This window comes from Mesorhizobium sp. B2-8-5 (assembly GCF_006440675.2).
In the GTDB taxonomy this organism is placed as follows: Bacteria; Pseudomonadota; Alphaproteobacteria; order Rhizobiales; family Rhizobiaceae; genus Mesorhizobium.
In genome coordinates this window covers 3,858,046-4,300,626 of record NZ_CP083951.1, presented here as the reverse complement: position 1 = coordinate 4,300,626, position 442,581 = coordinate 3,858,046, and the positions used below count along the sequence as shown (strand labels likewise).

General features: G+C 62.7%; 456 protein-coding genes, 6 tRNA genes and 7 pseudogenes (2 of these 469 cut by a window edge). 213 read left to right on the top strand and 256 right to left on the bottom strand.

The features are described from left to right. Positions 1-737: the 3' portion of a UbiH/UbiF family hydroxylase gene (locus tag FJ430_RS20895; protein ID WP_140708953.1), read on the top strand. 475 nt of this gene lie to the left of the window's left edge; 737 of the gene's 1,212 nt are visible here — the last part of the coding sequence; its start codon lies beyond the left edge, outside the window; it ends in the stop codon at positions 735-737. Here FJ430_RS20895 and FJ430_RS20890 read toward each other — a convergent pair. Then, entirely contained in the window at positions 714-1,676 is a 963-nt protein-coding gene (locus FJ430_RS20890; RefSeq protein WP_140708955.1) for an AEC family transporter, read from the bottom strand. The genes FJ430_RS20895 and FJ430_RS20890 overlap by 24 nt on opposite strands. Positions 1,677-1,889: 213 nt before the next feature. On the opposite strand from FJ430_RS20890, the gene hspQ reads away from it, so the two are divergent. Beyond that, positions 1,890-2,213, top strand: a complete 324-nt coding sequence (hspQ, locus tag FJ430_RS20885; protein ID WP_181167067.1) for a heat shock protein HspQ — start codon at positions 1,890-1,892, stop codon at positions 2,211-2,213. Between the two features lie 92 nt (positions 2,214-2,305). Here hspQ and FJ430_RS20880 read toward each other — a convergent pair whose 3' ends face one another. Continuing rightward, positions 2,306-2,926, bottom strand: coding sequence for an invasion associated locus B family protein (locus tag FJ430_RS20880; protein WP_095765425.1), 621 nt, complete (start codon positions 2,924-2,926; stop codon positions 2,306-2,308). A gap of 295 nt (positions 2,927-3,221) precedes the next feature. Between FJ430_RS20880 and FJ430_RS20875 the strand changes: the two genes are divergently transcribed. The 5 genes from FJ430_RS20875 to mgtE all read left to right on the top strand — a co-directional run bounded on the left by FJ430_RS20875 (position 3,222) and on the right by mgtE (position 10,666). Then, a complete protein-coding gene (locus tag FJ430_RS20875; protein ID WP_140708957.1) occupies positions 3,222-5,042 on the top strand; it encodes an extracellular solute-binding protein in 1,821 nt (606 codons plus the stop codon). A 41-nt stretch (positions 5,043-5,083) separates the two neighbouring features. Beyond that, positions 5,084-5,764 (top strand): DsbA family oxidoreductase, encoded by a 681-nt coding sequence (locus FJ430_RS20870; protein WP_140708959.1) that lies wholly within the window; start codon positions 5,084-5,086, stop codon positions 5,762-5,764. Positions 5,765-6,371: 607 nt separating this feature from the next. After that, entirely contained in the window at positions 6,372-6,773 is a 402-nt protein-coding gene (locus tag FJ430_RS20865) for a DUF6252 family protein (RefSeq protein WP_140708961.1), read from the top strand. Positions 6,774-7,129: 356 nt separating this feature from the next. Next, complete coding sequence (locus tag FJ430_RS20860; RefSeq protein WP_181166857.1) at positions 7,130-9,022, top strand: ABC transporter ATP-binding protein/permease; 1,893 nt, start codon at positions 7,130-7,132, stop codon at positions 9,020-9,022. Between the two features lie 279 nt (positions 9,023-9,301). Then, the gene (gene mgtE / locus FJ430_RS20855; RefSeq protein ID WP_140657823.1) at positions 9,302-10,666 is read left to right on the top strand and encodes a magnesium transporter; all 1,365 of its coding nucleotides are present in this window, start codon (positions 9,302-9,304) and stop codon (positions 10,664-10,666) included. 152 nt (positions 10,667-10,818) lie between these two features. Here mgtE and FJ430_RS20850 read toward each other — a convergent pair whose 3' ends face one another. The 4 genes from FJ430_RS20850 to rpiA all read right to left on the bottom strand — a co-directional run bounded on the left by FJ430_RS20850 (position 10,819) and on the right by rpiA (position 14,828). Beyond that, entirely contained in the window at positions 10,819-11,979 is a 1,161-nt protein-coding gene (locus FJ430_RS20850) for a serine hydrolase domain-containing protein (RefSeq protein WP_140708963.1), read from the bottom strand. 26 nt (positions 11,980-12,005) lie between these two features. Continuing rightward, positions 12,006-13,394 (bottom strand): glutathione-disulfide reductase, encoded by a 1,389-nt coding sequence (gene gor / locus FJ430_RS20845; protein WP_140708966.1) that lies wholly within the window; start codon positions 13,392-13,394, stop codon positions 12,006-12,008. 117 nt (positions 13,395-13,511) lie between these two features. Next, positions 13,512-14,111: a DUF2059 domain-containing protein gene (locus tag FJ430_RS20840; protein ID WP_140708968.1), complete on the bottom strand. Its 600-nt coding sequence runs from the start codon at positions 14,109-14,111 to the stop codon at positions 13,512-13,514. Between the two features lie 21 nt (positions 14,112-14,132). Next, positions 14,133-14,828 carry a ribose-5-phosphate isomerase RpiA gene (gene rpiA, locus FJ430_RS20835; RefSeq protein ID WP_140642559.1) on the bottom strand — a complete coding sequence of 232 codons (696 nt, stop codon included), beginning with the start codon at positions 14,826-14,828 and terminating at the stop codon, positions 14,133-14,135. 160 nt (positions 14,829-14,988) lie between these two features. On the opposite strand from rpiA, the gene FJ430_RS20830 reads away from it, so the two are divergent. Further along, on the top strand, positions 14,989-15,669 hold the full coding sequence (locus tag FJ430_RS20830; protein ID WP_140708970.1) for a phosphoglycolate phosphatase: 681 nt from the start codon (positions 14,989-14,991) through the stop codon (positions 15,667-15,669). Positions 15,670-15,737: 68 nt separating this feature from the next. Here the strand turns inward: FJ430_RS20830 and FJ430_RS20825 are convergent. From FJ430_RS20825 to FJ430_RS20810, 4 genes are all read right to left on the bottom strand, one after another. Continuing rightward, positions 15,738-15,812: transfer RNA gene (locus FJ430_RS20825), tRNA-Val, on the bottom strand. Positions 15,813-15,923: 111 nt separating this feature from the next. After that, on the bottom strand, positions 15,924-16,094 hold the full coding sequence (locus FJ430_RS20820; protein ID WP_181164840.1) for a hypothetical protein: 171 nt from the start codon (positions 16,092-16,094) through the stop codon (positions 15,924-15,926). 135 nt (positions 16,095-16,229) lie between these two features. Then, positions 16,230-17,753 carry an MBL fold metallo-hydrolase gene (locus tag FJ430_RS20815; protein WP_140708972.1) on the bottom strand — a complete coding sequence of 508 codons (1,524 nt, stop codon included), beginning with the start codon at positions 17,751-17,753 and terminating at the stop codon, positions 16,230-16,232. Then, positions 17,746-21,246, bottom strand: coding sequence for a S8 family serine peptidase (locus FJ430_RS20810; RefSeq protein WP_226891813.1), 3,501 nt, complete (start codon positions 21,244-21,246; stop codon positions 17,746-17,748). The genes FJ430_RS20815 and FJ430_RS20810 overlap by 8 nt, the downstream gene beginning before the upstream one ends. A gap of 766 nt (positions 21,247-22,012) precedes the next feature. Between FJ430_RS20810 and FJ430_RS20805 the strand changes: the two genes are divergently transcribed. Continuing rightward, positions 22,013-22,696, top strand: coding sequence for a Crp/Fnr family transcriptional regulator (locus FJ430_RS20805; RefSeq protein ID WP_140642978.1), 684 nt, complete (start codon positions 22,013-22,015; stop codon positions 22,694-22,696). A gap of 103 nt (positions 22,697-22,799) precedes the next feature. Here FJ430_RS20805 and FJ430_RS20800 read toward each other — a convergent pair whose 3' ends face one another. Beyond that, positions 22,800-27,026, bottom strand: a complete 4,227-nt coding sequence (locus FJ430_RS20800; protein WP_140708976.1) for a cytochrome P450 — start codon at positions 27,024-27,026, stop codon at positions 22,800-22,802. 117 nt (positions 27,027-27,143) lie between these two features. After that, positions 27,144-28,925 (bottom strand): adenylate/guanylate cyclase domain-containing protein, encoded by a 1,782-nt coding sequence (locus tag FJ430_RS20795; protein ID WP_140657843.1) that lies wholly within the window; start codon positions 28,923-28,925, stop codon positions 27,144-27,146. Between the two features lie 416 nt (positions 28,926-29,341). Here FJ430_RS20795 and FJ430_RS20790 point away from each other — a divergent pair, with 416 nt between their 5' ends. The 3 genes from FJ430_RS20790 to FJ430_RS20780 all read left to right on the top strand — a co-directional run bounded on the left by FJ430_RS20790 (position 29,342) and on the right by FJ430_RS20780 (position 31,002). Next, positions 29,342-29,599 (top strand): PepSY domain-containing protein, encoded by a 258-nt coding sequence (locus tag FJ430_RS20790; RefSeq protein WP_140657845.1) that lies wholly within the window; start codon positions 29,342-29,344, stop codon positions 29,597-29,599. Positions 29,600-29,833: 234 nt separating this feature from the next. Beyond that, positions 29,834-30,418: a hypothetical protein gene (locus FJ430_RS20785; RefSeq protein ID WP_226891812.1), complete on the top strand. Its 585-nt coding sequence runs from the start codon at positions 29,834-29,836 to the stop codon at positions 30,416-30,418. 104 nt (positions 30,419-30,522) lie between these two features. Next, positions 30,523-31,002: a hypothetical protein gene (locus FJ430_RS20780; RefSeq protein ID WP_413467794.1), complete on the top strand. Its 480-nt coding sequence runs from the start codon at positions 30,523-30,525 to the stop codon at positions 31,000-31,002. 64 nt (positions 31,003-31,066) lie between these two features. On the opposite strand, the gene FJ430_RS20775 is transcribed toward FJ430_RS20780, so the two are convergent. Continuing rightward, positions 31,067-32,947: a L,D-transpeptidase family protein gene (locus FJ430_RS20775; protein ID WP_140657847.1), complete on the bottom strand. Its 1,881-nt coding sequence runs from the start codon at positions 32,945-32,947 to the stop codon at positions 31,067-31,069. A 297-nt stretch (positions 32,948-33,244) separates the two neighbouring features. Between FJ430_RS20775 and FJ430_RS20770 the strand changes: the two genes are divergently transcribed. The 3 genes from FJ430_RS20770 to FJ430_RS20760 all read left to right on the top strand — a co-directional run bounded on the left by FJ430_RS20770 (position 33,245) and on the right by FJ430_RS20760 (position 35,280). Beyond that, on the top strand, positions 33,245-33,646 hold the full coding sequence (locus tag FJ430_RS20770; protein WP_140657848.1) for a rhodanese-like domain-containing protein: 402 nt from the start codon (positions 33,245-33,247) through the stop codon (positions 33,644-33,646). 37 nt (positions 33,647-33,683) lie between these two features. Further along, a complete protein-coding gene (gene plsY, locus FJ430_RS20765) occupies positions 33,684-34,373 on the top strand; it encodes a glycerol-3-phosphate 1-O-acyltransferase PlsY (protein WP_140708980.1) in 690 nt (229 codons plus the stop codon). 155 nt (positions 34,374-34,528) lie between these two features. Further along, a protein-coding gene (locus FJ430_RS20760) for an IS5 family transposase (protein WP_226891807.1) occupies positions 34,529-35,280 on the top strand; the annotation gives its coding sequence in 2 pieces (ribosomal slippage) (positions 34,529-34,859 and positions 34,859-35,280; 753 coding nt in all). A 13-nt stretch (positions 35,281-35,293) separates the two neighbouring features. On the opposite strand, the gene FJ430_RS20755 is transcribed toward FJ430_RS20760, so the two are convergent. Further along, the gene (locus FJ430_RS20755; protein WP_140709919.1) at positions 35,294-36,202 is read right to left on the bottom strand and encodes an alpha/beta hydrolase; all 909 of its coding nucleotides are present in this window, start codon (positions 36,200-36,202) and stop codon (positions 35,294-35,296) included. Between the two features lie 47 nt (positions 36,203-36,249). Here FJ430_RS20755 and FJ430_RS20750 point away from each other — a divergent pair, with 47 nt between their 5' ends. Beyond that, the gene (locus tag FJ430_RS20750) at positions 36,250-36,702 is read left to right on the top strand and encodes a MarR family winged helix-turn-helix transcriptional regulator (RefSeq protein ID WP_140709917.1); all 453 of its coding nucleotides are present in this window, start codon (positions 36,250-36,252) and stop codon (positions 36,700-36,702) included. Between the two features lie 12 nt (positions 36,703-36,714). Here the strand turns inward: FJ430_RS20750 and FJ430_RS20745 are convergent, their stop codons facing one another. Beyond that, positions 36,715-37,326, bottom strand: coding sequence for a pyridoxamine 5'-phosphate oxidase family protein (locus tag FJ430_RS20745; RefSeq protein ID WP_140657856.1), 612 nt, complete (start codon positions 37,324-37,326; stop codon positions 36,715-36,717). A gap of 92 nt (positions 37,327-37,418) precedes the next feature. Then, entirely contained in the window at positions 37,419-37,772 is a 354-nt protein-coding gene (locus FJ430_RS20740; protein ID WP_140642588.1) for a gamma-butyrobetaine hydroxylase-like domain-containing protein, read from the bottom strand. Positions 37,773-37,968: 196 nt separating this feature from the next. On the opposite strand from FJ430_RS20740, the gene moaA reads away from it, so the two are divergent. From moaA to FJ430_RS20675, 13 genes are all read left to right on the top strand, one after another. Then, positions 37,969-38,964: a GTP 3',8-cyclase MoaA gene (gene moaA / locus FJ430_RS20735; protein WP_140657860.1), complete on the top strand. Its 996-nt coding sequence runs from the start codon at positions 37,969-37,971 to the stop codon at positions 38,962-38,964. A gap of 55 nt (positions 38,965-39,019) precedes the next feature. Beyond that, positions 39,020-39,514: a hypothetical protein gene (locus FJ430_RS20730; protein ID WP_181175551.1), complete on the top strand. Its 495-nt coding sequence runs from the start codon at positions 39,020-39,022 to the stop codon at positions 39,512-39,514. A gap of 113 nt (positions 39,515-39,627) precedes the next feature. After that, positions 39,628-39,984, top strand: coding sequence for a hypothetical protein (locus tag FJ430_RS20725; RefSeq protein ID WP_140709915.1), 357 nt, complete (start codon positions 39,628-39,630; stop codon positions 39,982-39,984). A 153-nt stretch (positions 39,985-40,137) separates the two neighbouring features. Beyond that, the gene (locus tag FJ430_RS20720; protein WP_140709913.1) at positions 40,138-41,058 is read left to right on the top strand and encodes a DMT family transporter; all 921 of its coding nucleotides are present in this window, start codon (positions 40,138-40,140) and stop codon (positions 41,056-41,058) included. Between the two features lie 4 nt (positions 41,059-41,062). Next, positions 41,063-41,695 (top strand): molybdenum cofactor guanylyltransferase MobA, encoded by a 633-nt coding sequence (gene mobA / locus FJ430_RS20715; RefSeq protein ID WP_140709911.1) that lies wholly within the window; start codon positions 41,063-41,065, stop codon positions 41,693-41,695. Further along, positions 41,692-42,207 (top strand): molybdopterin-guanine dinucleotide biosynthesis protein B, encoded by a 516-nt coding sequence (gene mobB / locus FJ430_RS20710; RefSeq protein ID WP_140709909.1) that lies wholly within the window; start codon positions 41,692-41,694, stop codon positions 42,205-42,207. Before mobA ends, mobB begins: the two co-directional genes overlap by 4 nt. Positions 42,208-42,358: 151 nt before the next feature. Then, the gene (locus tag FJ430_RS20705; RefSeq protein WP_140657866.1) at positions 42,359-43,144 is read left to right on the top strand and encodes an ABC transporter substrate-binding protein; all 786 of its coding nucleotides are present in this window, start codon (positions 42,359-42,361) and stop codon (positions 43,142-43,144) included. A 78-nt stretch (positions 43,145-43,222) separates the two neighbouring features. Then, positions 43,223-43,939 carry an ABC transporter permease gene (locus FJ430_RS20700; protein ID WP_140709908.1) on the top strand — a complete coding sequence of 239 codons (717 nt, stop codon included), beginning with the start codon at positions 43,223-43,225 and terminating at the stop codon, positions 43,937-43,939. After that, positions 43,936-44,760 (top strand): ABC transporter permease, encoded by an 825-nt coding sequence (locus tag FJ430_RS20695; RefSeq protein ID WP_140657870.1) that lies wholly within the window; start codon positions 43,936-43,938, stop codon positions 44,758-44,760. Before FJ430_RS20700 ends, FJ430_RS20695 begins: the two co-directional genes overlap by 4 nt. Before the next feature lie 110 nt (positions 44,761-44,870). Next, the gene (locus tag FJ430_RS20690; RefSeq protein WP_140709906.1) at positions 44,871-45,740 is read left to right on the top strand and encodes an NAD(P)-dependent oxidoreductase; all 870 of its coding nucleotides are present in this window, start codon (positions 44,871-44,873) and stop codon (positions 45,738-45,740) included. Positions 45,741-45,748: 8 nt separating this feature from the next. Then, positions 45,749-46,453 (top strand): DNA alkylation repair protein, encoded by a 705-nt coding sequence (locus tag FJ430_RS20685; RefSeq protein WP_140709904.1) that lies wholly within the window; start codon positions 45,749-45,751, stop codon positions 46,451-46,453. Further along, positions 46,413-46,991: a GNAT family N-acetyltransferase gene (locus FJ430_RS20680; RefSeq protein ID WP_140709902.1), complete on the top strand. Its 579-nt coding sequence runs from the start codon at positions 46,413-46,415 to the stop codon at positions 46,989-46,991. Before FJ430_RS20685 ends, FJ430_RS20680 begins: the two co-directional genes overlap by 41 nt. Positions 46,992-47,055: 64 nt before the next feature. Then, complete coding sequence (locus FJ430_RS20675; RefSeq protein WP_140709900.1) at positions 47,056-47,628, top strand: DUF3299 domain-containing protein; 573 nt, start codon at positions 47,056-47,058, stop codon at positions 47,626-47,628. Between the two features lie 45 nt (positions 47,629-47,673). On the opposite strand, the gene FJ430_RS20670 is transcribed toward FJ430_RS20675, so the two are convergent. The 4 genes from FJ430_RS20670 to FJ430_RS20655 form a co-directional block, all read right to left on the bottom strand. Further along, on the bottom strand, positions 47,674-48,165 hold the full coding sequence (locus FJ430_RS20670) for an Lrp/AsnC family transcriptional regulator (RefSeq protein WP_140642616.1): 492 nt from the start codon (positions 48,163-48,165) through the stop codon (positions 47,674-47,676). A gap of 107 nt (positions 48,166-48,272) precedes the next feature. Beyond that, entirely contained in the window at positions 48,273-48,890 is a 618-nt protein-coding gene (locus FJ430_RS20665) for a uracil-DNA glycosylase family protein (protein WP_140709898.1), read from the bottom strand. A 28-nt stretch (positions 48,891-48,918) separates the two neighbouring features. Continuing rightward, on the bottom strand, positions 48,919-49,530 hold the full coding sequence (locus FJ430_RS20660) for a glutathione S-transferase (RefSeq protein ID WP_140642620.1): 612 nt from the start codon (positions 49,528-49,530) through the stop codon (positions 48,919-48,921). Positions 49,531-49,574: 44 nt separating this feature from the next. Next, positions 49,575-50,198, bottom strand: coding sequence for a thermonuclease family protein (locus tag FJ430_RS20655; protein WP_140709896.1), 624 nt, complete (start codon positions 50,196-50,198; stop codon positions 49,575-49,577). A gap of 76 nt (positions 50,199-50,274) precedes the next feature. Here FJ430_RS20655 and FJ430_RS20650 point away from each other — a divergent pair, with 76 nt between their 5' ends. Next, a complete protein-coding gene (locus FJ430_RS20650; protein WP_140709894.1) occupies positions 50,275-51,798 on the top strand; it encodes a sensor histidine kinase in 1,524 nt (507 codons plus the stop codon). A 17-nt stretch (positions 51,799-51,815) separates the two neighbouring features. Here the strand turns inward: FJ430_RS20650 and FJ430_RS20645 are convergent, their stop codons facing one another. Then, the gene (locus FJ430_RS20645) at positions 51,816-52,811 is read right to left on the bottom strand and encodes a nicotinate-nucleotide--dimethylbenzimidazole phosphoribosyltransferase (protein ID WP_140709892.1); all 996 of its coding nucleotides are present in this window, start codon (positions 52,809-52,811) and stop codon (positions 51,816-51,818) included. A 165-nt stretch (positions 52,812-52,976) separates the two neighbouring features. Here FJ430_RS20645 and FJ430_RS20640 point away from each other — a divergent pair, with 165 nt between their 5' ends. Beyond that, positions 52,977-53,207 (top strand): DUF1289 domain-containing protein, encoded by a 231-nt coding sequence (locus FJ430_RS20640; RefSeq protein ID WP_140642628.1) that lies wholly within the window; start codon positions 52,977-52,979, stop codon positions 53,205-53,207. Positions 53,208-53,217: 10 nt separating this feature from the next. Then, positions 53,218-53,922: a TIGR02281 family clan AA aspartic protease gene (locus FJ430_RS20635; RefSeq protein WP_140709890.1), complete on the top strand. Its 705-nt coding sequence runs from the start codon at positions 53,218-53,220 to the stop codon at positions 53,920-53,922. 87 nt (positions 53,923-54,009) lie between these two features. Here the strand turns inward: FJ430_RS20635 and dusA are convergent, their stop codons facing one another. Continuing rightward, complete coding sequence (gene dusA, locus FJ430_RS20630) at positions 54,010-55,008, bottom strand: tRNA dihydrouridine(20/20a) synthase DusA (protein ID WP_140709888.1); 999 nt, start codon at positions 55,006-55,008, stop codon at positions 54,010-54,012. Positions 55,009-55,123: 115 nt separating this feature from the next. On the opposite strand from dusA, the gene FJ430_RS20625 reads away from it, so the two are divergent. Together FJ430_RS20625 and FJ430_RS20620 are read left to right on the top strand one after the other, a co-directional pair. Further along, the gene (locus FJ430_RS20625) at positions 55,124-56,185 is read left to right on the top strand and encodes a site-specific integrase (RefSeq protein ID WP_140709886.1); all 1,062 of its coding nucleotides are present in this window, start codon (positions 55,124-55,126) and stop codon (positions 56,183-56,185) included. A 180-nt stretch (positions 56,186-56,365) separates the two neighbouring features. Further along, positions 56,366-56,441: transfer RNA gene (locus tag FJ430_RS20620), tRNA-Thr, on the top strand. A 42-nt stretch (positions 56,442-56,483) separates the two neighbouring features. Here FJ430_RS20620 and FJ430_RS20615 read toward each other — a convergent pair. The 6 genes from FJ430_RS20615 to FJ430_RS20595 form a co-directional block, all read right to left on the bottom strand. Next, entirely contained in the window at positions 56,484-56,945 is a 462-nt protein-coding gene (locus tag FJ430_RS20615; protein ID WP_140709884.1) for a hypothetical protein, read from the bottom strand. 84 nt (positions 56,946-57,029) lie between these two features. Then, positions 57,030-57,170 (bottom strand): hypothetical protein, encoded by a 141-nt coding sequence (locus FJ430_RS31765; RefSeq protein WP_413467793.1) that lies wholly within the window; start codon positions 57,168-57,170, stop codon positions 57,030-57,032. Positions 57,171-57,190: 20 nt separating this feature from the next. Then, the gene (locus FJ430_RS31760) at positions 57,191-57,322 is read right to left on the bottom strand and encodes a hypothetical protein (protein WP_413467792.1); all 132 of its coding nucleotides are present in this window, start codon (positions 57,320-57,322) and stop codon (positions 57,191-57,193) included. Positions 57,323-57,346: 24 nt separating this feature from the next. Beyond that, a complete protein-coding gene (locus FJ430_RS20605) occupies positions 57,347-57,526 on the bottom strand; it encodes a hypothetical protein (protein ID WP_140709882.1) in 180 nt (59 codons plus the stop codon). A 15-nt stretch (positions 57,527-57,541) separates the two neighbouring features. Then, the gene (locus FJ430_RS20600; protein ID WP_140709880.1) at positions 57,542-57,766 is read right to left on the bottom strand and encodes a hypothetical protein; all 225 of its coding nucleotides are present in this window, start codon (positions 57,764-57,766) and stop codon (positions 57,542-57,544) included. A gap of 31 nt (positions 57,767-57,797) precedes the next feature. Next, the gene (locus FJ430_RS20595) at positions 57,798-57,974 is read right to left on the bottom strand and encodes a hypothetical protein (protein ID WP_181175550.1); all 177 of its coding nucleotides are present in this window, start codon (positions 57,972-57,974) and stop codon (positions 57,798-57,800) included. Positions 57,975-58,052: 78 nt separating this feature from the next. Here FJ430_RS20595 and FJ430_RS20590 point away from each other — a divergent pair, with 78 nt between their 5' ends. Both FJ430_RS20590 and FJ430_RS20585 read left to right on the top strand, forming a co-directional pair. Then, complete coding sequence (locus tag FJ430_RS20590) at positions 58,053-58,514, top strand: hypothetical protein (protein WP_140709878.1); 462 nt, start codon at positions 58,053-58,055, stop codon at positions 58,512-58,514. A gap of 99 nt (positions 58,515-58,613) precedes the next feature. Further along, positions 58,614-59,783, top strand: a complete 1,170-nt coding sequence (locus FJ430_RS20585) for a TIR domain-containing protein (RefSeq protein ID WP_140709875.1) — start codon at positions 58,614-58,616, stop codon at positions 59,781-59,783. A 117-nt stretch (positions 59,784-59,900) separates the two neighbouring features. Here the strand turns inward: FJ430_RS20585 and FJ430_RS20580 are convergent, their stop codons facing one another. Next, positions 59,901-60,104, bottom strand: a complete 204-nt coding sequence (locus FJ430_RS20580; protein ID WP_140709872.1) for a hypothetical protein — start codon at positions 60,102-60,104, stop codon at positions 59,901-59,903. A gap of 184 nt (positions 60,105-60,288) precedes the next feature. Here FJ430_RS20580 and FJ430_RS20575 point away from each other — a divergent pair, with 184 nt between their 5' ends. After that, entirely contained in the window at positions 60,289-60,900 is a 612-nt protein-coding gene (locus FJ430_RS20575) for a hypothetical protein (RefSeq protein WP_140709870.1), read from the top strand. After that, the gene (locus FJ430_RS20570; RefSeq protein WP_140709868.1) at positions 60,875-61,426 is read left to right on the top strand and encodes a hypothetical protein; all 552 of its coding nucleotides are present in this window, start codon (positions 60,875-60,877) and stop codon (positions 61,424-61,426) included. The genes FJ430_RS20575 and FJ430_RS20570 overlap by 26 nt, the downstream gene beginning before the upstream one ends. A 195-nt stretch (positions 61,427-61,621) precedes the next feature. On the opposite strand, the gene FJ430_RS20565 is transcribed toward FJ430_RS20570, so the two are convergent. Beyond that, complete coding sequence (locus FJ430_RS20565) at positions 61,622-61,822, bottom strand: helix-turn-helix transcriptional regulator (protein ID WP_140709858.1); 201 nt, start codon at positions 61,820-61,822, stop codon at positions 61,622-61,624. Positions 61,823-61,949: 127 nt separating this feature from the next. Continuing rightward, on the bottom strand, positions 61,950-65,003 hold the full coding sequence (gene traA, locus FJ430_RS20560; protein WP_140709853.1) for a Ti-type conjugative transfer relaxase TraA: 3,054 nt from the start codon (positions 65,001-65,003) through the stop codon (positions 61,950-61,952). 171 nt (positions 65,004-65,174) lie between these two features. Between traA and FJ430_RS20555 the strand changes: the two genes are divergently transcribed. The 6 genes from FJ430_RS20555 to FJ430_RS20530 all read left to right on the top strand — a co-directional run bounded on the left by FJ430_RS20555 (position 65,175) and on the right by FJ430_RS20530 (position 71,834). Continuing rightward, positions 65,175-65,501, top strand: coding sequence for a conjugal transfer protein TraD (locus FJ430_RS20555; RefSeq protein ID WP_140709929.1), 327 nt, complete (start codon positions 65,175-65,177; stop codon positions 65,499-65,501). A gap of 1 nt (position 65,502) precedes the next feature. Next, entirely contained in the window at positions 65,503-65,751 is a 249-nt protein-coding gene (locus FJ430_RS20550; protein WP_140709848.1) for a conjugal transfer protein TraD, read from the top strand. Positions 65,752-65,933: 182 nt separating this feature from the next. Further along, positions 65,934-67,847, top strand: coding sequence for a hypothetical protein (locus FJ430_RS20545; protein ID WP_140709846.1), 1,914 nt, complete (start codon positions 65,934-65,936; stop codon positions 67,845-67,847). Continuing rightward, positions 67,816-68,085, top strand: coding sequence for an RES domain-containing protein (locus FJ430_RS20540; RefSeq protein ID WP_181175549.1), 270 nt, complete (start codon positions 67,816-67,818; stop codon positions 68,083-68,085). Before FJ430_RS20545 ends, FJ430_RS20540 begins: the two co-directional genes overlap by 32 nt. Positions 68,086-68,334: 249 nt before the next feature. After that, positions 68,335-68,958 (top strand): hypothetical protein, encoded by a 624-nt coding sequence (locus FJ430_RS20535; protein ID WP_140709839.1) that lies wholly within the window; start codon positions 68,335-68,337, stop codon positions 68,956-68,958. Between the two features lie 428 nt (positions 68,959-69,386). Next, a complete protein-coding gene (locus FJ430_RS20530) occupies positions 69,387-71,834 on the top strand; it encodes an NACHT domain-containing protein (protein WP_140709836.1) in 2,448 nt (815 codons plus the stop codon). A gap of 244 nt (positions 71,835-72,078) precedes the next feature. Here the strand turns inward: FJ430_RS20530 and FJ430_RS20525 are convergent, their stop codons facing one another. Further along, the gene (locus tag FJ430_RS20525; RefSeq protein ID WP_226891806.1) at positions 72,079-74,505 is read right to left on the bottom strand and encodes a DUF4238 domain-containing protein; all 2,427 of its coding nucleotides are present in this window, start codon (positions 74,503-74,505) and stop codon (positions 72,079-72,081) included. Positions 74,506-74,659: 154 nt separating this feature from the next. Between FJ430_RS20525 and FJ430_RS20520 the strand changes: the two genes are divergently transcribed. Then, positions 74,660-76,003 carry a DUF5677 domain-containing protein gene (locus FJ430_RS20520; protein WP_140709834.1) on the top strand — a complete coding sequence of 448 codons (1,344 nt, stop codon included), beginning with the start codon at positions 74,660-74,662 and terminating at the stop codon, positions 76,001-76,003. A 12-nt stretch (positions 76,004-76,015) separates the two neighbouring features. Beyond that, positions 76,016-77,026, top strand: a complete 1,011-nt coding sequence (locus FJ430_RS20515) for an HNH endonuclease (protein ID WP_210242114.1) — start codon at positions 76,016-76,018, stop codon at positions 77,024-77,026. Between the two features lie 529 nt (positions 77,027-77,555). Here FJ430_RS20515 and FJ430_RS20510 read toward each other — a convergent pair. From FJ430_RS20510 to FJ430_RS20440, 15 genes are all read right to left on the bottom strand, one after another. Next, the gene (locus FJ430_RS20510) at positions 77,556-77,708 is read right to left on the bottom strand and encodes a hypothetical protein (protein WP_181175548.1); all 153 of its coding nucleotides are present in this window, start codon (positions 77,706-77,708) and stop codon (positions 77,556-77,558) included. 47 nt (positions 77,709-77,755) lie between these two features. After that, positions 77,756-78,625: a hypothetical protein gene (locus FJ430_RS20505; RefSeq protein WP_140709832.1), complete on the bottom strand. Its 870-nt coding sequence runs from the start codon at positions 78,623-78,625 to the stop codon at positions 77,756-77,758. Continuing rightward, positions 78,622-79,455: a Shedu immune nuclease family protein gene (locus FJ430_RS20500; RefSeq protein WP_140709828.1), complete on the bottom strand. Its 834-nt coding sequence runs from the start codon at positions 79,453-79,455 to the stop codon at positions 78,622-78,624. Before FJ430_RS20500 ends, FJ430_RS20505 begins: the two co-directional genes overlap by 4 nt. A 149-nt stretch (positions 79,456-79,604) precedes the next feature. Further along, the gene (locus FJ430_RS20495) at positions 79,605-81,665 is read right to left on the bottom strand and encodes an AAA family ATPase (RefSeq protein WP_140709826.1); all 2,061 of its coding nucleotides are present in this window, start codon (positions 81,663-81,665) and stop codon (positions 79,605-79,607) included. Next, positions 81,662-82,192 (bottom strand): hypothetical protein, encoded by a 531-nt coding sequence (locus tag FJ430_RS20490; protein WP_140709810.1) that lies wholly within the window; start codon positions 82,190-82,192, stop codon positions 81,662-81,664. Before FJ430_RS20490 ends, FJ430_RS20495 begins: the two co-directional genes overlap by 4 nt. After that, complete coding sequence (locus tag FJ430_RS20485; protein ID WP_210242113.1) at positions 82,192-83,430, bottom strand: SIR2 family protein; 1,239 nt, start codon at positions 83,428-83,430, stop codon at positions 82,192-82,194. The genes FJ430_RS20490 and FJ430_RS20485 overlap by 1 nt, the downstream gene beginning before the upstream one ends. A gap of 1,093 nt (positions 83,431-84,523) precedes the next feature. Beyond that, positions 84,524-85,396, bottom strand: coding sequence for a molybdopterin dinucleotide binding domain-containing protein (locus FJ430_RS20480; RefSeq protein ID WP_210242112.1), 873 nt, complete (start codon positions 85,394-85,396; stop codon positions 84,524-84,526). Between the two features lie 227 nt (positions 85,397-85,623). Continuing rightward, complete coding sequence (locus tag FJ430_RS20475; RefSeq protein WP_140709804.1) at positions 85,624-86,451, bottom strand: DUF4157 domain-containing protein; 828 nt, start codon at positions 86,449-86,451, stop codon at positions 85,624-85,626. 322 nt (positions 86,452-86,773) lie between these two features. Next, positions 86,774-87,448 carry a hypothetical protein gene (locus FJ430_RS20470; protein ID WP_181175547.1) on the bottom strand — a complete coding sequence of 225 codons (675 nt, stop codon included), beginning with the start codon at positions 87,446-87,448 and terminating at the stop codon, positions 86,774-86,776. A gap of 110 nt (positions 87,449-87,558) precedes the next feature. Continuing rightward, positions 87,559-89,568 (bottom strand): hypothetical protein, encoded by a 2,010-nt coding sequence (locus FJ430_RS20465; protein ID WP_140709796.1) that lies wholly within the window; start codon positions 89,566-89,568, stop codon positions 87,559-87,561. 120 nt (positions 89,569-89,688) lie between these two features. Continuing rightward, positions 89,689-90,336, bottom strand: coding sequence for a recombinase zinc beta ribbon domain-containing protein (locus FJ430_RS20460; RefSeq protein WP_140709791.1), 648 nt, complete (start codon positions 90,334-90,336; stop codon positions 89,689-89,691). Between the two features lie 35 nt (positions 90,337-90,371). After that, positions 90,372-90,902, bottom strand: coding sequence for a hypothetical protein (locus tag FJ430_RS20455; RefSeq protein WP_140709786.1), 531 nt, complete (start codon positions 90,900-90,902; stop codon positions 90,372-90,374). A 302-nt stretch (positions 90,903-91,204) separates the two neighbouring features. Continuing rightward, positions 91,205-92,428, bottom strand: coding sequence for a hypothetical protein (locus FJ430_RS20450; protein ID WP_140709784.1), 1,224 nt, complete (start codon positions 92,426-92,428; stop codon positions 91,205-91,207). Between the two features lies 1 nt (position 92,429). Continuing rightward, positions 92,430-93,788 carry a hypothetical protein gene (locus FJ430_RS20445; protein WP_140709782.1) on the bottom strand — a complete coding sequence of 453 codons (1,359 nt, stop codon included), beginning with the start codon at positions 93,786-93,788 and terminating at the stop codon, positions 92,430-92,432. A 62-nt stretch (positions 93,789-93,850) separates the two neighbouring features. Further along, positions 93,851-95,017 carry a hypothetical protein gene (locus tag FJ430_RS20440; protein ID WP_140709780.1) on the bottom strand — a complete coding sequence of 389 codons (1,167 nt, stop codon included), beginning with the start codon at positions 95,015-95,017 and terminating at the stop codon, positions 93,851-93,853. A 560-nt stretch (positions 95,018-95,577) separates the two neighbouring features. On the opposite strand from FJ430_RS20440, the pseudogene FJ430_RS20435 reads away from it, so the two are divergent. Next, positions 95,578-95,896: pseudogene (locus FJ430_RS20435) on the top strand (SOS response-associated peptidase); the annotation flags it as partial. On the opposite strand, the pseudogene FJ430_RS20430 reads toward FJ430_RS20435, so the two are convergent. From FJ430_RS20430 to FJ430_RS20375, 12 genes and pseudogenes are all read right to left on the bottom strand, one after another. Further along, a pseudogene (locus tag FJ430_RS20430) lies at positions 95,876-96,181 on the bottom strand (IS1 family transposase); the annotation flags it as partial. The pseudogenes FJ430_RS20435 and FJ430_RS20430 overlap by 21 nt on opposite strands. 18 nt (positions 96,182-96,199) lie before the next feature. After that, positions 96,200-96,385 (bottom strand): hypothetical protein, encoded by a 186-nt coding sequence (locus tag FJ430_RS20425; protein ID WP_226891805.1) that lies wholly within the window; start codon positions 96,383-96,385, stop codon positions 96,200-96,202. A gap of 72 nt (positions 96,386-96,457) precedes the next feature. After that, positions 96,458-96,982, bottom strand: a complete 525-nt coding sequence (locus tag FJ430_RS20420; protein ID WP_226891803.1) for a hypothetical protein — start codon at positions 96,980-96,982, stop codon at positions 96,458-96,460. After that, positions 96,979-97,836, bottom strand: a complete 858-nt coding sequence (locus tag FJ430_RS20415) for a GIY-YIG nuclease family protein (RefSeq protein ID WP_226891801.1) — start codon at positions 97,834-97,836, stop codon at positions 96,979-96,981. The genes FJ430_RS20420 and FJ430_RS20415 overlap by 4 nt, the downstream gene beginning before the upstream one ends. Positions 97,837-98,230: 394 nt before the next feature. After that, positions 98,231-99,025 (bottom strand): ABC transporter ATP-binding protein, encoded by a 795-nt coding sequence (locus tag FJ430_RS20410; RefSeq protein WP_140709778.1) that lies wholly within the window; start codon positions 99,023-99,025, stop codon positions 98,231-98,233. Continuing rightward, positions 99,022-99,744 (bottom strand): ABC transporter permease, encoded by a 723-nt coding sequence (locus tag FJ430_RS20405; RefSeq protein WP_140709776.1) that lies wholly within the window; start codon positions 99,742-99,744, stop codon positions 99,022-99,024. Before FJ430_RS20405 ends, FJ430_RS20410 begins: the two co-directional genes overlap by 4 nt. Further along, positions 99,744-100,463 carry an ABC transporter permease gene (locus tag FJ430_RS20400; RefSeq protein WP_140709774.1) on the bottom strand — a complete coding sequence of 240 codons (720 nt, stop codon included), beginning with the start codon at positions 100,461-100,463 and terminating at the stop codon, positions 99,744-99,746. Before FJ430_RS20400 ends, FJ430_RS20405 begins: the two co-directional genes overlap by 1 nt. Then, on the bottom strand, positions 100,456-101,643 hold the full coding sequence (locus FJ430_RS20395; RefSeq protein ID WP_140709772.1) for an NAD(P)/FAD-dependent oxidoreductase: 1,188 nt from the start codon (positions 101,641-101,643) through the stop codon (positions 100,456-100,458). Before FJ430_RS20395 ends, FJ430_RS20400 begins: the two co-directional genes overlap by 8 nt. 47 nt (positions 101,644-101,690) lie before the next feature. Then, the gene (locus FJ430_RS20390) at positions 101,691-103,148 is read right to left on the bottom strand and encodes an NAD(P)/FAD-dependent oxidoreductase (RefSeq protein WP_140709770.1); all 1,458 of its coding nucleotides are present in this window, start codon (positions 103,146-103,148) and stop codon (positions 101,691-101,693) included. Next, positions 103,145-103,441: a (2Fe-2S)-binding protein gene (locus FJ430_RS20385; protein WP_140709768.1), complete on the bottom strand. Its 297-nt coding sequence runs from the start codon at positions 103,439-103,441 to the stop codon at positions 103,145-103,147. The genes FJ430_RS20390 and FJ430_RS20385 overlap by 4 nt, the downstream gene beginning before the upstream one ends. Beyond that, complete coding sequence (locus FJ430_RS20380; protein WP_140709766.1) at positions 103,416-104,582, bottom strand: NAD(P)/FAD-dependent oxidoreductase; 1,167 nt, start codon at positions 104,580-104,582, stop codon at positions 103,416-103,418. The genes FJ430_RS20385 and FJ430_RS20380 overlap by 26 nt, the downstream gene beginning before the upstream one ends. Before the next feature lie 61 nt (positions 104,583-104,643). Beyond that, positions 104,644-105,540 carry a transporter substrate-binding domain-containing protein gene (locus FJ430_RS20375; RefSeq protein WP_226891799.1) on the bottom strand — a complete coding sequence of 299 codons (897 nt, stop codon included), beginning with the start codon at positions 105,538-105,540 and terminating at the stop codon, positions 104,644-104,646. Between the two features lie 211 nt (positions 105,541-105,751). Here FJ430_RS20375 and FJ430_RS20370 point away from each other — a divergent pair, with 211 nt between their 5' ends. After that, on the top strand, positions 105,752-106,639 hold the full coding sequence (locus tag FJ430_RS20370) for a LysR substrate-binding domain-containing protein (protein ID WP_140709764.1): 888 nt from the start codon (positions 105,752-105,754) through the stop codon (positions 106,637-106,639). 119 nt (positions 106,640-106,758) lie between these two features. Beyond that, positions 106,759-107,208, top strand: a complete 450-nt coding sequence (locus FJ430_RS20365; RefSeq protein ID WP_140709762.1) for a hypothetical protein — start codon at positions 106,759-106,761, stop codon at positions 107,206-107,208. A 153-nt stretch (positions 107,209-107,361) separates the two neighbouring features. Here FJ430_RS20365 and FJ430_RS20360 read toward each other — a convergent pair whose 3' ends face one another. Further along, positions 107,362-107,664: a DUF982 domain-containing protein gene (locus tag FJ430_RS20360; RefSeq protein WP_073986813.1), complete on the bottom strand. Its 303-nt coding sequence runs from the start codon at positions 107,662-107,664 to the stop codon at positions 107,362-107,364. 297 nt (positions 107,665-107,961) lie between these two features. On the opposite strand from FJ430_RS20360, the gene FJ430_RS20355 reads away from it, so the two are divergent. Further along, positions 107,962-109,419, top strand: a complete 1,458-nt coding sequence (locus FJ430_RS20355) for an NCS1 family nucleobase:cation symporter-1 (protein ID WP_140653134.1) — start codon at positions 107,962-107,964, stop codon at positions 109,417-109,419. Between the two features lie 96 nt (positions 109,420-109,515). Here the strand turns inward: FJ430_RS20355 and FJ430_RS20350 are convergent, their stop codons facing one another. From FJ430_RS20350 to tpiA, 5 genes are all read right to left on the bottom strand, one after another. Continuing rightward, positions 109,516-110,061: a DUF1697 domain-containing protein gene (locus FJ430_RS20350; RefSeq protein WP_140709760.1), complete on the bottom strand. Its 546-nt coding sequence runs from the start codon at positions 110,059-110,061 to the stop codon at positions 109,516-109,518. A gap of 23 nt (positions 110,062-110,084) precedes the next feature. Further along, a complete protein-coding gene (locus FJ430_RS20345; RefSeq protein WP_140642644.1) occupies positions 110,085-111,722 on the bottom strand; it encodes a CTP synthase in 1,638 nt (545 codons plus the stop codon). A 206-nt stretch (positions 111,723-111,928) separates the two neighbouring features. Then, positions 111,929-113,056, bottom strand: coding sequence for a L,D-transpeptidase (locus tag FJ430_RS20340; RefSeq protein WP_140709758.1), 1,128 nt, complete (start codon positions 113,054-113,056; stop codon positions 111,929-111,931). A gap of 212 nt (positions 113,057-113,268) precedes the next feature. After that, on the bottom strand, positions 113,269-113,781 hold the full coding sequence (gene secG / locus FJ430_RS20335; protein WP_140709756.1) for a preprotein translocase subunit SecG: 513 nt from the start codon (positions 113,779-113,781) through the stop codon (positions 113,269-113,271). 147 nt (positions 113,782-113,928) lie between these two features. Next, positions 113,929-114,696, bottom strand: coding sequence for a triose-phosphate isomerase (gene tpiA, locus FJ430_RS20330; protein WP_140709754.1), 768 nt, complete (start codon positions 114,694-114,696; stop codon positions 113,929-113,931). A gap of 143 nt (positions 114,697-114,839) precedes the next feature. Between tpiA and FJ430_RS20325 the strand changes: the two genes are divergently transcribed. From FJ430_RS20325 to glp, 5 genes are read left to right on the top strand one after another with little or no spacing between them, the layout of a single operon-like run. Beyond that, positions 114,840-116,735, top strand: a complete 1,896-nt coding sequence (locus FJ430_RS20325) for a peptidyl-prolyl cis-trans isomerase (protein ID WP_140709752.1) — start codon at positions 114,840-114,842, stop codon at positions 116,733-116,735. Then, the gene (trpD, locus tag FJ430_RS20320; RefSeq protein WP_140709750.1) at positions 116,732-117,742 is read left to right on the top strand and encodes an anthranilate phosphoribosyltransferase; all 1,011 of its coding nucleotides are present in this window, start codon (positions 116,732-116,734) and stop codon (positions 117,740-117,742) included. Before FJ430_RS20325 ends, trpD begins: the two co-directional genes overlap by 4 nt. A gap of 4 nt (positions 117,743-117,746) precedes the next feature. Beyond that, a complete protein-coding gene (gene trpC / locus FJ430_RS20315) occupies positions 117,747-118,559 on the top strand; it encodes an indole-3-glycerol phosphate synthase TrpC (RefSeq protein ID WP_140642657.1) in 813 nt (270 codons plus the stop codon). Position 118,560: 1 nt separating this feature from the next. Continuing rightward, the gene (moaC, locus tag FJ430_RS20310) at positions 118,561-119,037 is read left to right on the top strand and encodes a cyclic pyranopterin monophosphate synthase MoaC (protein ID WP_140709748.1); all 477 of its coding nucleotides are present in this window, start codon (positions 118,561-118,563) and stop codon (positions 119,035-119,037) included. Then, positions 119,037-120,242 (top strand): gephyrin-like molybdotransferase Glp, encoded by a 1,206-nt coding sequence (gene glp / locus FJ430_RS20305; protein WP_140709746.1) that lies wholly within the window; start codon positions 119,037-119,039, stop codon positions 120,240-120,242. Before moaC ends, glp begins: the two co-directional genes overlap by 1 nt. 63 nt (positions 120,243-120,305) lie before the next feature. On the opposite strand, the gene FJ430_RS20300 is transcribed toward glp, so the two are convergent. Together FJ430_RS20300 and kynU are read right to left on the bottom strand one after the other, a co-directional pair. After that, positions 120,306-121,136, bottom strand: coding sequence for an alpha/beta hydrolase (locus tag FJ430_RS20300; protein ID WP_140709744.1), 831 nt, complete (start codon positions 121,134-121,136; stop codon positions 120,306-120,308). Positions 121,137-121,190: 54 nt separating this feature from the next. Continuing rightward, positions 121,191-122,438 (bottom strand): kynureninase, encoded by a 1,248-nt coding sequence (gene kynU, locus FJ430_RS20295; protein WP_140709921.1) that lies wholly within the window; start codon positions 122,436-122,438, stop codon positions 121,191-121,193. 450 nt (positions 122,439-122,888) lie between these two features. Between kynU and lexA the strand changes: the two genes are divergently transcribed. Continuing rightward, entirely contained in the window at positions 122,889-123,623 is a 735-nt protein-coding gene (gene lexA, locus FJ430_RS20290) for a transcriptional repressor LexA (RefSeq protein ID WP_140709742.1), read from the top strand. A 40-nt stretch (positions 123,624-123,663) separates the two neighbouring features. On the opposite strand, the gene FJ430_RS20285 is transcribed toward lexA, so the two are convergent. Continuing rightward, positions 123,664-126,120: a ComEC/Rec2 family competence protein gene (locus tag FJ430_RS20285; protein ID WP_140709740.1), complete on the bottom strand. Its 2,457-nt coding sequence runs from the start codon at positions 126,118-126,120 to the stop codon at positions 123,664-123,666. A gap of 103 nt (positions 126,121-126,223) precedes the next feature. Here FJ430_RS20285 and gltX (FJ430_RS20280) point away from each other — a divergent pair, with 103 nt between their 5' ends. Both gltX (FJ430_RS20280) and gltA read left to right on the top strand, forming a co-directional pair. Then, positions 126,224-127,648, top strand: coding sequence for a glutamate--tRNA ligase (gltX, locus tag FJ430_RS20280; protein WP_140709738.1), 1,425 nt, complete (start codon positions 126,224-126,226; stop codon positions 127,646-127,648). 179 nt (positions 127,649-127,827) lie between these two features. Next, positions 127,828-129,156 carry a citrate synthase gene (gene gltA, locus FJ430_RS20275; RefSeq protein WP_095818701.1) on the top strand — a complete coding sequence of 443 codons (1,329 nt, stop codon included), beginning with the start codon at positions 127,828-127,830 and terminating at the stop codon, positions 129,154-129,156. Between the two features lie 109 nt (positions 129,157-129,265). Here gltA and lpxB read toward each other — a convergent pair whose 3' ends face one another. The 13 genes from lpxB to FJ430_RS20210 form a co-directional block, all read right to left on the bottom strand. Beyond that, the gene (gene lpxB, locus FJ430_RS20270; RefSeq protein WP_140708815.1) at positions 129,266-130,453 is read right to left on the bottom strand and encodes a lipid-A-disaccharide synthase; all 1,188 of its coding nucleotides are present in this window, start codon (positions 130,451-130,453) and stop codon (positions 129,266-129,268) included. Next, positions 130,443-131,360 carry an LpxI family protein gene (locus FJ430_RS20265; protein ID WP_140708813.1) on the bottom strand — a complete coding sequence of 306 codons (918 nt, stop codon included), beginning with the start codon at positions 131,358-131,360 and terminating at the stop codon, positions 130,443-130,445. Before FJ430_RS20265 ends, lpxB begins: the two co-directional genes overlap by 11 nt. After that, positions 131,347-132,183: an acyl-ACP--UDP-N-acetylglucosamine O-acyltransferase gene (gene lpxA / locus FJ430_RS20260; RefSeq protein ID WP_140708811.1), complete on the bottom strand. Its 837-nt coding sequence runs from the start codon at positions 132,181-132,183 to the stop codon at positions 131,347-131,349. The genes FJ430_RS20265 and lpxA overlap by 14 nt, the downstream gene beginning before the upstream one ends. A 15-nt stretch (positions 132,184-132,198) precedes the next feature. Then, positions 132,199-132,660 (bottom strand): 3-hydroxyacyl-ACP dehydratase FabZ, encoded by a 462-nt coding sequence (gene fabZ / locus FJ430_RS20255; RefSeq protein WP_140642679.1) that lies wholly within the window; start codon positions 132,658-132,660, stop codon positions 132,199-132,201. After that, positions 132,653-133,708 carry a UDP-3-O-(3-hydroxymyristoyl)glucosamine N-acyltransferase gene (gene lpxD, locus FJ430_RS20250; RefSeq protein WP_140708809.1) on the bottom strand — a complete coding sequence of 352 codons (1,056 nt, stop codon included), beginning with the start codon at positions 133,706-133,708 and terminating at the stop codon, positions 132,653-132,655. Before lpxD ends, fabZ begins: the two co-directional genes overlap by 8 nt. Positions 133,709-133,786: 78 nt before the next feature. After that, a complete protein-coding gene (gene bamA, locus FJ430_RS20245; RefSeq protein WP_140708807.1) occupies positions 133,787-136,150 on the bottom strand; it encodes an outer membrane protein assembly factor BamA in 2,364 nt (787 codons plus the stop codon). A gap of 218 nt (positions 136,151-136,368) precedes the next feature. Then, complete coding sequence (gene rseP / locus FJ430_RS20240; RefSeq protein ID WP_140708805.1) at positions 136,369-137,511, bottom strand: RIP metalloprotease RseP; 1,143 nt, start codon at positions 137,509-137,511, stop codon at positions 136,369-136,371. A gap of 104 nt (positions 137,512-137,615) precedes the next feature. Continuing rightward, on the bottom strand, positions 137,616-138,431 hold the full coding sequence (locus FJ430_RS20235; protein ID WP_140653099.1) for a phosphatidate cytidylyltransferase: 816 nt from the start codon (positions 138,429-138,431) through the stop codon (positions 137,616-137,618). A 12-nt stretch (positions 138,432-138,443) separates the two neighbouring features. Then, positions 138,444-139,163, bottom strand: coding sequence for an isoprenyl transferase (locus tag FJ430_RS20230; RefSeq protein ID WP_140653097.1), 720 nt, complete (start codon positions 139,161-139,163; stop codon positions 138,444-138,446). Between the two features lie 30 nt (positions 139,164-139,193). Then, a complete protein-coding gene (gene frr / locus FJ430_RS20225; protein WP_140642694.1) occupies positions 139,194-139,748 on the bottom strand; it encodes a ribosome recycling factor in 555 nt (184 codons plus the stop codon). A gap of 84 nt (positions 139,749-139,832) precedes the next feature. Continuing rightward, positions 139,833-140,555, bottom strand: coding sequence for a UMP kinase (gene pyrH, locus FJ430_RS20220; protein ID WP_095765617.1), 723 nt, complete (start codon positions 140,553-140,555; stop codon positions 139,833-139,835). Between the two features lie 182 nt (positions 140,556-140,737). Beyond that, positions 140,738-141,847, bottom strand: a complete 1,110-nt coding sequence (locus FJ430_RS20215) for an aldo/keto reductase (RefSeq protein ID WP_140708802.1) — start codon at positions 141,845-141,847, stop codon at positions 140,738-140,740. A 19-nt stretch (positions 141,848-141,866) separates the two neighbouring features. Beyond that, positions 141,867-142,394 carry a nuclear transport factor 2 family protein gene (locus FJ430_RS20210; protein ID WP_140708800.1) on the bottom strand — a complete coding sequence of 176 codons (528 nt, stop codon included), beginning with the start codon at positions 142,392-142,394 and terminating at the stop codon, positions 141,867-141,869. A 114-nt stretch (positions 142,395-142,508) separates the two neighbouring features. Between FJ430_RS20210 and FJ430_RS20205 the strand changes: the two genes are divergently transcribed. Then, positions 142,509-143,435: a LysR family transcriptional regulator gene (locus tag FJ430_RS20205; RefSeq protein WP_140708798.1), complete on the top strand. Its 927-nt coding sequence runs from the start codon at positions 142,509-142,511 to the stop codon at positions 143,433-143,435. 54 nt (positions 143,436-143,489) lie between these two features. Here the strand turns inward: FJ430_RS20205 and tsf are convergent, their stop codons facing one another. The 4 genes from tsf to FJ430_RS20185 form a co-directional block, all read right to left on the bottom strand. Continuing rightward, positions 143,490-144,410, bottom strand: coding sequence for a translation elongation factor Ts (gene tsf, locus FJ430_RS20200; protein ID WP_140708796.1), 921 nt, complete (start codon positions 144,408-144,410; stop codon positions 143,490-143,492). Between the two features lie 119 nt (positions 144,411-144,529). Next, a complete protein-coding gene (gene rpsB / locus FJ430_RS20195) occupies positions 144,530-145,309 on the bottom strand; it encodes a 30S ribosomal protein S2 (protein WP_140653092.1) in 780 nt (259 codons plus the stop codon). A gap of 201 nt (positions 145,310-145,510) precedes the next feature. Continuing rightward, positions 145,511-145,789: a DUF4031 domain-containing protein gene (locus tag FJ430_RS20190; RefSeq protein WP_140708794.1), complete on the bottom strand. Its 279-nt coding sequence runs from the start codon at positions 145,787-145,789 to the stop codon at positions 145,511-145,513. A gap of 82 nt (positions 145,790-145,871) precedes the next feature. Beyond that, positions 145,872-146,702 carry a cell envelope integrity EipB family protein gene (locus FJ430_RS20185; protein ID WP_140642714.1) on the bottom strand — a complete coding sequence of 277 codons (831 nt, stop codon included), beginning with the start codon at positions 146,700-146,702 and terminating at the stop codon, positions 145,872-145,874. Between the two features lie 139 nt (positions 146,703-146,841). On the opposite strand from FJ430_RS20185, the gene FJ430_RS20180 reads away from it, so the two are divergent. The 3 genes from FJ430_RS20180 to FJ430_RS20170 all read left to right on the top strand — a co-directional run bounded on the left by FJ430_RS20180 (position 146,842) and on the right by FJ430_RS20170 (position 149,424). Further along, entirely contained in the window at positions 146,842-147,306 is a 465-nt protein-coding gene (locus FJ430_RS20180) for a RidA family protein (protein ID WP_140653090.1), read from the top strand. An 8-nt stretch (positions 147,307-147,314) separates the two neighbouring features. Next, positions 147,315-148,043, top strand: coding sequence for a glycerophosphodiester phosphodiesterase (locus FJ430_RS20175; protein ID WP_140708792.1), 729 nt, complete (start codon positions 147,315-147,317; stop codon positions 148,041-148,043). 166 nt (positions 148,044-148,209) lie between these two features. Next, the gene (locus FJ430_RS20170) at positions 148,210-149,424 is read left to right on the top strand and encodes a GNAT family N-acetyltransferase (RefSeq protein WP_140708790.1); all 1,215 of its coding nucleotides are present in this window, start codon (positions 148,210-148,212) and stop codon (positions 149,422-149,424) included. A 10-nt stretch (positions 149,425-149,434) separates the two neighbouring features. Here FJ430_RS20170 and FJ430_RS20165 read toward each other — a convergent pair whose 3' ends face one another. Beyond that, the gene (locus FJ430_RS20165) at positions 149,435-149,599 is read right to left on the bottom strand and encodes a cytochrome oxidase subunit III (RefSeq protein WP_140708788.1); all 165 of its coding nucleotides are present in this window, start codon (positions 149,597-149,599) and stop codon (positions 149,435-149,437) included. 293 nt (positions 149,600-149,892) lie between these two features. Here FJ430_RS20165 and FJ430_RS20160 point away from each other — a divergent pair, with 293 nt between their 5' ends. Together FJ430_RS20160 and FJ430_RS20155 are read left to right on the top strand one after the other, a co-directional pair. Next, positions 149,893-151,590 carry a sulfatase-like hydrolase/transferase gene (locus FJ430_RS20160; RefSeq protein WP_140708786.1) on the top strand — a complete coding sequence of 566 codons (1,698 nt, stop codon included), beginning with the start codon at positions 149,893-149,895 and terminating at the stop codon, positions 151,588-151,590. A 65-nt stretch (positions 151,591-151,655) separates the two neighbouring features. After that, positions 151,656-152,084: an HIT family protein gene (locus FJ430_RS20155; RefSeq protein WP_140708784.1), complete on the top strand. Its 429-nt coding sequence runs from the start codon at positions 151,656-151,658 to the stop codon at positions 152,082-152,084. 12 nt (positions 152,085-152,096) lie between these two features. Here the strand turns inward: FJ430_RS20155 and FJ430_RS20150 are convergent, their stop codons facing one another. From FJ430_RS20150 to FJ430_RS20135, 4 genes are all read right to left on the bottom strand, one after another. Further along, complete coding sequence (locus tag FJ430_RS20150) at positions 152,097-152,723, bottom strand: chloramphenicol phosphotransferase CPT family protein (protein WP_140708782.1); 627 nt, start codon at positions 152,721-152,723, stop codon at positions 152,097-152,099. 65 nt (positions 152,724-152,788) lie between these two features. After that, positions 152,789-155,254, bottom strand: a complete 2,466-nt coding sequence (gene clpA, locus FJ430_RS20145) for an ATP-dependent Clp protease ATP-binding subunit ClpA (protein WP_140653080.1) — start codon at positions 155,252-155,254, stop codon at positions 152,789-152,791. 6 nt (positions 155,255-155,260) lie between these two features. Continuing rightward, positions 155,261-155,587, bottom strand: a complete 327-nt coding sequence (gene clpS / locus FJ430_RS20140; RefSeq protein WP_041000825.1) for an ATP-dependent Clp protease adapter ClpS — start codon at positions 155,585-155,587, stop codon at positions 155,261-155,263. A gap of 278 nt (positions 155,588-155,865) precedes the next feature. Then, entirely contained in the window at positions 155,866-156,195 is a 330-nt protein-coding gene (locus FJ430_RS20135; protein ID WP_140642744.1) for a phasin family protein, read from the bottom strand. A gap of 289 nt (positions 156,196-156,484) precedes the next feature. Between FJ430_RS20135 and FJ430_RS20130 the strand changes: the two genes are divergently transcribed. Continuing rightward, entirely contained in the window at positions 156,485-157,915 is a 1,431-nt protein-coding gene (locus FJ430_RS20130; RefSeq protein ID WP_140708780.1) for a D-alanyl-D-alanine carboxypeptidase, read from the top strand. Between the two features lie 42 nt (positions 157,916-157,957). On the opposite strand, the gene FJ430_RS20125 is transcribed toward FJ430_RS20130, so the two are convergent. The 3 genes from FJ430_RS20125 to FJ430_RS20115 form a co-directional block, all read right to left on the bottom strand. Continuing rightward, the gene (locus tag FJ430_RS20125) at positions 157,958-158,656 is read right to left on the bottom strand and encodes a molecular chaperone DnaJ (protein ID WP_140708778.1); all 699 of its coding nucleotides are present in this window, start codon (positions 158,654-158,656) and stop codon (positions 157,958-157,960) included. A gap of 123 nt (positions 158,657-158,779) precedes the next feature. Further along, the gene (locus tag FJ430_RS20120) at positions 158,780-159,217 is read right to left on the bottom strand and encodes a DUF1489 family protein (RefSeq protein ID WP_140708776.1); all 438 of its coding nucleotides are present in this window, start codon (positions 159,215-159,217) and stop codon (positions 158,780-158,782) included. A gap of 84 nt (positions 159,218-159,301) precedes the next feature. Beyond that, entirely contained in the window at positions 159,302-160,705 is a 1,404-nt protein-coding gene (locus FJ430_RS20115) for an L-serine ammonia-lyase (RefSeq protein ID WP_140708774.1), read from the bottom strand. A 118-nt stretch (positions 160,706-160,823) separates the two neighbouring features. On the opposite strand from FJ430_RS20115, the pseudogene FJ430_RS20110 reads away from it, so the two are divergent. Next, positions 160,824-161,003: pseudogene (locus tag FJ430_RS20110) on the top strand (DUF599 family protein); the annotation flags it as partial. Here the strand turns inward: FJ430_RS20110 and FJ430_RS20105 are convergent. The 7 genes and pseudogenes from FJ430_RS20105 to FJ430_RS20075 all read right to left on the bottom strand — a co-directional run bounded on the left by FJ430_RS20105 (position 160,976) and on the right by FJ430_RS20075 (position 165,889). After that, a complete protein-coding gene (locus FJ430_RS20105; protein ID WP_140708772.1) occupies positions 160,976-161,773 on the bottom strand; it encodes a YdcF family protein in 798 nt (265 codons plus the stop codon). The pseudogene FJ430_RS20110 and the gene FJ430_RS20105 sit on opposite strands and share 28 nt — an antisense overlap. A 9-nt stretch (positions 161,774-161,782) precedes the next feature. Next, entirely contained in the window at positions 161,783-162,148 is a 366-nt protein-coding gene (locus FJ430_RS20100; protein WP_226891797.1) for a hypothetical protein, read from the bottom strand. A gap of 169 nt (positions 162,149-162,317) precedes the next feature. Further along, positions 162,318-163,883, bottom strand: a complete 1,566-nt coding sequence (locus FJ430_RS20095) for an amidase (RefSeq protein WP_140708768.1) — start codon at positions 163,881-163,883, stop codon at positions 162,318-162,320. Continuing rightward, the gene (locus FJ430_RS20090) at positions 163,883-164,341 is read right to left on the bottom strand and encodes a GNAT family N-acetyltransferase (RefSeq protein ID WP_140708766.1); all 459 of its coding nucleotides are present in this window, start codon (positions 164,339-164,341) and stop codon (positions 163,883-163,885) included. Before FJ430_RS20090 ends, FJ430_RS20095 begins: the two co-directional genes overlap by 1 nt. 3 nt (positions 164,342-164,344) lie before the next feature. Beyond that, a complete protein-coding gene (gene gatC, locus FJ430_RS20085; protein WP_140642765.1) occupies positions 164,345-164,632 on the bottom strand; it encodes an Asp-tRNA(Asn)/Glu-tRNA(Gln) amidotransferase subunit GatC in 288 nt (95 codons plus the stop codon). Between the two features lie 102 nt (positions 164,633-164,734). Beyond that, positions 164,735-165,121: pseudogene (locus FJ430_RS20080) on the bottom strand (hypothetical protein). Between the two features lie 60 nt (positions 165,122-165,181). Continuing rightward, positions 165,182-165,889 carry a metal-dependent hydrolase gene (locus tag FJ430_RS20075; RefSeq protein ID WP_140708764.1) on the bottom strand — a complete coding sequence of 236 codons (708 nt, stop codon included), beginning with the start codon at positions 165,887-165,889 and terminating at the stop codon, positions 165,182-165,184. Between the two features lie 117 nt (positions 165,890-166,006). Between FJ430_RS20075 and ruvX the strand changes: the two genes are divergently transcribed. Then, a complete protein-coding gene (gene ruvX, locus FJ430_RS20070; RefSeq protein WP_140642770.1) occupies positions 166,007-166,489 on the top strand; it encodes a Holliday junction resolvase RuvX in 483 nt (160 codons plus the stop codon). Here ruvX and FJ430_RS20065 read toward each other — a convergent pair. From FJ430_RS20065 to FJ430_RS20055, 3 genes are all read right to left on the bottom strand, one after another. Then, positions 166,431-166,772 carry a DUF6105 family protein gene (locus tag FJ430_RS20065; protein ID WP_140708762.1) on the bottom strand — a complete coding sequence of 114 codons (342 nt, stop codon included), beginning with the start codon at positions 166,770-166,772 and terminating at the stop codon, positions 166,431-166,433. The genes ruvX and FJ430_RS20065 overlap by 59 nt on opposite strands. Continuing rightward, the gene (locus FJ430_RS20060) at positions 166,772-167,329 is read right to left on the bottom strand and encodes a hypothetical protein (protein ID WP_140708760.1); all 558 of its coding nucleotides are present in this window, start codon (positions 167,327-167,329) and stop codon (positions 166,772-166,774) included. The genes FJ430_RS20065 and FJ430_RS20060 overlap by 1 nt, the downstream gene beginning before the upstream one ends. Positions 167,330-167,496: 167 nt before the next feature. Beyond that, positions 167,497-169,125, bottom strand: a complete 1,629-nt coding sequence (locus FJ430_RS20055; RefSeq protein ID WP_140708758.1) for a DNA alkylation response protein — start codon at positions 169,123-169,125, stop codon at positions 167,497-167,499. Between the two features lie 183 nt (positions 169,126-169,308). On the opposite strand from FJ430_RS20055, the gene FJ430_RS20050 reads away from it, so the two are divergent. The 4 genes from FJ430_RS20050 to dprA all read left to right on the top strand — a co-directional run bounded on the left by FJ430_RS20050 (position 169,309) and on the right by dprA (position 173,451). After that, positions 169,309-170,274 carry an aspartate carbamoyltransferase catalytic subunit gene (locus FJ430_RS20050; protein WP_140708756.1) on the top strand — a complete coding sequence of 322 codons (966 nt, stop codon included), beginning with the start codon at positions 169,309-169,311 and terminating at the stop codon, positions 170,272-170,274. Then, positions 170,271-171,557: a dihydroorotase gene (locus FJ430_RS20045; protein WP_140708754.1), complete on the top strand. Its 1,287-nt coding sequence runs from the start codon at positions 170,271-170,273 to the stop codon at positions 171,555-171,557. Before FJ430_RS20050 ends, FJ430_RS20045 begins: the two co-directional genes overlap by 4 nt. 188 nt (positions 171,558-171,745) lie before the next feature. Continuing rightward, the gene (plsY, locus tag FJ430_RS20040) at positions 171,746-172,327 is read left to right on the top strand and encodes a glycerol-3-phosphate 1-O-acyltransferase PlsY (protein ID WP_140708752.1); all 582 of its coding nucleotides are present in this window, start codon (positions 171,746-171,748) and stop codon (positions 172,325-172,327) included. Continuing rightward, entirely contained in the window at positions 172,324-173,451 is a 1,128-nt protein-coding gene (dprA, locus tag FJ430_RS20035) for a DNA-processing protein DprA (protein ID WP_140708750.1), read from the top strand. Before plsY (FJ430_RS20040) ends, dprA begins: the two co-directional genes overlap by 4 nt. 19 nt (positions 173,452-173,470) lie before the next feature. On the opposite strand, the gene FJ430_RS20030 is transcribed toward dprA, so the two are convergent. The 3 genes from FJ430_RS20030 to FJ430_RS20020 all read right to left on the bottom strand — a co-directional run bounded on the left by FJ430_RS20030 (position 173,471) and on the right by FJ430_RS20020 (position 175,152). Continuing rightward, complete coding sequence (locus FJ430_RS20030; protein ID WP_140708748.1) at positions 173,471-174,616, bottom strand: hypothetical protein; 1,146 nt, start codon at positions 174,614-174,616, stop codon at positions 173,471-173,473. Positions 174,617-174,708: 92 nt separating this feature from the next. Beyond that, a complete protein-coding gene (locus FJ430_RS20025; protein WP_140708746.1) occupies positions 174,709-174,915 on the bottom strand; it encodes a hypothetical protein in 207 nt (68 codons plus the stop codon). A 161-nt stretch (positions 174,916-175,076) separates the two neighbouring features. Then, a tRNA-Lys gene (locus FJ430_RS20020) sits at positions 175,077-175,152 on the bottom strand. 291 nt (positions 175,153-175,443) lie between these two features. Between FJ430_RS20020 and FJ430_RS20015 the strand changes: the two genes are divergently transcribed. Beyond that, complete coding sequence (locus tag FJ430_RS20015; protein WP_140708744.1) at positions 175,444-175,908, top strand: BA14K family protein; 465 nt, start codon at positions 175,444-175,446, stop codon at positions 175,906-175,908. Between the two features lie 107 nt (positions 175,909-176,015). On the opposite strand, the gene FJ430_RS20010 is transcribed toward FJ430_RS20015, so the two are convergent. The 16 genes from FJ430_RS20010 to FJ430_RS19935 all read right to left on the bottom strand — a co-directional run bounded on the left by FJ430_RS20010 (position 176,016) and on the right by FJ430_RS19935 (position 192,798). Further along, the gene (locus tag FJ430_RS20010) at positions 176,016-176,486 is read right to left on the bottom strand and encodes a DUF6882 domain-containing protein (RefSeq protein ID WP_140708742.1); all 471 of its coding nucleotides are present in this window, start codon (positions 176,484-176,486) and stop codon (positions 176,016-176,018) included. Between the two features lie 32 nt (positions 176,487-176,518). Next, positions 176,519-178,012: a glycerol kinase GlpK gene (gene glpK / locus FJ430_RS20005; protein ID WP_140708740.1), complete on the bottom strand. Its 1,494-nt coding sequence runs from the start codon at positions 178,010-178,012 to the stop codon at positions 176,519-176,521. A 92-nt stretch (positions 178,013-178,104) separates the two neighbouring features. Beyond that, positions 178,105-179,835, bottom strand: coding sequence for an ABC transporter substrate-binding protein (locus tag FJ430_RS20000; RefSeq protein ID WP_140708738.1), 1,731 nt, complete (start codon positions 179,833-179,835; stop codon positions 178,105-178,107). A 76-nt stretch (positions 179,836-179,911) separates the two neighbouring features. Further along, a complete protein-coding gene (locus FJ430_RS19995; protein ID WP_140642816.1) occupies positions 179,912-180,199 on the bottom strand; it encodes a DUF2160 domain-containing protein in 288 nt (95 codons plus the stop codon). A 3-nt stretch (positions 180,200-180,202) separates the two neighbouring features. Then, the gene (locus tag FJ430_RS19990; RefSeq protein WP_140642818.1) at positions 180,203-181,111 is read right to left on the bottom strand and encodes a carbohydrate ABC transporter permease; all 909 of its coding nucleotides are present in this window, start codon (positions 181,109-181,111) and stop codon (positions 180,203-180,205) included. A 1-nt stretch (position 181,112) separates the two neighbouring features. After that, a complete protein-coding gene (locus FJ430_RS19985) occupies positions 181,113-181,979 on the bottom strand; it encodes a carbohydrate ABC transporter permease (RefSeq protein ID WP_140653038.1) in 867 nt (288 codons plus the stop codon). Then, the gene (locus tag FJ430_RS19980; RefSeq protein WP_140708736.1) at positions 181,980-183,047 is read right to left on the bottom strand and encodes an ABC transporter ATP-binding protein; all 1,068 of its coding nucleotides are present in this window, start codon (positions 183,045-183,047) and stop codon (positions 181,980-181,982) included. A 10-nt stretch (positions 183,048-183,057) separates the two neighbouring features. Next, entirely contained in the window at positions 183,058-184,137 is a 1,080-nt protein-coding gene (locus FJ430_RS19975; RefSeq protein ID WP_140708734.1) for an ABC transporter ATP-binding protein, read from the bottom strand. A gap of 39 nt (positions 184,138-184,176) precedes the next feature. Beyond that, positions 184,177-185,703, bottom strand: coding sequence for a glycerol-3-phosphate dehydrogenase (glpD, locus tag FJ430_RS19970; RefSeq protein WP_140708732.1), 1,527 nt, complete (start codon positions 185,701-185,703; stop codon positions 184,177-184,179). A 126-nt stretch (positions 185,704-185,829) separates the two neighbouring features. Next, positions 185,830-186,597 carry a DeoR/GlpR family DNA-binding transcription regulator gene (locus FJ430_RS19965; protein WP_140642832.1) on the bottom strand — a complete coding sequence of 256 codons (768 nt, stop codon included), beginning with the start codon at positions 186,595-186,597 and terminating at the stop codon, positions 185,830-185,832. A 125-nt stretch (positions 186,598-186,722) separates the two neighbouring features. Then, on the bottom strand, positions 186,723-188,135 hold the full coding sequence (locus FJ430_RS19960; protein WP_140708730.1) for a pyridoxal phosphate-dependent decarboxylase family protein: 1,413 nt from the start codon (positions 188,133-188,135) through the stop codon (positions 186,723-186,725). A 99-nt stretch (positions 188,136-188,234) separates the two neighbouring features. After that, complete coding sequence (locus FJ430_RS19955; RefSeq protein WP_140642836.1) at positions 188,235-188,966, bottom strand: peptidase; 732 nt, start codon at positions 188,964-188,966, stop codon at positions 188,235-188,237. A 134-nt stretch (positions 188,967-189,100) separates the two neighbouring features. Next, complete coding sequence (locus FJ430_RS19950) at positions 189,101-189,895, bottom strand: transglutaminase family protein (protein ID WP_140708728.1); 795 nt, start codon at positions 189,893-189,895, stop codon at positions 189,101-189,103. Between the two features lie 21 nt (positions 189,896-189,916). Beyond that, the gene (locus FJ430_RS19945; RefSeq protein WP_140642842.1) at positions 189,917-190,858 is read right to left on the bottom strand and encodes an alpha-E domain-containing protein; all 942 of its coding nucleotides are present in this window, start codon (positions 190,856-190,858) and stop codon (positions 189,917-189,919) included. Positions 190,859-190,981: 123 nt separating this feature from the next. Beyond that, positions 190,982-192,394 (bottom strand): circularly permuted type 2 ATP-grasp protein, encoded by a 1,413-nt coding sequence (locus FJ430_RS19940; protein ID WP_181175521.1) that lies wholly within the window; start codon positions 192,392-192,394, stop codon positions 190,982-190,984. Between the two features lie 167 nt (positions 192,395-192,561). Beyond that, a complete protein-coding gene (locus FJ430_RS19935; protein ID WP_040995065.1) occupies positions 192,562-192,798 on the bottom strand; it encodes an Lrp/AsnC ligand binding domain-containing protein in 237 nt (78 codons plus the stop codon). A 216-nt stretch (positions 192,799-193,014) separates the two neighbouring features. Here FJ430_RS19935 and FJ430_RS19930 point away from each other — a divergent pair, with 216 nt between their 5' ends. After that, entirely contained in the window at positions 193,015-193,434 is a 420-nt protein-coding gene (locus tag FJ430_RS19930; protein WP_140708726.1) for a DUF4864 domain-containing protein, read from the top strand. A gap of 84 nt (positions 193,435-193,518) precedes the next feature. Here FJ430_RS19930 and tgt read toward each other — a convergent pair whose 3' ends face one another. From tgt to coaD, 7 genes are all read right to left on the bottom strand, one after another. Then, on the bottom strand, positions 193,519-194,649 hold the full coding sequence (gene tgt / locus FJ430_RS19925; RefSeq protein ID WP_140708724.1) for a tRNA guanosine(34) transglycosylase Tgt: 1,131 nt from the start codon (positions 194,647-194,649) through the stop codon (positions 193,519-193,521). Beyond that, positions 194,646-195,272, bottom strand: coding sequence for a hypothetical protein (locus FJ430_RS19920; protein WP_140708722.1), 627 nt, complete (start codon positions 195,270-195,272; stop codon positions 194,646-194,648). Before FJ430_RS19920 ends, tgt begins: the two co-directional genes overlap by 4 nt. Continuing rightward, positions 195,265-196,347 (bottom strand): tRNA preQ1(34) S-adenosylmethionine ribosyltransferase-isomerase QueA, encoded by a 1,083-nt coding sequence (queA, locus tag FJ430_RS19915; RefSeq protein WP_140708720.1) that lies wholly within the window; start codon positions 196,345-196,347, stop codon positions 195,265-195,267. Before queA ends, FJ430_RS19920 begins: the two co-directional genes overlap by 8 nt. After that, positions 196,347-196,793 (bottom strand): DMT family transporter, encoded by a 447-nt coding sequence (locus tag FJ430_RS19910; RefSeq protein WP_140708718.1) that lies wholly within the window; start codon positions 196,791-196,793, stop codon positions 196,347-196,349. Before FJ430_RS19910 ends, queA begins: the two co-directional genes overlap by 1 nt. 10 nt (positions 196,794-196,803) lie before the next feature. Beyond that, on the bottom strand, positions 196,804-197,316 hold the full coding sequence (locus FJ430_RS19905; RefSeq protein WP_040987166.1) for a peptidylprolyl isomerase: 513 nt from the start codon (positions 197,314-197,316) through the stop codon (positions 196,804-196,806). Between the two features lie 31 nt (positions 197,317-197,347). Continuing rightward, the gene (locus FJ430_RS19900) at positions 197,348-197,878 is read right to left on the bottom strand and encodes a peptidylprolyl isomerase (protein WP_226892244.1); all 531 of its coding nucleotides are present in this window, start codon (positions 197,876-197,878) and stop codon (positions 197,348-197,350) included. Between the two features lie 77 nt (positions 197,879-197,955). Continuing rightward, positions 197,956-198,456 carry a pantetheine-phosphate adenylyltransferase gene (coaD, locus tag FJ430_RS19895; RefSeq protein ID WP_140642862.1) on the bottom strand — a complete coding sequence of 167 codons (501 nt, stop codon included), beginning with the start codon at positions 198,454-198,456 and terminating at the stop codon, positions 197,956-197,958. Positions 198,457-198,647: 191 nt separating this feature from the next. Between coaD and FJ430_RS19890 the strand changes: the two genes are divergently transcribed. Further along, on the top strand, positions 198,648-198,800 hold the full coding sequence (locus tag FJ430_RS19890) for a hypothetical protein (protein ID WP_140708714.1): 153 nt from the start codon (positions 198,648-198,650) through the stop codon (positions 198,798-198,800). 51 nt (positions 198,801-198,851) lie between these two features. On the opposite strand, the gene gyrA is transcribed toward FJ430_RS19890, so the two are convergent. Together gyrA and FJ430_RS19875 are read right to left on the bottom strand one after the other, a co-directional pair. Continuing rightward, positions 198,852-201,641, bottom strand: coding sequence for a DNA gyrase subunit A (gene gyrA, locus FJ430_RS19885; RefSeq protein WP_140708712.1), 2,790 nt, complete (start codon positions 201,639-201,641; stop codon positions 198,852-198,854). 385 nt (positions 201,642-202,026) lie between these two features. After that, entirely contained in the window at positions 202,027-202,854 is an 828-nt protein-coding gene (locus tag FJ430_RS19875; protein WP_140708710.1) for a helix-turn-helix domain-containing protein, read from the bottom strand. Positions 202,855-202,939: 85 nt separating this feature from the next. Between FJ430_RS19875 and FJ430_RS19870 the strand changes: the two genes are divergently transcribed. From FJ430_RS19870 to FJ430_RS19860, 3 genes are all read left to right on the top strand, one after another. After that, positions 202,940-203,470, top strand: coding sequence for a hypothetical protein (locus FJ430_RS19870; RefSeq protein WP_140708707.1), 531 nt, complete (start codon positions 202,940-202,942; stop codon positions 203,468-203,470). Positions 203,471-203,503: 33 nt separating this feature from the next. Further along, a complete protein-coding gene (locus tag FJ430_RS19865) occupies positions 203,504-203,881 on the top strand; it encodes a VOC family protein (RefSeq protein WP_140708705.1) in 378 nt (125 codons plus the stop codon). A gap of 94 nt (positions 203,882-203,975) precedes the next feature. Next, positions 203,976-204,605 (top strand): MarC family protein, encoded by a 630-nt coding sequence (locus tag FJ430_RS19860; RefSeq protein ID WP_140642873.1) that lies wholly within the window; start codon positions 203,976-203,978, stop codon positions 204,603-204,605. Positions 204,606-204,627: 22 nt separating this feature from the next. Here FJ430_RS19860 and FJ430_RS19855 read toward each other — a convergent pair whose 3' ends face one another. From FJ430_RS19855 to FJ430_RS19845, 3 genes are read right to left on the bottom strand one after another with little or no spacing between them, the layout of a single operon-like run. Then, complete coding sequence (locus tag FJ430_RS19855) at positions 204,628-205,065, bottom strand: OsmC family protein (protein WP_140708703.1); 438 nt, start codon at positions 205,063-205,065, stop codon at positions 204,628-204,630. Positions 205,066-205,095: 30 nt separating this feature from the next. Further along, positions 205,096-205,494 carry a DUF2306 domain-containing protein gene (locus tag FJ430_RS19850; RefSeq protein ID WP_140708701.1) on the bottom strand — a complete coding sequence of 133 codons (399 nt, stop codon included), beginning with the start codon at positions 205,492-205,494 and terminating at the stop codon, positions 205,096-205,098. Between the two features lie 34 nt (positions 205,495-205,528). After that, positions 205,529-206,047 carry a single-stranded DNA-binding protein gene (locus FJ430_RS19845; protein WP_140642880.1) on the bottom strand — a complete coding sequence of 173 codons (519 nt, stop codon included), beginning with the start codon at positions 206,045-206,047 and terminating at the stop codon, positions 205,529-205,531. A 194-nt stretch (positions 206,048-206,241) separates the two neighbouring features. Here FJ430_RS19845 and FJ430_RS19840 point away from each other — a divergent pair, with 194 nt between their 5' ends. The 11 genes from FJ430_RS19840 to FJ430_RS19790 all read left to right on the top strand — a co-directional run bounded on the left by FJ430_RS19840 (position 206,242) and on the right by FJ430_RS19790 (position 216,200). After that, positions 206,242-206,622, top strand: a complete 381-nt coding sequence (locus FJ430_RS19840; protein WP_226891794.1) for a cupin domain-containing protein — start codon at positions 206,242-206,244, stop codon at positions 206,620-206,622. Positions 206,623-206,666: 44 nt separating this feature from the next. Further along, positions 206,667-206,981, top strand: coding sequence for an ArsR/SmtB family transcription factor (locus tag FJ430_RS19835; RefSeq protein ID WP_140708699.1), 315 nt, complete (start codon positions 206,667-206,669; stop codon positions 206,979-206,981). Then, positions 206,978-207,451: an SRPBCC family protein gene (locus FJ430_RS19830; protein WP_140653001.1), complete on the top strand. Its 474-nt coding sequence runs from the start codon at positions 206,978-206,980 to the stop codon at positions 207,449-207,451. Before FJ430_RS19835 ends, FJ430_RS19830 begins: the two co-directional genes overlap by 4 nt. A 20-nt stretch (positions 207,452-207,471) precedes the next feature. After that, complete coding sequence (locus FJ430_RS19825) at positions 207,472-208,074, top strand: ATP-dependent Clp protease proteolytic subunit (RefSeq protein WP_140708697.1); 603 nt, start codon at positions 207,472-207,474, stop codon at positions 208,072-208,074. A gap of 25 nt (positions 208,075-208,099) precedes the next feature. Next, the gene (locus tag FJ430_RS19820; RefSeq protein ID WP_319022985.1) at positions 208,100-208,432 is read left to right on the top strand and encodes a hypothetical protein; all 333 of its coding nucleotides are present in this window, start codon (positions 208,100-208,102) and stop codon (positions 208,430-208,432) included. Positions 208,433-209,232: 800 nt separating this feature from the next. Beyond that, positions 209,233-212,154: an excinuclease ABC subunit UvrA gene (gene uvrA, locus FJ430_RS19815; protein WP_140708695.1), complete on the top strand. Its 2,922-nt coding sequence runs from the start codon at positions 209,233-209,235 to the stop codon at positions 212,152-212,154. A gap of 4 nt (positions 212,155-212,158) precedes the next feature. Then, the gene (locus tag FJ430_RS19810; RefSeq protein WP_140708693.1) at positions 212,159-213,148 is read left to right on the top strand and encodes a hypothetical protein; all 990 of its coding nucleotides are present in this window, start codon (positions 212,159-212,161) and stop codon (positions 213,146-213,148) included. Between the two features lie 18 nt (positions 213,149-213,166). Then, positions 213,167-213,637, top strand: coding sequence for a GNAT family N-acetyltransferase (locus FJ430_RS19805; RefSeq protein ID WP_140708691.1), 471 nt, complete (start codon positions 213,167-213,169; stop codon positions 213,635-213,637). Positions 213,638-213,666: 29 nt separating this feature from the next. Beyond that, positions 213,667-214,470: a DUF72 domain-containing protein gene (locus tag FJ430_RS19800; protein WP_140708689.1), complete on the top strand. Its 804-nt coding sequence runs from the start codon at positions 213,667-213,669 to the stop codon at positions 214,468-214,470. Between the two features lie 216 nt (positions 214,471-214,686). Further along, positions 214,687-214,944: a hypothetical protein gene (locus FJ430_RS19795; RefSeq protein WP_140708687.1), complete on the top strand. Its 258-nt coding sequence runs from the start codon at positions 214,687-214,689 to the stop codon at positions 214,942-214,944. A gap of 104 nt (positions 214,945-215,048) precedes the next feature. Next, positions 215,049-216,200 carry a sensor domain-containing diguanylate cyclase gene (locus FJ430_RS19790; RefSeq protein ID WP_140708821.1) on the top strand — a complete coding sequence of 384 codons (1,152 nt, stop codon included), beginning with the start codon at positions 215,049-215,051 and terminating at the stop codon, positions 216,198-216,200. A gap of 20 nt (positions 216,201-216,220) precedes the next feature. Here the strand turns inward: FJ430_RS19790 and FJ430_RS19785 are convergent, their stop codons facing one another. Continuing rightward, positions 216,221-217,120 carry a LysR family transcriptional regulator gene (locus FJ430_RS19785; RefSeq protein ID WP_140708685.1) on the bottom strand — a complete coding sequence of 300 codons (900 nt, stop codon included), beginning with the start codon at positions 217,118-217,120 and terminating at the stop codon, positions 216,221-216,223. A 111-nt stretch (positions 217,121-217,231) separates the two neighbouring features. Here FJ430_RS19785 and FJ430_RS19780 point away from each other — a divergent pair, with 111 nt between their 5' ends. After that, positions 217,232-218,269, top strand: a complete 1,038-nt coding sequence (locus FJ430_RS19780; RefSeq protein ID WP_140708683.1) for a DUF1254 domain-containing protein — start codon at positions 217,232-217,234, stop codon at positions 218,267-218,269. Positions 218,270-218,313: 44 nt separating this feature from the next. Here the strand turns inward: FJ430_RS19780 and FJ430_RS19775 are convergent, their stop codons facing one another. The 6 genes from FJ430_RS19775 to urtA all read right to left on the bottom strand — a co-directional run bounded on the left by FJ430_RS19775 (position 218,314) and on the right by urtA (position 224,672). Beyond that, positions 218,314-218,490: a hypothetical protein gene (locus FJ430_RS19775; protein ID WP_095765283.1), complete on the bottom strand. Its 177-nt coding sequence runs from the start codon at positions 218,488-218,490 to the stop codon at positions 218,314-218,316. Positions 218,491-218,885: 395 nt separating this feature from the next. After that, a complete protein-coding gene (urtE, locus tag FJ430_RS19770) occupies positions 218,886-219,581 on the bottom strand; it encodes an urea ABC transporter ATP-binding subunit UrtE (protein WP_140708681.1) in 696 nt (231 codons plus the stop codon). 71 nt (positions 219,582-219,652) lie between these two features. After that, entirely contained in the window at positions 219,653-220,399 is a 747-nt protein-coding gene (gene urtD, locus FJ430_RS19765) for an urea ABC transporter ATP-binding protein UrtD (RefSeq protein WP_140642910.1), read from the bottom strand. Positions 220,400-220,406: 7 nt separating this feature from the next. After that, a complete protein-coding gene (urtC, locus tag FJ430_RS19760) occupies positions 220,407-221,630 on the bottom strand; it encodes an urea ABC transporter permease subunit UrtC (RefSeq protein WP_140708679.1) in 1,224 nt (407 codons plus the stop codon). Beyond that, entirely contained in the window at positions 221,627-223,243 is a 1,617-nt protein-coding gene (gene urtB / locus FJ430_RS19755) for an urea ABC transporter permease subunit UrtB (protein ID WP_140708819.1), read from the bottom strand. The genes urtC and urtB overlap by 4 nt, the downstream gene beginning before the upstream one ends. A 118-nt stretch (positions 223,244-223,361) precedes the next feature. Further along, a complete protein-coding gene (gene urtA / locus FJ430_RS19750; RefSeq protein ID WP_140708677.1) occupies positions 223,362-224,672 on the bottom strand; it encodes an urea ABC transporter substrate-binding protein in 1,311 nt (436 codons plus the stop codon). Positions 224,673-224,978: 306 nt separating this feature from the next. Between urtA and FJ430_RS19745 the strand changes: the two genes are divergently transcribed. Next, positions 224,979-225,362: a hypothetical protein gene (locus FJ430_RS19745; protein WP_140642919.1), complete on the top strand. Its 384-nt coding sequence runs from the start codon at positions 224,979-224,981 to the stop codon at positions 225,360-225,362. Between the two features lie 58 nt (positions 225,363-225,420). Here the strand turns inward: FJ430_RS19745 and FJ430_RS19740 are convergent, their stop codons facing one another. From FJ430_RS19740 to FJ430_RS19730, 3 genes are all read right to left on the bottom strand, one after another. Further along, the gene (locus FJ430_RS19740; RefSeq protein ID WP_140708675.1) at positions 225,421-226,992 is read right to left on the bottom strand and encodes a GMC family oxidoreductase; all 1,572 of its coding nucleotides are present in this window, start codon (positions 226,990-226,992) and stop codon (positions 225,421-225,423) included. Between the two features lie 48 nt (positions 226,993-227,040). Beyond that, positions 227,041-227,589 (bottom strand): gluconate 2-dehydrogenase subunit 3 family protein, encoded by a 549-nt coding sequence (locus tag FJ430_RS19735; protein WP_140708673.1) that lies wholly within the window; start codon positions 227,587-227,589, stop codon positions 227,041-227,043. An 80-nt stretch (positions 227,590-227,669) separates the two neighbouring features. Further along, the gene (locus FJ430_RS19730; RefSeq protein WP_140642927.1) at positions 227,670-228,065 is read right to left on the bottom strand and encodes a VOC family protein; all 396 of its coding nucleotides are present in this window, start codon (positions 228,063-228,065) and stop codon (positions 227,670-227,672) included. A gap of 341 nt (positions 228,066-228,406) precedes the next feature. On the opposite strand from FJ430_RS19730, the gene FJ430_RS19725 reads away from it, so the two are divergent. Continuing rightward, entirely contained in the window at positions 228,407-228,712 is a 306-nt protein-coding gene (locus FJ430_RS19725; RefSeq protein ID WP_140652977.1) for a ribbon-helix-helix domain-containing protein, read from the top strand. Here the strand turns inward: FJ430_RS19725 and FJ430_RS19720 are convergent. Continuing rightward, positions 228,709-229,416: a DeoD-type purine-nucleoside phosphorylase gene (locus FJ430_RS19720; protein ID WP_140708671.1), complete on the bottom strand. Its 708-nt coding sequence runs from the start codon at positions 229,414-229,416 to the stop codon at positions 228,709-228,711. The genes FJ430_RS19725 and FJ430_RS19720 overlap by 4 nt on opposite strands. Before the next feature lie 77 nt (positions 229,417-229,493). After that, the gene (gene cckA / locus FJ430_RS19715; RefSeq protein WP_140708669.1) at positions 229,494-232,076 is read right to left on the bottom strand and encodes a cell cycle histidine kinase CckA; all 2,583 of its coding nucleotides are present in this window, start codon (positions 232,074-232,076) and stop codon (positions 229,494-229,496) included. A gap of 211 nt (positions 232,077-232,287) precedes the next feature. Between cckA and FJ430_RS19710 the strand changes: the two genes are divergently transcribed. After that, complete coding sequence (locus tag FJ430_RS19710) at positions 232,288-232,998, top strand: flagellar biosynthetic protein FliO (RefSeq protein ID WP_140642935.1); 711 nt, start codon at positions 232,288-232,290, stop codon at positions 232,996-232,998. A 120-nt stretch (positions 232,999-233,118) separates the two neighbouring features. Here FJ430_RS19710 and dksA read toward each other — a convergent pair whose 3' ends face one another. Next, positions 233,119-233,535 carry an RNA polymerase-binding protein DksA gene (gene dksA / locus FJ430_RS19705; RefSeq protein ID WP_095765270.1) on the bottom strand — a complete coding sequence of 139 codons (417 nt, stop codon included), beginning with the start codon at positions 233,533-233,535 and terminating at the stop codon, positions 233,119-233,121. Between the two features lie 248 nt (positions 233,536-233,783). On the opposite strand from dksA, the gene FJ430_RS19700 reads away from it, so the two are divergent. The 4 genes from FJ430_RS19700 (at position 233,784) to FJ430_RS19685 (ending at position 237,555) form a co-directional block, all read left to right on the top strand. Beyond that, complete coding sequence (locus FJ430_RS19700) at positions 233,784-234,287, top strand: SixA phosphatase family protein (RefSeq protein ID WP_140642937.1); 504 nt, start codon at positions 233,784-233,786, stop codon at positions 234,285-234,287. 63 nt (positions 234,288-234,350) lie between these two features. After that, positions 234,351-235,823 (top strand): YcjX family protein, encoded by a 1,473-nt coding sequence (locus tag FJ430_RS19695; RefSeq protein WP_140708667.1) that lies wholly within the window; start codon positions 234,351-234,353, stop codon positions 235,821-235,823. Beyond that, positions 235,820-236,914 (top strand): YcjF family protein, encoded by a 1,095-nt coding sequence (locus FJ430_RS19690; RefSeq protein ID WP_140708665.1) that lies wholly within the window; start codon positions 235,820-235,822, stop codon positions 236,912-236,914. Before FJ430_RS19695 ends, FJ430_RS19690 begins: the two co-directional genes overlap by 4 nt. Before the next feature lie 86 nt (positions 236,915-237,000). Then, positions 237,001-237,555 (top strand): hypothetical protein, encoded by a 555-nt coding sequence (locus FJ430_RS19685; protein ID WP_181175520.1) that lies wholly within the window; start codon positions 237,001-237,003, stop codon positions 237,553-237,555. 74 nt (positions 237,556-237,629) lie between these two features. Here the strand turns inward: FJ430_RS19685 and FJ430_RS19680 are convergent, their stop codons facing one another. After that, positions 237,630-237,896 (bottom strand): hypothetical protein, encoded by a 267-nt coding sequence (locus FJ430_RS19680; protein WP_040982305.1) that lies wholly within the window; start codon positions 237,894-237,896, stop codon positions 237,630-237,632. Positions 237,897-238,263: 367 nt separating this feature from the next. On the opposite strand from FJ430_RS19680, the gene FJ430_RS19675 reads away from it, so the two are divergent. Then, complete coding sequence (locus FJ430_RS19675; protein ID WP_140708663.1) at positions 238,264-240,099, top strand: monovalent cation:proton antiporter-2 (CPA2) family protein; 1,836 nt, start codon at positions 238,264-238,266, stop codon at positions 240,097-240,099. A gap of 10 nt (positions 240,100-240,109) precedes the next feature. Beyond that, positions 240,110-240,658: a DUF924 family protein gene (locus tag FJ430_RS19670; RefSeq protein WP_140708661.1), complete on the top strand. Its 549-nt coding sequence runs from the start codon at positions 240,110-240,112 to the stop codon at positions 240,656-240,658. A 10-nt stretch (positions 240,659-240,668) separates the two neighbouring features. On the opposite strand, the gene folK is transcribed toward FJ430_RS19670, so the two are convergent. The 3 genes from folK to folP are packed head-to-tail and all read right to left on the bottom strand — an operon-like array spanning position 240,669 to position 242,381. Beyond that, a complete protein-coding gene (folK, locus tag FJ430_RS19665; RefSeq protein ID WP_140708659.1) occupies positions 240,669-241,181 on the bottom strand; it encodes a 2-amino-4-hydroxy-6-hydroxymethyldihydropteridine diphosphokinase in 513 nt (170 codons plus the stop codon). Then, the gene (gene folB, locus FJ430_RS19660; RefSeq protein WP_140642958.1) at positions 241,165-241,524 is read right to left on the bottom strand and encodes a dihydroneopterin aldolase; all 360 of its coding nucleotides are present in this window, start codon (positions 241,522-241,524) and stop codon (positions 241,165-241,167) included. The genes folK and folB overlap by 17 nt, the downstream gene beginning before the upstream one ends. 2 nt (positions 241,525-241,526) lie before the next feature. After that, positions 241,527-242,381 carry a dihydropteroate synthase gene (folP, locus tag FJ430_RS19655; RefSeq protein WP_140708657.1) on the bottom strand — a complete coding sequence of 285 codons (855 nt, stop codon included), beginning with the start codon at positions 242,379-242,381 and terminating at the stop codon, positions 241,527-241,529. An 84-nt stretch (positions 242,382-242,465) separates the two neighbouring features. On the opposite strand from folP, the gene FJ430_RS19650 reads away from it, so the two are divergent. Next, positions 242,466-243,086 carry a DUF922 domain-containing Zn-dependent protease gene (locus FJ430_RS19650; RefSeq protein WP_181175519.1) on the top strand — a complete coding sequence of 207 codons (621 nt, stop codon included), beginning with the start codon at positions 242,466-242,468 and terminating at the stop codon, positions 243,084-243,086. A 224-nt stretch (positions 243,087-243,310) separates the two neighbouring features. Beyond that, complete coding sequence (locus FJ430_RS19645) at positions 243,311-244,795, top strand: MDR family MFS transporter (protein ID WP_140708653.1); 1,485 nt, start codon at positions 243,311-243,313, stop codon at positions 244,793-244,795. A 60-nt stretch (positions 244,796-244,855) separates the two neighbouring features. On the opposite strand, the gene FJ430_RS19640 is transcribed toward FJ430_RS19645, so the two are convergent. From FJ430_RS19640 to FJ430_RS19630, 3 genes are all read right to left on the bottom strand, one after another. Further along, positions 244,856-245,887 (bottom strand): NAD(P)/FAD-dependent oxidoreductase, encoded by a 1,032-nt coding sequence (locus tag FJ430_RS19640; protein WP_140708651.1) that lies wholly within the window; start codon positions 245,885-245,887, stop codon positions 244,856-244,858. Between the two features lie 90 nt (positions 245,888-245,977). After that, a complete protein-coding gene (locus FJ430_RS19635) occupies positions 245,978-246,298 on the bottom strand; it encodes a 2Fe-2S iron-sulfur cluster-binding protein (RefSeq protein WP_140642970.1) in 321 nt (106 codons plus the stop codon). A gap of 192 nt (positions 246,299-246,490) precedes the next feature. Then, a complete protein-coding gene (locus FJ430_RS19630; RefSeq protein WP_140708649.1) occupies positions 246,491-246,859 on the bottom strand; it encodes an Hpt domain-containing protein in 369 nt (122 codons plus the stop codon). Between the two features lie 301 nt (positions 246,860-247,160). On the opposite strand from FJ430_RS19630, the gene FJ430_RS19625 reads away from it, so the two are divergent. Beyond that, on the top strand, positions 247,161-253,463 hold the full coding sequence (locus FJ430_RS19625; protein ID WP_140708647.1) for a kinesin: 6,303 nt from the start codon (positions 247,161-247,163) through the stop codon (positions 253,461-253,463). A gap of 79 nt (positions 253,464-253,542) precedes the next feature. Here the strand turns inward: FJ430_RS19625 and FJ430_RS19620 are convergent, their stop codons facing one another. Genes FJ430_RS19620 through FJ430_RS19605 form a run of 4 tightly spaced genes read right to left on the bottom strand, consistent with a single transcriptional unit; the run spans position 253,543 to position 257,620 of the window. Beyond that, complete coding sequence (locus FJ430_RS19620) at positions 253,543-254,196, bottom strand: ABC-type transport auxiliary lipoprotein family protein (RefSeq protein ID WP_413467791.1); 654 nt, start codon at positions 254,194-254,196, stop codon at positions 253,543-253,545. Between the two features lie 37 nt (positions 254,197-254,233). Then, the gene (locus tag FJ430_RS19615) at positions 254,234-255,607 is read right to left on the bottom strand and encodes an MlaD family protein (protein ID WP_140648092.1); all 1,374 of its coding nucleotides are present in this window, start codon (positions 255,605-255,607) and stop codon (positions 254,234-254,236) included. 14 nt (positions 255,608-255,621) lie between these two features. Further along, on the bottom strand, positions 255,622-256,434 hold the full coding sequence (locus FJ430_RS19610; RefSeq protein ID WP_140708645.1) for an ABC transporter ATP-binding protein: 813 nt from the start codon (positions 256,432-256,434) through the stop codon (positions 255,622-255,624). 1 nt (position 256,435) lies between these two features. Then, a complete protein-coding gene (locus tag FJ430_RS19605) occupies positions 256,436-257,620 on the bottom strand; it encodes an ABC transporter permease (RefSeq protein ID WP_140648090.1) in 1,185 nt (394 codons plus the stop codon). A 77-nt stretch (positions 257,621-257,697) separates the two neighbouring features. On the opposite strand from FJ430_RS19605, the gene dgcA reads away from it, so the two are divergent. Then, entirely contained in the window at positions 257,698-258,681 is a 984-nt protein-coding gene (dgcA, locus tag FJ430_RS19600; RefSeq protein ID WP_140708643.1) for an N-acetyl-D-Glu racemase DgcA, read from the top strand. Here the strand turns inward: dgcA and FJ430_RS19595 are convergent. Continuing rightward, the gene (locus FJ430_RS19595; protein ID WP_140708641.1) at positions 258,652-259,866 is read right to left on the bottom strand and encodes an MFS transporter; all 1,215 of its coding nucleotides are present in this window, start codon (positions 259,864-259,866) and stop codon (positions 258,652-258,654) included. The genes dgcA and FJ430_RS19595 overlap by 30 nt on opposite strands. Positions 259,867-260,064: 198 nt before the next feature. After that, positions 260,065-260,895 (bottom strand): UDP-2,3-diacylglucosamine diphosphatase, encoded by an 831-nt coding sequence (locus FJ430_RS19590; RefSeq protein WP_140648087.1) that lies wholly within the window; start codon positions 260,893-260,895, stop codon positions 260,065-260,067. Between the two features lie 120 nt (positions 260,896-261,015). Here FJ430_RS19590 and FJ430_RS19585 point away from each other — a divergent pair, with 120 nt between their 5' ends. Together FJ430_RS19585 and FJ430_RS19580 are read left to right on the top strand one after the other, a co-directional pair. After that, positions 261,016-261,795, top strand: a complete 780-nt coding sequence (locus tag FJ430_RS19585) for an SDR family oxidoreductase (RefSeq protein ID WP_140708639.1) — start codon at positions 261,016-261,018, stop codon at positions 261,793-261,795. A 162-nt stretch (positions 261,796-261,957) separates the two neighbouring features. After that, positions 261,958-264,282, top strand: coding sequence for an NADP-dependent malic enzyme (locus FJ430_RS19580; RefSeq protein WP_140708637.1), 2,325 nt, complete (start codon positions 261,958-261,960; stop codon positions 264,280-264,282). Positions 264,283-264,299: 17 nt separating this feature from the next. On the opposite strand, the gene FJ430_RS19575 is transcribed toward FJ430_RS19580, so the two are convergent. Next, positions 264,300-264,941, bottom strand: coding sequence for a DUF1287 domain-containing protein (locus FJ430_RS19575; protein ID WP_226891792.1), 642 nt, complete (start codon positions 264,939-264,941; stop codon positions 264,300-264,302). 218 nt (positions 264,942-265,159) lie between these two features. On the opposite strand from FJ430_RS19575, the gene FJ430_RS19570 reads away from it, so the two are divergent. Further along, positions 265,160-266,386: a DUF2865 domain-containing protein gene (locus tag FJ430_RS19570; protein WP_140708635.1), complete on the top strand. Its 1,227-nt coding sequence runs from the start codon at positions 265,160-265,162 to the stop codon at positions 266,384-266,386. On the opposite strand, the gene gltX (FJ430_RS19565) is transcribed toward FJ430_RS19570, so the two are convergent. Further along, on the bottom strand, positions 266,304-267,677 hold the full coding sequence (gltX, locus tag FJ430_RS19565; RefSeq protein WP_140708633.1) for a glutamate--tRNA ligase: 1,374 nt from the start codon (positions 267,675-267,677) through the stop codon (positions 266,304-266,306). The two genes, FJ430_RS19570 and gltX (FJ430_RS19565), sit on opposite strands and share 83 nt — an antisense overlap. A 712-nt stretch (positions 267,678-268,389) precedes the next feature. Between gltX (FJ430_RS19565) and FJ430_RS19560 the strand changes: the two genes are divergently transcribed. The 4 genes and pseudogenes from FJ430_RS19560 (at position 268,390) to FJ430_RS19545 (ending at position 273,696) form a co-directional block, all read left to right on the top strand. After that, a complete protein-coding gene (locus FJ430_RS19560; RefSeq protein ID WP_140708631.1) occupies positions 268,390-272,166 on the top strand; it encodes a vitamin B12-dependent ribonucleotide reductase in 3,777 nt (1,258 codons plus the stop codon). Positions 272,167-272,234: 68 nt separating this feature from the next. Further along, on the top strand, positions 272,235-272,456 hold the full coding sequence (locus FJ430_RS19555) for a DUF2188 domain-containing protein (protein ID WP_140708629.1): 222 nt from the start codon (positions 272,235-272,237) through the stop codon (positions 272,454-272,456). Positions 272,457-272,530: 74 nt separating this feature from the next. Beyond that, positions 272,531-273,301 carry an HAD family hydrolase gene (locus FJ430_RS19550; RefSeq protein ID WP_413467790.1) on the top strand — a complete coding sequence of 257 codons (771 nt, stop codon included), beginning with the start codon at positions 272,531-272,533 and terminating at the stop codon, positions 273,299-273,301. Between the two features lie 24 nt (positions 273,302-273,325). After that, a pseudogene (locus FJ430_RS19545) lies at positions 273,326-273,696 on the top strand (VOC family protein). 159 nt (positions 273,697-273,855) lie between these two features. On the opposite strand, the gene FJ430_RS19540 reads toward FJ430_RS19545, so the two are convergent. From FJ430_RS19540 to FJ430_RS19525, 5 genes and pseudogenes are all read right to left on the bottom strand, one after another. Beyond that, entirely contained in the window at positions 273,856-274,782 is a 927-nt protein-coding gene (locus tag FJ430_RS19540; protein ID WP_226892214.1) for an IS110 family transposase, read from the bottom strand. A 306-nt stretch (positions 274,783-275,088) separates the two neighbouring features. Beyond that, a pseudogene (locus tag FJ430_RS19535) lies at positions 275,089-275,949 on the bottom strand (GH25 family lysozyme); the annotation flags it as partial. A gap of 119 nt (positions 275,950-276,068) precedes the next feature. After that, positions 276,069-276,207 (bottom strand): annotated as a pseudogene (locus FJ430_RS31755) (muramidase); the annotation flags it as partial. Between the two features lie 152 nt (positions 276,208-276,359). Beyond that, positions 276,360-277,145: a phosphodiester glycosidase family protein gene (locus FJ430_RS19530; protein ID WP_140710384.1), complete on the bottom strand. Its 786-nt coding sequence runs from the start codon at positions 277,143-277,145 to the stop codon at positions 276,360-276,362. Between the two features lie 148 nt (positions 277,146-277,293). Beyond that, positions 277,294-278,166 (bottom strand): undecaprenyl-diphosphate phosphatase, encoded by an 873-nt coding sequence (locus FJ430_RS19525; protein WP_140647473.1) that lies wholly within the window; start codon positions 278,164-278,166, stop codon positions 277,294-277,296. Between the two features lie 203 nt (positions 278,167-278,369). On the opposite strand from FJ430_RS19525, the gene FJ430_RS19520 reads away from it, so the two are divergent. Then, on the top strand, positions 278,370-279,299 hold the full coding sequence (locus tag FJ430_RS19520) for a hypothetical protein (protein ID WP_140710382.1): 930 nt from the start codon (positions 278,370-278,372) through the stop codon (positions 279,297-279,299). Between the two features lie 19 nt (positions 279,300-279,318). On the opposite strand, the gene FJ430_RS19515 is transcribed toward FJ430_RS19520, so the two are convergent. From FJ430_RS19515 to FJ430_RS19505, 3 genes are all read right to left on the bottom strand, one after another. Next, a complete protein-coding gene (locus FJ430_RS19515) occupies positions 279,319-279,531 on the bottom strand; it encodes a hypothetical protein (protein ID WP_140647475.1) in 213 nt (70 codons plus the stop codon). A gap of 129 nt (positions 279,532-279,660) precedes the next feature. Beyond that, entirely contained in the window at positions 279,661-280,056 is a 396-nt protein-coding gene (locus FJ430_RS19510) for a GFA family protein (RefSeq protein ID WP_140710380.1), read from the bottom strand. Between the two features lie 117 nt (positions 280,057-280,173). After that, complete coding sequence (locus FJ430_RS19505) at positions 280,174-280,422, bottom strand: ParB N-terminal domain-containing protein (RefSeq protein WP_140542817.1); 249 nt, start codon at positions 280,420-280,422, stop codon at positions 280,174-280,176. Between the two features lie 294 nt (positions 280,423-280,716). Here FJ430_RS19505 and FJ430_RS19500 point away from each other — a divergent pair, with 294 nt between their 5' ends. From FJ430_RS19500 to FJ430_RS19485, 4 genes are all read left to right on the top strand, one after another. After that, positions 280,717-282,357 carry a N,N-dimethylformamidase beta subunit family domain-containing protein gene (locus FJ430_RS19500; RefSeq protein WP_140710378.1) on the top strand — a complete coding sequence of 547 codons (1,641 nt, stop codon included), beginning with the start codon at positions 280,717-280,719 and terminating at the stop codon, positions 282,355-282,357. A 1-nt stretch (position 282,358) separates the two neighbouring features. After that, on the top strand, positions 282,359-283,741 hold the full coding sequence (locus tag FJ430_RS19495) for an aspartate aminotransferase family protein (RefSeq protein ID WP_140710376.1): 1,383 nt from the start codon (positions 282,359-282,361) through the stop codon (positions 283,739-283,741). Positions 283,742-283,963: 222 nt separating this feature from the next. Then, positions 283,964-284,455: a GNAT family N-acetyltransferase gene (locus FJ430_RS19490; RefSeq protein WP_226891789.1), complete on the top strand. Its 492-nt coding sequence runs from the start codon at positions 283,964-283,966 to the stop codon at positions 284,453-284,455. A 2-nt stretch (positions 284,456-284,457) separates the two neighbouring features. Further along, positions 284,458-285,486, top strand: coding sequence for a histone deacetylase family protein (locus FJ430_RS19485; protein ID WP_140710373.1), 1,029 nt, complete (start codon positions 284,458-284,460; stop codon positions 285,484-285,486). 6 nt (positions 285,487-285,492) lie between these two features. Here the strand turns inward: FJ430_RS19485 and FJ430_RS19480 are convergent, their stop codons facing one another. The 4 genes from FJ430_RS19480 to FJ430_RS19465 all read right to left on the bottom strand — a co-directional run bounded on the left by FJ430_RS19480 (position 285,493) and on the right by FJ430_RS19465 (position 288,672). Then, positions 285,493-286,761: a cysteine desulfurase-like protein gene (locus tag FJ430_RS19480; RefSeq protein ID WP_140710372.1), complete on the bottom strand. Its 1,269-nt coding sequence runs from the start codon at positions 286,759-286,761 to the stop codon at positions 285,493-285,495. Between the two features lie 34 nt (positions 286,762-286,795). Continuing rightward, entirely contained in the window at positions 286,796-287,863 is a 1,068-nt protein-coding gene (locus FJ430_RS19475) for an aldo/keto reductase (protein ID WP_140710371.1), read from the bottom strand. Positions 287,864-287,979: 116 nt separating this feature from the next. After that, positions 287,980-288,516 carry a hypothetical protein gene (locus FJ430_RS19470; RefSeq protein WP_413467789.1) on the bottom strand — a complete coding sequence of 179 codons (537 nt, stop codon included), beginning with the start codon at positions 288,514-288,516 and terminating at the stop codon, positions 287,980-287,982. Between the two features lie 12 nt (positions 288,517-288,528). After that, positions 288,529-288,672 carry a hypothetical protein gene (locus FJ430_RS19465; protein WP_181175569.1) on the bottom strand — a complete coding sequence of 48 codons (144 nt, stop codon included), beginning with the start codon at positions 288,670-288,672 and terminating at the stop codon, positions 288,529-288,531. 158 nt (positions 288,673-288,830) lie between these two features. On the opposite strand from FJ430_RS19465, the gene FJ430_RS19460 reads away from it, so the two are divergent. Then, complete coding sequence (locus FJ430_RS19460) at positions 288,831-288,995, top strand: DUF1127 domain-containing protein (protein ID WP_095765222.1); 165 nt, start codon at positions 288,831-288,833, stop codon at positions 288,993-288,995. A 55-nt stretch (positions 288,996-289,050) separates the two neighbouring features. Here the strand turns inward: FJ430_RS19460 and FJ430_RS19455 are convergent, their stop codons facing one another. Further along, on the bottom strand, positions 289,051-289,557 hold the full coding sequence (locus FJ430_RS19455) for a DUF1993 family protein (protein WP_140710370.1): 507 nt from the start codon (positions 289,555-289,557) through the stop codon (positions 289,051-289,053). A gap of 141 nt (positions 289,558-289,698) precedes the next feature. Here FJ430_RS19455 and FJ430_RS19450 point away from each other — a divergent pair, with 141 nt between their 5' ends. Next, entirely contained in the window at positions 289,699-290,748 is a 1,050-nt protein-coding gene (locus tag FJ430_RS19450; protein ID WP_140710369.1) for a DUF1176 domain-containing protein, read from the top strand. 15 nt (positions 290,749-290,763) lie between these two features. Here FJ430_RS19450 and FJ430_RS19445 read toward each other — a convergent pair whose 3' ends face one another. The 7 genes from FJ430_RS19445 to FJ430_RS19415 form a co-directional block, all read right to left on the bottom strand. Then, positions 290,764-291,651 carry an alpha/beta hydrolase gene (locus tag FJ430_RS19445; RefSeq protein WP_140710390.1) on the bottom strand — a complete coding sequence of 296 codons (888 nt, stop codon included), beginning with the start codon at positions 291,649-291,651 and terminating at the stop codon, positions 290,764-290,766. A 33-nt stretch (positions 291,652-291,684) separates the two neighbouring features. Beyond that, positions 291,685-293,301 (bottom strand): NTP transferase domain-containing protein, encoded by a 1,617-nt coding sequence (locus tag FJ430_RS19440; protein ID WP_140710368.1) that lies wholly within the window; start codon positions 293,299-293,301, stop codon positions 291,685-291,687. Next, positions 293,298-294,002, bottom strand: coding sequence for an XdhC family protein (locus FJ430_RS19435; protein WP_140710367.1), 705 nt, complete (start codon positions 294,000-294,002; stop codon positions 293,298-293,300). Before FJ430_RS19435 ends, FJ430_RS19440 begins: the two co-directional genes overlap by 4 nt. Positions 294,003-294,007: 5 nt before the next feature. Further along, positions 294,008-294,346, bottom strand: coding sequence for an XdhC family protein (locus tag FJ430_RS19430; RefSeq protein ID WP_140647488.1), 339 nt, complete (start codon positions 294,344-294,346; stop codon positions 294,008-294,010). A gap of 63 nt (positions 294,347-294,409) precedes the next feature. Further along, a complete protein-coding gene (locus tag FJ430_RS19425) occupies positions 294,410-295,660 on the bottom strand; it encodes a vWA domain-containing protein (RefSeq protein WP_140710366.1) in 1,251 nt (416 codons plus the stop codon). A 5-nt stretch (positions 295,661-295,665) separates the two neighbouring features. Next, positions 295,666-296,589 carry an AAA family ATPase gene (locus FJ430_RS19420; RefSeq protein WP_041008673.1) on the bottom strand — a complete coding sequence of 308 codons (924 nt, stop codon included), beginning with the start codon at positions 296,587-296,589 and terminating at the stop codon, positions 295,666-295,668. A gap of 29 nt (positions 296,590-296,618) precedes the next feature. Then, complete coding sequence (locus tag FJ430_RS19415) at positions 296,619-297,113, bottom strand: flavin reductase (RefSeq protein ID WP_140647490.1); 495 nt, start codon at positions 297,111-297,113, stop codon at positions 296,619-296,621. A 192-nt stretch (positions 297,114-297,305) separates the two neighbouring features. On the opposite strand from FJ430_RS19415, the gene FJ430_RS19410 reads away from it, so the two are divergent. Then, on the top strand, positions 297,306-298,391 hold the full coding sequence (locus tag FJ430_RS19410; protein WP_140710364.1) for a branched-chain amino acid ABC transporter substrate-binding protein: 1,086 nt from the start codon (positions 297,306-297,308) through the stop codon (positions 298,389-298,391). Further along, positions 298,391-299,407: a P1 family peptidase gene (locus tag FJ430_RS19405; RefSeq protein WP_140710362.1), complete on the top strand. Its 1,017-nt coding sequence runs from the start codon at positions 298,391-298,393 to the stop codon at positions 299,405-299,407. The genes FJ430_RS19410 and FJ430_RS19405 overlap by 1 nt, the downstream gene beginning before the upstream one ends. 7 nt (positions 299,408-299,414) lie before the next feature. Here the strand turns inward: FJ430_RS19405 and FJ430_RS19400 are convergent, their stop codons facing one another. After that, positions 299,415-299,672, bottom strand: a complete 258-nt coding sequence (locus FJ430_RS19400; protein WP_140647493.1) for a DUF2171 domain-containing protein — start codon at positions 299,670-299,672, stop codon at positions 299,415-299,417. Positions 299,673-299,980: 308 nt separating this feature from the next. Between FJ430_RS19400 and FJ430_RS19395 the strand changes: the two genes are divergently transcribed. Both FJ430_RS19395 and purB read left to right on the top strand, forming a co-directional pair. Beyond that, the gene (locus tag FJ430_RS19395; RefSeq protein ID WP_140659852.1) at positions 299,981-300,394 is read left to right on the top strand and encodes a hypothetical protein; all 414 of its coding nucleotides are present in this window, start codon (positions 299,981-299,983) and stop codon (positions 300,392-300,394) included. A 62-nt stretch (positions 300,395-300,456) separates the two neighbouring features. After that, positions 300,457-301,764 carry an adenylosuccinate lyase gene (purB, locus tag FJ430_RS19390; RefSeq protein ID WP_140710360.1) on the top strand — a complete coding sequence of 436 codons (1,308 nt, stop codon included), beginning with the start codon at positions 300,457-300,459 and terminating at the stop codon, positions 301,762-301,764. Positions 301,765-301,964: 200 nt separating this feature from the next. Here purB and FJ430_RS19385 read toward each other — a convergent pair whose 3' ends face one another. After that, positions 301,965-302,777, bottom strand: coding sequence for a VOC family protein (locus FJ430_RS19385; RefSeq protein WP_140710358.1), 813 nt, complete (start codon positions 302,775-302,777; stop codon positions 301,965-301,967). Positions 302,778-302,969: 192 nt separating this feature from the next. Here FJ430_RS19385 and FJ430_RS19380 point away from each other — a divergent pair, with 192 nt between their 5' ends. After that, a complete protein-coding gene (locus FJ430_RS19380; protein WP_140710356.1) occupies positions 302,970-303,527 on the top strand; it encodes an RBBP9/YdeN family alpha/beta hydrolase in 558 nt (185 codons plus the stop codon). A 7-nt stretch (positions 303,528-303,534) separates the two neighbouring features. On the opposite strand, the gene FJ430_RS19375 is transcribed toward FJ430_RS19380, so the two are convergent. Next, entirely contained in the window at positions 303,535-304,308 is a 774-nt protein-coding gene (locus FJ430_RS19375; RefSeq protein WP_040981238.1) for an HpcH/HpaI aldolase family protein, read from the bottom strand. Here FJ430_RS19375 and FJ430_RS19370 point away from each other — a divergent pair. Continuing rightward, entirely contained in the window at positions 304,298-304,525 is a 228-nt protein-coding gene (locus FJ430_RS19370) for a hypothetical protein (protein WP_140710354.1), read from the top strand. The two genes, FJ430_RS19375 and FJ430_RS19370, sit on opposite strands and share 11 nt — an antisense overlap. A gap of 2 nt (positions 304,526-304,527) precedes the next feature. Here FJ430_RS19370 and FJ430_RS19365 read toward each other — a convergent pair whose 3' ends face one another. Next, positions 304,528-304,848, bottom strand: a complete 321-nt coding sequence (locus FJ430_RS19365) for a DUF1476 domain-containing protein (protein WP_140647499.1) — start codon at positions 304,846-304,848, stop codon at positions 304,528-304,530. A 274-nt stretch (positions 304,849-305,122) separates the two neighbouring features. Here FJ430_RS19365 and purC point away from each other — a divergent pair, with 274 nt between their 5' ends. The 5 genes from purC to FJ430_RS19340 all read left to right on the top strand — a co-directional run bounded on the left by purC (position 305,123) and on the right by FJ430_RS19340 (position 308,018). Next, a complete protein-coding gene (gene purC / locus FJ430_RS19360; protein ID WP_040995384.1) occupies positions 305,123-305,917 on the top strand; it encodes a phosphoribosylaminoimidazolesuccinocarboxamide synthase in 795 nt (264 codons plus the stop codon). Positions 305,918-305,984: 67 nt separating this feature from the next. Next, positions 305,985-306,224 (top strand): phosphoribosylformylglycinamidine synthase subunit PurS, encoded by a 240-nt coding sequence (gene purS, locus FJ430_RS19355; RefSeq protein WP_040995386.1) that lies wholly within the window; start codon positions 305,985-305,987, stop codon positions 306,222-306,224. Position 306,225: 1 nt separating this feature from the next. After that, entirely contained in the window at positions 306,226-306,894 is a 669-nt protein-coding gene (purQ, locus tag FJ430_RS19350) for a phosphoribosylformylglycinamidine synthase subunit PurQ (RefSeq protein ID WP_140710352.1), read from the top strand. Between the two features lie 43 nt (positions 306,895-306,937). Further along, complete coding sequence (locus FJ430_RS19345) at positions 306,938-307,348, top strand: hypothetical protein (RefSeq protein ID WP_140710350.1); 411 nt, start codon at positions 306,938-306,940, stop codon at positions 307,346-307,348. Between the two features lie 7 nt (positions 307,349-307,355). Continuing rightward, positions 307,356-308,018, top strand: a complete 663-nt coding sequence (locus FJ430_RS19340) for a Pr6Pr family membrane protein (RefSeq protein ID WP_140710348.1) — start codon at positions 307,356-307,358, stop codon at positions 308,016-308,018. A 4-nt stretch (positions 308,019-308,022) separates the two neighbouring features. On the opposite strand, the gene FJ430_RS19335 is transcribed toward FJ430_RS19340, so the two are convergent. After that, positions 308,023-308,271: a DUF1127 domain-containing protein gene (locus tag FJ430_RS19335; protein WP_140710388.1), complete on the bottom strand. Its 249-nt coding sequence runs from the start codon at positions 308,269-308,271 to the stop codon at positions 308,023-308,025. Positions 308,272-308,362: 91 nt separating this feature from the next. On the opposite strand from FJ430_RS19335, the gene FJ430_RS19330 reads away from it, so the two are divergent. From FJ430_RS19330 to FJ430_RS19305, 6 genes are all read left to right on the top strand, one after another. Then, the gene (locus FJ430_RS19330) at positions 308,363-309,772 is read left to right on the top strand and encodes a PLP-dependent aminotransferase family protein (protein ID WP_140710346.1); all 1,410 of its coding nucleotides are present in this window, start codon (positions 308,363-308,365) and stop codon (positions 309,770-309,772) included. Positions 309,773-309,921: 149 nt separating this feature from the next. Then, positions 309,922-312,153, top strand: coding sequence for a phosphoribosylformylglycinamidine synthase subunit PurL (gene purL, locus FJ430_RS19325; protein ID WP_140710344.1), 2,232 nt, complete (start codon positions 309,922-309,924; stop codon positions 312,151-312,153). 24 nt (positions 312,154-312,177) lie between these two features. Beyond that, positions 312,178-312,705, top strand: coding sequence for a hypothetical protein (locus tag FJ430_RS19320; RefSeq protein WP_140710342.1), 528 nt, complete (start codon positions 312,178-312,180; stop codon positions 312,703-312,705). A 101-nt stretch (positions 312,706-312,806) separates the two neighbouring features. After that, a complete protein-coding gene (locus FJ430_RS19315) occupies positions 312,807-313,040 on the top strand; it encodes a BolA/IbaG family iron-sulfur metabolism protein (RefSeq protein WP_140647507.1) in 234 nt (77 codons plus the stop codon). 151 nt (positions 313,041-313,191) lie between these two features. After that, entirely contained in the window at positions 313,192-313,527 is a 336-nt protein-coding gene (gene grxD, locus FJ430_RS19310) for a Grx4 family monothiol glutaredoxin (RefSeq protein WP_140710340.1), read from the top strand. 203 nt (positions 313,528-313,730) lie between these two features. Next, entirely contained in the window at positions 313,731-314,954 is a 1,224-nt protein-coding gene (locus FJ430_RS19305) for a multidrug effflux MFS transporter (RefSeq protein ID WP_181175571.1), read from the top strand. 147 nt (positions 314,955-315,101) lie between these two features. On the opposite strand, the gene FJ430_RS19300 is transcribed toward FJ430_RS19305, so the two are convergent. The 4 genes from FJ430_RS19300 to FJ430_RS19285 all read right to left on the bottom strand — a co-directional run bounded on the left by FJ430_RS19300 (position 315,102) and on the right by FJ430_RS19285 (position 318,350). Then, entirely contained in the window at positions 315,102-315,929 is an 828-nt protein-coding gene (locus FJ430_RS19300) for an inositol monophosphatase family protein (RefSeq protein ID WP_140710336.1), read from the bottom strand. Then, the gene (ttcA, locus tag FJ430_RS19295) at positions 315,919-316,809 is read right to left on the bottom strand and encodes a tRNA 2-thiocytidine(32) synthetase TtcA (RefSeq protein WP_140710334.1); all 891 of its coding nucleotides are present in this window, start codon (positions 316,807-316,809) and stop codon (positions 315,919-315,921) included. The genes FJ430_RS19300 and ttcA overlap by 11 nt, the downstream gene beginning before the upstream one ends. Before the next feature lie 105 nt (positions 316,810-316,914). Further along, on the bottom strand, positions 316,915-317,532 hold the full coding sequence (gene rpsD / locus FJ430_RS19290; protein WP_140710332.1) for a 30S ribosomal protein S4: 618 nt from the start codon (positions 317,530-317,532) through the stop codon (positions 316,915-316,917). Positions 317,533-318,167: 635 nt separating this feature from the next. Beyond that, positions 318,168-318,350, bottom strand: a complete 183-nt coding sequence (locus tag FJ430_RS19285; protein WP_140647513.1) for a DUF3008 family protein — start codon at positions 318,348-318,350, stop codon at positions 318,168-318,170. 174 nt (positions 318,351-318,524) lie between these two features. Between FJ430_RS19285 and FJ430_RS19280 the strand changes: the two genes are divergently transcribed. Then, positions 318,525-319,907, top strand: coding sequence for an RNB domain-containing ribonuclease (locus FJ430_RS19280; protein WP_140710328.1), 1,383 nt, complete (start codon positions 318,525-318,527; stop codon positions 319,905-319,907). A 152-nt stretch (positions 319,908-320,059) separates the two neighbouring features. On the opposite strand, the gene murI is transcribed toward FJ430_RS19280, so the two are convergent. The 3 genes from murI to FJ430_RS19265 all read right to left on the bottom strand — a co-directional run bounded on the left by murI (position 320,060) and on the right by FJ430_RS19265 (position 322,575). Beyond that, positions 320,060-320,860 (bottom strand): glutamate racemase, encoded by an 801-nt coding sequence (gene murI, locus FJ430_RS19275; protein ID WP_140710326.1) that lies wholly within the window; start codon positions 320,858-320,860, stop codon positions 320,060-320,062. A 176-nt stretch (positions 320,861-321,036) separates the two neighbouring features. Then, on the bottom strand, positions 321,037-321,645 hold the full coding sequence (locus FJ430_RS19270) for a hypothetical protein (RefSeq protein WP_140710324.1): 609 nt from the start codon (positions 321,643-321,645) through the stop codon (positions 321,037-321,039). Between the two features lie 81 nt (positions 321,646-321,726). Further along, the gene (locus FJ430_RS19265; protein WP_140710322.1) at positions 321,727-322,575 is read right to left on the bottom strand and encodes an RNA methyltransferase; all 849 of its coding nucleotides are present in this window, start codon (positions 322,573-322,575) and stop codon (positions 321,727-321,729) included. Positions 322,576-322,783: 208 nt separating this feature from the next. Between FJ430_RS19265 and FJ430_RS19260 the strand changes: the two genes are divergently transcribed. Both FJ430_RS19260 and FJ430_RS19255 read left to right on the top strand, forming a co-directional pair. Further along, positions 322,784-323,995, top strand: a complete 1,212-nt coding sequence (locus FJ430_RS19260) for an NADP-dependent isocitrate dehydrogenase (RefSeq protein WP_140647518.1) — start codon at positions 322,784-322,786, stop codon at positions 323,993-323,995. Positions 323,996-324,077: 82 nt separating this feature from the next. Continuing rightward, entirely contained in the window at positions 324,078-324,704 is a 627-nt protein-coding gene (locus FJ430_RS19255) for a glutathione S-transferase family protein (protein ID WP_140710320.1), read from the top strand. A gap of 240 nt (positions 324,705-324,944) precedes the next feature. On the opposite strand, the gene alaS is transcribed toward FJ430_RS19255, so the two are convergent. Continuing rightward, the gene (alaS, locus tag FJ430_RS19250; protein ID WP_140710318.1) at positions 324,945-327,614 is read right to left on the bottom strand and encodes an alanine--tRNA ligase; all 2,670 of its coding nucleotides are present in this window, start codon (positions 327,612-327,614) and stop codon (positions 324,945-324,947) included. 442 nt (positions 327,615-328,056) lie between these two features. Continuing rightward, complete coding sequence (gene recA / locus FJ430_RS19245; RefSeq protein ID WP_095765184.1) at positions 328,057-329,154, bottom strand: recombinase RecA; 1,098 nt, start codon at positions 329,152-329,154, stop codon at positions 328,057-328,059. Positions 329,155-329,435: 281 nt separating this feature from the next. Between recA and FJ430_RS19240 the strand changes: the two genes are divergently transcribed. Then, positions 329,436-330,374: a carbohydrate kinase family protein gene (locus FJ430_RS19240; protein WP_140710316.1), complete on the top strand. Its 939-nt coding sequence runs from the start codon at positions 329,436-329,438 to the stop codon at positions 330,372-330,374. Positions 330,375-330,413: 39 nt separating this feature from the next. After that, on the top strand, positions 330,414-331,331 hold the full coding sequence (locus FJ430_RS19235) for a pseudouridine-5'-phosphate glycosidase (protein WP_140710314.1): 918 nt from the start codon (positions 330,414-330,416) through the stop codon (positions 331,329-331,331). A gap of 259 nt (positions 331,332-331,590) precedes the next feature. Here FJ430_RS19235 and FJ430_RS19230 read toward each other — a convergent pair whose 3' ends face one another. Then, positions 331,591-331,914 carry a TfoX/Sxy family protein gene (locus FJ430_RS19230; RefSeq protein WP_140710312.1) on the bottom strand — a complete coding sequence of 108 codons (324 nt, stop codon included), beginning with the start codon at positions 331,912-331,914 and terminating at the stop codon, positions 331,591-331,593. 89 nt (positions 331,915-332,003) lie between these two features. Between FJ430_RS19230 and FJ430_RS19225 the strand changes: the two genes are divergently transcribed. After that, positions 332,004-332,501, top strand: coding sequence for a GFA family protein (locus tag FJ430_RS19225; protein ID WP_140710310.1), 498 nt, complete (start codon positions 332,004-332,006; stop codon positions 332,499-332,501). A gap of 15 nt (positions 332,502-332,516) precedes the next feature. Continuing rightward, positions 332,517-332,975, top strand: a complete 459-nt coding sequence (locus FJ430_RS19220) for a RidA family protein (RefSeq protein WP_140647786.1) — start codon at positions 332,517-332,519, stop codon at positions 332,973-332,975. Positions 332,976-332,997: 22 nt separating this feature from the next. On the opposite strand, the gene sufA is transcribed toward FJ430_RS19220, so the two are convergent. The 9 genes from sufA to FJ430_RS19175 form a co-directional block, all read right to left on the bottom strand. Beyond that, complete coding sequence (gene sufA, locus FJ430_RS19215) at positions 332,998-333,378, bottom strand: Fe-S cluster assembly scaffold SufA (RefSeq protein WP_140647787.1); 381 nt, start codon at positions 333,376-333,378, stop codon at positions 332,998-333,000. An 88-nt stretch (positions 333,379-333,466) separates the two neighbouring features. Beyond that, complete coding sequence (locus tag FJ430_RS19210; protein WP_140710308.1) at positions 333,467-333,859, bottom strand: SUF system Fe-S cluster assembly protein; 393 nt, start codon at positions 333,857-333,859, stop codon at positions 333,467-333,469. A 5-nt stretch (positions 333,860-333,864) separates the two neighbouring features. Continuing rightward, positions 333,865-335,106 carry a cysteine desulfurase gene (locus FJ430_RS19205; protein ID WP_140710306.1) on the bottom strand — a complete coding sequence of 414 codons (1,242 nt, stop codon included), beginning with the start codon at positions 335,104-335,106 and terminating at the stop codon, positions 333,865-333,867. Between the two features lie 99 nt (positions 335,107-335,205). Next, positions 335,206-336,477, bottom strand: coding sequence for a Fe-S cluster assembly protein SufD (gene sufD, locus FJ430_RS19200; protein WP_140710304.1), 1,272 nt, complete (start codon positions 336,475-336,477; stop codon positions 335,206-335,208). Positions 336,478-336,499: 22 nt separating this feature from the next. After that, entirely contained in the window at positions 336,500-337,255 is a 756-nt protein-coding gene (sufC, locus tag FJ430_RS19195) for a Fe-S cluster assembly ATPase SufC (RefSeq protein WP_140710302.1), read from the bottom strand. A 33-nt stretch (positions 337,256-337,288) separates the two neighbouring features. Further along, on the bottom strand, positions 337,289-337,528 hold the full coding sequence (locus FJ430_RS19190; protein WP_140710300.1) for a hypothetical protein: 240 nt from the start codon (positions 337,526-337,528) through the stop codon (positions 337,289-337,291). Then, positions 337,525-337,761, bottom strand: coding sequence for a hypothetical protein (locus tag FJ430_RS19185; protein WP_140710298.1), 237 nt, complete (start codon positions 337,759-337,761; stop codon positions 337,525-337,527). The genes FJ430_RS19190 and FJ430_RS19185 overlap by 4 nt, the downstream gene beginning before the upstream one ends. A gap of 8 nt (positions 337,762-337,769) precedes the next feature. After that, positions 337,770-339,293 (bottom strand): Fe-S cluster assembly protein SufB, encoded by a 1,524-nt coding sequence (gene sufB / locus FJ430_RS19180; RefSeq protein ID WP_140647793.1) that lies wholly within the window; start codon positions 339,291-339,293, stop codon positions 337,770-337,772. A 239-nt stretch (positions 339,294-339,532) separates the two neighbouring features. After that, positions 339,533-340,693, bottom strand: coding sequence for a cysteine desulfurase family protein (locus FJ430_RS19175; RefSeq protein ID WP_140710296.1), 1,161 nt, complete (start codon positions 340,691-340,693; stop codon positions 339,533-339,535). Positions 340,694-340,960: 267 nt separating this feature from the next. On the opposite strand from FJ430_RS19175, the gene FJ430_RS19170 reads away from it, so the two are divergent. Then, a complete protein-coding gene (locus FJ430_RS19170; RefSeq protein ID WP_140647795.1) occupies positions 340,961-341,635 on the top strand; it encodes an alpha/beta hydrolase in 675 nt (224 codons plus the stop codon). 26 nt (positions 341,636-341,661) lie between these two features. Here the strand turns inward: FJ430_RS19170 and FJ430_RS19165 are convergent, their stop codons facing one another. After that, positions 341,662-342,531 (bottom strand): phosphatase PAP2 family protein, encoded by an 870-nt coding sequence (locus FJ430_RS19165; protein WP_140710294.1) that lies wholly within the window; start codon positions 342,529-342,531, stop codon positions 341,662-341,664. 47 nt (positions 342,532-342,578) lie between these two features. Continuing rightward, positions 342,579-344,222 carry an ArnT family glycosyltransferase gene (locus FJ430_RS19160; RefSeq protein WP_140710292.1) on the bottom strand — a complete coding sequence of 548 codons (1,644 nt, stop codon included), beginning with the start codon at positions 344,220-344,222 and terminating at the stop codon, positions 342,579-342,581. Between the two features lie 222 nt (positions 344,223-344,444). On the opposite strand from FJ430_RS19160, the gene tyrS reads away from it, so the two are divergent. Further along, the gene (gene tyrS / locus FJ430_RS19155; RefSeq protein ID WP_140710290.1) at positions 344,445-345,698 is read left to right on the top strand and encodes a tyrosine--tRNA ligase; all 1,254 of its coding nucleotides are present in this window, start codon (positions 344,445-344,447) and stop codon (positions 345,696-345,698) included. 32 nt (positions 345,699-345,730) lie between these two features. Here tyrS and FJ430_RS19150 read toward each other — a convergent pair whose 3' ends face one another. After that, a complete protein-coding gene (locus FJ430_RS19150; RefSeq protein ID WP_140710288.1) occupies positions 345,731-346,675 on the bottom strand; it encodes a LysR substrate-binding domain-containing protein in 945 nt (314 codons plus the stop codon). Between the two features lie 292 nt (positions 346,676-346,967). Between FJ430_RS19150 and FJ430_RS19145 the strand changes: the two genes are divergently transcribed. After that, positions 346,968-348,251 carry a pyridoxal phosphate-dependent decarboxylase family protein gene (locus FJ430_RS19145; protein WP_226891788.1) on the top strand — a complete coding sequence of 428 codons (1,284 nt, stop codon included), beginning with the start codon at positions 346,968-346,970 and terminating at the stop codon, positions 348,249-348,251. Between the two features lie 80 nt (positions 348,252-348,331). Here FJ430_RS19145 and FJ430_RS19140 read toward each other — a convergent pair whose 3' ends face one another. After that, complete coding sequence (locus FJ430_RS19140) at positions 348,332-351,733, bottom strand: DUF3971 domain-containing protein (RefSeq protein WP_140710284.1); 3,402 nt, start codon at positions 351,731-351,733, stop codon at positions 348,332-348,334. A gap of 95 nt (positions 351,734-351,828) precedes the next feature. Between FJ430_RS19140 and FJ430_RS19135 the strand changes: the two genes are divergently transcribed. Both FJ430_RS19135 and FJ430_RS19130 read left to right on the top strand, forming a co-directional pair. Further along, positions 351,829-352,296, top strand: a complete 468-nt coding sequence (locus FJ430_RS19135; protein ID WP_140647802.1) for a peroxiredoxin — start codon at positions 351,829-351,831, stop codon at positions 352,294-352,296. A 140-nt stretch (positions 352,297-352,436) separates the two neighbouring features. After that, positions 352,437-353,717 carry a M23 family metallopeptidase gene (locus FJ430_RS19130; RefSeq protein WP_140647803.1) on the top strand — a complete coding sequence of 427 codons (1,281 nt, stop codon included), beginning with the start codon at positions 352,437-352,439 and terminating at the stop codon, positions 353,715-353,717. A 17-nt stretch (positions 353,718-353,734) separates the two neighbouring features. On the opposite strand, the gene FJ430_RS19125 is transcribed toward FJ430_RS19130, so the two are convergent. Continuing rightward, positions 353,735-354,961: a M20 metallopeptidase family protein gene (locus FJ430_RS19125; protein WP_140647804.1), complete on the bottom strand. Its 1,227-nt coding sequence runs from the start codon at positions 354,959-354,961 to the stop codon at positions 353,735-353,737. Next, positions 354,948-356,126, bottom strand: coding sequence for a M24 family metallopeptidase (locus FJ430_RS19120; protein WP_140647805.1), 1,179 nt, complete (start codon positions 356,124-356,126; stop codon positions 354,948-354,950). Before FJ430_RS19120 ends, FJ430_RS19125 begins: the two co-directional genes overlap by 14 nt. A 379-nt stretch (positions 356,127-356,505) precedes the next feature. Between FJ430_RS19120 and FJ430_RS19115 the strand changes: the two genes are divergently transcribed. Next, complete coding sequence (locus FJ430_RS19115; RefSeq protein ID WP_319022984.1) at positions 356,506-357,045, top strand: hypothetical protein; 540 nt, start codon at positions 356,506-356,508, stop codon at positions 357,043-357,045. A gap of 80 nt (positions 357,046-357,125) precedes the next feature. Here FJ430_RS19115 and FJ430_RS19110 read toward each other — a convergent pair. Continuing rightward, a tRNA-Val gene (locus tag FJ430_RS19110) sits at positions 357,126-357,201 on the bottom strand. A 218-nt stretch (positions 357,202-357,419) separates the two neighbouring features. Between FJ430_RS19110 and FJ430_RS19105 the strand changes: the two genes are divergently transcribed. Next, positions 357,420-357,496 (top strand) — tRNA-Asp (locus tag FJ430_RS19105). A 14-nt stretch (positions 357,497-357,510) separates the two neighbouring features. Here the strand turns inward: FJ430_RS19105 and FJ430_RS19100 are convergent. From FJ430_RS19100 to FJ430_RS19040, 13 genes are all read right to left on the bottom strand, one after another. Next, on the bottom strand, positions 357,511-358,086 hold the full coding sequence (locus FJ430_RS19100) for a GIY-YIG nuclease family protein (protein WP_140711136.1): 576 nt from the start codon (positions 358,084-358,086) through the stop codon (positions 357,511-357,513). Continuing rightward, positions 358,083-359,285 carry a hypothetical protein gene (locus tag FJ430_RS19095; protein WP_140711135.1) on the bottom strand — a complete coding sequence of 401 codons (1,203 nt, stop codon included), beginning with the start codon at positions 359,283-359,285 and terminating at the stop codon, positions 358,083-358,085. Before FJ430_RS19095 ends, FJ430_RS19100 begins: the two co-directional genes overlap by 4 nt. Continuing rightward, a complete protein-coding gene (locus FJ430_RS19090) occupies positions 359,278-359,568 on the bottom strand; it encodes a hypothetical protein (protein ID WP_140711134.1) in 291 nt (96 codons plus the stop codon). Before FJ430_RS19090 ends, FJ430_RS19095 begins: the two co-directional genes overlap by 8 nt. Next, entirely contained in the window at positions 359,565-360,284 is a 720-nt protein-coding gene (locus FJ430_RS19085; protein ID WP_210242127.1) for a hypothetical protein, read from the bottom strand. Before FJ430_RS19085 ends, FJ430_RS19090 begins: the two co-directional genes overlap by 4 nt. Next, on the bottom strand, positions 360,281-360,652 hold the full coding sequence (locus FJ430_RS19080; protein ID WP_140711133.1) for a DUF4031 domain-containing protein: 372 nt from the start codon (positions 360,650-360,652) through the stop codon (positions 360,281-360,283). The genes FJ430_RS19085 and FJ430_RS19080 overlap by 4 nt, the downstream gene beginning before the upstream one ends. Continuing rightward, the gene (locus FJ430_RS19075) at positions 360,649-360,948 is read right to left on the bottom strand and encodes a hypothetical protein (RefSeq protein ID WP_140711132.1); all 300 of its coding nucleotides are present in this window, start codon (positions 360,946-360,948) and stop codon (positions 360,649-360,651) included. The genes FJ430_RS19080 and FJ430_RS19075 overlap by 4 nt, the downstream gene beginning before the upstream one ends. Further along, the gene (locus FJ430_RS19070; protein ID WP_140711131.1) at positions 360,945-362,072 is read right to left on the bottom strand and encodes a phage Gp37/Gp68 family protein; all 1,128 of its coding nucleotides are present in this window, start codon (positions 362,070-362,072) and stop codon (positions 360,945-360,947) included. Before FJ430_RS19070 ends, FJ430_RS19075 begins: the two co-directional genes overlap by 4 nt. Continuing rightward, positions 362,065-362,214, bottom strand: a complete 150-nt coding sequence (locus FJ430_RS19065) for a hypothetical protein (protein WP_181175612.1) — start codon at positions 362,212-362,214, stop codon at positions 362,065-362,067. The genes FJ430_RS19070 and FJ430_RS19065 overlap by 8 nt, the downstream gene beginning before the upstream one ends. Further along, positions 362,214-362,513 (bottom strand): hypothetical protein, encoded by a 300-nt coding sequence (locus FJ430_RS19060; RefSeq protein ID WP_140711130.1) that lies wholly within the window; start codon positions 362,511-362,513, stop codon positions 362,214-362,216. The genes FJ430_RS19065 and FJ430_RS19060 overlap by 1 nt, the downstream gene beginning before the upstream one ends. Further along, on the bottom strand, positions 362,510-362,749 hold the full coding sequence (locus FJ430_RS19055; protein ID WP_140711129.1) for a hypothetical protein: 240 nt from the start codon (positions 362,747-362,749) through the stop codon (positions 362,510-362,512). The genes FJ430_RS19060 and FJ430_RS19055 overlap by 4 nt, the downstream gene beginning before the upstream one ends. 5 nt (positions 362,750-362,754) lie before the next feature. After that, positions 362,755-362,988, bottom strand: coding sequence for a hypothetical protein (locus FJ430_RS19050; RefSeq protein WP_140711128.1), 234 nt, complete (start codon positions 362,986-362,988; stop codon positions 362,755-362,757). A gap of 83 nt (positions 362,989-363,071) precedes the next feature. Continuing rightward, complete coding sequence (locus FJ430_RS19045) at positions 363,072-363,353, bottom strand: hypothetical protein (protein ID WP_140711127.1); 282 nt, start codon at positions 363,351-363,353, stop codon at positions 363,072-363,074. 352 nt (positions 363,354-363,705) lie between these two features. Further along, a complete protein-coding gene (locus FJ430_RS19040) occupies positions 363,706-364,161 on the bottom strand; it encodes a helix-turn-helix domain-containing protein (RefSeq protein WP_210242126.1) in 456 nt (151 codons plus the stop codon). A 77-nt stretch (positions 364,162-364,238) separates the two neighbouring features. Here FJ430_RS19040 and FJ430_RS19035 point away from each other — a divergent pair, with 77 nt between their 5' ends. The 19 genes from FJ430_RS19035 (at position 364,239) to FJ430_RS18945 (ending at position 377,409) form a co-directional block, all read left to right on the top strand. Beyond that, the gene (locus FJ430_RS19035; RefSeq protein ID WP_140711126.1) at positions 364,239-364,430 is read left to right on the top strand and encodes a Cro/CI family transcriptional regulator; all 192 of its coding nucleotides are present in this window, start codon (positions 364,239-364,241) and stop codon (positions 364,428-364,430) included. Further along, positions 364,427-364,873: a hypothetical protein gene (locus tag FJ430_RS19030; RefSeq protein ID WP_140711125.1), complete on the top strand. Its 447-nt coding sequence runs from the start codon at positions 364,427-364,429 to the stop codon at positions 364,871-364,873. Before FJ430_RS19035 ends, FJ430_RS19030 begins: the two co-directional genes overlap by 4 nt. A 128-nt stretch (positions 364,874-365,001) precedes the next feature. Next, positions 365,002-365,487: a phage regulatory CII family protein gene (locus FJ430_RS19025; protein WP_140711124.1), complete on the top strand. Its 486-nt coding sequence runs from the start codon at positions 365,002-365,004 to the stop codon at positions 365,485-365,487. After that, on the top strand, positions 365,487-365,927 hold the full coding sequence (locus tag FJ430_RS19020) for a hypothetical protein (RefSeq protein WP_181175611.1): 441 nt from the start codon (positions 365,487-365,489) through the stop codon (positions 365,925-365,927). Before FJ430_RS19025 ends, FJ430_RS19020 begins: the two co-directional genes overlap by 1 nt. 92 nt (positions 365,928-366,019) lie before the next feature. After that, complete coding sequence (locus FJ430_RS19015; protein ID WP_226892242.1) at positions 366,020-366,283, top strand: DUF2312 domain-containing protein; 264 nt, start codon at positions 366,020-366,022, stop codon at positions 366,281-366,283. Then, positions 366,283-367,503 (top strand): MT-A70 family methyltransferase, encoded by a 1,221-nt coding sequence (locus FJ430_RS19010; RefSeq protein ID WP_140711120.1) that lies wholly within the window; start codon positions 366,283-366,285, stop codon positions 367,501-367,503. Before FJ430_RS19015 ends, FJ430_RS19010 begins: the two co-directional genes overlap by 1 nt. Then, positions 367,500-367,877, top strand: coding sequence for a hypothetical protein (locus FJ430_RS19005; RefSeq protein ID WP_140711119.1), 378 nt, complete (start codon positions 367,500-367,502; stop codon positions 367,875-367,877). Before FJ430_RS19010 ends, FJ430_RS19005 begins: the two co-directional genes overlap by 4 nt. Beyond that, positions 367,874-368,266, top strand: a complete 393-nt coding sequence (locus FJ430_RS19000; RefSeq protein WP_140711118.1) for an HNH endonuclease signature motif containing protein — start codon at positions 367,874-367,876, stop codon at positions 368,264-368,266. The genes FJ430_RS19005 and FJ430_RS19000 overlap by 4 nt, the downstream gene beginning before the upstream one ends. Further along, positions 368,263-371,133: a DNA methyltransferase gene (locus FJ430_RS18995; RefSeq protein ID WP_140711117.1), complete on the top strand. Its 2,871-nt coding sequence runs from the start codon at positions 368,263-368,265 to the stop codon at positions 371,131-371,133. The genes FJ430_RS19000 and FJ430_RS18995 overlap by 4 nt, the downstream gene beginning before the upstream one ends. Beyond that, complete coding sequence (locus FJ430_RS18990) at positions 371,133-371,327, top strand: hypothetical protein (RefSeq protein WP_140711116.1); 195 nt, start codon at positions 371,133-371,135, stop codon at positions 371,325-371,327. Before FJ430_RS18995 ends, FJ430_RS18990 begins: the two co-directional genes overlap by 1 nt. Then, the gene (locus FJ430_RS18985; protein WP_140711115.1) at positions 371,320-371,616 is read left to right on the top strand and encodes a hypothetical protein; all 297 of its coding nucleotides are present in this window, start codon (positions 371,320-371,322) and stop codon (positions 371,614-371,616) included. The genes FJ430_RS18990 and FJ430_RS18985 overlap by 8 nt, the downstream gene beginning before the upstream one ends. Beyond that, the gene (locus FJ430_RS18980; RefSeq protein WP_140711114.1) at positions 371,613-371,906 is read left to right on the top strand and encodes a hypothetical protein; all 294 of its coding nucleotides are present in this window, start codon (positions 371,613-371,615) and stop codon (positions 371,904-371,906) included. Before FJ430_RS18985 ends, FJ430_RS18980 begins: the two co-directional genes overlap by 4 nt. Next, the gene (locus FJ430_RS18975; protein WP_140711113.1) at positions 371,903-372,199 is read left to right on the top strand and encodes a hypothetical protein; all 297 of its coding nucleotides are present in this window, start codon (positions 371,903-371,905) and stop codon (positions 372,197-372,199) included. The genes FJ430_RS18980 and FJ430_RS18975 overlap by 4 nt, the downstream gene beginning before the upstream one ends. Further along, positions 372,196-372,747 (top strand): hypothetical protein, encoded by a 552-nt coding sequence (locus FJ430_RS18970; RefSeq protein ID WP_140711112.1) that lies wholly within the window; start codon positions 372,196-372,198, stop codon positions 372,745-372,747. Before FJ430_RS18975 ends, FJ430_RS18970 begins: the two co-directional genes overlap by 4 nt. After that, positions 372,744-374,690 (top strand): DNA cytosine methyltransferase, encoded by a 1,947-nt coding sequence (locus tag FJ430_RS18965; RefSeq protein ID WP_140711111.1) that lies wholly within the window; start codon positions 372,744-372,746, stop codon positions 374,688-374,690. Before FJ430_RS18970 ends, FJ430_RS18965 begins: the two co-directional genes overlap by 4 nt. Then, on the top strand, positions 374,687-375,232 hold the full coding sequence (locus tag FJ430_RS18960; RefSeq protein WP_140711110.1) for a hypothetical protein: 546 nt from the start codon (positions 374,687-374,689) through the stop codon (positions 375,230-375,232). Before FJ430_RS18965 ends, FJ430_RS18960 begins: the two co-directional genes overlap by 4 nt. Next, positions 375,229-376,350: a helix-turn-helix domain-containing protein gene (locus FJ430_RS18955; RefSeq protein ID WP_140711109.1), complete on the top strand. Its 1,122-nt coding sequence runs from the start codon at positions 375,229-375,231 to the stop codon at positions 376,348-376,350. The genes FJ430_RS18960 and FJ430_RS18955 overlap by 4 nt, the downstream gene beginning before the upstream one ends. Next, complete coding sequence (nusG, locus tag FJ430_RS18950; protein WP_226891787.1) at positions 376,319-377,002, top strand: transcription termination/antitermination protein NusG; 684 nt, start codon at positions 376,319-376,321, stop codon at positions 377,000-377,002. The genes FJ430_RS18955 and nusG overlap by 32 nt, the downstream gene beginning before the upstream one ends. A 113-nt stretch (positions 377,003-377,115) precedes the next feature. Further along, positions 377,116-377,409: an HNH endonuclease gene (locus FJ430_RS18945; RefSeq protein WP_140711108.1), complete on the top strand. Its 294-nt coding sequence runs from the start codon at positions 377,116-377,118 to the stop codon at positions 377,407-377,409. Here FJ430_RS18945 and FJ430_RS18940 read toward each other — a convergent pair. Further along, complete coding sequence (locus FJ430_RS18940) at positions 377,406-377,597, bottom strand: hypothetical protein (RefSeq protein ID WP_140711107.1); 192 nt, start codon at positions 377,595-377,597, stop codon at positions 377,406-377,408. The genes FJ430_RS18945 and FJ430_RS18940 overlap by 4 nt on opposite strands. A gap of 140 nt (positions 377,598-377,737) precedes the next feature. Between FJ430_RS18940 and FJ430_RS18935 the strand changes: the two genes are divergently transcribed. The 19 genes from FJ430_RS18935 to FJ430_RS18845 all read left to right on the top strand — a co-directional run bounded on the left by FJ430_RS18935 (position 377,738) and on the right by FJ430_RS18845 (position 394,475). Continuing rightward, positions 377,738-378,217 carry an AraC family transcriptional regulator gene (locus FJ430_RS18935; protein ID WP_140711106.1) on the top strand — a complete coding sequence of 160 codons (480 nt, stop codon included), beginning with the start codon at positions 377,738-377,740 and terminating at the stop codon, positions 378,215-378,217. Between the two features lie 61 nt (positions 378,218-378,278). Beyond that, a complete protein-coding gene (locus tag FJ430_RS18930) occupies positions 378,279-379,904 on the top strand; it encodes a terminase TerL endonuclease subunit (RefSeq protein ID WP_226891785.1) in 1,626 nt (541 codons plus the stop codon). After that, the gene (locus FJ430_RS18925) at positions 379,823-381,193 is read left to right on the top strand and encodes a phage portal protein (RefSeq protein ID WP_226891783.1); all 1,371 of its coding nucleotides are present in this window, start codon (positions 379,823-379,825) and stop codon (positions 381,191-381,193) included. Before FJ430_RS18930 ends, FJ430_RS18925 begins: the two co-directional genes overlap by 82 nt. Then, a complete protein-coding gene (locus FJ430_RS18920) occupies positions 381,171-382,025 on the top strand; it encodes a head maturation protease, ClpP-related (protein ID WP_140711103.1) in 855 nt (284 codons plus the stop codon). Before FJ430_RS18925 ends, FJ430_RS18920 begins: the two co-directional genes overlap by 23 nt. 11 nt (positions 382,026-382,036) lie before the next feature. Beyond that, the gene (locus FJ430_RS18915; RefSeq protein WP_181175610.1) at positions 382,037-383,452 is read left to right on the top strand and encodes a phage major capsid protein; all 1,416 of its coding nucleotides are present in this window, start codon (positions 382,037-382,039) and stop codon (positions 383,450-383,452) included. Between the two features lie 78 nt (positions 383,453-383,530). Next, entirely contained in the window at positions 383,531-383,968 is a 438-nt protein-coding gene (locus FJ430_RS18910; RefSeq protein ID WP_140711102.1) for a hypothetical protein, read from the top strand. Between the two features lie 67 nt (positions 383,969-384,035). Beyond that, positions 384,036-384,227, top strand: coding sequence for a hypothetical protein (locus FJ430_RS18905; RefSeq protein ID WP_140711101.1), 192 nt, complete (start codon positions 384,036-384,038; stop codon positions 384,225-384,227). Between the two features lie 80 nt (positions 384,228-384,307). Then, entirely contained in the window at positions 384,308-384,829 is a 522-nt protein-coding gene (locus FJ430_RS18900; RefSeq protein ID WP_413467788.1) for a head-tail connector protein, read from the top strand. 34 nt (positions 384,830-384,863) lie between these two features. Further along, positions 384,864-385,274 carry a hypothetical protein gene (locus FJ430_RS18895; RefSeq protein ID WP_140711099.1) on the top strand — a complete coding sequence of 137 codons (411 nt, stop codon included), beginning with the start codon at positions 384,864-384,866 and terminating at the stop codon, positions 385,272-385,274. Position 385,275: 1 nt separating this feature from the next. Further along, positions 385,276-385,452: a hypothetical protein gene (locus FJ430_RS18890; RefSeq protein WP_181175609.1), complete on the top strand. Its 177-nt coding sequence runs from the start codon at positions 385,276-385,278 to the stop codon at positions 385,450-385,452. Beyond that, on the top strand, positions 385,439-385,786 hold the full coding sequence (locus FJ430_RS18885) for a head-tail adaptor protein (protein WP_140711098.1): 348 nt from the start codon (positions 385,439-385,441) through the stop codon (positions 385,784-385,786). Before FJ430_RS18890 ends, FJ430_RS18885 begins: the two co-directional genes overlap by 14 nt. Next, positions 385,783-386,196, top strand: a complete 414-nt coding sequence (locus tag FJ430_RS18880) for an HK97-gp10 family putative phage morphogenesis protein (RefSeq protein WP_140711097.1) — start codon at positions 385,783-385,785, stop codon at positions 386,194-386,196. Before FJ430_RS18885 ends, FJ430_RS18880 begins: the two co-directional genes overlap by 4 nt. Next, positions 386,197-386,601, top strand: a complete 405-nt coding sequence (locus FJ430_RS18875) for a DUF3168 domain-containing protein (RefSeq protein WP_140711096.1) — start codon at positions 386,197-386,199, stop codon at positions 386,599-386,601. 78 nt (positions 386,602-386,679) lie between these two features. Continuing rightward, positions 386,680-387,117 carry a phage tail tube protein gene (locus FJ430_RS18870; RefSeq protein ID WP_140711095.1) on the top strand — a complete coding sequence of 146 codons (438 nt, stop codon included), beginning with the start codon at positions 386,680-386,682 and terminating at the stop codon, positions 387,115-387,117. Continuing rightward, on the top strand, positions 387,114-387,560 hold the full coding sequence (locus tag FJ430_RS18865) for a gene transfer agent family protein (RefSeq protein ID WP_140711094.1): 447 nt from the start codon (positions 387,114-387,116) through the stop codon (positions 387,558-387,560). The genes FJ430_RS18870 and FJ430_RS18865 overlap by 4 nt, the downstream gene beginning before the upstream one ends. A gap of 122 nt (positions 387,561-387,682) precedes the next feature. Next, on the top strand, positions 387,683-388,615 hold the full coding sequence (locus tag FJ430_RS18860; protein WP_226891781.1) for a phage tail length tape measure family protein: 933 nt from the start codon (positions 387,683-387,685) through the stop codon (positions 388,613-388,615). Between the two features lie 319 nt (positions 388,616-388,934). Continuing rightward, a complete protein-coding gene (locus FJ430_RS18855; RefSeq protein ID WP_226891779.1) occupies positions 388,935-390,008 on the top strand; it encodes a hypothetical protein in 1,074 nt (357 codons plus the stop codon). Beyond that, a complete protein-coding gene (locus FJ430_RS18850) occupies positions 389,951-391,846 on the top strand; it encodes a fibronectin type III domain-containing protein (RefSeq protein ID WP_140711092.1) in 1,896 nt (631 codons plus the stop codon). Before FJ430_RS18855 ends, FJ430_RS18850 begins: the two co-directional genes overlap by 58 nt. A gap of 55 nt (positions 391,847-391,901) precedes the next feature. Next, positions 391,902-394,475: a hypothetical protein gene (locus FJ430_RS18845; RefSeq protein WP_140711091.1), complete on the top strand. Its 2,574-nt coding sequence runs from the start codon at positions 391,902-391,904 to the stop codon at positions 394,473-394,475. Here FJ430_RS18845 and FJ430_RS18840 read toward each other — a convergent pair. Then, positions 394,472-395,566, bottom strand: coding sequence for an acyltransferase family protein (locus FJ430_RS18840; protein WP_181175608.1), 1,095 nt, complete (start codon positions 395,564-395,566; stop codon positions 394,472-394,474). The two genes, FJ430_RS18845 and FJ430_RS18840, sit on opposite strands and share 4 nt — an antisense overlap. A gap of 109 nt (positions 395,567-395,675) precedes the next feature. Between FJ430_RS18840 and FJ430_RS18835 the strand changes: the two genes are divergently transcribed. From FJ430_RS18835 to FJ430_RS18825, 3 genes are all read left to right on the top strand, one after another. Next, the gene (locus FJ430_RS18835) at positions 395,676-396,872 is read left to right on the top strand and encodes an N-acetylmuramidase domain-containing protein (protein ID WP_140711089.1); all 1,197 of its coding nucleotides are present in this window, start codon (positions 395,676-395,678) and stop codon (positions 396,870-396,872) included. Positions 396,873-396,975: 103 nt separating this feature from the next. Continuing rightward, positions 396,976-397,269 (top strand): hypothetical protein, encoded by a 294-nt coding sequence (locus tag FJ430_RS18830; protein WP_140711088.1) that lies wholly within the window; start codon positions 396,976-396,978, stop codon positions 397,267-397,269. 179 nt (positions 397,270-397,448) lie between these two features. Beyond that, positions 397,449-397,709, top strand: coding sequence for a hypothetical protein (locus FJ430_RS18825; RefSeq protein WP_140711086.1), 261 nt, complete (start codon positions 397,449-397,451; stop codon positions 397,707-397,709). 77 nt (positions 397,710-397,786) lie between these two features. On the opposite strand, the gene FJ430_RS18820 is transcribed toward FJ430_RS18825, so the two are convergent. Then, a complete protein-coding gene (locus tag FJ430_RS18820) occupies positions 397,787-398,053 on the bottom strand; it encodes a hypothetical protein (protein WP_226891778.1) in 267 nt (88 codons plus the stop codon). Between FJ430_RS18820 and FJ430_RS18815 the strand changes: the two genes are divergently transcribed. Continuing rightward, positions 398,052-398,921 (top strand): RNA ligase family protein, encoded by an 870-nt coding sequence (locus FJ430_RS18815; protein WP_140711085.1) that lies wholly within the window; start codon positions 398,052-398,054, stop codon positions 398,919-398,921. The two genes, FJ430_RS18820 and FJ430_RS18815, sit on opposite strands and share 2 nt — an antisense overlap. Here the strand turns inward: FJ430_RS18815 and FJ430_RS18810 are convergent. After that, entirely contained in the window at positions 398,918-399,097 is a 180-nt protein-coding gene (locus tag FJ430_RS18810; RefSeq protein ID WP_140711084.1) for a hypothetical protein, read from the bottom strand. The two genes, FJ430_RS18815 and FJ430_RS18810, sit on opposite strands and share 4 nt — an antisense overlap. A 79-nt stretch (positions 399,098-399,176) precedes the next feature. On the opposite strand from FJ430_RS18810, the gene FJ430_RS18805 reads away from it, so the two are divergent. Together FJ430_RS18805 and FJ430_RS18800 are read left to right on the top strand one after the other, a co-directional pair. After that, positions 399,177-399,440 carry a hypothetical protein gene (locus tag FJ430_RS18805; RefSeq protein ID WP_140711083.1) on the top strand — a complete coding sequence of 88 codons (264 nt, stop codon included), beginning with the start codon at positions 399,177-399,179 and terminating at the stop codon, positions 399,438-399,440. Positions 399,441-399,457: 17 nt separating this feature from the next. Next, positions 399,458-399,736: a hypothetical protein gene (locus FJ430_RS18800; RefSeq protein ID WP_140711082.1), complete on the top strand. Its 279-nt coding sequence runs from the start codon at positions 399,458-399,460 to the stop codon at positions 399,734-399,736. Positions 399,737-399,743: 7 nt separating this feature from the next. On the opposite strand, the gene FJ430_RS18795 is transcribed toward FJ430_RS18800, so the two are convergent. Next, positions 399,744-400,718, bottom strand: coding sequence for a phytanoyl-CoA dioxygenase family protein (locus FJ430_RS18795; protein WP_226891776.1), 975 nt, complete (start codon positions 400,716-400,718; stop codon positions 399,744-399,746). A 147-nt stretch (positions 400,719-400,865) separates the two neighbouring features. Between FJ430_RS18795 and FJ430_RS18790 the strand changes: the two genes are divergently transcribed. Both FJ430_RS18790 and FJ430_RS18785 read left to right on the top strand, forming a co-directional pair. Beyond that, entirely contained in the window at positions 400,866-401,726 is an 861-nt protein-coding gene (locus tag FJ430_RS18790) for a helix-turn-helix domain-containing protein (protein ID WP_140709732.1), read from the top strand. Positions 401,727-401,792: 66 nt separating this feature from the next. After that, positions 401,793-401,996 (top strand): hypothetical protein, encoded by a 204-nt coding sequence (locus FJ430_RS18785; protein WP_140709730.1) that lies wholly within the window; start codon positions 401,793-401,795, stop codon positions 401,994-401,996. A 16-nt stretch (positions 401,997-402,012) separates the two neighbouring features. On the opposite strand, the gene FJ430_RS18780 is transcribed toward FJ430_RS18785, so the two are convergent. The 4 genes from FJ430_RS18780 to FJ430_RS18765 form a co-directional block, all read right to left on the bottom strand. Then, a complete protein-coding gene (locus tag FJ430_RS18780) occupies positions 402,013-402,111 on the bottom strand; it encodes a putative RiPP precursor (RefSeq protein ID WP_210239401.1) in 99 nt (32 codons plus the stop codon). A gap of 111 nt (positions 402,112-402,222) precedes the next feature. After that, positions 402,223-403,167 carry a ribokinase gene (gene rbsK / locus FJ430_RS18775; RefSeq protein WP_140709728.1) on the bottom strand — a complete coding sequence of 315 codons (945 nt, stop codon included), beginning with the start codon at positions 403,165-403,167 and terminating at the stop codon, positions 402,223-402,225. Between the two features lie 4 nt (positions 403,168-403,171). After that, positions 403,172-403,624, bottom strand: coding sequence for an RbsD/FucU family protein (locus tag FJ430_RS18770; RefSeq protein ID WP_140709726.1), 453 nt, complete (start codon positions 403,622-403,624; stop codon positions 403,172-403,174). Between the two features lie 27 nt (positions 403,625-403,651). Beyond that, on the bottom strand, positions 403,652-404,710 hold the full coding sequence (locus FJ430_RS18765; RefSeq protein ID WP_140709724.1) for an ABC transporter ATP-binding protein: 1,059 nt from the start codon (positions 404,708-404,710) through the stop codon (positions 403,652-403,654). 280 nt (positions 404,711-404,990) lie between these two features. Here FJ430_RS18765 and FJ430_RS18760 point away from each other — a divergent pair, with 280 nt between their 5' ends. The 3 genes from FJ430_RS18760 (at position 404,991) to FJ430_RS18750 (ending at position 408,893) form a co-directional block, all read left to right on the top strand. Continuing rightward, the gene (locus FJ430_RS18760; RefSeq protein ID WP_140709722.1) at positions 404,991-406,655 is read left to right on the top strand and encodes an ABC transporter substrate-binding protein; all 1,665 of its coding nucleotides are present in this window, start codon (positions 404,991-404,993) and stop codon (positions 406,653-406,655) included. Positions 406,656-406,850: 195 nt separating this feature from the next. Next, a complete protein-coding gene (locus FJ430_RS18755; protein ID WP_140646116.1) occupies positions 406,851-407,966 on the top strand; it encodes a carbohydrate ABC transporter permease in 1,116 nt (371 codons plus the stop codon). A 9-nt stretch (positions 407,967-407,975) separates the two neighbouring features. Beyond that, entirely contained in the window at positions 407,976-408,893 is a 918-nt protein-coding gene (locus FJ430_RS18750) for a carbohydrate ABC transporter permease (protein ID WP_140646117.1), read from the top strand. Positions 408,894-408,940: 47 nt separating this feature from the next. On the opposite strand, the gene FJ430_RS18745 is transcribed toward FJ430_RS18750, so the two are convergent. Continuing rightward, positions 408,941-409,684, bottom strand: coding sequence for a creatininase family protein (locus FJ430_RS18745; protein WP_140709720.1), 744 nt, complete (start codon positions 409,682-409,684; stop codon positions 408,941-408,943). Positions 409,685-409,687: 3 nt separating this feature from the next. Continuing rightward, a complete protein-coding gene (gene hxlB / locus FJ430_RS18740) occupies positions 409,688-410,254 on the bottom strand; it encodes a 6-phospho-3-hexuloisomerase (RefSeq protein WP_140709718.1) in 567 nt (188 codons plus the stop codon). A gap of 176 nt (positions 410,255-410,430) precedes the next feature. On the opposite strand from hxlB, the gene FJ430_RS18735 reads away from it, so the two are divergent. Next, positions 410,431-411,453: an aldo/keto reductase gene (locus FJ430_RS18735; protein WP_140709716.1), complete on the top strand. Its 1,023-nt coding sequence runs from the start codon at positions 410,431-410,433 to the stop codon at positions 411,451-411,453. Between the two features lie 69 nt (positions 411,454-411,522). Here the strand turns inward: FJ430_RS18735 and hupB are convergent, their stop codons facing one another. The 4 genes from hupB to clpP form a co-directional block, all read right to left on the bottom strand. Next, positions 411,523-411,795: a DNA-binding protein HupB gene (hupB, locus tag FJ430_RS18730; protein WP_027166452.1), complete on the bottom strand. Its 273-nt coding sequence runs from the start codon at positions 411,793-411,795 to the stop codon at positions 411,523-411,525. 195 nt (positions 411,796-411,990) lie between these two features. Beyond that, entirely contained in the window at positions 411,991-414,402 is a 2,412-nt protein-coding gene (gene lon / locus FJ430_RS18725; protein ID WP_140646121.1) for an endopeptidase La, read from the bottom strand. Positions 414,403-414,677: 275 nt separating this feature from the next. After that, entirely contained in the window at positions 414,678-415,952 is a 1,275-nt protein-coding gene (clpX, locus tag FJ430_RS18720) for an ATP-dependent Clp protease ATP-binding subunit ClpX (RefSeq protein WP_140646122.1), read from the bottom strand. A 291-nt stretch (positions 415,953-416,243) separates the two neighbouring features. Continuing rightward, positions 416,244-416,879, bottom strand: a complete 636-nt coding sequence (gene clpP, locus FJ430_RS18715) for an ATP-dependent Clp endopeptidase proteolytic subunit ClpP (protein ID WP_140646123.1) — start codon at positions 416,877-416,879, stop codon at positions 416,244-416,246. 344 nt (positions 416,880-417,223) lie between these two features. On the opposite strand from clpP, the gene FJ430_RS18710 reads away from it, so the two are divergent. Next, positions 417,224-417,811, top strand: coding sequence for a hypothetical protein (locus FJ430_RS18710; RefSeq protein WP_140709714.1), 588 nt, complete (start codon positions 417,224-417,226; stop codon positions 417,809-417,811). 134 nt (positions 417,812-417,945) lie between these two features. Here FJ430_RS18710 and FJ430_RS18705 read toward each other — a convergent pair whose 3' ends face one another. After that, on the bottom strand, positions 417,946-418,149 hold the full coding sequence (locus FJ430_RS18705; protein ID WP_027166457.1) for a DUF3126 family protein: 204 nt from the start codon (positions 418,147-418,149) through the stop codon (positions 417,946-417,948). A 150-nt stretch (positions 418,150-418,299) separates the two neighbouring features. After that, positions 418,300-419,148, bottom strand: coding sequence for a serine O-acetyltransferase (gene cysE, locus FJ430_RS18700; protein ID WP_140709712.1), 849 nt, complete (start codon positions 419,146-419,148; stop codon positions 418,300-418,302). Positions 419,149-419,269: 121 nt separating this feature from the next. On the opposite strand from cysE, the gene FJ430_RS18695 reads away from it, so the two are divergent. Further along, positions 419,270-419,875 (top strand): hypothetical protein, encoded by a 606-nt coding sequence (locus FJ430_RS18695; RefSeq protein WP_140709710.1) that lies wholly within the window; start codon positions 419,270-419,272, stop codon positions 419,873-419,875. Between the two features lie 94 nt (positions 419,876-419,969). Next, complete coding sequence (speB, locus tag FJ430_RS18690) at positions 419,970-420,935, top strand: agmatinase (RefSeq protein ID WP_140709708.1); 966 nt, start codon at positions 419,970-419,972, stop codon at positions 420,933-420,935. A gap of 34 nt (positions 420,936-420,969) precedes the next feature. Here the strand turns inward: speB and FJ430_RS18685 are convergent, their stop codons facing one another. The 4 genes from FJ430_RS18685 to FJ430_RS18670 all read right to left on the bottom strand — a co-directional run bounded on the left by FJ430_RS18685 (position 420,970) and on the right by FJ430_RS18670 (position 423,481). Beyond that, positions 420,970-421,470, bottom strand: coding sequence for a GNAT family N-acetyltransferase (locus FJ430_RS18685; RefSeq protein WP_140709705.1), 501 nt, complete (start codon positions 421,468-421,470; stop codon positions 420,970-420,972). A 24-nt stretch (positions 421,471-421,494) separates the two neighbouring features. Beyond that, a complete protein-coding gene (locus FJ430_RS18680) occupies positions 421,495-422,262 on the bottom strand; it encodes an alpha/beta fold hydrolase (RefSeq protein WP_140709703.1) in 768 nt (255 codons plus the stop codon). 16 nt (positions 422,263-422,278) lie between these two features. Continuing rightward, positions 422,279-422,773 carry a DUF192 domain-containing protein gene (locus FJ430_RS18675; RefSeq protein WP_140709701.1) on the bottom strand — a complete coding sequence of 165 codons (495 nt, stop codon included), beginning with the start codon at positions 422,771-422,773 and terminating at the stop codon, positions 422,279-422,281. 114 nt (positions 422,774-422,887) lie between these two features. After that, on the bottom strand, positions 422,888-423,481 hold the full coding sequence (locus FJ430_RS18670; RefSeq protein WP_140646193.1) for a cold-shock protein: 594 nt from the start codon (positions 423,479-423,481) through the stop codon (positions 422,888-422,890). Positions 423,482-423,740: 259 nt separating this feature from the next. Between FJ430_RS18670 and gloA the strand changes: the two genes are divergently transcribed. Next, complete coding sequence (gene gloA / locus FJ430_RS18665; RefSeq protein ID WP_140650969.1) at positions 423,741-424,181, top strand: lactoylglutathione lyase; 441 nt, start codon at positions 423,741-423,743, stop codon at positions 424,179-424,181. A gap of 224 nt (positions 424,182-424,405) precedes the next feature. Further along, positions 424,406-424,693, top strand: a complete 288-nt coding sequence (locus tag FJ430_RS18660; RefSeq protein ID WP_140646131.1) for a DUF2218 domain-containing protein — start codon at positions 424,406-424,408, stop codon at positions 424,691-424,693. Between the two features lie 91 nt (positions 424,694-424,784). Here the strand turns inward: FJ430_RS18660 and FJ430_RS18655 are convergent, their stop codons facing one another. Together FJ430_RS18655 and ilvA are read right to left on the bottom strand one after the other, a co-directional pair. Then, positions 424,785-425,345 carry a DUF1697 domain-containing protein gene (locus FJ430_RS18655; protein WP_140709699.1) on the bottom strand — a complete coding sequence of 187 codons (561 nt, stop codon included), beginning with the start codon at positions 425,343-425,345 and terminating at the stop codon, positions 424,785-424,787. After that, on the bottom strand, positions 425,342-426,598 hold the full coding sequence (gene ilvA / locus FJ430_RS18650) for a threonine ammonia-lyase IlvA (RefSeq protein ID WP_140709697.1): 1,257 nt from the start codon (positions 426,596-426,598) through the stop codon (positions 425,342-425,344). Before ilvA ends, FJ430_RS18655 begins: the two co-directional genes overlap by 4 nt. 233 nt (positions 426,599-426,831) lie before the next feature. Here ilvA and FJ430_RS18645 point away from each other — a divergent pair, with 233 nt between their 5' ends. Together FJ430_RS18645 and FJ430_RS18640 are read left to right on the top strand one after the other, a co-directional pair. Then, positions 426,832-427,908, top strand: coding sequence for an alpha/beta hydrolase (locus FJ430_RS18645; protein ID WP_140709694.1), 1,077 nt, complete (start codon positions 426,832-426,834; stop codon positions 427,906-427,908). Between the two features lie 106 nt (positions 427,909-428,014). Further along, positions 428,015-429,178 carry an alpha/beta hydrolase gene (locus FJ430_RS18640; RefSeq protein WP_140709692.1) on the top strand — a complete coding sequence of 388 codons (1,164 nt, stop codon included), beginning with the start codon at positions 428,015-428,017 and terminating at the stop codon, positions 429,176-429,178. 6 nt (positions 429,179-429,184) lie between these two features. Here the strand turns inward: FJ430_RS18640 and ade are convergent, their stop codons facing one another. Next, entirely contained in the window at positions 429,185-431,002 is a 1,818-nt protein-coding gene (ade, locus tag FJ430_RS18635) for an adenine deaminase (protein ID WP_140709690.1), read from the bottom strand. 158 nt (positions 431,003-431,160) lie between these two features. Between ade and FJ430_RS18630 the strand changes: the two genes are divergently transcribed. Further along, positions 431,161-431,826 carry an outer membrane protein gene (locus FJ430_RS18630; RefSeq protein ID WP_140709687.1) on the top strand — a complete coding sequence of 222 codons (666 nt, stop codon included), beginning with the start codon at positions 431,161-431,163 and terminating at the stop codon, positions 431,824-431,826. 244 nt (positions 431,827-432,070) lie between these two features. Here the strand turns inward: FJ430_RS18630 and FJ430_RS18625 are convergent, their stop codons facing one another. Further along, complete coding sequence (locus FJ430_RS18625) at positions 432,071-432,298, bottom strand: hypothetical protein (protein ID WP_140709685.1); 228 nt, start codon at positions 432,296-432,298, stop codon at positions 432,071-432,073. A 179-nt stretch (positions 432,299-432,477) separates the two neighbouring features. Between FJ430_RS18625 and FJ430_RS18620 the strand changes: the two genes are divergently transcribed. Then, a tRNA-Leu gene (locus FJ430_RS18620) sits at positions 432,478-432,563 on the top strand. 65 nt (positions 432,564-432,628) lie between these two features. Here FJ430_RS18620 and FJ430_RS18615 read toward each other — a convergent pair. Further along, the gene (locus tag FJ430_RS18615) at positions 432,629-433,207 is read right to left on the bottom strand and encodes an NUDIX domain-containing protein (protein ID WP_140709683.1); all 579 of its coding nucleotides are present in this window, start codon (positions 433,205-433,207) and stop codon (positions 432,629-432,631) included. Positions 433,208-433,376: 169 nt separating this feature from the next. Between FJ430_RS18615 and FJ430_RS18610 the strand changes: the two genes are divergently transcribed. From FJ430_RS18610 to FJ430_RS18600, 3 genes are all read left to right on the top strand, one after another. Beyond that, the gene (locus FJ430_RS18610) at positions 433,377-434,480 is read left to right on the top strand and encodes an NADH:flavin oxidoreductase/NADH oxidase (RefSeq protein WP_140709681.1); all 1,104 of its coding nucleotides are present in this window, start codon (positions 433,377-433,379) and stop codon (positions 434,478-434,480) included. Positions 434,481-434,646: 166 nt separating this feature from the next. Next, on the top strand, positions 434,647-434,925 hold the full coding sequence (locus FJ430_RS18605) for a DUF982 domain-containing protein (protein ID WP_140646141.1): 279 nt from the start codon (positions 434,647-434,649) through the stop codon (positions 434,923-434,925). Between the two features lie 25 nt (positions 434,926-434,950). Then, a complete protein-coding gene (locus FJ430_RS18600) occupies positions 434,951-435,190 on the top strand; it encodes a DUF2188 domain-containing protein (protein WP_095765137.1) in 240 nt (79 codons plus the stop codon). A 68-nt stretch (positions 435,191-435,258) separates the two neighbouring features. Here the strand turns inward: FJ430_RS18600 and FJ430_RS18595 are convergent, their stop codons facing one another. Both FJ430_RS18595 and FJ430_RS18590 read right to left on the bottom strand, forming a co-directional pair. Further along, entirely contained in the window at positions 435,259-435,531 is a 273-nt protein-coding gene (locus FJ430_RS18595) for a hypothetical protein (RefSeq protein WP_140651124.1), read from the bottom strand. A 181-nt stretch (positions 435,532-435,712) separates the two neighbouring features. Continuing rightward, on the bottom strand, positions 435,713-436,687 hold the full coding sequence (locus FJ430_RS18590) for an alpha/beta fold hydrolase (RefSeq protein ID WP_140709679.1): 975 nt from the start codon (positions 436,685-436,687) through the stop codon (positions 435,713-435,715). Positions 436,688-436,817: 130 nt separating this feature from the next. Here FJ430_RS18590 and FJ430_RS18585 point away from each other — a divergent pair, with 130 nt between their 5' ends. The 4 genes from FJ430_RS18585 to FJ430_RS18570 all read left to right on the top strand — a co-directional run bounded on the left by FJ430_RS18585 (position 436,818) and on the right by FJ430_RS18570 (position 439,790). Next, a complete protein-coding gene (locus FJ430_RS18585) occupies positions 436,818-437,558 on the top strand; it encodes a competence/damage-inducible protein A (RefSeq protein WP_140709677.1) in 741 nt (246 codons plus the stop codon). Positions 437,559-437,644: 86 nt separating this feature from the next. Continuing rightward, positions 437,645-438,478: a universal stress protein gene (locus tag FJ430_RS18580; protein WP_140646145.1), complete on the top strand. Its 834-nt coding sequence runs from the start codon at positions 437,645-437,647 to the stop codon at positions 438,476-438,478. A gap of 124 nt (positions 438,479-438,602) precedes the next feature. Next, positions 438,603-439,103: a xanthine phosphoribosyltransferase gene (gpt, locus tag FJ430_RS18575; RefSeq protein ID WP_095765134.1), complete on the top strand. Its 501-nt coding sequence runs from the start codon at positions 438,603-438,605 to the stop codon at positions 439,101-439,103. Between the two features lie 198 nt (positions 439,104-439,301). Further along, positions 439,302-439,790, top strand: a complete 489-nt coding sequence (locus FJ430_RS18570) for an NUDIX hydrolase (RefSeq protein ID WP_140646146.1) — start codon at positions 439,302-439,304, stop codon at positions 439,788-439,790. A 320-nt stretch (positions 439,791-440,110) separates the two neighbouring features. Here FJ430_RS18570 and FJ430_RS18565 read toward each other — a convergent pair whose 3' ends face one another. Further along, positions 440,111-441,262 carry a hypothetical protein gene (locus tag FJ430_RS18565; RefSeq protein WP_140709736.1) on the bottom strand — a complete coding sequence of 384 codons (1,152 nt, stop codon included), beginning with the start codon at positions 441,260-441,262 and terminating at the stop codon, positions 440,111-440,113. A 311-nt stretch (positions 441,263-441,573) separates the two neighbouring features. Next, positions 441,574-442,581 carry the 3' portion of an ABC transporter ATP-binding protein gene (locus tag FJ430_RS18560; RefSeq protein ID WP_140709675.1) on the bottom strand. Its footprint extends 798 nt past the window's final position, so only the last 1,008 of its 1,806 coding nucleotides appear in the window; its start codon lies beyond the right edge, outside the window; the stop codon is at positions 441,574-441,576.

Sequence of the window (442,581 nt, the reverse complement as noted above, 5' to 3'; positions counted from 1 at the left end):
TCGCCGCCGACGGCCGCCTGTCCCCGGCGCGGGAAGCCGCCGGCATTCGCGCTTCTGCGCGGCCCTATCCGCAATCGGCGCTCGTGCTCAATTTCAGCCACCGCAGCGAGCACGGCTTCGTTTCGACCGAGTTCCACACCGAAACAGGGCCGTTCACGCAGGTCCCGCTGCCCGGCAGGCGCTCGAGCCTTGTTTGGGTGGTGAAGCCGGAGATGGCGCAGGAGCTTGCCGCGCTCGACGATACAACCTTGTCGGGGCGTGTCGAGGAACAGATGCAATCGATGCTTGGCCGGGTCTCGGTCGAGCCGGGCCGCCAAGTCTATCCTTTGTCGGCGGCCTCGTCCGGTCGCTTCGCGCAAAACCGCGTGGCGCTGGTCGGCGAGGCAGCGCATGTGTTTCCACCGATCGGCGCCCAAGGCCTCAACCTCGGCATCAGGGATATCGACGATCTGGTTGGAATCGCGAGTGAAAACAGCAGCGATCCCGGATCACGCCGAAGCCTAGCCTCCTATGACACGAGGCGCCGGCCCGACATATGGGCGCGCAGCGGCGCGGTGAACCTGCTCAACATGTCGCTCTTGTCCGACATGCTGCCGGCGCAGCTGGCGCGCAGCGCCGGCCTCAACGCGCTGGGCGGCTTCGCCCCCCTGCGCGCCTTCTTCATGCGCGAGGGACTGCGACCCGGCAGCGGTTTTCGCGCGATTGCGGGCGGCTTAAGGAAAGAGGTCGGCCGGTAGGATTCCGTGCCGGATCGCGTAGAGCAGCGCGGTCACCGTCACCACCGATAGGCATGTCGTGATCAGCACGCTGGCCGAAGCCCGCTGCACCCACACGTCGTATTGCTGCGCGATCACGAAGACGTTGGTCGCCGTCGGCAGCGCCGCCAGCAGCATGGCGGAAAAGACCCAGCTCGGCGAGAAATTGCCGATCCAGCTCAGCACGACATAGCAAAGCAGCGGGTGGACGACCAGCTTCAGCCTGGCGATCAATGCAAGCTCGTGCGGCACGCGGTTGAGCGGCCTGAGCGCCAGCGTCACCCCCATCGCAAACAAGGCGCAAGGCGCGGCCGCGCGGGCAAGATAGTCGAGGAAGCGATCGACAGGCAGCGGCGGCCGGAATTCCACATAGGCGGCGGCGACGCCAAGGGCCGTCGCGATGATGAAGGGATGCAGCGCGATCTTCTTCACGACGCCGAACGCCAGTTGCAGCGGCGGCGCTTTCTCCTTGCCCGACAACGCCATCATCATCGGCGCGACGGTGAAATGCACGATGTTCTCGAAGCAGAAGATCAGCGCCACCGGCACCGCCGCCTGCTCGCCGAATGCGAGCAAAGCAAGGCCCGGTCCCATATAGCCGATATTGCCGTAAGCGGCTGCAAGGGCGGTGATCGTCGCCGGCGCGATCCCGCCACGGGAAACGAAGACCGACCAGGCGAACATCAGCGTGAAGATCGCGTAGGTGGCGACCAGCGAGCCGAGGATGAAGCTCCACTCCGTCAACTGCTCGAACGGCGTCTTGGCGAGCAACTGGAAGAACAAAGCCGGCAGCGCGACATAGACGATGAAAATGTTCATCCAGCCGAGCGCCTCCAGCGGCTGCCTGGTGATGCGCGCCACCAGGAAACCGACAAAGATCATGCCGAAGAATGGAAGAACGAGACCGATGATGTCAGACATTTTCGCTCGGGCGGGAAAACTCCCGTGCGGGCTAACCCGTTGCTTCGGCTAAGGTCAAGGAGTTCGGTTATTGAATTGCCGCAGCGTCTGCGCCAAATAGGCACCAAGCCGAAAGTCGGGGTCGATTTTTGGCCGGGTGACGTGTAAATTCAAGGTCTTAGGCGCCTTGCGCGCAGCCACGACAGGCGCCTCGGAACCTAAGTGGTGAACGTGATGAAAACGGCCAAATTCTCGATCGGACAAGTGGTTCGCCATAGGCTGTTTCCGTTCCGCGGCGTGATCTTCGACGTCGATCCCGAATTCGCCAATACCGAGGAATGGTACGAGGCCATTCCCGCCGACGCGCGTCCGCGCAAGGACCAGCCTTTCTACCATCTTCTGGCGGAAAATTCGGAGACCGAATACATCGCCTATGTGTCCGAGCAGAACCTGCTCGAGGACCGGTCGGGCGAGCCGGTGCGGCATCCGCAGATCGGCGAGATGTTCGACAAGCTGCCGGACGGCCGCTACGAGCCAAAGCGCCAGTCGAGGCACTGACGAATGTTGCTCAACGCGTGCCGCGCGGCGACAACAAAAAAAGCGGGGCATTTGCCCCGCTTTTTTGTTTTCCGAGAAACACGCTTCCGCGATCAGTTCGCGGTCTTGGCCTTGTCCTGCTCGTCCTTGAGCTTCTTGGCGAAGTCCTGATTGTTCTTGGCGACGAAGTCCTGCAGCTTCTTCTGCCGGTCCTCGATGTCCGACTGCTGCAGCGGCGGGCCGTCATAGGCGCCGCTGAAGCCGGTGAGCGCGATCTTGATCGGGTTCGGCTGGTTCTGGAAGTTGATCGACGTGAGCGTGATCCCCTGCCCCTTCTTGAAGGAAGCGACGAGCTGGTCGCTCAGCGGCACTTCCGCGACGCAGCGATCCGGGAAGCAGATCACATAGTCGAGCTTCTGCGCCTTGCCGGCATCGATCTGTAGCGCAATGCCCGGAGGCACAAGGCGGCCGGTCGGGACCGTGACCTGGAAGACCTTGCGGTTCACCTTGCCCTTGAGCTCGATCAGGCTGACGCCGGTGACGAGCTGGCCGTTGCCGGCGGTGACGATGTTCTGCACATTGCAGATGTCGACGTCTTCCTGCTTGGTGCAGGCCTTGAACCAGCCCTGCGGGATTTGCGGCTGTTGTTGAGCCGAGGCGGTGAAAAGCCCGGCGCCCAGAACGCCGACCACGCCTGCGGCCAGCACCGAAAGGCGGTACGCGTTGATCGTCATATGGTGCACTTTCCTCTCAAATGATCCCGGGGACCGGCTTCTTGGTGCCGTGTGGTCCAGCTACCTGTTGCCCAAATGAGGCAACAGGATGACTTCGGAGCGCGTGTTACACTGCCGGCGGCGTCGAATCCAGCTCGGTTTCCGCGATTTCTTCGCGGTTTCCTCTTCCGGAGGCGAGCGTCGATCGGCGCTCGAGCCGCCGAACCCGATTCCCAATCGGGCACCGATTCAATCGGGTGGCGAAATGCTCTACGGTGCATGGCGAATCACAAAGCCGCCCGGCAAGGAGACGGTCATGGACCGCGTTCTCGTTCGGCTGATCGCCGCGACCTCGTTTCTGGCTCTTTCGCTCCTTCCGGCACAGTCGGAGCCGAAGCACGGCATTGCCATGCAAGGCGAGCCGGCGCTGCCGCCCGACTACCAGCATTTCGACTATGTCAATCCGAACGCGCCGAAAGGCGGAAGCGTCACCTATTGCGTCGTCGGCTCCTTCGACAACCTCAACCCCTTCATCCTGAAAAGCCTGCGCACGACGGCGCGCGGCATGATCGATACCGTTTACGGCAATCTCGTCTTCGAGCCGCTGATGCAGCGCAACTATGACGAGCCCTTCAGTCTTTACGGACTGCTTGCCGACAGCGCCGACATGGATCCGGAGCGCAAGAGCATCGAGTTCCATCTCAACCCCAACGCAAAATGGTCGGACGGACAGCCGGTGACTCCGGAGGACGTGCTGTTCACCTATGACGTCTTCACCGACAAGGGCCGCCCGCCCTACAGCGACCGCATGAGCATGATCGCCAAGCTGGAAAAGACCGGCGACCACAGCGTGAAATTCACCTTCAACGACAAGGCCAACCGCGAATTCCCGATGATCGTCGCGCTGACACCGATCGTCCCTAAGCACGCCTTCCACAAGGACACGTTCGACAGAACCACGCTGAAGCCATTGATCGGCAGCGGGCCCTACACCGTCGATAAGGTGCTGCCGGGACAGCGCATCGTCTTCAAGCGCAACCCGGACTATTGGGGCAAGGACATTCCGTCGAAACGCGGCTTCGACAATTTCGACCGGATCACCATCGAGTATTTTCTCAACGCCAACGCCAAGACGGAAGCGTTCAAGAAAGGCATCTGCGCCCTCGATGACGAGACCGATCCGGTCAAGCGTGAGCGCGACATCGACTTTCCGGCCTTCCGAAAGGGCGATGTCAAGGAAGAATATTTCAATACCGGCATTCCCCCGGTGGTGACCGGCTTCCTGTTCAACACCCGGCTACCGAAGTTCGAGAATCCCGTTGTCCGCCGCGCGCTCGGCATGCTCTACGACTTCGAATGGACGAACAAGAACCTGTTCGGCGGCAAGTTCAACCGCACCATGAGCTACTGGCAGAATTCAGAATTGTCCGCGCTCGGCCATCCGGCTGACGATCGCGAAAAGGCGCTGCTTGCCCCCTACCCCGGCCGCGTGCCGCCAGATGTGATGGACGGCACCTGGCGCCCGCCAGTGACGGATGGTTCGGGCCAGGATCGCAAGGTGCTCAAAGCGGCCTTCGAATTGTTGAAGAGCGCCGGCTTCCACGTGCAGGACGGCAAGATGCTCGACGCGCAAGGAAACCCGTTCGGCTTCGAGGTCCTGACCTCATCGCAGGACGAAGAGCGGCTGGCGGCCGTCTACCAGCGCACGCTGGAGAAGATCGGTATCGACGTCGGCATCCGCACCCTCGACGGCGACCAGATCCAGTCGCGCAAGCAGCGTTTCGACTTCGAGGTTCTGATCGGGACGAGCGGCTTCAGCAATTCGCTGTCGCCCGGCAGCGAGCAGCTCGGCCGTTGGGGATCGATCGCCGCGAAGACAGAAGGATCGTTCAATCTCGCCGGCGTCGCCGATCCGGCGATCGACGCCGCGATCGACGCCATGCTGAACGGCCGCACCAAGGAAGACTATGTCGCGGCGGTGCGCGTGCTCGACCGGCTGCTGATCTCGGGCAACTACCTGGTGCCGATGCAATACAACACGCAGCAATGGCTCGCTTACTGGAGTTATCTGGAACATCCGCAAAAGACCCCCATATTCGGCTATCAGCTGCCGACCTGGTGGCGAAAGCCCAACTGAGGCAAAGTCCAGCCATAATCGGGACCAAAAAGGAAACGAGCATGAGCGCCGAGAACTCCATCACCGTCGATGTCGTGTCCGATGTTGTCTGCCCCTGGTGCTTCATCGGCCAAAAGCGGCTGGACAAGGCCATTGCTGCTGCAAGCGATGTCGACGTGCATGTCAGCTGGCGGCCGTTCCAGCTCGATCCGACCATCCCGCCGGCGGGCATGGATCGCCGTCAATACATGCTCGGCAAGTTCGGCAGCGAGGAACGCATCCAACAGATCCATGCGCGCATCGAGCCGCTCGGCGAGGCCGAGGGCATCCATTTTGCATTTGGCGCCATCAAGATCGCGGCCAATACGCTCGACGCCCATCGCGTCATCCGCTGGGCGGGCGCCGCGGGTGAAGATGTGCAGAACCGGCTGGTGCGCCGCCTCTTCCAGCTGAATTTCGAGGAAGGCGTGAACATCGGCGACCACGCGGTGCTGGTAAAGGCTGCCGGCGAGGCCGGCATGGATGCCTCGGTGGTCGAAACGCTGCTGCCGACCGACGCCGACGTCGAGGCCGTCCGCAACGAGATCGCCACAGCTTCGCGCATGGGCATCACCGGCGTGCCCTGCTTCCTGCTCGAAGGCAAATATGCGGTGATGGGCGCGCAGGATGCCGACACGCTTGCCGACGCGATCCGCCAGGTGGCCCAGGCCAAGGCGCGCGGCGAGCTCGAAACCGCGAACTGAATGCTCCTTCCGCGCAATCGGGGCGGAAGCCTGCGGCGAGGCCGCCCTACCTGACGCCGCGCGCTTTTCCTGGAATCGTGCTCCTACTTCGCGGTCGCTTTGGCCTTGCTCAGGAAGAAGCCATGGCCATTGCTGCCCGTGCAGCTTAAGCCCTTCGTCGACGACTGGTAGGAAAACGGCCCCCTGCTCCAGCTGTTGCCGTAGCCAAGCTTGGTCACGTCGCTGCAACAGCCCTGCTCGCCGGGATTCTTGATCAGTGTCGCCGGCCCTTTCGGCCCCAGGATTACGGTGACGTAGCTGGGCTCGACGCGTAAGCAGGAAAGCTCCGGCCGCCATCCTACGGCTGGCAGGTGCTGGTGCCGCCCTTCGGCGTATAAATGCAACCGATGTTGCCGCACGGCGGTGTTGTCAAATCATGCCCGTCCTGGCCGAACACGATCTGGTGAATCGCCTCGGACACGGCGCTGGGCTAGGATTGAGAGGGGGTTTGGCTGATTTGAGGGCGACATAAATGGCAGTCAGGCATGGCGCATGGTTGCTGCTCTCTTTGCCTTTCGCCCTGGGGCTCCCATTGTCGTTACAGCGCGTATCGGCCGAGGAAGCCGTTATGTCGGCGACCTTCGAAGGCAAACCCTGGACGGCGTCCTTTACCCTGGCCCAGACGATGCAGATGGGCGGCAAGCCGGTTTTGAACCTGTCGGGAACAGAACAGGGCTCGCCGACCATGACCTTCAATTCGATGCTGGTTTTGAAAGATCCGAACGACTTTGCCGGCACCTATCCGCTCAAGACCGGGTCGTCCGCGAATAGCGCCAGCTTCAACATTCTCGATTCCGGCGCCATGGTCGGCCATGTCCGCTTCGCCAGCGGCGAGATCGTCGTCGACAAATACGATCCCGCCGCAAAGACGGTTTCCGGTCGTTTCAGCGCGTCGGGAAAAGACGAATCGGGCAAGCCTGAAGATCTCATTGACGGTAGATTTTCGGGCATTCCGGTCACCGCCCAGTAGCCATCCCGGCTCGCGGATACCTCTTTTTTATTCACAAACCCGTGTTTTCCGCTTCCCCAGGGGAAGGTTGCCGCCGGCTGGCGCAATCGTCTTTAACGCGCTGGAATAAAAGACGAAATCGGCGCGATTAGCGACCGCCCGGTACGGCCTTTCTGTTGCCTTCGGGCCACGGCGGGTAACCCTGTTCACATTCGCCGGCAGAAAATTAATGGAAAATGATCAATTGGTGTTACCATGTGTAACAAAACTAGAAAGGTTTGGGCGGGATCGTGACTTGGGTCGGTAGACCGCAACGTACAGTACCGGAGCAAACATCCAGCGAGGCAAAGACCTCGTCCCTCACGCCGGTATCGTCGATGCGTACATTCTGGGGGCTGATGCGAGCCTACTGGTTCTCCAACCGGTGGAAGGAAGCTTGGACCCTCACCGTCGTCATTGCGCTGCTGACGGCATTGTCCAGCAAGGCTGGCGTCTGGTTTGCCGTGGCGTTGGGCGAATTGGGCAATTCGATCGCCTTTCTCCACGACGCCGCCAACACCCATCCGTTGCAGACCATCCTGACCAATGCCGGCATATTGGTGCTGCTGGTCGTGCTGAAGGATGCCGGCTTCACCGGCGTGCGCAATCTCGTTTCAACGACCTTGCATCGCAAATGGCGGGGTTGGCTGAACAACCAGTTCAACCAGGCCCTGCTCGACGGCAACCATACCCATTTCCACGCCCAGCACGGTTCGGCGGCCGGCGGCATCGTCGCTCCGGACAACATCGACCAGCGTATCCAGGAATCGATCAAGGACATGACCGGCGGCGCCATCGGGCTTGCCATGGGCGTGCTGGGTGTCGCGACTTCGCTCTATTTCATCGGTGAAAACCTGATTGGGTCCTCGGTCGAGGTCAAGGGCTTGGAATTCCTGGGCAGCTACGGCACCGCGGTGCTGGCATTCCTTGCCGTCGCCATCTATGTGCCGCTGAACACCTGGATCGCGGTCAAGCTCGGGCGCCTGCTCGAGCGGCTCAATGTGCGCATGCAGCAGGCCGAGGGCAGCTACCGCAGCGAACTGACGACATTCCTGCGCCGCAGCTTCCACGTCGCCGCCTCGCATGGCGAGGGCGTGCAGAAGTCGATGCATGACCGGCTCTATGTCGATATCGACAAGACATGGGGGCGGCTCAACATCGTCAACACCAGCTACACGTCGTTCGAGCTGATCTACAATTTCGTCGGCGCCCGCATCGTTGCCTACTCGCCCGGCCTCGTGTCGTTCATCCACAACCGCCTCGACTACAAGGGCTACATCACCGGCTCCGAAATGGTCGCCCAATTGATCAGCCAGTGTTCGTGGTTCATCCATGTGATGCCGGCGATTGCCACGCTGCGGGCCAACAGCCAGCGCGTCACCGAACTCGCCAACGCCATCGAGAACGTCCAGCACCCGCAGGAATTCTATCAGCAGACCGGCCGCTCCGACTTCAGCTACGCCACCCAGAACCCCGTGTTCGGCCTCACCATTCAGAAGCTCGAGCTGGCGCATCAGGGCGAAGATGCGACGCCCTTCCTCAGCGCCGCCAATCTGCGTTTCCGTCGCGGCGAATGGACCTTCCTCAAGGGTGAGTCCGGCTGCGGCAAGACTTCGCTCATCAAGGCGATCAATGGCTTGTGGCCATATGGCCGCGGCACCATCGTTTTCCCGGAAGGCGTGACGAGCTTCTACGCCGCCCAGGAGGTCAAGCTGCAGCAGGTCTCGCTAAAGCAGCTCGTCTGCCTGCCGGGTTCCGAGAACGACCATAGCGACACGCAGGTCGCCGCAGCCCTGCATAAAGCCGGTCTCGGCGACTTCATCGGGCACCTGGCCGACGAGAGCCGTGAGGGCAAGGTCTGGGACCAGGTGCTTTCGGGCGGCCAGAAGCAGAAGCTGGTGGTCGCCCGCATCATCCTGCGGCAGCCCGGACTTCTGTTCCTCGACGAGGCGACCGGCGCGCTCGATCCCGAAGGCAAGATCGCCTTCCACCAGGCGATCAAGGACAATTGCGCGAACGTCACCGTCATCAGCGTCATGCATGAGGCAGTGCCACCGCGCTCGCTTACGGGCGAGGATTTCTACCACAGCGTGGTCGCGATCGCTGACGGCGTCGCCACCAAGAAGCCGCTCGCTCCCAGCCTGCCGCGCGAGCTCACCACCATCCTCACCCAGCCGCCGCGGCCGGCCGAGGACAAATGGCTGCGGTTCCGCCGGCTGAAGCAGAAATAGCAGTCAGGCCAAGCTTTTACCTGCTTCCATGGCTTGGCTGCTGCGGCTGCCGATCACAGTCTCGCGATCCGACCTCCCCTCACCCGATTTCCGAGCTTTTGACAATTGACTCGGCAAAAAGCGCTCCTATGTTGCGCCCGCTCGCCAAATTCAAACTCGAACCCGGCGAGCAGAAAGGTCAACGCGCCATGCCTGGCGACAGTCACAGTCGAACGCAACCGCCGTCCGCCCTGACGTGACCTGATGGCTCACGTCCTGCCGGACGGCAAGGAGTGAGCCATGAACGAATTCGCCCCCGTATTGGACGACGAAGCAACCGCCGTCGCCCGTGTTCTTGCCAACGATCACGTCGCCGACGTCGTCGAAGCCCTCAACCACGAACCCCGCGAGACGGCCATCGAGCTGCTTTGCGCCGTGCCGTTCGAGCGGCTGGTCGAGATTTTCGACCAGCCGGAGCTCGAAGCAGCGCCCGAGCTCGCCGAAGCCCTGCCCCGTCCCAAGGCAAGCAAGCTTTTGACCGCCATGTCAGTCGACCGCGCGGCCGACATTCTGCGCGAGTTGGATGAGCCGGCCCGCTCGGAGCTGCTCGGCGCCTTGGCCACGCCGCTGCGCGCGACGCTGCTATCCATCCTTGGCTATCCGGAAGGCAGTGCTGCCTCGATCATGACGACGGAATTCGTCAGCGTGCCCTCGGACTGGACCGTTGGGCGCACGCTCGACTACATCCGCAAGGTCGAGCGCACCCGCGAAACCATCTACGCCATCTACATCGTCGATCCGGAGACGCAGCTCCTGCTGCGTTCGACCGGACTGCGCCGGCTGATCACCGGCAACCCGGAGGATCCGATCCTGTCGGTAGCGCCCGATCGCGTGCCGGTGACGGTGACGCCGCTCACCGATCGCGAGAACCTGGCGCAGACGATCTCGAAATACGACCTGCTCGCCTTGCCGGTGGTCGACCATGGCAGGATCCTCGGCATCGTCACCGTCGACGACATCATCGACACGATGATCGAGGAGACGACCGAGGACGTGCATCGTTTCGGCGGCATGGAGGCGCTCGACGAGCCCTATATGAAGATGAGCTTCCTCGCCATGATCCAGAAGCGGGCCGGCTGGCTCTGCGCGCTGTTCCTCAGCGAGATGCTTACGGCCAACGCCATGCAAAGCTACGAGAGCGAGCTGGAAAAGGCGATCGTGTTGACGCTGTTCATCCCGCTTATCATGAGCTCCGGCGGCAATTCCGGCTCGCAGGCGACGTCGCTCGTCATCCGCGCTCTGGCGCTGCGCGAGATCGGGCTGCGCGACTGGTGGCGGGTGGCGCTGCGCGAGCTGCCGACCGGGGTGGTGCTCGGCTCGATCCTCGGCATTGTCGGCATCTGCCGCATCGCGCTCTGGCAGTATTTCGGCTTCTACGACTACGGCCCGCACTGGATGCTGATCGCGGCAACGGTGGGCGCGGCGCTGGTCGGCATCGTCACCTTTGGCTCGCTGTCGGGATCGATGCTGCCCTTCGCGCTGAAGCGCATCGGCTTCGACCCGGCAAGCGCCTCGGCGCCGTTCGTCGCCACGCTGGTCGATGTCACCGGGCTGGTCATCTACTTCTCGGTGGCGCTGGTGATCCTGCGCGGCACGCTGCTTTAATGCATGTCGCGCAAAAGTGACCTCGGTTTTGCGACAACGACATGCATCAAGCAACGGCCTAAAGCGCGTCGCGTGAATCCGTTTCGACGCGACGCGCTTTAGGCCTGAAAACTTTACCGCCGCCGGTATTTATCGGCGGCGGGTTGTCTCCGTCATCCGGCCTGGCGGCCGTAGATCGCGTCACGCATCGCGTCCGGGAAGGCGCCCATCATGCCGGCGATCGCCGTGTTGGTGAGCGCCACCACCGTCAGCTCGAGCGCCGGGTCGACGAACCAGGAATGGCCGTAGACGCCGCCCCATCGCCAGGTGCCCGGAGTCTGCGGCGTTGCGGCCGCGACCGGGTCGCGCAACACGCCAAATCCCAGACCCCAGCCCCAGCCTGGCATGGTCGTCTCCAGACCTGCGATCGCATCCCTGGTCATTGCCGCCGCCGTCTCGGGGCGGATGACCGTCCCGTCTCCGCGCCGCAGCGCTTCGAGCAGCTTCAGGACATCGCCGGCCGTTCCGTTCATGCCGGTGCCGCCGGATGCGAAGGAGGCAGGATCGAAAATGCGCCCGGGCGTGAACGAGATGGCGCCATCGCCGAAAGGCACGAGATGATGCTCGCCCATGGCGACTGCCCCGCCGGGGCCGTCCGCGTAAGGCGTCACTAGCCGGGCCCGGTCACGGACGGCAAAAGCCGTGTCGCTCATACCGAGAGGCCTGGCGACCAGACGCTCGGCAAGGTCCGGCAAGGTCTCGCCCGTGGCTCTCGCCATCGCCTCGCCCAGGACGTCCATCGCCACCGAATAGCCCCAGCCCGCGCCCGGCGCGAAGGACAGCGGCACCGACGCGATGCGGCGGAGGTTCTCGGTCATGGAAAGGCCCGGCTGGTCGAGGCCATCCGAGATACCGGCCCGTTGATAGGGACCGCCGGCGGGCTGGCGAAAGCCGTAATCGAGGCCGGCCGTGTGGGTGAGCAAATGCCGGATGGTCAAGGCGGGTTCGCTGCCGTCGGCAAGCTTCGGTCGGAACTCGGGTATGAATTTCGTCACCGGATCGGCAAGATCGATCACGCCGGCCTCGACCAAGGCAAGCGCCGCGGTGGCGACGACCGGCTTGGTCACCGAGGCCAGGCGGAAGATCGCGTCCTGTCGCATCGGTTTGTTCGCCTCGCGGTCGGCGACGCCGGCTGCGCGGCCATAAAGGATCTCGCCGCGCCGGGCGACGAGAACGACCGCGCCGACGATACGGCGCTCCTCGATCGCGCCATCCACGACCTGATCGACGCGCCGGGCGAAATTGCGGTCCAGCGGCGCGGCGGTGGCGGACATCGCAGGCTCCCTGAAACCCTGAAATGTCAGACGCGTTCGCCGTTCTTCACGCGATAGGTCGGCTTGTACATCGTCACCAGTTCCTCGGCCGCCGTCGGATGCACGGCCATGGTGCGGTCGAAATCGTCCTTGGTCAGGCCTGCCTTCAGCGGAATGCCGAGAAGCTGCGCCATCTCGCCGGCATCGGGGCCTAGAATATGGGCGCCGATCACCTTCCTTGACGCGCCGTCGACCACCAGCTTCATCAGCATCTTCTCGTCGCGGCCGGACAGCGTGTGCCGCATCGGACGGAACGATGCGCGATAAATCTCGACATCGGGATAGCGCTTGATCGCGTCGTCCTCCGACAGGCCGACGGTGCCGATCTCCGGCTGCGAGAACACCGCGGTCGGTATGGTGTCGTGATCCGGCGCGGTCGGGTTGTCCTTGAAGGCCGTCTCGACGAAGCACATCGCCTCGTGGATGGCGACCGGCGTCAGTTGCACGCGATGAGTGACGTCGCCGATCGCCCAGATGTTGTCGACATTGGTGCGCGAATATTGGTCGACCACGATCGCGCCCGTCTTGCTGAGTTCGATACCGACGCCCTCCAGGCCCATATTCTCGGTATTGGGAATACGCCCGATCGCCAGCATGACCTGATCAACCGTCAGGGTTTGGCCAGAAGACAGCAGCACGTCGAGCCGGCCCTCCGAGGTCTTGCGCACCCATTCCGAAACGGTGGGGCAGAGGATCCTGATGCCTTTTTTCTCCATTGTCTCATGCAGCGAGCGGCGCAAATCCATGTCGAAGCGGCTCAGGATCTCCTGGCCGCGATAGACCAGCGTGGTGTCGACGCCCAGGCCATGGAAGATGTTGGCGAATTCGACGGCGATGTAGCCGCCGCCCTCGATCATGATCGTCTTCGGCAGCTCCTTGAGATCGAAGGCCTCGTTGGAGAAGATGCAGTATTCGTGGCCTGACAGCGCCGGATGCGGTGCAGGCCGGCCGCCGGTCGCGATCAGGATCTGGTCGGCGCTGACCGTGCGGTCCTCGGCAACCAGATAAATGCTGTGCTGGTCGACGAGCACTGCACGCGAATGAAAGGTCTCGCCGCCGGAGCCCTCGACATTCCTCTTGTAGATCGCCTCGAGCCGCGCGATCTCCTTGTCCTTGTTGGCGACCAGCGTCTGCCAGTCGAAGCTTGCCTCGGGCACCGTCCAGCCATAGCCGGCGGCGTCGGCGAAATGCTCGGGAAATTGTGAGGCATAGACATAGAGCTTCTTCGGCACGCAGCCGCGGATGACGCAGGTGCCGCCGAAGCGGTACTCCTCCGCGACGGCGACGCGCTTGCCGAGAGCCGCCGCCACCCGGGCCGCCCTCACCCCGCCGGAGCCGCCGCCGATGACGAACAGATCATAGTCATAACCGGCCATCGCCTGGGCTCCTGCGGATGAGAAAGACGGGTCACAGGTAGGCCGCAAAGCGGCAAAAGAAAAGCCCGGGCAAACCCGGGCTTTGTGGTCCAGCCGCCGTCGGCGGATTGACTGGGATCAGTTCTGCGAGTCGTCCGCCGGGGCCGAATTGTCCGCCGGAGCGGAACCGTCGGCGGGCACGGTGGCGTCCGGAGCCGGTGCTGCCGGCGCCGCGGCCTTGGCGGCGGCGGCGATCGTTTCGCCGACCTGCTGGGCGAGGTCGCGGGCGACGCCATTCTGCCAAATGTCGGCGGCCTTCACGAGGTCGCGCGTCACCGCGGGACCGCTGTCCAGCAGCTTCTTGCCGGCTTCCGAGCTGTAGAAGGTGGCGATGTCGTTGAGCTCCTGCTCGGAAAACACCTTGGCATAGGCAAGTGCTGCTTCTTTTTCGAGATCGGCGCGGCGCGAAGCGAGGCTGAGCGCTTTCTCGGCCACGGTCTTGCCGATCAGCTCCTGCATGTCGGGGTTCTTCTGGATGAGCTGCGCCTCGAGCGCGCCGGCCGCCTGCGGCAGGATGTTGTCGAACGTGTCCGTGGCATGGATCGCCGCGACGGCCGCGCGCGCCGCCTTCAGATGCGATTCGCTGACATCCTGCGCAAACACCGGCGAAGACAGCGCAAGGGCGGCCGAGGCCGCCAGAAGCATCGAAAAGCGGCGAACTCGTTTAGGCAACATCATGGTCGATAGAACTCCCTGGTTTCAGGCTGCATGGACGGTTTCGATACCGTCGCCGCCGGCGATGATGGCCGTTGACGCCAGCCCGATGAATAGACCGTGCTCGACAACGCCTGGAATGGCGAAGAGAGCATTCGACAGCGCTCTTGTATCCGGAATGCGGCCAAAAGATGCATCGAGGATAAAGTGGCCGCCGTCTGTAACAAATGGCTGGCCCCCCGTCATCCTCAATGTAACCGGGCCGGAAAGGCCGAGCTCTGCCGCGGCGGCTCGAACCGCGATCTCGGTGGCGCGCAGGCCGAATTTGTTGACCTCGATCGGCAGCGGGAACCGGCCGAGCGTCCCGACCATCTTGGATTTGTCGGCGATGACGATCATGCGATCGGACGCCGCCGCGACGATTTTCTCGCGCAGTAGTGCGCCGCCGCCACCCTTGATCAGGGTCAGGTCCGGATCGACCTCGTCGGCGCCGTCGATGGTGAGGTCGAGTTCCGGCGTTTCTTCCAGTGTAGACAGCGGCACGCCGAGTTCGCGGCAGAGCGCCGCGGTGCGCTCGGAAGTCGGCACGCCAATGACCTTGAGGCCGGTCGCAACCTTCTCGGCCAGCAGCCGCACGAATTCTTCCGCCGTGGTGCCGGTGCCGATGCCGAGGCGCATGCCGTCGCCGACATGGGCGAGCGCGGCCCGCGCGGCTTCGACCTTCAACTGCCTTGCATCCATGGGGAGCCCCGATTTCGCCGGTTTCGCGCGCCTCCTAGCATTTTTGCCTGTCCCGTCAAAGGGCCGCTCTCAAAGGCTCTGTGGACCGATCGAGGCTTCTTGCTTGAACCAGGCCCAACCTGTATCGGCTGCGGCAATTCAATCGCTACAGGAACGCGCCATGCCGAGCCCGATCATCGTCTTCGACCTGGATGGAACGCTGGTCGATACGGCGCCGGACCTGCTCGACAGCCTCAATCACAGCCTGGCGGCAAGCGACCTCGCCGCTGTCGACGAAGCCGGTTTCCGGCGCTTCGTCGGCCATGGCGGGCGCGTCATGATCGAACGCGCGCATGCCGCGCAGAACAAGGCGCTGGTGGCGGAAGAGCACGACCGGCTGCTGAACCTGTTCCTCGACCATTACACGCTGAACATTCCCGGCAAATCCCGCCCCTATCCTGGCGTCGTTGCCGCGCTCGATCGTTTCCAGGCCGCCGGCTATCTGATGGCGGTCTGCACCAACAAATACGAGGCCAATTCCGTGGCGCTGATCGGCGCGCTCGGGCTTGCCAAGTATTTTGCCGCGATCTGCGGCCAGGACACTTTCGCCTTCCGCAAGCCTGACCCGCGCCATCTCACCGAGACGATCCGGCTGGCCGGCGGCGATGTGGAGAACGCCTTGATGATCGGCGATTCGCAAACCGACATCGACACCGCCAAGGCGGCCGGCATTCCGGTGGTCGCGGTCGATTTCGGCTACACCGACCGCCATGTGCGCGAATTCGAGCCCACACTGGTGATCTCGCATTTCGACACGCTGACGCCGGACCTGGCCGAGCGGCTGATCGCGGCAGCGCGCTGAGCTGGCTCCCCAGTGCAATTGTCGAAGAATTCGTCGGGCCATTCATCCAACATTATCAAGCTGTTGGATGGTGGGCGATGCAGGGATTGAACCTGCGACCCCACCCGTGTGAAGGGTGTGCTCTCCCGCTGAGCTAATCGCCCGCTCTTTGCCCGAAGGCCGAAGCGAGCCGCGATATAAGGTAGGCAAGCTCTCGAAGTCAAGGCGATGTGCCGACGATCTTCGAACGACTGTCGAGCCGAACCGGTTAGGCTCTAAATCAACCCTCTGCGCACATTCATGCGCGTCACGGCCGTCACCAGAATGGCGCCGGTCATGAAATAGAGCGTGGCGATGATGTGGCCTTGGTGGAAATGCAGCCCGGCAAACAAAAGGGCCGTGACCACGGCAAGGAAGGCGATGACGCGTGAGAATGCATCGGGCATGGGGCGACCTTGTGCAATGTGTTGAGTGGCCGCCCTCACTCAGCCGTTCGCTCCATAGAGCGGTTTTTGATTTTTCGCAATCGGCCTTGAAGCCGGACTGATCGGCGCCTGCCGCGCGGCGGCGCTCCGGTGGTCCTAGACCAGTTCCACCTCGACCCACAGTCCGCCTGGTCCGCGTGCCGCATCGCGCGGCAGACTGCGCACCGCCTGGATCGAGCCGGACGGCGCGGCAAAAGCCGGCTTTCCGTTCTTGTCGGCCAGCCATGGATCGTCGGCGCGGATGACGCGGCCCTTTGTCTTTGTCTCGAGCGCGGTCAGGATGCCGTCATAGGGCATCTCGCCCCAATGCACTTTCAAGGCATCGTTCTTGTTGGTGGGGATGAAAGCCGACAGGTCGCTGCTCGTCAGAAGGTCAAAACCCTGTTTCTGGGGCGTGGCGTTCTGGCTTCCGTGATGCGCGACCTTGAGATAGACGGTGTGCGCCAGAAGATCGGCTGATGTGACGGTGCCCTGCCCCACTGGCCATTTCAGATCCTTCCAGCTCAGCCAGTTGCCGATCTGGGCGTCGCCGGGGAACAGGAGAACCCGGCCGCTGTCGATGAACTCGAAGGCCAGCACCAGGCTGGTGTTGTTGACGCCGCGGTCGAGCTGCAGGGCAAGGTCGGCGGCGATCCCCATCCAGTCGGCGTCGATGCGCCGCCAGGACTGGTCGCGGTCTTCCATGGATGCAGCAGCCGAAACCGGCCCGGAATAATGCTTGCGGACGAAGGTGGCGACATCGACGGCCGGGTCGCTGCCCTTGTCGCCGTTGAGCGCCGCGGAAAGCGGCGCGCCGACATTGCGCTCGAACGGACTGAGCTCGTCGACATAATTAGCGTCTGCCGCCTCGTTCATCTTGAGGCCGCTGGCCAGCGCTCGCGCAAACGGGCCGCCGCTGGCCAGCGGGAACATCTCGCTCGCCTTCTCCTCCAGACGCAGGGCCGCCTTGTCGCGCGGCGGGCCCAACACATAGACGCGAAGGTTGGGCAATGCGTCGATCGATACCGGCGACCCGCCGGGCTCGAAATAGGTCGGCGACGGTTTCTGCGACAGCTTTGCCGCCGCGTCGCGGGCCGAACGCACCCGCTCCCCGGCGGCGCCGAACTGGAAGCCAAGCACGGACTGCAGGCCGTCGCGAACGCCGGCCATGTAGGAACTGAGCCCTTGCATCCCATCGAGCTTCTGGCCCACGCCCTGCAGCGCGGCGATTGCCTGGCCCTTGAACTTATCGAGCTCCGCGGCCTCCGCGTCGGTAGGATTTTCGGTCCAGGCCATCCAGACGTCGCCGACGACAAAATCCTTGAAGAGGTCCTTGGCGGTCAGGAAGCCGGAAACATGGTCCCAGTGTTCGTGCGTGACGACGAGGATGTCGATCTTGCCGCCGGTCTCCTTCCTGATGTCGGCGACGATGTCGGCGACCAGCGCCGAGCCACTCTTGATCGAGACATGAATGCCGCAATCGATGAGAATGCGGAACGGCCTACCGTCCGGCTTCTTGAACGTCAGCAAGTGGCAGTCGCCGATGCCCTGGCAGTAATGCCTGACGGTGATGCCCGATGCCGGCGTCGCCGCGGGAGCCGATTTTGCCGGCCTTGTCCTCGTCACCGGCTTTCTAGACATGGTCGTCGTCTCCGTCACTGGCATGCAGCAAGGCAAAGGGCTCTGACACTTCGCCGCCGAAATAGAGCGCTCTGAGCGGCGACAGATAATTGGCGGCCATCGTCCCGGCCTGGCGCTTCTGCCGGTCCGCGCTGCCGGTGTTCTTGATGATCGAGTAGCGGATTTCCTCGAAGCCATCGCGCGGATCAATGATGATGGTGGCGCCGCCGCGGAACCAGAAGAAGCCTTCGCCCATGGCCATGCCTTGCGGCATCGCCGTACCGTCGAGCGCGACCGGAATCCGCTGCTGGATGACCGCCACGACCTCGACGCGGAACGAGCCGTCCGGCTCGACGCGGCGCGTCGGGCGCACGCTGTAGATGTCGAAGGTCGTCTCGCCTTTCTTCGGCGCGTGCATGACCGTCCCGTCCTCATTGTAGCGCGGCAGATCTGGCAGCAGGCCGAACTGCTTGTAGAGGTCTGGGTTGGAGGCGAAGGTCTCGCGCATCGCCTTCCACAGCGTGTAGCGGTTCTTGTCGTTGAGCGCGAAGATCTCAGCCCGCTTCAATTTCTGGTTCCAGCCGAGGTCGATCCTGCTGAGCAACCCCTTGAGCCAGGCCGGCGACGGATCCTCCGGCGCGCTCCAGGCGAGCGTCTCTTCCGAGATGGTGCGCACGTCGCGCGGCAAGAGCTTCCATTTGCGGAACGATTCCAGGAAAGCCAGACGGTAGTGCAGCGGATCGTCCGGATAGGCGTCGCGGTCGGCGGTGATCAGCGCGCGCAGATATTCGCCGAAGGTGATGTCGACCGAAGGGCAATAGTCGAGCGCGCGGATGCACATGGTCAGCATCTGCCTGGCGGTCTTGGCGACCTCGTCGGTCAGGCGTTCGACCAGGCTCGGATGCAAGGTTCCGGCCGGCAGGATGCCGGAGCCGCCGGTGGCAAGCTGGATCAGGTCGTCCGTCCGCCGGTCGGCGATCGCCAGGAAGGCCTGGTAGACGGCGAAGACCAGGATCGAGCCGCGGTCGTGCGCCTCGAAGGTCTTGTCGTAGTCGAGATCGGCCATGCCGGCGCCGCCATACTCGCGCAACGGCCCGGCCCGGCCGCTGCCCTCGCCGAACTGCTTGGCGATACCGGAAAGCAGCGAGGCGGCCGACAATTCGCCCCTCGCCTTGCCGATCTCGAAGCTGACCAGTTCCTTCAGCGTGAAATGCTGGAACAGCGCGACGATGTCGGCGAAGGCCTCGTGGAAGGCCGGCACGTCCGGGTTGGACGCTTCCTGGAAGCGGCGGTGCAGCCCGTCGAGCAGCGCATGCGACATCTCATGCGCGACGATGTCGCTGGACAGGCACGAAAACACCGTCGTTCCGGGCGTGGTGACGTCGCCCTCGTTGCTGATCGCCGGGAAATAGCCGAACAGCAGCGCCTTCTTTTCCGGGCTGTAATAGGCATTCTCGGCGCGCAACGCATGCGGATAGATGCGCAGGCGCGGCACGTAATGCGCCTTCACAGTCATGTCGCCGGTCCGGCCGGGAGCCTCGGCATAATGCGGCGCCCACAACGCCCGCCGGCCAAGCGCGCGCTCGAAATGGCCGATCGTGGTCATGGCGACGGCGTAGACCATCTGCTGGTGGAATTTCGGATTGCCCTCCGAAGGCGGCAGGCCGTCCTGCGCCAGAAGCACCTTGTCGTTGAGGTCTACCGGATCGTAGACGCGGTCGGACGCGGGGTCGACATCGACCACCTCGAGATATTCGCCGATCGGCCCCGGCAGCAAAGGCCTGTCCGTCGCCGGTTCGTCGTCCCACGGCACGGAAAGCATCGCCTGATAGACCGAAACCGAATCCAGCCGTTTCGCCACCGAAGGATCGAGCGCGTAGATGCGCAGGCGCCGTTGCGGCGGCGGCAGCGGCCGCGGCTTTCGCTTGATGGCCGGCGCGGGGCCCATGACCGGCGCCGGAACCGCCGCGCTGGCGCCCGGCCGTCCGAGCAAACCTTCCAGAAACGCCTTCAGCGGCTTCGACGGGTTGCCCTGGTCGAGCGCCGCTTCGAGATATCGGTTGCGCGCCGCGGCCGAAATATTGCCCGGATCGCCGTCCGGGTCGGCGATCGCCTGTTCGATTGTCGCCGCAGCTTGCGCCATCTGCGTCAGTTCCAGCGCAAACATCATTCGCTGCCGAAGCGTCGCCGGCGGTGGCGCCGCCAACGAATTCCCGCCGGTCAAAAGGTCGAGCCAGCTCCATGTGTAGGTGGCTCGAGCGAGCTTCGTCAGGCTGTTCGCCGCCGGCGGCGGGAAGCCCAGCGCGTCGAAGGCCCGCAAGACACCCTGCCCGATCTTCTCCTTCGTCTCCGCCGCATTCATCTTGGCCGTCGATTTCAAGGCCTTCGCGAACAACGCCTTGCGGACCGCCTCGATCCGCATCCATGGCTGGGGATAATTCTTCACCACGTCCCAATGCTCGGCCAGCCACAGAGCGGCTGCGGCAGCGACCTGGGGGGTGGCGGCCGAGGTGCCGTTGCCGTCCATGTCGACCACCTTGCGGCAATCGATTTCGGCCCAGGGCACGTTCGGCGTGTAGGCTCCCAGCGCCGTGCTCATCTTCGAAGGCGGCCCGTAATTGCCTTGCATGGTGCCGAAGGCGAGCCCGGCATAGGCGCGTCCGTCGCTCATCACGCCGCAGGCCGCAAGCACCCGGTTGTAGCGCGCGGGATAGACGATGCTGCGTGGCGTGATGGTGAAATTGTTGCCGGCCGCCGTGACCATGACCACGCCGTGGTCGTAGGCAAGGTTGACGGCATCCACCAGAGCCTGCGAGGCGAGGCCACCCATGCTCATCGACAATACTTGCGCGCCCTGCTGGCGCGCATAGTCGATGCCTGCCACCATGGTGCCGGTGGTCAGCCGCACCACCCAGTCTGCGATGCGCACCGGCAGGATCTTCGCCAGTGGCGCGCCGCCGACGAAGTCGGTGAAGCCCGGCCAGTGCGGCGACGTGCCGTCGAGCTTGTTGCCGGCCAGCAGGCTGAGTGTGCCGGTTCCATGGCCGCGATTGCTGGTCAGCGTGCCGGCCGGAGCGTGGTCCGTCGCGTTGTTCGGGCCGTTCCCGTCGTCGACGAAATTGCGCTGCTGGGCTGTAAGAAGTCCTGCTGGAAGGGTTTCGTGACCGGGATCGAAACCGGTATCGAGATGGGCGATGGTGATGTTGGCCTGCTTGGCGCCGACGCTTTCGCGCGCGGCCTTGAACTGGCTGAAGTCCGGCGCGGCATTCCATGCGACCCGGCCTGACACCGTCGCTTGTCCACCGCTCGGATCCTGATCGTCGAAAGTACATGTCGGAGCCGCGCTTGCCGCCATGCCGCGATCGCCGGCGCTGTTCCTGTAATCCCATTGCTGCATGATATCGGGCTCGACCGCGAGCACCTCGCTCCCTGCGGCGGCCAGCGCCGGAGTCCGGGCGACAAGATCGTGAGCGTGGTCCCAGGGATTGTCTGCTTCGGCGGCATCCGTGGCCAAGCGGAGCCAGGTGGCGCCGCGGTCCGCGGCCGCGGCCGTACCGGCGCTTACAGCGCCAGGCGGGAGAGTAAGGATCGGCTCGGCTTCGATCCCGCCAATCCGCGGCGGCCCGCCTCGCACCGAGAGCCCCGCGCCGTCGCCACGAACCTTTACAAGGAGTCCCTTCGCGGCTGCCACGGCGTCCCTCCCCCAAGATGAACCATGGCGCCGACCGTCCGCTACAGTCAAGCCAAGATTCCAGCCACGCTTCGACTGATCTCTTTGCCGACTAGGCAATCATGCCGGCTGCAAGGCAAAGATTGATCCAAGCGTGAACCATGGATTCCAAAATAACCATCGGTCCGCCCGGCGCGCATATCTGTGAGCACCTTCACATACTTCGGACAGGGCTTGCGCTCGGATGTTGCAACGGCGGCATCGACGGCGCTAGCTGACTGCGGCGTCCGAAGCTGCTGCCGGATTGCGATTTGGATGCGGTTATCGAGGAAATTTCGAGCACCTAGCCATTTTCAGGTTTGCTGTCTGCGCGCATGGGCACCTCCCACCCAAGCGCGCGGACGGCGTTTCCAAGGATCGGCCCGCAACCGCCAGTGCGCCCGGTCTCCTTACAGTTTGCCGGCTTATCCGATTTCGGCGCGTCAGGCGTGACTTTGGTCTTCCGTCCGTCACCCCGAGAATGCGGCAAGCCACCACAGAAGGAGACGACGCTTTGATCGAGCACGCACTTATCCTACAATTTCCGTCTAACGAGAGGCGGAAGCGTATGATGGCTACAAATGGCGCGGACGACAGGAACCTGCCGCGCCTGGCGCGCATCGACCCGCGCCAGTTCGACCTGCTGTTCGGCGGCTGCAAGCTGGAGCGCTATGCGGCCGGCCAGCATTTGTTCGTCCAGGAGGATGCGTCCGACCGCATCTATGGCGTGATGAGCGGCACCGTCGAGATTTCGATCTATTCGCCCGGCGGGCAAAAGCTGGTGGCCAATATCGAGCTGTCGCGCAGCCTCGTAGGAGAGATCGGGGCGCTGGACGGGCGCCCGCGCACGGCAACCGCCATCTGCCTCACCCCCTGCGAGCTGGTTTCGCTGAGCCGGACACAACTCTTTGACCGCATTGAGAAAAACCCGCCCCTTGCCCGCGCGATGATCGAATTGCTGTGCACGCGGCTGCGCTGGGTGAGCGGCGAGCTGGGCGACCAGGCTTTTTTCGGCATCGAGGCCAGGCTGGCAAAGCGGCTGGTGTTCCTGAGCGGCGTCATGGCGGACAGCGCCGGCTGGATTCCGATTTCGCAGTCGGAGCTCGGCGAATTCCTCGGCGCGACGCGCGAATCCGTCAACAAGACGCTGAACGACTGGCGCAGCCGGCAGATGATCGCCATCAAGCGCGGTGGCTTGCGCATCACCAACGCCGCCGCGCTGAACCACATCGCCGATTCGCAGGACGACGACTGAGCAGTCTGGCTCGGCGGTTTCGCCGTAGCTGGCTCGGCGGTTTCGCCATGGCTCCGTCGATTCGTCGCATCCGAGAAACGACGAACAGCTTTCAGCGCACCGGTCAGAGCCGCGAGACCAGATAGCGCAGCGCCGACCGGCTCGGCATGAAGAAATAGCCGCCGCCCTTTGTCGTGACGAACTGCGGCACCTCCTTGAGCACGGTGACCTTTTCCCAGGAAGGGATCGAGAACCGGCCGCCGCCGCCCCGTGCGCCGATCGTCGGATCCGTCTCGCCGACAAGGCCCTGGAACGAGTTCGACGAGACCCAGGTCTGCTGGATGAACTCGTATTGACGTTCGATATCCGCGTTGAGGCACATGAAGAGCAGGCCCTTCTCGGTCTTTCCGCCCCTGTCCTTCTTCTCGTAGGTGCGGCCGACGCGCAGGATGCGGTGGCGCTTGCCGATCCTGATCTGCGTCTCGCGGTCCTCGCCGAGCGAATCGCGCGGGTTGGACCGGCGTATGTGCGAGCCGAGCGGACAGGCATGTCCTTGCGGGTCCTCGGCGCCGAGCGCGAAATCATTGTCGATGCCGCGGCCCGGGCGACCATTCGGATTGCGCACCAGCGAGCTGCCGTCCTGCCAGCGGCCGAGCATCTTTGCCGCCACCCAGCGCTGATCGATGGCGGGGTCGCCGGTCTCATCGGCAGCCTGCGTCGCGGCTTTCCTGCAATAATCGTCAAACAATTCGACATGCTGCTCGAATTGGCGCACGACGAGGAAGGTGCCGTTGCGGCCGAAATCGCGCGGCGGAGGTGGTTGCCCCGGTATCTGACGGTTGCGCCGCACCTGCGACAGGATGCCGGTGCGATCCAGCGCCGCCTCCACCGACGGCGAAGCCGGATAGAAGCCATGCTCGTCGCGATAGCCGAACAGGAACTCGCCGGGCGCCAGCAGATGCATGGGCGCCGCTCCTTTGGCAGCGCGCTGCGTGCCCCGGACGATCGGTTGCGAGACGCCATCGACGAAGCCGAAATGTTCGACCGCCCGCTTGCCATCGCGTCGCACCATCAGCGGCAGTTCGGCGGCCACGGACATCCCTGCGCCTGTCGTCTGTCGCTTCATGGCCGCGATTTCCGCCTTCAACGCGGCCGGCGTCCCGGCATAGCAGACGATGACGACGTCGACGGGCTTGGCGGACGACCCCCACTGCCATTTGTCGGGTGCGTCGGGACCGGTGTCGTTGAGAATGCGGCTGCGCTCGGGCGTTCCCATGCCTTGCCGGAAGGCGACAGGAAACGTGTCCAGCGGCTCGTCGTCGACGCCACCTTCCAGTCCGAGCCGGCGCAGCCCGTTGGGGCCGAACGCCACGGTCATGGCGCGGCCGGCCGGCACGCCGTCGCCGAAACTGGTTCTGTCGATGACGGAATCGAGCCACGCCTTGCGCTTCGGTGCTGGCAATCCTTCCGGCACCTGGATCGCAAGCATATGCGCGTGGCCGAGCGCGCCGAAGGGTCCGAAGAAGATGGATTGGATTTCCCCGGATTCCAGCTCTTCGAGCGGCGCGGATGCCGGTTCAGGCAGGCTGGTCGCGTCCGCCGGCCGTGCTTGCGGGCGCGGCAGCGAACCGAACAGGCTCAGCCAGTCGCGCGCCTCGTTGCCGGTGGCCGATGCGATGCCGCGCCTGATCCTGGAGTTGATGCGGATGCGCGGTGTGTTGAGGTGCGGATAGGCGCTGTACCAGAACAGCGTCGGCACCTGCTGGCGCCGCGCCCAGCGCTTGAAACGATCGCCGTCGCGCGCGCCGTCCAGGAACAGCCAGCGCGTGCGCGGATAGCCTTCGGTGTTGCTCCAAACGCCGGTCAGACCGGCTGAGGCCTTGGCAATGAAATCCTCCAGATAACTTTCCCAGCTGCCACCGTAATTGGAGAAGAACACCAGCCTGTCGGTGCCGGGCAGCAGCACCCAGCGGGCGAAATGAATGGTGTTGATGGTGGCGAGGAAGCCCGGCCGGAACACTTTCTGCGCCGATATCGAGATCAGATAGAAGGAGAGCCGCAGCGCCAGCCGCCGCAAGATGCCCGGCTTCATCGTCGAGATCGCCGTCAGGTTGTTCTGCGCGCAGTGGTCCTCATTGGCGAGGATCTTTTCCAGCGCGCCGATGTCGACGGGCGTGTTCGCCGGCCGGTCCTTGTCCTCCAGCCGCCGCAACGCCAGGAAGCAAAGGACCACGAACAGAGCCAGAATAGCCAGCAGACCGAGCACCGTAAGCAGAAGCGCGGCGCCGGCGATCGCGATGTTGGCAAAGGTGACGCCATGCGGGTTTCCGAACACCAGCACATAGGTCATGCGCCAAAAGGCTAGAACGACGATCGCGATAGTGACGAACATCGCCGGCGTCAGCAGCGTCGTCGTCAGCGCGCACGCCCAGTGACCCGGCGGTCTTTCCAGCAGGCTTTCGGCGGGCTCGAACGCCCAGCCGAATTGCCCGAGGCAGCGGACATGCCGGCGCGCTTCGGCGAGCACATCCATCGCATTGCCGGCGCCCGCGCGCGGCTTTTCGGCGATCTCGCGCACGCTGTCGGCGAGCCGCGCCTCGGCAAGGATGCGGCGCACGGAATGGCCGGGCGTGCCGGAGAAAACGAGCCCCGCGGCGCTGCCGAACGACGGCGATATCTCTATGTGGTTCCCCTTCAGGAAATCCTCCAGCGAGCCGCCGTCCGGCAGGCCGCAGACATCCCTGAAGATCGGCCGCAGCCGGTGCCCGATCGATTGCGCGATGGCGGTTATGACATCGTCGGTGCTGCCGTCGCCGGAGATTTCGAACACCAGCGCGCCGGCCTCCATCCCCGTCTTTTCATCCTTGCCGGTGGGAGCGACGGCCAGGCTGGTGAAATGTATGGTGCCGACCTTGTCGAGCGCGTCGCGCAGCTCGCCGATCGCGGGATTGCCAAGGTCGGCGACCTTGTCGCGCACCGCATCGAGCGGCATGGAGCGGGTGATCGGGCAGACAACCGTCACCATCGACTGGTCGGCGGTGCGGCAAAGCGGCGAGCGCTCGAAGTCGACCTTGAGGCTTGCCGGATAGGCGCCGACATTGGCCATCTTGCCGGCCCTGCCCCGCGCGCGGGCGAGCTTCGGTTTGCTGAACAGGGCGCGGATGCATTCGCCGATCTGGATGCGGGCGATTTCGGCGCCGATGCACAGATGGATGCCGTAACCGAAAACCATGTAATCGCGATGCGGGCGCGACGTATCGAACTCGTTCGGCCGCTGCACGATCTCCGGATCGAACATCGCCGAAAGCGTCGCCGGCATCACCACCGTTCCGGCCTTGACCAGCCGCTCGCGGCGCGTGCCCTTGCCGATGATTGCGTCACGTCTTGTATAGCGCCATGGCCCGATCCAGATCGGTTTGAACCGCATGGCTTCCATGATCGCCCGGTCGAGTTTGCCGGTATCGCCGGCGGCAATTGCCTGATCGACGGCTTGCCGTGCGTCCGTTCGCGACAGGATCACATCCAGGCAATTGCTGCCGGCAAGCACGTTCGTCGGCACGAAGCCTGCGACCATGCCGAGCATGATGGAATGAATGTCGGGCAATGACAGGCGCCCTTGGTCCATCAGCGCGACGAGGCGGGCAAGCGGCCGGTCGTCCTTGCCCGCTCTTTCCCTGACCACGGCAATCGAGCGGTCTATGATTTTGATCAGCCGATCGCCGCCGACCACAGCAAGCTGGCGCGTGGCGGGATTTGCCGTCGGGTCCGAAAAGAACAGCGCGCTGAGCGCGATCGACCAGTCGGCGAACTCGGTTTCGTCGTCGATCTCAAGGCCGAAATAATCGCGACAGATACGCACCGGCAAGATCTTCATCAATCCGGCGATGGCATCGAAGCCGGGACTGGCGCGGGTCATGATGTCGCGCGGATGGCGCTCGGCGATCGGCCTGACGGCGGCTTCGACCTCCGCCGGCGGGAAAGCGCTCAGCACCGCCGATTTCATCTGCCGGTACGCGGCGCCGTCCTGCATGCCTAGAATGAAATTCGAGCCGCGGGCGAGTTCGGCCATTTCCGGGCCGTAAGGCGTTTCGAACTCGTCGCCCCGCTCCAATATGTCGCGAACATCCGCGCCCTTGGTAACGAGCAGGAAATTGCCGAAGCCGAGATTCGGCCAGAAACGGCGCAGCAGCGCCAGCAGCCAGCGCGGATCGCCAAGAAGAAAACCGACGATGCGGGAAGCAAAGCCGCTCTTGGAACGCAGCCGATTGATGTCGAACGGTGGCATTTCGGCGAGCGGACGCTGGCTCTTCTGAGCGGCGCGGACGGCGGCGAAGTACTTCAAAGTGATCATCGCGTTCAAGCCCCCCGGCCATCCACGTCAATGCGATGCCGGCATTGTCTGGCCTAGGTTTGCATCGGTCCGGCGTATGTGAATTCGATCACAGTCATTTGTTGTCGGCCCCGGCGATCATGCGGCGGACTTGGCCCGATCGAAATTGCCGATCAGGAAATTGTTCTTGGCCGGGTCCACGAACGGTATCCAGCGTATCCTCTGCTCGGAAAAATCGGGATGCCTGGTCATGAAAATCGCAAGCTCATGCGCCGCCTCGTCGCGCCGCCCGCTTCTCATCAGGGCGCCTATCTTCAGGAACCTCGCGTAGAAGTAACTTGGCGACAGGTTGAGCGAGCGCTCGGCGTTGGCGATCGCGGCCTCCCAGTCCTCGACGAAGCAATAGGCCGCGGCCAGTTCTCCCAGATTGTGGAAGCGATAGAGGTCGAACGGGCTCAACCGCTCGGTATCGAGGAAGAACGGTATCGCGCCGGTCGCATCGCCAAGCAGAAGGTATGCGCTGCCCATGGCCGAGCGGGCGAAGGCGAAGCTCGGATTGATGTGGATCGCTTCGGCAAGATGCTCGGCCGCCAACGCCGGAAGGCCGCGCATGATGTCGGCCGCGCCGAGATAGGCATGCGGACGCGCGTCGAGGCTGTCCATCAGAAGCGCCTTGCGCGCAAGCGTCTCGACTTTCTCCAGATCGTCGCTGTCGCCGAAACGCAGCCAGGCCCGCCAGAAATACCACCATGCGAGCTCATTGAGCACGGCGCTCGAGTTCGGATCTTCCTGGTAGGCCTTGTCGAAGAAGTCGAGCGCGATTTCGGTATCGCGACGTGTCCGCCTGTTCATGTGCCAACGGCCGCGCCTGACCAGTTGCCAGGTTTCGAGGCTTTCCCACGGCACCTGGAACGTGCGTGCCTGCTCGGCGCGGTCGACCTCCTTGTCGAGGATGGAAACGATCTCGCTGCCGATCTGGTCGCGCAGGCTGAAGATATCGACGAGGTCGCGGTCGAAGCGTTGCGACCAGACCAGGCGCCCGTTCGAGGTGTCGGTGAGCGACGCGTTGAGACGAATCTGCCTGTCGGAGCGCGCCAGCGTACCGCTGACGATGTAGCGGGCGCCCAGCGCGTTGCCGATGAGCCTCGTGCCGAGGCTGTCGTCGCGAAACTGGAAGCTCGAGCCCTTGGCGATGACAGAGAGCCAGCGCGTGTTGGAAAGACCGTAGATGATGTCCTCGGCGATACCGTCGGCCATATAGCCGACATCGGGTTCGCTTCCGTTGCCCTGGAACGGCAGCACGGCGATTGCCGGGGGCCCCTTGGCGATCGGCCTGGAATGACTGGGCGTGGTGGGAATGGAAGCGAAGGACGCCGTCGCGACAGGGCCGTTGCCGCCGCGACCGGCGATCAGGACCTGCACCGGCAGGGCAATGTTCTTCAGGCTGAACTCGCCGAGATCGGTGAAGACCGCCGCCGTCTTGTCCTTCACGTGATGCCACGTCGTCGCCGAGATGGCGACGCCGTCATGCGGCGCGAATTCCTGAAGGCGGGCTGCGATATTGACGTCGTCGCCGTAAAGACGGCCCTCCCGGACGATGACGTCGCCGGTGTTGATCCCGGCGCGAAACGGCATGCGCATGTCCTCGGCGACTGCCGTATTCAGCGCCACGATCCGGGCCTGGAAATCGAAGGCCGCGCGCAACGCTTCGATCGGGTTGCCGAATTCGGCCATGATGCTGTCGCCGGCATCGCCGAACGTGCGCCCGCCAAATGCGCCGCAACTGCCAGCGATGATGTCGCGCCTTTCCTCGAAGGCGGCGACAGCCGACTCGTCGTCGATGCCCATAAGCCTCGAGAATCCCACGGCGTCGATCGAAATGATTGTCGCAAGCTGACGGGTATAATTCCGTTCAGCCATGATCGAGCCCCCAGTCCCCGTTTCAGTCCAGAACAGGTGACCTGCGCTCAAAAAAACGCGTCGCCGTCTGCCGACGGAAATCCTCGGCAGGCCCGGCGCACTGTTGCCACCCTGTTATGACCGGAATTCTATCAGGATCTTGCCGAAAGCTCTACCACGAACGGCTAATATGACGAATTCACCGTCCGGGGCATGGTTAGTCGTTCGTTACGTCAGGAGACACATCCGAACCGCGACTTTACCATTTGAAATTATTATATTTTCTCCGCCGAACAATACTGACCCTGTTTCCGCCGGCAAGGATCGGTCACATCGAGGCATGCGCTGCAAAAACCCGCTATTGCGGCGCTGCGGAACCAACCCGCCTGCGTGCGAGTTTCTGACGGCACTTACGCCGACGAGATTTGAGGGCTCTCATGCGCACTGTTGTTTTAGCAACCTGTATCGCTTTCCTGCTTGTCAGTGGACAAGCCTTCGCAGCAGACGACCAGCCGCTGCCGCCGCAAAATGCAAAGAAATTGTCCGAGATTGTCGCCAAGGTCGAGCACCGCACCGACTTCCGCTATGTGAAGGAGGTCGATTGGGATAGCGACGGCTACACCGTCACCTACTACACCACCGACAAGGCCAAGGTCCAAATCACCTACGATCCTGTGACCGGCGAACCCAAATAGGCCTCGTTCGGTTGCCTGCCTCCGCCATTTCGCGGTGCTTGCGTTCGGCATAGACTTGATCGTCGAAACAAGCCGGACCGGGGGACAGACATGCGGCTTCACATCTGCGCTAACGCCCTGCTGGTAGCCGCATCGATGCTTGGGACATCGGGCCAGGCGCTCGCGGATGGCCCCTCTTTCGACTGCCGAAAGGCGCAGTTGCCAGCCGAGAAGGCGATCTGCGCCGACCCGCAAATGTCAGCCATCGATGCTTTGGTCACCAAGGCCTATGCCGGTTTCGAGCCCGCCTTCGGCGGCGACAAACGCGGGATCGCCAGGAAACTGGTCGCCGATCGGAATGCCTGCAAGACGGACGCAGCCTGCATCGTCAGCGCGCAGAACAATGCGCTGCAGACTTACGGCAATGCGCCGCAATGGGTGCAGGACTACAACATCGCGCTCATCGGCAAGAAGGCGCTCGACCTTGCGGCGAGGACGCTGAAGCCAACCGATCAGCTCTTGCCCGTATCGATCGGCAAATGCGGCTTCACCCATATCACGGCGCTGACGACGAGGCTGGGTGACGACCCGCTGGAAGCCGCCAGCCCGGAAGCCGGCAGCGCGGCGAGATTTACCAACGGCGGCACGGCGGTCTCCTATGACCGCGAACCGGGACTGGCGAGTTCCAAGGTCGGCGATCCGGTCGTCATATGCCTGATCGCTATCCCGCGCGACTGCCCGAAAGACGACCTGCGCGGCATGGTCTACTACGCCGTCGACCTCGCCGCCAAAGGCGCATGGGCCCTGCCCGATTCCCAGCATCTGTGTGGTGGCGCTTGAAGACCTTGGCGCCGCGCGGAGCCAGCGCGACAAACCGCCCTTGCATCGTCACAACTTTGGTGGCTGACTGCCCGCCATGATTGCGGGCACGGGGGTGCATGGCAATGATCGGCTACGTCCTGAAGCGCATCCTGATGGTGCTTGTCGGCTATCTGGTCGCGGTGCTTGTCGGGTTGATCGCAGTGGTGGTGATCTACGCGATACTGAGCTCGCTGCCCAACGCGCCGGGCTACTTCGAGCTCATGGAGTTCACCCCAGTCGCCGTGTTGGTGGTGCCGCCTCTCGGCATGTTCGTCTACTTCCTGGCGATCATCCTGACCGGAATGCAGACGCTGGTTTTCGCCCTGATCGCCGAGTTCCTTTCGTTGCGAAGCTTTTGGCTGCACATGCTGTTCGGCGCTGCCGCCGCGGCTGCCGGTTTCATGTTGATCTGGCCGGACGCCGCCGATGATCCGGAACGCTGGGCCGACATGGGCATCATCGCCGCCGCCGGCCTCGTGGCCGGGCTGGTCTACTGGCTTATCGCCGGGCGCGACGCCGGCTTCCGCCGGCCGCTCATCAAGGCACTTCCAAGAAACGTGTGAAGCGGTCGGGTTCGGTGGCTTCGCCGTGGCCTTCCGTCCGGAATTGCTTGAAAGTAGACAGCGCTCAGCTTGACGGCGTGCGCACCGCTTCGGTCGCGTCGAGCGCCTGCATCAGCTTGGAATCGCGGTCATAGACGTCGTCGAAATACTCGACCTTGCCGGACATGTCTGGCCATGCGGTGAAATAGGCGACATAGACCGGGATGACACGCGTGACATTCTCGGTCGAATGCCCATGCTTCAGCTTCTCGGCGATATCGTCGACGGAGGTGCCGAGCACGGCGGCGGCCATGCCGCGCGGATCCTGCAACCGCACGCAGCCATGGCTGAGCGCGCGCATGTCGCGTGCGAAGAACGACTTCTGCGGCGTGTCGTGCATGTAGATGGCATGCTTGTTGGGGAACAGGATCTTCAATTCGCCCAAGGCATTCGCTTCGCTCGGCTGCTGCCGCACGCTGAAGGGGATGTTGGCGCCATAGGCACCCCAATTGACCGCCGAGGACGGGATGCGCTTGCCGCGCGAATCCGTCACCTCATAGCCGGCGCGGTCGAGATAGCCCGGGTCGCTGCGCAGCCTCGGCAGCATCTCGTTGACGATGATCGACTGCGGCACACCCCAATAGGGGTGGAAGTCGACCTGCTTGATCTGGTTGTAGAAGAAGGCGGTCTGGTTGGTGACCCGGCCGATGACCGCGCGGGTCTTCAGCTTCTCCTCGCCATTGTCGATATAGCTGGCGGTAAAGGCCGGCTGGTTGATGAAGACGCGCGGGCTGCCGAGATCCGACGGCATCCAGCGCAGTTCCTCGAGCGCCACCTTGACCTTCTCGATCTTGTCGGCCTTCGAGGCGCCGGCCAGTGAGGCCACGGTGCGCGGGCCGATGACGCCGTCGCCCTTCATGCCGGCGCGCTGCTGCACGGCCTTGATCACCGGCACCAGTTCGGGATCGTAGAGCTCGCTCTTGCCCAGCCTGGCGAGCACCTCGCCATAGTTGCCACCCATCTCATCATCGAGATTGCGGGAAATAAGCGTCAGCAACTTCGGCAGTTCCGGGCTGCTCTCGCCGGGCTTGAGCAACAGCTTCGGATCGACGACGATCTCGTTTTCCTCGCTCGCCTCGAGCGCTTCCAATTCGACGCGCAGCGCCTGGTACTCGGCATTCTGCGGGTGGCGCGATTCGAGATAGGTGCGGACCTCCTGGGTATGCGCCAGCGTCTTCAGCGCGCCTTCGAGATCGAACGGCTTGGCCGGGAAATCGTAGTAACCGGTCATCCGGTTGGGGTAGACGCGGCCACTCTGGGCATCTTGCGCATAGCGCAGCACGCGCGCCGACAGCGCCATCTCGAAGCGGACCAGTTCCTTGGTTCGCTCTTCGGGCGTAGCGGCAGTCGCGGCAGCCGGAACGTCGACGGAATAGTCGGCCGGCGTCAGGCCGTAGCTTGCCGCCTCGCCCAGGACGCGCACCGCATCCTGAGCTCGGCTGTTGGGGACGTTGTCGCTCACCCAGATGAAATCCGGGTTGGCCGAATAATAGGCGATCAGTGCCTTGGCGATATCCGGCTCGGCAAACAGCTCGTAATCACTCAAGCCTGCGACGGCGTCGCGGAAGCTGTTGCCCGTCACGGACGGCACAAAGGCGGCATCCTGCGCGGTCGCCGGCTGCGGTGCCGGCAGCAGCGACTTGAAATCGACGCGAACGAGCTTGTCGGCCCTGTAGGTGTTGTAGGTCGGGCTGCTGATCCTGACACCACCGCCTCCGTCGGGCTCTGCCGGCCGTATCTTGCGTGGCTTCGGCGGCGGCGGAAATTCACCTTGCGGATTATGCCGGATACCGCCGCCGAACAGCATGTCGAACAGCCCTTGCGCGCTTGCCGGCTGTTGTCCGAAGGCGAGCGTTGCTGCGATTGCGATCGGCAGGAGGGTTTTCTTGTTCCTGAGGACTTTCATGCTTCACCCGCACCGGTTGCAACCGGTTCCCGTTCCGCGCCGCTGGACGGTCCCGCCCTCCGCATGGCGGATGTATGACGTGACTATACCGATTCATACCGATTTCGTTAAGCTTTCATAAATTTTCGCAGCCGTGTTGCAGAACAGTTTCACATCATTGTGAGACGGTGTGACCTGCCTCGGTTCGCGCCATGCTTGCGGCGTTGCGCCAGACATCGGCGGAAACTGGCCCGGACGTGATAAGCTCCGGCCGTTATGCTGGAAATCCGGGCAATTTGAGCAGTCGGAGGATTTGCCGTGAAGAAAGGTTATCGCCAGCTGCTCGACGAGGCGAATGCCGAGATCGAGGTTGTGTCGCCCGAGGAAGCGGCCGGATTGCTGGAGGACGAAGACACCATCTTCGTCGATCTGCGCGATCCGCGCGAGGTCGAGCGCGATGGCAATATCCCCGGTGCCAAGCACGTGACGCGCGGCATGCTGGAATTCTGGATCGATCCCGAAAGCCCCTATCACAAGCCGTTCTTCGCCAGCGGAAAGACCTTCGTCTTCTTCTGCGCCGGCGGCTGGCGCTCGGCTTTGGCCACCAAGACGGCGCAGGACATGGGACTGACGCCGGTCAAGCACATCCTCGGCGGCTACACCGCCTGGAAGGCAGCTGGCCTGCCGGTCGAGCCGGGGCGGAAAAAGAAGGCCGACTGATCACAGTTTCCCTCAACGTCTGGGATCAATCGACCCAATGGTTTTTTGGATAGCAAGTGCGGTTGGATTGACGGTCGCCTATCTGCTCGGCTCCACGCCCACCGGTTATCTGGCCGGCAAACTTCTCAAGGGCATCGACATACGCGAGCACGGCTCCAGATCCACCGGCGCGACCAACGTGCTCAGAACCTTGGGCAAATGGCCGGCATTGGCGGTTCTGCTTGTCGACGTGCTGAAAGGCGTGGCGGCGGTCGTCTTTGTTCGCTGGTTCTATCCCTGGTGCTACGCGATATCGTCCGCCACGCCACCGATGGCGCTAGAACTGCAGACCTTGGCTCCCTGGCTCGTTTGCCTGGCCGGACTTGCCGTGCTGCTGGGGCACGGCCGGTCGATCTGGCTGAATTTCACCGGCGGAAAATCCGCCGCGACGGGACTTGGCGTGCTGCTGGCGATGTCATGGCCTGTAGGATTGGGTGCCGCCACGGCATTTGCGGCCACACTCGCTCTTTTCCGGATCGTTTCCCTGAGCTCGATGCTGGCGGCGCTGACGGCGGTCGCGCTTGTCTGCGGCTTGGAGCAACCATTGCCATATCGGTTGCTGGTGATCGCGGGCAGCCTCTACGTGATCTTGCGCCACCGCGCCAACATTCAGCGGCTGCTGGCGGGAACAGAGCCACGCCTTGGCGGCGGCGGCCCAGGACCGAACGCAGGCTCGCAAATCTCCTAGAGCATGATCCCGAAAAGTGGGAACCGGTTTCGGGGAAAGATCATGCTCCAACAAAAAGTTAGATCGTGACGGCGATTCAACGAAACGCCATCACGATCTAAGGTTTGTTGATATTCAGGATTCCCATCTTGGCTTGGTCGTGATTCAAGCTTTTGATGGAACGATTCGTGCTGACGGACGCCCAGTGGGCGAGGATGGAACCGCATTGTCTGGGTAAGGCGATAGACCCTGGACGAAGCGGAGGTGACAATCGCCTGTTTGTTGAAGCGGTTCTTTGGATCGTGCGCACTGGAAGCCCATGGCGCGATCTGCCAGCCTTCTTCGGCAAGTGGAACAGCGTCTTCACGCGATACCGCGGTTGGGTCAAAGCCGATGTTTTCATTCGGCTTTTCGAGGCCTGCTCGGACGAACCGGACATGGAATACGCCATGGTCGACGCAACCATCGTCAAAGTCCATCGCCACGGCCAGGGCGCAAAAGGGGGACTCAGAGCCAGGCCATTGGTCGCTCCAAAGGCGGCATGACGACCAAGATCTTGGCGCTTACCGACGCGCTTGGCAATCTCGTGCGCTTTGTCCTGCTGCCGGGCCAGCGGTTCGATACGGTCGGTGTTGAACCGCTCATCGCGGGCCTCTGCTTCGACGCTCTGATCGCCGATAAGGCCTTCGACAGCAACGTCATCATCACCGATCTGAACGAGCGCGGCGCCAAGGTCGTCATTTCTCAGCACCCGCGCCGTGCAAAGCCGCTGCCGCTCGATGCCGAGATGTACAAATGGCGTCATCTGATCGAAAACTTCTTCTGCAAACTCAAGGAATTCAAACGTATCGCCATGCGCGCCGACAAAACCGACCAGAGTTTCAGTGCCATCATCCATCTCGCTGCCGCCGTCATAAACTCACGATGAATCTCAACAAGCCCTAGTGCAGTGTCGTTTCGCGTTGCCCGGTCACGAAACCGACCGCGCGCGCAACGACCTCCCTGTCGGCGAGGATGCGGCGATGGCCAAGCCCATTGGCCCAATGCAGGTGGACATGCTCTCCGGCGCCCGCGTAACGCTTCGCATGGTCGGCATGGACTTCGCGATCGTCCGGCGCGTGGATGATCAGCGTCGGCACCGGCGCCTCCGCAAGTTGGCGGTCGCCGGTGAATTCGCTGAGCGACCGGCCCGACAGATATTTTACCCGATCCGCCATGGCGACGCGGGAGCGCGGCCCGACATTCATCATGTCGCTGAAATCGTCGAAGATTGCAGGCAGCGAGCTCGGCGCGGCAATCAGCACCAGTTTCTGCGCCTTAAGCGGCGGCATGCCCTTGACCGATGCCGCGACGGCATTGGCGGCAATCGCGCCGCCGAAGGAATGGCCGACGACCGCGGCAAAGGGCCCGAACCATTCGCCGGCGACCCGCGCCGCGTCCACGGCGGTCACCATGTTGAGATGGCGGCCGAGCGAATGGCCATGCCCGGGCAGGTCGAGCGAGACGACCTTGTAGCCGGCGCCGCGAAACCCTTCGATCAGGGCGCGCATATATTCGGTGCGCGAACGCCAGCCATGGATGACGAGCACCGTTCCGCGAGACTCCCTGCCCGGCTCCGGGCGGAATTCATGCACCGCCACGCAGTCCGTCCTGGTCTTCAGCCGGTGGTGGCGCGCCTCGGCCATGAAGTCCGAGGCGCGGTCGACAGCACGACGCTCACCGTCGCTCAAGGATCTGGCATTGGGTGTGCGGCAAAACAATTCGAATGCGGCGCGGCCGCCAAGACGTGGCATGACATGCTCGGCCGCGCCAAAGACGCCGCGGATGACCTTCAATCCAAATGATGCCATATTGGCGATCCATCCATTCGTTCAAGCATGAACATAATAGTTCAAACATGAACATTAAACAAGAGCTGCCCTGGGACAATCCTCGCTTTCGCAACTGGGTTGCGGTGGCGCGCGCCTGCCATGTGCTGGAGCGCACGCTGGCGGTGAAGCTCGCCCCGCTCGACCTCAAGCCGGCGCAGCTCGACGTGCTGATGAACCTCTATCGCCACCCAGGCATGTCGCAGCACGATCTTGCCCGCAAGCTGCTGGTCGGCCGCTCCAACATCACCATGCTGTTGCCGCAGCTCGAGGCGCGCGGCCTGCTTCGCCGCGAGGGCGACGAGAAGGACAAGCGGGTGCTGCGGCTGAACCTGACCGAGGTGGGCGAAGCCCTGCTGATGAAGGCGCTGAAGGTTCACATGGCGCTGATCGAGAAGGCGATGAGCCAATCGACGCCGGAGCAGTGCGACATGATCGGCGAGCAGATGCGCAAGATCGCCGACGTGCTGAAGGAAGCCTGAGCCGGCTTCCGATTACCACATGGTTTTCTTCGCCCGCTCCGGCCATTCCCTGTCATAGGCCGCGGCGTCGATGTTCTTGCGGCTGGTGACCTCGAGGATCTGGCCGGGCGTCGGCAGCGACTTCGGATCGACATGCCTAGCCGGGTTCCACAGTTCGGAGCGCACGATAGCGCGGGCGCATTGGAAATAGACCGTGTCGACATCGATGACGGTGACCGAGCGAGCCGGCTTGCCGTCGACCATGAAGGACGCGCAAAGCCCGGCATCGGTTGTGATATGAGCGCGGCCGTTGACGCGCAGCGTAGTGCCCGAGCCCGGCACCAGAAAGAGCAGCCCGACGCGCGGATCGCGAATGATGTTCTTCAGCGAATCGGCGCGGTTGTTGCCGCGCCTGTCCGGCATCATCAGTGTCTTGTCGTCGACGATGCGTACGAAGCCCCCGAGATCGCCACGCGGCGAACAATCGAGTCCCTCCGGCCCGCTGGTCGCCAGCGCCACGAAGGGCGACGCCTCGATGAAGGCGGCATATTCGGGAATCACATGGTCGAGCTCCTTGACGACCGAAGCCTCGCTCGGCAACCCGTAAAGGGCCTCGAGCTGTTCGACGGATGTGATGAGCGACATCTTTTTCGCCTCCTGACCTTTTGCCGGCGCTACTCCATGTCCATGACGCCTTGACGACAGCCGGCTGCCGAAATTGGATGCCATGCGCCAGGCTAGCGATCTCGGCTCAGTCCCTTCTCGGCCAGCTCGGCAAGATAAGCGTTCCAGCGCTCGTCCTTTTCGTGGCCGAGCGTATGCAGATAGCTCCAGGTGAAGATGCCGGTGTCGTGGAAATCGTCGAAGGTGATGCGCACAGCATAATTGCCGACCGGGTCGATCTTGAGGATCGCGACATTGCGCTTGCCGGGCACCGTCACCCGCTGCTCCGGCGAATGGCCCTGCACCTCCGCCGATGGCGAGGCCACGCGCAGGAACTCCGCCGGCAATTCGAACGGTTGGTGGCCGGGGAAGGTCACGGTCAAGAGCTTGCGGTCCTTCGAGACCCTGAGTTCCTTTGGCGCGGTCATGGCTGTCCTGTCTGGGTTGCGCCCTTCCCTACGCCGCTTCGCGCGATCCGAAAAGGATCATTAGAAAGCAGCCGACACGCGATGTCGGTCGGGGAATGTTACCAAAGATCGAGACATTCTATCTTGAATGCGGCATTGGATCGTATCACATAGCTATATATAACGACGCCGCTCAGGCCATGGGAAACGCTTGCAAATGGACATGATCGACCCCTTCGGTCGCACGATCAGCTATCTGCGCGTGTCGGTCACCGACCGCTGCGATTTCCGCTGCACCTATTGCATGGCCGAGGACATGACCTTCCTGCCGAAGAAGGATCTGCTGTCGTTGGAAGAGCTTGACCGGCTCTGCACCGTTTTCATCGAAAAGGGCGTGAAGAAGCTGCGGCTGACCGGCGGCGAGCCGCTGGTGCGCAAGAACATCATGCATCTGGTGCGCCAGCTGTCGCGGCATCTCGCGAGCGGCGCCCTGGAAGAGCTGACGCTGACCACCAATGGCTCGCAGCTTTCGCGCTTCGCCGCAGAGCTCGCCGATTGCGGTGTCAAGCGCATCAACGTCTCGCTCGATACGCTCGATGCCGGGAAGTTCCACCAGATCACGCGCTGGGGCAATCTCGGCAAGGTGATGGAAGGCATCGACGCCGCGCAGAAGGCCGGGCTGAAGATCAAGCTCAACGCGGTTGCGCTGCGCGACTTCAACAACGCCGAGATCCCCGAACTGATGCGCTGGGCGCATGGCCGCGGCATGGACCTCACCCTCATCGAGACGATGCCGATGGGCGAGATCGAGGCCGACCGCACCGATCAGTATTTGCCGCTGTCGATACTGCGCGCGTCGCTGGAACGCCAGTTCACGCTTTCCGATATTCCTTTCAAGACCGGCGGCCCCGCCCGCTATGTCCATGTCGCCGAGACCGGCGGCCGGCTCGGCTTCATCACGCCGATGACGCACAATTTCTGCGAAAGTTGCAACCGCGTGCGGCTGACCTGCACCGGCACGCTCTATATGTGCCTCGGCCAGGAGGACGCCGCCGATCTCAGGGCGCCGCTGCGCGCCTCCGAAGGCAACGAACTGCTCGGCGAGGCCATCGACGAGGCCATCGGCCGCAAGCCCAAGGGCCATGATTTCATCATCGACCGCCGCACCAGCCGCCCTTCGGTGTCGCGGCATATGAGCGTCACCGGCGGCTGATTTTTTCCACTGATTGATGCATGATCTCTTCTGGTCATCGACCGAAGGGGGGATCATGCAACGTCCGCAGCGCTTCGGCTTGTCGTCACTGGCGGCTGTCGTATCCCTATCGATAATCACGACGACCGAGGCGACGGCCAAGCCGTTCACCTACGTGAATGCGCGATTCGGCCAGTCATGCACATTCCCCGACGAGATCTTCGACAAGCCGATGCCCGAGCCGGAAAATGGCGACGGGCAGCAATGGCTTAGCGCCGACCGCGCCAGCCTGACCTGTTCCGGCATCTACAATGTCGACAACGACACGCCGCAAGGTTTCGTCGCTCAGGAGAAAGCCAGCACCGAACCGGGTTACAAGGTCACCTACAGCAAGACCAGCAAGGATTGGGCGGTGCTTTCCGGCACCAGGGATGGCAAGATCTTCTACGAGCGGCGCCTCTTCGGGAAGGACGACGTCATACGTACCGTCTGGATCGAGTATCCCGCCGCGCTCAAGGCTAAATACGACCCGCTGGTCGGCGCCATCGCCAACAGCCTGCGCGGCCCCTGAGGCCAGCCGGCTCTCCGGAAAATAAAGCGCCCGCGTTACCTTCCCGCCGATTTACCGCCAAGCTTTTCCGGCCTAGCCTTCGCGGCGCGTTTTTCGCGCTAGGGGGAGTGCACATGCGCACATTCATGCTTTCACTTGCAATGCTCGGGATTGCTTCCGTATCGGCCGCGGCTCAGTCGATCGGCGGCACCTACAACGTTGCCGGCACCAATTTCGACGGCTCGAAATATGGCGGCGAGGCAACCATCACGCTGACCAGCGACACGACCTGCACGATCCACTGGGAAACCGGCGGCTCGACCTCGGACGGCATCTGCATGCGCAACGACAATGCATTTTCCGCCGGCTATGCGATGGGCAAGGAGATCGGTCTCGTCGTTTACAAGATCGAGAAGGACGGCTCCCTGCACGGGCTGTGGACCATTGCCGGCCAGAACGGCAACGGCACCGAAGTTCTGACGCCGAAGTAAGCCTTCCAAAGCTCGGCAGATCGATCTCATGGGCCACGCAGAAATTCGTGGCCCATTTCTTTGCCGTTGCTGTTTTCCGGCTGCCTGCTAGACGGCTGAATTAAACCGGCTGCCTGCTAGACGGCTGAATTAAAATAGAATCCGGAAACGCCTTTGCCTCTCTCGCCAAATCTGCGCGGCGCGCTGTTCATGATCGTGGCCATGGTCGGCTTCACCTTGAACGACGCGATCACCAAATTCTCTTCCGAATCGATGAACATGGCGCAGGTCATGCTGGTGCGCGGCGCCTTCGCATCCTTCCTCGTCGGTCTGCTGGCCTGGCGGCGCGGCGCGCTTGCCAATCCGGCCGCCATGCTGCAGCCGATGGTGGCCATGCGCGTCGCCGGCGAAGCGGGCGCCACCGTGTCGTTCCTCATCGCGCTTGCGCATCTGCCGATCGGCAATGTCTCGGCCGTCATGCAGGCTCTGCCGCTGGCGGTCACCATGGGCGCGGCATTGGTCTTCGGCGAAAGCGTCGGCTGGCGACGTTGGACCGCCATTGCCGCCGGTCTCGTCGGCGTGCTCATCATCGTGCGGCCGGGTTTCGAAGGGTTCAGTGTCTATTCGCTGGTGGCATTGGCCAGCGTCGCCTGCTGCGCCGTGCGCGACCTCTCCACCAAGCGCATCCCCGAGGCGATCCCGACCATGCTGGTGTCGACGGCGACCGCGCTTGCCATGACGGTCCTTGGTGCGCTGCTTTTGTCACCGATGGGCGGCTGGACGCCGATGAGCGGCAAGGCGACAGCTCTGTTGGCATTGGCGGCGGTGCTGGTGCTCATCGGCTATCAGTTCATCATCATGGCGATGCGCTCGGGCGACATCTCCTTCATCGCACCCTACCGCTACACCGCCCTGCTCTGGTCGATCCTGCTCGGCCTCGTCATCTTCGGCGACGTCCCAGACCTGCCCATGATCGTCGGCGCAGTCATCATCATCGGCTCCGGCCTCTATGCGCTCTACCGCGAGCGCGTCGTCGGCAGGCGGCAACCCGCCGCTGAAAGCGCTGGACCCGACATGGCGCCGGACGGCATATAGGCCGATGGACCGACATGTCGCAGGGATCATTCTGGCGGGAGGCCAGGCGCGCCGGATGGGCGGCGGCGACAAGCCGTTGCTTTCGCTTGGTGATGACAGACTGATCGATCATGTCGCCCGCCGATTGAAGTCGCAGGTCGCGATCCTTGGGCTCAACGCGAACGGCGATCCGGCGCGGTTTGCCGCCCTGGACCTGCCGGTGCTGGAGGATACGGTGCCGGGCCATGCCGGGCCGCTGGCTGGCATTCTCACTGGCCTCGAATGGGCGGCGACGCAAACGAGCTGCCGGTGGCTGATGAGCGCCGCCGGCGACACGCCGTTCTTCCCCGACGACCTCGTCGAGCGCCTGGTCGCGGCAGTTCACGACCGGCCTGGCGCGATCGCCGTCGCCAGTTCGGGCGGCAGATGGCACCCGACCTTCGCGCTTTGGCCGCTCGGCCTGCGCGACGCCTTGCGTCATTTCATGGTCGACGAGGACAACCGGCGGGTTTCGGCCTTCATGGAGCGGCAAGGCTATGTCGAGGTCGAATTCCCCATGATCGAGGCCGGCAACCAGAAGATCGATCCGTTCTTCAACGTCAATACGCCGGACGACCTTGCGGCGGCGGAGCGTCTGTTGCAAAGCCTCGGGCCATGAGACGCGTATTCGGCATCACCGGCTGGAAGAACTCCGGCAAGACGACCCTGACGGAAAAGCTGGTCACCGAACTGGTGGCGCGCGGCTGGACGGTTTCGACGGTGAAGCACGCCCACCATGACTTCGACATCGACAAGCCGGGCGCCGACAGCTTCCGCCATCGGCAGGCGGGCGCCACCGAGGTCGCGATCGTCTCCGGCCGGCGCTGGGCGCTGATGCACGAATTGCGCGGAGAGAACGAACCGACGCTGGACGACATCCTGGCGCGCCTGGCGCCTTCGGATATCGTGCTGGTCGAAGGCTATAAGCGCCAAGCGCATAAGAAGATCGAGGCAAGGCGACTCGAGGCCAAGGACCGGACGCCGCTTTCGGCCAACGATCCCAACATTGTCGCCATTGCGGCCGACTTTACAATCGAAGGCGAAACGTTGCCGGTTTTCGATCTCGATGACACGAAATCGATAGCCGACTTTGTCGAGCGCAGCACAGGTCTCGTGGCTCAAACCAAGTAACGCAGCGGCACATCCTGATTGTCGTTTGGCGTTGATTTGCAGTTGCTTTTTTCTTGGAAAGAGTGGGAGTATCCGCCTCAGCGGGCGGTAAAGAAGCTCCGCCCACAAGAGCCGCACGGGACAGCGGCCATGACAATATGAGAGGATTACCATGCGTATTGCACTGCGTATCGCGCTTGCCGCTTCGGCCGCGCTGCTGACACTTGGCGTCGCCCAGGCTCAGGAAAAGACCCTGAGGATCGGCACCGAAGGCGCGTATCCGCCCTTCAACAACCTGACCTCGGACGGCCAGTTGGTCGGCTTCGACATCGATATCGCCAAGGCGCTCTGCGACGAGATGAAGGTGAAGTGCACCTTCGTCGCGCAGGATTGGGACGGCATCATCCCGGCGCTCCAGGCCGGCAAGTTCGACGCCATCGTCGCCTCGATGTCGATCACGCCCGAGCGCGCCGAGAAGGTCGACTTCACCCACAAATACTACAACACCCCGTCGGCCATCGCCGTGCCGAAGGATTCGCCGCTCAAGGGCGTGACCAAGGAAGACCTCGCCGGCAAGAACATCGGCGTCGCCACCACGACCACGCATTACAACTATGCTTCGAAGACCTACACCGACAGCACCATCAAGGGCTATCCGAGCAGCCCCGAGGAACAGGCCGACCTCGCCAATGGCCGTCTCGACGCCATCGAGGACGACATCGTCGTGTTGCAGCAGTGGCTGGATTCGCCGGACGGCGCCTGCTGCAAGATCCTCGGTCAGCCTTCGCCGCAGCCGGTCGATATCTTCGGACCGGGCGCCGGCATCGCCGTGCGCAAGGGCGAGACCGATCTGGTCAACAAACTGAATGCCGCGATCGACGCCATCCGCAAGAACGGAAAGTACAAGGAAATCAACGACAAGTACTTCAAGTTCGACGTCTACGGCGCCGAATCCTGATCGACAAGCCAAGGGCGGTGAGGCATCCCTTGCCGCCCTTAAATCCTTTCGGGATCGCCACGGAGACACGACCCGTCAATGCCGGCCCAAAGCATTTGGACACTTCTCAGCTGGGGACCGGATGGCTGGAGTGACGACATTGCGTCTGGCGTTCTGGTCACCATTGCGCTGGCGCTTGCCACACTGCCGATTGGCCTGGTGATCGGCTTTTTCGTCGCCTTCGCCAAGCAGCATGAAGAGCCGTCGCTGCGCCTGGCCGGCAATATCTACACCACCGTCTTTCGCGGTCTGCCCGAACTGGTGACGCTGTTCCTGTTCTTCTTTGGCATGCCGCTTCTCCTGCAATATGTCGTGCGGCTGTTCAATCCCGACGCGACGATCGACGTCAACAGCTTCATCGCCGGCATGATCGTGCTGTCGTTGATCTTCTCCTCCTACGCCAGCGAGGTCTTTCTCTCCGCGTTTCGTGCCATTCCGAAAGGCCAGTATGAGGGCGGTTACGCCATTGGCCTGTCGAAATGGCAGACGATGCGGCTCATCGTCCTGCCGCAGCTGATACGCATCGCTTTTCCGGGCCTGGAGAATTGCTGGCTGAGCCTGCTCAAGGACACCTCGCTGGTCTCGGTGGTCAATCTGGCCGAAACCTTGCGCCAATCCGGCGTCGCGGCGCGCGTCACCAAGCATTCCTTCCTGTTCTACAGCGTTGCGGCGCTGATCTTCCTGGCGCTGGCCGTCCTGTCGTCGATCGCCACGAGCTACATCCTGCGCCACCTCGGACGGAGGGAGGCGCGATGAGCGTCAGCCAGGCTATCGCCATCGACAAGCCGCCGCCGCAAGCGCGCGGCTGGCCGCGAGCCCGCATCCTTGGCTCCGCGCTGGTCGGCATCTGGATTCTGTTCGGCGTCGGCATCGTTGCCTATCTGGTCTATGCATGGAACGCCGCGTTCTTCGCCAGATACGCGCCAGCCTATCTTCAAGGCTTGGGCACCACGCTGTCGCTGGTCGCCATCTCGATGGTCCTTGGTGCCATCCTGTCGTTTCCCGTCGCCTACGGCCGCATGTCGAAGAACAGGATCCTGTCCGGGCTTGCCTATTGCTATGTCTACTTCTTCCGCGGCACGCCGCTGCTCGTGCAGACCTACCTGGTCTATTACGGCGTAGGCTCGTTCCGGCCGGAGCTTGAGACGGTCGGGCTGTGGTGGTTCTTCCGCGAAGCTTTCTATTGCGGCGTCTTTGCGTTCTCGCTCAACACCGCCGCCTATCAGGCCGAAATCCTGCGCGGCGCTATCGAAAGCGTGCCGCGCGGCCAATGGGAAGGTGCGGCCTCGCTTGGCCTGCACAAATTGCAGACGTTGCGCAAAGTCGTCCTGCCACAGGCGATCATCGTCGCGCTCAGGCCCTACGGCAACGAACTCATTCTGATGATCAAGGCTTCGGCGATCGTCGCCATCATCACGGTCTACGACCTGATGGGCAACGCCAAGCTCGCCTACGCAAAATCCTTCGACATCCAGGCCTATATCTGGGTGGCGATCGTCTATCTGGTGATGGTCGAGATCCTGCGCCACGGCGTCGAATGGATCGAGCGGCGCATCACTGTCCACCTGCACCGCTAGGCCGAAACCGCGTGGGCCTGGGCCAGTCGATGCGGCTCCCCGCGCCTTGACGAATTCGCCGCAAGGCCTAGAGCTTCCGCAACTGAAATTTCGTTTGCGAAAGGTAGCTCATGGCATCGGTGGCATTTCTCGGTCTTGGCGTCATGGGCTATCCGATGGCCGGGCACCTCAGGAACAAGGGTGGCCATGACGTCACCGTCTACAACCGCACCAAGGCAAAAGCCGAGCAGTGGGTGGCCCAGCATGGCGGCAAACTGGCGCTGACGCCGGCCGAAGCGGCCGAAGGCAAGGACTTCGTCTTCTCCTGCGTCGGCAATGACGATGATCTGCGTTCGGTCACCACCGGTGCGAACGGCGCCTTCGCCGCGATGAAGAAGGGCGCCATCTTCATCGACAACACCACTGCCTCGGCCGAGGTCGCGCGTGAGCTTGACGAAGCCGCGCGCAAGGCGGGTTTCTCCTTCCTCGACGCGCCGGTGTCCGGCGGCCAGGCCGGCGCCGAGAACGGCGTGCTGACCGTCATGGTCGGCGGCGATGAGGCCGCCTTCGACAAGGCGCGGCCCGTCATCGACGCCTACGCCCGCATGGTCGGCCTGATGGGATCGGCGGGTGCCGGCCAGCTGACGAAAATGATCAACCAGATCGCCATTGCCGGCCTCGTCCAGGGGCTGGCCGAAGGCATCCATTTCGGCAAGAAGGCGGGGCTCGACATCGAGAAGGTGATCGAGGTGATCTCCAAGGGAGCGGCCGGCTCCTGGCAGATGGAGAACCGCCACAAGACGATGAATGCCGGCAAATATGATTTCGGCTTCGCCGTCGACTGGATGCGCAAGGATCTCGGCATCTGCCTGGCGGAGGCCAACCGCAACGGCGCCAAGCTGCCGGTGACGGCGCTTGTCGACCAGTTCTACAAGGATGTGCAGGACATGGGCGGCAAGCGCTGGGACACGTCGTCGCTGCTGGCGCGCCTCGAAAAATAGGCGACGCAATGGCCCTGCCCGGTCCGAGCTGGAGCGCCGACGACATCGTCGCTCATTTGCGCGCGATCGGCACCGAGGCGAACCGGGCAGGCATGGCGCGCTTCGGCATCAACACCACGAGCGCGCTCGGCGTCGGCAATTCCGAATTGCGGCCGCTGGCGCGCAAACTGAAGAAGAACCACGAGCGATCGCTTCTGCTGTGGGACAGCGGTGTCCGCGAAGCGCGGCTGATGGCGGCCTTCACCGGCGAGCCGAACAAGGTCGGCATCGATCAATGCCGGCGCTGGGCGGCGGATTTCGACAGCTGGGAAATCGTCGACACCGTCGCGGACCTGTTCGCCGAAACGCCATTCTGGCGCGAACTGATCGACGAGTTTGCCGAAGACGAGCGCGAATTCGTCCGCCGCACCGCCTTCGCCATGCTGGCCTGGAGCGCGGTGCATCTCAAGAAAGAGCCGGACGCGACTTTTCTTGCCTATCTGCCGCTGATCGAGAAACATGCCGGCGACCCGCGCAATTTCGTCCGCAAGGCGGTCAATTGGGCGTTGCGGCAGATCGGCAAGCGGTCGATGAGCCTGCACGCCCCTGCCCTTGCGCTGGCGAAAAAACTGGCGGCATCGCCCGACAAGACGGCACGCTGGATCGGCAAGGATGCAGTGAAGGAACTGACCGATGCCAGACAGATCGAAAGGCTCGCAGCCGCAAAAGCCTGACCTTGCCGGGATTCGCTTCGTCGAGGTGACGCCGGAGACGCGGGCCGGCTTCGAGAACCTGTTCGAGCAGCCGGGCGCGCCGAAATATTGCTGGTGCATGGCCTGGCGCCATTCCAGCCGCGAGCACAGTGAGAACGATGAGAAGAAGCGCATGATGATGGCGCTCATCGATGCCGGCGCCCCGGTCGGCATCGTCGCCGAGTTGGGCGGCGGACCAGTCGGCTGGTGCTCGGTCGCGCCGCGCGAAACCTACCGGAAACTTTCGAAGCAGCAGAACGACACCGAAACCGGCATATGGTCGATCGTCTGCTTCTATGTGCCGAGGGCTTTGCGCGGCGGCGGGCTGGCTTCCGCCCTGCTCGATGCGGCGATCGACCATGCCTTCCGCAAAGGCGCACGCATCATCGAGGCCTATCCCGTCGACGAGGCGGCGCCGAGCTATCGCTTCATGGGTTTTCGCGACATGTTCGTCGCGCGAGGCTTCCATGAAATCGGCACCGCCGGCACGCGTCGGCATCTGATGCGGCTGAACCGTTGAGCCCGGACCGGTCACGACGCTTTTACTCGATTCCGCCAATCGACTGGCGGAGGATGGAGCGGCCATGAACAAGCGTTTCAGATCGTGCGCGACGCTGGTCGCCGGGCTGCTTTTCGCTGCCTCGGGAGCCGATGCCGCGGCCGATGTCGCGCATATCCTGTGGAAGGACCTGCGCCCAGCCACGCAAGCCGTTGCCGAGGATGCGAACCTGCCGATGATCGCGGCAAAACTGCCAGACCACGGTGAGACCTTGTCGCTCAATCTGCAGGACAAGACGATACAATTAGCCGGCTATGCATTGCCAGTCGATCGCGATGGCGACCTCGTCTACCAATTCCTGCTGGTGCCGTGGACGGGCGCCTGCAGCCACATGCCGACGCCGCCGCCGAACCAGATCGTGCTGGTGACGCCGGCGCATCCCTACAAGATGAAAGAGACCTACGAGCCGGTCGCCGTCACCGGTGTGCTGAAGCCCGGCATGGAGAAGAGCCAGCTCTTCATCCTCGACGGCGTCTCGATCGTCCAGTCGGGCTACACGGTGCGCAGGGCCGAGGTGGCAAGCGTCGACAGCGTGCCGGACACGGTCACGCTGCCGGTCAACTCGCCGTGGAATTTCCTCAACAAAAGGAAGAACTAAGCTCGCCGCCCCACTCGAGTGCGGGAATCGGCGAGCACCCTTTGATCACGCCGCGTTCGCGCCCGATTCCTTGTCCAGCACCATGTAGTCGAGCGGGATCTCGGTCGTGTATTTGATCTGCTCCATGGCGAAGGACGAGGAGACGTCGCGGATCTCGATCTTGGCAATCAACCGCTTATAGAAAGCGTCATAGGCGGCGATATCCGGAACCACCACGCGCAGCAGGTAATCGACATCGCCGCTCATGCGGTAGAACTCGACCACTTCCGGGAATTCCTGGATGACCTCGGAGAAGCGCCGCAGCCATTCATGGCTGTGCGAATTGGTGCGGATCGACACGAAGACGGTGACGCGCACATTGACCTTCACATGGTCGAGAATGGCAACGCGCCGCTGGATGACGCCCTCCTCCTCGAGTTTCTGGATGCGCCGCCAGCACGGCGTGGTCGACAGGCCGACTTTCTTGGCGACATCGGCGACCGCGAGCGTCGCGTCCTCCTGCAGGAGGCGGAGAATTTTTCTGTCGAGACGATCCATGGGAAGCTCCAGGGGAATAGTTTGGCTATAATCCCTTTTATCCAAGCCTTTCACAAGAAAGAAATTCTGCCGATGGCGGCAAAAGCGAGTGATTTCTTGCAAGATGCCTAATCGATGCGATAGCGGATTTCCGACCTCAGGAAGGGCAGCAAATCCATTTCAAACCAGGGATTCTTCTTCAGCCAGCCGATGTTTCGCCAGGATGGATGCGGCAGCGGCAGCACTTTCGGGACGGCCGGTCCATCCCATATGGCGCGCCAGTTCCTGACTGTCTCGGTCAGCGACGGCAGGCGTGTCGTGCCCATATGCCAGGCCTGCGCATAGCCGCCGATGGTCAGAACCAGGTCGATCTGCGGCATCAGCGCCATCAATTGAGCGCGCCAGGCTGGCGCGCATTCGCGGCGCGGCGGCAAGTCGCCACCCTTGGCGTCCTGTCCGGGAAAGCAAAAGCCCATCGGAACGATGGCGAATTTTTCGGTGTCGTAGAACTCATCGCCGCTCACACCGAGCCAGCTTCTGAGCCGGTCTCCGGAGGCGTCGGTGAATGGCACGCCCGACAAATGCACTTTTGTGCCCGGCGCCTGGCCGGCAAGCAGGACCCGCGCGGTGGAGGACGGCTGCAGCACCGGCCGCGGCTCATGCGGTAAAGGCCGCCCAAGCGGCTCCTCGACGCAGATGCGGCAGGTCCGCACCCTGGCGGTGAGGCGCTCCAGCGCTTCTCTCATATCAGGCGGATTGTCCAATTGTTGTCGCTCAGGCCGCTGCGCTCGGCCGGCTTGTAAGCGCTGCATACCAGCGCAGCACGTTCGTGCACTCCTCCGGCACCCTGATGCGTGCCGGCTTCATGAAATCGATGGCGATCATGCCGGTGATGTCGGCGACCGAGTAGCTATCGCCGGCGGCGAATTCGCGCTCGGCCAATTCGTGGTCGAGGAGATGCAGGAATTCGATCGCCTTCGGTTTGTTGGCCTCGCCCCATTCCGGGATTTGCGGCACTTCCCATTCCTTCATCGCAGGATGGATGTGCCGGAACGCGGCGGCGACACTGGCCATCAGGTTCAGTTCCATGCGCCTTTGCCACATCTCGACCATGGCCTTGCCGAGCGCGCCCGTGCCGAACAGCGCGGGCTTGGGATGCAACTCCTCGAAATAGCGGCAAATGGCGATCGATTCGGTGATGATGGTGCCGTCGTCGAGCTCGAGCACAGGCAGGCGCCGCAGCGGATTGCGCTGAGCCACCTGCTCGCCGCGATGCTCCAGCGCGCCCATGTCGACGGGCACCAGCGGCACCGTAAGTCCCTTCTCGGCAAGGAAGACGCGCACGCGCCGGGGGTTGGGCGCTCGGCCGCCATCGAACAACTTCATTCCATCCTCCAGCTTCTCCATCGGATCATAGGCGGCTCCGCCCATCACCAGAAGTGAACAAATTCGCGCAGCACGTCGCCGAACGAGGCCAGCATGCCGTGCTTTCTCTCGACCGGCGCACTGTGATGGCTGTCACGCCATTGCTGCGGCTCCTCGAAGGCGCCTGCCCAGATGCCGACCTTGGCCGCTCTCGCCACCGCTTCCTCGGTCTCGAAGTCGCCGAAGGCAACCGCCCATCCGGCCTGCACCTGGCTCCGGTTCAGGTCGGTGTCACCTGCCCTGCAGTCGCCGAGCAGCCGGCCGTAACGGTCGCGCTGCCAGCCGCTGCAGGAAACCGGCCTGCCGGAGATCAGCCGTACCAGCGATTGCCGCGCCAGCTTGCCGCAGGGATAGTCGGCGCCGGCCTTCTGGCAGGTCTGCTGATACTCCGGAGCGTCGATGCCGCGCATGCGAATGCGCTCGGTCCCGAGCGTGATCGAATCGCCGTCATTGACGATCGCCGTGCCTTGCTCCCTGCGTGTTTCGAAGCGGTCGAGGCGGGCCGCCACCAGGATAAGCAATCCGAGCAAGAGGAAGGCCAGCCCATAGTCCAGCAGCTTGCGCCAGAGGCTTCGCGGCGAGCTTGCCGCGTAGCGTCGGCGCGGTCCTCGCGGCCCGAAACGGCTCATATGGCAAACAGTCTCTTAATCATTCGAACGTAGCTTAACGAACTGACAGTCGCTGCGCGCAGAAATTGAAGTCTGTATGCCTTTGCAACGCTCGAACACAGCGGATAAATTTATTGTGGACCGCCGTAAACCGCACCGCAACAGCGATGTGGCGCGCGCGGTGCGCAAGACGCGCGACCGCCTCTCGCAGCAGGCTGGCAGCCTCGACTTCGACCGTGAACTGCTGAAACTGCATGCGCGCGCCATGGTGGTCGGCGCGGTCGCGATCCCGCTGCTCGTGCTCGCCGTGGCGGCCGTTGGTCGGCTGGCGGGCCTGGACAGCCAAGTCACCATCTGGGCCTTGTCGATGCTGCTTTGCTACGCGATCGTCGCTTTCATGGCGCGTCGCGTGGAGCGAACCGAGGCAGCCGAACTCGACCCGGCGCAGACGCGCCGCGACTTCTTGATCGGCCACTTCCTGTGCGGCCTTGGCTGGGCGTGGTTCGCCTGGATCGGCTGCGACACCTGCCAGATCGACCAGTTCCATGTGGCCAAGGCCATGGTGCTGCTGGTCGCCATGGCGACGACCGCCGTGATGGCCTCCTCGCTTGGCGGTGCGCTGTTGGCCACCTTTACAATTCCCGTTGCCGTTTACGTCTACACCATCCTGCGCCTGTGGACGCCGATCGAAGCCACGATGGCGGCGTTGCTTATCGCCGCGCTTCCCTTCTTCGGCTACGTCGCGCGTCATCTCAACCGGGCGTCGTTGATGCTGCTCTCCTTCCGCTCGGAGAAGGACGCGCTGATCGCCGAGGTGGAGACGGCCAAATCGATGTCGGACGAGGCAAGGCGGCGCGCCGAGGACGCCAATCTGGCGAAATCGCGTTTTCTCGCCTCCATGAGCCACGAACTCAGGACGCCGCTCAACGCCATCCTTGGCTTCTCCGAAGTGATGGCCAATGAAGTGCTGGGGCCGATGAACAATCCGACCTACCGCGACTATGCCCATGACGTGCACGAGTCCGGACAGCACCTGCTCGACCTGATCAACGAGATCCTCGATTTGTCGCGCATCGAGGCCGGCCGCTACCAGCTCAACGAGGAGCCGGTCGTGCTGGTGACCATAGTCGAGGATTGCTGCCACATGATGGAGCTGCGTGCCCGCAACAAGGACATCCGCGTCATCCAGGAATTCGAGGAGACCTTGCCGCGGCTCTTCGCCGATGAGCGCGCAGTCAGGCAGATCACGCTCAACCTCCTGTCCAATTCGATCAAGTTCACCCCGTCCGGCGGCGAAGTGCGCGTACGCGTCGGCTGGACCGCCGGCGGCGGCCAGTACATCTCGGTCAAGGACAACGGACCGGGCATACCGGAGGAGGAAATCCCGGTGGTGCTTTCCGCTTTCGGCCAGGGCTCCATCGCCATCAAGAGCGCCGAACAGGGAACCGGCCTCGGCCTACCGATCGTGCAGGGCCTGCTCGCCATGCATGGCGGCGAGTTCGAGCTGCATTCCAAGCTGCGTGAGGGCACCGAGGCGATCGCCATTTTCCCGTTGAGCCGGGTGATGGAAGAACTGCCGGCTTTGCCGACCAAGACCGTTGCGGCGCGGGGGCGCCGCTGAGGCAATCCCTGTCGGCTCTAAAGCCGGATAGCCATCGCCATGCCGGAACTGGTCAACGCCGCGGCCTTGACGATTCCGGCGGCAAGAGCGGCCCCTACCCCTTCGCCATGGCTGATGCCGAAATCGAGCAGTGGCCGCAGTCCGAGCCGTTCGGCCGCCTTGGCGTGGCCGGGCTCCGGCGACAGGCTGGCAAGCAGGCAGTGATCGAGCGCGCCAGGATTGGCCGCATAAAGGGCAGCGGCCGCCGCGGTCGCCGCGAACCCGTCGAGCAGGACAGGAATCCTCTCCATGCGCGCCGCCAGAATGGCGCCGCAGATCGCCGCGAACTCGCGCCCGCCGACCCTGCGCAAGGCCTCGAGCGGATCGCCCAGGCCGGAACCGTGGAATGCCAGCGCCCGATCGACGACCTCGGCCTTGCGCGCGGTCATCGCAGCGTCGGCGCCCGACCCCGGCCCGACCCAATCGGCCCCGCTGCCGCCGAACAGCGCGGCGCAAAGTGCGGCGGCGATCGTCGAATTGCCGACCCCTAGATCACCCAGGCACAGAAGATCGGCGCCGCCCGCCACCGCCTCCATGCCGAAGGCCATGGTCGCGGCGCAACCGCGTTCGTCGAGCGCGGCTTCCTCGGTGACGTCGCCCGTGGGAATGTCCAAGGCGAGGTCAAAGACTTTCAGGCCGAGATCGTTGGCGACGCAGACCTGGTTGATCGCGGCGCCGCCGGCGGCGCAGAGTTCGACCTCATTGCCGGTCGCCGCCACCGGACGCGGCGAAATGCCGTGCCTGACGGCGCCGTGATTGCCGGCGAAGATCGCCATCAGCGGCCGGTTGATCGCCGGTGGCGCGCGTCCGCTCCAGGCGGCAATCCAGGCCGCGATGTCCTCGATGCGCCCGAGCGATTCCTTCGGTTTGTCCGCTTTGGCGAACAGCGCGCGGACACGGGCGGCCGCCGCGTCATCAGCAGGCGGCAACGCCGCCATGAGGCTTCGGAAATCGTCGAAAGGCGTTGCGGTCATTTATGTCGGTCGCGGTCCGTTGCGGAAATCGCAAGCGGCATAGCCGCCTTCTCCAGCCGGCACAACCGCCTGACGATGCCGCGAACGCGTTGCCCTGTGGCGCATTGCGGAGGGCTTGCATTGCTCCGGCGGTTGCACCATGTGGAATAAAGGCAAGAGAACAGCATGTCCGCCATCGAATCCCCCTGCATCCTGGTCTGTTCGATCGATATGAAAACCGGCTTCTGCTTCGGTTGCGGCCGCACGCGCGACGAGATTTCCGGCTGGCTGACGATGACCCCCGAAACGCGCCGGGCGGTGATGTCCGAATTGCCGGCGCGGCTCGAAACGGTCGAGCGGCGGCCGCGTCGTGAAACCCGGCGCAGCCGCATGGCGCGCGAGCGCGGCGTCTTGTGAGAAGAAACCGATGAACCGGCTGTTCTGGATCGTCATGGCGGTGATCGGCGTCGGGCTGGTGCTGCTGATGCTCAACAATTCAGCTGGCCACACCTTCGGCATGGCCAACAACGATTTCGGCCGGCTGATCTGGGTCGGCGTGCTGGTCATGGTGATCGGCGCGAGCCTGCTCCGCTCCGGTCGGCCGATGGGCGACATGGCGCGCAATCTCGGCGTCTGGGCCGCGTTCGTGCTCGTGGTGATCGCCGGCTACCAGTATCGCTACGAACTGCAGGACGTCGCGAGCCGCGTGACCGCCGGCCTCGTCCCGGGCAGCCCGCTGGCGCTCGGCGTGGAGAATGGCCGCCCGACCGTCACGCTCGACAAGGCCGACAACGGCCATTTCGAGGCCCGCATCCTGGTCAACGGCACGCCGGTGCGCGCCGTGGTCGACACGGGTGCGACCAGCACGGTGCTGACGTCCGAAGATGCGCAAGCCGCGGGGTTCAACCCGGCGGCGCTCAGCTACAGCGTGGACGTCTCAACCGCCAACGGCATGGCGCGCGCGGCGACGGTCAAGACCGACGAGGTGGCGATCGGCGGCATCGTGCGCAAGGACATGTCGGTGATGGTCGCTGCGCCCGGCATGCTGGATCAAAGCCTGCTCGGCATGAATTTCATCGGTTCATTGTCGGGCTTCGACGTACGCGGCGACCGCATGATCCTGCGGGACTAATGCATGTCGCCCAGAAGTGCGTAGCGGTTCTGGGACCACGACATGCATAGGAAAATGACTTAAAACGCAACGCGTTTTAACCGAAGGTCAGGCTGCCTCGGCTTCCGCCGCCGTGAGATCAATCGCGGCGAACGCGGTCCTCAACACCTCCGCCCCGGCGCCAGGCCTGTTCGCATCCGTCGACAGGATTTGCCGGAAGCGGCGCGCCCCAGGCAAGCCGTGGAACAGTCCGACCATGTGTCGCGTAATGTGGCCGAGCCGCCCGCCCCGCTCGATATGGCGCGCCGCGTAGCCGGCCATGGCGTCGATCAGCGCCGCGTGGTCGAAGATGGTCGCCGCCTCGCCGTAGAAGGCGGCATCGACGCCGGCAAGGATGCCGGGCGTGTGATAGGCCGCGCGGCCGAGCATCGCGCCGTCGACATGCCCGAGATGAGCCGACGCCTCGGCGAGCGATTGAATGCCGCCATTGATGCCGATGAATTCGTTCGGCTTTCTGGCCTTCAGCCGGTAGACGCGCGGATAGTCGAGCGGTGGAATTTCCCGGTTCTCCTTGGGGCTCAGCCCCTCCAGCCAGGCCTTGCGGGCATGCACCCAGAGCGCGTCGGCGCCCGCGGCGAGAACGCTGTCGGCAAGCATATCGAGAGCAGGCTCCGGGTCCTGATCGTCGACGCCGATGCGGCATTTGACCGTGACGGGGACTTTCACCGAAGCCTTCATCGCCGCGACGCATTCGGCGACCAGAACCGGCGTCTTCATCAGGCAGGCGCCAAACGTGCCCGACTGGACGCGGTCGGACGGGCAGCCGACATTGAGGTTGACCTCGTCATAGCCGAAGGCCTCGCCGATCCGCGCCGCCTCGGCGAGTTTTGCCGGATCCGATCCGCCAAGCTGCAGGGCAACCGGATGCTCAGCGTCATCGAAGCCGAGCAGCCGCTCGCGAGCGCCATGGATGACGGCATCGGCCACAACCATCTCGGTGTAGAGCAGAGCCCGGCGCGTCAACTGGCGGTGGAAGAACCGGCAATGTCGATCCGTCCAATCCATCATAGGTGCCACGGCCACTCTATGATCTTGATTTTTCAGCATTTTTCGTTTAGCATCAAATTGTTAGAACCTACCGAGTGCACACAAACTTACGCCAGAATACGACCCTTTTCGCCACGTTTCGATCTTTCAGTGCACACGGAGCGCACACGAAAAAATGGCTACCTACACAAAGCTCTCATCCGGTTCCTGGCGTGTCCAAGTCCGTCGCAAAGGTCGCTACGTCAGCGAAACCTTCCTGCGCCGAGACGACGCGCGCCGCTGGGCGACCGAAACCGAGCGCCAGGTGGATCGCGGAGAGACGCCCACCAAGTCCCGCATAGCGCGCCTTAAGACCTTCGGCGAGCTCATCGACCTCCATATCGACGACATGTGCGATGTAGGCAAGTCCCCTCGCCGCTCCAAGGCCGCGGCCCTTGCTATGCTGCAGAGACATCTGGGGAAGTGCAACATCACGTGTCTCGATCGCGAACGGCTCATTCGTTTTGGGCGTGACCGGGCAGCCCAAGGTGCCGGACCGATGACTCTCGGCATCGACATCGGCTTTATAAAACTCATTCTGGCTCATGCCGCTGCGGTGCACGGCCTGCCCGTCAAGGTCGAACCAGTTGATCTCGCGCGCATTGCCCTAAAGAGGCTTGGCCTCGTTGGTAAAGGCAATCAGCGCGACAGGAGGCCGACCCAGGATGAACTCGACAGGCTCATCGCCCACTTCGATGCAAATCCTCGTCAAATATTGCCGGTTGGTCAGATAATACGTTTCGCCGTCGCAACCGCGATGCGCCAAGAAGAAATCTGCAAGGCGCGGTGGTCCGACATGGACGCCCGCACGCGGATGCTTCTAATCCGTGACCGGAAAGACCCGCGAAACAAAAATGGGAACAATCAACGCATACCCTTGTTCGCGGCAACTGGGTACGACGCATGGGCCATTGTCGAGGAACGACTGGCCAAGCGAAGCAATGACGATGATCGAATTTTCCCATTCAATCATCGGTCAGTCGGAACCGCCTTCCGTCTAGGCTGCGCTGACCTGGGCATCCACGACCTTCATTTTCACGACTTGCGGCACGAAGGAACGAGTCGACTGTTCGAAGCTGGGTTCACAATCGAACAGGTAGCGTTGGTTACAGGGCACAAAGATTGGAAGATGCTGCGACGTTACACGCATCTGAAGCCCGAGACGCTTCATTCTATGCACGCTGCAAAGGCTGCATAGTTTGAGATTGAGGAGCGGCACGACTAACTAGGCCATACCGAGCCCAATGATCGCGCAGCTACGGAAGAAGGATTCGAAGGAGCGGCGGTTTTGTAATTCGCTGGATCAATCGGCTAAGGCGCTGAAAAGCCGTAATGTTTTTCAAAGCCGCGTTTCAGGGGTATATGTAGGGGTAAATGTGCCGCGTTAGCTCAGTTGGTAGAGCAACCGCCTTGTAAGCGGTAGGTCGAGGGTTCAAATCCTTCACGCGGCACCATCCGCCCGGCTCGATTAGCCGGGCCGATCTTACATCCAGACTTCAGCTTGGATCGACGGCGAGTTGCCCAAGAGAAAAGCCTGATATCTCTGCTAATTTGGCGCGCCAATGGATGGGTCGCTGCGGGATCGGGGCCTGACCGGGAACAAAGAATTGAGCCTCCCGGAGATGAATGAAAGTGACCCTGTCGTCAAAAACGTCTTTGTCAGGATCAGCGTTTTCTTGTTCCATCCTCGTTTGCCATTGTTGAAAGACTTCAGCAAGAGCACTACCCGCATCGTCATCCTTGGGGCTCCCATTGATGATCTTGTTGCGCTCAGCTTCGAAAAATTTATGGTTTGCAATGACGATGCCGCTAATAAGCATGCCATGAGCGTGAAGAGTGATTGGTATCTGGATGCCGAATTTGTTCACGCAGCCAACTAACAGACGTAAGAAACCGTCGTTGATATCGTCGCGGCCGATCGGAGTTATCAAGTCCTCCGGGTTGAAGTCTATCGCCATTGTCTCGCTCTCCTTTTAGATTAGGCGAAAAGAACACAACTTGGCGGCTAAGTCGATGGTCGTCCCGGTTTCCTCTGGACTTTGCTACGCATTTCCTTCTGTCGCGCTTTCATCGTCTAGCGCATACGGCACCGGCAAATAAGCATTCGTTTCCAGCCATTCGCGAATGATCCGGGCAACCAGATCGCCTTTGGCGATCCCCATCTCGCTTGCGATGGTCGTCAATGCGTCTTCGGTGCGCGGCTCTAGATCGATGCCGCCAGATTCCGCAGCCGGATTGCGGCTCGCCTAAGCATGATTGCCAGATCGGCGCGGCTGATATCGCCAATGGCGTCCGATGCGCTCTCTAGCTCTCTTGCAAACGCGATGCGTGTCATTCCTGGCGCTCCGTCATAGGTATTTCAGCTTTTGTCTGATGGCGGACGCCGGTCGCGTTGTTGCCAAGCCGTGACAAAGCACCAAATGCCAAAGCCGGCCCAAACGAGCGCTTGTAGGTCGGGGTCCGGATTGTATTCGAGAGGATCAACGGCAAAAAGTACGAAGGCCATACAAAAGCAGCCGATCCCGATGATTGCGATCATGATACTGACCGATTTCTAAAGTTGTTCCAAAGGTCTAATCAAGTAGGTTTTTGCGATTGCGTCGGCCACAGTTTTTCGGATTCCGCCGAATTTACTGACACCGGTATCATGAGCGGCCAGCTTTTTCGCAACGTCAGCAATTCGTTTGCTTAATTCCGTGTTTCCAAGGGATGCATCGCGAAGTCGGTAAACGTCCCAAAGAGCGGCAACCACTTCATCAATTTCTGATTTGTCGGGCATCAGCTACACTCGTTCGGGATCATCGTTTCCGTCAAAGGTATCTCTCGCCTTCGGCCCGGTGCTCGAAGCAGAACCAATGCAGTTCCTGCTTGGGTTTGGCAAAGCCCCAGCCGGCATCTTTTCCGCATGCGGCATGTTCGCAAAAATGATGCTGGACGCCGGGCTGCGTTGAATATTCCGGTCGCGGCAATCTGATTTCGTCGCTCATTAGCGGCAGTGAACAAAATGGGAACAAAAATGTCAAGCGCCCATTGACCGGCTAGGAATGTGTTCCTTAATCGAAGCTATGGCAAAGACCGACGAGGACAATTTTCGGATAGAGGTTTGGGACCGCGAGGAAACGGCGCTTGTCGAAACCATATGTCGGTCGCCGGATTCGTTCGTCAGTCAAGCCGCGTGGCAGTCGGCTATTCGTCGCCGTCCAGGCATGTTGCTTATTCACTTCAATGGCCGGCACGTGATGGAAAAGGTCATTACCCCCGGCGAAGCGACGATCCCGCCGCAAACCATCGTAGACGGCAGCGTGCACGCCGGCTTGGACGTGGCGCTTGGTGATCTGCGGGAATGGCACAGGCTACGTGCGTGGTGCAAAAACTGCTCGCATCATGCCGACGTCAAGCCCGCCGCTTTGATCAAGCGCTATGGCAAAGATGCGCTGTTCGGCACAGTTGAGCGAGCGCTGCTTTGCACCAGTTGCGACCGTGGCGGACCAGTTCGGCTGGAAATTCACAAGCTACCGAGGAATTGATTTACACGCCTCGCGACGCGCCAAGACCCTGCCTTGGTAGTAGCTTTGACAGCGCCCGGAATCAGTGCAGCATACCTTCAACTGCGGGGGAGAGTTCACATGAGCGAAAACGACTATCAGATATTTGTCAGCTACGCGAAGCCGGACCATTCGGCCGCGCTAGAGATATACGAATGGCTTGAAACGCAAGGCTTAAACCCTTGGATGGACTCCGAAAAACTCAAGCCCGGCCAAAATTGGGACTTCGAGCTACAGAAAGCCTTGGAAAGATCAACATTCATAATCGCAATAATCTCTCGTAATTCTGTGGATCGACGGGGATACGTACAGAGAGAAATAGCTGCCGCGCTAGATAGGAAAAAAGAACGCCTTGAGGACGATATATTCATAATACCGATTGTTATTGATGACTTAGAGGGTATTCCGGAGCGTTTCAAATCCATTCAGGTTGTCAGAACGTCCGATCCCCGTTTCAAAAAACTTCTGCTTGAGTCGATTACTTTGCAAATCGAACGACTTGGGGGAGAAAGAAAGGAAACGCAGGAGCAACAGGAGCTATTCTGGTCTTCGAAGACTCGTAAAGAAAGCTGGGAAGGCATTCCCGGATATGAATTTGAATGTCAATTTTTCGAATTTTGGTCGAAGAGGTATAGCAACGTAGAAGACATAGGAACTTTCGTTAGGGGGCATTTTCTGGGAGAATTATTACGGCATCGTTCCGTCAAGCTACAGCAGGATGCTAACTTCTTTAATTTTGCTCAAGATAAATGGGCGAGAACCAATACTTTTTCGGCGTTTTGTGCAGAGCCAACTATCAGGGGAAGTGTATTGAACTTGGTATATAATGTTGACTGGTATGGAGCCGGGGCGGCTCACCCAAATCATCATCATGAGACGTTTTCTTTCGTATTGGAACCCATGGTTTACATACAGCGCCTTATGAGCATTTTTGGCGATGACAACGACGAGAAGGCACTCCAGATAATTAGGGACGAGTCTTACAGGCAGATCAGAGAAACATTGCTCGCCCATGGAAGGGAGGAAGACGAGTGGTTAATTGATACGATCAAGTCTGGAACCGAAAACTGGGACTCGTTTCATTCGTTCTCGTTTGGAGACGAAGGTATCGACCTCTATTTCCCGCCGTATCAAGTAGCGTCTTATGCTGATGGTTTGCATACGGCTAAAATACCCTATGCCATGGTCGCCAAGTTGGTAACCCGCGAATATCGCACGGCTCTTCAAATTGAGTATTTTGCTAGAGGCTAGGGCAACGGAGAACCCCTCCCCCGGAATTGGTGAATTCTAAGCGCTTTCCAAAGCGACTAACCAAATCCACTAACCGTTCGGCATTCGTCGTTTCCCATCGATTTGAATGTTTGCTGCTCATCGTCGCATGCGCGCCAAAATCGCGACGTGCTCGCGCTGCACCGCTTCTAGAGCCTGCAAAAACAGGACTGCATCATAAAGGAGCGCGTGGCCGCCTTGATCGGTCAGCTTGCTTATGAGTGCCCGTTGTCGTGCAATGCGCTCCTCGCCTTCGCGGATGCGGCGTTCTGCCAGCTCTAACGGGGTTTCGATCCGATCCATGCTACTGCCCTAACCAGCAACCGCATCCTTTATATTGATCCGTCGTTCATAATCTCCCTGTGGCGTTTCAACGGAGAAGAACAGGCTAAGCCCGGTCGCAGTAAAATCTAGCAAATTCTTGTGTTCCATTGAGTTTGGCGGCATGCTTTAGCAAAGGGGCACGAAGAATGATGCGGGGGAGCCGATGGGAGGCGTGAAAGTCGCGTTTCTGGAGGCTATTGCGGCAGTTGTGCCGGTCGCTTTGGTGTATTTTAGCGGCTGGGCATATCTGTCATCATACGTTGGCGCGTTTGGAATCGATGCAACTCAGCTTGATGTCGGTTTTCCCACTGTGCTGGTGTATGCGTTCCCTCCCCTCCAATCTTGGACGCTCCTAATCTTCGCTATTATCGTGATCGGCGTGGCTGCACTCGTCTATAAATTCGGCGTCCGGACGCAACTGTTTTGGTGGCCGTACGTCGTTGTACTTCTTGTTTCAGCGCTTTTTGTGATTTCCTATGTCGCCAAGGAGTCGGCCAACGAAATGGCTGAAAATGTCTGGCGTGGAAAAAAGGTTCAAGCGTTCGCAAACGTATCGTCTGGCGGGCCATCAGCGGATCAATACAAGCTATGCCAGAGCGATTTTCGGCTACATCAGATTATCGGTTTGGCGAATCGTCTTTTCCTGCTTTGCAGAAGCGCGCTGACGCCATGCGATCGTGGAGTAATGTACGTCATCAATGATGACGGTCGCATCATCTACACTGCCAATGAAATTCGGAGGGATGTCAATGCGCGCCAAATTTGCACTGATTAGCGTTCTTTCAGTCCTGCTGTCGTCGCATTTGGCGATGGCTGAAGAAGCTCTGCAGGTTTCTCAAAAGCAGGCCACAAAGATCGTCGCTGGTGACGGCCCATTCGAAATAGCGAATGAAGCTGCCCTCTTTGGATATGTGACAGCAGTCAAAGGATCGGAGGCTACTTTCCTGCCCTGCGATGGCAAAAAGTTCGACGTGGATATAAGCAAGCTTCAAAGAACGAAGCACGATTGTAGCGTAGCCCCTCCGCCCGACCAGAAGCCGTTCGGAGTCAACTGTGAAACCGCCGACGAAACCTGGGGAACGTTCGCGCCGGTTTTGGCTAGCCAGAAGGATGTTCCGCTAGGGTCAACATATGAGGCTGCCAAGAACGACGTGCAGTTTTCGGACGCTGTCAAAGCTGCGATAGGCAAGGTGACGCAGGTCCGAAATTGCAATCTGTCTGTCGTCGGCGCGGACAAGGACGGTGTAGCTGTGATCCAGATATTCCTGACTTCGGACAAACTCAACGTTCCCGACAAATAGCCCAGTATGGTCGCTCTGGTCACAGGAATTGGCGGATTTATCCAAGGTAAGTTTGAGGACAATCGTGCAGTTCGAACGTGGTTCGAAACCCGCATCTGAATCAATCCTACAAGCACTGAAGCTATCGCTCGAAGCTGCCGGAATAGAGTTCATTCCAGAGAATGGCGGCGGCCTGGGCGTGCGTCTGTCACGCAATCACTGATATTTTGTTCGCCATGCGACGGGATTTTCGACCCATTGGTTTACTTCTGATTCCCGCCAGCCGGCGCCATTGACGCTGATCTTGATCTGAGCTGGGAACGTCCCTTCGGCGATCTTGCGATAAATGGTCGAGCGGGACAGGCCGGTCCGGGCAAGGACGGTTTTCAGGCGTATGATGCGATCTGGCTCGGACATAGCTCGCCTGCTTCTAAGTGGTTGTTGCTGATATCTGCCGGGACAGAGGGGACGAACCAATGCTGGGAGCAATCAGGTTCATCGTATCGTCTGCCTGCAGCGTGGAATCGGCGACAAATCGGACGGTTCAAATCCCGATGCCTCGGCCCCGTCCGAGCCCGATGCCATGGTTGAAGGCGAGTTCCGCACCCAGCCGGCGGCCGGATTCGACTTCGATGCCAAGCGCCTTCTTGTGATTGGCGAGCAGCGATTCCAGTTGCGGATCGCGTTCCAGGCTCGTCGCCATGTCGGCCATGGCCGAGCGCGTTGACTTGTAGCCGGACATGTCGCCGGCCTGGTATTGGCGCTGGCCCATCCGGTCGAGCTTTTGCCAACGTTCGACGAAACGGTCCGCCCGGTGGCCCGGATCGATATCCAGTCCGATGCGGATTTCCGTCTCAAGCTGGAGAGCAAGCACGATGCGATTGACGCGGCCGGTCGCCGCCTCACGGACCAGCTCGGGATTTTTCGCGTAGGCCGCTTCGGCATCGCGCCAGCCATGCGGCCGCACTTTCTCGAAGGCGCTGCGGGCATCTTTCAATTCGCGCAGTTGTTCGGGACTGCCCCGCCCGCCCACATTTTCGCTGCCGATAACAGCATCGAGAGCGCGCGCGTGACGGACAAGCGCGTCCGTGCGAGCGCGGCGTAGCACCGCTTCCGGGTCCGCCGGCATACCTGTGTCGCGCTGCGCTCCCGTGGCGGAGGCTTCTCTTCCAGGTGCTGGGCCGGCGTCTCCGATCTGCGCTCCAACATCTTCCCTTCCCGGCCTGTGACCATGGTCCTGGCCGGGCTCGGTGTCTGCGGGCGGGCGCAACCCGTCTAGCAGCCCGCCGATCCTGTCGCGCAGCTTCTCCGGAACAATTCGACGCACAATCTCGACCACACGCTTGCGGAAGGTGATGCCGCGCCGCTCGGCATAGCTCTGCGCCGGATCGGCTTGCTCGTAATCCGACGCCATATCCTTGGCGCGGTCGCGTGAAAGCGTACTGATGAGCCTATCCCGTGTGGGGAAGTCATCGTTGCTGTAATGCAGCTCCATCCCGTCCCGATGCCGCGATAGGGCAACGTAGCTGCCATGCGCATCCATGCCTGGCGTTGCCAGCACATGAGTGCGGTCAACGGTCATGCCCTGCGCCTTGTGAATGGTCGCGGCATAGCCGTGGTCAATGTGGGCATAGTCTTTCAGGTCGAACCGCACCGACCTGCCATCGTCGGTGCGCACGGCCATGCTTTGCACACTGACCTCTTCGATCACGCCGAGCGTGCCGTTCTTGACGCCAAGCCCGCGCTCGTTACGTAGGAACATGACACGGTCGCCGCTGGCGAAGATTCTCACGCCGCGTTCGACGCCTATCTGAACATCGTCGCTGAGATCGCCGGCAGCGCGCATGCGCTCGCGCGCTGCCTGGTTGAGCGCTCGCACCTCGTCGTTTGTGTGGGTGAGGATGATCCGGCTTGCCTGTGGCTCAGCCTGCCTGCTGCGATCCCAGCGCTCGACAAGATCGCTGCGCGCCTCGTCGCGCGTCGCAGCCTGGTGCACCATGCCTCGTGCGTCATAGGCGTCGATCGCAGCGCCGATCCTGCCGGTTGCCAGATCGCGCGTGGCATCACGCTGCCACTCCTCTCGCTGCCGGCGCACCTGGCCGATTTTGACGCCGCCGTGGCGCTCATGGATCGAGCGGAACGCAGCGCCGGCCTCGATCGCCTGCAACTGCTGCGGGTCGCCAACCAGCACAACCTTTGCACCGGCTTCCGCCGCATGCGAGAGCACGCGCTCCAACTGGCGCGTGCCGACCATTCCGGCCTCGTCGATCACCAGGACATCAGGCGCCTTGAGCAGATCACGGCCCTGTCCCCAGCCATGTTCCATACTGGCGATGGTGCGAGACGGGATGCCTGACCCGCTTTCGAGATTCTCGGCCGCGATGCCGGAGAGTGCCACGCCCCGAACTTCATAGCCCGCTGCTGCCCATGCCTGGCGCGCAACGCCAAGCATCGCGCTCTTGCCAGTTCCGGCAAAGCCGACAACGACACCAAGACCGCGACCGTCGGTGATGTGATCCAGAGCGTCGGCCTGCTCGCCTGTGAGGACCAGGCCGCGCTGCTTCGCACTCGCCAGAGCTGCCTCCCGCTGTGCGTCACTCATCGCATGACGCTCCTGTCCGGCCATGCGTTCCGCCGCGCGATGCAGAAGCTGTTCGGTCTCGATCATCTGTCGGGTGGTGAAGCGATTTTCGCCGCGCCCGTCCTTGCCAAGTTCGATCAGATCGGCCGCGCTGCCGATGGCTTCCATCACTTCGTTGAACTGTTCGATCCCCTCGCTGTGGCGATGCGCAAACTTCGCCATGTCGCGGCGCGTGAAGGTCGATTGCTGATGCGTTATGGCATCCAGCGCCACGGATGGATCCGCGATGATGCGCGCGCCATTCTCGCGCGCGATCTCGCGATGCAGTTCGGCGCGATCTGCTTCAAGGCCAGCAGCGTCAATGCCGCCGCTTGCAATGCGTTGAGCCGGCGCACCTATCTGGGTTTGCGGCTCCAGGGCAATGCCCTGCGCTTCCAGACTGCGATGGTCGATACGGGCGTCTATGTCGAGCTCGGCCAGGCGCTCATTGGCAAGCTCCGCCCAGCGCTCGCGCCAGCGCTCGACCAGATCGGTGCTGTTCCAGTCGCGCACTTTTGGACCAAAGCCATCCTCGTCCACGGACCGCATGGTGAGCATGACATGGGCATGGGGTTTTGGACTGCCATCCTCTGCCCTGTCCCAATGCACATTGAGATCGGCGACCATGCCTCGGCTGACAAACTCGGCCTGAACAAAGTCGCGCGCTAACTCGATGCCTTGCGCCTGGCTCAGCTCGCGCGGCAGGGCAAATTCCACCTCCCGGGCAAGCTGCGCATCCTTGCGTACCTCAAACGCCTCGACGTCGTTCCACAGCCGTTCGCGCTCGCTCCAGGCCCCCGGCGCGTTCTCCGGCAGCATGATTTCAGAATGGACCACACCGCGCTTGGCCGAGAAGTCATGCGTGCGTTCGATCCGCTCGTCGCGCAACCGCGAGGCCGAGCGATAGGCGGCCGACGCCACAGCGCTCGAGCCGGCCTTGCGGCCAATGACCTTGACGTGAAGATGATAGATCGCCATCGCGACCAGATCATTTGCACGGCAAAGCGTACGTCGGCACGACGTATAAGCGCGCCCTCCCTCGAAAAAATCTCGGGATGGACCAGCCCGTCCCGGGCTGTCTCGGCAACCCTGAAGCCTTCCGGCAGGAGCTCCCCTATCATGACCGCATCGACATCAATGGAGACAACCATGCGCAAACCACGTGACTACGATACGGAACTGAAGGCGTTGGAAGACAAAGCGCGAGAACTCAAAACGCGAAAGGTGCAGCAACTTGGCGAACTGGTGATCGCCACCGGCGCCGATCAACTGAGCACCGACGAACTGGCCGGTGCACTGGTCGCCGTCGCCGAAACGAAAGACGCTGGAAAGCGCGACGCATGGGCCAAGCGTGGAGTGATGTTTTTCGAGAGCCAGCCACGGCGAACTGCTCCGGCATCTCAGCGCAACCCTCGCGGCGCTCCAGCGCAACCGGGCGGCACACAATCGCCGGCAGGCGGCACGGACTCGGCATGACATGCGCACCTGGCAGGTCGAGCGCCGCAAGCGCACCCGACACCTGATCGAACTCGGCGGTCTCGTCGTCAAGGCAGGCATCGTCGAGCTGACCGCCGATGATCGCACTACAATTTACGGCGCGCTTCTCGGGATCGCCGTGAAGCTCAAGAGTCATGAATGTGAGCAAGCGCGCGACCTATGGGCCGCGAAGGGAAAGCAGGCATTCGATGCGGAACGCCATGAAGACCAAAAGAGCCAGCGAACATAGCGGTGCAAGGAGAGCTGCAGGCTGTGCAAAGCCACGACAGCGGTCTCCACTCGCGTTGCGCCAACAGGCGAGGACAATGGTGGCATTCCCATCGGTCATCGGCATAATCTCCTTCCCCAGGGCGTATAGCTAACGCTTGGCAGGCTCTGCACCAACAAAATGAAATGCGGATATCATCAGGGATGGATCACGCAGATGCGCAGAAATCCTATGGCACCGACCGGGCGCGCCTAGTCTATGGCAAACGCTCGGACGGGTCCTTAGCCCATATCAGCGAGGTCGCGCGCGGGCTTGCCTGTGGCTGTGTTTGTCCCGCTTGCGATGCGAGCCTTGTCGCCCGCCTGAAGGACGATCACCAAGTGCCGCATTTCGCGCATCATGGGGGCGAGGCTTGCGGCGGCGGTCCTGAGACGGTCCTTCATCTGTTGGCAAAGGAAGTATTCCGCAGCAACCCGAAAATGCTGCTGCCGGAACGCGTGGCGCTCGATCACAAAAAGCGCGTCGTAATGAAGCCTCCGACGGAGGTCAAAGCAGAATTCCATCACATGGAATACACCGACCCCAAGGGCATTATTCCGGATCTATATGTGCGCGCGCTTGGCTACGACCTGTTTGTCGAGGTGGCCGTCACGCATTTCAGCGACAGCGCAAAAATCCAACGGCTCCGTCAGCACCAAATACCGGCCGTTGAAATCGATCTGTCCAAGCTGCCGCGTGATGCACTTCGGGAGACGGTCACGGAGGCGGTGTTGCATTCTGCAAGGCGACGCTGGCTTTACCATCCCGGCATCGACGCCGCGCAGGCGCAATATGAGATCGACGAAGCAGCTCGACAAGAAAGGCAGGACCGGCGTTGGGCTGAAGCCGCAGAGCGCCACAAGCGCCGAGTTGAAGGTATCGCGACGGAATACAGAAAGGCGGCAAACAAGCAGGAAAATTTGGCAGCCCGCATTCCTCGGCAGGAGGAACTGAAGGCGGTAGGCCTTGCAGCGCATGTCGGCATCAAGGTTCCGGGCTTTGCGTGCTTCGGCCAGCCGCCGGCGGCATGGCAGGCCATTATCCTGGCCGAAGTGTTCTACGACAAACGGATCGGTCAGGGCCCGCGCAAAGCTGTTCCCGTTGCCAACTACCTGGACAAACGCGGCCTGGTCGAGCGGACGTTCCAGCGCCTCTCCAATGAAGTGGCGGCAGATGTTGCGGCGCTCGAACCGGGGTTCGCTCCAGCTTGGAAGGCAGTCGACGCTTACCTTGATTACCTGCTGGGAAAGGGAGTTCTGGTGAACTGGGGATATGGTGCCGAACTCAACAGCCCGTTTGCCGAGAGGTGGGAGGCTCGCACGCTCGCGGAGACCCAACGAACGGCCGTGATGCAGGCGGCAGTACGCGACGTAGAATGGATCCTCGGCGAACTGCCTGAAGGGGAGCGGGCCGGCATGACAGGTGAAGCCTGGCTGCAGTCGATCCACCGAGAATCCGGACTGACCTACAAGGACGCACTCCGCTCAGACATCGAAGCCGCCATGATCGTCGGGCAAGTCAGCGCCATCGCAGCTATGCTGAAAGGGCACGGCCCCCTCCCACGGGCGACGCTTGGTCTGCCGATCGTGCCCGCTCTCGCGCGCCGCCAAACGCAGATGGCAAAACAAGCAGAAGCGCTGCGGGAAAAGCAACTGCAGGAAGCGATGCGCAACCGCCACGCGCGCCGTGACCGGTTATGCATCGATGCGGAGAAGGAAATGAGCGGCGCCGAGCTCGAGGCGTTCCTGCACACCAAGCGTGATCGCATTGACGGCATGACCCTGATCGAGCTCGCAGAAGACAGCGAAGCTGGATTAAACCGCGCGCGGGAGGCCCTGAAGGCCTGTGTATGGCAGCGTCAAGTGGATGCCGCTATTGCGGCCGAGAAAGCCAAGTATCAGGCCCGGATCACCGAGCTTGCCGAACGGGGCCTTTCCGAGGCGAACGCGGCCGCCTTTTTGAAAGCGCGCGATGACGAGCTTGGGCGGATGAGTCCGCTGCAGTATGTCAAAGACGAGCAAACCTTCCAGAAGGCATGTGCGTCGCTTGCGCAATGGCAGCGCCAATTCGGGCGCTGATGATGGCGCACACTGTCGCCGGGAAGAGCGGCTGCTAGAATACCCAAGGACGCAAGAAGTAGCTGAAGTCGCCAATTTCTTGGATTTCGACAGATTGCTGGTGCCAAGCGCCAGATGGCCGGCGTCGAACTTGGTGATTTTTGGCGATCGTCTGGCGCCCGGTGCGCTCGAAGTCATTGAGGATCACGGGCTGATCGATTGGCAGGCCTGCCAGCGCGCGAACAAAGTCGCTTTCTAGCGTTTCGCACAGTTCGGCGGAGACAAAACAACCGTCACAGGGTCGGGCATTGCGCCACCGGTTGGACTCTGGTCGACTGTGGGGGGGCACGTTTCTCCCGCCCTACCCGCGTGTGCTACGACTGCACTGTGGCAGACGTGTCAATAATAGAACAAACAATCGCACTCGACGTGACAGGTTACATCAACTCTGCGCACCGTATGGCCGAGTGAGGCAAGTTCGGCTGCGAAACTACGTCGGAGGGGTAAGATGAGCGAAATGAAGTTGCCACCCGTAATGACATACGGGAGGGCCGATCTCCTCGAAGAGCGGCTTGGACTGAAGCCGGTGGTCGGCCAGCGCATTGCGGCAATCATTATATTCGCCGCCACAATAGAGCACCACCTTGAGCGAGCTCTATGGAAGCTCAAAGGCTTAAATCCTCAGGGCATTAGGCCTGAGACAGATGCGAGGATGATCTCTGACTTGATCGGAATGTTAGAGACGTTTGCGCTAACTCTGGCACCAGGGGAGGAACGGACCCTTCTCGAAACATGGGGAAAAGCGGCCCGGTTCGCGTTTGCCATCCGGAATGACATCGCCCATGGGGTACCCACCAACATGGGGGAAACGCTAGCATTTATGAACAATCCTCGCTGGCATGCCGAGACGCGGAAGAGACCGTTCAGCGACTATTGGGCCGAACACTACTCACTGGATCTCGTCCGTCACGCATTCGCGGTCCTTCTGCGCGTCATTGTTGGCGTCTCCTCAGAGAAAATGACGTTGGCCGAGCTTGCTAAGCCACCATTGCTACGCGCTTTGCGCGACACGCTTTCTATTCTGGGCGAAATGGCCTCGAAGGACTACAATCCGACTTTCGAAAAATACTAATAACTCCGGCACGCTCGCCCACCGGCGCTCAGCTGTATCCGCGCCGTTAGGCGGCCCTGCCGGTTGGCATCCGCCAAAGCACGCCATTGACTTGGCAAGGTCGCGTCTGCGGCCGGCACTCTTCGATAAGTGGGATGCGGCCGAAAGGCGGCAGCGCCCTACCGACTCGAACTCCAAAATGAGAGACTCTGATCAGGTTTGCACCGCTGCGTGTCAAGACACCCAGCGTTTCTCATAAGCACGCGGGATTCGGCCGAAGGCGCAAGGCAGAAAGTTCGGAAAGCTTCCAAGAACCCCGGGCCCTAAAGCTCTCCTTGCTCGTTTTCTCGCTCAGGCTGAACGCTCCGATCTGATCTAGCGCATCTTGGCATTTTTGCTGGCGTCCGTAGAGCGATTTAGTAGAATGTTTCAAGGCTTGGGGGGAGTGTTTGTCTACTATCATCAAGGGAAACAATTTCAGGGACCTAGTCGCTTCTACTCTGGAAGCAGCAGGATTTCATGCCGAGTCGGAAATTCGGGTTGGCCCGAAGAAAGTCGACGTGATCTGGCATCGTGAAGATATAGATGGCATCATTCGCTATGGCGTCGAGGCAAAGGACTACGCTTCAGCCTTATCGATGGTTGAATGTCGCGAGTTTGTGACAGACTACGGCACGCTCGTAAGCGACAAGGCGGTTGATCGTGCCTGGCTCATTTCTCGCGGCGACGTATCCCCCGACGGGCGCCTGCTCGTTGACAAGAACCCAAACTTGAAATGCATGACATTTGCCGAACTACAACGACGGTTGATGAACCTCGACCCGTATCTTCGGCATTTGGTCGAGGCGTTCGAGCATGATCGAATTCCGGAATGGTTCGTGGCGCCGCATACGGATGAGGACGAACCTCTGGACGATGTTGTTGATCGATGGCTTGTCGAGTTTGACGCTCCGCCGTTGGCGATCGTTTCAGGGTATGGGAAAGGCAAAACGACCTTCGCACGACACTTGGCGGCTCGACTGGCGCGCAACGCGCTCGCCGATCCGACCGACCGACTGCCCATTCTCATACCCTTGGGCGAGATCGTTGAAGAGCAGTCTCTCGAAGGCCTTCTGGGAAAGGTTTTCACAACCGGTCCCGGCGTTCGCGGCTACAACTTTGGCCTCTTTCAGAATCTGAACCGTCTGGGTCGGTTCGTGATCATCTTCGATGGCTTCGACGAAATGAAGCACGGCATGACGCTTCATCGCTTCGAGCAGATGATCGTGGAACTCATGCGGCTTGATGCTGGGGGTGCCAAGATTGTGATCCTAGGGCGTGATACCGCTTTCCAGGACGATATCGAATTCAAATCAATAATTCTCGGTCGCCAGACGACGGCCGGTGGCACTGAGGTCGCGGCAAGGGATCGCCGGGCATTTCGGCAGGTTCAACTGCGAGAATTCAGCCTCGATGAGGCGCATGCATATGTCCGTGCGTTTTTTCCAATCGCTGCGAATGACGCTTTGCGACAATTACCAGAAGTGGACCGCGAATACTGGAAAACGGCAAGGATAGAGGAACTGACGGCCGGCACCCTCGATCCGCTTTTAATTCGTCCAGTACACGCGCAAATGCTCTGCCATATCGCGACAGACAGGACTGTCGAGCTCAAGTCGTTGTCGAAGCATGGGCTATTTGATCGATTCGTGCATTTCCTGCTCGACCGGGAGGTTCGGAAAGCTGGTCGAGATCCGAACTTTACCCTCGCGACACGCCGACGATTCAATGCAGAAGTCGCCCTTTGGCTGTGGTTGCAAGGCGGCGTCTCCACTACCTCTCTCGCACATGTGCCCTTCGAGCTCTGCAAAACCGCCGCCGCTGGCGTTCAGCATGACTACGACGAATCCGCGTTGCGCAAGGAGCTCACTGCCGGTTGCTTGATCGAGAAGGCTGCGGGAACAGTCTATTTCGGCCATAGGTCCTTGCAAGAATTCCTCGTGAGCGAGGCGATCCTAACAAGAAGCGCAAATGCGGGCTTCTCGGAACGAGACCTCGATACCTACATACGAGCTGTAAACTCGGAAATCGTTGACTTCATTGTTGGCGCGATGGACTCGCAAGATAGCGCAAGAACTGCCATGGAGCGCTGGCTGGCGAACCTTCCGGGATGGGAGAGCATCGACCTTGAAAAGACGGGCATGCGCCTCCTGGTGGCGCTCTACGAGCGTCTCAAGCCGGACAACGATGTGCTCGGGCCTTGGCAGCCATTTCTCGAATATTTCTCAGCGAACGGGCAGATCGAATACGCCTTTCGCTCCAGGCGTGCGCGGGAAGTTGCTCGCCGATTGGCCTTTGACTCACGCACCGCAAGTTTTAGAGTGCAAGCTTCGACGGCGCTGCTCATCGCCCGGCTACTGAGCGCAAACCAAGAGAGCCGGCCTGATCTAGTTGCCGGGATGGTCGATCCGAACTCAATACGCACCGCCATCGCGAAGGCTCGGGAGATAGGCAAGCACAAGATTCATTATGTGCGGCGCGAAGCGGACTATGCTCTTTGGCTGCTTTTGTCTTCGCTGACATTCTCAATGTCGCAATCGGGTAGTGGCGTGGTGGTGAATTTGGACGGCTTTTACTCTGATGCGGCTGATGGATCGCCCGTCGATGTCATAGATCGGGCGACTGAAGGAGGCGAAAACGTTGTCATTCCGCCTCAAGCCCTCTATCGAAGCTGGGGAGCTCGCGAGAGTGAAATTGAGCGTGTGAGACCATTCTTTACGGAAAGATCAATTTCAGACCGAATCAGGCCCTTGGAAGTTGAGGTCTTGCGAAAACGCCACGTCCGATCGTCGGCCGTTAGCGAAACCTTGCGGCAGGCCAGACCGACACTGACTATGCCAAGAAAGAAGTTATCGTAGAGCATTGCGCCGCCGAGACATGTCGCCCGCAGCCTAGCGGCGACGTATCGCAACTTACCACCTATGGCATCACAGAGATCGTCATACGTCCCCACTCAAGCCGAAAGTCCGAGGCGCCGTGACGTGAGATCGGCGCGGCGACGAAACTGTTAGCATCCAAGCCGGCTTTGCGAAGGAACAGCGCTTCAAATAGACGCATATGGTTTCATTGTTGACGACCGGTGCATCGGGACAGCGACACGTCCTAAGCCTTTGCATCCGAGCGCTGAATGTAGAACGCCATGGGCACCATCTGCAGGTGATGCTCGGAGCTAGACATCAGCAGCAGACGATTAATCGTGTTATCCTGGATCCCTGTCGGCGCGAAAACGCAGGAAATCCTGCCGTCATTCCCGAATTCCCCCCGTTTACGGAGAGCCTTCTGGGCCGCCTGATGTGTGCGAGCGAATCGGGCAGCGAGCCCCGCCTCGAAATTCGGCCCGAGACCGCGTTTCCCCACATCAGCCAGATACCGGAACATCTCGCCGAAAAGTGCGGGGTAGCCTGCCAATATGCCCTCGCGCGCCATCCGGATAATGCGGTCGGGATTGTCGGGAAACAGGAACTCGGCGTCGGCGAGATTTCCAGCGAGCTGCCTGAAGCGCGCCGGAGGCGCTCCTAACCTCGGTCGCGCCGCGCGGATGATCTCCTGCCAGCGGAAGGCGCTGTCAGTCACGATAGTGGCCCCGGTCGCCTGCGCCAGATACATCGCGATTTCGAAGTTCGGCCCCATCTGCATCAGGCGCATCTGGCCGCCTTCCTTGCCGCCATCGAAGATGCCGTCCTGCAGGGACGCCAGCGGGTCCTCCTCTTTCAGCCGCTCCAGCTCGGACAATGTTTCCGCGATGCCGGCCGCATCCAGATCGGGAAAGTTCTCACGCATCCGGGCCTCCTGCGCGTTCCGGGGCCACATCAGCATGTCGCGCATGAGGTCGACACGCACCAGTTCCTCCAGCCGCGGCTCTCCGCGGAGGCTAATGTCGATCCCAGCAGCACGGTCCTCCGCCATCGCCATGGTTTCGCGGCGGAGATGGTAGTCGAAGGTCCACGGGTCCGGAATGAGGTTGATCAATCCGGCGTCCACCAGCGGCATGACGTTGAGGAAGAATGCCACAGCCTTCAGGAATTCGAGATGGTAGCTGCGCGGATGCTCGGTCGGCCGGAACTTCTTGGCGATGGTGCCGGAGTGGACGAACGGCGTCTCGACGATTAGCTCGCCGAAGTAGAGCGACGCGCCTAGGGCAAATTCTACGATGGACTGCGGATGGAGCGATCCGGTGTATACGGCGCGCGGCCGCCGTTTTGGCAGGAGCGATAGAAGATCGGTTTCGAGCGGCCAGAGCGCCTCGTAGAGAAAATAGACTTCCCTGATCTGGTCGTCGGTCAGCTCCCGCCTGACCGCTGTCCAGTCCTTGCCCGTGTCTAAACCCAGGATCGAAAGGATGCCGCGATGAAACACGAGATTGCGCTCGCGGATGCTTCGTTCAGTCCAGCTGGGCCGCAGCGCCAGTGGCCTGGACTTGCAACAGACGCGGTAGGGATGTCCTGACCCGCAACCGCAGGGCGCGCCCAACGCGAGCTCCTTCGTCGGCAGTACCTTCTTGAGAGTTTCGCGTTCCTTCTCGGTCCGGCCGAACGCATCTTGGTAACGGACGCTGCCGTCCTTGAACCCCACATAGGTCTCGCCACCGAAGTTCCAAAGCTCGTCGTGCGGCGGGAGCAGCGTCACGGCAAGGTCGGCCCATGATCCGGTCGCTTCCTGTTCGGGATAGAGCCATTCTCGCCTGCCGGCGGCGATGTGGCGCTGCGCCCGCGCCTTCAGCACCCGGTTGATCTGCGAGACCTCAAGGTCCGTGAGCCGTCGCGTGCGTATGATCTTGTCCGTCCGGACCATCGACTGGCGGAAGTTGCGCGCGAATGTCCGCTTCTCCAGCGGCGGTGCCGACGGATTTTCGGCATATTCGAGGTTGGTCAGGATGAGGCAGTGTTCCCTGCTGAGCGGGAACAGGGTCTGCGATGCCTTCAGCGCGATTCCCGGATCGTGGGGGAAGGCGCATTGCGGCGCTTCGGGGGGCAGCGCGTGGTTGTAGATCGTCACCGGATGGTCGGTCAGGATGAACTTCACGTCGGCATCCTCGGCCGAGACGATCTCCCGGACGCTCTCGGTCCAGATCGTGGTGTGGAGCATGCGGATGCCCTGCATCTCCATCATCAGCTCGTTCTGATGGAGCGCCGGATACTGGGCCCTCAGCCACGCCAAGCCTTTCGGTGTCCGCAGTTTCTGGATGTCGATATATTCGAAGAATCTCCCGAAATGCTCGTGCCAGGCGGCGATGTCGGTTCCTGCGAAGGCTCTGACGGCTTGCGACCCGCGCGTGTCGATATCGCCGAACAGCCTGCGCTCGATTTCGTCGTTCACCTCCGTACCGAAGAATGTCGAATAGAGGTCGGTCTGGAAGAAGCACCGCTTAGTGGGCGCGTCGAATAGCGACCGCTCTTCAATCATACGTCCGCAGGCGAGGACTTTGGTGGGGGGCGCGAGGTCGAGATAGGCCAGCTTTGAGCTATCGGGTTCAAGGAAGCCCCTTTGATGCCATTGCGGAACGAAGTGGTTGTTTCTGGTGATCGCCATCTGAACCTGGGAACCCAGTCAGGCCGCGCCCCGGACAATGTCGAGCCGCGCCATCTGGCACATGATTGGCGTTGGGAAAGGTATCATCGCTCCATTGTCGTTTCCCTTTCGTTCCGCTACGCATTCCTTTTGCCGCAACATAAGGATTCCGTCGATGGGGTCGTTGCAAGCCCTGCTTGAAGAGCAGCTATCCACTATTCCGCGGGTCATCGCGATCGAGTTGGTCCGCGACAAGCTCAAGGCGTCGGGACATGCCGAGGATGAAAAGTTGATAGGCTCCATCGTCGATCAGCTGCTCGGCGCCGGCTCAGGCACAGACGCGGATGGCGACAACGAGGATGTCATCGAAATCGAGTCCGACGAGGACATCGTGCTCCAATTCACCGACGCCGATACCGCGCGCGTGCAGGACTATGCCGACAAGATCAGCGAGACGCTTCCTGACCTGATTCACACGGTCGCCGAGGCGGCGGCAGGAAAGATGCTGCGTCGATATGAGCGCGACTGGGCGGTCTGGCGCGCTGCGACCGACATTCAGATGGATCAGTTTCGTTTCAACCTGCAGGCACGATGGGGAAAGGGCTTCGATGCCCTACGGATGCTGATTGAGCTGTCGCGAGACATCGGCACAGATTTTCACCGTCGCGCCAGCCGCTCGCGGTCGCGCCGGCGCGCGCATCTGAACAAGGCGCTCTTTCACCTCCATGTCCGCGCGATCCAGATCGCGTCCGAGATCATGGTTCTGATGGAGAACGGCTATGCCGACGGCGCAATGGCGCGGTGGCGCACGCTTCACGAAGTTGCCTGCGTAGCTATGGTCCTTGACGATGGCGGCGAAGTTCTCGCCGAGCGCTACCTCGCGCATGAGATCGTTGAGGCGAAGAAGGGCCTCGGGCAATATCAGCAATGCCATACGCGTCTTGGCTATGCTCCCATTGCGAAACGTGCCGCCGCGCGCATCGAAAAGGACTATGCCGATGCGACCCACCGCTACGGCAAAGAGTTTGGCGGCGATTATGGCTGGGTCGCTGCGCATTTGGGGAACCCAAAGCCAAATTTCAGCAATATCGAGGATGCCGCAGGCCGAGCGATGATGCGCTCGCACTATAAGATGGCGAGCCACAATGTTCATGCGAGCACCAAGGGCATCGCCTATCGGCTCGGGTCACTCGACCGCCGCTACGCAGTCGTCGCAGGCGCCAGCAATGTGGGCTTTGTCGAGCCGGGTCAAAACCTGGCTTTGAGCCTCTTGCACATCGCCATGCTTTTGCTTCCGACGTCGTGGACGCTCGACAAGATCGTACAGCTGATCACGCTGAACAAACTTCACGATCGTATTCCGCGCGCGCTCGCGCAAGCCGAACGCGCGATTGCACGAGACGAGAAGAAGATTCGTGAGGCTGCGGTCGCTCGCCATGTGAGCGCTCACGCGCAAAGCGCTAATCGAGATCGACGCGCGACGGTAAGGCTGGCCTCCTCGGTCCGGAGCGGATCATGATGGAGAAGTTTCTTGTCCACACCGCCTGAAGCGACGCTCGAATCCCCGGATTATGCGATCATCGCCATGGTCCAGGGCAGTATAGGCGAGCCGGCTGTCGCGCTCGGGACGAAGGGGCGGTGTCGTTTCTGCGGCCAAACCGAGCCTCGCGCCTTCCGCAACGTTGCCCATACGCTGCCAGACGCGTTCGGCAACAAGTGGGTGACCTCGCTCGACGAGTGCGACGCCTGCAACGCCAGCTTCGGTACGTTCGATGACGCGCTCGTCAAAAGCATGGGCGCGATCCTCACAGTCGGCGGCACGCAGGGCAAAGGCAACAAAGTACGTCAGACCGGCCGCAGCGACGGCCCGGCCTCGATCCGCCACCGGATTATCGACGGCAAACGGTCGATATCGATGCGCACAAACGGAACGCCGTTCTCGGATCATTTCGGGGTGAAGCCGAAAACAGGCGAGTTGGTATTTCGCATCCCCGGCGGGACCGAGCGCTTCATCCCAGCCAGAGCCTATAAAGCGCTCGTCAAGATGGCGGTGGCGCTGCTGCCGGCGGATGAGCTGCCGAACTTCACGAAGATCATCGCCTGGCTTCATTCCACCGACGACGATCTCCTGCCGCACATGATTGTCGGCATTTCCTTTTCGACCATCGGCAATTCACCGCCGCTGCTCGCGGCCGCGCTCTTGCGACGGACGTCCAGCAACCTCGACACGCCCTATATGCTGTTCGTCACGACGATGGGTTCGGTGTGCCTGCAGATCGTGCTTAAGGCCGACAGCCAAGACGGTGAATGGCCGTCCCGGCTTCGCACCCGCCCCAATATTCGTTGGACGAACATGCTGGCGCCGACGGGCGAAGAGCCGCTTGCGCTTGTCTATGATTATCCTGTCCATCTGGACTGGGGACGTGCCGGCCTTGAGCCACCAGTGATTGAGGCGATCGTTACCGCCGTCCATCCGCAGACTGGCCAGGGGCATATGTCCGCGGTGCTGCGCAAGAGCGCGCTCGCGCCATCACCGTCATGATCCTGTCCGGTCAGGCGGCGCGCTTTGTCGGAAATTCAGGCTTTCGCCCATAAGCGGCGCCGCGCCCTGTGGGTCGCATAGTCGCTGCGGGCGTAGAGTAGGAAAAGGCCGCAGAGGGCGGCCAACGGCGGTTTGGCGGAACGCGAGGGATTCGAACACATACGCCGAAGAAATCTTCTGGCGCTCGGCGGCTCCATAAGCAATGTCGGCTTTCAGGAAGACTCAGTGTCAGTCGAACGGCCGGAATGATGCGCTTAGCCGCCAGGCGGCAATCGGGCCGACTGCGGTCCGTCCGGTTTCGGTCGGGAGTGATGGAAAGCTGCCTATGAGCCGCGCCCCGTCGGCCGCTTGTACTCAATTGCGAAACCCCGAAAAGCGTGGTTGCCACAGCAATATCGATCCGCTTCGCTGCCCATGCGCAGAAATTTCGTGCTAGGATCGACGGAAGCGATCACTGTGGAGACCGTAGCTGAGGCGCAGCGCCGTCGGGACCGGCGCTTTCCGCCCCTTCCTCGGCCGCGCCCGATGTCTACGCGCATGCAGCGCGTTCTACCATCTCGCGCGTCACGACCTTGCTGTGATCCCGCTCGCGGTAGAGACGGGCATACTCGTCGTCATCAACATCACCCGGGCCGTAGTCATGGTAGTCGAGATGATGCCAGCCCCTTTCCGTGAGATCCATGCCAAACTCAGGGCCGACAAATCCGCTCAAGGGTAAGATGTAAGTCTTTATAAAAGGGACGTCCTCGAAGACCGCTTGATGAACTGCGCGCCGGGCGTGTTTTCGATGAACCACGGTTGCCCGGCGAACGCGCCAAACTGCCGTTGGATGATGCGTCCGATCGTTTTCAGTGCCGATAGAGCGTCCTCCCGCATCGTTTCGTAGGTTGCCGGGTTGAAATGGACCGAGCGGTTACGCAGTGTCGCGAGCTCGATGAAAACTGGGCAAACATCAGGCAAGAGCACACCCCAGTCTTCGAGCACGCGCACGGCGAACCGCCAGTCATCAAAAGACTCGCTGCGATAGACACGGCGGTAGTGCGGTGACGCTTTGTAATGATCCCGAAGGTCTAGGATAAGGTGGTTCAGAATGCGTTCGCCGAGGGCGCAGGCAGCGACCAGGGCCGGAAAGTAGAGCCCTGATACAAAGGCGCGGCGCGCCTGTTCATGCATCAAGTTATGATAACTGACGACGGAGAACGCCTTTGCGCCAAGGCCCTTGGTGTCCTGGACCACCTGCGCATGACGGCGTTCTCCGTATTCAGCCTTGAGCCTATCAATCGCCTTATCACGGTTATCTGTATGGAGGGCCTTCACCTTCTCATCCCAGTGCTCGCCCGGATCATCGAGGCTCATCGGCGTAGAGTCGAAGTCATAGGCAAATGGGTGATATCGGCGCCGCCCGCGATCACACACGGATGGGTGCCCTTGGTGGTCGTAGAGGCCGCGCGGTAGGTCGGCTACCGTGGTGAACCTTTCTGACACCGGGCTCTCCGCGTGGCCGTTGCTCCCGGTCTCGGCGCCAACTCGGTGCTCGGTTGCCGCCTGCACTTGCTTCTCATCTTTGACCGCAATCGGCTCTTGATCGCCCACGGTCATCGGCTCGCCGTGGTAGGTGCGGGCGTTGGGGGGCGCACCATCACCTTCAGCGCGTTGGGATGGAAATTGCCCATGACATGGCCCCGCCTTGTTGTAAGGAAGGGTGACGGCTTGTTGTTGGCAACGACCCCCTCGAGCTTTTTGTACAGCCCTTCGCTGACGGTGAGCATATGGGGATCGGCCCACATAAAGAGATTATTGTCGACGATCTCCTCATTCTGAAGGTCAATGAACTCGGCGCGCCGAGAGCCGAGCCACAGCTGATGCTTGCCGGGCAGACCCTCCGCAAGGCTGTCGAATGTGATGATCTTGAAGTCGTCGCGCTCTTCGGCGCGGATACGGCTACGCCTTAACTCACTATCTGCGTATTCGGCGCGACGGCCAAACACTAGCACGAACTTCGGGTTTGTCGGGTTGCGTTGCATCACCGCCGGCACGCGGATCGTGCTCAACTGATTGACGAAGGCCTGCAGGTTACCTTCGATCGAAAGCCAGGCCCGCCAACTGTTAATCTGCTGCAGAGCGTGGACGAAATCCGGGTGGTACTCGTGGCCGGCGTCCTTGAAAAACCGCGAGGAAGGCTTTTCGATCTCGATGAAAACCGCATTCCAATCGTCGGAGCTCTTCGACAGGAAGAAAAAGTCGCTCTTAAAATCGGCACCAAATGCTAGCTTCCGCAGTACAAGGCTCAAGTGGACGCCGTGGTTCTGCACGAAGTCGCGCGGCACCAGCTGCGTGTTGACCTCGATGAACCTTTGATAGACTTGCTCATTGTGCCCTTCATCAAGTAGGGCAAGATATTGGGCCTTCAGTTCGTCTGCGTGGTCCATGCCACCTCCCTGCCGATATGCCTCAGGCGCGTCTTGAACGCCGGCGGATCGCCCGGCTCAGCGATATCCGCTAGGGCCGGAACATAGTTCAACGGCAAGAACCAAGCCCTACCGATGCAACTGTACCGGCATCTTTGCCAAGGATCAGATCAAGCAGTTGCCTGGACACCGTCAAATTGACGAAGGATCCCTGTGGCCATCGGCGGAATTTCGAGCCGCCCAATCACATCAGCCGCCCCGCGCTCGTTAAAGTCAATCGCGTACCGACGCCCAACTTGCTCAGGCGTGCTGAGCATCCGTCGGCACAGCAAATCGGCGAGCGCTTCATCCTCGACTGCCACGACAATTTGGCGACCACGTTGTCGGAGCGAAGAGAGAACTTCGACGAGTTGCAGAGCCCTGAAATCGTCGATGTGTTGAACCGGATCGTCCAACATAAGTGTTTCCCAACGGGACCACGGCCTCGCCAAGTGGACTGACAAAAGGAAAGCGAGACCCGCCGCTCGCCTCTGCCCGCTGCTGAAAACGAATTGGGGATTGAGATCGTCGCCCACCTTAAGACTGAGGAAGCGTCGGACGTCTCCCCGGATGCTGTAGTCGATGCTGCGCCAGTTCGCGTGTGGGCGCAGCCGCTGGTAGATCTCATTCAGCAGCGGGCTGATGCTGGCAAGCCGTTCGTCCACGATTTCTGCCGCCGATCGCCGAACGCTCTTTTCCAGCGATTTGGCTGATGCCACCGCGCTCTGAGCTCGTGAAAGTTCGTCCGCGGCAGCGTCGGCTTGTCGCCGAAGAAGGGACACTCGAGCGTCAACAGATGTCAATGTATCGACGGACCGCGAGGTCGACAAAGCGTTAAGCGAGCGCTCGAGCTCGACCAATTGCTCGCTCTCCTCCAGCACCTCCTGGTCAAGCGCGCTCGGGTTTGCAGCGTTGACTGTATTCAACCCATAGCGTTCGAAGATTTCGATATGAGCCGCTTCCCGTGCGCGAAGGGTCCCCAGCTTTTGCTCATAGACGTCCCAGCCTAGTTCCGCCTCGGCAAGTTGATCTTCAGCCTGGCCGGCTGCCTCGCGGATCTTCGCGAGATTGTCCCGCGCCAAATTCACGCGTGCGGCAAGCTGGTCGATCCGCGCCCGGGCGCTTCGGATGCCTGCATCAAATTCCTCGTTTGTTCTCATTGCCGCACAGAGCGGACAACGCTCGTTATGAAGTCCCAGCGCCTCTCCGTGTTCGACGAGGATGGACAACGAACCGGCGATTTCGTTTGCCGTCGCCTCAAGGTCATAGGCGCGCCGCGCCACATCCACCTCAGACTGCAGGCGATCAAAGTTTGACTGTGCGGTTTCCAGTGCCGCCTTTGCGCGCTCCCTGCGCACCAGCTCTTCTGGTGAATTGAACGCGCTCTGGAGCGCTGCGACTTCATGCCCTTCAAACGCGGCAAGGCCGAGACCTTCGAGCCGCCGCCGCCGATCAGGCAGAGTACGTTGCGCGAGGTCTATCCTCTGCGCAAGTTCTCCTTGCGTCGACGGAATGACCCGATCGAGCACTGCCATCGCCGCGGAGATATCGCTGCTCCGTTTCGCGGCGTCGTTTGCCTCCGACAGTTGCACGAGCCCGCCTTGCAGCACTGTCCGGGCTTGTTCGTAAGATGCTTCAGCGCGATCGCATGCCGCCTCCGTGATCGTAACCACAGCCTTCGCTTTCGCCGCGAGGCCTGCACCTTCGACTGACCCAAGAGCGGCGCGAACCAGGTCGAACCGTTGCGTTTCACTTAGATCGAGACTGAGGCTTGCGATCCACTCATCCCTGATAACCGAGGTTTTGCAGAGCTGTTTGAGCGGTTCTTCCGGTATGGCGCCCTGGCATAGTTGGGCTTCGATCTCGACCGGCGTCTTGTCGGCGCCACCGTCGCGTGTTCGAGTGATGGAGAACTGTTTGCCGTCGCAATCGACGAAGGCCACGGTCACGTAGTGGTTGCTCGGCGAGCCATCACCCCGCCACCAAATATAGTCGCGAACGGTCTCTTTTGCGGCCGTCTCTATTCCGTATTTGGCGATTTCGCCGAGAATGGCGAATTCGACTGCGTCGCAAAGTGTGCTTTTCCCTACCCCGTTGCGCCCAGTGATGACGGTGAAGCCCAGGCCGAAGTCGACACGGACCTTCTCGCGAAAACCGCGAAAACCGCAAACTTCAACGTAGTCAAGCCTCATGCTGGGCTCCCCAATATCTCGGCAACGTCCTCTGGCCGCTGGTTGGCCAAGAAGGCAGTCAACGCTTCGACCGGAATGTCCTTTGCGCGAACCCGCAGTCTATCGGCGATGTCAGTGTGTTCGAGAAGGGGCCGGGCCTTGATCGGACCTAAAGGCATCAGAACGTTCGTCAGGTCTTCGGTCGTTTGGATCGCAGTGCGTGCAATTTTCCGGGTGAGTGCAAAATTCTCTTCCAACTTCTCGACTTGCCGCTGAAGGGATTGCGCAAATTCGGAGGTCAGGAAGACTGAGTAAACATTCCAAGCCTTGGTGCCGGCCGCCCGAAGCGCAGGCGCGTGTCGTGCCAGTACCCGTTGCTGGGCCGCCTCCCAGGTGTCTAGTAGCTCTCTGGCAGTGCCAAAGACGTGTACAAAACCGATAACGGTAGCACTTTCAAAGCAAATGACCGGCGGCGACGTTCCGGTCCATGGCCAGGTCTCGTAACCAACCTCGCGAAGTATGATCTCGGACTGCGTGCCAATGTCCATCAGATACCCAACTCCGTCCGCGCCCCGTCAAGGTCGTACCAGGCCCCCATCCCCGCTGGGCGGATGAAGCTACCGGCGGCCCCGGGCCGAACGATGCTTCCTGGTACAGGTAGGTTAGTTGCGCCGGCTGCCACGACAATATCGGTCGAGGCAACTACAGGCGCTTCAACATATTTGGATCGAAGCTGGTTGAGAACCGCACCGGCGCCATTTACGACCCTGATAGATCGGCCCGCCAGCTCGTAGCCGAGAGCAGTTGGGGTCGCTCCGGCTTGCCTAAGCAGCAAATGGAACACCCCGCAGATCTCGCATTGGCTCGGCTTCGACCTGTTAGCTGGCTGCCCCGCAGGTACGCCTTCGGCGTCGCGCCGCCAATTGTAAAGCGTCTCGTTCTCGAAGTCCGGTGGCTCCAGCCAAACCGGATCGCAGGCCGCTCCGGTCGACGCCTCAAATGCCGACTTACCAGCTGCAAGTACCCCGCGAAGGTAGTTCCGGGAAAACGCCTGTCGAAGCTCAGACAGCGCGTCTGCCCCTGATTGCTGCACATGCGTGAACTCCACCTGCGGGCCGTGGGCTAGGGCCCATAGATCAGGAGCTTTAGCTTGAAGAGCAGCTGCATCCGCTAAGTCGATTACCGTGACGGAGAGTGGAGCAAGTCCGTCGAGGACAGTTCCCAAGAGGGTGTTCAAATAGTCCCAGTCGGACCAGAAACCGACGACCAGCAGGTCCTTCTGCCGGAGGTTTGCAGCCATCCACGTTTTGCTCTTTGCAATGCGCTGGGCGATGGGCGGATCAGCCAACTGCGACGGTGCCCACACGGTCGCCAGCCGGTCACGCGTCGCGCATCCATGAAATTTCAACAACGGACCCTGAGTGCGGGACCGAGTGGTCGCCTCGTCTCCATCCAACGAGTTTTGAAAGTCAAAGCCGTTCGCAACCGCGGACTGCTCAATCAACGTGTCGTAGTTGCCGGACAGGGCTGCTGTGGCCGCTCGCGTGACAAGGAAATCGGCTACTGCAGCATGGCCCGAGTTGGGCGGTTTCACAAACATTTGCCACGGCACGAGACTTTCGATGAATACAGACTGCAGTGCGTGAAGGTCGACGAAGTACTGCGCAAAAGCTTCAAGGTCGTGGCGCATCGCCGGATCGCAAGCAGGGTCCGTTTCGAGCACGTACTTGTCGAAGCTTGCCTCAGCGACACGCCATGCAGCGGGAAGGTTGCTGGGCGCTGCCATAGAAAGGCCAGCGCCACAAACAATCACTAGTCGTCCCGCGTGCATTGACGCGAGAAGTTTTGCTTTTGTCTCTGAGTGCAATCGGTCGCCTCATCCCCAATCGGTAGCCAACTATACTTGTAGGTTTTGCGTTGGCGAGTCTAATTGCAAATCCTCCTTTGGCCGCGAGGCCACACCAACTCCTTCTTGGGGAACTGACGTACCTTCGTCTGGGCGCCCTCAAACCCGCCGAAAGTAGCGCTGAGCGCTCGGCGATCGCCCCTGAAATTGACCTCAACGTGTGGCAGCTTTCAGGATCGGCGTTTCGCCGTCTGAAGGGCTAGAATGAGGCGCAAAGCTGCCGTTCGCGTCGGGATAGCTTTTCGAGCCGGACTCGCTCATTCCCTACGGTTTGTGCAGCACCGAGACACGCCCATCACGCCCGACACTGTAGAAAATATCGCATGCTCTCCGAGTGGGGGGAAAGGCGGTAGCGCTCTTCCGACACGAACCACCAAGTAAGCGCTGCGATCAAGTTTACACCACTGCGGATCCATACCCGCCAACTTCCTTCATAAGCGCGCGCAATTCGGCTGAGGCGCAACCCAGAAAATTTGAAAGCTTCCAGGTACCCAAGTCGAGCGCGAATTGTAGAACCATACGACGGCGCTTGCGGGCATGGGTGGACTGTGCTCTGCGAGGTCGGAATGAGGGCCTTGGAGTTTCGTTTGAACCGACCTTTTGGCAGACTTCACGCTTTGATTTGCAATCTTGTACGCGGCAAGTTCGCCGATGGTATCGGAGGAGAATCCTGTGACTGCCGGCCTCCTGCAGGCTAGTCTCGACCTTTCCGGCCTGTTTGCCGTGTAGGAAGTATCGGCGACCGATACAGCGGCGGCGATCCAAGGCTCGGGGAAGATGATCCCATGGCACCGTCACCTTGGTAGCCTCGTTAGGCCTCACTAAGAGAATTGCAGCTCAGGTCCTTGCGATCGATTCGACGCATTGCCGTTGGTGTCGCCACCGTCCTCGCCCAGCTGGAACGCTGGCCATCCCTACGTGCTGGTGAGCCCAATTCACGAACGAACTGCAACCGGGGTGGCGGCAACTATACTTAAAAACCTGCCTTAACCTGGGGCATCTGGAAATCGCCTGCCTGTCTTTCACCAAGGAATCTCTCGACCTCTACGAGAGCAGACTGAGCAGGCCCCTGTCCGAGGAATGACGTTCCTTCGTCGCGCGTGAGCATGTTTGGATTTCCATGAAGATCAAGCGAGCCCGGTGCCGCGTACGCTTCAGGGTGGTACCAGGCGCCTGACGCCAGTTGCACAACACCCTCCATGACGTCGCTCGAAAGCACTGCGCCAGCCAGACATGCGCCACGGTCATTAAAGACCCGCACGGTGTCGCCATTTTCGATCAGTCGGGAAGCAGCATCGATGCTGTTGATCAGAATAGGCTCACGCCCGGCCACTTTCGAACCGCGGCTCAGCTTTGCGTCGTCCAGCTGGCTATGAAGTCGCGTCGAAGGCTGATTTGAGATTAGGTGAAGCGGAAACCGCTCGGCGGCTTTTGCCGAGTGCCATTCCTTCGGCGGCAACCAGACCGGATGGCCAGGGCAATTGTCATAGCCGAAGCCCGCAATAGTCTCACTGAAGATTTCTATGCGCCCTGATGGCGTTCGAAGTGGGTTGGCCACGGGGTCGGCACGGAAATCGCCGAACAGAATGAAGTCGTCCTCCGGCGACGGCACCTCGATGAAGCCCTCCCTCCAGAATCTTGAGAACTCAGGCAACTCTACATTGTGCACCCGAGCCTTCGCGCGACATCCGTCGTAAGCATGCTCGATCCACCCACGAATATCGCGGCCCTCCGTGAACTGCTCCTGGAAGCCAAGGTGGCCGGCAAGGTCACTGAAGATGTCGTAGTCGTTGCGCGCTTGGCCAACCGGTTCAATCAGTTGCGGCACTCCTTTGATCCCGGTCAAGGCGATGTTCTTGCAACTACACTATTCACCCCACATTCATTGCCATTTTCTTTGGATGATATAGTGGATGAAGAAATACCCGACTCCCTTATCTGGGCATCATGGGCGGCGTGAAGCAGCTGCGCGGCAAGGAAGACTTGCGGCACGCTTCGCTGCAGGATTTTCGTTAAGAGCCGTAGTTCGGGCTTCATACGACAGTGGCTGAGCACGTCGACTTTCAATCGAGGCTATTGACCCTTCGACCTTTGCCAAGCCAGAAAACCGTTTCCTTTTGCATAGGCCGGATTTTCTACGCTACCTGAGTTTCGAGCATATCGTATTGCGAATCTGCGTACTCCCCAAGCTTGATACTGCTCGACATGCTTTAGTTCATGAGCCCAAATAGACGGATCGGCCGCTTCGCCGGGACCCCGAAAGACGACAACATCAATTAATGTGACGGCGTCTGCGAACCCACCTTGTTCAAGCAGCCGTGCAAGATTGACGAAACCTTTGTCCTTTATCTTGTAGCGGACCACTTTCATGGAATCCTTGGTTGAGTATCCTTTCAGTCGCTTCTGAATTTCTGGAGGAATTGGCATTGAACCCTTAATGGCAGAGTTGCGCGAAGCCCGAATGGCATGCTCCAGCGCGGGGCCGGTTAAAACGTTTGCTTGAAGCTCGTTAAGCGCATCGGCCACAGCTTGGACGGCAGTCTTGGTAGCATTCGCAGCGTCTTGCGCTGCTTTCTTAGCTGCAATCGCAGCGTCTTTTTTTGCTTTGCTCGCCGCAATCGCTGCGTCGCGCTTTGCTTTGCTCGCCGCAATCGCAGCGTCGCGCTTTGCTTTGCTCGCCGCAATCGCAGCGTCGCGCTTTGCTTTGCTTGCAGCCTTCGCTGCGGCTTGACCAGCCTTATCTAACTGTTTTCCCGCCTTATCTAGCTGTTTTTTAAGGGGCTTGAGCTGGCATGGCTCGACAATACCGCATTTTGCGAAGGCAGGTGGGGGTGCAAGTCCATAGACAAGAGCAATCAGTGCAATTTGTAGTGGCGCAACAATTATCCATTGCCGAGGCATGGCCGCAGCCCCTCCGTTTATAATTTCAGATGTCGCTAATGTTATAGTAAAAACACCCGCTTAGAAAGTCGCTTCCTTGGTAAGACAATGATTAGACGCGAGCGCCGCTCTGCGCCTGATGATATCGCGAGTGATGGCGAACCATGCTTCCGTCCTGACGGGCAATGTTTTCGGTGGAAATCAGCCGCTTGAGCGATCTAATGACCTCACGGATCCAGCCCACCCCAAGCACGCAATCGAGGATTCGCATGAAACCGGGCTCCAGGCGAGTGCGCCAAATGCAGGGGCGAAGCATGGCTCAACAATCTACGCAGCAGACGGCTTACGGAAGTCGCCCCCGCTTTAGTATGTAGAGGCATCTTTCAAGTTCAAGTGCAGTCCCGTCTGGATTCACAAGAACGCGAGAGTCTCGCAAAAAGGTCCGCTTCCCGCCTGCGCTCAGGTCAATCAGCACTCTATAGACGCGAGTACCCTCCCCTAATCCGTTGATAATCTTAGGTGCATTCGATCTCACTTCTGCGAAAAACGCGGTGGCCCCCTCGTCGGATCGCATCCATGTCACAAACAGCCCAAAGATCCCCGCACCTAAGGCAACCTCCTTCATTCTGAATTGGGCACCAGCAGCGGCCGTCGCCCCCGCGCCTAGTGAAAGTCTGGAAAGAAGTGTCTGATGCTCGACAACGTCTTCAAGCAAAGCCTTTAACGCGTTCCTTGCGTAATCCCGTTGGGTCTTATCGATCTCTACCCACTCAACAAATGGCAACGTTTGATTGACCGACGCAAATCCAAAGGAAACATCTCTGACTATGTTCACCTTTGCAGACCATTTCTCCCGCGGCACGAATAGCTTGATGATCCGATTAGTCGAACATAGATAAGGTGTTCGCGCATACTCGGGCAGCCCACTAGGCTCCAGCGCAGGGGTTGGCAAGTGCTCAAGGGCCTCATCAGATTTAGCCTTCAAGGCCTCCACGGCAGGGGCCGCCACCAGATCCATGCTGTTCGCTGCCAAGGTGCGATCGAACCACGCAATAGTCAGGCATACGGCGAGAACACTACGGATGGCAACCCTTCTTATGTCAAACGCGAGAGCGTTGAAGCGAGGTTTCATCGGATCATAAACCGGTCCAAACGGAGGTCGAACTTGCCTATCGGCAACGTCCGGGCTCGCGGCTTGATTGTAAAATCGTCAGTGTTTACCACAGGGGTCGCGATACTCAGAAGAACGGCATCGGGCACACAAAGCGGAGCACTTTTTAGTTCTTTGCAGAAGAACTCTTTCCATGGCAAAAGCCGCTCGCGCAAAATCGCTTTGCGAAGGTCATCAGTCGCCGCATCGGCGGCAGCCTTGAAATCATTCTTAACTTTTTCCTGCTGGGCCTTATTCTCAGGCTTAACGAACGGAAACACCAATTTTCCTATCGTCGCCTTGTAGTCGTCGTAGGAATCCTTCGGAAGCGGCAAGTTCGCCGCATAGTGATAAAACCGAAGATAGAATTGGCTCGATAGCTCTCCTTTGTCGTCTATAAATGAACTATACTCCGAGGTTCGAGCTCTATATCTCCTGAGTGTCTCAGAAACGTCCTTCAGATAAGCGAGCGCGTCACCAACGGTCGCCTCAGGTTTGCGCTGGATAGCTTCATTTAACGCATCACTAACCTGCGTATTGCGAATCTCTTTGCCACTGGTTGCATCTTTCAAATTGTCCTCAATCCTAGCGGTTGACAATATTTTTATCGCAGCGTCCACTCCGCTATCTAAGGTCTTAGATTCGATTGCTTCTTCCTTTAAATCGCTCTCGACCCCTTGCAATGCTGTCTCTAACTTGCAGCCCGTTCTTTCTCTGTAACATTGCTCAATCAACCTCTCCAGGAACATCATGTCGCTCTGAATCTGGTCATGGAGACGTGAAAATTCGTTCGCCCCACCGTAGATTCCGAGCATGTCCTTGGCGTAAACAGAATTATTGATGTAGGTATCCGAAGACGCCGCAATTTCAACCGCCTCGCCGGCTAGATCGAACAGGTCCCGTAGGACAATGTAATAGTCGCCGACCAGAAACAAATCATTCGGAGACGCCACGAGCGACTGGTCAATCGCGGGGCCAACGATTGCACTATACGGGAGGATGTCTACGCTAAAAGCGGTAGGATTTAGTAGCAAGTTTTCCGGAGGTGGTATGATGTCGTTGATATCGAAAACTTTACCAGCAGTTGGGGGGCCGATCGTCGCCCTTACCTGCTCGGGAACGCCGCCCTCCTGTAAAATGGTATAGCTTAGCTTATCAGTTGCTTCCAATTTTTTAGTACTGCTCGAAAATGAACCTCCACCAGAGGCCCCGTACCCAGAGGCGCTTACCGCCGCTGTGAGGCTCTCTTTTTGTGATCTAGACCTCACCTTCTGGGTCAAGAGCAAATGCAATCGCGCGCCACGGTGGATAGCCGCCACAAAACCGTCGCCACACAGTTGCCTAAACCGTTCACTTGCAACACGCTTCTTTCCCACATCGTCGCCACTCATTTCGTTCAGAAGCGCTTGAGCCTGATCGGAAAAGGTGAAGGATCCGCCTTTGACCTGGAGCGGAAGGGAGTCAAGTCTAGACACCAGTCGTTCTTCGGCCGTGGCAGAATCGATAGATTTAGAAAATTCCAAATCTTCAACGGATATGTGTCTGTCATATGTTCCTGATGGAACAGCAAAAGTACTTCCGGACGACGAGACAAACGTAAACAGAAAATTTTGATCGTCTGAGTTTATCCTTATCTCCTTACTTGAGGAGGCACTAGCGGATCCACCAAAACCGCCGCCGCCGTTGTAAGCAGCACTGACTGAGGAAGTTGTTTTCTTCACGAACGAAAATGTGCTCTGAATCTGTTCGACGCTTGACTCAAAGCTACTGTGTTCAAGCTTGGCCTCATCCACGCTAACACAAAAAGAGGCCGTACCCCGCTCGCCAAAACTGTCCCAGCCTTGGCCAATTTGAACACCGGCGGCTGGATACGGATAGACTATCCGCTCAACGGCTTTCGAGGACCCGACCGCTTTATCCTGAGCCAGAGACGGAGAAGCAATCAAGCACGCCAGGGCTGCGGGGAGAGTGGAAGCTAGTCTTATCATCGGTATCCTCCCTCTTCTATCAAGGGACAGGATGCGTCAGATCGCGGTCGAAGGCAAAGTGTTTATTTAGCGTGAGCTAATGTGAATTCCACCAATCATCGGTGATGGAGATTGTTCACTTCAAGCCCGATGAGAAAATGGCTCATCGAGACTGCAGAGTTGTGCCTCGATCAGAGAAAGCTGTGCCTTGAGTTCTGCGATCCGCTGCTTGGCATCCTCTTCAGCGATCACGCTCCTAATCACGAGGTCGATCGTCCGCTGACGTTCGCCTTCTACCCGATCGCGCTTGCCTTCCAGCGCTGTACGCAACGAGTTCGCCTGTGCTGCCAATTCTCGGCGCTCTTGGTTGTATTTGCGGATGTATGCCTCGATCAGGTCGGGCGCTTTCAACTGCTGGCGCATGCCATCGAGGACGGCCTTCTCGATCTCGGGTAGGTAAATAATGCGCCGGTTGGAACAGCTCCCGCTTTCACGCACTGCGGAGCACCTGATACGCGTTTTGCCCGTCTTATCACGATCGTGAACCGACATGCCCGCCCCGCAGATGCCACAACGAAGCAGACCGGATAACAGGTGTGCCGGGCGGCGCTTGAAATGAGAGCATGCATTCACCCTCGCGACTTTGAGTGCCTGTGCCTTCTGCCAAACTTCTTCATCGATAATGCGCAAATGCGGAACTTCTTTCGTCTGCCACTGGTCCTTCGGATTTGGCCTGGAGACGCGTTTGCCAGTATCGGGGTTCTTCACCACGCACTTAATTACATTCATGCGGGACACTTAAAATACGATTTGCCGCCGCAACATCAGAACTTCACTGTCGTCGGTTGCACCTTCGTGTCGCACGATCCGAACAAAGCGACGAGGAGTTCCTGATCAAAGTCATAAACGACATTGCCGTTTACGAAAATCTTATAGCTCGGGTAGCCGTCATGACAACCACTAAAGACAACCTCACGTGAGCTGACATCGACCGTGATAGCGAATTTGTAGTCGATGTTCGGCATAAAACCGACCCCAGACGCGGTCTGACCGACCGCGTCGAAACCTGCAGCAGTTTTACTGATTGCCACATTATCGACCGAAAACGCGTCGCGAATGCTCTTCAACTCACTTACCCCGATACTCGTCACGCCGGTCGTGAAGCTACTGGACACGGACCCCATGGAGAAGTCGACCACGACCGTTTGCGTTGACTTGATACCCGCTTCAAAGGACAAGGTCTTTTCCTTAATCCGCGTCTCGATGGTCAACGACACCGTCTCTGCCCTAGCAATGTCCGAGATCGATAAACAAGCCAATATCAAGCACAACTGCCAACCACTATAGATCATCATGGCGGTTCGGCCTCCTCTATCCACAACCAATGCTGGCGCAGGGAGATTACTCCCCGCTGTTCCTTAAACATCCGTCGACACCACTATGATTCTTACGCGGGCGTCGAATATTGGGGAGTTCTCCTCAATGAACGAATGCGGAAAGCCAACGGTCTGCAACTCCGATGAACTTGAACCAACACTCGACGTTCTTAAAGAGTTCGCAGTAGCAACGCCTCGCCCGCGCGGCCAACCATAGATCAAAACTGTAGAGCCTGAGGACGCCGCTACCAGATCCGATCATGGAGGCGTATAGATTGCCTCTACGGGGCTTCCTTAGCTGAGGGTGAAGCCAAGACCGAACCGTCGTCAGGAGCCTTTATTGCATCAGACCTAATCTGAGGCATGGTGTACACAACATACCCCAGCAGATTTATGCTGTCTGGATACGCGTATTTAGCAAGGGGGTGGTCTGTCGGCACCTGTTCTTGGTCTCCCACAAAGTGGATATCTCTCACAAGTAACAGCTCCTCAACAAATCCTGGCAGAATCCCGTTGCCAGCATATCCAGCTTCCTCGGGTATGTCCGTGCTGACCACTACATCTGCCGGACCTACGTTCAACCCGATCCGATGATCCAGCAACGCGTCAACATCGAACCAAGGACGCAATATCTTGACCCTAGCTAGCTGGAACCGAAACTCCCCTGAAAGACTAGGTACCTTAAGGACCATGCGAACCCAGCTTGAGACCGTTGACCAAGAGGCCGGCGGAGGCAGCAAGTATGTTAGAGGCGAACTCTGATTAATATGGATTACCTCCATATTGTTTTTAAACCGCTCATTCGCGATAAACCAGCTGTTCCACTCGGCAGGATTTCCTTTCTGCAGGAAAACGGAGTATGCAGATTCGACCTCCGCCTTGTAACCCGATTTAATCCATTCTTCTGAAATCGCACTTTCGGCGTCCGAAAAAGTGGCATACTGACTAAAACCGGGCAGAAGTTTCCAAATGCCGTCGTTCCGCGACCGCATCAGAGCAAGATGCTTCTTCTCATATTCGCGGTATCTTAGGACGTAGCGCGAGGGTTCCCGCGTGTAGATGATTTTTGCCTGTCTTGTAACGGGTCGAAACAACCACTGCATGACAGGAACCGGAAGGGTTCGATCCTTAAGCAAGGCCTGGTACGGCGCGCTAGCATCTAAGATCCGCCGCCACGCGTCAGCAATCGTTGTGCCCTTAAAGAATACGACTCCATTCTCTATCGAGATAGTGCGCCCAAACACCTCGTTGTTGACCACTAGATCAAATACGTCCCCCGGCTGCCCCGAATAGGCCTGCACTAGGGGCTCAATCGACGCTCCCGCCGGAGCAAGTGCTATTCCTCGCCATCCACCGTCGCCCACCTTCCGAAAGAACGAATCAGATCCAAGTATTTCATGGGCAAGCTTGTGTATGAGCTCATCCTTAAATGGGTCCGCGCTCGCGTCAGGGCACACTCTGAGGTACACAAGGAAAGAGAGAATGAGAACTGCAATAGTGCGCATCTCATTTATCCTCGATCCAGGCGCTAGCGGGCCACTTATCAAGTTTGTTGGGGTCGGGAAGCTTCGGAAGGACATATGATATCAGTCCAATAACTGACGTGCCGGTGCTGCTTATTTTGAAGGACACCGCATCCCCCTCCTTTTTTACATCGGAGAAGGATGAACTGCCTCCCCCCGCACCACCTATAATCCCGAATAGTACCGCGCCGCCACTGGCGTTGGACCCTTCCTCGAACTGTTTAAAGTCGTCCTCCGAGACGGTTGCCTCAATAACAATATCTTTCGCGATTATAAAATCGGACGGAAGCAGGCTACATGCGACAGTGACGTTATCGTATTCTGGGGTCGGACTAGCCTGAGGCAAATCATCACCATTAAGCCCAACAGCGACATACGGTCGAACCGGAGTATTCGGTTTTTTAGTCCAGGCCCAATTGCGCGGCTCAAAAAATACTTCTGTATCTAGCCAAGGTCTCCTAATTCCGACGCGTTTTATGGCAAACGAATACGACAGCTTGCGGACTTTAGATACGCGCGTGACTTCCGTATTTGAGCCGCCGCCGCTGCCGCCGAACGTGACGAAGCCAAGGCTTACACCCCCTCCACCGCGCCTAGCCGTCGTCTTCGTCACTACCTCTTCGGAAGTGGACTGACTGGAATAAGAGAGGTTGACCCATCCGTCAGGGAGCCCCCACTCGCTGACAGGCGGGCCAATTTCGCTTGGGGGCGCCACAAATGAGCCAGATACATACTTTTTGGCAGATGTTCCTTCCGCTAAAAAGGCGTTAAGCACGCTCACTCGCTGGGCATTGATTGCTTGAAGTTGTAGGTTTGCTTGCAGCAATGCTACTGCCGCGCTGACCTCCGCCTTGTTTCCGAACAGCAGCCACTCTCGGTCGGCGAGATCTAGATCGGTAAGTAATTGCACCTTATTGTCATCATTTGATCTGCTTACAAGCTTCGCATATGCAATATTGTAATTCTTCTCCTTCTCAACAAACGCTTTGTAACGATCACTATTAACTATTGCCTTGGCGGCCAGTATCTCCTCGGTATCCTCTCTGATCGGCCCGACCGCGCTACTTATCATTTTCCGGTAAATTCCGGACAGCGGGCGTCGCGGCACGAGAGACGCGATAAACGGCGATGGTTCTGGGCATGAATTTGCCCACTGATGAATTGTTGATGCGTCGTTGGGCGAGGCCACACCGCCCACAAGCGTCAAGCTTATCCAACTCTCTTTTGGTAGCTCAGGTGCAATCAGTCGTCTAATGCTGTCGGTAAGCATCGCCTGCGCCTGCTCCGGCGTTATCGAGTCAATCGCCTGTGCTGCGCTTAATGAAGTCGCAAGCACCGCCAAAGACAGAGACGCGAGGCGTCCCGCACTTACACACGAAAATCGCATTCCCTCGCCTCGCAGCTCTAATTGTTGCTTGGTAACCGTTTGAGCGTCTCGATGACTACGCCAATGATTCGTAAATTCGGAGAAATAAGGTAATTTGATTGGGCCGACATCGTGGCGCCTGCACCTAAGCCGACAATCTCTGTGTAGGAACCACTCGAAATTGTGGTTTCCGAAAAAATTTCGACATTCTTCACAACCACGAGCCCGCTCACATACATTCCGACCGCGGCCGGTTTTCCATCTTCGCCCCCAGCCGACAGCAATGTGCCATCGTTGGTCGTCCAATCTTTTTGCAAAAGAAATGGTTGGTATAGGCGGTCTCTGTCCAGACTAACGATCCTGGCCGAAAAAGTCACACTGCGTGGCGATACGGCTGAGGTCGTTTTCACCCCTCGCAGTTGAATCTCGATATCGGCAATCTCATTTGAAGAAATGCCGAAATTTATCCAATCGGTTGCCGAAGCGGCAGCGTTCAAAGACTGGCCGACGGAGATGGGTTTGCTACCAAGAATATTAGTAAAGTCGGAAATAACGTCCTCAGGACTTTTGAAACTTTCTATTACGGAGAGCGCAGCATCAACCTGTACCTTATTGCCAAATAACTCCCAATCTCTGTCAATCTGCGCGATCTCAATGCGTATTAAGCTTTGCGAAGACTCGTTTTTTTCGGCAAGAAGCCGAGCTGCCGCTTCCTTGTGCTTGTCCTCGTAAGCTTTATAGTCGAGATAAAGTTTTGTCGGCTTTCCTGCGCTGTCCACGAGCAGCGCTTTCGCCGCCTTGAAATCACTTTCACCATCTCCTGGTTGTGGAGTTATCTGGCGCGGCAAAACGCGCTTCGCGAACGCACCCACAGCAGCCCAAAGGTCTTCGCCCGACGCGTTGTCGATTTCAGACTTTTTCGCGAGGGTCTTGTCGAAATTTTTCAACCGTGAGACGAATTGCGGGTCATCGAGTAGAAAGTCCGGGACGGTAACTGGTTTTATCGACACTATCTCACGCGAGAGTACGGTCTCCGGGAAACCAGACGTCACGCTCTGACCAAGCAGATTTTTACTTGCAGAAAAAACCACGTCGCATATCGGAATATTGGTGCAGGACATCTCGGATGCGTGGCTTTGATTAACTGCCACGAGTCCCACGATTGCGACGATCCGACAAACCTTAGCAATACGCAAGCCAAACATCTGTCAGCCCTCATGTCATCCGACGGGTCAGTGAGCTATGCTGAATGATGTACTGTTGCATGTCTAGTGTTTTTTATTAAGTCTCGTTTACTGGCAGTGGAAGTCGCAGGATGTCGTGTGGGCGCATGGGATATTCGTATGCACGTTCCTATGCTGCAGAGGTTCACCAAACCCTTCAAAGCTGGAGGCAATATCAGTGGGTTAGGAATATTTTTAATTTCACGCATTCGCTTCGAATGGACTTGGCAGGTGTGGTCGGCAAAGTTTTTGGTCCCTAATGGCGAAACGCGAAATTTTGTAGATCGGTTTCCACACTTTTCAGGGACTGGGGCGTGAGTCCAAATTCACATGTCAAACCTGAGAATGAGCCTTAGGGCCCTTAGTAGTAGCTTCGCTGCGGCAGGAAGGGAGGTCGGCGTGACCGATCTCGCGTCAGGGTGGAAGCCCGTATGGGTGAAGCCCCGTCGCAGGCGGGGCATCAGCTTCGCCGACAGCCCGGCCCCGTCAGGGGCGCGCGATCCGCCCTCGAAAAACGACGAAAAGTCGCTAAGCTGACGGTCATGTGCAATGACTATGAACAACACATCCGCTGGGCCGAATACTGCAAGATGATGCAGGACCTGGAACTCGGGATCCCGACGCAACAGACAGACCTGCTGCAGGCGGATTCAAATGAATTTCAGCTTTCCGCCCTCGGGCAAAGGCGGGCCGATATTCAACTTCCGGTCAGATGGGCGGAGCTTCGCCGACAGCTGTCGCTGCCTGATTCCGGCAAGCGCTTTCTTCGAGTTCACCGGCAAGAAATATCCAAAAGCCAAGCACCGGTTCACACTTAAAAGTGCCCCGTTTATGGCGATTGCGGGCCACGTGCGACGTGCTGACATGCGCCAGATCGGGCGAGCCTTCAATCCGGGTCTTGACCGCGCCAGTGCAGAAGGCGGGGCTGTAGCGGCGTTCCTGTGGCACTGCTTTGCCTTCCGGCTCGCCATACTGCTTGATCAGCATCGCGTAATCGATGTCCACTCCAAAGGCTTCATCGACCGCATTGAGATAGGCGCGGTGACCATCGGTCGTAAGCTGGACGCGATTGGCAAGACGGTGCTTTACATCGTCCATGAAGGCCAGCGCATATTCGCCGTCACGACCGCCGACCAGCCATGAGATTGCCCAAACCCGAGCGGTTCAATCCCTTTTTGTGCGCTGCTGATTTCGGGCGTCCTGATCCTTCTGCACGGCCTTGCCAAACCAATCCGGCACCTCACCGATCTGCGTGTCGTAGATGTCCTCGGGCACGGCCAGCCAGAATGCCACGACAGCGTCTGAGAATCCCTGCAACTGTTCGTCGCTCACCTTGACATGGGTGGTCACGAAAATCCGTTGTCCAAAGGGCGTGACCGGATTCGCTGTACGGATCAGGCAGATATTCCGAGAACCGAGTCTTCAGATCCTCGAGAGAACTCCTTTGCCGTGCTTGTAGACGTTGACGACCAGCCGGCAAGCGTCCAGTTTTCTGAAATAGTCAGTGTTCGTGATAAGCCAGACAAAGCTCTCCAGCAGGTCGATGATCTGATCGAAATTTGCAGACCAGATTTTCGCCGCAGCGTTTCCTCCAGGGATCGAGCGTTCGATTTCACGAGCCAGCCACTCCCGTAGCTGCTTGTCCCATTCGTGAAACATTCCAGCGACAACGCTCAGGCGGGTGTTTCCCTGCATTTCCTCCAGGAGGCCGTAGAACTCGATGCCTACTTCATGCGCCCGTTCACAGAAGTCGCCGGCGTCATGATGATCCGGGTCGAAGTTCTGGCCGCTCTCTTCAAGCCATTTTTCGGCGGCTTCGTCTGCTTCGGTCTCCATGTTCTCAAATTGGGATAGCAATCGCTTGCGTGCCTCCGAGACGTAGAACTCGTGCCGCCTGATCAATGATTGACGAGCCTGGTCCCACATCTTGAAGACCGCATATGTCATGATGTCTTCCCAGCGATCAGCTTGATCGTGTGGGGATCGATGACCCGGCCATGCACGGTGTCGCCCTCCCGGAAGTTGTCCTGAAACCACCGGGCGATCTGCTGGTTTGAGCCGACGACCCGCACGGCACCGGAACTGTTGGCTGCCCGATTGATTTTCGAGATGACAATATTGCTGGTGTCGCCGAGCAGCACGCGGATCGGGTCGCCATCTTTCCCAAGGAAACGGCTCACTTCGACACCGGGATTGAGGAAACCCTTGTTGTAGTACGTCTGCCCTAGTGTGATCGAGAAAGACGCCGGAGCAGGGGAGGATGCCTTCGGCTCCTGCTGAATATCCGAGGCGGGTGGGGCGGCAGGTGCCTCGACCTCGGACTCTTCCGCCTCCTCCCGCTCGGCGTCTTCGGTTATTGGCTGGTCCTTGTCCTTACCGTTCCATGGCGGCTGAAATTCTCCGATCAGGCTGTCTTCCAGTCCGGCCGCCAGATTGATCTCGAAATCTGCATAGCGGAGATGCGTGATAGGCGCGAATGCGAAGATGCGGATCTCGGTGCCTTGTTCGATGGACGTCTTGATGTTGCGATGGCAACGTTGGTTGGTGGCCTGACGTATACCCGGGCGGCAATAGCCGACATAGCGTTTCCGGATCGAACGAGCGGTTTTCCCAATGTAGAGCACCTGGTCGCCCTTCACGAAAGCGTATAGTGCGTTCCTGGCGTCCAGCAGGACTTCGTTCGCCGCGGCGTCTTCGCCATCGAGATGGTAGGCGATGTAGCCGCCGTTCGGTTGCCACCTTCCAACGTCGACGAAGCCAAGGTTGAGCAGGAACTCAGCATTCAATTCCCGATTCGCCATGCGCAGATGTCCTCCCATGCCCAGGACTTTTCTGCGCATGGGCGTCCGGCGTGTCAACAATGGTAGGCCGCACAGAGGCCCCAGTTTGAATTCGCGAGAACGCAGAAGTCGTTCTGGGTGGCGCTGTTCCTGCCATTCGTCTGCCCTTCGCGGGCTTTTTCCGATGGTCGATTCACATTGAACGGTTGGTATCACGCGTAAGGATCCTCAGAGGGCATGGGCCGATATCGAGGCTCGACGTGTCTGCGATAGCAAAAGAATGCTTTTTCGATAGTGGGTTTCGCGACATAGCGGTCTCCCGTCTCGAACCCCCGATGGCGAGCGAATGGCTCCGATGATCAAATTTGTCCAGCAGTTTGACCGGACGCCTAACTGAACGCGAGCGTCTTTGCTGTTATCGCGTCAAGAACTGGCGAAGGCGTTCAGAGCGACTTGAGCTGAAAACTTCGTCGGGTCGCCCCTCCTCTTCAACAACTCCCTTGTGAAGAAAGACGACCTTGCTCGACACGTCCCGGGCAAAGCCCATCTCGTGCGTGACCACCAGCATCGTGCGCCCCTCTTCCGCCAGCGCCCGCATCACTTTCAGCACCTCGCCGACAAGCTCGGGGTCGAGGGCGGAGGTCGGTTCATCGAACAGCATCACGCGGGGGCGTTGACCGAGCGCTCGCGCGATGGCGGCACGCTGCTGCTGACCGCCCGAAAGATGGATCGGATAATGATTGATCTTGTCGGCGATGCCGACCTTCGCCAACAGCTCCTTGGCCTCCTCGACACATTCAGCGCGTGAACGGCCCTGGACGTGGAGCGGGGCCTCGATCACGTTCTCCAGCACCGTCTTGTGCGACCACAGATTAAAGCTCTGAAAGACCATGCCGACATGGGCGCGCAGGCGGTCTACCTGCGCCCGGTCGGCGGGCTTCGGGCCGCCTTTCGTCTGCTTCATCCGGATGGTCTCGCCACCTATCGAGACTTCCCCTCCGGTCGGAGTTTCCAACATGTTGATGCAACGCAACATCGTGGACTTGCCGGAGCCCGAGGATCCAAGGATCGAGACGACATCCCCATCGTTGGCGTCGAGCGAAACGCCTTTGAGCACTTCGAAAGCCCCGTAAGCTTTTCGTAGATCGCGGATGCGGACGGCTGGCACTATCTCATCTGCCGGCTCGTGCTGTTGTTGCGGCAGGCTCATGCTGCATCCTCTCTCTCGATGACGACCGGTGTCGATACAGATCTCAGATGCGGCGTCAGCCAGTATTCCAAGAGATGGATGACGCGCGTTATGACGTAGTTGATAATCAGATAGATGCTTCCCGCGACGACGAAGACTTCGACCGCGCGGTAGCTCTCGGAAATCAGCTTCGCAGCAAGGCCAGTGGTTTCCATCATGGTGATCACCGATGCCAGCGCCGTCGCCTTCACCATCAGGATGATTTCGTTGCCGTAGGCTGGAAGAGCCTGCCGGATGGCAAGGGGCAGCACGATACGCCGGAACACGGTGATGCGGCTCATGCCACAGGCACGGGCGGCCTCTATCTGGCCTTCGGGCACGGAACGCAGGCCACCTCGGATTATTTCGCTGCCATAGGCGGCCGTGTTCAGCGCAAGCGCGATGATGGCGCACCAGTAAGGCTGGCGCAGGATCGGCCATAGCACACTGTAGCGAACTGTCGGGAACTGACTGAGGCCGTAATAGATCAGAAAGATCTGGACCAACAGCGGCGTCGAGCGAAACAGGAAGATATAGGCGCGCGCGATCCACTCGAACGGGCGGATGCCTGATAGACGCAGCAAAGCCAGGATGAGGGCAAGGACCATTCCGAGCCCCACCGATACGAAAGCCAGTTGCAGGGTCAACGGGACGCCGGGCAGCAGTCGAAGAAAGGCACTGAGAAAGAAGGAAAAGTCCATTACCCCCTCCTGAGCCCGCGAGTGAAGTGCCTTTCGGCGAACTGCAATACCCATCCCGAGGCGGAGGAAATGAGCAGATAGAGGATCGCCGCCGCCAGAAAGAAGGTGAAGGGCTGCTTGGTCGAGCCCGCGCCGATCTGAGACTGGCGCAGGATTTCGACAAGCCCCGTCACCGAGATCAGCGACGATTCCTTGAGAACGAGCTGCCAGATGTTTGCCAGGCCCGGCAAGGCGAAGCGCAGAGTGAGCGGCGCGATGATGCGCCGGAACGCGAGCGCTCGCGACATGCCCGTGGCGTAGGCTGCATCGATCTCTCCAAGCGCTACGACCTGATAGGCCCCACGGAAGACTTCGGTGTGATAGGCGCCCGACACGATCGCAATCGCCAGGCAGCCGGCGAAAAAAGCCGGCAGGCTGAGGAAGCCATTGGCTCCAAAGAACCGGCCGATGGGTGTCAGGACGGCGCTGGAGCCGAAGTAGAAAAGATATATAACCAGAAGGTCGGGAATGCCGCGCAGAACCGTCGTGTAGCCATCGGCGACCGAGCGGACGATCCTTCCTCCGGAAGTCTTCGCCCACGCCCCGAACGTGCCTATTATAGCTCCGGCGATGAAGCCTGCCATTGCCACCGCGACCGTCATTGCGCTTGCAGCCGCCATGGCGGCACCCCAGCCCCCGGGTGCAAAGCTGAAGACGGTCATCAGCCCGAAATCATTCATGACCAGCCTCCTGCGAGACTTTGCGGTCAGGAATGCACGTGGTCGCCAGCATGTCGTTGCTCGAGAAGCGGCCCGGGTTGAACGCGGCTATCGGAATGGCATTTTCACCAGTGGCGACCAGATCGGCAATGACCGAGCCGACGATAGGGCCGAGCTGGAACCCGTGCCCGGAAAAGCCGAAAGCGTGCCAGAGATTGCGGGCGACCTGACTGGGACCGATCACCGGTATGACGTCTGGCATCAGGGCTTCCAGACCGGCCCAACTTCGCACGATGGTCGCGCGGCGCAGGATCGGGAAAAATTCGCAGACGGTCTGGGCGCTCACCACCATTCGGTCCGCAACGGTGTCAGCCGTCTCGCTATTCAGGTCGGGATCGCCGAGAACCCCTCCCCCGATGACGACTGTGCCGGCTTCCGTCTGTTTGAACGAAAGCATCCGGTCGATGCCGATCACCACGGGGTCGATGAAATGGGGCATGCGAGACGTCACCATCAGCGTCGAGGCAAAATGCGTCCTGGGCAGGTGCTCGCCGATCATTTCCGCGACTTGCCAGGCCCACGCTCCGCCGCAGTTGATCAAAATATCGGCCCTGAAGACGCCGCTCTCGGTCACTACGGTCCAGCAGCGGTCGCCCTGCTCGAGCCCGGTCACGCGCGTCCGCTCCATGAAGCGGACGCCAAGCTGCTCGGCACGCAGCCGAAATGATTGCGTCGTGCGGAACGGATTGGCATGACCGTCCCGGCGCGAGATGATGCCGCCACGGCAGATATCGGCTGCGGCAGGAACCAGACGCCTGAGTTCTCTGGCGTCGATCACTTCCTCAAACTCGTGGCCGAGCGAGCGCATTTGGGCCACCCGCGCATGGCACCATTCCATCTCGGCTTCGCTTTCGGCGATGCCAATCTGCCCGACACCGCCGATGAATTCGCAGTTTCTTGCCAGATCTGGACCAAGCAGGTCGTCCAGGCGCTCCCAGGCGTCCATTGCGGCTATGGATAACGGTACTTCGGCTTGGTGACGCATCAATTGCCGTACGCCGCCCGCGTTGACGCCCGAGGCGTGGCGACCGACGGTGTTTTTTTCCAGCACGAGTGTACGCAGGCCCCGCAGCGCGAGGTGGAGCGCCGTGCAGCAACCGTGGATGCCACCGCCGATCACGATTGCGTCGGTCGCGGTCATTGCGGCTTCCCGATCCGTCCCATTGTGTCGCTTCTGCTTCTCATCGCTCAAACGCGCTGGCTCGGGTCGCCGTCGACACCCAATGGCGACGGCCTCAAATCGCGTTCGGCGTTGCCGAGCTCGGCAAGCTGAGCGACAGGCAGCGGCTTCACCGGCGGGCGCAACCGGTAGTAGCCGACGGTCTCCATGTCAGTTTCGAGGCTCTGCGCCAGGACGCGGGCGACAGTGCCACCGCACATGCGGCCCTGGCACTGACCCATGCCGCATCTGGAGAAGGACTTGAGCTGGTTGATGTCAGTGAAGCCCTCGGCGACGAACGCGCGCAGCTCGCCAGCTGTCACCTCCTCGCAGCGGCAGGCGATTGCCTCGTCGGCTAACCGGCGTACAGCTTCGGTGGGGCAGTAGGTGCTGTCGAGGAACGCACGGAACCGAGCCTCCCGCTGGAGATGCCGACGCTCGGGAAGCGCGCGCTCGTCGCGTTCGGCCCGCGAAATGCGACCGATGCGGCAGGCAGCATCAAGTGCAGCCAGGCGTCCACGATGCGCCGCCGCTCTGGCGCCGGAGATACCCGCGCCATCGCCAGCGACGGCCACCAACTCCGTGCTCGTTGCACCCCACTCGTCCGTCCAGGGACGCCAAGCCATCTGCGCGGTGTCCCACACATGCCTGCAGCGTAGACTTGCGGTGATCTGGTTGTTGGGGACCACACCCTCGTGCAGAAGTAGAAGCGACGCCGACAGCCGCTGCCGCTTGCCGCGAGTTTCGAAGCTGACGGCCTCCACGCGCGAAATGCCCTCGACCGCGAGGTTGCGCCCACTGAAGACGGGGATGCGGGCCTTTCGCAACGCAGCCATCCAGGACAGGCCCTTCAGCAGATCGCGACCAAAGCCCGATAGCACTGGCAGCGCTGCGAATCCGGTCTCGAACAGTCCTTTTTGCGATGTGTCGATGACGGCACTCAGCGGCGCGCCTGCTTTCATGAGCTGAAGCGCCACGAGATAGGCAAGAGGCCCTGAACCTGCGATCACAGTCGGTTCTTCTGGCACCAGGCCGGACGCTTTCATAAGCGTCTGTGCCGCACCTGCTCCCATGACGCCGGGCAGCGTCCATCCTGGAATCGGAACCGGACGCTCCATTGCGCCAGTTGCCAGAATGACCCTGCCGGCTCTCGTCAGATAGGCTCGGCCCTTCCGCGATACACCGAGCTTGCCTGCAGCCGATACCTGCCAGACAGCGCTCAGGGGCTCGTATGCGGCACCGCTCCTGCGGAACCGCTCCACCAGCGCAAGTCCCTTGGCGTAGTCGGCGCCGAGAATATTGCTCAATGCGTCGTGCTTGCGGCTGTTAGCTTCTATGTTCCGATAGATCTGTCCGCCAGGCGTTGGCTGCTCGTCGAACAGTATTGTTTCCACGCCAAGTTCCGCAGCGAGTGCCGCGGCCGCCAGGCCTGCCGGGCCGCCGCCGACAATGGCAAGCTCGCAGTGTGTGCGCGGGGCATCGGTCATGCTGCGTCGAACCTTCCCGTGCCCAGTTGTGATCGCACTTGGGAGCCTTCTCTAACCGGCACCAGGCAGGCCTGCTGGTCGGCCTGCCCATCGATCTCGACCAGGCAGTCGAAGCAATTGCCGATCATGCAATGGGGCATGCGATCGGTTCCACTGACCGGCGTCGTGCGGAACCGCTCAATGCCTGCAGCCAGCAATGCCGCGGCAACGCTGTCGCCTGGCCGGCACCGCAATGGCCGTCCGTCGAAGAAGATCGTCGTGGTCAAATCATCGGTCCGGAGTCGTCGAAACATGCTGGGCCTTCCGAGTGGACGCGGATGTGTCGGTTTGGCGTCCGAAGAACCGGGCCGGCCGAAAATCCTGGAGCGCATCGTTGTCCGCGTCGCCCGCGAGTTCGGCGGCAACAACTTGTCCGAGCCAAGGCGCAAGCGTCGCTCCGCTATGGGTGACAGCAGCATAGTAGCCGCTTACTTCCGGGACCGGACCGACGGCCGACACGCCGTCGCCTGGGATCGCGCGATGCGACAGCCGCATTGCCTCGGGCCTGGCCCCTGCAAGCTCCGGATAGATGCGCGATGCGCGCTCGATCATCGCGACAGCAGCGGGGTAAGTATCGTCCGAACTGCTTTCCAGCGTGAACCCTTGTTCGTCGTGCTCGCTGTGCAGCATGATCCGAGCCGCGCCATCGGGCCGGAGGTTGACTGCACTCGTGCGGACCACCCGCCGCACACCCGATTGGGCGGGGGCGGCCACAACGAGAAGGCCGATCGTGGGAGCCAGCGGGAAGGTCATGCGCACGTCCTGACCCAGATCATTTGCCCAGCGGCCAGTGCAGTTGACGACCACGTCTGCACCGATCGTCGTTCCTGACGCCGTCTCGACGCCCGTGACCTTGTCGCCGCTCAACTCGACGCCAGTGACGCTCTCGCGGCGCAATTTCGCCCCGAGGTCGCGCGCCTTGCCGAGGAAGAACTCGATGTAGACGCCGGGGTCCATCCAGCCTTCGTCGGCAAAATAGGCGATCTTCGCATCACCTGAAGCCTCCCGAGCCAGGGCGGGCTCAAGCTTGTGTAGCCTGTCCGCCGAAATCCATTCGGCGGCATAGTTCCATCCAATCAAACGAGCGACGCGATCATCGAGTTCTTGCGCCTCATGCGCGTTCGAGCGCCATTCAACCGCTCCGCCACCCTGGAACCAGGGACGGGCGCCGAATTCGTCTTCGAGTTCCCGGTGCGCGCGCATACCCAGAGCATTGATCAGGTGGTAATTGTAAGGGGTCTTTTCGTTCGAGTTGGTCCAGGCAAAGCTCGAACCACTGGTGCCGGCGCCTGGATGGTCGCGCTCAACAATAGTCACGGAGTGGCCTCGTTCCGCGAGGCGATAGGCGATCGATGTGCCGAGGAGCCCGGCACCCACAACGACAAACTGGGTCATGCTATTAATTTTTCCGATGGACAAGATGGGCGGCCACACATGTGCGCCCGCCCGGCTAAGCTCAATCCTTGGGCGTGATATCGACCCCGAACCACTTCTCCGTTAGGGCCTGGTTGAACCCATCGTTGTTGACCTCGGCAATCGCCGCGTCGAACTTTGCCTTGAGCGCGGTGTCGTCTTTGCGCATCGCCACATTGGCTGTACCGCTGCCGAGAACGCCTTCGATGAATGTAGGTCCGGCAAGGGTTGCGCCGGCCATGTCTGGCTGCTTCATGGCGGCCTTGAGCATAGTGATATTGCCCATGACCAGGTCGATGCGGCCGGCGGCTAGGTCGAGGTTGTGTTCGTCCGTTGTCTTGTATTCGCGGATCTCGACCAGGTCTTTCAACTCGGCCGTGGCGAATGTCGCGGCCGTCGAGGAGCCCTGGACGCCGAGAACTTTGCCTTTGAGCGCCGTGGCCATCGCGGCCACCGCTTTCTTGGCGCCTTCAGGATCCTTCTTCAGGCTGTAGTCGACCCGAGGGCCAAGTTCCGAGGCCAGCGGATTGTCCTTCATCATCATAAAGGCGTTTGGCGCCTTGGCATAAGGCATCGAGAAAGAAGCCACCTTCTGCCGCTCTGGCGTAACCGACATGGACGCGATGATGGCGTCAAACTTTCCGGCATTGAGCGCTGGCAGCATGCCATCCCAGTCCTGGGCGACGATCTCGCAGTCGGTCTCCATGCGGCGGCACAGTTCATGAGCGAGATCGATCTCGTAACCCGCGAGCTTGCCGTCGGAGGACATATAATTCCAGGGTGCATAGGCGCCCTCGGTCGCAATGCGTATCTTCGACCATTGGCCGGCTTCATCCGCACGGGCGGCTCCGGTGAGGAAAATCAAGGCGCTCGCCGCGACGCCTATCCATCGTAACAGTCCCATTTTCATTTCTACCCCTTTTTGATTGGCTGCACGCAAGGGAACCGCCTCGATCGGTCGACCGAAGACAGCGACGCAATGGCGATAGTCTCTGCGTAGCGATTAATTGTCGGCGCCGAGATGGCCGTTCCAGGCGCGTATTGGCTGGAGCTCGTTCCAGCAATTGGAGAATAAAGCCAAATCCCGGCCAATTGACAAATACGAAAAGCTTCATTCTCTATAGCTTTTTCCTATAGAGTTCGGTCCAGTCATGAACTATCGGCAGTTGCAGGCGTTTCGCGCGGTGATGGATTCGGGAACGGTAATCGGCGCCGCCAATCTCCTGAATATCTCTCAGCCTTCCGTCAGCGCCCACATTGCCAACCTCGAACACGCGCTGAAGATCCAGCTGTTCGTGCGGCAGGGTGGCCGGTTGGCTCCGACTGCGGAGGCCTACCTACTGCACGAGGAGGCCGGTCATATCGTCAAGGGCATGGCGCGCTTGCGGCGGCTGGCGGCGGACATCCAGCAGTTGGAGGCGGGTCGGCTAATCATTGGCGCTTACCCGGCGCTAGCCAGTTATGTGCTACCCCGCTTTGTCGGGACGTTCGCCCGACGCCACCCCAAGCTGCGGCTGTCGCTGGAGCCGGAAGCTTCCGTGCGGATCGCTGAGCTCGCTGCCAGCAAGCAACTCGACATTGGCTTGATGACGATGCCGGTGATCGACCCGGCGACCACCTGCGATCTCATCTTTGAGACGGCTTCGGTCTGCGTACTGCCGGCGGGACATCCCTTGAGCGAGAAGGATGCGATCGAAGCTGCTGATATCCGCGATCAAAGCTTCATCGCACTTGGACGCGAGGACGGCTCGCGCCAAGCCATCGACCGCAGCCTCGAGAACGCGGGAGTTCGCGTCGAGGTGCGCTTCGAGGCTCATTATAGCGACGCCGCCTGCGCTCTCGTGGCCGAGGGGCTTGGCGTCTCCATCGTCGACAAGTTCTCTGCGGAACGCTGGCGCGGAACGCTCGCCATCAAGCCGTTCCTTCCCTACGTGCCCTGCCATGTCTATCTAACGCGCAGCCGCACGCATATGTCGTCCCTCCTCCAAGAGCAGTTCGAGCGGGAGTTCCGCGTCTATCTGGAGGAGCACTTTTCCTAAAAACACGATCAGCTGCTCCAATGTGCAGCAAAGGAAACGAGGGGTTGGCATCACCCTCGGGGGATGTCCCGTTTGGGGCGCGTATCAGGGTTCGTGCTGACTCGCTATCAGGAAGGCATATGTCCCGGAAAGTCGATGCCTCCCAAACTATCCAAAAGCCGAATCTAGTGTCCCGCTTTGTCCACAAGCGCGCGCAACTCGGGCTGAGACGTGACCCAGAAAGTTCGAAAAGCTTCCAGGAACCCCAGGCAAATTGGACGCCGTATCGGACAATCAGGGTCACGGATATCGCAGCGAACGTCCGCAATGGAGCGGCTAATACCGTCGGCAAAGAGCGTCCGAAAAGGGCTGTCGGCGGCTCCGTCGTGGGAACGAAAAAAGAAGAGAAGCAGAACCTTCGTGTGCGATTTTTGCACACGGCATCTCGCAACTACCTGATATTGCTTATCTATCTGTCCCGTCCATCATTGGCGCTATGGCAAGCCGCACCTTTTTGTAATCGCTGCTCTTTTCCATCACGTCCGGCGGATTCTCTGATCCTCGATCAACGAGGCATCGCGCTCACATAAGTGATTTCGCGACGATTTCCTACCGGGTGCCCCAGAACTGCGCGGAACGGACAAAGGGGGAGACATCTCGGCCGTGTCGGGACCGATGCAAAACGACAAACTACCCGCGCCGAGTAGGCGCGGCGTTCTCTATTTGCCAAATGCCGGCTTAGCCTACCGCCTCAAGGCGTAGACATTGTCCATCGACGCACCACCCAGCGGCAGCGCCATGTCGTCGTCTAGCAGCCGCGTGATGCGGGCAAAGCCGACAAAGGCTTTGCGCGCTTCCTCGGCCGACATCTTGCCCGACACAGCCGCCGCGCAGCAATTCAGGGCGCATTGATAAACCGGGCCGCGTCTGCCTGTTGGCCACTTCCGCAGGAACACCATCGCCTCGGAGACGCTATCGACTTCCTCCACAGGGTATCCCTGCCCACGCGCAATTCGCACTGGGGTAAAGAAATGCAAGCGATCCATAGTTTTCCTCCCGGTCGACCGCAGAGCAGCCGAACTTTATTAAACGCACGTCCTATGGATCGGTTCCAAACAAATTTGGTTGCTGTCGGAAAAAATTCGGAACCGGCCAGCCTGCGCGAAAACCGCTTGGCGACTCAGCTCGGTTCAAGTCCGAAGCCGTCGGATAACGGCGATTCTCATTGAATATCTTTAAGGCGAAAGCCGGCAAATGGGTTGCTTGCCGGTTCCCCAGCGTCAGGCTTAACCTCTACAGCCAAACGCGTGACGGCGCGTTTTGCAACAAGGGGAACACTTGCAATGACCATTCAAGGCGCATCGCCTGACCTCTACAACGAGGATCTGGCTCCGGCAACGGTCAGGAACTGGGGACCGTTTTCGATCTTCAACGTCTGGACCTCGGACGTCCACAGCCTCTGGGGCTACTACCTGGCGGCCAGCCTGTTTCTGTTCTGCGGCGGCTTCGTCAACTTCATCATCGCCATCGGCATCGGCTCGCTGATCATCTACGCGCTGATGAACATGGTCGGCTATGCCGGCGTGAAGACCGGCGTGCCCTACCCCGTGCTTGCCCGCGCCTCCTTCGGCATCTGGGGCGCCAACGTCCCGGCTCTGGTGCGCGCGATCGTCGCCTGCTTCTGGTACGGCGCCCAGACGGCCGCGGCTTCGGGCGCCATCGTGGCGCTGCTGACGCGCCTGCAATGGTTCGACGAGTTCAACAAGAGCTCGCACTTTCTGGGACATTCGACCCTGGAGGTGATCTGCTTCGTCATCATCTGGGCGCTGCAGTTGCTGATCATCCAGAAGGGCATGGAAACCGTCCGCCGCTTCCAGGACTGGGCCGGCCCGGCCGTGTGGATCATGATGCTGATCCTGGCTATCTATCTTTGCATCAAGTCGGGCACTTTCGCCTTCACCAGCGACATCCCGATGGATGTGCTGCTGGACAAGACCAAGGACGCGGGCGTTCCGGGCGAGCCCGGTTCCTGGACCGCGCTGTTCGCGGTGGCGGCGATCTGGGTGACCTATTTCTCGGCGCTCTACCTCAACTTCTGCGATTTCGCCCGCTATGCGCCGGACAAGGCGGCGCTGCGCAAGGGCAACATCTGGGGCCTGCCGGTCAATCTCATCCTGTTCTCGCTGGTGGCCGGCGTCACGACGATCGCCGCTTATGACGTCTACCATGAGGTGCTGCTCCATCCCGACCAGATCTCGGCCAAGTTCGACAGCTGGTTCCTGGCCGCTCTCGCCGCGTTGACCTTCGCGGTGGCGACGCTGGGCATCAACGTCGTGGCGAATTTCGTCTCGCCGGCGTTCGACTTCTCCAACGTCTTCCCGCGCCAGATCGACTTCAAGAAGGGCGGCTACATCGCGGCGCTGATCGCCCTGGTGCTCTATCCCTTCGCGCCATGGGAAGGCAGCGCCGCTTCCTTCGTCAACATCATCGGCGCGACGATGGGACCGATCTTCGGCGTGATGATGGTCGACTACTACCTGATCCGCAAAAGCGAGGTCGACGTCGAGGCGCTCTATCGCGAGGACGGCGAGTTCCGTTTCCAGAGCGGCTGGCATGTCAACGCCTTCATCGCCGCCGGCATCGGCGCCATCTTCTCCTCGATCCTGCCCAACTTCACCAACTGGCTGCCGTCCTGGTGGGGCGTCTATGGCTGGTTCTTCGGCGTGGCGATCGCGGGCGCCGTCTATTACGTGCTGCGCACCATGGCGCTCGGAGCAGGGGCGAAGGTGGCGAAGGCTTGAAAATGAGGCAATAGGCAGTAGGGCCTAGGCAACAGAGAACACTCTGCCTACTGCCTACTGCCTACTGCCTACTGCCTACTGCCTACTGCCTACTGCCTACTGCCTACTGCCTACCATCTCCGCCAAGCGCCGCACCGTGTTCCAGTTGCGCGACGTGCCGATGCCCATGCGCTTGTGGCTTGCTGCCGCGAGCAGGCGCGAGCTCGGTCTTTCGCGGGAAAAGACCACCCAGATATCGCCGTCGACCAAAAGCACCTTCTCGTCCTCGGCAGCGTAGGCCTGGAGCGCTGCGGCGGCCTCGACGGGCGCCGGCCTGCGCATGACGCGCACCGCCACCTGGTCGGCGGCGTCCGCGGAATCGTCCGGGAATGGATTGCCGGCCGCGAGCTTCAACCAATCCTCCGCGCCGCGCACGATAATATCGACATGGCGGCCGAAAGTCTCTTCGAAGGCCTTTTCCAGCCGATGCTCGAGATCGGAAATTCTGGCCGTCCGCGCCTCGAAGACCAGATTGCCCGTCGCCACCAGCGTTCGGACGTTCTTCAGGCCGATCCTTTCGGCCATCGCCTTGAGGTCCGACATGACGACCCGCCGTCCCTCGCCGAGGATGATGCTGTAAAGCAGCGCGACGTAAGTCTGCATGGCACGGTTCGCCAGCCGATCGCTCAGACCAGCCGCGACTGATCCACCGCGGCCGAGATGAAGCTCGCGAACAGCGGATGCGGGTCGAGCGGGCGGCTCTTCAGCTCGGGGTGATACTGCACGCCGATGAACCAGGGATGGTCGGGATATTCGACCGTCTCCGGCAGCACGCCGTCGGGCGACATGCCGGCAAACACCAGGCCGCAATCCTCGAGCCGTTGCTTGTAGTCGATGTTGACTTCGTAGCGGTGCCGGTGGCGCTCGGAAATCTGCGTGTCGCCGTAGATATCCGCTATTTTCGAGCCCTTGGCGAGTTCGGCCTGATAAGCGCCAAGCCGCATCGTGCCGCCGAGATCGCCTGTGACCCTGCGCTTCTCAAGCATATTGCCCTTCAGCCACTCGGTCATGAGGCCGACGACGGGCTCGTCGGTCGGGCCGAACTCGGTCGACGATGCATGGTCGACACCCGCCAGCGAGCGGGCCGCCTCGATGCAAGCCATCTGCATGCCGAAGCAGATGCCGAAGTAAGGCACCTTGCGTTCGCGCGCGAACTTTGCCGCCAGGATCTTGCCTTCCGAACCGCGCTCGCCGAAGCCGCCGGGAACAAGGATGCCGTGCACCTTCTCCAGCCATGGCGCCGGATCTTCCTTCTCGAAGATCTCGCTTTCGATCCAGTCGAGCTTGACCTTGACGCGATTGGCGAGGCCGCCATGCGACAGCGCCTCGATCAGCGATTTGTAGGCGTCCTTGAGGCCGGTATATTTGCCGACGATGGCGATCGTCACCTCGCCTTCCGGATTGTGGATGTGGTTGGAAAGCTTTTGCCACGGCTCCATGCGCGGCTTCGGCGCCGGGTCGATGCCGAAGGCCGCCAGCACTTCCGAATCGAGGCCTTCCTGGTGATAGGCCAGAGGCACGTCGTAGATATGCGGCACGTCCAACGCCTGGATGACGGCGCTTTCGCGCACGTTGCAGAACAGCGAAAGTTTCCGACGCTCTTCCTTCGGGATCGGCCGGTCGGCGCGCACCAGAAGGATGTCGGGCGCGATGCCGATGCCGCGCAATTCCTTGACCGAATGCTGCGTCGGCTTGGTCTTCAATTCGCCGGCGGTCGGAATGTAGGGCATCAGCGTCAGATGCACGTAGACCGCATTGTTGCGTGGCAGGTCGTTGCCGAGCTGGCGGATCGCTTCCAGGAACGGCATCGCCTCGATATCGCCGACCGTGCCGCCGATCTCGCACAGCACGAAGTCGTAGTCGTCATTGCCGTCCAGCACGAAATGCTTGATCTCGTCGGTGACGTGCGGGATCACCTGGACAGTCGCGCCAAGATAGTCGCCGCGCCGCTCGCGCTCGATGATGTTCTTGTAGATGCGGCCGGTGGTGATGTTGTCCTGCTGGTTCGCCGAGCGCCCGGTGAAGCGCTCGTAATGGCCGAGATCGAGGTCGGTCTCGGCGCCGTCATCGGTTACGAACACTTCGCCGTGCTGATACGGCGACATCGTCCCGGGATCGACATTGAGATAAGGATCGAGCTTTTTGATCCGCGCGCGATAGCCTCGCGCTTGCAGAAGAGCCCCAAGAGCTGCTGCGGCGATGCCTTTTCCGAGTGAGGAAACCACGCCGCCTGTGATGAATACATATCGCGCCATGGGAGTCATCGCTTAACGCGGCCTGATTGATTCCGCCAGAGAAAAAACCGCCGCGAAGGCTTTTTCCCTAATGGCGCGGGTGCTCGCAAAGAGCCTTTCCCGAAGCATGTCGCCCAAACGCATGGAACGGTTTGAGGGAACGACATGCTTCAAGGCAAAGATTCAAAACAAAAGGGCCGGCGTCGCCGGCCCTTTGGGCAGTTTGATGGAAATCGTTAGATGATAACGACCTTGGTGCCGATCCTGACGCGGCTGTAGAGGTCCATGACGTGCTCGTTGATCATGCGGAAGCAGCCGTTCGAGGCGCTGGTTCCGATCGACTGGGGAGCAATCGTGCCATGGATGCGCAGATGCGTGTCCTTCTTGCCGTCATAGAGGTAGATGGCGCGCGCGCCGAGCGGGTTCTGGCCGCCGCCGTTCATGCCGTCCTTGTACTGGCCGTAATGCTTCGGCTCGCGCTTCTGCATATCGAGCGTTGGGATCCAGCGCGGCCATTCCTGCTTGTCGCCGACAGCCACGGTGCCCTTGAACTGCAGTCCTTCGCGACCGACCGCGATGGCATAGCGCCGCGCCGTCGAAAAGCTCTCGACGAGGTAAAGGCGACGAGCAGTGGTATCGATGACGATGGTGCCCGGCTCATAACCCGAGAACGCAACGTCCTGCGGCACGAATTCCGGCTTCACCTTGAAGGGTCGCTTGGCGTCCTTCTTGGCCAGCGCCGAATCGAGCGCGCGGGTCTCGGGCAGGTAGCTGATCGAAGTCGATTGTACGCCGCCGCCGAAGAGGCCGTCGAACAGACCGCCGCTGCTCGCCTGTTTCTGGCCGGGCTGCTCACTGCGCAGTTCACCGTTGTTGCCGGTGGCGGCGATGTTCATGGCCTCAGCCGGGATAGGCTCCTCGGCCTTGGCCGGGATGATCGGCGCGACTGGCTCCAGCAGCGAGATGATCTTGGTGGTCTTCTTGGCCGGCTTGGCGTCGGCGACTTCAGCCGGCGCGGCCGTACCCTTCTTGGCAAGCCATTCCTGGCGCGCCGCGTCAGCCTTGGCCTTGGCGGCCTCGCGCATTGCCATCTTGCGAGCCTCGAGCGCCTTGTCCTTTGCCGCCTGCTTGTCGGCGGCGATCTTGGCCTCGAGCTTGCCGATCTGCGCGAGATCGTCAGAGGTCGGATTTTTCTTCTTCTTGAGAAGCTTCAACTGCGATGCGTCGCTCTTGGCGGCGACAGGAATTGCGTCGGTCTTCTCTACCGACGGTGAAGAGACCATGTTTGCCGGTCCGGCGATGGCCGCGGAACCCATGCCGAGGATGGCACAGACTCCCAAAATGATGAAGCTGCGAAGCTGCATGGCGAAGATCCGATCGTTCAAATGCAAGTTGCCCACGGCGTCGCCCGGCGCCCCCCAAGGACGCCGAAAAGTGCCGCGCGCAATCTATAATCGATTAGCCGTCATCGCCTCAAGCTGAGGCAGGCGCTACGCCCGATTGAATCTTCGTGATCGGGCGCGCATTTGCCGCGACTGTGTTCAAAGAACAACAGATCGCGGCCGAGCTTGTCCGGCTACTGGTTCGGAACCTGAGGGGTGACCGGCAAGGTGACGCCGTTGGCCGCCGGCGCGGTGGTCGGATTCGCGGGCGCCGGAACAGGCGTTGTGGCGGGAGCCGGCGCGGTGGTGCCATTGGCAAGCGGCGTGGTGGTCGTCGCACCGCCAGCCGGAGCCGCGGGAGCAGAGCCGCCGGCCGGGGCCGCGGGTTGCGAGCTGCCCACCGGTCCATTCGATCCCGGCAGCTGGTTGAGCACGCCGTTGCCCGAGGTCGACGTTGCCGGACGGTCGAGGATGTCGATCGGCTTTTCGCCGTAGCGGGCAATGATCGACAGCGCCAGCGACGTCACGAAGAAGGCCGCCGCCAGGATCGCGGTGGCGCGGGTCAACGCGTTGGCGGCGCCCCGCGCGGTCATGAAACCGGAACCGCCGCCGATGCCCAGGCCGCCGCCTTCGGAGCGCTGCAGCAGCACCACGCCGACAAGGGCAAGCACGACCATGAGGTGGACGACGATCAGTACGGTTTCCATAATTTATCCTGGCGAGGCCTTGCGCGACCGCGCATACGACCGATGATTTGGAGGCGGCTCCTTACAATGCTTTGGCGGCATTTCCAAGCCCGTGGCCGGGAATATGGGAAGCAATGCGGCCATTACAACGATTTATGCTGCATGAGCCTAAGCCATGTTCATGTATGCTTCCGCGATAGCCAGGAAGTCGGCCGCCTTCAGGCTGGCGCCGCCGACCAGTGCGCCATCGACATTCTCGACGCCGAGCAGTTCCACCGCGTTGGAAGGCTTGACCGAGCCGCCATAAAGAATGCGCATCCTGGCCGCGGCATCGCCGAGCAGCGCCGTCAGCTTGCCCCGGATATGCGCATGCGCGTCGGCGACGTCGGCGGCGGTCGGCGTCAGGCCGGTGCCGATGGCCCAGACCGGCTCGTAGGCGATGATGGTGTTGGCGGCGGTGGCGCTCGCCGGCACGGAACCGTCAAGCTGGCGCGACAGGACATCGAGCGTGGCGCCCGCCTCCCGCTCGGCGCGCGTCTCGCCGATGCAGATGATGGCCACCAGTCCTGCCCGCCAGGCCGCCGATGCCTTGGCATGGACCATTGCATCGTCGTCGCCGAACAGTTCGCGGCGCTCGGAATGGCCGACGATGACGTGGCTCGCTCCGGCATCCTTGAGCATCTCGGCCGAAATCTCGCCCGTAAAGGCGCCGCTCTCCTTGGGATGGCAATCCTCTCCACCGGCCCGCACCGGCGTGCGCGACAGGATCTCGGCGGCGCGCTGGAGCAAGGTCGCCGGCACGCACACCAGCGCTTCGGTCTCCGCGTCGAGCCCGCTCATGAACCCGTTGCCGATCGACCGCAGCTCGTTGAGCGAGGCGCTGGTGCCGTTCATTTTCCAGTTGCCGGCGACAAGCGGGCGGATTCCAGGGGTCATGGGGCGCGTTCTCCGAGCGACATTAAGCAGCGCCCTCACTACCAAAATCAGGTCACAAAGCAATCGACAGTGGACCGGAAGGGCGCTATTGCGCTTGTTTCAGACTCGGCGCATGCGAAAATGCGCAAAAATCGGAAGTATGCATGCTTGGTATATTGAGAAGCGCGGCGGGCACTTGGGTCGCGAAGGCGTTGCTGTCCTTGCTGGTGATCAGTTTCGCCGCCTGGGGCATCACCACCCGCATGGTGGGCGGTGTGCTGGGCGGTCATCACGCGGTCATCACGGCCGGTGGCACGGAGGTCTCGATCAACGAGTACCGCCTCGCTTACGACCGCCAGCTCAGCCTACTGTCGCAGCAATATGGCCAGCGCATCACCCACGACCAGGCCAAGCTGCTCGGTGTCGACAACCAGGTGCTGGCGCAGCTCGTTTCGGGCGCCGTGCTCGACGAACAGGCGCGCAAGCTGGGGCTCGGCCTCTCCAAGGATCGGCTTGCCGAACTGACGCGCGAGGATCCGGCTTTCAAAGGCCCCGGCGGCCAGTTCGATCGCCGTACCTTCGAGTATCTGCTGCGCGAGCTTGGCATGCGGCCTGAGGACTACCTCAGGAACCGCTCGCAGGTGGCCGTGCGCCAGCAGATCGTCGAGGCGATCTCCGACGGCCTCAAGGTTCCGCAGACCTTCCTGAAGGCGGTCTCTCTCTATCGCGGCGAGGATCGCACGATCGACTATCTCGTGCTGCCGAAGACGCTCGTGCAGCCGATCGAGGCGCCGTCGGACAGCGCCCTCAACGCCTATTTCGACGCCAACAAGAAGAACTACGCCGCGCCGGAATATCGCAAATTCTCCTATGTCAGGTTGGAGCCGCAGGACATAGCCGATCCGTCCGCGGTGACCGACCAGCAGGTCAGCGAGGACTACAACAAGAATATCGCGCGCTACACGACGCCCGAGATGCGCACCATCGAGCAGCTGGTGTTCAAGACGCCGGATGCGGCCAAGGCCGCTTTGGATTCGCTGAAGGCTGGCGCTACCTTCGACAAGCTCGTCACCGCCGAAGGCAAGACGCAGGCCGACACGCTGCTCGGCACGCTGGCCAAGGACAAGATCGCCGACAAGGCGGTGGCCGATGCGGCTTTCTCGCTCAATGCCAACGAGGTCAGCCAGGTCATCCAGGGCGCCTTCGGTCCCGTGCTCTTGCGCGTGACCGAGATCAAGCCGCAGGTGGTGAAGCCGCTTTCGGAAGTGTCCGACCAGATCCGCAAGGACCTGGCGGTCGGCGAAGCGAACCGCATCCTGCTCGATGTGCATGACAGCTACGAGGACACCCGGGCCTCGGGCGCCTCGCTTGCCCAGGCCGCCGACAAACTGAAGCTCAAGGTCGTCACCATCGACGCCATCGACCGTACCGGCCAGCGGCCGGACGGCACGATCGTCAACGACCTGCCGCAATCGGCCGAGCTGATCAAATCGGTGTTCGCGGCGGAGCCCAATACCGAGAACGAGGGCCTGACGACTGCCGACAACGGTTTCGTCTTCTACGAAGTGCAGTCGATCACGCCGGCGCGCGACCGCACGCTGGATGAAGTCCGCAAGAAGGTCGTCGCCGACTGGACGGAGGCCGAGACCGACAAGCGGCTCGACGCTAGGGCTCAGGAGCTGGAAAAACGCCTCAAGGCAGGCACCACGCTCGACGTCATCGCCGGCGAGCTCAAGCTCGACAAGCAGACCAAGCGCGGTCTGAAGCGCGAAGCCGACGATGCCGATTTCGGCAAGGAAGGCGCTGCGGCCATGTTCGGCGTCGGCGAAGGCGGTACCGGTTTGATCGCCTCGCCCACCGGCGACGGCCAGATCCTGTTCAAGGTCGCCGAGGTCTTCGAGCCGGCAGGCGCCGATGGCAGCGCGGTGCCGGACGACGCGCAGAAATCCTTCGGCGCCGGCATGTCCGACGATCTGCTCGACCAGTTGGTGGCGCAGTTGCAGTCGCAATATGACGTTCGCATCGATCCGAACGCCGTTTCGCAAGCACAAACACGATGAGCGCTCTGAAGACACACATAGCCAAGGTCGCCACGGGCACCGCGCTTTCCTTCGAGGAAGCGCGCGAGGCGTTCGACATCATCATGTCGGGCGACGCGACGCCCGGCCAGATCGGCGGCTTCCTGATGGCGCTGCGCGTGCGCGGCGAGACGGTAGGCGAGATTTCCGGCGCGGTCGCCACGATGCGCGCAAAGATGCTGCGCGTCGAGGCGCCGCAAGGCGCCATCGACATCGTCGGCACTGGCGGCGACAATTCGCATTCGGTCAACATCTCGACCGCTTCGGCCTTCGTCATTGCAGCCGCCGGGGTGCCGGTCGCCAAGCATGGCAATCGCGGGCTGTCCTCGCTGACCGGCTCCGCCGACGTGCTGACGGCGCTGGGCGTCAGAATAGACATCCCGCCGGAGATGATCGGCCGCTGCATCCATGAGACCGGCGTCGGCTTCATGTTCGCGCCGGCGCATCATCCGGCGATGAAGCATGTCGGGCCGACCCGCGTCGAGCTCGGCACGCGCACCATCTTCAACCTGCTCGGGCCTTTGTCGAATCCCGCCGACGTCAGCCGCCAGATGGTCGGCGTCTTCCTGCCGGAGTGGATCATGCCGGTGGCCGAGACATTGAAAGCGCTGGGCGCCGACCATGCCTGGGTCGTCCATGGCGACGGCTATGACGAGATCACCACGACGGGTGAAACCCAGGTGGCGGAGCTTGTCGGCGGCGAGATCCGCAGCTTCACCCTGACGCCGGAAGCCGTCGGGCTGAAGCGGCACACCAAGGAAGAGCTGCGCGGCGGCGACGCCGCCTACAACGCCAAGGAACTGCGCGATATGCTGGGCGGCGCCGCCGGCGCCTATCGCGATACGGTGCTGATGAATGCCGGCGCCGGGCTGGTCGTGGCCGGCAGGGCGACGACGCTTGCCGACGGCATCGCGGCGGCGGCGCAAGCGATCGACAGCGGACGCGCGCTTGGCGTGCTGGACAAGCTCGTCGAGATTTCGAACGGATAAGGCCTTGTCGGACATCCTGCGCAAGATCGAAGCCTACAAGCGCGACGAGATCGCGGCAGCCAAGCTCGCCATGCCGCTCGCCGAGATCAAGGCGAAGGCCAGGGACGCCGAGCCGCCGCGCGGCTTCCTTGCTGCGCTCGAGGCCAAGCGCCGGGGCGGCGGCTTCGCGTTGATTGCCGAAATCAAGAAGGCCAGCCCCTCCAAGGGGCTGATCCGCGCCGATTTCGACCCGCCAGCCTTGGCCAAGGCCTATCAGAAAGGTGGCGCGACCTGCCTTTCGGTGCTGACCGACGCGCCATCCTTCCAGGGCGCGCCGGAATTTCTCACCAAAGCGCGTAAGGCGGTGTCCCTGCCCGCATTGCGTAAGGATTTCCTATTCGACCCTTACCAGGTCCACGAAGCACGAGCCTGGGGCGCAGACGCCATCCTGATCATCATGGCAAGCGTGGACGATGCTCTGGCGAGCGAATTGGAAGCTATCGCCTTCGAACTCGGGATGGACGCGCTGATCGAGGTGCATGACGAGGCCGAAACGGAGCGCGCGCTAAAATTGTCGTCGCGACTGATCGGTATCAACAACCGCAATCTGCGGACCTTCGAGACCAGCCTTGAGACTTCCGAGCGGCTGGCGAAAATGGTGCCGGGCGGCTACTTGCTGGTCAGCGAGAGCGGCATCTTCACCCACGACGACTGCCTCAGGATGCAGAAGACCGGCATCAGCACCTTCCTGGTCGGCGAGAGCCTGATGCGGCAGGCGAACGTGGCCGCGGCGACCGAGCTTCTGCTGACAGGCAAGGCAGCGGCCGAGGCCATCTGAGATGGCCCTCACCCATCTTGGCGCCAAGGGCGAAGCCAATATGGTCGATGTCGGCGGCAAGGCCGAGACGACCCGCACGGCGATCGCCGAAGGTTTCGTCTCGATGCGGCCGGAAACGCTGGAGATGATTCTCGCCGGCGATGCCAAGAAAGGCGATGTGCTGGGCACAGCCCGTATCGCCGGTATCATGGCCGCAAAGAAAACGCATGAGCTGATCCCGCTCTGCCATCCGCTGCTTCTGACAAAAATTGCCGTCGAGATCGAGCCGGACCGCACGCTGCCTGGCCTCAGAGTCACCGCGCTTGCCCGCGTCACCGGCAAGACCGGCGTGGAGATGGAGGCGCTGACTGCGGCGTCGGTCGCCTGCCTCACCATCTACGACATGGCCAAGGCGGTGGACCGCGGCATGATGGTTTCCGGCATCCGGCTGGTCGAGAAGACAGGCGGCAAGTCCGGCGACTACAAGGTGGATGCCTGATGGCCTTGGTTCCGGTCGCCGAAGCGCTCGAACGCCTGCTCGACGGCGCCGCGCCATTACCCGGCGAAAGCATTCCGCTCGCCGAAGCGGCTGGACGGGTCCTGGCGGAGCCGGTCGTGGCGCTACGCACGCAGCCGCCGTTCAACGCCTCGGCCATGGACGGCTATGCTGCAAGATCCGCCGATGTCGCTTCAGCGCCGGCTGAACTCGAGGTCATAGGCATGGCGCCCGCCGGGCGCGGTTTCTCCGGGACCGTCGGCAAAGGCCAGGCCGTGCGCATCTTTACCGGTGCGCCGCTGCCTGAAGGCGCCGACACCATCGTCATCCAGGAAAACGTCCGCGACCTTGGCAACCGCCAGATCGAAGTGACGGAGCCGACCGCCGAAGGACGCAATGTCCGTCGCCGCGGGCTCGACTTCGGCCAAGGCGACCTGCTGCTCGAAAAAGGCCGCGCGCTCGACGCGGCGGCCCTTTCGCTGGCGGCGTCGGCCAACCACCCCGCCTTGAACGTCGTGCGGCGGCCGCTGGTTGCGATCATCGCCACCGGCGACGAATTGCTGCCGCCAGGCAGCGCGCTCGGCCCCGACCAGATCATTTCGTCCAACGCCTATGGCGTCGTTGCCGCCGCCCAGTCGGTCGGCGCGCGCGCGCTCGATCTCGGCATCGCCGCCGACCGCCAGGAGGCGATCGCCGCGCTGGTCAGGAAAGCGGTCGAGGCGAACGCCGATGTCATCGTCACGCTCGGCGGCGCCTCGGTCGGCGACCACGACCTGATCCATGACGTGCTGACCGGCGAAGGCATGAAGCTCGACTTCTGGAAGATCGCCATGCGCCCCGGCAAACCGCTGATGTTTGGCCGGCTTGGCAATGTCCGTTGCATCGGCCTGCCCGGCAATCCGGTGGCAAGCATCGTCTGCTCGCAACTCTTCTTGAAGCCGCTGCTTGCCAGGCTCGGCGGCCGCGATCACCGGCAGGACGTGCGAACGGCCAAGCTGGGCGCCGCGATGCAGGCCAACGATTTCAGGCAGGACTACGTGCGCGCCATCGTGCGCGAGGACGCCGGCACCCTGGTCGCGACGCCTTTCGGCATCCAGGACTCCTCGATGCTGCGGATGCTCGCCGACGCCAACGGCCTGATCGTGCGCGAGCCCTTTGCGCCGGCGGCGGAAGCCGGCGCTGAATGCAGCGTGCTCATGCTGCGCTGAGCCGGTCTATCCCGCCGTTTTAACGCAATTCTCGACCGAAACCGTTCACACCGCCGAATTGCTCTATTCGGCGATCAGTGCGCGAGTGAGGGGATGATCCGGATCTCCGAGACCATCGACGACATTGAAATGATGCCGGTCCGGCTCGACCACTGAACCGGTGGTGGCGCCGAGCCCGGTCCAGATGTTGGCGAGCAACGCGCTCTGGCGCAGGAATTCCGCACGCTCGCCGCCGCCGACCCAACAGGTGATGCGGGCTCCCTGCCGAGGCCGCAGCAAAGCCGGGCTTTCGCTCAACGCTTCCTTCTCGTCGATGTTCAGGGTCTCGTTCAGTGCGGTGAACATCAGCGGCCGAAGGTCGTGCAGGCCTGAGATCGAAACAACCTGGCGTATGCGCCGCGACACATCGGACGACAGCGGCGAGGCCGCGGTCACCATCCGGCTGACGAGATGTCCGCCGGCCGAGTGCCCGGTCAGCACCAGCGGACCATCGATCATCGCTGCCGCCTTCTCGATCGCTGCCGCAACCTCGTTGACGATGCCGCTGATCCTGGTCTGCGGGCAAAGCGTGTAAGAGGGCATGGCGACGGCAAAACCGTGGCCGACCGCACCTCCAGCCAGATGCGACCAGGAGGTCTTGTCTGATTCCATCCAGTAACCGCCATGGATGAACACGACGAGCCCCTTTGGCGCGGCAGGTGGGAGAAACAGATCGAACCGGTTGCGCGGCGCTTCGCCGTACACGATATCGAACCGCGCCCTGCCTTGCGCCAACAGCTTTTCCCTAAAGGCTTGCGCCGGTTGATCCCAAGCCGCGGGCCAGCGGTCGCCGCCGGCGATGTTCGCGCCGTTGGCATAGGCGTTGTCCCAGTCGGCAATACGGTTTTCGAACACGGCCCCTCCGCGATCAGGTCGATGTTGAGCGGAGTTTAATTGGCATCGCCGCGGTCAGGTAACGGTTGTCTTGACCGCGAAGCGGGCTTCTCGCCAGACGCCGGTCCGCAAGATGTCTTCGAGCACTTCGACGGCATTCCAGACATCCCTGTAGCCGACATAGAGCGGGGTAAAACCGAAGCGCATGGTCGACGGCGCCCGAAAATCACCGATCACGCCGCGTTCGATCAGGGCCCGCATGATCTGGTAGCCATGCTGGTGAATGAAGGAAATCTGGCTGCCGCGTTTGGCGCCGTCGCGGGTGCTTTCCAGCGTAAGATCGTAACCGCCGCACCGTGCTTCGACGAGTTCGATGAACAGATCGGCCAGCGCAATGCTCTTCCTCCGCACCGTCGCCAGGTCAACGCCGTTCCAGATGTCGAGCGCGCCTTTCAGCGTCCGCATCGACAGGACCGGCTGCGTGCCGCACAGAAATCGGCGGATGCCGGTGCCTGGCGCATAGGCTTGCTCGAAGGCGAATGGCCGTGCATGGCTCCACCACCCGCTGAGCGGCTGCCGCACATCGGCAAGATGCCGCTCGGCCGCATAGATAAAGGCAGGAGAACCCGGCCCGCCATTGAGATATTTATAGGTGCAGCCGACGGCGAAATCGGCGCTTGCCCTGTCAAGTTCAACCGGCATGGCGCCCGCGCTGTGGCAGAGATCCCATACGATCAGCGCACCGGCGTCATGCGCCATTCGCGTAAGCGCCGCCATGTCGCGCAACTCGCCGGATTTGTAATTGACGTGGTTGACCAACACCACCGCCACGCGTCCGTCGATCAGTTCCTCGATGGTCGGCGCGTCCACGCCAGCCAGGCGCAGGACAGTGTTCTTTCCGGTCCAGGCCACCCCTTCGGCCATATAGATATCGGTCGGAAAACTGTCGCCCTCGGCAACGATCACGGTTCGGTCCGGCCGCATCGCCATCGCCGCGTGCAGCACTTTGTAGATGTTGATCGACGTGGTGTCGCAGACCACGGTCTGGCCCGGCGCCGCGCCGATCAGGCGCCCGAGCTGGTCGCCCAGCTCGACCGGCATGTCGAACCATCCATCCTTGTTCCAGGCACGAATGAGGTCATGCGCCCACTCCTCGGCAGCTGCCTTGCGCAACTCGTCGAATGCGGCATGCGAGGCCGCTCCCAACGAATTCCCGTCGAGGTAGATCACCCCCTCCGGCAGGACGAAGCGATCGCGCAGGGCGCGCAGCGGATCCGCTGCATCCATCGCCTCGATCTCGGCGAGATCAGGAATTCCCCCCATCATGCTGCCGCCTCCATTTCGGCATGGCGCCTCTCACGGTTGGCCAAGGGCGGTTGTCTCACCACCGTCCGTGCCACGGCAAGAACCTTCTGCGCTATGTTAGCTGGTCCATAGACGGCGAAGACCAAGGATTGCGACCATTGCCGAAGTTGGCATTTTGGGTCCGTTTCGTTCACGGTGAGGCACGTTCGCGCAAGAGCCGAAGCGATCCCGCCCCGCGCCTTTGTGATGGTGTTGGACCGCGCTTCAGCTTAAGGAGGGCTGCATAATCGAGCGGAATCAATGACACCGCCGACCTGACCCGGTCAGGTATCCCTTGGATGCAACATTGTTTCCGAAGCCTCAACAAATTCACTAAACTTTAAACGGTTGCGGAACACAACTGGAACAGATAGTGTTTGTTCTGGGTTTGTTTTTCTGATTCCGGTTTCAGAACCCAAGGGGGCCGCCATGCTGACGCGCAAACAACATGAACTGCTGATGTTCATCCATGAACGCCTCAAGGAGAGCGGGATTCCACCGTCTTTCGACGAGATGAAGGAAGCGCTCGACCTCGCCTCCAAATCGGGCATCCATCGGCTGATCACGGCGCTGGAAGAACGCGGCTTCATTCGCCGGCTGCCGAACCGGGCGCGCGCGCTTGAAGTGCTGCGGCTGCCCGACTCGATCGCGCCTGGCCTGAATGCCGCGAGAAAGTTTTCGCCGAGCGTCATCCAGGGCGGCCAGGGCAATCTTGGCCGCGAGGTCAAGCCGGCGGCGCCCTCGCGCACGCCGACACCCAGCAATGACGACGACGCTGTTTCGGCCGTGTCCATTCCGGTGATGGGCCGCATCGCCGCTGGCGTGCCGATAGACGCCATCCAGCACCAGACGCATTCGATCTCGGTGCCGCCGGACATGATCATGGGCGGCGAGCATTATGCGCTGGAGGTCAAGGGCGACTCGATGATCGAGGCCGGTATCTTCGACGGCGATACGGTCATAATCCGCAACGCCAATACGGCAAGTCCGGGCGAGATCGTGGTGGCGCTGGTCGACGACGAGGAAGCGACCCTGAAGCGGTTTCGTCGCAAGGGTGCCTCGATCGCGCTCGAGGCCGCCAACCCGGCGTACGAGACCCGTATCTTCGGACCGGACCGGGTCAAGGTTCAGGGTAAGCTCGTCGGACTCATCCGCCGTTACTGAGCAGAACCGCGCGGCGGTCTTCGCCGGAACTGTGTGCCATCTATTCTGTAGGCTGCGGCGCGACCGCCGGCTTTTCCGGTCGTTGATAGGGCGGCAGCCCCCTCGCCTCACGCGCGTATTTCCGCTGCTCGTGCCAGGGTCGGTACGGTTCTTCGACCGCGTAGCGAACGGTTGGCCGCGCGGTTGCCGATTGCGGATCAAAGAAGATGGCGGCGCTGCCGTCGCGTGCCAGCTGCCGCTTGGTGACGACGAGTACGCGCGGATCGCGGCATGGATTGTGGGCCGTGGCGTCGTCGATGACGATGAGGTCGGCGAAACCGCAAGCAGGCCGGGCGCTGGCGCGGTTCTCGGCGAGCGCGACGATGGCACCGGAAGGATGCCGGCCGATGCAGAGGTCGCCGATGCAGTAGAAGGGCGAGCCGGGCGGCAGGTCGACGGGATCGGCGATGTCGAGGGCGTCTTTAGCGAACGTCTCCGGCGGTACGATTTCCTCGGCTTTCAGCGCCCGTTTCCAGTTGTCCGTGGTGAAGTCGTTGGAGCGCGTGCGGTTGATGGCAAGCTCGCCGCCGCCGATCGGCATCGCCACCAGATGCGCGTCCTCCGAGACAAGCACATCCGGGGCGCGGACATGCGGAATGGCCAGCAGCGCGGCGAGCGCGAAGGGTACGGCGGCAAGCCTCAGCCAGGTGGTGGCCATCGTCGCGATGACCAGCGCGACCGTCGCCAGCAGCACCGACTGGATCGAGATCAGCCCGACGGCGTCGACTGGTGAGCGCTCGGAGATCCACGCCGAAATGGCGATCATCGCCGTCAGGCCTTTGCCCATGACAAAGAGGAAGGGGCCGTCGAAGCCGAAGGGCATGGCCAGCGCGCTCAACACGGCGAACGGCATGACGATCAGTGAGACGATCGGCATGACCGACAGATTGGCCAGCAGGCTGAGCGGCGATACGCGCTGGAAGTGCCAGATCGCAAACAACAATGTCGCGCTGCCCGCGATGAGCGACGTCACGGCGGCACCACCTACTCCAATCGCCAGTTTTCGCGATAGGAAGCCGAGGAACGAATGCTTTGCCGGCGGCCCGGTCGTTTTGCCGGCGCGATAGTCGGCAAAACCGGCATAGGCGCCGACCAGCGCGGCGGTGGCGGCGAAGGACATCTGGAAGCTCGGGCCGACAACTTCGTGCGGCGAGACAAGGATGACGGCGATGGCCGAGATCGCCAGGTTGCGCATGGTGAGCGCCGCGCGGTCGAAGAGCACGGCGGCGAGCATCACGGCCAGCATGATGAAACTCCGCTCGGCCGCCACCACGATGCCGGAGATCACGAGGTAGGCGGCGATCGAGAGCAGCGCGATTGCAGCGGCATATTTCTTCACCGGCCGGCGCGACGAGAAATCCGGAAACAGCGCGAAGGCGCCGCGCAAAAGGACCATGATCGTGCCGGCGACCAGCGCCATATGCAGGCCGGAGATCGAAATGATGTGGTAGATGCCGGTCCGTCGCATCGACTCGTTGATGGCTTCCGGAATGCCGGCACGAACGCCGACGATCAGCGCCGCCGCGATCTCGCCTTCGGATCCGCCGATGGCGCTCCTGATGTGATCGGCGATCCCTTCGCGCGCGTTTTCCACTGCCGATGCGACGCGCGCGCCAAACGGCGCTTTCGCTGGCGCAATCAGCTTTGGATCACCCAGGAAAAAGCCGCTGCCGCCAATGCCGGCAAAATAGCTGTCGAATGAAAAGTCGTAGCTGTCCGGCCGAACCGGGCCGGTCGGCGGCAACAGCTTGGCATAGCCGGTCAGCATCGACCCGGCTGTCATGTCGGGCGGGATCCTGCGCGCCGAAAGCCTGACGCGGTCCGGCGCGTAGCGCAGCTTCGGACGTTCCGTGGAAATCAAGTCGATGGTCAGCCGGACACGGCCATTGGCCATCGCCTCGGCGGTGACGAGGCGGCCCGTCAGCCGTGTCTGGATTTCCGAACCCAGCATCGGGGTTGCCATCCGCCAGGTCTCGACCTTGGCCGCGAGAAAGCCCAAGGCGCAGAAAAACGCCGCCATGAAGACAAGGTGCGTTCTGTGCCGGGAATGTGAGGCCGCCGCGCAGACCGCCATCAGGGCCACTGCCGCAAGCGGCCTGTAGAGATCCGGCTCAGCGCTCAGCGTGAAGTAATAGATGACGCCGGCGGCCAAAAACACCGGCACCAGCAGGAAGCCGATGCCGCGGTCAAGCTCGGTGGCGGCAGCGGTGCCGATGCTTCGGAGCAATGCGGGAAGCGAGGCGCGGCCAAGCTGTTTGCGGATTCGGCTGAGGCTCGCCGTTGGCGAGACCGGCTGTATTGCACCGTCACCGGGTGGCGTAAGCTCGGTAGGTGCCCGCGGCTCCGGAAGCGAAACCGGCGCTCCCTCTTCGGGCGCGGCATGGGCAAACATCAGGCGTTCGCTGACGCCAGCTGTCGTTCCCCCGCCCTCCTCCGCGCCCCGGCCACGTCCAGCCATCGGGTCTGCCCCTTGCGCCCCAGACCGCCTATGCTACATGAACGCCGGTCGCGTGGAAGTCCGCGCGAAACATGCATCTTTTCAGTGCTTCCTCGAGAGTTCCATGTCCGACAAGGTCGTCACCCGCTTTGCCCCCTCGCCCACAGGCTACCTGCATATTGGCGGGGCGCGTACGGCGCTGTTCAACTGGCTCTATGCCAGGCACACCGGCGGCACGATGCTGCTGCGCATCGAGGATACCGATCGCGAGCGCTCCACCGAAGCTGCCACCGCCGCCATTCTCGACGGGCTGACCTGGCTTGGCCTCTCCTGGGACGGCAAGGCCGTCTCGCAGTTCGAGCGCGCGCCGCGTCATCGCGAGGTGGCCGAGGAGCTCGTGCGCATGGGCAAGGCCTATTACGCCTATGAGACGCCGGCCGAGCTCGAGGCGATGCGCGAGGCGGCCCGCGCCAAGGGTCTGCCGCCGCGCTACAACGGCCAGTGGCGCGACCGCGGCCCCTCCGAGGCGCCGGCAGGCGTCAAGGGTGCGATCCGCATCAAGGCGCCGACCGAAGGCGTGACGATCGTCAACGACCGCGTGCAGGGCGAGGTGCGCTTCCCGAACAAGGATCTCGACGACTTCATCATCCTGCGTTCCGACGGCGTCCCGACCTACATGCATGCCGTCGTCGTCGACGATCACGACATGGGCGTCACCCACATCATCCGCGGCGACGATCACCTGACCAACGCCGCGCGCCAGACGGTGATCTACGATGCCATGGGCTGGGATGTGCCGTCGATGTCGCACATCCCGCTGATCCACGGCGCCGACGGCGCCAAGCTGTCGAAGCGGCACGGCGCGCTCGGTGTCGAAGCCTATCGCGCCATGGGTTATCTGCCCGAGGCTCTGCTCAACTATCTGGCCAGGCTCGGCTGGAGCCATGGCGACGACGAGGTGATGTCGGTCAAGGACATGGTCGCGTGGTTCGACATCGGCGACGTCAACAAGGGCGCGGCGCGCTTCGACTTCGCCAAGCTCGAGGCGCTGAACGGCGTCCATATGCGCAAGATGGATGACCAGGCGCTGTTCGACATCTTCGTCGCCACCTTGCCCTATCTCGAAGGCGGCCCGACGATCGCGGCAAAGCTCGACGACAGGCGCAAGGCGCAACTGCTTGCCGCCATGCCCGGTCTCAAGGAGCGGGCCAAGACCCTGGTCGAGCTGGTCGACGGAGCGGCGTTTCTGTTCGCCGAGCGGCCGTTGCCGCTGGATGAGAAGGCGGCCGGCTTGCTCAACGCGGATGCGCGCGCGATTCTGCGCGGCGCGCATGGCGCATTGTCTGCCGTCGAGGGCGACTGGAGCGCCGCCTCGGCCGAGGCTTCGATCCGCGACTTTGCGCAGGCCGGTGGGCACAAGCTCGGCGCCGTGGCACAGCCGCTTCGGGCCGCGCTGACCGGCCGCAGCACCTCGCCCGGCGTGTTCGACGTGCTTGCCGTGTTGGGTCGCCAGGAAAGCCTGGCGAGGATTGGAGATCAAATCGATTAGCAGCGAACTGGCCCAAGAAGATTGGCATTGAAAGGTGTGTTTCGCAGTGCAACATTAGGCTTGGCCCAATCTGGCACGCACCTCCTAAAATGCGATGGCAAGTTCGCGCATTCCGGTGATTTCGACGTGTCGTTTGCAGGAATTGCCTTGCCGGCATGAGGAACATAAAGGAGTTTGCAATGAGCGAAGCTGCGACAAAACTGGAACCGAGCGGCAAGGCGCATGAGTCGACCGCCAGGCTCGAACTCGCCGGCAAGACCCATGAATTCAAGGTGCGAAGCGGGTCGACCGGGCCTGACGTGATCGATATCGGCGCGCTCTACAGCACGACCGGCGCCTTCACCTACGACCCCGGCTTCACCTCCACGGCAAGCTGCGAGTCGGCAATCACTTTCATCGACGGCGACGCCGGCATTCTGCTGCATCGCGGCTATCCGATCGACCAGCTTGCCGAACATGGCGACTTCCTCGAGGTCTGCTACCTCTTGCTCTACGGTGAACTCCCGACCAAGGCGCAGAAGGAGGACTTCGACTATCGCGTGACGCGCCACACGATGGTGCACGAGCAGATGTCGCGCTTCTTCACCGGCTTCCGCCGCGATGCGCATCCGATGGCCGTCATGTGCGGCGTGGTCGGCGCGCTATCGGCCTTCTATCACGACTCCACCGACATCTCGGATCCCTACCAGCGCATGGTCGCCTCGATGCGCCTGATCGCCAAGATGCCGACGATCGCGGCGATGGCCTACAAATACCACATCGGCCAGCCGTTCATTTACCCGAAGAACGAGCTGAACTTCGCCGCCAACTTCCTGCACATGTGCTTTGCTGTGCCGTGCGAGGAATACAAGATCAATCCGGTGCTGGCGCGCGCCATGGAGCGCATCTTCATCCTGCACGCCGACCACGAGCAGAACGCCTCGACCTCGACCGTCCGCCTCGCCGGCTCCTCGGGCGCCAACCCGTTCGCCTGCATCGCCGCCGGCATTGCCTGCCTGTGGGGTCCGGCGCATGGCGGGGCCAACGAAGCAGCGCTCAACATGCTGGGCGAGATCGGCCATGTCGACCACATCCCGGAATTCATCGCCCGCGCCAAGGACAAGAACGATCCGTTCCGGCTGATGGGTTTTGGCCATCGCGTCTACAAGAACTACGATCCGCGCGCCAAGATCATGCAGAAGACGGCGCATGAGGTGCTGGGCGAACTCGGCATCAAGGACGATCCGTTGCTCGACATCGCCATGGAGTTGGAAAAGATCGCGCTGACCGACGCCTACTTCATCGAAAAGAAGCTCTACCCGAATGTCGACTTCTACTCCGGCATCACGCTAAAGGCGTTGGGATTCCCCACCACCATGTTCACCGTGCTGTTCGCCGTTGCCCGCACCGTCGGCTGGATCGCGCAGTGGAAGGAAATGATCGAGGATCCGCACCAGAAGATCGGCCGCCCGCGCCAGCTCTACACCGGCGCCACGGAACGCGATTACGTGCCGATTGCCAAGAGATAGGGAATAGGCAGTAGGCAGTAGAAAGAGAGCCCCTACTGCCTACTGCCTACTGCCTACTGCCTACTGCCTACTGCCTACTGCCTACTGCCTACTGCCTACTGCCTACTGCCTACTGCCTACTGCCTACTGCCTTCCTGATGCACCCCATCACCACCTCGGCTGCGATATCGCCCGAGGGCCGCTCGGTCGCCATGCGGCGGGCGATCTCGGCAAAGCCCGCCTTTTGCCAGGCGCGCATGCCGGTGTCGGCAAACAGGGCTTCCAGCTGCCGGGCTAGGTTTTCCGGCCGGACATACTGATCGTAGAATTCCGGCACCAGCGCGCGGTCGGATATCAAATTGGGCAGCAGTGCCGACCACGTCGTCACCATATGCTGCAGAATCTGGCGCGCGATCGGGTCGAGTTTGTAGCAGGAAACCATCGGAACGCCTGCGAGCGCCAGTTCCAGCGAAACCGTTCCAGACGCGATCAACGCCGCATCGGCCTTGCCGAAAGCCTGCCATTTGCGCTCCGGCTCGGTGATGATTTCCGGCTTGTCGTCCCAGCTGGCGACCGAGGCCTTCACCGGCTCAGCGACATGCGGCACCGTCGGCAACAGCAAGCGCAGGCGGTGGCCGCGCTGGCGCAGGACCGACATCGTCTTGCCGAACGGCTCGATCAGTCGCCTCACCTCGCCGCGGCGCGAACCGGGCAGCACCAGCAGCGTCTTGACGCGATCGCCGGACAGGTCGCGCGGCATCGCCTGCGCCTTGGCGGCGCCAAGCACGCCCGAATCCTGCGTCAGCCGGTGTCCGACATAGGTGCCGGGCGGCCCGCCAAGGCGGGCGAGCGCCTTCACCTCGAAGGGCAGGATGCAGAGGATGTGATCGACATAGGGCTTCATCGCCACCGCCCTGCCCGGCCGCCAGGCCCATACGCTCGGGCAGACATAGTGGACGATCGGGATGGCCGGATCGGTTGCGCGGACCTTCTTCGCGACGCGCAGCGAGAAATCCGGACTGTCGATGGTGACCAGGCAATCGGGCCGCTCGGCCGCGATCATCGCCGCCGTCTGGCTGATCCGGCGCATCAGCCGCGGCAGGTCGCGCAGCACCGCGCTAAAACCCATCAGCGCGATCTCGCCGCCGTCGAAGAGCGGGTTCAGTCCCAGCTGCTGCAGGTGCCTGCCGCCAATGCCCACGAGCTGAACCTTGCGGCCGGTCGTGCGTTCGAGCGCCCGCACGATGTCGGCGCCGAGCAGATCGCCGGATTCCTCGCCGGCGACGATCGCGATCTTGAGCGGCTTGTCAGCGACCATTGGCCGGCTCTCCATTGGCCATTTTCGTCGCGGGCAGGCCGACAATGAACAGGCCAAGCGCATTGGCGCGAGCAAGCGTAGTCGGACCTTCAAGGATAAGCGAACGGCCGGCTTCGACGGCTATGCCGGCAAGGCCTGCCGCATGAGCGGCCTCAATGGTCTGCGGGCCGATAGTGGGCAAGTCGGCGCGCAATTCCTGGCCCGGCTTGGCGCATTTGACCAGCACGCCGCGCGTCTTGCCGGCCAGCCTGCCGTGGCCGCGCAATTCCCGCGTTCTGTCAAGCAGGCCGGCGGTGCCTTCAATGCCTTCGAGGGCGACGGCTCGACCTCCAATCGCAATCGCAGCCTGTCCGATATCGAGTACGCCGATGGCCTTGGCCGCCTTACGGGCGGCTTCGATGTCACGCCAGTCGGACTGGTTTGGCCCGATCGCCGTCAATGGACCTTCGCCAGCCGTCAGTTCCGGAACGACTTCGTGCGCGCCGACGACCTTGACGCCTCGCTTTTCCAGGCCTCGGGTCAACACCTTCAGCAGGCCGTCGTCGCCGCGTCGCAACGCTCTGACCACGGAGGGAATTATCGCCAGCAGACCAAATGTCGGCTTTATCCTGCTCAGCCGCGGCCTGCGCTTGATCTCGCCGGCCAGGACAAGGTGCGTGATGCCCCGGCGCTTCAGCAACGGAAACAGCAGTCCGATGTCTTCCAGCGCGAGTTTTTCCTGATCGTAGGCCGCGAAGTCCGCCTCGCGGTCGACCTCACCGGCGGCGATGATGATGAAGGGCACGAAACCGTGCTTGACCAGGCCATCGGCGACTTCGACGGGCAGGCTGCCACCGCCGGCAATAATGCCGACCTTCGAGCCCGGCGCGAGTTGGAACGCTGATGCGGCGCGCTCAGGCCTCGTCATCGCCGCTGTCTTCGTCGCCGCCACCTTTGAGCGATGGGACGGCAAAGTGTCGCTTGTCGCGACTGGTGATGAAATCGATGATCTTCATGGCCGTTGGCGATCCGGCGAACTCGGCCTTGGCGAGTTCCACATTCTCACCGACGGTGCGGGAACGATCGAAAATCGTCCTATAAGCTTTGCGCAGCAGGTAGATCTCGGAACGCGGCAGACCGGAGCGTTTGAGACCAATGATGTTCAAGCCGCGCAAGCTGGCGCGGTTGCCGACGGCAATGGCGTAGGGAATGACATCGCCGACAAAAGCCGAGCAGCCGCCGAGAAAGGCGTTGTCGCCGACGCGCACGAATTGGTGAACCGCGCTTAGGCCGCCGATATAGACGTTGTCGCCGATTTCGCAATGTCCGCCGAGCGTCGCGCCATTGGCGAAGGTAGCGTTCTTGCCGACGACGCAATCATGGGCGATGTGGGCGTAGGCGAGGAAGTTGCCGTTGTCGCCGACAGTTGTCTCGCCACGGCTGGTGTCGGTGCCGACATGCATTGTGACGCCTTCACGAATGGTGCAGTTCGCTCCGATGACCAGGGTGGTGCGACCGCCCTTGTGCTTGGTGTTCTGCGGCGGCGCGCCGAGCGTCGCCATTGGATAGACCTTTGTTCCGGCCCCGATGGTCGTGGCGCCCATCACCGACACATGGCTGACCAGCTCCACACGATCGCCAATGATTGCATCGGCGCTGATATGGCAGAAGGGTCCGATGCGGACGCCTTCGCCGAGCCGGGCTCCTTCTTCGACGACCGAGGAAGGATGAATGGATGTCGAGACTTTCATGAGCATTTCGAACCGTCAGCCGGTAACCATCATGGCCGAAACCTCGGCTTCGGCGGCTTTCGCGCCGTCGACCATCGCCTCGCAGGCGAATTTCAGCAGGTTGCCGCGCTTCTTGATCTTTTTGACGTGGATCCTGAGCTGATCGCCCGGAACGACCGGCTTGCGGAATTTCGCGTTGTCGATGGTCATGAAATAAACCAGCGACGGCTTCTCGGTGTTGAGGCTGCGAATGCAGATCGCGCCCGCGGTCTGGGCCATGGCCTCGATGATGAGCACACCGGGCATGACCGGCTGCTGGGGGAAATGGCCCTGGAAATGCGGCTCGTTGATGGTCACGTTCTTGATGCCGACAGCGGACTCGTCGCCGTCTATGTCGACGATGCGATCGATCAGCAGGAATGGATAGCGATGCGGCAGGAGCTTCATAAGCCCCATGATATCGACCGCGTCGAGTGTCGTTGCCACCATATCAGCCATTTCCGTCGCCTTGCTTGCGCGTCCTGGCCATCCTGCGCAGCATCGCTATCTCGCGCATGGCTTCCGCCATGGGCTGCGCCGGGTAACCTCCCCAGACCTCGCCTGCCGGCACGTTGTTCATGAATCCACTTCTCGCAGCAAGCTTGGCCCCTGGTCCGATGGTCAGATGATCGGCAAGGCCGACACCGCCGCCCATGGTGACGTTGTCGCCGACGACGACGGAACCGGAAATACCCGAAAGCCCGGCTATAATGCAATTGCGGCCGATGCGAACATTGTGGGCGATCTGCACCAGATTGTCGATCTTGGTGCCTTGGCCGATGATGGTATCGGACATGGCGCCACGGTCGACGGTCGAATTGGAGCCGATCTCGACATCGTCCTGGATGATGACGCGGCCGATCTGCGGCACGCGTTCAGGTCCTTTGGCGCCGCCGACGAAGCCGAAACCATCCTGGCCGATCCTGGCGCCGCCATGGATGATGACGCGATTGCCGACAAGCGCATATTGAATGCTGGCGCCGGGGCCGATGAAACCGTCGCGGCCGATCTGGCAGGAACGGCCGACAACGGCGTGGGGCGCAATGACCGTGCCGCTGCCGATGGATACGCCAGGGCCGATCACGGCACCAGCCTCTACGATCGCCCCGTCCTCGACATGCGCGGATGGATCGATAAACGCATGCGCCGAGATGCCGGTTTCTCCGGTCATTGGCCCCGGAGTCGCGGCCTGCGGAAACAACAGGCGCCCGACCATCGCGAAAGCCTGTTGCGGACGCGGATGCATGAGCACTGCGATGCCCGGCGGCGCCTTGCTGGCAAAATCGGCAGGGCACAGCACCGCGGCCGCCCTGAGCGACTGCATCAGGGCGAAATTGCGCTTGCCGTCGACAAAGACGAGCGCGCCATTGCCACCCTCGTTGGCGGGAGCCAGCGCCTCGATGGCAATTTCGGCCTGAGCGGAATCGAGCAGGCTGGCGCCGGTCAGATTCGCGACCTCGCCAGCCGTATACCGGCGTGAAGGCGCGAAGAACACCGGATCGGTCATTCCAGAAGCTATATCCAGCTGGGTCGGATCGGTCCACTCCGGGCCGTCAGCCGGCCCGGAACCATCGCAACCACGAAATTAGAAGCGGGTGGCGATACCGAAGTTGAATTCCTGCACGTTGTCGGTCGACTCTTTCTTGACCGGGATCGCATAGTCGATGCGGATCGGGCCGAACGGCGAGGCCCACATCAGGCCGACACCGACCGAGGCGCGCAGCTTCATGCCAGCCGAGTCTGTGTTAACGCCGACAAGGTTGTTGCCGTAAAGCGTGGCCGCATCAGCAAAGACGGCGCCACGCAGACCGAAGCTCTCCGGAATGACCGGCAGCGGGAACTGCGCTTCTGCGGAGGCATTGAAATACGTCGTGCCACCAAGATGGTCGCCGCTGGTGTCGTTGGCAACAGGGCCGATGCCGCCATACTCGAAGCCGCGGATCATGCGATCGTTGCTCTGGAAGAGATCGAAGATACGAAGATCGCCACTGCCGTAGCCCGCGATGTAGCCTGCTCCCCCCGAAACCAGGCCGACGATATCAAGCTGCTCGGACAAGGTCTGGTAGACGCTTGCGCGTCCCGTAAACTTGACCCATTTGGCGTCGCCGCCCAAACCGGCAAACTCGGTCGTGCCGGTGACATAAAGCCCTTCATGCGGGTTCTTCATATCGTCGATGGTGTTGTAGACCAGACCGAGGCTGACCGACGACTTGAGCCAAGGGCTTTCTGCAACGCCTTGCTGGATGGCTTGGGAGATGGTGCACTTGAGCGGGTCATAGATCCCGTTGGTCGTACAATTGTCTGCAAGTGAGTACTTCTCTTGCGAGATATTGTAGGCCAGCTGCGTCGAAATGTTGTCGGTGATCGGCAGGCCGAACCGAACGGTCGCGCCGGTGGTGTCGGTATCGTAGTGATCGTATTCGCGGGTCGACTTGTAGATGTCGAAGCCCGCCGCGATGCGCCGGCCGAGGAAGTAGGGCTCGGTGAAGGAAAGGGCGAAGTCGCGCGAATTCTTGCCGCCGCCGGCCGACAGCTTGATGTACTGGCCACGGCCGAGGAAGTTGCGTTCGGTGATCGAGCCTTCGATGGACGGGCCGGGCGTGTCGCCGCCGGTCGAATAGCCGGCGCCGACCGAGAACTCGCCGGTCGACTTCTCGACCACGGTGACCACGAGCACGACCTGGTCAGGGGCAGAGCCCGGAACCGTCGAAATGTCCACGGACTGGAAGTAATCAAGGTTTTCCAAGCGCTTCTTCGCGCGCTGGATGAGAACCTGGTTGAAGGCGTCGCCTTCGCTGACATCGAATTCGCGACGGATGACATAGTCGCGCGTGCGGTCGTTGCCGCGGATTTCGATGCGCTCGACATAGGCCTTGGTGCCCTGGTCGATGGTGTATACGACCGAAATGGTGTGGTTCTCGAAATTACGGTCGCCGCGCGGCGTCACCTGGGCGAAGGCATAGCCCGAGCCCGCGACCTTCTCGGTCAAGGCGACGATCGAATCCTCGACGTCCTTGGCGTTGTAGACGTCGCCCTTGTGGGTCTCGACCGCGGATTCCAGCGACTTCGAGTCAACCTCGGGAATGGTGCTTTCCACGCTGACGTCGCCGAACGTATAGCGATCGCCTTCCTGTACGGTGATGGTGACCGTGTATTTGTTGGTGGTATCGTCGAGCTCGCCGACGGCCGAGACGACCTGGAAGTCGGCATAGCCGTGATTGTAGTAGAAGCGGCGCAGCAGCTCCTGGTCGGCGCGCAGCTTGTCCTCGTCATAGACGTCGTCGCGCAGCACGAAGGAGAGCCACGACGAGCGCTTGGTGTTGATGACGTCCGACAGACGGCGGCTGGAATAAGCGTGATTGCCGACGAAATTGATCGCCGCGATCTGGGTACGGCCGCCTTCGTTGATGTTGAAGACCACGTTCACGCGGTTGTCGCCGAGATCCATGATCTGCGTGGTCACCGCGGCGTCGTCGCGGCCGATGCGCTTGTAGGCGGCTTTGACCGACTCGACATCGGCATCGAGCGCCTGCTGCGAGAAGGTCGCGCGCGGCTTCAGCTGGATGGCGGCCTGGAGCGCGTTGTCCTTCAGCTTCTTGTTGCCCTGGAACAGGACCTGGTTGACGACCTTGTATTCCGAAACCTTGACGACCAGGCTCGAACCGACCTGGTTGATCTGAACGTCCGAGAACAGACCGGTGCCGAACAGCGCCTTGACGGCGTCGTCGATATCGGAGCTGGAGAAAGGCTTGCCCGGCTTGATCGAAATGTAATTGCGGATGGTTTCCGCATCGACCCGCTGGTTGCCGCTGACCTCGACACGCGAAATGACCGCGGCCTCGGCCACCGACGTGGCGGCGAACTGCACTGCGAGCGCGCCTGGTACGACCAGAGCGGCGGACAAAGCCGCCGCGGAAGCGGCGCTCAGAAACTTGGATGCTGCCTTCATCGGGCTTTTGTACCTTTTTCTCGTAGTCCCCACGGCGAGAAAACCGGACGTGCGGTATTTTCCCTTACCGTATTAACCGGATTTTCCCTACACGCAAGGCTCCCGGTTAATTTGTATTTACTTAACCGTACCGCGTGGCTTTCGCGTCACGCATATCCCCACGCATGGTAAACGGCATCTCAATATGACCGGGGCTGAAGCCAAATTTCTTCATGATTTCAGCACCCAAACAGATCGTTCCAAAACACGAAGCCCATGAAGCCGAGCACCAGGAACAGCCCGGCCCGGTAGGCCATCTCCATCATTCGCTCCGAAACGGGCCGCCGTATGATGGCCTCCACGCCGTAGAACAAGAGGTGGCCGCCGTCGAGAGGGGGAATCGGCAGGAGATTGAGAAATCCTATCCCGACTGACAGAAATGCAACAAGCTGCACCAGCCACTCGAAGCCGAGCTTGGCTGCCTGACCCGACATCTTCGCGATCTTGATCGGACCGCCCAGCTGGCATTTGTCCTCGCGTCCAAGCGCAAAACGTTGCAGGAACTGGCCGGTGCGCTCGATTACATGCCCGGTTTCCTCCACCGCCGCCACTACGGCGCCGGCCGGCGTATAGGAGATCAGGCGCGGCTGGCCGAGCTCGGCGTTGTTGACGACACCGATCACCGCGACCTTGATCTTGTTGCCCAGCGCATCCTGCTGCTCCATCGGCTCCGGCGTGGCCGTAACGTCGATTTCCTTGCCGTCGCGCAGCATGGTGAAGGCGATGGCGTCGCCCGCCCGGCCCGAAACCAGCCGCTGCACGTCGGCGAAGGTCTCCACCTTGCTGCCGTCGACTTTGACGAATCGGTCGCCTGGCTGGATTCCAGCCTTTTCCGCTGGGCTGCCCTTGGTGACTTCGGCGACTGTCGGCTCCAGGACCGGACGGCCATAAAGCGAAAACAGCACCGCGAACACGGCGATCGTCAGCAGGAAATTGAACAGCGGCCCCGCAACGACGGTAGCGGCGCGCTTCCAGATGGGTTGCGTGTGGAAGGCGACCTCGCGCTCGGCTTCCGTCAGCAATTCGAACTCTTCCGTGCTCGGCTGGCTCGATGTCGCGTTCATGTCGCCGACAAATTTGACGTAGCCGCCAAGCGGAATGGCGCAGAGCTTCCAGCGCGTGCCGCGGCGGTCGTAGAAACCGAAGATCTCAGGGCCGAAGCCGATGGAAAAAGCCTTCACGCCGATGCCGCACCATCGGCCGATCAGATAGTGGCCCATCTCATGGACGAACACGACCACGGTCAGCACGAACAGGAACGGCACCAGCGTGCCAAGGACGAAGCCTTGTGTGCTGAAGACCGCGTGAAAGATGTCGTCCAAGTCATGCCCTCAAATTCGCCCGCACGCGACACTCCACCGCGACTGTGGCATCAATCCGGGCGAATCCGTGGCGCGCGCCATTTTTCGCCCTACTGCTGCGTCGTTCAGTTCGGAAACAGCCCCAGTGCCGGATGCTCGGCGCCCGCCGCGATCCAGCCCAAGACGTACAGCGCGAACGCGGCCGCGACAAGCCCGTCCACCCTGTCCATGACGCCGCCATGGCCGGGAATGAGATTGCTGGAATCCTTGGCGCCGTGCCGGCGCTTGACCCATGATTCGAACAGATCGCCGATCTGCGAAACGATCGAAAGCGCTAGGGCAACGAGGCCAAGCTGGACGAGATTGCCGGCCCCGGCCGCAACCGCCAGCAGCAAGCCGGCGACAACGCCGCCGGCCGCGCCGCCCAGCGCGCCGCTCTGCGTCTTGCCGGGCGAGATCGACGGCGCGAGCTTCGGGCCGCCGACCGCGCGGCCGACGAAATAGGCCGCAATGTCGGTCGCCCAGACCACGGCGAACAGGAAGAGAATCGCAATCAGTCCGGAATGATTGTCGTCACGGACATAGGCGAGCGAAAAGCCGGAAAGAGCCGCATAGGCCAGTCCAGGGGCTTCCCACGGCGCAGGCCCTCCCACGCGGGCGGCAATGGCCGCGACCGCCACAAGGATCGCCACAAGCAAGAGCAGCCACAAAGCCGGCACGCCGGCGATCAGCGCGCCGATGAAAACCAGAATCAGCGCTTCCGGCAGGAAGCCGAGAGCCGCCCCGCTCGCGGGACGCGCCATGCGCGTCCATTCATAGAAGATCAGCGCCGCTATTCCCGCGCAGAACAGCCGAAACGGCAATCCGCCGAGCCAGGTGAGCGCAAGCGTCAGCACCGCCATCACGATTGCCGAGATGACGCGCTGCTTGAGATTGCTCATGCGTTGCGGCGCCTAAAGCGCGACGTCGCGGGCGGCAAGCCCGCCGAAGCGTCGTTCTCGGCCGGCAAAGTCGCGCAAGGCGTCGGCCAGGTGCTCGCGGCTGAAGTCCGGCCAATAGCAAGGCAGGAAGATGAGCTCGCTATAGGCAGCCTGCCAGAGAAGGAAGTTCGACAGCCTGAGCTCGCCGCTGGTTCGGATCACCAGCTCGGGATCGGGAATGCCCTTTGTGTCGAGCGACGCGGCAAAACTTTCCGCCGTGATCGCGTCGCTCGCCATGTCGCCGCGCGCGACGGCATCCGCCAGCCTGCGCGCCGTGCGGACGATCTCGTCGCGGCCGCCATAGTTGAAGGCGATCACCAGCGTCAGCGATTCGTTGTCGGCGGTCAGCGATTCGGCCTCTTGCAACAGCCCTCTGATATCGGGCTGCAGCCCCTCTTTGTCGCCGATCACCCTCACCCGCACGCCGTTCTGGTGCAGTTCCGCGAGATCGCGGCGGATGAATAGCTTCAAAAGCCCCATGAGGTCGCTGACCTCGGATTTCGGCCGCGACCAGTTCTCCGAGGAAAAGGCGTAGACGGTCAGGTAGGATATGCCGAGCCCGGGCGCGGCGCGAACCGTCTTGCGCAGCGCCTCGACGCCGGCGCGGTGCCCGGCAAGGCGCGGCAGGCCGCGCGCCTTGGCCCAGCGTCCGTTTCCATCCATGATGATCGCGACATGCGCGGGCGTTGCCATGGTCTCGCTTTCGGGCCGGAAAACCCGACCCTAAACCTGCATGATTTCAGCTTCCTTATCGGAAAGCAGGTGATCGATGGTGCTGATCGTCTCGTCCGTCAGCTTCTGCACCTGGTCGGAGCGCTTGCGCTGATCGTCCTCGCTGATGGTGCCGTCCTTTTCCGCCTTCTTGAGGAAATCCATGCCGTCGCGCCGCACATGGCGCGCCGCGACGCGGGCGTTCTCGGCGTAGCCGTGCGAAATCTTGACCAGTTCCTTGCGGCGCTGCTCGTTCAGCTCCGGCAGCGGAATCCTGAGATTGGTGCCGTCGACGATCGGGTTGAAGCCGAGATTGGCTTCGCGGATGGCGCGGTCGACGGCGCTGACCATCGATTTGTCCCAGACCGAGACCGAAATCATGCGCGGCTCCGGCACCGTCACATTAGCCACCTGGTTGATCGGCATCGTCGTGCCGTAGGCCTGGACCTGGACGGCATCGAGCAGGTTGCTGGACGCGCGGCCGGTGCGCAGCGAGGCCAGATCGTGCTTGAAGGCGGCGATCGCTCCGTCCATGCGTCGCTTCAGGTCTTCGAACTCGCCACTCATGATCATCTCCTCGACCCGTTCGCCGGGTTCAATGCTTGTGCCGTCGTCCCGTCCGCGGTTCCGTCTGACGGATCCCGGCCTCGGTTATTTGTCCGCGACGACCGTGCAATGGCCGCCGCCCCTCAGAATATCGCCGAAACCACCTTTTTCGTGGATCGAATAGACGATTATCGGAATGTTGTTTTCACGCGCAAGTGCAATCGCGGCGGTATCCATGATCGCAAGCCCGCGTTTGATGACTTCCGCGTGGCTGATGCGGTCGAAACGGACCGCGTTCGGGTCCTTCTTGGGGTCAGCCGAATAGACCCCGTCGACCTGCGTGCCCTTGAACAGCGCATCGGCGCCGATCTCGGCGGCGCGAAGAGCCGCGGCCGAATCGGTGGTGAAGAACGGATTGCCGGTGCCGCCGGCAAAGATGACCACCTTGCCCTGGTTCATGTAGGCGGTCGCCTGGCGCTGCGAAAAGCTCTCGCAAAGTTCCGGCATGGCGATCGCCGAAAGCACGACGGCGTCGACGCCGATCTTGTTGAGCGAGGTGCGCAGCGCCAGCGAATTGATGACGGTGGCGAGCATGCCCATGTGATCGCCGGTGACGCGGTCGCCGCCCTTCGAGGCCACGGCGACGCCGCGGAAGATGTTGCCGCCGCCGATGACGACACCCACTTCGACGCCCAGCGCGCGCGCCTCGGCAATGTCGGCGGCGATGCGGTCGACCACGGAGACGTCGATGCCGAAATGCTGCTCGCCCATCAACGCTTCGCCGGAAGCTTTCAGCACGACACGTCGATAGAGGGGCTTCACCGTCATCTGGATCCTCGAATATCTCGGCGCGGCAATTTTGGAGGCAAAACCGCCCCCGCTTCATCCGGCGATGCTGTCATGACGGGTTGACCCGATACACGAAGGGCGCGGCGATGTCACGCCGCGCCCTCGTGCAAAATCCCAGGCTTTTTCGGTCAGTTGCTGCCTTTTGATCAGTTGCCGCCTCTTCAGTTGCTTGAGATGCTGACCGCCTCGCCTTCGATCATGACCGCGGGCGAATAACCGGCCGGCTTGTCGCCAGTCACGGCTCCGCCGGTCACCCGGACCTGGATTTCCGAGCCGAAATAAGAATGCGGGAACGGCGCGCGCGTGGCGCTGACCTTTTCCAGCCGCGCGCGAAGTTCTGCAGGAATCGAAAAGTCGAGCGCGCCGAGATTATCCTCGAGCTGCGCAAGCTTCGTCGCTCCGAGGATGACGGAAGCGATGCCCGGCTGCGTCGCCGCCCAGTTGAGCGCGACTTGAGCCATGCTGCGGCCGAGCTCGGCGGCCACCTTTTCGAGTTCGGCCACGATCGCCCAGTTGCGGTCGCTGAATTTCTGGAAGCCGGGATGCGTGGTGTTGCGAAAACCGTCAAGCCGTCCGGCATTGCCGTCCTGTGTCGGCTTGTATTTTCCGCTCAGCAGGCCGCTGGCCAGAGGGCTCCACACCATGATGCCGGCGCCGTGACGGGTGGCAAAGGGCACATATTCATGTTCGATCGTGCGTTCTGCCAGCGAATATTCGAGCTGCAGTGCCGAGACCGGTTCGTAGCCGCGCAGTTCCGCGATCGCCTGGGCGCGGCCGGCATACCAGGCCGGCACGTCGGAGAGGCCGATATGGCGCACCTTACCGGCGCGAACGAGGTCGTCAAGCGTGCGCAGCACCTCCTCGGCCGGGGTGATCCTGTCCCAGACATGCAGAAGGTAAAGGTCGATATAGTCGGTGCCGAGCCGTTTCAGCGAGGCTTCGACGGCCCGCATGATGTTCTTGCGGCCATTGCCGCCGGCATTCGGATTGCCCGGTTCCGAGTTGAAGGTGAATTTGGTGGCAATCACTGCCCTGTCGCGCAGGCCGCGCTCGGCGACGAACTCGCCGAGCCAGGTCTCGGCGGTGCCGCCGGTGTAGAGATCAGCGGTGTCGAAGAAGTTGCCGCCCGCTTCGACATAGGCGTCGAACATCGCGCGGGCAGTGTCCCTGTCAGCACCCCAGCCCCATTCGGTGCCGAAGGTCATGGTGCCGAGAGCCAGCCGGCTGACGCGCAACCCGCTGTTGCCAAGCATGTAATAGGTCATGCTCATGTTCTCCGATCGTGTCTGCTTATTGGCCGGGAGTCGCCTTGACCCAGGGATTGCCGCGCTCATGCGTCATCCGGAACGTGAAGCCGTCGACCTTCCAGCCGGTGCCGGAATGCGTCAGGTGGTGCTCGTAGGTGCCCCAGACTTCCCAGAGCGGGTCGCCATTTCCTTCCATCCGGTTCCAGGCATAGCCGTTGGAGCGGACCGTCGCCGCACCGGCGTCGAAGGACACCTGATGGTTGGTGCGCAGATGCAGGCTGGTCTTGCTGCCTTTGAGGTTGCCCGCCCAGGCGCCGATCAGGTCGTCCGAGGCGATGTTGGCCGCAGGCTGTCCAGACAGAGTGCTGAAGTCTGCGGTCACCCGATCCGCAAAGTAGCTGCGGGCAAGCGTCCAGTCCTGCGCGTCGACGGCACGGTCGATGGCATCGGCAATGCGGATGACGGCGCGCTCATCGGCAAGCGCCCGCCAGTCGGACGGTTCTGCCCCGCCGGCGTCGATCGGGGCCAGCGCCATGCCTGCCGCGAAAGTGATGTGCCTCAACGCATTCATCTTTTTTCTCCCTTGTGCATCAGCCCGCCGCCGATATCTGGAGACAATGTGGACCGGCGCGCCAGCAACGAGAAGATTGCATTGTTCGCATGGACCATGCGATATCGTTCATGAATGGATCGCGACCTGCTTAGCCATCTTCCGGTCATCGTCGCTGTCGCGCGACGCGGCGGCTTTGCGCTTGCCGCGGCCGAGCTCGGCATGAGCGCTTCGGCGGTGAGCCACGCGGTGCGGCTGGTGGAAGAGCGCATCGGCCAACCGCTGTTTGCGCGCACGACACGCAGCGTTTCGCTGACCGAGGCAGGCAAGGCGCTGGTGGAGACGGCGGCCCCCGCCCTGCAGGACATCGCCGAGCGGATGGACCGGATCCGCGGCGTGAAGGGAAGGCCGGCCGGCCTGCTCAGGATCAACGCCTCCAACATAGCGATCCCCCTGGCGGTGACGCCGGTGGTCGCGGCCATGGCCGAACGCTATCCCGACGTGACGGTCGAGATCGTTGCCGACCAGGGACTTATCGATATCGTCGGCGAAGGTTTCGACGCCGGCATCCGGTTGGGCGAGATGATCGCGCAGGACATGGTCACCGTCAGGATGACGCCGCCGTTCAAGGCCGTGATCGTCGCCTCTCCCGCCTATGTCGGCAAGCACGGCCGTCCGCGCGACGTAGCCGATCTCGCCAATCACAACTGCGTCGGCTACCGGCTGGTCCGATCGGGCGCGCTTTACCGCTGGGATTTGAACGACAGCGGCAAGGATGTCGTCGTCGAAACGCGCGGCACGGCCATCGTCACGGATTCGCTTGGCGCCATCGATCTGGCGCTGGCCGGCCTCGGGCTCGCCTACGTCTTCGAGCCGCTGGTGCGCGCCGACTTGGCAGCCGGCCGTCTCGTCCAGATCCTGCCGCGGACGGCGATCGAGGAGCCCGGTCTTTTCCTTTACTTTCCGCGTCGCGCATCGATGGCGCCGAAGCTCAGGGCCTTTATCGACACCGCACAAGAAATCGGCCGAGCATCCATGCGGACACCCGGCCGAGTTGCCTGAGCTCGTGAGCTCTTCACCTTAAGGAAACGCTGCGCGCTCCCCCTCGGATCGGAGCTATTTCTTGACCGCGGCCGCGACTTCCGCCGCGAAATCGGTCGTTTCCTTCTCGATGCCTTCGCCCAGCGCGAAGCGCAGATAGGAGGTGATCTTCGCCGGAGCGCCGATCTCCTTCTCGGCATCCTTCAGCGCCTTCTCGACGGTGATGTCGGGATTGAGCACGAAGGCCTGCTTCAAAAGCACCACCTCTTCGTAGAACTTGCGCAGGCGGCCCTCGACCATCTTCTCGATGATGGCTTCCGGCTTGCCCGACTGGCGCGCCTGGTCGGAGAAGATCGCCTTCTCGCGCTCGACCAGCGCCGGGTCGACTTCCTCGGCGCTCAGCGCGACCGGGTTGCTGGCGGCGACATGCATCGCCACCTGGCGGGCAAAGGCGTTGGCCGCATGCTCGTTGCCGGTGGTCTCGATCGCGACCAGCACGCCGAGCTTGCCCAGCCCATCGGCAACCGCGTTGTGCACATAGGTCGCCACCGCGCCATGCGGCACGGCGAGCTTCGCCGAGCGGCGGAAATTGATGTTCTCGCCGATGGTGCCGACCGCGTCCTTGACGGTCTCGGTGACAGTCTTGTCGGAGCCCGGATACTTGGCCGCGGCAACCGCCTCGGTCGCACCATAGGCGAGCGCGACCTTCGCGACATTGCGGACCAGTTCCTGGAACTGCTCGTTGCGGGCGACGAAATCGGTCTCGGAATTGACTTCGACAACCGCGGCCTCACGCACGCCGGCATCGACGCCGATCAGGCCCTCAGCGGCGGTGCGCCCGGCCTTCTTGTCGGCCTTCGAGATACCCTTCTTGCGCAGCCAGTCGACGGCCGCTTCCATGTCGCCGTTGGTTTCGTTCAACGCCGCCTTGCAGTCCATCATGCCCGCGCCGGTCAAGTCGCGGAGTTCTTTGACCTGTGCAGCCGAAATCGTCATTGTCGCCTCTTTGTTTCAAATGCGCCGACGCACCATCGGGACTCGATGATGCGCTCGGCAAAAGCGCTTTAGCGCGCCAATTTATTGGAAAGATGAAGGCCGGGACCCGGCCTTCCTTATCAAGCTTCCGGAGCTTCGGCAGCCGGAGTGTCGAGCGCGGGCTCGACCGGAGCCTCGGCCGAAGCGCCGATGTCGACGCCGAGCGCGCCCTGCTGGCGGGCAATGCCGTCGATGGCGGCCTTGGCGATCAGGTCGCAATAGAACTGGATGGCGCGGGCCGCGTCATCATTGCCGGGGATCGGGAAGTCGATCTTGTCCGGGTCGCAGTTCGAATCGATGATGGCCACGACCGGGATGCCCAGGCGCTTGGCCTCGAGGATCGCGATCGCTTCCTTGTTGGTGTCGATGACGAACATCAGGTCCGGCGTCGAGCCCATGTCCTTGATGCCGCCGAGAGCCTTGTTGAGCTTCTCGCGCTCGCGATCGAGGTTCAGGCGCTCCTTCTTGGTGAGGCCCTGGGCCTCGCCGGCGAGCGTCTCGTCGAGCTTGCGCAGGCGCTGGATCGAATTCGAGATCGTCTTCCAGTTGGTGAGCATGCCGCCCAGCCAACGCGAGTTGACATAGTACTGGGCCGAACGCTGCGCGGCGTCGGCAACGATGTCGGACGCCTGGCGCTTGGTACCGACGAACAGCACGCGGCCGCCCTTGGCGACAGTGTCGGACACCTGCTTCAGAGCCTGGTGCAGCAGCGGCACCGTCTGCGACAGGTCGATGATGTGAATGTTGTTGCGGGCGCCATAGATGTAAGGCGCCATCTTCGGGTTCCAGCGGTGGGTCTGGTGGCCGAAGTGAACGCCAGCTTCCAAAAGCTGGCGCATGCTGAAATCTGGCAGAGCCATTCTTTAGTTCCTTTCCGGTTGGCCTCCACGGACACAGGCATTTCGGACATATGTCCTGATGCCACCGGAGGTTTCAGCCGGATTTCTCCCGGGCAGACACCAAAGTCCGTGTGTGGAATGAGCGCGCATATAGAGGGGAAGTCTCATAAACGCAAGCCGGGTCCCGGAAAACGCCCTTACCTGCGGCGATCCGCCCAAATCTCAGCGTTTTACCTTGCCGTTCGGCACCCTGACGCGGCGAAAGATCGCGACGATTTCCTCGCGGCTGCATTCGATGGCGCCAAGCCGAACCGCGCGATCGCGCTCGAAGCCGGTGATGTCGTAATGCGGCGCCGACGTCTTGGGCGGCCCTTGATAGGAGGAAAGCTTGAGGCCGAGTTCGGTGGCGAAGCGATGCAGCTCGTCCGTCTCGTCGGCAAGGAGATGACACCAGCGGTGGCCGGCCCATTTCCAGATCGCCGCATCGACATAGACCGCCATCAGGCTCGCCGCATTTGGTGAGCCTCACACATGGCGTTCACAAGCCAGGCCTGCAAGCTGGACGGCTACCGTCGAAGCGCTGCTATTTCGACGCCGGGCAAGGCTTGGTCTGGTCGAACAACGACAGGTTCACCAGCTTGCCGGTCATCGAGAAGTCGCCATAGTCCATGACGAGGTCGCGAGTGATGCCGTTCTCGTGCAGCTTGAAGCTGATCCGGTACTCCGGCACCTCCTCGCCGCTTTTGTCGGTATCGTCGAAATAGGCAATGTCGACCGGCCAGTATTTGTCGGAGGCGAGCTTGGCCAGCGCCGGCGCTTCCGGATCCGTCTTTTCTGCGTCCGTCTTCTTGCCGACGATGACGGTGGTGGTCATCACCTTGTTGGCATCCTCTGAACCGTCGAACAGATTGGTCTGGTAGAAATTCTCGCCCTTCTCGGCCTTGCCGATCAGCTCGACCAGATGCTGGGTCGGAAACTGCGTCGCCGCGAGATCGAGGCTGCTCTTCTCCGGCTTGTCGATATCGACCTTCAGGCCCTTCGCTTCCCTGGTCGCCGTGCCCTTGACTTCCTTGTCGAGGTTCTGGTCGACAAAGGATTTCGTCACGAAGGAAAAGGTCTTGCCTTCGGCGTCCTCGAAAGTCGTCGTCTGCTGGTCGGTCAGCCTAGTGTTGTCGTTGGTGACGATCTGCGTGACGAAGCGGAACTTGACCGTATAACCTTCGCAGGCCGAGCCGTTGAACTCGTAGACCATGCGGCCGGTGATGCCGGTAATGCCTGAACGGTCGGAGGCCTTGCTGAGCGTGAGATCGTAGACGGCGCGATGCGCCTGCAACGCGGGCACCGCAAAGGCCGGCGCCATCGGAAGCGCCGCCGAAAAACAGGCGGCGGCGAGGAAAAGGCGCGTTGCGCGCATGCGTTACTCCGATCGTCGCGGCCGGGGGGCAGGCCGCAGGGAAAGATGGTCCAGCTTAAAAAAAGTCGTGGCGGAAGCGAGGCAAAAATAGCAATTTCGGCCCCGCCAACGCGGCGTCTTCCAGCAATAGGGAAAACCAATGAGCGAAACAATCGAAAAGCGGCTAAGCGATCTTGGCGTCACCCTTCCGGCCGCCGCCGCGCCCGCCGCCAACTACGTGCCCTATTGCCGCACCGGCAACACGCTGTTCACCGCCGGCCAGCTGCCGCTGAAGGACGGCAAGTTGCAGGCAAGCGGGTTGCTCGGCCGCGACATCGACACGGCCGCCGGCAAGGAAGGCGCGAAATTCTGCGCCATCAACATCCTGGCGCAGGCCAAGGCAGCACTCGGCGACCTCGAAAAAATTAGCCGCCTGGTCAAGATCACCGTCTTCGTCGCCTCCGCGCCGGATTTCGTCGAACAGCATCTTGTCGCCAACGGCGCCTCCGACTTCCTGGTCGCGGTACTCGGCGAGCGCGGCAAGCACGCCCGTTCCGCCGTCGGCACCGCCTCGCTGCCGCTCAACGCCGCGGTCGAGATCGAAGCGATCTTCGAAGTCGAGTGAGGTTCAAGATGACCGATCTTTCCTGGCTGATCGCGCAGCCTGTCGCGCATCGCGGCTTCCACGACATGAACAAGACGCGCTGGGAAAACACGCTGTCGGCCTTCGCCGCGGCGGCCGAGCGCGGCTATGCCATCGAATGCGACGTGCATATCTCGTCGGACGGCGTCCCGGTCATCATCCACGACGGCGATCTGAAACGCCTGACCGGCCAGGACGGCTTCGTCTGGCAGCGCACCGCGGCCGAACTGGCGACGCTCAAGATCGGCGGCACCAAGGACCACGTGCCGACGCTCAAGGAAGCGCTCGACCTGATCGACGGCCGCGTGCCGCTGGTGGTCGAGCTGAAAGGCGTTCCTGGCCACGATGCCGGGCTGGTGGCGAGCGTCGGTCGGCTGCTCAAGCGCTACAAGGGCAAGGTGGCGATCATGTCGTTCGATCACTGGCTGATCCGCGACTTCGCCAAGGACGCGCCGGGTATCCCCGGCGGGCTAACCGCCTATGGCAGGGACAACCAGTTGATCGAGGCGCATTTCGCCATGCTCGCGCACGACCTCGCCTTCACCTCTTACGCCGCTGGCGACCTGCCCAACCCCTTCGTCAGCTTCGTGCGCGAAAAGCTGAAAATGCCGGTCATCACCTGGACCGTGCACGACCAGCCGGCGGTCGACCTGACCTTCAAATATGCCGATCAAATGACCTTCGAGGGTTTCGAACCCGATCTGGTCAAGGTCGCCTAGGGTCGGATGATTTCAGGTCAAACGACCTGAAATCTGATCCGCCTCTAATCAATCTAAAGAGAGAGCATGATGTCGTCCGAAAACCGCTTGACACTTTTGGCATCATGCTCTCGGGAATGCCCGAAACGTGACTTGTAGCAGCCCTGAGGACGCTTAAATAAGCCCCATGGATCAGGGCGACGACGACGATGGACGGGTAGCGAACGCGGATTACGCGATCCGCGTCGCGGCGGGTATCGGCGCCTTCACCTGCGTGGAGTGGGACGGCTTTGCCGGAACCACGCGCGGCGACAAAGAAAATGGCTACAATCCGCTGGTTTCATTCGCTTTTCTAAGCGCATTGGAAGATTCTGGATGCGCCGTCCGGCGCACTGGCTGGCAGGGCCATCACCTGCGGTTGGAAACCGCGCAAGGCAGGCTTCTCGGCGCCGTCCCCTGTTATCTCAAATCGCACAGCCAGGGCGAATATGTCTTCGACCATGGCTGGTCGGACGCCTTCGAGCGCGCCGGTGGCCGCTACTATCCCAAACTGCAATGCTCGGTGCCGTTCACGCCGGTCACCGGCCCTCGCCTTCTGGTCGGCAAAGGCGAGAATGAAGGTGCCGTGAGAGCCGGACTGGCGGAAGGCCTGAAACTCGTGACCGACAAGCTCGGCGTCTCTTCCGCGCATGTCACCTTCGCCAACGAGCCTGATGTCGCGACGCTGGAAGCGGCGGGCTTCCTGCATCGCACCGACCAGCAGTTCCATTTCTTCAACGAAGGCTTTTCGAACTATGATGACTTCCTCGCCACACTTGCCTCGCGCAAACGCAAGGCGATGAAGAAGGAGCGTCGCGAGGCGCTTGCCGATGGCATCTCGATCGACTGGTTGACCGGCAAGGACATCACCGAAAGCGCCTGGGACGATTTCTTCGCCTTCTACACGGATACCGGCGGCAGGAAATGGGGCCGGCCCTATCTCAACCGGCAGTTTTTCTCCCTGATCGGCGAGCGCATGGCCGATGACATTCTTCTGGTGATGGCCAAGCGCAACGGCCGCTACATTGCCGGCGCCATCAACTTCATCGGTTCCGACGCGCTTTATGGGCGCAACTGGGGCTGCATCGAGGACCACCCCTTCCTGCATTTCGAGGTCTGCTATCATCAGGCAATCGACTTCGCCATCGAGCGCAAGCTGACGGTGGTGGAGGCCGGCGCACAGGGCGAGCACAAGCTGGCGCGCGGCTACCGGCCCGTGACCATGCATTCGGCGCACTACATTTCGCATCCCGGTCTGCGCAATGCCGTCGCCGACTATCTTAGGCGGGAGCGGCGCGAGGTTGAACGCATGGGCGAATATCTCGAAGAGCACACGCCCTTCCGCAAGGACCTCGCAGAATAAGGTCTCGCGGTCAGTGCGGCTTTCGGGCGGCGATCGGAACCAGGAACGAAAAGCAGGCGACCAGGAACAGCACCGCGCCGGCAAGCGCCAGCAAATCGCCCGCGCGCCATGCCGCGGCGATGAAAAACAGCGCCGACACGATGAACAGCAGCCAACCGGCGACGACCCACTTCATGATTGCTCCGTCCTAAAGCAATTCCAGGAAAAGTGTGAGCGGTTAAGTTCGGCGCCTTCGCCGTAACCTCCCGCCCGGAATTGCGTAAAAACAAAGAGATGGGACGTTTCGCCGTTTTCGTGAAACGGCGAAACGCTCTAGATTGCCGCATCAGACGACAAATGTCGGCTCTCAAGCAATAGCAGAGCCTGCCGTCGAGAGCTGCCTATAATATTGGCTAAGCAACGAAGCCGGCTCAACGCCTGCTGTTTACCGGATTGGTGGAATCCGCTAAGTCATCGCCAGGGGCATTGGTGCGCGAGCACCTTGGGGTTGGCATGCTGTTTTGGGCATCTTGGGGCGTCGGGCAATGGCTCGGTGTGGCGGGGCTTGCGGCCGCGCTGCTGTTGACCGTCCGGCTCGAAGGCAAGCCGGGAACCTGGCCTCTCGGCTTTTCCACCTTCTTCCTTCTCTTTGCTTTCCTGCACCTGTTTTTTCCAGGCGCGATCGTCGCGCTCTGGATGACGCTCATGCTGACGGCCATCATCGGTATCGCCTCGAAGCTGAAATACCGCTATCTCGGCTTCAATCTTCTGGCCGGAGATCTCTATCATCTGGCCGCGAGCAGTTGGCGCAGCGTCTTTGTCGACAATGCCCGAATGGCGATCCCGGCCCTCTTCGCCGGAGCGGCGATCGTTGCGGTCGCCATGCTTGTCGACATAACTCTGGTGGAACAGGCGACATCGCTCTCGCTGCGCCTCGCGATTTTCGCCGTAGCTGTGCTGATCTACGTGGCAGTCTATCGGTTGAGCGGCGGAGCGCCTCGTTTCCGCTTCGACCTGCTCACCAGGGATCGCGCGCATCTCTCCGCCTTCGTGGCGTCGTGGCTCGGCGCGGGACCTTCGCAACGGCCGGGCTTCGTTGACATCGCTCACGATCCGCTGCCGTTTCTGCCGCCTGTGCCGGCTAAGCGGGATAACGGCGAGGCTCGACCGCACATCTTCATGGTCCTGCACGAATCGACATTTGATCCGAGGCACCATGGCGTGCCGATCAACCGTGCTTTCGAGCAATTCTTCTCGCCCGCAAACGGTCTGTCTGGGGCTTTGCATGTCGATGTTTTCGGCGGCAGCACGCTGCAGACCGAATTCTCGGTGCTGACCGGCCTGTCCTCGCTTTCCTTCGGCAACGACAGCCGCTTCGTCTTTCATCTGCTGGCTGGGCGGGTGCGCCACTCATTGCCCTCGGTGCTTTCAGGCATGGGGTACCATGTGTCGCATGTGAGCTGCGATCGTCCCAACTTCGTCAATTGCGATCGCTTCTATAAATCGATCGGGTTCGAGGAGGTCGCCTATGCCGCGACCTTGCCGCCGCCCTTCGATCTGGAGCGCTGGCGTCGCGAGCGCCATGACGAACAGCTTTACAGCCATGCTCTGAACCGGATTGCGGACCGCTTGGGAAGCGAGAGGCCCTGTTTCCTCTCGATAATGACGCTGATGAACCACGGCGATCACCGTCGCCGCATCTTTCCGCCCGAGCTTCAGGCCGATATCCGCCGTGAAGCCGTCGCGCTGAGCGGCAATGAGAATTACGGCGAATATGCCGTGCGGCTGGCAGAAAGCATCGAGGCCTATGCCGCGTTTCGCGGACAACTCGAAACCGCGCTGAATGGCCGGCCAGCCATCGTCGTGCGTTACGGCGATCACCAGCCGTCATTCACAGCCGCCCTCACCGGCCTGCCGCCTTCCGACAGAGCCTTGCACAAGACCTTCTACGCGATCGAGGCGATCAACAGCGCTTTGCCCGCCGATCTGGCCGCTCCTGCCATGCTCGACGCGGCATTCCTGTCGACATTGACCATGTCCGCCGCGCGTCTGCCGCTCGATCCGGTATTCGCGACCAGGACGGCCCTTCTGGCTGACTGTGCCGCTCGCTATTTCGCAAGCGAGTCCGTGCGCAAGAAGCGCTTCCACCGGGCTCTTGTCGAAGCGGGCATGGTCGATCTCGCCTGAGCGCCTTGCCGCCCATCGGCAGCTTCGCTACACCGGACGGCGAATGCAATTGGGAGTGTCACCCCATGGCCGAAGCCTATGATCCCGGCAACATCTTCGCGAAAATCCTGCGCGGCGAGATTCCCTCGCACGGCGTCTACGAGGACGACGCGGTCGTCGCCTTCATGGATGTGATGCCGCAAGGCATGGGCCACACGCTGGTGGTGCCCAAGGCGCCGTCGCGCAACATGCTCGACGCCGATCCGGCAACGCTCGGCCCATTGTTCGGCGTGGCGCAGAAAGTTGCGGTCGCGGTGAAAAAGGCCTTCAACGCCGACGGCGTCACCCTGATGCAGTTCAACGAGCCGGCTTCCGGGCAGACCGTCTATCATCTCCATGTCCATGTCGTCCCGCGCTTCGAGGGCATACCGTTGAAGCCGCATTCGGGCCAGATGGAGAAGCCGGAGGTGTTGGCCGAGAACGCCGGCAAGATCCGAGCAGCGCTGGGAAGCTGAACGGACCGGCGCTCAGGCGGTCGGCAAATTCGCCAATGTGTGGAAAGCCATTGGCGCCGGTCCCGCGATGAGCCTCTCGCGGATCGACCCTGCGCATGCCCGTGGGCTGAGCAACGACGTATCGACTTCCAGGTCGTAGAGGCCGGGCTTGTGCACCTCTTCCTGCCAGCGGCGGACGGGCAGCGGCATGGGATCGTCGTCCGTTCCAATGACATATGGAGTACCTTCCCCACCTGCTGCGCGCCTTCGCAACACCTCGTCGATCGGGCAGCGGACGCCGACGAGCAGCACCGGCAGGCCGGCCAGGCGTCGCGCACAATGGGGAAGGATGTTCAGCGATCTGGAATAGGCGTCGTGATGACCGATATCGACGACGACATTGAGTCCCAGCCGGCTGTGAGCGGCGATCGAAACGTAAAGCGCGGCGTAAAGCAGCGGCACGAAAGCCTCGATGTCGGGGCGTTCGCCACCGGGACGCAGGCCGATACCCGGGCGCAGCCGCGGCGGCGTGGCTTGGGCGCAGGCGTCGACGCCGAGATTGATCCACACACCCTCGAATGTCTCCTGGATCGCCGCGGCGATGCTCGATTTTCCCGAGCGCGGCGCGCCGTTGAGGATGATGATCTGTCCGGCTTCCAAGCGGTGCTCCTTTCAACGAAAAAGGCCCCGTTTCCGGGGCCTTCTGTATTTCAAGCGAGGGCTTGTCAGCCCTTGCGCGGCAGTTGCGGCACAAGGCTGCGCTTGTTGCCGTCCTTGCCCTTCGGCTCCGGCTTCTGCGCCACCGCCTTCTTGGGCGCAGGCTTCTTGGCGACCGCCTTTTTCGGCTTCGGCGCGTCTTCCGGCTCTTCCTTCTTCGGCTGCACGGGCGACTCGTCGGCGAGCGATTCGAGCTTCAGGCCGGACTCGCCGGTTTCCTTCTTCTCGACGGTGACGCGCACCGTGCCGCCCTTCTTGAGCTTGCCGAACAGCACCTCGTCGGCCAGGGGCTTCTTGATATGCTCCTGGATGACGCGGCCGAGCGGACGCGCGCCCATACGCTCGTCGTAACCCTTGTCGGCCAGCCAGGCGATCGCGTCCGGCGACAGGTCGAAGGTAACGCCACGCTCGGACAGCTGCGCCTCGAGCTGCATGACGAACTTCTGCACCACCTGATGGATGACCGGCACCGGCAACGAGCCGAACGGGATGATAGCGTCCAGACGGTTGCGGAACTCCGGCGTGAACAGCCGGTTGATCGCCTCGACGTCGTCGCCTTCGCGCTTGGTCGAGCCGAAGCCGATCGCCGCGCGCTGCGCATCCGACGCGCCCGCATTGGTGGTCATGATCAGGATCACATTGCGGAAGTCGATCTGCTTGCCGTTGTGGTCGGTCAGCTTGCCGTGGTCCATCACCTGCAGCAGGATGTTGAACAGGTCCGGATGCGCCTTCTCGACCTCGTCAAGCAGCAGCACGCAGTGCGGATGCTGGTCGACGCCGTCGGTCAACAAGCCGCCCTGGTCGAAGCCGACATAGCCGGGAGGCGCGCCGATCAGCCGCGAGACGGTGTGGCGTTCCATATATTCCGACATGTCGAAGCGGATCAGCTCGACGCCAAGCGAGGCGGCAAGCTGCTTGGCCACTTCCGTCTTGCCGACGCCGGTTGGCCCTGAGAACAGGTAGGAGCCGATTGGCTTCTCCGGTTCGCGCAGGCCGGCGCGCGCCAGCTTGATCGCCGAGGTCAGCGCGGTGATCGCGGTGTCCTGGCCGTATACGACGCGCTTCAGCTCGATATCGAGGCCCTGCAGCACCTTCTCGTCATCGGCCGAGACGGTCTTCGGCGGGATGCGCGCCATGGTGGCGATCGTCGCCTCGATCTCCCTGATGCCGATCGTCTTCTTGCGCTTGGCTTCCGGCACCAGCATCTGCGAGGCGCCGGTCTCGTCGATCACGTCGATCGCCTTGTCCGGCAGCTTGCGGTCGTTGATGTAGCGCGCCGACAGCTCGACCGAGGCCTTGATGGCTTCGCTCGTATAGCGGACCTTGTGGAACTCCTCGAAATAGGGCTTCAGGCCCTTCATGATCTCGATGGCGTCCTCGATGGTCGGCTCGTTGACGTCGATCTTCTGGAAACGCCGCACCAGCGCGCGGTCCTTCTCGAAGAACTGGCGGAACTCCTTGTAGGTGGTCGAGCCGATGCAGCGGATGGCGCCGGACGACAGCGCCGGCTTCAGAAGGTTCGATGCATCCATGGCGCCGCCCGAAGTGGCGCCCGCCCCGATCACCGTGTGGATCTCGTCGATGAACAGCACAGCGCCCGGATAATCCTCGAGCTCCTTGACGACCTGCTTCAGCCGCTCCTCGAAGTCGCCACGATAGCGGGTGCCGGCCAAGAGCGTGCCCATGTCGAGCGCGAAAATGGTGGCGTCCTGCAGCACTTCAGGCACGTCGCCTTCGACGATGCGCTTGGCGAGGCCTTCGGCGATCGCCGTCTTGCCGACGCCGGGGTCGCCGACATAGAGCGGGTTGTTCTTGGAACGGCGGCACAGCACCTGGATGGTGCGGTTGATCTCGCTGTCGCGGCCGATCAGCGGGTCGATCTTGCCGGCCCGCGCCTTGTTGTTGAGATTGACGCAGTAGGCCGTCAGCGCGTCCTGCTGCTTCTTCTTGCCGCCCTCTTCCTGCGGCTCGGCGCCATTCTGGCCGCCCTGCTCGTCCTCGGCGCCGCGCGGCGTGCGCGACTCCGAAGCGCCCGGGCGCTTGGCGATGCCATGCGAGATGTAATTGACCGCGTCGTAGCGGGTCATCTGCTGTTCCTGCAGGAAATAGGCGGCGTGGCTCTCGCGCTCGGCGAAGATGGCGACGAGCACGTTGGCGCCGGACACTTCCTCGCGGCCGGACGACTGCACATGGATCACGGCGCGCTGGATGACGCGCTGGAAACCTGCCGTCGGCTTCGAATCCTCGTCGTAACCGGTGACGAGGTTGTCGAGCTCGGTGTCGATATAGGTGAGAACCGTATGCTTGAGCTCGTCGAGATCGACGTTGCAGGCACGCATGACGGCGGCCGCCTCGGTGTCGTCGATCAGGGCGAGCAGCAAATGTTCGAGCGTCGCATATTCATGATGCCGCTCGTTGGCGAATGTCAGCGCCTGATGTAGCGCCTTTTCCAGGCCTTGGGAGAAAGCCGGCATGTTACCTCACTTCTTCTCCATCACGCATTGCAGCGGATGCTGATTCTGTCGGGCGAAATCCATGACCTGAGACACTTTGGTCTCGGCCACCTCGAATGTGTAGACACCGCACTCGCCCACTCCATGATTGTGAACATGAAGCATGATGCGTGTGGCGGCCTCGCGGTCCTTTTGGAAAAACCGCTCCAGGACGTGAACGACGAACTCCATCGGCGTGTAGTCGTCGTTCAGAATGAGGACCCGGTAGAGACTGGGCTTCTTGGTCTTGGTTTTGGTGCGCGTGATGACAGCGGTGCCGCGACCGGGATCGTTGCGGTCTCCGTCACCTTGCATTCGCACCACGCCTGCCGTGGCAGTCAAACCGATCGTCACGTAGTCCAGCCTTTTCGAATCCTCATGCGAGTTCAACATGTAGGTTCTCGATGAACGATTTTAAGCCCTTCTGTTTAGCTGACAATATGGCTAGGTGGGCAAACCTCTGCGAATTTCTCAATCGTGAATGCGGTTAATGTGCATCGAGTTGCGCTCGCGCATGAAAAAACCCGGCCGCGTTTCCGCGACCGGGCCTTTCCGACTGGCCGGCTGGCCTTGTCGGGTGTGATTGGGCGAAATTACTTCGCCTTGGCGACCACCGATTCGAAGGGCTTGTAAGCTTCCTTGGCGAGTTCGGCATAGAGATTGCCGATCTTGCTGGCCTCGGCCACGAAGCTCTCATAGCTCTGCTTGGCGTAATCGGTCTGGATCTCGACGGCCTTCTCGATCGACTTGGCCGCGAACAGCTTCTCGAAGGCGGCGCTGCCGGCTTCGAAGCTCTTCTTGGTGTATTCGCCGGCTTCGGTGGCGATCGCCTGCGCGCCCTTGCTGAGCGAGGCAAAGCTCTTCAGCCCGGTGTCGGCAAATTCCTTGCCGTATTTCGTGAAGTCCTCATAGGTCTGGGTCATTTCATGCTTCCCTTTGGTTGAAACGCCCTTTTTGGCCCCGGGCGCCCTTGTGCAATGCACTTCAATATATTGTGCGATGCACAAAAGTCAAGAATCCCTTGGGTAAGCAGGGGTCCAGCGCCGGCGGCCGGTAAAATTCGATTAAAGAGAAGCTCGATTTGCCGAAAAATGGTGAACGCTGCGGTTACCATAAACGGATTGGTAACGCTGGGCGCGATAGCTTGGCCGGAAGCGAGGCAGGCACTCCCTTTGCCGCCTCCGGGGCAACGAAAATTCAGGGTAAGTAACGGTGCGTCAGGCGTTGTCGGGCTTCGTCTCCAAATCTTCTCTCTCCTTCAAGGCAATCATGGTTGCCGCGCTCGCGGTGACGATTGTCGCCGCCGATGTCGCTTCGGCTCTTGCGGCAAGGTCCGCGGCCATCGTCGTCGACGCCAAGACCGGCAAGGTGCTTTATTCGGCCGATGCCAATGGCCGGCGCTATCCGGCTTCGCTCACCAAGATGATGACGCTCTATTTGACTTTCGAGGCGTTGGCGAAAGGCAGGATCAGCAAGAACACGCCGGTTCCGTTTTCCGCGCATGCCTCCGCCGAGGCACCGACCAAGCTCGGCGTTCGGCCCGGCGGCTCGGTTCCGGTCGAGACCGCTATTCTGTCGATCGTAACGAAATCGGCAAATGACTCGGCAACCGCGCTTGGCGAAATGCTCGGCGGCAGCGAAGACAATTTCGCCCGCATGATGACGGCCAAGGCGCGCCAGCTCGGCATGAACGGCACCGTTTTCCGCAACGCCAACGGCTTGCCCGATCCCGGCCAGTTCACCACGGCGCACGACATGGCCATGCTTGGCATCGCGCTGCGTGAGCACTACCCGCAATATTACGGCTATTTCTCGCAGCGCTCGTTCCTGTATGGCCGCCAGCGCATCAACGGCCACAACCGCCTGCTTGGCCGCATCAAGGGCGTCGACGGCATCAAGACCGGCTACACCCGCGCCTCGGGTTACAACCTCGTCTCCTCCGTGGCCGACGGCGATCGCCGCCTGGTCGCGGTGGTGATGGGCGGCGCTTCCGGCCGCAGCCGCGACAACCAGATGGCCGCGCTGATCAACACCTATCTGCCGCGCGCTTCGACGCGCGGCGGTGGCGATCTCATCGCCAAGGGCGGCGACAATCCGATCAAGACCTTGGCCAAGGTCTTCTTGCCCAAGCATGACGCGCCCACTCCGGACGCCAAGCCGGCAACGGATGACACTGTCGTTGCCTCAGCCGACGATGACGTCCAGGACGACGACGCCCAGCAGGTCGCCGAGGAGACGAAGCCCGTCATCAAGGTCAAGAAGGTGAAGACGGTTGCCGTCGCCGCCATGGCGCCTGCCCCTGAATCCCAGGAGACCTCGCCCCAGGTCGTCACCGCCTATGCCGAACCCGCGCCGGCCGCGCCCGCGATCGATCCGGTCAAGACGTCGTCGGTGCCGTCTGGCTGGGTGGTTCAGGTTGCCTCCTCGCCGACGAAAACGGGAGCCCAGGCGCTGCTCGATCAGACCGCCAAGCAGGCGCCGAGGATCCTGGCCGACGCATCGGGCTTCACCGTCGCATTCGACAAGGATGGCACAACCTACTACCGCGTCCGCTTCGGCGGCTTCGGCTCGAAGGGCGCCGCCTGGAAGGCCTGCGATGCCCTGAAGCGCAAGAAAATCTCGTGCTACGCCGTCGAGCAATAGGCGGCTGTTGAATCTCCCGGAAGGTACCGGCGTCGAAGGAGACTAATCGTGATTGGAGAGCAAGACGTCCTTGGCTTCATTGATCCGCGCCGCCAGGACAGACGTGCCGCCGACATCGGCGTTCAGGCGCTGCATCAGGCGGCGGTGCGCCTTGCGGATATCCGCCGCGGCAGCCCCCGCTTCAAGACCAAGGACCTTGTAGGCCTCCTCCTTAGTCATGGCGCCCGCACCTGGCGCAACACCCAGCCCTTCGCCACCGTGAGGCTGCGCGTCCTTGCGCCAGACGGGAAAACGGCCGTCAAGATACGTCTCTAGGAGCTGGCGGCTCTCCGGATCGGGACTGAGCTCGCCATGAAGTTGGCGCAGGTCCGTCAGTCCCATGGCCCCCAGCATCTTGCCTTCATAACGCCCGGCCAAGACAAGCCCCTCGAGCCTGCCGCTGTCGTGGTCGAGGTCCATTTCGAGCGCGGCGGTGCGCACTGTCGAATGCTTGGAGGCGGCCGCCCGCGCCGGAGGCCGCCTTGTGCGTATCCATCCGACCCAGGCCAGCGCCGCGAGCAAAAGCAGTCCGCCGATAAGGCTGCGGCCGAAGATCAGCATGGGCGCGCCAACCAGCCCCAGGAAGGCCGGCCCAAGCGATCTCAGACCGTCGGCCATCCTTGCCGCGTCCGCGCGCACAAAGAGCATCGCGGTGCCGAAAAGCACCACGAGCACCGCTGCCAAAGCAAGGATCACGCCCATCGATTAGCACCGCCATACGGATGACCGAGCATAAGAAATAGGATGGGACCAAGGTCCGGCGCTTGCAAGTCCCACATCGGACGAGCCGAAGGGCCAGCGCCGGAGGCGGTACGCAAAATCGCGCTAGAGCAGACCGAGTTCGGCGAGTTCGAGCCTCAGCTTGGGCGGCATTCCGGCGAGCGCCGCCCCGCCCTTGCCAAGATCGCCCGGCGCATCGGCGGGCTTCAGATAGCGCCAGCCCTGGAAGGCGCGGCGGGGCTGCCAGTCGGTGCGCACCACATTCGGATCGAGCATAAGATGGCAGCGGCCGATGCCCTCGCCGTCGGTGAAAGGCCGGATCTCGGTGATTAGCTGCCGGCACTGCACATTGCCCTTGATCACCCAATAGAGCGAGCCGCCATCGGTGATCTCGCCGCCGCGCGTCGGCACCATGCGGGTGGTGTGCCAGTGCTCGGCCGGCTCGCCGGCACGGCGCCGCTCGTCGAGGCGGAACGCAATCCACTCTTCGAGGTCCTCGACGCTGTCGCAGCCGACGCACAGTTTTAGGAGATTAAGTGACATGTCCCAAGATTTAGCCGCAAGGGTTGACGCGTCAACGCCTTGAGCGACTTCTCCACAGGACCAGCCTGGAGTCTTGGTAGGACCTCAGCACTCGACGACATTGACCGCCAAGCCGCCGAGGCTGGTTTCCTTGTACTTCTCGTTCATGTCGAGGCCGGTCTGGCGCATGGTTTCGATCGCGGCATCGAGCGGCACAAAATGCGTGCCGTCGCCCTTGATGGCCAAGGAAGCGGCCGTCACCGCCTTCACCGCGCCCAGCGCGTTGCGTTCGATGCAGGGCACCTGCACCAGGCCGCCGACGGGATCGCACGTCATGCCGAGATGATGCTCGAGCGCGATCTCGGCGGCGTTCTCCACCTGCTCCGGCGTGCCGCCCATGACGGCGCACAGGCCGGCGGCGGCCATCGCCGAAGCCGAACCCACCTCGCCCTGGCAGCCGACCTCGGCGCCCGAGATCGAGGCGTTGGACTTGATGATGCCGCCGACGGCGGCGGCCGTCAGCAGGAAGTCGCGGATGCTCGGCTGGTCGGCTTCAGGATGGAAATGCAGCCAGTAGCGCAGCACTGCCGGCAACGTGCCGGCGGCGCCATTGGTCGGCGCCGTCACCACGCGCCCGCCGGCAGCGTTTTCCTCGTTGACCGCCATCGCATAGATCGACAGCCAGTCATTGGCGAGCAAGGGATTGGGCCTGTTCTGCTGCCACTGTTCCTGCAGCTTGTCGTGCAGCTGCCGCGCCCGGCGGCGCACCTTCAGCCCGCCCGGCATGATGCCGTCCTGCGACAAGCCGCGATCGATGCAGCCCTTCATCGCGCCCCAGATCGCGTCGAGGCCTTCGTCGAGCTCCTCGCGCGACATATGCTTTTCCTCGTTGGCGCGCTTCATCTCGGCGATCGAAAGCCCGCTCTTGGCTGCCATCGCCAGCATTTCGACGGCGTTCTTGAAGGGGTACGGCACGTTCTTGCCCTCGGTCGTCACCGAGCCCTTTGCCTTCATGCGCTGCAGCTCTTCCTCCGAAACGACGAAACCGCCGCCGATCGAATAGTAGATGCGCTTGAGCAGCAGCCGGTCGGATGCGTCATAGGCATAGAAGGCCATGCCGTTGGCATGACCGGTCAGCTGCGTCTTGCGGTCGAGCACGAGGTCCTTGGCGGGATCGAAGCGGTATGCCGGATGCCCGGGCGGCGAAATGCGCTTCTGCGCGCCGATGCGGGCGACGATGCTATCGGCCTCGTCAGGATCGACCGTCTGCGGCGTCTGGCCTGCCAAGCCGAGGACAACGGCCCGATCCGAGCCGTGGCCGATGCCGGTATAGGCGAGCGAGCCATGCAGGCTCGCGCCGATGCGGTCGACCTTGACGCCTGCCGGACGCGGCCAGTCGCCGGCCAGGATCTCGTCGAGGAATCGCCGTGCGGCCGTCATCGGGCCCATCGTGTGCGAGCTCGACGGGCCGATGCCGATCTTGAACAGGTCGAAAACCGAAAGGAACACGGGGGCGTTGTCTCCTGAGGGTCGCTTGAAACCTACATATAGGAATTCCCGGGATGTTCCGCTGTTTTGCATGCTGCGGCGCGGCGGCTGCCGACCTTGTTTGCTCCGTCAGCGACATCACTTCAACTCGGGCCTGCGCGCCGTCTTCTTCCCGATCGGCTATCTCGGCTGGTTCGTCGATCCGGTGGTGTTCGTGGTGTCGACGCTGGTGCTGTTTGCCGTGCCGGTGCGCCGTCAGTTCTTCTCCGCGGCCCGGCAGGCGGTGCTCGGTCAGCCGCCCGGCCCGGGGAAGAACTGATCGATCCTGCCGGACAGCCTGTAGGCGAAAAGCCCGATCCACTCGCGCACCGCAATGGTGGTCGCCTGCACCGAGTCGACCGGATTGTCGCGGTAGAAGCCGACGCCTTCCCTGCCCGAGGTGCGATAATCGACCGGCCACGGAATGGTCGCAAAACCCGCCTTGTCGAACAGCGCCTTGGCGCGCGGCATGTGGAAAGCCGAGGTGACCAGCAGCCAGGTCTCGCCCGGTTTCGGCTCGACGAGATTCCGCGAGAAGACAGCATTCTCGTAGGTGTTGCGGGATTTGTCCTCGAGGATCATGCGATCGGCCGAAACGCCGAGCGCCCCGAGCAGCCGCGGTGCCGTGTCGGCGTCGCCCTCGCCGTCGAGGAAAAGCGAACCGTTGCCGCCGGACACCACGATCTTCGCTTGGGGAAAGTGCCTCGCCAGGATCGCGGTCTCGACCATACGGTCGCCGCTGCTGTTCAACTCATAGCCGCCGCGCGCCAGGTTGATGGCGCCCTCGAAGCCGCCGCCAAGCACGACGATGCCATCGACCTTTTCCGGTAGTGGCGGCTTGGGGAAGCGTTCTTCGAGCGGGGTCAACATCATCGCGCCAACCGACGTCCAGGCCGAAAGCATCAGGATCAGAAAAGCCAGCACGCTGCCGGTTGCAGCCAGCCGCCGGCGCCCGAACAGCGCCGCAAGCAGGCCGGCGAGCAGCAGGAAGATGGCCAGATTGATCGGCTGGATGAAAAACCAGAGAATCTTGGAAAGATAGTAGAACACGCTTGGCACCTACCGAGCATAGGAATGGTTGGTGGCGGTAAATCGCCTAACGGCTTCCGCCACCGCTTCAGCTTCGGGCCGGCTCAGTTCCCGGCCAAAGGAGATTGAACCTGTTGCGCCGGTCAAACGGACAACTTCCTTCAGGCCGGCCTCGTCGGTCGGATAGGGATGGTTCAGGATTTCGACCGAGAGCGGCCCACTGAAGGTCAGGGAGGCGCGATCGGGAAGCGGGCTGCCCCTGGTTTTGCGGAGCACGGTGGTTCTGGTGACGCGCAGCTCTTCCCCGGCGCTAGCCAGCCACAGCAATTCCTTGCCGAGGAAATAGGCGAACAACCCAACGACAGCCAGGAATGAAACAAGACCAACGAGGCCCATCGCGATCGTCGCCGGCGACCTGTCGAAGAACCCCCAATACGCGGTGACGGCGACAATCCCGACAGAGAGCAGGACAAAGCCTGTTCTTATGGCCGAACGCCGCGGCGGGTTGCCGATGATCAGTTCGCCCGCCGTCTCGACAATGGATATGCGAGACGGGGCCGACATCCTACCACCATTTCTCCGGCTGGAATCTGCCCGCGGCCTTTTCGATCACATGCGCCGTCTGGAACAGCGTTTCCTCGTCGAACGGGCGACCGATCAGCTGCAGGCCGAGCGGCAGGCCCTTGCCGTCGAGGCCGGCCGGCACGGAAATGCCGGGAAGACCCGCCATGTTCACGGTCACGGTGAAGATGTCGTTGAGGTACATCTTGACCGGATCGGAAGCCATGTCCTCGTCGGCGACGCCGAAGGCGGCCGACGGTGTCGCAGGCGTCAGGATGACGTCGACGCCGGCTGCAAAGACGTTCTCGAAGTCGCGCTTGATCAGCGTGCGCACCTTCTGCGCCTGCAGATAGTAGGCGTCGTAATAGCCGGCCGACAGCACATAGGTGCCGATCATGATGCGACGCTTGACCTCGCGACCGAAGCCGGCGGCACGCGTCTTCTCATACATGTGGACGATGTCCTTGCCGGGCACGCGCAGGCCGTAGCGCACGCCGTCATAGCGGGCGAGGTTCGACGACGCCTCGGCGGGTGCCACGATATAGTAGGCGGGCAAGGCATATTTGGTGTGCGGCAGGGAGATATCGACGATCTCGGCGCCGGCATCTTTCAGCCAGGCGATGCCCTTCTGCCAGAGCGCCTCGATGTCTTCCGGCATGCCGTCGACGCGGTACTCCTTCGGAATGCCTACCTTCATGCCCCTGACCGGCTTGCCGACCGCCGCTTCATAGTCCGGCACCGGGCGGTCGACCGAGGTCGTGTCCTTCGGATCGACGGAAGCCATCGACTTCAACAGGATGGCGGCGTCGCGCACGTCGCGCGCGATCGGCCCCGCCTGGTCTAGCGAGGAAGCGAAGGCGACGACGCCCCAGCGCGAGCAGCGCCCGTAAGTCGGCTTGATGCCGACCGTGCCCGTGAAGGCGGCTGGCTGGCGGATCGAGCCGCCGGTGTCGGTGGCGGTGGCGCCCGCGCAGAGGAAGGCGGCCACGGACGATGCCGAGCCGCCAGACGAGCCGCCCGGCACCAACTGGGCATTGTCCAAGGTCCGCGCCGTCTTCGTGCCGCCGGCGGAAACAAAGCCACCGTCGCCCTGATGCGTCGTCGGCATGACGACCGTGTCGAGGCGCGAACGCCGCCACGGATTGATCACCGGGCCGTAATAGGAGGTCTCGTTCGACGAGCCCATGGCGAACTCGTCCATGTTGAGCTTGCCGAGCATCACCGCGCCATCGGCCCACAGGTTGCTGGTCACGGTCGATTCGTAGCGCGGCCTGAAGCCGTCCAGCACATGGCTGCAGGCCTGGGTGTGGATGCCTTGGGTAGCGAACAGGTCCTTGATGCCGAGCGGAATGCCTTCCAGCGCGCCGCCCTCGCCCGCGGCGAGCCTGGCATCGGAAGCCTTGGCCATGTCGCGCGCCTTGTCGGCGGTGACAGCCACATAGGCGTTGAGCACGGGATTGGCGCGATCGATCGCCGCGAGATAGGCCTCGGTGATCTCGGCCGCGGTGATCTCCTTGCCGCGCAGCTTGGCGCGGGCCTCGGAAATGGTGAGATGTGTGAGATCGCTCATCAGGCAAGGCTCTTTTCGTAAAACACCGACCATTCGGAGTCGGGATAATCCAGCACCGGTCCGCAACGCGAGAATCCGGCGCGCTCATAAACGGTCCAGGCGGCAGGGTGCCGATCGCCGGTTTCGAGAACCAGACGCTTCAGCCCTTCCTTCCGGGCAAGCGCCTCGACACGTCCGACGATCTCGGCGCCGATCTTGCGGCCGCGGTGCGAGGGCCGCGTATACATGCGCTTGACCTCGCCGGTGGCATCGTCATGGCGCTTGAGCGCGCCGCAGCCGACGGCAAGGCCGTGGTCGCGGGCGATGAACACCGTCGTATCCATGCCCGCCATCTGCTCGACGGTGAGATGATAGCAGTGCTCGGGCGGCGTCAGCTCGAGCAGCGCGGCGTTGAGTTCGGCGACCAGCGCACGCACGTCGTCCTGCAAAGGCGTCTCGATGGCGATCTCGACAGCCACAGCCTACTCCACCACCTTCGGAACGAGGAAGAAATTCTCTTCCGTCGCCGGCGCGTTGGCGACGATGTCGGCGGCCTTGTTGCCGTCGGTGACGGCATCCTGGCGCTTCTTCATCTCCATCGGCGTGACCGAGGTCATCGGCTCGACGCCTGAGACATCGACCTCGTTCAATTGCTCGACGAAGCCGAGGATGGCGTTCAATTCGCCGGTCATGCGCTCGGCGTCCTGCTCGCTCACCGCGATACGGGCAAGGTGCGCGACGCGCTTCACGGTCTGAAGATCAACGGACATGTTCTTTTCGCCTCGGGAAAACCAGTGCGGGCTATAGCGGCGCCGCGCTCACCGCGCAACATGGATGATGCCGGAGCGGTCGGCACGCGGTCGCCCGCTCGGCTACTGAGGCAGCGCTACGCCTTCGCAATGATAGTAGCTGCCGCCGTTACCGGACCGCTCGCCCTCATCGTCGACCGGCCGGACCGAGACAAGGTCGATCTGTTTTGCGCTTACCTGGGTGACCGAAAGCACGTCCGGAAACACATGATCGGGTTCCTGGCAGATCGCGGTCACGGCCCAGCTCGGTGCGCTGTGCCTTGCTGACCTGAAGGAACTCGCAATAGTACTCGACCCCTTGCAATCCCTCAGCCGTCAGCACGATGTTGCCGGCATCGATCACGTCTGCAGCGTCTCGTTCTTGGCCTTGTCGCAGAGTTCCTCGGATTGCAGGTAGACGCCCTCGATGAAATCGTCAGCCGCCGGCGCCGGCGTTGCCGCGACCAGCATCGAAACGCAAAGAGTCTGTCTCAAGGCTATGATTTTATTCCAGATTCCTGACGGAGAAACCTAGATCGTGACCGCCTTGCCTATTTCCGGCAACGCTACCTTGACGCCCGACCCTTCCATGCCGGTGACGAACTTGTCGGCGGTCTGATCGATCATCGAGAAAGTGCCGAAATGGCAGGGAACGACTGTGTCGAAGCCGAAGAAGCGGCGGCAGGCAAGCGCCGCCACCGCACCGCCCATGGTAAAGCGGTCACCGATCGGTACGATGCCGATCTTCGGCTCGTGCAGCTCGTTGATCAGCCCCATGTCGGAGAAGATGTCGGTGTCGCCCATGTGGTAGAGCGTCTTGTCCTCGGGAAAGTGCAGGACAAGCCCGCCCGGATTGCCGAGATAGGTGTTCGTGCCGCCCTCACCGCCGAAGGAGGACGAATGCAACGCCTGCACGAAAGTGGTGGTGAACGGCCCGCAATCGACCGTGCCGCCGAGATTGCCCGGATTGATCTTGTCGCCGCCGACGCCCTGGCCGACGAGATACATGCAGATCTCGAAATTGGCGACCAGCATGGCGCCGCTTTTCTTCAACACCTCGACCGCGCCGCTGACATGGTCGTTGTGGCCGTGGGTCAGGAGCACATGGGTCACGCCCTCAGCCGGCCCTTCCCAGCCGCCCGTCCAGGACGGGTTGCCGACCAGATAGGGGTCGATGAGAATGGTGGCGTCCTTGGTCTCGACGCGGAATGCCGAATGTCCGTACCAGGTCAGTTTCATGAATGCTTCCTCGATTTTTCCGTTGCCGGAAGATAGAACGCTCCCGGCAAATTGAAAGTAGCGCGGCGCTTCTCACCGTCAAAAGAATGTGTGACGCCCGGATGTCAGGAAAAGCCGTTGGGCATTATTTCAATCGAGGAACTGCCGGAACGGCTTGCCGGCGGCAGGACGCTCGCCGGGCTCGATCTCGGCGACAAGACGATCGGCGTGGCGGTTTCCGATCGCGGGCTGTCCTTCGCCCATCCGCGCCCGGTCATCCTGCGCAAGAAGTTTTCGCTCGATGCCGCCCAGTTGCTCGCTCAGTTCGAGAAGGACAATGTCGGCGCCGTCGTGCTCGGCCTGCCGGTCAACATGGATGGCTCGGAAGGACCGCGGGCCCAGAAATCGCGCGCCTTCGTCCGCAACATGGCGCCGCTGTCGGACCTGCCCTTCGTGCTGTGGGACGAGCGGCTGTCGACGGTCGCTGCTGAACGCACACTGATCGAGATGGATTTCTCGCGCAAGAAGCGCGCCGGCAAGATCGATTCGGCGGCCGCCGCCTTTATTCTGCAGGGAGCGTTGGACCGGCTTCAGTCGCTCGGCCGAGCCGATCGGAGCTGATATCGCCCTGCCGGCGCTGCCTGATCCATTCGGCGATGTTGCGCCGGCGGCGGAAGGCCCAAAGCCCCATCAGCAGGAAAAAGTCGAAAACGCAGGTCCGCGCCACCATGCCGGGGATAATAGCCGGATCGATGCCCAGCATCTGGCCATAGAGCTCGAAGACGAAATCATGCAACTGGCGGCTCAGCATCACATAGCCGAAATTCATGTCGTTGAGCGACAGGAAGAACCATCCCCAGAAGATGGCCATCGGAGCGGCCCAGAGTGCGAACAGCGTGCGCATCAGCGGCTGCCTCCTGGCTTGCGTTCCGGACGGCCGGATATGCGGGAAAGGAGCGAGCTGTGCGCGGCGCCCATCGCCATGCGCGAGGCGGCACGAACATCGCCCTCCGGCAAATTCATTGCGGCGAAGGTGGAGCGGCGTTCGGCCAGCACGGCGACGTAGGAAGCAAGCAGCGCCGTCATCTGGATGGCGACGATCATGAACAGGCCGTCGACGCCTTGCGCCACGCCGCCGATGAGGATCAGCGAAAGCAGGAAAGATGCCGAGATGAAGGCGATCCGCGCCACGCTCTCGCCCGCGTCCGGCCTTGCCGCCGCGTTGAGCAGCGTTTCGACGAAGGTCCAGCAGAACAGCACCGCGACGGTCAACAGCGCGACCGAAAGCGGCGCGACCACGACGGCATTTTCAAACTGCGGAAAGCGGTTCCCCTGGACTGAGAGGCCGAGCACGCCAAGCGCCGCCGCTATGCCGCGGCTGCCGTCTATGCAGATATAGGCAAGCAGGGCGAAAACCACCGCCCAATGCAAGGCCAGAACTGAGCTCAACACGTGCCGCATACGCTTCCCGCTGGCGGAGCTCGGGGGGTCATGGTTAACCGTTCCCTACTCCAGCAAGCGGAGATTGGGCTTTGCAACGGTTCGCCGCAACGGAAACCATTTGTTAAGGTTAACAGCTATCCACAGATCGGCAATCCGCTTTTGGGGCATGATGCCGAAAAGCCGGATCAGGTCACCGGCGGATAAAGCGTGTCGATGATCATGCGCGCGTCGTGGCGCGAATCGAGCATGCCGTAGGTGGTGCGCCACTGGCCGCCGAGCCGGGTTTCGACGAAGGCGTCGGCGATTCGCCCTGCCCCCAGCCTGCGAAGCTCCGCCGCGGCGGCCGAAAGCGCCAGCTGTTCGGTGAGCAGCCGCGCCGAGCCTTGGTCGGTCGCGGCGACCTGCATGGCGGCTTTCAGCACGCCGATGGTGCCGCGCCCGCCGGTGCCGAGATCGCGGTCGATGCCGATTAGCACCTCCTCGAACAGGCCGGGCGCGCGGCCAAGCACGCGCAGCACGTCGAGCGCCATGACATTGCCCGAGCCCTCCCAGATCGCGTTGACCGGCGCCTCCCGGTAGTAGCGGGCAAGCGGCGCTTCCTCGACATAGCCGTTGCCGCCAAGGCATTCCATCGCCTCGTAAAGCAGCTGCGGCGCGATCTTGCAGACCCAGTATTTGACGACAGGCGTCATGGCGCGGGCAAAGGCCGCCTCGCCGCGATCGCTTGCCGCCTCGTCGAAAGAGCGCGCCAGCCGGAACGACAGCGCCGTGGCCGCGGCGACATCGAGCGCCATGTCGGCCAGAACCCGCTGCATCAGCGGCTGGTCGATCAGGCTGGAGCCGAATACCTGGCGATGACGCGTGTGATGGACGGCCTCGGCGAGGCCCGCCCGCATCAGCGCCGACGAAGCGACAGCGCAGTCGAGCCTGGTCAGCGTCACCATGTCCATGATCGTCTTCACGCCGGCGCCTGGGTCGCCGACCATCTCGCCGATCGCGTTGACGAACTCCACCTCCGACGAGGCGTTCGAGCGGTTGCCGAGCTTGTCCTTCAGACGCTGGAAGCGGAAGCCGTTGCCGGAGCCGTCGCCCAGGATGCGCGGCACGAGGAAGCAGGACAGTCCCTCCGGCGCCTGACCGAGCACCAGGAAGGCATCCGACATCGGCGCCGACATGAACCATTTGTGGCCGGTCAACCGGTAGAACCCGCTTCCCGTGCGCTCCGCCCTCGTGGTGTTGGCGCGCACGTCGGTGCCGCCCTGCTTCTCGGTCATGCCCATGCCGAGCGTCAGTCCGGTCTTTTGCACCGGAGGCTTCTGTGTCTGGTCATATTTGCGCGTCGTCACGCGCGGCGCCCATTCGCGGAAAAGCTTCGGGCTTGCCATCAAGGCCGCCAGCGAGGCGCTGGTCATGGTGATGGGACAAAGATGCCCGGTCTCGAGCTCGGCGGTCAGATAAAAGCGCGCCGCCCTCACCTGATGGCGACGGCCGATCTCGGCATCGCCGTTTTCCCACACGGAAGAATGCAGCCCGCCGGCGACCGAGCGGCGCATCAAGGCGTGATAGGCCGGATGGTATTCGACCAGGTCGAGGCGGCGGCCCTGGCGGTCATGCGTCCGCAATTTCGGCGTGTCGGTGTTGGCGAGGCGGGCGAGCTCCTGCGCCTCCTGCGTCATGACGAACCGGCCAAGCCCGTCGAGATCCTTGCGCACGGGGTCGGAAAAACGCTCGGCAAGCTGGATGAGCAACGGATCGCCCCGCCATGCGTTGCCGCCCGTCAACGGCGGCGGCTGGTTAATCACCTCGTCGGTCAAGCCCAATCCTTCGTTTGGCAGGGAGGTCCTATCATTTTCAAGGCCGCGGTCGCGAATCCGAAGCCACTGGGCCTTATAGCCCAAGCCATCCAAGGCGCGCGACGAAAATACCGGGGAGAACGCTCGCAATCCAAAGCTGGCGCTTGCGGCAGGCCGGACCGCACCCTATAGCAGCGCCTTGAGATGACCGACGCTTCGTCCCTGCCGCTCTTTCCCCACCGCCATCTTCTAGGCATCCGCGATCTTTCCCCCGCCGATATCGAGCTGCTGCTCGATCGGGCGGACCAGGCCGTGGCGATCTCGCGGCAATCGGAAAAGAAGACCTCGACGCTGCGCGGCCGAACCCAGATCAACCTGTTCTATGAGGCGTCGACCCGCACGCAATCGTCCTTCGAACTGGCCGGGAAAAGGCTTGGCGCCGACGTCATGAACATGTCGGTGGCAAGCTCTTCGGTGAAGAAGGGCGAGACGCTGATCGATACGGCGATGACCCTCAACGCCATGCGGCCGGACATCCTCATCATCCGCCACCAGTCGGCCGGGGCAGCGGCGCTCCTGGCGCAGAAGGTCGGCTGCTCGGTGGTCAATGCCGGCGACGGCGCGCACGAGCACCCGACGCAGGCGCTGCTTGATGCGCTGACCATCCGCCGCGCCAAGGGGCCGCTGTCGAAGCTGATTGTGGCGATCTGCGGCGACATCCTGCATTCGCGCGTCGCCCGCTCCAACATCATGCTTTTGAACGCGCTTGGCGCGCAGGTGCGCGTCGTCGCGCCCTCGACATTGCTGCCGTCCGGCATCGACAGGATGGGCGTGATCGTCGCACGCTCAATGGCCGAGGGCTTGAAGGATGCCGACGTCGTCATGATGCTGCGCCTGCAGCGCGAGCGCATGGAAGGCGCGTTCGTGCCGTCGATCCGCGAATATTTCCACTATTTCGGCCTGGATGCCGAAAAGCTGAAGACCGCCAAGGACGATGCGCTGGTCATGCATCCCGGTCCGATGAACCGTGGCGTGGAAATCGCCTCCGAAATCGCCGACGGGCCGCAAAGCGTCATCCAGGAACAGGTGGAGATGGGGGTCGCCGTACGCATGGCGGTCATGGAAGCTCTGCTCGACCCGCGCCGCAACCATGAGGGGCGCGGCGCATGAGCGTGACCGTCTTCAGCAAGGCGCATATTGTCGACCCGTCGCGCGGCGTCGACGAGATCGGCAGCGTTATCGTTGACGGCCGCAGAATCGTCGCGGCCGGAAAGGCGGCACTGAACCAAGGCGTGCCGGAAGGCGCCGCCGTCGTCGACTGCGCCGGCAAGACGATCATTCCGGGCCTTGTCGACGCGCGCGTCTTTATCGGCGAACCAGGCGGCGAACATCGCGAAACCATCGCCTCGGCAAGCGTGGCGGCGGCGGCGGGCGGCGTCACCTCCATCGTCATGATGCCGGACACCGATCCAGTGATCGACAATGTGGCGCTGGTCGAATTCGTGCTGCGCACGGCACGCGACACCGCAAGCGTCAACATCTTTCCGGCGGCCGCGATCACCAAGGGCCTCGAAGGCCGCGAAATGACCGAATTCGGCCTGCTGCGCGCAGCCGGCGCCGTTGCCTACACCGACGGCCGCCACACGATCGCCAATGCGCTGGTGATGCGCCGCGCGCTCACCTACGCCCGCGATTTCGGCGGTGTGATCGCGCATGAAACCCAGGATGCCGACCTCGCCTCGTCCGGTGTGATGAACGAGGGGCTCTACGCAAGCTGGCTTGGCCTCTCTGGCGTCCCGCGCGAGGCCGAGCTCATTCCTCTTGAACGCGACCTGGCACTGGCCCGGTTGACCGGTGGCGCCTACCACGCCGCCAAGATCTCGTCGGCGATGGCGGCCGGCGCGGTGAACAGGGCCAAGACCGACGGCGCCAATGTCACGGCCGGCGTCGCCATCCACAACCTGTCGCTCAACGAGAACGACGTCGGCGAATACCGCACCTTCTTCCGGCTGACCCCGCCCTTGCGCGCCGAGGACGACCGGTTGGCGATGATCGAGGCGATCAAGGACGGCACGATCGACATCATCGTCTCCTCGCACGACCCTCAGGACGTCGACACCAAGCGCCTGCCCTTTGCCGATGCCGCCGCCGGCGCCATCGGGCTGGAGACGCTGCTTGGCGTAGCACTTCGGCTCTACCACTATGCCGACGTGCCGTTGCTGAGGCTGATCGAGACGCTGTCCACTGCGCCGGCAAGACTGTTCGGCCTGCCGGGCGGCACGCTGAAGCCGGGCGCGCCGGCCGATCTCGTACTTGTCGACGTCGACGAGCCGTGGATCGTCAGCGAAAGCGGTCTGCGCTCGCGCTCGAAGAACACCTGTTTCGAAGGCGCGCGCCTGCAGGGCAAGGTCTTGCAGACGATGGTTGCGGGACGCACGGTGTTTTCCGCATAGACCACCCACCGCTTTGAGCCCTGTCTGGCCTGCCCCTGCACAGAGTTGCTTGGCGAACCCTCCCGACTCTACCATTATGACCAACTGATGCCTGAGCAGAGCTAGCTCTTGCAAACAATGGTTGCATAACGCACAGTATCTCAATCCTGGAGCGAGCGGCCGGAGCAACAGGAAATAAGGGGGAAACAATGGGTTACGCAGTCGCGCTCGTCTTCGGCTATCTGCTCGGCTCGATCCCGTTCGGGCTCCTGATCACCCGCGCGGCCGGGCTCGGCGACGTTCGCAAGATCGGCTCCGGCAATATCGGCGCGACCAATGTGCTGAGGACGGGCAATAAAGGGCTCGCTGCCGCCACGCTGCTGCTCGATGCGCTGAAAGGCACGGCCGCGGTGCTGGTCGCCGGGCATTTTTCGCCGGACTTCGGCCTGTTGGCCGGCTTCGGCGCTTTCCTCGGCCATCTCTTCCCGGTCTGGCTCGGCTTCAGGGGCGGCAAGGGCGTCGCCACCTATCTGGGCGTGCTGCTAGGCCTTGCCTGGCAAGGCATGCTGGTCTTCGCCGTCGTCTGGCTCGCAATGGCCTTCCTGTTCCGCTATTCCTCGCTGGCGGCGCTGTCGGCGGCGGTCATTGTGCCGATCGCGCTCTATTTCATAAGCACGCCGCAGATCGCCGGCCTGTTCGCCGTGATGAGCCTGATCGTCATCGTCAAGCATCATGCCAACATCTCGCGGCTGCTGGCCGGCACCGAAGGCAAGATCGGGGCGAAGGGATGAGCGCGCCGGCCGCCGGCCCGCGCCTCAGCGACCGGCAGCGGCTTGCCTGGCTTCGCCTGATCCGCACGCCCAATGTCGGCCCGGCCTCGTTTCGCGAGTTGATCAACCGCTTCGGCTCGGCCGAAGCCGCGCTTGAAATGCTGCCCGAGCTGATGATCTCCGGCGGCGCCAATCGTATCGTTCGCATCCCTTCCGTCGCCGAGGCCGAAGCCGAACTGGACGCCGCCCGGCGCGCCGGCGCCCGCTTCGTCGGCATTGGCGAGGCCGATTATCCGCCCTTGCTGAAGACCCTCGACAATCCGCCGCCGCTGCTGGCGGTGAAAGGCGAAGGCGCGGTCTTCCGCCTGCCGGCGGTGGCGATTGTCGGCGCCCGAAATGCCTCGCTGGCCGGCATCAAGATGGCGCGCATGCTGGCAGCCGATCTCGGCCGCGAAGGCTACGCCATCGTTTCCGGTCTGGCGCGCGGCATCGACACGGCCGCACACAAGGGCAGCGTTTCGACCGGCACCATCGGCGTGCTGGCCGGCGGGCTCGATGTCCCCTACCCGCCCGAAAATGCCGGCCTGTGCGACGAGATCGCCGATCGCGGCGGCGCCATCGTTTCGGAAATGCCCTTCGCCTGGCAGCCGCGCGCCCAGGATTTCCCGCGCCGCAACCGCCTGGTCGCCGGCATGGCGCTTGGACTTGTGGTGGTCGAGGCCGCGCAGCGCTCCGGCTCGCTGATCAGCGCCCGCCTCGCCAATGAAATGGGCCGGCTGGTCTTCGCCGTGCCGGGCTCGCCGCTCGATCCGCGCGCCGCCGGCTGCAACGCGCTGCTCAAGGACGGCGTCACGCTCGTCACCGAGGCCGCCGATGTGCTCGGCGCGCTGGCGCCGCTTGCCGGCACCCGGGCTCCAAGAACCGCTCCAATTGCCGAGGCGCCCGACATATCCGCCATGCCGCCGCCCGGCGAAAGCGACCGCGCCGATGTGCTGGAAGCGCTTGGGCCCACGCCGACGGGCATAGACGAGATCATCCGCCACACGGGATTAAGCGCCGCGCAGATCGCCATGGTGCTTCTTGAACTCGACCTGGCGGGACGGCTCGAGCGCCACGCCGGCGGAAATGTGTCGCTGATCGCGTGATCCGCGGACTGCCACAACTTTACCGGAATAGGTATTTAGACACTTCCGGATTGCCGCGGCGCCACATCACGTTGTCGAGGAAGTAGTGGTGCACGTTGATGAAGATCAGCACGATGAAGAAGAACAGCGAGGAACCGAGGACCTGGCTGTCGTACGGGATCAGGGCGGTCAGCACGAAGGGAATCAGCCAGAAGCCGAGATAGCCGAGCGCGCCGCCGCCAATGATGAATCCCAGCACCCGCAATCTATAGCGGGGCCCAAACGCGGATAGTATTCTCGACTCCGGATCCCGCGCGGCGTCCGAGACGTCACGCTCGACATTGGTCTGATAGCGCCACACCACGGCCAGATATTGGAGCGAGTGAAGCGCCGGCACCACGAGCAGCCAGAGCGGGTTAATCCTGGCGATCAGGATCCAGAGATAGAGTGACGCGACATAGGCCACGATCCCGTTGTAAGGCAGTCCGCCGCCATTCCTTCGCCAGCGGTTGACCAGCATGAAAAGCGTGGCCGCCGTCGATCCGACGGCCGCCAGCACGGCAATGTCGGTGATCCATGACGGCGCCGCGAAGGTGTAATATTGAAGGCCGTAATATTGCCCCTGCGTCACGGCCGTATTCGTCTGCAGCCAGGCCAGGATCCACACCGCATAGCTGTTGACGAGCAGCACCTTCTTGTCCCGGTCGTCGAAGAATTTGCGCTTCAGGACGGCGTCGACCATCAGCATGCCGTAGCCTTGCTTGACGTAGTGCCAGCCGACGAAGAAGAACATCGCGTTGGCCGCGAAGCCGAGCAGCCGCGTGTTCGACGTCGCCGCGCCATAGGCAAAGAACAGGGCCATGACCACTGGCACGATGACGCCGGCAAAAATGTAGCGAAGCTGCAGGCTTCTGTCGTAGCCCTCACCGCGCGCCTTGCGGCCGAAATTGCGGTAGAAAATCTGGTAGGAGTGGGCGAAGTGCGGGTAATTCACCAGATACGCCACGACGACCATCGTCGCGGCCAGCGGGCCTTCATACGCGCGCGGCACAAAAAACAGCACCGGCAGGATCAGAAACGCGCTGCCGCCCAGCATGAGGAAGTCGGCGACCGGACCAAAAAGATATTTGCCAGGCGGTGTCGTCGCCTTGGGGGCCTCAGCGTCTACCGAAAGGTCGAGTGTCATCCTGGAGCCTCCCTCGGAGGCGCCGAGTTTAACCACATCCAGGGACAAGGCAACGCGGCAGGATCTCTCTTGCCTTCGGGCAAGTCACCCCGTTACGCTGAGGCGGTCGAAGCGATCTTCATCAGCCGCTTTCTGGCCTCCGCCACTCGCTTCTTCTCCGACCTTATGCGGTCGCACAGCGCGAGATTGATCCCGACGCCACATTCTTCATCCAGCATTTCTTTTGCATGATTGAGCGAAGTTTCTGCGCGCTTGACGCGCAGCCTGGCCCTGGCCAGTTCCAAGTTCAGTACGTCCACTGTATCCGCATCCCAGATTGCGGTCCCTTCAACAGGGAAACAGCCGCGCGCAAGTTTTTGTTCCGATTGCCGGAGACGCAGACAAATGTGCTGCTTCGATCGCCCCGGACATGGAAGCGCCCGTGGGTCGGATCTCGCATCTATTTGGGTGTTAAAAATTTTGGTGAGCGCGATGGGATTCGAACCCATGACCTACTGATTAAAAGTCAGTTGCTCTACCGGCTGAGCTACGCGCTCCCGTGGGCTCGGAACGCCGCCCTCGAAATTGCGCGGAACATAGGGAGAGTGCCGCGGCCGGTCAACCGGAAAAAGACGGCCGCCAGCCGGAGTTATCAACGGGTCTGGCGAATTTTGGCGACTGGCGATCAAGCATCCGGGGTGCCGAGTCCGATGGCTCGCTTCGATCTGCCTCGGTATCTCAGAAGCTCCTGAAATAACAATGGTTTGAGATTCAAAGGGGAACCATTGAGGTCATTTTCCGTTCCTCCGGCACAGGGACGTCAAACAACCCTCTCAAGGAGAAGACCCATGAAAAAGATCGTGTCGGGCTTGCTTGCCGCCACCTTGTCGGTTTCGTTCGCCGCCGCGGCGACAGTACCTGCCAACGCCGCCCAGGTGTTCGTCCCGCAGGCTTCGCCGGCTTCGTCCGACGTCCAGACGGTCGCAGAACGCGATTTCCGATGGAGGCATGGCGGCCATTGGCGCGGCGGCCAGCGTTTCTCGCGCAATGACGGCATGTACTGGAACGGCCATCGCGGCTATCGTGAATATCGTCGCGGCTATCGCCGTCATGGCGACTACTGGTTCCCGCTTGCCGCTTTCGCCACTGGCGCGCTGATCACCGGCGCCATCGTCAACAGCGAGAACAATCGCATCTATCGCGGCAACTCGCACGTACAGTGGTGCTACGACCGTTATCGTTCGTATCGCGCTTCGGACAACACCTTCCAACCCTACAACGGCCCGCGTCAGCAGTGCGTTTCGCCCTACTGACGGCCTCCAGTCAGTACCCAGGGTCGTTGACTGAGCCCGTGCCTCGAGAGGCACGGGCTCTCTCGTTGTTGTTCAGCCGGATTTCAACAGTTGAGCGCGCCCACAGGTCAGCTTGCCCAGCTAATGCTTTTGAGAATCAGATAAAGACCTACGCCGTCATCTGGAGGAGAGCGATAGGCTCCGCAAGCGTTGCAAATCCGAGTCACTGCTGAGGTCAGTTTCCAGCCGAGTGCATCAAGATCTTCGTCCGTCACATAGTCTCGAGTTAAATCGCCGATGCCGTGCTTCTTACCGAAAGATCGGGCTGACTGGGCGTCAGTTATGAATTCCGAAGGCCAATTCGAATTGGCCCAAGCCCAGAGCCAATTGCCAGCTTCAACGCTCGTTGACCCAGCAATTTGGATCTCCGAGACGACCGTGACGACGCCTTGTTCTGAGAAAAGGAGCTTTCCAGCCTTCAGGTCGTAATTATAGCGAGACCAACTGCCAAGGCGGAAGTCATCCTGCAAGCGCCTATTTTTCGCTCGAAGTTGTTCGAAAGCCTCGTCACGCCAGGCAGCATACCAGTCTGGGTCCATTCCCCTCACCCTGCACGCTGACTGACAGCTCCTTATTGCCCACTCAACGTCCTGCGTACCGCATCGCGCCATCCGGCCAGCTTCGCCCCGCGCGCGGCCGCATCCATCTGCGGCATGAAGCGCCGTTCAAGCGCCCAGCTCTTAGCAAATTCCCTTGCCTTCGGCCACACGCCAGCCTTCGAACCGGCGAGCCAGGCGGCGCCAAGCGCCGTCGTCTCCAGGATCGTCGGACGGTCGACCGGCGCGTCGAGAATGTCGGCGAGCCGCTGCATGGTCCAGTCGGACGCCACCATGCCGCCGTCGACACGAAGCACCGTCTTGGCCGAGGCGCCTTTCCAGTCCTTGCGCATGGCTTCGAGCAGGTCACGCGTCTGGAAGGCGACCGATTCAAGTGCGGCGCGCGCGAACTCGGCCGGGCCGGAGTTGCGCGTCAGGCCGAAGATAGCGCCGCGCGCGTCCGCGTCCCAATGCGGCGCGCCGAGGCCGACAAAGGCCGGCACCAGATAGACTTGTTGCGCCGGGTCCGCGGCCGCCGCCAAGGCGCCGCTTTGCTCGGCCTTGCCGATCACCTTGATGCCGTCGCGCAGCCACTGCACGGCGGCGCCCGCGATGAAGATCGAACCTTCCAGCGCGTAAGTTGTCTTGCCGTTGAGCCGATAGGCGATAGTGGTCAAAAGCCGGTTCTTCGAACGCACCAGGTCGGCGCCGGTGTTGAGCAGCGCGAAGCAGCCGGTGCCGTAGGTGGATTTCATCATACCGGGTTCGAAGCAGGCCTGGCCGATCGTCGCCGCATGCTGGTCGCCGGCCACGCCGAGGATCCGCATCTCGGCCCCGAAGAGGCTCTTCTCGGTGACGCCGAAATCGTCGGCGCAATCCTTCACCCGCGGCAGGATCGCGGCCGGTATGTTGAGAATGGAAAGCAGCTCGTCGTCCCAGATATTCTTCTCGATGTTGTAGACCAAAGTGCGCGAGGCGTTGGTCGCGTCGGTGGCGTGCACCTGGCCGCCGGTCAGCCGCCAGATCAGGAAACTGTCGATGGTGCCGGCGAGCAGCTCACCCTTCTCGGCGCGCTTCCTGGCACCCTTCACCTTGCCCAGCATCCAGGCGATCTTGGTGCCGGAGAAATAGGGATCGAGCAGCAGGCCGGTCTTCTTCGTGAATGTCTTCTCCAATCCCTGCTTCTTCAGCTTCTGACAGAGCGGCGCGGTGCGCCTGTCCTGCCAGACGATCGCATTATGGATTGGCTTGCCGGTCGCCTTGTCCCAGATGACGACCGTCTCGCGCTGGTTGGTGATGCCGATCGCGGCGACATCCGATGCCGTGCGGCCGGCGGCCTTCAACGCCGATTTCACCGTGGCGAGAACGCTCGCCCAGATGTCTTCCGGGTCATGTTCGACCCAGCCGGAAGCCGGATAATGCTGCGTGAATTCCTGCTGACCGGCGCCGGCGACCTTCATCTTGTCGTCGAACAGGATGGCCCGGGTCGACGTCGTCCCCTGATCGATGGCCAGCACAAAACCGCTCATTCCGCATCCTCCCACTTCTCATGCAACAGGGGAGACGGCAAAGCCGCCTCCCCCGCACTTCCTACAAGGGCAAGCGCGCCCGCGTCATGCGGTTACTGCTGCTGCCAGCTCTTCACCAGTTCGTCGTAGTTGATGGTGATCGGCTTTTCCTTCTCGTTCTCGATCTTCAACTGAGGCGCGAGATTGCCTTTCTTGACCGCGTCGGCGTTCCAGTAGGCGAGGTCATGCTCTTCGGCCATCTTCGGGCCGATATCGCCCTGGACGCCCGACTTCTCGATGCGGCTCATGACCTTTTCCTGCTCGGCGCAGAGCGAGTCCATCGCTTCCTGAGCCGACTTGGCGCCGGACGAGGCATCGCCGATCGCCTGCCACCAGAGCTGCGCCAGCTTCGGATAGTCAGGCACGTTGGTACCCGTCGGCGACCACTGGACGCGGGCCGGCGAACGATAGAACTCGATCAGGCCGCCGAGCTTCGGAGCGCGCTCGGTGAAGCTCTTGTCGTGGATCGTGCTCTCGCGGATGAAGGTCAGGCCGACATGGCTCTTCTTCACGTCGACCGTCTTCGAGGTGACGAACTGCGCATAAAGCCAGGCGGCCTTGGCACGATCGTCCGGCGTCGATTTCATCAGTGTCCAGGAACCCACATCCTGATAGCCGAGCTTCATGCCGTCCTTCCAGTAGACGCCATGCGGCGACGGCGCCATGCGCCACTTCGGCGTGCCGTCGTCGTTCAGCACCGCCTTGGCGCCGGCGTCGACCATCGAAGCGGTGAAGGCGGTGTACCAGAAGATCTGCTGCGCGACCGCGCCCTGCGCCGGCACCGGGCCGGATTCGGAGAAGGTCATGCCCTGGGCTTCCGCCGGAGCGTAGGCCTTCAGCCAGTCGAGATATTTCTGGATCGAGTAGACCGCCGCTGGGCCGTTGGTGTCGCCGCCACGCGCCGTGCAGGAGCCGACAGGGCGCGAATTCTCGTCGACCTTGATGCCCCATTCGTCGACGGGCAGGCCGTTCGGAATGCCCTTGTCGCCATTGCCGGCCATGGACAGCCAGGCGTCGGTGAACCGCCAGCCGAGCGACGGGTCCTTCTTGCCGTAGTCCATGTGGCCGTAGACCTTCTTGCCGTCGATCTCGCGGCCGGTGAAGAATTCGGCGATGTCCTCATAAGCCGACCAGTTGACGGGAACGCCTAGGTCGTAGCCGTATTTGGCCTTGAAGTCGGCCTTGTTCTTCTCGTCGTTGAACCAGTCGTAGCGGAACCAGTACAGGTTCGCGAACTGCTGGTCGGGGAGCTGATAGAGCTTCTTGTCGGGCGCCGTCGTGAACGAGGTGCCGATGAAGTCCTTCAGGTCGAGGTTCGGATTGGTGACGTCCTTGCCTTCATTCGCCATCCAGTCGGTCAGGTTGCGCACCTGCTGGTAGCGCCAGTGCGTGCCGATCAGGTCGGAATCGTTGACCCAGCCGTCATAGAGGTTCTGTCCCGTCTGCATCTGGGTCTGGATCTTTTCGACGACGTCGCCTTCCTGGATGACGTCATGCGTGACCTTGATGCCGGTGATGGCGGAGAAGGCCGGCGCCAGCACCTGTGACTCGTATTGGTGCGTGGCGATGGTTTCCGAGACGACCTTGATGTCCATGCCGGCGAACGGCTTGGCTGCGTCGATGAACCACTGCATTTCCTTTTCCTGGTCGGCGCGTGAAAGCGTCGACAGGTCGCCTATCTCCTTGTCGAGAAAGGCTTTTGCCTCGTCCATACCGGCATAGGCGTTGCCCGCGCCGAGCAATAGGGCTAGGGCGGTCGTCGATGTTAGAAATTGCCGTCGCATGTGTCTCCTCCAGTCTTAGGTTTCAAGTGCATTCCGGGGCGGCCGCCAGCACGCAGCCGCTCCGGCTATTCCCCCTCTATACGTATCGGAACACGCCAACGGCGTAGACCACGGAGAGAGCGAGAGCCCACCACAGGTTGGGTCCTACCAGACCCAGCCAAGCGAGATGGATGAAGGCGCTGCCAAGCAGCGACAGGAACAAACGATCGCCGCGCGTCGTCTCGAAGCGCAGCACGCCGACGCGCGGATTGCCGCCGGGCGAGACATATTCCCAAACGCCCATGCCAAAGAGCATCAGCGCGATGACGATGAAGAAAGCCGCCGTCGGCCACGTCCACGCCATCCAGGAGAAGTCGAGGTTCATGGCTTAGACCCTCCCCAGGGCAAAGCCCTTGGCGATATAATTTCGCACGAACCAGATGACCAAAGCACCGGGGATCAGTGTCAGCACGCCAGCGGCGGCGAGCAGGCCCCAATCCATGCCGGCGGCAGAGACGGTGCGGGTCATGGTGGCGGCGATAGGCTTGGCGTCGGTCGTGGTCAGCGTACGCGCGATCAGGAGCTCCACCCACGAGAACATGAAGCAGAAGAAGCAGGCGACGCCGATACCGCTCGCGATCAGCGGCATGAAGATCTTCACGAAAAAGCGCGGGAAGGAATAGCCGTCGATATAGGCGGTTTCGTCGATCTCCTTCGGCACGCCGGACATGAAGCCCTCGAGGATCCACACCGCCAGCGGCACGTTGAACAGGCAGTGCGCCAGCGCCACGGCGATATGGGTGTCGATCAGGCCGAACGCCGAATAAAGTTGGAAGAACGGCAGCGCGAACACCGCCGGCGGCGCCATGCGGTTGGTCAAAAGCCAGAAGAACAAATGCTTGTCGCCAAGGAAGCGGTAGCGCGAGAAGGCGTAGGCCGCCGGCAGCGCCACCGCCACCGATATCACCATGTTCATCACCACATAAGTGATCGAGTTGATATAGCCCGAATACCAGGACGGGTCGGTGAAGATGGTGCGATAGTTCGCCAGTGTCGGATTATGCGGGAACAGCGTCAGCGACGACACGATCTCCGCGTTGGTCTTGAAGCTCATATTGATGAGCCAGTAGATCGGCAGCAGGATAACGATGATGTAGACCGTCGGCACGATCCACCACCAGCGCGATTCCTCGCCGCGGCGGCGCATCAGCCTCGCCACCTCGTCCTGCGACAGCGCGCTGCCCACTTCGGTGACCGCCGTCTCGCTCACGCGCGTCGTCTCGTTGGCGCCCGCCATCTCAGCGCTCCGCGTCGTAATTGGTCATCACGGTGTAGAACACCCACGACAACAACAGGATGATCAGGAAGTAGACCAGCGACATTGCCGCCGCCGGACCGAGGTCGAACTGGCCGAGGGCAGTCTTGACGAGGTCGATCGACAGGAAGGTGGTCGAATTGCCGGGGCCGCCGCCGGTGACGACGAAGGGCTCGGTATAGATCATGAAGCTATCCATGAAGCGCAACAGCACGGCGATCAGCAACACACGCTGCATCTTGGGCAGCTGGATGTAGCGGAACACCGCCCAGCGCGAGGCGCCGTCGATCTTGGCCGCCTGGTAGAAGGCATCGGGAATCGAGACCAGGCCGGCGTAGCAAAGCAGCACGACCAGGCTGGTCCAGTGCCAGACATCCATGATGATGACGGTGACCCAGGCGTCGATCGGATCCTGGACGTAGTTGTAGTCGATGCCAAGCGCATTGACGTAATAGCCGAGCAGGCCGATGTCGTTGCGGCCGAAGACCTGCCAGATCGTGCCGACGACGTTCCACGGTACGAGCAGCGGCAGCGCCATCAGCACCAGGCAGACCGGCACCCCCCAGCCCTTCTTCGGCATGTTGAGCGCGATGAAGATGCCGAGCGGCACCTCGATCGCCAGGATGATGAAGGAGAAGATCAGGTTGCGCACCATCGCTTCCCAGAAGCGGTCGGAGTGCAGCAGTTCCTCGAACCACTCGGTGCCGGCCCAGAAGAAGACGTTGTTGCCGAACGTGTCCTGCACCGAATAGTTGACGACGGTCATCAGCGGGATGACGGCCGAGAACGCCACCAGCACCAGCACCGGCAGGACAAGGAACCAGGCCTTGTTGTTCCAGGTCTTGTCCATCTACGCCCCCATCTCGACGCGCCAGGAATCGGCATAGATGTTGATGCCGGCCGGATCGAAGCGGACTTTCGGCTCGGCCGGGACTTCGTCGTCCTCGCCGATCACCGCGGCAATCTCCCTGCCTTCCAGGTTGGCGCGCACGACCTTGTGGCGGCCGACGTCCTCGACCTTGGAGACCTGCACCGCCATGCCCTCGCGGCCGAGCCGCACATATTCGGGGCGGATGCCGAGCTCGACGGCGCCGCCTTCGGCCTTGGGCACGCCGGGCAATTCGATGCGCTGCGCGCCGAGCGTCGCCGTTCTGCCCTCGATCGCGACGGGCAGCACGTTCATGCCCGGCGAGCCGATGAAATAGCCGACGAAAGTGTGTCGCGGGCGCTCGAAGAGCTCGGCCGGCGAGCCGATCTGGACGATCTCGCCGTCATACATGACCACGACGCGGTCGGCGAAAGTCAGTGCTTCGGTCTGATCGTGCGTGACATAGACCATGGTGTAGCCGAAGCGGCGGTGCAGCTGCTTCAACTGCGAGCGCAGCACCCATTTCATATGCGGATCGATCACCGTCAGCGGCTCGTCGAACAGGATGGCGTTGACGTCCGAGCGCACCAGGCCGCGCCCAAGCGAGATCTTCTGCTTCTGGTCGGCGGTGAGCCCGCGCGCTTTCTTTTTCGCCAGCGAAGCGAGATCGATCATGTCGAGCGTCTCGCGCACCTTGCGGTCGACGTCCGTCTCCGGCACGCGGCGGTTGCGCAGCGGGAAAGCCAGATTGTCGTAGACGGTCATGGTGTCGTAGATGACCGGGAACTGGAACACCTGCGCGATGTTGCGTTCCTGCGTCGACAGATTGGTGACGTCACGGCCGTTGAACAAAAGCTTGCCGTGCGAGGGATGCAGCAAGCCGGAAATGATGTTGAGCAGAGTGGTCTTGCCGCAGCCCGACGGCCCGAGCAGTGCGTAGGCGCCGCCATCCTCGAAGGTGTGGTGCACTTCCTTCAGCGCGAAATCGGAATCCTTCTGCGGGTTGGGCAGGTAGGAATGACGAATATGGTTGACCTCGATGCGCGCCATCGTTTGCTCCTCACGCCGCCAGCTTCGACGCCGTCACGGCGCGGCCGTTCTGGTCGAACACCATGATGTGGCGCGGATCGATGAACACCTCGACCTCGTCGTCCGTCTCGAAATCGAGAATGCCATGCGCAAGCATGACCCAGCGCGCATCGGCGAAATCGAGATGGACGAAGCTTTCCGAGCCGGTGATCTCCGTGATGGTGACCTTCGCCCGCACCGGCACAGCGGAAGCGTTCGGCCGCTCCAGCGACAAATGATGCGGCTGGAAGCCGATCGTGTAGCTGGCGTCAGGAACGCGGGTGAGTTCCGTCGGCACCGGCAGCTTGACGCCGCCTTCGAGCAGGAAATCCGACCCCTTCTTGGAGAGCACGATGGTGTTGAGCGGGGGATCGGCGAAGGTCCGCGCCGTCACCAGGTCGACCGGCTTGCGGAACACTTCGACCGTCGAGCCGAATTGCGTGACGCGGCCTTCCGAAAGCGTCGCCGTGTTGCCGCCGAGCAAAAGCGCCTCGTGCGGCTCTGTCGTCGCATAGACGAAGATGGTGCCGGCGGCGGCAAAAATTTTCGGCAGCTCGGCGCGCAATTCCTCGCGAAGCTTGTAGTCGAGATTGGCCAAAGGCTCGTCGAGCAGCACCAGGCTGGCATTCTTGACGATGGCGCGGGCAAGCGCGGTACGTTGTTGCTGGCCGCCGGACAGGTTGAGCGGCGTGCGGTCGAGATAGGGCGTGAGCTTCAAAAGCGCCGCCGCGTTGCGCACCTCCTTGTCGATCTTCGCCTGATCGAGGCCGGCCACCCGCAGCGGCGAGGCGATGTTCTCGTAGACGGTCATCGCCGGGTAATTGATGAACTGCTGGTAGACCATGGCGACATTGCGCTTCTGCACCTTCTGTCTGGTGACGTCCTTGCCATCGAACCAGACCGAGCCGGAAGTCGGCGCGTCGAGGCCTGCCATCAGCCGCATCAGGCTGGTCTTGCCGGAAAGCGTCGGCCCGAGGAGCACGTTCAGCGAGCCGTGCAGAAGCGTCAGCGACACGTCGCGGATATGCTCCTGCGCGCCGACGGTCTTCGTCACGTTCCTCAGTTCCAGCATCACGCCTCCTCCCAGGCCTTGCGCATCAGCGGTCGATCCTCATTCCGCTGCCGCGACATGGCGGCTGCTCAGTCCGCGCATGAATTCTTCCAATGCCGCGGTCTGCTCGCGGCTGAAATGCAGGCCGCGCTTGGTGCGGCGCCACAACACGTCCTCGGCGGTGACCGCCCATTCGTTTTCGGCCAGATAGCGAACTTCCGCCTCGAAAAGGTCGGCGCCGAAATTGCGGCCGAGATCCGCATTCGACTTGGCGAGCCCGAGCAGCCTTTCCGCCCGCGTGCCGTAAAGCCGGGTGAAGCGGCGCGCCAGCCGCTGGTCGAGAAACGGATAGGCGTTCTTCAGCCTGGCGACCTGGGCATCGAAGCCGGTCGCGGCGAAATCGCCGCCAGGCAGCGGCGCGTCATGCGTCCACGGCTTGCCGCGCTTGCCGAGAAAACCTTCGATCTTCTCAAGCATCGATTCCGCCAGTCGGCGGAAAGTCGTGATCTTGCCGCCGAAAGCGTTGAGCAAGGGGGCAGCACCCTCCCCGCCATCGGCCTTCAGCACATAGTCGCGCGTCGCCTCCTGCGCCTTGGAGGCGCCGTCGTCATAGAGCGGGCGCACCGCCGAATAGGTCCAGACGATGTCGGAGCGCTTCACCGGCTGCGCGAAATATTCGCTTGCCGCGGCGCACAGATAGTCGATCTCGGTGTCGGAGATCTTCACGTCGTGCGGATCGCCCGGATAATCGCGGTCGGTGGTGCCGATCAGCGTGAATTCTTCCTCGTAAGGAATGGCGAAGATGATGCGGCCATCCTTGTTCTGGAAGAAATAGGCGCGCGGATCGTCGAACTTCCTATGGATGACGATGTGGCTGCCTTGCACGAGGCGGACATTGTGGACGTCGTTCTGGCCGACGGCGGTCGAGAGCACGTGATCGACCCAAGGGCCGGCGGCGTTGACGAGAAGCCGCGCGCGAACCTCCTCGATTTCACCGGTAAGCACATTCTGCACTTTTATGGTCCAAAGCGCACCGTCGCGCCGCGCACCGACGACCTTGCTGCGGGTGCGGATAACGGCGCCCCGGTCTGCCGCGTCACGAGCGTTCAGCGCCACCAGGCGCGCGTCGTTGACCCAACCGTCCGAATATTCGAAAGCCTTGCGGAACAATGGCTTGAGCGGCTTGCCCGCCGGATCGCGGGCCATATCCAGCGTCTTCGTCGCCGCCAGCAGCTTGCGCCCGCCGATATGATCGTAAAGGAACAATCCCAGCCGGATCAGCCAGGCGGGCCTGAGGCCTTTGGCATAAGGCAGAACGAAGCGCATCGGCCAAATGATATGCGGCGCGTTCTTCCACAGAACCTCGCGCTCCATCAGCGCCTCACGCACCAGCCGGAACTCGTAGAATTCGAGGTAGCGAAGGCCGCCATGGATGAGCTTGGTCGAGCCCGACGAGGTTCCGCTGGCGAGATCGTTCATCTCGGCGAGGTATACCGAAAATCCACGACCAACGGCATCGCGGGCTATGCCGCAGCCATTGATGCCGCCGCCGATGACGAAAATGTCATGGATCGGAGATGCGTCCAAAGAATCCTCCAACGATTTCGCATTGCACCATTTTTGTGTTTTACGAAACCGTGGCGGAATTATTTCGAACTCAAACCGAATGTCAAACGAAATATCACAGCTGCGTGAGCAAGCCGAGATGCGCGCCTATTCGAGCGCTGTCTCAAGCAGCCGGACCTCGGTTTCCTCGCAAATCTTGCGGATCGACGGGATCTCGCAACGATCGGTGATGAAGGTATTCACCTGCGAAAGATGGCCGATCCGAACCGGCGCCGTGCGCTCGAACTTCGTCCGGTCGGAGACCAGGATGACGTGGCGCGCATTCGCGATGATGGCCTGCGCCACCTTCACCTCGCGGAAATCGAAGTCGAGCAGCGCGCCGTCATGATCGATTGCCGAGGCGCCGATGACGGCGTAATCGACCTTGAACTGACGGATGAAATCGACGGCCGCCTCGCCGACAATGCCGCCGTCGGAACCGCGCACGACGCCGCCGGCGATCACCACCTCGATCGTCGGGTAGATGCGCATCCTATTGGCAACGTTGATATTATTGGTGATGACCATAAGCCCGTTATGGTCGAGCAGCGCCTTGCTGACGGCCTCGGTGGTGGTGCCGATATTGATGAACAGCGAGGCATTGTCAGGGATCAGCCGCGCCGCCGCGCTGCCGATCGCCTCCTTCTCGTCGGCCGCAATCTTGCGCCGTGCCTCGTACTCCATGTTCTCGATGCCGGACGGGAACAGCGCACCGCCATGGATGCGGGTCAGCAGCCGCTGATCGCACAGATCGTTGAGGTCCTTGCGGATGGTCTGCGGCGTCACATTGAAATGCGTCGCCAGGTCGTCGACCAGCACCCGGCCATGGTCTTTCGCCATCTGGATGATCTCGGCATGGCGTGGCGAAAGAAACATCGCGCGTCCTCCATTTTCGTTTTTTCCGTCTATATCGGAAAACGAAAGCGAAGAAAAGGCATAAGCCGGCTAACGAAAATCACCTGATTGCAAAAGGCAAACCAGTGCGGAACACGCCTGCTGCTTCAGGATGGACGCCGCGCAATCTCGGTTATGACGTCGAACGCCGCGTCGACATCGGCTGCCGTCGCCTCGAACTGCCCCGCCTGAAAGCGGATCGCCACGCGCCCGTCGACCCGCGTCTGCGTGAGATAGACGCGGCCATCGGTGTTGATGGCGTCGACCAGACGCAGATTGTGCTCGTCAGCATCGATGCCTGGTGCCGCGCGATGCCGGAACGAGAAAAGCGACAGCATCGGCTCGCTGCTGAGCTCGAAATCCGCCTCCCTGGCCAGCCGCGCGGCAAGCCCTTCGCTCCAGGCGACATGTTTTCTTATCATGTTGCGCAGGCCTTCGAGGCCATGGGCACGCAGCAGGAACCAGAGCTTCAGCGCCCGGAAGCGGCGCCCGAGCGGCACCGACCATTCCGAATAGTTGATGATGCCGTCATGGCCTCGGGTTTTTAGATAGTCCGGCTTGATCGCCAGCGTGCGCACGAGATCCTCCGGCTGGCGGATGAACTGGATCGAGCAGTCGAACTGCGCGCCCAGCCACTTATGCGGATTGAAGACGATGGAATCAGCGCCTTCGACGCCGGTCCAGAATTGCCGGTATTCCGGGCAGATCATCGCCGATCCGGCCCAGGCGGCGTCGACGTGCAGGTAGAGCCCGTGCCGCTTCGCGACGGCGGCTACCGCCGCGATGTCGTCTGTGCCGCCGGTGCTGGTGCCGCCGACGCAGGCGATGATGCCGGCCGGCAGAAGGCCGGCCTTGCGATCGGCAACGATCGCAGCCTCGAGCGCCGCCGTGTCCATGGCGCGAAAACGTCCGCCGACCGGGATGCGGATGAGGTTTTCCTCGCCGATGCCGGAAACCCAGATGGCGCGGTCGATCGAGGTATGGACCTGGTCGGAGGAGTAGACGCGAAGCTTTGCCTGCCCGGCCAACCCTTTTTTGTTTCCCTGCCAGTCAAGCGCCCGCTCGCGCATGGTGAGCACCGCGGCAAGCGTCGCCGACGAGGCCGAATCCTGGATCACGCCGGAAAAGCCCTCGGGCAGGCCGAGCGCCTGGCGCATCCAGTCGACGACGCGCGTCTCGAGCTCGGTCGCCGCCGGCGAGGTCTGCCACAGCATGCATTGCGCGGCCATCGCCGAGACCAGATATTCCGCCACGACCGAAACCGGCGCCGCATTGGCCGGGAAATAGGCGAAGAAACGCGGGTGCTGCCAATGCGTCATGCCCGGCACGATCTTTTCTTCGAAGTCGGCGAAGATCTTGTCCATCGGCTCGGGCATTTCGGGTGGCGAAAACTCGATGCTCCTGAAAATCTCGCCCGGCGCTATTGCCGGCCGCACCGGACGCTCGCGCAAGCCGGCGCGGTAATCGGCGCCCCAATCGGCTGCCCGCCTCGACCAGTCGCGGAATTCCTCATTGTCCATAATTTCCTCCCAGCAACCGCCCATGTCGGTTAACCGAACCGCTCTCAGTTTTGCTTAACATGTTAAATATATTAAGGCAACGGCTGGATCGAAAAGGCCCTACCCCGGAAAATCCGGCAGGTTTGAAAAGGCCAGTTTCAGCGCGCTGGACCAGCCATCCGAAATGGTGCGGTAGTAAGGATCGTCATGGCCGATCCGCCGGTTCAGCCCCACCTTGAACGCATCCTGTTCCATGAACAGAAGATCGAGCGGCAGCCCGACCGAAAGGTTGGATTTCAGCGTCGAGTCGAAGGATACCAGCAGCAGCTTCACCGTCTCCGCCAGGCTCATTGTCCGGTCATAGGCACGGATGATGATCGGCTTGCCGTATTTCGTCTCGCCGATCTGGAAGAAGGGCGTGTCGTCGGTCGATTCGATGAAATTGCCTTCCGGATAGATCATGAACAGCCTGGGCGGGCTGCCCTTGATCTGGCCGCCGAGGATGAAGGAAGCATTGAAATAGGCGTCCGCCTTCTCGCCGTCGGGCGACGCATGCGCGATCGCTTCCTTGACCGTATCGCCGACCAGCCGCACCGTCTGGTACATGGACGGGGTCTCGAGCAGCTTCCCATGGCGGTCGCCGACCGCCTTGTTGCGCTCGTCGAGCAGGCTGACGACGGCCTGCGTCGTGGCAAGGTTGCCCGCCGACATCAGCACGATGACGCGCTCGCCGGGCTGTTCCCACACATGCATCTTCTTGAAGGTCGATATCGAATCCATGCCGGCATTGGTGCGCGTGTCCGACATGAACACGAGCCCGCGATCGATCTTGAGGCCGACGCAATAGGTCATGGTCGCTCTTCTGCGAAAGCAGTTCCAGGAAAAACGTGTAGCGGTTTTCCGTCTGGAATTGCGTGAAAACAAAGAGATAGAGCGGTTCAGCGATTCTATCAAACGCTGAACCGGTCTGGCGATTGCGGCGCAGATTACTGCTCTACCGTGACGGTCACGGCAAGCTTCTCTTGCGCCTGCCCCAGCAATATCCCCGAGACCGGCGAGGCATCGCGATAGTCGCGCCCCGTCGCCACCCGCACATAGCGTTCGTCGGGAGAGATACCGTTCGCCGGGTCGAAGGACACCCATCCGAGCCCGACGACATAGGCCTCGGCCCAGGCATGGCTTGCCGCCTGCTCGACGGCAGCATCCATCATCAGGTAGCCGCTGATATAGCGGGCGGGAAAACCAAGCGCGCCCGCCGCGGCGATGAAGATATGGCTATGGTCCTGGCAGACGCCGGATTTCAACGCGAGCGCCTCCTCCGCCGGCGTCACGACGCTGGTGGTGCCTGGCCTGTAGGCGACGCGTTCGCCGATAGCGCCCATCAGCCGGTGCAGTCGCTCGATCTCGGTGCCCTGTCCGACCGCGCCGGCCAATTCGCGGATGCGCTCGCCGGCAGTGGTGAGCTGCGTCTGCTGTGCGAACAGCCAGAGCGGCGCAAAGCCCTGATGCGGGCCCGTCACGCCCGCCGTATCATGCGTGGTCACGTGTCCGGCGGCCTCGACGGTGATCGAGTTCTGGCCGCTCTCGGCGCTCACCAGCCGCGTATCGTTGCCGAAATGGTCGATGAAGCGCACCTCCTCGCGCGCGCCCTCGACCTTGATCGCCCAGGAGTCGACGGTCTGCGTACGCCCGCTGGAAGGCAGCAGGCGCAGCCGCTGCAGCAGATACTGCACCGGCTGATCGTAGCGGTACTCGGTGCGATGTATGATCTTGAGCCGCATAGCGCTCGCCCTCGGCTGTGCTCAATAGAACCGGTAGTCCTGAGCGATCTCGTCGCCCAGCCTGGTGTTGTCGCGAATGAACTCTGCCAGGAATTCGTGCAAGCCGTGGTCGAATATGTCCTTGATCGACCCTCTCTTGAGCAATGCCTGGATCTTCTCGGCCGTGGCATGGCAGGCATGGCGCTCACCATAATCGTCGGCGAGGAATTTCAGATGCTCGCCGAGGAAGCGGTAGCAGAAGGTCAACGAGCGCGGCATGCGCACGTTGAGGATGAGATAGTCGGCGATGTTCGTCGGCTTGTAGTCGGCTTCGTAAACCCAGCGATAGGAGCGGTGTGCCGACACCGAGCGCAGGATCGACTCCCACTGGTAGTTGTCCAGCGTCGAGCCGACCCAGGACAGCGAAGGCAAGAGCACGTAATATTTCACGTCGAGGATGCGAGCCGTGTTGTCGGCGCGCTCGACATAGGTGCCGAGCTGCGAGAAGTCGAAAATCTCGTTGCGCAGCATCGTGCCGTAGAACGAACCGCGGATCAGCGCCGTCTCGCGCTTGATGGCATCGAGCACCGTCGGCAGGTCGCGTTCGTCGATCGGCCTCGCCAGCATGCGCTTCAGCGACATCCAGGCTTCGTTGATGCTTTCCCAGGTCTCGCGCGTCAGCGCCGTGCGCACCATGCGGGCATTGTTGCGCGCCGTCTCGATCGACGACATCGTGCTCGACGGGTTCGAAGTGTCGCGCAGCAGGAAGTCGGAGACGTTGGCGGCGGTGTAGTCCTGGTATTTCCGGCTGAAGGCGATGTCCGAGCCGGCGCTGAGCAGCACCGAGTTCCATTCCTCCGAAGCGCTCTGCGTGCGCGTCAGCGCCATGCGCAATCCCGCGTCGACCAGGCGCGCCATGTTTTCGGCCCGCTCGATATAGCGGTTCATCCAGTAGAGACCGTTTGCGGTGCGGCCGAGAAGCATGTCAGGCCCTTCGGGTTAGCGAATAGGGAATAGGGAGTAGTGAGTAGTGAATTTTCGAACTTCGACCGAATGTGGCATTGCTCTTTCCCCTACTGACTACTGACTATTTCCTACTCACTCATCTCAATCATCCAGCACCCAAGTATCTTTCGTGCCGCCGCCTTGCGAAGAGTTCACCACCAACGAGCCTTGCTTCAGCGCGACACGCGTCAAGCCGCCCGGCACGATCTGGATACGATCCGAAACCAGCACATAAGGCCTGAGATCGACATGGCGCGGCGACAGGCCCTTCTCGGTCAGGATCGGGCAGGTCGACAGCGCCAGGGTCGGCTGGGCGATGTAGTTGGAGGGCTTCGCCTGCAGCTTCTTGGCAAACTCCTGGCATTCCTTCTTGGTCGCCGCCGGGCCGACCAGCATGCCGTAGCCGCCGGAGCCGTGCACTTCCTTGATGACGAGCTCGCCGATGTGCTCGAGCACATATTTGAGGCTGTCCGGTTCCGAACAGCGCCAGGTCGGGATGTTGCCGAGGATCGCCTTGCGGCCGGTGTAGAACTCGACGATCTCCGGCATGTAGGAATAGATCGCCTTGTCGTCGGCGATGCCGGTTCCCGGCGCGTTGGCGATGGTGATGTTGCCGGCGCGGTAGACATCCATGATGCCGGGCACGCCGAGCGCGGAATCTGGCCGGAAGGTCAGCGGATCGAGGAAGTTGTCGTCGACGCGCCGGTAGAGCACATCGATCTGCTTGTAGCCCTCGGTCGTGCGCATCGCCACATGGCCGTCGACGACGCGCAGATCCTGCCCTTCGACGAGTTGCACGCCCATCTGGTCGGCGAGGAAGGCGTGCTCGAAATAGGCCGAGTTGTAGGAACCCGGCGTCAGCACCGCGATGGTCGGCGCGCCCTTGCTGCTTTGCGGCCGAACTGCGGCGAGCGACTGCCGCAAAAGCTGCGGGTAGTTCTCGACCGGCCGAACCTTGATCTTCTGGAACAGCTCCGGAAAGAGCTGCATCATCGTCTCGCGGTTCTCCAGCATGTAGGAGACGCCGGACGGCGTGCGGGCGTTGTCCTCCAGCACATAGAACTCGTTCTCCGAGATGCGGACGATGTCGACGCCGATGATGTGGGTGTAGACGCCGGCCGGCGGCCTCACCCCGATCATCTCAGGCAGGAAGGCCTCGTTCTTCGCAACAAGCTCCCTCGGCACGCGCCCGGCGCGCAGAATCTCCTGGCGGTGGTAGATGTCGTCGAGAAAGGCGTTCAGCGCCTGCACGCGCTGTTCGATGCCTTGCGTCATCCGGCGCCATTCCTGGCCGGAGAGGATGCGCGGGACGATGTCGAAGGGGATCAGCCGCTCGGACGCCTCCTGCTCGCCATAGACGGCAAAGGTGATGCCGGTCTTGCGGAAGACGCGCTCGGCGTCCTGCATTTTCTGGGTAAGCCTGGCCGGGTCCTGCTCCTTCAGCCAGCGATCGTAAGCCTCATAAGGTCTTCTCAATCCGGAGACTTCCGGAAGCATTTCGTCGAACGCTGCCAATCGCGTACTCCCCTCTGGACCATTTCACTGGCCTCGCCGGAGAAAATCAAGCGCAATCGGTGATTTAGCACGCGATGGTGGCCGCTCTATGCGAATTGCCTAAATTTAAGGCATGAGCGGCCAGGCCGGGTCAGTTGCTGCTTCCCGGCGGGGCATCGCCAGGTCCGTCAAAACGCCCGGAAGGTCACGATCGTGAAGGTGTCCTTGATTCCAGGCAGAATCTGCACCCGCTCGTTGACGAAGTGGCCAACGTCTTCCTCGTCGTCGATATAGAATTTGGCGAGCAGGTCGTAATTGCCGGCGGTCGAGTAGATCTCGGAGGCAATCTCGGCATCGGCAAGCGCGCTGGCGACCTCATAGGACTTGCCCAGGTCGCACTTGATCTGCACGAAAAATGCCTTCATTGCCCGGTCCTGCCAGCCTGCTTCACGATTAAGCGGCCCTTGTGGCAGACTGCCGCCCGGCTTTCAAGCATCAGCCGGCGCGCGCCGTTCTTGACGACCGCCTAAGCAGGGCGCTCCGGCGTCGAAACGGCGAAATCTTGCGAAGGGATGAAACCGCCGGGCATCGAAGCGCGTATGTTAGATTGCATTCGCCAAGCGAGTTCCGGGAGGCAGCCCATGCGCCGCATATTGTTCGCACTAGCTCTTGTTCCGATGTGGATAGCCTCGCTTGCCTTTGCCGGCGATGCCGAGATCAAGACCGCGCAGGCAGTCATCGACAGCCAGTTGAAAGCCTTCATCGCCGATGACGGCGCCACCGCCTACAGCTTCGCCGCGCCGAACGTGAAGCAGATCTTTCCGACCGTGGATACCTTCATGAACATGGTGACGAACGGCTACGCGCCGGTGCGCAAGCCCCAGTCCTATTCCTTCGGCAAGGTCGAGCAGACCGGGCCGGGTTCGATCGTCCAGCAGGTGCTGATCGTCGGACCCGACGGCAAGGACTATGAGGCGGTCTACACGCTGCAGCAGCAGGCGGACGGCAGTTTCAAGATCACCGGCTGCAGCCTGCGCGCTTCGACTTCGGTCAGCACCTGAGCAATTCCAGGAAAAGTGTGAGCGGTTGGGCTCGGCGTCTTCGCCGTGGCCTTCCGTCCGGAATTGCGCCAGAACAATGCGGCGTCATAGCGCCCGGATATCGCCCCTCGCCCAGCCTTCGGTGATCTCGGCGGCGCGCGCTTCAAAAGCCTGCGCCTCGATGGCCGCCCGGATGTCCTGCATCAGCCTCTGATAATAGGACAGGTTGTTCCAGGTCAGCAGCATGGCGCCGAGCGCTTCCTGCGAGCGCACCAGGTGATGCAGGTAGGCACGCGAATAGTCGCGCGCGGCCGGGCAGTCGCTTTCTTCGTCGAGCGGCCGCGGATCGTCGGCATGGCGGGCGTTCCTGAGATTGACCTTGCCGCGCCGCGTGTAGGCAAGGCCATGGCGGCCGGCGCGGGTCGGCATCACGCAGTCGAACATGTCGATGCCGCGCGCCACCGATTTCAGGATATCGTCCGGCGTGCCGACGCCCATCAGGTAGCGTGGCTTGTCGGCCGGCAGTTCTGGGCAGGTGATGTCGAGCATCTCCAGCATCACTGACTGCGGCTCGCCGACCGCCAGCCCGCCGACGGCGTAGCCTTTGAGGTCCATCTCCTTCAGGGCTTGAGCGGAGCGCACACGCAAGGCCGCGCTGTCGCCGCCCTGGACGATGCCGAACATCGCCTTGCCCGGCTGGTCGCCGAACGCCGCCTTGCAGCGCTCTGCCCAGCGCAGCGACAATTCCATGGCGCGCTCGATCTCCTCGGGCTTGGCCGGCAGCGCCGTGCATTCGTCGAGCTGCATCTGGATGTCGGAATCCAGCAGTCCCTGGATCTCGATCGATCGCTCCGGCGACATCTCGTAGGGCGCGCCGTCGATATGCGAGCGGAAGGTGACGCCCTGTTCGGTCAGTTTCCTGAGCTTCGACAGCGACATGACCTGGAAGCCGCCGCTGTCGGTCAGGATCGGATGCGGCCAGCGCGCGAACTCGTGCAGCCCGCCAAGCCGGGCCACGCGCTCGGCGCCCGGCCGCAGCATCAGATGGTAGGTATTGCCGAGGATGATGTCGGCGCCGACCCCACGCACCTGGTCCATATACATGGTCTTGACGGTGCCGCCGGTGCCGACCGGCATGAAGGCCGGCGTGCGGATCTCGCCGCGCGGCATCGAGACCAGGCCGCGCCGCGCCTTGCCGTCGGTGGCGATGAGATGGAAGGCAAAAGTGTCTGTCATTGCTTGTAATGTGAACGATATATTCTTGGTGTGCCAACGCCTGGCAATGCCAGCCTTGGGAAGTTTCGGATCAGTTTTCCAGCGAGTCCGTAGGCCAAGCAGATCGCTTCTTTCGCATCGGTATCCAAAAGATGCTCAGCACGAGTTCTTCGTGCCAACGCTCTCCGAAAAATCCTCATTTCATGATCTGGACCCTTCTCGTGCGCAAGATTATTACGTACCGAATGCAGATGCTGCAGGCGCTCGAATATAGCTTTGTCCACTAATCCAAGCTTGCCGAATGTGGCGAGAGTTCCACCGAAACCTACCTTCGCGGGTCTCTTACCATGTGTTTCGACGACATCCGTGATGATGCGCTCTAAAAATGCGTCTGCCGAAATGACCGCGGCTGCATACAGCCCAAAAATGTATGACGACATACAATCTCTGAGCAGGCGATGATCTTCGTCCTCCAAAAGAAGATTGTCAGTGTATGGAAGATCTTCCATACACCATTCCGCGCGAGAGCGCATTTCGTCCCAGGTCAGAAGCAATTCTTTCCCAATGTAATATTCACCAGGCGATCGCGGGAAAGCATCCCATTCGCCAAACAAAGTTTTATCAACGAACCTTATCTCAGCCACCGTTGTCCCCCCGGTAAAGCAGGCTGGCGTCGCCATAGGAATAGAACCTGTAACGGTTCTCGATGGCATGCGCATAGGCCGAGCGCATCGTCTCCAGCCCGCTGAAGGCCGAGACCAGCATGAACAGCGTCGAGCGCGGCAGATGGAAATTGGTCATCAGCATGTCGGCCGTGCGGAAGCGATAGCCGGGCGTGATGAAGATGTCGGTCGGACCGGACCAGGGCTCGATCCTGCCGTCATCGCGCGCTGCGCTCTCAAGCAAGCGCAGCGACGTCGTGCCGACGCAGACGATCCGCCCTCCCCGCGTCTTGGCCGCGTTGAGCGCCGCCGCCGTTTCCGGGCTCACCGAGCCGGTCTCGGCATGCATCTTGTGGTCGGCCGTGTCGTCGGCCTTCACCGGTAAAAAAGTGCCGGCGCCGACATGAAGCGTGACGAAGCGGCGCTCGATGCCCTTGGCGTCCAGCGCGGTAAACAGCTCCGGCGTGAAATGCAGGCCGGCGGTGGGGGCAGCGACCGCGCCCTCTTCCCGGGCATAGATGGTCTGGTAGTCGGCGCGGTCGCGCTCGTCGTCGTCGCGCTTCGAGGCGATATAGGGCGGCAGCGGAATATGGCCGACGGCATGCAGCGCCTCGTCGAGGAACTGTCCGGAAAGGTCGAAACCGAGCAGCGCCTCGCCCGCCTCGCCCTTTTCGAGCACCGTGGCGTCGAGCTGGCCGAGGAAGCAGGAATTGCCGTCATGGCCGAAATGGATGCGGTCGCCGGCGGCGATGCGCTTGCCCGGCCGCATGAAGGCTTGCCAGCGGTCCGGCGCCACCCGCATGTGCAGCGTCGCCTCGACCTGCGCCACCGCCTCGCCGCGCCTGCGCATGCCCTTCAGCTGCGCTGGGATGACCTTGGTGTCGTTGAACACCAGCACGTCGCCTTCGCGAAGCAGCGGCGGCAATTCGCCGACAAGGCGGTCTTGCGGCGTCTCGCCCGGTTTGACGACCAGGAGCCTGGCGCTGTCGCGCGGCTCAGCCGGGCGAAGCGCGATGCGCTCTTCCGGCAGATCGAAGTCGAACAGGTCGACGCGCATCAGTAGAGCCGAATGAGCAGCGCCCCGGCAAGCAAGAGCACAGCGCCGGCGACACGGCCAAGCGAGATTTCGCGCACCGCCACGCCAAGGAAGCCGGCGCGGTCGATCAGCATGCCGGCGATCAGCTGGCCGGCGACCAGGAAGGCCATCAGCGCTGCGGCGCCGATACGTGGCGTGAGGATCGTCGACAGCGTCACATAGAAGCCGCCGAGCATACCGCCGGCGACGAACAGCCATGGCGCCGGCGCCTTCCAGTCGAGCTCGATGCCCTGCAGCCTCACCACCGAGATGGAGATGATGCCAAGCACAATGGCACCGGACAGGAAGGAGAACGCCGCGGCGGCCACGGGAAGGCCGAGGCCGCGCGCCAGTTGCGAATTGATCGGCGCCTGGATGGCGATGAAGGCGCCGGACAGGATGCCGAGCAGGGACCAGACAGCGCCCATCGTTCCGCCCTTACTTGACGTCTGCCGCGACTTTCAGCGAGACGATCTTGTCGGGATCCTGCACAGGCTCGCCGCGCTTGATCTTGTCGACATTCTCCATGCCTTCGATGACCTGGCCCCACACCGTGTACTGGCGGTTGAGGAAGGCGGCATCGTCGAAGCAGATGAAGAACTGCGAATTCGCCGAATTCGGGTTCTGTGCCCGAGCCATCGAGCAGGCGCCGCGTCCGTGATTGGCGTTGGAGAATTCGGCCTTCAGGTCCGGCTTGTCGGAGCCGCCCATGCCCGCGCGCGACGGCGCATAGGTGGGCTTGCTCGAATTGCCGAACTTGACGTCGCCGGTCTGCGCCATGAAGCCGTCGATGACGCGGTGAAACACCACGCCGTCATAGGCGCCTTCGCGCGCCAGCTCCTTGATGCGGGCAACGTGGCCGGGCGCCAATTCAGGATACATTTCGATGACGACCTGTCCCTTGGTCGTTTCCATGATGAGCGCGTTCTCGCGGTCCTTGATCTCAGCCATGTCACAAAAATCCTTTTGAAAATTGAGGGAGTTATTTGCCGTCGGCGGCGATGCGAACCTTGATCATGCGGTCGGGGTCGGTGACCGTGCCGTTGTCGGCCTCGTCGCCCTTCTTGATCTTGTCGACGAGGTCCATGCCGCCGACAACCTTGCCGACGATGGTGTACTGGCCGTCGAGGTTCGGCGCCGGCGCGAACATGATGAAGAATTGCGAGTTCGCCGAATTCGGATCCTGCGAGCGGGCCATGCCGATCACGCCGCGCGTGAACTGCTCGCTCTGCGAGAACTCGGCCGGCAGGTCGGGAAGATCGGAACCGCCGGTGCCGACGGCTTCGGGGTTGAAGCCCTTCTTCATATTGCCGAATTTGACATCGCCGGTCTGCGCCATGAAGCCGTCGATGACGCGATGGAAGGCGACGTTGTCATAGGCGCCGTCGCGCACCAGCTTCTTGATCAGCGCGACGTGCTTGGGCGCCAGGTCGGGACGCAACGCGATGGTCACGTCGCCGTCCTTCAGCGTGATGATCATGGTGTTTTCCTTGTCGGCGGCGACGGCCGGCATGGATGCCGCGAAAAGGCCGGCAAGCACGACGAGGAACGAAGCGAGCTTCTTCAGCTGCATAGGAATCTCCGGAAAGCCTATTTGGTGAACTTGGCGGTGAGAGCGCCGGCGACGGCCGCTGGCACGAAAGGACGGATGTCGCCGCCCATCGACGCAATCTGGCGCACAAGTGTGGCGGTAATGGTGCGCACGGACGGGCTGGCGGGCAGAAAAACCGTCTGCAACTCCGGCGCCATCGTCTCGTTCATGCCCGCCATCTGCATTTCGTAATCGAGGTCGGTGCCGTCGCGCAGCCCCCGGATCATGATCGAGGCGCCGTGCTTGCGGGCCGCGTCGATGACAAGGCCATCAAAGGAAACGACCTTGATGCGACCGCCGTCGCGGCCGAACTCGGCCTTGGTTGCCGCCTCGATCAGCTCCACGCGTTCCTCGAAGGAAAACAACGGCTTCTTGCCCGGATGGGTGCCGATCGCCGCATAGACGGTGTCGGCCACCGCCAGCGAGGCCTTGAGCACGTCGAGATGGCCGTTGGTCAGCGGGTCGAAGGAGCCGGCATAAAGGGCGGTGCGTTCGGTCATGGCAGGCTTCTAGCGAGCCTCTCGAACAAAGGCAAATCCCATCGATTGCCCGGCCGTGAACCTTTTCGCGCCGATGAACGACAGATGAATGCGACGATCACGAACATTTCACGCAGCGTTCACTAAGTTGCCGCTTCAAGGGGTGAAACCAAATCCCCATGTCATCGTTGTAAGTCCAGGAGAACACGCAAATGCTGATCTACATGCTTGCCACTGCAATGACCATCGTGATGCTGATCGCGACCGCATTTGGGTTGCATCAGGAAGCAGCGCGGGTGCGCGTCAAGGCCAACACCAAGCGGCTCGATGGTCTCGCCCATCGCAACGTTTATCGTCGCCACTGATCTCCACCATGACCGAGCCGGCCCAAAGGGCCTGTTAAGCCGGATGAAAGCCTATTCGCTCCCGCCCATATCGTCGTCCGCGCCAGTCTCGCTCGAAGACACCTCCTCGACCTCATCGTCGGCCTGCGGCTCCGAAATCCGCTCCACCGACACGACCTTCTCGCCTTCGGCCGTGTTGAAGATCGTCACGCCCTTGGTGGCCCGGCTGGCAAAGCGTATGCCGTTGACCGGCACGCGGATGACCGTGCCGCCATCCGAAACCAGCATGATCTGATCGTCATTGCCGACCGGGAAGGTCGCAACCAGCCGGCCGATCTCAGCTACCTTCGACACATCGGTGGCGCGGATGCCTTTGCCGCCGCGGCCCGTCAGCCGGAAATCGTAGGAAGACGAGCGCTTGCCGTAGCCATACTCGGTCACCGTCAGCACAAGTTTTTCATGCGCCTTGAGGAACTCGTAGCGCTCTTCGGAAAGCTCGGCTTCCTCACCGATTTCCTCATTGGTGAGCGCAATCTCTTCCTCCTCGGCTGCGCCGCCGGCGGCAAGCCGGCGCTCGGCCGCGGCGCGCTTCAGATAGGCGGCGCGCTCGGCGGGTGACGCATCGACATTCTCGATGATGGACATCGAGATGATGCGGTCGGTCTCGGCCATGGTTATGCCGCGCACGCCGACGGAATTGCGGCTCTGGAAGACACGCACATCGGAGACCGGGAAACGGATGCACTGGCCGGAATTCGCAGTCAGAAGCACATCGTCATTGTCGGTGCAGGTCTCGACGCCGAGGATCTCGTCGCCCTCTTCCTCCAGCTTCATGGCGATCTTGCCGTTGCGGTTGACCTGGACGAAGTCGGACAGCTTGTTGCGGCGCACGGTGCCGCGCGTGGTCGCGAACATAACGTCGAGTTCGCCCCAGCTGGTTTCGTCCTCCGGCAGCGGCATGATCGTCGTGATGCGCTCGCCCTGCTCGAGCGGCAGCATGTTGATCAGCGCCTTGCCGCGCGATTGCGGGTTGCCGATCGGCAGCCGCCAGACCTTTTCCTTGTAGACGATGCCGCGCGAGGAGAAGAACAGCACCGGCGTGTGCGTGTTGGCGACGAACAGGCGGGTGACGAAATCCTCTTCCTTGGTCGACATGCCGGAGCGGCCCTTGCCGCCGCGGCGCTGCGCCCGGTAGAGCGAGAGCGGCACACGCTTGATGTAGCCGGAATGGCTGACGGTGACGACCATGTCCTCGCGCTGGATCAGGTCTTCGTCTTCCATATCCGAACCGCCGTCGGTCAGCTCGGTCCGGCGCGGTGTGCCGAACTCGTCACGGACCGCGACCAACTCATCCTTGACGATCTGCTGTATGCGCGCGCGCGACGACAAAATATCAAGGAAATCAACGATTTCAGCGCCGATCTGGTTCAATTCGTCGGCGATCTCGTCGCGGCCGAGCGCGGTCAGGCGCTGCAGGCGCAGGTCAAGGATGGCGCGCGCCTGTTCCTCGGACAGATTATAGGTTCCATCCTCGTTGATGCGGTGGCGCGGATCGTCGATGAGCTGGATCAGCGGAGCGACGTCGTGTGACGGCCAGCGCCGCTCCATCAACTGCTCGCGCGCCGTCTGTGGATCCGGCGCGGTGCGGATCAGCTTGATCACCTCGTCGATATTGGCCACGGCAATCGCCAGACCGACCAACACATGCGCCCGCTCGCGCGCTTTCCGAAGCAGATATTTGGTGCGGCGGCTGACGACTTCCTCGCGGAAGCCGACAAAGGCCTTCAGCATGTCGATCAGCGTCAGCACTTCCGGCTTGCCGCCGTTGAGCGCCACCACATTGGCGCCGAACGAGGTCTGCAGCGGCGTGAAGCGGTAGAGCTGGTTGAGGACGACGTCGGCCACGGCGTCGCGCTTCAACTCTATGACGACGCGGTAGCCCTGGCGGTCACTCTCGTCACGGATGTCGGAAATGCCCTCGATGCGCTTGTCGCGCACCAGTTCGGCCATCTTCTCGATCATCGAGGCCTTGTTAACCTGATAAGGAATCTCGGTGACCACGATGGATTCGCGGTCATTGCCGCGCTGCTCGATCTCGACGCGACCGCGCATGACAATCGAGCCGCGGCCCGTCGAATAGGCGTTGTAGATGCCCGAACGGCCAAGCACGATGCCGCCGGTCGGGAAATCCGGACCGGGCACGATCTCCATCAGCGCCGTCAGGTCGATCGCCGGATTGTCGATGAGAGCGATGGCGCCGTTGCAGACCTCGACAAGATTGTGCGGTGGAATGTTGGTGGCCATGCCGACGGCGATACCGCCGGAACCGTTGACCAGAAGGTTCGGGAAACGGGCCGGCAGCACCTTGGGCTCGCTGCCGGACGCATCGTAAGTATCCTGGAAATCGACAGTTTCCTTGTCGATGTCCTCCAACAGCTCATGCGCGACCTTGGTAAGCCTGGACTCGGTGTAGCGCATCGCCGCCGGCGGATCGCCGTCGATCGAGCCGAAATTGCCCTGACCGTCGATCAGCGGCACGCGCAACGACCAGTCCTGCGCCATGCGCACCAGCGCATCATAGATCGAAGCGTCGCCATGCGGATGGTATTTACCCATCACGTCGGCGACCGGGCGGGCCGACTTCACATATTTGCGGTTCCAGTGGTAGCCGCTCTCATGCGAGGCGTAGAGGATGCGGCGATGCACGGGCTTGAGGCCGTCGCGCACGTCGGGCAGCGCGCGGCTGACGATCACGCTCATGGCGTAATCGAGATAGGAGCGCTGCATCTCCTCGATGATCGAAATCGGCTCGATGCCGGTGGGGCCACCATCAGGCCCGCGCGGTGTCTTCTGGTCGGTCAAATCAGGTCACAATCCAGTCGGGAATCACTGCATGCTTATATAGGAAGCCTTGCCGAAACTCCAATGTCGGCCGGACTTTTCCAGAGACAATTTTGATGGTAATTTCAAATGGATACCGCTGATTGCGACGATATGGCCACAGTCGTTTTCGCCGTCGTGCGGCAAGGTCGGCGATGGATCGGGCAAAAACCGCAAGCGCAATGAACCTGGCCTCATGGTTGCCTTTGCGGGCGCTGAGCGGCTGGAGTGTCAGAGACCGTGAAGAACTTCGACAAGGCGATGAAGCAAGCGCTCGTTCTGGCCAAAGGTAAGGACGCGGATTACCTGCCGGGCTGGTGCGGCCCGACATCGGACTGACGAAAAATCCGGCTGACAGCGACAGACCTCATCGGCCCGTGCGGCGGGCGCGATAGGCGCCGGGAGCTTTCCCCATCTCGCGCCGGAACCGGCGGTTGAAGGTCGACAGATCGTTGAAACCGGCGTCGAAAGCGATCGTCGAGATCGCGGCATTTGACGTGCGCAGTTGCACCGCGGCACGGTGCAACCTCGTCCTCAGCAGGAACTGGTAGGGCGTCATGCCGGCAACGTGCCGGAAAATGCGCAAGAAATGATACGGGCTGGTCGCCGTGCCGTCGGCAAGCTCGGTCAGCGACAGCGGCCGTTCGGCATTGAGCTCGATCAGCCGCACCGCCTCGGCAACGCGTTTCTGGTCGCGACGGCTGGGTATCCGGGTAGGTCCGGAGGAGCCTGTCGCAGCCGCGGCAACCGCGCCGGCCATGCGCAGGCCGAGTTCCTCGAACGCTCCGTCGTCACCGGTTTCTCGCGCCGCCTCCGCCTCGGCCAGTAGCGGCGCCAGCGCCGGCAAGGGCGGCAGGCGCGGATCGGCGAAGCCCAGTCGCTTCGCGCCCGGCAGTTCGGCCACGACGCGCTCCAGATAGGCCGGCGAGAAATGGAAGGAGAGGCAGCGGTCGCCGGCGCCGTGCTCATGCCCGCATTCGTAGCAGGCGCCGGGATTGCCGAGCAGGATGGCGCCCGGCGCCAGCATCGCCGTGCCTTGGCTCGTGCGATAGCGGAACGTGCCCCTGGTCACCGCGGCGACGCAGAAGCTCCGATGCTCTTCCTCGAACGGCCTGTCGCCGGCGACTGCCGTGCAGATCACGTCGGACACCTGCCAGCCATGTCCGCAAGCCAGAGTTTTCTGCGCGGTGGTCATGGCTGAAGGATAGCAATTTTTCCCAAGCGAAGAACCCAGCCATGCCGCTATTGCTCGCCCTCTCCTGACAAACGAGGCAGCAACAATGACCGATCCCTTTGCCGAGGCCCTGCACAGCAACGGCCCCAATCCGGATCTTGCCGAAAAGCTGAAGCTCTATGGCCGCTTCATCGGCGCCTGGACCTTCGACGCCACGCGCATCCTCGAGGATGGCACCACGCTCACCGGGCGCGGCGAGGTGCATTTCGGCTGGGTTCTCGAAGGCAGGGCCGTGCAGGACGTCTGGATCCTGCCCGCGCGCGACGCCGGCCCCTCCCCGTCGCTCGGGCCATGGACCTTCTACGGCACGACGTTGCGCGTCTACGATTCCGGTGCCGACGCCTGGCACATCTTCTGGAGCGATCCGCGCAACCAGTATTACAGCCGGCAGCTCGGCCGCGCCGAGGACGACACCATCGTCCAGGTCGGCGCCGACGGCACCGGCGCGTCGGTGCGCTGGAGCTTTTCGCGCATCACCGGGAACTCGTTCCGCTGGCTCGGCGAACGCTCGCAAGACCGCGGCGCGACCTGGCGCATGGAGGTCGAATTCCTGGCCCGCCGCACGACTCCAGCCTGAGCGATCAACCAATTGTAAATCATGGAGGAAACAATGCTTGACCATGTCTCGATCGGTGTCCGCGACGCCGGCGCTTCGAAACGCTTCTACGATGCCGCGCTCGAGCCGCTCGGTTATTCCTGTCTCAGCCAGTCGCCCGGCTCCCTCGGTTATGGCGCCCAAACAGTCCAGCTTTGGGTGAACGACGCCGAATGGCCGGTTCCGGCCGAAGCGGAGTCTGGCTTGCATTTCTGTTTCTCAGCGTCGACGCGCGCCAGCGTCGACGCCTTTCACGCCGCGGCATTGCATGAAGGCGGCAAGGACAACGGCGCGCCCGGGCTCCGGGCGGCCTATGGGGACAACTACTACGCCGCCTTCGTTATCGACCCGGACGGCTACCGCCTGGAAGCCTTTTGCGGCAGGCCCGAATAGCCGGCTGTTTTCCCCTTCAGCGCTGTTTCCAGCGCCTGGGCTTTGCTCTACCAATTGCAGAGTCTGGGCTTCGCCCGGCGGGAGGGGACCAGCGATGCCGAGTTTCGACAGCCTGTTCAACGCCTTCGTCACCATCCTGGTGACCATCGACCCGCCGGGGCTGGCGCCGCTCTTCCTCGCCGTGACGCGCGGCATGAACCGCGAGGAGCGTCAGCAGGTCTCGGTGCGCGCTTCGGTGATTGGCTTCCTGGTCATGGCGCTGTTTGCGATCGCCGGCGCCTCGATCCTGTCGGTGTTCGGCATCACGCTGCCGGCCTTCCGCGTCGCCGGCGGTTTTCTCTTGTTCTTCATCGCCTTCGAGATGGTTTTCGAGCGCCGCCAGGACCGCAAGGAAAAGATCGGCGACGTCGCCATCACCAAGGACATGATCCACAACATCGCCGCCTTCCCGCTGGCGATCCCGCTGATCGCCGGCCCCGGCGCCATTTCGGCAACCGTGCTCTTGTCGGGACATTTCGAGGGCTTTGCCGCCCAGGCAGCGCTGGTCAGCATCATCTTCCTCTGCCTCGTCATCACCTATCTGGTGTTCGTGCTGTCGGAACGCATCGACCGCATCCTCGGCCAGACCGGCCGCTCGATCCTGACCAGGCTCCTGGGCGTCATCCTGGCGGCCTTGGCGGTGCAGTTCGTGGCCGACGGCGTCAGGGCGCTGATGGCCGCTTGAGCAGTACCCTACTGCCTACTGCCTACTGCCTACTACCTACTGCCGCCGTTTCGACCACTTCAAAATCATGCGTGATGGTCGCCGTCTTCGCCATCATGGCGCTGGCCGAGCAGTATTTCTCGATCGACAGGTCGATCGCGCGTTTCACCTTGTCGTGCGACAGGGCGCGGCCCTTGACGATGAAATGCATGTGTATGCGCGTGAACACTTTTGGATCGGCCTCGGCCCGGTCGGCGTCGAGCTCGACCACGCAATCCTCGACCGCCTCCCGGCCCTTCTCGAGGATGTGGACGACATCATAGGCCGAGCAGCCGCCGGTACCGATCAGCACCAGTTCCATCGGGCTCGGTCCGGGTGTCCGGCCTTCCGGCCCATTCGCCGTGCCCAGCACGACCTTGTGGCCGCTGCCGGATTCGCCGACGAAGGTGCGTTCCTCGACCCATTTGATGCGTGCTTTCACGTTGATCCTCCTTACGAGGTTCCTGCCGCCCTACTGTCCGAACACGACGGCATGCATGATCCGGCCGGGCAGAAGCGTGAAGATGCCGGCGCCGACCAGCGCGAACAGATAGAGCTTGATCATGGCGCCGCGATGCGCGGCCACCTTATGCGTGTGCGCATACCAAGCCGCCAGCGGCACGGTGACCAACACCAGGATCGACAACAGATGGATCGGACTGAACGGGCCGATGAGCCGGATTTGCTGGATCCAGAAACTGGATATGGCGATGACCAGCATCAGCGTCACCCAGGCATAACCCATCACCCGGTGCCGCGTATTGCCCTTGGGCAGCGCCAGCTGGGCGCCGCCCACGGCGAGCGCGGCGAAGGCCGCGAATGCATGCCATGGAATGGGAGGAGGCGCCGACAGAAGCGGTCCGAGCGACATCGCGCCTTCCCTTCAGACGACCGTTTCGAGACGCTTAGAACGGGATCTCGTCGTCCAGCTCGCGCGACGAGCCGCCGCCACCGCCGCCCCTGGAACCGCCACCGCCGCCACGGCCTTCATTCGGACCGGACTGGCCGAAATCCGAGCCACGGCTGCTGCCGCCGCCGGAATAGTTGCCGACCTGGCCGCCGCCGCCCTCGCCGCGCGCGTCGAGCATTTGCAACTCGCCCCGGAATTTCTGCAGCACGACCTCGGTCGTGTATTTGTCGGCACCGGTCTGGTCTTGCCATTTGCGGGTTTGCAGCTGGCCCTCGACATAGACCTTCATGCCCTTCTTCAGATACTGCTCGGCCACCTTGGCGAGCTGGTCGTTGAAAATGACGACGTTATGCCACTCGGTCTTTTCCTTGCGCTCGCCCGAGTTCTTGTCGCGCCAGCTTTCCGACGTGGCGATGCGAATGTTGACGACCGGATCACCGGAATTCAGGCGGCGGATTTCAGGATCCGCTCCAAGATTGCCGACCAGAATGACCTTGTTGACGCTACCCGCCATGTTACTTCTCCGCGCTCATCCGAAACAAATTTTAAGTCGCTCACCTTACAGCCTGTGGGTCGCCGCCGCCCGCACAGGCTGGCTTTTCCCACAAGGTTTTTGTTCTCTTTTCGTTCTAGTCCTGGCCGCAGCCTCTGTCAAGGAATGTCAGCAACAGGTAGTATTCTTGCGCAGGAAACAAGGGGGACATCGGAATGAACATTGTTTCGCATGAGGATCAGCCGCGCGAAACGTGGCGAGCCGGAGTCGAAACCCGCATGCATGTTGCCGCCATCAATGGCGCGACCGGCCTTTGTATATTCGAGCAGTGGGTCGGATCAGGTACCGGCGCGCCGACGCACGCGCACACGGTCGAGGAAGTGCTGACGGTGATTGCCGGCGAAGCCGAAATGTGGATCGACGACCGACGCGCCGTGCTCACGGCCGGGCACTCGCTGATCATTCCCGCGCATTGCAAACATGGCTTTCGAAACGTCGGTTCCGGCACGCTTCACATCCAAGCCGTGCTCGCATCGCCGGTGTTCGAGGCAAGCTTCGACGGAGCCGCGGCGCCGGTGAGACGCTGGACATCTTAAAACAACACTTGCCAAATCAATAAGTATCGACTTATGCTTCTATCATGATCGAAGCAGAGATTTTCCGCGCTCTGGCCGACCCGACGCGACGCGCCGTCTACGAGCGGCTGACCGCCGGCGAGATGAGCGTGAGCGAACTGCGCGCCGGCATGAGCGTGTCGCAGCCGGCGGTCTCCCAGCACCTTGCCGTGTTGCGCGGCGCCGGCCTGGTGGTCGAGCGGCGCGCCGGTCGCAACGCCTATTACCGCGCCGATCCGCAAGGGCTCGACCCGCTGCTCGGCTGGATCGAACGCTACCGCGCCTTCTGGCCGGAACGCATCGAGAAGTTGAAGACCGTTCTGAAGGGATTGGACCAATGACCAAAGCAGGGAACCCGACAGCGGCCGAGGCGCCGCTCAGCTTCGAATGCGACCTCCCCGAGCCGCCGGAAAAAGTCTGGCGGGCACTGACCGAGCCGGAGCTGCTCGCCGCCTGGATGATGCCGAACGACATGAAGGCGGAAGCCGGCAGCCGCTTCGCTTTTGCCGGCCCGGATGCGCCGATCGAATGCGAGGTGCTCGAGGCCGAGCCCGGCAGGCTGCTGCGCTATTCCTGGCGCGAGCGGCCTGGCGCGGACGATGGCGAACTCCCGGCCTTCGACAGCATCGTCACCTTCACGCTGGCGCGCACCGCTTCCGGCGGCACGCATCTCAGCATCGTCCATGACGGCTTCGCGCAGGCAGCGCAGCCTCTCGTCGCCATCTCGGGCGCCGGCTGCGGTCTTTCGCTCGATGCGCGCAAAAATCCAATCGCCGCCAATGCGCCCTGCATGATGCTGCGCGCGGCCTGATCAGATCGAGGAGAAAAGCGATGAGCATTGCCAATCTGGTGCCGATGGTGATCGAGCAGTCGAGCCGCGGCGAACGCGCCTTCGACATATTTTCGCGGCTGCTGCGCGAGCGCATCGTCTTCATCAACGGGGAAATCAACGACAGCGTCTCGGCGCTGGTCTGCGCGCAGCTCCTGTCGCTGGAATCCGATCATCCCGACAAGGAGATCTCCATCTACATCAACTCGCCCGGCGGCATGGTGACCAGCGGCTTCGCCATCTACGACACCATGCAATACATCTCCTGCTCGGTGTCGACGGTGTGCATGGGTTTTGCCGCCTCGATGGGCTCCTTCCTTTTGATGGCCGGCAACCCGGGACGGCGCATCGCGCTGCCCAACACCCGCATCGTGCTGCACCAGCCGCTTGGCGGCTTCCAGGGCCAGGCTTCCGACATCCAGCGCCATGCCGAGGACATCGTGCGCACCAAGCAGCACATGACCGAGCTCTACGCCAAGCATTGCGGCCGGACCTATGAGGAGGTCGAGCGCACCCTCGACCGCGACTATTTCATGAGCGCCGCGGAAGCGAAGGACTGGGGTCTCGTCGACCACGTCTACGACACGCGCAAGAAAGCTGCCTGATATCGCGGGCCGGACGCGCGGCAAATTGATCGTCCTGCGTCTGGCATCGATCCAGCCGCGCCTCTATAGTTCGGGCATGCCCAAGCTGCTGCAAACCAGACATTTGTGCGTTGCCGCCGCCGCGCTTGCCGGCGCGCTGACGGCCGGCGCCGCGCTTGCCGACGACAGCTCATCGCAGAAGCTGCCCGGCGTCAGCGACGACTACCGCATCGCCAAGCGGGCGCCGCAGCCGGAACCGGATGACGCCCTGCCGGCCGGCAACGACGGCTCGTTCAGGATCGGCAACACCGATCTCAGGATCGGCGGCAGCATAACGATCGACATGGCGACGGGCGGCATGAAGCTGCCGAACCACTGAGCGTCCTGCCCCGGAAATTTGTCCGATTGGGTGGTGCCCCTCAGCACAGTCGGCGCCGGGTGACGATGCAGGCCAAAGTACGCAAGAGCGCAAAAATGTAAGCCCCATCCCTGCTGTGCAGATGGATGGGGCTTCATGGATCTGAAATCCAACTTTAGCCGGGAGTGGACTGCCGGCGTTCTGTTTCGGATGCAACGCGGCGTTCAACCGACGATCCGACTATCGTCTCTAATTGTAGGGAATCGGCAAGTCACGGTTTGTCGGGCTGGCGTTTCAAGTCTGCCCTGGCACTTATGCCCGCCGCGGCTCCATCTCCGTGTGGAGCCTCAAAGGACTGTCCGGTGGCGTCATGCTCCGCTCCTGGGTCCGTTGCGACAATGTCGTTCGAAGCGCTAATCGCTATCGCCTGCGGCGTCTCGCAGGCCGCCAGTTGGGCGGCGAGGCCATCGAAAGACGGCCGGCTTCGTTGACGCTTTCGAGACTGCTCCCCCCAGTCCGACACGTCAACCGTTGAATAGCCGGTTACCGAAAAATGTGATCGCGGAGGTTACGTCCAGGTAAGTCGAGCGCCTTCGTGAACCGGTTCGGACGCGGCGCAGGCGCTCTCTGTTTCCACAGTTTTGTCAGGAGCGTGTTCGGCCTTTGTTCTTTCCGCTTGCCCGCTCGCGCGAAAGGCGGTTAAACGCTTGTTGTCGAGATGTGTGGCGTCACTCGACTTGGCGGCGAAACCACCTACATAAGGGATGGCCGGGGAAAACCCGCCAATCCACCACATTCCAGACTTGAGGCGGCGACCGGCGATGGCCGACCATAAATACCTTTCCATTCGCGGGGCGCGCGAACACAATCTCAAGAACATCGATCTCGACCTGCCGCGCGACAGCCTGATCGTGATGACCGGACTGTCGGGCTCCGGTAAGTCGTCGCTCGCCTTCGACACCATCTATGCCGAGGGCCAGCGCCGCTATGTCGAGAGCCTGTCGGCCTATGCCCGCCAGTTCCTGGAGATGATGCAGAAGCCGGACGTCGACCAGATCGACGGCCTGTCGCCGGCCATCTCGATCGAGCAGAAGACCACCTCGAAGAACCCTCGCTCGACGGTCGGCACGGTCACCGAAATCTATGACTATATGCGCCTGCTGTTCGCGCGTGTCGGCATTCCCTATTCGCCGGCCACCGGCCTGCCGATCGAGAGCCAGACGGTCAGCCAGATGGTCGACCGCGTGCTCGCGCTCGACGAAGGCACGCGCCTGTTCCTGCTGGCGCCGATCGTGCGCGGTCGCAAGGGCGAGTACCGCAAGGAACTGCTTGAGCTGCAGAAGAAGGGCTTCCAGCGCGTCAAGGTCGACGGCGTCTTCTACGAGATCGCCGACGTGCCGGCGCTGGACAAGAAGTACAAGCACGACATCGACGTCGTCGTCGACCGCATCGTCGTGCGCGGCGATCTGGCAACCCGGCTTGCGGATTCGATGGAGACCGCGCTGAAGCTTGCCGAGGGCCTTGCCGTGGCCGAGTTCGCCGACCGGCCGCTCGACGCCAGCTTGACCGGCGAGGATTCCGTCAACAAGTCGAAGAACGAGACGCATGAGCGCATCCTGTTCTCGGAGAAGTTTGCCTGTCCGGTGTCCGGCTTCACCATTCCGGAGATCGAGCCGAGGCTGTTCTCCTTCAACAACCCGTTCGGCGCCTGCCCGACCTGCGATGGCCTCGGCAGCCAGCGCGCCATCGATCCCAACCTCGTGGTGCCGGACGAGAACGTTTCGCTGCGCGACGGCGCCATCAGCCCGTGGGCGAAGTCGACCTCGCCTTACTATGCGCAGACGCTGGAAGCGCTGGGCAAGGCTTATGGCTTCAAGCTCGGCGACAAGTTCAAGGACCTCAGCGCGGAGGCGCAGGACGCGGTGCTGCGCGGCACGGGCGAGCGCGAGATCACCTTCCAGTATGACGACGGGTTGCGCTCCTACAAGACGACCAAGACTTTCGAGGGCGTCATCCCCAATCTCGACCGGCGCTGGAAGGAAACGGAATCGGCCTGGATGCGCGAGGAGATCGAGCGCTTCATGTCGGCCACCCCCTGCCCGGCCTGCAACGGCTACCGGCTGAAGCCTGAAGCGCTGGCGGTGAAGATCGGCGGCAAACATATCGGCGAGGTCACGGAGCAGTCGATCCGCAAGGCCGATCAATGGTTCACCGATCTGCCGGGTGAGCTCAACGACAAACAGAACGAGATCGCGGTCCGCGTGCTCAAGGAAATCCGCGAGCGGCTGCGCTTCCTCAACGACGTCGGCCTCGACTATCTGACGCTGTCGCGCAATTCCGGCACGCTGTCGGGCGGCGAGAGCCAGCGCATCCGGCTGGCCTCCCAGATCGGCTCCGGCCTGACAGGCGTGCTCTATGTGCTGGACGAGCCGTCGATCGGCCTGCACCAGCGCGACAATTCACGCTTGCTCGAAACGCTGAAGCATCTGCGCGATATCGGCAATACGGTGATCGTGGTCGAGCATGACGAGGACGCCATCCTGCATGCCGACTACGTCGTGGACATGGGCCCCGCCGCCGGCATCCATGGCGGCGAGATCATTGCTCAGGGAACGCCGCAGCAGGTGATGGCCAATCCCAATTCGATCACCGGCAAATATCTGTCGGGTGCGCTCGAAGTGGCGACGCCTGGCGTGCGGCGCGAAGCGAAGAAAAACCGGCGCATCAAGGTTGTCGGCGCGCGCGGCAACAATCTGAAGAATGTGACGGCGGAAATCCCGCTCGGCACCTTCACCGCGGTCACCGGCGTGTCGGGCGGCGGCAAGTCGACCTTCCTGATCGAGACCCTGTTCAAGGCGGCCTCGCGCCGCATCATGGGCTCGCGCGAGCATCCGGCCGAGCATGACCGCATCGAAGGGCTAGAATTCCTCGACAAGGTCATCGACATCGACCAGTCGCCGATTGGCCGTACGCCGCGCAGCAATCCCGCCACCTATACCGGCGCCTTCACGCCAATCCGCGACTGGTTCGCTGGCCTTCCGGAAGCCAAGGCGCGCGGCTACCAGCCGGGCCGCTTCTCCTTCAACGTCAAGGGCGGCCGCTGCGAGGCCTGCCAGGGCGACGGCGTCATCAAGATCGAGATGCACTTCCTGCCCGACGTCTACGTCACTTGCGACGTCTGCCACGGCAAGCGCTACAACCGCGAGACGCTGGACGTCCTGTTCAAGGGCAAGTCGATCGCCGACGTGCTCGACATGACGGTCGAGGAAGGCGTCGACTTCTTCTCGGCGGTGCCGGGCGTGCGCGACAAGCTGGAGACGCTGAAGCAGGTCGGCCTCGGCTACATCCATATCGGCCAGCAGGCGACGACGCTGTCGGGCGGCGAGGCGCAACGCATCAAGCTCGCCAAGGAATTGTCGCGCAAGGCGACCGGCAAGACGCTCTACATCCTGGACGAGCCGACCACCGGCCTGCACTTCCACGACGTCGCGAAGCTGCTCGAAGTGCTGCACGAGTTGGTCGACCAGGGCAACACGGTGGTGGTCATCGAGCACAATCTCGAGGTGATCAAGACCGCCGACTGGGTGCTCGACCTCGGCCCCGAGGGCGGCGACGGCGGCGGCGAGCTGGTGGCGTCGGGCACCCCGGAAGCGATCGTGCGCGAAAAGCGCAGCTACACCGGCCAGTTCCTGAAGGAGCTTCTGGAGCGCCGCCCCGGAGGCAAGCGCGAAGCGGCGGAGTGACAAGATGTCGGTCGACTACTGCCCAGTTTGTCTAAATGCCAATGGGGCAAAGGTCGAACTACGAAAAGGTATGGGTGATCTAGGGGTCAGTTGCGACAATTGTGGGCGCTTCGTAATTTCCGACGAGGCCAATGAAGACTATCTTGAGACCAACTCTGGCCCGGGCCAGAGGATGACGCCCACCCAGCGTGCTCGTCTTTCTCATCGAATTCGCACAAGTCAGCGCAATTCTGACATCCGACCGCGAATCGAGTCTGATCTTATTGAACGGTTCTTTCGCGACGGCTGCCCAGGCCCCAATCCAGCCCAACAAACTAGAAATCTCATTCGCCATATCGGCGACCATGTATCGCGCACCGGCCAACGCATCCCTAGCTTGCCAAAGTCACTCTTCGCCATAATTGGCTCGCCAAGCCCAGATTTTTCAGGTGACCTTTTGCTTGAACTTATCGGAAAGGGCTTAGTTATTGGAGCCGAAAACCGGACATTGAATAACCCACCGTCGGCATTCTCTATCGGGCTGACACTGGAAGGTTGGGAGTTTTACGAGCAAGAACGAACCGGACAACTTTCTGGAAAATTCGGGTTTATCGCCATGAAATTCGGCGACACAATTCTCGATCCGTTTGTACGTGACGTAATTAAACCAGCGATCAAGATTCACACTGGCCATGATTTAATCGATATGCGCGATGTATCTCGCGCTGGAATTATTGACAATATCATGAGAGAGCAAATTCGCGACAGCGCATTTGTTATAGTTGACCTGACACATGACAATTCTGGTGCCTATTGGGAAGCAGGGTATGCAGAAGGGCTTGGAAAGTCTGTTATTTATATTTGTGAACGCGCCAAATTTGACGCTGCAAAAACCCATTTCGATACAAATCATTGCACGACGATAATATGGTCAAACGACCATGCGGAGGATTTTGCAAAGGATTTGGTTGCTACTCTCCGCAGATCGTTGAATTTGTTTTCCGATAGTCGATAGATGCCCGAGTTCTACAAAATGGGATCAAAATTCAGGAAAGCGCTGCTTGGTGATCTCGCCGCCGTCGTCGCGCTAACCGCCGAAGCCTATGCGCCTTACACGCCCATCTTCGGCGGACCGCCGGTTCCGGTCACCGAGGATTATGGGCCGCGCATCGAGCGCAGCGAAATCTGGCTGCTGGAAGAAGGCTCACAGCTCGCCGGATTGATCGTCATCGAGCGTCATCCCGACCACGCCATGATCTTCAGCGTCGCCGTCGCGCCGGCTTTCCAGGGCCGGAAGCTCGGCATTGCACTATTGGCCTTCGCCGACGAGCAGGCGCGGTCATGGGGCGTGCCGGAGGTGCGGCTCTATACCAATTCGCGCATGGAGCGGAACATCGCGCTCTATGCGACCTATGGCTATCGCGAAACGGGTCGCCGGGCCAACCCGCACCGGCCAGGATGGACGCTGGTCGACATGGTGAAGCCGGTCGACAGAGCCGCCTGACCGAGTTTCAAAACACGAGGAGGAAGACGATGAGCCAAGGAAAGATCCGCTCCGGCATGGGCGGCTGGACTTTTGAGCCCTGGGATACCTCCTTCTATCCGGAGAAGCTCGCCAAGGCCAAGCAGCTGCACTATGCCAGCCGCCAAGTGCCGAGCATCGAGGTCAATGGCACCTACTATTCCAGCTTCAAGGAACCGACTTTCGTCAAGTGGGCCAACGACGCGCCGAACGGCTTCGTCTTCTCGCTCAAGGGCAACCGCTTCATCACCAACCGCCGCGTGCTTGGCGAGGCGGGAGAGTCGATGATGCGCTTCCTCGGCTCCGGCGTCGCCGCGCTCGGCGAGAAGCTCGGCCCGATTCTCTGGCAGTTCGCGCCGACCAAGAAATTCGACGCCGACGATTTCGAAGCTTTTCTCAAACTTCTGCCCGAGAAGCAGGACGGCGTGCCTCTGCGCCACGCGCTGGAGGTGCGCCACGACAGCTTCATCGTGCCGGAGTTTCCAGCGCTCGCCCGAAAATACAACGCCGCGATCGTCTATGCCGACCACGCGAAATATCCGGCGATCGCCGATGTCACCGGCGATTTCGTCTATGCGCGGCTGCAGACCGGCAGCGACGACAACCCCGACTGCTACACGCCGAAAGGCCTCGACGAATGGGCGGGACGGGTGAAGACATGGGCACAAGGCAAGCAACCCGCCGACCTGCCGCGCGCCGATCCCGAGACCGATGCGCCGGTCAAGCCGCGCGACGTATTCGCCTACTTCATCACCGAGGGCAAGGTGCGCGCGCCATTCGGCGCCATGGCTCTGATGAAGCGGGTAACCGATTGAGGCGAGCCTTCACTGCGGCCATATCCTTTTGTTTGAGCATCGGATCCTGCCTGCCTGGTGTCGGCTGCGCCTTGCCTCCGGCAGCTCCGCCGGAACTTACGGGGCATCTCGACCGTTTTGCCTTTCTCGCCGGGAGCGGGTTTCCATAGCGGTTGAGCGTCGCGGAACAATGGCTCGGGCTCCGGCATCGGGAGAGCCCGAAGAAAGCGAGGTGATATGGCTGTCATCCTCATCGGGGCATTGCTCATTGTCGCCGGCATCGTGTACATGGCCGGTGCGGTCCTGAGGCGCGGGAAACTTAGCGATCCGGCAGCTGCAGCCTCGGATCGCCCGATGCCAAACCTGGCAACGCCTGGCCCGACGCTTGAGCCACGCCGGCGCGGCCTCGGTTTCCTCGGCCTCTCACAGAACTGGCCGGGTCTGCTGATGATGGGGGTCGGCATCATCCTGCTATTGTTGGTGGCGGTCTTCTGAATTAATGGCATCTTCACCACTATCGTAACGTAATCGATACTTCCTTGCCGCACTAATGCAAGCACGACAGGTTGCAGAGACCCGGCGGCGGCAAGGGCGAGTGCATGCTTCTCGACTACAATTCATTGCTGCTGGCCGTCGGCTTCTCCGCAGCCTGCCTCAGCCTCACACTGTTCGGAACATGGCTGACCGCCCGTTCCGACAAATTCCTGCTGACTTGGGCGATCAGCGTGCTGGTAGTCGTGGCCGAGGTCTTTGCCTACGAGGTTTATATTGAGAGACCCGGAACGGCCCTTGGCGTGCTGACGCTGGCGCTGCTGCTGCTCTGCTTCTCCGTGATGCTTGGCGCTGCCCATCAATTCAGGACAAGACGCTCGCCCTTGCCGCTTATCGCGCTTGGCGTCGGCATTTCCTATGCTCTCGCCTTGCCGCCCATGGCGATCGGCTATGACGGGCTGGGCTTCATGCTGGAAAACGCCCTGGCCGCGCTGCTGCTGTTCGGCACCGCGTATCAATATTGGCGGAGTCGCGCGGAGGCCCCCGTCCACCTCATCGGCGTGGCGCTGCTCTATTCGCTGACGGCCGCATCCTTCGTGCTGTGCGCGGCCGTGCTGGCATGGGACGGCAAGCTCGTCCTCGGCCATGCGCCGAGCAATTGGGCGGAGGATCTGAGCCTTGTCATCGTCATCGCCTCCATGACCGGCATCGGCGCATTGTCGCTGGCGCTCAACCAGGGGCGGCTAGCCCGCCATCATCAGCGCGAGGCGCAGACCGATGCCTTGACCGGGCTGCTCAACCGCCGCGCGTTGTTCGACCTTCACGGCAAGACACCCGTCGGCGTTTTCACGGCTGTGGTGGTGTTTGACCTCGACGGCTTCAAGGCGGTCAACGACCAGTTCGGTCACGCTGCGGGAGACGAGGTGCTGAAGGTCTTTGCCGAAGTGCTCTCCGCCGATCTGCGCCCGAGCGACTCGGTTGCCCGCATGGGCGGCGAGGAATTCGCCATGGTGTTGAGGCGCACCTTGCCCGAGACAGCCGAGGCGACGGCCGAACGTGTCAGGGCCGCCTTCGCCGCGCGCACGGTGGAGACAGAGACCGGGCCATTGCGCTGCACGGTCAGCGCCGGCTTCGCCTTCGGCAGCACGGACGGCATGAACTTCGACAAAGTGCTCAGGGCCGCCGACAAGGCGCTCTATGCCGCCAAGCGAGACGGCCGCAACCGCGTGCTCGCAGCAGCACTGCGCCGCGCGGGCTAGCTGTCGCTCGCAACCGTTACCTATTCGTCGGCATCGATCTCGCAGGCTTGCACGATCTTTGGGAGGTAGCTCTGGCAGAAGTCGAGATATGCCCTGACGATAGTCGATCGGTGGCGCTGTGGCGGATACAGCAGATTGATTGACCACTCGGGCAAGGGATATTGCTGTAGCAGTCTCACCAGGCGCTTCTCGCGAATGGGCGCGGCCGCCAGGAACGGCGGCAACTCTGTCACAACATCGCCGCCGAGCGCACGATTAAACAGGTGGTGATAGTCATTGGTGGACAGAATCGCGTTCGGTTCAATGACATGGTCGCCCAATTGCCAGCGGACAGGAGTATCGACGCGCGAGGCCCACACCGCGCACGGCAAGCGATGAAGCGCATCGGGATCGGCCGGCATACCGAAACGCTCGACCAACCTTGGGCTGGCGACGAGAACATTGCGGACGGACATCATCTGTCGCGCCACCATGCCCTCGTGAACGATCGCGCCGACCCTTAGGGAAATATCGATACCGTCCTCGATCAGGTCCAGCCGACGTTCGGTTGAGTAGACATAGATCTGTATGTCCGGATAGCGATGCTGGAAGGCGGCGAGCAAATCCCACCATGGCTGGACCGTCGGCGGAAAAGACAGCCGCAAACGTCCTCTCAACTGGGCCTGGTCGCTCACCACAGCCTGCTCTGCCTCCAGCAATGCCTCGACACCGCGAGCGGCGTGCTCGTACAGCCTCATGCCAGCGTCAGTCAGTCTGGTGCCGCGTGCCGAGCGGGCCAACAACTGCACGTTGAGCTGCCGCTCCAGTTCCCGGACACGGCGGCTCAGTGTCGGAAGGGGTATTCCGAGACGAGTCGCTGCCGCCGACAGGCTGCCCGCCTGGACGACCGCAACAAACATCCGCGTAGCGTTCAAATCCATGCTGCAGCCCTACCATATTTGATAGGATGACTGTCAAGGCTGACTGTTCACTTCCACATCTGGCCGGCGTAGCAAACCCGGGATCGTAAGATCTCCGACCCGGAGGGCACTATGAAGAAGGCCGGCATCAGGATTTTGATAGGCATGTCATTGTTGCTAGCGAGTTCCGTCACGTCGGCACGGGCAAGTCCTTCGACAGCCCAAGCCGTCACATTCGAAAACTACAACCGCGCGCAGACCGATGTTTATTTCGCCGGGGTGGTCAAGAGCGGCGGCTTCGGGAAATTCAGGCATGGCCGCGAGCTCGCCCCTCCCGTGCAGCAAGGCATCGTTCGCCCCAACCGCGACACGCTGTACTCGTTTGTGATTGTCGATCTCGACGCCGGGCCGGCGACCATTACGCTGCCGGACGCAGGCAGGCGCTTCATGGGGCTACAGGTCGTCAATGAAGATCAATACACCCGGGCCACTTTCTACGATGCCGGCAGTTACACGCTAACCCGGGATACGATCGGCACTCGCTATGCGATTGCCGTCGTGCGTTTCCTTGTCAACTACACGAACAAGGCAGATATCGAACAGGTTCACGCGCTGCAGGATAGGGTGCAATTCTCTCAGGAAGGGACAGGCACGTTCGACGTCCCCAACTGGGACGAGGCAAGCCTCAAGAAAGTGCAGGCGGCGCTCTTGCAGTTGGGAACGACAGTTTCCGACACGCGCCGCATGTTTGGCGCCAGTGAAGATCAGGTCGACCCCGTCAAGCATCTGATCGGAAGCGCCATGCTTTGGGGCGGAGCTCCCGAGAAGGACTCTCTCTATCTTCCGACGACGCCTGCGCGGAATGACGGCGCCACGATCCACGAATTGACGGTTGGGGAAGTGCCTGTCGACGGCTTCTGGTCACTCACCGTCTACAACAAGGAAGGCTATCTCCAGCCCAACAAGGATAACGCCTATTCGGTGAACAGCCTCACCGCGAAAAAAGGGGCTGACGGTGCCGTCAGCATCCAGTTCGGCGGGTGCGACGGCCAGGTCCTGAATTGTCTGCCGATCACACCCGGTTGGAACTACACGGTGCGTCTCTTTCGACCGCGGGCAGAAATCATCGACGGCAGGTGGTTATTTCCGTTGGCGCGACCTGAGAGTTGAGGTTGGCACTCGTTTCATCTGCAGTCGAGATTGAACGCAAGCCGTCAATGGTGTGAGATCACTTCGTTGAAGGCGTCGAGATCGACGTAGAAAACCTTGGTGATCTCATCCAGGAGATGATCCTCGTCATAGCCTTGCGACATCAGGATGTTGATCGCGGTCATGATATCGACGCGCTCGGTGAGACGCCGCTTTTGGTAGTCCTCGACAAAACGTTCCATCGCCGTCCCCTGGCAAGATTCTTTTTGGACGCGTTGACCGACAATCACTGCGGGGAAAGCTAAGCAGGCTTGCTTGCGTGGAACTTGCGGGCGGTGTCCGCGCGCCTTCCCCCTCATTCGCGACTGATACGGAAAGCGGCCGACTCACCAAGGCCAAGAAAAGAATAGCATGCGGTATTCGACGCACCAGAGCCGTCGAACACTTCGTCATCCTTGGGCGTAGCGACGCGAAGCGGAGCGAAGACCCGAAGATCCATTCCGTTACTTCGAAGCGTCACTAACGGTGCCAAATGTAGGAAGGTAGGAGCGAGGTTGAACGGCTATTATTCTGCACCGCCGCATCATCCGGCATCGGTGCGCGGCGTCGCTGCTTCGCTAAAGGATGACGACCGTCGCTACACTGTCAGGAACTTCCGCACATCCGCCCGGTCGAGGTCCTCGGCCGGACCGGTATGCACGATCTGGCCGCGATCCATGATGTTGACCTCGTCGGCAAGCTCCCGGCAGAAGTCGAGATATTGCTCGACCAGAAGCACCGCGATCCCCGCCTGGTCGCGCAGATAGCGGATGGCGCGGCCGATATCCTTTATGATCGAAGGCTGGATGCCTTCGGTGGGCTCATCGAGCACCAGGAGCTTGGGCCGCATCACCAGCGCCCGGCCTATGGCGAGTTGCTGCTGCTGCCCGCCGGAAAGGTCGCCGCCGCGGCGCGACAGCATCTGCTTCAAGACCGGGAACAGCTCGAAGACATGTGCCGGAACAATACGGTCTGCACGCCTGAGCGGCGCGAAACCGGATTCCAGGTTCTCGCGCACCGTCAGCAGCGGAAAAACCTCCCTGCCCTGCGGCACGAATGCGATGCCCGACCGGGCGCGATCATACGCCGCGCTCCGGTCGAGCGCCTTCCCCTCGAAGGCAACGCTTCCGCTCGTCAGCCGGTGATGGCCGACGATCGATCTCATCAAACTGGTCTTGCCGACGCCGTTGCGGCCGAGCACGCAAGTGATCTTGCCGGCACCTGCCTTCAGCGAAACGCCGCGCAGCGCCTGGGCGGCGCCGTAATGCAGCGTGGCGTTGGAGACTTCGAGCATGGTCAGCCCCTTGTCCAGCGCTTCAAAAAAGCGAAATCGAAACGATGGAACGGAACCCGCCAGATCATCCTTCACCGCCCCAGATAAACTTCGACGACGCGCTCGTCCGCCGAGACGAAATCGAGCGTGCCTTCCGACAGCACCGAGCCTTCGTGCAGGCAGGTGACCTTGACGCCGAGCTCGCGCACGAAATGCATGTCGTGCTCGACGACCACCACCGAATGGTCGCGGGCGATATCCTTGAGCAGGCGAGCGGTCTCCTCGGTCTCGGCATCGGTCATGCCGGCGACCGGTTCATCGACGAGGAGAAGCTTGGGGTCCTGCGCCAAGAGCATGCCGATCTCCAGCCATTGCTTCTGGCCGTGGCTCAGATTGGCGGCGAACTCGTCGCGCTTGTCGCCGAGACGGATGATGCCGAGTATGTCGTCGACGCGCCGTGTCTCGGCTGTCGAGCGGCGATGGAACAGCGCCGGGAAGATCGAGCGCGGCCCCTTCAGCGCCAGCATGAGATTGTCCTCGACGCTGTGGCTTTCGAAGACGGTCGGCTTCTGGAATTTACGGCCGATGCCCATCATGGCGATCTCGGCCTCGTCATGCCGGGTGAGATCGACCTGGCCGTCGAAGAACACTTCGCCCTCGTCGGGCCGTGTCTTGCCGGTGACGATGTCCATCATCGTCGTCTTGCCGGCGCCATTGGGCCCGATGATCGCTCGCATCTCGCCCTTGTCGAGCACCAGCGACAGATTGTTGATGGCGCGAAAACCGTCGAAGGAGACCGACACGCCGTCGAGATAAAGGATGGTGTTGGACTTGCTCATGGATCGCTCACTCCGCCGGCTGCGGCTCGGGGCCGGTGGCCGACCAGGCGCCCGGTGTCGTCGCCGCCGAGCGCACGATCTTCGGTTCGGGCGCCTGCGGATCGGCGCCGGCTTCCGCCGCAAGCGAAGCCGCGCGCAGCGCCTTCGCTCTGCCGCGCCAGCCGTCCCACATGCCGACGATGCCCTTGGGCAAAAGCAGCGTGACGGCGACGAACAGCCCGCCCAGGGCGAACAGCCAGAATTCCGGCATCACGCCGGTGAACCAGGATTTGCCGGCGTTGACCAACAGCGCGCCGATGATCGGGCCGACGATGGTGCCGCGCCCGCCGACGGCGGTCCAGATCACCACCTCGATCGAGTTGGACGGCTCGAACTCGCCGGGATTGATGATGCCGACCTGCGGCACGTAGAGCGCGCCGGCTATGCCGGCCATGATGGCCGAGACGGTGAAGGCGAAGAGCTTGACGTTCTCGGCCCGCCAGCCGAGGAAGCGGGTGCGGCTCTCGGCGTCACGCACGGCCATCAGCAGCTTGCCGTATTTGGAGCGAACGATCGTCGCCGTCACGAAGACGGCAAGCGCAAGCGTGACGGCGCTCGCCGCAAACAGCGCCGAGCGCGTCGCGTCGGCCTGCACGCTGAAGCCGAGTATGTCCTTGAAATCGGTCAGGCCGTTGTTGCCGCCGAAGCCCATGTCGTTCCGGAAGAAGGCGAGCAGCAGCGCATAGGTCATCGCCTGGGTGATGATCGACAGATAGACGCCGGTGACGCGGCTGCGGAAGGCGAACCAGCCGAAGACGAAGGCGAGCAGGCCCGGTACCGCAAGTACCATGAGCGCCGCAAACCAGAAATGATCGAAGCCGTGCCAGAACCAGGGCAGCTCCTTGTAGTTCAGGAACACCATGAAATCCGGCAGGATCGGATTGCCGTAGACGCCGCGCGAACCGATCTGGCGCATCAGATACATGCCCATCGCATAGCCGCCGAGCGCGAAGAAGGCGCCGTGGCCGAGCGAAAGGATGCCGCAATAGCCCCAGACCAGGTCGAGCGCGAGCGCAAGCAGCGCGTAGCAGAGATACTTGCCGACCAGCGCCACGATGTAGGGCGCGATGTAGAAGGCGCTTTGCGGCGAGACTGCCAGGTTGAGCAGCGGCACGACGATGGCTGCGGCGAGCAGCGCGAGGATCGTGACGGCGATGCGGCGGTCGGCCGAAAAGAAGCGCTTCACGATCATGCTTCCACCGCCCTGCCCTTGAGCGCGAACAGGCCGCGCGGGCGTTTTTGGATGAACAGGATGATCAGCACCAGGACGACGATCTTGCCGAGCACCGCGCCGGCATAGGGCTCGAGGAACTTGTTGACGATGCCGAGCGAGAAGGCGCCGACCAGCGTGCCCCACAGATTGCCGACGCCGCCGAAGACCACGACCATGAAACTGTCGATGATGTAGCCGCGGCCGAGATTGGGCGAGACATTGTCGATCTGGCTGAGCGCCACGCCGGCAATGCCTGCGATGCCTGACCCCAGCGCGAAGGTCAGCGCGTCGACCCATGGCGTCTTGATGCCCATCGAGGCGGCCATGCGCCGGTTGGCGGTGACGGCGCGCATCTGCAGCCCCCAGGACGTGCGCTTCATGACATAGAGCAGCACGCCGAACACCAGCAGCGCGAACACCAGGATCCACAGCCGGTTCCAGGTGATCGCCAGTTGGCCGATATCGAACGAACCCGACATCCAGGACGGATTGCCGACCTCCTGGTTGGTCGGGCCGAAGATGGTGCGCACCGCCTGCTGCAGGATCAGCGAGACGCCCCAGGTGGCCAAAAGCGTTTCCAGCGGCCGGCCGTAGAGGAAGCGGATGATGCCGCGCTCGATGGCGAGGCCGACCAGCGCGGCGACGAGAAAGGCGAGCGGCAGCGCGATGACCAGCGACCAGTCGAACAGGCCGGGGAAGGAGGTGCGGATCACCTGCTGGACGACGAAAGTAGTGTAGGCGCCGAGCATCACCATCTCGCCATGCGCCATGTTGATGACGCCCATGACGCCGAAGGTGATGGCGAGCCCGATCGCGGCGAGCAGCAGCACCGACCCGAGCGAGATGCCGTACCAGATGTTCTGCCCGGCATCCCACAGCGCCAGCGTCGAATTGATCTTGCCGATCGCGGCAGTCGCCGCATCCTTGACCGCACCCTGCGCATTGGCCTCGACGGAGGTGAGCAGCGAGAGCGCGTCGCGGTCGCCGCGGGTCGCGATCACCGAGATCGCCGCGAGCTTGTCCGCCTCCGGCTTATCCGAGACCAGGATGGACGCGGCGTGCGCCTCATCGAACATCGTCTTGACGGCGGGATCGGTCTCGGCGGCAATCGCGGCATCGAGCGGCTCGATGTTCGCCGCGTCTGGCGTCTTGAACATCGTCATCGCCGCGGCAAGGCGCACGCTCGCGTCCTTGGCGCGCAAGGTCAACGTGCCCAAGGCATCGCGGATCGTGCGGCGGAGCCCGTTGTTGACCTTGATCTTGGTGAGATCGGCCTTGGCGGCGTCGGCCGTCTTTTCGCCGCTTAGGGGATCGAGCAATTCGATGCTGTCTCCCGCTTCCTTGCCGACAAAGACCTGTGAGTCGCCCTTGCGAATGTAGAGATTGCCGTCGGCCAGCGCCGAAAGGGGTCGCTCGACGGCCGGATCGCCGCTCGCGGCAAGCTCGTGCACGACGGCCTCGGTAGCCGAGAAGCCGGTTGCCGTCGCGAATTTGGCGATCGATGCGCGAAGGTCGGCCTCGGCCGCCTTCGACGGCGTCAGTCCAGCCATCGTCAGCAGCAACATCAGACCAATTGCGCGCAGCAGCAGCATTGTCGTCTTCAAGCAGCTTTCCTGGTTTCGGTGATCTTGCCCGGGCGGGTTGAGGAATCTGCCCGGGCAGCGGTCTCGGATCGTGGGGCCACTTCTCGACCCGAAGGACCTGGGAGGATCAGTTTGTGCCCTTGCCGCCGCACTTGCCGGTCTTGACGTTGAAGTTGCCGCAGCTGAGCGGCGCGCGCCAGTCGGAGATCAGGTCCTTGGAATCAGGCAGGTAGTCGGACCATTCGTCACCCATCACCAGGCCAGGCGTCTGCGAGACGGTCTCGAACTGGCCGTCGGCCTGGATTTCGCCGATCAGCACCGGTTTGGTGATGTGGTGGTTGGGCATCATCGTCGAATAGCCACCGGTCAGGTTCGGCACCGACACGCCGACCATGGCGTCGATGACCTTGTCCGGATCGGTGGTGCCGGCCTTCTCGACCGCCTTCACCCACATGTTGAAGCCGACGTAGTGGGCTTCCATCGGGTCGTTGGTGGTGCGCTTGTCGTTCTTGATGAACTTGTGCCAGTCGTCGATGAACTTCTTGTTCCCGGGCGTATCGACGCTTTCGAAATAGTTCCAGGCGGCGAGATGGCCGACGAGCGGCCCGGTATCGAGACCGGCCAGTTCTTCCTCGCCGACGGAGAAGGCCATGACCGGAATGTCTTCGGCCTTGATGCCCTGGTTGCCGAGCTCCTTGTAGAACGGCACGTTGGCATCGCCGTTGACGGTCGAGACCACGGCCGTCTTCTTGCCGGCCGAACCGAATTTCTTGATCGCCGAAACCTCGGTCTGCCAGTCGGAGAAGCCGAACGGCGTGTAGTTGACCATGATGTCCTCGGCCGGCACGCCCTTCGCTTTCAGATAGGCTTCGAGGATCTTGTTGGTGGTGCGCGGATAGACGTAGTCGGTGCCTTCGAGCACCCAGCGCTTCACCGAACCGCCATCGGCGCTCATCAGGTAATCGACAGCCGGGATGGCCTGCTGGTTCGGCGCCGCACCGGTGTAGAAGACGTTGCGCTCGCTCTCCTCGCCCTCATACTGGACCGGGTAGAACAGGATGTTGTCGAGCTCCGAGAACACCGGCAGCACCGATTTGCGCGACACCGAGGTCCAGCAGCCGAACACGGCCGCGACCTTGTCCTTGGAAATCAGCTCGCGCGCCTTTTCGGCGAAGAGCGGCCAGTTGGACGCCGGATCGACGACCACCGCTTCCAGTTTCTTGCCGAGCAGGCCGCCCTTGGCGTTTTGCTCGTCGATGAGCATCAGCATGACGTCCTTCAGCGTCGTCTCGGAGATCGCCATGGTCCCCGACAGCGAATGGAGGATGCCGACCTTGATCGTGTCTTCAGCCGCCTTGGCGGAAGCCGAGGCCAGCAGGCCGGCAGCGACGACGCCCGCCGACAGGATTTTTGTAATTTTCGCGAAGTTACCCCTCATATGACACACTCCCAAGCGTGATTGTTTGCATCGCAACATACACTGTGCAAGCGACGTGCCAGACGGGAATGCGCTCGACGGAATTTCAGATAACGGAGAGATTACAGTCGGTTATCCGGTAGCCGGGAAACTTTTCGCATCCGCTGCAATGCAGCGGGTTGAGAAAAGTTTACGCAATGCTGCCTAGATTTTGCCCAAATGATAAAAATGCCTAAACTTTCATCATGAAGGCAGAGCCGGGCTGATCAGCCCCGTTGCGGGCCTATGGCAAAATGGGGCAAGGTCGCCGAGCAAACGAGCGACGTCATGGCCCGAACGATCCTGAGTTTCCTGCTTCTTGTCTCCGCCGCCGGCGGCGCTCGCGCCGATTTCACCGATGGCAAGTTGCCGGACGGCGCCTATCACTGCGAGGTCTACCTGCTCGGCCTGTTCCTCAATCTCGGCGACATCACCATCAAGGGCAATGTCTATAGTGGCCCAGTGACCTTTGGCGCTTCGGGAACCTATAACTACCAGATGAATCCCAATGGCGAGATCACCTGGCTTGGTCCGCTCGGCGGCTACACCAGCGGCGGCAATTCGATCTCCATGACCCAGGCGACGCTGGACGATCCAAGCGGTCCCTCCTTCGACATCATCATGAAGCAGCAGGACGGTGCCTTCACGGCCTCGACCTGCACCAGAAGATAGTCCGCATAAAAAAGGCGCGGAACCCTCACGGGTCCCGCGCCAGCAGGCAGTCGGGAGGTCAGATAGTCTTTGCCGACATCTGGGCTGCGATGTAGTCGGCCTGGCGGATCGCCAGCGTCACGATGGTCAGCGTCGGGTTCTCCGCGGCACCGCTGGTGAACTGGCTGCCGTCGGAAACGAACAGGTTCTTGATGTCGTGCGATTGGCCGTGCTTGTTGACGACGCCATCCTCCGGCTTCTCGCTCATCCGGTTGGTGCCGAGATTGTGGGTCGACGGATAAGGCGGTGTCGGGAAGGTCCGCGTTGCGCCGACCGCGGCGTAGAGCGCCTGGCCTTGCTTGTAGGCATGATCACGCATTGCTTCGTCGTTCGGATGGTCGTCGAAATGGACGTCGGCGATCGGCATGCCGTGCTCGTCCTTCTCGTCCTTGTGCAGCGTGATGCGGTTCTCCTCGCGCGGCATGTCCTCGCCGACGATCCAAAGGCCCGCCATGTGGTCGTAATGGTCGAGCGCGGTGGTGAAGGATCGGCCCCAGCCGCCAGGGTTGAGGAAGGCCGCCATGAATGGCAGGCCAAGCGACAAGGTCTCCATCTCATAGCCGCCGACGAAGCCGCGCGAGGGATCGTGGCGCGCCTCGTCGCGGATGATGCCGGCCATGGTTGTACCGCGATACATGTGCACCGGCTTGTCGAAGATCGCATAGACCGAGCCGGTGGTGTGGCGCATGTAGTTCTTGCCCACCTGCCCGGATGAGTTGGCAAGCCCATGCGGGAATTTGGACGATTCCGAATTGAGCAGCAGGCGCGGGCTCTCGATCGAATTGCCGGCGACCGCGACGATGCGGGCCTTCTGCTCCTGCAGCTTGCCGTCCTTGTCGGCATAGACGACGCCGGTCACCTTGCCGGAAGCGTCATGGTTGATCTTGATCGCCATCGAATTCGGCCGGACTTCCAGATGCCCGGTCGCCTCGCCCTTCGGAATCTCGGTGTAGAGCGTCGACCATTTGGCGCCCCATTTGCAGCCCTGGAAGCAGAAGCCGGTCTGCTGGCAGGAGTTGCGGTCGTCGCGCTCCACCGAATTGATGGCCATGTTGCCGGTGTGGCACTCCTTGTAGCCGAGCTTGTCGGCGCCGGCCTTGAGCACCTTGAAGTTGTTGTTGCCGGGCAGCCGCGGCCAGTTGTTGGTGCCTGTCACGCCCATCTTGGCTTCGGCCTTGGCGTAATAAGGCTCCATCTCGGCCAGCGTCACCGGCCAGTCCAGCAGGTTCGCGCCCTTGACCTTGCCGTAGGTCGAGGCCGTCTTGAACTCATGTTCCTGGAAGCGCAGCGAGGCGCCCGCCCAGTGCGTCGTCGAGCCGCCGACCGACTTGACGATCCAGGCCGGCAGGTTCGGGAAATCCTTGGCCACGCGCCAGTCGCCCGAGGTGGTGCGCTTGTCCTTCCAGGCAAGCTGGGCAAAGGAATCCCACTCGTCATTGATGAAGTCCTCATATTCGTGGCGGGCGCCCGCCTCGAGGATGACGACGTCGATGCCCTTCTGCGCAAGTTCGTTGCCGAGCGTGCCGCCGCCGGCGCCGGAGCCGATGATGACGATCACGCCGTCGTTCTTGAGATCAAATGATGCTGCCATGGTTTCCTCCCATGAAATCTGTCGAAATGCGGTTCGGGACAGAGCGGCTCAGAGCCACTCGATGTCGTTGAAGCCGCGCGCGATATAGCCGCCCTTGGAGTAGGACTCGCCCTCGTAACCGAAGATCGGCCACACCTCCTTCTGGTTGTAGAGGCTGACGACGAGGCCGCCGCGCACCGCCTGGAAGAAGGGCGTCTTCTCGATGCCGGTCAGCAGCGCGACCCGCTCCTCTTCCCAGCCAAGCCCGCGATAGCCGCCCTTGCCGGCCTTCTTGTCGAGCTCGGCGATGCCCTTCTCGATCAGTTCCTTGTGGGCCGGGTCCTTGGCTGCAGTCTCGTCGTGGCCCTTGACGGCAATGGCGTAGTATTTGTCCGGCACCTGGTCGTGCGGATAGATGTCGCGCGCCACCTGGATCAGCGTCGCCATCGTCTCGGGCTTCAGCGCCGAGGTTTCGAGACCCCAGGCGTGTTCGGGGCTGATGACGGCGCTGCCGGAGATGATGAGCAGCGCACCAGCGCCGCCGCGCTTGAGAAGCTCGCGCCGCGAAAGCCCGGCTTTCTTCTCGTAGCCCGGCTTCTTCTCGTAGACTGTAACCATGATTTCCTCCCTGCTTGCTGTTCGCACCCCCCTGAGGGAGTGCTGTTGCTGGCGCCGCGCCCCTCCGCGGCGAATATCCCCTATTGGAAGCGTCCTCCCCGCTGCAGGACCTCGATCTTGTAACCGTCGGGATCCTCGATGAAGAAGAAGCGGGCGATCAGCGCTCCGTCGCGGTTGAACTCGACGATCTTCTTCGGATTGAGACCGAGCGCGCCGATCCGGTCGTGCTCGCTGTCGAGATCGGCGACCGAGACGGCGAGATGGCCGTAGCCGTCGCCGAGCGCATAGGGTTCGGTGCGCCCCTTGTTCACGGTCAGCTCCACCTCGAACAGCGAACTGCCATTGCTGAGATAGATGAGCGTGAAGGTCTCGAAATCGAGCCGCTGCGCGATCTCGAGGCCAAAGGCCTTGTTGTAGAAATCGACGGACCGCGCCTCGTCGAGAACCCGGATCATGGAATGGATCGCCTTCGCCAAATCGGTCTCCGCAGCTTCTGGTGCTTACGCAAACGATTATGCGCGCCGGCGAAAAAAGGTGGTGGCAGCCGATTACCACGCACGGAACTGGAAAACGGCTAGTGTCGCTCCAGTTTTAGCTGCATGCTGCCCAAAAGCCTGCCGCGGTTTTGGGGACCGGCATGCAGCAAACAAAGGCTTGAAGCGGGGCGCGCCGAAACGGTTTCAAGCGGCGCGCTTCAAGGACGAAAGTCCGATTGCCGTTGCCGGCCATCGGATCGAAAATGACAAACGCAGGCAGTGTTCAAAAAGGCGCCAGCAACTCAATCGGCGCCCAAGACAAACAAGAACGGGAGGTACCGATGTGCAGAGTCTTTGCCGGACAGGATCCGGAAGGCTACCGGCAGATCAACAGGTCGATCCGCATCGACGGCCATTCGACCAGCATCCAGCTCGAGGCGACATTCTGGGGTCTTCTTGACGAGATCGCCGACAGCCAGGGACTGACGACGCCGAAATTCATCTCGAAGCTCTATGACGAGGCGATCGAGATCAACGGCCAGATTCCGAACTTCGCTTCCATGCTGCGCACCACCTGCGCGCTCTATCTGCGGGGCCATCGCCCCAACGCCGAGGAGCAGGCTGCGTTGAAGCAGGAAGCCGCCTAGCTTTCGGCCGCGACTTCGAGCGCCAGCCGGGTCATGTCGGTGAAGAGAGCCTGGCGCTCCGAATAATCGGTCAGCTCGCCGGTGGCGATATGATCGACAACGGTGAGTAGTGACAGCGCTCGCGCGCCGAACTGCGCCGCAATCCGATAGAGCGCACTGGTTTCCATATCGACGGCCAACGCCCCCAGCGCGATCGGCTCGTCGAACCGGGCGCGCCCATCGGGATGGTGGAACACGTCGCTGCAAACGGTCAGTCCCGAGCTGCAGGCGATGCCGAGATCGGCCGCGCGTCGAAGCGCCAGCGCATGCAGCGCCGGATCCGGCCCGGCCGGCTGATAAAGCCCGAAGACTTGTCCACTGATTGCTCCCTCGGCCCGCACCTGGCTGGAGATGACGACGCCGCGCAGGGGCACATCTTCCGACAAACCGCCGCAGGTGCCGGTGCGTATCAGTGTCTTGGCGCCGTAACAATCCAGCAGTTCGAAGGCATAGATCAGGAAAGACGACACCCCGATGCCGGTTGCCTGGATGCTCACCGGCTTGCCGCGGAACCGGCCGGTGAAGCCTAGCGCGCCTCTTCGACGGTTCACGCAGCGCGGCGCCTCCAGAAAAGTTTCCGCCATCCATTGGGCGCGCTCGGGATCGCCCGGCAACAGCACCGTTTCGGCATAGTCCCCCCGGCCCGCCTCGATATGCGGCGTCACGCGCTACCATCCCCATGATAGACCCATCCGACGACCATCATGGGCAGGGCTGCCGCAATGTGCAAGCGCTAGCTTCTTTAGGACTCCAGCACGTCCTTGACGATCGTCGCCAGTTGCTTGAGCGAGAACGGTTTCGGCAGGAAGCCGAAATGCGCGTCGGCCGGCAGGTTCTTCGCAAACGCGTCCTCGGCATAGCCCGAAACGAACACGAACTTGATGTCCGGTTGGCGTTTGCGCAGTTCGCCGAGCAATGTCGGCCCGTCCATCTCCGGCATCACCACGTCGGAGACGACGATGTCGACCTTGCCGCCGAGCGCCTCGAACACTTCCAGCGCCTCGACACCGGAAGACGCCTCATGCACGGTGTAGCCGCGCGAGATCAGCGCCCTGACGCCGCCCATGCGCACGGCGTCCTCGTCCTCGACCAGAAGCACGGTGGCCGAGCCGGAAAGATCCTTGGCCGTATCGGCCGGCTTGGTCGGGGCCGCTGCCGCCGCCGGCGCCTCGCCGGGCTCTGCCTGCTTCTTCACCTCGGCGATGTGCCGCGGCAGGAAGATACGGAACACCGTGCCCTTGCCGACCTCGGAATCGCAGAAGATGAAGCCGCCGGTCTGCTTGATGATGCCGTAGACCATCGACAGGCCGAGGCCGGTGCCCTTGCCCACTTCCTTGGTCGTGAAGAACGGCTCGAAGATCTTCTTCAGCACGTCGGGCGCGATGCCGCTGCCGGTGTCCTCGACGTCGACGAGCACATAGTCGGCCGGCGTCAGTTCGCGATAAGCGAAGGATTTGCACTCGTCGGCGGTGACGTTGCGGGTGCGCACGGTGAGATCGCCGCCGCTCGGCATGGCGTCGCGCGCGTTGACGGCGAGATTGACCACCACCTGCTCGAACTGGCCGATATCGACCTTGACCGGCCACAGGTCGCGGCCGTGGTCGATCTTCAGCTTGATGTCGTTGCCGACCAGCCGGGCGAGCAGCATCCTGAGATCGGCCAGAACATCGGTCAGGTTGAGCACTTCCGGCCGCAGCGTCTGCTTGCGCGAGAAGGCCAGCAATTGCCGCACGAGCGAGGCCGCCCGGTTGGCGTTCTGCTTGATGTTCATGATGTCGGGGAACGACGGGTCCGACGGCCGGTGGTTGGTCAAGAGAAGATCGGACGCCATGATGATGGCGGTCAGCACGTTGTTGAAGTCGTGCGCGATGCCGCCGGCAAGCTGACCGACCGCCTGCATCTTCTGGCTCTGCGCCATCTGCCCCTCGAGCGCCTTCTGCTCGGTGGTCTCGACCGCGTAGACGATCGCCGATTCCTCGGCGCCTTCGCTGCCCGCGCTGTCGGCGACGGCGTTGACGTAGAAGCGGATGTGGCGCTCCTCGTTGCCGGGCAACACGGAGTCGATCGGCTCGATATTGGCCTGCCGCTGCCGGGCCTTCTCGAAGGCTGTGGCGAAAGCCGGCCGGTCGCGCTCGTGAACGATGGTCTCGAACCGCACCCGCCGGTCGACCGCGTCGCGGTCGACCACGGACGAAAACAGCTGCAGGAAGGGCGCGTTGGTGCGCAGGATGCGTCCGTTCGCATCGACACCGGCAATGGCCATCGGCGTCGAGTTGAAGAAACGGGTGAAGCGAACCTCGGAGGCTCTGAGTTCCGCGGAAGCGTCCTCACCCTGGGTGCGGTTGAGCACGATCGTGCGGGTCGGGCCGTTCACGCCTTCGCGGCTCGCGGAAACGCGGTGCATGAAGCGTACCGGCAGCGCCTGGCCGCTCATGGTGGTGAGGTCGAGGTCGATGACGGCGTTGCGGGTGGTACCGGGGTCGGCTTTGACCGAGCGGACCAGCGCCATGCCGTCGCCGGCGATGATTTCCGGCAGCGTGATGGCGCCCGGCGTGAAGGAGGCAAGGTCGATGCCCAGCCACTCGGCGAGCGTGGCGTTGATATAGGTGACGCGGCCCTCCTGGTCGGCCGAGAAGAACCCGGCCGGCGCATGGTCGAGATGGTCGATGGCTTTCTGCAGGTCGAGGAAGAAACGCTCCTGCTCCGCCCGTTCCTGCGAGATGTCGGCGAGCTGCCAGGCCAGCATCGGCAGCCTTTGCCCGGGCATGCTGAAGGCGCGGGCGCGGGCGCGGTACCAGCGCGCGCCGGGCTCGGCACCCGGCTTGATCGACTGCGCCAGCCGGAACTCGCCGTCGCCGGCCTGGCCGTCGCGCAGGCCCGACGCCAGCCGGTAGATCGTCATCGAGGCCTCGGGAACATCCGAAAGCAGCCCTTCGACGGTCTTGAGATCGGCGGCCGAGGCGGCACCCGTCATATCGGCATAGGCGCGGTTGGCGTAGACGACGCGGCCCTTGGTGTCGGTGACCACAAGGCCCTGCGACATCGAGTCGACGAAGGCTTTCGACAATTCGTCGCCGGTCGAGCGCGGCGCGATCTGCACGAAGCCGATCGCGGTCGCGAACAGGAAGCCGACGCCGATCATGGCGAGCACGCCGAGCATGCCGAGCAGGAAAGGATCGCCGAGACGCTCGCGGAACAGTCCGAAGACGATCGCGGCGCCGGTCAAGACGACGATGAAGACGATGAGCCTGGTGACGGCGCCCGGACGCGTGTTCTGGTCGACGATCGGTACCGGATAGAAATCGCCGCGCGCTTCCTTGGCCATGTTCCCCCTGCTCGTGATTCCGGTGTCCGACGGGCGCGGACGGCCGGTTGAATCACATTCTCCTGTAACGGAAAAGGCCCCGGCGGCAAATGTCCGATAAAATCAACGATTCATGTTTCAAACTGTTCACGATAGGTGATGTGAACTTGCGGTCGCTGGTCCCAACGGTCTAGTGTCCCCTCACTTCAAAGATGGCGATTGGGGTGCACTGATGCAGTGGCTGGATAATGTAGCGGGCCCGGGTTACGTCGCTGCAATCCTGTGGACGGTAGCGGCCCTCATCCTGCTGGTTGTCGTCCTGCTCGCCATCAAGGTGGTCCGCAACCTGACCTTCGGCACCTTCGTCGCCGGCGGCAGGAACCGCAAGACGCGGCTTGCCGTGATGGATGCCACCGCTGTCGACAGCCATCGCCGGCTTGTCCTGGTGCGCCGCGACGACATCGAGCACCTGATCCTGATCGGTGGGCCGACCGATGTCGTGGTCGAGCGCGACATCAGGCTGGCGGCGCCGCGCCGCCCGGCATTGACGGGCGACGGCGGTCAGCAGCAGACAGGAGCTGCGCAACGCCCGCGCGCGCCGCAACCGGCGCCCGCCCCCGCCAGGCCGCCGGCGCCGCCTGCCGCCCAGCCAGCTGCCGCCACACATCCGCGCGCGCCGGCGCCCGCGCCCATCAAGCCGGCGGCGCCGAGCCAGCCGACGGCCAAGGTCATGCCGCTGCCGGGCTACGGGACGACGAACGGCAGCACCAGATATGCGCCACCGCCCTCAAACGACTCCATCGACGACACGCTGATGCACGAACTCGAAACCTCTCTCGACGACCAGCATTCCCAGCCGGCAATCGCCAAGCCCGCAGCCAAGCCTTCGCTCGATGACGAGATGACCAAGCTGCTTGGCGAGTTGGGCAGCCACAAGCGCTGACCGGCCACCGGCGCAAGCGAGCCTCTTCACGCCCCTGTCGGCAAAGACAAATGGGGCGCTGAAAAACAAAATGGCCGGAAATCCCGGCCATTTTCGATGTTCTTGCCCAGCTAGATCGCGTCAGTCGTCGCGATAGACCTTCTCGCGGCGCTCGTGGCGCTCCTGCGCCTCGATCGACAGTGTCGCGATCGGACGTGCGTCGAGCCGCTTCAGCGCGATCGGCTCCCCGGTCTCCTCGCAATAGCCGTAGGTGCCTTCGTCGATGCGCTGGAGCGCGGAGTCGATTTTCGAGATGAGCTTGCGTTGGCGATCGCGGGCGCGCAATTCGATGGCGCGGTCGGTTTCGGAGGAGGCGCGATCGGCTAGGTCGGGGTGGTTGGCGTTTTCCTGCTGCAGGATTTCGAGGGTTTCGCGCGCTTCGCGGAGAATGTCGTTCTTCCAGGTGATAAGCTTTTGACGGAAGTACGATTTTTGCCGTTCGTTCATGAACGGCTCGTCTTCGGAGGGTACGTAATTGGCGGTAACGATATCGTTCATTCGACTCACCCAACAACCCCAAATTTGGCGCCTATATATTCGGGGACAAGAGCCTGCACAAGCGCTATCGGCGACAGTTTCACGCAATTGTTAGTCACGCATCGGCAGCCCGCGCGATGACTTTGTTTCAACGGCACAAAACGAATTCGCACATGATTCGTTGCAGTTGCTGGCGCCGGCCATTGTGCATGACTTGGTTCTGGTGACTAATCGCGCTTTGCCAAGAAGGCGGCGTCACGGGGGTCCGGTTGAGCAGACTTTATCTGTTGCGGCATGCCAAAGCCGGCTGGGCGCTGCCCGGCGTGCGCGATTTCGACCGCCCGCTCGACGAATCGGGCATCGCCGATGCCGAAGCGATCGGAGAGGCCATGCGGGCCCGCACCTACGTGCCGGACGTCACCCTTTGCTCCAACGCCAAGCGGGCGAGGCAGACACTGGAAGGCCTGGCGGGGCGCACCGACACCGGCCGGGTCCTGTTCTTCGACACGCTCTACAGCGAGGATGCGGCCGGCTACCTCGACATCATCCGCAAGAATGGCGGCGCCAACTCGCTGCTGGTGATCGGCCACAACCCCATGACCGAAGATCTGGCCATGGCGGTGTCCGGAGATGGCGAGCAGGCGGCGCGCGGCATGATGAATCACGGTTTTCCGACCTCTGGCCTTGCCGTGGTGCGCTTTCCCGGCAACCTTGCCGAAGCGGCGCAGGGCAACGGCTATCTCGAAGCCTTTCTCACGCCCGCCGACCTCTGAGGCCATTTCAAACGCGCGGTCCAGGGCCTATATCGGGCGCTGACGCGCAACCAGAGACCCGATTTGGCATCATCGCTGACCAATTTCACCGACGAGGCAAGGATTGCGCTCGACACGTTGTCGGGCCGCGCCGCCGGGCTCTTCTCTCCGTCATTGCGTCTTGGCGTCACCGGCCTTTCCCGCTCCGGCAAGACGGTGTTCATTTCGGCCCTCGTTCACAATCTCATCCATGGCGGACGCCTGCCGCTCTTCGAAGCGCAGAAATCCGGCCGCATCGCCCGTGCCTTCCTCGAGGAGCAGCCGGACGATGCCGTTCCGCGCTTCCAGTATGAGGATCATGTCGCGGCTTTGGTGAACGACCGCGTCTGGCCGGACTCCACGCGCGCCATCTCGGAACTGCGGCTCACCATCGAATATGAGTCGGCTTCGGGCTGGAACCGGTTGTTTTCAGCCGGAAAACTATCCATCGATATCGTCGACTATCCCGGCGAATGGCTGCTCGACCTGCCGCTGCTTGGCAAATCCTTTGCCGACTTTTCGCGCGAGGCGGTCGAACTGGCCGCCCTGCCCGTCCGCTCGGACCTGTCGCAGGCCTGGCGCGAACTGGCCTCCGCCATCGATCCCGATGCCGACGCCGACGAGATGGCAGCGCGGCGATTGGCCGAAAGCTTCGCCGCCTATCTCAAGGCCTGCAAGCTCGACGAACGCGCGCTGTCGACGCTGCCGCCCGGCCGTTTCCTGATGCCGGGCGATCTCGAAGGCTCGCCGGCGCTGACCTTCGCGCCGCTGATGACGCTGTCGCAAGGCCGGCCGCGCTCCGGATCGCTGCAGGCCATGATGGAACGCCGCTACGAGGCCTATAAGACGCATGTCGTCAAACCGTTCTTTCGCGAGCACATCGCCCGCCTCGACCGGCAGATCGTGCTGATCGACGCCATGCAGGCGCTGAATGCCGGGCCGGCCGCCATGGCCGATCTGGAGCGCGCCGTCACCGAGATCCTGTCATGCTTCCGGCCCGGGCGGGGTAATTTCCTCACCGACTTCTTCTCGCGCCGTATCGACCGTATCCTGGTCGCCGCGACCAAGGCGGACCATCTGCACCACGAAAGCCATGACCGGCTGCAGGCGATCGTGCGCCGGCTGACCGACCGCGCCGTGGCGCGCGCGAATTTCAGCGGCGCCGCCGTCGACGTCGTCGCCATGGCCGCGGTTCGCTCGACCCGCGAAGGCACGGTGAAGCAGGGCCGCGAGACGCTGCCCGTCATCATCGGCGCCCCGCTGAAGGGCGAGAAGATCAACGGCGAGACATTCGATGGAAAGACCGAAACCGCCATATTCCCGGGCGATTTGCCGGAAAAGGTCGATGCGGTGTTCGACAATTCCAGATCGCCGCCCGACAGCACCGAACCGGCGATCCGCTTTGTGCGTTTCCGCCCACCGAAACTCGAACGCACCGCCGAAGGCGTCACGCTGTCCTTGCCGCATATCCGGCTCGACCGCGCGCTGCAGTTCCTGATCGGAGACCATCTGGCATGACCGCGCCCCGCAAACCGGCGGCCTTCCGCATCGCGCCTGAGACCGAGGCGCCGCCGCAACCACAGCGAAACCGCGTCGCCGAGGAGCCGCCGGCGCGCAGATCACGTGCCGCGCGGGCTGATGTGGCGGTCGTGATCCCCTCGGAGGTCGACGTCTTCGACGAGCCGGACATCGAGGCTGCCGTCCCGCCGCCGGCGACGGCGCCGAGAAGGCGCTCGCTGCTTGCCCGGCTGTTTCTCGGTGCTCTGAGCGTGCTCGTCTCGCTGGCGGTCGGCCTGTGGGCCGACCGGCTGATCCGCGACCTGTTCGCGCGCGCCCAATGGCTTGGCTGGCTGGCGGCCGGCATGGCGGCGATTGCGCTGCTCTCGCTGCTCGTCATCCTGGTCCGCGAATTCCTCGCCATCGCCCGCCTGGCCGAAGTCGAAAAGATGCAGAAGCGGGCCCTGGATGCCGTGGCGCGCGACGATCCCAAGGCGGCGCGTGCCTTGGTCGACGAACTCTCGGCCTTCGTCGCGGCAAAGCCCGAGACCGCCGCTGGGCGCCGCTCGCTCGCCGAATTGCGCGGCGAGATCATCGACGGCGCCAATCTGGTGCGGCTTGCCGAGACCGAGATCCTGTCGCCTCTCGATGCCCGCGCGAAAATCATGATCCTCGAGGCCGCGAAGCGCGTATCCCTGATCACGGCCGTCAGCCCGCGCGCTCTGGTCGACATCGCCTATGTCGTGTTCGAGGCCGGCCGCCTGATCCGGCGGCTCTCCGAACTCTACGGCGGCCGCCCAGGCACGCTCGGCTTCTTCCGGCTGGCGCGCGGCGTGCTCGCGCATCTGGCGGTGACCGGCTCGATCGCGGTGGGCGACAGTTTCGTGCAGCAGATCGTCGGCCATGGCCTGGCCGCAAAACTCTCGGCAAAGCTCGGCGAAGGCGTGGTCAACGGCATGATGACGGCGCGCATCGGCATCGCCGCGATGGAAACCGCCCGCCCCTTGCCGTTCATCGCCGTCAAGCGCCCCGGCCTCGGCGATTTCCTCTCGGCGCTGACCTCGTTCGCGGCGCGAAAGAACAGCCAGACGACCGATAAGGTAAACGCGTGACCCGCTGCGGGTGACGAAGCATTAACCAATCTTCTGCATGGTCAATCCGGTCCCAAGAATAGACTCTTTCGTGCCGGGTGTCGTCGATGAGAAGCGTAATCCTGTCCTGCGTCCTGCCTGCCACCATTGCGATTGCCGCGCCGCTCGGCCTCGTGGAAAAGGCCTTTGGCGCAGAGCCGGACAAGCAGTTTTTCCGCTCCGTCGAAGGCAGATGGGTCGGCCCTGGCGAGATCATCGCCGGCAAGTACAAAGGCACCAAATTCACCTGCGATTTCAATGGCTCGACGCCCGCCAGCAAGCTCGGCATGACGCTTGACGGCGGCTGCAGGGTCGGCGTGTTCACGCAAAAGATGTCGGCCAGCGTCGAACGCAAGGGGCGCGATGGTTACAGGGGCACCTTCATGGGCGGCTCGACCGAAAGCGGCATGGACATTGTCGGCGGCAATGTCGTCGACGCCCAGAAAGTCGTCTTCACCATCAACCGCAAGCAGTTGAACGGCGTCATGCAGGCGCGTGTCCCCGACGGCAATTCGATGACCGTGACGGTGGCCGTGCGCGTCAACAATCAGCTGGTGCCGGTGATCGGCATGAGCCTGAAGCGCATCGATCCGGTCGAAGTCGGCGCCATCGCCAAGAACTGATCCGGCGCGCCAACATCTGCAAGAAAAGGGCGGCGGCCGCGTGACCACCGCCCTCGCATTGTCGACGGTTTGGCTCAACCCTTGATGGTGGCGGTCAGCTCGTCATAGGCCTTGCAGGCTTCGTCGAGTGTCGTCGCGCCCTGATATTTGGTCGTCACGGCCTGCACCTTGGCGGTCAGATCGGCCGCCTTGCTTGGATCCTTGGTGATGGCCTCCTGGAGCGCGGCGGCCATGTCCTGCGCCTTCTTGGCAGCTATTTCCTGCGTGCATTCCGGCCCCTTGGAGCAAGCCGAACCGGCCAATGCCGCAACACCGACGGCAACGAGCAAAAACTTCTTCATATCAATCATCTCCTAAAAAAAGGCAGCCGCCCATCGCCGCTGCCTCCGATGGCCGAAGCCGAACGTGCCATAACCTCTGATTGTGGCGTTACGCAACGACCGGGCCGTGTCAACTTGTGTAACGCGGTTGCAACAGGCGTTTGCGCGGAACCTGCTGCTTCGTATCCTGCGGCGTGCCCCTGCTCTTCCAGCTAGTCTCCGCGCCCTTGCCTCTCGCTCCCGGGGCATGCAAGGAGTGCTTCTGATGCATGTCGCCCAGAAGTGTGCAGCGGTTTCTGGGACAACGACATGCATCAAATCAAAGACCTAAAGCGCGTCGCCTGAATCCGTTTCAGAGGGACGCGCCTTAGAGAATGGGATGACAGGCATGGCAGCTGAAGCGTCGAGCAGCGATCTGGTGCAGGTGGTGGCGCTGCTCGCCGCGGGCGTCGTCGCCGTGCCGATCTTCAAGCGCATGGGGCTGGGCTCGATCCTCGGCTACCTCGCCGCCGGCGTGGTCATCGGCCCCTTCGGCCTGCGCATCTTTTCCGAATCGGAAGCGATCCTCCATGTCGCCGAGCTCGGCGTCGTCATGTTCCTGTTCATCATCGGCCTGGAAATGCAGCCGTCGCGGCTCTGGGGGCTGCGCCGCGAGATTTTCGGCCTGGGTGCCTTGCAGGTTGGCGTCTGCGCTGTCCTGCTCACTCTGGTCGGACTGGCCGGAGGCTTTCCCATCGCGCAGTCCTTCGTCGCCGGCGCCGGCTTCGTGCTGACCTCGACGGCGATCGTCATGCAGCTGCTCGAGGAGCGCGGTGAGATCGCCACGCCGAAAGGCCAGCGCATCGTCTCCATCCTGTTGCTCGAAGACCTGATGATCGTGCCGCTGCTGGCGCTGGTCGCGTTCCTCGCGCCCGGCGGCGCCGAAACCAGCCTTTCGGAGCGACTGACCGAGGTCGGCATCGGCATCGCCGCGATCGTTGGACTGGTCGTGGCCGGCCGTTACTTGCTCAATCCGCTCTTCCGCATCCTGGCCGACGCCCGCGCCCGCGAAGTCATGACCGCCGCCGCGCTTCTGGTGGTGCTGGGATCGGCCCTGGCCATGCAGCTCTCCGGCCTGTCGATGGCGATGGGCGCCTTCCTTGCCGGCGTGCTTCTGTCGGAATCGACCTTCCGCCACCAGCTCGAAGCCGATATCGAGCCGTTCCGCGGCATCCTGCTCGGCCTGTTCTTCCTCGCCGTCGGCATGTCGCTCGACCTCGGCGTCGTCGCCCAGAACTGGCGGCTCGTCGCCGTCTATGTCGTCGCCTACATGGTCATGAAGGCGGTCGGCATCTACGCCGTCGCGCGCATTCTGAAGAGCAGCCACCGCGAGGCGCTCGAACGCGCCGTCTTCATGGCGCAGGGCGGCGAGTTCGCCTTCGTGCTCTATTCGTCCGCCGCCGCGGTCGGCATCATCGATGGCCAGGCCAACGCCACGCTGACCGCCATCGTCATCATCTCCATGGTGCTGACGCCCTTGGCGATCATAGCGCTGCGCTACCTGACCCCGCGCGACGAGCAGTCCCTCGACGGCGTCGACATCGCCGACGGCCTCACCGGCAGCGTGCTGATCATCGGCTTCGGCCGCTTCGGCCAGATCGCCAGCCAGCCGCTTCTGCTGCGCGGGATGGACGTCTCGATCATCGACAACGAGGTGGAGATGATCCAGGCCGCGGCCGATTTCGGCTTCAAGGTCTATTACGGCGACGGCACGCGGCTGGACATCCTGCATGCGGCCGGCGTCGGGCGCGCCCGCGCCGTGCTGATCTGCGTCGACAAGCCGGACGCCGCCGTGCGCATCGCCCAGTTGATCAAGGCCGAATTCCCTCTGGTCACCATCCTGGCGCGCGCCTTCGATCGAGGCACGGCGCTGCAGCTCGTGCGGGCCGGCGTCGACTATCAACTGCGCGAAACCTTCGAATCGGCGCTGGTCTTCGGCGGTTCCGCGCTGGAGGCGCTGGGCGTCGATCCGGAAGAAGTCGCCGAGGTCATCGAGGATGTGCGGCGCCGCGACGAAGCGCGCTTCGAGACGCAACTGGCCGAGGGCGTGCGCGCCGGCCAGCGTTTCCTCAAGGGCAATATCGGCACGCCGATCCCGACGCCGCTCACCCAGCCGCGCCGCGCCGGCCGAGCGTTGAACCAGGAAACGGCCGTCGTGCTGAACCAGGCAGAGACCAAAAACTGAGGGGCAACGCATGGCAGAACTCGATCCGTGGGCGCTTTCGGTCACCAAATTCTGGCGCGATGGCGGCGAGGACGCCTGGTTCGAGAAGAACGACGCCTTCGACACGGATTTCCGCAATCGCTTTTTGGAGCTGCATTACGCCGCCGCGCGGCGCGAATGCGACCAATGGAACGCGCATGCCGAAGGGTCGCTGGCGCTGATGATCCTGCTCGACCAGTTCCCGCGCAACTGCTTCCGTGGCACCGGCCACATGTTCGCGACCGATCCGCTGGCGAGATACTTCGCCGACAAGGCAATCGCCGCCGGTCAGGACCTGGAACTGGAAGAATCGCTTCGCGTTTTCCTCTATCTGCCGTTCGAGCATTCCGAATTGCTGGCCGACCAGGAACGGTCAATGCAACTCACAACCGCCAAAGCGCCCGAATACCTCAAATACGCCGATGAGCATCTGGAGATCATCCGGCGCTTCGGTCGCTTTCCGCACCGCAACCGCATGCTTGGCCGCGCGACGACCGCCGAGGAGCAGGCATTTTTGGACGGCGGCGGTTTTTCCGGCTAACCAGTCGGTTTTACCCAAGCCACCATTCGCGGCCGGACGGCAGCCGCTCGATACCGGAAATATCGACGGCGCCGAGCCGTTCCGCCACGCTCCTGCCGCCGACCGAAAGCCCTGGCGCGATCTCGGCCAGCGGCGCCAGCACGAAGGCGCGTTCCAGCATGCGCGGATGCGGCACTTCGAGCCCGGTCTCGTGGATCACGCGGTCGCCGAACACCAGGATGTCTATATCGATGAGGCGCGGCCCCCAGCGCTCCTCGCGCACGCGCTTCAACCGCCTCTCGACGTCGAGGCAAAGGTCGAGCAGCGCGCGCGGCGAGAGAGCCGTCTCGATCGCGGCGGCGGCATTGAGGAAATCCGGCTGGTCGAGCTTGCCCCAAGGCGGCGTGCGATAAAGCGAGGAGACGGCGGTGACGCGCGTCGCGTCGTCGCCGTCCAGTATGCGCAATGCCGCGCCCATGGACTTCGCCGGCTCGCCGAGGTTGCCGCCGAGACTGAGGTAGACAGCGCTATTCTGGCCAGACAACGGTCACCTCGACATAATCGAGCACGCCGGGCACCGGCGCGTTTGGTTTGCGCACGGTGATCTCGGCCTTCCTGATCTGCGAAAACCTGGCCGTCAGCGCCTTCGCGACCTCCAGCGCCAGCGCCTCGATCAGGAAGCGGCGATGTCCGGTCACGATCTTCTCGATGACCGCGAAGGCGACGCCGTAATTGACGGTATCCTCGATGGAATCCTCCGTCAGCGGACGGCTGGGCTCGACCGTCAGCTCGGCATCGACATAGAAACGCTGGCCAAGCGTCTCCTCCTCGTCCAGCACGCCGTGGCGGGCGAAGAAGGCGCAGTTCTTCATACGGATGACGTACATGATCAGTGTCCGGGAGGAAGCTCGGTTTCGCGTTGAAGCATAGCATCGGTCACCGCCAGCGCATCCACGTTGATTGCGACATCGTGGACGCGAAACAGGTCGGCTCCCTTCAAGCGCAGGATGACGCTGGTGGCAGCCGTGCCGGCTGCCCGTTCGGCGGGCTCGCGCCCGGTCGCGGCGCCGATGAAGCGCTTGCGCGAGGTTCCGGCCATCAACGGGTAGCCGAGCGCCCGGAGCTCGGAAAATCGCGCCATCAGGTCGAGGTTTTCCTCCGCCGTTTCCTTGGCGAAGCCGAAGCCGGCATCGAGCACGATCTGGCTGTCGGCGACATTGCCGGCGCGCGCGATCTCCAGCGATCTGCGCAAGAAAAGCAACTGATCCTCGATCACGTCGGGCAATTTGTGCCGTTCGCGCCCGGTATGCATGATGACGAGCCCGGCCCCGGTCTCGGCGGCGACGCGCGCGATGCCCGGCTCGCGCTGCAGCCCCCAGACGTCGTTGACGATATGGGCGCCGGCGGCGACGCCAAGCCGCGCGGTTTCCTCGCGATATGTGTCGACCGAGATCAGCGCCTCGCCGGAAGCGGCGAGCGCCGAGATGATGGGCAGCACGCGCGCCTGCTCTTCCTCGGCCGTGATCGGGGCGAAACCCGGCCGCGTCGACTCTCCGCCGACGTCTATGACGGCGGCGCCCTCCTTCACCATACGGCGCGCCTGCTCCAGCGCCTTTTCAGGCGCGATGAACAGGCCGCCGTCCGAAAAACTGTCGGGCGTGACGTTCAGGATGCCGACGACGACCGCCTTCGGACCGAGGTCGAGATAGCGCCCATGCGCCAGCTGCCATCGCTTTGTCGTCATCATCCATCAACCATGCGTGATCCGCGCGAAATCAATTCCGTTGCGCTGGCGACGGCCCTAAAGCAAGGTGCGCGAAGAGGCAATATGATGAACCGATCCCTTCTCTGCGCCCTGATGCTCGCTTTGACCGCCATGCCGGCGGGCGCGGCCAACCTGGTCAAGACCTACAGCTATTTCAGCGTCGGCGGCCGCACGCTCGACGATATCCAGAACCAGCTGTCGAGAAACGGCCCCAAGGTGAAGAGCACCGGCTCGCGGCATCCAGGCGCCACGCAGATGGCCTTCACCACCCGCATCAGCTACGCGCAGGGCGCGGACTCTTGCCGCATCACCGATGCCGCCGTCACCGTGAAGGTCAAGGTGATCCTTCCCGAATGGCGGCGCCCGCGCAAAGCCGATCCCGACGTCAGGCTGTTCTGGGACACGCTGTCGGCCGACATCAAGCGGCATGAGGAGCGCCATGTCGAGATCGCCAAGAATTATGCGCGCGCGCTCGAGGATGCGCTGAAGGCCGCCCCCGTGCAGAAGACTTGCGAACAGGCGAAGGCGAAGGCCGCCGCGATCCAGGCAGCCGAGCTCGCCAGGCACGATCAGGACCAGTTGCGCTTCGACCGCGTCGAGAGCGTCAATTTCGAAAGCCGCATCCTTCGGCTGATGCGCTACCGCATGGAGCGCGTCGAAGCCGGCCAACTGCCGCCGCCTTGACTTGAGAGCCAGCCCCATCCCGGGCCAATTTCGCCCAAGCATGGTGCCAGACTGGAAAAACTTTCGAGCGGCGGTCGAAATCGGCCTATATCGAACGACATATAGCGGGTTCGAAGCAGCCCCCCGGGGCCTCGAACGGTGAAGAGAAATGACAGACGCCAGGCACGACGGGTCGGCCGCAGCCGTTTTGGCGCACTGAGCATCAGCCTTTGAAAGAATGACGCATGGACCAGACCGTCGAGAACCAGGCGATGGCGCCGAAAGCCGCGCCGACGATGAGCGAGAGCGAGAAAAATGCCATCATCGGCGGCGTGCTGTTGTCGATGTTGCTGGCGGCCCTTGATCAGACCATCGTAGCCCCTGCCCTGCCGACGATCGCGCGCGCGCTCGGCCACGCCGAGTATCTGCCGTGGATCGTCACCGGCTATCTCTTGACCGCGACCGCGATGGCGCCGCTCTACGGCAAGATTTCCGACGTCTACGGACGCCGCCCCGTCATCTACGCCGCCATCCTCGTCTTCCTGCTCGGGTCGCTGGTCAGCGCGCTCGCGCCCAACATGCTGGTGCTGGTCATCGGCCGCGCCATCCAGGGCGCCGGCGGCGGCGGTCTCTTCGCGCTCGCCCAGACGGTCATCGGCGATCTCGTGCCGCCGCGCGAGCGAGCGCGTTATGCGGCCTGGATCTCCGGAACCTGGGCGGTCGCCAGCGTCGCCGGCCCGCTGCTCGGCGGCGTATTCGCCGAACATTTGCACTGGTCGCTGATCTTCTGGATCAACCTGCCGATCGGCTTCCTGGCCATGGCCATCATCAACAACCCGCTGAGGAAGCTGCCGATCGCGGCCAAGAACCACCGCATCGACGGCCTGGGCGCGGTGCTGCTGGTTATCGCCACGTCGCTGCTGCTCCTGGCGCTCAATTGGGGCGGCAGCGCCTATCCTTGGTTCTCCCGCGAAATCCTTGGGCTGGTCGCCTGCTCGGTGGTATTCTGGGCCTTCTTCGCGTTGAGGGTGCTCAAGGCGGCCGAGCCTTTGATCTCGCTCGAAGTCCTGAGCAACCCGATCGTGCTCGCCGGCACAATATCGATGTTCCTGCTGCAAGCCGCCAACATCGGCGCGTCGGTATACCTGCCGGTCTATCTGCAATCGGTCGTCGGGCTTTCGGTCAGCGAATCCGGCACCGCGATGCTCGGCCTCTTGCTGGGCACGGTCGCCGGCGCGACCTTCAGCGGTCGCACGATCCCGCGCTTCGTTCACTACAAGCGCATCGCCATGATCGGCGTCAGCCTGGCCATCGTCTGCATTGGCGTGCTCAGTGCCATTGCGGAACACGCCTCGCTGCTCGAGGTGGAAATCCTGACCACTCTGATCGGCCTGGGCAGCGGCACGACATTCCCGGTCGCCACCGTCTCGGTCCAGAATGCCGTCGATCGCGCGCATCTGGGGGTCGCGACAGGCGTGCTGACCTTCCTGCGCACGCTGGGCGGCGCGCTCGGTGTCGCTTTGCTTGGCGCCGTCGCGCTCGGCTACGGCCTGCCGCTCTCCGCCGAAGGCTCGCAGACGCATATCCAGCTGGCATCGGCGTTGCCGTTCGTGATGATTTTCGTCGCCGCCGGCATCATGCTCGTTCTGGCGCTTGTCGTGCTCTTCCTGATGCCGGAAAAGGAACTGCGCGGCCGCGACGAGCACGCCGCGCCCGTGCTTGCGGAATAGGTGTTGAGATTCAAGGTGCTGCCGTTCGCAGGCCGGCGTCACCAGAATATCAATACGCGCTTAGTCGTGGACGCCGAGCTTCTTCTGCAAACTGGTCGACGAGGTCGTATACTGGAAAACGATCCGCTCGCCCGGGCTGACGATGCGCTTGGCGGCCTGCGCCATCAGCGCCACCTCGTGGAAGCCTGACAGGATCAGCTTCAGCTTGCCGGGGTACCAGTTGATGTCGCCGACGGCGAAGATGCCCGGGATCGACGTCTGAAACTTCTCGGTGTCCACCGGGATCAGGTTCTCGTGCAGGTTAAGGCCCCATTCGGCGATCGGCCCGAGCTTCATGGTGAGGCCGAAGAATGGCAGCATGCGGGTGCACGGCACCTCGACGTCGCCGTCCGGGCCGCCCTTGATGGTTGCCGACGCAAGCTGGCCGTCGGCGCCGGCAAGGCCGCTGACCTGGCCGACCAGGAATTCGAGCTGCTTCATCTCCTGCATGGCATACATCTTGTTGACGCTGTCGGGCGCGGCCCGGAATTCCGGACGGCGATGCACCAGCGTCACGCTTTTGGCGATCGGCTGCAGGTTGAGCGTCCAGTCGAGCGCCGAATCGCCGCCGCCGACGATGACGAGGTCATGGCCGCGGAATTCCTCCATGCGCCGGACGGAATAGAACACGCTCCTGCCTTCATAGGCCTCGATGCCTGGAATGGGCGGACGCTTGGGCTGGAACGAGCCGCCGCCGGCGGCGACCACCACTACCTTGGCTTCGAACATCTCGCCTTCGTCGGTCGCGACGCGAAAGGTTCCGTCCTCGAGCTTTTCCAGGCTCGACACCATGCGGTTGAAGGTGAAGTCCGGCTTGAACGGATGGATCTGCTCCATGAGCTTGTCGACCAGGCCTTGCGCGGAGATCGTCGGCCAGCCGGGAATGTCGTAGATCGGCTTTTCCGGATAGAGCTCCGCGCATTGCCCGCCCGGACGGTCGAGAATGTCGATGAGGTGGCATTTCATGTCGAGCAGGCCGAGCTCGAACACGGCAAACAGGCCGACCGGCCCTGCCCCGACAATAAGAACGTCCGTCTTGATGGTCTCGCTCATGCGCTGCGCCCCAATTGGGAATGAAGCGAGACTGCATGACCTATCGGCTGCTGCCAAGCAGCCAGCGCGAAAGAAAATTGGAAAATCGGCTTAACCCTGGCGTTCGGGGACCCGAACGATCAGCCCGTCCAGCGCGTCGCGCACCTTGATCTGGCAGGAGAGGCGCGAGTTTGGCTGGACCTCATAGGCGAAGTCCAGCATGTCCTCCTCCATCGCCTCCGGCTCGCCGACCTCTGCCGTCCATGCTTCGTCGACATAGACATGGCAGGTCGCGCAGGCACAGGCGCCGCCGCATTCGGCTTCGATGCCCGGAACCGCGTTGCGGATCGCGTTTTCCATCACCGTCGAGCCGTTTTCGGCTTCCACGTCAAATCGGGTCCCGTCATGGGCGATGTAAGTCAGCTTGGTCATTAAGTCACCTGAGGAGTCGCAGCCGAGATAATCACTCTACCGGACAAGTCAACTGCGGCGCGAAAGCGCCACGAAATGACGTTTTTCAGAAAGATAGTGCTAGAGCATGATGCCGAAAAGTGTGAAGCGGTTTTCGGGCGACATCATGCTCTATCTCTTTGATCTAGGGACGGATTCAGAAATCATCCGGCTCTAGCGGCTGATGCCGGCGATGAAGTCGCGCACTTCCTCGATCAGCGTGCCGAGCCGCTTGAGCGCCCGGACGTCTTCCGGCTGCCTTTCGATGATCGCCGCGCAATCGGCCACCGCAAAGGCGCCGATGCCGCGCGCCGAGCCTTTCAGGCCATGCGCCAGAAGCACCCTTTGCCTGGCGTCGGCATCCGCGATCTGGTCGCGGACGGACAGCGACTGGTGCACGAACAGCGCCAGCACTTCCCGTTCGAGGTCACGGTCGCCCATCGTCTGGCGCGCCAGATGGCCGAGGTCGACCGGCCGGGCTCCGGCCGTTCCGGAGGCATCTCCCCCCGGCATGGAAAACGCAATACCACTTTCGCCACGCATACGCACTGCAACTCCATCAAGCGGGCAGACGGGCCCAGGAAAATAGGCGCTTCCGGTCGCCAACGGGTTAACGATTGCAGGGGAAAAATGTTGTCACGGAGGCAGCCGGATCACGTCTCCGTTAACCTTATATTTAAAGTTTTACGTATCGCCCGGAATGCATGTTTTCTTTACCCCTGTGTGTCATTACGATACGAAGGTCCATTTTTCAGCCTCCTGCTCGGGATAGACAAGCCAGAATCGGGCCAGAATCAGGCCAAAATCATAAGTCCCGCGGCAGCTAGTACAGGGTAGCGAAGGCATGGCTAAGAAACCAACGACGACCAAGTCTCTCGAGAATGACGTAGCCGCGGAACTGGAAAAGGCGCTTGACCTTGACCTTAACGGCGACGACGGCGGCCTCGATATGGCGGCGTCGATGGAGGATCTCGAAGCGCAGATTTCGGCGGCGGCCGATGAACTGGCGCGCGAAGGCCGCAGCCAGAGGACGGAGCCGGCAAACAATCCCCAGCCTGCCAACCCCCAGTCTCCCAGGGCGCCCGCGGCCAAGCCGGCCGAGTTGCGCCCGGTCGAGCCGCGTAATGGGCACCCGTCCGGCCTTACGCCTCCCGCCGGCTTCACGCCCGCCAATGACGACCGCCAGAAAGACTACAAGACGCTGCTGCACAGCCTCAACCGCCGTGCGTCGAGCACCGTCTACTGGGTGATCGCCTTTATCTCGCTGGCCTGGATCGCCGGCGCCGGCGGCCTGGCCAACCTGTTGTTCGGCCCCGGCATCTGGAAGATCCGCACCTTCGACCAGTTCTTCGCCCGTCCCGAGCTGATTGGCCTGGCGGTTGCCGCGATCGTTCCGGTCATCCTGTTCTGGGCGTTCGCCACCATGATCCGGCGCGCGCAGGAAATGCGCATCGCCGCGCAATCCATGACCGAGGTCGCCTTCCGCCTGGCGGAGCCCGAAAACCTCGCCCAGGACCGTGTCATGATGATTGGCCAGGCCGTTCGCCGCGAGGTGGCGGCCATGGGCGAAGGCATCGAGCGTACCCTGGCCCGCGCGGTCGAGCTCGAAACGCTTGTCCACGGCGAAGTCAGCCAGATCGAGCGCTCCTATTCCGAGAACGAGGCCCGCATCCGTTCGCTGGTCGATGGTCTCGGCAGCGAGCGCGAGGCGGTCGTCACCCATGCCGAGCGCGTGCGCGCCTCCATTGCCAGCGCTCACGAGACGCTGCGCGACGAGATCGGCTCGGCCAGCGATATCATCCGCGACTCCATCCTTAACGCATCGACCAAGCTGTCGATGACGATCAACAATTCCGGCGACACGCTGATCGATCGCATCAATGAAAGCTCGACGTCGATCTTCGATTCCGTCGAATCGCGCCTGGACAACATCACCGACCGGCTTTCGACCTCCGGCGAGGCTTTCGCGAGCCTCCTCGACACCCGTATCGCCAAGCTGACCGACACCACGGACGGCCTCACCCGCTCGCTGACCGACCTGCTTGACGACCGCACCAATGGCATGGTCTCGCTGCTCGGCGGCGCGGCGCGCACCTTGAGCTCGGAGTTCGAGACGAGCCTCAGCGGCATCGAACGGACGCTGGCCGAGCGCGGCCAGGCGCTGATCAGCGAATTCCAGACCCGCGCCGAGGCGCTCGACACCGGCACGCAGAAGCTCAATGCCGCCCTCGAAGCGCGCGCCCGCCAGATCAACGAGACGATGGTGGAGCGCGCGAAGGAAATCGCCCACGCCTTCGCGGAGAGCAAGGACACGCTGTCGGCGATGATCGATCAGGGCAAGACCCAGATCGGCGCCGATATGGCCGACATCATCTCGTCGACCTCCTCGATGCTCGAAGCCCGCGCCACCGACTTCGCCGGGCGCATGGAAGCGGCCCGGCATGTGGTGTCGCGCTCCTTCGATTCCGACATCCAGCGGCTGGCCAATGCCCGTGTCGGCATCGAGGAAGCGGTCGAGAACCACAGCCGCGCGCTCTCGGAGAGCCGCGAACGCATGGCCACCGCCATGCAGGCGGACCTGGCGAAATTCGCCGAAAGCCGCGCGGCGATCGATTCCGCCGTCACCAACCAGGTGCAGAAGCTGGCGGAAGGCCGCGGCCTGATCTCGCGCGCGCTCGAAGAAGATCTGCGCAAGGTCAACGAGTCGCGCGCAGCTATCGATGCGTCGCTGGGCGGCCATCTGGAGCAGCTCGAGGAAGGCCGCAATCGCTTGTCTCAGGCCTTGAACGAAGACTCCGGCAGACTCGTCCAAGCCCGTACAATGATTGACGAAATGGTCGCCGGCCATGTCGGGAAGCTGGCCGAGGGCCGCAACATCCTGGCACGCGCCCTGGAGGCCGATCTCGGCAAGTTGCAGGACAGCCGCGCCTCGATCGACGGCATTGTCGCCGGTCAGGTCGAGAAGATCGCCGAAGGTCGCGCCGTGCTCGCCAAAGCGCTCGAAACCGACATCATCGGCATCAGGACCCTGATCGAGACGCACTCGAGCAAGCTCGCCGAGGACCGCGGCGAACTCAGCCGCGCGCTTGAAAACGATCTGAGCGGCATCCGCGGCCTCATCGACAGCCACGCCGGCAAGCTCGCCGATGACCGCGGCCTGCTTTCGCAGACGCTGGAAGCCGACCTCGCCAAGCTGGCCGAAAGCCGCGCCTCGATCGACGGTCTTGTCGCCGGCCAGGTCGAGAAGCTCGCCGAAGGCCGCGATATCCTCAAGCGCGCCCTGGAGGCCGACCTCAACACCATCAAGGGTGCCATTGCGGGACATTCGGACAAGGTGCTGGAAGATCGCTCGCAGCTGTCGAAAGCGCTCGAAGCCGACCTCCAAGCCGTCAGCGGCGCCATCGCCGATCACCAGGACAGGCTCGCGCAGGATCGCTCGACCTTGTCGAGGGCTCTGCAGGACGACCTCCAGAATGTGAGCGGCGCCATCGCCGACCACCAGAACAGGCTCGTCCAGGACCGTTCGGTGCTGTCGAAGTCGCTGGAGGACGATCTCGCCAAGCTGGCCGAAAGCCGCTCCAGCATCGATGGGCTGGTCGCCGGCCAGGTCGAGAAGCTCGCCGAGGGCCGCGATATCCTCAAGCGCGCGCTGGAAGCCGACCTCAACACCATCCAGGGCGCGATCGTCGATCATTCGCAGAAGATCACCGACCACCGCGCCGAGCTTTCGCGTGCGCTCGAAGCCGATATGGCCAATGCCAGCGGCCTCATGCAGACCCATGCCGACCAGCTGTCGCAGAACCGCACGTCGTTGTCCAAGGCGCTTGAGGACGATCTTGCCAAGCTCGCCGAGAGCCGCGCCGGCATCGACGGCCTGGTGTCCGGCCAGGTCGAGAAGCTCGCCGAGGGCCGTGACATCCTCAAGCGCGCGCTGGAAGCCGACCTCGCCAAGCTGGCCGAGAGCCGCGCCTCGATCGACGGCCTCGTCGCTGGCCAGGTCGAGAAGCTTTCGGAAGGCCGCGACATCCTCACGCGCGCGCTTGAAGCCGACCTCGCCAAGCTCGCCGAGAGCCGTTCCGGCATCGACGGCCTTGTCGCCGGCCAGGTCGAGAAGCTCGCCGAAGGCCGCGATATCCTCAGGCGCGCCCTCGAAGCCGACCTCCAGAAGCTGACCGAGAGCCGCTCGGAGATCGACGACGTCATCGCCGGCCATGTCGGCAAGCTGTCCGAGGGCCGCGACATGCTTGCCAGGGCCCTGGAGGACGATCTCGTCAAGCTCGCCGACGCGCGCAAGGACGTCGATCGTTCGGTTTCCGGGCATATCGACCAGATCGCCGCCAGGAGCAGCGACATCTCGGCGGCGATTGCCGCCGACGTCGAGAAGATCGAGCAGGCCTTCAGCCGGCAGACCGGTGTGATCGAAGAACGCGCCGGCACCATGGAGCGCGCGCTGTCGACCGGCGTCGACAATGTCCGCGGCGTGCTGGAAAAGACCGCCGTGTTCGTGGCTGGCGCGTTGCGCGACAAGGTCATGGAAGTCACCAGTGCCCTGCATGAGCAGGCAGGTGCTGCCTTCAGCGACGCGGACCGCAAGATCGCCGAACGCGCCGAGCAGACGTCCGCCGCGCTGCTTTCCAGGGCCGAGGACATCGCCCAGGCCTTCGAGGCGGCGGACCGCCGCCTGCATGAGCGCGCCCAGGATACGTCCAACATGCTGATGGCGCGCGCTGACGATGCGTCGAGCGCGATGATGGCCCGCGCCGAGGAAACCGCGGACAAGCTGGCGACGCGCGCCGGCGAGATCGCCAACACCTTCGACACGGCCGACCAGAAGCTGGTTGCCCGCGCCGTCGAAACGGCGCAGTCGCTGGCCGCCCGCGCCGGCGACATCCTGCGCAACTTCGAGGGCGCCGACGAGCGGCTGTCGATGCGCATCACGGAATCGGCCGAAGCGCTGGCCGCCCGCGCCTCCGATCTCGGCCGCATCTTCGACAGCGCCGACCAGCAGCTCATGTCGCGCATTGCCGAGGGTTCGGAAGCGCTTTCCGCCCGCGCCGGCGAGATCGGCCGCATCTTCGACGACGCCGACAACCGCCTGGTGTCGCGCATTGCCTCGAGCAGCTCGACCATCGGCGAGCATGCCGACACGATCGTCAGCGCCTTCGCCGCCACCGAGCAGCGTGTCGCAGACCGCGCCCGCCAGACCGGCCAGGAGCTTGCCGTGCATGCCCGCGAGATCGAGCAGGCGCTGGCCGGCGCCGACGAGCGGCTGGCCGCAAGCGCCTCTGCCGCGGCCGCCCGTGTCGAGGACCAGGTCGCGAGCGTGGAAAACCGCCTCGCCTACACCGCCGAGACCATGGGCCAGAAGCTCAACGAGCAGGTCTCCAGCGCCGAGGCCCAGCTCATCTCGCGCGCCAATGTCATCGCCGAGACCTTCACGGCGGTCGGCCAGCATATCGGCCAGAGCACCAACGAGGCCGCGCGCACGATCGGCGCCAACACCCGCGAGCTCAACACAATGCTGGCGGCGCGTTCGGCCGAGATGGCGAAAATCCTCGACGAGACGGCCAAGCCGCTGGTCGAGCGCTTCGCCCAGGGCGGCTCCGAACTGCAGCGCAGCATGGAAGAGGTCACCGAACGGGCGGCCGAGAAGCTGCGCAGCGAGAACACGAACCTCGTCAACGCGCTGGCCAACCGCACGGCCGAGACCCTGTCGGCCGTCGAAGGCGCGCGTTCCTCGCTTGCCGACAGCGTGGCCGATCTCATCGGCCGCATGACGACCTCCAGCGCGCAGCTCGGCCAGCTGATCGAGCAGGCTGCCGTCAACCTCGGCCAGGTCGAGGAGCGGCTCTCCGGCAGCACGCAGAGCTTCGCCACGACCACGGAGAAGGCCGCCCAGACCTTCGCCAGCTCCGCGCGTCTCGTCGATTCCAACACGACGCGGCTCACCGATCTGTCCTCGGCAACGCTGCGTGAGGTGGCCTCGATCGCGACCAAGTTCGACGAGCACAGCCGCCTGCTCTCCAGCGCCTCTAACCTGCTCAGCTCCGCGCAGAGCAATCTCGAGCACACGCTGGAGCGTCAGTCCTCGCTGGAAGACCTCGCCGTCGGCCTGGTCAAGAAGTCGGAAGACCTCGAGAAGGTGATGCGTTCCTTCGAAAGCCTCGTCGGCCAGACGATGCAGACCGCGGAGGGCCGCACGATGGAATCGGCGGAAAAGATCCGCACCGCCATCGCCGAGGTTGTCGATTCGGCGACGCGTCGCTTTGCCGACGCGACCGAGGAGATGCGCCGCACCGCGGGCTCGATCAAGAGCGAGCTCGACCTGACCCGCGCCGAGCTGAAGAAGGGCGTCATCGAGATGCCGGAAGAGGCCAAGGAATCGACCTCGGCCATCCGTCGCGCCGTCGCCGAGCAGATCAATGCGCTCAAGGAACTGTCGGATATCGTTGCGAAATCCGGCCGCAGCGGCAGCAGCGAACAGGGCGAACCGCGCGGTCTGCGGCCTGCTCCGCAGGCGCCGGCCCGCGCCGCCGAGCCGCCGCTGCGCCGTCCGCCGGCCCCTCAGCCCCAGCCGCAGCCCACGGCTCGCGCCCCTCAGGCACCGCTCGCCGAGACCACGCTGCGCGGCACGCTCGACCTCGAACGTCCTGCCGAGGCGCCGCGCCGCGACCCGAACAGCAAGACGCCGCAGGGCGGCTGGGTGCGCGATCTCCTGACCAACGCTTCGCGCGAGGAGGAGCTGCGGCCGGCAGCGCCGGCGGAAGCGCCGCGCGCGACCCCTGCCCAGCGCTCGCCGCTGCATGTCATGGAGTCGCTCAATTCGCTCTCCGTCGACATCGCCCGCGCCATCGACCATGACGCTTCGATCGAGCTTTGGAACCGCTACCGGCGCGGCGAGCGCGACGTCTTCACGCGCCGCCTCTACACGCTGAAGGGCCAGCAGACTTTTGACGAGATCCGTCGCAAGTACCAGGCAGAGGCGGAATTCCGCGCCGCGGTCGATCGCTACTGCGAGGATTTCGAGAAGCTGCTCAAGGATGTCTCGCGCAACGACCGCGACAACATCATGGCGCAGACCTATCTGACGTCCGACACCGGCAAGGTCTACACCATGCTGGCCCACGCCAGCGGTCGCCTGCACTGAAGCCGATCGGCGGACTGAAACAAAAAGGCGGGCCGAGGCCCGCCTTTTTTATGTTGGAGTTTGATTGCCTGTCCGGCGCTCAGATCGTCGAATCCGTCCAGCGGACGATGTCGGTCGCCGCCTGGCCGAAGGCGTTGTCCAGCGCGCCGACATAGGCAGCGTTGCCGCTGCCGGAGACCGGCGCGCTCGCGGTGAAGTTCTTCGAGGCGCGCACCTCGCCATCGCGGTCGTTAAGGATGCGCACGAACAGGTCGACATCGGCATGCTCGCCGCCGTCGACGCGCACCTCGAAGGAGCGCACCTCGACGATGATCTGGTAGTCGATCGCCAGCCCCTCGCCCGGCTTGCCGACGCCGGCAAAGCTGCCGGAGCGCTGGAAGGTTTCGGCCAGCCTCGCCTGCACGATCAGTGGCAGCCGGTCCGCCCATTGCGCGCCCTTCAGGAACTGGATCGACCGGTCGGAAGGCCTGATGACGATGTTCTGGCTGTCCAGCGCCTTGAGTGCCGACGGCTGGGCTATCAGGATCTGGCGGCGGCTGTGGGCATGCATGTCGACCGACGGCGCCGACAATTCGAACGTGTCGAGCGGCGCCGGCTTGCCGCCCAGGGCCGCGCAACCGGCAACCGAAAGCACCAGCAACGCTGCCGCGGACAATCTCAGACGACCCGCTCCCACCCTGACCGACTTCACGCGTGATCCCCGTTGTCCCCGGATCTTACGATCAACCCGCATTCGCGGCTCATTTTCTTGGCGGTCGCGGCAGCCGAAGTCAACGCCGTGTCCTTCCATCGAACTGCCGGACCTCGCCGTCGCCACCGGACAGAATGCGCTGCGGATTGCGGCTGAGGTCGGTCACCGCTTCCTCGATGCGGTTGATCGAGCGCCGGCTGTCCTGCACGAGCGCCTCGACGTTCTGCAGGCCCTGGCCGGAAAAACGCGCCAGATTGTCGGTGATGGTGCCGAGCCGCGCATTCAGCGTGTCGGCCACCTGCTTGAAGGATTTCAGCGTCGCCCTGGCATCGGCCATCACGCCGTCGGCCTCGCCGGAGCCGAGGATCTTGTCGACCTTGGCCAGGATGCCGTCGACGCGCACCGAGGCGTCGTTGAGCCGCTGCGCGAGCTGGCGGGCGTCCTTGATGGTCTGGTCGATATCGTCGGAGCGGTTGGCGATCTTGTCGGTCACCTTGGCGATGTCCGAGGCCGCCTTGTCGGCGCTGGCGCTGGCCTTCTGGATGTTGGCCAAAGCGGCCTTGACGTCGGCCGGATCGATGCCGTCGAGCACGCCGTTGACCTTGGCCAATGTCCCTTGCGTCTGCTTGGCGAAATCGTTGATCGAGCCGACCGCCGTGTTGACGTTGCCGATGACTGTATCGAACTGCTTCGAGGTCTCCTTCAGATTCGCCGTCACCGTGTCGACATTGGCCACGATGCTCTTGATCTGGTCCTTGTCGACGGAATTGAGCAGGCCTTCGGCGGCCTTCAGCGTGCTGTCGAGTCGGCCCGAGACATTCTTCAGTTGATCCGAAAGCGAGCTCACCGCCGACAGGAACTTGTCGATCCCGTCGGAGTTCTTGGCCAGCGCATCCGAGAAGGTCTCGACATTCTTGACCGTCTGCGTCAGCGGGCCGCGAACGTCCTTGGTGAAGCCTTCGAGCTCGCTCAGCACCTTGTCGGCGCGGGTGAAGATGTTCTGCGCCGTCTGCAGAAGGTTGGTGACCGCCGACGGATTGGCGGTTATCTCGGGGATCCTGCCCTCTTTTTCCGCCTCGTCGAGCAGCTTCGCTTCCTTGGGGTCGGCGCCCCGGAGTTCGATATTGGCCTGGCCGGTCAAGCCGGCAAGGCCAATATCGGCCTGTGTCGACTTGGTGATCGGCGTCATGCGGTCGATCTCGGTGTCGGCAATGGCTACCGTCGGATTGTCGACGTCGATATACACACGTTTGACGTCACCGACCTTGACGCCGTTGAACAGCACGAAGCTGCCGCGGCCGAGGCCCGAGGCCGAACCTGGAATGCGCACGCGCAGCATTGTCGTTTCGCCTCTGTCGCCGATCGCCGCGGTCCAATAGACGAAGGCAAAGGCCGCCAGGATCGCACCCAGCGTGAAGATGCCGACAATAATGTAGTTGGCTCTTGTTTCCATCGCCTCACTTATGGCTATGCGCGCGCCGCAAGATCAAGTTGCCGGGCGCGTTTTCCGCGGAAATAGGACTTCACCCACGGCTCCTCGCTCTTCAGCATATCGTCGATCGTGCCTTCGACCAGCACCCGCTTCTTGCCGAGCACCGCCACGTGGTCGCAAGCGGTGAACAGCGTGTCGAGATCGTGCGTGACCATGTAGACGGTCAGGTCCATGGTGTCGCGCAGCTTGACGACCAACTCGTCGAATTCGGCCGCGCTGATCGGATCGAGGCCGGAGGTCGGCTCGTCGAGAAAGACGATGTCAGGGTCGAGCGCCAACGCGCGGGCGAGCGCCGCGCGCTTGATCATGCCGCCGGACAACTCGGACGGAAACTTCTGTGCGGCGTCGGCCGGCAACCCGACCAGCTCGATCTTGAGCAAGGCGAGCTCATCCATAAGCGCCCTGGGCAGGTCGAGATATTCACGCATCGGCACCTGGACGTTTTCCAGCACCGTCAGCGCCGAAAACAGCGCGCCATGCTGGAAAAGGACGCCGAGCCGCATGTCGATGCGCAGGCGGTCGGCGTCGCTCGCCTTGTCGACATCGACGCCGAACAGGCTGATCGTCCCCGATTGCTTCGGCATCAGCCCCAATATGGTGCGCAACAGCACCGATTTGCCGGCGCCCGAAGCGCCGACAAAGCCAAGGATCTCCCCGCGCTTGATGTCGAGCGAGAGCTTGTCGAGGATCAGCTTGCCGTCGATGGCCACGGTGACGTTGCGCACTGAAAGCACGATTTCGTCGTCGTTGGTATCCTGCGCTGCCGCTGCGCCGTTGCCGTTTGCCATCTCAGAACCCGATCGCTGCGTAGAACATGGCGAAAAGCCCGTCGAGGATGATGACGACGAAGATCGACTTCACCACCGATGCGGTCACGTGCAGGCCGAGCGATTCGGCGCTGCCGCCGACCTTCATGCCCTCGACCGAGGCAATGATGCCGATGATCAGGGCCATGAACGGCGCCTTGATCAGGCCGGCAAAGATGGTGCTGAGATCGATGGCGACGCGCAGCCTGTCGATGAACGCGGCCGGTGGAATATCGGAATAGAGCCAGGCGGCGACGATGCCGCCGGCAAGCGCGGCGAAATTGGCGATGATGGTGAGGCACGGCAGCCCGATCACCAACGCGACGAGCCGCGGAAAGACCAGCACGCCGATCGGATTGAGGCCGATCACCTTCAGCGCGTCGACTTCCTCGCGCATCTTCATGGAGCCGATCTCGGCGGTGATGGCGCTGCCTGAACGTCCCGCGAGCATGATCGCCGTCATCAGCACGCCGAGCTCGCGCAGGATCAGCACCCCGACCAGGTCGACGACGAAGATGTTGGCGCCGAAATAGCTGAGCTGGTAGGCGCCCTGCTGGGCGACGATGGCGCCGACAATGGCCGACATCAGCACCACCACCGGTATCGCGCCGACGCCCATGCGATCGATCTGGTTGAAGATCGCGGCCAGGTTGACCGCGTGGCCGCGGCCAAGCTTCATCTGCGCGCCGCGGATCGTGGCGCCGAGGATGTTCATCGAAGCGAGGAAATCGTCGCGCATCTCATAGACCCGCCGGCCAACCAGCTCCAGCGCGCGCAGGATGATGTTGGGCGGCCCGGACGGGCCCGATTCGGGCTCACGGCGAACCGCATCGCCGACAGCGCCGAGCAGGATCGAGGCGATCTCGCTCTGCCCCTGCAAATGGACCTCGACGCCTTTCTTCTCGAAGGCGCTCGCCAGTCGGTCGATAAGCCAGGCGCCGGCTGTGTCCATCTTTTCGATGTGGGAAAGATCGAGCATCAGCTGCTTTGCGCCGCTTTTCCCCTCGATCTTGCGCATGTCGGCATCGACCAGAGCCACGGTGCGCGTCGTCCACACACCGGAAAAGGCGCAGCCCAGCACGCCTCCTTCCTCGCCCACGGCAACGCGTGGCCGATGCTCGGCGTCCTTGGCCTCGCCGCTTGCGTCGCGTTTGCGAATGGTCAACATGGCGTCCTGTTTAGCGTGACCGGACTGGCGTGTCGATTTGCCGGCAGACTGGTGTCGCACAGCCGGAGAAGAAAATTATGGCGCGTGTCATTTCGGTCGAAATGGAGCGATTTCCGATCGCCGGCACCTTCACCATCTCGCGCGGATCCAAAACCGAGGCCGAAGTCATCACCGTAACGATCGCTGACGGGGGACGTTCCGGCCGTGGCGAATGCGTGCCCTACAAGCGCTACGGCGAGACCATGGAGGGGGTGCGCGCGGCCATCGAAGCCATGTGTGATCGGATCGTCGCCGGCATCGACCGGACCGCCCTGCTTGCGGCCATGTCCGCGGGCGCCGCGCGAAACGCCATCGACTGCGCGTTATGGGACTTGGAAGCCAAGCTCACCGGCACGCCGGTGGCGGTGGCGATCGGGGCCGTTCCGACCAGGCCGCTGGAAACCGCCTACACCCTGTCGCTCGCCACACCGGAGGCCATGGCCGCGCAGGCGCGCGCCAACGCCACGCGGCCCTTGCTGAAGGTCAAGATCGGCGGCGACAACGACATGGCCAGAATCCGCGCGGTGACGGAAGCCGCTCCCGAAAGCCGCATCATCCTGGATGCCAATGAGGGTTGGACCGACGAAAATATCGAGGCGAACCTCGCTTTCGCCGCGCAACACGGCGTCACGCTGGTCGAGCAGCCGCTGCCGGCGGGCAAGGACGACATCCTGCGCCGGATTGCACATCCGGTGCCGGTCTGCGCCGACGAAAGCGTTCATGCGGCGAAAGACCTCGATGCGCTGGTCGGCCTCTACGACGCCGTCAACATCAAGCTCGACAAATCCGGCGGCCTGACAGAGGCGTTGAAGCTGCGCGACCGCGCGCGCGACCTTGGCTTCGGCATCATGGTGGGTTGCATGGTCGGCACCTCGCTCGCCATGGCGCCGGCGGTGCTCCTGGCGCAGGACGCGGACTTCGTCGACCTCGACGGCCCGCTGCTGCTTGCGCGCGACCGCGAGCCCGGCCTTGTCTACCGGGGATCGCTGGTTTCACCCCCTGAGCGGGTGCTTTGGGGCTGAGCGGGAAGCGAGGCCTATCAGCACCATGCCGATGATCGCGATCGGGATCATCGCCAGGAAACCGTCGACGCCAAGCCGCTCATAAAGGGGGCCGGAAGCCAGCGTCACCGCCGCCATGAAGAAGCCGTTGAAGAAATAGGCGATGCCTTGCGCAGCACCCGTGCGCTCTTCGGAGACCGTCTCGCCGATCATCTTCTGCAGGCCGATCAACACCATTGCCACCGACACCGAATGCAGCGTCTGAACAAGGAAGAAGCCGGCGACGCCCAGGCCGAGCGGCCAGACCAGCGGAAAGGCGATCCAGCGCACGATCGAACCGATACCGGCGATCACCATTACCCTGACGACCGAGATGGACGCAAAAATACGGTTGAAAAACAGGAACATGCAAACTTCGGAGACCACGCCCCAAGCCCATAGCAGGCCAACGACGGAATCGCCTATGCCGATCGATTTCCAATAGATCGAGACGAAGCCGTAGAGGAAGGCGTGGCTGGCGGTGATGATGCCGACGCCAAGCGTGAAATAAAGGAAATAGGCGTTGAACAGGCTCGGCGCCTTATGCTGGATCTCGGTCGCCGAAAGCGGCGAGGCCTTGCGCGGTCGCCCCATGCGCGGCGACAGCAGCGCCGCGACCAGCGCCGCGCCGAGCGCAATGAAGATGATGGCCGGAACCGCCTGCGGACCCGTGGCCGCCAGGATGAAGCCACCCACGACATTGGCGCCGAGATACGAGATCGAGCCCCATTTGCGCATCGCCGTGTAATTCGAGCCGAAGCGCCGCACGCCTGACAACGCCAGCGAATCGGCCATCGGCGAATGCGGCGTCCAGACGATCGTCAGCAAAAGCGAGACGGCGAGCACTATGGCGTAGGTGGCCGGCAGGAAATAGCCGGCGGAGACGACCATCGAGCCGGCGACCAATGCGATATAGACATTGGCTCGGTCATTCGCGCGGTCGGCGAACGCGGTCAGCACCGGCGTTGTCACGACACGCAGGAACATTGGCGCCGCCAGGATGACCGCGATCTGCTCGGCATGAAAACCTTTCGCCTGCAGCCAGAGCGGAAAATAAGGCAGATGGGTACCTTGCGACACGAACAAGGTCGCGAAGATCAGGCTCATGCGCAGTTCGAAATGGCTTGGCTTGACAAGTTGTTCTGGCGATAGCGGCGGCAGCGACATGAATCGATCCAATTTCGCTGCATACGACACCCATGCAACGTGTCTCGATCCCTAACATGAGGCAAAGCGCGGCGGAACTGGCTGGATCAATCGATCAAGAGCAAAGCTGTTGACGGACGGGGCCTGGGAGCGAGCGCGGCTCGCGCCTCATGTCAGCGCGACCAGGAAAGCAGGCGGAACCGGAAAAGGCAGCTGCATTCAAGCCGCCTGAGCCGCCCTGCCTTTCAGGTCGATGATGTCGACCGGCACCAGCACGTCGCTGCCTGCGGTGGTCTCAGGGAGGACATGCGCCCAAGTCAGGATCTCCATGCGGCCATCGAAATGCTCGACCACCGCCGTGCAGCTTTCCACCCAGTCGCCGGTGTTGATGTACTGCACGTCGCCATAGCTTTCGATCGCGGCGTGATGGATGTGGCCGCAGATCACGCCGTCGACATGCGAGCGCCGTGCCTCTTCTGAAAGCACGGTCTGGAACGAGCCGATGAAGTTCACCGCCTTCTTGACCTTGACCTTCGCCCATGACGAGAACGACCAGTAAGGCAGGCCGAGCAGGTGGCGCAGCTTGGTCACCACCCGATTGATCACCATCGCCGTGTCATAGGCATAGTCGCCGAGATAGGCGAGCCAGCGCTGGTTGTGCACCACCGTGTCGAACTGGTCGCCGTGGATAACCAGCAGGCGCCGGCCGTCGGCGGTCTCATGGATGGCGCGGTCGGCGACGACGATTCCGCCGAAATGCACGCCCTGGAACTGGCGGGCGAATTCGTCGTGATTGCCGGCGATGTAGGTGATCGAAGCGCCCTTGCGCGCCTTGCGCAGCAGCTTCTGAACCACGTCGTTGTGGCTCTGCGGCCAGTGCCAGCTGCGCCGCAGCCGCCAGCCGTCGACGATATCGCCGACCAGATAGATGATTTCGGCGTCGTGATAGCGCAGGAAGTCGATCAGGAAATCGGCCTTGGCCGCTTTCGAGCCGAGATGCACGTCGGAAATGAACAGGGCGCGGAAAGTGCGGGGCTCTGGGTCTGACATGACGATTTTACCCTTTGCTTTCGCGTGCCTATGCCCCGATTCATGCAACAACCGTATGACGGTTGCGGTTGATCCAGCCCAGGCGCTAGCTTGCGCGCAAGTCAATCAGGAGAAAACGTCATGGATCTCGGCATTCGCGGGAAGAAGGCCATCGTCTGCGCCTCGAGCAAGGGACTGGGGCGCGGCTGCGCCATTGCGCTTGCCGAAGCCGGCGTCGATCTCGTCGTCAACGGTCGCAACGCCGAACTGGTGGCCAAGACCGCCAAGGACATCCGCGACCGGTTCGGCGTCAAGGTCATCGAAGTTGCCGGCGACGTGTCGAAGCCGGATGTGCAGAAAGCGATACTCGCCGCCTGCCCAGACCCCGACATCCTGGTCAACAACAATGGCGGCCCGCCGCTGCGCGATTTTCGCGAGCTCGACCGCGCAAAGATCCTCGAGGGCGTTACGCAGAACATGGTCACGCCGATCGAACTCGTCCAGGCGGTGATCGGCGGCATGGCCAAGCGCGGCTTCGGCCGCATCGTCAACATCACCTCGCTGTCGGTCTATGTGCCGATCCCCGGCCTCGACCTGTCGTCCGGCGCGCGCGCCGGCCTGACCTCGTTCCTCGCCGGCGTGGCGCGCACGGTGATCGACCGCAACGTCACCATCAACAGCCTCTTGCCCGGCAAGCTCGATACCGACCGGCTGCGCGGCCCGCATGAGGCCGGCACCGAGGAAGACCCGGCCGCGGCCGCCGCGCGCAAGGCCCGCATCAGCGCCGACGTGCCGGCAAAACGTCTCGGCACGCCGGAGGAATTCGGTCAGATCTGCGCCTTCCTCTGCTCCGTCCATGCCGGCTACCTCACCGGCCAGAACATCCCGGTCGACGGCGGTCTCTACGTCAGCGCGTTTTGACCGCCGCCAATCCAATACGCCTGAGGCTTCCGAGCCAACCGTCTGGAATCGGTTGATTATTTTCGCTCCGGCATTGTGAAGACCGGGGTCCGCGATTTGCCGTCGCGAAAACTCGTCGGCGCATGCTAAAAGGCTCCAAATCAGGAACAGAGGGAGGGCCGGATGGACGGCGAGAGCAAGAAAACGGCCCGGTCGGACCTCGACGAGGCCGCCCTCTTCTTCCACAAGCACCCGACGCCGGGAAAGCTCGAAATCCAGGCCACGAAGCCGCTCGGCAACCAGCGCGACCTGGCGCTTGCCTATTCGCCGGGGGTGGCCGCGCCCTGCCTCGAGATCCGCGACGATCCCGCCACCGCCGCCGATTACACCGCGCGCGCCAACCTCGTTGGCGTCGTTTCCAATGGCTCCGCCGTGCTTGGGCTCGGCAATATTGGTCCGCTCGCCTCCAAGCCGGTGATGGAAGGCAAGGCGGTGCTGTTCAAGAAATTCGCCGGCATCGACGTCTTCGACATCGAGATCGACGCGCCGGAGATCGAGCGCATGGTCGAGACCGTCGCGGCGCTCGAACCGACCTTCGGCGGCATCAACCTCGAGGACATCAAGGCGCCTGAATGTTTCGAGGTCGAGGAGCGGCTGAAAGCCCGCATGGGCATCCCGGTCTTCCACGACGACCAGCACGGCACCGCGATCATCGTTGCAGCCGCGGTGCTCAACGGGCTGGAACTGGCCGGCAAGGCAATCTCCGACATCAAGATTGTCACTTCCGGCGCGGGTGCCGCGGCGCTCGCCTGCCTCAACCTTCTGGTCTCGCTCGGCGCCAAGGTCGAAAACATCTGGGTGACCGACCGTTTCGGCGTCGCCCACAAGGGCCGCGTCGAGGAGATGGATCGCTGGAAAGACCCGTATGTGAAGGATACCGAGGCGCGCACGCTGGCCGACGTCATTCCCGGTGCCGACGTCTTCCTCGGCCTTTCCGCCGCCGGCGTGCTGAAGCCGGAGCTGCTGCGGCATATGGCGCCGAAGCCGCTGATCCTGGCTTTGGCCAACCCTAATCCCGAGATCATGCCGGAAGCGGCAAGAGCCGCGCGGCCGGACGCCATGATCTGCACCGGGCGCTCGGATTTTCCCAATCAAGTCAACAACGTGCTTTGCTTTCCTTACATCTTCCGCGGCGCGCTCGATTGCGGCGCCAGCGCCATCAACGAGGAGATGAAGATGGCGGCGGTCCGCGCGATCGCCGCCCTTGCGCGCGAGGAGCCATCGGATGTCGCGGCGCGCGCCTATTCCGGCGAGACCCCGATGTTCGGTCCTGATTTCCTGATCCCCTCGCCCTTCGACCCGCGCCTCATCCTGCGCATCGCGCCGGCGGTGGCCAAGGCTGCCTGCGACACCGGCGTCGCGACGCGACCGATCGCCGACTTCGCCGCCTATATCGACAAGCTGAACCGCTTCGTCTTCCGCTCCGGCCTGGTGATGAAGCCGGTGTTCTCCTCGGCCAAGGCTTCAAGCGCCAAGCGTGTCATATATGCCGACGGCGAGGACGAGCGCGTGCTGCGCGCGGCGCAGGTGGTGCTGGAGGAAGGCATCGCCGAACCGACCCTGATCGGCCGCCCGCATGTGGTGGAGGTCAGGCTGAAGCGCTACGGCCTGCGCATCCGGCCGGGCGTCGATTTCGCCCTGATCAACCCGGAGGACGATCCGCGCTATCGCCACTATGTCGACCTCCTGATCGAACTGGCCGGCCGCCGCGGCGTGACGACGGAAGCGGCCCGCACCATGGTGCGCACCGACAACACGGTGATCGCGGCCCTGGCGCTGAAGCGCGGCGACGCGGACGCCATGGTCTGCGGCCTCGAAGGCCGCTTCGAGCGGCATCTGCGCAATGTCACGCTGATCATCGGGCCGCGCGCCGGCATCAAGGATCATGACCTGTCGACGCTGTCGATGCTGATCTCGCAGCGTGGCATCATCTTCCTCACCGACACACATGTCTCGGTCGACCCGACCGCGGAGGAGATCGCCGAAATGACGGTGCTGGCGGCGGAGGAAATCCAGCGCTTCGGCATCGAGCCGAAGGCAGCGCTTCTGTCGCATTCGGATTTCGGCTCGCGCGATTCCCCGAGCGCGCTGAAGATGCGCCGCGCGGCGGAAATCCTCGGCCGCATCGCGCCCGGCTTGCAGTGCGACGGCGAAATGCATGCCGATACAGCACTTTCGGAGCATCTGCGCCAGCGCGTCTATCCGCATTCCAGGCTGAAGGGCGAAGCCAATCTGCTGGTCTTCCCGAACCTCGATTCGGCCAACATCACGCTGACGGCGCTGCGCGCCATGATGGACGCGCTGCATGTCGGGCCGATCCTGCTCGGCACGGACAAGCCCGCGCATATATTGACGCCGTCGGTGACCTCGCGCGGCGTCGTCAACATGACCGCGCTAGCCGTGGTCGAGGCGGCGCACAAGGCGCAGGCGGTGGTCGATCTGGGTTAGGGTGTGTTGAGGCCTGCCTAGGCAGGCGCGAAGCGGAAATGCCCCGTCCGCCTGAAGACAAAGAGCGTGTCCTCCTCGCGGGCGCCCCGGCCGATATTGTGGATGACCAGTGGCCGTTCCGGTGCCTCGGTCGAGCGGTTGGTGGAGACGATGGCGATATGCGTCAGGTTGCCGGGCAGCATCTGGGTGACGAGATCGCCCGGCTGATAGTCGGCAGGATCGTCGCTGACGGCGAGCGAAGCCCCCCGCCGTTCGAAGAACACGGCGAGATTGGGCACTCTGCGGTGGTCGATGTTCGGATCGGTCGATTTCAAACCCCAGGCCTTGGGATAGGCGGAGAAATCGGCCAGCATGTCCTCATGCACCAGCTTTTGTAGGTCGAGCCGGAAGGCGTGGCGATAGGCTCGGATCACGACATCCGTGCACACGCCCCGGTCCTGCGCGACATCGCCGCCGGGATAGGGGATGCGGGTGTAAGTCGGATCGTAGAGCGTGGTGACGCCGATCTGCCTGCGCGCGGCATCGACCAGCCTGAAGGTCCATTCAGGCGTGGCGATCTTCGCCATCGCCTCAGGCGTGGCTTTTCTGGCCATCGCGTACGGCACGGCCAGGAACAGAAGGCCGAGCTGCAGCGCGCTTCGACGGGTAATCGGGATCATGCATCGCCCCTCTCTTGCAAGCCGAATTCGCGCAATTGGTCCCGCGCGAAAGCGTCTTTTTTAGGCTCTCGGCGTTTTGCGGCTGGCGACGGAGGTTGTGTTTCCGGTTGAAAACGTTTCACGCCGAATTGTCCTTGAGCTCAGTGGCTCCGACTCTGGCATAGTCGATTAACCACGGCAGCGTAGCTTCGGGTCGAACAGGCGATTTGGGGTTTCGGATGAAAGGCGCGGGGTTGAAGCTGACCCACCTGATGGCGCTGCTTGCAGCGCTTGCAGGCTCGGTCGTCGCCGTGACCGAGTCCGAGGCGGCCTCGCGCGCTTGCAGGCAGCTCGAAGCCGAACTCGCCGCGACACGCGGTGGCGGCGGAGGGCCGGGCATCGTGCGCAAATATGATGATGCCATCCAGCGCCAGCGCGAGCAGCTTGCCAAGGCCCGCAGCCGGGCGGGCGACGCCAATTGCGGCTTCACGCTGTTTTCGCGAAATGTCAGCCAATGCGCGGCGATCAATGCCTCGATCCAGCGCATGAACGCCAATCTCGACACGTTGCAGGCCAAGCGCGAGCGGCTGGCCGACGGCGGCACGCGGCGCGACCGCAGCCGCATCCTGGCGGCGCTCGACGCCAATGGCTGCCGCGACGACGAGATCGCGCCGCGCCGCGCCCCGCTTCGGGAGGCGGCCCGCGACAATGGCGGCGGCAATCTGTTCGAGCAGCTTTTCGGCCGCCAGGACCAGCAGCTCGAAACGCCCGACGCCCCCGATATGCCGGACTCGGAGGTGCCTTCCGATGATCCCGGCGAGCGCAACATCCGCCGCGTCATCAACCAGCCGGACGGCATGGACCTGCCGCGACTGGGCGGCGAGTTCCACACCATGTGCGTGCGCACCTGCGACGGCTATTTCTTCCCGATGTCCAACGCGGCTTCCATCGGCGACTTCGAGCGCGACCAGAAAAACTGCGAATCGAGCTGCCCAGGCACCGAAATGCAAGTCTTCTATTCGCGTGGAATGGACGACGACTCTGGCTCGATGACTTCGTCTGCGACCGGTCAACCCTACAGCGAGCTGCCGACCGCCTATCTCTACAAGCAGGCCAATTATTCACGGCCGCCGACCTGCGGCTGCAACGCGCAAGCCGGCAACTTCACGATCATCGGCGGCAACCCGCCCAATCCCGAACAGTCGCGGCCCGACGGCGAGGCCGCGCCCTTCATTCCCGTGCCGGCGTCCAAGCCGGATCCCGGCGCCGATCCGGAAACGCTCGCCAATACCGAGGGCGGGCTCGACCAGGATGCGATCAAGCGGCTGATCACCAAGGTGCCGGTGTCGCCGGTCTCGGCGCTGCCGCCGGATCAGCGCAAGGTCAGGGTCGTCGGGCCAGCGTTCCTTCCCGACCCATCAGCGGCAATAGATCTGAAAGCTCCGGCCCCGAAGTCCGCCCGGTAAGGGCGAGCCTCAGCGGCATGAACAGCGGCTTGCCCTTGCGCCCCGTTGCTTCCTTGATCTTGCCGGTCCAGTCCTTCCAGACCGTGCCGTTCCACGGCTCCTCGGGGAGAACGTCGAACGCCTGATTGAGGAAATCGCGGTCTTCGCCGGAAAATTCCGCCGGCTCCTGCGGACCCTCGCTCAGGATTCGCCACCAGGCGACCGCGTCCGACAGGCGGTCGAGATTGCCGCGCACGGCAAGCCAGAACGGCTCGGCCTTGTCGCCGGAAATGCCCAGCACTATGAGCCGGTCGCGCGCTTCCTCGAACGGCATATGATGGATCAGCGTGCGGTTGAGCACGAAGAGCTCGTCCGGGTCGAATTTGGAGGCGGACTTGGACGTCGCAGCCGGGTCGAAATGGCCGGCAAGCTCGTTGAGATCATGCGCGGCGGTGACATTTTCCGACGTGCCGACCAGCACGGCCAGCGACGCGACCGCCATCGGCTCGATGCCGTCCTCGCGCAGGCTTTCGATCGACAGCGCGCCGGTGCGCTTCGACAGCCCCTCGCCCGACACGGTAGTGAGCAGATTGTGGTGGCCGAAGACCGGCGGCTCGGCGCCGAGCGCCTTGAAGATGGCGATCTGCACGCCGGTGTTGGTGACGTGGTCGTCGCCGCGAATGACGTGGCTGACGCCCATATCGATGTCGTCGACCACCGAAGGCAGCGTGTAGAGATAAGTGCCGTCCTCGCGCACCAGGACGGGATCCGACAGCGAGGCGAGGTCGACGGTCTCCTCGCCGCGCACGAGGTCGTTCCAATGCACTTCGGTGCGCTCCGGCTGCAGCGGATCGCCGGTGAAGTTGGGCAGCAGGAAGCGCCAATGCGGCCGGCGGCCATCCGACTGGTATTCGGCCACCTGCTCCGGCGTCAGCGTCAGCGCCTCGCGGCCATAGACCGGCGGCAGGCCGCGCGTGCGGCGCACCTTGCGGCGCAGGTCGAGTTCTTCAGGCGTTTCGTAGCAGGCATAGAGCACCCGCCCCGCCTTCAGCCGCTCGACCGCAGCGTCATAAATCTCGAAGCGACGCGACTGGTATTCGGTGACATCCGGGAAGATGCCCAGCCAATGCAGGTCGTACAGGATGGAATCGGCATATTCCTGCTTCGAGCGGGCAATGTCGGTGTCGTCGAAGCGCTGGATGAAACGGCCCTTGTTGTTCATGGCGAAAAGCCAATTGAACAGCGCGGTGCGCGCATTGCCGATATGGATGCGGCCGGTCGGCGATGGGGCAAAACGTACAGTAACTGTCATGAGCGGGGCGTAGCGGATGCTTTTGGTGTTGACAAGGCGCGCCCCCGCGCGAACGCAACAGATAGTGCAAGCCAGCTAAAATGAAAAGCCGACGGCCCGACATGCTTCACGGCAGACTGATAAACCGCGTCAAGTGCCTGCGAACCCAAGCTTCCTATGTCCCCGTTATCCACATATGTGACACACAAGATGTTGGGGTCACAAAAGCTACAAAAACGAATCCTTGACGGGTCGGAACGAGTCGCTTTTTATAGGCCATGCGCTCCTGTTGCGGGCGCGACCGGAGAGTTTCGAGCCCGGTCTTTTTTCCCGGATTTTGTGCGTTTTGCCCGGATTTCCGCCTGTTCACGAGGCCGGCGGAGGCGTGGGGATCTTTAGGGCTTGGGTGGGCGAAAGGGAGAATTGTCGGTCTGGAAAAAATGATCTGTTAACACTATATTTAGTGTTTGCAGGCAGGCTCGACGCTAGATAGTGTGAACCTCCCTCTACGGAGGGAATCGACAAAAGTTTCAGTTTAGGGACCCGCGAGGGTCGGCCTGCAGCCCGGGCGGATGCTTGGGAAAGCGTCTTGCTGTCTGCGTGCCGGCACTTGCGACGAGGAGAGTGTTGGCGTCGCCCGCGATGCCGGCAAACGACGGACTGCGCTTTTCGCCATGTGGGGCAGCAATCCCTGGGGAAAAGCGCTATATATAGACACAAAGGAACGGGACCAATGCGCATCGAGCGTCGCTTCACCAAGCCAGATCAGTCTGCCTATGCGGAGATCGAATTCCGCAAGGCTTTGTCGGAGATCAAGAATCCCGACGGCTCGGTGGTGTTCCGCCTCGATAACATCGATGTGCCAGCGCAGTTCAGCCAGGTCGCGGCCGACATCCTGGCGCAGAAATATTTCCGCAAGGCCGGCGTGCCGGCGCGCCTGAAGAAGGTCGAGGAGAACGACGTCCCCTCCTTCCTGTGGCGTTCGGTTGCCGACGAGGCTGAGCTCGCCAAGCTGCCCGAGGCTGAGCGCTATGGTTCGGAAACCGACGCCCGCCAGGTCTTCGATCGCCTCGCCGGCACCTGGACCTACTGGGGTTACAAGGGCGGCTACTTCAAATCCGAGGACGACGCGCGCGCCTTCCGCGACGAGCTCGCCTATATGCTCGCCACCCAGCGCGTCGCGCCGAACTCGCCGCAGTGGTTCAACACCGGCCTGCACTGGGCCTACGGCATCGACGGCCCGAGCCAGGGCCACTTCTATGTCGACCCCTTCACCGGCAAGCTGACCAAGTCGAAGTCCTCCTACGAGCATCCGCAGCCGCATGCCTGCTTCATCCAGGGCGTGCAGGACGATCTCGTCAACGAGGGCGGCATCATGGATTTGTGGGTGCGCGAGGCGCGCCTGTTCAAATACGGCTCCGGCACCGGCTCGAACTTCTCGATGTTGCGCGGCGAAGGCGAAAAGCTGTCCGGCGGCGGCCGCTCGTCCGGCCTGATGAGCTTCCTCAAGATCGGCGACCGCGCGGCGGGCGCCATCAAGTCGGGCGGCACGACGCGCCGTGCGGCGAAAATGGTCATCGTCGACGCCGACCACCCGGATATCGAGGACTTCATCGACTGGAAGGTCAACGAAGAGCAGAAGGTCGCCTCGCTGGTGACCGGCTCCAAGATCGTCAAGAAGCATCTCGAAGCCATCATGAAGGCTTGCGTCAATTGCGAAGGTCATGACGACGACTGCTTCGATCCGGCTTTGAACACCGCGCTGAAGCGCGAGATCAAGGCGGCCAAGAAAGACGCCGTGCCGGAGAACTACATCTACCGCGTCATCCAGTTCGCCCGCCAGGGCTACACCTCGATGTCGTTCAAGACCTACGACACCGACTGGGATTCGGACGCCTACCTCACCGTCTCCGGCCAGAACTCCAACAATTCGGTGTCGCTGAAGGACAACTTCCTGCGCGCCGTCGAGGCCGATGGCGACTGGCAGCTTACCGCCCGCAAGGACGGCAAGGTGCTGAAGACGCTGAAGGCGCGGGATCTGTGGGAAAAGATCGGCTACGCCGCCTGGGCTTCCGCCGATCCGGGCCTGCATTTCAACACGACGATGAACGACTGGCACACCTGCGCTTCCGCCGGTGCGATCCGGGCCTCCAACCCGTGCTCGGAATACATGTTCCTCGACGACACGGCCTGCAACCTCGCCTCGATCAACCTTTTGCCCTACCGCCGCGAAGACGGCACGATCGACATCGCCGCCTACGAGCACACCGTTCGCCTGTGGACCGTCGTGCTCGAAATCTCGGTGATGATGGCGCAGTTCCCGTCCAAGGAGATCGCCAAGCTCTCCTACGACTACCGCACGCTCGGCCTCGGCTACGCCAATATCGGCGGCCTGCTGATGACCTCGGGCATCCCTTACGACTCCGACGAGGGCCGCGCGATCTGTGCAGCGCTCACCGCCATCATGACCGGCGTCGCCTATTCGACCTCGGCCGAGATGGCCGCCGAGCTCGGCGCCTTCCCGGACTATGACCGCAACGCACAGAACATGCTGCGTGTCATGCGCAATCACCGCCGCGCCGCTTACGGCGACAAGGACGGCTACGAGAAGCTCGCCGTCAACCCGGTGCCGCTGGTCGCCGCCGACCTGAAGCAGCAGGCTTTGGCCGAGCATGCCCGCGCTGCCTGGGACCGCGCCATCGAGCTCGGCGAGGAGCATGGCTACCGCAACGCGCAGGCGACCGTGATCGCGCCGACCGGCACGATCGGTCTGGTCATGGATTGCGACACCACCGGCATCGAGCCCGACTTCGCGCTGGTGAAGTTCAAGAAGCTCGCCGGCGGCGGCTATTTCAAGATCATCAACCGCGCCGTGCCGGAAGCGCTCAGGACGCTGGGCTACTCCGAAAGCCAGATCGCCGAGATCGAGGCCTACGCGGTCGGCCACGGCAATCTCAACCAGGCGCCCGGCATCAACCCGTCCTCGCTCAAGGCCAAGGGCTTCAGCGACGAGAAGATCGCGGCGCTGAATGCCGCGCTGAAGTCGGCCTTCGACATCAAGTTCGTGTTCAACCAGTGGACGCTCGGCGCCGACTGGGTGAAGGAGACGCTCGGCTTCACCGACGAGCAGCTCGGCGACATCTCCTTCGAGATGCTGCCGGCTCTCGGCTTCTCGAAGAAGGACATCGACGCCGCCAACATCCATGTCTGCGGTGCCATGACGCTCGAAGGCGCGCCCTTCCTCAAGGCCGAGCATCTGCCGGTGTTCGATTGCGCCAGCCCCTGCGGCAAGATCGGCAAGCGCTCGCTCTCGATCAACAGCCACATCCTGATGATGGCGGCCGCGCAGCCCTTCATCTCGGGCGCCATTTCCAAGACCATCAACATGCCGAACGAGGCGACGGTCGAGGACGCCAAGAACGCCTATATGCTGTCGTGGAAGCTGGCGCTGAAGGCGAACGCGCTTTATCGCGATGGCTCGAAGCTGTCGCAGCCGCTCAATGCCTCGCTGCTCGCCGACGGCGAGGACGACGAGGACGAGGCGGTCGAGCAGCTGATCGCCGCGCCTGCCGCACAGCGCGCCGTCCAGGTGACGGAAAAGATCGTCGAGCGCGTCATCGAGCGGCTCTACCGCGACCGCGAGAAGCTGCCGAACCGCCGCAAGGGCTACACGCAGAAGGCCGTCGTCGGCGGCCACAAGGTGTATCTCAGGACCGGCGAATTCGACGACGGCCGCCTGGGCGAGATCTTCATCGACATGCACAAGGAAGGCGCCGCCTTCCGCGCGATGATGAACAACTTCGCCATCGCCATCTCGCTCGGCCTGCAATATGGCGTGCCGCTCGATGAATATGTCGAGGCCTTCACCTTCACCAAGTTCGAGCCGGCCGGCATGGTGCAGGGCAACGACGCCATCAAGAACGCGACGTCGATCCTCGACTATGTGTTCCGCGAGCTTGCCGTCTCCTATCTCGGCCGCCACGACCTCGCCCATGTCGACCAGTCGGACTTCGACAAGACCGCGCTCGGCCGCGGCATCACCGAAGGCAAGGCGACGCCCTTCTCCAAGGGCCTCTATCGCGGCGCCTCGCCGGTGAAGCTGGTGTCGGCTGCTGGCTCAGACCCGAAGGGTTTCGGCGGCTCGGGGCCGTCGACCGCCCCTGCCCGCGCGGCGCCCACCGCCTTCTCAGGCTCCAACGTGCTGGCGCTGAAGCCGGCCAGCGACGAGGCCATCGCCTACAAGCGCGACTATGAGGAGCGCGCCAGGGAACTGGCCGAGGATATGGTGGAAGAGGAAGCCGAGGCCGCCGGCGGCGCGGAAGCCCTCTTCACCGACGCTGCCGCCAACGAGGCCGCCGAGGCGAAGAAGCTCGCCGCGACAAGGCGCCAGCAGTCGCTGCTCCAGGGCTACACGGGCAACGAATGCTCCGAGTGCCACAACTTCACCATGGTGCGGAACGGCACCTGCGAGAAGTGCGACACGTGTGGGTCGACGAGCGGGTGCAGCTGAGAATCAGATTGCCACCGGGAATGCATTGATCTAGGTTTGTTCGCGTTTTGTTCGCAAGGGAGAGAACGATGGCGAAGAATTATTGGACTACTAGGCGTAGCGACGGCTGGGCCGTAAAGAGGGAAGGTGCTAGCCGCGCATCATCCGTTCATACCACGCAGGCTGAAGCGTGGTCGGAAACCAGAAGACTAGCGCGTGGGGCACAAAGTGAAGCACTATTGCAAGGGGCGGACGGTAAAATCAGAGCTCGGAACTCATACGGTAATGACGATTACCCGCCGAAAGGATAGTTAAACGGTTGCCGCGAAAGCTACTTCCTCTAGCAATATGCTACGACTTTGACGGCACTCTCGCTCCTGGAAATATGCAGGAGCGAGATTTCATTCCTGCCATTGGAATGACGAAAAAGGCGTTTTGGACTGAGGTGAAGGCCGACTGCGTCAAGCACGATGCGGATGAAATTCTTATATATATGAAGTTAATGCTTGCAAAGGCATCAGGCAAAGAGGTCAAAGTCCGAAAGGAGGATTTTGAAAAATTTGGAAAAGAGCTTGAGCTATTCGATGGCGTCGAGCAATGGTTTGCCCGTATAAACGAATATGGCAAGGAGGGCGGTCTAAAGATTTCCCATCATGTCATCTCATCTGGAATTAGAGAGATGATATCTGGGAGCAATATATCGAAATATTTTGAGAATATCTATGCGTCATCTTTTTGTTATGATCATCACGGAATCGCTGTGTGGCCAGCGCTGGCTTTAAATTACACAACAAAAACACAATATCTATTTCGAATAAATAAAGGTAGCCACAACGTATACGACAACTCATTGATAAACGAATATATTCCTCCTGAAGAGCGGCCCGTCCCTTTCTCGAATATGATATACATAGGGGACGGCCTGACAGACGTTCCATGTTTTCGCCTTGTCAAGAATCTTGGTGGTACCTCGATTGCTGTGTTCAGGCCACATACCAAAGGCGCCAAGACGAAATCTCAGAAGATGCTCAGTGATGGACGCGTCAATTTCATCGCGCCAGCCGACTATCAAGAAGCCTCGCCGATCGACAGGATTGTAAAGGCCACGATGGAGAAAATCGCGTCGGAGCAATATTATCGATCGCTTTCGAAGTAAGCAGCGAAGTCTCTATTTCTCGCCATGATCGACCACATCACCATCGAAGTCGGCGATCTCGCCAAGAGCAAGCTCTTCTACGAAATGGCGTTGCGCCCTTGGGCTACAACCCTGCCTTCGGCAAGGAAGGCTTGTTCTGGGCCTTCGATGTCGGCAATGGCTGCCTGTTTGAGATTCAGCGCACGAGCGAGAAGCCGCCGCTCACCCATCTCCATGTCGCCTTCCGGGTGAAGAGCAAGGCTGAGGTCGATGCGTTTCATCGCGCGGCGCTCGCGGCGGGCGCCGCGGACAATGGCGCGCCCGGTCCGCGCCCGGACTATGGCCCGAATTACTACGCCTGCTTCGTACTCGATCCCGACGGTTATAATATCGAGGCGATGATCAACGAGGCGTAATGTGGCGGCGGCCCTCCGCTTCGTCATTCTAGGGCGGAGCAGGAGCGAAGCTCCGTCGCGAAGACCCTAGAATCCATGCCATTACCTTCACCAGGGAGTACAGCGGAGCAAAATTCTGCACCGTGGCGACGCCTTGACGTCACGGAATGGCAACTGTGTTCATGCGAATGCGGTTTTATCGCGCATGATGGCGTTGAGGACGACCAGGAGCTTCCTTGCGACGGCGATGATGGCGAGCTTCTTGGAGCCGGAGCGGGCAGCAAGTGCGCTGTAGAAGGTCTTGAAGCGCTCACAGGTTCTGATGGCGGTGAGGGCTGCCATGTAGAGAGCGCGGCGCACGCGTGATCGCCCGCCCTGGATCTGGCTCCTGCGGTTGAGCTTGCCGCTTTTGTTGTCGAACGGGGCCAGGCCGACCAGTGCCGCGATCGCCTTGGGTGAGCGCTGGCCGAGCTCGGGCAGAAGCGCCAGCAGCGAGAATGCGCCGACCTTGGAGACACCGGGCACGGAGACCATCAGCGTGTAATCGCGGGCGGTGTCCTCGGCTTGACGAATGACTTCGGCAATCTGGCTCTCGATCGCCTTGATGCGCGTGTCGAGGTAGGCGATCGTTTCTTCCAGATCGGCAATGACGATCTCATTGAAGGCCTCGGCGAGGTGCTTCTTCGCCGTTGCCCGCATCTCGACCAGTTGATCGCGGTAGCGGGCAAGCGATTGAAGCCGCTCGACTTCTTCGCGCGGCGCCGGCTCGGCCTCAGGATTATAGCGACGGCCGTAGTCGCTCAGCATCCTGGCGTCGAGAGGATCGGTCTTGGCCCGCCGTCTCGTCGACTTCGCATAGTGGTGGGTATGCGCCGGGTTGTGCCGCGAGAACGGCACGCCGGCCTTGGCCAGCGCATGGCGCAGAAGCCGGTCATGGACGCCCGTCGCCTCCATGACGACGAAGTCCCGACTGGGATCAAGGCCCGCCACATACGCCGCGATCGCGTCGGCCTGGTTGTCGATGCGCCGAAGACGGCCACTTGTCTCATCAAAAAAATCGAGCCACTGCTTTGAGATGTCGCAGCCGACATAGTTCTGGGCTATCATGTCCACGCCTCTTCCTGTGGTGCGGGGTCTGCTTAGAACAGCCCCGTGCAACTGTTCAGGTTGATGGTTCACCGGTGGGAAGGGACCGGGCCATGCCACGGCCTGTCCGAAAGGACGACCAGGATTCATTCGGTCTCCTTCCCACTTCAAACCATACACCAGAACCAACACACAGGATTCTATGGTCTGCGCTGCGTCGCTTCGCTCCTTGCTCCGCCCGTGGATGACGAAGGCGTGCGATGCCCGATTCTTCAACGGAGCGGCCTTCCCTGGAGCACTCCTCTCCGGCCGCCTCCAGAAGAAATCCTAATCCGCGTCGGCCACCATCTGCCCCCCGCCCAGCCAGGCGCGCCATTGGCGCTCGTCGCCATGGAAGACGTTGAGGTCGATGCGGCCGCTGACACCATGCGACAGACCGGAGCCCGAATATTGCCAGAACAGCCACCTGCGACCCGGATAGACTTTTGACGGGTGGGCCGCCACCGCGCGCAGCCAGAAGGGATAATCCTGGAAGGCGCCGCGCAGGTTGTCGCGATAGAAGTCGGGGCTGGTGTAGATGATGGGCCGCTGGCCGTAGTGGCGCTCCAGCTTGTCCATGAACACCTGCATCTTCTCCAGCACCTTTTCGCGCGAAGGCCGCCGCTTGCAGGAGGAATCGCCGTTCCACTCGACGTCGATGACCGGCGGCAGCGCGCCGTCGACCTTCGGCACGTTGCGGATGAACCAGTCGGCCTGCTCGCCGGCGGTGCGGCACCAGTAGAAGAAATGATAGGCGCCGCGCTTCAGCCCGGCGGCATCGGCGTTGCGCCAATTCTTCATGAACATCGGGTCGAGATGATCGCCGCCGTCGGTCGCCTTGATATAAGCGAAGTTGGCGCCCTGGGCGCGCAGCTTCTGCCAGCTGATGTTGCCCTGCCAGCGCGAGACGTCGACGCCGTGAACGGCAAGATGGCGAGGTGAAGAGCGGCCGAAATTGATCGGCTTCGCGTCGCGGAACGCATAACGGGTGACCGGACCGGCGAGCATAGCAGGCGCCGCGCGCGACAGCCGCTTCGGCGGCGAGACGAGCGCTGCCTCCTGCACCGGCGGCTCGACGCTGTCCGGCAATTCGGTCGCGGGAAAATTCACCGTCTCCTCCTCGGCAAGGCCGAAGGGGCGAGTGTCCTCGTCGCCGGGGCTCGCGTTACCCTCGTCGAGCAACGGCGCTGGCGGCTTGATGCGCGCGGCGCCCGACATCGACGCGGTCTCGACGGTTCTTTCGGTGACGGCGGTCCTTACGCCCTTCGACACCGGCGCGCTCGGCCGCACGACCGAGCTCGTCGTCTCGTTGGACGGCATCTGCAAGGCATCGACGCCCGACGTGGACGAGCAGCCGGCAAGGCATAGCGATGCGAGCACGAAACTGACGACGCCAAAAATCCGCATCTTGACCTGTACGCAAAACAAAACAGACCGAAGGCAGGAACAGCGCCGCCGGAACCCCCATTCCTAATGAGAAATTACCAACAAAGTTTGAATCAAAATTTACTTTTGGCGCGGTCGGATGATTCGGGATGGCGCCGAAGCGAGCTTCTTGGCTAGCGCCTGAACACGCCGATCATCGGCCCCAGATTCCAGAAATCGTCGTTGCGGCCGATCGCGGGCGCATAGAGGCTCGAGATCGAGCCGTCGAGGAAGAGCGCGTTCGGGCAGCCGAGCTGGTCGCGGAACAGCCGCGCGAATTCGTAGAAAGTCACGACATCGTTCGAGATCGCGAAGACCGCGACCCCGTCGGCGCGCACGCCGACGCCATCGCGGATCTTGCGCGAGGTGCCGTCGTAACGGAATTTCGGATGCAGCTTGCCGTCGATGACCAGCATTGGCCCGGACTGCGTGGCATAGTCGACGCGCGGTGGGCGCTTCAGATAATCCTTGGTCGCGCGAACCCCGGCCTTGCCGGCGCTGAGATAGAAGACGCCATTGGGCTGCATGGAGAAATTGCCGGACCCAGATCCGGTCTTCGCCGACGTGATCTGCTCGCCGCGTTCGACATAGAGCCCGACCGGCGCGAGGTTCGGATGATACATGCCGGCATTGATGCCGAAAAGCAGGGTGCGCCCGGTCGCTTGCTGCGCGCTGCGCAGATTGTGCAGCGACCGGTAGAAATCGCCGTCCTTGTTCTTCCAGAACAGCTCGATGGAAAAATGCTCCGGATCGGCTTCGCAGACCAGATAGGCCGCGTTCTCGAAGGTCTGGTCGCGGCAGGGCGGCAGCGCCGCCAGCCATTGGCCAAGGCCCATGCCGGCACCGATTGCCGCCGGCGCCGCCGATTTCACCAGCGTCGCCAGCAACGGCACGGATTGCAGCAGAGTCACAAGATCCATCAGCGCACCCGAGCGTCGGCGTCGATACAGCGGATTGGGTCGAGACCTCTAATGCATGTCGCGCAAAAGTGGCCTCGGTTTTGCGACAACGACATGCATCAAGCAACGACCTAAAGCGTCGCGTGAATCCGTTTCGACGCGACGCGCTTTAGACAAGCCAGCCAGTGGCGATCCCGATCAGCAGCACCACGCCGAGCAGGCCGCGATAGATGACGAACGGCCAGGCGGAGAAGCGCTCGAGCACCCGCATCAGCCCCCATATCGCGAAGAAGGCCGAGATCGAGGCGACGACAAGGCCGACGGCCAGGATCGACCAGCCATGCGCGTCGAGATGCACCTTGTGCAGTTCATAGAGCTCCTTGAGGCCGGCCAGCGCGATGGCCGGCAAGCCGAGCAGGAACGACAGGCGCGCCGCCTCCGGCCGGGCAAAGCCCAGCCCCATCGCCGCCGTCAGCGTCGAGCCCGAGCGCGAGACGCCGGGAATGAGCGCGCCGACCTGAGCGATGCCCACCAGCAGCGCGTCGAGGATCGATGCCTGGCGCAGCACGAGCTTGTGGCTGGCGAAGATTTCGGCGAGCGCCAAAAGGATCGCCATGGCGATGCAGGCCCAGCCGATGACGGCGAGCCCGCGCAAGGGCGAATTGCAGGCGTTGAGCACGCCGGAAAGGGCAAGGCCCGCAATGACGATCGGAACGGTCGCAAGCACGATGCTGATCGCGAGGCGGAAATAGCGGTCGCCGAAATCGCGGCGCGAGATCGCCGACAGCGATCCGAACAGCACGTCCCTGACATCGCTCCAGAAATAGCTGATCACCGCCGCCAGCGCCGCCAGCTGCATGGCGGCGGAGAAGGCCGAGCCGGGGTCCTGCCAGCCCAGCACGGCCGGCACGATGCGCATGTGCGCCGTGGATGAGATCGGCAGCAATTCGGTGATGCCTTGCACGATGCCGAGGAACGCCACCTTGGCGTAACCCAGGCCGACAAAGCCGGTATCCAGTCCTTGCGTGCAGACGTCGGTCATCCCGGTCCTTTCCCCGTGCCCCGGCCGTCATCCGGGGCAAAAGTGAATCGTCATCGAAAGCCCATCGGGGACAGGCTTAGCCTCACGACAGCGTGATTCCAACTCACGGATTTGTAAGGTGCCGCTAATCCTGCTTGACAACAGGCGACATCATATTATTCTCCTCTAATCTTACACTGTAAGGCAAATCGGAGGAGCATCCCATGTCGACCGCCGCCCTCTCGGAACTGCAGCCAGTCGTGCCGCCGCAAACGCACGTCCCGGACATCGCGATCGAGGCGGTGTCGCGCGATTTCAGCCGCGCCATCGAACGCGCCGAAGTTGCTGCCTGGCTCGACCTTTACGAGGCGGCGCCCGCCGATTTCGCGGCACGGCAAGGCTTGTCGATCGCCAAGGACGGCGACCTTGTCTGGACCACCTGCACGACGATCCCTTTCATCCATTTCAACTGCGTGAAGAATATCGGCGTCGATGGCCCGGCGACGGAAGAACAGGTCGATGCGCTGCTCGCGCACTACCGCGCGGCCGGCATCGTGCGACCGTGGTTCTATACCAATCCGCACACCGAGCCGTCGCGGCTGAGATGCTGGCTGGAAGCGCGCGGGATGCAGCAGCAAAGCGGCTGGGAGCGCATCTTTCGCGACGCGACGCCGCTGCCGGACGAGCCGCTTTTCCCGGGCGACCCGCTGATCCCAGTCGACGATCTGGCGATCGAGGAGGTCACACCCAAGACAGCTTCGGAATGGGCTTCTTTCATCGATGCCAAATACAGGCTTCCCACCTCGCCCTGGCTCACGGCGCTTGTCGGTCGTAAGGGCTGGCGTCATTACATGCTGAAACGCAAGGGCGCGGTCGCCGCCGTGCGCTCGCTGTTCATCTCAAACGGCGCCGCCTGGAGCGGCATCGACGCCCCGGTGCCGGGAATCATGGCACCGAGCTTCGATCTTGATGCCATGCTCGGCGAAAGGCTGGTTCGCGACGGCATCGCCGCCGGCGCGAAACTGTTTGTCGCCGACATCGAGGCGCCGCGCCCCGACCGCGACGGACCGGCCTATCGCAACTACGACCGGCTCGGCTTCAGGCTCGCCTATTTGCGCAGCCACTACAGTTACTTACCCGCGAATTCGAGCTGACCATTTCGGCGGAGTTGCCTCAACGGTACAACCACTGCTTCAGGCAGCTTCTTGCCACAACATGCGCTGGCGGCACCGAAGCCTGGTCGATGCGAGAATCCTCGCCCGCCCTGTCGCGAGCCTTTTCCAGAAGCAGGCGAAGCTCGGCGGGGCGCACGCGGTCGCGCGCCATCACGAGCTGGACCATCGGGTCGTTCAAAAGCTCGTCCAGGGTGTTGATGCTCTCGCTCATCCGTCGCCTCCTCGATGCCTTCCCGCATGGCGCTTAGATAGGCAGCCAATGATGGCCCGCCAATGACGCTTTGCCGGCTATCTCGTGAATCCAAGATGAAATTTTTGTGCAGGCCTGCGTCGCAATGACTCAGGCCGGCGGCGCGCCTTCATGTTGCGGCAGGCCATCATCAAGCATCAGCCAGGGCTGCTTCGAAGCAGTCCAGAAATGCATGTCGGGCTCGAACAGCGACGGATCGTCGAGCGAGCCGGACGTGACGCCGAGAATGCCCCTGGAGTCGCGACGCGAAAACATCGTCGTGCCGCACACCGGACAGAAGCCGCGCTGGAGGTCGGGCGTGGAATTGATCGTCGCCACCGGCCCCTCGATCGTCACGTCGTCGATGCGGAACAGAAGCCGCGCGTTGAAGGCGGCGCCGATCGCCTTCTGGCAGATCCGGCAATGGCAAACCCGTTCGTTGACCGGCTCGGCATCGGCCCGATACCGCACCGCGCCGCACAAGCAACCGCCCTCATACTTCGCCATGATAAGCATCCTGTTCGCGAGTATCGGAACGCTCTAGCCGCCGGCATGGCGGCGTCAATCAAAAAGCTTTGATGGGACGCGATCGCTAACGGTGATAGGCCAGCCCCGGACGAGAGATCAATGGCGCTTGGCCTGGACGAGATAGGCGTCGATCATGGTCTCGCCCAGCCATTTGGCGGCTTCGAGCCGGTGCAGCCCCTCGACCAGGACGTGACGCTTGCCGTCGTGCCGCACCTGGATCGGCGTCTTCATGCCGTTTTCGAGAATATCCTCGGCGAGATGGCGCACGGTTTCGGGGTGCAGCGTCTTGCGGCGCGCCGTCGGCACGTAGATGTCGTCGACCTTGACCTTTTGCACACGCAGCATGTCGGCTCCCCGTGGGAAATCTTGCGCCAGGGTCTGTCGAGATTCAGGTCAGGCCGAGCCGGGAAAGGCGGTTCCCGAGAACCGGAGCGGAGCGTACTTGAAGTACGTGAGCACCGGAAGCGCGGGAAATTGCCATTCGCAGGCCGGCCTCGCCTGAAATATCGATGGACCCTAGGATGAGATAGTCCGTTTGCCGGACATCGCCAAGCGCAAGTGCGGGCTGGCCCGACGCTTTCCATTTGACGCTTGGCCGGCCAATGGTCTCAATGGCGGCCTCGTGATCTCAGGTGTTCCTTGACGCAACTGCCCACCGAATTCCCCGATTTCGGGCTGACGCCCGAGCAGCGCCGCGAGGCGGTGCGCGGCCATTGCTACGAATGGCCGGGCATGGATGGTTCGAGCGGCGAGATCTGGTGCTACAGCGGCCGCTTTTCCTATCGCCCGGGCGAAACGGTGACGCTGCATGTGAGTTCGACGGCGCCGCAATTCGGCATGGTCATCGTCCGCGACGGCGGCAGCGAGACCAAGGTCTTCGAGAAGACAGGCCTGTCGGCGCGCTGGCAGGACACGCCCGACCAATGCTCGGTCGAAGGCTGCGGCTGGGAGGCGTCGTTCGAATTCCGTGTCGGCGACGATTGGCCGTCAGGCGCCTATCGCGTGACGCTCTCGGCCGAGGGCCGTGGCGGCAAGCCGATCCACAGCCATCATCTCTTCATCGTCACACCCCTGCCCGGACGCAAGCCCGGTCGCCTGTTGCAGGTCGCCGCGACCGGCACGTGGCTCGCCTACAACACATGGGGCGGCTCGAACCACTATCAGGGCATCACCGGCCCGAACCGCGACCAATACGCGATGATGGTGTCGACGCAGCGTCCCTGGTGCCGCGGCTTTGTCGTGCTGCCCAAGGATGCGCCGCGCGTGCCGCTCGAAGTCGCGGTGCCGCCGAAGATCGTGCCGCGTTACCCGCATATGGAATGGGCTTTCGCCACCGGACATTCGAAGAAATACGCCTCTTCCGGCTGGGCGAGCTATGACAGCCATTTCTTCCGCTTCGCCGAGCGCGCCGGCTATGCGGTCGACCTCGCCAGCCAGCACGAATTGCATTTCTCGCCCGAAATCCTCGCTGGCTATGACTGCGTCGTCTTCGTCGGCCATGACGAATACTGGACCTGGGAGATGCGAGACGCGGTCGACAACTACGTCGAGCGCGGGGGCCATGCGGCGCGCTTCGCCGGCAATTTCATGTGGCAGACGCGGCTGGAGGACGAGGGCCGCCGCCAGGTTTGCTATAAATACAAGGCGCGCGCGCAAGATCCCGCCTATCGCGGCGGCGATGTCACGCGCGCCACCAATTCCTGGGAAGCACCCGAGATCGGCCGCCCGGGCAGCGCCACCTTCGGCCTCAATGCGACGCGGGGCGTCTATGCCGGCTGGGGCGGCTGCGCGCCGCGCGGCGTGCGCGGCTTTCCGATCTACCGGCCGGAGCACTGGGCCTTCGCCGGCACCGGCATCTATTATGGCGACCTGCTTGGCGCCGACGGCCATGTCTATGGCTATGAGGTCGACGGTCTCGATTTCGAGATCCGCGGCGGCCTGCCCTACCCGACTGAAACCAGCGGCGCGCCGGATGGCTTGCAGGTGCTGGCTGTCGGCATGGCGAGCCAGGTCGAGGAGAGCGCCGACATCCCGATCGAGGACCAGTTCCTCACCGACGAGGACGGACGCTTCACCGCCGAAACCTTGTTCGGCGAGGCCAGCGACGCCAATCTCGACAAGGTCAAGCGCGGCAACGGCATGATCGTCAATTTCCCGCGCGGCAAGGGCGAGGTGTTCCACGCCGGAAGCTGCGAATGGGTCGCCGGCCTGCTAAGGCAGGACGCGATGGTCGAACGCGTGACCAAAAATGTTCTCGACCGCTATCTCGGAAAGTCCTGACATGTCGAAGCTGCAAGCCAAGCCCTCGCCCGAAATCGAAACGCGGCCGCCATCGCATCTGTTCTATCTGTCCAGCCTGCGCCGGCCGCTCGTCGATCGCGCCGAGGGCATCTATTTCTGGACGCAGGATGGGCGCCGCTTCATCGACGGCTCGAGCGGACCGATGGTCGCCAATATCGGTCATTCCAACCGCAACGTGCTCGACGCCATGAAGCGGCAGATGGACAAGACCACCTTTGCATACCGGCTGCATTTCGAGAACGAGCCGGCCGAAGAGCTTGCGCGCGCGCTGGCCGGAAAGCTTCCCGAAGGCATGGACCGCATCTTCTTCGTTTCCGGTGGCTCGGAAGCGACCGAATCCTGCATAAAGCTCGCCCGCCAGTGGGCGGTCGCCACCGGCCAGCCGAAGCGCTGGAAGGTGATCACCCGCTTCCCCTCCTACCATGGTGGCACGCTGGGCTCGCTCTCCATCACCGGCGACGATGCGCTCGCCGAAACCTTCACGCCGATGATGCGGGTCATGCCCACCGTGCCGGCGCCGACCGCCTGGCGCGACCGCGACAACCTGACGATGGAACAGCGCGGCATCCGCTATGCCGACATGCTGGAGGAGAAGATTCTCGCCGAAGGCCCGGAAAGCGTTTTAGCCTTCATCATGGAGCCGATCGGCGGTGCGGCAACGGCTGCCCTTGTCGCGCCCGACAGCTATTATCCGCGCATCCGCGAAATCTGCGACCGCTACGGCATCCTTCTGATCCATGACGAGGTGATGAGCGGCGCCGGCAGGACAGGCAAATTCCTCGGCGGCGACCACTGGAACTGCCGGCCTGACATCGTCGCGCTCTCGAAGGGACTGGGCTCGGGCTACGCGCCGCTCGGCGCTCTTGCCGCGCCGATGCGCCTGGTCGAGCCGCTGCTTGCCTCGGGCGGCTTCCAGCATGGGCACACCTATGCCGGCAATCCGCTCGCCTGCGCCGCCGGCCTCGCCGTGCTTGGCGAGATGGACCGGCTCGATCTCATCGCCAACGCCGCCGCCATGGGTGACGTGCTGATGGCGGAGTTGAAGGGCTTGCAAAAGCGCTTCCCCTTCATCGCCGACGTGCGCGGCAAGGGCCTGCTCACCGGCGCCGAAATGGTCGCCGATCCGGAGACGCTGAAGCCAATCGACCCGGCCAGCAAGGCGACGCAGCGCCTGCTCGATCACGCCTATGCGCGCGGCCTCATCATCTATGGCCGCAAGGTCAAGGGCGGTATCGACGGCGACAATTTCATGGTGGCGCCGCCGATGATCATTACAGCCGAGCAGATCGCCGAGATGATCGCCATCATCGGCGACTCGCTGCAGGCGCTGGCGGAGGAACTCGATCTGCCGGTGGAAGGCTGAGGCCGGGCAACGTTTGAGCCATCCTGAGATGTTTGCGATCCTTCGCACCCCCCTCTGTCCTGCCGGACATCTCCCCCGCAAGGGGGGAGATCAGCCGTGTTTTTCGCTTTCGCCAATTTCCGACGGTGCAGGATGGGCGATATGGCCCAAGCTGCCAATCTCCCCCCATGCGGGGGAGATGTCCGGCAGGACAGAGGGGGGTGCCTGGGCGCCGTATTTGTCGTGAGCACGATTGTCCTCCGCCCCGGCACCATTGACGATGTCGAAACCATTCATGCCGCCCTGCTGCGCCTCGGCACCCACATCGGCGCGCATCAGGAAGTCACCTCGACACCGGACGACCTCCGCCGCTACGGCTTCGGCGAAAAGCCCGCTTTCTCGACCCTGATCGCCGAGATCGACGGCGAATTCGCCGGGCTTTGCCTGCATTTTCCGATCTTCTCGACCTGGATGGGCCGTCCTGGCGTCTATGTGCAGGACCTATACGTCGAGGATCGCTTCCGCGGCCGCCGGATCGGCGAAAAGCTGCTTCGACGCGTAGCCAAGGAATGCCGCGTGGCGGGCGGGGTCTATCTGAGGCTGTCCGTCGATACCGACAACGAGACCGCCAGGGCCTTCTACGAAAGACTGGGCATCGGCTGGTCGAGCTACGAGCAGGTGCAGAAGATCGTCGGCGATGCCTTTTTCGCCTTTGCCGATATGCCGGAGGAATGACGATGAAAACCTTCTACGCCGAAGAGCAGAAACGCCACGACCCCAAGGCTTTCCTCTCCAGCGGCGCACCGCAGCCCAACCCGGAAAAGCCGGAACGGGTCGAGAGATTATTAGCCGGCGCAATATCTGCCGGCTTGACGGTCGAACGTCCAGGGAATCATGGGCTTGGCCCGATCGCGGCGGTGCATACGCCCGAATATCTCGACTTCCTCGAGCACATTTTTCCGCGCTGGCAGCGCATCGAAGGCGCCTCGGCGGAAGTCATCCCGAACATCCACCCGATCGCCCGCGACGGCTCCTATCCGGCCTCGGCTGTCGGCCAGGCCGGCTACCACATGGCCGACACCGCCTGCCCGATCTCGGCCGAGACCTGGAACAGCGCGCTGTGGAGCGCCTGGAGCGCGGTGGAGGCCGCTGAAGCGGTGATGGCCGGAGCACCGTCGGCCTATGCGCTTTGCCGCCCGCCAGGCCATCACGCCTTCGCCGATGTCGCGGGCGGCTTCTGCTTCATCAACAATTCGGCTGTCGCCGCGCAGGTGCTGCGCAAGAGCGCCGCGCGCGTCGCCATCCTCGATGTCGACCTGCATCACGGCAACGGCACGCAAGGCATCTTCTACGCCCGCCCCGACGTGCTGACCGTCTCGCTGCACGCCGATCCGGTGCGCTTCTACCCGTTCTTCTGGGGACATGCCGACGAGCGCGGCGAAGGCCCCGGCCTCGGCTACAATCTCAACCTGCCGCTGCCGCGCAAATCCGGCGATGCGGCCTTTCTCGAAGCGCTGGTGATAGCATTCCAGCGCATCCGCGCCTTCGCGCCGGAAGCGCTGGTGGTGGCGCTCGGCCTCGACGCTTTCGAGGGCGATCCGTTCGGCGGCCTGTCGGTGACGACGCCGGGTTTCTCGCGCATCGGCGAAGCGATAGCCGGACTTGGCCTGCCGACGGTCATCGTCCAGGAAGGCGGCTATCTCTGCGATGCGCTCGGCGACAACCTCACCGCTTTCCTGACCGGCTTCGGCAGCAAGCAGGGTTAGATAGCCTTAGGAACGCTGCTGCCGCAGCATCGCGATCACGCGATGCACGCTTTCCAGCGTCTCTTCGATCTCGGCCGCCGTGTTGTAATGCGCGATGCCGATACGCACGACGCCCTGCTCGGCCGGTATGCCAAGCTGGTGGACGACCTCCCACGCATAGTTGTGGCCTGACCACAGGAAGATGTTTTCGGTATTCATCTGCCGCACGATCGTTTCCGGCTCGATGCCTTCGACGGTGAAGGAAATGGTCGGCACCCGCTCGGTAAGCCGTTCCGGATCGGTGATGCCATGGATGATCAGGCCTTCGATATCGGACAGGCCTTCGATCAGTTGCCAGGCCAGCGCGTTCTCGTAAGCGATCGACACCTCGAACGCCTTGGCGATCAGCTGCCGCCGCGAGCCGTCCTCGCCGGCGGCAGCGCCGAGAGCTGCAAAATAGTCGATTGCCGCCGTCAGCCCGGCCATCAGCTCGATCTGCGGCGTGCCGAGTTCGAACCGTTCGGGCAGGACGTTCGAAGAACAGCGGCATTTGTAGGGTTTCAGCGTATCGAGGACGTCGCGGCGGCCCCACAATATGCCCACATGTGGCCCGAAGAATTTATAGGCCGAGCAGATCAGGAAATCGCAGCCGAGTTCCTGCACGTCGATCAGCCCGTGCGGTGCGAACTGCACGGCATCGACATAGACCAGCGCGCCGGCCTGCCTGGCAATCGCCGTCAGCGCTTTCACGCGATTGATCGAGCCGGTGAGGTTCGAGGCATAGTTCAACGCGACAAGGCGCGTTTTCTCCGAAAGCAGCGCCTTCAGCGCCGCCTCCTCCACCTGCCAGCTCCGCTCGTCGAACGGCAGGAAGCGCACGACCAGGCCGAGATCCTCGGCAAGTTGCAGCCATGGCGAAACATTGCCCTCGTGGTCCATGCGCGTGACGATGATCTCGTCGCCGGCCTTCATCGTGCGGCCGAGCGTGCGCGACATATGGTAGGTCAGCGTCGTCATGTTGGCGCCGATGACGATCTCCTCGGCGCTCGCGGCATTGAGGAAATCGGCCATCGCCGCATGGGCCTCGTCGACCACTTGCTGCGCCGCGAGCGTCGTTGCGAAGAAACCGCCGAGATTGGCATTGGTCGACAGCAGGCAGCGCGACACCGCCTCCGCCACCGCCAGCGGCACCTGTGTGCCGGCGGGATTGTCGAGATAGATGCGCCGGCGACCGTCATCGGCCAGCGAAAGCGCCGGAAATCTGCCGCGCACGGCCTCGATCGGAAACTCTGCCATCGTGTCCATCCTCTTGTTTTTTAACGATTCCCGATCACGGGCACGGATTGCCGACACGCTGATGGATGGCGTCGACCGCTTTCTGCATCTCTTCGGTCCAGCTGACGACGGCCGAGGACAGCGCCATATCGAGCTGCGCGATCGTGGTCGCGCCGACGATGTTCGCGGTCACGAAGGGCCGGCTCGCCACATAGGCGTTGGCGAAAAGTGCTGGCTCCATGCTGAAGGAGCGCGCCAGCTCGGTGTATTCCAGCAGCACTTCCGCCGCATTCGGCGTCTCGTAGCGCTGGCCGCGATTGAAGAGCTGCGAGCGCGAGCCCTGCGGTCGCGCGCCATGATTGTATTTGCCGGTGAGATAGCCCTGTGCAAGCGGCGAATAGGGAAGAAACGCGATCTCCTCGCGCTCGCAGACCTCGGCAAGGTTCACCTCGAAGGTGCGGTTGACGAGGCTGTAAGCGTTCTGCAGCGAGGCGATGCGCGGACTGGTCCCCTTTTCCGCTTCGAAGACGAAGCGCATGACGCCCCAGGAGCTTTCGTTCGAGAGGCCGAGATGGCGGATCTTGCCCGCCCTCACCAGTTCCTCGAAGACGGAGAGCGTTTCGGCAATCGGCGTCTCGTCTCCCAGAGCGCCTGCCGCATCCGCGCGCCGCGCCACTGCTCCAACGCGCGTCGGATTCGAGCCCCACGGGATGTCCCGGTCCGGCCAGTGGATCTGATAGAGGTCGATATAGTCGGTGCCGAGCTTGGCCAGCGATTTCTCGACCGCGTCGAAGATATCCGCGCGCACCAGCTTCGACGGACGATCGCCCCGGAACCACGCGTTGGCGGTGCGGCCGACGACCTTCGAGGCGAGGATGACCTTGTCGCGGTTGCCGTTGGCCTTCATCCAGCTGCCGATGATCCTCTCGGTTCGCCCTTGCGTCTCCGCCTTGGGCGGGATCGGGTAAAGCTCGGCCGTGTCGATGAAATTCACCCCTCGCGAGAACGCCAGATCCATCTGCGCATGACCTTCGGCCTCGCTGTTCTGCTGGCCCCACGTCATCGAACCGAGACAGATTTGCGAAACAAGGAGATCGGTCCGACCGAGGCGGCGTTTATGCATGGAATGTCTCCGGCGGGAGTTTTTGCGCGAGCTGCGCGGGGAGGAAGTTCAAGCATAAAGCAAAGGCCGGAGTTTCTCCAAGCCCGCTGTCTTCGACTTTTGAGTGAATTGCGCGGCTAGCGGCGCGCCCCGGCCAGCGCCCGCCGCTTGGCCTCGTCGATCAGCATATTGGCCACCTGCATGCGGATCATGGCGCGCTGGCGCAGATGCGGCGCGACCCGGTCCGGATGGTTGGCGAAGGCGAAGTTACGGCGGATGCGGCCGAGATCGGCGTTCTTGGCGGGGCGGTCGAGGCCGAGCTCGCCGGCAATCGCTTCGGGATCGATCGGCGGCAGCTTTTCCTCCGGCCGGTGCTCTTCGCCGGCAAGAGCCAGTTTCGCCTGGTCGAGAAGTGCCGCGAACTCGGCCGCAAGGTCGGCGCCTTGCTCGCGATATTCGGCGGCGACGCTCTCGCCGGCGACCTTGATGCGGCCGGAATGCAGTTCATCGGCCACGGACAGATAGTCGAACGGGATAGAGGGCCGGGCGCCCTCGTCCTCGCCTTTCTCCGAGGCGACGATCAGGTCGTCGAGCAACGAAGCGAAATCGAGCTTGTTCCCGGTGCCGATCTCAACCTCCCTGTCGTGACGGCATGCATTGATGCCGCCAAACATAGGAGCCTCTCGTTAAAAATGAATGCTGGCGATGCTAACAATTGCCGCTTTTTCGCCCGGCAAGACGACATCGGAAAATAAAAAGCCGGACTGCTCTTCGTGCAGTCCGGCAAGATCGCCAGGAGTGGCGAGGAAAAGCCAGCCATGTGCCGGCACGAGTGCGTACGGTCGAGCCCACCGAAAAGTTTCACGGAAAATCGATTGTGGCGGAAAAAATTCCGTGCGGCATGGCAGCCATGCAATTGCTGCACTGCACAATTTTAACAAATCATCTATATCGTGATGTCGGGAGGACCAACAGGGGCAACTGAGTCATGGGGTTCTTCACTGAAATGTTCGCTCGGCCACGGCCGCAGGAACACCAGCGTTACCGCTCGGCGCTCGCGCTTCTGAACGCGATGAGCAATGCGGACCGCGCCGATATCGGCATCAAGCCGGCGGATTTTCCGCGCATCGCGCGCGAGATGTCGATCCGCTGAGCTGAACCAAAGAGGTTTCCCAGGACGCCTGGGAAACCTCCAAGCCATTCAAAGGTCAGCGATTTCCGAGGAAAGTTTGCTTGCCGAGCGGCACGCCATTGTGGCGCAGGATGTCGTAGGCGGTTGTGACGTGGAAGTAGAAATTCGGCGTCGCCACATGCAGCAGATACTGCAGGCCGGGCAACGTAGCTTCGCGCCCGCCGAGCCTTAGTTCGACCGTCCTGTCTTCCGATCCTTCCAGATCGGCCGCCGCGAATGTCGCCAGATGATCGAGCGTCTTGGTGATCCGCGCCTGCAGGTCGGCAAAGCTCGCTTCATTGTCCTCGTATTTCGGCACCTCGCGGCCGGCCAGCCGCGACGGCGCGCCCTTGGCATGGTCGGTGGCGATCTGGACCTGCCTGGTCAGCGCGAACATATCGGGCGCCAGCCGCGCGGTGAGGAACACTTGCGGATCGATCTTGCGCTCGCCGGCATTCTGCTCCGCCGCCGTCAAGACGCTGGCCAGCGCTTTCAGCCTGGCCGAAAACACGCCCACCGATATGTCGTACATGGAAATGGTCACGGGGTATCTCCCACGCGGCCCCAGCGCCGCGGGCCGTGAACTAGCGCCTCCCGCCACGATTCTTCAAGCGGCCGTGGCTATGGCGTCACCGCGCCGCCGCAATCGCCGTGGTAGTATTTTCGTTACCGAGCGGAGGATTCGATGAAAAGAGCCACTTTCGCAGCGACTGTCTTTTTCTCATTGGCCGGCCTCACGCATTCCGCGTCCGCGGCGGATGCGCCCTATGTCGATGACCGATCAAGCGCCGATGCGGTCGTCCGCTCGCTTTACAGCGCCATCAACCGTCACGAATTCGCCCGCGCCTGGGGCTATTTCGGCGATACGAAGCCGGCAAAGGACTTCAATGCCTTCGTCAAGGGTTACGACGGCACCGACAGCGTCGAAGTCAAGACTGGCGCCATCTCGGAGGACGGTGCTGCCGGCAGCATCTATTACAGCGTCCCCGTCGCCATCCAGGCGACCGACAAGAAAGGCGAGGCCAAGGTTTTCGCCGGCTGCTACACGGTCCGCCAGGTCAATGCGCAGATCCAGGAGCCGCCCTTTCAGCCGATCTTCATCGACAAGGGCGCGTTGAAGCCGTCGACCGAGGATTTCGACAGCGCCGTGCCGGCAAGCTGCGGCGACGGTCCGCCGCCGCCGAAGAAGGACGAGGCATTGGAGCAGGCCAAGAAAGCCTTCCTCGCCACCTATGGCGACCAGTGCGACAAGCAGGATCCTGACGGCAAGCCGATCGGCGAGCCAGAGGCTCATTCCATCCACTATAAGGACAAGGACGCCCAGCCCAGCGACCCGGAGCGCGAGACGCGGCTGTTCCGCTTCTTCTGCTCGATGGCCGCCTACAACGAGACGGCGGTCTACTACATCACCGACGACGTCAACGGCGTCTCACAGTTGCAGTTCACCGAGCCGGAGCTCGACATCCGCTACGAGAACAACAACAGCGAAGGCAAGGTCGAATCGATCCATATCATCGGGTTCAAGACCAGCGGCTGGGCGACCAACTCGGACTATGACGACAACACAAAAACCATCACCACATCCAACAAATGGCGTGGTGTGGGGGATGCCTCGTCATCGGGAACCTACCTTTTCCGCAACGGCGATTTCTCGCTCGTCCAGTATGACGTTGATGCATCCTATGACGGCGAGCAAAATCCGCAGACGGTCATCGACTACAACACGGCGCCTTGAGGCGCTGCAGCGCAATCACGGCGCTTTCGTCAGCATCCAGTTCAGCGTGCCGCGCCAGTCGACCATGCGGATCGGCGTGCCGTGGGTGCCGGTTTCGAAGCGCACGAAGCGGGTCGGATAAGCCTTCTTGGCCAGAATCGAGCGGAAGAAGGCTTCCTGCTTCTCCACCGGGAAGACCACGTCATGGCTGCCCTGGCCGAAGAACACCGGCACGCGGCGCTTGAAGGCGGGGCTGGTGAGGAAACTGTCGTCCCATAGCGAACCGAGCAGCAGCAGGCCGTTGACGCGGCTGCCCGTATCCTTGCGCGCGGCGAGCTTCCAGCAGATCATGCCGCCCATCGAGCCGCAGGCGACGAAGATTTTCGCGCCCGGTGATTGCTCTGCATAGTGATCGATCAACGCCGCGACCTGCGCCGCGCCCTTGTCGCCGAAATCGGGGAAATCGGGCGAAAGATAGAGACCGTTGTTGGCGGCCATCAGGTTCTTGATGCGGTTGAAATTGCCGCCGAAGGTGAAGTCGTCGACGCCTTGCTTGCGGCTGCCGCCCTGTCCGTGCAGGTAGAGCACGATGATGGAAGCGCCTTGCGTCCTGCCGACCGCGACATGCCTGATATCGCCGGCGTCGGTCTTCAGCATCAGGTCCTGCTGCACCTTGCGCACGCCGGGGTCGGTGTATTGCGCATGCACGCGTCTCTCCGGCACCTCGTCGCGCTGGTTGATGTCGCGCGTCTCGCGATAGTCGAGGACGGTGTAGGCGCCGTTGTCGCTCGTCGACAGCGTCGCCGGATAAGCGAAGAGGTCGTCCTTGAACGATTTTAGCGAAAGCGTTTGCCCCTCGGCGGCCGAAACGGAAAGCGCTGTCGCGGCGATCAGGGCGAAGAAAAGTCGGAAACGGAAAGCCATGCCGAGAGCCATGCGAAATTCGGCTCCGCTTTGTCAATCCTGCAGAACGCCGCCCGCCCCTTCCAGCGCCTCGCGCGTGTCGACGTCGATCGAGGCGCCCTGCCCGATCTCGACATCGATGACGTCGAGACCCTCGGCTTCGACCAGATGCCGCGCCCCGGTGTCGCCCTCGAGTTGCGCGACGGCCGCGAAAAGCGATCGCGGCAAAAGCACCGGATTACCGCGCTTGCCCTGATGCGAGGCGCGCACCACGGCGTGACCGCCGGAGCGGCGAAACGCATCGATCAGGCTATCGAGGTCCGTCGACGAAACGCCGGGCATGTCGCCAAGCACGATCATGGCGCCGGCCGCATCGGTCGCGACCTTCGCGATTCCTGTCTTCAACGACGAGGCAAGGCCGTCGACGAAATCGGGATTGTCCGCGAATGTTACGCTGAGACCGCCAAGCGCCGAACGCACGCGGTCGCGCTGATGGCCTGTGACGACAATGGTGCCGGCGGCCTTCGAGCCCAGCGCACGCCCGGCGGTGCGGCGCACCAGTGGCTCGCCGTCGAACAGCGCCAGAAGCTTGTTCGGCCCGCCCATGCGGCTCGAACGGCCGGCGGCCAGCAGCACGATATCGACTTTCAGCGCCGACCTTGCCGGCTGCGGCGCCGGTTCGCGTGGCTGCGGCCTGGTCGGGATTTCCATCAAAAGCCCGCCGACGCCCATGCCGGCAATATCGCCCGCGGTCACCTCGAGCCCGGCAACCAGGCGATCGAGCACCCAGTCGAAGCCATTCTCCTTCGGGCTGCGCGCGCATCCCGGCGCGCCGACGACACGCTTGCCGTCGAGCGTTCCCAATACAAGCAGATTGCCGGGGTCGACCGGCATGCCCGCGCGGACGACTGTACCGCCTGCGCGCTCGATCGCGGCCGGCACGACATCGGCGAAGTCGCTCATCGCCGATGCCCCGAAGATCACCACCATGTCGTTGTCGCGCGCCAGCTGGGTTGCGGCCGCCGCGACGGGCGCAATCTCGTGCGGCGTGCGCCGTTCGGCCGTCAGCCGGCCGCCGGAACGCGCCAGCCGCGCCTCGGTGACGCGCAGCGTCTTGTCGAGCACGCTCGGCTTGACGCCGGGAAGCACCGTCTGGATGACGCCGACGGTGATGGGGCGATAGGCGTTGACGGCAAATATCTCGCGGCCGGCGCAGATCCTCGCCACGTTGTCCACCAGGCTTGCGGCGACGGCAAAGGGGATGATCTTCACAGTCGCCACCATCTGGCCCTTCTCGACCGGTGCATGCTGCGCCAGCGTCGCGATGGTGATGGCCGGATCGACGGCATTGATGGCATCGATCATTCCGGCGTCGACGGTAAAGACGCCTGCGGCTCCCGCATGCAAATTCACCCGCCCGGTCGCGGCCGGCTTAACCTCGATGTTGCGGTGGCTCATGGCGGCCGCGATCGTCGCGGCGGCGGCATCCTCGCCGAGATCGTTCTCGGCAAGAACCGCGGCGACGACTTCACCGATGCCCGCGGCTTTGAGCGCCGCGATATCCTCACGGCTCAGCCGGTGCGCCTTGCGGAACCGTTTTTCACCGGCGGCGGTCGCATGCGCCAGCACCGCCCCTTCCGCCTCATCGATCGGAACCGGTCCGAATTTCACGCCACGGCGCCTTTCGTTTCGAGACCGCGCGAGCGGAAGGCGTGGATGGTCTGCGCAAGGACGGCGACGGCGATCTCGGCCGGACTGGCAGCACCGATATCGAGGCCGATCGGCGCGTGGATGCGGGCGATCTGGTCGGCGCCGGCGCCGAGCGCCAGCAGGCGTTCGATACGCTTGGCGTGGGTCTTGCGGCTGCCGAGCGCCCCGACATAGAAGCACCGCGCGTCGAGCGCCGCCTTCAGCGCGAAATCGTCGATCTTCGGATCGTGGGTGACGGCGGCGAGCGCGGTATAGCTGTCGAGCGGCGCGCGCTCCAGCGCATCCTGCGGCCATTCGGCATGCAGCGCGACATCGGGAAATCGTTCCGGCGTGGCGAAGGCGGTGCGCGGGTCGATGATCTCGACGGGATAGCCGGCGATCCTGGCCATCGGCGCCAGCGCCTGACTGATATGCACGGCGCCGATCACCACAAGGCGTGGGCGCGGCAGATGCGCGTTGAGAAAGAAGGTCCGCCCTTCCGCTTCCACCGATCGCGAATTTCCGGTGCGGAACGCATTGGCGATGGCCGCCCCGAGATCGCCTGCAACATGGTCGCCCTCGCGCACGATGCGGTCTCGGCCGTCGCCAAGCTCGGTGACAAGCACCGCGGCGCGGCGGGCGCGGCGTTCTTCGTTGAGCGTCTTCAGGACATACGGATCCACGATGATCAGCCCAGCCGCTCGACATAGACCTTGATGCGGCCGCCGCAGGAAAGGCCTACCTGCCAGGCGGTTTCGTCGGCGACGCCGAACTCCAACATCTTCGCCTTGCCCGAATCGATGACGTCGATCGCCTCGGTCACCACGGCGCCCTCGACACAACCGCCGGAGACCGAGCCATGGAAATTCCCATCGGCGTCGATGACCAGATGGCTGCCGACCGGACGCGGCGCCGACCCCCAGGTCTCGACCACGGTCGCGATGGCGACATCCTTGCCGTCCTTCATCCAGCCTTCCGCGATGATCAGGGGATCGCGGGCCTCATCGAGATAAATGCTCTCATCCATCGTCGCTTCTCACAAAGTCTGTTTTTCAAGGAAAACTTTAGTTTCCCCCTCACGAACATATGGCTACGCGGCCTGCCTCCCGCCAGTTCGCAGCCAGCGGCGCGGATCGACCGAAGCAGCCGGCCGCTGGTCGAGAGAGGCGCAAAGATCGGCCAGCGCATCGAGATTGTGCACTGCGCGGAACTCGTCGACATGCGGCAGCATCGCCTTGACGCCGCGGGCGCGCGCCTCGAACCCGCCGAAGCGCAACAGCGGATTGAGCCAGATCAGCCGCCTGCAGGATTTATGCAGCCGCTCCACCTCCTGCGAAAGGCCGGTGACGTCGTCGCGCTCCAGCCCGTCGGTGATGAGGAGCACAACCGCGCCCTGCCCCAGCACGCGCCGCGACCACAACCGGTTGAACTCGGCGAGCGTGTCGCCGATGCGGGTGCCGCCCGACCAGTCCTTCACCGCCGCCGAGCAATCGGCCAGCGCCTCGTCCGGATCGCGATGGCGCATCTGACGGGTCAGGTTGGTCAGCCGCGTGCCGAAGACGAAGGCATGCACGCGCCGGCGCTTTTCCGTCAATGCGTGCAGGAAATGCAGGAAGATGCGCGTGTACTGGCTCATCGAGCCGGAAATGTCGGCCAGCACCACCAGTGGCGGATGCACTTCGCGCGGCGACCGGAATTTTGGCAGGATAAGCTCACCGCCGGTGCGGGAGGCCGAGCGCATCATGGCGCGCGGATCGATGCGGCGCCCCTGCGCGGCGGCCTTGAAGCGCCGCGTGCGGATCAGATCGAAGGGCAGGCGCAAGCCCGCGATCGCCTTTTTGGCTTCGGCCATCTCCGCCGCATCCATCTGGGCAAAGTCCTTGGCCCGCAGCACCTCGTTGCCGGAAAAGGTGAGGCGCGCATCGACTTCGATCTCCGGCACTTCGCGCACGGGCTGGTTCTTCCGATGGCCTTCGAACATCGCCTGGCTGACGCGGTTCTCGGCCGCTCGCGGCTTCTGCTTTTCGCGATCGTCCGGCGCGACAGGCGAAAACATCGCCAGCAGCTTCTCGATCAGCTCTCGCGATTTCCAGAACAGGCGGAAGGCCTCGTCGAAGACCGGATGATCCTCGTGCCGCGAGACGAGCACCGCATGCAGCGTCCAATAGAAATCGTCGCGCGAGCCGATGCCGGCGGCAAGCACCGCCTCGATGGCGTCTTTCACCGAGGCCGGGCCAACGCGCATGCCGGCCTTGCGCAAGGCGCGGGCGAAATAGACGATGTTGTCGGCGATGCGCCCGTCAGCCGTCGCTTCTCTTGGTTCCGGATGCGGCGACGGCATCGTGCCTACTCCGCCGCCGAAAGCTCGGCCTTCACCTCATTGAGGATGCGCCGGCCCTCGCCCTCGCCGATACGGGCGATGTCGTCCTGGTATTTCAAAAGCACGCCGATCGTGTCCGACACTGTCTCCGGATCCAGCGCCACCTTGTCGAGTTCGGTCAGCGCGCCGGCCCAATCAATGGTTTCGGCGACGCCGGGCGCCTTGAACAGCTCGACCTGGCGCAGCTTCTGGATGAAAGACACGACCTCCGCCGACAGCCGTCGGTTCGCTTGCGGCACCTTGCGACGCACGATCTCCAGCTCGCGCTCGGCATTCGGGTAGTCGACCCAATGATAGAGGCAGCGACGCTTCAGCGCGTCGTGGATCTCGCGCGTGCGGTTGGTTGTGATGATGACGATCGGCGGCTCTTCCGCCTTGATCGTGCCGAGCTCCGGGACGGTCACCTGGAAGTCCGACAGGATTTCGAGCAGGAACGCCTCGAACGCTTCGTCCGTGCGGTCCAGTTCGTCGATGAGGAACACCGGCGCCGCGCCCGCCTTGCCGGTCAGCGCATCGAGCACCGGACGGCGGATCAGGTATTTCTCGGAAAAGACGTTCCGCTCCATGTCGGAGCGCACGACCTTGCCGGCCGCCTCCTCCATGCGGATCTCGATCATCTGGGCGGCATAATTCCATTCATAGACGGCCGAGGAGACGTCGAGCCCTTCATAGCATTGCAGGCGGATCAGCCGCCGGCCGAGCGCGTCGGCCAGCACCTTTGCGATCTCGGTCTTGCCGACACCCGCCTCGCCTTCGAGGAACAAGGGCCGCTTCATGCGCAGCGACAAAAACAGCACGGTCGCCAGCGAACGGTCCGCGACATAATCCGCGCCGGTCAAAAGATCGAGCGTTTCGTCGATCGATTTCGGCGCGGGGCGCGGCGCGGTCATCTTGTCTCCGTGGATCCCGCTTGCCCGTTTCAAAGAAAATGGTAGCCGCGGTTGTGGTAGATCAGCGGGCGCAAATTATCGCCGATGCGCAGGCCTGTCACCTTGCCAAAAAGCACACGGTGGGTGGCAAGGTCCTTGGCATCGATGATCTCGCAGTCGAACACGGCAAGGGCGCCTTTCAGCGTCGGCGCGCCGGTCGAGATCACATCCCACTCGGCAAGCGCGAAGCGCTCCTCCGCCGGCAGGCCGGTGACGCCCGAAAAGCCGACCGAGACGGCTTCCTGGTCCGATGCGAGCGTGTTGAGCGCGAACTTGCCGTTCTTGACGAAAGCTTCGTTCTTGGCGTTCTCGCGGTTGAGGCAAACCAGCACCGTCGGCGGCGTGTCCGAAACCGAACAGGCGGCGATCACCGTCGCGCCCCTCTTGCCGCCGGGCCCGTCCGTCGTCACCACATGCACATGGCCGGCAAAATGCGCCATCGCATCGCGATAGTGCTGCGGCCCGATATCATTGATTTTCAGCACCCGATAATCCACCTGTCGGAACCAGTTCGTTATATATGGCGGCATATTGCACGCCACAAGTTGCATAGCACGGGCGAAGTGCTTGACTGCAATCCGCAAATTCGCGTGTTGCGCGGCGCTTAGCCAGCCTTTAGGTCTTTCCTGGAATAGTGTCGGAACCATACGCCCGGCACGGAGGACCTCTTCGCCCGAATGCGCCTTCTGACGACGACAATAGCCGCACTGACGACGGCGATAGCCGCGTTGTTTTGGCTGGCAGCGAACGCTGACGCCGAGACGCTGGTCGGCGTTGCCGCGCCGCTTTCCGGCCCATCGGCGATCCTCGGCAAGCAGGTCGAGGCCGGCGCCGGCCTGGCAGCCGAGGCAAACGGCATCGCGTTCAAGGCCGTCGACGATGCCTGCACCGCCGAGGGCGGCGCCGCTGCGGCACGGGAATTCGTCGACGCCAAGGCCAATGTCGTGGTCGGCTTCCTCTGCACAGAGGCGATCGAGGCCGCGCTGCCGATCCTGAAGGACGCCAACATATCGGTGATCACCGTCGGCGTGCGCACCGAAAGCCTGACCGACCGGCGCGCCAAGACCGGCTGGCCGGTCTACCGGCTCGGCCCGCGCGGCGACGATGAGCGCAACGCGGTCGCCGCCAAGCTCACCCAGCTCTGGCGCGACGACCTGTTCGCCATCGTCGACGACGGCACCATCTATGGCCGCGAGATGGCCGAGACCTTTCGCGCCGCGGCCGAGCAGGCGGCGCTGAAACCTGCCTTCGTCGACACGTTCCGGCCGCAGCTCGACAACCAGATCGGACTGGTCGGCCGGCTGAAGAAGGCCGGCGCGACAAAAGTGTTCGCCGGCGGCGACGGCGACGACATCGCCATCATGGGCCGCGACGCCGCCCAGCTCGATGCCGGCATCACCTTTGCCGGCGGCGAAAACCTGCGCACGCCGCCGGGCGATGTGCCCTATGCCGTCGGCACGCTGATGATCGCCCCGCCGGAATGGTCGGAGATCGCCGATCCCAAGGTGATGCAGGCTTTCGCCGCGAAGAACATCGTGCCCGACGGCTACGCGCTGCCGGCCTATGCGGCGGTCGAGGTCGCCAAGGCCGCGCTGGCTGGCGCGGAAAGCTCCGGCCAGCCACTCGCCGATGCGCTGACCGGCCATGATTTCACCACCGCGATCGGCACCGTTCGCTTCGACGACAAGGGCGACCTCAGCCAGAACCCGTTCCGCGTCTTCCGCTTCGACGGCACGCATTTCGTACCGCTGGAGGACAAGTGATGTTCCGCACCGGACCGCGCAACCTCATCACCGACGTTGCCGGCCTTCGTGTCGGCAATACAGCCGATAGCAAGTTGAAATCCGGCGTCACGGTGGTGCTGTGCGATGAACCCGCCGTGGCCGGCTTCCAGGTGCTGGGCGGCGCGCCGGGCACGCGCGAGACCGATCTGCTCGAGCCGCAGAATTCGATCGCGACGATCCATGCCGTCGTCCTGTCCGGCGGCTCCGCCTTCGGTCTCGATGCCGCCTCCGGCGTGCAGGCGGCGCTGCGCGAGAAAAACATCGGTGTCGAGGTGGGCGGCTTCCGCGTGCCGATCGTGCCGGCCGCGATCCTGTTCGACCTGCGCAACGGCGGCGACAAGGATTGGGGCCGTTATCCGCCCTATCGCGACCTCGGCTATGAGGCTGTCCAGGCGGCGACAGTGGATTTCGAAATCGGCACGGCTGGCGCCGGCACCGGCGCGCTGACCTCGGGGCTGAAAGGCGGGCTGGGCTCCGCCTCGACTGTGCTCGACAGCCGCGTCACCATTGGCGCCCTCGCCGCCGTCAACCCGACCGGCTCGGCGACGGTCGGCCGGAGCCGCCATTTTTGGGCAGCACCCTTCGAGATCGGCGACGAGTTCGGCGGCCTGGGTTATCCCGCGCCGATGCCCGAAGAGGCCAGGAAGATCCTGCTGAAATACCGCGACAGGCGCGTCGGCGGGCATGGGGAAGCCGCCAGCACCACCATCGCCGTCATCGCCACGGACGCCGTCATGACCAAGGCCGCGGCCAAGCGGCTGGCGATTTCGGCGCATGACGGCTTCGCCCGCGCCATCTGGCCGACGCATACGCCGGCCGACGGCGATCTGGTGTTTGCGCTGGCGACCGGCACGAGCGGCATCGAACTCGGCGCCGACGCCGCGATCGACCTGTTCGCGGCGGCCGGCGCGACCATGGCGCGCGCGATCAGCCGCGGCGTATATGCCGCGACACCCGCGAACGGCGACCTGTTTCCGGTCTGGTCGTCGCGTTGACGGCTAATCAAGTCGGATCGGATTTCTCTTCCTCGAAGGTGACCGCAACATCGGAATTCGCGGAGAGCCATACCTTCTGCCCGTCGATCTCCGCGACCAGGGCAAGCGAAATGTAGTGGTGATGGCCCTTGTGCGAGCCCATGCCGCTGTCAGCCCTGGTCAGCTTGATCCGGTCACCCTCGACCTTGTCGACGGTGCCGATATGGACGCCATCGGCGCCGATCACTTCCATATGTCCGCGTATCTTGCTGATGTCGGTGCTCATGCTGGTCCTCCACTGGATGGCGATTTGCCCTTTCGGATGCGAGACGGCCGACAATAACAAATGAACGCCGGATTGGATGCATCGCACGGCACGTCTCGTTCACCATGGCGTGATACGCATGACGCTGATGAGACAGATGTCATGCAGATGACGCCCAGCCTGCCCGGCCACCCGACGCGCGATACGGCTTGCCGCCCATGATGCCGCTGCAGCAAGTTCCCTTGCGCCACGGTCTCACGGATCGGTTGCGCGCCGCCGCTCCGTCGGCAAGCGAGGCTGTTGTTGGAACTTTGCTCTGGGGCGCCGCCATGGGTGCGAGTGCGCTGGCAAATCTTCTGCTGGCCGCCTGGGAGACGCCCGACAGGATCCGTTTCGTGGCGCTGCTTTATGGTTTAGGCGGCGTGCTTGCCTTCCCGGTTGGATTGATGCTGGCCAGACTGGTTTCCCGCGGCCGTCTTTGGGAAACAGCCTTCGCCGCGGCATTCGTGTCGCTTCTGACGGCAACGCTCGCCTTCACCGGCGGCCTGTTCGCGCTGCAATATCGCTCCTACTATGCCGAATGGCACGCGCCGGCGTTCACGCTGACCTGGGCGTTTGAATTCGCCTTCACCATGCTGACCGCGCTCTATCAGTTCGTCGTGCTCGGCCTGCGGCTCTATTTTCCGCTGGGTTTTGCAGCGCTTGTCGCGGCAAGTATCTGGTTTGCGCGGCAGCGGCGTTGAGCATCGGGCCCGCCTCTGTTAGGACGCGGCCAACGCTTTTCCCATCAGGACTCAAAAAACGGATGATCCCTCGCTATTCCCGGCCGGAAATGGTCGCCACCTGGTCGCCCGAAACCCGCTTCCGCATCTGGTTCGAGATCGAGGCGCATGCCTGCGATGCGCTGGCCGAGTTAGGCGTCATTCCGAAGGAAGCGGCAAGGACCATCTGGGAGAAAGGCGGCGCGGCCAAATTCGACGTCGCCAAGATCGATGAGATCGAGCGCGTCACCAAGCATGACGTCATCGCTTTCCTGACCCATCTTGCCGAATTCGTCGGACCGGATGCCCGCTTCATTCACCAGGGCATGACGTCGTCGGACGTGCTCGACACCTGTCTTGCCGTGCAGTTGACGCGGGCCAGCGACATCCTGCTTGCCGACATCGACGCCCTGCTCGCGGCGCTGAAGCGCCGTGCTTTCGAGCACAAGGACACCGTCACCATCGGCCGCAGCCACGGCATCCATGCCGAGCCGACCACCTTCGGCGTCAAGCTGGCGCAGGCCTATGCCGAATTCTCGCGCTGCCGCGAGCGGCTGGTGCATGCGCGGGAGGACATCGCCACCTGCGCCATTTCCGGCGCGGTCGGCACTTTCGCCAACATCGAGCCTTATGTCGAAGAGCATGTGGCGGCAAAGCTTGGGCTGAAGCCGGAGCCGGTATCGACGCAGGTCATCCCGCGCGACCGCCACGCCATGTTCTTTGCAACGCTCGGCGTCATCGCCTCCTCGGTCGAACGCCTCGCCGTCGAGATCCGCCATCTGCAGCGCACCGAAGTGCTGGAAGCGGAAGAGTATTTCTCGCCGGGGCAGAAGGGCTCGTCGGCGATGCCGCACAAGCGCAACCCGGTGCTGACCGAGAACCTAACCGGCCTTGCCCGCATGGTGCGTTCGATGGCGCTGCCGGCCATGGAAGACGTGGCGCTCTGGCACGAGCGCGACATTTCGCATTCCTCGGTCGAGCGTATGATCGGGCCGGACGCGACGGTAACGCTGGACTTCGCGCTGGCACGCCTTACCGGCGTCGTCGACAAGTTGCTCGTCTACCCCGAGAACATGGAGAAGAACCTCAACAAGTTCCGCGGGCTTGTGCACTCCCAGCGTGTGCTGCTGGCGCTGACCCAGGCCGGCCTGTCGCGCGAGGACTCCTACCGCCTGGTGCAGCGCAACGCCATGAAGGTCTGGGAACACGGCGCCGATTTCCTTGAGGAACTGCTTGCCGACAAGGACGTGACGGCCGCGCTATCTGAAGCCGATCTGCGCGAAAAATTCGATCTCGGCTATCACACCAAGCATGTCGACACGATCTTCAGGCGGGTGTTCGGGGAGGCTTGATCTTTCCTTCTCCCCGTCTCTATACGGGGAGAAGGTGCCCGAAGGGCGGATGAGGGGCGGCGCCGACTTCGGCGATCCCCGCACCCGTAGGCTTTGTGGCTGAAAAGACAATCTCAAGACTTGGCGTCGCCCCTCATTGCCCTGCCGGGCATTTCTCCCCGTATAGTGACGGGGAGAAAGACGGTGTCACCGACGCCCGATCAAGCCTTCCCAGGCACGGTCCTGATCACCGTGCCCCACGGGTCCTCTCGGCTCGTCTCTTGCTTCACATTGTCCGAACGCATCTCGACCCAGGCGAGGCCCGAGCGGGAGGGGTCGCGGCGGCCGGCGCCGGCGCTCTGCCAAGCATTGGCGCCGATATGGTGGTGGTAATGGCCGGACGACAGGAACACCGCCTGGCCGCCATATTTGGCGACGGTGTCGAAGCCGAACTGGTCATGCCACCAGGCTTCGGCATCTTCCGGCCGGCCGACGCGCAGGTGAACGTGGCCGACAATGGTGTTTTCCGGCGCGCCCTGCCAGCCGGCATCGCCCGCCGGCACGCTGCCCACCACCGCCGGCAGGTTCAGCCGCTCGGTCGCCATGGCGATCTTGTCGCCGTTCCACTTCCAGTCTTGCGGGCGGCGATCCGCATAGATCTCGATGCCGTTGCCCTCTGGGTCGGTCAGGTAAAGCGCCTCGCTGACCAGATGGTCGGACGCGCCCTCGATACCGATGCGGCTGGCGGCGGCGTGGCTGATCCAGCGGCCAAGATCGGCGCGCGATGGCAAAAGGAAAGCGGTGTGGAAAAGCCCGGCGCTGCGCGGATCGTCCGGCTTGGCCGAAGAATCCTGTTCAAGCACCAGCAGCGGCCGGTTGGCGGCGCCGAGCGTGATCGCGCCATCGGCGCGGCTCAGTTCCTGCAGGCCGACGACCGCGCGATAATAGGAGGCAAGGCTCTCGGCGTCCTGCGCCTTCAGCCCGACACGCGAAACGCTGACCGGGGTGGTCGCGGCAAAAGGCAGTTCGCTCATCAAACTCTCCGTTCGGGCGTCGCCTCTTCCCGAAATGGGATTTGCAGGCCGCCACCTCTTCTTCCCCTCCAAATCGTCGATTGCGATCGTTCACACAAGAGGGCAAGAGTCGAACAAGTTGTTCACAATTGTGATCACGCCGATATAGGCGACAGGGTTGCAGCCGAGAAGACCGCTCGCTACATCGGCGCCATGAAAGTCAAAGACGCAGATATTCTGATCGTGCCGGGCTACACCAATTCCGGTCCCGAGCATTGGCAGACCCGCTGGCAGTCGAAACTGTCGACGGCGCGCCGTGTCGAGCAGGCGGAATGGACCAAGCCCGTGCGCGAGGACTGGACGGCGAGCGTGGCGAACGCCGTCAACGAGGCCGAGCGGCCGGTGGTTCTCGTAGCGCACTCGCTTGGCGTCGCGGCCGCGGTGCAGGCCATCTCGCAATTCAAGAAGCCGGTCGCGGGCGCCTTCTTCGTCGCGCTGCCGGATGTCTCCAATCCGGAAATCAGGCCGAAACATCTGATGACCTTTGGCCCTTATTCGCGCGATCCGCTGCCCTTTCCGTCCATCGTGATCGCCAGCCGCAACGATCCGTTCTGCGCTTTCGAGGTCGCCGAGGACATTGCCGCCGCCTGGGGATCGCTCTTCATCGACGCCGGTGAGGCCGGCCATCTCAACCACGACGCGGGCTTCGGCCCCTGGCCCGAGGGTTCGATGACTTTCGCCAAGTTTCTGACGGAACTGAAAGAACCCTAATCGGCGTCTAGGAGCCGATCGAATCCCGCATGCTCTTCAGCAGCGTCTTCGCGCCGAGTGAAATCAGCGTGTGGTCCGAGCCCATGGCGAGCAGCCGGAAGCCCATCGAAACGACGCGCCCGGCGATCGCCGGTTCGATGACATAGATCGCGGCATGCTTGCCGGCCTTGCGTGTCCGCTCGGCGATCGACGCGACCGTCTCCATCATGCTTTCCAGCGTCGAACTGACGGTGGCGCCGTTCGACCAGGCGATCGAGAAATCCGACGGGCCGACGAAGATGCCGTCGATGCCGGGCGTATCCAGAATACCGTCCAGCGCCTCGAGGGCCGCCCGCGTTTCGACCATCGCGAAAGCCATGGTGCGCTGGTTCGTATCGCGCAGCCATTCGGCATGGTCGCCCTTGCCGTGGCGCGGGAAGGCATAGGTCGGCCCCCAGGAACGCTCGCCCAGCGGCGGGTATTTCATCGCGGCGGCGAACTGCCTTGCATCGGCCACGGAGTTCACCATCGGCGCGATCACCGCCTCGGCCCCGAAATCGAGCGCGCGGCTCGCCATGTCGAAGCGCCCGACCGGAATGCGCACCAGCGCCGGCTTGTTGGCGGCCAGCACCGGCACCAGGCCGCGCAGCACGCTGTCCTCGTGATGGCCGCCATGCTGCATGTCGAGGGTGACCGCATCGAAACCCTGCTTGGCGATGATCTCGACCGTCAGCGCATCCGGCACGCCCGACCATGCGGTGAACAGCGTTTCGTCGGCGGCCAGGCGGGACTTGAGCGACATCGGAACTTTCCTTGTTAACAATCCGCAGTTTCGGCTGGAAACGACGCTAAGGCAAAGAAAAACCGCCCGGTTTGGCCGGGCGGTCGATTGGTCCAGTCAGAGCAAATTCCAGGAAAAGTGTGTAACGGTTTTCCGTCCGGAATTGCGTAAAAACAAAGAGATAGGCATGATGGCGAAAGGCGTGAAGCGGTTTTCCGGCGACATCATGCCCACATAGCCTCAGCTGTTCTTGATCTGCTCGATCGCCTGCGCCATCAGCTCGTCCATGGTGCGGCGGATCTGGTGGTCGGACTGAGCGACGCCGGCGGCATCGAAATCCTTGCGGATCTTGCGGAAGACATCATGGTCGCCCGCTTCCTCGATATCGGAGACCACCACTTCCTTGGCATAGGCTTCGGCATCGGCGCCGGATTTGCCGAGTTTCTCGGCTGCCCACAGCCCCAGCGCCTTGTTGCGGCGCGCCGCGGCCTTGAAGCGAAGTTCCTCGTCGAAGGCGAATTTGCGCTCGAAGCCCTCTTCGCGGTCTTTCATGCTGCTCATGACGTCCCTCCGATCAATCCGATTCGCTTGGCGATGAATATGTGTGATGGGCAAGCACAAACCAAAAGGCCGCGAGCCGGTCAATATGCTTCGTCGCATGCTGCGCTGCGGCATTTCGGTTCCGAAAGCGGTTGATTCGCGGGATTTGCCGATTGAGCAAACAGGACGATTGCGATAACACCGGCATTGAACGCCGCCTTCGCCATACTAACTTAGGCAAACGGACAGGAACTGGTCACTTGCCGCCTGCCCGCAGATCCAGAGAAAAAATCAGATGAAAAATCGCCGCCGCATCTACGAAGGCAAGGCCAAGATCCTCTATGAGGGACCTGAGCCGGGGACGCTGATCCAGTTTTTCAAGGACGATGCCACCGCCTTCAACAAGAAGAAGCATGAGGTGGTCGATGGCAAGGGCGTGCTCAACAACCGCATTTCCGAGCACATCTTCAACCACTTGAACCGGATGGGCATCCCGACCCATTTCATCCGCCGGCTCAACATGCGCGAGCAGCTGATCAAGGAAGTCGAGATCATTCCGCTCGAGGTCGTGGTGCGCAACGTCGCCGCCGGCTCGCTGTCCAAGCGTCTCGGCATCGAGGAAGGCACGGTGCTGCCGCGCTCGATCATCGAATTCTACTACAAGGCCGACGCGCTCGACGACCCGATGGTGTCGGAAGAGCACATCACCGCCTTCGGCTGGGCAAGCCCGCAGGAAATCGACGACATCATGGCCTTGGCCATCCGCGTCAACGACTTTCTCTCCGGCCTGTTCCTCGGCGTCGGCATCCAGCTCGTCGACTTCAAGATCGAATGCGGCCGACTGTTCGAGGGCGACATGATGCGCATCGTCGTCGCCGACGAGATCTCGCCGGATTCCTGCCGGCTATGGGACGTCGCCACACAGGACAAGCTCGACAAGGACCGTTTCCGCCGCGACATGGGCGGCCTAGTCGAAGCCTATCAGGAAGTTGCCCGCCGTCTCGGCATCATCAACGAGAACGAGCCGCCGCGCCCGACGGGTCCCGTGCTCGTCGCTTCCTCCGAGGCGCCCAAGGGCCTGAAGCACTAAGTACTGACGGGCCTGCCAGACAATGGCAGGCCTTTTTTGCCAAACGACGATCTGCCCAGGAGCATCGATGAAAGCCCGTATCACCGTGACCCTCAAGAACGGCGTCCTCGACCCGCAGGGCAAGGCGATCGAGCACGCGCTCTCCGGGCTTGGCTTCGACGGCGTCGGCCAGGTGCGCCAGGGCAAGGTGTTCGACATCGAGCTCACCGGAACCGACAAGGCCAAGGCCGAAGCCGATCTCAAGGCCATGTGCGACAAGCTTCTGGCGAACACGGTGATCGAGAATTACGCGGTGGAGATTGCCTGAAATGAAATCAGCCGTCGTCCTCCTGCCTGGCCTCAACCGCGACCGCGACATGATCGCGGCGCTGACCAAGATTTCCGGCCAGGCGCCGGCGACCGTCTGGCAGACCGACACGGAAATCCCCGATGTCGATCTGATCGCCATCCCCGGCGGCTTCTCCTTCGGTGACTATCTGCGCTGCGGCGCGATCGCGGCGCGCATGCCGGTGATGCGTGCGGTCGCCGAAAAGGCCGCCAAGGGCGTGACCGTCGTCGGTGTCTGCAACGGCTTCCAGATTCTGGTCGAGGCGGGATTGCTGCCCGGCGCGCTGATGCGCAACGCCTCGCTGAAATTCGTCTGCCGGCAGGTGAAGCTTGAGATCGCCAACGCCAACACCATGTTCACGCGCGGCTATCAGCCCGGACAGGTGATCCGCTCGCCGGTCGCGCATCACGACGGCAATTACTTCGCCGATGCCGAGACGCTGGCCCGCCTCGAAGGCGAAGGCCAGGTGGTGTTCCGCTATGCCGAAGGCACCAATCCCAATGGCTCGATCAACGACATCGCCGGCATCGTCAACGACAAGGGCAACGTGCTCGGCCTGATGCCGCATCCCGAAAACCTGATCGAGGCGGCGCATGGCGGCAATGACGGACGGGCGCTGTTCGAGAGCGCGCTCGGCATCGCGGCTTGATTCTCTAACATCCTATCGGAACGCGGGGGGGGGCGGACTGACCATGAGACTGACGATTGCTCGCCTTGCTCTCCTGGCCGCCGCGGGGCTCGCCTTGGCTTCCTGCCAGTCCAGCCCCAAGACAACGCCGGTTCCCTCAGGCAAGAGCGCCTCTTTGCTTGCCATGGAGCAGGTCGCGATCGCCGCGCATAAATGCTGGATCGCCAGCAAGGATCCGGCCTTCAAGGCCTACCAGATGGCCAACGAGCTCAATTCCTACAGCGGCACGCCGCGCTTCCTGCTGGTGCCCGCCAAGCACTATGGCGGCAAACCGCTGCTGGTCGTGCAGGCGCAAGGCAACTCCAGCCGCGTCGATGTGTTCGGGCCGCTGATGAATGAGCCGCTCGGCGCGCGCATCGGTGCCGACATCGCCCGCTGGCAGGCCGGCAATCCGTCCTGCGCGGCTGCCGCCTGAGCTTGCGATGGGCCGGTTCCTGCAGATCGCGGGGCTGGTTGTCGGGCTGATTGCGCTTGTCCTGCAATTCGCCATCACCTTGCCGGCATCCATGGCCGCAGGCCGTGGCTTGCTCGGCTCGATCGTCTTCTATTTCAGCTTCTTCACCATCCTGACCAACATCGCGGCGGTGATGGTGCACGCTTCGCTGCTGTCACCCGCCGGCTATGCCTGGTTCCCGGCCTTTGCCGGGCAGCGGATGCGGGCCGGCGTGGCGGTGGCCATAACTCTGGTTTTCATCGTCTACGCCACGGTTCTGGCGAGGCTCTGGCAGCCGCAGGGTTTGTTCCTGCTCTGCGACGTCCTTTTGCACTATGTGACGCCGGTGATGTTCGTGCTGTGGTGGCTGGTGGCGGGCGCCGATGGCAGGCGGCAGTGGAGCGACATCGCCTGGTGGATGATCTACCCAGTTGCCTATCTCGCCTACGCGCTGATACGCGCGCCCTTCGCCGGCGAAATACCTTACCCGTTCCTCGACGTCGCCAAGAACGGCGCGGCCAGCGTCGCGGTTTCAGCGCTGGCCGTCACCGCCCTTTTCGTCGGGCTGAGCGTACTCGCCGTGCTTGTCGATCACGGCATCGGCCGGTTGCGGGGAAAGCCCGCAGCCCGGGTTCAATCGAGCCGCCGCTAGATCGTTACTCCCAGAACGCCCGGATGCCTTCGCGATGGGCGTCGCAGCGCGAGACGCCGATATCCTTGAGCTGCTCGTCCGTCATCTCCAGCAGCGCAAGGCGGCCGCGCCGACGTTCGAGCATGCGATCGATCTGCCTCGCGATGGAACGGAGCACAACCACCAGGCGACCGACGAAGCCGCGATGGGCCAAGGGCTCGGACTGCGCGCCAACGGCCGGGCGAGCGTGGCGAATTGTCTCGGTTGTATCCATTTCCGTGCTACCTTGTCTCGATTGTACCTTTCCAATCGCCAGCTCGATATGGATTGACTCATCGCGCGGTGCAATATAGAAAATTGTCACCATGACAAATTGGCTCCCCGATCTTTCCTCTGGCTCCGGTCCGCTCTATCAGCGTCTTGCTGACAGCATTGAGTCAGATATCGACAAGGGCGTCATCGATGCCGGTGCAAAACTACCACCGCAGCGCGACCTCGCCTATGACATCGGCACGACGGTCGGCACCATCGGCAGGGCCTATCAACTGCTGCGCGAGCGCGGTCTGGTGAGCGGCGAGGTTGGTCGCGGCACCTATGTGCTCGGCCAGCGGACGGAGACCCCGAAACCCGATGTCGAACCAAGCTTGCAAGGCACGCGCTTCATCGACGCGCCGAGCGGCAAGCTGCGTTTCGACAGCACCGCCGCGCCCGATGTCGGCCAAGGCGCGGTGATTGCCGACCTGCTGGCGCGCACGGCGCAGGAGCATCCGCACGACATTTCGAGCTATACGCGGGATTTTCCCGAACGCTGGTACGAAGCCGGAAGCCGCTGGCTGGCACGCAATGCCTTCCGCCCCTCGCCCGATTCGATCGTGCCGACGCTGGGCACCCACGCCGCGGTCATGGCGGCGATCGCGGCGCTGACCATGCCCGGCGACTATGTCGTCTTCGAGCACCTCACCTATTCGCAGATCGCGCGCAGCGCGGGGCTGATCGGGCGCCGCATCGCGCTGGTGGCATCGGATGACGAAGGCATCGATCCCGAGGATTTCGAGCGGGTCTGCGCGCAAAAGCACCCGAAAATGATCTTTCTGATGCCGACGGCGCAGAACCCGACGCTGGCCATCTTGCCGGCGTCGCGCCGCGAGGCGATCGCGCGGATCGCGCGTGAGTACAATGTCGTCCTCATAGAAGACGATCTTTACGGCGGCTTAACCGGAGACCCGACGCCGCTGATGGCCGAATACGCGCCTGAGCGCACCATCGTCGCCGGCGGCCTGTCGAAATCCGTGGCTGCCGGCCTTCGCGGCGGCTGGCTGTCGTGCCCGCCTGCCTATCGCCATCGCATCCGCGTCGCCCACAAGATGATGACCGGCGGCATGCCCTTCCTGCTGGCCGAGGTGAATGCGCGGCTGGTGCTGTCCGGCCAGGCTGGCGACATCCGCCGGCGCAGCATCGCCGAATTCGGCGCTCGCATCGCGATCGTGCGCGAGACCTTGGCCGGCTTCGCCTTCAGGTCGCACGACAAAGTGCCCTTCGTCTGGCTCACCTTGCCCGACCCATGGCTGTCCGGCACCTTCAAGAAAGCCTGTCTCGAACATGGCCTGCTCATCGACGACGAGGACGAATTCAAGGCCGGCCGTTCCGAGCAGGTCTTCCACGGCGTGCGCTTCGGTATTTCGCAGCCGAGGCGGCGCGAGGATGTCGCCGGCGGCGTCGCCGTCATCCGCCGCCTGCTCGACGAAGGCCGCGCCGGCTACGACAGTTTTTCCTGATCAAGCTGGCGAGCTCTAGGCCCTGACCTCCGCCGGCAGGGGCAGTTTTCCGGCTTTTTTCGTCATCCGATGGGGTGTATCGCGCGAAAGCTTGCGATAAGAGGAGACTCAAGGAAACTCCCCTCTTCCACGGACAAAAATCGCCGCTCATGACCATTTCCAATTCCGTGCCGATCACCCCCGAGCTCGTCGCCGCGCATGGGCTGAAGCCCGACGAATACCAGCGCATCCTCGATCTGGTCGGCCGCGAACCAAGCTTCACCGAGCTCGGCATCTTCTCTGCGATGTGGAACGAGCACTGCTCCTACAAATCCTCGAAGAAATGGCTGCGCACGCTGCCGACCAGCGGCCCGCGGGTCATCCAGGGTCCGGGCGAGAATGCCGGCGTGGTCGACATCGGCGACGGCGACTGCGTGGTCTTCAAGATGGAGAGCCACAACCACCCGTCCTACATCGAACCTTATCAGGGTGCGGCGACCGGCGTCGGCGGCATATTGCGCGACGTCTTCACCATGGGCGCCAGGCCGGTGGCGGCCATGAACGCGCTGCGCTTCGGCGCGCCGGATCATCCGAAAACCCGGCATCTCGTTGCCGGCGTGGTTTCGGGCGTCGGCGGCTACGGCAATTCCTTCGGCGTGCCGACCGTCGGCGGCGAGGTCAATTTCGATGCCCGCTACAACGGCAACATCCTGGTCAACGCCTTCGCGGCGGGCCTCGCCAAGACCAACGCCATCTTCCTGTCACAGGCCAAGGGCGTCGGCCTCCCGGTCGTCTATCTCGGCGCCAAGACCGGCCGCGACGGCGTCGGCGGCGCCACCATGGCCTCGGCCGAATTCGACGACAAGATCGAGGAGAAGCGTCCGACCGTGCAGGTCGGCGATCCCTTCACCGAAAAATGCCTGCTGGAAGCCTGCCTCGAGCTGATGGCGTCGGGCGCCGTCATCGCCATTCAGGACATGGGCGCGGCCGGCCTCACCTGCTCGGCGGTCGAGATGGGCGCCAAGGGCGACCTCGGCATCGAGCTCGACCTCGACAAGGTGCCGGTGCGCGAGGAGCGCATGAGCGCCTATGAGATGATGCTGTCTGAAAGCCAGGAGCGCATGCTGATGGTGCTGCGCCCCGAGAAGGAGGAAGAAGCCGAGGCGATCTTCCGCAAATGGGGGCTCGACTTCGCCATCGTCGGCAAGACCACCGACGATCTGCGTTTCCGCGTCATCCATCAGGGCGACGAGGTCGCCAACCTGCCGATCAAGGACCTGGGCGACCAGGCACCGGAATATGACCGCCCCTGGGTCGAGCCGAAGAAGCCGGCGCCGCTCGCCGCGAACGATGCGCCGAAGGCCGATGTCGCCGACGCGCTGCTGAAAATGCTGGGCGGGCCGGATCTCTCTTCGCGCCGCTGGGTGTGGGAGCAGTACGACACGCTGATCCAGGGCAATTCGCTGCAGCTTCCGGGCGGCGACGCCGGCGTCGTGCGCGTCGAGGGTCATCCGACCAAGGCGCTGGCCTTCTCCTCAGACGTCACGCCGCGCTACTGCGAGGCCGACCCGTACGAAGGCGGCAAGCAGGCCGTGGCCGAATGCTGGCGCAACCTGACCGCCACCGGCGCCCTGCCGCTTGCGGCCACCGACAACCTCAATTTCGGCAATCCGGAGCGGCCCGAGATCATGGGCCAGTTCGTCGGCGCGGTTAAGGGCATCGGCGATGCCTGCCGCGCTCTCGGTTTCCCGATCGTCTCCGGCAATGTCTCGCTCTACAACGAAACCAACGGCCGCGGCATCCTGCCGACACCGACCATCGGCGGCGTCGGGCTGATTGCCGACTGGTCGAAGATGGCGCGTATCGGTTTTGCCGCCGAAGGCCAGATGATCGTGCTGGTCGGCGCGCCCGCCACATGGGGCAGCCATCTCGGCCAGTCCGTCTATATGCGTGACATCCACGGTCGAGGCGACGGCTCGCCGCCGCCGGTCGACCTCGATCATGAGAAGCGGGTTGGCGACCATGTGCGCGCGCTGATCGCGTCCGGCATCGTGACATCGGCGCACGACGTCTCCGACGGCGGCCTTGCGATAGCGCTCGCCGAAATGGCGATGGCCTCCGGCATTGGCGCCACCGTTCCGGGGCTTACCGGCACCGATCCGATCCCGGTCTGGTTCGGCGAGGACCAGGGGCGCTACCTGCTGACGCTGTCGATCGACCCGCAAAGCGGCGAATGGGACAGGATCCGCGAAGAGCAGGGCATGCTCGGCATCTTCGCGCCCTGGATCGGCACCACCGGCGGACGTGAATTGAAGCTCGGCGAGGCCCGACCGATCCCCGTCAGCGAGCTGACCGCCGCCCATGAGGGCTGGTTCCCGCGCTTCATGGATCAGGCCAGTTGACCGGGCTAGAAGCAATCCTTTTTTATGCGACATGATTTAACCGCCAGGGCGCTGATTGCAGTCGTCTTCTGGCCGTCCCTGTTCTTCTTCTGGTTTCTCGGGCCGTTCGTCCTGTTCCTGTTGTCGACGACCTCGAGTGAGGTCTGCCCGCGGCTGGAAACCCGCGCCGAGTTCCTTGCCGCGGCCAACGGCACGCTGCCGATGCTGGTATTGCAGACCCTGATCTACGCCGTTCCAGTCGTCTGCCTGGTGCTCTGGAACAGGCTTTCTCCGGAGCCGGCGCGGGCAAGGCACGTCGCGACCTGCATCAAGCTCTTCGCCGTCGCCGCGTTGATCGGGGCTATTTGGGACTATGGCTCGTCCTTGACCTGCGACGGCTATGGTCAGCCCTTCTTTTCAACCGCATGGCGGATGACGAGCTATCTTCCGATCGTCAGCCTGTTGATCAACCTCCCGCTCTACGTGCTGGTCTTCAGCCTCGGCCGCGCCTATTCGACGCGCGATGACATCACCGAAGACGGCGTGGTTCATTCGAGCCAGGATAACCCATAGGGCCTCATCACCCGACGGAACGGCTTCAATCCGGGCTGGAAAGGCTTTAGGCTCACCCCGAGTCACATATACAGCCTGCCCGCTTGAAACAGGATTTTGCCATGGCAATGGATGCTCACGACATCGAAAAATTGATCAAGGAAGGCATTCCGGACGCCAAGGTGACGATCCGCGACCTGGCCGGCGACGGCGATCATTATGCGGCCGAGGTCGTGGCCGAGAGCTTCCGGGGCAAAAGCCGTGTGCAGCAGCATCAGATGGTCTACAACGCGCTGAAGGGCAATATGGGCGGCCTGCTGCACGCGCTGGCGCTGCAGACCAGCATTCCCGACTGAGCGCCGGCGCCGCTCAGGCTTAGCCCAAAATCGCGTTATCCCTTGCGCCATTGGGCCGGCGTCGCGGCTAACGTCTTGTTTCAGCCAACCTATGGGTTTATTTGAAGGACATGTTTCGAGCCTGACTCCCACAGGCGTGAAAGGACCGTCCATGACCGGCATCAACGACTACATCGACAATGAAGTGAAGAGCAACGACGTCGTACTCTTCATGAAGGGCACGCCCGGCTTCCCGCAATGCGGCTTCTCCGGCCAGGTGGTGCAGATCCTCGATTACATCGGGGCCGACTACAAAGGCGTCAACGTGCTCGACTCGGCCGAACTGCGCCAGGGCATCAAGGACTATTCCAACTGGCCGACCATCCCGCAGCTCTATGTGAAGGGCGAATTCGTCGGCGGCTGCGACATCGTGCGCGAAATGTTCCAGGCCGGCGAGTTGCAGGACTTCCTGATCGAAAAGGGCGTCAGCGTCAAAGGCGCCGCCTGATTCAATTTTGCTCGCCGGCGCGGAGGCTAACCCTCCGGCCGGCAAGCATCGCTCGGGGCCGCCCCCACCTCGGCAACATAACCCCCGGGTCTCGGGGATGAGACGAACCAGCGCGCCGGCCAGCCGGCGCCTGTTCGTTTGAAAGATCGGAATTTGCCGTGGACAAGCAGGTAGAAGCGTCGCAACGGGCAAGCAGCTTGCCCATTCCGCGCTGGGAATTCATCGCGCTCTGCGCCGCGCTCATGGCGCTCAACTCCTTGGCCATCGACATCATGTTGCCGGCGCTGCAGCAGATCGGCGCCTCGCTCGGCGTCGAGAGCGAGAACCTCCGCCAATATGTCATCACCGCCTATATGCTCGGCTTCGGCGGCGGGCAGCTTTTGTTCGGGCCTATTTCGGATCGCTTCGGGCGCCGGGCGCCACTGGTCCTTGGCCTGGTCGTCTATGTCGTGGCTGCGGCCGCCGCCGCCATAGCTCCCAGTTTCACCCTGTTGCTGACCTGGCGTCTCATACAGGGCATCGGCGCGGCCGCGACCCGCGTCATCGCCGTCTCGATCGTGCGCGACACGTTCGAAGGCCGGCGCATGGCCGAGGTGATGTCGCTGATCTTCATGGTGTTCATGGCCATCCCTGTCATCGCGCCCGGCATCGGCCAGTTCGTCATGCTGTTCGCCAGTTGGCACTGGATTTTCGTGACCATGGCTATCGGCGCGCTGATCGTTTCGACCTGGGCTCTGCTGCGCCTGCCGGAGACGCTGCATCCGGAATATCGCCGGCCGCTGACGGTAAGCTCCGTCGTCAGCGGCTTCCGCATCGTGCTCACCAACCGGCTCACGCTTTGCTACGCTTTCGCCAGCACGTTCATTTTCGCCGCCATGTTCGGCTTCATCAGTTCGGCGCAGCAGATCTACATCGACATCTTTCATGTCGGCGAATTGTTCCCGCTGATCTTTGCCGGCGTCGCCGGCGTGCTTGCCTTCTCCAACTATCTCAATTCTCGGTTGGTCGGACAGATTGGCATGCGCCGCCTGTCGCAAGGCGCGCTGCTCATCTTCCTGTGCATCAGCCTTGCCTGGCTGGTGGTCTCGCTGGAGATACAGATGCCGCTCTGGCTCTTCGTCACCTTCTTTGCCGGGGCGATGCTGCCATTCGGCGGACTGGGCGCGAATTTCAACGCTTTGGCCATGGAGCCGCTCGGCGAGCTCGCCGGCACGGCGGCATCCATCCTGGGCTTCATGCAGACCTTCCTCGGTGCCCTCATCGGCGCGGCGATCGGCCAGGCCTATAACGGCACGGTCACGCCTCTGGCCGCCGGCTTCTGCAGCGTCTCGGTCGCGGCTTTGCTGATGATCCTGATCGCCGAGCGGGGCAGGATGTTCCAGCCCCACAATCCCCCTGTTTCGGGACACGTCACCGATCTGCACTAATGCATGTCGCGCAAAAGTTTCAGCGGTTTTGCGATAACGACATGCATGAAAACAAAGGTTTTAAAGCGCGTCGCCTGAATCCGCTTCAGCGCGACGCGCTTTAATTGCTATCCGGCCGGCAGATCGCCGGCCGAGCGCAGGATTACCCTACTCAGCCCAGAGCTCGCGGCGCAGCTCGTCCCAGCTTTGCTTGTCCGGCGCGACCAGCAGGCCGCCGTCGACATGCGATGGCAGATAGGCGCTGCCGTCGACGCGCGCGACATGGCCGCCGGCTTCCTGATGGATCAGCGCGCCGGCGAGATGATCCCAGGGCATCAGCTTGTTATAGAGCACGAAATGGGCGTGACCGCTGGCAAGCAGCCGATATTCATGCGCCGCGCAGCGATAGGCGAATTGCGACAGCGTCTTGGTCTGGTTGCGGGCAAGCCGCGAGCGTTCAGGCTCTTCGAGAAACTGCCAGGAAACGGCGCCCGTCATCTGCGCCATGGGCACCGGTGCCGCGACGCGGACCTTCTCCAGCGCGCCATGCGCGTGGCGGATATGGCTGCCCGCCCCCTTGGCGCCGATCAGCCAGTCCTTGCCGACCGGATCATGGATGATGCCGGCGACGGTCTCGCCGTTGACGACGACGCCGGCCATGACGCCGAACAGCGGCACGCCGGAAGCGAAGTTGAAGGTGCCGTCGACCGGATCGATGACGAAGGCAAGCGCGGCATCGCCAAGGCCAGATAGCAGCGCCGGGTTGTCGGAACAGGCCTCTTCACCGACCACCATGGCCTGGGGATAGCGTTCGAGCAGCCGGGCGGTGATCAGCCTCTCGGCATTGACGTCCGCCTCGGTCACGAGGTCGGCGGCGGACGTCTTCTGGCGCACGTCGCCCTCGCCCAGCCGGCGGAAGCGCGGCATGATTTCAGTCCTGGCGGCGTCGGCAAGAAGCTCGGCCAGCCAGTCGATCGAACGGTCGTCAAATTTCATCGGAAATGTCTCGTCCTGGATTCGCATCGAGCCCCGCGAAGTCGAATAGCTTCCTGTCCAGGAGATGCGAGAGCCTTACATTGGTCATGGCGCGGATCATCGTGTCCTTGCGGCCCGGCATGCGCTTCTCGATGTCGTCGAGCATCGCCTTCATGGCGTTGCGCTGCAGCCCTTCCTGGCTGCCGCACAGATCGCACGGGATGATCGGGAATTTCATCGCGTTGGCGAATTTCTCGAGGTCGGCCTCAGCACTATAGGCGAGCGGCCGCAGCACCAAGACGTCACCTTCGTCATTGAGGAGCTTAGGCGGCATGGCGGCGAGACGCCCGCCATGGAACAGGTTCATGAAGAAGGTCTCGAGAATGTCCTCGCGGTGATGGCCAAGCACCAGCGCCGAGCATTCCTCCTCGCGCGCGATGCGGTAGAAATGGCCGCGCCGCAGCCGCGAGCAGAGCGAGCAATAGGTGCTGCCTTCCGGCAGCTTGTCGGTCACCACCGAATAGGTGTCCTGGTATTCGATGCGATGCGCGATGCCGTTGGCGTTGAGATAATCGGGCAGGATGTGCTTCGGGAAATTCGGCTGGCCCTGGTCGAGATTGCAGGCGAGCAGTTCGACCGGCAGCAGACCGCGCCATTTGAGGTCGAGCAGAAGCGCGAGCAGGCCATAGGAATCCTTGCCGCCGGAGAGCGCCACCAGCCAGCGCTCGCCGGGCTTCACCATGGCGAAATCCTCGATCGCCTGGCGCGTCAGCCTCAACAGCCGCTTGCGCAGCTTGTTGAACTCGACCGAGGACGGCACGTCGGCAAACAGCGGATGGAAGCCGCCGTCGGTCTCGTCGCCGATCGGCTCGAGCGTTTTGACATCTGGCAGCATATTCATGGCGCCGGCCCTGCGTTCTGTTGGCGCCCGGCTTAGCGGACATAGCGGACAAAGAAAAGGCCGCCTCGAGAGGCGGCCTTGGATGCTGCGGCTGATTGATGTCGATCAGCGCGAGTAGAATTCGACGACCAGGTTCGGTTCCATCTGCACGGCGAACGGAACGTCCGACAGGCCGGGAACGCGAGCAAAGGTCGCGATCATCTTGTTGTGGTCGGCTTCGATGTAGTCCGGCACGTCGCGCTCGGCGAGACCAACCGATTCCAGCACGATCACGAGCTGCTTCGACTTCTCGCGCACCTCGATGACGTCGCCCGGCTTGCAGCGATACGAACCGATGTTGGTGCGCTTGCCGTTGACGTTGACATGACCGTGGTTGACGAACTGACGGGCGGCGAAAATGGTCGGCACGAACTTGGCGCGGTAGACGACCGCGTCGAGACGCGACTCGAGCAGGCCGATCAGGTTCTCGGAGGTGTCGCCCTTGCGGCGGTTGGCCTCTTCATAGACCTTGCGGAACTGCTTTTCCGAAACGTCGCCATAGTGACCCTTCAGCTTCTGCTTGGCGCGCAGCTGCAGGCCGAAGTCGGAAAGCTTGCCCTTGCGGCGCTGGCCGTGCTGGCCGGGACCGTATTCACGCTTGTTGACCGGGGACTTCGGGCGGCCCCAGATGTTTTCGCCGAGACGGCGGTCGATCTTGTATTTCGCGGATTCGCGCTTGCTCATCGCATTCCCTTTCAAAACAATATACCCGGAACCCCATGGCTCCGGGCGAAGGAAACGCGCCCTCCTCTGGCCTCCGTTTTCGAGACCTGACAGGGTTTTCCACGCAAAGCGACGGAAAACCCACGGGACACGTCAAAAGAAACCACCGGGCGTCGCCACCCGGTGTTGGTGGGGCTGTTAAACACAGATTTAACCGCTGTCAAGCTTACGGCTGGCCGCGTGGGTCGCAACCCGATAACATTTCCCGCGTTGCGTGCGGTGCCGGTTGTGGCGAAGGCCACCGGCAGCAGAGCGGCGTAGCTTTCAAGGAGCCGCGCTGCTCTGCCATCTTAATGAAGGGACTGGAGCAGAGGAGCCCGAATTCCCATGAAAAAGTTCTTCCTTACCCTGACCGGGGCCGCTGTGCTGGCGGGATCCATGGCTGTCATGACGCCGGAACCCGCCATGGCCAGGCATTGGAGTGGCCACAGGCAGGTATGCCGCGTCGTGGTGACGAAAAGAGTGGTCTGGCGCCACGGCCATCGCCACATTGTCCGTTACAAGACGAAGCGCTGCTGGTGGCGATAGCGGGCAGCTGAGTCAACCTGAACAAGCCCGCGAGCGATACCGCGGGCTTCTTCATGTGATGCTGCGATCTATGACTTTTTGCCGGGCAAATCCTTGCGTTTGGTCTCGGCGAACTCTTCGAGTTGCTTCTCGCTCATCGATTCATACATTTCGCGCGAAGCGCCCCTAAGCTCGCTTTTCTTGATCTCGCCGCGCTTGGCGGAAAGTGCTGCCCCGGCGGCCTTTTGCTGTGCTTGTGATGTGGCAGGCATGGCGATTTCTCCGGTTTCTCCTTTGCTGTGAGAAGAAACGCCGCGCTGAAGCGGCAGTTCCAGCGGCAGTGGCTCGGCCCGTCGGTCTGCTTGGGGCCGGCCCTCGGGCGGGCGGGCTTGGCGGTTTCGCTGGCAAGCCTTCCCGTGTCGGGAACGCCAGTGTAGGACGGTTGCATGAAATCGCTGACCGATCCCTCACAAGCGCTCTCCACCGGCCTCGCCAAAATCCGCACCGAGTTCCACGTGCCGGATGGATTTCCGCCTGCTGTGGTTGCCGCAGCGGAGGCGGCGGCAAAGCGTGTGCCCGGGCAGCATGCCGACCGGACGGCAATGCCCTTCGTAACACTCGATCCGGCAAGTTCCACCGATCTCGACCAGGCGTTCTCGATCGAGGCCAGCGGTGGCGATCTTTTCTTGCATTATGCCATTGCCGACATCGCTTGGTTCGTCGAGGACGGCGACGCGATTGATATCGAAGCCTGGAACCGGGGCGAAACGCTCTATTTGCCGGACGGCAAGGCCGGGCTCTACCCGCCGGTGCTTGCCGAGGCTGCGGCCAGCCTGTTGCCCGATGGACCGCGCCCTTCGGTCATCTTCACGGTTCGGGTCGCCGGCGACGGCGCGGTGAAATTGGACGGCGCGGAACGGGCCACTATCCAAAGCCGCGCGAAGCTCGCCTATGACAGCGTGCAGCCCTCGGACGTTCCAGCCGGCTTCGCGGAACTGGCGCGGCGTATGGCGGCAAACGAAGAGCGGCGCGGCGCCTCGCGCGTCGATCCGCCCGAGCAGGAGGTGGAAAAGCTTGCCGACGGCACGTTCCGGCTTTCTTTCAGGCCGCTGCTGCAATCCGAGCAGGACAATGCAGCACTTTCGCTGGCCGCCAATATGGCGATTGCCGACGCCATGCTGGCGCACAAGACCGGGTTGTTCCGGGTGATGTCGGGGCCGGACGCCTCCAAGGTGCAAAGACTGCGCAACGCGGCACAGGCGCTTGGGCTTTCCTGGCCCGCCTCCACCAGCCTGCGCGACTATCAGCGCACGCTCGATCCGGCCGATCCGAAACACGCCGCGCTGATGCTGGAAATCCGCCGCGCAGGCAACGGTGCGTCCTACCAACCCTATCACGAGGGTGTCGTCCCCTGGCATGAGGCGATGGCCGCGACCTATGCGCATGCCACCGCGCCGCTCAGGCGGCTGGCCGACCGCTATGTCGTGCGCTGCACGCTGGCGATCGCCAACGGCCAGCCCGTGCCGCAGGCCGTCACCGACGCGTTCGCCAGATTGCCGAAGGTGATGGGGCGTGCGGATGCCCGCGCTTCGCAGATCAACCATGCCGCCATCGACCTCGCCGAGGCGGTCATGCTCAAGGGACGCGAGGGCGAGACGTTCAAGGCCGTCGTCACCGACTTCGTCGATCATGGCGTGCGCGCGCAGCTTGCCGACATGCCCGTCGTCGCCAACGTGAAGGCTTCCGGGCTCAGGCAGGGCGACGATCTCAACCTGAAGCTGGTCTCGGCCGACCCGGATCAGCGCAGCATCATCTTCGAGCCTGTTTAGCGGCTGGGTGAAGGCGCGTTGAGATTCAGGTCAGGCCGAGTCGAAAATGGCGGGTTCCGAGAACCGGAGCGGAGCGTACTTAAGGTACGTGAGCACCGGAAGCGCAGGAACCTGGCATTTGCGGGCCGGCCTCACCTGAATCTCAACGCGCCTTAGCGCGCGGTCAGTCCAAAGCCCTGGATGAGTCGCCTGGTGGCAAAATCCACCTTGCCGGAAGTGAAGACGGCGAGATCGGGCTCGCTCTCGCCCGATGTCTCTCCGACCGGTTCGATGAGCGACATGGCGCGCCGCGCGATCGCCTCGGCCGGATCGATCCAGTCGACCGGCCAGGGCGCGGTCTTGCGCATGCGGTTGACGAGAAACGGATAATGCGTGCAGGCGAGCACGACGATGTCGGTGCGGTTGCCGTCGCGCTCGATGAAGCAGGGCGCGATTTCGGCGCGCACGGCCTCCTCGTCGACGAAACCTTGGCGCATGTAAATCTCGGCGAGCCCGGCCAGCCGGTCGCTGCCGACCAGGCGCACATGGCATTTCTGCGCCCATTTGCTAATCAGGTCGCGCGTGTATTGGCGCTTCACCGTGCCCGGCGTCGCCAGCACCGATACCAGGCCCGAGCGGGTGCGTTCGGCGGCCGGCTTGATCGCCGGCACGGTGCCCACGAACGGATGGCCGGGGAATTTGTCGCGCAGCGCATCGATCACCAGGGTCGAGGCGGTGTTGCAGGCAATGACCGAAATCGCTGGCTGAAGCCGGTCGAGCAATTTGCCGAACAGCGTAAGTATGTGATCCTTGAGCGTCGGTTCCTCCCAGGCGCCGTAGGGAAAAGCCGCGTCGTCGGCGACATAGACGAATCGGCGATCGGGCACCAGCACGCGCGCCTCGCGCAGCACGGTCAGCCCGCCAACGCCGGAATCGAACATCAGGATCGGGCGTTGGCTTGATCGATCGCTCATTGTCATCCAGCCATGAGAAGCGTCAGGCCCATGATTGGACCGACGGCGCTTCTATCGCGAATGATCGTGGTCTTGAAGAGGCGAATGCGAGCAGCTTTTGCGCAGGCGCCAGGGCATGGTGCCGAAAAGTGTGAAGCGGTTTTCGGACGACGTCATGCTCTATCTCTAAGACTTACTCAAATCCCGCGCTTGCCGAAGCCGGCGGGGCGCGGCCTGCCGAAAGGCTGCGGTGCCGGCGGAACGCGCGCGGCGGAAGCGGCGGCACGTGGGGCGGCCGGCACGCTGGCTGTTACGGTGCGTCCGGCACGCGCCGGTGCCGGAAGCGGACCGTCGAAATCGAAAACATCGGTCAATTCATCGATATTGCTGCCCGCGACCGGCTTCGCCCACAGGATCGTGCACCAGAGGCCGAACACCGAAAGTCCAAGCAGGTTCAGCCCGCCTGGAATGCTCTCGGGATCGCCGAATTTGACGACCAGCAGCACGCCCGCCTGCAAAAGCGCGTAGACGGCGGAAAGGGCGATGTAGGCCCACAGGATCCATCGGCGCCCGTTGGCATCGCGGGTGCGGCGCGAGGCGATGTTGCCGCGCAGCGCGACAAAGACGAGGGAGGCGATGAGGACGGCGCCCGCCATGCCCTGCCGCGCCGGACCAGGCCCCGAATTGATCAGCCCTTCGAAGCCGATCGTACTGACAATGCAAATAAGGATCACCACGGTCTCGGCCACGGCGAGGCCGAGAGAGTAAAGGAAAAAGCGCAGTCGACCAATATTGGACGAAAACATGTGCCACCCCCACTATTGTGGTCAGGATGGCGTATAACCGAATAAAATTCGGTTACTTCAAATGCTCACAGCTTACCAATTTTAACTTTCTTCGTCTTTGGCGCGACTGCGTGCACCGGCCGGCAATCGTCTCGGATCGTCCCCGGGCGAGCCGTCGCCGCGCGGCATGGCCGGCGAAAACCGGTCGAGCGACGAGATGATGCCGCGCAGCACCTTCAGTTCCGGCTCGGCAAAGCCCGCGCGAGTCAACACGGCGCGCAGATTGTCGACCATCTTCGGCTTCTTTTCTTCCGGGCGGAAGTAGCCTCGCGCTTCCAGCGCGTTTTCCAGATAGGCGAACAGGCTGTGCAATTGCTCCTTGGTCGCCGGCACAAGCTCCGGTCCGGAGAAGTTGGTCCGGGTCTCGTCGGCGAGGCCGGACTTCATCCATTCATAGGACATCAGCAGCACCGCCTGGGCGATGTTGAGCGAGGAAAAGCCGGGATCGACCGGGAAGGTGACGATCTCGTCGGCGAGCCCGACCTCGTCATTATAGAGGCCGAAGCGCTCGCGGCCGAACAGGATGCCGGTACGCTCGCCCACCTCGACACGTGCTCTCAGCGCCCTGCCCGCTTCCACGGGACCGCGCACCGGCTTGAAGCCGTCGCGCTCGCGCGCCGTCGTGGCGAAGACGAAGTTCAGGTCGGCGACCGCCGAGGCCAGATCGTCGAAAACCCTGGTGGCGTCGATGACGTGGTCGGCCCGGCTGGCGGCCGCGCGCGCCTTCTCGCTCGGCCAGCCGTCACGCGGGTTGACCAGCCTGAGCTCGGATAGGCCGAAATTCGCCATTGCGCGGGCGACCATGCCGATATTCTCGCCGAGCTGCGGCTCGACCAGGATGATGGCCGGTCCGGCGGAAGCGGTCTTGGCTGTATTTTCGATGGCTGGCATAGCTGTGGGTAACCGGGGTTTGCGGCGTTTCGGCGTCCCCTGCCACATCCGGACCGGAAAATGAAGCATTCACAACAGCGGCACCCGTCCGCTCCGGCACGGATCGCGGTTTGCGCGCTGAAAAAGCCTTTGATATACGCTCCGCATCCCCGGCCGAAGCCATGCGGGCAAGGCCGTTCAGATCCCCCAGCAACGAGGCATTCTTTCCATGGCGAAGATCAAGGTGGCGAACCCGGTCGTCGAACTCGACGGCGACGAGATGACCCGCATCATCTGGCAGTTCATCAAGGACAAGCTGATCCACCCCTATCTCGACCTGAAGCTTGAATATTACGACCTCGGCATCGAGAACCGCGACGCCACCAACGACCAGGTGACGATCGACTCGGCCAACGCCATCAAGAAATACGGCGTCGGCGTGAAATGCGCGACGATCACTCCCGACGAGGCACGCGTCGAGGAATTCAAGCTGAAGAAGATGTGGAAGTCGCCCAACGGCACCATCCGCAACATCCTCGGCGGCACCATCTTCCGCGAGCCGATCATCATGAAGAACGTGCCGCGCCTGGTGCCGGGCTGGACCAAGCCGATCGTCGTCGGCCGTCATGCCTTCGGCGACCAGTACCGCGCCACCGACTTCCGCTTCCCCGGCAAGGGCAAGCTGACGATCAAGTTCGTCGGCGAAGACGGCCAGGTGATCGAGCATGACGTCTATGACGCGCCGGGCGCCGGCGTGGCCATGGCCATGTACAATCTCGACGAGTCGATCCGCGAGTTCGCCCGCGCCTCGCTGAACTATGGCCTGCTGCGCAACTTCCCGGTGTATCTCTCGACCAAGAACACCATCCTCAAGGCCTATGACGGCCGCTTCAAGGACATCTTCCAGGAAGTCTACGAGAAGGAGTTCGAGGCCGAATTCAAGGCGCGGAAACTCTGGTACGAGCACCGCCTGATCGATGACATGGTCGCCTCCAGCCTGAAATGGTCGGGCGGCTATGTCTGGGCCTGCAAGAACTATGACGGCGACGTGCAATCCGACACCGTAGCGCAAGGCTTCGGCTCGCTCGGCCTGATGACCTCCGTGCTGATGACGCCGGACGGCAAGACGGTGGAAGCGGAAGCCGCGCACGGCACCGTGACGCGCCACTACCGCCAGCACCAGAAGGGCGAGGAAACCTCGACCAATTCGATCGCCTCGATCTTCGCCTGGACGCGCGGCCTGGCGCACCGCGCCAAGCTCGACGACAACGCCGCTCTGAAGCGCTTCGCCGAGACGCTGGAAAAAGTCTGCATCCAGACCGTCGAGTCTGGCTTCATGACCAAGGACCTGTCGCTGCTGATCGGCCCCGACCAGCCGTGGCTCTCGACCACCGGCTTCCTCGACAAGATCGACGAGAATTTGCAGAAGGCAATGGGGTAACCCAACCTTGCGGCACACAGAAGGCTCCGCAAGGAGCCTTCGCTTTTTTGGACACTGCGACGGGCAAATTGAGAGCTGATCAATGGCCAAGCCAACTCTCTACGGCGCCGACTACAGCGTCTATGTGCGCATCGCGCGAATGGCGCTGGAGGAGAAAGGCATCGGCTACGAGTTGGTGCCGCTCGACATCTTCGCCGCCGAGGGCATTCCGGCCTGGTATCTGGAGCATCATCCCTTCGGCCGCATCCCGGCCTTCGAGCATGACGGTTTTCACCTGTTCGAGACCGGCGCAATCGCGCGCTATGTCGATGAAGCCTTCGATGGTCCCGCGCTGCAGCCGGCCGACGTGCGCGGCCGCGCCAGGATGGGCCAGATCATCGGCATGCTCGACGCCTATGGTTATCGCGCGATGGTCTGGGACGTTGCCGTCGAACGGCTGGAAAAGACGCCGGCGAATGAGGCACTGATTGCCAGCGGGCTGAGCCAGGCTGAGACGGTGCTCAAGGTTCTGACCTCGCTGAAGGCTAAGGGCCCGTGGCTGCTCGGGGACCAGTTGACGTTGGCGGACCTGCATGCGGCCCCGATCGTCGCCTATTTCCTCAAGGTCGCGGAAGGACGCGATCTGCTGGCGCGCTTTGCGGATATCCGGGATTGGTATGCCCGAATAGCCGGACGGCCGAGCTTTACGCGGACGGAAAAGGTCGCGTAACTCGCTCAGCCTCGGCGCCGCCCCTCATTGCCCTGCCGGGCATTTCGCCCCGTAAAACGGGGAGAAAGAAGCGATTGCAACGCCGGCGCCTTTTCTGCAACGCAGACTATTGGCGAAAGCCGCGATAACAGCGCCCTTCTCCCCGTTCAACGGGGAGAAGATGGCGGCAGCCAGATGAGGGGCAGCGCAGCCCTCAGAGAATTGGGAGCCGGCCTGAGCTACAGTCGATCGCCCCGACCGTCACGCCGCTTCCAGCACCGCCTTCACCGCCGCAATGGCATCATTGGCCTTCGACGCATCGGGGCCGCCGGCCTGCGCCATGTCGGGACGCCCGCCGCCGCCTTGACCGCCAAGCGCGGCGGACGCGACGCGCACGAGATCGACGGCGCTGAAACGAGCGGTCAGGTCGTCGGTGACGCCGACGACCACGCTTGCCTTGTTGTCCTCGCCCGCGCCGACAAAGACGACCACGCCGGAGCCGAGCGTCTTCTTGCCGGCATCCGCCAGCGGCTTCAGGTCCTTCGGCGCCACGCCGGTGACCGCCTTGCCGAGGAAGCCGACGCCTGCGACAGTCTCGTTCGCGGCCGGAGCATCGGCAACGGCCGAGCCGCCACCCAGCGCCAGTTTCTTGCGCGCCTCGGTAAGCTCCTTTTCGAGCTTTTTGCGCTCTTCGAGCAGCGCCTCGACGCGCAACGGCACGTCGGCCGGCGAGATCTTCAAGGTCGCCGCCGCGGCCTTCAGCCGCCTGTCCTGTTCGTCCAGATGCCTGCGCGCCGCCTCGCCGGTCAGCGCCTCGATGCGGCGCACGCCGGCCGCCACCGCGCTGTCCGACAGGATGCGCACCAGGCCGATATCGCCGGTCGACCTCACATGCGTGCCGCCGCAAAGCTCGACGGAATAGGGCCGATTGGCCTTGGCGCCATGCAGGCCGGTGCCCATCGACACGACGCGCACCTCATCGCCGTATTTCTCGCCGAACAGCGCCATGGCGCCCTCGGCAATCGCGTCGTCGACCGACATCAGACGCGTCGTCACCGGGCTGTTCTGCACGACGATCTCGTTGGCCATGCGCTCGACCTCCTCGAGTTCATCGGCCGAGATCGGCTTGTTGTGCGAGATGTCGAAGCGCAGCCGGTCGGGCGCCACCAGCGAGCCCTTCTGCGCGACATGGGTGCCCAGCACCTCGCGCAGCGCCTCGTGGATGAGATGCGTCGCGGAATGGTTGGCGCGCAGCCTTGAGCGGCGGGCATGATCGACCTTCAGCTCGACGGCATCACCCGTCTTGACCGTACCTTTGGCCACCTTGCCGAGATGCACGAACAAGCCATCGGCCTTCTTCTGCGTGTCCGAGACCTCGATTGAAAAACCCTCGCCGGAAATCACGCCGGTGTCGCCCATCTGGCCGCCGGATTCGCCGTAGAACGGCGTCTGGTTGACGACCAAGGCGACCGCATCGCCCTGGCTCGCGCTGTCGATGGTCTTGCCGTCCTTGACCAGGGCCTGGACGATGCCTTCCGCCTGCTCGGTCTCATAGCCGAGGAATTCGGTCGCGCCGGTCTTTTCGCGCACCGAGAACCATACCGTCTCGGTCGCGGCCTCGCCCGAGCCCGTCCAATGCGCGCGCGCCTCGGCCTTCTGCCGCTCCATAGCGTCGGTGAAGCCGGCGATGTCGACCGAGATGCTGCGCTGGCGCAGCGCATCCTGCGTCAGATCGAGCGGGAAGCCATAGGTGTCGTAGAGCTTGAAGGCCGTCTCGCCATCCAGCATGTCGCCGGCATGCAGCGTCTCCGTAGCGTCCGAAAGCAGACCGAGGCCGCGCACCAGCGTCTTGCGGAAGCGTGTTTCCTCGAGCTTCAGCGTTTCGGTGATCAGCGCCTCGCCGCGCACGAGCTCGGGATAGGCCTGGCCCATCTCGCGCACCAGCGCCGGCACCAGTTGCCACATTAGCGGCTCCTTCGCGCCAAGCAGCTGCGCATGGCGCATGGCACGGCGCATGATGCGGCGCAGCACATAGCCGCGCCCCTCATTCGACGGCAGCACGCCATCTGCCACCAGGAACGAGGACGAGCGCAGATGATCCGCGATGACGCGGTACGACCCGACGTTCTCCTGGTTCGGCCCCTGGCCTAGCGCCGAGGACGCCGCGTCGATCAAATGCCTGAACAGGTCGGTCTCGAAGACGCTTTCGACGCCCTGCAGGATGGAGGCCATGCGCTCCAGGCCCATGCCGGTGTCGATCGAGGGACGCGGCAGGTCGATGCGCTCTTCCTTCGTCACCTGCTCATACTGCATGAACACCAGGTTCCAGAATTCCAGGAACCGGTCGCCGTCCTCTTCCGGGCTGCCGGGCGGGCCGCCCCAGATATGCTCGCCGCGATCGATGAAGATTTCCGAGCACGGACCGCACGGGCCGGTGTCGCCCATCGCCCAGAAATTGTCCGAGGTCGGGATGCGGATTATGCGGTCGTCGGAGAAGCCGGCGATCTTCTTCCAGTAACCAGCCGCCTCGTCGTCGGTGTGATAGACCGTGACGAGCAGCTTGTCCTTCTTCAGGCCGAAACCCTTGGTGATCAGGTTCCAGGCAAGCTCGATCGCGCGCTCCTTGAAATAGTCGCCGAACGAGAAATTGCCGAGCATCTCGAAGAAGGTGAGATGGCGCGCGGTATAGCCGACATTGTCGAGGTCGTTGTGCTTGCCGCCTGCACGCACGCTCTTCTGCGCGGTGGACGCTCGCGAATAGGGACGTTTCTCCAGGCCGGTGAAGACGTTCTTGAACTGCACCATGCCTGCGTTTGTGAACATCAGCGTCGGATCGTTGCGCGGCACCAACGGGCTGGAGGCGACGATCTCGTGGCCCTCCTTGCGGAAGTAGTCGAGAAATGTCGACCGGATATCGTTCACGCCACTCATTGCGTACTGCCTTTTCGCGAGAACCGCCGGCGTCGCCGGCGGCTGATGGGCTTTGGTGTTTCCAGAAGATAGATGGGCCTTTTAGCCGTAGCTCTTGAGCCTGTCCAGAAACACGGAGTTAGTGCATGTCGCGCAAAAGTGACCTCGGTTTTGCGACAACGACATGCATCAAGCAACGACCTAAAGCGCGTCGCGTGAATCCGTTTCGACGCGACGCGCTTTAGGTCAATCCGCCGGCGAGCGACGGCCCGGCGCCGCCCGCAAAATGCAAAACCGCCGGCGCGAAGGCCGGCGGTTCGGGTACGCAATACTCAAGAACTCGATTACATAAGCATAAGACGATAAACAAGGATTGTGGCCGAACTCCGGCTAAGCCGACGAATAGCTTCCGCCCAATCCCGAACAGGAAACTGCTGCGCGATCTTCCTGGAACGAACCGGCCCTACAAGGCGCCGGCTTCGTCCTCGAAACCGTCGTCGCCGCCTTCGGAGCCGCCATTCTCGAGAAATTTCTCGGCGATCAGCCCGGCATTCTGGCGCAATGCAAGTTCGACCTCACGCGCCGTATCGGGATTGTCGCGCAGGAACAGTTTTGCGTTCTCGCGACCTTGGCCGAGGCGCTGCGAATTGTAGGAGAACCAGGCGCCTGACTTCTCGATGACGCCAGCCTTGACGCCGAGATCGATCAGCTCGCCGGTCTTCGACACGCCCTCGCCATACATGATGTCGAACTCGACCACCTTGAAGGGCGGGGCCAGCTTGTTCTTCACCACCTTGACGCGGGTCTGGTTGCCGACGACCTCGTCGCGGTCCTTGACCGAGCCGATGCGGCGGATGTCGAGGCGCACCGAGGCGTAGAATTTCAGCGCGTTGCCGCCGGTGGTCGTCTCGGGCGAGCCGAACATGACGCCGATCTTCATGCGGATCTGGTTGATGAAGATGACCATTGTGTTGGAGCGCGAGATCGAGGCGGTCAGCTTGCGCAGCGCCTGGCTCATCAGGCGAGCCTGAAGACCGGGCAGCGAATCGCCCATCTCGCCTTCGATTTCAGCGCGCGGCGTCAGTGCCGCCACCGAGTCGACGACCAGCACGTCGATGGCGCCCGAACGCACCAGCGTGTCGCAGATTTCCAGCGCCTGCTCGCCGGTGTCGGGCTGCGAGATCAAAAGGTTCTCGAGGTCGACGCCAAGCTTGCGGGCATAAACCGGATCGAGCGCGTGCTCGGCATCGACGAAGGCGCAGATACCGCCCTTCTTCTGGGCTTCCGCCACCGTGTGCAGCGCCAGCGTCGTCTTGCCCGAGCTTTCCGGCCCGTAAATCTCGATGATGCGGCCGCGCGGCAGGCCGCCGACGCCGAGCGCGATGTCGAGGCCGAGCGAGCCGGTCGGCACGGTTTCGATCTCGACCACCTGCTCGTTGGCGCCGAGCCGCATGATCGAGCCCTTGCCGAAAGCGCGCTCGATTTGCGACAGCGCCGCGTCCAGAGCCTTTGATTTGTCCACTGCCTTATCCTCTACAAGCCGCAAAGAATTCTGAGCCATGATACATCACCCCTTGGTCGTCAATGAAGGCCGGACAATCCGTGATCCCTGCTTGTTTTGTACCTTTTTTGTTCTCATTTGGCAAGGGGCGGCAAGCAGCTGAAAAACAATCAATATCTGGATATGTTCTTTCTTTGTCCCACCAGGGCTGGAGCGAAACAGAACCACTGGTCCAGAAGAGATTTGATATCCGCATGTCCCGAATCGCGGCGCCGATTGCGGGGTGACGCGCAGAAACTTAGTGTGCGCAGCCAACTATCAACCAAGGTTACCATATCCGCATGCCGACATCCCCAACAATCCTGGCGCTGGGCGGAGCCCATATCGACCGGCGCGGCCAGGTCTCGGGCGCCTATGTGCCCGCCGCTTCGAATCCCGGCATCATGCGCGAGGACGTCGGCGGCGTGGTTTTCAACGCGCTGCGCAGCGTGGTGAAGCGCGGCGTGTCGGCCTCGCTGATATCGGTGCGCGGCGGCGACGCTGCGGCCGACACCGTCGCCTTGGCGATCGACAACGCCGGAATAGCGGACCTCTCGGTGGTGTTCCTCGACCGCACGACGCCGAGCTACACGGCGTTGATCGACGCCGAAGGTGAGCTGATTGTCGGGCTGGCCGACATGACGCTCTACGATCTTGCCTTCCCCAAGCAGATGAGGCGTTCCAAGGTGCGCGAGGCGATCGCCGCGGCCGACGCCATCCTGTGCGACGCCAACCTGCCGACGGCGGCGCTGGAGCGCTTGGTAGCGCTTGCCGGTGGCCGGCCGGTCTTCGCCATCGCCGTCTCGCCGGCCAAGGTCGTCCGCCTGGCGCCGCTGCTCGACGACCTGTCGCTGCTTTTCATGAACCGCCGCGAAGCCGCCGCGCTGGCCGACGCCGAGCTATCCGGCGAAACCCTTGTCGACGCGCTCAGGCGGGCCGGCCTGAATGCCGGCGTGGTCACGTCCGGCAGCGCCCCGGTTCTGGGCTTCGACGACACCGGCGTCTTCGAGATCGATCCACCCGCGCCGCGCAAAGTTGCCGACGTGACCGGAGCCGGCGACGCCTTGACCGGCGCAACCGTCGCCGCCTTGCTGCGCGGCCTGCCGTTGCGTGCCGCGCTGCGCGAGGGCCTTGCCGCGGCGATGCTTGCCATAGAGAGCCCGGAGGCCGTGCCGTCCTTCACGGCGGGCAACTTCACGCAGGCGCTTGGCCTTGTGCCGGAGGCGCGGGAGGTGGCATAGGGCCACCAGACACCCACTTCCTCCTGATCGGAGACAGCCGTGACACCCGACACCGCCCGCCCCTTCGTCGACATCCACCCGCCCGTGGCGGAGGCGCTTGCCACCGGCCGGCCGGTGGTGGCGCTGGAAAGCACCATCATCACCCACGGCATGCCCTACCCTGACAATGGCGCGATGGCCGCCAAGGTCGAGCAGATCATCATCGATGGCGGCGCGCTGCCGGCGACGATCGCCGTGGTCGACGGCCGCATCAAGATCGGCCTGTCCGACGGCGAGCGCGAATCGCTTGCCATGACCGGTGACGCCATGAAGCTGTCGCGCGCCGATATCGGCTTCGCCGTCGCTCAAAAGCGTACCGGCGGCACCACCGTTGCGGCCACCATGATCGCCGCGCATATGGCCGGCATAAAGGTCTTCGCCACCGGCGGCATAGGCGGCGTCCACAAAGGCGCGGAAAAGAGCTTCGACATCTCGGCCGATCTCGACGAGCTGGCGCGCACGCCGGTTGTCGTCGTCTCTGCCGGCGCCAAGGCGATCCTCGATATCGAAAAGACGCTGGAAGTGCTGGAGACGCGCGGCGTGCCGGTGATCGGACATGGCTGCGAGACCATGCCCGCCTTCTGGTCGAGGCAGTCGCCCTTCCGCGCGCCGCTGACGCTCAATGCGCCGCAAGACATTGCGCATTTCTACCGCACGCGGCAGGCGCTGGGCCTCGGCGGCGGCATCCTCATCGCCAATCCGGTGCCGCGGAACGACGAGATCCCGGCCGACGAAATGGCCGGCTATATCGAAGCCGCGCAGAAGGCCGCCGAAGCCCAGAACGTCACCGGCAAGGCGGTGACGCCCTTCCTTTTGTCGAAGATTCTGGAGCTGACCGGCGGCCGCAGCCTGAAGACCAACATCGCGCTGGTAGAGAACAATGCTCGGCTGGCGGCGGAGATTGCCAAGGCGTTGTAGGCGCGGAACGCTCAGCTACCGGCAGCGATAGCCAAATGCGAACGCCGCGTTCCGTCACACCCCCCTCTGGCCTGCCGGCCATCTCCCCCGCAAGGGGGGAGATTGGACCTCGCCAGCGCTTCACCAATCACCAGCGTTGAAGGGTGCGAGCCGGCGGTTGAGCTGCTGATCTCCCCCCTTGCGGGGGAGATGTCCGGCAGGACAGAGGGGGGTGCTGTCTCTCGGCATCTCCAAAAGGCCGCCACAACGCCCTCGAAAATTATCTCCCCGCCCTTCGCGCCGCCTCATAAGCGCGCCGCGCCCATACCGCCATTTCGTCGGGGTCGTCGAAAGCCTCGTCGGGAATGCTCCAGTATGGCATCGCCACCTCCTTGCCGTGCCGCGAGCCTGTATAGGTCCATTGCTTGCAGCCGGCGGCTTCGAAGTCGGGGATGCTCTCCTCGTCGGCCTTGAGCAGCAATTCGCCGCGCACGACGACCGCGACGATGACGCCGTCGCGATAGATGCCCTTGCCCCCGAACAGTTTTCTGATGCTGATCGGCCCCAGGCTTTCGAACAATTCTTCAAGGCGCGCGTTGTCCATGCCGCGATCATCTCATCCGGCATGGGCCTTGTCATCGCCGCAACCAAAAGCATGCTGACAGGTTGAGATCGGAAAACGGAGATCCCGCCATGCCCGTCCTGCTCAAAGGCTCCTGCCGCTGCGGCGCCGTCCGCTTCGAGGTGGAAAGCCACACCCCGGTGCCGTTCATGCTCTGCTACTGCTCGATCTGCCGCAAGCAGCAGGGCGGCGGCGGTTTCGCCATCAATCTCGGCGCCGACTGCGAGACGCTTGATATCAGGGGCAAGCGCAATCTCGCTGTCTACCGCGCCGAGATCGAGGACGACGAGCATCCGCATTGCGAGGTCTCGACCGGCGAACGCAATTTCTGCAGGAAATGCGGCGCAGCGCTGTGGCTCTACGACCCGACCTGGCCGGACCTCGTGCATCCCTTCGCCTCGGCGATCGACAGCGACCTGCCGACGCCGCCGGAAAAGGTGCATCTGATGCTGAAATACAAGGCGAACTGGGTCGAGCCGGTGGTCGGGAAAAAGGACAAGGTGTTCGACGTCTATCCCGAGGAATCGATCGCCGACTGGCACAAACGGACGGGGATGTGGGTGGATTAGCGACAGGAGGCCGAAATGAACCTCACGACGCACAAGAAATTCAAAGGCGATCGTTTGATGCCTTGGGGCAAGGGCACAGTCGTCTCGGACGCGAAGGGATATGTTTTTCTGTCCGGCAACACCGCCACCATCGACGATTACGATCCGTCGAAACACCAGGGGGGCGCCGTTGGCGACGCGGCAACGCAATGGCGCGAGATCCTCGCGAACATCAAGTCGGATCTGGAGGAGCTTGGCAGCTCGCTCGACCATCTGGTCAAGGTGACGTTCTACGTCAAAGGACCTTTCCCGTCCGGCGGCGTTCTCAGCTCACCCAACTTTCGTCTGGACGTGCTGGACGAATTCTTCGCCGAACATTGCCCGAAGCACTGCAGCTACAACAACCCGCCGCCATCGGAAGTGATCGGCGTCGCCGCCCTGGCGCAGCCGGATCTTGTTGTCGAGCTCGTCGTCATTGCGGCGCTGCCGGACTGAGCGGAAGCGCCGGCGGGCTTGGTCAGGCCGAGGCGCGTGCCTCGGCAAGCGCCTTGAGGTCGGCAGGCTTCAGCTCGACGGACTCGCCGCAGCCGCAGGCCGAGCTCTGGTTCGGATTCCTGAAGGTGAAGCCGGTGCGCAACGTCGTCTGCTCGAAATCCATCTCGGTGCCAAACAGGAACAACGCCGCTTCCGGCGCGACATAGACATGCGCGCCGTCGCGTTCGATATGATCGTCCTTGGGGTTCGGCTCGGTCACCAGGTCGACCGTGTATTCCATGCCGGCGCAGCCGCCCTTCTTGATGCCGAGCCGGATGCCATGCGCACCTTCGCGCGTGGCGACGATCTCGCGCACCCGGTCGGCGGCCTTTTCGGTCATCGTGATGACGGCGAAGCGTCCCATATCATTCTCCACGTTCGCGCGGGTTCAAGGCCCGCGGAATGAGTCTGCCCTTAAGATGGTGAAGTTTCACCTAGCGTGCAAGTCAAGCTCAATACCACCCGACCGCGACCTGCGCCTCTTCCGACATGCGGTCGGGCGTCCATGGCGGGTCGAACGTCATGTTGACCTCGACGCCGGAGACGCCTTCGACGGCGCCGACGGCGTTCTCGACCCAGCCAGGCATCTCGCCGGCCACCGGGCAGCCCGGAGCGGTCAGCGTCATGTCGATCTTGACCGAGCGGTCGTCCTCGATGTCGATCTTGTAGACGAGGCCGAGCTCATAGATGTCGGCCGGGATTTCTGGGTCGTAGACCGTCTTCAGCGCCGAGACGATGTCGTCGGTCAGCCGCGCCAGCTCATCGGCGGGGATCGCCGAGGCCGAAACGATGCCGTTCGCGGCCGTTTCCGGCGTTTTTTCTGCGGTGGTGCTCACGTCGTCCATCATCGTCACCCGAAGAACTTTCGCGCCTTTTCCAGCGCCTCGGCCAAAGCGTCCACTTCGGCCCTGGTATTATACATGCCGAACGATGCCCTGCATGTGGAGGTTACGCCGAAGCGTTTCAACAGCGGTTGGGCGCAATGCGTGCCCGCGCGGACGGCAACACCTTGCCGGTCGATCACCATCGACACGTCATGCGCATGGATACCCTGCAATTCGAACGAGATGATGGCGCCCTTGCCGGGCGCGTCGCCGAAGATGCGCAGCGAGTTGATCGCCCGCAGCCGCTCATGCGCGTAAGTCTTTAGGTCCGCCTCGTGCACGGCGATGCGTTCACGGCCGATTTTTTCCATGTAATCGAGCGCGGCGCCCAGCCCGATCGCCTGCACGATCGGTGGGGTGCCGGCCTCGAAGCGATGCGGCGGCTCGTTATAGGTGACGATGTCCTCCGTCACCTCCTCGATCATCTCGCCGCCGCCCATGAAAGGGCGCATCTCTTCCAGCCTGTCCTTCTTGCCGTAGAGCACGCCGATTCCGGAAGGGCCGTAGACCTTGTGTCCGGTGAAGACGAAGAAATCGCAGTCGAGATCCTGCACGTCGATCGGCATGTGGACGGCGCTCTGGCTGCCATCGACGAGGACCGGAATTCCACGCGCATGCGCGATGCGCACGATCTCCTTGATCGGCGTCACCGTGCCCAGCGCATTCGACATCTGGGTGATGGCGACGAGCTTGGTACGGCCGGTCAGCCGCTTCTCGAATTCCTCGATATGGAAGGCGCCGAGATCGTCGACCGGCACCCAGACCAGCTTGGCGCCCTGCCGCTCGCGGATGAAATGCCAAGGCACGATGTTGGAGTGGTGCTCCATGATTGAAAGCACGATCTCGTCACCCTCGCCGATCCTCGGCATGCCCCAGCCATAGGCGACCGTGTTGATCGCCGAGGTGGTGTTGGAGGTGAAGACGATGTTGTCCGTGCTCGGCGCATTGAGAAAACGCTGCACCGACTTGCGCGCATTCTCATAGGCATCGGTCGCCGCGTTCGACAGGAAATGCAGACCGCGATGGACGTTGGCGTATTCCTGGGAATAGGCGTGCTGGATGGTGTCGAGCACCACCTGCGGCTTCTGCGCCGAGGCGCCATTGTCGAGATAGACCAGCGGCTTGCCGTAGACCTGGCGCGACAGGATCGGGAAATCGCGGCGGATCGCCTCGACGTCATATGGGGTGGTTTCGATCTTCTGGTCCATTTCGAAGTCCTTGTCGGCCGAAGCCGCGATCCTTCCAACACCCCTCATCCGACCGAGCTTCGCTCGGCCACCTTCTCCCACAAGGGGAGAAGGTAGGCGCTACCCGTGCGTCAAAAACCAGCCGTCGAGCCGCGCTTCCAGCGCTTCGACCAGCGCCTCGTCGTCCAGTTCCTCGATCACTTCGGCCACGAATGCCTTCACCAGAAGGCCCCGCGCCGACTTCTCGTCGATACCGCGCGCCATCAGGTAGAACAGATGGTTGTGGTCGATCTCGGTGACCGTCGCGCCATGGCCGCAGACGACGTCGTCGGCGAAGATCTCCAGCTCCGGCTTGGTCGAGAACTCGCCGTCGTCCGACAGAAGCAGCGTGTTGCAGGCCATCTTGGCGTTGGTCTTCTGCGCGTATTGATGCACATTGATGCGGCCCTGGAAGACGCCGCGCGCCTTGCCGGTCACGACATTGCGGATCACTTCCGTCGAGGTCGTGTGCGGCACGGCGTGGTCGAGCACCATGGTGGTGTCGGTATGGGTGTCGCCGGCCAAAAGGTTGATGCCGCGCAATTTGAAGTCGGCGCCTTCGCCCGTCGTCCTGACGACGACCTCTTGGCGAACGAGCTTGCCGCCGGCGTTCATCACGAACAGCGTCAGTTTGGCATCCTTGCCGATATGCGCCTTGAACTGCGCGAGATGCGTGGCCGTGTCGGGCTGCTCCTGCACGATCAGCCAGGTCACTTCCGCGCCGTCGCCAACCACAAGCTGGCTGACCGAAGAGACGAGCGCCTCGTCGCCCTCGCCTGCCTGGCGCTCGACGACAATCGCCTTGGCGCCGGCGCCGACACGCGCCAAGAGCCGCACATGCGACTGGCCGCCGGCCTGCAGGTTCTGCAATTCGACCGGCTTTTCCAGTTCCACACCGTCGGCGATATCGACGAATAAGCCGTCGGCGACGAAGGCGGTGTTGAGCGCGCCGATGGCGTCGTCGCTGCCATAGGGGTCCAGTCCCGGAGCCACGCTGCCGTCGGTCAGTTTCTCCGACAGGCGCTGCACCGCGACGCCTTCGATCTCCTGCAGCTTCGACTGCGAGACGCCGTTCAGCACCGGCAGCACCGCCGAGCCTTCAAGGATCGGCGCCAGCGCCTTGACGACGGCGTCGGTCTCGAACGCCGGCACCGAAGTGAGCAGCCGGCGCAGGTCCGTATAATGCCAGGATTCGACGCGGCGCGTCGGCAGGCCGTGCTTGATCGCCTCGATCGCGTCGTCGCGCTTGACCATCACCGCGCCGTCGCCGGGCAGCAGCGACAGCCGCTCGCCGAAGGCGTCGATCAGCGCCGTCTCGGCCAAGGTCCGCTGGGGCTGTGCATGCATGTTCATGGCTCTTGCCTCGACTGCCATCTCACGCCGCTTCGCCGATCACGCCGGCATAGCCGTTGGCCTCGAGATCGAGCGCCAGCGACTTGTCGCCCGACTTGATGACCTGGCCCTTGTAGAGCACGTGCACGGAGTCCGGCACGATGTGCTCGAGCAGGCGCTGGTAGTGGGTGATGACGACGATGGCGCGCTCCGGCGAACGCAGCGCGTTGACGCCGTCCGAGACGATCTTCAGCGCATCGATGTCGAGGCCGGAATCGGTCTCGTCGAGCACGCAAAGCTTCGGCTCCAGAAGCTTCATCTGCAGGATCTCGGCGCGCTTCTTCTCGCCGCCGGAGAAGCCGACATTGAGCGGCCGCTTCAGCATCGCCATATCCATGTTGAGCGAGGCAGCGGCATCCTTCACGCGTTTCAGGAATTCCGGAACCTTCAGCGGTTCCTCGCCGCGCGCCTTGCGCTGCTCGTTCATCGCCACTTTGAGGAATTCCATCGTCGCGACGCCCGGTATCTCCATCGGATACTGGAAGGCGAGAAAGATGCCGGCGGTGGCGCGCTCGGCCGGATCCATTTCGAGGATCGACTGGCCGTTATAGAGGATGTCGCCTTCGGTCACCTCATAGTCCTCGCGGCCGGCGAGGATATAGGACAGCGTCGACTTGCCCGAGCCGTTCGGCCCCATGATGGCGGCGACCTCCCCGGCTTTCACCGTGAGATTCAGCCCGCGGATGATCTCGGTGCCATCGTCGACGATGCGGGCGTGCAGGTTCTTGATCTCAAGCATTTCTCGTTCCGTTCCAAAACTGTCCGTTCAAATTCAATGCCAACGCCAGCGCCAGTCGCCATCGGTCTTGGCCTTGATGAGCGGGATCGTCGCGCCCGTCAGGGCGAGTACGACGAGGACTACCAGCCAGGCGGCGGCGCCCTCGTAAATAAGCGTCAGCGAAAGCGCGACGACGATCGCGACGTAGACCACCATAAAGGCCCAGCCCTTCCAGTTGTCGGGAGTGGCGCCATAACCGAAGCGTTTCGGCCTGAACCATTTATCTCCGGTCATTCGACACTCCCGCTGCCAGCTTTGCTCTGCGGCCTGATCCGGGCGACGTAACGAAACAGAACAAAGGTAGCAAAAAAGCCAAACACGCCGAGGATAGAGACTGAGCCGCCCATCTGCTTCAGGGTTGGGAACTCACCGATAGAGCCGACAAGCGCCATTACAGCGCCTGCGATCGCCACAAACAGCGCTAGCGCTAACAACCCCACCAGGATGTTTCCAAAAGACTTCAGCATCTTCCCTGTTACCCGACGCTGCCTTCCAGGCTGATGCCGATCAGCTTCTGCGCTTCGACCGCGAACTCCATCGGCAACTGCTGGATGACGTCCTTGACGAAGCCGTTGACGATCAGCGCGATCGCTTCCTCTTCGGGGATGCCGCGCTGCATGACGTAGAACTTCTGGTCCTCGGAGATCTTCGAGGTCGTCGCCTCGTGCTCGAACTGCGCCGTCGAATTCTTGGCTTCCATGTAAGGCACGGTGTGCGCGCCGCACTGGTCGCCGATAAGGAGCGAATCGCAATTGGTGAAATTGCGCGCATTGGCCGCCTTGCGATGCGCCGAGACCTGGCCGCGATAGGTGTTTTGCGAGAAGCCGGCGGCGATGCCCTTGGAGATGATGCGGCTCGACGTGTTCTTGCCGAGATGGATCATCTTGGTGCCGCTATCGACCTGCTGATAACCGTTCGACACCGCGATCGAATAGAACTCGCCAGAGGAATCGTCGCCGCGCAGGATGCAGCTCGGATATTTCCAGGTGATCGCCGAACCCGTCTCGACCTGCGTCCACGAGATCTTCGAGCGATCGCCGCGGCAGTCGCCGCGCTTGGTGACGAAATTGTAGATGCCCCCCTTGCCCTCGGCGTCGCCGGGGTACCAGTTCTGCACAGTCGAATATTTGATCTCGGCATCGTCGAGCGCGATCAGCTCGACCACCGCCGCGTGCAGCTGGTTCTCGTCGCGTTGCGGCGCCGTGCAGCCTTCGAGATAGGAGACGTAAGCCCCCTCCTCGGCGATGATCAGCGTGCGCTCGAACTGGCCTGTGTTCTTCTCGTTGATGCGGAAATAGGTCGACAGCTCCATCGGGCAGCGAACGCCCTTGGGCACGAAGACGAACGAGCCGTCGGTGAACACGGCCGAATTCAGCGTCGCGTAGAAATTGTCCGAGGTCGGCACGACCGAACCCAGATACTTCTTGACCAGTTCCGGATGCTCGCGGATCGCTTCCGAGATCGAGCAGAAGATGACGCCGGCCTGCGCCAGCTCCTTCTTGAAGGTGGTGACAACCGAAACGGAATCGAACACGGCATCGACCGCGACGCGGCCGGACTTGTAGACGTTGTCGCCAACCTCGTCTTCTTCCGCGTCGACAGCTGCGGTCTTCTGCACGCCGGCCAGGATCTCCTGCTCCTTGAGCGGGATGCCGAGCTTCTCGTAGACCTTGAGCAGTTCTGGGTCGACTTCGCTCAGCGACTTCGGGCCGGGCGTGCTCTTCGGCGCGGCGTAGTAGTGGATGTCCTGGAAATCGATCTTCGGATAGTGGACGCGCGCCCAGGTCGGCTCTTCCAGCGTCAGCCAGCGACGATAGGCCCCCAGACGCCATTCGAGCATCCAGTCCGGCTCGTCCTTCTTGGCCGAGATGAAGCGAATGATGTCTTCGCTCAGGCCCTTGGGGGCCTTGTCCATCTCGATCTCTGTCTGGAATCCGTATTTATACTGGTCGACGTCGATCTTTCGAACCCGATCGATCGTCTCCTGCACAGCAGGCATAAGCGTTCTCCATCCACGCCGGGGTCAAGGCCCGGCAGTTTTCAAACTATGGCACCGCCGAAATCGCGTCCCACGGAGGGACTCGCAGCGGAGTAAGTTCCATATAGTGCGTATCGGCCGGAAATTCACCCGGCCAGGACAAAACGCACGGCTCTACCAGGCCCTAAAGCCTGAATTCGTTTTCGAGCAGCGGAAATCCGAGGCCGCAAGGCGTTTCTCGTTCCGATGCTCCGCCGTCCTCAGGCGGCTTCTTCCTTGCCCGCGCGGCGGGCGACGATGCCGGCCAGTGCTGTCCGGAAGGCCTCGATATCCTCGGCGCCGGTCGCCCGACCGATCGAGACCCGCAACGCGCCCAGGCTGTCGCCGTGGCCCATCGCCTTCAGCACATGGCTTGGCCCGACTTTTCCCGACGAGCAGGCCGAGCCCGCCGACAACGCGACGCCGGCAAGATCGAAAGCGATCTGCGCCGTCTCGGCCTTGATGCCGGGAATAGCGAAGAATGTCGTGTTGGCAAGCCTGCGAGCGCCATTTCCGAAGATTTCCGCGTCCGGCGCCAGTTCGGTCACGATGGCTTCAATCTCATCGCGGCGCCGCGAAACGGCATCGACATCGTCCAGGCCTGCAAGGGCAACCCGCGCGGCTGCGCCGAAACCGGCGATCCCGGCGACGTTTTCCGTGCCTGCGCGATGGCCCTTCTCCTGGCCGCCGCCATTGACCAGCGGCCGCGGCATCATCAAATCGGACGCGGCAACGATCGCGCCGACGCCCTTGGGCCCACCGATCTTGTGCGACGACAGGATCAGGTAGTCGGCATAAGGAATTGACATATCGAGCGGAATCCGCCCGGCGGCCTGCACGGCGTCGACAACCAGCACCCCGCCCGCGGCCTTGACGATCTCGCCGATGCGCCCGACCGGCTGGACGACGCCGGTCTCGTTGTTGGCGGCGTGGATCGCCACCAGCGGCAGCCCGGCGGCCTTGTCATGCGCGGCAAGCGCGGCAGAAAGCGCCTCGATATCGGCAATGCCGTTCCGGTCGACGCCGATCTTCGTCACTTGCGCCGGCGAAAACCGCCCGCCATTCAGGATGCAGGGATGGTCGGCCGCAGAGACATAGAGGTGGCACATGCGCACCGAGCCGCGCCCCATCTGCCAGTCGGGCCCAAGCAGCGTCGAGGCGGCTTCGGTGGCACCGGAGGTGAAGACGACATGCTCTGGTCTGGCGCCGACCAACCGTGCCACGTCGCGGCGCGCGTCCTCGACCAGCCGCCGCGCCGCGCGGCCTTCGGTGTGAACGGATGACGGGTTGGCGGCATCGAGCGCGGCGACCATCGCCGCCCGCGCTTCCGCAATGAGCGGCGCGCTGGCGTTGTAGTCGAGATAGGCGCGGGTTGCGGCCATTTTCGCTCAGTTCGTCCTTTCGCCAACTATCCCACGAGGATAGCGCGTTATTTCCTTGAAATTGCAAGGCAAGCCGTCCTATTTACCCGGCTTGCGGCGCGGGCGGCCGAACCATCGGGTTTCGGCCTCCCAGTTTTGAACAATTCTAAACTAGCTTCTAGGAAGACGCTTGCCCGGCGTCAAGGCCACAGAAGGTGTGGGACCTCGGGAGAGTTGGGGCCAGAAGAGTTCCGGGCTAGCGCATTCATATGCCACGTGGAGTATTTTATGCCTGAGGTCATTTTCGCCGGTCCGGCCGGTCGCCTGGAGGGACGCTATCAGCCCTCGAAGGAAAAGAGCGCCCCGATCGCCATCGTGCTTCACCCCCACCCGCAATTCGGCGGCACGATGAACAACAAGATCGTCTACGACCTCTTCTACATGTTCCAGAAGCGCGATTTCACCACGCTGCGCTTCAATTTCCGCGGCATCGGCCGCAGCCAGGGCGAGTTCGACCATGGCACCGGCGAATTGTCGGACGCGGCCGCCGCGCTCGATTGGGTGCAGTCGCTGCATCCGGATTCGAAGAGTTGCTGGGTCGCCGGCTATTCCTTCGGCTCATGGATCGGCATGCAGCTTTTGATGCGCCGGCCGGAGATCGAAGGTTTCATCTCGGTCGCGCCGCAGCCCAACACTTATGATTTCTCGTTCCTGGCGCCCTGCCCGTCGTCCGGCCTCATCATTCATGGTGATGCCGACAAGGTGGCGCCGCCGAAGGACGTGCAGGGGCTGGTCGACAAGTTGCACACCCAGAAGGGCATCACCATCACGCAGAAGACGATTCCTGGCGCCAACCACTTCTTCGCCAACGATTCCGAACTGCTCATCCACGAATGTGCCGACTATCTCGACCGACGACTGGCGGGCGAGCTGGCCGATCCGAGGCCGAAGCGCCTGCGCTAGGCACGCTGGCTGCCCAATCCGGGCGCCTAATGGGTCTGCGTTTGGTCGACGCTTATCTGGCCGTCCTCAGCCGGGCCGGCCATCGAAACCCTGCCTCTTGGCGCGTTGGACGGCTTCAGCCGGAATGTCCGCTTGCGCACGGGCAGCTTCGAGCTCGTCTGGCCGAAGATGAAGCCGAGCCGGGCGAACACCAGCCCCGAGACCACCGCAAACGCCAGCCCGAGGCCGAAACCCGCAACCGTGTCGCTTGGATAGTGCGCGCCAACGAAGACGCGTGTCGAGGCGATGCAGGCCGTGACCGCCAGCGCGATAGTCCAGCGCCGCGGGAACAGCAACAGCAGGATGCCGAACACCGCGCCCATCGTCGTGGCATGGCCGGAGGGGAAACCGGCAAAGCGCGCGTCCATGGCGAAGGGATGCAGCGACAGCACGCCGAAACTGTCGAAGTAAAGCGGCCGGGCCCGGCCGATGCCGTATTTCAGGACGTTGACGGCAAGGCCGGACAGGCCGACCGCGCAAAGCACCAGGAAGGCGAAACAGGTCCAGTTATAGACAAGCATCCGCCCGTCCCTGGACAGGCGACGCCAGTCCGTCAGGTTGGCGACGACGAGGCAGAGCGCCGACGGAATGAGGTACCAGCCGCCCAGGCCGAACTGCGTAAAGAAATCCGTGAAGCGCGCGAAGCCGGGTGACCATTCGCCGCGCATCTCGCCGGCGCTGGCGTCAAGGCGCAGGAAAACCGCCACGATGAGCAGCAGCCAGGCCAGCAGCCAGACACCCCACAAAATTCGCGGATAACGCGCCGGGCGCACGGCAAAGCGCCGCCTCACGATCGACATCGTGTCGCGGAAATTGCCGAGCGAGCGGCGGTAAGGGGCAAGGGGCGCGGCGGACATGGCTTTAGCGCGTGCTCATAGGGACATTCGATATCCGACGCTATTGTTCACGGCGCCACCCGATAAAGCCCCAGCGACAGTCTGTCTCCTGACGAATAGTTGATGCCGACGATCTCGGTCAGCCGCTTCGCCGACTTGCCCTGGGCGGTCAGCACATCGGCAAGCTTCTGCTCGTCCTTGATCGGCGCCAGCCCAAGCGCGCAGGACGGATCGGCCAGCAGATGCCGCGCCACGCCCTCGATGTCGGTCAGCACCGTCTTGGTGCCGACCAGGAAGACCAGGCTCGGCTCCTGGAACTTCGCCGAGGCAAGCACGGTGGTGTCGCAAAGGCGGTTGGCGTCGATGGCGGCCTTGACGGCGGGGCTGAGCCAGATCGGCTTCAGCGACGGCGCGATGACGCCGAACAGCAGGCTGAAGGTGATGCCGGCGCCAACCGCGATCGCTGCGATGCGGCCAAGTGGCACCTGCAATTGTCGCGGGAAGGCAAGATAGCCGGTGACCAGAGCGGCGATCGCCGCCGGAATGCTCCACCAGGAAAAAGCCTTGGCAAGATAAAGCGGCGCGCCGACGCAGACCACGGCCAAGCCGATCGCGACAACGGCAAGGCCGAAGGCGGTCGCCCACCAAAGCCATGTCTCCCAGCGCTTGAGCGGCGCGTTGGCCTGGTCCGCCGGCAAGGTGAGCAGCCAGCCGATCAAAAGCGCCATGCCTGGATAGGCCGGCATCACATAATGCGGCAGCTTGGTCGGGATCGCCTCGAACACCAGCCAGAACGGAATGTACCAGGCGAGGCAGAAGCGCAGGCGCGGATCGTCCCAAAAACGGTTGATGGCCTGCAGCCCGGCGCCGACCGCGATCAGCCCGAAGGGCCACATGAACAGCGAATAGGTCAGCATGTAGAAGCCGGGCGGCAGGCCGTGCGATTCCTCGCCTTGCGCCACCTTGTTCAACATGTCCTTGCCGACCGCTTCCTGGAAGAAGGCACCGCCGCTCTTCCAGCTGATGAGGACGATCCATGGCAGCACGATCACGAGCACGATCACGACGCCGCGCACCAGCTTCATCTTGAGCAGCCAGCGCCAGTCGCGGTCGAAGGCAATAAGCGCCGCGGCCGTGAGCAGGGACAAGAGCGGCGAGACAGGTCCCTTGATGAGGATGCCGAGCCCCTGCGCAATCCAGAAGATCCAGGGCAGATGCCCGTGTACCGGCTCGTTGCGCTTTGCCGCCCAATAGACCTGTGCCAGCGCGCCTTGCGCCGCCACGCAGCATGCGAGCAGCATCGCGTCGGTCTTGGCGTCGCGCCCCTCGAAGGCGGTGGCGAAGATCGCCGCCATCATCAGGCCGGCGGCCAGCCCGGCATTGGCGCCGAAGAGTTTTGTCCCGGTCCAACCGACGCCGACGACGGCCAGCGCGATGCCCAGCATCGAGACCAGGCGATAGACCCAGATCGGCGCCGCGGCCCCCTCGCCGCTCAACGCGACCGCCGCCGATTGCAGCCAGTAGATGCCGATCGGCTTTTTGTAGCGCGTGACATCCTGCAGGCGGATGTCGACATAGTCGCCCGTCTCGACCATCTGCTTGGTCGCCTGGACGAAGCGGGATTCATCGCGGTCGACCGGCGGCAGGCTGGCCAGCCCACTGACGGTCATGACGATGCTGAACAGAAAGAGGAAGAGGTAGTTCCTGTTCATCGCGGGAGCTTTTCCGATCTGAAACTGCGGGATGGCCCCGTCGCGGCGCGCTTGTTTTGCGCGGCGCTTCATTACGCCAGCAAAAAGGGTGAAGCAAGGACGGCGCCGCCGCGCTGATCGGACGCAAAACCGGATTCCACTTTTGCTGTCCGCGGTTGGATGCTAAACGCGCGCCTTCATATCAAGCATGGCCAAGCGCCCGGCGATCTCCAGGAAGAAAAAATGTCCGTCTTCAAATCCGATTTCCTGCGCATCATGAGCGAGCGCGGCTTCATCCACCAGATTTCGGATGAATCCGCCCTCGACCAGCTTTTCGCCAAGGAAACGGTGAGCGCCTATATCGGCTTCGATGCCACCGCCAAAAGCCTGCATGCCGGGTCGCTGATCCAGATCATGATGCTGCACTGGCTGCAGCAGACTGGCCATCGGCCGATCGCGCTGATGGGCGGCGGCACCTCGATGATCGGCGACCCGTCCTTCAAGGACGAGGCGCGCAAGCTTTTGACCCCGCAGGACATCGATGACAACCTCGTCGGCATCCGCCGCAATTTCGCGCCTTACCTGAAGTTCGGCAACGGCCCGGGCGACGCGGTCATGGTCAACAATGCCGACTGGCTGATGCAGATCAACTACGTCAACTTCCTGCGCGATGTCGGCCGGCATTTTTCCGTCAACCGCATGCTCGCCTTCGATAGCGTGAAGCTGAGGCTCGACCGCGAGCAGTCGCTGTCCTTCCTCGAATTCAACTACATGATCCTGCAGGCCTACGACTTCGTCGAACTCTACAAGCGCGTCGGCTGCCGGCTGCAGATGGGCGGCTCGGACCAGTGGGGCAACATCGTCAACGGCATCGATCTCGGCCACCGGATGGAGGGTGTGCAGCTCTTCGCCATGACCACCCCGCTGCTCACCACCTCGTCCGGCGCCAAGATGGGCAAGTCGGCTTCCGGCGCGATCTGGCTCGATGGCGACATGCTGAGCCCCTACGAGTTCTGGCAGTACTGGCGCAACACCGAGGACGCCGATGTCGGGCGCTTCCTGAAGCTCTACACCACGCTGCCCCTGGACGAGGTGGCGCGGCTGGCGAAGCTCGGCGGCTCGGAGATCAACGAAGCGAAGAAAATCCTCGCCACCGAGATCACCGCCATGCTGCACGGCCGCGAAGCCGCCGAGACCGCGAGCGAGACCGCGCGCAAGACCTTCGAGGAAGGCGCGCTCGCCGACACGCTGCCCAGCGTCGAGGTAGCCAAATCGGACCTCGAAGCCGGGATTGGCATCCTGGCGCTGTTCGTGAGCGCCGGGCTGGCCGGCTCGAACGGCGAAGCGCGCCGGCATATCCAGGGCGGCGCCGTGCGCATCAACGACCAGGCCCTGACCGACGACCGGCGCGTCGTCACCCTTCAGGACCTCGGTCCGGAAGGTGTCGTGAAGCTTTCGCTCGGCAAGAAGAAGCACGTGCTGGTCCGGCCGATCTGACCAGGGCCCATTCGAATCTGCACGATCAATCATCAGCTTTGGTGATTGTGGTCCGCCGAGATCCGTGCACTCCGGCTCGCAAGATCGAAATATGTTCGGATGTGGTCCGCAACTGTAGAGACAAGTTCGCTCAATGCGTGGGGACTGCGCCTCAGGTCCAAGCTACAGGATCCAATAGGGGGAAGTCCGTATTCCAATCCGAATGGCACTATGCCCGGCGGCAGAGTTACGAGGGGTAAGGGGGAAATCGCCTCGCCCGTAAGTATCGATGCGATCTGGCCGGCAAAACTGTTGCTCGTGTGGACTACTCGGTAGGATATGCGCGCTCGATCAAGCGCGTTGATGGCCGCCCTCCGCCAAGGACATGTGAGCGGAGCAATCGCAATCGGCAGCGGGCGCTGTCGATGCGCGAGGCCGTCCGGGAGGCCTGCCCACGCAAGCCGATCATGATAGATCCCGCTATCGGTCAGCGCGAGGCCGTCCGCTATGCCCGCCGTGACGACAGCGACGTCGAGTTCGCCGCTGTCCAGCATCGGGACCAGGGCATTGCTCACGCGGCAGGTCACATCGATCTCGACCTGCGGGCACGCGACAGCCAGGCCCTTTAGCATCGAAGGCAGGAACGCTGCCGCGTAGTCGTGCGGTATGCCCAGTCGTACCTTGCTGTCGTCTGAGAGACGATTGAAGCGCTGCATCACCTCTTCAGCGATTCCGGTAATGCGCCTCGCATATGTGAGAAGCGCCTCGCCTGTCGGTGTCAAGACTATCGAGCGGCCCTTGGGCGCGAATATCCTCTGTCCCATCTGGCGTTCAAGCTTCTTCATTTGCATGCTGATCGCCGACGGGGTCCGGTGCATTACTTGCGCGGCGCCGACGAAGCTGCCGGTATCGGCAACTGCCTGCAAGCTTCGCAGGAGCGAACTTTCCAGCTCCTGAAGAATATCCGAACTCGGCAATGAGTGCGTGCGCTTGAGCATGGTAGCAGGCGTTATTCGCCAAACTTGCTGATGCCCCAGCTAAATCTTTTTCGTTTGTCGAAGCAATTGGGATCGATGAAAGTAATCCGCGAGGGCCAAACCTCCTTTGGGTCTCCATCTCGTCGAAAGGGCCCAGGTCATGAGCGCCGCGCTAGAACTTGCTTGCCAGGCGGCAGGTGAATGGATCAGGGGGTTGGATACCCGGCCAGTTGGAGCCACGGCGGCCTTGCCGGAGCTCCGGCGATCTTTTGGCGGTCCCTTGCCTGCGCATGGCCTAGGCGCGGAGGAAGTCGTGCGGACACTGGCAAGGGACGCCGCCCCCGGAATGCACGGCAATGCGGGTGGACGTTTTTTTGCCTGGGTGTTTGGCGGTGGACTGGAATCCGCGCTGGCGGCAGACTGGCTCGTCGCCACATGGGACCAGAACGCCGCGCTTTATTCCGCCAGTCCTGCCTCAGCAGTGATCGAAGAGATCGCCGGAGAATGGATCAAGGAGTTGCTCGACCTACCACGTGACGCTTCTTTCGCGTTCACCAGCGGTTGCCAGATGGCGCATGTCACGGGCCTTGCCGCGGCGCGGTTCGGGCTGCTTGAGCGCGCCGGCTGGAACGTCGAGGACGACGGACTGTTTGGTGCGCCCGCGATACGCGTGCTGACCAGCGACCAACGGCACGTCACCATAGACCGTGCGGTGCGCTTCCTGGGCATCGGCCGCAACGCCCTTGAAATGTTGCAAACCGATGAGGATGGGCGCGTCCCTGCTGCCGCGCTCGACAGAGCGCTTTCGAGTGGCTCCGGGCCGACCGTCCTCGTACTCAACGCCGCCGACCTGAACATCGGCGCGTGCGATCCGTTCAAGGAGTTGATCCCGCTGGCACACTCGGTCGGCGCCTGGGTTCATATCGACGGGGCCTTCGGCCTGTTCGCACGTGCAAGCGGGACATACCGCGATCGGCTCGACGGTGTGGAATTGGCGGACAGTTGGGCGACCGATGCTCACAAATGGCTGAACGTTCCCTTCGATTGCGGCATTGCCATAATCCGGGATCGCACGGCGCATCGCGCGGCGATGACATCGAGCGCGTCATACGTCGCGCCGACATCCACAGCGCGCGACCAGTCGGACTGGAACCCGGAATACTCCCGCCGCGCGCGCGGGATTCCCGTTTACGCCGCGCTGAGGGAACTCGGCCGCAGCGGCGTAGAGGCTCTGGTCGACCGCTGTTGCATGCATTGCGCCGACATCATCGACGGGATTGGCGAACTGCCGGGTGCGCAGATACTTGCACGGCCCACACTTAATCAGGGCCTGGTCCGGTTCGGCCGACCGGGAGCGTCACCCGAGGAAAACGACGCTTTCACGGACGAGACAATTCGAAGGATCAACGAGACCGGCGAAGCCTTCTTCTCGAGTACAACCTGGCGCAACCGTCGCGCCATGCGGGTCAGCGTGGTTAACGCGCGCACCACCGAGTCGGACGTCAGGCGTGCGATTGCGGCCGCGACAAGCGTATTGCTGCGGAATTTTGACGAGAGCGTCGCGAATCGAGCGAGCAATCGCGACAGCAATGGCTAGCAAGGTTCATGGTCGTGAATTCGGCCCAGGCGAACGAGCCTCCGATCGATCTCGATGGCTGAGCCGGTTGATGTTTGGTCTCAACGATACTCGAAGATCGAGCGGAATATGCCTGGCGCCACAACCGATAGCGGATTGATGTTGAGCGTCGGCTTGTTTGCGTTGCCGCGCAGCCGATAGGTGACGCCGATCAGTCCGCGGTCGCGTCCGTTGCCGAGCAGCGGCCCGAACAGTGGCAGCTCGCCGAAGATGCGATTGAGACCATAGACCGGCATGAAGGTCCCGGTCATGTCCATGTTGTTGTTCGGGTCGTAAAGCGTGCCCTGGAAGGTCGTGCCGATGCGCGGGCCGCGCAGCAGGCCGTTCGCCAGTTTCAGATAGCCGGAACCCTTGTCGATCTCGGCAAAGCCGCGCTCGAACTGCACCCTCGATGTATCGATGTTGCCTTTGACGGCTTCGTTCAGGCTGCGTGTATCGCCGGCCGGCGTTGTCGACACGATCGAAGCCAGCTTGGGCTCGTTGACCACATAGAAATTGCTGGCATCCACCTGCCCCTTCATCGGCCCGTCGCCGGCGCCCGAGAGCGACAGCGTGATCGCGCCGCCTTCCATATGCTCGTAAACGTTGAGGAAACGCAGGATCGCGCCGGCATCGGCCGACTTGACCCGAAGCGAGCGGCCGCCCTCGCTGGTGGTGTTGTTGATCGCGATCGCGGCGCCGGAGCTTGCCGCGGCCGTGACGTTGAGCCCGTTCACGCGCGATCCGGCGGCGCTGTATTCGAGCTTGAGGTTGGAGAGCACTTCGTCATGGAAACCGGCCAGCGATGCCACATCGGCGCTCACCGTGATCGCACCGTTGCCGGCGCCCTTCGTGGCGGTATCGACATCCGAGGTGAACTGCTTGATCAGCGAGCGGGCGTCGAGCGACGCGCCGCTGACATCGACAGCGTAGCTCTTGCCGGAACGCTTGACCGAAACGGCAACGTCGTCGCCTCTGTTCAACGCGACTTTGCTGAAGCGGGCCGCGGACAGCGAGCCGTTGACCAGCGTCACATTGCCATCGATCGAGAAGCTTTTTCCGCCGAGATCGAAATCCGTCAATGTGGTGGTGCTGCCGGACTTCGCCATGTCGAAAGCGACCTTGGCGGGAATGCCGGCGCCCTTGCTCCAGCCTGCCCAGGGAATGTCGAGCCTGGCGTTGGTCAGGTCCGCCGAAACCTGCTGGGCGCCCTCGCCGCTCTTGTCGATCGCCACCTTGATGGTTCCCGAAAGCAGGTCCGACAGGCCGGGCATGCTGGCGTTGCGCGTCTTGTCGTCGAGGACCAGTGTAACCTTGCGTCTTCGCGCCGGCCCGTCGTTGGCAAGCGGCTCGATCAGATCGAGTTCGGCCGGAATGCCGTTGAGCTTGGCCTCGGCGGAAATCACCGCCTGCTTTGGCCCGACGGTGATTGAGCCATCGGCGTCGGTCACCGTCTGGTCCTCGAACGGCTTGGCCAGCGACAGGTTTTGATAGTCGAGCGAAACCAGCCAATCGAGCGTCGAGGTGTCCATGCCCCTTGTCAGCGGAATGTCCGCCCTGACGTGGCCGGTGAGGGTGCCGGACAGGTCTTCCGGCGCCAGTCCGACATGGCGCATGGCATTGATCGGCTCGTAGGAGGCGAGCTCGGCGATCGCCGGCGCCTCACCCGCGACGTCGATGTCGAGCTTGCCGACCACAATCGGCAGGTTCGCGTTCTTGATCGTCAACGTGCCGCCGCTTGCCGCCACGGTGCGGCCGCTCGGCATATAGACGCTGCCCGAGGAGAGCGTGATGTCGACATCGTTGCCGTGGAACGCGACGACGCCGGCGGCGTCGCGGACCGGCGGGATGCGCCCGGCGGTATCGAAGCGCGATCCCTCGATCTGGAAACGGCCGAACACTTCGTCGCCGGTAAGCGGCACGCCGTTGCCCAGGCGCCCCGGCACGACCTGGAACTGCAGATTGGCGTCGGTCACCGTGCCGCCGAACAGATTCCCCAACACCCAAAGCCGCGCATTGCGGGCCGAGAACCACGGCCATAATTGCTTGACATGCGAAACCGGCATGTCGTGCACGTTGAGCGACAGCGATACGCCTGGCGGGCCGTTGTCGATGAAGGCGACAGTGGCCGCGCCCAGCACCTCGCCCGATCCGCCGGAGCGCACGCCGATCTGCTCGGCGACGAGCTTGCGGCTCTTTGGCTGGTAGACTCCGGCGATACGGGCCAGGAACTGAAGCGCCGGTTCCGGCGATTCCGAAGGCGCCAGCGTCGAACCGTCGCTGGTGAGGTCATAGCGGTAGGCGGGCTCCTCCCCCGCCACTGCCGGCTTCGGCCCGATCGATCCGGCGAGGTCGAAGCTGGAGCGGCCGCTCCTGATCCGCAGCCGGTCGACCGAGATCTTGTTTGAACCGGCCACCAGCGTGGCATCGGCATCGACATCGGTCGGCAACAGCCCGCGTTCGTCCAGGTCGAGCACCGAACCGTCGAGCGAGAGCGAAGCCGCCAGGCGCGATGGGCTGTCGCCCGACGCTTCCGAGCCGGAAAGCTTCAACGCGATCGAACCCAGTCTGGCGCCATCGGCCGCCGGGGCGACCTCGGTCGAACTGCCCTCGCCGAGGGCGCCTTCTATCTCAAGGTTGGCGTCCAGCGACGAAATGCGCCTGGCCGTCGCATCACGCGTCGCCGAGGCGGTCAAGGTCGCGCGCCGGCCATCGACAACGGCATCATAGGAGGCCTGCATGCTTCCCGTACCGGTCTGAGCGACGGTCGCCGAGGCGACGGTAACGCGCTTAACCAGCCCGGTGTCAGGCAGTTCGAACTCGACATTGCGCAGATCGATCTGGCGCATCGAGTCCTCGCGCACCGCATCCAGCGCGTCATTGACGCCTGAAAACACCGCCGCCGACAGTTTCTCCGGGTCGACAAGGCCGTCCTCGTTGCGCAGCGCCGCCGTCCAGTCGCCGCCGCCGGAGGGCATGGCGGCCACCACGATGCGGGCGTCGGAAAATCTGGCGCTGGTCAGCCTGACATCGCCGGAAAGCAGCGGCAGCAGGCGCATGCCGAAACGCACGCGCCCGATATCGGCCATCGGCTTGCCGTCGGCCGTCTTCAGGCTGACATCGTTCACCTGCAGGGCGACGAAGCTCGACCCATCGAGCGTCAGCCGCGCCGCGCCGACAGTGACTTGGACATCGACGCCGGCCAGCTTCTCGATGGCGGTCTCCGCCTCGGTCCGGAGGCGCTCCGTGCCGATACCGGAGGCGCCGAGGACATAGACGCCCGCCGCCGCCAGAAGCACGAGCGCGCAAAGTCCGGCAAACATCCGGCCGAGGGTGCGGAAACGCCGCCGCACCGCTGCCCGGCCGAGCGGCGGCACACTGCACGCGGACGGAAGCCTCGCCAGGTCGGTGATCTCGTCACGCCTGAACCTGATCTTCTCGTGCTGCGGTTCTTCCTGATCCAAGCAATATTCCGTTGTGACGAACTCGTCGTGGACGAATCCCCGCTTCACGTTATATCGATGATTTCCCGCGCGTAACCGCAAACAAGGGCATCGATATGGCTGATCTCGACGTGGGCGACGCAGCGCCCCAATTCGATCTTCCGCGTGACGGCGGCGGCTCTTTCAGCCTCGCCGCGCTCCGGGGTAAGCCGGTTGTACTCTACTTCTATCCGCAGGACGACACCACAGGTTGCACCGCCGAGGCCATCAGCTTCTCGCAGTTGAAGCCGGAGTTCGAGAAGGCTGGCGCCGTGGTGATCGGGCTGTCGCCCGATAGCGTGAAGAAACACGACAAATTCAAGGCGAAGTACGATCTCACCGTCGATCTCATCGCCGACGAGGAGCGCAAAGTGATCGAGGCCTATCAATTGTGGGTCGAGAAGACGATGTACGGGCGCAAATATATGGGTGTCGAGCGCGCCACATTCCTGATCGGCAAGGATGGGCGGATCGCCCGCGTCTGGCGCAAGGTTCGCGTCAAGGGCCACGCCGAAGAAGTGCTTGAGGCCGCGCGCGCGCTCTGAGCCGCCGACACGTCCTATCACAACCCGGCACTCGCGATGCTGGCAAAGATTGCGCCGAGATCCCGGCCGGCAAAACTTTGTTAACCCTAATAATGTGTAATCAGGCTTGTCGTTGGTCCCGTAACGAAAGCTTGGTCCCCGTGAAACCAACCGGTCAGTCAGCTGTCTTCGGCAGGCGTAAGGAACCGCACACGGTCATCATCGCCCGGGGCAACGAGATAAGGCATTTCACCATCCGCCCCTGGCTCGCCGCCTTCATCGGCTCGGCCCTGGCGGCGATCGCCATCGGCTATTTGCTCGCGACTTCCTATCTGGTGCTGCGCGACGACCTGATCGGGGCCACGACAGCAAGACAGGCGCGCATGCAGCAGGCCTATGAGGACCGCATCTCGGCCCTTCGCGCCCAGGTCGACCGCATCACCAGCCGCCAGCTTCTCGATCAGCAACTGATGGAGACCAAGGTCAGCGAGCTGCTGGCCAGGCAGACCCAGCTCAGCGAGCGGCACGGACGGCTTGGGCCGATCCTCGAGCGCGCCGAGAACGAGGTCGGCGACGTTCCCGCGACGAGCGCAGCGGCGCCTAAGCCCGACGCAAATCCAGAGGTCACCGGCAGCCTTTCGCAGGCGCCGACCTATTCCGTCGCATCCTTGAGCGCCGGTGACACCAGGCCATTCTCGCTCTGGTCGACAAGATCCGACCCGCTTGACGGCGAAACGGCCGCCGACCGCGCCGACAAGCTGTTCGTCTCGATCAATACGTCGCTGAAGGCCATCGAGAACCAGCAGCTTTCGCGCATCACCACGCTTGCCGACAACGCCTACAAGAATGCCGACGCCATCGCCCAGGCGCTGGAAGCGGCGGGCCTGCCGGTCGACAGCGAGTTCGGCAAGAGCGACGTCGGCGGCCCACTGGTTCCGATTGATCCCTCGATGGTTTTCGACAGCAAGGTCAAGGAACTCGACGAGGCACTCGATGCGCTCGATGGGGTCAAGAAGGAGGCGCGCAAGCTGCCGCTCGCCAACCCCGCTCCGGGCCATACGGTGACCAGCCCGTTCGGTGTGCGCACCGACCCGATCCTCGGCACCGCCGCCTTGCATACGGGAATGGATTTCAGGGCGCCGATCGGCATGCCGGCCAAGGTCACGGCCGCCGGCACCGTCACCAGGGCCGGGTGGGCCGGCGGCTACGGCCGCATGGTCGAGGTCGACCACGGCAACGGCTTTGCCACACGTTACGGGCATTTGAGCGAGATCGATGTAAGTGTCGGCCAGAAACTCGCCGCCGGCGAGGTCATCGGCAAGACCGGCAGCAGCGGCCGTTCGACCGGGCCGCACCTCCACTACGAAGTGCGTCACGACGGCGAGGCGGTCGACCCGCTGCGCTTCCTGACTGTCGGCAAGAAGGTCGCGCAGTACCTCTAACAGATTGGCGGTCCTCGCTAGACGCCAGGATTCTCCTGCCCGGCCAGGTACATCGTTGCCGCGGAAACCAACGTAAGGACGCCGTTCTTCAATGCGGCCTCGTCGACGCGAAACCTGGAATGGTGAAGCGGATAGACCGATCCGACCTCCTCGTTGCGGATGCCGAGCCGGAAATAGACCGACGGACGCTTCTCGCTGTAGTAGCCGAAGTCATCGGCGATGCTCCAGCCGGGCACGGTGAGGACATTGTCCGCGCCGATGCTGGCCTTGGCGCTGGCAAGGATCAGTTCGGCCATTTCGGCATCGTTGACGACGCCTGGTTCGCCGCGATGGATGTCGACCTTCACCTTGGCGCTATGGCTGACCGCTACGCCCTCCAGCACCTCGCGAACCCGGCGCCAGGCGCGCTCCCGGGTGGCATCATTGCCGCTGCGTATTGTGCCTTTCAACGCGACCTTGCCGGCGGTGACATTGTAGGCATTGCCGCCATTGATGGCGGTCACCGAAATGACCAGCGGATCATAGGGATCGGTCTCGCGCGAGACGATCTTCTGCAATTCGCTCACCATGGAGCAGGCGACAGTCAGCGCGTCGACACCTTCATAGGGTTTAGCCGCATGCGCCGCCGAGCCGGTGACCAGCACGTCGAACGTGTCGCATGCCAGAGTGTACGGCCCGGAGCCGACGGCGACCTTGCCGGAAAGCGTGTATGGATCGACGTGGACGCAGATCGCCGCGTCGACGTCGTCGAGAAGTCCCTCCTCCACCACCCGCTTGCCTCCTGACGGCTCGTCTTCCTCGGCCGGCTGGAAGATGAGCCGAACGGTCCCGCCGAAACTTTCGCGTGAGCGATGCAGATGCGCTGCCACCGCAAAGCCCATCGCGGCATGGGCGTCGTGGCCGCAGGCATGCATCACGCCTGAATTTTCCGACGCATAATCGACGCCGGATTCCTCTTCGATCGGCAAGGCGTCTATGTCGGCGCGAATGGCGAGCTTGCGGTTGGACGGCCTGCCGGTGCCGACGATATCGACTGCAAGCCCATAGCCGGCGACGTCGCGGATGTCGGCGATACCTTCGCTTGCCAGCATCTCCCGCAAATAGCGTTGCGTGCCCGCCTCGCGGTTTGAAAGCTCCGGGTAACGATGCAAGTGACGGCGGATCTCGATCATCCGATCGAGAATTCCGGCATCGATGTCGGCCGCGGTATCGCTTGCTGAAGACGGCCGGTCAGGCTTTGACATGGATATCCCGCGGGAACTTCGTCAGCGTCTCGTTGCCAGTATCGGTCACCAGAATGGTCTCGCTGATCTCGATGCCCCAGCCGTCCATCCACATGCCCAGGATGGAGTGAACGACATTGCCGGCTTGGAGCACCGTCTTGTCGCCGGATCTCAGGCTGATCGTATGCTCGCCCCAATCCGGTGGATAGGCAACGCCGATGGAGTACCCGATGCGCGATTCCTTCTTCAGCCCGTGGCGCTGGATGACCTTGCGCCAGGCGGCTTCGACCGCTTCGGCGGCCGTGCCCGGCCGCACCGTTTCGAGCACCGCATCCATGCCCTCGATCACAGCCTTTGCCGTGTCCGCGACGCGGGTCGGCGTCTTGCCGAGCTGCATCGTCCTGGCGAGCCCGGCGGCATAGCGGCGGCAGACGCCGGCTAGCTCAAGCGCGATCGTTTCGTCCTTTCCGAACCGCCGGTCGCTCCACATGATGTGCGGCGCGGAAGCGTTTTCGCCGCCGAGGATCGTCGGCGGCAGCGCCGTGATATCGCCGGCAAAATCGGGACTTCCGGCAATCTGCGCCGCCTGGATGGAAGCAATCGCATCGCATTCGCGCACACCCGGCGCAATGACTTCGTAGGCCCGCGCGACCGCCGCCTCAGCTAGCCTCGATGCCTTACGCAGATAAGCGATTTCCGGCGCCGACTTCACCGCGCGGATCCAATTCACGAGCAGGTCAGCGTCGTGCCATTTCGCATTGGGCAATCCGGCGACGAGCCGCGCATGCGCCTTTGGCGAAAAATAATAGGCTTCGAGCTCGATGCCGATATCGCGGCTGCCCCAGCCCTTGGCGACGATCCACGCCGCGATCCAGTCCATGGGATGCCGATCGGCGCGCTGGACATGGTCCTCCGGAAATCCGACCACGTTTTCCGGCTTCATCCAGGCCGTCAGCAAGCCGCCGGCCGCATCCATGGCGCGGCCGATCCAGACAGGCTCGGCATCCTCGATCGGAACAAGCACCACCTGCGGCGTGTAGAACGACCAGCCGTCATAGCCGGTGATGTAATGCTGGTTGGCGACGTCGTTGACGATCAGGAGTTCGATGCCGCGCTTTGCCATCTCGGCGCGGATTTTTGCGAGCCGCTGCTGGTACTCTTCGCGGGCAAAAGGCAGTTCAATCATCTTTTCTCCTCACCGGATCGATCTGGTCGGGGACGAGCCGCGGCTTCCCCTGCCGCCCACCATCGCGGTGGTTTTGACGGTCGGCAATCGGCCAGGTCAACGCATAGGCAGGGCCTGTCCCGATGATTGCCCCTCGCTCCTGGCCGGTAAGGCCGTGGCACCCCTGATCCTGACACGGCAGCGACTTGTCCGCAGCTCCCGGCCGATGGCTTGAGCGCCGAACGCGATCGAAGCCCAAAAGCTCGATGTCGGCTAAGGCGACCGGCAGACGGCCGTCAAAGTGCTTGCCTGACAGCTCCCGACAGCAATCAGGCATTCATCGCGCATTTAGTCGGTCTGCGATAGGATGCCTGCGTACAACCAAACCGGGAGACAATTCGTGTTAAAAACTTTTCGCGTCTCGATCCGAACGATGCTGGCCTTCATGTGTCTGGCCGGGCTGGTCGCCGCGGCGTCCGCCCTTTTCCCCACCTCGGCCTCGGCGCAGCAGCTGCGGCGATGCGCCGATGAAGGCGGCATATGCCGCTTGCCCTATCCCACGGAGGTCGTTTACGGCGCACGGGGTCGAACAACCTCGCGGTTTTTCGATCGTCAGTCCGTGCCCTGCTCGAATCGCCTTTTTGGCGACCCCGCTCCCGGCCGCGACAAGGCCTGCTATTTCGTGGCGCGCGGCGGCGGTTATGGCGATGACAACAATTACGGGGACAATGATTACGGCTCACGCCCGGACCGCGGCGAATGGGTAGCCTGCGCCAGGGAGGGCGAGTTCTGCGGTTTCCGCGGCCGCGCGATGGTCAGATACGGCGCACGTGGCCAATACACGCAGAATGTTTTCAGAAACGGCGTCCGCTGCGGCAACAACGCTTTCGGCGATGATCCCGCGCCGGGCGCCCACAAGCGCTGTTACGTGAGGCAATAGCGGCCTGAACCCGGCTCTCGACAAGGTGGCGGCCCGGCAAGGGCCGCTGCCGCATTCTGCGTTCTGCTTGTCCGGCGGACTGGTGGGCGATGACGGGCTCGAACCGCCGACATCTTCGGTGTAAACGAAGCGCTCTACCAACTGAGCTAATCGCCCGCTTGAGCGCGGACCTTTAAGCAGTTAGGGCCGTATTCGCAAGGCCAAATGAACGGACGGCGTGCGCCCTGCAGTGCGGATTTTCCCAGGCTCAATGGCGCTGTCAAAAAACCTTCTCCTGATTGCTATAATGCTTGAATACCGCGCTTGACACCCGCAGGCGAACCCCTTATCCAGCGCCCCAACGACGAACACGGCTGACACGTGCTCGTCAGTGCGCGGGTGTAGCTCAGTCGGTTAGAGTGCCGGCCTGTCACGCCGGAGGTCGCGGGTTCGAGCCCCGTCACTCGCGCCAGTCTTTTCAAGGACTTAGGCAGAAGCGCCATTTTCGGAAGTTGAAACTTTACCTGGGGTGGTTTCAACTTTTTGTGCTTCGTCTGTTCCGGGAAACTGTTTTTCATCACCGTCATGAACGACGTGGCCGGCCATCGCCGAGCGCATGATCGTCATTCGAATCGGGCGGCTGGCGACAAACCATTCGCCGTTTCTGCGATAGGAGCCGAACCGACTATGGAGGCGCTTTTCGTCTTTCCGAGTGCCCTTGAGGATCAGGCATAGGTCGTAATCCTCCGGCATCGATGTTCGCAGGTTGCTCGTCCTCTCAAGTGGAGTTGTCGAGAAGCCGATCTTGATTCGGTCACCGCTGCGCAAGAAATAGACGTAGCCGCGCGCATCGTCATTGGCTATCGGCGCCGACGCTGGCTCCTTCTTTGCGGCGATGCGCAGGCTCTCCCAGCGCTCGTTCCACTCCGCGGCTATTGCATGCGCCTGCGGGCCGTCCGGCCCGCATCTGACGATCGAGAGGCCGAGAGCCTTCATCTTCGGGGTCGGGCACCAATAGCCATGTCCCTTGATGACGCGATAATAGCGGATGCGGACCTTCATTTGCCCTTCGCCTCTCCGCTGGCCAGTTTCATCGGCCGATATTCATTGAGCTCTTTGCCGAGCGCCTTGCGGCCGGCGCGACGCGACAGGTCGGCCGCGCGAACCGCGGCCAGGTTGACCGGCATATAGGTCTTCTGCAGCGCCTTGCTCTCGTCGATCGAGTTGCCCATCTTGGCCGCGATGGCCTCGACGGACGCGCCGCCGGCATTGGCCTCGACCGCGCCGGAACGCCGCATGTCCATCAGCCGGCGCTTTTCATTCTCCCCGAACACCAACCTGCGGACGTCGGCGAAATCGTCGACAAGGCTGTCCTTCGTATAGGGCACGCCGGCGCGCGGGCGTCCGCCCTTCGGCCCCGGCGCGAAGCCGCGCGAGCGAAAGATCGGTGCATCGTCGAGCAAGGTGAAGCCGAGCTGCTCGACATAGGCGAGCACCAGGCGCTGCGTGCGCCGCGACAGCGTGCCGAAGGCGCTCTCGCCGCTCTTGGTGCGCGCGATCAGAAAACCCCATTCCTGCGCCGTCTGCATCGCCTGCGCCGGCGTCAGCGTGCGCACGTCGACCGGCGAGAAGCTGGTGTCCCAGGCGACGGCGATGATGCAGGCGAGACCCTTGAAGCCGGCGCGCCAGGCGCCCTTCACCAGCCGCACGACCTCGCCGGCTGTCCAAATCTGGTTGCGGGCATTGGGCGTCTTGCGGCGGATCGCCAGCGACGGATCCGCCTTCGGCGCGCAGAGCTTCATGCCGGCCATGACATTGTAGAGCGCGCGCCACGTCTTCATGGCGCGATAGGCGGTGTCGACGCCCTTGGCGCGCAGCAGGCGCGCATACCAGTCGTCGAGCAGCTCGAGGGTTATGTCGGCCGGCGGCAGGTCGGCGAAGTACGGCTCGATGAAAGCCCAGCCCCGCTCCCAGTCTTCGCGTGTGCGCGGCGGCCGGCTCTTCCATGCTTCCATGCGCCGGTAGCGCGCGAAGGCGTCGCCGATGGAATCCTTGGGCCAGGCGTCGAGCCGCGGCGGCTCCCTGCCCTTCCTGAAGGCCTGCCAGCGATCTTCCCATTCCTTGGCGATCGCCCATGCGTCCGGACCGTCCACGCCACAGGGAATGCATTCGAAGCCGGCTTCCATCATCTTCGGCGTCGGCAGCCAGTAGCCGTATTTGCCCTTGCGGATGACGTAGTGCTTCAGCTTGATCTTAGCCAAGGGTCGCCAGCCTCGCCTTTGCGATTTCGGCGCTAGACTGCGCGGTCGCGGGCTGGCCGGCAAGACCCGAGCGCCTGTCCTGCCAGGCGTCGATCGCCACCATGTCGTAATTGCCGGTGATCGGACAGGCTTTCGGGAACCCCTGCAGTTGCAGCGCCGGCAGCAGCTCGAGGAATTCCGGCAGCGTCAGGTGCAGGTAGCGCGCCGCCTTGGCCGGCGGCACCAGGCGCGGCTGCACCGGGAAGCGGACGGATGACGGCTGCGGCGCATGGGCGTGGGTCACGGCTTGACCTCGTCGATGTTGCGGCGCTCGACGATGAAGAAGACGGCGGCGACCCAAGGATTGACGTCCCAGCCGAAGCCGCGCGCGGCATTGAGACTGTCCCAAAGCAGCGCGTATCCGTCGCGAGCATTCATTGATGCGGCGTCCCAATCCTCGTCTCCGGTCACGGCATAAAAGCGACCGAAGCGTTGGATGCCTTCTGCGATCGCATCGGCCTCGCTGATCTCCTGTAGCCGCTGGACTCGGACATCGGTGACCGTCAGCGTCAGGCGTGACGCCCAGCGCGGCATGTGGAGCGCCGGGTAGTTCCGCGATGTTCTTCCGCCCCAGCCGCCAAGGCTGTGACGAAAGAACTGAACATCGCCGACGCTGGCGATGTGGTGCCGCTCCTCGCGTGGTATCGGGCCATCGGCGAAGTCGTAGCCGACGAGATGGCTTTGAGCGCTGTCATTTGTGCGATGGTGCGCCTCGCGGACGTAGAGCCGATCACCAACCGAGAACGGCAACGCCTCCAGCAGCTCGGAGTGCCGCAAGTCATTCCAGCGCATTTGTTTGTCGCGGAAATGCCAGTCATAGCCGCGCGTGTCGCTGCGGCCGAACTCGGTGACGGCACCAAATCGCCGGAGGCGGCCAAGCACCCGACGCGTCTGCGTCTTGCGTCCTTCGAGCAGCGCGCGAACCATCGGGCCGGAAAAGAGGATCGGGCGGTCGGTCAAAGCAGCCTCCGCTGTTTCGGGTCGGCAGGCTTCGATGCATCACCGAAGCCTTTGGCGCGCAGCTCTGCGATCTGCTTCAGCTTCGCATCGTTGCCCTTGCGACGGGCCTCGAACTCGATTGGGCCGTATTTGTCGGTCTCGATCGCGCCGGCAGCGATGGCCAGCGCTCGCTTCGACTGCGCGATGTCGAAATGTTCCCAGGATGCATCCATGCCCGGCAGTCCCGTGCCGGCCGGGCGCTGGAACCATTTGCGCTGGACGCCGATGCGGTCGGTCATCGCGAACAGCTCTTCGCGCGTGTCGGCCCACATGTGGCACATGACTATCTTGCCGAAGGGGGCGCGCATGTTGTCGACGTAGACGCTCATGACAGCGCTCCGAGCGGCGGTAGGCCGACAATGTCGCGCGCCTGGTCGAAGGCATCAGGCAGGTGCGCAAGCAAAGCGGCGCGAAGCTCGCCATCCGGCGCCGTCATCGCCAGCGCGCAACCGTATGCGCCGACCATCAGGCCAATAACGAGGGCCTCATACTGGATCTCCGGATCGCGCGAGATCGTCGGTGCCCTGGCCATCGCCTCGCCGAAGGCCGTCGCGATAACCGTCTTGGTCATCTGTGCGATTGCGTCGAACGGATCGTTCCTGTCGAACGGCTTGCGGTTGCTCATAGCGCCGGCACCTCGCGCAGCTCCGGCATGCCGTTGTGCTCGACACCGTCGAGCAGGCGGCCGGCGGCTTTCTTGCCGACTTTCAGGACGTGAGCGTCCTGGTCATAAGGATCGGTGCCAATCAACGTCGCGCCGCAAGCCTGGTTATGCTCGGCGCGTGTCAGCGGCCGGAAAGCGCCCCACTGCTTGAAGAAGAACGGCACGCCAGCGGCGGCGCATTGGTCGCGAATCGAGCGCGGCCAGGCGGGGTGCATCGGTCGCGCGTCCTGGCCGCTCTCGCCGCCGACGATGATCTGGTCGAGGCGAGTGCAGTTCTGGCAGCCGATGCGGCAAGGGACTTCCCATGGCGGGCAACGGTCGCAAAGCGGCCGCAGGTATTTGTAGAAATCAATCGGCCCGAGCAGCGGCTCGGCGGAGACGAATCGGATCGCGGCCGGCGTCGCCAGCAGCTCGGGGATGCGCTCGTCGGCCTCCTGCTGGCGCTCGGCCGAGACGCCTAGCCAGACGTTCTTGAGGGGCCATGTCCAGGTCATGGCCTTGGCATTGCCGTCCTCGGTCCACAGGTCATCATTGTCGGTGTCGACAAGGCCGAGCTTTTCCAGAAACGGTTCGCAGGCGGCGCGGACTTGATCTTCGCGATCTTCTCCGGCCGTCTCGGCCGGGATGTCAATCGTGTCGCCGCCTTGCCAAGCGAGGCGATGTGCTGGCGCCGGTTGCCAGCGTTCGTTCATGTATTCCCGCATGCGCCTGGCGCGCTTGGTCAGCACCTGGAATGTGTGCTGGGGCGCCAGCGCCATGACGGCGAAGACGCGGTCGATCCATGCGTCGGGCACGTCCTCGTGGAACAGGTCGCCCATGGAATTGACGAAGATGCGGCGCGGACGCTGCCAGCGCAGCGGCTCGGTCAGGATCCGCTCGGGCGCCAGTGCCAGCTTGCCGGTCCAAATGGTGTTGCCGTTCACATTCTTCGTAGTGCCGGCGTAGTGCGGCGCGCCGCCCATGGCCTCGATGCGGCCGGCCATGCGCATGGCGTAGCAATGGATGCAGCCGGGCGAGAGGATGGAGCAGCCGACGATCGGGTTCCAGGTGGCATCGGTCCATTCGATGGGCGATTTGTCAGCCACGGTTCACATCCTTCGCGATCTTGATCTTGGTGACGGTGCCGATGTGGCCGGCCTTCTGCGCCTTGGCGGCGGCTTCCTTCGGCGTCTCGGCATCGACGATGAGGCGCTTGCCGTCGGCATAGTGAATGCGGAAGCTGGTCATCAGCGCAGCTCCGCATAGAGCAGGCCGATGGCGGCGACGGCGATCATCAAGCCGATCAGGATGCGGCGGGCGATCGGCGATTCCGCCGGCCGGTCGATGCAGTCCTCTCCGCACATGCATTCGGGGAAATTGCTGCAGCGGATGACGGTTCCGGCATCCGCCGGCGCGAGGGTGTAGCCCGTGGGCAGGTCGACGTGGCGCATGCCGGAAGACAGCATCGAAAAGACCCGGTCCTCTGGTGGGGGCGGCGGTGGCGCCGCGAAATGCGATTCCGGATTGTAGAATTTCCGCTCGTTCATGGCAGCAACCAGCCGAGCGCGAAGAAGGGCGTGGCGAACGCGATCAGACAGGCGAAGGCGAGGCCTGTCGGGCCGTCACCGCCGATCGCGGCGATGACCTTGGCGGGATCGGTGGCGCGCTGAAGGTCGGCCAGGATTTCGGACGGACGGCGCTGGGCCATGAGCTGGCGCGAAATCCACGCCGTGTGCTCCGGCGATTTGGCGGCCTCGGCGATGAGAAGATCGGCGTTGGTCATGGCCGTCACGCCACCCGGCGGACGGCGCGCGCCTTGGCCAGGTCGGCAGCGTCGGCGCTGTGTTCCTTGATCTGGGCACGGGTGAAGCCGGAGTGCTCGGCCAGGCTATCGGCCGTGACGGCGACGCCGTTCATGCCCATCTGCAGCATCTTGTCGGCCATGCGCTCGACGATGCTGCGCTCGACCAGTGCCGGGCCTTTGCGGGTCGGCATGGTTTCGTGGAGTCCGTAGTTGATCATGGGAATGCCTCCATCGCGGAATTGCGAGTGGCGGCAAACTTAAGTGTGGCTTAATTTTAAGTCAAGCTGAATATCAGTGTGGCTTAAGTTTCGGGCGGTCGCCGCTTGGAACTCGGCTTGGCGGCGACAATGGCGAGCGCTGCTTCGGCGAGTTCCATCAGCTTTTCGCGCTGGTTGTCGTCGACCGCGACAAGGAAGGGCCGGAAGATTTCAGCCAGGCGAACGGCCGGGTCGAGACTGAAGGATCTCTCCAGCCGCTCGATGATCTCACGGTTGAGGCTGTTGCGTCCGCGCGCGGCTTCGAGCTGCGCCTTCAGGGCCGGCGGAATGCGGAGATGGAAACTTGGCGGCTCGGGCTGTGGCATCCCCGACTTATGGCCGAAAGCCGATGGTGCCGAAATGGTTCCAGAATGTTCAAATCCGGCACTACCTGTCCCCGCTATCCACAGGGGATTATTACAGGTTGAAACATTCTGTTAATCCGCTGCCAATGCATGTAATCGTACCAAATTGAGACAGGGGGTGTTCCTGCAACGTTCTTGACAGGCCAGAAGGAAATTGTTCCTATTCTGGATACCGCTCCGGGTGGGAATAGAGAAATGATCCAATATAGTCCGCGTGAAAAGACGCGGAGCGAGGAAACCTTACAGCAGCTTTTGAACCTTGGCTGGCCCTTGGACCCGGCGAAGACAATCCAGAAGGATGCCGCCTCGATCGCTAACGCGATGCGCTCGATTCACGGCGGGGATTGGCGAATTCAGATTGATCATCAGGGCGGGTTTGTGATGATCGTCCGGCATTAGCCTGACGGAACCCTTCGATTACCGAAAGCAGCACCGCGACGTTGTCAGGCAGCAAGCCATCGATCCGTTCCAGGCAGGATCGTATCTCGTTGGGCTGCCGGATCGGTCCGGTCGATGCCTCCGCAGCATCCGGCCCCCACAACAGAAGATCGCCCGGCCGGCAATCCAGCGCCTGGGCGAGCGCGGCAAGCGTCGAATCAGTGAAACCCTGCTTCCCATTCTCAAGTTGCGAGATGGAGGAGGCCGTCAGCCCAATCATATCCGCCAGCGCCTCCTGATTAAGGCCGCGGTGCTTCCGCCATTCCTTGAAAAAGTAGGTCTGCTGCACCTGCGCTGCGGGATTCTTCGCCATGCTGAATATATCGCTCATAGCTTAAATTCTCTCCATTCGGCCTGACTGAAAAAATAAGCTTGACTGAAATTCAGTGGGGCTTAAGTTGGCGCGCCATGGAAACGCTTCTGATTTGGCTCGACGAAGAACGTGGCCGGCGCCTAGCGCTCGCCTCCCACCTTGGCATCTCGCCTTCCGCGATCTCGATGTGGAAGCAGGTGCCTGTCGAGCGTGTCACCAGGATTGAGCAGTTCACCGGCATTTCGCGCGGCGTCTTGCGGCCTGACATATACGGGGTCGCAGCGTGACCGCCCTCCTCGCCTCCGCCGATTTCGAAGACCGTCTGGTTCCGCGCATGGTTCCCCAAGAGCCTGACCGCGCGTCTGCCGCCGAGGCGCCCCGCGTCTCGGCGGCATTTTCTCATTTCACCGAATCCTCCTGCACACTTCGTGCTTCGGAGGACGCGACCTGTGGCGATGCCCCGCAACAGGCGACGACCGCGCCGGGTGAACCCACCCTCGCATCCGGCGCGGTCCACCTTTCCGAAGCCTCGGGCTTCATCCTGTCGCTGATCGCCGCCCATGAAGGCCGGAGCGAACGCGACACGCTCGCCTGGATCATTGCCGAAGCCGGCAAGGCGATCGGCATTCCGGCGCTGCTTTCGCGCGGCGCTGACGACATCGAAGACCTCGCCGACGTGCCGGGCTACGCCCGCCAGGCGGCAAACCGATTCAGGAGCGGCGGACCATGAAGACATCGACCTGCGGGCCTCCAGTGAACTGACGCCCGCACACTGACTCCGAAAAACCTTTCCCGCCACGGGAAACGACGCCGGGATTTCCCGGCGCGGGAAACCTTTTGTGCCTGAGGAGGCCCACGATGGTACCGAATGCGAATGCGCGCCACTTCCTGCTCAAGGCCAAGCAGCGCGACCTGATCGCAGCCGCCGGCGGCATCGAGCGTGCCGGCGAGATCTGTTCCTACGGCAAGTCGACGGTCGGCCGCTGGGCCAATGCCGACAGTCCCGACCTGATGCCGCTCGACGTGATCTTCGCGCTCGAGGAAGAAACCGGCCGCTTCGACATGAGCGAGGCGGTCTGTTCAGCGCGCGGCCGGCGCTTCGCCGATGTCGAGGCGGTGGCCGCGAATGGCTCGGTGATGGCAGCGCATGCCGAAGCGGTTGTGCGCATGGGCGAGCTGATGAGCGAAGGCGCCCTGGCCTTCGCCGACGGCCAGCTGACGCCGGCCGAAAGCGCCCAGATCGACCGCTCGCTCGCCAAGGTGAACAACGCCGTCGCCGAATACCGCAAGGTCCTTGCCGGCGCGAAGGCCGCCGGCGGCCTGAAGGTGGTGGGAGGCGAGTGATGACCGGCCTCGCTCTCAGGGACGAAGTCGAGCGCGCCGATCAGTTCTATCGCTTCTCGGTCAAATGCGGCCGGGCGATGAATGCCAGGCTCGAAGCGGCCGCTCGCGCGGCCGGCGTTAGCGTCACTACTTTCGTGCAGCGGCATTTCGAGACGATCCTCGACGAGCCGGCCGACGACGCGGGGTTTTCGCCTGATGTTTTCGCCAGGAAGCACGGTATCTCGGTCCAGGCGGCGCGCATGTGGAGCGTCATGCGCAAGCAGGCGGACCCGGTCGGTGACGTGACCGGCGCTCTTCGCGATTTCGCCACCGCGGCCAGGATCGGCGCCGGCCAGGGTGGCGAGTGTCTGTCCGAACTCGTCATTGCGAACCTGGCGCGCATCATCGCGCGGCCCGGCCCAGGGCGCGTCGGCACCTTTCGGATTTCGAAGGTGGCGTGATGAGCGACGAATACGATCCCTACTCGCCGCGTCGCCGCGCGAAGAAAGACGGCAAACCGAAGGGCGAGCGCCGCTTGGAGGCGACCGAGGAACTGCAGGCGGCTGAAACGACCAGCACGGCGCAGACCGTCGCGGCCGGGCAGCTTCGCGCCCTGATCGAGCGCATCGAGCTGCTCGAGGAAGAGAAGAAGGACGTCTCCGAAAGCATCAAGGAAGTCTATGGCGAGGCCAAGGGCACCGGCTTCGACACCAAGGCGATCCGCACCATCATCCGGCTGCGCAAGAAGGATCCTGCCGAGCGGGCCGAGGAGGACTCCATTCTCGACCTCTACAAGGCGGCGCTGGGGATGGTCTGATGAAGTATCAGCTGCTGCCCCGCCTGTCGGCCGAAGAATACGCTGCGCTCGAACGCTCGATCATCGCGCATGGCGTGCTGGTGCCGGTCGAATATGACGAAGCCGGCGAGATCATCGACGGCCATCACCGGGTCGAGATCTGCGAAAGCCACGGCCTGGTCGACTGGCCGCGCTTCGTGCGCAAGGGGCTGTCGGAGATCGACAAGCGCACCCTATCGCGCGAGCTGAACTTCGCCCGCCGTCACCTAAGCACGGCGCAAAAGCAGGCGGTGATCGCCGACCAGCTGCGCGATACGCCGTCGATCTCGTCGCGTGCTATCGCCGCGATGCTCGGCGTCGACCACAAGACGGTTTCTGCCGTGCGTGGCAAGCTGGTCAAGGGTGGGGAAATTCCCCACCACGACGAGGTCGAGGGTAAGGATGGCGTGCGCCAGCCGGCGACCAAGCCAATCAAGACTGCTTTCGTGCCCGACCAGCCGAATGTGCGCGAGTACATGGCCGGCGCCAAGATGATCCGTGCAGGACAGCAGGAGCTGCGCCACAAGGTTCGCCTGGCCCACATGGACATGGTCGCCGAGAAGGGCCGCTCCTCAGCACCGCAAAAACTCTCGCGCGTCTATCCGGTCTACTGTGCCGATCCGCCCTGGCGCTTCGGCGTGCGCTCGGAAGTGACAGGGCGCGAGAAGAGCGCGGAGAACCACTATCCGACGCTGCCGACGGACGAGATATGCGAGCTGCTTTCCGGCCTGATCGGCGGCGAGCATCCGGCCGTGTGCTTCCTTTGGGCCACAAACCCGATGCTGCTCGACGGCCTGCGCGTGTTGCAGGCCTGCGGCTTTGTCTATGTGCACCATTGGATATGGGACAAGGAAGTCGCCGGCACCGGCTATTGGGGCCGCGACAGGCATGAGCTGCTGCTGATCGGCCGCCGCGGCGACATCGCCGCGCCCCTGCCCGGCACCCAGCCGGAAACCGTGCATCGCGAGCGCAAGGGCAAGCACTCAGCGAAGCCGGACTTCTTCGCCGAGCAGATCGAGAAGCTGTTTCCCGGCGTCGCCAGGCTGGAGCTGTTCGCGCGCACGGCGCGGCCCGGCTGGGACGTGTGGGGTTACGAAGTCGATCCATCGAAAGGTCCAGTGGACCTTTCGTCGGCTGAGAAGGCCTCTGAGGCAGCGGAAGGGAAGCCAAAGCGCCGCGCCAGAAAGGCGGTGACGGCATGACCCTCACCTGGTCAAAGGGCACGGTCAAGATCGCGCTGTCACAAGGCGATGGGCTGACCGTCGACGCCGATATCATCAGCGGCCTTGCGGTGAGTAAAGCCGTCGATGCCGAATTGCTGGACGGAACACCGTGCTTCACGGTCACCCACATCGCCACGGGCCGGCGAGCGACGCATCATTTCCGATTTGACAGCATGGCCGATGCGAGAGCCTGCGCCGAAGCACTCGCTCATCTTCCGGTCGACTGGGAAGAGGCCAATTCGCCAACGTTCAAGAAGCAGTGGCTTGTGGAGGCTGTCACGGCGATCTCAGCTTTGTGCGGCGGCTTCCTTGTTGAGTCTCCTATGGACGGACCAGTGGGAGGTCACGCATGAGCGACCGCCGCGCCCTTATCCGCGACCGGATATTCGCCTGTGTCGAGATCGTCGACATGGGCTACGTCACGCCTTGCCATATCTGGCGCGGTCCCGATTCAGGCAACGGGCGCGGCGGCGGCTATCCGCGCATGACGCTCGATGGCCAGACCATGGCCGTCCACAAAGTCAACTGGACCAACGAAAACGGGATCATTCCCGGCAAGAAACAGCTCGATCACAAGTGCCGCGTGCGGCTCTGCATCCGCGAAAACCATCTGGAGATGGTCACGCATCTGCAGAACCAGAAGCGGCGCGACCTGGCCAAAGGCATCGCGCCGAAGCGTAAACGCCGCAAGCGCAGGGCGCTGCCCTCCTCTGCCACGGCTATGGAGGGCATGCCGGCATGAACGCGCCTCTCGCCCACCCGATCGCCGACGATCCTTATCTCGATTTCCTGCGCCGCAAGATGCAGCTCGCCAAGGCGGACGGCTTCGACGTCGCCCCGGAGGACATCAACCCGGCCGGCGCGCCACATTGCCGGGCCATCGTGCGCTGGGCGCTGAAGGGCGGCAGCCGCGCCATCTTCGCGTCGTTCGGCCTGCACAAGACCTTCATGCAGATCGAGCTGATGCGCCTGGTTGGCCAGTTCGAGCCGGGCCTTCGGCTGATCGTCATCCCGCTCGGCGTGCGGCACGAGTTCTTCGCCGAGGCGGAAGAGCGGTTCCAGGACGAGTCCGGCGTCACGCTGAAATTCATCAAGTCCAACGTCGAAATCGAAGGCGAGGACCTGATCTATCTCACCAACTACGAGAGCGTCCTCGCCGGCAAGATCGACGTGTCGCGCTTCGTCGCGGCCTCGCTCGACGAGGCGGCGGTGCTGCGCGGCTATGGCACGAAGACGTTCCAGACCTTCCTGCCGCTGTTCAAATCGGTGCGCTTCAAATTCGTCGCCACGGCGACGCCGTCGCCGAACCGCACCAAGGAACTCATCCACTATGCCGGCTTCCTCGGCGTGATGGACACCGGCCAGGCGCTGACGCGCTTCTTCCAACGCAACTCGGAATCGGCCGGCGACCTGACGCTGTTCCCGCACAAGGAAGACGAGTTCTGGCTGTGGGTGCACAGCTGGGCGGTGTTCCTGCAATCGCCGGCCGACCTCGGCTTCGACGACGCCGGCTATGTGCTGCCGGCCGTGACGGTGAACTGGCACGAGGTGCCGATCGACCATTCGACGGCCGGCTACGACCGCGACGGCCAGGGCCTGCTCATTCGCAACACCGCGCTCGGCGTGACGCAGGCGAGCGCGGCCAAGCGCGACAGCCTGCCCGCCCGCATCGCCAAGATGTCGGAACTGATCGCGCAGAATCCTGAAGCGCACAGCGTGCTGTGGCACGACCTCGAGGACGAACGGCGCTCGATCTATGGCTCGCAGTCGATCGAGGCGAACGAAGAAAATGCCGTCGGCTTCAAGCATGGCCGGTTCCGGCATCTTGCCACCAAGCCGGAGATGTCGGGCGCCGGCAACAATTTCCAAAAACATTGCCATTGGGCCATCTTCGTCGGCATCGGCTTCAAGTTCCACGACTTCATCCAGGCGGTGCACCGCATCGTGCGCTTCGGCCAGCGCCAAGAATGCCGCATCGACATCATCTATTCCGAGGCCGAGCGCGAGGTGCGCCGCAACCTTGAAGGCAAATGGGCCGAGCATGAACGGCTGATGGCGCGCATGGCGGAGATCATCCGCCGCTACGGCCTCGACGGCCTGCCGCTGGACGACGTGCTGCAGCGCTCGATCGGCGTGGCGCGGCGCGAGGAGCGCGGCGACGGTTTTATCATAGCGCACAATGACGCGGTGCTGGAGGCGCGGCGCACGGCCGACGCGTCGATCGGCGAGATCATCACCTCGATCCCCTTCGCCAATCACTATGAATACACGGCGAGCTACAACGACTTCGGCCACACCGACGACAATGCGCATTTCTGGGCGCAGATGGACTTTTTGACGCCGGAGCTGCTGAGGATCCTGAAGCCCGGCCGGCTCGCCTGCATCCACGTCAAGGACCGCGTGCTGTTCGGCTCGGTGACCGGCGAAGGCGTGCCGACCGTCTCGCCTTTCCATGCCGAGGCGATCTTCCACTACCTGAAGCACGGGTTCCAGTACATCGGCATGATCACCGTCGTCACCGATGTGGTGAAGGAAAACAACCAGACCTATCGGCTGACCTATTCCGAGATGATGAAGGACGCCACCAAGATGGGCGTCGGCTGTCCGGAATATGTGCTGCTCTTCCGCCGGCCGCAGAGCGATCTCTCGCGCGGCTATGCCGACGAGCCGGTGGTGCATGACAAGCCGCTTGTCTACGCGGACGGGACGAAAACAAAAGGGCTCACCGGCACGCGGAAAGACCACGGCACCGAGCTGACAATGCGCTGGAGCGACGGCGACCGGCGCGCCCAGGTGCCGGGCAGCGGCTATACGCTGGCGCGCTGGCAGCTCGACGCGCACGCTTTCTGGCCGTCTTCCGGCGACCGGCTGCTGACGACCGACGAGCTGGTGCGGCTCGGCCCGAAGCCGCTGCGCGAACTGTTCCAGCGCTCATTCGAGGGCGCGATCTACGATTTCGAGAGGCATGTGCAGCTCGGCGAGGAACTGGCCGCGCGCGATGCTTTGTCGAAGACCTACATGACGCTCGATCCGCGTTCCGGCGATCCGGGCGTCTGGCACGACGTCGTGCGCATGCGCACGCTGAATGGCGAGCAGGCTCACCGCAATCTCGAAAAGCATGTCTGCCCGCTGCAGTTCGACATCGTCGACCGGCTGATCGACCGCTACAGCAACGCCGGCGACATCATCTATGACCCGTTCGGCGGGCTCATGACGGTGCCCTACCGCGCCATCCTGAAGGGGCGCCGCGGGCAGGCGTCCGAGCTTAGCGCGACCTATTTCAGCGACGGCCTGCGCTATTGCCAGGAGGCGGAAGCCAAGCGCGCCATCCCGACCATGTTCGACATGCTCGGCCTCGACGACATCGATGCCGCTATCGCGGCGGAGACCGGCAAGAAATATCGACAGGCAATCGCGGAAACGATCGCGGAAGCCAAGGCGGGCGACAACCGTCGCACGTTGCGTGCGCTTCGCGATCAGTTGTTGGCCTTATCCGATTCCGACCTCGATCGCGAATGGAACGGTTTCGACGACGGCTTGCTATACGCCTACAGCGAGGACGGCGACGAGCTCGTGATCGGCGACGACATCGCGGAGGCGGCGGAGTGATGCGCGATCCGATCACCGCCTTTGGCCTGTTCGTGCTGGCGCTGTTTCGCCGTCCGCTGCCGTCATATGAGATCGTCACGACGCCGGCGGGGCCGATGATCGTGACTCCGGGCGCCGTGACGGCATCGGACATGGACGCGTTGCGCCAGGCGCTGCAGCGCCAGATCGCCAGCGACGAGGCCCGCGATGGCTGATCCCTTCGACCGCGCCCGCTTCGCCGCGACCGTTCGCCGGCGGCTCGACGGCATCTCGATCCGCCAGGCGGTGGCCACCTGGCCGACGCTCAACGTCGCCATGATCAGCCGCGCCAGGAACGGCGAGAACCTGACCATCGGCAGCTTCCTGGCGCTCTGCAAGGCGCTGCGCCTTCGACCGATGGATTTCCATGTCGACGGCGCGAAACGCCGCCGCGTGACGCGAAAAACCATTCTGCAACAGGCTGTTACAGCGTCTGTGCCATGTGAAACACGGAGCGCACCATGACCGACACCATGCTTCCGATGCTGCGCCAGCTCTACAATGCCGACGGCAACCAGGCGCGCGCCGACATCCTTTTGCGCATACCGGATTCTGTGCTGCTCAAATATCGCGGCTCGATCGTCGAAGCGTGCCGGCGGGCATCGTTTGAGGTCGGCTTGGCCTTCGTCGACATGCGTACATCCGCCCTTCTCGCGGTCCGCGATGCGACCGGCCAGGTGCCGCCAGAGCGAGCCGCGATGGTGGAGCGTTATCGGCGCGCGCTGGTCGGTTTCGTCAATGGAGGCGCGTCGTGACCGCGCCTGTCGAAAACCAGATCGAGGGCAAGCTTGCCCGCAAGCTGGCCCCTGTGGTGCGCGAAATGCTGCTTGCCGAGATCGAGCGGCTGGCGGCCCCGACCGTGGCGAAGCCGAAAGCCTCGAAGGCCGATGACGACATCATGGAGGCCTGCCGCATGGTGGCGAGCGCTGCCGACGGGCTGGCGCAGGCGAAGTTCGGCCCCGGCGAGATCGCTGCGCGCAAATCGCTGGAGCGCGCCGCCACCGTTCTCGGACGCGCCATGCGCAAGCACGGGCGGATGCCGGGATGAACGCACATGCGCTCTCGCCCGATGCCACCAGGCTCAAGGCCATCAAGGTCGCGATCGACGCGCTCGGCCCGTGCGACTGGACGCGCGCGCATGACGAGACCGGCGCGCTGATCGAGGCGCGCGGCGATTATGGCGAGCGCTATGTGCTTGCTCGCTTCGGCGATCATGCCAGCGTCGACGAGGTCGCCTTCGTCTGCGGGGCGCCGGATACGGTGCGCTTCCTGCTTCACCTTTTGGCGCGCGCGTTTTCCGAAATCCATGAACTGCGTGGCGAGCCCGTGCGCCGGAACAAGCCCGTGGGTGAGCCGGCACAGTCGAAGAACTTCGCGACGGAGTGCGCGCTGAAATGCCAGGATGCGCGCTTCAAGGTCTACCTCGAGGAACGGCACGGGCTGGAACGCCCGCTGACGGATGACCGCGTGGCGCAGCGCGTGCGCTCGATCCTCGGCGTCACCTCACGAAAGCAACTCAACGATGGCGGGGCGCCGGCCGAAGCGTGGAAAGCGCTGCGCGCCGATTTCGCCGCATGGCTGAAGGCGGGACGATGAACGCACCTTTCCTACTCGACAACCGCATGACGGTCGTTCTGTTCGCTGGCATGGGCGGCGGCTGCGACGGTCTTGAGGATGCCGGCTTCCATGTCCACGTCGCGATCAATCATGATCGGGTGGCCGTCGCCGTGCACGAAAAGCGGCATCCGCACACCCGCCACCTGCGCTGCGATGTGTTCGAGGCGGACCCGCGAAAGGTGACGGCTGGCCGTGGCGTGCGCGCGCTGCACGCGTCGACGGACTGCACGCATTTCTCGGTCGCCAAGGGTTCGAAGCCGGTCAGCAAGCGGCGGCGCTCGCTCGCCTGGGTGATCTGCCGCTGGGCAGGCACGGTTCGGCCGGAAGTGATCACCATGGAGAACGTCCAGGAGATCACGACGTGGGGGCCGTTGATCGCCAAGCGCGATCCGGCCACCGGCCGCGTGCTGAGGCTCGACGGCACGGTGGCGGCGAAGGGCGAACGCGTGCCGATCGCCGAGCAGTGGCTGATACCGGATCCTCGCCACAAGGGCCGCATCTGGCGCGCCTGGCTGAAGCATCTGCGCGGGCTCGGCTACAGCTTCGAGCATCGTGTGCTGGTCTGCGCCGACTATGGCGTGCCGACGATCCGCAAACGCTTCTTCGGCGTCGCCAAGGCCGATGGCGGGTCGATCGCCTGGCCGGCGCGCACGCATGCGCCGCGCAAGGTGGCAAAGCAGCTGGGACTGAAGCCGTGGGTAGGCGCGCATACGATCATCGACTGGTCGCTGCCGGTGAAGTCGATCTTCGGCCGCAAGAAGCCGCTGGCCGATGCCACGCTGCGCCGCACGGCACGGGGCGTAATGCGCTATGTCGTCGATGCGGCGAAGCCGTTCATCGTGCCGATCACGCATGCCGGCGACGACAGGGTGCATTCCGCCGACGATCCATTGCGGACCCTGACGACGGCGCACCGCGGCGAGATGTCGGTTGTGGCGCCGACGCTGATCCGCACCGATCAGCAAAGCGCTGCCAAGCGCAACGGTGTCCAGTCGGTCGAGGAACCTGTCAATACGCTGCACACCTCGTCCGGCATCGCTGTCATGGGCGCGACCATCGTCGGGGCCGGCGGACGGGCGGCGCAATCCTCGCCGCGCGACCTCGAGGAGCCTCTCGGCACCACGACAGGCAAGGAAGACCGCGTGCTCGTCGCGGCACATATGGCGAAATTCAACCAGAATGGCGACGGCTATATGCCGACCGAGCCGCTGGACACGGTGATGGCCGGCGCGCCGCGTCACGCCGTGGTAGCGGCCAATCTTATCCAGGCTGGCTACGGCGAGCGAGAGGGGCAAGCCCCGCGCAGTCTCGACATCCAGGAGCCGATCGGCGCACAGGTCGCCGGCGGTGGCAAGCATGCGATGGTGGCGGCCTTCCTGGCGCAACACAATACGGGTGAGCCCGGCCGATCGGCTGAGGATCCGTTGTCGACCATCGTGACGCTCGGTTCGACACAGGGTGTTGTTGCCGCCACGCTCGGCAACATGCACGGCACCAATCGCGACGGACGGCCAATCGACGAGCCGCTGTCGACCGTTTCGGCCGGCGGGAGCCACGCGCATCTGATCCTCAGCTTCCTCCAGCACTATTTCGGTTCGGGCAAGCAGGATGACGATGTGCGCCAGCCGCTCGGCGCGCTCACTGGCAAGGCTCGTTATGGCCTCGTCGAGGTGATGGTGAAGGGTGTTCCGCACTACATCGACGACATCGGCATCCGCATGCTGGAGCCGGAGGAAGGCGCCGCCGCGCACGGCTTCAAGCCCGGCGCGCTACCGGACGAAATCACCATGGACGGCAAGACGCGCCGCCTGACCAAGACGGAAAAGTATCATCTGGTCGGCAACAGCGTGCCGCCGCGCATGATCCAACTGCTCGCGGAATGCAACGTGCGCTGCGAGCTCGTGCTGGAGGCGGCGGAGTGATCACGGCGCGCGACATCATCGACGCGCTGATAGCGCTTTCTGACGGCCGTATATGGGCCAGTGAACTCGGCTTCTTTTCGGGTGCCAGGCGGATCGATTTCTGGACGTTGGAGCCGACGCATTCGCAAGGCTTCAGGGCTAGCGCCTATGAGATCAAGATCAGCCGCGGCGACTTCCTGCGCGATTCGATCGAAAAGCAGGACGGCGCGCTGCGTTGGTCGGATCGGTTCTGGTATGTGACGTCTCCCGGAGTGCTGACGGTTGCCGATCTGCCGGAATGGGCCGGTTTGCAGGAATGGGATGGCGAAAGCTTCCGTGTCCGCCGTAAGGCCCCTCCGCGCGTCAAGGAGGCTCCCGACTGGGAGCTTATCGTTTCCTTGCTTCGAAACTCCGGCGACTGCAGGCGAGACGTTGGGCTGATCAAGGCCCAAGCCGCGTATCTGCAAAGCCGCGTCGACCAGCTTTCTCGGCAAGAGAAAATGCGCATGGATCTCCAGTTCCGGCGCTGGACATGCAAGCACAGTAAGGCGGTTCAGGCATGACTGGGCCTCGCCTTTCCATCATTCCGGCGCGCGCGGCGACCGACAGGTCGCTGAAGCCGCGCGATCTGCAGGTGCTTTGCGTGCTCGGGCGCCATACCGACGATCTCGGCTGGTGCCGCAAGAGCCAGGTCAAGATGGCAGACGAAATGGGTTGCGCGCGCTCGACGGTGTTCGAGGCGATCGAGCGGCTGGTCAAGGCCGGCTATCTCGAGCGCTACGAGCAGGAGGAGGAGAACGGGCGTGACAGTCCGCATGTCTATCGCGTCATCCTCGATCCGAAGCATGCCGATCCGCGCAGCGTGAAAGAGGCCGATCGCGAGCCGGATGACCCCTGCCGACAGGCCGGCACCCCTGCCGGTATATCGGCACCCCCTGCCGGTCCAGAGCCGGCACCCCCTGCCGGTCCAGAGCCGGCACCTAAGAACGACCCTCTTAGAACGACCCACCAGAACGAATCTGAGAAAGAGCGCACGCGCGAGGAAGAAAAGGCAATCGAGCGCTGGCTGAAGAAAACGCATCCGGCCTGGCCGAGCTACATCAGCGACAGCGGGCCGAAGGCGCTGGCCGAGGCGCGCAAGCTGACCGACGAGGAGCGCGACGCCGCGGCCGACCGCATGGCCGATTACGTGGCCAGCGCCAAGGTCGGCGGCCGGACGGTGATCTGCACCTTCGCCGTCTACCTCGCCGAGAAGCGGTGGGAGAAGCTGCCGCCCAAGGCACAGCCGGCAGCGGAGGCCGACGACTATGCGCCGCCATTCGGGCCGGTGTGGATGGCATGGGTGATAGCGCACATGCTCGACGGCCCGACCAATCCTGCGGCGACGGCGTTCGCTGAACGCTGGCCGCACCTGTTCAAGCTGTTCGGCATGGCGCGCAGCGGCAAGGGCTATCGCTTCGGCGAGCGCTGGCATGCGCTGAAAGGCCAGATGGTGGCGGTGCCGGTCGACATGCCGCAGTGGAACGACTGGAAGGCGCTGTTCCAGCAGCGCGGCTGGCCATGGCTGCCTGACCCTGGCCGCGTGGCCTACTTCCCGGTTGGCGGACCGGACGGACTGGCAGCATTCGAACAGGCATTGCGAGGGAACCATGATGCGGGCGGACGTGAAGCGGCTGAGTGAGCGGGAACACGTCTTTGTCGATCGCTCGACGGGAGAGATCATCAATGTCGATCGCGCCTGGCAGAAGAGCGACAAGCGAATCGCATTGCGCCGGCGGGAGCAGGCGCTGCTTGCGGCAGCAGGTATGGATGGCCCGGAAGCGCATTGGTATGTGCTGCAGGTGAAAAAGGGCCTCGACATTGCTGTGGATAAGTCGCTCGAAGATGCAAAGATCGAGCGATGGATGGCACAGGAAACCGTCGTGGTCCGTCGTCGTGGCCGCTACGGAATGATGCGTCCAAAGACCAAGACGGTGCCGTTCCTGCCCGGCTACATCTTCGTGAACGTGGTGTGGTGCCCGCCCTGCTGGCATGCGCTTTCCGGCATCAAAGGCGTTGAGGGCGTGCTCGGTGGCGCTGAACGTCCAGCTCCAGTTCCTGAGGCTAAGATGTTGAAACTTCGTGCTGATGTCGAACACGATCCAGAGGCCATCAAGGCGATGATCAGGTCGTTCGATGTTGGCGATCAGGTCAGCGTTGATGACGGTCCATTCGCCTCGTTCCCTGGCGTGGTGAAGTCGGTAGACGACAGAGGCCGAGCGCAGATCGAGGTAATGCTCTTCGGCCAATTTGTCTCGGTCGACCTCGACCTTGCGCAAATCAGCAAATCGTAATAGCGAGTCTGTCCCTAGGACGAGCTGAAAGTGTCGCACTCCCGAAAGGGCTGGAAGCGCCATCAGCCCCAGGCGAAGCACCCCAGCTTCGCCGCAATGGATAAGATTCCAGCATGAGCAGCAACGCAGCGCCTTGGCGGCGCTGGTATAAGACCGAGCGTTGGCAGCGGCTGCGCGAGCGCATCCTGGTGCGCGACCTCTACACCTGCCAAAAGACTGGCGTGCTGCTGATAGGCAAGCACCCCGCACCCAACAGCCCGGTCATCCACCACGACAAAGAGCATCGTGGCAACGAAGCGCTGTTCTGGGACGAGGCGAACCTGATCGCCGTCTCGAAGGAATGGCACGACAGCGACGCGCAGAAGGCAGAGCAGGTCAGCCTGCAGCAACGCGGCGTCTGGTATTAGATAGCGACCTTCGATTGAATGTACTTCCGGTCTTCTTGAACATCCACGTTCCCGCCGCTGGTCCGAAGACGGGTAAGTCCCTTGCCTGTGGCAAGCGCAGAGATCGCGGCAACCTGATCAAAGTTGACGTATACCTTGGCACCGTCCTCGGTGGTCAATTCAAGCCACATAAGCCCATCTTCGTTCATGGATGCTCCTCCTCTCAGTTGAGACGATCCACCAAACCACCTTCAGGTGGCCTTGGGCAAGCATGGAAGGGGGTGGGTCGAAAGTCTGAACCCCCTTACCGCCTGGACCCGCGTCCCCCACATTCGGAGATTTTTTTTCGATGGAGCCGAATTTTGACCTGTTCGGTCATCCGGTTCGTGAGGGCTTCGGTAACCGCGGCCGTCCGCCGTATGAGCCGACCGAAAAAGATCGCAACAAAGTCAAGCTCTTGCTGGCTTTGGGCTGGGCAAACCAACGGATTGCCAACGCGCTCGGCGTCTCCCCGGCGACGCTGAAGCGGTATTTTAGAGCCGACATGCGCGAGCGCGATGCCATGCGCGATCGGCTCGATGCCCGCCGCTTCGAGATCGCCTTGGAGCAGGCGAACGCCGGCAACGTCACTGCGCTCCGCGAACTCGGCGCCATGATCGACCGCAACGATCGCATGACGATCGAAGCTTCCATGGGCAAGGGACGCGATGACGACAAGCCTGTCGAGAGGGTCGGCAAGAAGGTCATCGACGAGCAGCGCGCCCATGCGGCCGACGCCGACTTGATGGCCGAGCTCGAGATCGAAGCCGCGCAGAATGCCCGCCACTGAGACGCTGCCGCGGTTCGCTTGCCCGGATTGGTGGGAGCGCATCAAGGCCGGGCAGACGCCCATGGCCTACGTACCGCTCAACCATGCGAAAGCGGCCAAGGCCCTGGCATTCTTCAACCGGCTAAGGTTGCCGGACGTGCCCGGGAATCCGCCGCTGTCGGAAGCCTGCGGCGAATGGTTTCGCGACATCCTGTGCGCCTTCCTCGCCAGCGAGGATCCGGAGACCAAGCAGCGGCTCGTCTGGGAGCTGCTGTGCATGGTCCCGAAGAAGAACTCGAAGACGACCTATGTCGCCGCGCTCGGCCTCACCGCCCTCTTCATGGAGGAAGCGCCGAACCGGCAGATGCTGATCGTTGCGCCAAGCCAGAACATTTCAGAGCGCTGCTTTGACCAGGCGCAGGGAATGATCCGCCTCGATCCCCGTCTCGACGCCATCTTCAAGGTGCAGGATCACCTCAAGTGCATCGAGCGCCGCAAGACCGGCACACAGCTCGACGTGAAGTCATTCGACACTTCGATCGTCACCGGCGAAATCCCGATCCTGACGATCATCGACGAGGTGCATGAGCTGGGGAAGAAGGCGAAAGCCGCCGCAGTGATGCAGCAAATAAGGGGTGGCGGCATCACCATGCAGGGCGGCCAGCTCCTGATGATCACGACCCAGTCGGACGAACAGCCGGCCGGGATATGGAAGACCGAACTCGACAAGGCGAGAAAGATCCGCGACGGCGTCGGCGGCAGCGAACCGATCCTGTTGCCGGTGCTTTACGAATTTCCGCCCAACCAGCAGCGCGACCAGGCGTTCTGGCGCGACCGTCGTAACTGGAAGTACCTGCTGCCGAACATAGGGCGGTCAATCGATCCCCAGCGGCTCGCTGCGGACTATGAGAACAACGGCTCGGCCACGAAGGAAGCCGAGCAGATATGGGCTAGCCAGCATCTCAACATCGAGATCGGTGTCGGCCTCGGTGACGAAGGCTGGCGCGGCGCCGATTATTGGGAGCAGCGCGCCGATCCTTCCTTGACGCTGGAATCGCTGATCGCCCGTTCCGAAGTCGCCGTTGTCGGAGCCGATGGCGGCGGTCTCGACGACCTGTTCGGCATCTGCGTCATCGGACGTGAAAAGATCACCCGCCGCTGGCTGGTCTGGACCCATGCTTTCGCGCACCCGAAGGTCCTCGAGGTACGCAAGGAAATCGCGCCGCGGCTGTTGGGCTTCGAGACGGAAGGTTCGCTCACCATCTGCAAGGTGTCGGCCTACATCGCTCGCATCGCCGAGATCGTCGCACAGCTACGGGATTCCGGCTTGCTGCCTGAGAAGAACGCGGTCGGCTTCGACCCGAACAACATCGCTGCCTTCGTGGATGCGCTGGCGCTGAAGAAGATCGAAGGCCTGATGCTCCATCGCTTGCGCCAAGGCCCGGCGCTATCGCCGGCGCTCTGGGGCCTCGAGCATAAGCTGAGCGACGACACGATCAGTCATGACGGATCCGACATGATGGCCTGGTCGGTCGGCAATGTGAAGATCGAGGTCAAGGGCAACGGCAATATGGCGACCAAGCAGGCCGCCGGCCGCACGAAGATCGACCCCGTGATCGCCATGCTGTGCGCGGCGATCCTGATGAGCTGGAACCCGGAAGCGTTCGGCAACAGCGTCTACCGCGAACGCGGCATCATGGCCCTTTAGGAGACCATATGGCTTTCTGGTCAGGCTGGTTCGGAAAAGGCAGCGCTGTCGCTGGGCAGGAGCCGCGCGCCGCTGTGCAGAGCGCAGGCCCTGGCCGGCTCATCACCACATCGGCCGATCTCGAAGAGGCCATGCGCTCCGGCAGGATTACCACCTCCGGCTCGATGGTCATCCCGGAAACGGCTATGCGCGCGGCTGTCGTTTATGCATGCGTCCGTCTGCGCGCCAGCGTCGTCGCCAATCTGCCGCTGGACGTGAAGCGTCGCATCGACGAGCGCACGCGCCAGAACGCGTCGGATCACTGGCTTTGGAGCCTGTTGCGCCGGAAACCTAACCGCTGGCAGACGCCGAGCCAGTTCAAGCGGATGCTTCAGACGCACCTGCTGTTGCGCGGCAAGGCCTATGCGATGATCGTGTGGTCGAACGGGAGGGCCCTCGAGCTGATCCCGCTCCATCCCGACCGGGTCGAGTGCAGGCAGGCCGACGATCTATCGATCAGCTACGTTTACACTCGCAAGGACGGCCGCCAGGTCACCCTACAACAAAAGGAAGTGATGCACCTTGTCGGTCTGACGCTCGACGGCGTCAACGGCGTCTCGGTGCTGACCTATGCCCGTGAATCGATCGGGCTGTCGCTGACCATGGAGAACCATGGCGCCACGATCTTCAAGAACGGCGCTCGCGTCAGCATCGTGCTCAAACACCCGCAAAAGCTTGGCAAGGAAGGACTCGAATTCCTCAAAACCAGCCTCGACGACTATCGGGCCGGTGGCGAGAGCGAGGGCAAGGCCCTGATCCTCGAGGAAGGCATGTCGACCGAGCGCCTTGCGATGACGTCGGAAGATGCCGAGTGGATCGAGAGCCGCAAATTCTCGCGCACCGATCTCGCCATGTTCTTTGGCGTTCCGCCGCACATGATCGGCGACACCGAAAAATCCACCAGCTGGGGTACCGGCCTTGAGCAGCAGACGCAGGGCTTCGTCACCTTCAGTGCCGAGGATGACCTGACGACTTGGGAAGAGACCATAGGCCGCGACCTGATCCCGGCCAATGAGCCCAACATCTATGCCCGCTTCAACCGCAACGCGCTGGTGCGAGGCGACCTGAAGGCTCGGCAGGGTTTCTATGTCGCGATGCTGCAGTGGGGCGTCTACAGCCCTAATGAGGTTCGCGCTCTGGAAGACGAAAACCCACGCGATGGCGGCGACATCTACTATCCGCCTCCGAACACGGCCGGAAAGCCGGATCCGAACAAGGGAAACGAAGATGACCCTGCGCAAGCTGCCTGAAGCCAAGACGTTCCAGCGTCCGCAAAACTTCCAGTGGGACGCGCCTTCGGACGTGCTCGCCAAATGGGCGGAGACGCCGCATGCGGCGGCTGCGGATGATCCGAACACCATCACCATCTTCGACGTCATCGGCGAGGATTGGTGGACCGGCGGCGGCTTCACAGCCAAGCGCATGTCGGCGGCGTTGCGCTCGATCGGCTCGAAGGATGTGACCGTCCAGATCAACTCGCCTGGCGGCGACATGTTCGAGGGCATCGCCATCTACAATCTGCTGCGCGAACATCCAGCAAAGGTATCCATTCAGGTCATGGGCTGGGCGGCATCGGCCGCCTCGATCATCGCCATGGCCGGCGACGATATCCGCATGGGCCTCGGCACCTTCATGATGGTGCACAACGCCTGGGGCGTCGTCATCGGCAACCGCCACGACATGCGCGATGCCGCGACGTTGTTCGATGGTTTCGACAGCGCCATCGTCGATATCTATGTCGCGCGCACCGGACAGGATCGACCGGCCGTCGAAAAGCTCATGGATGCCGAGACCTTCATGGGACCGTCCGAAGCCGTGAAGAACGGTTTCGCCGATGCAGTCGACGAGGGCATAACGGTGCCCGATTCGAACACCAAGAACATGGACCGCGGGCTCATGGCCCGCAGACAGACTGAAGCCGCGCTCGCCAAGGCCGGCTTCTCCAGAGACAAGCGCTCAGAACTCCTTACCGAGATGGGCGTCCTGGCGGCCCCGCGTGATGCAAGCCGCAACCCCGCCGCGCGAGATGCAGGCATCGACGAAGCTGCCGTCCGGCAGCTGATCAACACCCTCAAAAGATAGGATCAAGCCAAATGAACAAGGCTTTCATTCTGGCGGCGCTGTGCGCCGTCATCGCGGTCGTTTGCGTCTCGTTCGCAATCCCGGCCGATCATCTGTCCCACGTCGCGGGCCTGATGCCGCATGGTGTCGGCACCAGCATGGCCATGATGTGCGCCCCTGTTCTCAATCACCGCGCGCGCGGTCTCGTCGCCATCCGCAATGACGGCGGCTCCGGCGCCACCGCCATCCTCAATGAACTGAAGCAGACGTTCGAAGCGTTCAAGACGGAAAACGACAAGGCGATTGCCGACCTGAAGAAGGGGTTGGGCGACGTGGTCCAGACTGAGAAGGTCGACCGCATCAATGCCGAGATCACGAAGCTACAGGCTGCGATCGACGAGACCAATGTCATGCTGGCAGCGTTGAAGGTCGGCGGCACGGCCGGAAATACCGACCCGACCAACGGCGAGCACGCGAAGGCCTTCAATCGCTATTTCCGCAAGGGCGACGTGGGCAATCTCGGCGAACTGCAGGTCAAGGCGGCGCTCACCACACAGTCGGATCCGGACGGCGGCTATCTTGTGCCGACCGAAACCGAAAAGACAATCGACCGCATCATGGGCACGACGTCCATCATGCGCCAGCTAGCGACCATCCTCCCCATCGGCACCAATGAATACAAGAAACTGGTGAACATGGGCGGTGCAGGTTCGGGCTGGGTCGGTGAAGAAGAAGGCCGTCCGCAGACCGGCACGCCGACGCTGCGTGAGCTGATCTTCACCATCATGGAGCTCTACGCCAATCCGGCCACGACCCGGAATATGCTCGACGACGGTATCATCGATATCGGCGCCTGGCTGGCGGACGAGGTGAACATCACCTTTGCAGAACAGGAAGGCGCTGCCTTCGTCACCGGCAATGGCGTGAAGCGTCCGCGTGGCATCCTCGCCTACCCGACTGTTGCCAACGCCAACTACGCATGGGGCAGTCTCGGCTTCGTGGTTACCGGCGCTGCGGCCGATTTCGTCGCGCCGTCGACCTCGGTCAGCCCGGCGGATGCGCTGCTCGACCTGCTTTACTCGTTGAAGCAGGGCTATCGCAACAACGCCTCGTTCCTCATGACCGACACCACGCAGGGCAAGGTCCGCAAGTTCAAGGATGCCCAAGGCGACTATATCTGGGCGCCTCCGACCGCGACCGAGAAGGTTCCGACCATATTCGGAAAGCCGGTCTATACCGACGACAACATGAACGATGTCGGCGCCAACACCTTCCCGGTTGCGGTCGCCGACTTCAAGCGCGGCTATCTGATCCTCGATCGCCAGGGTGTCCGCGTCCTGCGCGACGAGTACACCAACAAGCCGTATGTCCACTTCTACACGACCAAGCGTGTCGGTGGCGGCGTCTCGAACTTCGAGGCGATCAAGCTGCTGAAGTGCAGCACCTGATAGCGGCTTGATGCCTCCTGGGCGCCGCAAGCGATGCGGCGCCCATCTTTCTCCCCTCATTCTAGAAGGAGCAGTCCGATGAAGGACCTGCATTCGAAAATCGCAATCGTGAACGCGTTCGGCCCTGTGGTGCTTTCGGCGGACAATACCCCGGCCGCCATCGATCTGCAGGGGTTCAATGCCGCTGAAATTGAACTCGCGATCGGCATTGGCGGTATCACGTTCGACGCCACCAACAAGATCGAGTTCAAGCTCACCCATTCCGATGACAACGTGTCCTATTCGGCCGTCACCGATGCCGACATGCTCGGCATTTCGGGAATCTCCAACGGCATTATCAAGTCGCTTGTTGCGGCTCACGCGGCGGCAGAATCTTGCCGCTACGGCTACAAGGGCGGCAAGCGGTATCTCAAGCTGCTGGCCGATTTCAGCGGCACCCATGGCGCCGGTACGCCGCTCTACGCCGCCGTGATCAAGAGCAAGGGTTACAACAACCCGCAGCCGAACGCCGCCTGATCTTCCATCAACCAAATGACGGAGCCGCCGGGGTGCCGGCGGTCTCCCCAAATCGCAGGAGACATCCATGAAAGCCATTGTCGACAAGGAATTCGTCGGACGCCGTGACGATCACGGCGAATCCGAAACGTTCAAGGTGGGCGTCGAGATCGAGGGAAACCTCGCCGAAGTCGCTGTGCGCGAAAAGTTCGCTACTGAGATCGCAGCCGACGAAACCGCTGAAGATGCCAAGCCGTCCAAGGGCCGGCGCGGAAAATAAAAGGGCTACCTGAGATGCTTCGACCCGTCCGCACCACGGCGCCGGCTGCTGCCGTCTCGCTCGAGGAGATCAAGCGGCACGTGAATGCCGTCGATTTCACCGATGATGACGAGCTTCTCGGTGTCCTGGTGCAGGCGGCGACCGATCACCTCGACGGTTGGACGGGCATCTTGGGCCGCTGCATCGTCAATCAGGGCTGGCAGCAGGATTTCGGGTGCTGGCCGGCGTGTCGTGATCTGCGCCTGCCGTTTCCCGACGTCGCCAGCGTCGTCGTGAAGTATTCCGACCCCGACGATGCCGAACAGACGGTTTCGAACACCCTCTATGAGACACTGTCCGATGCGCGCGGCGCCTTCGTTCGCCTGCGAGACAATTTCGGTGCGCCGGCTCTGAACGATCAGCGCTCCGATCCTGTGCGCATCGGTTTCACCGCCGGCTTTGGCGCCGCGGATGCGGTGCCGAGCGCGGTCAAGATCGTGATCATGATGCTCGCCGCTCATTGGTATGCGAACCGCGAAGCGGTCGCCATCGGCGATGCCGTTGCACCGCTTCCCATGGCCGTTGACGCGCTGATCGCTCCGTATCGCCGCGTCGGCGTCTAGCTTCTTCCTCATCCCTCAACCGGAGATCTCTCCCATGGCCGATCTTGTCATCACTGCCGCCAGCGTCGTCGCTGGCGCGAATGCCGCAACCGAAACCGGCGCCGCCGGCGAGGCCATCACCGCCGGCCAGGCGGTCTATCGCTCCAGCACCACGAAAAAGCTGATGAAGGCGGATTCGAATGGGGCCAGCGCCGAGATCCGCACGCCTATCGGCATCGCGCTCAACGGCGGCGCGCTCGATCAACCGATCAAGTTCCAGAAGAGCGGCGACATCACCATCGGCGCGGCGCTGACACCGGGCGTCGCCTACTACCTGTCCGACACGCCCGGCGGCATCTGCCCCGTCGCCGATGTCGGCACGGGCGAATATGTCTGCCTGATCGGCCTCGCCACCTCGGCCAGCGTGCTGGCGCTCGACGTCCGCTACACGGGCGTTTCGAACTAACATGTGGGTGCGCTTCACCGCCGACTTCGACTGGAAGCCGACGCCGCAATCCATCATCGCCTACAAGGGAGGGATGGAGCAGAACGTCACGCGCGCCTGCGCGGCGGCGGCGCTTTCAGCCGAAAAAGCGGTGAAATGCTCCAAGCCGCGCAAGGACGCCGACGATGCCGAAGCCTAACGCCGGCTCATTGCGCGAGCGCGTCGCATTCGATGCGCGGTCCGAGATCGACGACGGATACGGCAACACTGTCGCCGGTGACTTCGAGGAGCGCTTCCAGTGCCGCGCCGAATTCCGCAGCCGGGGTGGCTCGGAGGCTGTCATGGCGGCGCGGCTCGAAGGCCGCAACACCTTCGGAGTCTATGTCCGCTCTTCCTCGCAGTCGCGCCGGCTTACGACCGATTGGCGCATGCGCGATGTCAGGGCCGGCACGGTCTACGCGGTCATCGCCGTCGACATCATCACCGATCCGGCCTGGGTCTATCTCACCGTGCAATCGGGCGTGGCGGCATGAGACCGCAGGTGAAATGGCAGGGGCGCGAGGCGCTCTATCGCCGGCTCAACCAGCTTCTTCCGAATGTGGAAAAGGAGGTCGCCGTCGAACAGCTGGAAGGTGCGAAGGAACTCGCCAACAGGATACGGCCGCGCGCGCCGCGCGACACTGGCGAATACGCTGACAGCCTGATCGGCGACAAGATCGCCAATCACCGCGACAAGCGCGCGATCGGCCTGCCGGGCAGGACGAAGGATCCGAACGCGACCGGCATCTTCGGCGAATTCATCTGGCGGTTCCTCGAATTCGGCACGGTCAAGATGGCGGCGCGCCCGCACATCTTTCCGACCTATCGCGCCTACCGCAAGGCGCTTCGGCGCCGCATTGCCGGCGCGGTCAACAAGGCCGTGCGCAAGGCCAAGAAGGGTTAGATGACCTCGCCAAGCCTGGAATTGCAGGGCGCGATCGTGGCGCGGCTGAAAGCCGTGGCCGGGGTGGCATCGTTCATCGGTCAGCGGGTTTACGACACCGTGCCGGCCAACCCGATCTTTCCCTATGTGACGGTCGGCCCGATGGTCGAGCTGTCTGACGATGTCGATTGCATCAAGGGCTTCAACATCACCTTCGACATCAACGTCTGGTCGCGCGCGGTCGGCTTTCCCGAAGCGGAAAAGATCAGCGACGCCGTGCGCGTTGGCATCCTCGAGCCGGAATTGGCCCTGACAGAAAACGCCCTGGTCTACCTTCAGCACCGGCAGACCATCTTTTCCCGTGACCCGGATGGGCTGACCAACCGGGCTCGCATGAGCTTCGAGGCCTTCGCGGAACAGCCGTGAATTAGGCCTGATTTTTCACAGCAGGTGGCGCGCCTGCCGGCATCCGCCGCGCCGTTCAAACGACATGGAGAAAATGCGATGGCATCCCCCACGACAATCAAGGGCGGCAAGGTCAAGGTCATGCTCGGCGACGGCGCGACCCCGGAAAATTTTGCCGTTCCCTGCGGCTTCACCTCCCGCTCGATGACGCTGACCAAGGCGCTCAACGAATTCCAGTTGCCGGACTGCGACGATCCCGATGCCGTCGACTGGCTTGGCCGCGACGCGACCTCGCTGTCGATGTCGATCAGCGGCGAAGGCGTGCTCGCCGCGGAATCGGTCGAGACCTGGCTCAATGCCTGGGAAAGCGTCGATTCCGTCCATGTGAAGGTCATTTGGGAGTTCCCGGCGAAAACGATCACCTGGACCGGGTCGATGCATGTCGAGACCTTTGCCGCCACCGCGCCGAACGCGCAGCGCGCCACCGCGAACGTCTCGCTGCAATCCGACGGTGTCATGACCCGGGTCGTTTCGTGAGCCGAGACGCTTCGACGACGCAGACCTTCGCGGATGACGACTATGTCTTCCGGATGGGCTGGGGCGAGCTGGAACAGCTGCAGGAGGCCTGCGATGCCGGCCCCTATGTGGTGCTCGACCGGCTGGTGTCCGGCCGCTGGCGCATGGGCGACATCTCCCACGTCATTCGCCTTGGCCTGATCGGCGGCGGTCTGGAGCCGGTCAAGGCGCTGAAGCTGGTCCGCGCCTATGTGCAGGACCGGCCGCCGCTGGAAAATCTCGTGCTGGCGCAGCTCGTCCTTGGCGCCGCCGTCGCCGGCGCGCCGGAGGAGGAAGTCGGAAAAAAATCAGAGGCTCCGGGTCAGAGCGATCCGACGAAACCCCCAACGGAAAGTTCCGGTTCGGAGCCATCTACGGCAACGGTGCCGTCCTCGGCTTCTCTCCCCAGCAGGTCCGGCGAATGAGCATGTGGCAGTACCTCGCCGCGCTCGAAGGCTACCAGAAGGCCAATGATCCGGACGGGGACAAGGCGCTCACCTCCAAGGAAGTCGACGAACTCTGGGACTGGATCAGGGAATAAAGATTCATGGCCGGCGACACCGAAGACCTGATCCTGTCGATCTCTGCCGACACCAAGCAGATACAGCGCGCGCTGCAGCGGCTGACCGGCGACACGCGCGCGACGACGACTGCCATCCAGCAGCAGTTCGACGATCTCGGCAACCGCACGGCCGGCGCCTTCGATAACACTGCGACGCGCGCCAGGCAGTCGTTCCGGGTCATCCAGGGCGGCGCCAAGGACATCCAGACCGCCATGAAGGCCTCGTCTTTCCAGACGGCCAATCTTGGCGCGCAGCTGCAGGATATCGCCGTGCAGCTGAAGGGTGGCGCGTCTCCGCTCACGATCGCGCTGCAGCAGGGCACTCAGATCAACCAGGTGATCGGGCAGGCTGGTGCCGCCGGCGCGGTCAAGGCGCTGGGCGGCGCCGTCACCTCGCTGATCAACCCGGTGTCGCTCGCCACCATCGCGACCATCGCCCTGGTCGGCTATGCGGTCGAGTATTTTTCCGAGGTTGTGAGCGGCGGCGACAAGAGCGCCGAGACACTGAAGCAAGAGGCCGAGCTGCTCGACAGGGTCGCACAGAAATGGGGCGACGCCCTGCCCGCCGTCAAAGCCTATGCCGACGAGCGCAAGCGCGCGCTCGAGGAAGGCGATATCCGGCAGGCCACACAGCTGACGATCGACGAGCAGTTCAAGGAAGCGCGAGAAACCGTCAAGGCGCTGACCGTCGATATCGCCGACCTGGTGAGCCAACTGCGGCTGGCCGGCGCGCCCAACGAAGAGATCGTTGCGGTCCAGCGCGCGTTCACTGCGCTGCAGAAGGCGGTGGAGGACGGCAAGGATTCGACGAAAGAGAACAAGGCGCTCCTCGAGGCGCTTTCGACCGCTTATTTCAATCGCGGCGTGCCGGGTCCACGACATCGCGGATGGCTTCGCCGCGGTCGCCAAGCAGGCTGACGAGGCGCGCAAGGCGCAGGATGAGGCGCTGAACGCTGAACGATTTCGCGGCTTCAACGGGCCGCCAGGCGCGTTTGTCAATCCGCAAGGCATCCACCTTCCGACCACGGCTCCGACCCCGGACCAGCGTCCGTCGTCCGAGGATGTTGGCCAGTCGATCAACAGCCTCAATTCGGCGATCGATGCCTTTGTCCGGCGTGTCGATCGCGCCGAAGGCCGTGGCGACAATCCAAATTCGAGCGCGTCCGGCGTCGGTCAGTTCATCGAATCGACCTGGCTCAACCTGTTCAAGAAATACTATCCGCAGCAGGCGGACAGCATGTCCCGTGACGCCATCCTGGCGCTGCGCGACAATGCCGATGTCTCCTATGACCTCATCCGCAAATATGCCGCCGAGAACGCCAAGGTGCTGCAGGATGCCGGCGTGCATGTCGACGAGGCGGCGTTGCAGCTGGCGCACTTCCTCGGCGCCGGCGACGCCGCGAAGGTGCTCAATGCGGCGCCGGGCACGCCGCTTGCCGGGCTGATCTCGCCGGCGTCCATCAAGGCCAACCCGACCATTCTCGGAGGCGGACGGACGGTCGACGATGCCATCGCATACGCGCAACGCCGCGCCGGCGCCAGCACCAGTTCGGCAAAGACGCCGAGCGACATTTTTCAAGGCAGCATGGAGGACATCCAGCGCCGCATCGACCTGCTCAACGCCGAGGCGCAGGCGCAGGCCGGGCTCAATCCGCTGGTCAACGATTATGGCTTCGCGCTCGACAAGGCCAAGATCAAGCAGCAACTGCTCAACGACGCGGCGAAAGCCGGCGTCGAGGTCACGCCGGAACTGGCCGCCAAGATCGACGAGCTCGCCGGCAACTACGCCAAGGCATCGTCCAGCGCCGATCAATTCAAGGCCAGCCAGCAGAAGATCCTCGATCAGCAACGCGAGCTCAACGACTTCGGCCGCGGCGTGCTCGGCGGGATCATCGACGATCTGCGCGCGGGCAAGGATGCCGGCGAGATCTTCGCCAATGTTCTGAACAAGATCGCCGACAAGCTGGAAGACATGGCGCTGAACGCGCTGTTCCCGTCGGCGGGCGGTGGCTTGTTCAGCGGTCTTTTCGGCGGCGGCGGTGGCGGCCTGCTCGGCGGCTTGCTTATCCCTGGCATCCTCCATTCCGGCGGTGTCGCCGGCGTCGACGGCTACGGCCACGGTCGCGCCGTGGCGGCATCCACCTTCGCCGGCGCGCGCCGGATGCATGGCGGTGGCGTCGCCGGCGGCCTGCAGCCTGGCGAAGTTACCTCGCCAGCTCGTTGTTCCGGCCGGATCCGCCGAAGCCGCAGGACGTGCAGACCTCGGTCAAGAATCCGGTCGCGCCGCGCGTGCGGCACTATGGCCGCGTGAAGGCGTCCGGTCCGTGGTCATTCGTCGAAAGCAAGGATGGCGATCTCTACAAGGTCATCGCACTCGGCACCGGACAACTCGATGCGATCGAGGAATACTGGGTCGATGACAGTCTGGTCACCCTGGACGACAACGGGCGGGTCCAGGAAGACCCCTATCACTACAGCGACAAATACAAGGTCCGCATCAGGTCGAGGCTCGGCCTGCCAACCGAAACCTCTTACGGCGAGCTCACCGCCGTGTTCCCGGAATGGGACGTCAACCATCGCGGCGACGGGGTCTCGTCGCTCTTCACCAGGCAATTGGCGACGCCATCGGATAAGGTGACGAAGCTGTTCCCCAATCTGACCAACACGCTTTATCGCGTGGTGGCGCGCGGTTCGATCGTCTACAGCCTTGGCACAAACACGTCGATCTGGTCGGAAAACGCCGCCGATGTCATCCGCGATTACATCTTGCATGCCGATGGCATGAGATTGCCGCAAAACATCATCGACACGCCACTCGCTTCCGCCGGCTGGCTCGCCGCTTACAGCCGCTGCAACGAGGCGGTGACGCTCAAGGCGGGGGGCACGGAAAAGCGCTACCGCATCTGGGGCTCCTATCAGCTCGACGAGCGTCCGGCTGACGTGCTTTCACGCATGACGGCGGCTTGCGACGGCCGGCTCGTGCCGACGCCGGATGGTGGCCTGACCCTCGACATCGGCACATGGGCCGATCCCGTCGTCACACTCGATGCCGACGCGATCACCGGTTTTTCGGAGGTGGCGCGCGGCCGCGATGTCCTGACCACGGCCAATATCATTCGCGCCACCTACACGTCGCCCTTTCACGATTACCAGTCGACCGACGCCGATCAGTGGATCGATGAGGATGACGTCGCCCTGCGCGGCGAATTCCCGAAGGATGTTCCCTTCAACATGGCGCCGTCGCACAGCCAGGCGCGCCGATTGATGAAGCTCGAAGCCTACCGGGCAAATCCGTCGTGGGTTGGTGTGTTCCAATGCAATCTGCGCGCCATGGCCGCCTTCGGCAAGCGCTTCGTGCGCATCACCTATCCATTGTTCGGCATCGACGAGGTGTTCGAGGTGCAGGATTTCCGCTTCAACGTCGCTGACGGCGGGATCCTGACCGGCGTCTCGCTGCAAGTGCAGTCCATGCCGTCGCAGGCCTATGACTGGAATGCCGCCGCCGAAGAGGGCACCGCGCCGATCTCGGAGGAGACGACGGTCGACAAGACAATTCCCCTGCCTACCGGTTTCTCCTTCGGCGTCTCCCGCATCACGGTCGGCGGCCAGCAGGTGCCCTATGGCGTGCTCGCCTTCGACGCGTCGCCTTCCGATGCGCTGATCATCCAGGGCCAGTACAAGAAGGTCTCCGACACTGACTGGCAGGTGGTGCCGATCAGCGACGATGCCACGACGGCCAACACCACCGCCTTGTCCGACGGCGTTCAATATGAGGCGCAGGTCCGCTTCATCACGCTCACAGGCCGCGAGGGTGCCTGGACGCCAAGCCAGTTCGTCACCCCGGTCGCCGATCCGACGGCCCCTGGCGTGGTGACAAACGTCACGAAAACCGGCGGAACCGGCACGGTCGACCTCGGCTGGAAATCGCCGAACAGCGCCAATTACGTCGCCGCCAACATCCGCCGCAACACGGTGAACACCGAAGGGACGGCTGTCCTAGTGCGCACCGAATACGGACCGCCGTCGACGAATGACTCCTACCAGGACGGCGGCCTCGCCGCCGGCACCTACTACTACTGGATCAAGGCCGCCAATGCTTCCGGCGTGGAATCGGCCAGCGTTGCCACCGGCGCCGTGACCGTTACCTGACACCCTGCCGCTTCGGCGGCCGATATCCGACAACCGCATACTTTTGGAGATTGGCATGGTTGATCTTGCCGAGACGATCTGGCGCGACTTTGTGACCGATGGCGTTCCGGCATCCGGCCCATGGAAGCCGCGCAAATCGGAGATCCGTCTATGGGGTGCCTATGTCGAGCGCCAGCAGGCTGGATCGGGGATCGATTTTGTTTTCTCCGCGACCACGACGGATGCTGATCCTGGCGCCGGCATGTTCAGGATGAACAATGCCGCGGTCGCCTCTGTCACGGCCTTGTACATCGATAACAGCGACGCGCTTGGAACAACGGTAAGCGCCATTATCGATTCGTGGGATGACAGCACCAACTCTGTCAGGGGCATTCTGAATGTGCGCGGCATCAACGATGACACTGTGCTCCATGTCTTCAGGGTCACAGGCAATATTGTTGACGGCGGTGGCTACCGCAAAGTCACCGTGTCCTATGTTGGCGGCTCTGGCGCTTTTGTCGACGGCGATGACTATCTCTTGACGTTCAGCCGGTCCGGCGAGCCTGGCGCGGTCAATCAGGTCGTTGCAAGCGATGGCATCACGGTGGATTCCAGCGATCCGGCCAATCCGATCGTGCGCAGTAAGGTCGTTCCGGTCGCCACGCGGGCAGCGCTCAAGGCGCTCGACACGACCAAGGTCATCGCAGCGTTCTTTAATGGCTATTATTGGGACTGGAAGCTAGGCGATTACTCGACCCATGTTGCGGCCGACACGGTCGGCGGCTACTACGTCAAAGCCAATGCAATCGCCGCCTCCATAGGCGCATGGGTGCTGCGGGCGAATCATCTCTCCCCGAAGATGTTCGATGCCGTGGGCGATGACACGGCGGACGATACGGCGGCTTGTGCAGCCTGGTTCGCGCTTCTGATGTTCACTGGTCACAGTCTTAAAGGCGTCATCGACGGCAAGTTCAAGATCGTGACGGCGCAGACTTGGGATTTTTCGCCGAAGCGGTTGACCGGGTTCACCATTGAAGGCGTCAGCGGACCGAACGACAATTACCTTCACGTCACCGATACGACAACGTCGCCGGCGATGTACTGGCATGCCAATGGCAACCCACTATTCTACGGCAAGATGCACAATTTCGGCGTTCGAACCAACCGGGCTGGCGTAGGCTTTCAGATCGGCCAAGACAATTTCGCCGATGCCTGGAATCAGTGCATCATCGACGACGTCGTGGTGAACAACGGCTCGGCGAACGCCGCAAACGTGTCGCTGCGCCTCAATCATATCCTCGGCACTTACTTCAATGTTGTCGCCAATGCCGGCGGTTCTGGAAAGCCGGCGCAGCCCGGCGCTCCAGGCTATGGAACAGCGGTCGAGTTGCGTCAGGTGATCGGCGGGCGCGGCGCCATCCACGCCGGCAATAGCGTCATCGGTCACAAATACACTGGCGGCTACAGTTACGGAAACAGCTGGGGTGCCACCAACATCGAAGAGGTAACAACGGCCATTTCGTGCGATGTGGCGACAGCCTCGCACAATAACTATGCTGGTGGCTATTTTGTCTGCTCGACCTTCATCGATTCTTCGGCTGGAAACAGCAACCTGATTTCAAACCCGAATATCGCATACTATGCAGGTGGGGCGCTCGGCACCAATCTGACCGGTTGGGGTATTGACGGGGAAGTGGCTAATTCAGTCCTGGTCCGCCGAAACGCGACCGGGATCAGCGTCGGAACCGGCATTCTTGGTGTGTCTCCAGCCAAGGCCTTCCATGCGTGGCTAAATACCGGCACAGTCGGCTATCGCTGGCAATCCGGCTCCAGCATCATGGATTTCGACTATAGCGGCGACGGCTCTCTTACCAATTACAACGGCGGCTTCTTCAAGAATGCCGCCGCGGTGTCCGGCTTCGACGCTATAAAGATTAACAGCGTCGAGGTTACCCGCGTCACTTCGGTCGGTCTTGGCATCGGCATGATTGCCGCCAACGCCTGGCTCGATATCGCCGCTGGAACCGCTGGAAAGGCTTCGGCGTCGTTCGCTGCCGGCGTGGTCATGACGACCGTAACCGCCGGTGCATGGGAGTATGACGGCAAGGCGCTCTATTTCGCCCATGCCGCGGCTTCCCGGGGTGCTATCGCGGTCAGGCAGATCGCGACGGTTCAGGGCGCAACTGTCGCGCTTTCCAACTCAGCCACGACGGCGCAGAACGTTTTCGCCGCTGCAAACGATACGCTGACCGTGCAGGCCGGAGTCGCGTACCGGTTCCGCGCGAGAATCGGGCTCAACACCGGCGCGACGTCGCACACCACCGCATTCGGTCTTGGCGGCTCTGCCACCTTCACCTCAATCGGCTACACCGCCAAGACGGCGTCGGCGGCTTCGGCGACGACACCGGCGACACCGCAGATGGTGAGCCCGCAAACGGCCGCGGCGACCGTGCTCAATGCGGCATCGACGGCCGCCCGTACCGACATCGAGATCGAAGGCATCGTCCGCGTCAACGCCGGCGGAACGATCATCCCGCAGGTGACGTTCTCCGCCGGCCCAACCGGAACATGCGAGACGGCGATCGACAGCTTCTTTGAAGTCGAGCCGATCGGCGCCAACACGGTCGCGGCGGTCGGAAACTGGGGCTAAGCGCGTTGTTTGCTTACGAGTGAGGGGAAAGCAACGATGCGCCGGATGGCGGCCCGCAAGTTGTCTTTCCTCGCCTCGGTTATCCGGGCCAGTGCCGCACAGGTATAAAGTGTCAGTACGCCGAGAGTGATAGCGCGATGCCATCCTTGGCTTGATGGCGGAATAAGCGTGCCGAACAGGATGAACAGCGGCGACTGATAGAGGTAGATGCTGAAGCTGATGCCGGCAAAGTAGGACGCTACCGCTTTGACCGGCTCGGGTGCGCCGCCTCGGAACACGCAACAGGCGCCATAGACGTTGGCTGCCATCAAGGCAGCGATGATCCAGTCATAGGCGAAACCGCCAGAGGCCTGCCACCTGTAGCCGGTCGCGATCTCGAACGGCGAGGCAACATTGACGGCGAGTGTGGTGTTGAGGTCGAACTGCTTCAGCCAGATGTAGATTGGCAGCGGTGCCAGAAGCAAAAACCATCCGATTGCCTTTGGCGCGCGATGTCCGGACGCCCGATAGATCAGGACTCCGAGCAGCCAGCACGGCATGAGGATGATCATCTTCGGTCCCATGACCGCCAGCACCGCAAAAGTGCCGAGTATTTTCAGGGTCTTCGTTGGCGCGAAGAAGGCAACGCCAAAGGCGACGTAGAACCATACTTCGTAGGCCAGCGACCAATATGGCCCGTTGGAAAAGCAGTAATCGTTCGCCATCCAGACGAAGCCGGTCATCGTGGCGCACGACAAGGCATAGCGCGGGATGTTGTCGAGCTGCGCCATGGTCGCAGGATCGAGGCTGCCGATCCGGGTGAACCACAGGTCGATGGCGATCGTAAGGGCGATTGCTGGCAGCGCCACCGACGCGATGCGCGCGAAACGGTTGATCGTAAAGGTGAGCGCATCGCCATCTCGCTCGCTCGCAGCATAGGCCACGACGAAGCCGGAAAGCACGAAGAAAATCGTAACGGCATCATGGTGCAAGCCGATAGTAACCAGCTTGATGTCGCCTATGCTTAAGTTGCCGCTAATATGGATGAAAAGGACGATAAGCGCGGCAAGAGCGCGAACGCCGTTCAGATAAGTTGAAAGCCCTGAGGTCAATTGTCCCGCCTCCCCGAGCCGCAATTGTCTACTCTTCAACGAGCAAGGCGGCAATGGCTGATACTTTGCTCCAGATAAATTTCTCACAAACAAACAAATGAGGTTGACTATGGACGCCACGTTCAAGGGCGCCGCCGCGCGCCTGAAAGACATCGACATTCCTCGCATTGGCGCAGAGATCGGCGTCGGCGAGGATGAGCTCCACGCCTTCATGGATGTGGAGGCGGCAGGATCCGGATTCGACACGGCCGGTCGGCCGAAGATGCTGTTCGAGCCGCACGTCTTCTACCGGCTGCTCGGCAAGGGCGCGCAGCGCGATGCAGCGGTCAAGGCCGGCCTCGCCTATCCGAAATGGGGCTCGAAGCCCTATCCGAAGGACAGCTATCCGCGCCTGGTCAAGGCTATCGCGATCGACGAGACGGCGGCGCTGATGTCGGCGTCGTGGGGTTTGACCCAGATCCTCGGCGAGAACCACCGCGACGCCGGCTACACCTCGCCGCAGGCGATGATCACGGCTTTCAAGGCGTCCGAAGCCAATCACCTCGAGGCGACGGTCCGTTTGCTCGTCGCGTGGAAGATCGACGACGACCTTAAGGCGCATCGCTGGCCTGTCATTGCCAGGACCTGGAACGGGCCGGGCTACAGGCAGAACGCCTATGACAGGAAGATGGCCGCCGCTTTCGCCAAGTGGCAAGCGATCAAGGATACGCCGCTGTGGCCCATGGAGGCGCCGGATGCTGCTCAAGCCGCACCGGAACCGCAGCCGATGGCAGCTGAGCCTGCTGTCGCGGCGCCCGACGAGGCCACCGTCGAGCGCGTGCAGCAGCAGCTGAAGGATCTCGGCTATACCGAAGTCGGCGCCGTCGACGGCAGGATCGGCACGATGACGGCGACGGCCATCCGAGCCTTCCGCGCCGACAACGGCCTGCCGGCCGGCGACGGCATCGACGACGACATGCTGCTTTCTCTGCAGAAGGCCAAGCCGCGCGTGATCGCGCCGGAACGTGCCAACGCGGCGCCGGAGGTCGTGCGCGACAAGGTGCCAGAGGTCAAGGCGAACTGGCTGACCAAGATGGGCGGCTACATCGTCGGCATTCCCGCTGCCGTCGGCGCCGGCGTCAAGGGCATCCTTGGCAACCTCGACGCTGCCAAGGGCTATGTCGAGCCGCTGACGTCGATCGCCAGTGACGTTCCCGGCTGGGTGTGGCTCGCCGGCATCGCCGGCATCGCCGGCGCCCTGGTGCTCGTCTCGCGCCACGGCGAGGCCAAGGGCGTCGAGGCGTTCCAGACCGGGGCGCGACGCTGATGCGGCCTATCCTCGAGGCGTTGATCGAACAGGCGCTGCCGGTAGTCGCTGGCTTCCTGGTCGGGTTGGCGGCCGGAATCGGCCTGATGTGGTGGGTGTTCCTGTGAGCGCGGCCATCACGCTCATTGCCGGCATCGTCGGCGGCAACAGGCTGCTCGCCGGCGTCATCGCCTGGGCCGTCATCGCGCTCGCCGCCTCGGCCGCCGCGGTCGGCGTCTACGAGCTCATCAAGCACCGCGGCGCCGAAGAGGTCCGCGCACAGATCGACAAGGAGAACCAGGATGCGGTCAACAAGGGTATTGAGGCCAGCCGGTCTTTTCGCGATTGCAATGATGCTGGCGGGCTGTGGGACTTCCGGCGTCAGCGGTGTTCCCGCCCTGCGCTCGGCCATCGGTAGCAGCCTCGCCGGGGCGCAGGGCAAGACGCTTGTCGACCAAAACAAGATCGACGAGACCCTTGCCGCCGGCTGCGCGGTGAAGTTCTACACGCCGGCCGAATGCGATCGACAGACCAAGGCGAGCGCGGCGCGGCGCGCCGAATTGAAATCCTAGCAGTGCGTTGAAAGGGCGGGCGAACATGGCGGATGAAATTGTGGAAACCAGCGATCTCCGTGATCTGCGCGCACGGGTGAGGGACCTCGAAGTTTGGCGTGTGCAACGCGATATCGACAGTGCGCGCCACGACGAACGATGGAAACACATGGATGACAAGATCGATGGTGTCGGCAAGAAGGTCGACAAGATATCGAGCGACCTGTCACGGATCATGTGGCTGATCCTGTCGGGCATCATCCTGGCGATCATTGCCTTTCTGGTGAGAGGCGGGTTCTCGCCATAACCCTTCGTTGCTAATTGCCATGCCGCCCCGCCCGCGCATCCTTCGGGATGCGCGGGCTTTTCTATTCGCCCTGAGGATCAATCGAATTCAAGCCAATCGTGCACGGGCTGTTCATGCCAGAGAACTTGTCGGAGGTCGCGCTTGTCGACGACCTGGTGACAGAATCGGCATGTGTAGAAATGCTCTGCCTGGTGTTTCGGTTCGCCGCCTTCGCGTTTTCCTGGTCTGCCCATCTCCGGCAATTCTGAGAGCTTCGTCATAACCACTACTACATACAATTTCGCTAAAATGCCCGGAACCGGAAAGCCGCGCGCGGCCTTATCGCGGTTGTTGGGTATGTGCATGCGTAACGCCGTAGAACGTCTGAAGTTCATCAAGCCGATGGAGCCGCTCCTCGTCGAAACGCCGCCGCTGAGCGACGACTGGTTTCACGAGATCAAATATGACGGCTTCCGCACCCAGCTGATCCTTGATTGGGCCGGCGCCAGGGCTCTCTCGAGCCATGGCCATGATTGGTCCAAACGCTACTGGCCGATCGTTCAGGCTGCGGAGAAGCTGCCCGCGAAATCCTTCATCCTGGACGGCGAGATGATCGCGCCGGACGAAGACGGCCGGCCGAACTTCCACGCCATGCATTCGCGCATGACCTGGAACGCCGAGCAGCTCGCCTATGTCCCCTTCGACATCCTGCACCTCGACGGCCGCGACCTGCGCGCACTGCCGGCGATCGAGCGCAAGGTCATCCTGTGGGACCTAGTGGAGCCGGCCACGGGCATCATCCAGTATTCGGTGCATGTCGAAGGCGGCGGCGCCGATTTCTTCAAGGGCGTCGATAAGATGGGTCTCGAGGGCATGGTCTCGAAGCGGCGCGGCAGCGCCTATCGCAGCGGGGCGACCGACGCTTGGCTCAAGATCAAATGCTGGGAAACCGACGATTTTGATCTCTGGGGCATCCGGCGCCGGGCGGGAAAGCGCACCGAGGCGATCGTCGGTCGCGAAGGCAAGTATGTGGGCGCACCGGCAATCAACATGACTAGGGAGATAGGCGAGCGGCTTGTCGCTCGGATGCGGTCGGAGCCACCGGCCGTCGTGCCCAGAGCTGTCGCCGACGACGTCGAATGGTTGGAGCCCGGCCTCAAGGCGCGCGTGCGCTCGCTGCGCGGCGAACTGAAGCTGCGCCACGGCTCGGTGCAGAAGATCATCGAAGGCTAGAGAAAGCGTTCCCCTTCGCCGCGGTGCTCATAGCAGAACCAGTGCGATGCCTGCGTCGGCTTGGCGAAACCCCAGCCTGCATCTTTGCCGCAGCCGGCATGTTCGCATGCATGGCCGAGTTGGCCGCGCTCGCGTGGCTGGATGGCTTCGCCGGGGCGTGTCGGTTCGTCGCTCATGGCGAAAAGATTCCACGACCCGTCTTGACGGTCAAGGAATTTGTTCTCATTTCGTTCTGATAAACCGGAGAACGAAATCATGCCGCGCCATCGCCGCCACGACGACATTTCACAAAGCCATCTTTTGGCCATCGAACAGCAGATGCACAGTCTCAACAGGGTGCTCGATGCCGCCACTTTGTCGCTGACGCCGTTTCGCCCGCATTATGATGCCATCGGTGTTCTGAAGAAGCAGATGCGCGAAGCGGTCAACCTTTTGAAGGATCGGCCGATTGACTATGAGCGGCCGCATGCGGCACCGATGTCCGGTCCCGGCCTGCCACCGCCGGACTTCAAGGGCTGATCGATGGTCGAGCGCAGATGGCAATCGAGACGGTCCGTGATGTCTGGCAGGCCGGCGGTCGAATCCATTTCCGCTGCACCTGGGGCCGGCGCGCCGGGCTGAAGACGATCCGCGAATGCGGCTTCCGCTACGATCTCGACCTGATGACCTTCATGATCACGCGCGGTAGGGCCTGCCTGGTCGCCGAGCTCAAGAGCAAGGTCCGTTGCCCAATGTGCGGCTCACGCGACGTGGCGATCGGCATCACGCTGCCGGGTAGTGCGGGTGCTGGTGCGATGGTGGCGTCTGACAGGTAAAGCGGTTTCAACTTTGCCTGTTTTTGCCGGCAATTCGAAGGTGTCGAGAGTCGAAACCTTCGCCTGAAGCTGTTCGGCTTTTCACTGGCCTGTCACGCCGGAGGTCGCGGGTTCGAGCCCCGTCACTCGCGCCAGTCCGCGGCGCCTCGCGCTCGCGCCAGGATCGGATCCGCGCCTCGCGCTCGCCGAGATTGCCCTCATCGGCCGGGAACATGGAGATGTACTGCGCCATCCTCACCCTGCCGTCGGACGTGTTCGGCGCCACGCCATGCGCCAGGAGCGAATTGAAGATCATCAGGTCGCCCGGGAAAAGTTCGAGCTTCTCGATCCTGTCCTCGATCCCCCTCATGTCCGGGTGGTGCGAATCGCGGCCGGCTGGCTGGGTTTTGACCCATTCATCGAAATGCTCGAACAGATAGGGCACACATTGGAAACCGCCGATATCACCGCCGTCCTGGTGAACCAGCGAAAGCACACCCCGGACCGAGATCGGCTTGGGCTCGAGCGAGGTGTCGGCGTCCCAGTGGATGAAACCAGGGGATGCGCGTCTGCCCTTGTTGGGGGTGTTGAGGTTGGCGCGGTCGATCGCGACCCACAGATCCTCCATGTCCCAGATGTCGACAAAGGCGTCGTAGACGCGGCGCGCCATGCGATTGTCCCACAGGAACTGGTGGTTGTAGATCTCGACCATGCCGGCGTTGTTGATTTCCTTCAGCGCATAGTCGCGCCGCTGGGTGACGTCCCAGGTCGTCGGATCGCTGGGGTCCTTTTCCTCGAATTGCCAAAGCAACGCCTTGAGGCGCTCGACATTTTCCTTTGGCACTGCATTGCGCACGATCACGAAGCCTCGCTTTTGCCAGTGGGCGAAATCCTCATCTGAAAGCACGCGCAGCGGAAGCGTTTTCTTGATCCTGGACAATTGGGTCGTTACCCGGCTGGACGTCGGGTGATCGTCCTTGGTGATGTCCTTCGCGTGGGCCATCGATTTCCTCCTCGATCTTGTCTTGTCGAACACGAGGCTAACCGAACGGCGGACCTGCATGTTGTCCCTGACAGGCCATCAATGATACTATTCTGGCGTTCATCATTCTTTCTACGCTGTTCAAGGCAAATTCCTTGGTGGCACGCCATGAAGCCGTATCTTGAGAAAGTCACAATCGCCGATGACGCCTCATGGTCGATGGTAAGGGTCCCGCGCGACCCGACCATTCCCTTCGAATGGCACCATCATCCGGAGTATGAACTGACGTTCACCCTGAACTCGCGCGGGCGCCGCTTCGTCGGCGACCATGTCGGCAACTATGACGATGGCGATCTCGTGCTGCTCGGCCCGAACCTGCCGCACACCTGGTCTTCTTCGGGCAAGATCGACGTGGGCAGGCCGCATCTGGTCATGGTCATCTGGTTCCGGCCCGAATGGGCACGTGGATTGACCGGGCTCCTGACGGAGCTGCGACCGGTCGGCGGCCTGCTGGAAAGATCGGCGCGCGGGCTGAAATTCTCGCAAGGCGCGACCGGGCGCGTCAGGGCGCGTATCGAAGCAATCTTCGACAAGCCGCCCGCGGAGCGGCTGCTCGACCTCATTTCGGTCCTGCTGACGCTTGCCGGGGATGACGAGGCCGAGCCACTGACTGCGCCGTCCCGCTCGCCCTCGTCCATCGCCTCGAGCGGATCGCGCATAGACCGCGTGCTGGACTATCTGCACGCGCACTACACCGACGATCTGAGCATCGACCGTCTCGCCCGCCTCGCCGCGCTCAGCCCGTCAGGCTTTCACCGCATGTTCACGCGGCACACGCGCTTGACCCTGGTCGAATATGTGACGCGGCTGCGCATCGGCGAAGCCTGCGCCCTTCTCACGGAAGAAGACAAGCCGATTGCCCACATCGCCGAGCTTGTCGGCTATCGCTCGCTGGCCAATTTCGGGCGTCAATTCAAGGCGTTGAAGGGTCTTACGCCGCGCGAATATCGCGGCAGGTTCGCCAGCTAGGTCTTTCTCGGAACCATTCCAATCTTGTCCCGTTCAGCCCACGGGCGAAAAAACGGGAGAGATCAGATGGCTGTGAGATGTCGGATTTCCATCGACGACGAGAGGGATATCGACGAGCTCGCCTTCCAGGAATTGCCGCGGGTCGGCGAAAGCGTGTCGATGCCGATCGAAGGGTCGAGCAGGGACCTGCGGGTGCTGCGCGTCGTGCATATGCCCGGCAGCGAGCAAGGTGCAACGACGATGCTGGAACTGACCAGCAGGATTCTGTAGCGCTGTCCTTGGAAAATCATTCGCCCAGGACAACCCCGGACGCGATAATCTGGGCCGTCCGTTCGGTGAGCTTCTGACGCTTCACCAGCGTGGGCTTTTCGTAAGGCTTTTTCATCCTACCGTTCCAAATCGGCGCCGCCGGCAGGACGATGAACGCGCTCGCCTCGGTAGCGTTCCGGAATAAGCGGCCTCTAACAAAGCCGCGAAAAATGGACTGCGGGAGGTCTCAGGCCCTGGCGAGCAGCGCTTCGACCTCTTTGAGGGTCGGCATGGACGGCGCAGTGCCGGGGCGCGTCACCGAAATGCCGGCGACCGCGCAGGCAAAGCGGATGGCCTCCAGCGGCTCGACGCCCTTTGCCAGGGCCGCGGCCAAGCCGCCATTGAACGCGTCACCTGCCCCCGTGGTCTCGACCACCGGGCCGGCATTGACCGCGCCGACATGCTCGGAGCGGGTCTTGGTGTGCAGCAACGCACCCTTCTCGCCGAGCGTGACGATGACGGCGCCGACACCCTTGGCCAGCAGAGCGTCGGCGGCGCGGCGGGCGTCGTCGATCGACGAAACCTTGATGCCGGTCAGTCCTTCGGCTTCGGTCTCGTTGGGCGTGACATAGTCGCAGAACGCGTAGATGCGGTCGGGCAGGCTGGCGGCCGGCGCGGGATTGAGGATGGTCGTCACCCCTGCTCCACGCGCGATCTCCAGCGCCTTCAATGCCGCGTCGATCGGCTGTTCGAGTTGGGTGACGAAGACGCCGGCGGACCGGATGAGTTCGGCATGCGCTTCGATGTCGGCTGGGGAAATCAGCATTGCAGCGCCCGGGCTGACGATGATGGCGTTGTTGCCGCTGCCTTCCTCGACGAAGATATAGGCAGCGCCCGTATAGCTGTCCGGCGTGTCGATGACGGCGCTTTTCACGCCCGCGTCCTTCCAGGTCTGCTTGGCCATGTCGGCGAAAGCATCGACGCCGAGGCGCGTCAGGAAGGTGATGTCGGCGCCGAGCTTGCCGGCGGCCACGGCCTGGTTCGATCCCTTGCCGCCCGGGCCGAGCTTGAAGGAATTGCCGAGGATCGTCTCGCCCAGGCGCGGCTGGCGGTCGGCGCGATAGGCGGTGTCGGCGACGAACACGCCCAGGATCACAACGGGCTTCATGACGACAGGCTTGCCGGTGGCCATGTCCTTACTCCGCATCCGGCGGCACGACGCCCTTGCGGAAGGCAAAGCAGCCATAGAAGCGGCGCTCGCCGGTCTGGATCACGCAATAGGCTTTCTTGGAGCGCTCGTAGAAGGCATAGCGCTCGATCGAGATCATCGGCCAGGGCTTGCCCTCGGCCGCGTTGATCTCCTTCTGCACCTCCCTCTGCACCGGCGGGATCTCGTTCGGCTTGCCGACGATCTCCATGCGCGCCGCCGCATCGTTGACGAAAGTATCCAGCGGCAAGACCGACAGCACCGCCTTCACCACTTCGGCCGCCGTCGCATCGATGCGCAACAGCTTGCCGAGCACGGTTTGCCGCGCCACCGAATCGGACGGGAAATTGGTGTCGGCGATGATCAGGTCGTCGCCATGGCCCATCGCCCGCAGCGCCTGGAGCACATCGGCATTGAGCAGCGGATTGATCCCTTTGAGCATGGTTTCCTCTTGAAGGGTTGTGTGCGGTCAGAGACGCTTGCCGGTCCCGGCGTCGAAGAGATGGACCTGGTCGAGACGCGGCTTGAGCTTGAGCGTGTCGCCAGGCTTGAAGTCGTGGCGCTCGCGAAACAGCGCCACCATCTCGCCCTCGCCGAAGCGCACGAAGGCCAGCGTCTCGGAGCCTGTCGGCTCGACCACCGAGACGGTGGATGCGACGCCGTCCGGATGGATCTCCAGATGCTCCGGCCGCACGCCGTAGACAACGGGCTGGCCATCCTCGGCAACAACTCCCGACGGCATCGGGAACGCCGTGCCCGCGATCTCGACGACCGGCTTCTCAGCCTTCTTCACGGTGCCCTTGAGCAGGTTCATCGAAGGCGAGCCGATGAAGCCGGCGACGAAAAGGTTCGCCGGCCGATCGAACAGCTCAAGCGGCGCGCCGACCTGCTCGATGCGGCCGTCGCGCATCACGACGATCTTGTCGGCCATGGTCATGGCCTCGATCTGGTCATGGGTGACGTAGATGGTGGTCGTCTTCAGCCGCTGGTGCAGCTCCTTGATCTCGGTGCGCATCTGCACGCGCAGCTTGGCGTCGAGGTTGGAAAGCGGCTCGTCGAACAGGAACACCTGCGGATTGCGCACGATGGCGCGGCCCATGGCGACGCGTTGGCGCTGGCCGCCGGAAAGCTGGCGCGGGTAGCGCTTGAGGTACGGAGCGAGGTCGAGGATGTCGGCGGCGCGCTTGACGCGTTCGGCGACGACGGCCGGATCGGTGCCGCGCAGCTTCAGCGCGAAGGCCATGTTCTGCTCCACCGTCTTGTGCGGATAGAGTGCATAGTTCTGGAACACCATGGCGATGTCGCGCTTCGCCGGCGGCAGGTTGTTGACGACGCGGTCGCCGATCGAAATCGTACCGCCGGAAACGGTCTCCAGCCCGGCCACCATCCTCAAAAGCGTGGACTTGCCGCATCCTGACGGACCGACCAGAACGACGAACTGTCCGTCGGCAATATCGACGCTGACCTCATGCAGGACCTTGACGGTTCCGAACGCCTTGGCCACACTGCTGATCGCGACTTGAGCCATCGTCTCCCCTTTATCGTTTGCGGTGAAGCTAGCCATTGCCAACGGCGACGGCAAGTCGGTATCTTATAGATAAAAAGCCAATCTTGTTGACAAGGTAATCGATTACGCGAATAGTGGCGAGTGCCAATCCGAGAGCAGGCCTGTTACCCTGAAATCGGAGCTCCGGCGACGCAGGGTGGGGTCCCACGTCCGGTATGATCGAGGAGAACCGAGAGACGCTTCGACGTCCAAGAGATTGGCACTTCAATTCAATGGCTGTTGTTCTGGGAGGAACCTGTAGATGAGAGTCGATCTGTATGAAAAACTGATGCGCGCCGGAGCGAACCGCCGCGATCTGCTGAAGGGCGCGGCCAGCATGGCCGCGATCGCCGCCGCCTCCGGCGCCGGGCTCGGCGCGCTGACGAGGCCGGCCGCGGCCGATGACGACCTGCGCAAGAAAATCCTGCAGATCCCGGGCGTCGGCAAGGGCCAGCCCACCGACGCCGACTTCCAGAAGGTCGGCGAGCTCTGCCTCGAAGCGACCAAGGCCAATGTCAAGGAAGGCGAGTTCGCCGGTGTCGAGCTGACCTTCATGGGCCTCAACAATCAGAACCTGCACAATGTGCTGTTCCGCGGCTTCCTGAAGCCATGGGAGGCCTATACGGGCGCCAAGATCAGCTGGATCGACCTCGCCCAGGCCGACTACAACGCCCGCCTGCAGCAGTCGATCGCCACCGGCACCGTCGATTTCGACATCATCGAGATGGGCGCGCCCTTCGAAGGCGATGTCTGCGGCAAGGGCCTCACCTCCGAGATGCCCGACTGGGTCAAGAAGCAGATCGACTTCGACGACCTCGTCAACTACCTGAAGCCGCCGGTCGGCACCTGGGACGGCAAGCAGTATCGCGTGACCATCGACGGCGACACGCACAACTTCAACTACCGCACCGACGTGTTCGCCGATGCCGACCTCGCCAAGCAGTGGAAGGACAGCGGCGCCACCACCGAATGGGGGGTGCCGAAGACCTGGCAGGAAGTGCAGGCCGTCACCAAGTTCCTCAAGGGCAAGCAATTCAAGGGCCAGGACGTTTATGGCTATCTCGACGCGCCCAAGCCCTGGGGCGGTTTCGGCTTCTACTTCCTCGGCAGCCGCGCCACGGCCTACGCCAAGCATCCCGACGACAAGGCCTGGCTGTTCGATGCCGACACCATGAAGCCGCGCATCAACAATCCCGCCTGGGTGCGTGCCATCCAGGACGTGATCGACGCCCTGCCCTCCGAGCCCGCCGACCAGATCAACGCCGATCCGAACACCACGGCCTTCCAGCAGTTCCTGGCTGGCACCGGCTCGATGATCCCCTGGTGGGGCGACGTCGGCTCGAACGTCAAGACCAATGACTCCTCGGTCATCGGCGACGTCACCGGCTTCTCGATCCTGCCGGGCTCCGACGACGTCTACAACTCCAAGACCGGCAAGTGGGACAAGCTTGCCAGCGGCCCGAACTATGCGCCGAACTGCGCCTATCTCGGCTGGGGCGTCTATGTCATGGCCCGCGTCGACAAGGACGAAAAGAAGAAGAAGGCCGCATGGTCCGCCGCCGCCCATCTCGGCGGCAAGGATCTGTCGATCTGGACGGCGATGTACCCATCGGGCTTCCAGCCCTACCGCAACTCCCATTTCAACGTTCCGGAGTGGGTGGCGGCCGGTTACGACGAGGCCTTCATCACCTCCTACCTCAAGTCGGAAGGCGATTCCTACAACCACCCGAACGCGGCGATCGAGCCGCGCATCCCCGGCATCTTCCAGTACTACTCCGCCGCCGAGGACATTCTGGCCAACACCTTCGCCGGCAAGATGAAGGCGCAGGAAGGCGCCGACGCCATCGCCGCGGCCTGGGAAAAGCTGACCGACCAGATCGGCCGCGAAAACCAGGTCAAGCTCTACAAAGCCTCGCTCGGCATGTAGGCTGGCTTGTGAGACGTCGCGGCCCGGTGGCACATCGTCACCGGGCCGCGTCGTTACCGGCTTGGCCGGTTTGATGCGTTAGAGCAATTCCAGGAAAAGTGTGAGCGATTTTCCGTCCGGAATTGCGTAAAAACAAAGAGATAGAGCGGTTCGCCGTTTCCGTGAAACGGTGAAGCGCTCTAGAAGGCGAGAGGCGTGGCTGAGCAGATTTCGACCGCAAATGCGTGGCCGGCGAATCCGGCCGATCTGATCCCGGCAGGCCGCAAGCGCCTCGGCTGGGGCCTGCTGGCCCTCGCGACGCTTGGCCTGCTGGCGATCATCATCGTGCAGGTCCTCTACAAGACCGAAATGTCCACGGTCGGTTTCGACACCTGGCGACCGGTGATCTACGCTTACATCTTGTGGGGCGCAGCGCTCGGCGCCTGGCAGGTGCTGACGCGTGGCGAGGACGGGCAGCGCGCGCTGTTCCTTTTGCCGGCGCTGCTCTTCACCATCGCCATGGTGATCTTCCCGACCCTGTTCGGCTTCTACATCGCGCTCACCGACTGGAACCTCAGCTCGTTTACCGGACGCAGGTTCAACGGCCTCGACAATTTCTGGCAGATGCTGGCCGATCCCTACTACCGCAATGCGCTGTTCAACATGGTGCTCTACGTGCTTGCGGTGCTGGTCGAATATGTCATCGCCTTCGGCCTGGCGCTGCTGCTCAACGCGCAGATCCGCGCCCGCAAATTCTTCCGCGTCGTCTTCCTTTTGCCGCTGATGCTGTCGCCGGTCGCGGTGTCCTGGATGGTCGGCAAGTCGCTGATGGAATACCGGTTCGGACCGGCGGCGACGCTGGCGCGCCATCTCGGCTGGGACAATCCCGCCTTCTTCTCCGATCCGATCACCGCCCGCATCTCGATCATGATGCTCGACGCCTGGACCTTCATCCCGTTCATGATGATCATGCTGCTTGCCGGCCTGCAGGCGATGTCGCGCGAGGTTCTGGAAGCCGCCCGCGTCGACGGCGCGACCGCATGGCAGACCTTCTGGCAGGTCACCTTTCCGCTGATGCTGCCGGTGTCGGTGACGGCCGTGATCCTGCGCATCATCTTCAAGCTGAAGCTCGCCGACATCATCATCACCTTGACCTCCGGCGGCCCCGGCGGCGCCACCGATTCCGTGTCGAGCTTCATCTATCGCGAATATCGTGACCGCTCGAATGTCGGCTACGGCACCATGCTGGCCATGGCCTATCTGATCATCATCGTCGTGTTCGTGACCTGGCTGCTGAAATTCGCCAGTCGCTTCGTGCGCAACGTCAACTGAGCGGCCGTCATGAGCGTACAGACCACCGACTACACCGTTTCTGAAATCCGCTCGCCGGCGGCCTTCATCGCCAGCCGCGTCTTCATCTATGGCGCGCTTATCTTCTGGGCTTTCGTCTGTCTGTTCCCGATCTACTGGACGATCACCACCTCGTTCAAATCGGCGGTCGACGTCACGCAAGGGCATCTCATTCCCTTCGTCGACTTCCAGCCGGACTGGAAAGGCTGGCGCTCGCTCGGCCTGTCGCCGGATTCGATCTTCCAGACATCGACCGTGCGCGACGAATTTCTGAAACGGTTCATGAATTCCGTCATCACCTCTGTCGGGGCATCGGGCCTCGCCATCATCATCGGCAGCCTCGCCGCTTATGGCCTCACCCGCTATCGCTACAAATTCGCCTGGTTCAAGAACGAGGACATCTCTTTCTTCTTCCTGTCGCAACTGATCCTGCCGCCGGTCGTGCTGGCGCTCCCCTTCCTGGTGCTCTACCGCGAAGTCGCCCTCCTCGATACGCGCATTGGGCTTGTGCTCCTCTACACGCTGATGGTGCTGCCGATCGTCATCTGGATCATGCGCGACCAGTTCAACTCTATTCCCGTCGAATTGGAGGAGGCCGCTTTGGTCGACGGACTGTCGATCTGGGGCGCCTTCTTCCGCATCGTCATGCCGATCGCGCTGCCCGGCATGGTCGCCGCTTTCATCCTGGCGATGGTGCTGTGCTGGAACGAATATTTCTTCGCCGCCCTTCTGACGTCGACGGACGCCAAGACAATCCCCGTCATGGTGGCGAGCCAAACAGGCTCGCAAGGCATCAACTGGTGGTCAATGGCGGCCTTGGCCACGGCCGCGATCGCGCCGCTGGCCATCATCGGCATCGCGCTCGAGCGCTATCTGATCATGGGCATGACGGCCGGCTCGGTGAAATAGGCGCCTTCCCCTTCTCCCCTTGTGACCCCTTGTGGGAGAGGGGAGAGCTAGGCCTGCAGGATCGACCGCAAATGGTCGAGGATCATCGCGACGCCGATCTTGCCGAGACCCGCGGAGGCTTCCGCGGCGCCTTTAGTGTACCAGCCGGTGTTGTCGGCGAAATGCTTCTCGTCCACCGCCTCCGGGCATAGGGCCAGCATCAGCGATGTCTCGCCGATGCCGGCATGGTCGAACGGGTATTTGCCGTTCATCGCGGCCGGCATCAGCGGATGCACTTGCACCCAGTTGAAGACATTCTCGCCCTGGGCGTGGCCGGCATAGTAGTCGGCCATGGTGTTCGAGCCCCACCAGCCCTCGCCGCGCTCCTTTTCGAGGAAGCGAAAGATCGCCTGCCGGCCGGCGGTCTTGAAGGCGAGATCGGTCGGCATGCCGGCCGCGAAATTCTCGGTCTGATGATGGATGATGGCGTGGATGTTGCGGAAGCCGATGCGCAGCAGGCCGTAGAACAATTCCTCCGCGAAAGGCGAAAGCGCCGGGCCGCCGACCTGCACCGAGCCGCTGCCTTCCGGCGGAGCCACCGCATAGCTTGCCGCGCCGTAATAGAAGGGCGGCAAAATGACGATGTCCCTCTCCTGCTCGATCAGTTCCACCGTCTTGATGACGGCCAGCGTGTCCATGCCGACTGCCATGTGCTCGCCATGGTATTCGAGCACGCCGAGCGGCAGAACGACCGGCCAGTTCTCCTCGATCGCCTTGCGGATCTGGTGCGGCAGCATCAGCTCGTAGCGCATCCCTTACTCCATATTGGTGTGCCTGGCGCGCATCGCTTCCGGCGTCGTCCCGGTCAGCGCCTTGAGCTTCAGCACCATGATTTCGAACAAAAGGAACAATGCGCCTTCGAACAGCGAGCCCATCGGCAGCACCGAGGTTCGGGCGGCGCCCTGGTCGCTGGCCATCGTCTGCGCCGGAATGAGCAGCGTGAAGTCGGCAAGCTTCGCGGCGCTGCCTTCCGGTTCTGCGGTCAGGAGCAGCACCTTTGCCCCAGCCGCGCGGGCAACCCGCATCAAGGTCAGCACCGTGGTGGTCTCGCCCGGACCTGAACTCGCCAGGAAGACATCGCCCTGCCCCAATGGCGGCGTGGTCATGTCGCCGACGACCGAGACCGGCAGGCCGAGATGATAGAGCCGCATGGCAAAGCCCTTGACCTGCAGCGCCTCGCGGCCGCAGCCATGGACGGCGATCCTGCCGGCGCCGGCAAGCATTGCGCAGGCGGCGTCGATTTGGGCTTCATCCGTGCGCGCCAGCACCGCGCCAAGCTCATTCAGCGCGGTCGCGAACATACCTGATCCGGCTTTGGTCATGATGGCTCACCCTGCCTGCGGAGGTATCGCTTGGCTTTGTGATGTGCTGCCGCGAAAGGCTTGTTTTGTTTATGCTACCACCGCGAAAATCGCTGTCCAACGAGCCTCGGCACTTTTGCTGGGCCACGAGCGTGATAGTGTCATGTCAGACAAATCGCTCCGGGACATCGTCAGACATGAAGACACGGCATTTCGACCGCATCGGCAATGGCGGCATCACCTTCACCGAGCTCGGTTTCGGCACGGCGCCGCTCGGCAATCTCTACCGCGCCATCTCCGACGAGGACGCCAACGCCACCCTGCAGGCGGCATGGGCGACCGGATGCCGCTACTATGATACGGCCCCGCTCTACGGCCTTGGCCTGTCTGAAACCCGCCTCAACCCGTTCCTGCGCGGCAGGAAGCGCGACGACTATGTCTTGTCGAGCAAGGTCGGCCGTATCATGCGCGTCTCTGCGCCGGACCAGCGCACCGGCATCGGCAAGTTCTTCGAGACGCCGTCGCGCCGGGAAGTCTACGACTACAGCTATGACGGCGTCATGCGTTCCTTCGAGGCCTCGCTGGAGCGTCTGGGCGTCGACCGCATCGACATCCTCTTCGTCCATGACGTCGACGTCTTCACCCATGGCAGCAAGGAGGCCTCCGACGCCCGCATCGAGGAGTTCATGTCGTCCGGCTATTACGGGCTGCTTTCGCTGCGCGACCAGGGCGTCATCAAGGCCTTCGGCGGCGGCATCAATGAGTGGCAGGTCGCTCAAACCCTCGCCGAACGCGGCGATTTCGACCTGTTCCTGCTCGCCGGCCGCTACACGCTGCTCGAGCAGGAGGCGCTGCAATCCTTCCTGCCCCTTTGCCAGAAGCGCGGCATCGGCATCGTGCTGGGCGGACCCTACAATTCCGGCGTGCTTGCGACCGGACCGAAGCCCGGAGCCTTCTACAATTACAGCGAGGCGCCGAAGGAGATCCTGGATCGCGTGGCGCGCATCGAAGCCGTCTGCAAGCGCCACGACGTGCGCCTGATCGAGGCGGCCCTGCAGTTCCCGCTGCAGCATCCTTCGGTGATGTCGGTGATCCCCGGCGGCCAGCGGCCGGCTGAAGTCGAAAGCAACCGCGCGCTGCTCGACACCAAAATACCTGCGGCGCTCTGGGTGGATTTGAAACAGGAAGGCCTGATGCGCGCCGACGCGCCGACGGCCTGAGCCGCTGCGAACAGCCGAAAAAAGAAAAGCCGGGCAAGCCCGGCTTTTCTGCTCTTAAAAGAAAAGGTCTTAGTTGACCGCGTCCTTGAGGCCCTTGCCGGCCGAGAACTTCGGCACGGTGCGGGCCGGAATCTTCACTTCCGCGCCGGTCTGCGGGTTGCGGCCGGTCGAAGCAGCGCGTTTTGACACGGTGAAATTTCCGAAGCCGACAAGCCGGACATCGCCGCCCTTCTTCAGTTCGCCAGTGATCACGGAGAACACCGCATCGACGGCTGACTGCGCATCAGCCTTCGAAATGCTTGCGGAGTCGGCGACGGCGGACACCAGTTCGTTCTTGTTCATAAAAATTCCCTTCCATGAGAAAACCGGAACTACGACTCATCCGGCAGGAAACGGACTTTAGAAAGAAGCGCTCCGGAACCCAAGCCGAAAACCGCGGAATTCCGGGCTTTTTTCGACTTTTTCGTCGCTTTTTCACATGAAAAAGCCGGGCCCAAGGCCCGGCTCTCTCTTTGTGCGCTGCAATGTTAGCAAATGCTAATGAGCAAGCGACTTTCCGGCATCGTCGCCGCTGTCGACCGGAGCGGGCGCATTGACCGGCTCGACCCACTCGATCGGCTCCGGCATCCTGGTCAGCGCATGCGCGAGCACCTCGCCGACCCGCGAGACCGGGACGATCTCCATGCCGTTCTTCACATTGTCCGGAATGTCCGCCAGGTCCTTGACGTTCTCTTCCGGGATCAGGACCTTCTTGATGCCGCCGCGCAATGCCGCGAGCAGCTTCTCCTTCAGGCCGCCGATCGGCAGAATACGGCCGCGCAGCGTGATCTCGCCGGTCATCGCCACATCGGCCCGCACCGGGATACCCGTCAGCACCGAAACGATGGCCGTGGCCATCGCGGCGCCGGCGGACGGGCCGTCCTTCGGAGTCGCGCCTTCCGGCAAGTGGACGTGGATGTCGCGCTTGTCGAACAGCGGCGGCTCGATGCCGAAATCGATAGCGCGGGAGCGGACATAGGATGCCGCCGCCGAGATCGATTCCTTCATGACGTCGCGCAGATTGCCGGTCACCGTCATGCGGCCCTTGCCGGGCATCATGACGCCTTCGACCGTCAGCAGCTCGCCGCCGACTTCCGTCCAGGCAAGACCCGTGACCACGCCGACCTGATCGTCCGCCTCGACCTGACCGAAGCGGAAGCGCGGCACGCCGAGATAATCGGCGAGGTTGTCCGCCGTGATCTTCACCGTCTTCTTCTTCGTCCGCAGGATCTCGGTCACCGCCTTGCGCCCGAGCTTCATCAGCTCGCGCTCCAGGCTGCGCACGCCGGCTTCCCGCGTGTAGGTCTGGATGATGCCGCGGATCGCGTCCTCGCCGACCGAGAATTCGTTCGGCTGCAGGGCATGGTCGCGGATCACCTTGGGCATCAGGTGACGCTTGGCGATTTCGATCTTCTCGTCCTCGGTGTAGCCGGCGATACGGATGATCTCCATGCGGTCCATCAGGGGCGCAGGGATATTCAGCGTGTTCGCCGTCGTCACGAACATCACGCTCGACAGGTCGTATTCGACCTCGAGGTAATGATCCATGAACGTCGAGTTCTGCTCGGGATCGAGCACCTCGAGCAGGGCCGAAGACGGATCGCCGCGGAAGTCCTGGCCCATCTTGTCGATCTCGTCGAGCAGGAAGAGCGGGTTGGACTTCTTAGCCTTCTTCATCGACTGGATGACCTTGCCGGGCATCGAGCCGATATAGGTCCGCCGGTGGCCACGGATCTCGGCCTCGTCACGCACGCCGCCGAGCGCCATGCGGATGAACTCGCGGCCGGTCGCCTTGGCGATCGACTTGCCGAGCGAGGTCTTGCCGACGCCGGGCGGACCGACGAGGCACAGGATCGGCCCCTTCAGCTTCTTCTGCCGGCTCTGCACGGCCAGATACTCGACGATGCGCTCCTTGACCTTGTCGAGGCCGAAATGGTCGGTGTCGAGGACGTTCTGGGCGAAGGCCAGGTCCTGCTTGACCTTGGAGTTCTTGCCCCACGGGATCGACAGCAGCCAGTCGAGATAGTTGCGCACGACCGTCGATTCAGCCGACATCGGCGACATCGAGCGCAGCTTCTTCAATTCGGCTTCCGCCTTTTCGCGGGCCTCCTTGGAGAGCTTGGTCTTCTTGATGCGCGCCTCGATCTCGGCGGCTTCGTCGCGGCCGTCCTCGCCCTCGCCGAGCTCCTTCTGGATCGCCTTCATCTGCTCGTTGAGGTAGTACTCGCGCTGCGTCTTCTCCATCTGGCGCTTGACGCGCGAACGGATGCGCTTTTCCACCTGGAGCACGGAGATTTCGGCTTCCATGAAGCCCATCGCCTTCTCCAGGCGCTCCTTGACGGAAAGCGTGGCGAGCATCTCCTGCTTCTCGGGGATCTTGATGGCGAGATGCGAGGCAACCGTATCGGCGAGCTTGGAATAGTCGTCGATCTGGCTGGCGGCGCCCACCACTTCGGGCGAGATCTTCTTGTTCAGCTTGACGTAATTCTCGAAGTCGGTGACGACCGAGCGGGCAAGCGCCTCGATCTCAACCTCTTCCTCTTCCGGTTCGGCGAGCGCGGTAGCGCGGGCTTCGTGGAAATCGGCGCGGTCGGTGAACGAGACGATCTTGGCGCGCGAGGCGCCCTCGACCAGAACCTTCACGGTGCCGTCGGGCAGCTTCAAGAGCTGCAGCACATTGGCGAGCGTGCCGATGTCGAAAATCGCATCGGGCTCAGGATCGTCGTCGGCTGCATTCATCTGGGTGGCGAGCAGGATCTGCTTTTCCTGACCCATCACCTCTTCCAGCGCCTTGATCGACTTTTCACGGCCCACGAAGAGCGGAACGATCATATGCGGGAACACGACGATATCGCGCAGTGGGAGGACTGCGAAAACGCCGTCGCCGGAAGCCTTGGATATCTTGGCCATTGTCCAACCTTTCATGTCGCGGCCGCTTATTTTAGCCAACCGCGAATCTCATATTAACGACCGAGTGTCGTTCCGCCTACCACCGTTTGTGACGGGAGTTTTACAGCACAGAATTCGGCGCCTCGGCCTTCTGCTGTTAGGTGGATGCAGCCGAGGCAAAGATCAAGGGTTAACACGGTCGCTCGACCCGTTCCATCGCATGCCTTCCCGCCTTTCACAGCAAAACGGCGCCACGCGGGCGCCGTTCCATGAAAATTATGGGGTCAAACGCCATTTCAGGCGCTGACATTGCCCTTCTTTTCCTTCTGCTCGGAATAGATGTAGAGCGGCCGGGCGTTGCCGGACACCACCTCTTCCGAGATCACCACTTCGCGCACGCCTTCCAGCGCCGGAAGCTCGAACATGGTGTCGAGCAGGATCGCTTCCATGATGGAGCGCAGGCCGCGGGCACCGGTCTTGCGCTCGATGGCGCGCTTGGCGATCGCCGAAAGCGCGTTCTCGTGGAAGGTCAGGTCGACATTCTCCATCTCGAACAGCCGCTGATACTGCTTGACCAGCGCGTTCTTCGGCTCGGTCAGAATCTGGATCAGCGCCGGCTCGTCGAGGTCTTCCAGCGTCGCCAGGACCGGTAGGCGGCCGACGAATTCCGGGATCAGGCCGAATTTCAGCAGATCTTCCGGCTCGACTTGGCGGAACAGGTCGCCGGTGCGCCGATCCTCGGGCGAGGCCACCGTCGCGCCGAAGCCGATCGAGGTCTTGCGGCCGCGGTCCGAGATGATCTTGTCGAGACCCGCGAAGGCGCCGCCGCAGATAAACAGGATGTTGGCGGTATCGACCTGCAGGAATTCCTGCTGCGGATGCTTGCGGCCGCCCTGCGGCGGCACGGAAGCCACCGTGCCTTCCATGATCTTCAAGAGCGCCTGCTGCACGCCCTCGCCCGACACGTCGCGTGTGATCGAGGGATTGTCCGACTTGCGCGAGATCTTGTCGATTTCGTCGATATAGACGATGCCGCGCTGCGCCCGCTCGACATTGTAGTCGGCCGACTGCAACAGCTTCAGGATGATGTTCTCGACGTCCTCGCCGACGTAGCCGGCCTCGGTCAGTGTCGTGGCATCGGCCATGGTGAACGGCACGTCGATGATGCGGGCGAGCGTCTGCGCCAACAGCGTCTTGCCGCAGCCGGTCGGGCCGATCAGCAGGATGTTCGACTTGGCCAGCTCGACGTCGTTGCTCTTGCCGGCATGCGCCAGGCGCTTGTAGTGGTTGTGGACCGCCACCGACAGCACGCGCTTGGCGTAGGGCTGGCCGATGACGTAGTCGTCGAGGACCTTGAGGATTTCCTGCGGTGTCGGCACGCCTTCGCGCGACTTCACCATCGAGGTCTTGTTCTCCTCGCGGATGATGTCCATGCACAGTTCGACGCACTCGTCGCAGATGAAGACCGTCGGCCCGGCGATCAGCTTGCGGACTTCGTGCTGGCTCTTGCCGCAAAACGAGCAGTAAAGCGTGTTCTTTGAATCACCGCCGCCGTTGCTGACCTTGCTCATTTTTCTGTCCTTTCACCAACGCCCGCCGGTGGTCTGGCTTTGAGTGACGTCTCACCAATCTATCGCGGGAATCCGCCACCGCCAGTGTCCCGGCTCACACAGCGCATTCCGTACGAAACACAAATCAGAAAACGCGGCAATGATTCGCAGCAACCCCACGCAAAGCTAAGCCGTCGAAAATCAACATAGCCTTAACGTAGGCAATCCCAACGCCTGTGGGAACAGCCAAATGTGGCCGAAATGCCGCAAGACGCGCCAAAACCGCGTTATGCTGCCATTTGCCGTCGATGCTCAGGCGGAAGCCGTGGCTGTCTCGACGGCTTCGCGGCTGGAAATGACCTTGTCGATCAGACCGAAGTCCTTGGCCTCGTCTGCGGTCATGAAATGGTCGCGGTCGAGCGTCTTCTCGATCTCGTCATAGCTCTTGCCGGTGTGCTTGACATAGACCTCGTTCAAGCGGCGCTTCAGCTTGATGATGTCCTGCGCATGACGTTCGATGTCCGAAGCCTGGCCCTGGAAGCCGCCGGACGGCTGATGGACCATGATCCGGGCGTTCGGCGTGGCAAAACGCATGTCCTTGTGGCCGGCGGTCAGAAGCAGCGAACCCATCGACGCGGCCTGGCCGATGCAGAGCGTCGACACCGCCGGCTTGATGAACTGCATGGTGTCGTAGATCGCCATGCCCGAGGTGACGACGCCGCCCGGCGAGTTGATATAGAGGTTTATTTCCTTCTTGGGGTTTTCCGCCTCGAGGAACAAAAGCTGTGCACAAACCAGCGTCGCCATCCCGTCCTCGACCGGACCGGTGATGAAGATGATGCGTTCCTTCAAGAGGCGCGAGAAAATGTCATAGGCACGCTCGCCGCGATTGGTCTGCTCGACCACCATCGGAACGAGGTTCATGTAGGTTTCAACGGGGTTCTTCATGGACTACCCTTGTTGGAGATGGATTCCGGCGCCTCGGTATATCAGCAATCGCGCGGAATCGTTCTGGATTGGTTACGACCTAAATAGGATGTCGGCTCACCCTAGCGCAAGGCCGCCTCTCCTAGCCATCTGGTCAAGTCGAGTAAAGCGCGGCAAGCCCGCAAAGCACGGGCGGCTTGCCCCCGTGAGGTGGGTCCGGTCGAGGTTGACGACCAAAGCCATTCGCAAGGTAGCAATTCCTTAACCGCGCCGCTTAACGAAAAGCCTTGAAATCGCTGTCCGCCCCCGGAGCTTCCGCTACAGTCCTGCGTTGTGAAGGCGTCCTTTTTCAACGGGGGAATGTCATGATCCGCAAAAGCTCCGCATCGCTGGCGGCAGTCGCGATGCTTGCCACCGTCTCTGAAACCGCCGCCGGCGGCCGCGCGCTCGAATGCTATGAGCCGATCCACAGGCCGGCGCTCTACGACACCGTTTACGAGGATGTGGTGGTGAGCCCCGGCGGACAGGTGGTCGATTACGACGCGCCGATCTACGGCACCTATCAAGGCGTGGAGCAGATCGCGCCGCCGCGCGTCACCTACGAGACCGCGCCGGCGGTCACACGCACGGTCTACCACACGGTCAAGGTCGACGAGGGCGGCTATGCCTGGGAATGGCGCGTCATCCATGGCCGCAAGGTGCTGTGCAAGGTATGGCGCAAGGCCCGCTATGCGCGCGTCGCCGAAACGGTCGTGATCCAGCCGGAGCGGGTCCGGCGCGTCGTTCAGCCGGCGGAATATGAAGCGGTTGCCCACGAAGTGCTGGTGCGGCCGCAACAAGTCCGCATCCGGGAAATCCCGCCGTCTTACGGGAGGGTAGCGCGTAGAGTGGTGGTGCGGGAAGGTTCGACCAGTTGGCGGCGCGTGCACATTCCGCGGCACTGCCAGGATTAGAGCAATTTCAGGAAAAGTGCTTCGCGGTTTTCCGTTCGGAAATGCGTCAAACAAAGCCCTAGGCGGAATTTCACCTGTGGGCTGCAACCGGCCGGGCGGCGGTGTTCCGCGCCTCGGCCAGAGCTGTTGCTGGCTTAGGCCAGGTCGATGTCGAGAATGGCCATCGAGAAATTATAGTCGCCGTCGTCCTCGTCCTTGAAGACGATGCCGAGGAACTCGTCGCCGACATAGACCTCGGCCGAATCTTCCTTGCGCGGACGCGCCTTGACCTGCAGCTTGGGGTTCTGGAAGACGCGCTTGAAATAGGCGTCCAGCTTTCTGATTTCGTCAGGCTTCAAAAGTCTTCTCCGAAATGTCGGCCTTGTGCGTTGGAAGGCGCTTCTGACACGCCAACAATGGCCATGTAAAGGCAAGCCGGCACAATTGCATAGGACAAGTCGGCCGAAAACCGGCGGCCGGATTTCGGCGGTTCCCGACGACGGCGGAAATCAGATGTCGAAGCTGACCACGTGGTCCATGCTCTGCGACGGCAGGAGTTGGTCCATCTGCCGCGAAGGCTGGTCGCAGCCGGTTTCCCCCACGACCCGGGCGGGCACGCCGGCGACCGTCTTGTTGTGCGGCACGGGCGACAGCACAACCGAGCCCGCGGCGATCTTGGAGCAATGGCCGATCTCGATATTGCCGAGGATCTTGGCGCCGGCGCCGATCAGCACGCCGCGGCGGATCTTCGGATGACGGTCGCCATTGGCCTTGCCGGTGCCGCCCAGCGTCACCCCGTGCAGGATCGACACGTCGTCCTCGATGACGGCCGTCTGGCCGACGACCAGGCCCGTGGCATGGTCGAGGAAGATGCCCCTGCCGATGCGGGCGGCCGGATTGATGTCGGTCTGGAACACCGAGGACGAACGGCTCTGCAGGTAGAGCGCGAAGTCCCTGCGGCCCTGGTTCCACAGCCAATGCGCCAGCCGGTGCGTCTGGATCGCGTGAAAACCCTTGAAATAGAGAACCGGCATGATGAAGCGGTCGCAGGCCGGATCGCGGTCGTAATAGGCCTGGATATCGACGCGAACCGTCGTGCTCCACTCCGGATCGTCGTCCAGCATCGCCTTGAAGGTCTGGCGGATGAGATCGGAACCGATGTCCTGATGCGCCAGCCGTTCGGCAAGCCGGTGGATCACCGCTTCTTCCAGGCTCTCCTGGTTGAGGATGGTCGAATAGAGGAAGGCCGCGAGCAGCGGATCGCGGTTCACCGCCTCCATCGCCTCGTCGCGGATCGACCGCCAGATCGGATCGACCGGCTGCACCATGCTGGGACGGGCAATCGTAATGCTGTTCATCGACGCTCTCCGGCCTTACTCATTCTGCGGCGGCACATATAGGCTAGATCATACCACGGTTGAACTCAATTTTCCTTAGTGCTTTGTCAAATGGACATGGTTCACGCAGATTCAAGCGACGATGGAAAACGAACCCTTGATCGACGAAGCGCTGAAAAGCGAGCTTGCAGCGCTCTACCAGGCTGCGGATCGCCACTATCACGGCTTGGCTCACATCGAAGCGATGCTGGCGCTGGCAAGCGAATACCGGCACCTTCTTGATGACCCGGAGGCCGTCGAAGCGGCGATCTGGTTCCACGACGCCATCTATGACAGCCGCGCCAAGGATAATGAGGCAAAATGCGCCGAACTGGCCGAGAAAAGGCTCGCCGGGCGCGCCAACCCCCATCGCCTCGCTTGCATCGCGGCCATGATCAACGCCACCGCCACCCACCAGTTGCCGCCGTTCCGCGACGAGGACGCGCTCAACGATGCAGCTCTTTTGCTCGACATGGATCTGGCGATCCTCGGCGCCAGACCTGCGGTCTTCGATGCCTATGAGAAGGCGGTCCGGCGGGAATATGGCTGGGTGGAGGAGCCGATGTGGCGCGCCGGTCGAGCCGCCGTCCTCAAGAGCTTCCTGGCCCGCCAGCACATCTTCTATACGACGGAGTTCCGGGATCGGTTCGAGGCGCAGGCGAGGGAAAATCTCGGCCGTTCCCTGCAAGCCCTGCAAGACCAGCGCTGATAGGCCCATACTCCCGCTGGGCTTTGCCTCTATGCCTGAATTCCAGGCCCTGCGATCACTACGGAACGTGAACCGCTCCGGAATGGCCGCCAGCATGGAAACCAGCTTCCACCAACCCGTCGACGCCGCGCAGGTACCGCGATTTGCCGGGCTTTCCACCTTCATGCGGCTGCCGGCCGTACCGACCGCGAAAGGGCTAGACATCGCCCTTGTCGGGGTTCCATGGGATGGCGGCACGACAAACCGGGCCGGCGCCCGCCACGGCCCACGCGAAATCAGGAACCAGTCGAGCCTGATGCGTCGCGTCCACCACGTCTCGGGAACCGAACCGTTCAGCATCGCCAATGTCGCCGACGTAGGCGATCTGTCGGTCAATCCCATCAACCTGCTGGACGGGTTGAAGCGCATCGAGGACGGCATTGCCGCGATCGTGGCGGACGGTGCCCTGCCGCTAGCCGCCGGCGGCGACCACCTGACGACGCTGCCGGTTCTGCGCGCCGTGGCCCGCAAGGCGCCTGTTGGCATGGTTCACTTCGACGCGCATTCCGACACCAACGATCGCTACTTCGGCGATAATCCCTATACGCACGGAACGCCTTTCCGCCGCGCGATCGAGGAAGGGCTGCTCGACCCCAAGCGGGTTGTCCAGATCGGCATCAGAGGCTCGATCTACGAGCCCGGCGAGCACGAATGGGCAACGTCACGGGGCGTGCGCATCATCTATATGGAAGAGTTCGTCAGGCGCGGCGCCGCTTCCGTCATGCAGGAAGCGCGCGATCTTGTCGGCGACAGCCCGACCTATGTGACGTTCGACATCGATTGCATCGATCCGTCCATGGCCCCCGGCACCGGTACGCCGGAACTCGGTGGCTTCACGACGCGCGAGGCGCAGGAGATGGTTCGATTGCTGGACGGATTGAATTTCGCCGGCGCCGATGTCGTCGAGGTCGCGCCTCCGTTCGATCTTGCCGGCATGACGGCGCTGGCCGGCGCAACGATGATGTTCGAGCTGCTGTGCGTTATGGCGAGGTCCCTCGCCGACAGGAGAGCGCGCGGCTAGGGCGATTCCAGGAAAGGCGCGCAGCGCCTTCCGACTAATCCGGAAAGGTCTCGACCCGCTCGGCGTAGCCTCTGAATCCCGCGCGCCCGTAAACCGACTGGGCAGCCGGATGATCATAGGTATCGGTGTGAAGCCAAAGCCTTTGCGGCCCGTGCGACCACGCCGAGCGCAACGCCCGGTCGAGCAGGGACGGCCCCAATCGCTTTCCTTGAAAAGCCGGGACCAGTCCGAAATGAACGAGCTCGATAGCCGCTTCGCCGACATTGTTGAATTCGCAGAAGCCAGCGGCTTCGCCATCGACGCGCAGCACATGGATATGCGTGGTGTCATCGGCGAGCAGCGTTTCGAGTTCCGCTTCCGGCATGCGCAGACGCTGGTCCCATTGCACCGGTCCGCCGACACCGCGGTAGAGATCGAGATAGCTTGAAAGACCGAGCCTCTCGCGCGCCACGATGGCGCCGGGCGAAGGTGACGCGAGCGGAGCGCCCTGAGGCGGCGCCGGCATCTCCATATAGGTGACGAGCAGATCGACCATTCTGAGCCGAGGAGCGCCGCGTGCTTAGAGCGGGTTTTCGGCGTAGAACTCGAGCACGCGCTGCTTGAAGCTCTTGTCGCCGACAGCGAGCATGTGGTCGCGCCCTTCGATGTGAAAGGCCCTTGCGTTCGGCATCAGCGCCGCAAGTTCGTCCGGCGAACCGCCGATGTCGTCCTTCGTGCCGACCGCGATCAGGGTCGGCTGGGCGATGCGCGCCATGTCGTCCTCGCTGAGCAACTCGCGCGACTTCGCGATGCAAGCCGCGAGCGCGCGACGGTCGCTGCGCGTCTGGTCGGCGAAAGCGCGGAAGGAGCGGCCGCGCGGATGCGTGGTCTGGGACGGGTCTTCCGCCAGCAGGGCGGCCGCGATCGGATCCCAATCGCCGACGCCGTCGACCATGCCGATGCCCAAACCGCCGAACACCAGCGTCGCCACCTTCTCCGGATCGGAGAGCGCCAGGAAAGCCGAGACGCGCGCGCCCATCGAATAACCCATGACATGGGCGCGCTCGATACCGAGATGATCGAGCAGCGCAGCGGCGTCGGAAGCCATCTTCTGCGGCGTGTAGTCGGCCTCGTCATAGCTCTTCGACGACGAGCCGTGGCCGCGATGGTCGAAGGCGATCGCCCGGTAGCCGGCGTCGTTCAGCATCTTGAACCAGCCCGGCGAGACCCAGTTGACATAGTGGCTGGAAGCAAAGCCATGGATCATCAGCACCGGGTCGCCCTGCCCCGAGGCCGGCTGGCGATCGAGATAGGCGAGTTCGAAACCGTCATGGGAAAAGAACTGCATCGGCAGATTTGCTTTTTCAGTTGGCGCCAGTGCCAATAGCCGGGTGGCGCAATAGAGCGCCTTCCTTGATGCCGTCCCGGGCGGCTGTGCCGGCCTTGAGTTCAAGCACGAAGCGCACGGGTTGTCCCGGCGAGATGATCGCTTCGGATTCGGGCTCGCCGCGCCTGATGGCTTTGATCCTGCCGTCCTGGCCGATGAAGATGAGATCGAGCGCCATTGGCGTGTTCTTCATCCAGAAGTCCACCTCATCCGTTCTTTCGAAGACGAACAACATGCCGTGATCGTCTGCCATGGTCCGGCGAAACATCAGTCCCGCCTCGCGTTCGACGGAGTTATCGGCGATCTCGATGGAGAAGGAACGCTCGCCCGAACTGGTCGACACCACAAGCGGTGTCCGGTCGACCGGCAGCAGCATCGCATCCGCCGAACTCGGCTTCGCAGCGATGAAACAGGCGGCGAAAACGATCGCGGCGCAGAATACGCCCGCGGTCAGCCAATTGCGATGAGCCATGGGTTACCTCGTCCAGACGCTCGTCCTAAACCATGATCCGGACAAGTGGAACCGGTTTTCGGACAAGATGGTCGCGCCGCGGCAAAGGGACCTTTCGACTGCGTCGAGAAGCCCTCAGTGCGAGACCGACAAGGTGCCCATATCGGGGTGGATTTCGGCGGCCATAAGGCCTTTGTCGCCGCGTCCGAAGCGGACGAGCACGACCTGCCCGGGCCGGAGCTCGGTTATGCCGTAGCGCCGCAGCGTTTCCATGTGGACGAAGATATCTTCTGTCTCCTCGCCCCTCGTCAGGAAGCCGAAACCCTTGGTGCGATTGAACCACTTGACCAAGGCCCGCTCGAGGCCGCTCTCCGGGTTGACGGTAACGTGGGTGCGCTGTTCCTGCTCTGCCGGGTGGACAGCCGTCGAGGCATCCATGGAAAGGACGCGGAAAGCCTGCAAGCCGCGCTCGCCCTGTTTGACCAGGCAGACGACCCGCGCGCCCTCGAGCGCCGTCTGGAAGCCGTCCCTTCGAAGACAAGTCACATGGAGGAGAATATCGCCCGAGACGCCGTCGTCCGGAAGAATGAAGCCGTAGCCCTTCGCCACATCGAACCATTTGATAGCGCCGGCGATTTCGACAAGCTCGGCGGGGTCGCCGCCATTGTCCCGCTGCAAGGCGTCGTCAAGGCTTCCGTCCCGCCTCGTAAAAGAGGCTTTTTCCCCCATAAGAATGCCCCCCTTTTCAACTGAACCGCAACTGATTCTTGCCAAGAGATTAACACTGCGACTTCCGGGGTGTGCAAGGGCTGACGTGCCTTTTTTCACCGTTCAGCACCGGAAAGGCTGAAATGTCGTTTGCCGGCGCTTCCGGAATCCGAAATCGCAAGGCCTGAAATCGATCGCGCCGCCGCTATTGTCGGACGATTGCCCTTTCCCCGGACGGCCCCTATGGTGCCCCGCAACCCAACACTTTGAGGAAGCCGCCATGCGTTACCTGCACACAATGGTCCGCGTCGCCGATATCGACCAGTCGCTCGATTTCTACTGCAACAAGCTCGGCCTGAAGGAGGTGCGCCGCTACGAGAACGAGCAAGGCCGCTACACGCTTGTCTTCCTCGCCGCGTCGGAAGACGAGCAGAGCGGCATCAACGAAAAGGCGCCGCTGGTCGAGCTGACCTACAATTGGGACCCGGAAGACTATAAGGGCGGGCGCAATTTCGGCCATCTCGCCTACGAGGTCGACGACATCTACGCCACCTGCCAGAAGCTGATGGACAATGGCGTGACCATCAATCGTCCGCCGCGCGATGGCAACATGGCGTTTATCCGCTCGCCGGACGGCATCTCGATCGAACTGCTGCAGAAAGGCCCGGCCAAGGCCAAGGCCGAACCATGGGCCTCGATGCCGAACACGGGGGCTTGGTAAGACCAGCGATCCGACGCCGATTTGACCGGCGACCGCCAGAGCAATTCCAGGAAAAATGTGGGCGGTTTTCCGTTCGGAATTGCGTCAAAACAAAGAGATAGAGCGGTTCGCCGTTTCGGCGAAACGGTGGACCGCTCTGGCATTCCGCCAGGCCTCGCCTATCTATCTGCAACTGGCGCCAGCCTCATCCAGGCTGGCGTTTCTTCATCCGCCAGGAGAATTTCATGCCGATCAGCCGCGCCGATGTCGCCACCGAACATGCCAGCCGCTACCTGCAGCAGCTCTGCAAGCACTGGTCGCATAAATTCCCGGTCGAGTTCGACCCGCAGCACGGCGCCATCCAGCTCTCGATCGGCCGCACCGTAATGGACGCCGACGACAAGGCCCTGCACATCGCTCTGGCCGCCGACGACGAAGCTTCGCTGGGGCGGCTGGAGAGCGTGGTCGCCGACCATATCAAGCGCTTCGCCTTCCGCGAGGAATTGAGCTTCGACTGGCAAAAGGCCGCTTAAGTTCCGAAGCAATTCCAGGAAAAGTGCTTCGCGGTTAAAGGCTCGGCGACTTCGTCGTAGCCTTCCGTCCGGAATTGCGCACAATGATTGGTCAGCCGCCGGCCTTGCCGGCCATTTCGAGCAGCGCCATCACACTGCGCCAGTTGCGTGCCGTGCCCGGCACCTTCAGCGTGCGCGCAATGAGATTGGCGAAGACCGATTTGCCGAGCCCGTCCGGCGCATGCAGGTAAAGCACGTCGCCCTTGATCTCGAAGCGTTCGGGGCCGGTGCATTTGTCGGCGAGCCGCTGCGTCTCCTCGGCGGTCGGCTCGCGCTCCAGCGCATAGGCATGGAGCTTGGTCGGCTCACCGGCGATCTCGGGATAGGGATTGTCCTTCACCAGCCGCTCGAACCAGCCGGCATCACGCACCATGATGCGCGAATGAAAGCCCCATTTCTTCTCGAAGGCCGCCTCGATCTTCCTGGTCAGCGTCGTCGCATCTTCCTTCTTCGCCCAGAACACGACATTGCCGCTCTGCACATAGGTCGCGACGTCGGCGAAACCGAGGCTTTCGAAGAAGGCCTTGAGCTCCGCCATCTTGACGATGCGGTTGCCGCCGACATTGATGCCGGAAAACAGCGCGACGAAGACCGTGCTTGTTTTTGCGCTCATATGATGAACCCCGCCAGCGTCTCGTTGTCGGTGATATCCTGATATTGCACGCCTTCGGCGTCGAAATTGGCCTTCAGCAGGTCGAAATTACGCCGGTCCTTGGTTTCGATGCCGATCAGCACCGAACCGAAATTGCGCGCCGACTTTTTCAGATACTCGAAGCGGGCGATGTCGTCGTCGGGGCCGAGCATTTCGAGGAAATCGCGCAGCGCGCCCGGTCGTTGCGGGAAGCGGATAATGAAATACTTTTTCAGCCCCTCGAAGCGCAGCGCCCTCTCCTTTATGTCCGGCAGCCGCTCGAAATCGAAATTGCCGCCGGAGACGACAGCGACGATGGTCTTGCCCCTGATCTCCTTGCGTGAAAAATCCTTGAGCGCGTCGATCGCCAGCGCTCCGGCGGGCTCCAGCACGACGCCCTCGACATTGAGCATCTCGATCATGGTGGCGCAGAGCCGGTTCTCCGGGACGAGGCGGACGGCATCGGCGGTGAAGTCCTTGAGATGGCGCAACGGCTCCCGGCCGATCTCGGCCACCGCGGCGCCGTCGACGAAATTGTCGACCTTGGCGAGCTTGACCCGCTTGCCGCCGGCAAGGCTCTCACGCAGGCTTGGCGCGCCCGCCGGCTCGCAGAACACGAAGCGCGGATCGCGATGCTGATCGGCGAAATAATGCGTCACCCCGGCAGCCAGTCCGCCACCGCCGACCGGCAGCATGACGATGTCGGGCACGCGGGCGCTCGGCATCTGGGCCGCGATCTCGTAAGCGACCGTCGCCTGGCCCTCGATGATGTCCTTGTGGTCGAAGGGCGGCACCATATGCGCGCCAGCGGCTTCCGTGAATTCGAAGGCGGCGCGATAGCAATCGTCGAAGAAGTCGCCGACCAGCCTGATTTCGACGAAATCGCCACCGAACAGCCGCGTCTTGTCGATCTTCTGCTGCGGCGTCGTCACCGGCATGAACACGACGCCCTTCTTGCCGAAATGGCGGCAGACGAAGGCAAAGCCCTGGGCGTGATTGCCTGCCGAGGCGCAGACGAACAGCTCGGCATTGTTGCCGGCGGCGAGCGCCTTGCGGAAGAAGTTGAAGGCGCCCCTGATCTTGTAGGAACGCACCGGCGTCAGGTCCTCGCGCTTCAAAAGGATGCGGGCGCCTGTCTTCTTCGACAGATAGTCGTTCTCCTGCAGCGGCGTTTCCGTGAAGATTCCGCGGATCGCTTCGGCGGCCACGGCAACGCGGGCGGAAAAGCTGTTCACTGAAAGTCCCTCGTTTCGACAGTTGGCACGCGGCAGAATGGCAATGACCCGTGCCGGCAATCTTCCTGCCGCCGTTTTGGCTTTCGCGCAACAGTGCGATGGCCGCCGCCTGGCGCTGAGCCAATTTCCGCTGGGCACGACTTACTTTAGCCGCACTTCGGCTGTCCGGGAGGTTTCCGCGGAGGTGGACGGCCAATCGTGGCCGGAATGGAATTGCCAGTGAAAGTGTCGACGTGCGGTTGAAGACAATTCTGATCATTGCCCTTGCCCTGCTGATAGCAGGCTGCGCGGGCCACCAGACGCAGGAAATCCTGGGCAGCGTCGTCGTGCCGACGACGGCGACCGAGATCGCCGGCAACCACTCGATCTTCATCGCCACGACCCGCAAGCGCTCCGACGACCCGAACAGGGTTTTTGACGGCGAACGCTCGGCGACGCTCAACTATGCACGTGTCAACGTCACCGTTCCCCCCATTCACCAGACTGGCCAGATCGAACGCCGTTCGCGCGGCAAGTCGAACGACCCGACGAAGTATTTCATGGCCTCCGAAGTCGTCGGCTATGACACGCAGCCGAAATTCGCCAGCGCCCTCAACGCCGACATCGACGCCCGCGGCGGCCGCGTCATGGTTTTCGTCCACGGCTACAACACCGGCTTCGACGACGCCGTCTACCGACTGACCCAGATCGTCCACGATTCCGGCTATCCGGGGACGCCGGTGCTGTTCTCCTGGGCTTCCGGCGCAAAGACCACGGACTATGTCTATGACAAGGAAAGCGCCGCCGCCGCCCGCGACCAGCTGGAAGTGACGTTGCGGATGCTGGCGCAGACGGGCGCCCGGCGCATCGACATCGTCGCCCATTCGATGGGAACCTGGGTGACGATGGAGACGCTGCGCCAACTCGCCATCACCGGCGACCGCGATCTCAGCGGCAAGCTCGGCGACGTCGTGCTCGCCTCGCCCGACATCGATGTCGACGTCTTCAAGAGCCAGATGCGCCGCTATGGCAAGCCGGACAAGCCCTTCATCCTGCTCCTGTCGGACGACGACCGGGCGCTGAGGCTCTCCGGCCTGATCGCCGGCTCGCGGCCGCGCGTCGGCGATTATCGGGATGCCGCCGATCTCGCCTCCTACGGCGTCACCGTGGTCGACCTTTCCAAGGTCAAGGGCGCTGACAGCTTCAACCACACCAAATTCGCCGACAACCCGATGATGGTGCAGATGATCGGACAGCGTCTGCGCGAGGATGATGGCTTTGCCAGCGATCGTGATGTGACGGACCGCATCCGTCAGTTGGCTGCGCAGTAACCGTATCGGTGCGGGTTCCGCGCCCGTAGGGACTTTGAACTGGACCCGGCCGCTCTCTGGCTTTATCGGAGTAGCAAGAGAGGTTGCCGCCCTTGGGGGATCCCGGGTGACTGTGCATGTGAAGATCGTTGTCGGCCTTGCCTTCACGCTCGCCCTCGCCGGCTGCGCCGGTCCCACGCACGACCTGCTCAACCGCAAGGCGGTCGCGGCGTCTGCCTCCGACATAGCCGGCACACACGAGATCTTCGTCGCCACGACCCGCCAGCAGGCGACCAAGGATCCGCGCCAGGTCTTCGACGGCGACCGTTCGCTGACCACCCTCTATGCCCGCGTCGACGTCACCGTGCCGAAGATCCATCAGGTCGGCGCGATCGAGCGCGCCAAGGGCTCGGCCGACTCTAACCCGGCCAAGCAGTTCACCGCCACCGATGTCGTCCACTATGGCGACGCGCGGCAATTCGCCAAGGCGGTCGGCGCCGACATTTCTATGCGCGGCGACCGCGCCTTGGTGTTCGTGCACGGCTTCAACAACGGTTTTGACGACGGCATCTACCGCATCACGCAGATCGCGCACGACACCAAATATCCGGGTACGCCGGTGCTGTTCTCATGGGCGTCGAGCGCCAAGGCGACCGGCTACATCTACGACAAGGACAGTTCGACCGCCGCGCGCGACGACCTCGAGGCGACGCTGCGGATGCTTGCCAAGACGAAGGTCAAGAGCATCGACATCATCGCCCATTCGATGGGCACCTGGCTGACGATGGAAGCGCTGCGCCAGCTCGCCATCACCGGCGACCGCGATCTCAATGGCAAGCTCGGCTACGTCATCCTCGCCTCGCCCGACATCGACGTCGATGTCTTCAAGAAGCAGATGATCCGCTACGGCAAGCCCGACAAGCCCTTCGCCATCCTGCTTTCGGGCGACGACCGGGCGCTGAAGCTGTCGAGCTTCATTTCCGGCGACAAGCCGCGCGTCGGCGACTACGGCAACGCGGCCGATCTCGCCAATTATGGCGTAACGGTCGTCGACCTGACCCAAGCCAAGGGCGGCGACGGCGGCCTGAACCATGCCAAATTCGCCGACAACCCGATCCTGGTGCAACTGCTGGGCAACCGGCTGCGCACGCCGGCCGGGCTTGCTTCGGACGAGCCCGACCCGGCGCAGCTCAACAATATCGGCCAGGGCCTCGGCAAGGCGGTCGGCTCCGTGGCGGAGGTCGTCATCACCACGCCGTTCAAGGTGCTGACCGTCGCCACCGGCGGATGACTTGCCCTAGATAAAAAGATCGACCTTCTGGAACGTCGTCACGTCGACCAGGCCGACGTCCGAGATCCTGAGTTCCGGAATAACCACCAGCGCCAGCAGCGAGTGCTGCATATAGGCGTTGTTGAGCGAGCAGCCGACCTTGAGCATCGCCTCGGTCAGTTGCTCGGCCTTGGCCGCGACGATCTCGGCGCGTTCGTCGGACATCAGGCCGGCGATCGGCATCTCGACCAGCGCCAGTTCCTCGCCCTTAGAATAAAGCACGACGCCGCCACCCACCTCGCTCAGCCGGTTGACGGCCAAAGCCATGTCCTCCTTGTTGGTGCCGACGACGATGATGTGGTGCGCGTCATGCGCCACGCTGGACGCCATCGCGCAGTCTTTGACATAGCCGAAGCCGGAAACGAAGGCGTTGGTGACGCCGCCGGTGCCGCGATGCCGCTCGACCAGGGCGATCTGGCAGATGTCGTTGCGGCGATCCATGGCGACCAGCCCGTCCTCAACCGGCAGGTCGGCTTCCAGAGCGCGCGTCGGCGCCTGGTTCTCGATCACGCCGATCACCCGCGCCCGCACCTCGTTGGCGCCCTGCGGCGCGGGAATGTCGAAGTCCTTCGCCGCGAGCTTCTTGCCGAGCTTGACCGTGTTCTTCGCCGATTGCGGATAGTCATAGGCCGCAATGTCGATCTCCAGCTTGCCGCCCTTCGCCAGCCGGACACCGCGGGCATAGACCTCGTCTATGGTCATCTGGGCAAGGTCCGAAACGATCAGCAGATCGGCGAGCCGTCCGGGCGCGATGGAGCCGATCTCGCGCTCCAGCCTGAAATGCTGCGCGGTGTTGAGCGTCGCCATCTGGATCGCCGTCACCGGCTTCAGGCCCTGGCTGATGGCGTGCCGCACCACCCGGTCCATATGGCCTTCATGCACGAGCGTGCCGGAATGGCTGTCATCGGTGCACAGGATGAAGCTACGCGGGTCGATGCCGCCTTCCGTCACCGCCTTGATCTGCGCCGCGACGTCGTACCAGGCCGACCCCAGCCTCAGCATCGCCTTCATGCCCTGGCGCACACGCGCGATCGCATCCTCGGCACGTGTGCCTTCATGGTCGTCCTCCGCCCCGCCCGCGACATAGCCATGGAACGGCAGGCCGAGATCAGGCGATGCATAATGCCCACCGACCGTCTTGCCGGCCTTGACCGTCTCGGCGATCTCGCCCGACATCACCGGATCGTTGGCGGCGACGCCCGGGAAATTCATCACCTCGCCGAGGCCGATGATGTTTTCCCAGGTCATGGCCTCGGCCACGTCGGCGACCGTCAATTCGGCGCCGGCATGTTCCAGCCCCGGCGCCGAGGGCACGCAGGACGGCATCTGCACGTGCACGTTGATCGGCATCGCGACCGCCTCGTCATGCATCAGCCGCACGCCCGGCAATCCAAGCACATTGGCGATCTCGTGCGGGTCGATGAACATCGAGGTCGTGCCGTGCGGGATGACCGCGCGGCAGAACTCCGTCACCGTCACCATGCCGCTCTCGACGTGCATGTGCGCGTCGCAAAGGCCGGGCACCAGATAGCGCCCGCCGGCATCGACGACCTTCGTCCCCTGCCCGATGGCATGACCGGCGTTCGGCCCGCAATAGGCGAAACGGCCGGCGGCGATCGCGATATCGGTGCCGGGGATGATCTCGCCCGAATGGACGTTCACCCAGCGACCGTTGCGGATGACCAGATCGGCCGGCTTTCGGCCCATCGCGACGTCGACCAGATGTGTCGCCACCTCCGTCCACGGCTTTGGCTTTGCGGCGCTTGTCGGCTTGGCGTTCGTCATCGGCGAGTCCTCTACATGGGCCACTTTGGCAAATGTCGGCGTCCGGAGCCAGAGCGTCAGGTCGTAAACCACTGTTGCAGAGATGCAATTCCGTTTCGTGGCGAATGGAGCTAGTCTGTTGCGAGGAGTTGTTCGAAACCGCCATTTCGGAGCGCTCGATGCGTCGACTGACGTTCGCCAGTGCTGGCTTTCTTGCCCTGCTGTCCGGATCTGCCCGGGCGGCGGATCTGGGTAGCGATCTGCCGATGACCGCAGCCGGCTTCGACTGGACCGGCTATTATGCCGGCGTGCAGGCCGGCTATGGCTGGGGCCGGTCCGAAATCACCGGCGACGATGGCGGCCCGTTTTCGGTGAAGCCCGACATCGACGGCGGTTTCGTCGGCGGCCATGTCGCGGGGCTCTGGCAGTTCGACCAGGCTGTGATCGGCGCCGAGGCCGATCTCAACTACGCCTCGATCGACGGCACCGCCGACGCCGGGCCGGGAAACACATTCGGCACCGACGTCAAGTGGTTCGGATCGATCAATGCCAAGGCGGGTTACGCAATGGATCGCGTGCTGATCTATGGCATCGGCGGCATCGCTTTCGCCGGCATCGAGACGTCGCAGGCGGCAGGCTCGGCCTTTGCCCGAACCCGCACCAGCACCGGCTGGACGCTCGGCGCCGGCGTCGACTATGCCCTGACCAACAATGTCGTCGTCGGCGCGCAATACCGCTACTACGATTTCGGCAAGGAGCATTTCGATGCGCCGGACACCTTCGCCGACCGCGATCAGGACGTGAAGCTGCAGACGCTTGGCGTGAATTTCAGCTATAAGTTCTGAGGCTTGCGACGCCGCGACGATGCGGAACACCCCTCCTGCATCTCTTGAAAATTCAGGTGGCCGGCGCCCGCAGGGGGCGGGGGAATGGGTAGGGGCCTGATAGACGCCGGCCTCGGCGGATCGATCCGCCGCGTGGCCAAACCTAGCGCTCCTTCAGCAATCCGTAATTCCGCGATCGCGCCACTTTGCCACCTTGCGGACGAACATGGCTGATATGCTTCGCCGAAAGGTTGCGGGCGACCGGTCAGGATCGGCGCGAGACGGTCTTTCCCTCCGGCATCGCCTCGAGGCATTCCTCCAGCCGCCGCAGCCGCGCTTTTTGCCAGCGCAGCGTGTGCGCGACTTCATGCAGGTTCCATTTGGCCTTCGAATTGGCGGCCTCGATCAGCCCCCGCTCGAGCCGATCGATCTCGGAGCGCAGCTGCCGCGCCTCCGCCTCCCGTAGCCCTCTGATCCAGCCTGCCCCACGCATGGTTCCACCATCAAAGCCGGCAATATGCTCGCAGACAAACGCTAATGAGATCGGTTTGGAGAAACTGGTATTTTAAACATCACTAATATTAAATCTGCACCGCGAAGGGAGCAGGACGGCGGTCCCGATCCGAAACATGGCTTGACGGCTCATATCAGGCATCTGAAAAGGGCACGCCTGCGGACGTGGCGGAATTGGTAGACGCAAGGGACTTAAAATCCCTCGATCTCTGATCGTACGGGTTCGATTCCCGTCGTCCGCACCAGCCTTCGCTCTTCGAGCTTCGGCTGGCAGGCCACCGAACGCCGAAGCATCGCAGCCGAGACAGAGTCAAACCTTGATCGGATTGAGCTTCAGATGCTGGATCAGGATGATCGTCTTGGCGTCGACGATGCGGCCGTCGGCGATACCGGCCAGCGCCTCGTCCAATGGCATTTCCAGAACCTCGATGTCCTCGCCTTCCTCCGGTGAGCCGCCGCCGGCCGAGATGCAGTCGGCCGGCGAATAGCGCGCGGTGAAGAACCAGAGCCGTTCCGTCACGCTGCCCGGGCTCATGAACGGCGAAAACAGCCGCTCGACATCCTTCAGGTGGTAGCCCAGCTCCTCCTCCGCTTCCTTGCGGATGGCGGTTTCGGGGTCGTTTTCGTCGAGCAGCCCGGCGCAGGCCTCGATCAGCGGCTCGCGGTGGCCCACGGCGTAAGCCGGGAACCGGAACTGCCGCACCAGAAGCACGGTCGAGCGTTGCGGATCGAAGGGCAGGATCACCGCGCCGTCGCCGCGATCGTAGGTCTGGCGGGTCTGTGTCTCCCATCGCCCGTCGCGGCGGCGATAGTCGAGCACTGTCTTCTTCAGCACCGCCCAGTCGTCCGAAAGGACCTCCTCGGAACGGATGCGAACGCGATCTTCCATGACGATCTCCGTATTCGCGGCAAAGGGGTAACGATGAAACGTGACGCACGCAATCCAGGAAACCAATTGGCCTCGAAACCGACTGGTCCAGCGGGCGTTTCACCGGCTCGTGTCTGGCGCGACGCGCCGCGACTGCCTAGATAGCGATATCTTCCCAGGAGCCCGTTTCATGACGTCATCGCTTTTCCAGCCGATCACCCTCGGCGGCCTCACCTTCTCCAACCGCATCGCGGTCGCCCCCATGTGCCAGTATTCGGCCGAGGACGGCTCGGCCAGCGACTGGCATCTCTATCATTGGATGAACCTGGCAATGTCGGGCGCCGGCATGGTTACCGTCGAGATGACCGATGTCGAGCGGCGCGGACGCATCTCGCACGGCTGCCTCGGGCTTTATTCCGACGACAACGAGGCGGCCGCCAAGCGCACGCTCGACGCCGCCAGGCGCGTCGCCGCGCCCGGCACGAAATTCGGCGTCCAGCTCGCTCATGCCGGCCGCAAGGCCTCCAACCGCAAACCTTGGGAAGGCGGCGGTCCGCTGCAGCCTGGCGAAGACCCCTGGCAGACGGTTTCGGCCTCCGCCATCGCCTATGACACGGGCTGGAATGTGCCGCATGCGCTGTCGGATGACGAGATCCTGGAACTCATTGCGCGTTTTGCGCAGTCGGCCGTGCGCGCCGAACGCGCCGGCTTCGACTTTGCCGAACTGCACGCCGCGCATGGCTATCTGATCTTCCAGTTCCTCTCGCCGCTCTCCAACCAGCGGACGGACCGCTGGGGCGGGTCGCTGGAAAACCGCATGCGCTTCGTGGTCGAAATCGCAAGGGCGGTGAGGAAGGCCGCCCCGTCCATGATGCTGGGGGCGCGCCTTTCGGTGAAGGAATGGGTCGACGGCGGTTTCGACGTCGAGGACGCGATCGAGGTGGCCAAGGCGCTGAAGGCCGAGGGCGTCGCCTATTTGTGCTGCTCCAGCGGCGGCAATTCGCCCCTGCAGCAGGTGCCGCCCGGCCCCGGCTACCAGGTGCATCTGGCGGAAGCTGTGCGCAAGGGCGCCGGTATCCCGACGCGCGCCGTGGGACTGATCGACGACCCGAGCCAGGCCGAGGCGATCGTTGCCGGCGGTCGTGCCGACATGGTGGCGCTGGCGCGTGCATTCCTCGCCGACCCGCGCTGGGGCTGGCGCGCGGCGGCGACCTTCGGCGAGGAAATCCATCCGGCACCGCAACTGGCGCGCTCGGTGACGACGATGCGGCATTGGATGAAGGCCGCCGGCTAAAGCAATTCCAGGAAAAGTGCGACAGGGTCAGGCTCGGCGGCTTCGCCGTGGCCATCCCTGCGGAATTGCGTCAAAACAAAACCGGAAATCGGCAGGGTCCTGAGACGTTTGGGCGCAGGATCCTCGCCACAACTGCAACCAATTTGGCCGCTTTACGTTGGCGGCCATGATGGACAACAAACCCTTTGAAAAGCCGGTGGTGGTCGAGCTCGGCCATGTCGGCAAATACCGCCATATAAGCAGCACCCGCGAGGCCGCCGAGTGTCTGATGACCGTTTGGCCGCTCAATCGCGGCGATCGCCATCGTGATGCTCTCGACACTTGCCTCAAAGCGCTAGAAGGTTATCGTTCGACAGCGGACGCACGTCGCGCCCTCGTCGAGGCCGCCAGGGAATCGGAAGTTCTGGTTCCCGACGACAGGCTGCCCGACGGAAAGCTGCACTGAGCATGCTTCTTAACCGGAGGATTCCATGGCGAAGCTGACTTACAAGATCGTCGAGCATGATGGCGGCTGGGCCTACAAGGTCGGCTCAACGTTTTCCGAGACTTTCCGCACGCACCAGGAGGCGCTGCGCGCCGCCGAGATCGCCTCGTCCGAGCAGCAGGTCGCCGGTACCACCGACGGCATCCAATATGAGGACGCCGAAGGCACGTGGCATGACGAGCTTGCCGACGGCCGCGACCGGCCGCAGACCGAAGTCTCCGACTAAGAATTGGAACCGCCCCGCGACCGGCGAAGCCGTAAGGCCTCAGACCGGCCGCCGGTGGCTATGCGGCGCTACTTTCCGCAATAATGGTCGTTGACGTTCTGTTGCGAGTTGGCATCCGGACCGGGTGTGGTGTCGGCGCATGGCCCGATAGCACCGGTACTCCCGTAGGTGGCCAGCCCGGAGCTTCCGTTGATGCTGCCTGTGGTATAGGGATCCACCTGCTCGCTCACGTCGGGACGATGGTCGCGGTGCCACCACCACCAGTCATCTGATGACTGCGCCATGGCCGCGCCACCCATGGCCAGCACCAGCGCCGAAGCTGCAATAAGTCTTGTAAGCATCGGATTTCTCCATTCTCTTGATCGCAAAGTTCGTGGGACCGCAGCCCCACAGCGACAAAAACGAAACCCTGGGTTGGGTGGGAAGGTTCCCCTGGAAATTCCGGGTGGGACAGAATGTCCGACACTTTTGCGTGACGCCGCGTGAAGAGCCGCGAGGCATTGCTGTAGCCGCCGGCCGAAATCAATCCACCTTGGCAAAGGCGCGCTCGGCGATACGCTGGATAAAGCCGACGACCCGTTCGGGGTCCGCAAATTGCGGCATGTGGCCGAGACCTTCGACCCGTTCGAAGTCGAGGCCCCCGATCTTGTCCAGCATCGGTTCGCCATGCACGGCCTCGGCGATCACCCGGTCGCCGGCGCCGAACAGAATGCCTGCCGGCATCGCCATGTCTCGGTAACGCTTTTCGATCTGGCCAAGGTCCCGCTCCACCGCCACGACATCGGTGGATGTGGCGAAATAGTGGGACGGACGCAAGCCGAGCCATCCGCCGCCGCCGATCATGTAGTCCACGGGAACCGCTTGCGGCGCGAAAATGAACCGCAGCGTCGGCTGCGCGTAGCGAAGGCTGAGTGGTATCGCCACCGTATGGGCCAGGGCGCGGCGCAGCAGCCGGGACGGAACATAGAGCAGGTCAAATCCCTGACGACCCGTCGCTTCCAGATGCGTCAGAGGCGAGAGCAGCGCAATGCCGGAAATCGCTGTCGGATGCCCGGTCGCAAGCGCAAGCGCGATGGCCCCACCGAGCGAATGGCCGACGACCAAAGGCCGCTCCAGGCGCAATTCCTCGATGAAGCGCCGCACGATGTCCGCCTGTTCGGGCAGCCGGCCGGTGGCGCCGCTTGCTCGAACCGAATAGCCGGAGCCCGGCCGGTCGAGCGCGATCAGCCGGTAGCCGGCGCCGAAGCGCCCGAACAGCGTATGGCGGAAATGGTGGAGTTGGGCGCCGAGCCCGTGCACAAAGACGATCGGCCTGCCGTCGCCCTCTTCCACATAGTGGATGCGGTTGCCGTCGATCTCGACGAATTTCCCGCAAGCCGGCACCAGTCTCTCGGCCTTTGCCGCGATCCGCCAGGTCGCAACCATCAGGGCAAGCACGACGATGGCCACCGCAACGAGCAAGCCGGCAACCAGCCACGAGACAACCCATATCAGCATGCTTTCACCCCAGGCCGACCGACCGCACCATATCCGCAACGGCCGCCGCCACAAGCGGATATCCGGCTTTCACATTGCGGCCGACCGCCGGCCGCGTTATCTCAGGCGACCTTTTGCGCCGGAGCCCGCTATGCCTGAAATCGTCACCGCCGCCATGCTCGTCATCGGCGACGAAATCCTCTCCGGCCGCACCAAGGACAAGAACATCGGCCACCTCGCCGATATCATGACCGCGATCGGCATCGACCTGAAGGAAGTGCGCATCGTCCCCGACGAGGAGGACGAGATCGTTGCCGCGGTGAATGCCGTGCGCGTCCGCTATACCTATGTCTTTACGACCGGCGGCATCGGCCCGACGCATGACGATATCACCGCCGACTCCATCGCCAAGGCCTTCGGCGTGCCCTGCGAATACGACGCCAAGGCCTACGCGCTGCTCGAGGCAAGCTATGCCGGGCGCGGCATCGAATTCACCGAAGCGCGCAAGCGCATGGCGCGCATGCCGCGCGGCGCCGACCACATCGACAATCCGGTCTCCGTCGCGCCGGGCTTCTGCATCGGCAACGTCCATGTCATGGCCGGCGTGCCGTCGATCTTCCAGGCCATGCTCGACAATGTGGTGCCGACGCTCAAGGCCGGCACAAAAATGCTGTCGGCCACCGTGCATTGCCCGTTCGGCGAAGGCCTGATCGGCGGGCCGCTGGCCGATATCCAAAAAGCGCATCCCGACACCATCATCGGCTCGTACCCCAAATATGGCGACGGCAAGTTCTGGACCGAGCTCGTCGTCCGCGCCCGCAGCGAGGAAGCCCTCGAGGCTGCCCGCAAGGACGTCGAGGCGATGGTGGCGAGGTTCGCGGAGGCGGGCTGACCCGGCGGTTCGGCTGGAACCAGTCAACGCGCTGAGGCGTTCCCTTTGCCGCGCGGATGCACAGGCAAGACAATGAGGGACCGGCCATGCGCTTCAAGACAATCGTCGCCATTTTGCAGAACGAACAGGACGCCGAGCGCGTGCTCGATTGCGCCATTCCGCTTGCCGACAGGTTCGAGAGCCACCTCGTCGGCATCCATGCCGAGGCGCTTCCCGTGCCCTACACGTCGGCCACCGGCTTCCCGGATACCGAATTCCTGCAGGTCTCGGCCGAGATGAACAAGGAACGCGCCGACAAATTGCAGGCCTATTTCCTGCAGCGGATCGAGGAATCCGGCCTGTCCTTCGAATGGCGAAGCCTGGAGAGCTTCTCCGGCGACAGCGCGCTGACCGGCATATCGAGCGTGCGCGCCGCCGATCTGATCATCGCCGCGCAGCGCGATGCCGGCGGCGACCCGAGCGCCGACGTCGACACGCTGGTCTACGACGCCGGCCGGCCGGTGCTGGTCGTGCCCCATGCCGGGCCGCTGGTCACCACCTTCAGACGTGTGCTGCTTGCCTGGAACGGCAGCAAGGAAGCGGCCCGCGCCGCGTTCGATGCCCTGCCCTTCATCGCCGAGGCCGACAAGACCGACATTCTCGTCATCGATCCGCCGGAGACGCTGGATGAATCTCCGGAAGCCGCCGGCGCCGAGATCGCCGCGGCGCTGTCTCGCCACGGCGCCAATGTCAGCGTCTGCGTGCAGAAATCCGGCGGCACTTCGGTCGACGACATGATTCAGGCCAGGATCGCAGAATCCGGTGCCGATCTTCTGGTGCTAGGCGCATACAGCCACTCCTGGCTGCGCCAGCTTCTGTTCGGCGGCGTCACCCGCACGGTGCTGCGCACCACGAACGTGGCGGCTTTCCTGTCGCGTTAGGGTGTATTTCCTGAGTCCACAGCCATCGCCGGCCCTGCCCTTGCCAAGCCTGGCGCTTTCCGGCTAATTCCGCCTGCATTCCAGTGTTTCTGCGCGCCACGGCGCGCCTTGCGGAGTGCGAACCATGTCCCTTCCCGAAAAAGCCTTTCCCGTCTCCTGGGACCAGTTCCACCGCGATGCCCGCGCGCTTTCCTGGCGGCTGTCTGGCGCCAACAAGGGACAGTGGAAAGCAATCGTCTGCATCACCCGCGGCGGCCTGGTGCCCGCGGCCATCATCGCGCGCGAGCTCGGCATCCGCGTCATCGAGACGGTGTGCGTCGCCTCCTACCATGACTATACCAGCCAGGGTCAGCTGCAGGTCCTCAAGGAGATTTCGCCTCCGCTGCTCGCCGATGACGGGGCCGGCGTGCTCATCATCGACGACCTGACCGATACCGGCAAGACGGCCGGTATCGTGCGCGCCATGATGCCCAAGGCGCATTTCGCCACCGTCTATGCCAAGCCGAAGGGCCGGCCGCTGGTCGACACGTTCGTCACCGAGGTCAGCCAGGACACCTGGATCTACTTTCCCTGGGACATGGGCTTCACTTATCAGAAGCCGATCGCGGACGATCACGCCGGCTGAACGGCCATCATATTTTCCAGAGAATCTGCCTCAAACGGCGTCGCGTGGTCGAGTTGACGGGCACGACTACTTTGCGAGACTGACTTTTTCTGGTGGGGTTTTCCGGCGGAGTGAAGTTTTTTACTTTTAAAGCCCACAATTCGTCCTAAGATTCGTAAGGTGCAAAACGATTCTGGAGGCTTGGGGCAGCTTCTTACCATGTTGACGAGGCCAACGACGCACAACCAGATGGCCGAAAGAGTCCGGCGGCTCTTCGGCGTCGCGCCTTGTCGCCTGCAGGTTGCCGCCTTGCCGTGGCGCGAGGGCGAGAACGGCGTCGAGATCATGCTGATCACCAGCCGCGACACCGGGCGCTGGGTGCTGCCCAAGGGCTGGCCGGAGGCCAGGGAGCCGCTTTGCGAGGCGGCTGCCCGTGAAGCAGGCGAGGAAGCCGGGTTGCGCGGCAAGGTATCGCATCTTGAAGCCGGCCGCTATTTCTATGCCAAGGTCCTCGCCTCCGGCGAGGAAGTGCCTTGCGAGGTCCTGGTCTTTCCGCTGCATGTCGACCGTGTCGCGGATCGCTGGAAAGAGAAGCGCGCACGAACGCGCAAATGGGTTGGCCCGAACGAAGCCGTCCGCATGGTCAACGAACCCGACCTTTGCCAAATCATCGCCAGCTTCTGCGCCGCGCCGCGCAAATTCGCCTGATTCAAAAGCAATTCCAGGAAAAGTGTGAAGCGGCTAGTTCCCCGACACAGGGATTTTGAAGGGCTGTCGTTGCCTTGTGCAGGATTTCAGCGCAAACGCCGGGGATTGTCGAAGCCGCCCCAACCTCGTCATTCCAGGGTCTTCGCGACGGAGCTTCGCTCCTGCTTCGCCCTGGAATGACGATCGCGACGGGCGTTTAGGCCAATCTCCAACGCATGCCCCTGCCAAACGCAAACAGAGCCGACGGGTCAAAATCCCTCTTCTGGGGAACTAACTTCGCCGTGGCCTTCCATCCGGAATGGCGTCATATCGCAAGATCATCAGACGCGGCCGAAATCATCGGAACTGAGCCGGGTCCAACGATCGCCCATCAATCCGCCGATGAAGATGTCGCCGGAGCGGACCGCTTCCGCGACCTCGGCAATGCGCGAGCGAACCATCGTTCCGCCGGCATAGCGGAAGAACACATGCTGGTGGCCGAAGAGCTGCGGCATGAATCGGCTCTGGGACTGCCCGGCAATGCCCACGCAACCCATATCCCGCGCCGCCGCGATGAGAGCATCCAGCGTCGCGCCCCAGTGGGATCCGGACGCCTGGATTTGCAGCAGGTTCGCGACGCCGCCGGCTTGCCCATAAAAAGCGTAGCAGCCCAGCATCTTGCCCGTTTCGTCGTAGGTCCCGCCGAAATGGAGTGGCCCGTCGGCTCGTTTCTCGGACGCCAGCGCAAGCAGCCGCGGCAACTCGCCGTCCTTCCAACTCGGTCGCAGGGAGTAATCGGTCATGAGGATTGGCAGTCGCTCCGCAAATCGGACCGCATCGATCGGCTCCCGGTGGATCCGTTGGGAAGACGAATGCTGGGCCGATGGCTCGAACCTTCTTCTTGCAAGAGCGTCGAATGCTCTCGCGCAGGGATCGAGCGCAAGGCGGGGCAGGCCGGGCCATTTACGGCGCAGCGCGGCGGCGGCCATGGCGCCCGGCCGAAAAACACAGGTCCATTCCAGGCAGTGCACCGGCAGGAGCTGATATTTCATCGGACGCGCGAAGGCCAAGGATGTGCGATTGGCGGAGTCGGTCAGGTAGAGATCGAATTCGCCTTGATGCAGGGTACGCAGCAATTGCGGCCCGGCCCAACCGTGATCGGTATTTGAGTCGGTCATGAAGGGACCGATGATGGCCGCGTTCAATGCGCTTCCGTTGAGCTCGTAGCGGGCTTTCAGAACGCCCATGAAGCCACCTAGGCGGCCCTGCGGATCGATCTGGACAAGAGCCTTGCTCTCATCCCCATCAAGGTAAAGCTCCCTCATGTAGTCGGCCGTCTGCGCGATCGCGCGATCGCGCTGGAGGCGACGATGGCGGAACTTCATCAGGAATAGCGCGGCGACGTGCTCGAGATCCCCGGCGGCCAAAGGCCGAACCGAGCCATGCTGGGACTCCAGCGTCGACGGCGCGGCCACCTTTCCTGGGCCGGTCATGTTTCCCAAAGAAAATCTCCGTTCAACCGGCATTCCTACAGAAACAAAAAATCCTGGAGGCCAGCGCCTATCGCATCCGATTTGCTTTTCTGTAAATATACGACGAATGTTGCTTCAAAAAGCGCGAGACGATCAAATTTAAGAGAGCAACTACTAAAATATTCAATGTATAGAAAGAAAATTGAATAGCACATTATGCAGCCATATCCGCATAACGTGAAGGCGGTTGTAACAGTCGAGTTGGCAGGCGGATCGCTCCGAAGACGATGCCCCGGCTGCGCCCGGCCGGAGCCGGGCGCAGTCCCCTTTCCTCAGGCGACGAGGCCCTTGGTCAATTCGAGCGCCTGACGCTCGAACAGCCGCCGGTAGATGCCGCCGTTCCGCCGGATCAGGTCGTCATGCGAACCTTCCTCGGCGATACGCCCGCGATCGAAGACCAGCAGCCGGTCGAGCGCCCGCACCGTCGAGAGCCGGTGCGCGATCACCAGGGTCGTGCGCCCGATCATCAACCGCTCCATCGCCCTCTGGATCAGCACTTCCGATTCCGAATCCAGGCTCGACGTCGCCTCGTCCAGGATCAGGATGCGCGCGTCGGCCAGAAAGGCGCGGGCGATCGCCACGCGCTGACGCTCGCCGCCCGACAATTTCACGCCACGCTCGCCGACCAGGGTTCCATAGCCCTTGGGCAGGTTGGTGATGAAATCATGCGCGCTGGCGAGTTTGGCCGCATGCTCGATCTCGGCCTGGCTGGCGCCGGGCCTGGCATAGGCAATGTTCTCGGCAAGCGAGCGGTGGAACAGGATCGGCTCCTGCTGGACGATGGCGATCTGGCTGCGCAGCGACGCCTGCTCGACCTGCGAGATATCCTGGCCGTCGATCAGAATCTGCCCGGCATTCACGTCATAAAGCCGCTGGATCAGCTTGACGAAGGTCGTCTTGCCCGAGCCCGAATGCCCGACCAGTCCGACACGCTCGCCGGCCCCGATATCGACCGAGAAATCGCGATAGAGCGGCAGAAGGTGACTGCCATAGTGGAACGTCACTTTGTCGAAGGCGATGTGCCCATCGGTGATCCGGATCTGCTGAGAACCCGGGCGGTCCTCGATGCCGAGCGGCTCGGACTGGAAGTCGACCAGTTCCTCCATGTCGTTGATCGAGCGCTGCAGGTTGCGGATATGCGTGCCGATGTCGCGCAGATAGCCCTGCAGCACGAAGAACGAGGTCAGCACGAAGGCGACGTCGCCGGCGCTTGCCTGGCCCCAGGCCCACAACATGAGAGCAAGACCGATCACCGCCGCACGCATCAGGAGCAGCAGCGC

What these genes read in the sequence shown, in the direction of transcription:
- FJ430_RS20500 (WP_140709828.1), bottom strand. Translation starts at nt 79,455, where the DNA reads ATGGACCACGCAGACGAACTGAAGGCCCAATATCTTGCCCTACTTGAT.
- FJ430_RS20705 (WP_140657866.1), top strand. Translation starts at nt 42,359, where the DNA reads ATGCGTATTGCACTGCGTATCGCGCTTGCCGCTTCGGCCGCGCTGCTG.
- FJ430_RS20565 (WP_140709858.1), bottom strand. Translation starts at nt 61,822, where the DNA reads ATGTCCGAGCCAGATCGCATCATACGCCTGAAAACCGTCCTTGCCCGG.
- FJ430_RS20325 (WP_140709752.1), top strand. Translation starts at nt 114,840, where the DNA reads ATGCTTGGTATATTGAGAAGCGCGGCGGGCACTTGGGTCGCGAAGGCG.
- FJ430_RS20510 (WP_181175548.1), bottom strand. Translation starts at nt 77,708, where the DNA reads ATGGATCTCACGGAAAGGGGCTGGCATCATCTCGACTACCATGACTAC.
- FJ430_RS20860 (WP_181166857.1), top strand. Translation starts at nt 7,130, where the DNA reads ATGCGTACATTCTGGGGGCTGATGCGAGCCTACTGGTTCTCCAACCGG.
- FJ430_RS20495 (WP_140709826.1), bottom strand. Translation starts at nt 81,665, where the DNA reads ATGAGGCTTGACTACGTTGAAGTTTGCGGTTTTCGCGGTTTTCGCGAG.
- FJ430_RS19065 (WP_181175612.1), bottom strand. Translation starts at nt 362,214, where the DNA reads ATGACCAGCTTCCGCATTCACTATGCCGACGGCAAGCGCCTCATCGTC.
- FJ430_RS18770 (WP_140709726.1), bottom strand. Translation starts at nt 403,624, where the DNA reads ATGCTCAAAGGGATCAATCCGCTGCTCAATGCCGATGTGCTCCAGGCG.
- FJ430_RS19690 (WP_140708665.1), top strand. Translation starts at nt 235,820, where the DNA reads ATGACCGCGCCCCGCAAACCGGCGGCCTTCCGCATCGCGCCTGAGACC.
- FJ430_RS19050 (WP_140711128.1), bottom strand. Translation starts at nt 362,988, where the DNA reads ATGATCAACTACGGACTCCACGAAACCATGCCGACCCGCAAAGGCCCG.
- FJ430_RS20135 (WP_140642744.1), bottom strand. Translation starts at nt 156,195, where the DNA reads ATGACCCAGACCTATGAGGACTTCACGAAATACGGCAAGGAATTTGCC.
- FJ430_RS20680 (WP_140709902.1), top strand. Translation starts at nt 46,413, where the DNA reads ATGCCAGACAGATCGAAAGGCTCGCAGCCGCAAAAGCCTGACCTTGCC.
- FJ430_RS19080 (WP_140711133.1), bottom strand. Translation starts at nt 360,652, where the DNA reads ATGAGCGTCTACGTCGACAACATGCGCGCCCCCTTCGGCAAGATAGTC.
- urtD (WP_140642910.1), bottom strand. Translation starts at nt 220,399, where the DNA reads ATGAGCAAGTCCAACACCATCCTTTATCTCGACGGCGTGTCGGTCTCC.
- FJ430_RS18780 (WP_210239401.1), bottom strand. Translation starts at nt 402,111, where the DNA reads ATGAAAAAGCCTTACGAAAAGCCCACGCTGGTGAAGCGTCAGAAGCTC.
- FJ430_RS18675 (WP_140709701.1), bottom strand. Translation starts at nt 422,773, where the DNA reads ATGGCTCATCGCAATTGGCTGACCGCGGGCGTATTCTGCGCCGCGATC.
- FJ430_RS18685 (WP_140709705.1), bottom strand. Translation starts at nt 421,470, where the DNA reads ATGGTCGATCTGCTCGTCACCTATATGGAGATGCCGGCGCCGCCTCAG.
- FJ430_RS20870 (WP_140708959.1), top strand. Translation starts at nt 5,084, where the DNA reads ATGAGCGCCGAGAACTCCATCACCGTCGATGTCGTGTCCGATGTTGTC.
- FJ430_RS20215 (WP_140708802.1), bottom strand. Translation starts at nt 141,847, where the DNA reads ATGAGCATGACCTATTACATGCTTGGCAACAGCGGGTTGCGCGTCAGC.
- FJ430_RS18980 (WP_140711114.1), top strand. Translation starts at nt 371,613, where the DNA reads ATGACCGACACCATGCTTCCGATGCTGCGCCAGCTCTACAATGCCGAC.
- FJ430_RS19530 (WP_140710384.1), bottom strand. Translation starts at nt 277,145, where the DNA reads ATGGATCTTGTGACTCTGCTGCAATCCGTGCCGTTGCTGGCGACGCTG.
- mgtE (WP_140657823.1), top strand. Translation starts at nt 9,302, where the DNA reads ATGAACGAATTCGCCCCCGTATTGGACGACGAAGCAACCGCCGTCGCC.
- FJ430_RS18945 (WP_140711108.1), top strand. Translation starts at nt 377,116, where the DNA reads ATGAGCAGCAACGCAGCGCCTTGGCGGCGCTGGTATAAGACCGAGCGT.
- urtA (WP_140708677.1), bottom strand. Translation starts at nt 224,672, where the DNA reads ATGAGGGGTAACTTCGCGAAAATTACAAAAATCCTGTCGGCGGGCGTC.
- FJ430_RS20575 (WP_140709870.1), top strand. Translation starts at nt 60,289, where the DNA reads ATGGGAGGCGTGAAAGTCGCGTTTCTGGAGGCTATTGCGGCAGTTGTG.
- FJ430_RS18750 (WP_140646117.1), top strand. Translation starts at nt 407,976, where the DNA reads ATGAGCGTACAGACCACCGACTACACCGTTTCTGAAATCCGCTCGCCG.
- FJ430_RS20175 (WP_140708792.1), top strand. Translation starts at nt 147,315, where the DNA reads ATGACCGATCTTTCCTGGCTGATCGCGCAGCCTGTCGCGCATCGCGGC.
- FJ430_RS19985 (WP_140653038.1), bottom strand. Translation starts at nt 181,979, where the DNA reads ATGGACAAGACCTGGAACAACAAGGCCTGGTTCCTTGTCCTGCCGGTG.
- FJ430_RS19610 (WP_140708645.1), bottom strand. Translation starts at nt 256,434, where the DNA reads ATGGCAAACGGCAACGGCGCAGCGGCAGCGCAGGATACCAACGACGAC.
- FJ430_RS20800 (WP_140708976.1), bottom strand. Translation starts at nt 27,026, where the DNA reads ATGATCACTTTGAAGTACTTCGCCGCCGTCCGCGCCGCTCAGAAGAGC.
- FJ430_RS19740 (WP_140708675.1), bottom strand. Translation starts at nt 226,992, where the DNA reads ATGGCAGCATCATTTGATCTCAAGAACGACGGCGTGATCGTCATCATC.
- mobA (WP_140709911.1), top strand. Translation starts at nt 41,063, where the DNA reads ATGGACCGACATGTCGCAGGGATCATTCTGGCGGGAGGCCAGGCGCGC.
- FJ430_RS18585 (WP_140709677.1), top strand. Translation starts at nt 436,818, where the DNA reads ATGCCTGAAATCGTCACCGCCGCCATGCTCGTCATCGGCGACGAAATC.
- FJ430_RS19930 (WP_140708726.1), top strand. Translation starts at nt 193,015, where the DNA reads ATGCGCCGCATATTGTTCGCACTAGCTCTTGTTCCGATGTGGATAGCC.
- FJ430_RS20785 (WP_226891812.1), top strand. Translation starts at nt 29,834, where the DNA reads ATGTCAGCCATCGATGCTTTGGTCACCAAGGCCTATGCCGGTTTCGAG.
- FJ430_RS19570 (WP_140708635.1), top strand. Translation starts at nt 265,160, where the DNA reads ATGAAAGGCGCGGGGTTGAAGCTGACCCACCTGATGGCGCTGCTTGCA.
- FJ430_RS19630 (WP_140708649.1), bottom strand. Translation starts at nt 246,859, where the DNA reads ATGCGTGGCGAAAGTGGTATTGCGTTTTCCATGCCGGGGGGAGATGCC.
- FJ430_RS20585 (WP_140709875.1), top strand. Translation starts at nt 58,614, where the DNA reads ATGAGCGAAAACGACTATCAGATATTTGTCAGCTACGCGAAGCCGGAC.
- FJ430_RS19590 (WP_140648087.1), bottom strand. Translation starts at nt 260,895, where the DNA reads ATGTCAGACCCAGAGCCCCGCACTTTCCGCGCCCTGTTCATTTCCGAC.
- FJ430_RS20450 (WP_140709784.1), bottom strand. Translation starts at nt 92,428, where the DNA reads ATGCGCACTATTGCAGTTCTCATTCTCTCTTTCCTTGTGTACCTCAGA.
- FJ430_RS20805 (WP_140642978.1), top strand. Translation starts at nt 22,013, where the DNA reads ATGGCTACAAATGGCGCGGACGACAGGAACCTGCCGCGCCTGGCGCGC.
- FJ430_RS18890 (WP_181175609.1), top strand. Translation starts at nt 385,276, where the DNA reads ATGTGGGTGCGCTTCACCGCCGACTTCGACTGGAAGCCGACGCCGCAA.
- FJ430_RS19615 (WP_140648092.1), bottom strand. Translation starts at nt 255,607, where the DNA reads ATGGAAACAAGAGCCAACTACATTATTGTCGGCATCTTCACGCTGGGT.
- FJ430_RS20350 (WP_140709760.1), bottom strand. Translation starts at nt 110,061, where the DNA reads ATGCAGACTTACGTCGCGCTGCTTTACAGCATCATCCTCGGCGAGGGA.
- FJ430_RS18610 (WP_140709681.1), top strand. Translation starts at nt 433,377, where the DNA reads ATGACGTCATCGCTTTTCCAGCCGATCACCCTCGGCGGCCTCACCTTC.
- FJ430_RS18910 (WP_140711102.1), top strand. Translation starts at nt 383,531, where the DNA reads ATGAAGGACCTGCATTCGAAAATCGCAATCGTGAACGCGTTCGGCCCT.
- FJ430_RS20640 (WP_140642628.1), top strand. Translation starts at nt 52,977, where the DNA reads ATGTCCGCCATCGAATCCCCCTGCATCCTGGTCTGTTCGATCGATATG.
- frr (WP_140642694.1), bottom strand. Translation starts at nt 139,748, where the DNA reads ATGAGTGGCGAGTTCGAAGACCTGAAGCGACGCATGGACGGAGCGATC.
- FJ430_RS19550 (WP_413467790.1), top strand. Translation starts at nt 272,531, where the DNA reads ATGCAGGAGCGAGATTTCATTCCTGCCATTGGAATGACGAAAAAGGCG.
- FJ430_RS20235 (WP_140653099.1), bottom strand. Translation starts at nt 138,431, where the DNA reads ATGAGCAATCTCAAGCAGCGCGTCATCTCGGCAATCGTGATGGCGGTG.
- FJ430_RS19100 (WP_140711136.1), bottom strand. Translation starts at nt 358,086, where the DNA reads ATGAAGGTCCGCATCCGCTATTATCGCGTCATCAAGGGACATGGCTAT.
- FJ430_RS19345 (WP_140710350.1), top strand. Translation starts at nt 306,938, where the DNA reads ATGAGACTGACGATTGCTCGCCTTGCTCTCCTGGCCGCCGCGGGGCTC.
- FJ430_RS20570 (WP_140709868.1), top strand. Translation starts at nt 60,875, where the DNA reads ATGCGCGCCAAATTTGCACTGATTAGCGTTCTTTCAGTCCTGCTGTCG.
- FJ430_RS20050 (WP_140708756.1), top strand. Translation starts at nt 169,309, where the DNA reads ATGACCGACGCTTCGTCCCTGCCGCTCTTTCCCCACCGCCATCTTCTA.
- FJ430_RS20875 (WP_140708957.1), top strand. Translation starts at nt 3,222, where the DNA reads ATGGACCGCGTTCTCGTTCGGCTGATCGCCGCGACCTCGTTTCTGGCT.
- FJ430_RS19910 (WP_140708718.1), bottom strand. Translation starts at nt 196,793, where the DNA reads ATGGGCGCTGTCTGGTCCCTGCTCGGCATCCTGTCCGGCGCCTTCATC.
- FJ430_RS19300 (WP_140710336.1), bottom strand. Translation starts at nt 315,929, where the DNA reads ATGAAATTTGACGACCGTTCGATCGACTGGCTGGCCGAGCTTCTTGCC.
- FJ430_RS18815 (WP_140711085.1), top strand. Translation starts at nt 398,052, where the DNA reads ATGCGTAACGCCGTAGAACGTCTGAAGTTCATCAAGCCGATGGAGCCG.
- FJ430_RS18905 (WP_140711101.1), top strand. Translation starts at nt 384,036, where the DNA reads ATGAAAGCCATTGTCGACAAGGAATTCGTCGGACGCCGTGACGATCAC.
- FJ430_RS19850 (WP_140708701.1), bottom strand. Translation starts at nt 205,494, where the DNA reads ATGTCGCTCGGACCGCTTCTGTCGGCGCCTCCTCCCATTCCATGGCAT.
- hxlB (WP_140709718.1), bottom strand. Translation starts at nt 410,254, where the DNA reads ATGACCAAAGCCGGATCAGGTATGTTCGCGACCGCGCTGAATGAGCTT.
- FJ430_RS20475 (WP_140709804.1), bottom strand. Translation starts at nt 86,451, where the DNA reads ATGCCTCGGCAATGGATAATTGTTGCGCCACTACAAATTGCACTGATT.
- FJ430_RS20460 (WP_140709791.1), bottom strand. Translation starts at nt 90,336, where the DNA reads ATGAATGTAATTAAGTGCGTGGTGAAGAACCCCGATACTGGCAAACGC.
- FJ430_RS20595 (WP_181175550.1), bottom strand. Translation starts at nt 57,974, where the DNA reads ATGAGCGACGAAATCAGATTGCCGCGACCGGAATATTCAACGCAGCCC.
- FJ430_RS18795 (WP_226891776.1), bottom strand. Translation starts at nt 400,718, where the DNA reads ATGGCCCACGCGAAGGACATCACCAAGGACGATCACCCGACGTCCAGC.
- FJ430_RS20525 (WP_226891806.1), bottom strand. Translation starts at nt 74,505, where the DNA reads ATGGCGATCACCAGAAACAACCACTTCGTTCCGCAATGGCATCAAAGG.
- FJ430_RS19900 (WP_226892244.1), bottom strand. Translation starts at nt 197,878, where the DNA reads ATGCCGGCCGTCGCCGCCGACAAGGAAAACACCATGATCATCACGCTG.
- FJ430_RS18680 (WP_140709703.1), bottom strand. Translation starts at nt 422,262, where the DNA reads ATGCAGTTCTTTTCCCATGACGGTTTCGAACTCGCCTATCTCGATCGC.
- gpt (WP_095765134.1), top strand. Translation starts at nt 438,603, where the DNA reads ATGTCCCTTCCCGAAAAAGCCTTTCCCGTCTCCTGGGACCAGTTCCAC.
- FJ430_RS18580 (WP_140646145.1), top strand. Translation starts at nt 437,645, where the DNA reads ATGCGCTTCAAGACAATCGTCGCCATTTTGCAGAACGAACAGGACGCC.
- FJ430_RS19865 (WP_140708705.1), top strand. Translation starts at nt 203,504, where the DNA reads ATGCTTGACCATGTCTCGATCGGTGTCCGCGACGCCGGCGCTTCGAAA.
- FJ430_RS19605 (WP_140648090.1), bottom strand. Translation starts at nt 257,620, where the DNA reads ATGTTGACCATTCGCAAACGCGACGCAAGCGGCGAGGCCAAGGACGCC.
- FJ430_RS20795 (WP_140657843.1), bottom strand. Translation starts at nt 28,925, where the DNA reads ATGGCTGAACGGAATTATACCCGTCAGCTTGCGACAATCATTTCGATC.
- FJ430_RS20865 (WP_140708961.1), top strand. Translation starts at nt 6,372, where the DNA reads ATGTCGGCGACCTTCGAAGGCAAACCCTGGACGGCGTCCTTTACCCTG.
- FJ430_RS20775 (WP_140657847.1), bottom strand. Translation starts at nt 32,947, where the DNA reads ATGAAAGTCCTCAGGAACAAGAAAACCCTCCTGCCGATCGCAATCGCA.
- FJ430_RS20060 (WP_140708760.1), bottom strand. Translation starts at nt 167,329, where the DNA reads ATGCGGCACGTGTTGAGCTCAGTTCTGGCCTTGCATTGGGCGGTGGTT.
- FJ430_RS19515 (WP_140647475.1), bottom strand. Translation starts at nt 279,531, where the DNA reads ATGAGCGAGAGCATCAACACCCTGGACGAGCTTTTGAACGACCCGATG.
- FJ430_RS20670 (WP_140642616.1), bottom strand. Translation starts at nt 48,165, where the DNA reads ATGGATCGTCTCGACAGAAAAATTCTCCGCCTCCTGCAGGAGGACGCG.
- FJ430_RS20755 (WP_140709919.1), bottom strand. Translation starts at nt 36,202, where the DNA reads ATGGCATCATTTGGATTGAAGGTCATCCGCGGCGTCTTTGGCGCGGCC.
- FJ430_RS18655 (WP_140709699.1), bottom strand. Translation starts at nt 425,345, where the DNA reads ATGAGCGCAAAAACAAGCACGGTCTTCGTCGCGCTGTTTTCCGGCATC.
- purQ (WP_140710352.1), top strand. Translation starts at nt 306,226, where the DNA reads ATGAAATCAGCCGTCGTCCTCCTGCCTGGCCTCAACCGCGACCGCGAC.
- FJ430_RS18875 (WP_140711096.1), top strand. Translation starts at nt 386,197, where the DNA reads ATGACCTCGCCAAGCCTGGAATTGCAGGGCGCGATCGTGGCGCGGCTG.
- FJ430_RS20455 (WP_140709786.1), bottom strand. Translation starts at nt 90,902, where the DNA reads ATGATGATCTATAGTGGTTGGCAGTTGTGCTTGATATTGGCTTGTTTA.
- urtC (WP_140708679.1), bottom strand. Translation starts at nt 221,630, where the DNA reads ATGATCGTGAAGCGCTTCTTTTCGGCCGACCGCCGCATCGCCGTCACG.
- FJ430_RS19405 (WP_140710362.1), top strand. Translation starts at nt 298,391, where the DNA reads ATGTTCCGCACCGGACCGCGCAACCTCATCACCGACGTTGCCGGCCTT.
- FJ430_RS20790 (WP_140657845.1), top strand. Translation starts at nt 29,342, where the DNA reads ATGCGCACTGTTGTTTTAGCAACCTGTATCGCTTTCCTGCTTGTCAGT.
- FJ430_RS20655 (WP_140709896.1), bottom strand. Translation starts at nt 50,198, where the DNA reads ATGAGCCGTTTCGGGCCGCGAGGACCGCGCCGACGCTACGCGGCAAGC.
- FJ430_RS19000 (WP_140711118.1), top strand. Translation starts at nt 367,874, where the DNA reads ATGAGCGACCGCCGCGCCCTTATCCGCGACCGGATATTCGCCTGTGTC.
- FJ430_RS20535 (WP_140709839.1), top strand. Translation starts at nt 68,335, where the DNA reads ATGAGCGAAATGAAGTTGCCACCCGTAATGACATACGGGAGGGCCGAT.
- folB (WP_140642958.1), bottom strand. Translation starts at nt 241,524, where the DNA reads ATGTACGTCATCCGTATGAAGAACTGCGCCTTCTTCGCCCGCCACGGC.
- FJ430_RS19170 (WP_140647795.1), top strand. Translation starts at nt 340,961, where the DNA reads ATGCCTGAGGTCATTTTCGCCGGTCCGGCCGGTCGCCTGGAGGGACGC.
- FJ430_RS20880 (WP_095765425.1), bottom strand. Translation starts at nt 2,926, where the DNA reads ATGACGATCAACGCGTACCGCCTTTCGGTGCTGGCCGCAGGCGTGGTC.
- FJ430_RS20650 (WP_140709894.1), top strand. Translation starts at nt 50,275, where the DNA reads ATGCCTTTGCAACGCTCGAACACAGCGGATAAATTTATTGTGGACCGC.
- dgcA (WP_140708643.1), top strand. Translation starts at nt 257,698, where the DNA reads ATGGCGCGTGTCATTTCGGTCGAAATGGAGCGATTTCCGATCGCCGGC.
- FJ430_RS18600 (WP_095765137.1), top strand. Translation starts at nt 434,951, where the DNA reads ATGGCGAAGCTGACTTACAAGATCGTCGAGCATGATGGCGGCTGGGCC.
- FJ430_RS19020 (WP_181175611.1), top strand. Translation starts at nt 365,487, where the DNA reads ATGACCGGCCTCGCTCTCAGGGACGAAGTCGAGCGCGCCGATCAGTTC.
- FJ430_RS18695 (WP_140709710.1), top strand. Translation starts at nt 419,270, where the DNA reads ATGGAAAACGAACCCTTGATCGACGAAGCGCTGAAAAGCGAGCTTGCA.
- hupB (WP_027166452.1), bottom strand. Translation starts at nt 411,795, where the DNA reads ATGAACAAGAACGAACTGGTGTCCGCCGTCGCCGACTCCGCAAGCATT.
- FJ430_RS19315 (WP_140647507.1), top strand. Translation starts at nt 312,807, where the DNA reads ATGGCAATGGATGCTCACGACATCGAAAAATTGATCAAGGAAGGCATT.
- lexA (WP_140709742.1), top strand. Translation starts at nt 122,889, where the DNA reads ATGCTGACGCGCAAACAACATGAACTGCTGATGTTCATCCATGAACGC.
- FJ430_RS20000 (WP_140708738.1), bottom strand. Translation starts at nt 179,835, where the DNA reads ATGCGACGGCAATTTCTAACATCGACGACCGCCCTAGCCCTATTGCTC.
- FJ430_RS20015 (WP_140708744.1), top strand. Translation starts at nt 175,444, where the DNA reads ATGAAAAAGATCGTGTCGGGCTTGCTTGCCGCCACCTTGTCGGTTTCG.
- FJ430_RS19055 (WP_140711129.1), bottom strand. Translation starts at nt 362,749, where the DNA reads ATGACCAACGCCGATCTTCTCATCGCCGAGGCCGCCAAATCGCCGGAG.
- FJ430_RS20485 (WP_210242113.1), bottom strand. Translation starts at nt 83,430, where the DNA reads ATGGCAGCGCCCAGCAACCTTCCCGCTGCATGGCGTGTCGCTGAGGCA.
- rbsK (WP_140709728.1), bottom strand. Translation starts at nt 403,167, where the DNA reads ATGGCCACCGGCAAGCCTGTCGTCATGAAGCCCGTTGTGATCCTGGGC.
- FJ430_RS19645 (WP_140708653.1), top strand. Translation starts at nt 243,311, where the DNA reads ATGGACCAGACCGTCGAGAACCAGGCGATGGCGCCGAAAGCCGCGCCG.
- FJ430_RS20100 (WP_226891797.1), bottom strand. Translation starts at nt 162,148, where the DNA reads ATGGGCCTCGTTGGTCTTGTTTCATTCCTGGCTGTCGTTGGGTTGTTC.
- tgt (WP_140708724.1), bottom strand. Translation starts at nt 194,649, where the DNA reads ATGACAGACACTTTTGCCTTCCATCTCATCGCCACCGACGGCAAGGCG.
- FJ430_RS20360 (WP_073986813.1), bottom strand. Translation starts at nt 107,664, where the DNA reads ATGGATCGCTTGCATTTCTTTACCCCAGTGCGAATTGCGCGTGGGCAG.
- FJ430_RS20400 (WP_140709774.1), bottom strand. Translation starts at nt 100,463, where the DNA reads ATGAATGATTTCGGGCTGATGACCGTCTTCAGCTTTGCACCCGGGGGC.
- FJ430_RS20580 (WP_140709872.1), bottom strand. Translation starts at nt 60,104, where the DNA reads ATGGATCGGATCGAAACCCCGTTAGAGCTGGCAGAACGCCGCATCCGC.
- FJ430_RS19810 (WP_140708693.1), top strand. Translation starts at nt 212,159, where the DNA reads ATGTCGGTCGACTACTGCCCAGTTTGTCTAAATGCCAATGGGGCAAAG.
- FJ430_RS20415 (WP_226891801.1), bottom strand. Translation starts at nt 97,836, where the DNA reads ATGGCGAATCGGGAATTGAATGCTGAGTTCCTGCTCAACCTTGGCTTC.
- FJ430_RS18935 (WP_140711106.1), top strand. Translation starts at nt 377,738, where the DNA reads ATGGAGCCGAATTTTGACCTGTTCGGTCATCCGGTTCGTGAGGGCTTC.
- FJ430_RS20815 (WP_140708972.1), bottom strand. Translation starts at nt 17,753, where the DNA reads ATGTCTAGAAAGCCGGTGACGAGGACAAGGCCGGCAAAATCGGCTCCC.
- FJ430_RS19335 (WP_140710388.1), bottom strand. Translation starts at nt 308,271, where the DNA reads ATGGATACAACCGAGACAATTCGCCACGCTCGCCCGGCCGTTGGCGCG.
- FJ430_RS20470 (WP_181175547.1), bottom strand. Translation starts at nt 87,448, where the DNA reads ATGGATCTGGTGGCGGCCCCTGCCGTGGAGGCCTTGAAGGCTAAATCT.
- grxD (WP_140710340.1), top strand. Translation starts at nt 313,192, where the DNA reads ATGACCGGCATCAACGACTACATCGACAATGAAGTGAAGAGCAACGAC.
- FJ430_RS19225 (WP_140710310.1), top strand. Translation starts at nt 332,004, where the DNA reads ATGCCCGTCCTGCTCAAAGGCTCCTGCCGCTGCGGCGCCGTCCGCTTC.
- gltX (WP_140709738.1), top strand. Translation starts at nt 126,224, where the DNA reads ATGTCCGACAAGGTCGTCACCCGCTTTGCCCCCTCGCCCACAGGCTAC.
- FJ430_RS20155 (WP_140708784.1), top strand. Translation starts at nt 151,656, where the DNA reads ATGGCCGAAGCCTATGATCCCGGCAACATCTTCGCGAAAATCCTGCGC.
- FJ430_RS19670 (WP_140708661.1), top strand. Translation starts at nt 240,110, where the DNA reads ATGGCAGAACTCGATCCGTGGGCGCTTTCGGTCACCAAATTCTGGCGC.
- FJ430_RS20185 (WP_140642714.1), bottom strand. Translation starts at nt 146,702, where the DNA reads ATGCGCGCAACGCGCCTTTTCCTCGCCGCCGCCTGTTTTTCGGCGGCG.
- FJ430_RS19505 (WP_140542817.1), bottom strand. Translation starts at nt 280,422, where the DNA reads ATGCTGCGTGTGCAAAAGGTCAAGGTCGACGACATCTACGTGCCGACG.
- FJ430_RS19980 (WP_140708736.1), bottom strand. Translation starts at nt 183,047, where the DNA reads ATGGCGCGCATCGAGGTCAACCATATTCGTCATTCCTACCTGCCCAAC.
- urtE (WP_140708681.1), bottom strand. Translation starts at nt 219,581, where the DNA reads ATGCTCGAAGTCTCCAACGCCACGCTGCATTACGGCGCCGCCCAGGCG.
- FJ430_RS20750 (WP_140709917.1), top strand. Translation starts at nt 36,250, where the DNA reads ATGAACATTAAACAAGAGCTGCCCTGGGACAATCCTCGCTTTCGCAAC.
- FJ430_RS20165 (WP_140708788.1), bottom strand. Translation starts at nt 149,599, where the DNA reads ATGAAGTGGGTCGTCGCCGGTTGGCTGCTGTTCATCGTGTCGGCGCTG.
- FJ430_RS19790 (WP_140708821.1), top strand. Translation starts at nt 215,049, where the DNA reads ATGCTTCTCGACTACAATTCATTGCTGCTGGCCGTCGGCTTCTCCGCA.
- FJ430_RS19945 (WP_140642842.1), bottom strand. Translation starts at nt 190,858, where the DNA reads ATGCTTCTCGGCCGCACCGCAAACGGTCTCTACTGGATGAACCGCTAT.
- FJ430_RS19825 (WP_140708697.1), top strand. Translation starts at nt 207,472, where the DNA reads ATGAGCATTGCCAATCTGGTGCCGATGGTGATCGAGCAGTCGAGCCGC.
- FJ430_RS19800 (WP_140708689.1), top strand. Translation starts at nt 213,667, where the DNA reads ATGAGCCAAGGAAAGATCCGCTCCGGCATGGGCGGCTGGACTTTTGAG.
- FJ430_RS19470 (WP_413467789.1), bottom strand. Translation starts at nt 288,516, where the DNA reads ATGTTTGGCGGCATCAATGCATGCCGTCACGACAGGGAGGTTGAGATC.
- FJ430_RS20615 (WP_140709884.1), bottom strand. Translation starts at nt 56,945, where the DNA reads ATGGCGATAGACTTCAACCCGGAGGACTTGATAACTCCGATCGGCCGC.
- FJ430_RS18590 (WP_140709679.1), bottom strand. Translation starts at nt 436,687, where the DNA reads ATGCTGATATGGGTTGTCTCGTGGCTGGTTGCCGGCTTGCTCGTTGCG.
- FJ430_RS19450 (WP_140710369.1), top strand. Translation starts at nt 289,699, where the DNA reads ATGAAAAGAGCCACTTTCGCAGCGACTGTCTTTTTCTCATTGGCCGGC.
- FJ430_RS19685 (WP_181175520.1), top strand. Translation starts at nt 237,001, where the DNA reads ATGAGAAGCGTAATCCTGTCCTGCGTCCTGCCTGCCACCATTGCGATT.
- FJ430_RS19935 (WP_040995065.1), bottom strand. Translation starts at nt 192,798, where the DNA reads ATGAAGGCATTTTTCGTGCAGATCAAGTGCGACCTGGGCAAGTCCTAT.
- FJ430_RS19520 (WP_140710382.1), top strand. Translation starts at nt 278,370, where the DNA reads ATGTCGACCGCCGCCCTCTCGGAACTGCAGCCAGTCGTGCCGCCGCAA.
- FJ430_RS18955 (WP_140711109.1), top strand. Translation starts at nt 375,229, where the DNA reads ATGACTGGGCCTCGCCTTTCCATCATTCCGGCGCGCGCGGCGACCGAC.
- FJ430_RS18615 (WP_140709683.1), bottom strand. Translation starts at nt 433,207, where the DNA reads ATGGAAGATCGCGTTCGCATCCGTTCCGAGGAGGTCCTTTCGGACGAC.
- FJ430_RS19175 (WP_140710296.1), bottom strand. Translation starts at nt 340,693, where the DNA reads ATGGCCGCAACCCGCGCCTATCTCGACTACAACGCCAGCGCGCCGCTC.
- FJ430_RS19620 (WP_413467791.1), bottom strand. Translation starts at nt 254,196, where the DNA reads ATGCGGGTTGATCGTAAGATCCGGGGACAACGGGGATCACGCGTGAAG.
- moaA (WP_140657860.1), top strand. Translation starts at nt 37,969, where the DNA reads ATGGACATGATCGACCCCTTCGGTCGCACGATCAGCTATCTGCGCGTG.
- speB (WP_140709708.1), top strand. Translation starts at nt 419,970, where the DNA reads ATGGAAACCAGCTTCCACCAACCCGTCGACGCCGCGCAGGTACCGCGA.
- FJ430_RS20550 (WP_140709848.1), top strand. Translation starts at nt 65,503, where the DNA reads ATGCGCACCTGGCAGGTCGAGCGCCGCAAGCGCACCCGACACCTGATC.
- FJ430_RS18820 (WP_226891778.1), bottom strand. Translation starts at nt 398,053, where the DNA reads ATGCACATACCCAACAACCGCGATAAGGCCGCGCGCGGCTTTCCGGTT.
- FJ430_RS19005 (WP_140711119.1), top strand. Translation starts at nt 367,500, where the DNA reads ATGACCCTCACCTGGTCAAAGGGCACGGTCAAGATCGCGCTGTCACAA.
- FJ430_RS20125 (WP_140708778.1), bottom strand. Translation starts at nt 158,656, where the DNA reads ATGGGCGTGATCCTTGCTTTGGCAGCGGTGCTCGTGGTGCTTTTCGGC.
- FJ430_RS19035 (WP_140711126.1), top strand. Translation starts at nt 364,239, where the DNA reads ATGGAAACGCTTCTGATTTGGCTCGACGAAGAACGTGGCCGGCGCCTA.
- FJ430_RS20745 (WP_140657856.1), bottom strand. Translation starts at nt 37,326, where the DNA reads ATGTCGCTCATCACATCCGTCGAACAGCTCGAGGCCCTTTACGGGTTG.
- gor (WP_140708966.1), bottom strand. Translation starts at nt 13,394, where the DNA reads ATGGCCGGTTATGACTATGATCTGTTCGTCATCGGCGGCGGCTCCGGC.
- FJ430_RS19995 (WP_140642816.1), bottom strand. Translation starts at nt 180,199, where the DNA reads ATGAACCTCGACTTCTCCTGGATGGCGTGGACGTGGCCGACGGCGGCT.
- FJ430_RS19585 (WP_140708639.1), top strand. Translation starts at nt 261,016, where the DNA reads ATGGATCTCGGCATTCGCGGGAAGAAGGCCATCGTCTGCGCCTCGAGC.
- clpX (WP_140646122.1), bottom strand. Translation starts at nt 415,952, where the DNA reads ATGAGCAAGGTCAGCAACGGCGGCGGTGATTCAAAGAACACGCTTTAC.
- FJ430_RS19950 (WP_140708728.1), bottom strand. Translation starts at nt 189,895, where the DNA reads ATGCGGCTCAAGATCATACATCGCACCGAGTACCGCTACGATCAGCCG.
- FJ430_RS19965 (WP_140642832.1), bottom strand. Translation starts at nt 186,597, where the DNA reads ATGTTTCTTTCGCCACGCCATGCCGAGATCATCCAGATGGCGAAAGAC.
- lpxD (WP_140708809.1), bottom strand. Translation starts at nt 133,708, where the DNA reads ATGACCGATCCGGTGTTCTTCGCGCCTTCACGCCGGTATACGGCTGGC.
- FJ430_RS20820 (WP_181164840.1), bottom strand. Translation starts at nt 16,094, where the DNA reads ATGCCCGATGCATTCTCACGCGTCATCGCCTTCCTTGCCGTGGTCACG.
- FJ430_RS19905 (WP_040987166.1), bottom strand. Translation starts at nt 197,316, where the DNA reads ATGGCTGAGATCAAGGACCGCGAGAACGCGCTCATCATGGAAACGACC.
- FJ430_RS19485 (WP_140710373.1), top strand. Translation starts at nt 284,458, where the DNA reads ATGAAAACCTTCTACGCCGAAGAGCAGAAACGCCACGACCCCAAGGCT.
- cysE (WP_140709712.1), bottom strand. Translation starts at nt 419,148, where the DNA reads ATGAACAGCATTACGATTGCCCGTCCCAGCATGGTGCAGCCGGTCGAT.
- FJ430_RS18810 (WP_140711084.1), bottom strand. Translation starts at nt 399,097, where the DNA reads ATGAGCGACGAACCGACACGCCCCGGCGAAGCCATCCAGCCACGCGAG.
- FJ430_RS20355 (WP_140653134.1), top strand. Translation starts at nt 107,962, where the DNA reads ATGACCATTCAAGGCGCATCGCCTGACCTCTACAACGAGGATCTGGCT.
- FJ430_RS18625 (WP_140709685.1), bottom strand. Translation starts at nt 432,298, where the DNA reads ATGCGTGGGGCAGGCTGGATCAGAGGGCTACGGGAGGCGGAGGCGCGG.
- FJ430_RS18920 (WP_140711103.1), top strand. Translation starts at nt 381,171, where the DNA reads ATGACCCTGCGCAAGCTGCCTGAAGCCAAGACGTTCCAGCGTCCGCAA.
- FJ430_RS20045 (WP_140708754.1), top strand. Translation starts at nt 170,271, where the DNA reads ATGAGCGTGACCGTCTTCAGCAAGGCGCATATTGTCGACCCGTCGCGC.
- FJ430_RS19010 (WP_140711120.1), top strand. Translation starts at nt 366,283, where the DNA reads ATGAAGTATCAGCTGCTGCCCCGCCTGTCGGCCGAAGAATACGCTGCG.
- FJ430_RS19365 (WP_140647499.1), bottom strand. Translation starts at nt 304,848, where the DNA reads ATGAGCAGCATGAAAGACCGCGAAGAGGGCTTCGAGCGCAAATTCGCC.
- FJ430_RS19380 (WP_140710356.1), top strand. Translation starts at nt 302,970, where the DNA reads ATGAAAGTCAAAGACGCAGATATTCTGATCGTGCCGGGCTACACCAAT.
- FJ430_RS20660 (WP_140642620.1), bottom strand. Translation starts at nt 49,530, where the DNA reads ATGAAGTTGTTCGATGGCGGCCGAGCGCCCAACCCCCGGCGCGTGCGC.
- FJ430_RS18595 (WP_140651124.1), bottom strand. Translation starts at nt 435,531, where the DNA reads ATGCTTACAAGACTTATTGCAGCTTCGGCGCTGGTGCTGGCCATGGGT.
- clpA (WP_140653080.1), bottom strand. Translation starts at nt 155,254, where the DNA reads ATGCCGGCTTTCTCCCAAGGCCTGGAAAAGGCGCTACATCAGGCGCTG.
- recA (WP_095765184.1), bottom strand. Translation starts at nt 329,154, where the DNA reads ATGGCTCAGAATTCTTTGCGGCTTGTAGAGGATAAGGCAGTGGACAAA.
- FJ430_RS19835 (WP_140708699.1), top strand. Translation starts at nt 206,667, where the DNA reads ATGATCGAAGCAGAGATTTTCCGCGCTCTGGCCGACCCGACGCGACGC.
- FJ430_RS18760 (WP_140709722.1), top strand. Translation starts at nt 404,991, where the DNA reads ATGAGAGTCGATCTGTATGAAAAACTGATGCGCGCCGGAGCGAACCGC.
- FJ430_RS20210 (WP_140708800.1), bottom strand. Translation starts at nt 142,394, where the DNA reads ATGAATGCGTTGAGGCACATCACTTTCGCGGCAGGCATGGCGCTGGCC.
- FJ430_RS18790 (WP_140709732.1), top strand. Translation starts at nt 400,866, where the DNA reads ATGAAGCCGTATCTTGAGAAAGTCACAATCGCCGATGACGCCTCATGG.
- FJ430_RS20850 (WP_140708963.1), bottom strand. Translation starts at nt 11,979, where the DNA reads ATGTCCGCCACCGCCGCGCCGCTGGACCGCAATTTCGCCCGGCGCGTC.
- FJ430_RS19395 (WP_140659852.1), top strand. Translation starts at nt 299,981, where the DNA reads ATGGGTGCGAGTGCGCTGGCAAATCTTCTGCTGGCCGCCTGGGAGACG.
- purS (WP_040995386.1), top strand. Translation starts at nt 305,985, where the DNA reads ATGAAAGCCCGTATCACCGTGACCCTCAAGAACGGCGTCCTCGACCCG.
- FJ430_RS19990 (WP_140642818.1), bottom strand. Translation starts at nt 181,111, where the DNA reads ATGGCGGGCGCCAACGAGACGACGCGCGTGAGCGAGACGGCGGTCACC.
- FJ430_RS19845 (WP_140642880.1), bottom strand. Translation starts at nt 206,047, where the DNA reads ATGGCGGGTAGCGTCAACAAGGTCATTCTGGTCGGCAATCTTGGAGCG.
- FJ430_RS20695 (WP_140657870.1), top strand. Translation starts at nt 43,936, where the DNA reads ATGAGCGTCAGCCAGGCTATCGCCATCGACAAGCCGCCGCCGCAAGCG.
- FJ430_RS19795 (WP_140708687.1), top strand. Translation starts at nt 214,687, where the DNA reads ATGGCTGTCATCCTCATCGGGGCATTGCTCATTGTCGCCGGCATCGTG.
- FJ430_RS19255 (WP_140710320.1), top strand. Translation starts at nt 324,078, where the DNA reads ATGGCCAAGCCAACTCTCTACGGCGCCGACTACAGCGTCTATGTGCGC.
- pyrH (WP_095765617.1), bottom strand. Translation starts at nt 140,555, where the DNA reads ATGACGGTGAAGCCCCTCTATCGACGTGTCGTGCTGAAAGCTTCCGGC.
- alaS (WP_140710318.1), bottom strand. Translation starts at nt 327,614, where the DNA reads ATGAGTGGCGTGAACGATATCCGGTCGACATTTCTCGACTACTTCCGC.
- lpxA (WP_140708811.1), bottom strand. Translation starts at nt 132,183, where the DNA reads ATGAAAGTCTCGACATCCATTCATCCTTCCTCGGTCGTCGAAGAAGGA.
- FJ430_RS18570 (WP_140646146.1), top strand. Translation starts at nt 439,302, where the DNA reads ATGTTGACGAGGCCAACGACGCACAACCAGATGGCCGAAAGAGTCCGG.
- FJ430_RS19240 (WP_140710316.1), top strand. Translation starts at nt 329,436, where the DNA reads ATGCCGACATCCCCAACAATCCTGGCGCTGGGCGGAGCCCATATCGAC.
- kynU (WP_140709921.1), bottom strand. Translation starts at nt 122,438, where the DNA reads ATGGGGGGAATTCCTGATCTCGCCGAGATCGAGGCGATGGATGCAGCG.
- FJ430_RS19190 (WP_140710300.1), bottom strand. Translation starts at nt 337,528, where the DNA reads ATGACCGGAGATAAATGGTTCAGGCCGAAACGCTTCGGTTATGGCGCC.
- FJ430_RS19340 (WP_140710348.1), top strand. Translation starts at nt 307,356, where the DNA reads ATGGGCCGGTTCCTGCAGATCGCGGGGCTGGTTGTCGGGCTGATTGCG.
- FJ430_RS20120 (WP_140708776.1), bottom strand. Translation starts at nt 159,217, where the DNA reads ATGTCACTTAATCTCCTAAAACTGTGCGTCGGCTGCGACAGCGTCGAG.
- FJ430_RS18855 (WP_226891779.1), top strand. Translation starts at nt 388,935, where the DNA reads ATGTCCCGTGACGCCATCCTGGCGCTGCGCGACAATGCCGATGTCTCC.
- FJ430_RS18880 (WP_140711097.1), top strand. Translation starts at nt 385,783, where the DNA reads ATGAGACCGCAGGTGAAATGGCAGGGGCGCGAGGCGCTCTATCGCCGG.
- FJ430_RS19975 (WP_140708734.1), bottom strand. Translation starts at nt 184,137, where the DNA reads ATGCTGGAACTGAGGAACGTGACGAAGACCGTCGGCGCGCAGGAGCAT.
- trpD (WP_140709750.1), top strand. Translation starts at nt 116,732, where the DNA reads ATGAGCGCTCTGAAGACACACATAGCCAAGGTCGCCACGGGCACCGCG.
- FJ430_RS19185 (WP_140710298.1), bottom strand. Translation starts at nt 337,761, where the DNA reads ATGCTGAAGTCTTTTGGAAACATCCTGGTGGGGTTGTTAGCGCTAGCG.
- FJ430_RS19025 (WP_140711124.1), top strand. Translation starts at nt 365,002, where the DNA reads ATGGTACCGAATGCGAATGCGCGCCACTTCCTGCTCAAGGCCAAGCAG.
- FJ430_RS18835 (WP_140711089.1), top strand. Translation starts at nt 395,676, where the DNA reads ATGGACGCCACGTTCAAGGGCGCCGCCGCGCGCCTGAAAGACATCGAC.
- FJ430_RS19780 (WP_140708683.1), top strand. Translation starts at nt 217,232, where the DNA reads ATGAAGAAGGCCGGCATCAGGATTTTGATAGGCATGTCATTGTTGCTA.
- FJ430_RS19410 (WP_140710364.1), top strand. Translation starts at nt 297,306, where the DNA reads ATGCGCCTTCTGACGACGACAATAGCCGCACTGACGACGGCGATAGCC.
- FJ430_RS20545 (WP_140709846.1), top strand. Translation starts at nt 65,934, where the DNA reads ATGGATCACGCAGATGCGCAGAAATCCTATGGCACCGACCGGGCGCGC.
- FJ430_RS20390 (WP_140709770.1), bottom strand. Translation starts at nt 103,148, where the DNA reads ATGACCGATGCCCCGCGCACACACTGCGAGCTTGCCATTGTCGGCGGC.
- FJ430_RS20625 (WP_140709886.1), top strand. Translation starts at nt 55,124, where the DNA reads ATGGCTACCTACACAAAGCTCTCATCCGGTTCCTGGCGTGTCCAAGTC.
- FJ430_RS19125 (WP_140647804.1), bottom strand. Translation starts at nt 354,961, where the DNA reads ATGTCAAAGCCTGACCGGCCGTCTTCAGCAAGCGATACCGCGGCCGAC.
- FJ430_RS20010 (WP_140708742.1), bottom strand. Translation starts at nt 176,486, where the DNA reads ATGGACCCAGACTGGTATGCTGCCTGGCGTGACGAGGCTTTCGAACAA.
- lon (WP_140646121.1), bottom strand. Translation starts at nt 414,402, where the DNA reads ATGGCCAAGATATCCAAGGCTTCCGGCGACGGCGTTTTCGCAGTCCTC.
- purL (WP_140710344.1), top strand. Translation starts at nt 309,922, where the DNA reads ATGACCATTTCCAATTCCGTGCCGATCACCCCCGAGCTCGTCGCCGCG.
- tyrS (WP_140710290.1), top strand. Translation starts at nt 344,445, where the DNA reads ATGTCCGTCTTCAAATCCGATTTCCTGCGCATCATGAGCGAGCGCGGC.
- traA (WP_140709853.1), bottom strand. Translation starts at nt 65,003, where the DNA reads ATGGCGATCTATCATCTTCACGTCAAGGTCATTGGCCGCAAGGCCGGC.
- FJ430_RS19680 (WP_040982305.1), bottom strand. Translation starts at nt 237,896, where the DNA reads ATGAAGAAGTTTTTGCTCGTTGCCGTCGGTGTTGCGGCATTGGCCGGT.
- tsf (WP_140708796.1), bottom strand. Translation starts at nt 144,410, where the DNA reads ATGACGATTTCGGCTGCACAGGTCAAAGAACTCCGCGACTTGACCGGC.
- FJ430_RS20065 (WP_140708762.1), bottom strand. Translation starts at nt 166,772, where the DNA reads ATGCGCACGCTGTTCGCACTCTGGGCCGCTCCGATGGCCATCTTCTGG.
- FJ430_RS20490 (WP_140709810.1), bottom strand. Translation starts at nt 82,192, where the DNA reads ATGGACATTGGCACGCAGTCCGAGATCATACTTCGCGAGGTTGGTTAC.
- FJ430_RS31760 (WP_413467792.1), bottom strand. Translation starts at nt 57,322, where the DNA reads ATGACACGCATCGCGTTTGCAAGAGAGCTAGAGAGCGCATCGGACGCC.
- FJ430_RS18765 (WP_140709724.1), bottom strand. Translation starts at nt 404,710, where the DNA reads ATGGCTCAAGTCGCGATCAGCAGTGTGGCCAAGGCGTTCGGAACCGTC.
- sufB (WP_140647793.1), bottom strand. Translation starts at nt 339,293, where the DNA reads ATGCCTGCTGTGCAGGAGACGATCGATCGGGTTCGAAAGATCGACGTC.
- FJ430_RS18860 (WP_226891781.1), top strand. Translation starts at nt 387,683, where the DNA reads ATGGCCGGCGACACCGAAGACCTGATCCTGTCGATCTCTGCCGACACC.
- FJ430_RS18845 (WP_140711091.1), top strand. Translation starts at nt 391,902, where the DNA reads ATGGTTGATCTTGCCGAGACGATCTGGCGCGACTTTGTGACCGATGGC.
- FJ430_RS20665 (WP_140709898.1), bottom strand. Translation starts at nt 48,890, where the DNA reads ATGAGAGAAGCGCTGGAGCGCCTCACCGCCAGGGTGCGGACCTGCCGC.
- murI (WP_140710326.1), bottom strand. Translation starts at nt 320,860, where the DNA reads ATGAGCGATCGATCAAGCCAACGCCCGATCCTGATGTTCGATTCCGGC.
- FJ430_RS19265 (WP_140710322.1), bottom strand. Translation starts at nt 322,575, where the DNA reads ATGCCAGCCATCGAAAATACAGCCAAGACCGCTTCCGCCGGACCGGCC.
- FJ430_RS19205 (WP_140710306.1), bottom strand. Translation starts at nt 335,106, where the DNA reads ATGGACCAGAAGATCGAAACCACCCCATATGACGTCGAGGCGATCCGC.
- FJ430_RS19540 (WP_226892214.1), bottom strand. Translation starts at nt 274,782, where the DNA reads ATGATAGCCCAGAACTATGTCGGCTGCGACATCTCAAAGCAGTGGCTC.
- FJ430_RS19045 (WP_140711127.1), bottom strand. Translation starts at nt 363,353, where the DNA reads ATGCCACAGCCCGAGCCGCCAAGTTTCCATCTCCGCATTCCGCCGGCC.
- FJ430_RS20030 (WP_140708748.1), bottom strand. Translation starts at nt 174,616, where the DNA reads ATGACACTCGACCTTTCGGTAGACGCTGAGGCCCCCAAGGCGACGACA.
- FJ430_RS18565 (WP_140709736.1), bottom strand. Translation starts at nt 441,262, where the DNA reads ATGACCGGCCCAGGAAAGGTGGCCGCGCCGTCGACGCTGGAGTCCCAG.
- FJ430_RS18805 (WP_140711083.1), top strand. Translation starts at nt 399,177, where the DNA reads ATGCCGCGCCATCGCCGCCACGACGACATTTCACAAAGCCATCTTTTG.
- urtB (WP_140708819.1), bottom strand. Translation starts at nt 223,243, where the DNA reads ATGCTGCTGCTGCGCGCAATTGGTCTGATGTTGCTGCTGACGATGGCT.
- FJ430_RS20380 (WP_140709766.1), bottom strand. Translation starts at nt 104,582, where the DNA reads ATGACCCAGTTTGTCGTTGTGGGTGCCGGGCTCCTCGGCACATCGATC.
- FJ430_RS19165 (WP_140710294.1), bottom strand. Translation starts at nt 342,531, where the DNA reads ATGTCCGCCGCGCCCCTTGCCCCTTACCGCCGCTCGCTCGGCAATTTC.
- FJ430_RS19555 (WP_140708629.1), top strand. Translation starts at nt 272,235, where the DNA reads ATGGCGAAGAATTATTGGACTACTAGGCGTAGCGACGGCTGGGCCGTA.
- purC (WP_040995384.1), top strand. Translation starts at nt 305,123, where the DNA reads ATGAAAAATCGCCGCCGCATCTACGAAGGCAAGGCCAAGATCCTCTAT.
- FJ430_RS20385 (WP_140709768.1), bottom strand. Translation starts at nt 103,441, where the DNA reads ATGTTTCGACGACTCCGGACCGATGATTTGACCACGACGATCTTCTTC.
- FJ430_RS19785 (WP_140708685.1), bottom strand. Translation starts at nt 217,120, where the DNA reads ATGGATTTGAACGCTACGCGGATGTTTGTTGCGGTCGTCCAGGCGGGC.
- FJ430_RS19430 (WP_140647488.1), bottom strand. Translation starts at nt 294,346, where the DNA reads ATGGATGAGAGCATTTATCTCGATGAGGCCCGCGATCCCCTGATCATC.
- FJ430_RS20440 (WP_140709780.1), bottom strand. Translation starts at nt 95,017, where the DNA reads ATGTTTGGCTTGCGTATTGCTAAGGTTTGTCGGATCGTCGCAATCGTG.
- FJ430_RS19560 (WP_140708631.1), top strand. Translation starts at nt 268,390, where the DNA reads ATGCGCATCGAGCGTCGCTTCACCAAGCCAGATCAGTCTGCCTATGCG.
- FJ430_RS20170 (WP_140708790.1), top strand. Translation starts at nt 148,210, where the DNA reads ATGGATCAGGGCGACGACGACGATGGACGGGTAGCGAACGCGGATTAC.
- FJ430_RS20370 (WP_140709764.1), top strand. Translation starts at nt 105,752, where the DNA reads ATGAACTATCGGCAGTTGCAGGCGTTTCGCGCGGTGATGGATTCGGGA.
- FJ430_RS18735 (WP_140709716.1), top strand. Translation starts at nt 410,431, where the DNA reads ATGAAGACACGGCATTTCGACCGCATCGGCAATGGCGGCATCACCTTC.
- FJ430_RS20420 (WP_226891803.1), bottom strand. Translation starts at nt 96,982, where the DNA reads ATGACATATGCGGTCTTCAAGATGTGGGACCAGGCTCGTCAATCATTG.
- FJ430_RS19445 (WP_140710390.1), bottom strand. Translation starts at nt 291,651, where the DNA reads ATGGCTTTCCGTTTCCGACTTTTCTTCGCCCTGATCGCCGCGACAGCG.
- FJ430_RS19595 (WP_140708641.1), bottom strand. Translation starts at nt 259,866, where the DNA reads ATGTCGCTGCCGCCGCTATCGCCAGAACAACTTGTCAAGCCAAGCCAT.
- FJ430_RS19060 (WP_140711130.1), bottom strand. Translation starts at nt 362,513, where the DNA reads ATGAACGAGCGGAAATTCTACAATCCGGAATCGCATTTCGCGGCGCCA.
- FJ430_RS18660 (WP_140646131.1), top strand. Translation starts at nt 424,406, where the DNA reads ATGCCGATCAGCCGCGCCGATGTCGCCACCGAACATGCCAGCCGCTAC.
- fabZ (WP_140642679.1), bottom strand. Translation starts at nt 132,660, where the DNA reads ATGGCTGATATGGTGGCAACGACACTCGACGCGGTCGATATCATGGGG.
- tpiA (WP_140709754.1), bottom strand. Translation starts at nt 114,696, where the DNA reads ATGACCCCTGGAATCCGCCCGCTTGTCGCCGGCAACTGGAAAATGAAC.
- FJ430_RS19640 (WP_140708651.1), bottom strand. Translation starts at nt 245,887, where the DNA reads ATGAGCGAGACCATCAAGACGGACGTTCTTATTGTCGGGGCAGGGCCG.
- FJ430_RS18915 (WP_181175610.1), top strand. Translation starts at nt 382,037, where the DNA reads ATGAACAAGGCTTTCATTCTGGCGGCGCTGTGCGCCGTCATCGCGGTC.
- plsY (WP_140708980.1), top strand. Translation starts at nt 33,684, where the DNA reads ATGGTTTTTTGGATAGCAAGTGCGGTTGGATTGACGGTCGCCTATCTG.
- rpsB (WP_140653092.1), bottom strand. Translation starts at nt 145,309, where the DNA reads ATGGCTCTGCCAGATTTCAGCATGCGCCAGCTTTTGGAAGCTGGCGTT.
- uvrA (WP_140708695.1), top strand. Translation starts at nt 209,233, where the DNA reads ATGGCCGACCATAAATACCTTTCCATTCGCGGGGCGCGCGAACACAAT.
- FJ430_RS19330 (WP_140710346.1), top strand. Translation starts at nt 308,363, where the DNA reads ATGACAAATTGGCTCCCCGATCTTTCCTCTGGCTCCGGTCCGCTCTAT.
- FJ430_RS20190 (WP_140708794.1), bottom strand. Translation starts at nt 145,789, where the DNA reads ATGGCGGTCTATGTCGATGCGGCGATCTGGAAATGGGCCGGCCACCGC.
- FJ430_RS20410 (WP_140709778.1), bottom strand. Translation starts at nt 99,025, where the DNA reads ATGAGCCTGCCGCAACAACAGCACGAGCCGGCAGATGAGATAGTGCCA.
- FJ430_RS19955 (WP_140642836.1), bottom strand. Translation starts at nt 188,966, where the DNA reads ATGACCTATTGCGTCGGCCTCAAGATCGATCGCGGGCTCGTGTTCATG.
- FJ430_RS20590 (WP_140709878.1), top strand. Translation starts at nt 58,053, where the DNA reads ATGGCAAAGACCGACGAGGACAATTTTCGGATAGAGGTTTGGGACCGC.
- FJ430_RS20725 (WP_140709915.1), top strand. Translation starts at nt 39,628, where the DNA reads ATGCGCACATTCATGCTTTCACTTGCAATGCTCGGGATTGCTTCCGTA.
- clpS (WP_041000825.1), bottom strand. Translation starts at nt 155,587, where the DNA reads ATGCAAGGTGACGGAGACCGCAACGATCCCGGTCGCGGCACCGCTGTC.
- FJ430_RS19420 (WP_041008673.1), bottom strand. Translation starts at nt 296,589, where the DNA reads ATGACCGCGCCGCGCCCCGCGCCGAAATCGATCGACGAAACGCTCGAT.
- dksA (WP_095765270.1), bottom strand. Translation starts at nt 233,535, where the DNA reads ATGAACGATATCGTTACCGCCAATTACGTACCCTCCGAAGACGAGCCG.
- FJ430_RS18930 (WP_226891785.1), top strand. Translation starts at nt 378,279, where the DNA reads ATGGCCTACGTACCGCTCAACCATGCGAAAGCGGCCAAGGCCCTGGCA.
- FJ430_RS20205 (WP_140708798.1), top strand. Translation starts at nt 142,509, where the DNA reads ATGGATCGCGACCTGCTTAGCCATCTTCCGGTCATCGTCGCTGTCGCG.
- clpP (WP_140646123.1), bottom strand. Translation starts at nt 416,879, where the DNA reads ATGAAGAACCCCGTTGAAACCTACATGAACCTCGTTCCGATGGTGGTC.
- FJ430_RS20685 (WP_140709904.1), top strand. Translation starts at nt 45,749, where the DNA reads ATGGCCCTGCCCGGTCCGAGCTGGAGCGCCGACGACATCGTCGCTCAT.
- FJ430_RS20730 (WP_181175551.1), top strand. Translation starts at nt 39,020, where the DNA reads ATGCAACGTCCGCAGCGCTTCGGCTTGTCGTCACTGGCGGCTGTCGTA.
- FJ430_RS20345 (WP_140642644.1), bottom strand. Translation starts at nt 111,722, where the DNA reads ATGACTCCCATGGCGCGATATGTATTCATCACAGGCGGCGTGGTTTCC.
- FJ430_RS19675 (WP_140708663.1), top strand. Translation starts at nt 238,264, where the DNA reads ATGGCAGCTGAAGCGTCGAGCAGCGATCTGGTGCAGGTGGTGGCGCTG.
- plsY (WP_140708752.1), top strand. Translation starts at nt 171,746, where the DNA reads ATGGGTTACGCAGTCGCGCTCGTCTTCGGCTATCTGCTCGGCTCGATC.
- FJ430_RS20890 (WP_140708955.1), bottom strand. Translation starts at nt 1,676, where the DNA reads ATGTCTGACATCATCGGTCTCGTTCTTCCATTCTTCGGCATGATCTTT.
- nusG (WP_226891787.1), top strand. Translation starts at nt 376,319, where the DNA reads ATGATGCGGGCGGACGTGAAGCGGCTGAGTGAGCGGGAACACGTCTTT.
- FJ430_RS19135 (WP_140647802.1), top strand. Translation starts at nt 351,829, where the DNA reads ATGGCTGATCTCGACGTGGGCGACGCAGCGCCCCAATTCGATCTTCCG.
- FJ430_RS19285 (WP_140647513.1), bottom strand. Translation starts at nt 318,350, where the DNA reads ATGCCTGCCACATCACAAGCACAGCAAAAGGCCGCCGGGGCAGCACTT.
- FJ430_RS19075 (WP_140711132.1), bottom strand. Translation starts at nt 360,948, where the DNA reads ATGAGCAACCGCAAGCCGTTCGACAGGAACGATCCGTTCGACGCAATC.
- FJ430_RS20180 (WP_140653090.1), top strand. Translation starts at nt 146,842, where the DNA reads ATGAGCGAAACAATCGAAAAGCGGCTAAGCGATCTTGGCGTCACCCTT.
- FJ430_RS19580 (WP_140708637.1), top strand. Translation starts at nt 261,958, where the DNA reads ATGGACGGCGAGAGCAAGAAAACGGCCCGGTCGGACCTCGACGAGGCC.
- FJ430_RS19650 (WP_181175519.1), top strand. Translation starts at nt 242,466, where the DNA reads ATGATGAACCGATCCCTTCTCTGCGCCCTGATGCTCGCTTTGACCGCC.
- queA (WP_140708720.1), bottom strand. Translation starts at nt 196,347, where the DNA reads ATGCGCGTCGACCTGTTCGACTTCGATCTGCCGGAAGAGCGCATCGCG.
- FJ430_RS19805 (WP_140708691.1), top strand. Translation starts at nt 213,167, where the DNA reads ATGGGATCAAAATTCAGGAAAGCGCTGCTTGGTGATCTCGCCGCCGTC.
- FJ430_RS20265 (WP_140708813.1), bottom strand. Translation starts at nt 131,360, where the DNA reads ATGACGAGGCCTGAGCGCGCCGCATCAGCGTTCCAACTCGCGCCGGGC.
- FJ430_RS20675 (WP_140709900.1), top strand. Translation starts at nt 47,056, where the DNA reads ATGAACAAGCGTTTCAGATCGTGCGCGACGCTGGTCGCCGGGCTGCTT.
- gltA (WP_095818701.1), top strand. Translation starts at nt 127,828, where the DNA reads ATGAGCGAAGCTGCGACAAAACTGGAACCGAGCGGCAAGGCGCATGAG.
- lpxB (WP_140708815.1), bottom strand. Translation starts at nt 130,453, where the DNA reads ATGGTCGCTGACAAGCCGCTCAAGATCGCGATCGTCGCCGGCGAGGAA.
- bamA (WP_140708807.1), bottom strand. Translation starts at nt 136,150, where the DNA reads ATGAAGGCAGCATCCAAGTTTCTGAGCGCCGCTTCCGCGGCGGCTTTG.
- FJ430_RS19040 (WP_210242126.1), bottom strand. Translation starts at nt 364,161, where the DNA reads ATGAGCGATATATTCAGCATGGCGAAGAATCCCGCAGCGCAGGTGCAG.
- FJ430_RS18785 (WP_140709730.1), top strand. Translation starts at nt 401,793, where the DNA reads ATGGCTGTGAGATGTCGGATTTCCATCGACGACGAGAGGGATATCGAC.
- coaD (WP_140642862.1), bottom strand. Translation starts at nt 198,456, where the DNA reads ATGACCGAACGCACCGCCCTTTATGCCGGCTCCTTCGACCCGCTGACC.
- folP (WP_140708657.1), bottom strand. Translation starts at nt 242,381, where the DNA reads ATGACGACAAAGCGATGGCAGCTGGCGCATGGGCGCTATCTCGACCTC.
- FJ430_RS20505 (WP_140709832.1), bottom strand. Translation starts at nt 78,625, where the DNA reads ATGACCGTGGGCGATCAAGAGCCGATTGCGGTCAAAGATGAGAAGCAA.
- FJ430_RS19320 (WP_140710342.1), top strand. Translation starts at nt 312,178, where the DNA reads ATGCGACATGATTTAACCGCCAGGGCGCTGATTGCAGTCGTCTTCTGG.
- FJ430_RS19635 (WP_140642970.1), bottom strand. Translation starts at nt 246,298, where the DNA reads ATGACCAAGCTGACTTACATCGCCCATGACGGGACCCGATTTGACGTG.
- FJ430_RS20095 (WP_140708768.1), bottom strand. Translation starts at nt 163,883, where the DNA reads ATGAGCGATCTCACACATCTCACCATTTCCGAGGCCCGCGCCAAGCTG.
- FJ430_RS19495 (WP_140710376.1), top strand. Translation starts at nt 282,359, where the DNA reads ATGTCGAAGCTGCAAGCCAAGCCCTCGCCCGAAATCGAAACGCGGCCG.
- FJ430_RS19385 (WP_140710358.1), bottom strand. Translation starts at nt 302,777, where the DNA reads ATGAGCGAACTGCCTTTTGCCGCGACCACCCCGGTCAGCGTTTCGCGT.
- FJ430_RS20645 (WP_140709892.1), bottom strand. Translation starts at nt 52,811, where the DNA reads ATGACCGCAACGCCTTTCGACGATTTCCGAAGCCTCATGGCGGCGTTG.
- FJ430_RS19745 (WP_140642919.1), top strand. Translation starts at nt 224,979, where the DNA reads ATGGCCCGAACGATCCTGAGTTTCCTGCTTCTTGTCTCCGCCGCCGGC.
- FJ430_RS19875 (WP_140708710.1), bottom strand. Translation starts at nt 202,854, where the DNA reads ATGACCACCGCGCAGAAAACTCTGGCTTGCGGACATGGCTGGCAGGTG.
- FJ430_RS20700 (WP_140709908.1), top strand. Translation starts at nt 43,223, where the DNA reads ATGCCGGCCCAAAGCATTTGGACACTTCTCAGCTGGGGACCGGATGGC.
- FJ430_RS20830 (WP_140708970.1), top strand. Translation starts at nt 14,989, where the DNA reads ATGCCGAGCCCGATCATCGTCTTCGACCTGGATGGAACGCTGGTCGAT.
- FJ430_RS19425 (WP_140710366.1), bottom strand. Translation starts at nt 295,660, where the DNA reads ATGCCGTCGCCGCATCCGGAACCAAGAGAAGCGACGGCTGACGGGCGC.
- FJ430_RS20395 (WP_140709772.1), bottom strand. Translation starts at nt 101,643, where the DNA reads ATGACCGCGACCGACGCAATCGTGATCGGCGGTGGCATCCACGGTTGC.
- FJ430_RS19870 (WP_140708707.1), top strand. Translation starts at nt 202,940, where the DNA reads ATGACCGATCCCTTTGCCGAGGCCCTGCACAGCAACGGCCCCAATCCG.
- FJ430_RS19120 (WP_140647805.1), bottom strand. Translation starts at nt 356,126, where the DNA reads ATGATTGAACTGCCTTTTGCCCGCGAAGAGTACCAGCAGCGGCTCGCA.
- FJ430_RS19830 (WP_140653001.1), top strand. Translation starts at nt 206,978, where the DNA reads ATGACCAAAGCAGGGAACCCGACAGCGGCCGAGGCGCCGCTCAGCTTC.
- FJ430_RS18630 (WP_140709687.1), top strand. Translation starts at nt 431,161, where the DNA reads ATGCGTCGACTGACGTTCGCCAGTGCTGGCTTTCTTGCCCTGCTGTCC.
- FJ430_RS18710 (WP_140709714.1), top strand. Translation starts at nt 417,224, where the DNA reads ATGATCCGCAAAAGCTCCGCATCGCTGGCGGCAGTCGCGATGCTTGCC.
- FJ430_RS19230 (WP_140710312.1), bottom strand. Translation starts at nt 331,914, where the DNA reads ATGGACAACGCGCGCCTTGAAGAATTGTTCGAAAGCCTGGGGCCGATC.
- FJ430_RS19575 (WP_226891792.1), bottom strand. Translation starts at nt 264,941, where the DNA reads ATGATCCCGATTACCCGTCGAAGCGCGCTGCAGCTCGGCCTTCTGTTC.
- FJ430_RS19375 (WP_040981238.1), bottom strand. Translation starts at nt 304,308, where the DNA reads ATGTCGCTCAAGTCCCGCCTGGCCGCCGACGAAACGCTGTTCACCGCA.
- rpiA (WP_140642559.1), bottom strand. Translation starts at nt 14,828, where the DNA reads ATGGATGCAAGGCAGTTGAAGGTCGAAGCCGCGCGGGCCGCGCTCGCC.
- moaC (WP_140709748.1), top strand. Translation starts at nt 118,561, where the DNA reads ATGGCCCTCACCCATCTTGGCGCCAAGGGCGAAGCCAATATGGTCGAT.
- FJ430_RS20780 (WP_413467794.1), top strand. Translation starts at nt 30,523, where the DNA reads ATGATCGGCTACGTCCTGAAGCGCATCCTGATGGTGCTTGTCGGCTAT.
- ade (WP_140709690.1), bottom strand. Translation starts at nt 431,002, where the DNA reads ATGACGAACGCCAAGCCGACAAGCGCCGCAAAGCCAAAGCCGTGGACG.
- FJ430_RS18895 (WP_140711099.1), top strand. Translation starts at nt 384,864, where the DNA reads ATGGCCGATCTTGTCATCACTGCCGCCAGCGTCGTCGCTGGCGCGAAT.
- hspQ (WP_181167067.1), top strand. Translation starts at nt 1,890, where the DNA reads ATGAAAACGGCCAAATTCTCGATCGGACAAGTGGTTCGCCATAGGCTG.
- FJ430_RS18885 (WP_140711098.1), top strand. Translation starts at nt 385,439, where the DNA reads ATGCCGAAGCCTAACGCCGGCTCATTGCGCGAGCGCGTCGCATTCGAT.
- FJ430_RS19210 (WP_140710308.1), bottom strand. Translation starts at nt 333,859, where the DNA reads ATGGACGACGTGAGCACCACCGCAGAAAAAACGCCGGAAACGGCCGCG.
- FJ430_RS19735 (WP_140708673.1), bottom strand. Translation starts at nt 227,589, where the DNA reads ATGGTTACAGTCTACGAGAAGAAGCCGGGCTACGAGAAGAAAGCCGGG.
- FJ430_RS20840 (WP_140708968.1), bottom strand. Translation starts at nt 14,111, where the DNA reads ATGATGTTGCCTAAACGAGTTCGCCGCTTTTCGATGCTTCTGGCGGCC.
- FJ430_RS18870 (WP_140711095.1), top strand. Translation starts at nt 386,680, where the DNA reads ATGGCATCCCCCACGACAATCAAGGGCGGCAAGGTCAAGGTCATGCTC.
- FJ430_RS20405 (WP_140709776.1), bottom strand. Translation starts at nt 99,744, where the DNA reads ATGGACTTTTCCTTCTTTCTCAGTGCCTTTCTTCGACTGCTGCCCGGC.
- FJ430_RS19220 (WP_140647786.1), top strand. Translation starts at nt 332,517, where the DNA reads ATGAACCTCACGACGCACAAGAAATTCAAAGGCGATCGTTTGATGCCT.
- dusA (WP_140709888.1), bottom strand. Translation starts at nt 55,008, where the DNA reads ATGCTGAAAAATCAAGATCATAGAGTGGCCGTGGCACCTATGATGGAT.
- FJ430_RS18995 (WP_140711117.1), top strand. Translation starts at nt 368,263, where the DNA reads ATGAACGCGCCTCTCGCCCACCCGATCGCCGACGATCCTTATCTCGAT.
- glp (WP_140709746.1), top strand. Translation starts at nt 119,037, where the DNA reads ATGGCCTTGGTTCCGGTCGCCGAAGCGCTCGAACGCCTGCTCGACGGC.
- FJ430_RS19150 (WP_140710288.1), bottom strand. Translation starts at nt 346,675, where the DNA reads ATGCTCAAGCGCACGCACTCATTGCCGAGTTCGGATATTCTTCAGGAG.
- sufD (WP_140710304.1), bottom strand. Translation starts at nt 336,477, where the DNA reads ATGAACATGCATGCACAGCCCCAGCGGACCTTGGCCGAGACGGCGCTG.
- FJ430_RS19460 (WP_095765222.1), top strand. Translation starts at nt 288,831, where the DNA reads ATGGGGTTCTTCACTGAAATGTTCGCTCGGCCACGGCCGCAGGAACAC.
- FJ430_RS19475 (WP_140710371.1), bottom strand. Translation starts at nt 287,863, where the DNA reads ATGCATAAACGCCGCCTCGGTCGGACCGATCTCCTTGTTTCGCAAATC.
- FJ430_RS20230 (WP_140653097.1), bottom strand. Translation starts at nt 139,163, where the DNA reads ATGGCAACGCCCGCGCATGTCGCGATCATCATGGATGGAAACGGACGC.
- FJ430_RS19160 (WP_140710292.1), bottom strand. Translation starts at nt 344,222, where the DNA reads ATGAACAGGAACTACCTCTTCCTCTTTCTGTTCAGCATCGTCATGACC.
- FJ430_RS20690 (WP_140709906.1), top strand. Translation starts at nt 44,871, where the DNA reads ATGGCATCGGTGGCATTTCTCGGTCTTGGCGTCATGGGCTATCCGATG.
- FJ430_RS19775 (WP_095765283.1), bottom strand. Translation starts at nt 218,490, where the DNA reads ATGGAACGTTTTGTCGAGGACTACCAAAAGCGGCGTCTCACCGAGCGC.
- FJ430_RS19960 (WP_140708730.1), bottom strand. Translation starts at nt 188,135, where the DNA reads ATGGACAATGAGGAATTCCGCGACTGGTCGAGGCGGGCAGCCGATTGG.
- FJ430_RS19840 (WP_226891794.1), top strand. Translation starts at nt 206,242, where the DNA reads ATGAACATTGTTTCGCATGAGGATCAGCCGCGCGAAACGTGGCGAGCC.
- FJ430_RS19270 (WP_140710324.1), bottom strand. Translation starts at nt 321,645, where the DNA reads ATGTTTTCGTCCAATATTGGTCGACTGCGCTTTTTCCTTTACTCTCTC.
- FJ430_RS20465 (WP_140709796.1), bottom strand. Translation starts at nt 89,568, where the DNA reads ATGATAAGACTAGCTTCCACTCTCCCCGCAGCCCTGGCGTGCTTGATT.
- FJ430_RS20520 (WP_140709834.1), top strand. Translation starts at nt 74,660, where the DNA reads ATGGGGTCGTTGCAAGCCCTGCTTGAAGAGCAGCTATCCACTATTCCG.
- FJ430_RS19725 (WP_140652977.1), top strand. Translation starts at nt 228,407, where the DNA reads ATGTGCAGAGTCTTTGCCGGACAGGATCCGGAAGGCTACCGGCAGATC.
- FJ430_RS18985 (WP_140711115.1), top strand. Translation starts at nt 371,320, where the DNA reads ATGGCTGATCCCTTCGACCGCGCCCGCTTCGCCGCGACCGTTCGCCGG.
- FJ430_RS20605 (WP_140709882.1), bottom strand. Translation starts at nt 57,526, where the DNA reads ATGATCGCAATCATCGGGATCGGCTGCTTTTGTATGGCCTTCGTACTT.
- FJ430_RS19400 (WP_140647493.1), bottom strand. Translation starts at nt 299,672, where the DNA reads ATGAGCACCGACATCAGCAAGATACGCGGACATATGGAAGTGATCGGC.
- FJ430_RS18825 (WP_140711086.1), top strand. Translation starts at nt 397,449, where the DNA reads ATGGCGGATGAAATTGTGGAAACCAGCGATCTCCGTGATCTGCGCGCA.
- FJ430_RS19890 (WP_140708714.1), top strand. Translation starts at nt 198,648, where the DNA reads ATGCTGATCTACATGCTTGCCACTGCAATGACCATCGTGATGCTGATC.
- sufC (WP_140710302.1), bottom strand. Translation starts at nt 337,255, where the DNA reads ATGCTTGAGATCAAGAACCTGCACGCCCGCATCGTCGACGATGGCACC.
- cckA (WP_140708669.1), bottom strand. Translation starts at nt 232,076, where the DNA reads ATGGCCAAGGAAGCGCGCGGCGATTTCTATCCGGTACCGATCGTCGAC.
- FJ430_RS19525 (WP_140647473.1), bottom strand. Translation starts at nt 278,166, where the DNA reads ATGACCGACGTCTGCACGCAAGGACTGGATACCGGCTTTGTCGGCCTG.
- mobB (WP_140709909.1), top strand. Translation starts at nt 41,692, where the DNA reads ATGAGACGCGTATTCGGCATCACCGGCTGGAAGAACTCCGGCAAGACG.
- FJ430_RS19625 (WP_140708647.1), top strand. Translation starts at nt 247,161, where the DNA reads ATGGCTAAGAAACCAACGACGACCAAGTCTCTCGAGAATGACGTAGCC.
- FJ430_RS20285 (WP_140709740.1), bottom strand. Translation starts at nt 126,120, where the DNA reads ATGGCTGGACGTGGCCGGGGCGCGGAGGAGGGCGGGGGAACGACAGCT.
- FJ430_RS20600 (WP_140709880.1), bottom strand. Translation starts at nt 57,766, where the DNA reads ATGCCCGACAAATCAGAAATTGATGAAGTGGTTGCCGCTCTTTGGGAC.
- FJ430_RS19860 (WP_140642873.1), top strand. Translation starts at nt 203,976, where the DNA reads ATGCCGAGTTTCGACAGCCTGTTCAACGCCTTCGTCACCATCCTGGTG.
- FJ430_RS20740 (WP_140642588.1), bottom strand. Translation starts at nt 37,772, where the DNA reads ATGACCGCGCCAAAGGAACTCAGGGTCTCGAAGGACCGCAAGCTCTTG.
- rpsD (WP_140710332.1), bottom strand. Translation starts at nt 317,532, where the DNA reads ATGAGCAAGCGCGAATCCGCGAAATACAAGATCGACCGCCGTCTCGGC.
- FJ430_RS18745 (WP_140709720.1), bottom strand. Translation starts at nt 409,684, where the DNA reads ATGCGCTACGAGCTGATGCTGCCGCACCAGATCCGCAAGGCGATCGAG.
- sufA (WP_140647787.1), bottom strand. Translation starts at nt 333,378, where the DNA reads ATGGGACGCTTCGCCGTCATCACGATGACCGAAAAGGCCGCCGACCGG.
- FJ430_RS20555 (WP_140709929.1), top strand. Translation starts at nt 65,175, where the DNA reads ATGCGCAAACCACGTGACTACGATACGGAACTGAAGGCGTTGGAAGAC.
- purB (WP_140710360.1), top strand. Translation starts at nt 300,457, where the DNA reads ATGATCCCTCGCTATTCCCGGCCGGAAATGGTCGCCACCTGGTCGCCC.
- FJ430_RS18965 (WP_140711111.1), top strand. Translation starts at nt 372,744, where the DNA reads ATGAACGCACCTTTCCTACTCGACAACCGCATGACGGTCGTTCTGTTC.
- FJ430_RS18800 (WP_140711082.1), top strand. Translation starts at nt 399,458, where the DNA reads ATGGCAATCGAGACGGTCCGTGATGTCTGGCAGGCCGGCGGTCGAATC.
- FJ430_RS19710 (WP_140642935.1), top strand. Translation starts at nt 232,288, where the DNA reads ATGCAGTGGCTGGATAATGTAGCGGGCCCGGGTTACGTCGCTGCAATC.
- FJ430_RS18605 (WP_140646141.1), top strand. Translation starts at nt 434,647, where the DNA reads ATGATGGACAACAAACCCTTTGAAAAGCCGGTGGTGGTCGAGCTCGGC.
- FJ430_RS19510 (WP_140710380.1), bottom strand. Translation starts at nt 280,056, where the DNA reads ATGGCGAAGTATGAGGGCGGTTGCTTGTGCGGCGCGGTGCGGTATCGG.
- FJ430_RS19280 (WP_140710328.1), top strand. Translation starts at nt 318,525, where the DNA reads ATGAAATCGCTGACCGATCCCTCACAAGCGCTCTCCACCGGCCTCGCC.
- FJ430_RS19260 (WP_140647518.1), top strand. Translation starts at nt 322,784, where the DNA reads ATGGCGAAGATCAAGGTGGCGAACCCGGTCGTCGAACTCGACGGCGAC.
- FJ430_RS18970 (WP_140711112.1), top strand. Translation starts at nt 372,196, where the DNA reads ATGAACGCACATGCGCTCTCGCCCGATGCCACCAGGCTCAAGGCCATC.
- FJ430_RS20075 (WP_140708764.1), bottom strand. Translation starts at nt 165,889, where the DNA reads ATGAAACTGACCTGGTACGGACATTCGGCATTCCGCGTCGAGACCAAG.
- FJ430_RS18670 (WP_140646193.1), bottom strand. Translation starts at nt 423,481, where the DNA reads ATGGGGGAAAAAGCCTCTTTTACGAGGCGGGACGGAAGCCTTGACGAC.
- gltX (WP_140708633.1), bottom strand. Translation starts at nt 267,677, where the DNA reads ATGACAGTTACTGTACGTTTTGCCCCATCGCCGACCGGCCGCATCCAT.
- FJ430_RS18940 (WP_140711107.1), bottom strand. Translation starts at nt 377,597, where the DNA reads ATGAACGAAGATGGGCTTATGTGGCTTGAATTGACCACCGAGGACGGT.
- gatC (WP_140642765.1), bottom strand. Translation starts at nt 164,632, where the DNA reads ATGTCCGTTGATCTTCAGACCGTGAAGCGCGTCGCGCACCTTGCCCGT.
- gloA (WP_140650969.1), top strand. Translation starts at nt 423,741, where the DNA reads ATGCGTTACCTGCACACAATGGTCCGCGTCGCCGATATCGACCAGTCG.
- FJ430_RS20635 (WP_140709890.1), top strand. Translation starts at nt 53,218, where the DNA reads ATGAACCGGCTGTTCTGGATCGTCATGGCGGTGATCGGCGTCGGGCTG.
- FJ430_RS20340 (WP_140709758.1), bottom strand. Translation starts at nt 113,056, where the DNA reads ATGCAGCTTCGCAGCTTCATCATTTTGGGAGTCTGTGCCATCCTCGGC.
- dprA (WP_140708750.1), top strand. Translation starts at nt 172,324, where the DNA reads ATGAGCGCGCCGGCCGCCGGCCCGCGCCTCAGCGACCGGCAGCGGCTT.
- FJ430_RS18990 (WP_140711116.1), top strand. Translation starts at nt 371,133, where the DNA reads ATGCGCGATCCGATCACCGCCTTTGGCCTGTTCGTGCTGGCGCTGTTT.
- FJ430_RS19480 (WP_140710372.1), bottom strand. Translation starts at nt 286,761, where the DNA reads ATGGCAGAGTTTCCGATCGAGGCCGTGCGCGGCAGATTTCCGGCGCTT.
- ttcA (WP_140710334.1), bottom strand. Translation starts at nt 316,809, where the DNA reads ATGAATATGCTGCCAGATGTCAAAACGCTCGAGCCGATCGGCGACGAG.
- FJ430_RS20365 (WP_140709762.1), top strand. Translation starts at nt 106,759, where the DNA reads ATGTCCCGGAAAGTCGATGCCTCCCAAACTATCCAAAAGCCGAATCTA.
- glpK (WP_140708740.1), bottom strand. Translation starts at nt 178,012, where the DNA reads ATGAGCGGTTTTGTGCTGGCCATCGATCAGGGGACGACGTCGACCCGG.
- secG (WP_140709756.1), bottom strand. Translation starts at nt 113,781, where the DNA reads ATGGAAACCGTACTGATCGTCGTCCACCTCATGGTCGTGCTTGCCCTT.